This is a genomic window from Paenibacillus sp. FSL H7-0350 (genome assembly GCF_038593195.1).
Classification (GTDB): Bacteria; Bacillota; Bacilli; order Paenibacillales; family Paenibacillaceae; genus Paenibacillus_AQ.
In genome coordinates this window covers 288,358-749,730 of record NZ_CP151972.1, presented here as the reverse complement: position 1 = coordinate 749,730, position 461,373 = coordinate 288,358, and the positions used below count along the sequence as shown (strand labels likewise).

The 461,373-nt window shown below is 52.3% G+C and carries 410 protein-coding genes, 4 pseudogenes, 1 riboswitch and 1 other annotated feature (2 of these 416 cut by a window edge); of the genes and pseudogenes, 98 read left to right on the top strand and 316 right to left on the bottom strand.

The window, feature by feature from the left end:
- The 11 genes from NYE24_RS03525 to NYE24_RS03475 all read right to left on the bottom strand — a co-directional run.
- Positions 1-437 carry the 5' portion of an extracellular solute-binding protein gene (locus NYE24_RS03525; protein ID WP_083677645.1) on the bottom strand. The gene continues 1,186 nt to the left of window position 1, outside the view, so 437 of the gene's 1,623 nt are visible here — the first part of the coding sequence; the start codon lies at positions 435-437; its stop codon lies off the left edge, out of view.
- 96 nt (positions 438-533) lie between these two features.
- The gene (locus tag NYE24_RS03520; protein WP_036690685.1) at positions 534-1,439 is read right to left on the bottom strand and encodes a carbohydrate ABC transporter permease; all 906 of its coding nucleotides are present in this window, start codon (positions 1,437-1,439) and stop codon (positions 534-536) included.
- Complete coding sequence (locus NYE24_RS03515) at positions 1,433-2,383, bottom strand: ABC transporter permease subunit (protein WP_083677646.1); 951 nt, start codon at positions 2,381-2,383, stop codon at positions 1,433-1,435. The genes NYE24_RS03520 and NYE24_RS03515 overlap by 7 nt, the downstream gene beginning before the upstream one ends.
- A gap of 138 nt (positions 2,384-2,521) precedes the next feature.
- Positions 2,522-2,740 carry a hypothetical protein gene (locus tag NYE24_RS03510; protein WP_076153874.1) on the bottom strand — a complete coding sequence of 73 codons (219 nt, stop codon included), beginning with the start codon at positions 2,738-2,740 and terminating at the stop codon, positions 2,522-2,524.
- Positions 2,741-2,787: 47 nt separating this feature from the next.
- Positions 2,788-3,966 carry a Ger(x)C family spore germination protein gene (locus tag NYE24_RS03505; protein ID WP_036690673.1) on the bottom strand — a complete coding sequence of 393 codons (1,179 nt, stop codon included), beginning with the start codon at positions 3,964-3,966 and terminating at the stop codon, positions 2,788-2,790.
- Positions 3,967-3,984: 18 nt separating this feature from the next.
- Positions 3,985-5,088, bottom strand: coding sequence for an endospore germination permease (locus NYE24_RS03500; RefSeq protein ID WP_179090358.1), 1,104 nt, complete (start codon positions 5,086-5,088; stop codon positions 3,985-3,987).
- A gap of 34 nt (positions 5,089-5,122) precedes the next feature.
- Complete coding sequence (locus NYE24_RS03495; RefSeq protein WP_036690672.1) at positions 5,123-6,547, bottom strand: spore germination protein; 1,425 nt, start codon at positions 6,545-6,547, stop codon at positions 5,123-5,125.
- 74 nt (positions 6,548-6,621) lie between these two features.
- Positions 6,622-7,587: an NAD(P)/FAD-dependent oxidoreductase gene (locus NYE24_RS03490; RefSeq protein WP_083677648.1), complete on the bottom strand. Its 966-nt coding sequence runs from the start codon at positions 7,585-7,587 to the stop codon at positions 6,622-6,624.
- Positions 7,588-7,833: 246 nt separating this feature from the next.
- Positions 7,834-8,643 (bottom strand): AAA family ATPase, encoded by an 810-nt coding sequence (locus NYE24_RS03485; RefSeq protein WP_036690668.1) that lies wholly within the window; start codon positions 8,641-8,643, stop codon positions 7,834-7,836.
- 400 nt (positions 8,644-9,043) lie between these two features.
- Positions 9,044-9,793 (bottom strand): AIR synthase related protein, encoded by a 750-nt coding sequence (locus NYE24_RS03480; RefSeq protein ID WP_342478046.1) that lies wholly within the window; start codon positions 9,791-9,793, stop codon positions 9,044-9,046.
- A complete protein-coding gene (locus NYE24_RS03475; protein ID WP_036690657.1) occupies positions 9,790-10,680 on the bottom strand; it encodes an AraC family transcriptional regulator in 891 nt (296 codons plus the stop codon). Before NYE24_RS03475 ends, NYE24_RS03480 begins: the two co-directional genes overlap by 4 nt.
- 136 nt (positions 10,681-10,816) lie before the next feature.
- On the opposite strand from NYE24_RS03475, the gene NYE24_RS03470 reads away from it, so the two are divergent.
- Entirely contained in the window at positions 10,817-12,115 is a 1,299-nt protein-coding gene (locus NYE24_RS03470) for an alpha-glucosidase/alpha-galactosidase (RefSeq protein WP_342478045.1), read from the top strand.
- A gap of 166 nt (positions 12,116-12,281) precedes the next feature.
- Here the strand turns inward: NYE24_RS03470 and NYE24_RS03465 are convergent, their stop codons facing one another.
- From NYE24_RS03465 to NYE24_RS03435, 7 genes and pseudogenes are all read right to left on the bottom strand, one after another.
- Entirely contained in the window at positions 12,282-12,479 is a 198-nt protein-coding gene (locus tag NYE24_RS03465; protein ID WP_341025259.1) for a hypothetical protein, read from the bottom strand.
- A gap of 131 nt (positions 12,480-12,610) precedes the next feature.
- Positions 12,611-13,384: an ABC transporter ATP-binding protein gene (locus tag NYE24_RS03460; RefSeq protein WP_341025257.1), complete on the bottom strand. Its 774-nt coding sequence runs from the start codon at positions 13,382-13,384 to the stop codon at positions 12,611-12,613.
- A gap of 45 nt (positions 13,385-13,429) precedes the next feature.
- Positions 13,430-16,051 (bottom strand): phosphoenolpyruvate synthase, encoded by a 2,622-nt coding sequence (gene ppsA, locus NYE24_RS03455; protein ID WP_342478044.1) that lies wholly within the window; start codon positions 16,049-16,051, stop codon positions 13,430-13,432.
- Positions 16,052-16,364: 313 nt separating this feature from the next.
- A complete protein-coding gene (locus NYE24_RS03450) occupies positions 16,365-17,672 on the bottom strand; it encodes a BNR-4 repeat-containing protein (protein ID WP_342478043.1) in 1,308 nt (435 codons plus the stop codon).
- A 945-nt stretch (positions 17,673-18,617) separates the two neighbouring features.
- A complete protein-coding gene (locus tag NYE24_RS03445; RefSeq protein WP_342478042.1) occupies positions 18,618-19,748 on the bottom strand; it encodes a chitinase N-terminal domain-containing protein in 1,131 nt (376 codons plus the stop codon).
- Between the two features lie 63 nt (positions 19,749-19,811).
- A pseudogene (locus NYE24_RS03440) lies at positions 19,812-22,628 on the bottom strand (GDSL-type esterase/lipase family protein); the annotation flags it as partial.
- Positions 22,629-23,114: 486 nt separating this feature from the next.
- Positions 23,115-25,013: pseudogene (locus NYE24_RS03435) on the bottom strand (rhamnogalacturonan lyase); the annotation flags it as partial.
- A 260-nt stretch (positions 25,014-25,273) separates the two neighbouring features.
- Between NYE24_RS03435 and NYE24_RS03430 the strand changes: the two are divergent.
- Complete coding sequence (locus tag NYE24_RS03430; protein WP_342478041.1) at positions 25,274-26,173, top strand: DUF1835 domain-containing protein; 900 nt, start codon at positions 25,274-25,276, stop codon at positions 26,171-26,173.
- Positions 26,174-26,460: 287 nt separating this feature from the next.
- Here the strand turns inward: NYE24_RS03430 and NYE24_RS03425 are convergent, their stop codons facing one another.
- The gene (locus NYE24_RS03425; protein WP_342478040.1) at positions 26,461-27,072 is read right to left on the bottom strand and encodes a lysozyme inhibitor LprI family protein; all 612 of its coding nucleotides are present in this window, start codon (positions 27,070-27,072) and stop codon (positions 26,461-26,463) included.
- 244 nt (positions 27,073-27,316) lie between these two features.
- Between NYE24_RS03425 and NYE24_RS03420 the strand changes: the two genes are divergently transcribed.
- Both NYE24_RS03420 and NYE24_RS03415 read left to right on the top strand, forming a co-directional pair.
- Positions 27,317-28,153, top strand: coding sequence for a helix-turn-helix domain-containing protein (locus NYE24_RS03420; RefSeq protein ID WP_342478039.1), 837 nt, complete (start codon positions 27,317-27,319; stop codon positions 28,151-28,153).
- Positions 28,150-29,400 carry an MFS transporter gene (locus tag NYE24_RS03415; protein ID WP_341025241.1) on the top strand — a complete coding sequence of 417 codons (1,251 nt, stop codon included), beginning with the start codon at positions 28,150-28,152 and terminating at the stop codon, positions 29,398-29,400. Before NYE24_RS03420 ends, NYE24_RS03415 begins: the two co-directional genes overlap by 4 nt.
- A gap of 65 nt (positions 29,401-29,465) precedes the next feature.
- Here NYE24_RS03415 and NYE24_RS03410 read toward each other — a convergent pair whose 3' ends face one another.
- The gene (locus tag NYE24_RS03410; protein ID WP_076153884.1) at positions 29,466-29,930 is read right to left on the bottom strand and encodes a phage tail protein; all 465 of its coding nucleotides are present in this window, start codon (positions 29,928-29,930) and stop codon (positions 29,466-29,468) included.
- Positions 29,931-29,956: 26 nt separating this feature from the next.
- Positions 29,957-30,442 (bottom strand): GyrI-like domain-containing protein, encoded by a 486-nt coding sequence (locus NYE24_RS03405; RefSeq protein ID WP_076153885.1) that lies wholly within the window; start codon positions 30,440-30,442, stop codon positions 29,957-29,959.
- A gap of 98 nt (positions 30,443-30,540) precedes the next feature.
- Between NYE24_RS03405 and NYE24_RS03400 the strand changes: the two genes are divergently transcribed.
- Positions 30,541-31,503 carry an HTH domain-containing protein gene (locus NYE24_RS03400; protein WP_342478038.1) on the top strand — a complete coding sequence of 321 codons (963 nt, stop codon included), beginning with the start codon at positions 30,541-30,543 and terminating at the stop codon, positions 31,501-31,503.
- Positions 31,504-31,726: 223 nt separating this feature from the next.
- On the opposite strand, the gene NYE24_RS03395 is transcribed toward NYE24_RS03400, so the two are convergent.
- On the bottom strand, positions 31,727-35,263 hold the full coding sequence (locus NYE24_RS03395) for a glycosyl hydrolase 53 family protein (protein ID WP_342478037.1): 3,537 nt from the start codon (positions 35,261-35,263) through the stop codon (positions 31,727-31,729).
- Between the two features lie 209 nt (positions 35,264-35,472).
- Between NYE24_RS03395 and NYE24_RS03390 the strand changes: the two genes are divergently transcribed.
- Positions 35,473-36,648, top strand: coding sequence for a serine hydrolase domain-containing protein (locus tag NYE24_RS03390; protein WP_342478036.1), 1,176 nt, complete (start codon positions 35,473-35,475; stop codon positions 36,646-36,648).
- Positions 36,649-37,039: 391 nt separating this feature from the next.
- Here NYE24_RS03390 and NYE24_RS03385 read toward each other — a convergent pair whose 3' ends face one another.
- The 17 genes from NYE24_RS03385 to aldA all read right to left on the bottom strand — a co-directional run bounded on the left by NYE24_RS03385 (position 37,040) and on the right by aldA (position 55,183).
- Entirely contained in the window at positions 37,040-37,942 is a 903-nt protein-coding gene (locus tag NYE24_RS03385; protein ID WP_162174453.1) for a glycerophosphodiester phosphodiesterase family protein, read from the bottom strand.
- A gap of 168 nt (positions 37,943-38,110) precedes the next feature.
- A complete protein-coding gene (locus tag NYE24_RS03380) occupies positions 38,111-38,881 on the bottom strand; it encodes an endonuclease/exonuclease/phosphatase family protein (protein WP_342478035.1) in 771 nt (256 codons plus the stop codon).
- A gap of 205 nt (positions 38,882-39,086) precedes the next feature.
- Positions 39,087-40,178 (bottom strand): PRK06851 family protein, encoded by a 1,092-nt coding sequence (locus tag NYE24_RS03375; protein WP_342478034.1) that lies wholly within the window; start codon positions 40,176-40,178, stop codon positions 39,087-39,089.
- Between the two features lie 217 nt (positions 40,179-40,395).
- Positions 40,396-41,154: an ABC transporter ATP-binding protein gene (locus NYE24_RS03370; protein WP_342478033.1), complete on the bottom strand. Its 759-nt coding sequence runs from the start codon at positions 41,152-41,154 to the stop codon at positions 40,396-40,398.
- Positions 41,155-41,157: 3 nt separating this feature from the next.
- Positions 41,158-43,488, bottom strand: coding sequence for an ABC transporter permease (locus tag NYE24_RS03365; RefSeq protein WP_342478032.1), 2,331 nt, complete (start codon positions 43,486-43,488; stop codon positions 41,158-41,160).
- Between the two features lie 33 nt (positions 43,489-43,521).
- The gene (locus NYE24_RS03360) at positions 43,522-44,640 is read right to left on the bottom strand and encodes a HAMP domain-containing sensor histidine kinase (RefSeq protein WP_036693842.1); all 1,119 of its coding nucleotides are present in this window, start codon (positions 44,638-44,640) and stop codon (positions 43,522-43,524) included.
- Complete coding sequence (locus NYE24_RS03355) at positions 44,637-45,326, bottom strand: response regulator transcription factor (RefSeq protein WP_305954358.1); 690 nt, start codon at positions 45,324-45,326, stop codon at positions 44,637-44,639. The genes NYE24_RS03360 and NYE24_RS03355 overlap by 4 nt, the downstream gene beginning before the upstream one ends.
- Before the next feature lie 185 nt (positions 45,327-45,511).
- Complete coding sequence (locus tag NYE24_RS03350) at positions 45,512-46,222, bottom strand: Crp/Fnr family transcriptional regulator (RefSeq protein WP_036693844.1); 711 nt, start codon at positions 46,220-46,222, stop codon at positions 45,512-45,514.
- A gap of 47 nt (positions 46,223-46,269) precedes the next feature.
- Complete coding sequence (gene rd, locus NYE24_RS03345) at positions 46,270-46,452, bottom strand: rubredoxin (protein ID WP_036693846.1); 183 nt, start codon at positions 46,450-46,452, stop codon at positions 46,270-46,272.
- A 32-nt stretch (positions 46,453-46,484) separates the two neighbouring features.
- The gene (locus NYE24_RS03340) at positions 46,485-47,696 is read right to left on the bottom strand and encodes an FAD-dependent oxidoreductase (RefSeq protein WP_342478031.1); all 1,212 of its coding nucleotides are present in this window, start codon (positions 47,694-47,696) and stop codon (positions 46,485-46,487) included.
- A gap of 16 nt (positions 47,697-47,712) precedes the next feature.
- Positions 47,713-48,951 (bottom strand): FprA family A-type flavoprotein, encoded by a 1,239-nt coding sequence (locus tag NYE24_RS03335; protein WP_036693850.1) that lies wholly within the window; start codon positions 48,949-48,951, stop codon positions 47,713-47,715.
- A 231-nt stretch (positions 48,952-49,182) separates the two neighbouring features.
- Complete coding sequence (locus NYE24_RS03330) at positions 49,183-49,887, bottom strand: class I SAM-dependent methyltransferase (RefSeq protein ID WP_036693852.1); 705 nt, start codon at positions 49,885-49,887, stop codon at positions 49,183-49,185.
- 209 nt (positions 49,888-50,096) lie between these two features.
- Entirely contained in the window at positions 50,097-51,518 is a 1,422-nt protein-coding gene (locus tag NYE24_RS03325; RefSeq protein WP_342479194.1) for a M56 family metallopeptidase, read from the bottom strand.
- A 3-nt stretch (positions 51,519-51,521) separates the two neighbouring features.
- Positions 51,522-51,896: a BlaI/MecI/CopY family transcriptional regulator gene (locus tag NYE24_RS03320; RefSeq protein WP_036693854.1), complete on the bottom strand. Its 375-nt coding sequence runs from the start codon at positions 51,894-51,896 to the stop codon at positions 51,522-51,524.
- Between the two features lie 89 nt (positions 51,897-51,985).
- Positions 51,986-52,876, bottom strand: coding sequence for an alpha/beta hydrolase (locus NYE24_RS03315; protein WP_342478029.1), 891 nt, complete (start codon positions 52,874-52,876; stop codon positions 51,986-51,988).
- Between the two features lie 15 nt (positions 52,877-52,891).
- Positions 52,892-53,500, bottom strand: coding sequence for a DUF2239 family protein (locus tag NYE24_RS03310; RefSeq protein ID WP_342479193.1), 609 nt, complete (start codon positions 53,498-53,500; stop codon positions 52,892-52,894).
- 237 nt (positions 53,501-53,737) lie between these two features.
- A complete protein-coding gene (aldA, locus tag NYE24_RS03305) occupies positions 53,738-55,183 on the bottom strand; it encodes an aldehyde dehydrogenase (RefSeq protein ID WP_256705374.1) in 1,446 nt (481 codons plus the stop codon).
- 191 nt (positions 55,184-55,374) lie between these two features.
- On the opposite strand from aldA, the gene NYE24_RS03300 reads away from it, so the two are divergent.
- From NYE24_RS03300 to NYE24_RS03290, 3 genes are read left to right on the top strand one after another with little or no spacing between them, the layout of a single operon-like run.
- Complete coding sequence (locus tag NYE24_RS03300) at positions 55,375-56,118, top strand: (Fe-S)-binding protein (protein ID WP_036693858.1); 744 nt, start codon at positions 55,375-55,377, stop codon at positions 56,116-56,118.
- A 1-nt stretch (position 56,119) separates the two neighbouring features.
- On the top strand, positions 56,120-57,544 hold the full coding sequence (locus NYE24_RS03295) for a LutB/LldF family L-lactate oxidation iron-sulfur protein (RefSeq protein WP_036693859.1): 1,425 nt from the start codon (positions 56,120-56,122) through the stop codon (positions 57,542-57,544).
- Entirely contained in the window at positions 57,544-58,236 is a 693-nt protein-coding gene (locus NYE24_RS03290) for a lactate utilization protein C (RefSeq protein WP_036693861.1), read from the top strand. Before NYE24_RS03295 ends, NYE24_RS03290 begins: the two co-directional genes overlap by 1 nt.
- 38 nt (positions 58,237-58,274) lie before the next feature.
- Here the strand turns inward: NYE24_RS03290 and NYE24_RS03285 are convergent, their stop codons facing one another.
- The 3 genes from NYE24_RS03285 to NYE24_RS03275 are packed head-to-tail and all read right to left on the bottom strand — an operon-like array spanning position 58,275 to position 60,496.
- Positions 58,275-58,886 carry a sugar O-acetyltransferase gene (locus NYE24_RS03285; protein ID WP_036694186.1) on the bottom strand — a complete coding sequence of 204 codons (612 nt, stop codon included), beginning with the start codon at positions 58,884-58,886 and terminating at the stop codon, positions 58,275-58,277.
- Positions 58,887-58,914: 28 nt separating this feature from the next.
- On the bottom strand, positions 58,915-59,601 hold the full coding sequence (bshB2, locus tag NYE24_RS03280) for a bacillithiol biosynthesis deacetylase BshB2 (RefSeq protein ID WP_036693863.1): 687 nt from the start codon (positions 59,599-59,601) through the stop codon (positions 58,915-58,917).
- A 22-nt stretch (positions 59,602-59,623) separates the two neighbouring features.
- Positions 59,624-60,496, bottom strand: a complete 873-nt coding sequence (locus tag NYE24_RS03275; RefSeq protein ID WP_342478028.1) for a LysR family transcriptional regulator — start codon at positions 60,494-60,496, stop codon at positions 59,624-59,626.
- A gap of 110 nt (positions 60,497-60,606) precedes the next feature.
- Here NYE24_RS03275 and NYE24_RS03270 point away from each other — a divergent pair, with 110 nt between their 5' ends.
- Positions 60,607-62,007, top strand: coding sequence for an MFS transporter (locus NYE24_RS03270; protein ID WP_342478027.1), 1,401 nt, complete (start codon positions 60,607-60,609; stop codon positions 62,005-62,007).
- 38 nt (positions 62,008-62,045) lie between these two features.
- On the opposite strand, the gene NYE24_RS03265 is transcribed toward NYE24_RS03270, so the two are convergent.
- From NYE24_RS03265 to NYE24_RS03225, 9 genes are all read right to left on the bottom strand, one after another.
- A complete protein-coding gene (locus tag NYE24_RS03265) occupies positions 62,046-63,377 on the bottom strand; it encodes a serine hydrolase domain-containing protein (protein ID WP_051493356.1) in 1,332 nt (443 codons plus the stop codon).
- A 96-nt stretch (positions 63,378-63,473) separates the two neighbouring features.
- Positions 63,474-63,782 (bottom strand): hypothetical protein, encoded by a 309-nt coding sequence (locus NYE24_RS03260; RefSeq protein WP_036693866.1) that lies wholly within the window; start codon positions 63,780-63,782, stop codon positions 63,474-63,476.
- 56 nt (positions 63,783-63,838) lie between these two features.
- Positions 63,839-64,381: a GNAT family protein gene (locus NYE24_RS03255; protein WP_342478026.1), complete on the bottom strand. Its 543-nt coding sequence runs from the start codon at positions 64,379-64,381 to the stop codon at positions 63,839-63,841.
- A gap of 16 nt (positions 64,382-64,397) precedes the next feature.
- Entirely contained in the window at positions 64,398-65,096 is a 699-nt protein-coding gene (gene bshB2, locus NYE24_RS03250) for a bacillithiol biosynthesis deacetylase BshB2 (protein ID WP_051493372.1), read from the bottom strand.
- 38 nt (positions 65,097-65,134) lie between these two features.
- Complete coding sequence (locus NYE24_RS03245; RefSeq protein WP_036693869.1) at positions 65,135-65,479, bottom strand: YojF family protein; 345 nt, start codon at positions 65,477-65,479, stop codon at positions 65,135-65,137.
- A gap of 189 nt (positions 65,480-65,668) precedes the next feature.
- Positions 65,669-66,739 carry a hypothetical protein gene (locus tag NYE24_RS03240; RefSeq protein WP_341025194.1) on the bottom strand — a complete coding sequence of 357 codons (1,071 nt, stop codon included), beginning with the start codon at positions 66,737-66,739 and terminating at the stop codon, positions 65,669-65,671.
- A gap of 98 nt (positions 66,740-66,837) precedes the next feature.
- A complete protein-coding gene (locus NYE24_RS03235) occupies positions 66,838-68,262 on the bottom strand; it encodes a HAMP domain-containing sensor histidine kinase (RefSeq protein WP_342478025.1) in 1,425 nt (474 codons plus the stop codon).
- Complete coding sequence (locus NYE24_RS03230; RefSeq protein ID WP_342478024.1) at positions 68,240-68,947, bottom strand: response regulator transcription factor; 708 nt, start codon at positions 68,945-68,947, stop codon at positions 68,240-68,242. Before NYE24_RS03230 ends, NYE24_RS03235 begins: the two co-directional genes overlap by 23 nt.
- A gap of 265 nt (positions 68,948-69,212) precedes the next feature.
- Positions 69,213-70,007 (bottom strand): SDR family oxidoreductase, encoded by a 795-nt coding sequence (locus NYE24_RS03225; RefSeq protein WP_342478023.1) that lies wholly within the window; start codon positions 70,005-70,007, stop codon positions 69,213-69,215.
- A 163-nt stretch (positions 70,008-70,170) separates the two neighbouring features.
- On the opposite strand from NYE24_RS03225, the gene NYE24_RS03220 reads away from it, so the two are divergent.
- Complete coding sequence (locus NYE24_RS03220) at positions 70,171-71,064, top strand: LysR family transcriptional regulator (protein WP_036693876.1); 894 nt, start codon at positions 70,171-70,173, stop codon at positions 71,062-71,064.
- A gap of 164 nt (positions 71,065-71,228) precedes the next feature.
- Here NYE24_RS03220 and NYE24_RS03215 read toward each other — a convergent pair whose 3' ends face one another.
- The 8 genes from NYE24_RS03215 to NYE24_RS03180 all read right to left on the bottom strand — a co-directional run bounded on the left by NYE24_RS03215 (position 71,229) and on the right by NYE24_RS03180 (position 82,803).
- Entirely contained in the window at positions 71,229-71,549 is a 321-nt protein-coding gene (locus NYE24_RS03215; RefSeq protein ID WP_036693879.1) for a MazG-like family protein, read from the bottom strand.
- A 213-nt stretch (positions 71,550-71,762) separates the two neighbouring features.
- On the bottom strand, positions 71,763-74,573 hold the full coding sequence (locus tag NYE24_RS03210; protein WP_342478022.1) for a glycoside hydrolase family 2 TIM barrel-domain containing protein: 2,811 nt from the start codon (positions 74,571-74,573) through the stop codon (positions 71,763-71,765).
- An 11-nt stretch (positions 74,574-74,584) separates the two neighbouring features.
- Positions 74,585-76,186 carry a response regulator gene (locus NYE24_RS03205; protein WP_342478021.1) on the bottom strand — a complete coding sequence of 534 codons (1,602 nt, stop codon included), beginning with the start codon at positions 76,184-76,186 and terminating at the stop codon, positions 74,585-74,587.
- A gap of 1 nt (position 76,187) precedes the next feature.
- Entirely contained in the window at positions 76,188-77,975 is a 1,788-nt protein-coding gene (locus NYE24_RS03200; RefSeq protein WP_342478020.1) for a sensor histidine kinase, read from the bottom strand.
- Between the two features lie 62 nt (positions 77,976-78,037).
- The gene (locus NYE24_RS03195; RefSeq protein ID WP_342478019.1) at positions 78,038-79,726 is read right to left on the bottom strand and encodes a hypothetical protein; all 1,689 of its coding nucleotides are present in this window, start codon (positions 79,724-79,726) and stop codon (positions 78,038-78,040) included.
- Between the two features lie 64 nt (positions 79,727-79,790).
- Complete coding sequence (locus NYE24_RS03190) at positions 79,791-80,687, bottom strand: carbohydrate ABC transporter permease (protein ID WP_036693886.1); 897 nt, start codon at positions 80,685-80,687, stop codon at positions 79,791-79,793.
- Positions 80,688-80,693: 6 nt separating this feature from the next.
- The gene (locus NYE24_RS03185; RefSeq protein ID WP_342478018.1) at positions 80,694-81,587 is read right to left on the bottom strand and encodes an ABC transporter permease subunit; all 894 of its coding nucleotides are present in this window, start codon (positions 81,585-81,587) and stop codon (positions 80,694-80,696) included.
- 235 nt (positions 81,588-81,822) lie between these two features.
- Positions 81,823-82,803, bottom strand: a complete 981-nt coding sequence (locus NYE24_RS03180; protein ID WP_342478017.1) for an aldo/keto reductase — start codon at positions 82,801-82,803, stop codon at positions 81,823-81,825.
- 178 nt (positions 82,804-82,981) lie between these two features.
- Between NYE24_RS03180 and NYE24_RS03175 the strand changes: the two genes are divergently transcribed.
- Positions 82,982-83,899 (top strand): AraC family transcriptional regulator, encoded by a 918-nt coding sequence (locus NYE24_RS03175; protein WP_342478016.1) that lies wholly within the window; start codon positions 82,982-82,984, stop codon positions 83,897-83,899.
- Positions 83,900-83,907: 8 nt separating this feature from the next.
- Here NYE24_RS03175 and NYE24_RS03170 read toward each other — a convergent pair whose 3' ends face one another.
- Both NYE24_RS03170 and NYE24_RS03165 read right to left on the bottom strand, forming a co-directional pair.
- Positions 83,908-85,389 carry an Lsa family ABC-F type ribosomal protection protein gene (locus NYE24_RS03170; protein WP_342478015.1) on the bottom strand — a complete coding sequence of 494 codons (1,482 nt, stop codon included), beginning with the start codon at positions 85,387-85,389 and terminating at the stop codon, positions 83,908-83,910.
- 300 nt (positions 85,390-85,689) lie between these two features.
- Positions 85,690-86,541 (bottom strand): HAD family hydrolase, encoded by an 852-nt coding sequence (locus NYE24_RS03165; RefSeq protein WP_342478014.1) that lies wholly within the window; start codon positions 86,539-86,541, stop codon positions 85,690-85,692.
- Between the two features lie 167 nt (positions 86,542-86,708).
- On the opposite strand from NYE24_RS03165, the gene NYE24_RS03160 reads away from it, so the two are divergent.
- The gene (locus NYE24_RS03160; protein WP_342478013.1) at positions 86,709-87,641 is read left to right on the top strand and encodes a hypothetical protein; all 933 of its coding nucleotides are present in this window, start codon (positions 86,709-86,711) and stop codon (positions 87,639-87,641) included.
- A 225-nt stretch (positions 87,642-87,866) separates the two neighbouring features.
- On the opposite strand, the gene NYE24_RS03155 is transcribed toward NYE24_RS03160, so the two are convergent.
- The 22 genes from NYE24_RS03155 to NYE24_RS03050 form a co-directional block, all read right to left on the bottom strand.
- Positions 87,867-89,021 (bottom strand): amidohydrolase family protein, encoded by a 1,155-nt coding sequence (locus NYE24_RS03155; RefSeq protein ID WP_342478012.1) that lies wholly within the window; start codon positions 89,019-89,021, stop codon positions 87,867-87,869.
- Positions 89,018-90,082 carry an aminotransferase class V-fold PLP-dependent enzyme gene (locus NYE24_RS03150; RefSeq protein WP_036693899.1) on the bottom strand — a complete coding sequence of 355 codons (1,065 nt, stop codon included), beginning with the start codon at positions 90,080-90,082 and terminating at the stop codon, positions 89,018-89,020. Before NYE24_RS03150 ends, NYE24_RS03155 begins: the two co-directional genes overlap by 4 nt.
- Before the next feature lie 25 nt (positions 90,083-90,107).
- Entirely contained in the window at positions 90,108-90,860 is a 753-nt protein-coding gene (locus NYE24_RS03145; protein WP_076153910.1) for an ATP-binding cassette domain-containing protein, read from the bottom strand.
- Positions 90,851-91,615 carry an ABC transporter ATP-binding protein gene (locus tag NYE24_RS03140; RefSeq protein ID WP_076153911.1) on the bottom strand — a complete coding sequence of 255 codons (765 nt, stop codon included), beginning with the start codon at positions 91,613-91,615 and terminating at the stop codon, positions 90,851-90,853. The genes NYE24_RS03145 and NYE24_RS03140 overlap by 10 nt, the downstream gene beginning before the upstream one ends.
- The gene (locus NYE24_RS03135) at positions 91,612-92,481 is read right to left on the bottom strand and encodes an ABC transporter permease (protein WP_342478011.1); all 870 of its coding nucleotides are present in this window, start codon (positions 92,479-92,481) and stop codon (positions 91,612-91,614) included. Before NYE24_RS03135 ends, NYE24_RS03140 begins: the two co-directional genes overlap by 4 nt.
- Positions 92,478-93,467 (bottom strand): ABC transporter permease, encoded by a 990-nt coding sequence (locus NYE24_RS03130; protein ID WP_076153913.1) that lies wholly within the window; start codon positions 93,465-93,467, stop codon positions 92,478-92,480. The genes NYE24_RS03135 and NYE24_RS03130 overlap by 4 nt, the downstream gene beginning before the upstream one ends.
- The gene (locus tag NYE24_RS03125; RefSeq protein ID WP_342478010.1) at positions 93,464-95,062 is read right to left on the bottom strand and encodes an ABC transporter substrate-binding protein; all 1,599 of its coding nucleotides are present in this window, start codon (positions 95,060-95,062) and stop codon (positions 93,464-93,466) included. The genes NYE24_RS03130 and NYE24_RS03125 overlap by 4 nt, the downstream gene beginning before the upstream one ends.
- A gap of 161 nt (positions 95,063-95,223) precedes the next feature.
- Positions 95,224-96,351, bottom strand: a complete 1,128-nt coding sequence (locus NYE24_RS03120; RefSeq protein ID WP_342478009.1) for an FAD-dependent oxidoreductase — start codon at positions 96,349-96,351, stop codon at positions 95,224-95,226.
- Positions 96,352-96,387: 36 nt separating this feature from the next.
- Complete coding sequence (locus NYE24_RS03115) at positions 96,388-97,143, bottom strand: alpha/beta hydrolase (RefSeq protein ID WP_342478008.1); 756 nt, start codon at positions 97,141-97,143, stop codon at positions 96,388-96,390.
- 530 nt (positions 97,144-97,673) lie between these two features.
- A complete protein-coding gene (locus NYE24_RS03110) occupies positions 97,674-98,546 on the bottom strand; it encodes a TatD family hydrolase (protein WP_342478007.1) in 873 nt (290 codons plus the stop codon).
- A 20-nt stretch (positions 98,547-98,566) separates the two neighbouring features.
- A complete protein-coding gene (locus NYE24_RS03105; RefSeq protein WP_342478006.1) occupies positions 98,567-101,686 on the bottom strand; it encodes a GNAT family N-acetyltransferase in 3,120 nt (1,039 codons plus the stop codon).
- 123 nt (positions 101,687-101,809) lie between these two features.
- The gene (locus NYE24_RS03100) at positions 101,810-102,304 is read right to left on the bottom strand and encodes a DedA family protein (RefSeq protein WP_036693911.1); all 495 of its coding nucleotides are present in this window, start codon (positions 102,302-102,304) and stop codon (positions 101,810-101,812) included.
- A gap of 6 nt (positions 102,305-102,310) precedes the next feature.
- Positions 102,311-102,835: a CDP-diacylglycerol--serine O-phosphatidyltransferase gene (gene pssA / locus NYE24_RS03095; protein WP_036693913.1), complete on the bottom strand. Its 525-nt coding sequence runs from the start codon at positions 102,833-102,835 to the stop codon at positions 102,311-102,313.
- A gap of 40 nt (positions 102,836-102,875) precedes the next feature.
- Positions 102,876-104,630, bottom strand: coding sequence for a HAMP domain-containing sensor histidine kinase (locus NYE24_RS03090; RefSeq protein ID WP_036693915.1), 1,755 nt, complete (start codon positions 104,628-104,630; stop codon positions 102,876-102,878).
- A complete protein-coding gene (locus NYE24_RS03085; RefSeq protein ID WP_342478005.1) occupies positions 104,627-105,307 on the bottom strand; it encodes a response regulator transcription factor in 681 nt (226 codons plus the stop codon). The genes NYE24_RS03090 and NYE24_RS03085 overlap by 4 nt, the downstream gene beginning before the upstream one ends.
- An 841-nt stretch (positions 105,308-106,148) precedes the next feature.
- Positions 106,149-107,990 (bottom strand): ABC transporter ATP-binding protein, encoded by a 1,842-nt coding sequence (locus NYE24_RS03080; protein ID WP_342478004.1) that lies wholly within the window; start codon positions 107,988-107,990, stop codon positions 106,149-106,151.
- Positions 107,974-109,719, bottom strand: coding sequence for an ABC transporter ATP-binding protein (locus NYE24_RS03075; protein ID WP_036693920.1), 1,746 nt, complete (start codon positions 109,717-109,719; stop codon positions 107,974-107,976). Before NYE24_RS03075 ends, NYE24_RS03080 begins: the two co-directional genes overlap by 17 nt.
- A 44-nt stretch (positions 109,720-109,763) precedes the next feature.
- On the bottom strand, positions 109,764-110,249 hold the full coding sequence (locus tag NYE24_RS03070; protein ID WP_036693921.1) for a nitroreductase family protein: 486 nt from the start codon (positions 110,247-110,249) through the stop codon (positions 109,764-109,766).
- A gap of 168 nt (positions 110,250-110,417) precedes the next feature.
- Entirely contained in the window at positions 110,418-111,491 is a 1,074-nt protein-coding gene (gene tnpB, locus NYE24_RS03065) for an IS200/IS605 family element RNA-guided endonuclease TnpB (protein WP_342478003.1), read from the bottom strand.
- 6 nt (positions 111,492-111,497) lie between these two features.
- Positions 111,498-111,899, bottom strand: coding sequence for an IS200/IS605 family transposase (gene tnpA, locus NYE24_RS03060; protein WP_076154137.1), 402 nt, complete (start codon positions 111,897-111,899; stop codon positions 111,498-111,500).
- Between the two features lie 600 nt (positions 111,900-112,499).
- A complete protein-coding gene (locus NYE24_RS03055; protein ID WP_342478002.1) occupies positions 112,500-113,441 on the bottom strand; it encodes a 2-dehydropantoate 2-reductase N-terminal domain-containing protein in 942 nt (313 codons plus the stop codon).
- A 272-nt stretch (positions 113,442-113,713) separates the two neighbouring features.
- A complete protein-coding gene (locus NYE24_RS03050) occupies positions 113,714-116,035 on the bottom strand; it encodes a histidine kinase (RefSeq protein WP_342479192.1) in 2,322 nt (773 codons plus the stop codon).
- An 89-nt stretch (positions 116,036-116,124) separates the two neighbouring features.
- On the opposite strand from NYE24_RS03050, the gene NYE24_RS03045 reads away from it, so the two are divergent.
- Positions 116,125-117,300 carry a hypothetical protein gene (locus NYE24_RS03045; RefSeq protein WP_076153925.1) on the top strand — a complete coding sequence of 392 codons (1,176 nt, stop codon included), beginning with the start codon at positions 116,125-116,127 and terminating at the stop codon, positions 117,298-117,300.
- Positions 117,301-117,457: 157 nt separating this feature from the next.
- Here the strand turns inward: NYE24_RS03045 and kdpC are convergent, their stop codons facing one another.
- The 6 genes from kdpC to NYE24_RS03015 all read right to left on the bottom strand — a co-directional run bounded on the left by kdpC (position 117,458) and on the right by NYE24_RS03015 (position 126,136).
- Positions 117,458-118,078, bottom strand: a complete 621-nt coding sequence (kdpC, locus tag NYE24_RS03040) for a potassium-transporting ATPase subunit KdpC (protein ID WP_342478001.1) — start codon at positions 118,076-118,078, stop codon at positions 117,458-117,460.
- Positions 118,079-118,122: 44 nt separating this feature from the next.
- Entirely contained in the window at positions 118,123-120,156 is a 2,034-nt protein-coding gene (kdpB, locus tag NYE24_RS03035; protein ID WP_342478000.1) for a potassium-transporting ATPase subunit KdpB, read from the bottom strand.
- An 18-nt stretch (positions 120,157-120,174) separates the two neighbouring features.
- Positions 120,175-121,851 carry a potassium-transporting ATPase subunit KdpA gene (gene kdpA / locus NYE24_RS03030; protein ID WP_342477999.1) on the bottom strand — a complete coding sequence of 559 codons (1,677 nt, stop codon included), beginning with the start codon at positions 121,849-121,851 and terminating at the stop codon, positions 120,175-120,177.
- 325 nt (positions 121,852-122,176) lie between these two features.
- Positions 122,177-122,506 (bottom strand): hypothetical protein, encoded by a 330-nt coding sequence (locus tag NYE24_RS03025; RefSeq protein ID WP_342477998.1) that lies wholly within the window; start codon positions 122,504-122,506, stop codon positions 122,177-122,179.
- A 233-nt stretch (positions 122,507-122,739) separates the two neighbouring features.
- Positions 122,740-123,456: a response regulator transcription factor gene (locus NYE24_RS03020; RefSeq protein ID WP_342477997.1), complete on the bottom strand. Its 717-nt coding sequence runs from the start codon at positions 123,454-123,456 to the stop codon at positions 122,740-122,742.
- A complete protein-coding gene (locus NYE24_RS03015; RefSeq protein WP_342477996.1) occupies positions 123,449-126,136 on the bottom strand; it encodes a sensor histidine kinase KdpD in 2,688 nt (895 codons plus the stop codon). Before NYE24_RS03015 ends, NYE24_RS03020 begins: the two co-directional genes overlap by 8 nt.
- A gap of 211 nt (positions 126,137-126,347) precedes the next feature.
- Between NYE24_RS03015 and NYE24_RS03010 the strand changes: the two genes are divergently transcribed.
- Complete coding sequence (locus tag NYE24_RS03010) at positions 126,348-127,331, top strand: SHOCT domain-containing protein (RefSeq protein ID WP_342477995.1); 984 nt, start codon at positions 126,348-126,350, stop codon at positions 127,329-127,331.
- A 55-nt stretch (positions 127,332-127,386) separates the two neighbouring features.
- On the opposite strand, the gene NYE24_RS03005 is transcribed toward NYE24_RS03010, so the two are convergent.
- The 16 genes from NYE24_RS03005 to NYE24_RS02930 form a co-directional block, all read right to left on the bottom strand.
- The gene (locus NYE24_RS03005) at positions 127,387-128,208 is read right to left on the bottom strand and encodes a chromosome condensation regulator (RefSeq protein WP_342477994.1); all 822 of its coding nucleotides are present in this window, start codon (positions 128,206-128,208) and stop codon (positions 127,387-127,389) included.
- 117 nt (positions 128,209-128,325) lie between these two features.
- On the bottom strand, positions 128,326-129,096 hold the full coding sequence (locus NYE24_RS03000; RefSeq protein ID WP_342477993.1) for an NAD(P)H-dependent oxidoreductase: 771 nt from the start codon (positions 129,094-129,096) through the stop codon (positions 128,326-128,328).
- A gap of 449 nt (positions 129,097-129,545) precedes the next feature.
- Complete coding sequence (locus NYE24_RS02995; protein ID WP_342477992.1) at positions 129,546-130,541, bottom strand: hypothetical protein; 996 nt, start codon at positions 130,539-130,541, stop codon at positions 129,546-129,548.
- 14 nt (positions 130,542-130,555) lie between these two features.
- Positions 130,556-132,118: an HAD-IIIC family phosphatase gene (locus tag NYE24_RS02990; protein ID WP_342477991.1), complete on the bottom strand. Its 1,563-nt coding sequence runs from the start codon at positions 132,116-132,118 to the stop codon at positions 130,556-130,558.
- A gap of 15 nt (positions 132,119-132,133) precedes the next feature.
- The gene (locus tag NYE24_RS02985; RefSeq protein ID WP_342477990.1) at positions 132,134-132,376 is read right to left on the bottom strand and encodes an acyl carrier protein; all 243 of its coding nucleotides are present in this window, start codon (positions 132,374-132,376) and stop codon (positions 132,134-132,136) included.
- A 13-nt stretch (positions 132,377-132,389) separates the two neighbouring features.
- On the bottom strand, positions 132,390-132,773 hold the full coding sequence (locus tag NYE24_RS02980) for a VOC family protein (RefSeq protein WP_342477989.1): 384 nt from the start codon (positions 132,771-132,773) through the stop codon (positions 132,390-132,392).
- A gap of 28 nt (positions 132,774-132,801) precedes the next feature.
- Positions 132,802-133,392 carry a class I SAM-dependent methyltransferase gene (locus NYE24_RS02975; protein ID WP_342477988.1) on the bottom strand — a complete coding sequence of 197 codons (591 nt, stop codon included), beginning with the start codon at positions 133,390-133,392 and terminating at the stop codon, positions 132,802-132,804.
- Positions 133,393-133,499: 107 nt separating this feature from the next.
- Positions 133,500-134,441 (bottom strand): nucleotidyltransferase family protein, encoded by a 942-nt coding sequence (locus tag NYE24_RS02970; protein WP_342479191.1) that lies wholly within the window; start codon positions 134,439-134,441, stop codon positions 133,500-133,502.
- Between the two features lie 42 nt (positions 134,442-134,483).
- A complete protein-coding gene (locus NYE24_RS02965; RefSeq protein ID WP_342477987.1) occupies positions 134,484-135,491 on the bottom strand; it encodes a hypothetical protein in 1,008 nt (335 codons plus the stop codon).
- The gene (locus NYE24_RS02960) at positions 135,488-135,763 is read right to left on the bottom strand and encodes a PqqD family protein (RefSeq protein WP_342477986.1); all 276 of its coding nucleotides are present in this window, start codon (positions 135,761-135,763) and stop codon (positions 135,488-135,490) included. Before NYE24_RS02960 ends, NYE24_RS02965 begins: the two co-directional genes overlap by 4 nt.
- 22 nt (positions 135,764-135,785) lie before the next feature.
- Positions 135,786-136,121, bottom strand: coding sequence for a lasso peptide biosynthesis B2 protein (locus NYE24_RS02955; protein WP_342477985.1), 336 nt, complete (start codon positions 136,119-136,121; stop codon positions 135,786-135,788).
- A 296-nt stretch (positions 136,122-136,417) separates the two neighbouring features.
- Positions 136,418-137,488 (bottom strand): radical SAM protein, encoded by a 1,071-nt coding sequence (locus tag NYE24_RS02950; protein ID WP_342477984.1) that lies wholly within the window; start codon positions 137,486-137,488, stop codon positions 136,418-136,420.
- Between the two features lie 55 nt (positions 137,489-137,543).
- On the bottom strand, positions 137,544-139,295 hold the full coding sequence (locus NYE24_RS02945) for an ABC transporter ATP-binding protein (RefSeq protein ID WP_342477983.1): 1,752 nt from the start codon (positions 139,293-139,295) through the stop codon (positions 137,544-137,546).
- Between the two features lies 1 nt (position 139,296).
- Complete coding sequence (locus NYE24_RS02940; RefSeq protein WP_342477982.1) at positions 139,297-140,838, bottom strand: ABC transporter ATP-binding protein; 1,542 nt, start codon at positions 140,836-140,838, stop codon at positions 139,297-139,299.
- 671 nt (positions 140,839-141,509) lie between these two features.
- On the bottom strand, positions 141,510-145,454 hold the full coding sequence (locus NYE24_RS02935; protein WP_342477981.1) for a discoidin domain-containing protein: 3,945 nt from the start codon (positions 145,452-145,454) through the stop codon (positions 141,510-141,512).
- A gap of 291 nt (positions 145,455-145,745) precedes the next feature.
- Positions 145,746-146,240, bottom strand: coding sequence for a GNAT family N-acetyltransferase (locus NYE24_RS02930; RefSeq protein WP_235218393.1), 495 nt, complete (start codon positions 146,238-146,240; stop codon positions 145,746-145,748).
- A gap of 210 nt (positions 146,241-146,450) precedes the next feature.
- On the opposite strand from NYE24_RS02930, the gene NYE24_RS02925 reads away from it, so the two are divergent.
- Together NYE24_RS02925 and NYE24_RS02920 are read left to right on the top strand one after the other, a co-directional pair.
- Positions 146,451-146,924, top strand: coding sequence for a hypothetical protein (locus NYE24_RS02925; RefSeq protein WP_342477980.1), 474 nt, complete (start codon positions 146,451-146,453; stop codon positions 146,922-146,924).
- A gap of 77 nt (positions 146,925-147,001) precedes the next feature.
- Positions 147,002-147,595 (top strand): hypothetical protein, encoded by a 594-nt coding sequence (locus NYE24_RS02920; RefSeq protein WP_341025139.1) that lies wholly within the window; start codon positions 147,002-147,004, stop codon positions 147,593-147,595.
- A gap of 23 nt (positions 147,596-147,618) precedes the next feature.
- On the opposite strand, the gene NYE24_RS02915 is transcribed toward NYE24_RS02920, so the two are convergent.
- The 3 genes from NYE24_RS02915 to NYE24_RS02905 form a co-directional block, all read right to left on the bottom strand.
- Complete coding sequence (locus tag NYE24_RS02915) at positions 147,619-148,536, bottom strand: class I SAM-dependent methyltransferase (protein ID WP_036693946.1); 918 nt, start codon at positions 148,534-148,536, stop codon at positions 147,619-147,621.
- 130 nt (positions 148,537-148,666) lie between these two features.
- Entirely contained in the window at positions 148,667-149,302 is a 636-nt protein-coding gene (locus tag NYE24_RS02910; RefSeq protein ID WP_036693948.1) for a type 1 glutamine amidotransferase family protein, read from the bottom strand.
- A gap of 380 nt (positions 149,303-149,682) precedes the next feature.
- On the bottom strand, positions 149,683-151,077 hold the full coding sequence (locus NYE24_RS02905; RefSeq protein ID WP_342477979.1) for an FGGY family carbohydrate kinase: 1,395 nt from the start codon (positions 151,075-151,077) through the stop codon (positions 149,683-149,685).
- A 337-nt stretch (positions 151,078-151,414) separates the two neighbouring features.
- Between NYE24_RS02905 and NYE24_RS02900 the strand changes: the two genes are divergently transcribed.
- Positions 151,415-152,173, top strand: a complete 759-nt coding sequence (locus NYE24_RS02900; protein WP_342477978.1) for an SDR family oxidoreductase — start codon at positions 151,415-151,417, stop codon at positions 152,171-152,173.
- A gap of 277 nt (positions 152,174-152,450) precedes the next feature.
- Here NYE24_RS02900 and NYE24_RS02895 read toward each other — a convergent pair whose 3' ends face one another.
- The 5 genes from NYE24_RS02895 to nirB form a co-directional block, all read right to left on the bottom strand.
- The gene (locus tag NYE24_RS02895; protein ID WP_036693951.1) at positions 152,451-152,771 is read right to left on the bottom strand and encodes an iron-sulfur cluster biosynthesis family protein; all 321 of its coding nucleotides are present in this window, start codon (positions 152,769-152,771) and stop codon (positions 152,451-152,453) included.
- A 235-nt stretch (positions 152,772-153,006) separates the two neighbouring features.
- The gene (cobA, locus tag NYE24_RS02890) at positions 153,007-153,774 is read right to left on the bottom strand and encodes a uroporphyrinogen-III C-methyltransferase (protein ID WP_342477977.1); all 768 of its coding nucleotides are present in this window, start codon (positions 153,772-153,774) and stop codon (positions 153,007-153,009) included.
- Complete coding sequence (locus tag NYE24_RS02885) at positions 153,771-154,640, bottom strand: formate/nitrite transporter family protein (protein ID WP_342477976.1); 870 nt, start codon at positions 154,638-154,640, stop codon at positions 153,771-153,773. Before NYE24_RS02885 ends, cobA begins: the two co-directional genes overlap by 4 nt.
- 38 nt (positions 154,641-154,678) lie before the next feature.
- Positions 154,679-154,990 carry a nitrite reductase small subunit NirD gene (gene nirD / locus NYE24_RS02880; protein ID WP_036694211.1) on the bottom strand — a complete coding sequence of 104 codons (312 nt, stop codon included), beginning with the start codon at positions 154,988-154,990 and terminating at the stop codon, positions 154,679-154,681.
- Positions 154,991-155,008: 18 nt separating this feature from the next.
- Positions 155,009-157,438: a nitrite reductase large subunit NirB gene (gene nirB / locus NYE24_RS02875; RefSeq protein WP_341025131.1), complete on the bottom strand. Its 2,430-nt coding sequence runs from the start codon at positions 157,436-157,438 to the stop codon at positions 155,009-155,011.
- Positions 157,439-157,778: 340 nt separating this feature from the next.
- Between nirB and NYE24_RS02870 the strand changes: the two genes are divergently transcribed.
- Positions 157,779-158,375, top strand: a complete 597-nt coding sequence (locus tag NYE24_RS02870; protein ID WP_036693962.1) for an ANTAR domain-containing protein — start codon at positions 157,779-157,781, stop codon at positions 158,373-158,375.
- 12 nt (positions 158,376-158,387) lie between these two features.
- Positions 158,388-159,437 (top strand): anthranilate phosphoribosyltransferase, encoded by a 1,050-nt coding sequence (locus NYE24_RS02865; protein ID WP_036693964.1) that lies wholly within the window; start codon positions 158,388-158,390, stop codon positions 159,435-159,437.
- A 200-nt stretch (positions 159,438-159,637) separates the two neighbouring features.
- Here NYE24_RS02865 and NYE24_RS02860 read toward each other — a convergent pair whose 3' ends face one another.
- Positions 159,638-159,913 (bottom strand): hypothetical protein, encoded by a 276-nt coding sequence (locus tag NYE24_RS02860; RefSeq protein WP_342477975.1) that lies wholly within the window; start codon positions 159,911-159,913, stop codon positions 159,638-159,640.
- An 81-nt stretch (positions 159,914-159,994) separates the two neighbouring features.
- Between NYE24_RS02860 and NYE24_RS02855 the strand changes: the two genes are divergently transcribed.
- Positions 159,995-160,309: a helix-turn-helix domain-containing protein gene (locus tag NYE24_RS02855; RefSeq protein WP_342477974.1), complete on the top strand. Its 315-nt coding sequence runs from the start codon at positions 159,995-159,997 to the stop codon at positions 160,307-160,309.
- A gap of 5 nt (positions 160,310-160,314) precedes the next feature.
- Positions 160,315-161,247, top strand: a complete 933-nt coding sequence (locus NYE24_RS02850; RefSeq protein WP_339807776.1) for an IS3 family transposase — start codon at positions 160,315-160,317, stop codon at positions 161,245-161,247.
- 140 nt (positions 161,248-161,387) lie between these two features.
- On the opposite strand, the gene NYE24_RS02845 is transcribed toward NYE24_RS02850, so the two are convergent.
- From NYE24_RS02845 to NYE24_RS02745, 21 genes are all read right to left on the bottom strand, one after another.
- Positions 161,388-161,891 (bottom strand): DMT family transporter, encoded by a 504-nt coding sequence (locus NYE24_RS02845; protein ID WP_342477973.1) that lies wholly within the window; start codon positions 161,889-161,891, stop codon positions 161,388-161,390.
- Positions 161,892-161,909: 18 nt separating this feature from the next.
- Positions 161,910-162,335, bottom strand: a complete 426-nt coding sequence (locus NYE24_RS02840) for a DMT family transporter (RefSeq protein ID WP_036693966.1) — start codon at positions 162,333-162,335, stop codon at positions 161,910-161,912.
- A gap of 209 nt (positions 162,336-162,544) precedes the next feature.
- Positions 162,545-162,946: an NUDIX domain-containing protein gene (locus tag NYE24_RS02835; protein ID WP_342477972.1), complete on the bottom strand. Its 402-nt coding sequence runs from the start codon at positions 162,944-162,946 to the stop codon at positions 162,545-162,547.
- The gene (locus NYE24_RS02830) at positions 162,939-164,975 is read right to left on the bottom strand and encodes a translation factor GTPase family protein (protein ID WP_342477971.1); all 2,037 of its coding nucleotides are present in this window, start codon (positions 164,973-164,975) and stop codon (positions 162,939-162,941) included. Before NYE24_RS02830 ends, NYE24_RS02835 begins: the two co-directional genes overlap by 8 nt.
- 9 nt (positions 164,976-164,984) lie before the next feature.
- A complete protein-coding gene (locus tag NYE24_RS02825; RefSeq protein WP_342477969.1) occupies positions 164,985-165,968 on the bottom strand; it encodes an aldo/keto reductase in 984 nt (327 codons plus the stop codon).
- A gap of 142 nt (positions 165,969-166,110) precedes the next feature.
- Entirely contained in the window at positions 166,111-166,671 is a 561-nt protein-coding gene (locus NYE24_RS02820; protein WP_342477968.1) for an AAA family ATPase, read from the bottom strand.
- Positions 166,640-167,512: a GNAT family N-acetyltransferase gene (locus tag NYE24_RS02815; protein WP_342477967.1), complete on the bottom strand. Its 873-nt coding sequence runs from the start codon at positions 167,510-167,512 to the stop codon at positions 166,640-166,642. Before NYE24_RS02815 ends, NYE24_RS02820 begins: the two co-directional genes overlap by 32 nt.
- A gap of 29 nt (positions 167,513-167,541) precedes the next feature.
- A complete protein-coding gene (locus tag NYE24_RS02810; protein ID WP_342477966.1) occupies positions 167,542-168,828 on the bottom strand; it encodes a HAMP domain-containing sensor histidine kinase in 1,287 nt (428 codons plus the stop codon).
- A complete protein-coding gene (locus NYE24_RS02805) occupies positions 168,815-169,495 on the bottom strand; it encodes a response regulator transcription factor (RefSeq protein WP_342477965.1) in 681 nt (226 codons plus the stop codon). The genes NYE24_RS02810 and NYE24_RS02805 overlap by 14 nt, the downstream gene beginning before the upstream one ends.
- Positions 169,496-169,524: 29 nt before the next feature.
- On the bottom strand, positions 169,525-170,307 hold the full coding sequence (locus NYE24_RS02800) for an ABC transporter ATP-binding protein (protein ID WP_342477964.1): 783 nt from the start codon (positions 170,305-170,307) through the stop codon (positions 169,525-169,527).
- A 34-nt stretch (positions 170,308-170,341) separates the two neighbouring features.
- Positions 170,342-172,693 carry an ABC transporter permease gene (locus tag NYE24_RS02795; protein ID WP_342477963.1) on the bottom strand — a complete coding sequence of 784 codons (2,352 nt, stop codon included), beginning with the start codon at positions 172,691-172,693 and terminating at the stop codon, positions 170,342-170,344.
- A gap of 149 nt (positions 172,694-172,842) precedes the next feature.
- Complete coding sequence (locus NYE24_RS02790; RefSeq protein WP_342477962.1) at positions 172,843-174,015, bottom strand: alanyl-tRNA editing protein; 1,173 nt, start codon at positions 174,013-174,015, stop codon at positions 172,843-172,845.
- Between the two features lie 3 nt (positions 174,016-174,018).
- On the bottom strand, positions 174,019-174,453 hold the full coding sequence (locus NYE24_RS02785; protein WP_342477961.1) for a GNAT family N-acetyltransferase: 435 nt from the start codon (positions 174,451-174,453) through the stop codon (positions 174,019-174,021).
- A gap of 23 nt (positions 174,454-174,476) precedes the next feature.
- Entirely contained in the window at positions 174,477-175,241 is a 765-nt protein-coding gene (locus tag NYE24_RS02780; RefSeq protein WP_342477960.1) for a TSUP family transporter, read from the bottom strand.
- A gap of 29 nt (positions 175,242-175,270) precedes the next feature.
- Complete coding sequence (locus tag NYE24_RS02775; RefSeq protein WP_342477959.1) at positions 175,271-175,705, bottom strand: NUDIX domain-containing protein; 435 nt, start codon at positions 175,703-175,705, stop codon at positions 175,271-175,273.
- A 90-nt stretch (positions 175,706-175,795) separates the two neighbouring features.
- Positions 175,796-176,515, bottom strand: a complete 720-nt coding sequence (locus NYE24_RS02770; protein WP_342477958.1) for a YebC/PmpR family DNA-binding transcriptional regulator — start codon at positions 176,513-176,515, stop codon at positions 175,796-175,798.
- Between the two features lie 94 nt (positions 176,516-176,609).
- Positions 176,610-178,172, bottom strand: coding sequence for a lysine--tRNA ligase (gene lysS, locus NYE24_RS02765; RefSeq protein ID WP_342477957.1), 1,563 nt, complete (start codon positions 178,170-178,172; stop codon positions 176,610-176,612).
- A gap of 68 nt (positions 178,173-178,240) precedes the next feature.
- Positions 178,241-178,508 (bottom strand) — a binding site (T-box leader).
- 45 nt (positions 178,509-178,553) lie between these two features.
- Positions 178,554-179,009: a GNAT family N-acetyltransferase gene (locus tag NYE24_RS02760; protein ID WP_341025104.1), complete on the bottom strand. Its 456-nt coding sequence runs from the start codon at positions 179,007-179,009 to the stop codon at positions 178,554-178,556.
- A gap of 149 nt (positions 179,010-179,158) precedes the next feature.
- Positions 179,159-180,277: a 5-methyltetrahydropteroyltriglutamate--homocysteine S-methyltransferase gene (locus NYE24_RS02755; protein ID WP_342477956.1), complete on the bottom strand. Its 1,119-nt coding sequence runs from the start codon at positions 180,275-180,277 to the stop codon at positions 179,159-179,161.
- Between the two features lie 15 nt (positions 180,278-180,292).
- A complete protein-coding gene (locus NYE24_RS02750; RefSeq protein WP_036693986.1) occupies positions 180,293-181,225 on the bottom strand; it encodes a LysR family transcriptional regulator in 933 nt (310 codons plus the stop codon).
- Positions 181,226-181,352: 127 nt separating this feature from the next.
- Positions 181,353-182,471 (bottom strand): phosphodiester glycosidase family protein, encoded by a 1,119-nt coding sequence (locus NYE24_RS02745; RefSeq protein WP_235218395.1) that lies wholly within the window; start codon positions 182,469-182,471, stop codon positions 181,353-181,355.
- Positions 182,472-182,657: 186 nt separating this feature from the next.
- Between NYE24_RS02745 and NYE24_RS02740 the strand changes: the two genes are divergently transcribed.
- Positions 182,658-183,197 carry a DUF4303 domain-containing protein gene (locus NYE24_RS02740; protein WP_342477955.1) on the top strand — a complete coding sequence of 180 codons (540 nt, stop codon included), beginning with the start codon at positions 182,658-182,660 and terminating at the stop codon, positions 183,195-183,197.
- Between the two features lie 67 nt (positions 183,198-183,264).
- On the opposite strand, the gene NYE24_RS02735 is transcribed toward NYE24_RS02740, so the two are convergent.
- The 10 genes from NYE24_RS02735 to NYE24_RS02690 form a co-directional block, all read right to left on the bottom strand.
- Positions 183,265-183,774, bottom strand: coding sequence for a GNAT family N-acetyltransferase (locus tag NYE24_RS02735; RefSeq protein ID WP_342477954.1), 510 nt, complete (start codon positions 183,772-183,774; stop codon positions 183,265-183,267).
- Between the two features lie 39 nt (positions 183,775-183,813).
- Positions 183,814-186,936: an ATP-binding protein gene (locus NYE24_RS02730; protein WP_342479190.1), complete on the bottom strand. Its 3,123-nt coding sequence runs from the start codon at positions 186,934-186,936 to the stop codon at positions 183,814-183,816.
- Positions 186,937-187,137: 201 nt separating this feature from the next.
- Positions 187,138-188,637, bottom strand: coding sequence for a TPM domain-containing protein (locus NYE24_RS02725; RefSeq protein ID WP_342477953.1), 1,500 nt, complete (start codon positions 188,635-188,637; stop codon positions 187,138-187,140).
- 127 nt (positions 188,638-188,764) lie between these two features.
- Positions 188,765-189,598, bottom strand: a complete 834-nt coding sequence (locus tag NYE24_RS02720; RefSeq protein WP_156949597.1) for an aldo/keto reductase — start codon at positions 189,596-189,598, stop codon at positions 188,765-188,767.
- A gap of 36 nt (positions 189,599-189,634) precedes the next feature.
- Positions 189,635-194,158: a hypothetical protein gene (locus NYE24_RS02715; protein ID WP_342477952.1), complete on the bottom strand. Its 4,524-nt coding sequence runs from the start codon at positions 194,156-194,158 to the stop codon at positions 189,635-189,637.
- A complete protein-coding gene (locus NYE24_RS02710; RefSeq protein ID WP_036694001.1) occupies positions 194,145-194,903 on the bottom strand; it encodes a DUF6063 family protein in 759 nt (252 codons plus the stop codon). The genes NYE24_RS02715 and NYE24_RS02710 overlap by 14 nt, the downstream gene beginning before the upstream one ends.
- 12 nt (positions 194,904-194,915) lie before the next feature.
- Positions 194,916-196,421, bottom strand: a complete 1,506-nt coding sequence (locus NYE24_RS02705) for a hypothetical protein (RefSeq protein WP_342477951.1) — start codon at positions 196,419-196,421, stop codon at positions 194,916-194,918.
- Between the two features lie 276 nt (positions 196,422-196,697).
- On the bottom strand, positions 196,698-197,294 hold the full coding sequence (locus tag NYE24_RS02700) for a GNAT family protein (RefSeq protein WP_342477950.1): 597 nt from the start codon (positions 197,292-197,294) through the stop codon (positions 196,698-196,700).
- Positions 197,295-197,338: 44 nt separating this feature from the next.
- Positions 197,339-199,252 carry a threonine--tRNA ligase gene (thrS, locus tag NYE24_RS02695; protein WP_342477949.1) on the bottom strand — a complete coding sequence of 638 codons (1,914 nt, stop codon included), beginning with the start codon at positions 199,250-199,252 and terminating at the stop codon, positions 197,339-197,341.
- 483 nt (positions 199,253-199,735) lie between these two features.
- Complete coding sequence (locus tag NYE24_RS02690) at positions 199,736-200,413, bottom strand: HAD family hydrolase (RefSeq protein WP_036694010.1); 678 nt, start codon at positions 200,411-200,413, stop codon at positions 199,736-199,738.
- 114 nt (positions 200,414-200,527) lie between these two features.
- Here NYE24_RS02690 and NYE24_RS02685 point away from each other — a divergent pair, with 114 nt between their 5' ends.
- Positions 200,528-201,583 carry a hypothetical protein gene (locus NYE24_RS02685; protein ID WP_342477948.1) on the top strand — a complete coding sequence of 352 codons (1,056 nt, stop codon included), beginning with the start codon at positions 200,528-200,530 and terminating at the stop codon, positions 201,581-201,583.
- On the opposite strand, the gene NYE24_RS02680 is transcribed toward NYE24_RS02685, so the two are convergent.
- Complete coding sequence (locus NYE24_RS02680; protein WP_342477947.1) at positions 201,564-202,934, bottom strand: glycoside hydrolase family 64 protein; 1,371 nt, start codon at positions 202,932-202,934, stop codon at positions 201,564-201,566. The genes NYE24_RS02685 and NYE24_RS02680 overlap by 20 nt on opposite strands.
- A 203-nt stretch (positions 202,935-203,137) precedes the next feature.
- Entirely contained in the window at positions 203,138-203,653 is a 516-nt protein-coding gene (gene msrA, locus NYE24_RS02675; protein ID WP_342477946.1) for a peptide-methionine (S)-S-oxide reductase MsrA, read from the bottom strand.
- A gap of 360 nt (positions 203,654-204,013) precedes the next feature.
- On the opposite strand from msrA, the gene NYE24_RS02670 reads away from it, so the two are divergent.
- The gene (locus NYE24_RS02670) at positions 204,014-204,574 is read left to right on the top strand and encodes a TetR/AcrR family transcriptional regulator (protein ID WP_342477945.1); all 561 of its coding nucleotides are present in this window, start codon (positions 204,014-204,016) and stop codon (positions 204,572-204,574) included.
- 182 nt (positions 204,575-204,756) lie between these two features.
- On the opposite strand, the gene NYE24_RS02665 is transcribed toward NYE24_RS02670, so the two are convergent.
- Genes NYE24_RS02665 through NYE24_RS02650 form a run of 4 tightly spaced genes read right to left on the bottom strand, consistent with a single transcriptional unit; the run spans position 204,757 to position 208,890 of the window.
- Positions 204,757-205,773 (bottom strand): Gfo/Idh/MocA family oxidoreductase, encoded by a 1,017-nt coding sequence (locus tag NYE24_RS02665; protein ID WP_076153966.1) that lies wholly within the window; start codon positions 205,771-205,773, stop codon positions 204,757-204,759.
- A gap of 38 nt (positions 205,774-205,811) precedes the next feature.
- Complete coding sequence (locus NYE24_RS02660; protein ID WP_342477944.1) at positions 205,812-206,900, bottom strand: Gfo/Idh/MocA family oxidoreductase; 1,089 nt, start codon at positions 206,898-206,900, stop codon at positions 205,812-205,814.
- Positions 206,897-207,682 (bottom strand): sugar phosphate isomerase/epimerase, encoded by a 786-nt coding sequence (locus NYE24_RS02655; protein ID WP_342477943.1) that lies wholly within the window; start codon positions 207,680-207,682, stop codon positions 206,897-206,899. Before NYE24_RS02655 ends, NYE24_RS02660 begins: the two co-directional genes overlap by 4 nt.
- A 44-nt stretch (positions 207,683-207,726) precedes the next feature.
- Complete coding sequence (locus tag NYE24_RS02650; protein WP_342477942.1) at positions 207,727-208,890, bottom strand: Gfo/Idh/MocA family oxidoreductase; 1,164 nt, start codon at positions 208,888-208,890, stop codon at positions 207,727-207,729.
- A gap of 158 nt (positions 208,891-209,048) precedes the next feature.
- On the opposite strand from NYE24_RS02650, the gene NYE24_RS02645 reads away from it, so the two are divergent.
- Positions 209,049-209,882, top strand: a complete 834-nt coding sequence (locus NYE24_RS02645) for an AraC family transcriptional regulator (protein ID WP_342477941.1) — start codon at positions 209,049-209,051, stop codon at positions 209,880-209,882.
- A gap of 467 nt (positions 209,883-210,349) precedes the next feature.
- Here NYE24_RS02645 and uxaC read toward each other — a convergent pair whose 3' ends face one another.
- Positions 210,350-211,759, bottom strand: a complete 1,410-nt coding sequence (uxaC, locus tag NYE24_RS02640; RefSeq protein WP_076153970.1) for a glucuronate isomerase — start codon at positions 211,757-211,759, stop codon at positions 210,350-210,352.
- 154 nt (positions 211,760-211,913) lie between these two features.
- Here uxaC and NYE24_RS02635 point away from each other — a divergent pair, with 154 nt between their 5' ends.
- Both NYE24_RS02635 and NYE24_RS02630 read left to right on the top strand, forming a co-directional pair.
- Positions 211,914-212,606 (top strand): GntR family transcriptional regulator, encoded by a 693-nt coding sequence (locus tag NYE24_RS02635; RefSeq protein ID WP_036694030.1) that lies wholly within the window; start codon positions 211,914-211,916, stop codon positions 212,604-212,606.
- Positions 212,607-212,653: 47 nt separating this feature from the next.
- Positions 212,654-213,508: an SDR family oxidoreductase gene (locus tag NYE24_RS02630; RefSeq protein ID WP_036694032.1), complete on the top strand. Its 855-nt coding sequence runs from the start codon at positions 212,654-212,656 to the stop codon at positions 213,506-213,508.
- A gap of 341 nt (positions 213,509-213,849) precedes the next feature.
- Here NYE24_RS02630 and NYE24_RS02625 read toward each other — a convergent pair whose 3' ends face one another.
- The 12 genes and pseudogenes from NYE24_RS02625 to NYE24_RS02570 all read right to left on the bottom strand — a co-directional run bounded on the left by NYE24_RS02625 (position 213,850) and on the right by NYE24_RS02570 (position 225,087).
- Positions 213,850-214,527, bottom strand: a complete 678-nt coding sequence (locus NYE24_RS02625) for an ABC transporter ATP-binding protein (protein ID WP_341025067.1) — start codon at positions 214,525-214,527, stop codon at positions 213,850-213,852.
- Positions 214,524-215,648: an ABC transporter permease gene (locus NYE24_RS02620; RefSeq protein WP_036694037.1), complete on the bottom strand. Its 1,125-nt coding sequence runs from the start codon at positions 215,646-215,648 to the stop codon at positions 214,524-214,526. The genes NYE24_RS02625 and NYE24_RS02620 overlap by 4 nt, the downstream gene beginning before the upstream one ends.
- Before the next feature lie 275 nt (positions 215,649-215,923).
- Positions 215,924-217,294: a HAMP domain-containing sensor histidine kinase gene (locus NYE24_RS02615; protein WP_342477940.1), complete on the bottom strand. Its 1,371-nt coding sequence runs from the start codon at positions 217,292-217,294 to the stop codon at positions 215,924-215,926.
- A gap of 17 nt (positions 217,295-217,311) precedes the next feature.
- Positions 217,312-217,989: a response regulator transcription factor gene (locus NYE24_RS02610; protein WP_218639633.1), complete on the bottom strand. Its 678-nt coding sequence runs from the start codon at positions 217,987-217,989 to the stop codon at positions 217,312-217,314.
- A gap of 109 nt (positions 217,990-218,098) precedes the next feature.
- Entirely contained in the window at positions 218,099-218,914 is an 816-nt protein-coding gene (locus NYE24_RS02605; protein ID WP_342477939.1) for an NAD(P)H-binding protein, read from the bottom strand.
- A gap of 49 nt (positions 218,915-218,963) precedes the next feature.
- Positions 218,964-219,416: a MarR family transcriptional regulator gene (locus tag NYE24_RS02600; RefSeq protein WP_036694047.1), complete on the bottom strand. Its 453-nt coding sequence runs from the start codon at positions 219,414-219,416 to the stop codon at positions 218,964-218,966.
- Between the two features lie 171 nt (positions 219,417-219,587).
- Positions 219,588-220,778: a metallophosphoesterase gene (locus NYE24_RS02595; protein ID WP_342479189.1), complete on the bottom strand. Its 1,191-nt coding sequence runs from the start codon at positions 220,776-220,778 to the stop codon at positions 219,588-219,590.
- 450 nt (positions 220,779-221,228) lie between these two features.
- Positions 221,229-221,549, bottom strand: a pseudogene (locus NYE24_RS02590) (HIT family protein); the annotation flags it as partial.
- Positions 221,550-221,667: 118 nt separating this feature from the next.
- Positions 221,668-222,081 (bottom strand): bacteriohemerythrin, encoded by a 414-nt coding sequence (locus NYE24_RS02585; protein WP_083677659.1) that lies wholly within the window; start codon positions 222,079-222,081, stop codon positions 221,668-221,670.
- A gap of 120 nt (positions 222,082-222,201) precedes the next feature.
- Positions 222,202-223,107 carry an NUDIX domain-containing protein gene (locus tag NYE24_RS02580; protein ID WP_036694052.1) on the bottom strand — a complete coding sequence of 302 codons (906 nt, stop codon included), beginning with the start codon at positions 223,105-223,107 and terminating at the stop codon, positions 222,202-222,204.
- 192 nt (positions 223,108-223,299) lie between these two features.
- Positions 223,300-224,163: a cation diffusion facilitator family transporter gene (locus tag NYE24_RS02575; protein ID WP_036694055.1), complete on the bottom strand. Its 864-nt coding sequence runs from the start codon at positions 224,161-224,163 to the stop codon at positions 223,300-223,302.
- Positions 224,164-224,583: 420 nt separating this feature from the next.
- Positions 224,584-225,087 carry a ferritin gene (locus NYE24_RS02570; protein ID WP_036694058.1) on the bottom strand — a complete coding sequence of 168 codons (504 nt, stop codon included), beginning with the start codon at positions 225,085-225,087 and terminating at the stop codon, positions 224,584-224,586.
- Positions 225,088-225,202: 115 nt separating this feature from the next.
- On the opposite strand from NYE24_RS02570, the gene nagZ reads away from it, so the two are divergent.
- Positions 225,203-226,543, top strand: a complete 1,341-nt coding sequence (gene nagZ, locus NYE24_RS02565; protein WP_342477938.1) for a beta-N-acetylhexosaminidase — start codon at positions 225,203-225,205, stop codon at positions 226,541-226,543.
- Between the two features lie 135 nt (positions 226,544-226,678).
- On the opposite strand, the gene NYE24_RS02560 is transcribed toward nagZ, so the two are convergent.
- From NYE24_RS02560 to NYE24_RS02540, 5 genes and pseudogenes are all read right to left on the bottom strand, one after another.
- Entirely contained in the window at positions 226,679-227,779 is a 1,101-nt protein-coding gene (locus NYE24_RS02560; RefSeq protein ID WP_036694060.1) for an efflux RND transporter periplasmic adaptor subunit, read from the bottom strand.
- A gap of 27 nt (positions 227,780-227,806) precedes the next feature.
- Positions 227,807-229,195 carry an ABC transporter permease gene (locus NYE24_RS02555; protein ID WP_063829005.1) on the bottom strand — a complete coding sequence of 463 codons (1,389 nt, stop codon included), beginning with the start codon at positions 229,193-229,195 and terminating at the stop codon, positions 227,807-227,809.
- A gap of 245 nt (positions 229,196-229,440) precedes the next feature.
- Positions 229,441-230,106, bottom strand: a pseudogene (locus NYE24_RS02550) (ABC transporter ATP-binding protein); the annotation flags it as partial.
- A 54-nt stretch (positions 230,107-230,160) separates the two neighbouring features.
- Complete coding sequence (locus tag NYE24_RS02545) at positions 230,161-232,770, bottom strand: hypothetical protein (protein WP_342477937.1); 2,610 nt, start codon at positions 232,768-232,770, stop codon at positions 230,161-230,163.
- A gap of 183 nt (positions 232,771-232,953) precedes the next feature.
- On the bottom strand, positions 232,954-233,787 hold the full coding sequence (locus NYE24_RS02540; protein ID WP_342477936.1) for an AraC family transcriptional regulator: 834 nt from the start codon (positions 233,785-233,787) through the stop codon (positions 232,954-232,956).
- A 144-nt stretch (positions 233,788-233,931) separates the two neighbouring features.
- Here NYE24_RS02540 and NYE24_RS02535 point away from each other — a divergent pair, with 144 nt between their 5' ends.
- The 3 genes from NYE24_RS02535 to NYE24_RS02525 all read left to right on the top strand — a co-directional run bounded on the left by NYE24_RS02535 (position 233,932) and on the right by NYE24_RS02525 (position 237,250).
- Positions 233,932-235,995, top strand: coding sequence for a beta-galactosidase (locus NYE24_RS02535; RefSeq protein WP_036694071.1), 2,064 nt, complete (start codon positions 233,932-233,934; stop codon positions 235,993-235,995).
- A gap of 173 nt (positions 235,996-236,168) precedes the next feature.
- Positions 236,169-236,933 carry an AzlC family ABC transporter permease gene (locus NYE24_RS02530; RefSeq protein ID WP_084648884.1) on the top strand — a complete coding sequence of 255 codons (765 nt, stop codon included), beginning with the start codon at positions 236,169-236,171 and terminating at the stop codon, positions 236,931-236,933.
- On the top strand, positions 236,924-237,250 hold the full coding sequence (locus NYE24_RS02525; protein WP_036694073.1) for an AzlD domain-containing protein: 327 nt from the start codon (positions 236,924-236,926) through the stop codon (positions 237,248-237,250). The genes NYE24_RS02530 and NYE24_RS02525 overlap by 10 nt, the downstream gene beginning before the upstream one ends.
- A 46-nt stretch (positions 237,251-237,296) precedes the next feature.
- Here the strand turns inward: NYE24_RS02525 and NYE24_RS02520 are convergent, their stop codons facing one another.
- The 7 genes from NYE24_RS02520 to NYE24_RS02490 all read right to left on the bottom strand — a co-directional run bounded on the left by NYE24_RS02520 (position 237,297) and on the right by NYE24_RS02490 (position 244,327).
- Positions 237,297-238,262: an alpha/beta hydrolase gene (locus NYE24_RS02520; RefSeq protein ID WP_051493367.1), complete on the bottom strand. Its 966-nt coding sequence runs from the start codon at positions 238,260-238,262 to the stop codon at positions 237,297-237,299.
- 102 nt (positions 238,263-238,364) lie between these two features.
- Positions 238,365-238,772, bottom strand: a complete 408-nt coding sequence (locus NYE24_RS02515) for a MerR family transcriptional regulator (RefSeq protein ID WP_051493368.1) — start codon at positions 238,770-238,772, stop codon at positions 238,365-238,367.
- 43 nt (positions 238,773-238,815) lie between these two features.
- Complete coding sequence (locus NYE24_RS02510; RefSeq protein WP_342477935.1) at positions 238,816-240,147, bottom strand: hypothetical protein; 1,332 nt, start codon at positions 240,145-240,147, stop codon at positions 238,816-238,818.
- Entirely contained in the window at positions 240,147-241,232 is a 1,086-nt protein-coding gene (locus tag NYE24_RS02505; protein WP_342477934.1) for a DUF58 domain-containing protein, read from the bottom strand. The genes NYE24_RS02510 and NYE24_RS02505 overlap by 1 nt, the downstream gene beginning before the upstream one ends.
- A 3-nt stretch (positions 241,233-241,235) precedes the next feature.
- Complete coding sequence (locus tag NYE24_RS02500; RefSeq protein ID WP_076153986.1) at positions 241,236-242,213, bottom strand: AAA family ATPase; 978 nt, start codon at positions 242,211-242,213, stop codon at positions 241,236-241,238.
- Positions 242,214-242,376: 163 nt separating this feature from the next.
- Positions 242,377-243,354 carry an aldo/keto reductase gene (locus NYE24_RS02495; protein ID WP_341027891.1) on the bottom strand — a complete coding sequence of 326 codons (978 nt, stop codon included), beginning with the start codon at positions 243,352-243,354 and terminating at the stop codon, positions 242,377-242,379.
- 112 nt (positions 243,355-243,466) lie between these two features.
- Positions 243,467-244,327, bottom strand: a complete 861-nt coding sequence (locus NYE24_RS02490) for a DUF421 domain-containing protein (protein WP_076153987.1) — start codon at positions 244,325-244,327, stop codon at positions 243,467-243,469.
- 220 nt (positions 244,328-244,547) lie between these two features.
- On the opposite strand from NYE24_RS02490, the gene NYE24_RS02485 reads away from it, so the two are divergent.
- Positions 244,548-244,754: a DUF1657 domain-containing protein gene (locus NYE24_RS02485; RefSeq protein WP_341025047.1), complete on the top strand. Its 207-nt coding sequence runs from the start codon at positions 244,548-244,550 to the stop codon at positions 244,752-244,754.
- 94 nt (positions 244,755-244,848) lie between these two features.
- Here the strand turns inward: NYE24_RS02485 and NYE24_RS02480 are convergent, their stop codons facing one another.
- Positions 244,849-245,400 carry an SAM-dependent methyltransferase gene (locus NYE24_RS02480; protein ID WP_342477933.1) on the bottom strand — a complete coding sequence of 184 codons (552 nt, stop codon included), beginning with the start codon at positions 245,398-245,400 and terminating at the stop codon, positions 244,849-244,851.
- Between the two features lie 197 nt (positions 245,401-245,597).
- On the opposite strand from NYE24_RS02480, the gene NYE24_RS02475 reads away from it, so the two are divergent.
- Entirely contained in the window at positions 245,598-247,535 is a 1,938-nt protein-coding gene (locus NYE24_RS02475; RefSeq protein ID WP_342477932.1) for an AraC family transcriptional regulator, read from the top strand.
- 107 nt (positions 247,536-247,642) lie between these two features.
- Here the strand turns inward: NYE24_RS02475 and NYE24_RS02470 are convergent, their stop codons facing one another.
- Both NYE24_RS02470 and NYE24_RS02465 read right to left on the bottom strand, forming a co-directional pair.
- Positions 247,643-248,713: a Gfo/Idh/MocA family oxidoreductase gene (locus tag NYE24_RS02470; RefSeq protein ID WP_342477931.1), complete on the bottom strand. Its 1,071-nt coding sequence runs from the start codon at positions 248,711-248,713 to the stop codon at positions 247,643-247,645.
- Between the two features lie 15 nt (positions 248,714-248,728).
- Complete coding sequence (locus NYE24_RS02465; RefSeq protein ID WP_342477930.1) at positions 248,729-249,616, bottom strand: sugar phosphate isomerase/epimerase; 888 nt, start codon at positions 249,614-249,616, stop codon at positions 248,729-248,731.
- Positions 249,617-249,739: 123 nt separating this feature from the next.
- Between NYE24_RS02465 and NYE24_RS02460 the strand changes: the two genes are divergently transcribed.
- Positions 249,740-250,633 (top strand): AraC family transcriptional regulator, encoded by an 894-nt coding sequence (locus tag NYE24_RS02460; protein WP_342477929.1) that lies wholly within the window; start codon positions 249,740-249,742, stop codon positions 250,631-250,633.
- 67 nt (positions 250,634-250,700) lie between these two features.
- Here the strand turns inward: NYE24_RS02460 and NYE24_RS02455 are convergent, their stop codons facing one another.
- The 5 genes from NYE24_RS02455 to NYE24_RS02435 form a co-directional block, all read right to left on the bottom strand.
- Positions 250,701-251,861 carry a Gfo/Idh/MocA family oxidoreductase gene (locus NYE24_RS02455; protein WP_342477928.1) on the bottom strand — a complete coding sequence of 387 codons (1,161 nt, stop codon included), beginning with the start codon at positions 251,859-251,861 and terminating at the stop codon, positions 250,701-250,703.
- 223 nt (positions 251,862-252,084) lie between these two features.
- Entirely contained in the window at positions 252,085-253,293 is a 1,209-nt protein-coding gene (locus NYE24_RS02450) for an L-serine ammonia-lyase (protein ID WP_342477927.1), read from the bottom strand.
- A gap of 17 nt (positions 253,294-253,310) precedes the next feature.
- Positions 253,311-254,132 carry an enoyl-CoA hydratase/isomerase family protein gene (locus tag NYE24_RS02445; RefSeq protein WP_235218397.1) on the bottom strand — a complete coding sequence of 274 codons (822 nt, stop codon included), beginning with the start codon at positions 254,130-254,132 and terminating at the stop codon, positions 253,311-253,313.
- Between the two features lie 4 nt (positions 254,133-254,136).
- Positions 254,137-254,976, bottom strand: coding sequence for an enoyl-CoA hydratase/isomerase family protein (locus NYE24_RS02440; RefSeq protein ID WP_076153995.1), 840 nt, complete (start codon positions 254,974-254,976; stop codon positions 254,137-254,139).
- Between the two features lie 29 nt (positions 254,977-255,005).
- Complete coding sequence (locus NYE24_RS02435) at positions 255,006-256,232, bottom strand: M20 family metallopeptidase (RefSeq protein ID WP_342479188.1); 1,227 nt, start codon at positions 256,230-256,232, stop codon at positions 255,006-255,008.
- Between the two features lie 224 nt (positions 256,233-256,456).
- On the opposite strand from NYE24_RS02435, the gene NYE24_RS02430 reads away from it, so the two are divergent.
- A complete protein-coding gene (locus NYE24_RS02430; RefSeq protein ID WP_342477926.1) occupies positions 256,457-257,770 on the top strand; it encodes a transcriptional regulator in 1,314 nt (437 codons plus the stop codon).
- A gap of 71 nt (positions 257,771-257,841) precedes the next feature.
- Here the strand turns inward: NYE24_RS02430 and NYE24_RS02425 are convergent, their stop codons facing one another.
- Entirely contained in the window at positions 257,842-258,723 is an 882-nt protein-coding gene (locus NYE24_RS02425; protein ID WP_342477925.1) for a LysR family transcriptional regulator, read from the bottom strand.
- 120 nt (positions 258,724-258,843) lie between these two features.
- On the opposite strand from NYE24_RS02425, the gene NYE24_RS02420 reads away from it, so the two are divergent.
- On the top strand, positions 258,844-259,743 hold the full coding sequence (locus NYE24_RS02420) for a DMT family transporter (RefSeq protein ID WP_342477924.1): 900 nt from the start codon (positions 258,844-258,846) through the stop codon (positions 259,741-259,743).
- Between the two features lie 458 nt (positions 259,744-260,201).
- Here the strand turns inward: NYE24_RS02420 and NYE24_RS02415 are convergent, their stop codons facing one another.
- The 6 genes from NYE24_RS02415 to NYE24_RS02390 all read right to left on the bottom strand — a co-directional run bounded on the left by NYE24_RS02415 (position 260,202) and on the right by NYE24_RS02390 (position 265,924).
- Positions 260,202-261,689 carry a DHA2 family efflux MFS transporter permease subunit gene (locus tag NYE24_RS02415; protein WP_342477923.1) on the bottom strand — a complete coding sequence of 496 codons (1,488 nt, stop codon included), beginning with the start codon at positions 261,687-261,689 and terminating at the stop codon, positions 260,202-260,204.
- Between the two features lie 42 nt (positions 261,690-261,731).
- Positions 261,732-262,355, bottom strand: coding sequence for a TetR/AcrR family transcriptional regulator (locus NYE24_RS02410; RefSeq protein WP_036694103.1), 624 nt, complete (start codon positions 262,353-262,355; stop codon positions 261,732-261,734).
- A 195-nt stretch (positions 262,356-262,550) separates the two neighbouring features.
- Positions 262,551-263,330 carry a stalk domain-containing protein gene (locus tag NYE24_RS02405; protein WP_076153998.1) on the bottom strand — a complete coding sequence of 260 codons (780 nt, stop codon included), beginning with the start codon at positions 263,328-263,330 and terminating at the stop codon, positions 262,551-262,553.
- Between the two features lie 99 nt (positions 263,331-263,429).
- Positions 263,430-264,197, bottom strand: coding sequence for a M15 family metallopeptidase (locus NYE24_RS02400; RefSeq protein WP_218639635.1), 768 nt, complete (start codon positions 264,195-264,197; stop codon positions 263,430-263,432).
- Between the two features lie 69 nt (positions 264,198-264,266).
- Complete coding sequence (locus NYE24_RS02395) at positions 264,267-265,595, bottom strand: FtsW/RodA/SpoVE family cell cycle protein (RefSeq protein ID WP_342477922.1); 1,329 nt, start codon at positions 265,593-265,595, stop codon at positions 264,267-264,269.
- Positions 265,592-265,924 (bottom strand): PadR family transcriptional regulator, encoded by a 333-nt coding sequence (locus tag NYE24_RS02390; protein ID WP_036694109.1) that lies wholly within the window; start codon positions 265,922-265,924, stop codon positions 265,592-265,594. The genes NYE24_RS02395 and NYE24_RS02390 overlap by 4 nt, the downstream gene beginning before the upstream one ends.
- 201 nt (positions 265,925-266,125) lie before the next feature.
- Here NYE24_RS02390 and NYE24_RS02385 point away from each other — a divergent pair, with 201 nt between their 5' ends.
- Positions 266,126-266,728 (top strand): DUF4304 domain-containing protein, encoded by a 603-nt coding sequence (locus NYE24_RS02385; protein ID WP_179090364.1) that lies wholly within the window; start codon positions 266,126-266,128, stop codon positions 266,726-266,728.
- A gap of 108 nt (positions 266,729-266,836) precedes the next feature.
- On the opposite strand, the gene NYE24_RS02380 is transcribed toward NYE24_RS02385, so the two are convergent.
- Both NYE24_RS02380 and NYE24_RS02375 read right to left on the bottom strand, forming a co-directional pair.
- Entirely contained in the window at positions 266,837-268,291 is a 1,455-nt protein-coding gene (locus NYE24_RS02380) for a DHA2 family efflux MFS transporter permease subunit (protein WP_076154000.1), read from the bottom strand.
- Between the two features lie 66 nt (positions 268,292-268,357).
- A complete protein-coding gene (locus NYE24_RS02375) occupies positions 268,358-268,927 on the bottom strand; it encodes a TetR/AcrR family transcriptional regulator (protein ID WP_036694110.1) in 570 nt (189 codons plus the stop codon).
- A gap of 208 nt (positions 268,928-269,135) precedes the next feature.
- On the opposite strand from NYE24_RS02375, the gene NYE24_RS02370 reads away from it, so the two are divergent.
- A complete protein-coding gene (locus tag NYE24_RS02370; RefSeq protein WP_341025022.1) occupies positions 269,136-269,579 on the top strand; it encodes a DUF4395 domain-containing protein in 444 nt (147 codons plus the stop codon).
- Positions 269,580-269,723: 144 nt separating this feature from the next.
- On the opposite strand, the gene NYE24_RS02365 is transcribed toward NYE24_RS02370, so the two are convergent.
- The 7 genes from NYE24_RS02365 to NYE24_RS02335 all read right to left on the bottom strand — a co-directional run bounded on the left by NYE24_RS02365 (position 269,724) and on the right by NYE24_RS02335 (position 276,381).
- Complete coding sequence (locus tag NYE24_RS02365) at positions 269,724-270,251, bottom strand: hypothetical protein (RefSeq protein ID WP_342479187.1); 528 nt, start codon at positions 270,249-270,251, stop codon at positions 269,724-269,726.
- A 113-nt stretch (positions 270,252-270,364) separates the two neighbouring features.
- On the bottom strand, positions 270,365-271,297 hold the full coding sequence (locus tag NYE24_RS02360; protein WP_036694116.1) for an NAD-dependent epimerase/dehydratase family protein: 933 nt from the start codon (positions 271,295-271,297) through the stop codon (positions 270,365-270,367).
- Positions 271,298-271,585: 288 nt separating this feature from the next.
- The gene (locus NYE24_RS02355) at positions 271,586-272,575 is read right to left on the bottom strand and encodes an ROK family protein (RefSeq protein ID WP_342477921.1); all 990 of its coding nucleotides are present in this window, start codon (positions 272,573-272,575) and stop codon (positions 271,586-271,588) included.
- A gap of 234 nt (positions 272,576-272,809) precedes the next feature.
- Positions 272,810-273,595, bottom strand: coding sequence for an ABC-2 family transporter protein (locus NYE24_RS02350; protein WP_036694119.1), 786 nt, complete (start codon positions 273,593-273,595; stop codon positions 272,810-272,812).
- An 8-nt stretch (positions 273,596-273,603) separates the two neighbouring features.
- Positions 273,604-274,398 (bottom strand): ABC-2 family transporter protein, encoded by a 795-nt coding sequence (locus NYE24_RS02345; protein ID WP_036694255.1) that lies wholly within the window; start codon positions 274,396-274,398, stop codon positions 273,604-273,606.
- Positions 274,399-274,468: 70 nt separating this feature from the next.
- Positions 274,469-275,524, bottom strand: a complete 1,056-nt coding sequence (locus NYE24_RS02340; RefSeq protein ID WP_036694120.1) for an ABC transporter ATP-binding protein — start codon at positions 275,522-275,524, stop codon at positions 274,469-274,471.
- 74 nt (positions 275,525-275,598) lie between these two features.
- Positions 275,599-276,381, bottom strand: coding sequence for a GTP cyclohydrolase II (locus tag NYE24_RS02335; RefSeq protein ID WP_342477920.1), 783 nt, complete (start codon positions 276,379-276,381; stop codon positions 275,599-275,601).
- Between the two features lie 232 nt (positions 276,382-276,613).
- Here NYE24_RS02335 and NYE24_RS02330 point away from each other — a divergent pair, with 232 nt between their 5' ends.
- Positions 276,614-276,940: a winged helix-turn-helix transcriptional regulator gene (locus NYE24_RS02330; protein ID WP_036694124.1), complete on the top strand. Its 327-nt coding sequence runs from the start codon at positions 276,614-276,616 to the stop codon at positions 276,938-276,940.
- Positions 276,941-277,038: 98 nt separating this feature from the next.
- On the opposite strand, the gene NYE24_RS02325 is transcribed toward NYE24_RS02330, so the two are convergent.
- The 5 genes from NYE24_RS02325 to NYE24_RS02305 all read right to left on the bottom strand — a co-directional run bounded on the left by NYE24_RS02325 (position 277,039) and on the right by NYE24_RS02305 (position 281,218).
- A complete protein-coding gene (locus tag NYE24_RS02325; protein WP_076154005.1) occupies positions 277,039-277,920 on the bottom strand; it encodes an ABC transporter permease subunit in 882 nt (293 codons plus the stop codon).
- Positions 277,917-278,909 carry an ABC transporter ATP-binding protein gene (locus NYE24_RS02320; RefSeq protein WP_341025010.1) on the bottom strand — a complete coding sequence of 331 codons (993 nt, stop codon included), beginning with the start codon at positions 278,907-278,909 and terminating at the stop codon, positions 277,917-277,919. Before NYE24_RS02320 ends, NYE24_RS02325 begins: the two co-directional genes overlap by 4 nt.
- Entirely contained in the window at positions 278,906-280,054 is a 1,149-nt protein-coding gene (locus NYE24_RS02315; protein ID WP_342477919.1) for a hypothetical protein, read from the bottom strand. Before NYE24_RS02315 ends, NYE24_RS02320 begins: the two co-directional genes overlap by 4 nt.
- 23 nt (positions 280,055-280,077) lie before the next feature.
- Entirely contained in the window at positions 280,078-280,593 is a 516-nt protein-coding gene (locus NYE24_RS02310) for a sigma-70 family RNA polymerase sigma factor (RefSeq protein WP_342477918.1), read from the bottom strand.
- 61 nt (positions 280,594-280,654) lie between these two features.
- Positions 280,655-281,218, bottom strand: coding sequence for a TetR/AcrR family transcriptional regulator (locus NYE24_RS02305; RefSeq protein WP_342477917.1), 564 nt, complete (start codon positions 281,216-281,218; stop codon positions 280,655-280,657).
- Positions 281,219-281,383: 165 nt separating this feature from the next.
- On the opposite strand from NYE24_RS02305, the gene NYE24_RS02300 reads away from it, so the two are divergent.
- Complete coding sequence (locus NYE24_RS02300; RefSeq protein WP_342477916.1) at positions 281,384-282,088, top strand: NAD(P)H-binding protein; 705 nt, start codon at positions 281,384-281,386, stop codon at positions 282,086-282,088.
- 89 nt (positions 282,089-282,177) lie between these two features.
- On the opposite strand, the gene nagE is transcribed toward NYE24_RS02300, so the two are convergent.
- From nagE to NYE24_RS02275, 5 genes are all read right to left on the bottom strand, one after another.
- Entirely contained in the window at positions 282,178-283,632 is a 1,455-nt protein-coding gene (gene nagE, locus NYE24_RS02295) for an N-acetylglucosamine-specific PTS transporter subunit IIBC (protein ID WP_076154010.1), read from the bottom strand.
- Between the two features lie 42 nt (positions 283,633-283,674).
- The gene (locus tag NYE24_RS02290) at positions 283,675-284,193 is read right to left on the bottom strand and encodes a PTS glucose transporter subunit IIA (protein ID WP_036694139.1); all 519 of its coding nucleotides are present in this window, start codon (positions 284,191-284,193) and stop codon (positions 283,675-283,677) included.
- Between the two features lie 21 nt (positions 284,194-284,214).
- Positions 284,215-285,081 (bottom strand): PRD domain-containing protein, encoded by an 867-nt coding sequence (locus NYE24_RS02285; RefSeq protein WP_342477915.1) that lies wholly within the window; start codon positions 285,079-285,081, stop codon positions 284,215-284,217.
- Between the two features lie 186 nt (positions 285,082-285,267).
- The gene (locus tag NYE24_RS02280) at positions 285,268-288,000 is read right to left on the bottom strand and encodes a CHASE3 domain-containing protein (protein WP_342477914.1); all 2,733 of its coding nucleotides are present in this window, start codon (positions 287,998-288,000) and stop codon (positions 285,268-285,270) included.
- 71 nt (positions 288,001-288,071) lie between these two features.
- Positions 288,072-288,467: a DivIVA domain-containing protein gene (locus tag NYE24_RS02275; protein ID WP_036694144.1), complete on the bottom strand. Its 396-nt coding sequence runs from the start codon at positions 288,465-288,467 to the stop codon at positions 288,072-288,074.
- A 126-nt stretch (positions 288,468-288,593) separates the two neighbouring features.
- Between NYE24_RS02275 and NYE24_RS02270 the strand changes: the two genes are divergently transcribed.
- On the top strand, positions 288,594-289,157 hold the full coding sequence (locus tag NYE24_RS02270; RefSeq protein ID WP_036694146.1) for a TraR/DksA C4-type zinc finger protein: 564 nt from the start codon (positions 288,594-288,596) through the stop codon (positions 289,155-289,157).
- Between the two features lie 107 nt (positions 289,158-289,264).
- Here NYE24_RS02270 and NYE24_RS02265 read toward each other — a convergent pair whose 3' ends face one another.
- The 22 genes from NYE24_RS02265 to NYE24_RS02160 form a co-directional block, all read right to left on the bottom strand.
- Positions 289,265-289,624, bottom strand: coding sequence for a helix-turn-helix transcriptional regulator (locus NYE24_RS02265; RefSeq protein WP_036694148.1), 360 nt, complete (start codon positions 289,622-289,624; stop codon positions 289,265-289,267).
- An 860-nt stretch (positions 289,625-290,484) separates the two neighbouring features.
- The gene (locus NYE24_RS02260) at positions 290,485-291,129 is read right to left on the bottom strand and encodes a general stress protein (protein ID WP_342477913.1); all 645 of its coding nucleotides are present in this window, start codon (positions 291,127-291,129) and stop codon (positions 290,485-290,487) included.
- A gap of 108 nt (positions 291,130-291,237) precedes the next feature.
- Positions 291,238-293,730 (bottom strand): ATP-dependent helicase HrpB, encoded by a 2,493-nt coding sequence (hrpB, locus tag NYE24_RS02255; protein WP_342477912.1) that lies wholly within the window; start codon positions 293,728-293,730, stop codon positions 291,238-291,240.
- Positions 293,731-293,926: 196 nt separating this feature from the next.
- Positions 293,927-294,337 (bottom strand): DnaJ family domain-containing protein, encoded by a 411-nt coding sequence (locus NYE24_RS02250; protein ID WP_076154151.1) that lies wholly within the window; start codon positions 294,335-294,337, stop codon positions 293,927-293,929.
- A 133-nt stretch (positions 294,338-294,470) separates the two neighbouring features.
- Positions 294,471-294,851, bottom strand: coding sequence for a GIY-YIG nuclease family protein (locus NYE24_RS02245; protein ID WP_342477911.1), 381 nt, complete (start codon positions 294,849-294,851; stop codon positions 294,471-294,473).
- A gap of 25 nt (positions 294,852-294,876) precedes the next feature.
- Positions 294,877-295,674 carry a DUF2087 domain-containing protein gene (locus NYE24_RS02240; RefSeq protein WP_342477910.1) on the bottom strand — a complete coding sequence of 266 codons (798 nt, stop codon included), beginning with the start codon at positions 295,672-295,674 and terminating at the stop codon, positions 294,877-294,879.
- Positions 295,675-295,838: 164 nt separating this feature from the next.
- The gene (locus NYE24_RS02235) at positions 295,839-296,648 is read right to left on the bottom strand and encodes an SDR family NAD(P)-dependent oxidoreductase (protein WP_036694154.1); all 810 of its coding nucleotides are present in this window, start codon (positions 296,646-296,648) and stop codon (positions 295,839-295,841) included.
- A gap of 207 nt (positions 296,649-296,855) precedes the next feature.
- Positions 296,856-297,722, bottom strand: a complete 867-nt coding sequence (locus tag NYE24_RS02230; protein WP_036694155.1) for a transglutaminase family protein — start codon at positions 297,720-297,722, stop codon at positions 296,856-296,858.
- Positions 297,719-298,672, bottom strand: coding sequence for an alpha-E domain-containing protein (locus NYE24_RS02225; protein ID WP_036694156.1), 954 nt, complete (start codon positions 298,670-298,672; stop codon positions 297,719-297,721). The genes NYE24_RS02230 and NYE24_RS02225 overlap by 4 nt, the downstream gene beginning before the upstream one ends.
- Before the next feature lie 30 nt (positions 298,673-298,702).
- Positions 298,703-300,166, bottom strand: a complete 1,464-nt coding sequence (locus NYE24_RS02220; RefSeq protein WP_036694158.1) for a circularly permuted type 2 ATP-grasp protein — start codon at positions 300,164-300,166, stop codon at positions 298,703-298,705.
- 434 nt (positions 300,167-300,600) lie between these two features.
- Entirely contained in the window at positions 300,601-301,593 is a 993-nt protein-coding gene (gene ftsY, locus NYE24_RS02215; protein ID WP_036694159.1) for a signal recognition particle-docking protein FtsY, read from the bottom strand.
- 308 nt (positions 301,594-301,901) lie between these two features.
- Positions 301,902-305,471, bottom strand: coding sequence for a chromosome segregation protein SMC (smc, locus tag NYE24_RS02210; protein WP_036694160.1), 3,570 nt, complete (start codon positions 305,469-305,471; stop codon positions 301,902-301,904).
- A gap of 297 nt (positions 305,472-305,768) precedes the next feature.
- Complete coding sequence (rnc, locus tag NYE24_RS02205) at positions 305,769-306,473, bottom strand: ribonuclease III (RefSeq protein ID WP_036694163.1); 705 nt, start codon at positions 306,471-306,473, stop codon at positions 305,769-305,771.
- Between the two features lie 14 nt (positions 306,474-306,487).
- Entirely contained in the window at positions 306,488-307,726 is a 1,239-nt protein-coding gene (gene fabF, locus NYE24_RS02200; RefSeq protein ID WP_076154017.1) for a beta-ketoacyl-ACP synthase II, read from the bottom strand.
- A gap of 223 nt (positions 307,727-307,949) precedes the next feature.
- Positions 307,950-308,183, bottom strand: coding sequence for an acyl carrier protein (gene acpP / locus NYE24_RS02195; RefSeq protein WP_036694165.1), 234 nt, complete (start codon positions 308,181-308,183; stop codon positions 307,950-307,952).
- A gap of 124 nt (positions 308,184-308,307) precedes the next feature.
- Entirely contained in the window at positions 308,308-309,057 is a 750-nt protein-coding gene (fabG, locus tag NYE24_RS02190) for a 3-oxoacyl-ACP reductase FabG (protein ID WP_342477909.1), read from the bottom strand.
- 52 nt (positions 309,058-309,109) lie between these two features.
- Complete coding sequence (gene fabD / locus NYE24_RS02185) at positions 309,110-310,033, bottom strand: ACP S-malonyltransferase (RefSeq protein ID WP_036694169.1); 924 nt, start codon at positions 310,031-310,033, stop codon at positions 309,110-309,112.
- Positions 310,034-310,124: 91 nt separating this feature from the next.
- Positions 310,125-311,114, bottom strand: coding sequence for a beta-ketoacyl-ACP synthase III (locus tag NYE24_RS02180; protein WP_143804172.1), 990 nt, complete (start codon positions 311,112-311,114; stop codon positions 310,125-310,127).
- 8 nt (positions 311,115-311,122) lie between these two features.
- Entirely contained in the window at positions 311,123-312,112 is a 990-nt protein-coding gene (gene plsX / locus NYE24_RS02175) for a phosphate acyltransferase PlsX (protein WP_342477908.1), read from the bottom strand.
- Complete coding sequence (fapR, locus tag NYE24_RS02170; RefSeq protein WP_036694172.1) at positions 312,096-312,692, bottom strand: transcription factor FapR; 597 nt, start codon at positions 312,690-312,692, stop codon at positions 312,096-312,098. Before fapR ends, plsX begins: the two co-directional genes overlap by 17 nt.
- A gap of 275 nt (positions 312,693-312,967) precedes the next feature.
- Positions 312,968-313,141 carry a 50S ribosomal protein L32 gene (gene rpmF / locus NYE24_RS02165; RefSeq protein ID WP_076154019.1) on the bottom strand — a complete coding sequence of 58 codons (174 nt, stop codon included), beginning with the start codon at positions 313,139-313,141 and terminating at the stop codon, positions 312,968-312,970.
- 50 nt (positions 313,142-313,191) lie between these two features.
- On the bottom strand, positions 313,192-313,713 hold the full coding sequence (locus NYE24_RS02160; RefSeq protein ID WP_342477907.1) for a DUF177 domain-containing protein: 522 nt from the start codon (positions 313,711-313,713) through the stop codon (positions 313,192-313,194).
- 139 nt (positions 313,714-313,852) lie between these two features.
- Here NYE24_RS02160 and NYE24_RS02155 point away from each other — a divergent pair, with 139 nt between their 5' ends.
- Complete coding sequence (locus tag NYE24_RS02155; protein WP_342479186.1) at positions 313,853-315,091, top strand: nucleotidyltransferase; 1,239 nt, start codon at positions 313,853-313,855, stop codon at positions 315,089-315,091.
- On the opposite strand, the gene NYE24_RS02150 is transcribed toward NYE24_RS02155, so the two are convergent.
- Positions 315,081-316,121: a S16 family serine protease gene (locus tag NYE24_RS02150; RefSeq protein WP_342477906.1), complete on the bottom strand. Its 1,041-nt coding sequence runs from the start codon at positions 316,119-316,121 to the stop codon at positions 315,081-315,083. The genes NYE24_RS02155 and NYE24_RS02150 overlap by 11 nt on opposite strands.
- A gap of 159 nt (positions 316,122-316,280) precedes the next feature.
- Here NYE24_RS02150 and NYE24_RS02145 point away from each other — a divergent pair, with 159 nt between their 5' ends.
- Positions 316,281-317,537, top strand: coding sequence for a nucleoside recognition domain-containing protein (locus NYE24_RS02145; protein ID WP_341024973.1), 1,257 nt, complete (start codon positions 316,281-316,283; stop codon positions 317,535-317,537).
- Here the strand turns inward: NYE24_RS02145 and coaD are convergent.
- The 4 genes from coaD to NYE24_RS02125 all read right to left on the bottom strand — a co-directional run bounded on the left by coaD (position 317,509) and on the right by NYE24_RS02125 (position 319,324).
- The gene (gene coaD, locus NYE24_RS02140) at positions 317,509-318,027 is read right to left on the bottom strand and encodes a pantetheine-phosphate adenylyltransferase (protein ID WP_036728903.1); all 519 of its coding nucleotides are present in this window, start codon (positions 318,025-318,027) and stop codon (positions 317,509-317,511) included. The two genes, NYE24_RS02145 and coaD, sit on opposite strands and share 29 nt — an antisense overlap.
- The gene (rsmD, locus tag NYE24_RS02135; protein ID WP_341024970.1) at positions 318,011-318,619 is read right to left on the bottom strand and encodes a 16S rRNA (guanine(966)-N(2))-methyltransferase RsmD; all 609 of its coding nucleotides are present in this window, start codon (positions 318,617-318,619) and stop codon (positions 318,011-318,013) included. The genes coaD and rsmD overlap by 17 nt, the downstream gene beginning before the upstream one ends.
- A gap of 84 nt (positions 318,620-318,703) precedes the next feature.
- Complete coding sequence (locus tag NYE24_RS02130; RefSeq protein ID WP_076154022.1) at positions 318,704-318,892, bottom strand: hypothetical protein; 189 nt, start codon at positions 318,890-318,892, stop codon at positions 318,704-318,706.
- 93 nt (positions 318,893-318,985) lie between these two features.
- Positions 318,986-319,324, bottom strand: coding sequence for a hypothetical protein (locus NYE24_RS02125; RefSeq protein ID WP_036694272.1), 339 nt, complete (start codon positions 319,322-319,324; stop codon positions 318,986-318,988).
- Positions 319,325-319,593: 269 nt separating this feature from the next.
- Between NYE24_RS02125 and NYE24_RS02120 the strand changes: the two genes are divergently transcribed.
- Complete coding sequence (locus tag NYE24_RS02120) at positions 319,594-320,169, top strand: hypothetical protein (RefSeq protein ID WP_341024966.1); 576 nt, start codon at positions 319,594-319,596, stop codon at positions 320,167-320,169.
- A 114-nt stretch (positions 320,170-320,283) separates the two neighbouring features.
- Here NYE24_RS02120 and NYE24_RS02115 read toward each other — a convergent pair whose 3' ends face one another.
- From NYE24_RS02115 to NYE24_RS02085, 7 genes are all read right to left on the bottom strand, one after another.
- On the bottom strand, positions 320,284-320,535 hold the full coding sequence (locus tag NYE24_RS02115) for a YjcQ family protein (RefSeq protein ID WP_036694273.1): 252 nt from the start codon (positions 320,533-320,535) through the stop codon (positions 320,284-320,286).
- Positions 320,536-320,709: 174 nt separating this feature from the next.
- Positions 320,710-320,844, bottom strand: coding sequence for a YjcZ family sporulation protein (locus NYE24_RS02110; RefSeq protein WP_209873522.1), 135 nt, complete (start codon positions 320,842-320,844; stop codon positions 320,710-320,712).
- A 154-nt stretch (positions 320,845-320,998) separates the two neighbouring features.
- Positions 320,999-321,421 carry a hypothetical protein gene (locus tag NYE24_RS02105; RefSeq protein ID WP_036694275.1) on the bottom strand — a complete coding sequence of 141 codons (423 nt, stop codon included), beginning with the start codon at positions 321,419-321,421 and terminating at the stop codon, positions 320,999-321,001.
- Positions 321,422-321,550: 129 nt separating this feature from the next.
- On the bottom strand, positions 321,551-321,832 hold the full coding sequence (locus tag NYE24_RS02100) for a holin (RefSeq protein ID WP_342477905.1): 282 nt from the start codon (positions 321,830-321,832) through the stop codon (positions 321,551-321,553).
- Positions 321,833-321,837: 5 nt separating this feature from the next.
- Positions 321,838-322,641: a glucosaminidase domain-containing protein gene (locus NYE24_RS02095; RefSeq protein WP_036694277.1), complete on the bottom strand. Its 804-nt coding sequence runs from the start codon at positions 322,639-322,641 to the stop codon at positions 321,838-321,840.
- A gap of 659 nt (positions 322,642-323,300) precedes the next feature.
- Positions 323,301-324,932 carry a diguanylate cyclase gene (locus tag NYE24_RS02090; protein ID WP_342477904.1) on the bottom strand — a complete coding sequence of 544 codons (1,632 nt, stop codon included), beginning with the start codon at positions 324,930-324,932 and terminating at the stop codon, positions 323,301-323,303.
- 186 nt (positions 324,933-325,118) lie between these two features.
- Complete coding sequence (locus tag NYE24_RS02085; RefSeq protein ID WP_342477903.1) at positions 325,119-325,724, bottom strand: pentapeptide repeat-containing protein; 606 nt, start codon at positions 325,722-325,724, stop codon at positions 325,119-325,121.
- 247 nt (positions 325,725-325,971) lie between these two features.
- On the opposite strand from NYE24_RS02085, the gene NYE24_RS02080 reads away from it, so the two are divergent.
- A complete protein-coding gene (locus tag NYE24_RS02080) occupies positions 325,972-326,247 on the top strand; it encodes a PilZ domain-containing protein (RefSeq protein WP_235218399.1) in 276 nt (91 codons plus the stop codon).
- 102 nt (positions 326,248-326,349) lie between these two features.
- Here NYE24_RS02080 and NYE24_RS02075 read toward each other — a convergent pair whose 3' ends face one another.
- The 5 genes from NYE24_RS02075 to NYE24_RS02055 are packed head-to-tail and all read right to left on the bottom strand — an operon-like array spanning position 326,350 to position 329,881.
- A complete protein-coding gene (locus NYE24_RS02075) occupies positions 326,350-327,084 on the bottom strand; it encodes a hypothetical protein (RefSeq protein ID WP_036694282.1) in 735 nt (244 codons plus the stop codon).
- Positions 327,078-327,779 carry an ABC transporter ATP-binding protein gene (locus tag NYE24_RS02070; protein WP_076154025.1) on the bottom strand — a complete coding sequence of 234 codons (702 nt, stop codon included), beginning with the start codon at positions 327,777-327,779 and terminating at the stop codon, positions 327,078-327,080. The genes NYE24_RS02075 and NYE24_RS02070 overlap by 7 nt, the downstream gene beginning before the upstream one ends.
- Positions 327,780-327,784: 5 nt before the next feature.
- The gene (locus NYE24_RS02065; protein ID WP_342477902.1) at positions 327,785-328,168 is read right to left on the bottom strand and encodes a GntR family transcriptional regulator; all 384 of its coding nucleotides are present in this window, start codon (positions 328,166-328,168) and stop codon (positions 327,785-327,787) included.
- Complete coding sequence (locus NYE24_RS02060; protein WP_036694285.1) at positions 328,168-328,914, bottom strand: ABC transporter permease; 747 nt, start codon at positions 328,912-328,914, stop codon at positions 328,168-328,170. Before NYE24_RS02060 ends, NYE24_RS02065 begins: the two co-directional genes overlap by 1 nt.
- Entirely contained in the window at positions 328,907-329,881 is a 975-nt protein-coding gene (locus tag NYE24_RS02055) for an ABC transporter ATP-binding protein (protein WP_036694538.1), read from the bottom strand. The genes NYE24_RS02060 and NYE24_RS02055 overlap by 8 nt, the downstream gene beginning before the upstream one ends.
- 287 nt (positions 329,882-330,168) lie before the next feature.
- Between NYE24_RS02055 and NYE24_RS02050 the strand changes: the two genes are divergently transcribed.
- Complete coding sequence (locus tag NYE24_RS02050) at positions 330,169-330,540, top strand: hypothetical protein (RefSeq protein WP_036694287.1); 372 nt, start codon at positions 330,169-330,171, stop codon at positions 330,538-330,540.
- Between the two features lie 151 nt (positions 330,541-330,691).
- Positions 330,692-331,627, top strand: coding sequence for an aminoglycoside phosphotransferase family protein (locus tag NYE24_RS02045; RefSeq protein ID WP_076154027.1), 936 nt, complete (start codon positions 330,692-330,694; stop codon positions 331,625-331,627).
- Between the two features lie 44 nt (positions 331,628-331,671).
- Here the strand turns inward: NYE24_RS02045 and NYE24_RS02040 are convergent, their stop codons facing one another.
- The gene (locus NYE24_RS02040) at positions 331,672-332,577 is read right to left on the bottom strand and encodes a phosphotransferase (protein WP_051493382.1); all 906 of its coding nucleotides are present in this window, start codon (positions 332,575-332,577) and stop codon (positions 331,672-331,674) included.
- Positions 332,578-332,914: 337 nt separating this feature from the next.
- Between NYE24_RS02040 and NYE24_RS02035 the strand changes: the two genes are divergently transcribed.
- Both NYE24_RS02035 and NYE24_RS02030 read left to right on the top strand, forming a co-directional pair.
- Complete coding sequence (locus NYE24_RS02035) at positions 332,915-333,196, top strand: hypothetical protein (RefSeq protein ID WP_076154029.1); 282 nt, start codon at positions 332,915-332,917, stop codon at positions 333,194-333,196.
- 94 nt (positions 333,197-333,290) lie between these two features.
- Positions 333,291-334,187, top strand: coding sequence for a sulfurtransferase (locus tag NYE24_RS02030; RefSeq protein WP_342479185.1), 897 nt, complete (start codon positions 333,291-333,293; stop codon positions 334,185-334,187).
- 119 nt (positions 334,188-334,306) lie between these two features.
- Here the strand turns inward: NYE24_RS02030 and NYE24_RS02025 are convergent, their stop codons facing one another.
- Positions 334,307-335,077, bottom strand: a complete 771-nt coding sequence (locus NYE24_RS02025; protein ID WP_342479184.1) for an MFS transporter — start codon at positions 335,075-335,077, stop codon at positions 334,307-334,309.
- 59 nt (positions 335,078-335,136) lie between these two features.
- Between NYE24_RS02025 and NYE24_RS02020 the strand changes: the two genes are divergently transcribed.
- Together NYE24_RS02020 and NYE24_RS02015 are read left to right on the top strand one after the other, a co-directional pair.
- Positions 335,137-335,454, top strand: coding sequence for a transposase (locus NYE24_RS02020; protein WP_342477600.1), 318 nt, complete (start codon positions 335,137-335,139; stop codon positions 335,452-335,454).
- An 11-nt stretch (positions 335,455-335,465) separates the two neighbouring features.
- A complete protein-coding gene (locus NYE24_RS02015) occupies positions 335,466-336,329 on the top strand; it encodes an IS3 family transposase (RefSeq protein ID WP_342477601.1) in 864 nt (287 codons plus the stop codon).
- Here NYE24_RS02015 and NYE24_RS02010 read toward each other — a convergent pair.
- Positions 336,242-336,973, bottom strand: coding sequence for an MFS transporter (locus NYE24_RS02010; protein WP_342477901.1), 732 nt, complete (start codon positions 336,971-336,973; stop codon positions 336,242-336,244). The two genes, NYE24_RS02015 and NYE24_RS02010, sit on opposite strands and share 88 nt — an antisense overlap.
- Before the next feature lie 334 nt (positions 336,974-337,307).
- On the opposite strand from NYE24_RS02010, the gene NYE24_RS02005 reads away from it, so the two are divergent.
- Positions 337,308-337,754 (top strand): OsmC family protein, encoded by a 447-nt coding sequence (locus NYE24_RS02005; protein ID WP_036694293.1) that lies wholly within the window; start codon positions 337,308-337,310, stop codon positions 337,752-337,754.
- Between the two features lie 136 nt (positions 337,755-337,890).
- On the opposite strand, the gene NYE24_RS02000 is transcribed toward NYE24_RS02005, so the two are convergent.
- Positions 337,891-338,817: a hypothetical protein gene (locus tag NYE24_RS02000; protein WP_341024885.1), complete on the bottom strand. Its 927-nt coding sequence runs from the start codon at positions 338,815-338,817 to the stop codon at positions 337,891-337,893.
- 5 nt (positions 338,818-338,822) lie between these two features.
- Positions 338,823-340,700, bottom strand: a complete 1,878-nt coding sequence (locus NYE24_RS01995; RefSeq protein ID WP_342477900.1) for an ABC transporter substrate-binding protein — start codon at positions 340,698-340,700, stop codon at positions 338,823-338,825.
- A 207-nt stretch (positions 340,701-340,907) separates the two neighbouring features.
- Between NYE24_RS01995 and NYE24_RS01990 the strand changes: the two genes are divergently transcribed.
- The 4 genes from NYE24_RS01990 (at position 340,908) to NYE24_RS01975 (ending at position 347,017) form a co-directional block, all read left to right on the top strand.
- Positions 340,908-342,512 carry a helix-turn-helix domain-containing protein gene (locus NYE24_RS01990; protein ID WP_342477899.1) on the top strand — a complete coding sequence of 535 codons (1,605 nt, stop codon included), beginning with the start codon at positions 340,908-340,910 and terminating at the stop codon, positions 342,510-342,512.
- Positions 342,513-342,632: 120 nt separating this feature from the next.
- Positions 342,633-343,595: an ABC transporter substrate-binding protein gene (locus NYE24_RS01985; RefSeq protein WP_235218401.1), complete on the top strand. Its 963-nt coding sequence runs from the start codon at positions 342,633-342,635 to the stop codon at positions 343,593-343,595.
- Positions 343,596-343,608: 13 nt separating this feature from the next.
- Positions 343,609-344,403 carry a (2Fe-2S)-binding protein gene (locus NYE24_RS01980; RefSeq protein WP_036694298.1) on the top strand — a complete coding sequence of 265 codons (795 nt, stop codon included), beginning with the start codon at positions 343,609-343,611 and terminating at the stop codon, positions 344,401-344,403.
- A gap of 553 nt (positions 344,404-344,956) precedes the next feature.
- On the top strand, positions 344,957-347,017 hold the full coding sequence (locus NYE24_RS01975; protein ID WP_342477898.1) for a methyl-accepting chemotaxis protein: 2,061 nt from the start codon (positions 344,957-344,959) through the stop codon (positions 347,015-347,017).
- A 79-nt stretch (positions 347,018-347,096) separates the two neighbouring features.
- Here the strand turns inward: NYE24_RS01975 and NYE24_RS01970 are convergent, their stop codons facing one another.
- A complete protein-coding gene (locus tag NYE24_RS01970) occupies positions 347,097-348,194 on the bottom strand; it encodes a hypothetical protein (RefSeq protein ID WP_342477897.1) in 1,098 nt (365 codons plus the stop codon).
- Positions 348,195-348,324: 130 nt separating this feature from the next.
- On the opposite strand from NYE24_RS01970, the gene NYE24_RS01965 reads away from it, so the two are divergent.
- A complete protein-coding gene (locus tag NYE24_RS01965; RefSeq protein WP_051493384.1) occupies positions 348,325-349,224 on the top strand; it encodes an SUMF1/EgtB/PvdO family nonheme iron enzyme in 900 nt (299 codons plus the stop codon).
- A 105-nt stretch (positions 349,225-349,329) separates the two neighbouring features.
- On the opposite strand, the gene NYE24_RS01960 is transcribed toward NYE24_RS01965, so the two are convergent.
- Positions 349,330-349,524 carry a hypothetical protein gene (locus NYE24_RS01960; RefSeq protein WP_235218402.1) on the bottom strand — a complete coding sequence of 65 codons (195 nt, stop codon included), beginning with the start codon at positions 349,522-349,524 and terminating at the stop codon, positions 349,330-349,332.
- A gap of 614 nt (positions 349,525-350,138) precedes the next feature.
- Here NYE24_RS01960 and NYE24_RS01955 point away from each other — a divergent pair.
- The 5 genes from NYE24_RS01955 to NYE24_RS01935 all read left to right on the top strand — a co-directional run bounded on the left by NYE24_RS01955 (position 350,139) and on the right by NYE24_RS01935 (position 357,285).
- A complete protein-coding gene (locus tag NYE24_RS01955) occupies positions 350,139-351,692 on the top strand; it encodes a response regulator (protein WP_256705659.1) in 1,554 nt (517 codons plus the stop codon).
- An 18-nt stretch (positions 351,693-351,710) separates the two neighbouring features.
- A complete protein-coding gene (locus tag NYE24_RS01950) occupies positions 351,711-353,465 on the top strand; it encodes a sensor histidine kinase (protein WP_083677669.1) in 1,755 nt (584 codons plus the stop codon).
- A gap of 119 nt (positions 353,466-353,584) precedes the next feature.
- Positions 353,585-355,264 carry an ABC transporter substrate-binding protein gene (locus tag NYE24_RS01945; RefSeq protein ID WP_342477896.1) on the top strand — a complete coding sequence of 560 codons (1,680 nt, stop codon included), beginning with the start codon at positions 353,585-353,587 and terminating at the stop codon, positions 355,262-355,264.
- Between the two features lie 117 nt (positions 355,265-355,381).
- Positions 355,382-356,344: an ABC transporter permease subunit gene (locus NYE24_RS01940; protein ID WP_051493410.1), complete on the top strand. Its 963-nt coding sequence runs from the start codon at positions 355,382-355,384 to the stop codon at positions 356,342-356,344.
- Positions 356,345-356,361: 17 nt separating this feature from the next.
- Positions 356,362-357,285: a carbohydrate ABC transporter permease gene (locus tag NYE24_RS01935; protein ID WP_036694305.1), complete on the top strand. Its 924-nt coding sequence runs from the start codon at positions 356,362-356,364 to the stop codon at positions 357,283-357,285.
- A 58-nt stretch (positions 357,286-357,343) separates the two neighbouring features.
- Here the strand turns inward: NYE24_RS01935 and NYE24_RS01930 are convergent, their stop codons facing one another.
- On the bottom strand, positions 357,344-358,189 hold the full coding sequence (locus NYE24_RS01930; protein WP_036694306.1) for a helix-turn-helix transcriptional regulator: 846 nt from the start codon (positions 358,187-358,189) through the stop codon (positions 357,344-357,346).
- Between the two features lie 127 nt (positions 358,190-358,316).
- On the opposite strand from NYE24_RS01930, the gene NYE24_RS01925 reads away from it, so the two are divergent.
- Both NYE24_RS01925 and NYE24_RS01920 read left to right on the top strand, forming a co-directional pair.
- Complete coding sequence (locus NYE24_RS01925; protein ID WP_076154041.1) at positions 358,317-359,090, top strand: glucose 1-dehydrogenase; 774 nt, start codon at positions 358,317-358,319, stop codon at positions 359,088-359,090.
- A 159-nt stretch (positions 359,091-359,249) separates the two neighbouring features.
- On the top strand, positions 359,250-361,538 hold the full coding sequence (locus tag NYE24_RS01920; protein WP_342477895.1) for a DEAD/DEAH box helicase: 2,289 nt from the start codon (positions 359,250-359,252) through the stop codon (positions 361,536-361,538).
- Here the strand turns inward: NYE24_RS01920 and NYE24_RS01915 are convergent.
- Entirely contained in the window at positions 361,535-363,454 is a 1,920-nt protein-coding gene (locus NYE24_RS01915; protein ID WP_342477894.1) for a serine hydrolase domain-containing protein, read from the bottom strand. The two genes, NYE24_RS01920 and NYE24_RS01915, sit on opposite strands and share 4 nt — an antisense overlap.
- Positions 363,455-363,610: 156 nt before the next feature.
- On the opposite strand from NYE24_RS01915, the gene NYE24_RS01910 reads away from it, so the two are divergent.
- The gene (locus NYE24_RS01910) at positions 363,611-364,141 is read left to right on the top strand and encodes a MepB family protein (protein ID WP_342477893.1); all 531 of its coding nucleotides are present in this window, start codon (positions 363,611-363,613) and stop codon (positions 364,139-364,141) included.
- 34 nt (positions 364,142-364,175) lie between these two features.
- Complete coding sequence (locus tag NYE24_RS01905) at positions 364,176-365,534, top strand: deoxyribodipyrimidine photo-lyase (RefSeq protein WP_342477892.1); 1,359 nt, start codon at positions 364,176-364,178, stop codon at positions 365,532-365,534.
- Between the two features lie 32 nt (positions 365,535-365,566).
- On the opposite strand, the gene NYE24_RS01900 is transcribed toward NYE24_RS01905, so the two are convergent.
- From NYE24_RS01900 to NYE24_RS01885, 4 genes are all read right to left on the bottom strand, one after another.
- Positions 365,567-366,205 carry an ABC-2 transporter permease gene (locus NYE24_RS01900; RefSeq protein ID WP_036694313.1) on the bottom strand — a complete coding sequence of 213 codons (639 nt, stop codon included), beginning with the start codon at positions 366,203-366,205 and terminating at the stop codon, positions 365,567-365,569.
- 1 nt (position 366,206) lies between these two features.
- On the bottom strand, positions 366,207-367,070 hold the full coding sequence (locus tag NYE24_RS01895; protein WP_036694314.1) for an ABC transporter ATP-binding protein: 864 nt from the start codon (positions 367,068-367,070) through the stop codon (positions 366,207-366,209).
- Positions 367,060-367,446, bottom strand: a complete 387-nt coding sequence (locus NYE24_RS01890; protein WP_036694315.1) for a GntR family transcriptional regulator — start codon at positions 367,444-367,446, stop codon at positions 367,060-367,062. Before NYE24_RS01890 ends, NYE24_RS01895 begins: the two co-directional genes overlap by 11 nt.
- A 122-nt stretch (positions 367,447-367,568) precedes the next feature.
- On the bottom strand, positions 367,569-368,681 hold the full coding sequence (locus NYE24_RS01885) for a metallophosphoesterase (protein WP_036694316.1): 1,113 nt from the start codon (positions 368,679-368,681) through the stop codon (positions 367,569-367,571).
- 66 nt (positions 368,682-368,747) lie between these two features.
- Here NYE24_RS01885 and NYE24_RS01880 point away from each other — a divergent pair, with 66 nt between their 5' ends.
- Positions 368,748-369,980, top strand: a complete 1,233-nt coding sequence (locus NYE24_RS01880; RefSeq protein WP_342477891.1) for an MFS transporter — start codon at positions 368,748-368,750, stop codon at positions 369,978-369,980.
- Between the two features lie 63 nt (positions 369,981-370,043).
- On the opposite strand, the gene mnhG is transcribed toward NYE24_RS01880, so the two are convergent.
- The 9 genes from mnhG to NYE24_RS01835 all read right to left on the bottom strand — a co-directional run bounded on the left by mnhG (position 370,044) and on the right by NYE24_RS01835 (position 378,217).
- A complete protein-coding gene (gene mnhG / locus NYE24_RS01875) occupies positions 370,044-370,448 on the bottom strand; it encodes a monovalent cation/H(+) antiporter subunit G (protein WP_051493387.1) in 405 nt (134 codons plus the stop codon).
- Positions 370,423-370,716: a Na(+)/H(+) antiporter subunit F1 gene (locus NYE24_RS01870; RefSeq protein WP_036694318.1), complete on the bottom strand. Its 294-nt coding sequence runs from the start codon at positions 370,714-370,716 to the stop codon at positions 370,423-370,425. Before NYE24_RS01870 ends, mnhG begins: the two co-directional genes overlap by 26 nt.
- A complete protein-coding gene (locus NYE24_RS01865) occupies positions 370,713-371,192 on the bottom strand; it encodes a Na+/H+ antiporter subunit E (RefSeq protein ID WP_036694319.1) in 480 nt (159 codons plus the stop codon). The genes NYE24_RS01870 and NYE24_RS01865 overlap by 4 nt, the downstream gene beginning before the upstream one ends.
- Before the next feature lie 2 nt (positions 371,193-371,194).
- Positions 371,195-372,676, bottom strand: a complete 1,482-nt coding sequence (locus tag NYE24_RS01860) for a Na+/H+ antiporter subunit D (RefSeq protein ID WP_036694321.1) — start codon at positions 372,674-372,676, stop codon at positions 371,195-371,197.
- Positions 372,673-373,008 (bottom strand): Na(+)/H(+) antiporter subunit C, encoded by a 336-nt coding sequence (locus NYE24_RS01855; RefSeq protein WP_036694323.1) that lies wholly within the window; start codon positions 373,006-373,008, stop codon positions 372,673-372,675. The genes NYE24_RS01860 and NYE24_RS01855 overlap by 4 nt, the downstream gene beginning before the upstream one ends.
- Positions 373,008-375,872 (bottom strand): Na+/H+ antiporter subunit A, encoded by a 2,865-nt coding sequence (locus tag NYE24_RS01850; RefSeq protein WP_342477890.1) that lies wholly within the window; start codon positions 375,870-375,872, stop codon positions 373,008-373,010. Before NYE24_RS01850 ends, NYE24_RS01855 begins: the two co-directional genes overlap by 1 nt.
- A gap of 67 nt (positions 375,873-375,939) precedes the next feature.
- Entirely contained in the window at positions 375,940-376,548 is a 609-nt protein-coding gene (locus NYE24_RS01845; RefSeq protein ID WP_342477889.1) for a universal stress protein, read from the bottom strand.
- 162 nt (positions 376,549-376,710) lie between these two features.
- Positions 376,711-377,418, bottom strand: coding sequence for a metallophosphoesterase (locus tag NYE24_RS01840; protein ID WP_342477888.1), 708 nt, complete (start codon positions 377,416-377,418; stop codon positions 376,711-376,713).
- Positions 377,419-377,554: 136 nt separating this feature from the next.
- Entirely contained in the window at positions 377,555-378,217 is a 663-nt protein-coding gene (locus tag NYE24_RS01835; protein WP_342477887.1) for a DUF2625 family protein, read from the bottom strand.
- A 274-nt stretch (positions 378,218-378,491) separates the two neighbouring features.
- Here NYE24_RS01835 and gdhA point away from each other — a divergent pair, with 274 nt between their 5' ends.
- Entirely contained in the window at positions 378,492-379,868 is a 1,377-nt protein-coding gene (gene gdhA, locus NYE24_RS01830) for an NADP-specific glutamate dehydrogenase (RefSeq protein WP_036694548.1), read from the top strand.
- 719 nt (positions 379,869-380,587) lie between these two features.
- On the opposite strand, the gene NYE24_RS01825 is transcribed toward gdhA, so the two are convergent.
- Positions 380,588-381,571 (bottom strand): diaminopimelate dehydrogenase, encoded by a 984-nt coding sequence (locus tag NYE24_RS01825; RefSeq protein ID WP_076154054.1) that lies wholly within the window; start codon positions 381,569-381,571, stop codon positions 380,588-380,590.
- Between the two features lie 113 nt (positions 381,572-381,684).
- Positions 381,685-383,691, bottom strand: a complete 2,007-nt coding sequence (locus tag NYE24_RS01820) for an AraC family transcriptional regulator (RefSeq protein WP_342477886.1) — start codon at positions 383,689-383,691, stop codon at positions 381,685-381,687.
- Positions 383,692-383,875: 184 nt separating this feature from the next.
- Here NYE24_RS01820 and NYE24_RS01815 point away from each other — a divergent pair, with 184 nt between their 5' ends.
- Positions 383,876-385,228, top strand: a complete 1,353-nt coding sequence (locus NYE24_RS01815) for an FAD-binding oxidoreductase (RefSeq protein ID WP_341024849.1) — start codon at positions 383,876-383,878, stop codon at positions 385,226-385,228.
- Positions 385,229-385,310: 82 nt separating this feature from the next.
- On the opposite strand, the gene NYE24_RS01810 is transcribed toward NYE24_RS01815, so the two are convergent.
- The 4 genes from NYE24_RS01810 to NYE24_RS01795 all read right to left on the bottom strand — a co-directional run bounded on the left by NYE24_RS01810 (position 385,311) and on the right by NYE24_RS01795 (position 390,541).
- Positions 385,311-387,431 (bottom strand): serine hydrolase domain-containing protein, encoded by a 2,121-nt coding sequence (locus tag NYE24_RS01810; RefSeq protein ID WP_342477885.1) that lies wholly within the window; start codon positions 387,429-387,431, stop codon positions 385,311-385,313.
- A gap of 205 nt (positions 387,432-387,636) precedes the next feature.
- Complete coding sequence (locus tag NYE24_RS01805) at positions 387,637-389,226, bottom strand: ABC transporter substrate-binding protein (RefSeq protein ID WP_327196379.1); 1,590 nt, start codon at positions 389,224-389,226, stop codon at positions 387,637-387,639.
- A gap of 234 nt (positions 389,227-389,460) precedes the next feature.
- A complete protein-coding gene (locus tag NYE24_RS01800; protein ID WP_036729071.1) occupies positions 389,461-389,760 on the bottom strand; it encodes a heme biosynthesis protein HemY in 300 nt (99 codons plus the stop codon).
- A gap of 109 nt (positions 389,761-389,869) precedes the next feature.
- Positions 389,870-390,541, bottom strand: a complete 672-nt coding sequence (locus tag NYE24_RS01795) for a Crp/Fnr family transcriptional regulator (protein WP_342477884.1) — start codon at positions 390,539-390,541, stop codon at positions 389,870-389,872.
- Between the two features lie 147 nt (positions 390,542-390,688).
- On the opposite strand from NYE24_RS01795, the gene NYE24_RS01790 reads away from it, so the two are divergent.
- Genes NYE24_RS01790 through NYE24_RS01780 form a run of 3 tightly spaced genes read left to right on the top strand, consistent with a single transcriptional unit; the run spans position 390,689 to position 392,168 of the window.
- Positions 390,689-391,027 (top strand): cupin domain-containing protein, encoded by a 339-nt coding sequence (locus NYE24_RS01790; protein ID WP_036694337.1) that lies wholly within the window; start codon positions 390,689-390,691, stop codon positions 391,025-391,027.
- A 15-nt stretch (positions 391,028-391,042) separates the two neighbouring features.
- The gene (locus NYE24_RS01785; RefSeq protein ID WP_076154057.1) at positions 391,043-391,432 is read left to right on the top strand and encodes a cupin domain-containing protein; all 390 of its coding nucleotides are present in this window, start codon (positions 391,043-391,045) and stop codon (positions 391,430-391,432) included.
- Complete coding sequence (locus tag NYE24_RS01780) at positions 391,407-392,168, top strand: class I SAM-dependent methyltransferase (RefSeq protein WP_036694338.1); 762 nt, start codon at positions 391,407-391,409, stop codon at positions 392,166-392,168. The genes NYE24_RS01785 and NYE24_RS01780 overlap by 26 nt, the downstream gene beginning before the upstream one ends.
- A gap of 68 nt (positions 392,169-392,236) precedes the next feature.
- Here NYE24_RS01780 and NYE24_RS01775 read toward each other — a convergent pair whose 3' ends face one another.
- From NYE24_RS01775 to NYE24_RS01750, 6 genes are all read right to left on the bottom strand, one after another.
- Positions 392,237-392,560 (bottom strand): hypothetical protein, encoded by a 324-nt coding sequence (locus tag NYE24_RS01775; protein ID WP_036694339.1) that lies wholly within the window; start codon positions 392,558-392,560, stop codon positions 392,237-392,239.
- Between the two features lie 103 nt (positions 392,561-392,663).
- Entirely contained in the window at positions 392,664-394,133 is a 1,470-nt protein-coding gene (locus NYE24_RS01770) for a 6-phospho-beta-glucosidase (protein WP_036694340.1), read from the bottom strand.
- A 34-nt stretch (positions 394,134-394,167) separates the two neighbouring features.
- Positions 394,168-396,066, bottom strand: coding sequence for a beta-glucoside-specific PTS transporter subunit IIABC (locus NYE24_RS01765; protein ID WP_036694341.1), 1,899 nt, complete (start codon positions 396,064-396,066; stop codon positions 394,168-394,170).
- Positions 396,067-396,175: 109 nt separating this feature from the next.
- Positions 396,176-397,012 carry a PRD domain-containing protein gene (locus NYE24_RS01760; protein ID WP_036694343.1) on the bottom strand — a complete coding sequence of 279 codons (837 nt, stop codon included), beginning with the start codon at positions 397,010-397,012 and terminating at the stop codon, positions 396,176-396,178.
- A 291-nt stretch (positions 397,013-397,303) separates the two neighbouring features.
- Complete coding sequence (locus tag NYE24_RS01755) at positions 397,304-398,266, bottom strand: DMT family transporter (protein WP_036694553.1); 963 nt, start codon at positions 398,264-398,266, stop codon at positions 397,304-397,306.
- A gap of 324 nt (positions 398,267-398,590) precedes the next feature.
- On the bottom strand, positions 398,591-400,057 hold the full coding sequence (locus NYE24_RS01750; RefSeq protein WP_342477883.1) for a chromosome condensation regulator RCC1: 1,467 nt from the start codon (positions 400,055-400,057) through the stop codon (positions 398,591-398,593).
- A gap of 351 nt (positions 400,058-400,408) precedes the next feature.
- Between NYE24_RS01750 and NYE24_RS01745 the strand changes: the two genes are divergently transcribed.
- The 3 genes from NYE24_RS01745 to NYE24_RS01735 are packed head-to-tail and all read left to right on the top strand — an operon-like array spanning position 400,409 to position 403,986.
- Positions 400,409-401,116, top strand: a complete 708-nt coding sequence (locus NYE24_RS01745) for a hypothetical protein (RefSeq protein WP_156949607.1) — start codon at positions 400,409-400,411, stop codon at positions 401,114-401,116.
- Positions 401,117-401,134: 18 nt separating this feature from the next.
- Positions 401,135-402,820 carry a VWA domain-containing protein gene (locus tag NYE24_RS01740; protein ID WP_036694348.1) on the top strand — a complete coding sequence of 562 codons (1,686 nt, stop codon included), beginning with the start codon at positions 401,135-401,137 and terminating at the stop codon, positions 402,818-402,820.
- A gap of 26 nt (positions 402,821-402,846) precedes the next feature.
- On the top strand, positions 402,847-403,986 hold the full coding sequence (locus tag NYE24_RS01735; RefSeq protein WP_342477882.1) for a toxic anion resistance protein: 1,140 nt from the start codon (positions 402,847-402,849) through the stop codon (positions 403,984-403,986).
- Positions 403,987-404,074: 88 nt separating this feature from the next.
- Here NYE24_RS01735 and NYE24_RS01730 read toward each other — a convergent pair whose 3' ends face one another.
- Positions 404,075-404,998, bottom strand: coding sequence for a helix-turn-helix transcriptional regulator (locus tag NYE24_RS01730; RefSeq protein ID WP_342477881.1), 924 nt, complete (start codon positions 404,996-404,998; stop codon positions 404,075-404,077).
- 229 nt (positions 404,999-405,227) lie between these two features.
- Here NYE24_RS01730 and NYE24_RS01725 point away from each other — a divergent pair, with 229 nt between their 5' ends.
- The 3 genes from NYE24_RS01725 (at position 405,228) to NYE24_RS01715 (ending at position 408,253) form a co-directional block, all read left to right on the top strand.
- Positions 405,228-406,076 carry an ornithine carbamoyltransferase gene (locus NYE24_RS01725; RefSeq protein WP_051493392.1) on the top strand — a complete coding sequence of 283 codons (849 nt, stop codon included), beginning with the start codon at positions 405,228-405,230 and terminating at the stop codon, positions 406,074-406,076.
- 160 nt (positions 406,077-406,236) lie between these two features.
- Positions 406,237-407,538, top strand: coding sequence for a DUF5050 domain-containing protein (locus NYE24_RS01720; protein WP_036694350.1), 1,302 nt, complete (start codon positions 406,237-406,239; stop codon positions 407,536-407,538).
- Between the two features lie 166 nt (positions 407,539-407,704).
- Positions 407,705-408,253: a hypothetical protein gene (locus NYE24_RS01715; RefSeq protein WP_036694559.1), complete on the top strand. Its 549-nt coding sequence runs from the start codon at positions 407,705-407,707 to the stop codon at positions 408,251-408,253.
- Between the two features lie 76 nt (positions 408,254-408,329).
- On the opposite strand, the gene NYE24_RS01710 is transcribed toward NYE24_RS01715, so the two are convergent.
- From NYE24_RS01710 to NYE24_RS01695, 4 genes are all read right to left on the bottom strand, one after another.
- Positions 408,330-409,463 (bottom strand): DUF4179 domain-containing protein, encoded by a 1,134-nt coding sequence (locus NYE24_RS01710; RefSeq protein WP_342477880.1) that lies wholly within the window; start codon positions 409,461-409,463, stop codon positions 408,330-408,332.
- Complete coding sequence (locus tag NYE24_RS01705; RefSeq protein ID WP_051493393.1) at positions 409,453-409,989, bottom strand: sigma-70 family RNA polymerase sigma factor; 537 nt, start codon at positions 409,987-409,989, stop codon at positions 409,453-409,455. The genes NYE24_RS01710 and NYE24_RS01705 overlap by 11 nt, the downstream gene beginning before the upstream one ends.
- 312 nt (positions 409,990-410,301) lie before the next feature.
- A complete protein-coding gene (locus NYE24_RS01700; protein ID WP_036694352.1) occupies positions 410,302-411,534 on the bottom strand; it encodes an aminopeptidase in 1,233 nt (410 codons plus the stop codon).
- 137 nt (positions 411,535-411,671) lie between these two features.
- The gene (locus tag NYE24_RS01695) at positions 411,672-412,019 is read right to left on the bottom strand and encodes a hypothetical protein (protein ID WP_036694354.1); all 348 of its coding nucleotides are present in this window, start codon (positions 412,017-412,019) and stop codon (positions 411,672-411,674) included.
- 155 nt (positions 412,020-412,174) lie between these two features.
- On the opposite strand from NYE24_RS01695, the gene NYE24_RS01690 reads away from it, so the two are divergent.
- Together NYE24_RS01690 and NYE24_RS01685 are read left to right on the top strand one after the other, a co-directional pair.
- Positions 412,175-413,320, top strand: a complete 1,146-nt coding sequence (locus NYE24_RS01690; protein WP_342477879.1) for a VanZ family protein — start codon at positions 412,175-412,177, stop codon at positions 413,318-413,320.
- A gap of 15 nt (positions 413,321-413,335) precedes the next feature.
- Positions 413,336-414,841: an amidase family protein gene (locus tag NYE24_RS01685; protein ID WP_342477878.1), complete on the top strand. Its 1,506-nt coding sequence runs from the start codon at positions 413,336-413,338 to the stop codon at positions 414,839-414,841.
- A 97-nt stretch (positions 414,842-414,938) separates the two neighbouring features.
- On the opposite strand, the gene NYE24_RS01680 is transcribed toward NYE24_RS01685, so the two are convergent.
- Positions 414,939-415,706, bottom strand: coding sequence for an exodeoxyribonuclease III (locus NYE24_RS01680; RefSeq protein WP_036694359.1), 768 nt, complete (start codon positions 415,704-415,706; stop codon positions 414,939-414,941).
- A 175-nt stretch (positions 415,707-415,881) separates the two neighbouring features.
- On the opposite strand from NYE24_RS01680, the gene NYE24_RS01675 reads away from it, so the two are divergent.
- Entirely contained in the window at positions 415,882-416,169 is a 288-nt protein-coding gene (locus NYE24_RS01675) for a hypothetical protein (RefSeq protein WP_036694360.1), read from the top strand.
- Between the two features lie 114 nt (positions 416,170-416,283).
- On the opposite strand, the gene NYE24_RS01670 is transcribed toward NYE24_RS01675, so the two are convergent.
- Positions 416,284-417,390, bottom strand: a complete 1,107-nt coding sequence (locus NYE24_RS01670; protein WP_342477877.1) for a citrate synthase/methylcitrate synthase — start codon at positions 417,388-417,390, stop codon at positions 416,284-416,286.
- A gap of 125 nt (positions 417,391-417,515) precedes the next feature.
- Complete coding sequence (locus NYE24_RS01665; protein ID WP_036694362.1) at positions 417,516-418,358, bottom strand: helix-turn-helix transcriptional regulator; 843 nt, start codon at positions 418,356-418,358, stop codon at positions 417,516-417,518.
- 132 nt (positions 418,359-418,490) lie between these two features.
- Here NYE24_RS01665 and fabF (NYE24_RS01660) point away from each other — a divergent pair, with 132 nt between their 5' ends.
- Positions 418,491-419,729: a beta-ketoacyl-ACP synthase II gene (gene fabF, locus NYE24_RS01660; RefSeq protein ID WP_342477876.1), complete on the top strand. Its 1,239-nt coding sequence runs from the start codon at positions 418,491-418,493 to the stop codon at positions 419,727-419,729.
- Positions 419,730-419,846: 117 nt separating this feature from the next.
- Here fabF (NYE24_RS01660) and NYE24_RS01655 read toward each other — a convergent pair whose 3' ends face one another.
- The 3 genes from NYE24_RS01655 to NYE24_RS01645 all read right to left on the bottom strand — a co-directional run bounded on the left by NYE24_RS01655 (position 419,847) and on the right by NYE24_RS01645 (position 423,197).
- Complete coding sequence (locus tag NYE24_RS01655) at positions 419,847-421,280, bottom strand: glycoside hydrolase family 43 protein (protein WP_341024823.1); 1,434 nt, start codon at positions 421,278-421,280, stop codon at positions 419,847-419,849.
- 174 nt (positions 421,281-421,454) lie between these two features.
- On the bottom strand, positions 421,455-422,525 hold the full coding sequence (locus NYE24_RS01650; RefSeq protein ID WP_036694365.1) for an ABC transporter ATP-binding protein: 1,071 nt from the start codon (positions 422,523-422,525) through the stop codon (positions 421,455-421,457).
- Between the two features lie 126 nt (positions 422,526-422,651).
- The gene (locus NYE24_RS01645) at positions 422,652-423,197 is read right to left on the bottom strand and encodes an HXXEE domain-containing protein (RefSeq protein WP_036694366.1); all 546 of its coding nucleotides are present in this window, start codon (positions 423,195-423,197) and stop codon (positions 422,652-422,654) included.
- 102 nt (positions 423,198-423,299) lie between these two features.
- On the opposite strand from NYE24_RS01645, the gene fabV reads away from it, so the two are divergent.
- Positions 423,300-424,490, top strand: a complete 1,191-nt coding sequence (gene fabV / locus NYE24_RS01640; RefSeq protein WP_342477875.1) for an enoyl-ACP reductase FabV — start codon at positions 423,300-423,302, stop codon at positions 424,488-424,490.
- 55 nt (positions 424,491-424,545) lie between these two features.
- Here fabV and NYE24_RS01635 read toward each other — a convergent pair whose 3' ends face one another.
- From NYE24_RS01635 to NYE24_RS01615, 5 genes are read right to left on the bottom strand one after another with little or no spacing between them, the layout of a single operon-like run.
- The gene (locus NYE24_RS01635; RefSeq protein ID WP_342477874.1) at positions 424,546-425,493 is read right to left on the bottom strand and encodes an aminoglycoside phosphotransferase family protein; all 948 of its coding nucleotides are present in this window, start codon (positions 425,491-425,493) and stop codon (positions 424,546-424,548) included.
- 27 nt (positions 425,494-425,520) lie between these two features.
- A complete protein-coding gene (locus tag NYE24_RS01630) occupies positions 425,521-426,489 on the bottom strand; it encodes a sugar phosphate isomerase/epimerase (RefSeq protein WP_036694368.1) in 969 nt (322 codons plus the stop codon).
- 40 nt (positions 426,490-426,529) lie between these two features.
- Positions 426,530-427,600: a Gfo/Idh/MocA family oxidoreductase gene (locus NYE24_RS01625; RefSeq protein ID WP_342477873.1), complete on the bottom strand. Its 1,071-nt coding sequence runs from the start codon at positions 427,598-427,600 to the stop codon at positions 426,530-426,532.
- Positions 427,601-427,647: 47 nt separating this feature from the next.
- The gene (locus NYE24_RS01620; RefSeq protein WP_036694372.1) at positions 427,648-428,745 is read right to left on the bottom strand and encodes a Gfo/Idh/MocA family oxidoreductase; all 1,098 of its coding nucleotides are present in this window, start codon (positions 428,743-428,745) and stop codon (positions 427,648-427,650) included.
- Complete coding sequence (locus NYE24_RS01615) at positions 428,738-429,505, bottom strand: sugar phosphate isomerase/epimerase (protein WP_036694374.1); 768 nt, start codon at positions 429,503-429,505, stop codon at positions 428,738-428,740. The genes NYE24_RS01620 and NYE24_RS01615 overlap by 8 nt, the downstream gene beginning before the upstream one ends.
- A 313-nt stretch (positions 429,506-429,818) precedes the next feature.
- Between NYE24_RS01615 and NYE24_RS01610 the strand changes: the two genes are divergently transcribed.
- Positions 429,819-430,637: a helix-turn-helix domain-containing protein gene (locus tag NYE24_RS01610; protein WP_342477872.1), complete on the top strand. Its 819-nt coding sequence runs from the start codon at positions 429,819-429,821 to the stop codon at positions 430,635-430,637.
- A 3-nt stretch (positions 430,638-430,640) separates the two neighbouring features.
- On the opposite strand, the gene NYE24_RS01605 is transcribed toward NYE24_RS01610, so the two are convergent.
- Positions 430,641-430,856 (bottom strand): hypothetical protein, encoded by a 216-nt coding sequence (locus NYE24_RS01605; protein ID WP_209985754.1) that lies wholly within the window; start codon positions 430,854-430,856, stop codon positions 430,641-430,643.
- A 179-nt stretch (positions 430,857-431,035) separates the two neighbouring features.
- Between NYE24_RS01605 and NYE24_RS01600 the strand changes: the two genes are divergently transcribed.
- Positions 431,036-431,716 carry a TIGR00266 family protein gene (locus NYE24_RS01600; protein ID WP_036694379.1) on the top strand — a complete coding sequence of 227 codons (681 nt, stop codon included), beginning with the start codon at positions 431,036-431,038 and terminating at the stop codon, positions 431,714-431,716.
- Between the two features lie 185 nt (positions 431,717-431,901).
- On the opposite strand, the gene NYE24_RS01595 is transcribed toward NYE24_RS01600, so the two are convergent.
- The gene (locus tag NYE24_RS01595; RefSeq protein WP_341024818.1) at positions 431,902-432,375 is read right to left on the bottom strand and encodes a transcriptional repressor; all 474 of its coding nucleotides are present in this window, start codon (positions 432,373-432,375) and stop codon (positions 431,902-431,904) included.
- Between the two features lie 299 nt (positions 432,376-432,674).
- On the opposite strand from NYE24_RS01595, the gene NYE24_RS01590 reads away from it, so the two are divergent.
- From NYE24_RS01590 to NYE24_RS01575, 4 genes are all read left to right on the top strand, one after another.
- Entirely contained in the window at positions 432,675-433,250 is a 576-nt protein-coding gene (locus NYE24_RS01590) for a hypothetical protein (RefSeq protein ID WP_342477871.1), read from the top strand.
- An 85-nt stretch (positions 433,251-433,335) separates the two neighbouring features.
- Positions 433,336-434,010: an S-layer homology domain-containing protein gene (locus tag NYE24_RS01585; protein ID WP_342477870.1), complete on the top strand. Its 675-nt coding sequence runs from the start codon at positions 433,336-433,338 to the stop codon at positions 434,008-434,010.
- 194 nt (positions 434,011-434,204) lie between these two features.
- Complete coding sequence (locus tag NYE24_RS01580) at positions 434,205-434,690, top strand: sigma-70 family RNA polymerase sigma factor (protein WP_342477869.1); 486 nt, start codon at positions 434,205-434,207, stop codon at positions 434,688-434,690.
- Positions 434,677-435,321, top strand: coding sequence for a hypothetical protein (locus NYE24_RS01575; protein ID WP_342477868.1), 645 nt, complete (start codon positions 434,677-434,679; stop codon positions 435,319-435,321). Before NYE24_RS01580 ends, NYE24_RS01575 begins: the two co-directional genes overlap by 14 nt.
- Here the strand turns inward: NYE24_RS01575 and NYE24_RS01570 are convergent.
- The 4 genes from NYE24_RS01570 to NYE24_RS01555 all read right to left on the bottom strand — a co-directional run bounded on the left by NYE24_RS01570 (position 435,314) and on the right by NYE24_RS01555 (position 439,403).
- Positions 435,314-436,072: an amino acid ABC transporter ATP-binding protein gene (locus tag NYE24_RS01570; RefSeq protein ID WP_342477867.1), complete on the bottom strand. Its 759-nt coding sequence runs from the start codon at positions 436,070-436,072 to the stop codon at positions 435,314-435,316. The genes NYE24_RS01575 and NYE24_RS01570 overlap by 8 nt on opposite strands.
- Positions 436,073-436,090: 18 nt before the next feature.
- Positions 436,091-436,759: an amino acid ABC transporter permease gene (locus NYE24_RS01565; RefSeq protein WP_036694388.1), complete on the bottom strand. Its 669-nt coding sequence runs from the start codon at positions 436,757-436,759 to the stop codon at positions 436,091-436,093.
- The gene (locus NYE24_RS01560) at positions 436,759-437,613 is read right to left on the bottom strand and encodes an amino acid ABC transporter substrate-binding protein (protein WP_342477866.1); all 855 of its coding nucleotides are present in this window, start codon (positions 437,611-437,613) and stop codon (positions 436,759-436,761) included. Before NYE24_RS01560 ends, NYE24_RS01565 begins: the two co-directional genes overlap by 1 nt.
- Before the next feature lie 269 nt (positions 437,614-437,882).
- Complete coding sequence (locus NYE24_RS01555) at positions 437,883-439,403, bottom strand: DHA2 family efflux MFS transporter permease subunit (RefSeq protein WP_076154084.1); 1,521 nt, start codon at positions 439,401-439,403, stop codon at positions 437,883-437,885.
- 182 nt (positions 439,404-439,585) lie between these two features.
- Here NYE24_RS01555 and NYE24_RS01550 point away from each other — a divergent pair, with 182 nt between their 5' ends.
- From NYE24_RS01550 to thiE, 7 genes are all read left to right on the top strand, one after another.
- A complete protein-coding gene (locus NYE24_RS01550; protein ID WP_051493397.1) occupies positions 439,586-440,242 on the top strand; it encodes a TetR/AcrR family transcriptional regulator in 657 nt (218 codons plus the stop codon).
- 66 nt (positions 440,243-440,308) lie between these two features.
- Positions 440,309-440,411: riboswitch (TPP riboswitch) on the top strand.
- A 132-nt stretch (positions 440,412-440,543) separates the two neighbouring features.
- Entirely contained in the window at positions 440,544-441,314 is a 771-nt protein-coding gene (locus NYE24_RS01545; protein ID WP_342477865.1) for an ABC transporter ATP-binding protein, read from the top strand.
- Positions 441,295-442,071 (top strand): ABC transporter permease, encoded by a 777-nt coding sequence (locus tag NYE24_RS01540; RefSeq protein WP_076154087.1) that lies wholly within the window; start codon positions 441,295-441,297, stop codon positions 442,069-442,071. The genes NYE24_RS01545 and NYE24_RS01540 overlap by 20 nt, the downstream gene beginning before the upstream one ends.
- Entirely contained in the window at positions 442,068-443,159 is a 1,092-nt protein-coding gene (locus tag NYE24_RS01535; protein ID WP_342477864.1) for an ABC transporter substrate-binding protein, read from the top strand. Before NYE24_RS01540 ends, NYE24_RS01535 begins: the two co-directional genes overlap by 4 nt.
- Positions 443,160-443,183: 24 nt before the next feature.
- Positions 443,184-443,981 (top strand): hydroxyethylthiazole kinase, encoded by a 798-nt coding sequence (gene thiM, locus NYE24_RS01530; protein ID WP_342477863.1) that lies wholly within the window; start codon positions 443,184-443,186, stop codon positions 443,979-443,981.
- Between the two features lie 27 nt (positions 443,982-444,008).
- Complete coding sequence (thiD, locus tag NYE24_RS01525) at positions 444,009-444,836, top strand: bifunctional hydroxymethylpyrimidine kinase/phosphomethylpyrimidine kinase (RefSeq protein WP_342479183.1); 828 nt, start codon at positions 444,009-444,011, stop codon at positions 444,834-444,836.
- On the top strand, positions 444,833-445,492 hold the full coding sequence (thiE, locus tag NYE24_RS01520; RefSeq protein ID WP_076154091.1) for a thiamine phosphate synthase: 660 nt from the start codon (positions 444,833-444,835) through the stop codon (positions 445,490-445,492). Before thiD ends, thiE begins: the two co-directional genes overlap by 4 nt.
- A 204-nt stretch (positions 445,493-445,696) precedes the next feature.
- On the opposite strand, the gene NYE24_RS01515 is transcribed toward thiE, so the two are convergent.
- On the bottom strand, positions 445,697-446,257 hold the full coding sequence (locus NYE24_RS01515) for a GNAT family N-acetyltransferase (protein WP_036694396.1): 561 nt from the start codon (positions 446,255-446,257) through the stop codon (positions 445,697-445,699).
- Between the two features lie 105 nt (positions 446,258-446,362).
- Here NYE24_RS01515 and NYE24_RS01510 point away from each other — a divergent pair, with 105 nt between their 5' ends.
- A complete protein-coding gene (locus NYE24_RS01510) occupies positions 446,363-448,264 on the top strand; it encodes an ABC transporter ATP-binding protein (RefSeq protein WP_342477862.1) in 1,902 nt (633 codons plus the stop codon).
- Positions 448,265-448,362: 98 nt separating this feature from the next.
- On the opposite strand, the gene NYE24_RS01505 is transcribed toward NYE24_RS01510, so the two are convergent.
- From NYE24_RS01505 to NYE24_RS01460, 10 genes are all read right to left on the bottom strand, one after another.
- On the bottom strand, positions 448,363-449,301 hold the full coding sequence (locus NYE24_RS01505; RefSeq protein WP_342477861.1) for a hypothetical protein: 939 nt from the start codon (positions 449,299-449,301) through the stop codon (positions 448,363-448,365).
- A 99-nt stretch (positions 449,302-449,400) separates the two neighbouring features.
- Positions 449,401-450,096 carry a pseudouridine synthase gene (locus NYE24_RS01500; protein WP_036694400.1) on the bottom strand — a complete coding sequence of 232 codons (696 nt, stop codon included), beginning with the start codon at positions 450,094-450,096 and terminating at the stop codon, positions 449,401-449,403.
- Between the two features lie 115 nt (positions 450,097-450,211).
- Positions 450,212-450,400 (bottom strand): DUF3934 domain-containing protein, encoded by a 189-nt coding sequence (locus NYE24_RS01495; protein WP_342479182.1) that lies wholly within the window; start codon positions 450,398-450,400, stop codon positions 450,212-450,214.
- 148 nt (positions 450,401-450,548) lie between these two features.
- Positions 450,549-451,634: an aspartate-semialdehyde dehydrogenase gene (gene asd, locus NYE24_RS01490; protein ID WP_036694403.1), complete on the bottom strand. Its 1,086-nt coding sequence runs from the start codon at positions 451,632-451,634 to the stop codon at positions 450,549-450,551.
- Between the two features lie 123 nt (positions 451,635-451,757).
- Complete coding sequence (locus NYE24_RS01485) at positions 451,758-452,987, bottom strand: VWA domain-containing protein (protein WP_036694404.1); 1,230 nt, start codon at positions 452,985-452,987, stop codon at positions 451,758-451,760.
- The gene (locus NYE24_RS01480; protein WP_342477860.1) at positions 452,988-455,333 is read right to left on the bottom strand and encodes a DUF5682 family protein; all 2,346 of its coding nucleotides are present in this window, start codon (positions 455,331-455,333) and stop codon (positions 452,988-452,990) included.
- Positions 455,330-456,433 carry an AAA family ATPase gene (locus NYE24_RS01475; protein ID WP_036694406.1) on the bottom strand — a complete coding sequence of 368 codons (1,104 nt, stop codon included), beginning with the start codon at positions 456,431-456,433 and terminating at the stop codon, positions 455,330-455,332. Before NYE24_RS01475 ends, NYE24_RS01480 begins: the two co-directional genes overlap by 4 nt.
- 78 nt (positions 456,434-456,511) lie before the next feature.
- On the bottom strand, positions 456,512-458,347 hold the full coding sequence (locus tag NYE24_RS01470) for a HEAT repeat domain-containing protein (protein ID WP_342477859.1): 1,836 nt from the start codon (positions 458,345-458,347) through the stop codon (positions 456,512-456,514).
- Positions 458,344-460,179: a HEAT repeat domain-containing protein gene (locus NYE24_RS01465; RefSeq protein ID WP_342477858.1), complete on the bottom strand. Its 1,836-nt coding sequence runs from the start codon at positions 460,177-460,179 to the stop codon at positions 458,344-458,346. The genes NYE24_RS01470 and NYE24_RS01465 overlap by 4 nt, the downstream gene beginning before the upstream one ends.
- Before the next feature lie 14 nt (positions 460,180-460,193).
- On the bottom strand, positions 460,194-461,373 hold the 3' portion of the coding sequence (locus NYE24_RS01460; protein ID WP_342477857.1) for an SWIM zinc finger family protein. 266 nt of this gene lie beyond the right edge of the window; the window shows 1,180 of its 1,446 coding nt (coding positions 267-1,446); its start codon lies off the right edge, out of view — the gene reads right to left on this strand; it ends in the stop codon at positions 460,194-460,196.

Here is a 461,373-nt window from a genome sequence, read left to right as displayed (position 1 = left end):
AGCTCGTCAAGCGTGTAGAGACCGTCGCTTTTGGCAAAGCGGGTGACCAGCGTCCCGTCATAGGTGAAGGAGATGTCCGGAGCCTGGCCCGCAGCCATTAATACGTTCAGCTTATCAACCTCCTGGGACCGGGGAACGGGTACGTATTCAACAACGGCGTTATTCGGCTTGCCGAAATGCTCATTCACATATTTCGTCCAGAAATTATTATTCAGATCCGGCTGGCCCTGAACCCCTCTGTCGAACACCTCCACCGTAAGCTTTGCAGGAGGATCAGAAGGGGACTTTGCTGCATTAGACGACTCCGGCGCGGCTGTCTCTTTGCTCTCTTTGTCACTTTCGCCGCAGCCCGCTGCAACGCCGGCCAGCAGCACGGTGCTGCACAGAACGGCCGATATTTTCTTGATGCCTGTCTTCACGGTATACCACCCTTTCATCTCTTATCATGATAGTAATCCAGATTATAGCTTCCTTGCCCAGGCAGCTTCAACTTCCGCCAGCTAAGCATTCCCCCTTCCCTGGAGTGTACCGCTTCAGCCCTTGATCGCGCCTGTCATTACACCGTCTACGAAATACTTCTGCAGCTTGGGGTAAATCAGCAGAATCGGAATGGTGGTGAACATGACGCTTGCGGCCTTCAGCGACTCCGGCACAATGAATGAGCCGATACTGCCCTCGCCGCCCTGCTGGCTGTCGAGCTGCTGGTTGGCTGAGATGATCTGGTACAGCTTGAGCTGCATGGGATAGAGCTCTTTTTTGGTAATATAGAATAAGGCATCCTGGAATCCGTTCCACCGGTCTACGGCATAGAAGAGGCTTAAGGTGGCAATCGAAGGCAGCGAGAGAGGCAGCACAATCCGCAGAAGAATCCCCAGATCCGAGCAGCCGTCAATGGACGCTGATTCCTCCAGACTCTCGGGAAGCGAGCTGAAGAAGGTTTTCAGGATAATCAGATTAAATACACTCATCGCACCCGGCAGCACCAGACTCCATATCGTATCCATCATCCCCAGATTCTTGATCAGGATATAGGAAGGAATCAGGCCGCCGCTGAAATACATGGTGAAGACCAGTGCGGACAGCAGGAAGTTTCTCCCCCATAGCCGCTTTTTCGTTAACGGATACGCCGCACAGATCGTCAGGAACATACACACCACGGTGTAAAAAATCGTAAGGACAATACTATAGCCCAGCGTATACAGCATATCGGCATCGCTCAGAATCGTCTTATACGTCTCAATAGTGAAGTCTACCGGCCATAAGCTTACCTTTTGCGAGATAATCGCTTCGTTGGAACTAAATGACAGCGCTATCATGTATAAGAACGGGACAATGCAGGTGAACGACAAAGCCACAATAAAGACTATAATCGCAATATCTGCTACACTTTTTTTCCGGCCAATCCGTCTGGTTGTTATCGTGCTTGCCGCTCTCACCATATCCCATCCTCACCCAATTTCTTCGCAATATAGTTGGCACCGATCAGCAGGGTCAGACCTACCACGGACTGGAACAGCCCGACGGCCGTTGCCTGGGAGAAGTCTCCCGAGCTGATACCGACTCTGTACACGAAGGTGCTGATGACATCGGAATATTCGCTGACCAGTGAATTCCCCATTACAAACGGGCGGTCGAATCCAATCGATACCATTCGGCCAATCTGAAGAATCAGCAGAATGTTAATCGTAGATTTAATGCCGGGCAGTGTAATATGCCACATTTTGCGGAGTCTGCTGCAGCCGTCCATATCGGACGCTTCATACAGCTCCTTGTTGATGCCGGTAATCGCCGCGAGATAAATAATCGTCCCCCACCCGATGTTCTGCCATACCCCCACCGTAATATAAGTGACCAGCCAAGGGGTCTTCTGCGACAGAAATTCAATTTTTGACAGGCCCAGGTTATCCAGAAAAAGATTAACCATCCCGCTGTTAGAGAACATCAGATAGACAATCCCGCCGATAATCACCCAGGACATGAAGTGAGGCAGATAGAGAATCGTCTGCGTTAATTTCTTGAACCTTGCCATACGGACCTCGTTAAGCAGAATCGCCAGGATAATCGGGGCCGGGAAGCCTGCCACCAGATCCAGCACATTCAGAACCAGCGTATTTTTGAGGGCACGGTAGAAGCTGTCCTGCTGAAAAATAAACCGGAATACATCCAGTCCCACCCATTCGCTTCCACTCGTCCCCTGAAAAATATTGTAATCCTGAAACGCCATAATCAAGCCGTAAATCGGGGCATATTTAAAAATGGCAATGTACAGGAGTGGCAGCAGCAAAAGGATGTAGAGTAGGGCATCTCTCCTGATCCTGAGCCAAAAGGTGTGTTTTCGCGTGAGTCCGATTTGATCTTGCTGATTGTTTAAAACCGCTTTCATTTCTCCCATCCCTCCGGCTGTATTAAGGAGCTCTCTTGTTTTTCATTATAGTCACCCGGGGAAATAAGAAAATGTAATCGCTTAAATGAATTTGGTAAAAACTTAAAAGACAGCCCCGTGAAGGAGCTGCCTTAAGCTTCATTTCATAATCAGATCGATTCTGCCGAACAACAGCTTCACCAGCTCGGTAGGACCCGGCAGGCCCGGTTGTAATAAGAGCAGAATGGTAAGCCCCGCCGTAGCAAGGGTGATGCCTGCGATAACCTTTCTGGTTTTCTTATCCTTACTGCCCCGGAATTCAAAAACGATAACTGAAGCGGACAGCAGCAGAATGCCCAGGATCATTACCAGTTTCATGCTTCCCACTTCCTTGTATGGTTGCTGGAATTAAGGCGTAGCCTCTGTCAGTCAGCCGATTGCTCCGGGATGCCCTGAGGGCCGGTTGATCTTCCGTTACCAGTAATACTTGTCTTGGCGGAGACATCCACCTGTAACTGGGGGTACATTGCCTCCCACTGGTCTTTCTTCTTCTTCCACTCTTGCGGGTAATGTCTGCGGAAGGTATCGGCGAAGCGGAAAAAGTCAGTCTTCTGCTCTTTTTGCGACATGTGGAGGGCTTGCTGGGCGAGCTCCTTCAGTTTGTCTTCCCACGCCTGATTCAGCTCAATCATCTTCACCGGATCGGTCAGATTGGCATCGGTTGTATTCATAACCACCTCGCCCTTGGCCACAATCCGGATCTTCATCAACCATTCCCGGTTCACAATTCTCGGGGTTAGAGTGGTGGTTATACTCGTAGGCTGAATCGAGAAGGTCCCCTTCTGCTGATCCAGCTTAACCGGTATTATAATATTATTCAGTTCATTAATCATCAGCAGCACCCCAAGGCTGACCGGTTCTTTCACGGTGAGTGCATAGCGGCCATGTTTATACAGGCTTATTCCTTTGAGTAAGGGTGTAGTAGCATTAGGGCCGTCCTTCGGTTCTGGAGGAGCAATCAGAATACGGGTTAAAACAGCCGAACCGCTGGCACCTTGAATGGATTGGGACAATTCCAGCAGGGTCACGCGCGTGCCCAGGTTCATATTCGCCATTTCCCGGAGGGATTCGGAGGTGCTCCGCTCCAGCGGGTCCAGCAAGGCAAGAATATCCTTGGCAGATTCCTGGCTGGAGAAGACATATGCATGCTCACGGAACTGCGGATAACGCAGGAGAAAGTCGATATACTCGCGCAGCCCCTGCTTTCCTGCCTCTTCACTGATTACAATGACCTCACACTGGCCCCAGAACATATGCCGGGCCACCTTCCGTTGCAGCCGGTTCAAGGCTTCGGCAATGTTATCTCCTTCAGCGGTGCGGATCATAGTGACCCCGCTTGCGCCTTCCCCGGCTCCGCCGCTCTCTGATCCGCCTCCGCCCTTGCGCGGGATGAAGATCTGGGCCGTCAACTGGGCCTGCCCCTCCTGATAATCCACACCTGTAGCCAGCACGATCGCCAGGTCATTGATCTCCGTCCGGTCCCAGCAGCCGGTCAGCAGTATACTGCTTAGCAGCAGCATGATTAAGGTCCTGCAGCCCCGCATAGCCCTCCCTCCTTATCTTCATCCTTTGTTCTGCCGCTTCAGCCCCCTCTTCAGCAGGGCCAGTCCATAGACTGCGGCAGGAAGCACGACCAGGAACAACATGGTATATATATTCGCAGAAGCACTCACCAGCGCAGCGACCCCTGAGGCACCGGACACTACCCAATACGAGAACAATATACTTAAGAACGCCAGCGGAATCACCAGCGGTTTATAATCGTCCAGCCCGAACCATTCTGCGGCCGAAGCGGCGAAGATGTAGAGAAAGACAGAGATTTTGACAAAAATCCCGAAGATCCAGATCGCAATAATCAGAGCCTCGATATGCTGCAGGAAATCGGCAATGGTAATGTAACGGGCAGCAATCATCACCGGATAAGCAAAGCTGTCCGTCAAATCCCCCATCAGCAGCAGGCAGAACAGATTGGTAAGACTCATCGCCGCAGTTGTGACCACAAGTGAGACCAGCATTGTCCGGGTAAGGTGTTTCTTACTGTTGACATAGGGCAGCAGAAAGGCCAGCACAATATATTCACTGAACCATGCAGACGGAGCGACGGCGCCTTTGATAATGGGCACGAATCCTTTCTCCATGAACGGAAGCAGCTCGGCGGGCCGCAGCTCCCCGGTCAGTAGGACAAAGATCAGGCAGAGCATCACCACCAGCAGCGTAACGAACACCTGCGCGGTTCGGCTGACCACCTCAATCCCCAGCCTGACATTGATCGCACAGACGATAACCATGGAGCTTATAATAACAAGCAGCGGCGTCTTAGGAAGCGCATTATTCAGAATAAACTCGCCATATTCCAGGATAATCAGACCGTTCAGATGGGGCAAATAGAGCAGAAAACCCAGCCCGATTAGCTTGCCCGGCAGCCAGCCGGCGATCAACAGACTGGACTGCATAATGGTCTTTCCGGGATACAGCCGGTTAAGTCCAAGCGAGATCCCAATGACCGTTGCTCCAATCAGCGAGCCCAGGATGGGCGATAGCCACATATCATGTCCCGCATAATGCATGGTAATCCCGGGGACAGACAGAATAGCTGTAGCGAGAATGGAGGGAAAGACAAGAAAGGCCAGCTGGGTAACCGATATTTTCCCTTTGTCAGTCAACATAAGTATCCTCTTCTCTGTTGAAGTCCCGCTGCCGTCATTTGCTCCGCGGCTGCGAGATCCACAATACATCCTTCAAGCCCTTGCTGAACGTTGGAGCTGCCGGTGACAGATAAGGCCTGCCGAACGAACGCAGACTGCTAAGATGAATGACGACCAGGATGATGCCGAGCATTACGCCGATCAGCCCCAGCGTGCCTGCCAGAACCATCATGGGGAAGCGCAGCAGCCGGGTCGCGATGCTGGCGGAATAACGCGGAACCATGAAGGAAGCAATGCCCGTAATCGCCACAATAATGATCATCGGAGCAGAGACAATTCCCGCAGTGGTAGCAGCCTGGCCTATAATTAGCGCGCCAACAATACTGACAGCGGAACCTATCTGCTTCGGCAGCCGGACTCCGGCCTCCCGCAGCGCCTCGAAGGCGATCTCCATAATGAGCGCTTCCACCAGGGCCGGGAAGGGAATCTCCTCTCTCGCCCGCGCGATACTCAGCAGCAGCACGGTGGGGATCATCTCCTGATGGAAGGTGGTGATGGCTACATAAGCTGAGGGGAGCAGGAGCGACAAGGCATAGAAGATATATCTGAGCCAGCGGACAAAAATACTCATGTAAATGTTCTCGTAGTAATCCTCAGGGGATTGCAGCATGGAGAACATGTTAATCGGGGCAATCAGACTGAAGGGAGTCCCGTCAATCAAGAGCGCAAACCGGCCCTCCAGCAGATTGGAGACCACCACATCCGGGCGCTCCGTAGCAATCATCTGCGGAAACGGTGAAAAGGGCTGGTCAATGATGCCCTGCTCAATATACTGGCTCTCCAGCACATCTTTGATATTCAGGCGGCTTAGCCGTTTATTAACTTCAGTGACCAGTCCCGGCTGGATAATACCTTCCACATATACGAGGGTAACCTTCGTATTACTGTACTCTCCAATAGTACTGGAATGCAGCTTCAGGGCTGGTGTCTTAAGCCGCATACGCAATAGAGACTGATTCGTAGCCAGAGCTTCAGTGAAGCCGTCACGGGCACCGCGCACAGTGGATTCAGCCGCCGGTTCTTCGGGAGTCCGGGTGGGAACCTTGTATAGCGGATAGCCCTTACCCGAAGCCTGGCCGTCCAGCAAAAGCACAGCTTCACCGTCCAGAATCGCTGTAACGGCTTGTTCTACAGTTCTAATCTGTTGAATCGAGGCGACAGGAACCTCAGCAGACCCGTCCACTGCCGGTTCAACTGCAAGGCCGGTCTGCTCCAGCGGTACCAGTAATTGCTGCTCCAGCCGCTCCGTATCACATAATCCTGTACAGTATACACAGAGCGCGGAAGTACGTTGAACAGTCAGGAACGAATGGAACACCACATCCTCACAGCCATCAAAAACGCCGCGCAACACCAGTTCATTCTCTGCCAGCAGCGGGGTCAGTTGGGTCTTCGGTTCTGCTTCCGTTGCAGTATTCATCTGTACTCCCTCCCTGCTCTACCCTTTGAATTTCATATTCATAGTAAAGTTATCCTTTGCTACAAGGGGAAGAATTATGCAAGCCCGGCCTTCCAAGCTTCCCGGTTCAGCTCGCCGTTCAGCGCTGCAGCAGCCAGCGCGCCCGATGCGGCAGCAGCTATGGACTGATGCATCATCGTGGCAGCATCCCCGGCAGCGTATATTCCGGGTACGCTGGTCTGACCGGACTCGCCAACCTCCAGGATACCCTGCTCGGATATCCGGCAGCCCAGGGTATGCGGCAGATCCGTTCCCGGAGCCAGCTCGGGCCGGAAGAAGATGCCTGTACAAAGAAGCTCTGTTCCATCCATAAGCTTCACATGGTTAACCATGCCCTCATTGGATGAAATCTCATGAATCGGAGCAGCGAATAACGGGATATCATGAGCGCGCAATTCTTCGCGTTCCGCTGCTGTGAGCTCATCAGGGCCATTCGTGCAGACCGCGAACTGCTTCGTCCAGCCGTATAACAACGGCGCAAGATGCATGAGTGCAGCCCCTCTGCTGATGACCACCAGCGGCTGATCTCTTAATTCCCAGCCATCACAGTACGGGCAGACAAAGGCGCTTTTCCCGTAGACCTCGGCAAGCCCGGGAATATCCAGCCTGAGATCCTTCATACCTGCGGCGAACAGCAGCTTCTTACTGGTCAGCTTAAGACCTGAAGCTGTCTCCAGCAGGAAGGCTCCATCCTCACCGGTAACGGACACAACTGTATCTTCAACATGTGAGACCGACGGATAAGCGCCAAGCTGTTCTATGGCAATCCGCCGGAGTTCAAACGGAGCAATCCCGTCCCGGGTCAGGAAGCCATGCGCTTCCCGGGTGACCGCATTACGCGGACGCCCCGCATCTATGACAATCGCCCGTTTGCGTGCCCGGCCCAGCATCAGCCCGGCATTAAGCCCGGCAGGCCCTCCTCCGATAATGACTACATCAGCATTGGCTGCATCTGCTACATCTGCATTTGCTGCGGCATCAACGTTTTCCAGGTTCTTCATTTGTAATTCCTCCTTGTGTGTGGTGGGTAATGTGTGCGGGTGTGTGACGACAGGTAATTTTACGGATATTAGAGACTTCCATAGTCTTTGAATGGCGCAAAAAATCAGACCCCGTATCTCCATTGCTCACCTGCGTCGCCAATCTGTAATACACATATGCATCGCTTCGATTAAGGACTATGCGTGTCTATAATAACTTTAAATTTTAATGATGTCAATTCCTGCGCTTCTTGGCGCTTATCAGCTTCATTCAAACAAATGCTTATGCTGCTTGAAAAATTGATAGAAAGATTGTACATTCTCCAGTTCATACCACTCCGCAGTCTGCAAGGGGCTGGCATCCAGATTGTAGACCTTAGCATGCAATGTTCCCAGAATGAAGGGGGAGTGTGTGGCAATAATGAACTGGTTATCGAAATACCGGGCCAGCTCATTGATTTGCTCCGCTATTCTAATTTGGTTGGCAGGCGACAGCGACGTTTCCGGCTCGTCCAAAACATACAAATTCCCCGGCTGCAAATTCTCCTCGAAGAAGGCCATTGAGGTTTCGCCGTTGGAGTATTTTTCCTGTGAGAATTGGATGTTATCGAGTTGCTTCTTGAACGCGTTCGAGGATTCATATTCCGCTGCCTGATTCTTGCTCATCCCCCCGTTCCTCTGCTCATACACCATACTCTCACGCAGCACGGAGGCTTGCTGGATTTTTTTGATCTCATACAAAATATCCTCAGACTTTATATAACGGCTTCCCTTCGGAAGCTCTCTGATGTTACGCTCCTGCTCATCTTGCCCTAACCGGTAACTACTCAATTCCAAGAAGCGCTGAGCGTAGATGCTATGTCCGTAGCTGGTCATTCGCTCAGCCCCGGGTAATCCAAGCTTGCTGGCGATCACATTAAGCAGAGTGGATTTTCCGCTGCCGTTATTTCCATATAACACTGTAATCCGGTCAAACACCAGCACCTCGCCCGCGATAGGTTTAAGTACATAATCCGGGTAGATGTTAGGATTTCGTTCGATAACCTTGGAGAGCTTGAAGCTTCGTAAGTAGATCATGAGGGACCCCTTTCTCGCTGAAATGGTAACCTTGGTCAACAGGGTGGCAAAACCGTTCCACTTGTTTGATTACTAGTTTATACTACTACTGCCCATTGCGCTTGGGTAGCGGCTGAGCCTGGGATGTGCATTGCGGGAGCGAAGCTAGTTGGATTTCATCCACTTGCATAGGAACGTATGGGCCACGCTGGGGGAGTAATTGGAAAAATGGCACTTAAATACTCACTCGTTACCCGATGTGGCCCAATCAATGAGCAGCAGATGCTGTTTTTCCACTTATTTCGCAGCATTCCGCAGAAAGCGTAAAATTAAGATACGTTTATCCATTTGTTCCCGGAAAGGCTAATATCGCTTAATCAAATCCGCCTTCTTCGCGCTGAATTCACCTTCCGCAAGCCGGTCAATCCTGCAAATAACCGATAATCTCCATTTTGCCGCCTATTCTGGACTGAAGTTCTCTAATCCTACGTTCCTCTGCCGCAAAAATCACTGCTGTCGCCGGCCCCCCGGATGCCAGTAGCTTATCTGCTATTCCAGGCACCTGCCGGAAGCCGCTGCCATTCAGCTCCGCGAGCAGCTCCGCTTCATACCCTGCTCCCTTAGAGCCGACCGGGTGAATGTCATGGACCTCCGGCGCAGCTGCCAGAAGCTGAAGCTGCCGGATGGTACACTGGCTTGCTTCCTGCTCCAGAACAGCGCTTCCGACCAGCGGTTCGCCCAGCATCACGATACAGTCTCCGCCCTGTGAACAGCCCAGCTTCAACTGCGTCTCATCCGCCTCCCCGATCACAGTGATTCCGATACCGGTCTGACAGGTCACGAAATTATCCTCAGTGCTGCCGTTCACGTGGGCGGCAGTCAGTCCGGCTTCCTCAAGCAGCTTGTGGATGCCTGTTATAATCTCATTCCCTGTAGGCTCCTTCTCTACCGCCAGGGTATCGATGACAGTTAAGATCTCAGCCCCCACAGACAGTACCTCCATTACTGCAACTCTGGCAGCATAATAGCCTGCAACAGCAGGGGGAGTCTGCACCGCATCCATCGGCTTATTCCCGATGCTGGCGCTGGAGTCGCAGCCGATGACCAGCAAGCGGCCCCCCTCTCTTCGCACAATAGTCAGATCACGGATTCGCTGAACTTGCGGTTTCATATGCTTGATCCTCCTGTATCTTTTTCGTTCCCGTTCCTAAGTCCTATCCGGTATTCGCTCGGCGGCATGCCGGTAGCTTTGCGGAATTGCTTGGAGAAATACAAGGCGTCATTGAAGCCGACGGAAGAGGCCACTTGTTCAATCGTCAGCATGCTGCCCAGCAGCTCTCTGGCCTTGTCCATTCTGATTTTAAGCAGGAACTGCTTGGGAGACAGGCCGGTCCGCTGCTTGAATGCCTTGGATAAATGCACCCGGTGATAGCCAAGCGAGGACGCGAGGTGATCGATGCTGATTTGCTGATGGTATTGCAGCGAGATCCAGCGGATCGCCTGGTCGATCTGCCGGTCGATCATCTCCGGCATCCCGGACGGATTCGGCGGCAAGGCGCTTAGATTATCCCGTCCGAACTGATGCAGCAGCAGCCGTGCCCAGCCTGACGCCTCCAGACTCTCCAGCCGCGGATACGCGGATTGCTTGAATGCCTGCCGGATACGTTCATATAAGCTATGCAGCTCAGGGACGTTGCCGGAAGACAGAAAGGGCTGCTCCCTGGTAATGCCCACGGCTCTAAGCAGATCCAGAACACCAATCCCCTGCAGGGCTACCCACGCATAATGCCACGGAATATCCGGGTCAGCCTTATAGCTGAATAAGGACCCGGGCATAATCACGAAGGTATCTCCCGCCTTGCACTCGGCCGCGAATGTCCCGCACTCGAACAGGCCTCCGCCCTCCAGAACGGTATGTATTAAGTAGAAATCATGTACAGACGGTCCGATGGTATGTCCGGGAAGCGGTCTCCCCTCGCCGCTGAACAGCACTGACAAATCCTGCTCCTCCGGTATCAGGTTAATGGCCAGAGTGAACTCGTAATGATCCGGATTCATGCAACATTCCTCCATATCTATCTTGTCTTTCTCCATAGGCGGGGCTTCGGTTCTATTCTATAGTGATTATAGATGAATCAAGCGAAAAAAGCTTCTGAAACCTAATATCCCACAACCAACAGGAGGTTAGACTCTTATGTCTAAAGTTACATTTATCGGTGCCGGAAGTACAGTATTCGCCAAAAACGTCCTTGGAGATATCATGGCTACGCCCGCTCTGCAGGGCTTCGAGCTTGCCCTATATGATATCGATCTCCAGCGTCTGAATGACTCTGCCAGCATGCTCCAGAATCTGAAGAAAAGCAGCGGCAGCACTTGTACAGTCAATACGTATACCGACCGCAAGGAAGCACTGCGCGGTGCCAAATATGTAGTCAATGCCATTCAGGTGGGCGGGTACGATCCTTGTACGATTACGGATTTTGAGATTCCCAAGAAATATGGCCTGCGCCAGACCATTGCGGACACGGTAGGCATTGGCGGCATCTTCCGCAATCTGCGTACCATTCCGGTTATGCTGGATTTTGCAGCGGATATCCGTGAGGTGTGCCCGGATGCGCTGTTCCTGAACTATACGAACCCGATGGCCGTTCTGACGAATGTCATGAACACCTATGGCGGCGTGAATACTATTGGACTCTGTCATAGCGTGCAGCAGTGTATCCCTGGATTATTCGACCACCTCGGCATTGACAAGACAGGGGTTCAAGCCAGAATCGCCGGCATCAACCACATGGCCTGGCTGCTTGAAGTCACCAAAGACGGCGAGGATCTGTACCCGGAGATCAAACGGCGTGCGGCCGAGAAGCAGCTTGAGCCTCACTACGACATGGTCCGCTATGAGATGATGCTGAAATTCGGCTATTACATTACCGAGTCCTCCGAGCATAACGCCGAGTACCATCCATACTTCATCAAGAGTAACTACCCGGAGCTAATCGAACGCTTCCAGATTCCGCTGGACGAATATCCCCGCCGCTGCGTGGAACAGATTAAGGAATGGGAGCAGATGCGCGGAGATCTGGTGAATAACCAGGATCTGACGCATGAGCGTTCCCATGAGTATGCCTCCTACATCCTTGAAGCCATGGAGACGGATGTGCCGTTCAAGATCGGCGGCAATGTGATGAACACGGGGCTGATCACCAATCTGCCGCGTGAAGCCTGCGTCGAGGTGCCTTGTCTGGTGGACAGAAGCGGCGTAACACCAACCTTCGTAGGTGATCTGCCACCGCAGTGTGCAGCGCTGAACCGGACCAACATCAACACCCAGCTCCTGACCATCGAAGCCGCTATGACTCGCAAAAAGGACCATATCTACCACGCCGCTATGCTGGACCCGCATACCGCCGCAGAGCTGTCGATGGACGACATTGTCAGCATGTGCGATGATCTGATCACGGCCCATGGAGACTGGCTGCCGAAGTATCAATAAATTCCAGGCTATATTTTAGGCATACCTCCATAACAAAAGCAGCGATCCTCCGTTAAAGGAGAATCGCTGCTTTATATTTTTGAGCCGAGCCCGATTGCTGAATCGTCTCTACTTCACATAAATTCGGATTTGATCCGGTGCTATTCTCGCAAGAACGCGGTAGCCTTCAGCAGAAGCGGTTCCAGATCTTCATGCCTTGAGTGGATTCATTCCCATTCGCTAAATGCCAAGAACCGAAAAATACAGTTTCTCCCTTACAACCAATGATATGAGAATTCACGTGTTCTTCAAGAACGACTGTACTACTACCCTCTGCATGTGAGCAAGCCCCGGAAGCGGTCTGATTGCATCCTTCATCTCCCATAAGTCATTCCTCCTAATATTGTGGTTTATGTGGTCCTACCCTACACAATATTGCGGACTTGATGGAATGGACACGGCATGTCTCCCGGGTACAAAACACTATTTGTCTTGGATTCCTGGAACGCCTCTTGTTCAACTGAGCGTAAGCCATCTCCGGTTATGGTGCTCTTGCACCTCAACCGGGGTATCGAAGAAGTCGCTGAGCACCTCAGACTTCAGACACTCCGTCGTCTCGTCCGCTTTGTAGATTTCCCCATTCTTAACCAGCAGGGTATGGGTGAAGCAGGGAGTAATCTCCTCGATATGATGGGTCACATAGAGTAAGGTCGGCCCCCCCTCCTGCTTGGTGATCTTCTCGATCATCCTCAGCAGCTGCTCCCGCGCAAAAATATCCAGTCCCGTACAAGGCTCGTCCAGGATGAGCAGCTCAGGGTTTGCAATAAGCGCCCGTGCGATAAGAATTTTTTGGCGTTGTCCCTGTGACAAGGTATCATAAGTGCGTGTGGCCAGGGCCGAGCAATCCAGGAATTCCAGCAGTTCCTCTGCCTGCTTCACGTCCTCTTCTTCTGTCTTATCGTATAGACCAATCGTGGCGAACTTGCCGCTCAGAATAATGTTCAGCGCCGTCTGATGGCCGTACAGCTTCTGCTGCAAAGAGGTGCTAACCCAGCCGATCCGCTTGCGCAGCTCCCTTAGGTCCACATCGCCGAAGCGGTGGCCCAGTACCTCTACTTGACCTTGGGTTGGCCAGATGTAGCCGTTCACGACGTTCAGCATGGTCGTCTTGCCTGAACCGTTCAGACCGACGATGCACCAGTGCTGTCCCTCATGTACCTGCCAATTCATATCATGGAGAATCATTGTCTGCTCACGCCGCCAGGATACCTTTTCAAGCGATATAATCATGTTCTTGGTGTTCCCCCTTGCCTCGTAGTAGTCTTTAATGAAATATTATAGCAGCTCAACATATCCTGTGCTTCCATCCACGCGAATGCGTTGCCCTTCTTGAATCCTTAAGGTCGCATTCTCCACGCCGACCACGGCAGGCAGGCCATACTCCCGGGCGATCACTGCCCCATGTGTCATCAGCCCGCCGACCTCGGTGACCAGCCCTTTGATGGAGACGAACAGCGGCGTCCAGCTGGGGTCTGTAAATGAGGTGACCAGGATATCCCCTTCCTCCAGTTCTGCCTCCTCCATATTAAGGATCACTCTAGCCCGTCCTTCGATTACTCCTGTAGAGACAGGTAGACCTGCCAGGGCACCGGGCGGAAGATCCTCCCGTCTGTACCGGCCGGACAGAATTTCACCCTCTGAGGTGATGACACGGGGCGGCGTAAGCTTTTCGGCTAATTTGAATTCGTCCTTGCGTCTCTTAATCAGCTCGTCATCGAATACACCAGTGCGAACGGCCTCGTATAGCTCCTCGAATTGCAGGTAGAAGATATCTTCCTTGCCATGGATGCTCCCTGCCTGCGCGAGCCGCTCCGCTTCCTGCATCATCGCCTGTTTGTATACTAGGTAACGGCTGACCATCCCGTACTTCGGATATTCCCTGTACCCGATGTAATGCCGGACCAGCTCAATCCGTTGTCTGGTTTCCCGCATCTTGTCCTCACTATCCGGCAACAGCCGCAAGCGTTCCATGATGTCCCGTTCCTTCTCCCGTGCTTCCTTAAGCCCCTGCTGGAACTTCTGTCTGCCGGCCCCCGGCGCGAACTGCCGGATATTGCTGAGAAGCATAGGAATCAGAATGACCGGGTTCTCACTCCAGCGGGTTCTGGTAATATCGATCTCCCCGGTGCAGCGCATCCCGTATTTGCCGAGATACTCTGTCAGCGCTGCATAGGCAGCTTGCCCGCCTTCTATCGCAAGGAGTCCGGCCAGGAAATCCCCGTCTTGTACGTGCTGCTGCAAATAATCGGTCACCTGCTGAAAAGGGCGGATGACATCGGCCACATCAAGCAACGCAAGGCCCATGGCTGAGGTAATATTATTGTCCACCGATTGCGATAAGGTATCTGCTGCGTTGATTTCGCCGAGCCATTCCTTCAAGTGCTCATTCAGCCAGGCCGAAGCATCCATAGCAGCCATGAACACTGCTGTACTGCGCGGATCGAACAACAGCCGCTTGAGTTCCTTAATATCCCCACGGATAAAATCAAACAGTTCCGCGCCGGATTTTCCCTGAATGGCCTGCTTCAATTCGTCAACCGAGGCTTCGTTATTCTTAATCAACTCTGTAACGGTCGCCGGATCAGACTTGAGCGGTGCCTGCTCATGGGGATCGGGTATGTCTGGTTTGCTTTTACCGGGACTGGCGGAGGGTTGAAGCTCTGGAGATACGGGTATGAAATCTTCGCGTTCAAGGATCGTCAGCAGCGCGTCTTTGACTAAAGGATCGGACTTCCCAAGGGTATCAACAATCGTCTGTCTGGCAGGTGAGGCCAAATAAGCGGTGACATCAACGAACAGCCTGGAACCGGCTACCCGCATAGGGGCAGGAGTAACCATCAGATGAAAAGACAGGCCCAGCGGCTTCATCGCGTCCGTCATCATTTGCCCATGGCCGACAGAGACATATGCACGGTTCTCCTGATCCCCGGATTCCGGAATGGGATATAACGTAGTGACCGGCCGGCTCTGGACGATATAGAAGATATCATCGGCCAGGCACCATTCGATATCCTGCGGGCCCCCGAAGCTTGCTTCAATGCCCCTTCCGATCCGGGCAAGCTGCACAATCTGTGATTCCGTGAGCGTCTCAGCCCCTTGCTGCGCAGCATCAAGCTGCCGGAGTTCCGTGCCGCCTTCCGGTAAAGTGTAGACCGCCAGCTTTTTGGAGGCAATCCGCTTCTCCACGATGTTCTCATCCCGCACCTTGTAGACATCCGCAGATACGATGCCCGAGACGAGCGCTTCACCCAGACCATACCCTGCGTCGATCGATAGCAGCTTGCGGTTATTTGTAACAGGATCTGCAGTGAACATAATGCCTGAGGCCTGCGGGAAGACCATCTTCTGTACAATGACAGATAAATAGACTTGTCTGTGATCATAGTCTTGCTGCATGCGGTAGATTACCGCACGGTCTGTGAAGAGCGACGCCCAGCATTTGCGGATGTGTTCCAGAATGGCGTCCAGGCCTATTACATTTAAATACGTATCCTGTTGACCGGCAAAAGACGCATGCGGCAGATCCTCTGCCGTTGCACTGGATCGCACCGCATACGCCGTACCGTTCCCAAACTGCGCGAGCTGCTGTGTAACGGCTGCCACAACCCCGGGCGGAATCTCGGATTCTTCAATCGTCTCGCGGATCGCTCTGCTGATGTCCAGGAGTTGCGCCGGGTCTTGGCCTTTGGCTTGCATCACCGTTAACCGTTCCAGCAAAGCATGATACGCTTCATTATGCCGGATAGCTTCCTGATAACCCTCTGTCGTCACACAGAACCCCTCTGGCACATGGATGCCTTCCATTCGGGACAGCTTGCCCAGGTTCAGCCCCTTCCCGCCAACCAGCAGCAGTGGTACATTGTCCATGTCCTTAAGCCTTAGAACCAGTGATTGCATCCCTATCTCCCCTAACATGTGAAGTAGAATCTGTAAACCGTTAATAAATCGAGCGGAAAAATAAATTGACATCCGTGTAGCGGCGTGTTAAGATAAAAATATAAGATGTCTTATTTTTGTTCTAAAATAGTTAAAAATAGTCGCAGTTGATTATATCATCGTGTATGTATATATGCAATATGAAAGAACCCGGACATTTGCCCGGGTTCTTTTTTTGAATCTATTTCTCCCTGAAACGGTACCGTACTTTAGAAGGACGGCAATGCCTTTTCCACTTGCTAGATAGCTAGTGGTGAAACCCGCCTTGCCCAGCCTAGTTATTTCGCCCATAGTAGAGCTTAAGGTTCGTTACATCTACCAGATACAAGGTGTCAATGCCCTTCGGACTGCGGTCTACGGCCAGCCGTTCAACCGGGATACCCGGTGCAAGCGAGCTCTCCGCCCAGCCCCCGCCGGTATTCACTGCCATGAACGCCCGGTCAGTTCCGCTGCTTTTGACATAATAGATTCTGGCTGCTGTTCCGGTCCAGGTCACATCGATCGCCGCGTTGGTAGGAGCAGCGTTATAGACGGTCTGCAAGTTCCAGCCTCCTGCACCGTAAGTCGCCTGCTTCACAGCAAAGCTTGTGCTGCTCTCCTCACGGTAACGGTAAGCGATCACCGGACGATCCGTTGAATCAAGCGTCATCTTGGCGCTCTGTACGCCCGGACCGCCGGGGTCGCTGCCACTCTGCACATAGGCTTCGCTTGGAGCCATAGGCTGCACAATATCTGCCGTAGTCAGGGAGACTGGCGCTGTAACCGGAGTTCCGTCCGCTTTGCTGAATATGCCCGTGGACGGGCTGTACTTCAGATAGGACAATTGATGGCGCAGCGGGCTGGCGGCGAAGTACGCCCACTCGAACAAGATATGCAGATCGCCATTCGCGTCAAAGACCAGGTCATCCGGATAGACAGACCGGTTCAGATGCGCCGCAATGGTCTTGACCTGAGTCCATACGGAGTCGGCATTGTTCCAGCGCAGCAGAACAGCCTCTCTTTTGCCAGCCAGGTCTTTATCGACACGCACCAGCAAATACAGATCGCCATTCGGAGCAGTCGTCACTACCGGATAGGTTACCGTCATACCTGCAGGCAGATCGGCCGAGTGGCTCTGCGGAATTCCGCCCACGGTATCTGAGCGGTAATAGCGCCAGGCATTGCTGTGCATGGAAGCAAAAACGTGGAACCGCCCGCTCCCGTCCCTCGCCATAGAAGGCTGGTTATGCCCGAGATCGTCCAGATATTCTGCAGGGGTTGTCCCGTCCATGAGCGGAAGCTTGCTCCATAGTCCGTCGTTGTCTCTTCTTGCAATAGCTACCGTATGCTTGCCGGGGATCGAACCCGGACCATTATAGGCCATATAAGCATACTCATAGCCCAGCCCATAAGTGGCAAGAGGAGACCACCAGCCGGCCTGATTGCTGGAATCCACCGGAAAAGGTACCTCCTCCAGCACAGCCGCCGCGCTCCCCGTCCCCGCAGGCACTACGGTAAGCAGCAGCGTCATTACTAGAGCAAGCATCCAATGTTTGATCCGCTTTGGCTTTCGGTCCTTTTGTAACTTTCTGATCTGCTTCAACTATTTACGCCTCCTTCATCTCATCGCTTTCCGTACATAAATAGATAGATACTGAAATAGATAGATACCTGGCAGCAATGTGAACGTATCAACAAATACAAACCTGTCCAGGTGTAAACGCATACATATATCTCCGGCCCCGCCTCCTCTTTCAGCAACTATTCAGGTATTAGTTTGCTTGGTACTGCTGGTTATCACTGTGTGCTACTGTGCGCTTAGATGCTGCTGTTGCTGGCCCAAGAATAGCATGCTGATTAAAGGATTGTTACTGTACTATTGCAAGATAGCTGTAACTGGGGGCTTTTATCGTAATAGCTGCATTAAGCTGTATGAATTCCAACGCCCAGCTACTATTGACGGCGTCCAGTGTAGGAGGGGTATTAATGCTCCTTATTTGCTCACGTGCATCGTATCCGCTAGATTCGGGTGCATTAATGCACCCTATTTGCCCGTTTTGCTGACATTCGCTGAAATGAAGTGCACTAGTGCACTTCATTTCAGCATAACACCCACTTTATGGCGGATTCAGGGGCACTTCTGCTCTTCATTTGCTTGTTTGGCCTGCATCCGCTTAACTCAGGGGCACTAGTGCTCCTCACGGCTCTCCTTCGGCCGCCCTCGGCTACTCACCTAGCCCATTCTATTCGGTTTTTCGCTTACATCCGGACTACAGGACCTCGCACCTGCCCAGTGTATTCGCTTTTTGACACACATCACTCCTTAGGCCTGCGACTGGTGAAATCTGGTGTACTCCTGCTCCTTCTGACGCTCCTCACGGCGCTCCTTCTGGCTCTCATCCTAAAGCTCCTCCATCCACACTCAGCCCAAGCTACTAAATGTATCTCTTAAAGCACAAAAAGCCCGGTTTCCCGGGCTTTTCTAGAAAATTTCACACGTTCACGCAATCACATCACCACACGCATCATTCGCTCTTCAGCCAACCGCTCACTTCCGTACCGTTACTATCAACTTCGCGGATCTGGACTCACCTGCCGCGTTGCGCAGGACGGCTTCGTATTCATAGGTTCCGGGTGTTTTGCCGGAGATTGTAGATACTACGGACTGGGCATCCGGGGTATGCGCCTGTAGAGTCTGGGTATCAACCAATACGCCATTCTCATACAGCTGGTATTCCACCGCATTCGTTCCCCACCACAGATTCATCGTAACCGCATAGCTGCCGTCCCCATCCCAGTTATCACCCGATAATACCGCTTGCCCAGGGGAAGCATCGGTGACTGTCACCGTCAAGGGTGCGCTGGTCACCGATCCGTGCGGGTTGCTCAGCTCCAGCGTATAGACATAAGTCCCATTCTGCCTGCCGGAAATATCGATCTGTACAGACTGGGCAGACGGTGACTGGTCTGTAAGTGCGCCTTCTTCAATCTTTTCTCCATTCTCAAAGAGCTTGAAGCGTGTGCCATTATTGCCCCACCAGAGATTCATCGTAACCGTATAATCGCCGTCCCGCAGCCCCGTATCATGCCCGTTATTATCCGACAATACAGGCATACCTGGAGCGCTGTCCGCAAGCGGAATACTCTGGCTGATCCATGCGGCCCATCTGGTGAGCACATTCCCTTGTTCCACTGTAAAAGCCGCAGCGGCCCCAGAGCTGACTTCCTGGCTGTATGCTGCAAGCAGCGAGCGGGCCTTCGACCCTTCACGCGCCCCTGCCGCTTGCTCCGACTGCATAAGCTTACCAATTAGTTGCTCTGCAAGCGCTGCCGCACCCGGGTCAGCCGATTCACCCGCGAAGGTACGGGTCAATTCAGCCAGACTCGCAAACGTAGCGTAAACACTGTAACTGAAGTCTACATTAGTCTCACGGCCTGCAAAATCACTAACATTGGCCGTCACCCTATGCAGACCGGGTTCAAGTGTATACGCAGGTGTATTCAGTAACTCGCCGCTTGGTTCCGCTACTCCAGACACCGAATCGGAAGCCGTATAGCTAATCCCGACCTGCTGATCAATCGTATACTGTGTCTCTCCCTGAATGACAACCGCCGGAGGCGATAGGTCAACAGCCACCGCCAGTGTCTGCCCCGCCTCCTTATTACCGGCTTTATCCACACTCCAATAGGTCAGGGTATGCTTGCCCTCCTCACTTATCGTCAGCTTGCTGCCGGTCTGAAGCTATCCGCCGTTCACCTTGAAATACGTCTGGTCAACCCCGGACTGCTCATCGCTCGCGGTGAACGTCACTTCTGCCGCCGATGTGTACCAGCCGTTCTGCTCCGCTCCCTTCACTGCCGCAGCCGTATGCGGCGGGGTCTGGTCCGTTTGCCCTCCTTGAAGAGTAACTAAGGCGGACAACGGAATGTTCAGCTCCTTCACAAGCCCTGCTACCAGCTCAGATACCTTAATCGCACCGTTCATCTGCAGATGGGTATTGTCCTCCGTGGTTCCCGTCCACATGAAGATGGACTTGGTGCCCTCTGTACCCAGCTCCTGAAAATACTCCCAGCTGGCCTGATTCAAATCCACCAGCAGCGTCCCCGTCTCCTGCGCCGTTTCCTTCATCGCCTGTACGTAGGCCGGGAAGCTTTTGTTCAGCACCTCACCGCTGAAATCCCTCCGGTTCACTGGTGTAACTACTACTGGAATCGCACCTCTCTGCACAGCACCGTTAATATATTCTTTCAGATACACCTTGAACTGCTCCGGGGTAAGATAACGTTCCGGCCGGGACGGCGTCGAATCATTATGCGACCACTGCATGAACAGATAATCCCCTTCATGAATGCCTAGCAGAATATCGTTTAGATATCCGCCGTTCAGAAAGGTTTTGCTGCTTAGTCCGCCGACTGCCCGGTTATCAATGACAATCTTGTCGGTGTCAAAATAACGGCCCAGCGTCTCGCCCCACCCCGCCTGCGGACGGTAGTTCTCCGCATAATTGGCCACGGTGGAATCGCTCGCCAAATATAGAGTCGGCTTATCGGCCGCCCCCTGCTCCGGCAGGCGCTCAATCTTCAGCGCGTTGATCTTCGGCGTACTGCCGGAGAAGCTGAAGTTAAATGCGCCATCGATCAGGGCGACATCATACGTCACTTCCTTGAATTGGCCTGCCGGGATAGTGGCGACCGGCATCTTGTTCATTTGCTCCACTGTAACAGCAGTCTGGGTCACTTCTTGCGTATCCCCAATGGTCATCGTCACCCGGTAATTCGCCGGCTTCATCTCCACCAGAAACGAAGTGCCGTTCACACGGGTAAAGTCCTCGGTTAGCGGATTGCCGGTTCCCCGGTTCTCGTCCTGGACCAGCGCGGTGTCGGCAAAACCATAGGCGTTCCCTTCAATATAAGCCCGTTTGGCATCTACCTTCGTGTAGCCGTCTGCTACGCTGCCGGAGCCAAAATCAAAGGCGTATGTGCTAATATCACCCACAGCCTTGCTGGTCAATGAATCGCGCGCGACCGTCAGCAAATTCACCGCATGATTGATCTGCGCCTGCGAGGCTGTTGTTCCGATCAGCGCCTCGGCAGCGCTCAAGGCTCTATGCACCACAGCTACAGAGGCTTCCGTGTAGGATGCCAGGTCGATAGCTTTAACTTCCTTGTGCAGCGCAATCAACGCCGCCATATCGCCTGCTGCCGCCGGCAGCTTCGTGCCTTCAATTTTTACGTTGTCGATCTGGGTGGTCCAATTCAGCGTGCCTCCTCCTCCTTTTCGCGTACCCAGGAACCGCAAGCCCCTAACGTTATTCGCATACACGCCAGGACTCAGCGGAATATCACGGATCGTCTGGGTGACACTTGGATTAGCGAGACTTGTCAAGGTGAGATCAAGGGTTTTTCCGGCAAAATCAATCTTCAGCTTGACATTCACCCACTGATTCTTGGGAATATTCGTAGCTGTCCCGCCCCCTGGAATGGCAGTGGTGCCGTTACCATAGTCAGGTGTATACGGACCAGTAAAATAATGAATGTTCGTATTCGGACTTGCCGCTCCGGTCTTGGTGAGCAGGGTGAAAATCAGATTCTCATTCGCATCCTGCAGAGTCAGATGCCCCTCCGATGGGACAGCGCCCACATTGCCGGAATGCCAGTTGAAATCGACATTCACAATGTCGCCGTTCACCGCATCGAATAAGCGGAATACCTTGGCGCGGTTGCCGGAGCCGGAACCCGTAACAGACAATACCTTGTTCCCGTTCTCCCCAGTAACCGTCCCCGCCATAGTTCCGGCAGTGCCTGTAGCATTCACCATCGAGTATTGGGCAGCAGCCGGATCGCCCTCGAAATTCTCCTCATACCGCTGTACCTCCGGCTCTGGCTCCGGCTCGGTAATACCGGGATCAATCACGAACGGGGATATGCTAAGGCCCATGTCCTTCACTGCGCCAGCCACCAGACCGGCAATGACCTGTGCCCCATAGGTGCTGAAATGGGTATTATCGCTGACCCCGTTCGGATACTTCGGATATTCCCCGGGATTAGCATAGAGGAACAGCTTCTCCGTAGCGGCCAGGCCGATCCGGTTGTAATCTGCAATGCTGAGCTGGCTCAGATCAATTAGCGGGACGTTCAGTGCAGCCGCTGTTTCTTGAGCCGCCTTCACATATTCCGGAAAGCTTACGTTGAATTCCTGAGTGATCGTATTGAAGTCCCTGCGTCCTACCGGCGTTAACAGAACCGGAGTGGCCCCGCGCTGCTTGGCTCCGTTCACATAGCGGGTCAAGTACGCTGCATAATCTGCCGGAGAGGCATAACGGTCAGGGATGCCTATACTTGCATCGTTATGGCCGAAGGAGATGAAGAAATAATCGCCCGGTCTGATCTTCTGCAGAATACTATCCAGACGGCCATCCACCATGAACGACTTGCTGCTTCTGCCGCCGATGGCATCATTCTGGATCGTTACTCCGCTGCTGAAGTAGTTACCGAATTGCTGGCCCCAGCCTTCCTGCGGAGCCTGTATCCCGCTGTAGGACTGCATCGTCGAATCCCCGGCCATATAGATGGTTGTTCCGGTTCCCTGCGTCTTCTCGTGGTACTTCTCGATCTTAATCTCCTGCACATCAGCTGCCTTACCGGAGAAAATAAACTCTAACTGCCCGTCAACCACTGCAATGTCATAGGAATAGAGCAGTGGTGTTCCGGCAGGGATTTGGGTTAGCGCCAGCTTTTGCACAAATTCAGATTTGACCCCTACGCTCGAGTCTCTGTCTCCGCTGCCCAGCTTGAGCGTCACCTTGTAATTGGCATTCGGCAGGTCCACCGCAAACTTGGTATTCTCCGGCAGGGAAGCATGGCCCGCTCCCAAGGTGATTCCGCTTATGCTCTCGAAACCATACCCCGTTCCCTCCGTGTATGGCGTAGTCTGCACAGAAGTTGTTCCGGCTGGAGGCTCCGTACCGAACCCGAAGTGGTATTGCTGCTCCAGCGGTTGTGGCGCGCCGGTCAGTGTTAGATTGGCTTTGGGAAAAGCGGTGGCCTCCGTCCCGAGATAGAAGCCGGTGTGCGGCGGCTGGTTGTACGCCACATTCTGCCAGGCAATCCCCAGCCGGTACACCGGATCTTGCATGAGCGTAGGGATTCTGTAGGTTGTAGGAATTGTTGTGGTATAGAGTCTGTACTCCGTGCTGTCTTCACTGCGCAGCAGCAGCTCTTCACGCCAATCGCCCAGCAGGTCCGCCTGAAGGGCCGGGTTGCCTTTGGTATGATTATTGGTTAGCGCACCTGCTGCCCGAAAAATCTCCTTCAGCTGCTTATTCCGGTAATCCCACTTGTAAATCAGCGGAATGCCTTGCGCGGTAGTGTTATTCCAGTCGTGGTCGAACAGCTCCCGCTGAAGATCCCCATCCCACCAGATGGCGAAATTCGCGCTTCGCGGTACTTCATTCTGTTCATAGATCACCTGACCGTCAGCTGCGTAGCCTCGGGATAACGGGTCCATCTGCCCGTTCACGATGTTGGACGCCCAAGACTCATAGCCGGGATGCTCCGGATCGATATCCGCCGACATGCCCCGTCCGGTATCTTTTCCGGTGAATTGGCCCCAGAGGATCTCGCCTGTTGCGGCATCGCGCATCTCCAGCCCGTATGCAGCATCCTTATGCTCATGCACACTTACGACCTGATACCCCTCCCGGTTCGGATCGAGCTTCCCGGCATGCATCGCATCTCCATGACCAAGACCGGTGCTATACAGCAGTGTGCCGTCATCATCTATCGCCAGCGCACCATACATGATCTCATCTCTTCCGTCACCGTCTGCATCCAGCACACTCAGGTTATGATTGCCTTGTGCTTCATATTGTGCGCCAGCTTCGTTCGTGTCGAAGTTCCAACGCTTCACCAATGCGCCATTCGTGTAGTCGTAGGCGGTAAGCGTTGTTCTTGTATAATAGCCCCGGGCCATCACAACGCTTGGCTTCACGCCGTCCAAGTAAGCAATCCCGGCGAGGAACCGGTCGACGCGGTTACCATATCCGTCTCCCCACGCGCTTACATTGCCTCTTGGCGGATCATAGTCCACGGTGGATACAGCAGCACCCGTCTGGCCGTCGAACAGCGTCAGATATTCCGGCCCGCTGAGGATATAGCCTCCGTCGTTGCGGTAATCCTTGGTGCCGTCACCGATGACTGTACCCTGACCGTCTTTGGTGCCGTCCGCTGTTTTGACCACCACCTCGGCTTTGCCATTGCCGTCCAGGTCATACACCATCAGCTGCGAATAGTGCGCCCCGGCCCGGATGTTCACGCCAAGGTCAATGCGCCAGAGCTTGGTGCCGTCCATTTTGACCGCATCGATGTAGACGTTCCCTGTATAGCCAGCTTGTGAATTATCCTTCGAATTGCTGGGACTCCACAAGAAAACGATCTCGTATTCCCCGTCCCCGTCCAGATCCCCAACAGAGGCATCTCCGGCGTAATAGGAATACGTCCCCCCGTCTTTGGTCCGGCCACCCTCAGGCTTATCGAGCGGAATCGGCAGATAGGAGCTATGCCACACCGCCGCCCGCTCGGGTTGCATCTCCTCCTTCCCGGCAACAATCGTTGAAATCTGATATTGCGAGCTGTCCGCCCCCGTAGTATCCACATAGTTGGTAGAGTCTACGATCGGTGCCGGGTTCACCTTCATCCCGTTCTTATAGACATTGTAAGCGATTTCATCTGAATCCGTATTCAAGCACCTCCAGCTCACAAAGACGCCGCCATCCGTCAGAACTGCCACCAAGCCATGGTCCAGATATTCTGCCTGCCGGGCAGGAAGATTTCCGGTAGAAGCTGCATGTGCCGGTGCGGGCGGGAGAGCAAGCGGTAAGACCAGCAGACAGGATAATAAGAATGTGAGCAATGATTTCTGAACAGACCTCTTTTTTCTACCCATGGGCTTAACTCCTCCTATTATTCTAAAATCAATTTAGAAATCAGGGGAAACTTGTGCAGATGCTCTCCTAGTTGTCTTCCAGCTTGAGCTTGAGCGCCCCCGCCTCCTTTCCTGGTATCATTCATATGGAGCGTAACAAATAATAGGGATCCGTTCTGCTCAAAAAAAAGCACTTTCAGCCTAGAATCGACTTTTATAACGGGTAAGCTGGGTTCCAATATGTGGTATTATGGTGGATATGTTTGGTTAGGAGAGTGTTTATGGCAAAGGCACACGGAGTTTCAAATGAACGAATGGAACAAGAATATGTACATATTCTTTTCGGCATGTCGGATGCAGGTTCCTTAAAAGTAACGCTCAGTGCTATTGGTATACGTGAGACTAACCACGTACTGGCTTTTAATGAATTATTCTCAATTGGGCCTTTATCAGGATTGGACACAGTACCCGGAATGCAGAACAGGCATCTATGGATGATGGAACATGATGAGGAGTACAGCATTATCCAGCATCACAACCAAGAGAATCGGCTTGTCCATATGGTTCAGACCGTGAAGAGGTTCCCGCACCACAAGATCATCGTCATTTGGGTGGCAGATAATGCGCATGACCAGACTGGGCTGCGTTTCGTATTGCATGTATTGCGGGAGCGTATACAGCCAGTGCATATGGTTAATGTGACTGAGCTATATCATTCAGCCGCAATTCATGGCACAGAGGGTTTCGTACCCTTTTATAGAGGTGCAATCGATCGGGAGAGTTACTTGTTTATCGTGAAAAAATTCAGTCAAGGCCTCCCTCTTGAATCTGATCAGAGAAGGAGCTACGAATTGGATTGGCTCAGGCTGGCGGAGGAAAATCAAATGCTGCGTCTGTGGAAAGATGCCGCCATTATTAGCTGTGATGAAAACGCGCTGGATGAGTTAATTCTGAGGTCCGTTATTGAACTGGAAGTGGAGCAAGAGCGCAATCAGGTCAGGAAGGGGTTTGTAAGTGCAGCGAGTGTCTTCATCCGCGTGTTCGAAATCTCGCAGCAGTTCTTGGGCACTTCATTTATACTCCATAGAATGCGGGTATTGGTTAACCGGGGCGTCTTGGTGTCCCACGGAGATTCAGGGGATTTGAATCAATTCTTGCTGAAGCGGGCACAAATTTATTAAGTTACAAGATTTAATTTAGTACGCTTAATCGCACTCTGTACAACTAAATCGTCTAATTTACCGCCTATTATCCGCTTAACTGCATTTCATACAATTAAATTTGCTTCTATACCTGTTTCTACACCATTCGGGCAGATTTAGTTGTACAGACTACAGTTAGAAGAGAAAATCTTTCCTTTTCACCGTTTTTAATTGTACAGAATACACTTATCAATTCATCAGGTCATTCAAATGGGCAAAAAATAGCGCAGCGGCCCTCCTTACGAGAGAGCCGCTGCGCTATTTGATTACTTCATATACAACTCCACCAGCTTATAACAACGCTCCTTCGTCACTGAAGCCAAGGTCGCCGCGTACTCCAGCCCCTCCATCGTTCCGCCCTTATATTTGGCAGCCGCTTCTTCTGCTGTCTTATCGCGTTCCTTGATCCAGCTTAGCTGCTCCTCTTTCAGTTTCGCCATTTCGGCTTCGGGAAGCTGCTCCTTGAGCGTCTGGTAGATTTCATTCAACGCCTTGTCCCAGCGTTCATGCTCCTTGGAGGCGGCCGCCTTCATATCAGTCATGACGCCGCTGTCCGACAGAGACTTCAGATCACTAAGTCCTTCTTCAATCTTATCCAGCTTGTCAAAATAAGTCTGCCGCAAGGGTTCCCCTGCCGACGCACTGGCCTTCGGCGTGGCTTCCGGTGCGGCCGTCTGCGCTGGTGCCTGTGCCGTAGCTTCCGGTGCAGGCTCTGCGGTAGCTTCAGTTGCGGGTTCAGGCGTAACCTCCGGGCTTACCGTCGCTGCCTGTCCGGTCTCTGGAGTAGCCGCCGTACTGCCATTCGCCGCCTCGTTATTGCCGCAGCCAGCCATTAGCAGACTGGAGATGAGCATGGTTGTTAGAATTGCTCTCCGCATAAGTCCTCATCCTGTCATTGGTTTATAGTCGAGACTCTCTTGCATACCGGCTTTTCAAAAGCCGTCTTGAAAGTTATTACCTGATTTCACCCGGATATAATCATTTTTTTGAAAGGCCTGGGGACGCGGACAGCCGGATATTGCTGCTTGACAGCATTTTAGGATCGGAGTAGTATTTTGAAATACCTCTACATACAACAAAAAACAACGAAGCATTACACACTCACAGAAAGGCGGTTCACTCATGATTGAAGCATTACGCAAGCTTGGCTTATCCGATCTGGAAGCCCGCTGCTATCTCGCGCTGCACGGCCAGCCGCCCTCCTCGGGCTATGAGGTCGCCAAGCAGGTGTCCGTGTCCCGGTCCAATGTATACGCCGCGCTGCGCAGTCTAGTCGATAAAGGAGTCTGCCGGACAGTCGAAGGTGAGCCGGTTACCTTCGCTGCAATTCCGGTCCGGCAGGTCGTTAAGCTGCTTCAGGCGGAATTTGAGCGCACAGCCCGCCTGCTGGAGAACGAGCTGACCCACCTGCCTGCTGTACCGCCCTTCTTCAGCAACTGGAAAGGAGACGCGCAGGTCGATCTGGCGGTAAAGCGCCTTGCTGCCAATGCCAGCGCAGAGATTCTGGCAGATATCTGGGCGGAGGATCTGCACCGGATAGAAGACACACTGCATGCAGCCGAAGAACGGGGCATTGCCGTCCACCTGATGGTGATAGGTGACATAACTACAGCGCTGTCGCGTGTCATTGTGCATAGCGTACCGGCAGGCGGGCCGAAGACCGCCCGGAATTTCTCGCTCCTGCTGGATAAGGAGACCTCACTTCTGGGCAGCTTCACCCGCCATTCGCAGGCTTCGGCGCTGGAGAGCAACCATCCCGCTGTGCTGGATGTGCTGCAGACGTCTTATTATCACGATGTCGTGATGATGCGCATAGAGCAAGATTTCGCACCGGAGCTGGAGGCACGTTACGGCAAGAATTACTCCTTAATATTCCAGGAACACCCTGAGATGCGCGGGCGGAAGCCGGAACCCGCATCTGAACCCAATCCCGATCGCTTGGAGGATGACACCCATTGAACACACTAAATACATCGAATGCGAATACTCCACGCTCGTCTGTACTGCATAACCGCTCGTTCCTGCGTCTATGGATTGCGCGGATCTTCTCCACCAGCGCCTTCCAGATGCTGTCGGTGGCGATTGGCTGGCAGATGTATGCGCTGACCGGCAGCGCCTACCAGCTTGGACTGGTCGGGCTGGCCCAATTCCTGCCCATGCTGCTGCTGACATTGCCTGCCGGACAGACGGCAGACCGCTATGACCGCCGCACCATTGTGTTCCTATGCCAGCTTACGGAGTGCCTCATCGTGCTGCTGCTCGTCCTCGGCAGTATCGAAGGCTGGCTCAGCGCGGTCCACCTGCTTGTAGCCGCAGCAGTGCTTGGTGCGTGCCGCACCTTCGAGAGTCCGGCCTCGGCAGCGCTGGTGCCGGACATTGTGGATCGGGATCAGCTTCCGAAGGCAGCAGCCTGGTCCGCATCTGCTATGCAGACGGCGATGATCGTCGGCCCGTCCCTCGGGGGTGTCCTCGTGGTCTGGGGTACGGCTGCCGCCTACATCGCCTCGCTTGCCGCGCTGCTGGTATCTACGGTGCTGATTTTCTTCGTCAAGACTGTTCACTTCGTCAAAAAGCTGGACGCGGTCAGCATGGACACCTTCCTCAGCGGCCTGCGGTTTGTCTTCGCCCGCAAGATTATCCTGGGTACGATCTCGCTGGACTTGTTCGCTGTACTGCTTGGCGGGGCCACGGCACTGTTGCCAATCTTCGCCGAAGATATTCTGAAGACCGGCTCACTCGGTCTTGGCTTGCTGCGTTCCGCCCCGGCGGTGGGTGCGATCATCGTCTCGCTTATCCTGACCCGCTATTCGGTGGAACGGGCCATCGGCCGGATGCTGTTCGCCTCGCTGGTCGTCTTCGCCCTGGCAACGATGCTGTTCGGCATCTCCCACAGCTTCTGGCTGTCCCTGTTCGCGCTGGTTCTGATCGGCGGCTCGGATGTCGTGAGTGTCGTTATCCGCTCGACACTGGTGCAGGTCAACACGCCGCAGGAGATGCAGGGCCGGGTGAATGCAGTGAATTCGTTATTCATCGGTACCTCGAACCAGCTTGGCGAATTCGAGTCCGGGACTATGGCCGGTCTGGTAGGGGCCGTACCTGCAACCGTGATCGGCGGAGTTGGCACCTTGATTATTACCGTGCTCTGGATGTACCGGTTCTTCCCGGTCCTCCGTACCCAGAAGACGTATACAGCGGAGGAGATTTGAACGGCCATAAGGGGCTGCCAGTCGGCAGCCCCTCTTTTTGAACTTATATGGTTTGCGGATTTTTATTAATACTCTCCCTTAATCACAAAAAACGATCCCCGGATTGTTCCGGCCAGCTTCGACTTCTGCCGTGCGAACTTGAACTTGTCCTCCAGCTCCTTCGGAATCTCCATCCCCTCTGAGAGCTTGAAGCCGACCGCCCGCTTCTTGGAGTCATCCACTGTGTACATGACGTTAAGCGCAAGACCATCCTCATAGAAAACGTAGGCGAACCGTATGTTCTCCACCTGGAACTGTGAGGTTTGGAGTGGCTTGGCAGCAAACTCAAGGCCCCGCTCCTTGCTCAGAATCCCGTTCACGTAATCCAGCGTCTCCTGGCTCTCACTGGCCGGAACGACTGTGAATTCATGTTTATACTTGTTCATGAAATAACGCGCTTCATTCGCACGTAGTCCCGCCAACGCCTCAGCAACGGGCGACGACTCCAGACCTTGTACAGACACCTCTTTGAAATCAACGGTATATGCCATAGTTAGTTATCCTCCATTACATTACTTTAGTTTCTGACGACAGGAATCCACATTTCACCATACAGAGAGCCGTCCCGGCTGCCCATCTCCACAGCCGTATTCGGCCCGCCCACGTAGGCGTATCCTTCAGCTTGCGGCAAAGCTTGTCCGAAGGCCAGGCCCGTCACGGTATTGCTTAATTCCTCCGTTGTCGCTCCTTCGCCTGCCACTACGAGATATTCCCCCTTCGGGAATTGAATCACCCGTGCTTCCTGCGGAATCTGTGCTTCTGCACCTGCCATTACCCCGGCATAATGCATCATTTTGCCGTTCACCGCTTCGTTCACCACAAACACATAATCATTCGCCGCAATCCCTTTTAACAAGTCGAGCCTGCCATCTTCACTGACCGCCTGCCAAAAATCCATCTTCTCCTTATAAATCCCGGCATAGTCCGTGTAGTCACTCTTAAGATCAACGCCCAGACCAATCACGGTAAAGCTGTCTTTCTCTTCGATAGTATACCCTGCCATTGTCATATCCCGCCTTTGTTCATGATTTGTGTTCCTCACCTGCTATGTATATGATAACCTTAAATCATGTCAAAAAATGAACCTGTTTAGGAGCCGCGATGAAAAAAATAGAACGCATCAACATCATCATGCGGTACATTAACAATCGTGCCCATTTTACGCTGACGGAAATCATGCGGGAATTCAATATTTCGCGTTCGACCGCCCAGCGGGATATCCGGGAGATTGAGGCGCTTGGAATGCCGCTGGTTGCTGAGGTGGGCCGGGATGGCGGGTATTCCGTTATGCGTAACTCTATCCTTCCGGTGGTCCGGTTCACGGATAACGAGGTCAAGGCGCTGTTCATTGCCTTCATGGCGACAAGAAACGGCCAACTTCCTTATCTAAAGAGCCGCCAGTCGCTGACGGAGAAATTACTGGGGCTCATCTCGGAGAATCAGCAGGAGGAGCTTGTTCTTCTCAATCAGATCCTGCTGTTCGAGGGCACCCACCCGGGCAATCCTGATCTGCTGGACCTGTCCGATCTCCCCCACCCTATGCTGGACAAGCTGATCCGGCTCCTGCTGGCGGACCGCTATCTGTTAATCACCTGCCGGGAAGACCAGAAGGATATCTCTTATGTTGTGTATCTTTTACGTCTCTACCAGGAGAAAAGCCTGTGGCTCATCGAGTGCTTCGACCTGGACGCCTCCAGGAAACGGATCATCCCGGTTGATCAGCTTACGGATGTCATCCCCTCACCGGAACCCAAGAGACTGAGCACCAAAAAAATTCAGGAGAAGCTGAGCAAGCAGCAGGTGAAAAACAACCTTGTCCTGGAGCTAGGTCCCCGTGCCATTGCCCAATACCGGAAATATCACCCGTTCAGGGTGGCACTGTCCTATACTAACCCCTATCAAACTACCGCTATCCTGAAAATGGAGGTCGAGGTCAACCGCACGGAGGAGCTGAAGGAAGTCACGAATTGGCTGTTGTTCCTGGGCGATGACCTTACGATGAAGGAAGTTCCGGATGAATTGTTAACAGAACTGCAAGCGAGATGCGGCCTGTTTCACACCTAGGGGGCATGCTGCAATCTCCTCTCGCTCCTTGTGCCTTCGCCGCTGCCCAATGTGATCGGTTTTCCGACTACATTTCGTCCGTTCGCCTTCCTGCTGTCCAATGTGGTCGGTTTTTCACATACATTCCACTCCCCCTTTCGCAACCGCATTTTCCTATACCGTAAAAAAGAGCAGCGCCCCCTTAACAGGAAAATCGCTGCTCTACTTCTACTTATTCTCTTGCTTACAGATTAAGCAGCAAGCTCAATACCTTCGCACACTCTGCACGCGTCGCATTGGCCTGGGGCTTAAGGAATCCGTCTGGAGTACCTGTAATGATGCCCAGTGAACCGGCGGCACTCACGGCCTCCTTAGCCCAGCGGTCAATCTGTTCGGCATCGGCAAAAGCTGGCAAAGAATCCGCCGGAGCCGGACTTCCCGAACGTAATTCGTAGGCTCTCACAAGCAGTGCGGCCATCTCTTGCCGCGTAATACGCGACTCCGGTGCGAACTTGCCGGTAGAGTCCCCTTTGACGATTCCGGCTGCAAAAGCGGCGGCCACATCGCCTGAATACCACTTGCTGCTGTCTACGTCAGCGAACGAACTCATGCCTTCTGCTTTTAGCCCAAGGGCACGGACAAGCATTGTAACGAATTCGGCCCGGGTCACTTCTCTCTTCGGCGCGAAGCGGCCTTCCCGGTCGCCCTCGATAATATGCTTGGCTGCCATTTCTTTAATGACGGAGTAGGCCCAGTCTGCCGGACTCACATCTGCAAAGCTCTTGTCATACTCCAGCAAAGCATAATTGCCGGATTGCCGTACCTGTGAAGTCAATACGGACTGTTCCGTGGTTCCGCCTACATATTCTAGCGTCCCATCGTCTGCTACTGCATACACACCAGCCAGCTTCGGATTGCCGTTCGCCTGAAGCTTCAGGCGAAGCTTGACAGGCTCGGTGAAGGAGGCCAGCGGAGTCATAACTCCCTGCTGATTCAGCACGGACAGAATCAGATTGAACATTTCTCCGGCTGTTCTCAGTTCAGCCTCATTCTTCTTATTCGCCTGAAGTATCCAGGCCGTCTTCTGCTCTGGGGACCATGGTTCAAGGACGATAGACATCATCGAGCCCTTCTGCTGCTGTCCTGCCAACGCTTGAAGCTGCTGAACAACCTTACCTGGAATCTCAGCTGTCACCGTCTTGCCTTCCACCTTCAGCGCAGCAATTCCCTTAAGTGTCGCAGCGTCAGCTGGAATTCTTACTTCGCTCTGCCCTTCAGCCATTGGAATCACAATCTGGTTCTGTGCATTCACCTTCGGCTCCGTTACAGTCAGAATCTCCGGCTGCGGTGTGGCTGGCGGTATAGCTGACGCTTGTGCTGTTGCCAGCGGAGCTGTCCAGCCTGAACCGGAGCCCGTTCCTGGTGCTGTAGTCGGACTTGGTGCCGGGCTGGCTTCCGCACTTGGCGCAGGATTCTCTTCCGGACTTGTCACCGGCTCCGTTGCCGGAGGTGTCACCGGCTCTGTGACCGGGGGTGTTCCCGGCTCTGTTGTTGGAGGCGTTTCCGGCTCTGTTGTTGGAGGTGTTCCCGGTTCACTTGGAACCTCAGGTGCAGTTGTGCTATTACGCACGAAGGTCACCTCTTGCAGATAGCCGTAATGATTGTCTGAGTCCGTGATGACCTTGAAGCCAAGCGATGCGCTGCCGTCTTCCCCTATATGCACATGCTTTAGCGTCAGAGTCCGGGGCTTCAGCCAGGCGCTGCCTGAATAGGTAACCGGCACCGAATACGTCTGTCCCTCAGAGATCACATACATCACCGAGCCTGGAGAAGGCTCGCCCTTGTCCCCGAAGATTTTGGCCTGGAGGGTATAGGTTCCCGGCTCCAGTCCGTTAATTTCATGAGTAAGGTTGAAGTTAACCGGCTTGTCATCCCCGTAATCGAAGCCGCCTGAAGCATTGCTGTCACCGAAGGTAGCGGGCTTGGAACCGCTCAGATACCAATCGGACTTAGCGCCGTTCACCGTGAGATTATTGGTGCTGACGGCTCCGGCTTTTTTGACCAGCTTGAAGTCATCAATATTCCCCCACTTGTCTCCCGCGTATTTCAGATTAGCGCCTAGTGTCAGTGTTCCATCTGTAACCTCAACGGTATCGATGGTTGGATTACTCCATTGCTGCCAGCCTGTGTTGACGAACGCCTGCTTCTGATTACCCGCAAAAATCTCGGCCGTATCTTCCCCGCCCCCGCCCGAGACCCAAGCGGATAACTGATAGGTACCATTCTCAAGTCCGGTGACCGTCTGGGAGACTTGGAATTCCGCAGCCCCTGAGCTCCAGTAGTGCAGTGCAGCCGAACCGGAATGGGCATCCGACTCCACATTGACCGCCGTGCTGTCGCCGCTTACGCTCCAGCCATTCAGCCCGTCCTCGAAGCCTGGATTCTGAATGAAGCTTGTGCTTGGCGAGACTGTGATCTCAGTTGAATCTGTAAATCCGCCGTCATACGTAACCGCAGTTACGGTAGAGGTCCCGGCAGCAAGCCCGGAGATCGTCCCTTTATACTTGTCTACCTTGACGATGGTTTCATCAGAGCTGGTGAAGGTCAGCCCCTTATAGGTTGCATTCCCCGGGCTGATCGTTGCCTTGACGCTGCCGGTTCCGCCTACTTCAAGGATAGCGGCCTGCTTCTCCACTTGCACCGACTGAACCGGCACCCGGTTGATTGCAGAAGCACCTTCAATAAAAGCATCCATCGCGAAGGAAGGCTTTCCGTCCGGGTTCCAGGCAGACAGTCCGTATCCGAAATAGACTCCCTCGGGTGCCCAATAGAACACGCCTGTTCCCTGGCCGCCAGGTACAGCCTTCACGCCATTCTGCACAGCAACCAGCATGTTATACACATTATCTACATTCTTGCTGACATCGCCGCCGACCTCGACGACCATAACCTCCTTGCCATATTTTGCAGCCAGAAGATTCATGTTGGAGGATAGTTCATTAATGGAAGAAGTATAGATCGAATCCGGGTAATAGGATAACCCGATGATGTCATAATCACTGTCCTTAAGCCCCGCCTCGACCAGACCAGCATAGAAAGGATCTACACCGCTATCTGCTCCGTTGGCTCTGTGGATAATGATTTTGGTCTCAGGAAAAACAGCCTTGGCCGCATGTGATCCTGCCTGGATCAATTCTACCAGATTCGCTGTATTACTATAGCTGCCCAGCGGATGCATCATCCCGTTATTAATCTCATTCCCAATCTGCACCCACTCGGGGGTTACCCCCGCAGTCTTCAGCGCTTGCATCACCTCTGTGGTGTACTCTGAGACATGTGCTTTAAGCTGCTCCAGGTTATCACTGGCCCAGGCAGCCGGAGTAACCTGCTTCCCGGGATCGGCCCAGGAATCACTGTAGTGCAGATCAACCATCACCCGGAAGCCGAGAGCGCTTACACGCGAGGCCAGCTGAACCATCTCTTCGGTGCTGTTATGCCCGTTAATCGGATCATCGGATGGATCGACGAAGGCCCGGAGGCGTATGGAATCAATGCCGTGATCCTTCAGAGTCTGAAGCAGGTCCGCTTCGTCTCCCTGATCGTTATAGAATTTGTGGCCCTCAGCTTCCATTTGCGGCAGCCAGCTGACATCTGCGCCCTTGGCGAAGGATTGCGGAATAGGAACCGCTCCAGCTTGTGCCGGTAATCCAAGTCCAGTCAGCGACATGATTAACATTGTAAAAGTAAGAACCGCCGCAAGCCATCTTGTTCTCTGTTTCAATATATTACCTCCCTGTGATAGTCTCTCTGTTAGTATAGATGACCAAGAAGGTAACATTGAATTAAGCGAAGCAACGAAAACCTATACTTATTCAATTTTTTCGCTGAAATGCGCTTACATTTCACTCTGAAAGACGTATAATATTGTCTATGTGAAATGCTATTCACCCTGGAATATAGATAACGGATTATACCAAAGGAGACCTAGAGATGCTGGATTCAAACACTACCCGTCTAATCACCAAAGCGATAAGCGCAAGTATTGCCAATAAGGAAATTGCCGGTGCGAACTTCATGGTGATTCAGGACGGACAAGAAAGCTGGTATCACGAAGACGGCTTTGCCGATATTGAAGCTGGACGCAAGATGTCCAGAGATTCGATCTTCCGCCTATACTCGATGACGAAGCCGGTTACGGCCGCAGCCGTTATGCTGCTCCTGGAGCGCGGGGAGATCGACCTGTTCGATCCGGTCAGCCAGTACATACCTGGATTCAAGAATCAGAAGGTGGGAAAGAACGGCGAGCTTATGCCCGTAACTCGTGAGGTTGATATTAACGATCTGCTGAACATGACCTCCGGTCTGGTCTACGGCGGAGAAGACTTGGCGGGTCAGTATACGGAGTCGTTGTACCAGGAACTGAACAGCCGCCTGCTTGGCACGAACCCGATGAGTACCCTGGAATTCGCTAACCGGCTGGGTGAGGGTCCGTTGGCCTTCGAACCGGGATCATCCTGGCAGTATGGAACCTCTGCGGATGTCCTCGGTGCATTAGTTGAAGTCGTCAGCGGCAAGCGTTACGGCGAATTCCTGCAGCAGGAGATCTTCGGTCCGCTGCAAATGAACGACACCGGCTTTTGGCTGCCAGAAGATAAGAGAAACCGGCTAGCCTCTGTCTACCAGGATGATGGTGCAGGCGGATTGACACCGTTCTCGGAGAGTCCTCTGGGCGTTAACCATCATATGGACCGGGAGGCAGCTTATGAGGCAGGCGGAGCCGGGCTGGTCTCGACCATTGAGGATGCTGCCAAATTCACCACCATGCTGATGAATCAGGGCAGCTTGAACGGGGTGCAGCTGCTGAAACCCCGCACCGTTCAGTTTATGACTTCGGCCAGCTTGACCAGCCCGCAGCAGCAAGGCTTCAACCCCTGGCATTCGCTGCAAGGCTACAGCTACGGCAATCAGATGCGCATCCTGACCAATCCGGGTCAAGCCGGAGGACTCGGCGGCCTGGGAGAATACGGCTGGGACGGCTGGCTGGGAGCTTATTTTGCCAATTGTCCGCTGGAACGTCTGACCATCCTGTTCATGATCCAGAAGAAGGATTCCGGCACGATGCCGATTACACGCAAGCTGCGGAATATCGTATTAAGCGCACTTTAAGCGACGAGGCTGTATGGATTTACTGAATTTGAGGAGCTGCCATTAGGAGCCGCCAGAAACAGGTGGATTTTCTCCACTTGCTCATGAACAGAACTATCCTCTCCAGGGAACAGTTGGAAAAAGGGCACTTAATATACTACGGGGAGTTCAGAATAAAGGGTATGCACCAAATTAGATGGCTTTTTTCCACCTAATGACCTCGGATGCTCTAAAACGTCCAAATTAAGCTGCGTTTTTCCAACTAAATGTGACAGTGTATGATGTTCTAGGGCACAACGTTAAGGGTCCAGTTCATATCCGGCTATCGGACAAGAACTGGACCCTTTTTCTGAACTCTTTTTCTGGACCCTTTTATAGTAAATGAGCGACTCCGTCTCTTCATCCTCCCCGCCTACCATTTGGCATTTGCCCTATTGGTGGCAATCACTTCAAGGAAGCGGTCGGGATAGTTCGTGTGCACTCCGTCTACTCCCCAGGAGTAGGCTTTATCCATATTGAGCTGGTAGTTCACCGTATACGGGATAATCTTCAGTCCGGCCCTTTTCACCTGGGCTACATAAGCTGCGCTGATTCCCTGGAAATTGGGGCTGATGCCTACGGCATAGGTCTTCACGGTATCCAGATAGGACTGGGTCACCCTCGTAGCCGCATAATCATTCCATACCAGCTGATATAGCGGAATATCCGGGTTGATCGCATGAAGCTTCCGCAGACTGGCTGCGCTGAAGGAGTGAACGGATACCCTTTTGGCAAGATCATATTTCACAACCGTTTCATTCAGGATCGCTTCGATCCCGAACTTCGGGGCAGGCTCCTTGATTTCGATCACATAGCTTATGTCCTTGCCGAACATCTCGAATACTTCTGCAAGCGTGGGGATGGTAAGCCCAATATAGAGATCTCTGGCGAACATCGGGTAGGCCTGATTGAACCATGAGCCTGCATCGAGCTGTTTGATCTGCTCCAGAGTCATATTCTTCACAAAGCCCTTACCGCTGGTGGTACGGTTAACCGTCTCATCATGAATCACGACAGGAATCAGGTCCTTGGTCAAATGGATATCGAGCTCAATCGAGTCCGCATCCATCTCACGCGCCAGCTCGAAGGCGGCAAGCGTGTTCTCAGGAGCATACCCGGACGCGCCGCGATGGGCAATCGTATAGACTTTGTCTGCCGGCTCGATAATCTCCTTCACCTTCACTCGTATGACCGGAGAATACGCATATAGCGTGGAGAACAAGGAAATACATAATACAATATGCACTCCGATAAAATAACCCTTATGTCTGAACATCCGCATCATGCTGCTGGCCCCATTTATGTGTGATAATAAGATACTCTATTCAGAATGGGATAGCCGTGACTCCTCAAAGTGCTTGGGCTTCCATCTTGAAGCTTATCTATCGTATCAGACATTTATCGCCTAAACAATCCATTGTGCCCATATCTCCCTGTCGCCCCGTTAGATTTCCAGAGTTGCTGTAACAGGATAATGATCCGAAGGGTATTTCCGGTCGAAGCTGTCCGTTACCGTCCGGCTCTTCAGTACCTTTACCTGCTTGTCCGTAAAAATATAATCGATCTCCTCAAGCTCATCCCACGGAATATCGTAGCGGAAACCGGTGAATGTACCCCAGGGGCCATAATGTGCATCAACTGCTCTGCGCGTATCGGTCAGCTGCGCTGTAATCTCCCGGTAGCACCGTTCGTCCGGTATGGCATTGAAATCCCCTGTCAGAACAACCGGGAGATTCCCGCCCTGATTACGAATCCAGTCCAGAATCATCAGCGCACCGCGGTATCTGGCTTCCTCACTGATATGGTCCAGATGGGTATTTACAAAGTGTATCCGGTTACCATTTCTTGTGTCCTGCAGCCTCACCCAGGTGCAGATCCGGTTGTAATCAGCGCCCCAGGACTTGGACGGAACCTCCGGCGTCTCCGACAGCCAGAAGGTGCCTCCGTCTTCCTTGGTGAATACTGATTTGTTATAAAAGACCGGACAGTGTTCACTTTCAGGATCATGATCACGGCCGATGCCTTCCACCTCATAATCCTCAAGTGCCGCCAAATCCCTGAGCTGATTGCCCCGCGCCTCCTGCAGTCCGAAAACGTCCCAGCGGTAATGCCTGATCAGGCGCAGCATATGCTCCTTGCGGAACGCCCAGCCGTTCTCTCCGTCTGACGGAATATCCAGGCGGATATTAAAGGAAGCCATTTCGTAAGTACTCATTGCTGTTCTCTCTTCCATAAATTGTAGTCGTTATAATTTCTCACACTGTTACATATTGAAGTCTATAATTCTTCTGGACGCTGCGCAACCGGTATTCCGGGCAGGAGGCACCGCACCCTTTATAAGCCGAACAAGGCTTACTCTACGGTTGGCGAATACCTCCGCTGAGTAAGCCCCACAAGGCTGGTTCAGATCATAGTAACTGCTAAGCCTGAATACTTGCCAGTACAGCAGAAATCCGCTTCCTGGCTGCATCCACCACGCTAAAATCCATTGCTGCGATATATATTTCCTTTAATTCATCCCGGTGCACCTTGGCCTCGGCCAGAGCGGCAATTGCCGTTTTCATTGTGGCCTTATATTGTGCGCTTATTTCCTCCAGCGGACCGGCGAGGCGCTCATCCGTTCCCGGTGCAACAACAGCTTCATACGTATCGATGATTACGTCTCCATCCCGCTCCGGGTAATATTCATGCGGGCTGGTGCTGTCAAAGACCGCAAAATCAAGCTCACGCACAATAACCATATCCAGACTGTGGGGATCAAATCCGCAATGATAGATTTCCGTATCAAAACCCCTCTTTTCCGCCTCAGCGGCGATTTTGCGGAGTATGGTAGATTTACCTGTTCCGGCCCGGCCTTTGAGGAAGAAGCGTCTGGCCAGCCCTTCGGTCAAATTAGGTACAAAGTCAACCGATCCCGCCGGCGTTGCTGCGCCCAGAAACCGGTGCTTCACTTCAGCACTTTTCTGAAGATTTGCTTCGCCAAACAACTGTTCCAGCATTAAGGCCGTTAATAGATCCGCCTGGCCGAAGTCCATATGCTCGAAGTAAATCTTTTCCCATTCGTCATGAATGTTCAGGGCCTCCGCAAATCTGCTGTACGCTGCCGCATAGGCAGCCGCAGCCTTCCGGTTCAGCTCCTCCATGATCTCCCTTTGGCCGGTAAGTGCCGCCGAATCCCATGCTTCTCCCAGGTTCACGTATTCCCGAGCCGCTCCGGGAGCCTTGGGCTCAATCACATGGGGCGCCGTCCCGTCAACAATGCCCACGCCAAGCGCCGGAATAATGACCCCGTCAATGGAATCCTTATCAGATGAACAATGGATCAGTTCAATATCGTATCCCCGCTCTGCCCATTCCGTGCCGATTGCTCTCATCAGCGAGGATTTTCCGGTACCGGGACCGCCTTTCAAAATGAATATCCGCCGGAGTCCTTGAAGATTCGATTCGAATAAACTATAGAAGCCAAGAGCCGTATTGCCGTCTGCAAAATATCTTAAAATCCCCGCAGCCATACACCCACTTCCTTTCCCGTTGCCGCCTGGTAGGCTTATAACCATACAATATGCGTCAGGTATTTGTAAGGTTCCAGCAGCGGCGGGAATTCCGTCCAAATATAAGATTTTATATGTTGAACACGATAAATCATCCTTCTATTTCTCGCTGAAACGGTACCGTCCTTTAATAGGACGGCAATGCCGTTTCCACTTGATTCCACGTGAAGATGCTAAACTAGACGGCCACATGCGCCATCCGGGCAAGCACCTTATCCCCTCTAGCTTGCAGATCCCCGCCGCTGAACTTTGCCAGTGTCAGACTGGAAACGATATGCCCGTCCCTCGTGAACAATACCCTGTCTGCTCTGGCGGCGACTTTCGCGTCATGGGTTACAAGCATAATGGCGGTTCCCGCTTGATTGATAGCTACCAGCAGCTCCATGATTTCCTCTGCGGCCTTCGAGTTCAGCGCACCGGTTGGCTCATCGGCAAACAGAATCTCCGGCGTATTGATCAGCGCACGGCAGATTCCGGCCCGCTGGAGCTGGCCGCCTGATACCTCCGTGGTATCCCTGTTTTCCAGCCCGGCAATGCCTGTCTGGATCATCAGGTGTCTCGCTTTTTGCGCGAGCTCCGCTGTGTTTCTCATGCCATCCTGCACAGCGGGAAGCAAGATATTATCCAGCAAGTTCAGGTTCCTCAGCATCGTAGGCGACTGAAAAATAAACCCCATCCGGGTCCGGCGAAGATCCGCAAGTATATTTTCACGGAGACCGGATAATTCTGTATCGCCAAATTTGACCGATCCCTCAGTAATATCATCCATGCCGCTGAGCGCGAACAGCAATGTGGTTTTGCCTGAGCCTGACGGTCCCATCACAGCAACAAATTCACCTTCTGTTATATCTACGTCTACTCCATTCAACACTGTGGCCTGTTCTATACCCTTACGGTAAGTTTTCACAATATGGGTACCTGTAATGATGCTTCTCATCTGCTAAGCCTCCTTGATATGCCCGGCAATGGGTAAGGTCTGGATGCCGGAAATGCCTAACCTGGTAGCGGCAACAACACAGCCTGCAATCAGCAGGGGCGAAATGAAATAGACAAACCACGGATTTACCGCGAAATGGAAGGCTGCTGCGCCGAAGGAAGACACGATTGCCACCCCGGCAAGCTCCCCCAGCGTATTTGCCAAAAGCGTACCAGTGATGACACCCGGCACCAGCACAGTGATGGAACGCGAAAGATACTGCCTGCGAATATCCCTGCTAGTGAAGCCAATAGATTTCAATATTGCTATAGGATAACGATCCTTTGACACTAACATCATCATAAATAGCGTTGTTACCAGCAGTGTGAGCAGAGCAGTTGCCACAGTAGCGACAATGGATGCCTTTTGTATGGCCTTGCGCATAGGACCGAGCATCTGCCCGATGGTCTCGTCGATCCCGGTAATTTTGGCGGAGGGGAATTGTTCCCGGTACTGTGATATTGCTGCCTGAACACTCTGACGGTCACGGAACGTAACCGCAATCCCGATGCTAAGAATCTCCCCGTGATTCATATCAAAATTCACCTGTGCTGTACGCCCGCCGTTCGTAACATCGGAGTAAATTCCGCACACCTTCAGGTGCTTCTCCGTGCCGTCAACGATAACAACGAGTTCATCCCCAACATTCTGTTCAAGGTCTTCCGCATTCAGTACCGAGAGCGCGATCTCCGCTTCCTCTTGCGGCGCACGGCCTTTGGAGTACGTAATCGGAAAAGCGGAATAGTCCCCAAAGGTCACCCGCAGCTTCTCTAGCATTCCATCATCCGTTCTTCTCTCTAGCATCCGGCTGGTGAATAATGCATATTTCTCAACGTTCTTATCTTCATTCAGCCGAGCTGCAACCTCCTCAGCCTTCCCCTGAACATCCTCCACCTGTGTCCGCAGTACTCCAATATTCACGTCGCTGATGCCCATACCCATATTGGTGATGAAGCTGGGGGCAGAGATCGTACGGCTGATATTGTACGGCACAATCATAATGAATGAAGAGATGACCAGCACCATCGTCATGGTGACATACATCTTCTTACGGGATAGCACATCCTTGACGCCAAGAAAGATATTTCGGGTGAACAGCCTGTTGTGACTCAGCCGGAAGCTTCTGCCCGGTTTCGAGGATTCACGGGATGCGCCGAACCTCACCGCCTGCGCCGGGGAGATGTTACGGAAGCGCCGCAGCACACCATTCACATATATCATGACCACCACGAAGATGAGCACTGCCCCCGTAAGCCCGCAGAGCAACTCGGGGAACCAGCTCCCGCTATCGCCCATGTACAGACGTATATTTTGCATAAAAGGGATTTGGAGCGGCAGAGAAGCCAGGAAGCCCAGCATACAAGCTACACCCGTGATCGCGCCGTATTTCGCAAGGTACAGCTTCTTAATCTGTGATACCCGTATCCCGATGGCCTTCATTACGCCTATTTCCTTATAATCCTCTTCAATCGTTGCCAGTAGCGTAAAGCGGATGCACAAGAACGCCACGATGATGACCAGAATGCCGATCAACACCAGCACAGCAATCATAATGCCGTCCGTAATGCCGTTAATCATCTTCACTTGATTGTACGTGATCGCAGGCGGACCATTGGCCGGGAGTCCCGCATCCAAATACGCTGCCTCAAATGCCGGATAGTTAACCCCCTCGTACAGCCGGAATTCAATCAAGTGCTCCAATTGTCCGAACTCACGAACCCTCTCGAAATCCGTCTGGCTCACAAGGAACCGTTTGGAGCTTACCAGCGCCGCGTTCATGGTCGAATCCCGCAAAAAACCGGCAACGCGGAAGGAAATACCGTGGATCGTCACTGTATCTCCAAGTACTGCGTTCCCTTCCTGCCTGTAATAGACAGGGACATAGATTTCACCGTCAGCAGGATGAATCACCTTACCGTTTAAGTCCAGCAGGTAGTCGAACTTGTTGCCCTGTACGGAAAGACCGTTGTCTTGAATGCTTCCAGCAAGCGTATCGTTCCCGATCACAATCTCTGCACCCTCGATATTGAGGAACTCCTGCACCTGATATTCCTCAACACTTCCGTTCGTGTCCGCGAAGTGCCGCAACTGGTCCATATCAACATTGCCTGTATGCATCTGCATGAAATGGAGCGCCTTCGCCGATCGAAGCATGTTATCAATTGCGCCGGACAGATTCACTGTAAGCGATGCGGCGAGCGAGGTCAGCATGGCAGCAACGAGGATGAATGCCATAATCGTGCCGGTGATCAGCTTGCTTTTGCGCAGATCGTTTTTAATAATTTGTAGATACATGTCACTCCTCCGTCTATTTGTGTCCTTACAGATTTAGCCTATAGGAAAACTGAGGACGAACTCCTTGGTATAGGGCGGGGCTGCGTCCAATACGCTAACCCCGCCGGAATGCCGTTCCATCACCTTGTGCACAATTGCCAGTCCTAGCCCTGTTCCGCTGCTGGTGCTTCTTGAAGCGTTGCCTGAGACAAACGGCTCGAACAGATTGCCGGCGATAGGCTCCGGGATCGCTGCTCCATTATCGGCAATATGGATTGCAATCCGGCCAGGTTCATCCGTTAATCCCACATATAACAGGCTGCCTGACGGGTTATGGCGGATTGCATTGGTTAGCAGATTGCCGATAGCCCGGCTTATTTCCAGCGGGTCTGACATGTAAAACACGGGATGGTCCGGTAATTGCAGCTCTAAGTTCATTTGCTTACCTTCGATTTCACCAAATAGAGTAGCGCAAGATATCCGAAGCAACTCCACAAGGTCAACCTTCACTAAGTTCAACTGGTAACCGGGCGCACCCAGTTTGGAGTAGGCCAGCAGCTGGTCAATCAATTGGTTCATCTGCCCCGATTTCGCTTGGATCGCCAGATGGTATTCCCGCTGTTTGTCAGGCTCCTCAACCAACCCGCCTGCCAAGGCCCCGGCATAGCCGGAGATTGTTGTCATGGGAGTTCTCAGATCATGGGCGATATGCGAGAACAGCTGCATCCGCTCACTCTCCATGTTCATCCGCTGTTCTTCGGCATCCTTCAGCCTCTGCGCCATATAGTTGAACGCATCCCGCATGTCTCCAAATTCCGTTTCCGTCTCAAAATCCAGTCTGGTATTCAAATGGCCCGAGGTCACCGCCTTGAATCCTTCTTCCATCTTCCTTACAGGCTCCATAAGCTTCCTGTTGATCCCGCGCCCGAACAAGGTAATCCCGATAAAATACACGGCAGCTGTAATAAGAATCCAGATCACGGACAACGTGACCTGAAGTGATTCCGTTCCCTTAGCCAGCGGGGAAGAGGCCAGCTCCGCGAAGTTCATCCCATTCTTCCATGTAAGCAGACCGAACAATAGCTCCAGGACCAGCAGCGTCAGCGCAATGCCGAAGGTATAGCCTATGAATCTGCGCATGATGACTCTTCTGAAGCTGCGCTTATTCTTCATGGATGCACCTCCAGCCGATAGCCTAATCCCCGCACGGTTCCAATGGACACTCTACTGCCGCCGGGAAGCTTGGCGCGCAGCTTGCTGATGGCCACCATCACCGTATTATCATCTACGATAGCCGTCTCCTGCCAGGCCGCTTCATACAGCTGCTGTTTGGTGTATACGCGACCCGGGCTTTGCATAAACAGCTTAATGATGTTAAATTCTGTTGCGGTAAGGTGAATTGTCACGCTGCCCCAGTATAGACCGCAAGCAGAAATGTCCAGACACAGCTCCCCTGCCATCAGCATATCCGCTGCGGAGTCCGCTGCACCGCCGCTATAGCGGCGTAATTGGGCTTTAATTCGTGCCAGTACCTCCAATGGGTCAAACGGCTTAGTCACATAATCATCCGCGCCAAGGTCAAGCCCCAGAATTTTCTCGTGATTCTCTGTCTTGGCACTAACGATGATAATAGGCAGATTGCTGTGCTCTCTCAAGCCCTTAATCAGCTGATAGCCATCAAGCTCAGGCATCATAATGTCGATGACAGCCAGATCAACCCGTGCAGCTGCAGCCTGCTTCAGTGCTTCCCGGCCGTTACCGGCCTGGATCACGGTATAGCCCTCCTTTTCAACATACAGGCGCAACAGCTCCCGGATCTCCTTCTCATCATCCACAATCAGAATCGTTTGATTCATCATTCACCTCTCCTCCCGCCCATCCCGCAGGGCTGTAAGTCCATTATGTTGACCCTACCTTTCAGTTAAACACGGGTAACCTTAACATTGCCTTAAGATTTGTCATACGAACGGGCTGTCCATACCAAAAAGCGGCATTCCCCATCAACGAATGATAGAAATGCCGCATAATCTATATTTAGCTCTTCTTATATTCCCATGAACCGCTCCACACCTGCCGGGTCCATGACGACCATCTGCTTGTTGCCGATCAGCTTGATCAGGCCGGAGTCCTCGAATCGGGAGAACTTCCTGCTGATCGTCTCCCGGGTCACTCCGACATAACTGGCCAGCTCTTCGCGGGACAGCGGCAGGTCGATATGTACGCGTCCGCCGCGTGGCTTGCCGTATTTCTCACTCAGCTCCATAATCATATAAGCGATCCGGATTTCCGGGTCCTTGGTCGCCAGGCTCTGTGCCAGATTCTCGGTGTGGGCGAGGCGTTTGGTTACGCTGGAGAGCAGGCGCAGGGAGATGTCTGGATTCTCGGTCATGATCTGCTCCATATCGCTGCGGGTCAGCAGGCAGATATTGGTGTCTTTCAGCGCATACGCACTGAAGTTGCTAAGCTCGTCGCTGTTGAAAATACTGAGTTCCCCGAAGAAATCCCCGTTCGTCAGGATATGTAAAATCTGTTCCTTCCCTTCGGGCGTGAGCTTGGATAATTTCACATGTCCCTGCTGAATAATGTACAGAGTATCGGACGGTGCGCCTTCGAGAATTAGCGGCTGGCCCTTGGTGAATTTGCGGTGCTTAATCATGGCGCTGATCCGGGTAAGATCCTCATCGGTCAGCGCGGCAAAAATCGGTACCTTGCGTGTACAAGGTTCTGCGGCGTGCTGGCAGGAATGCTCTTTCATACCGATTCCCCCTGTAATGTGAAATGTGAAGCCTTAGCTTTAATCCTCTATTGGGTAATTGTGTTCTTTTCTTCTACGGGTACAAAGTGGCTGGTGTCCTCACCACAGACCGGGCAGACCCAATCTTCCGGCAGATCCTCGAACGCTGTTCCAGCCGCTACATCCTCATCAGGATCACCTACCGCCGGGTTGTAGATGTAACCGCAAGGGGTACAGATATATTTTTTCATCGTAATCAGCTCCTGTTATTATGGTTAGTGAATTAATTCAATACAGCCTGCGTTTCTGCTATAATCTCGTCAATGCTCATGCCGTCAGCACTTCCGCTCAGCCGGACGCCTTGCTCAACAGCCGCCTTGTAAGCCAGCGAAGCTGCAGCACCCTGCCAGGACAACGCCCCGACAATGACATGATCCTTCACAAAAATCCGTGTATACTCTCCATTCTCTTCACCGCATACCGACTCATCGCAATTCCGCTCATCGGTGTTGCCGATGGAGAATAAGGACACCCCGAACGCATTGAACAAGGTCACCGGAACCGCTCTGCGGTATACACTCCGGGCTTCAGCCATATTGCTTCCTGCGATCTTGCCCTGTTCCATCGCTCCGCCCCACAGGCCTTCCACCAGCCCGTCGAACTCGGCAACGTCCCCGGCTGCATAGATGTTCGGTGCACTCGTCTGCAGATGTTCATCCACAACAATGCCGCTGCGGACCTCAATATTCGAGTCGTCAACCAGAGCAGTATTCGGAACAATCCCAATAGAGTAGACCACATGGTCACACGGGAAGCTCGTGCCGTCATTCAGCGTAACCCCGGTGACGTACTCTGTACCCTCGATGGAAGCCACGCCCGCATGAAGAATCACCTTCACCCCGGATTGTTCAAGGGTTTCTTGCAAAAGCTTGGAAGAGTAGCTGTCCAGTTGTCTGCCCATCAGGGCGGGTGCGTATTCAACCACAGTCACGTTATATCCTGCTTCGTGAAGCGCCCAGGCGGTCTCAATCCCCTGCACCCCTCCGCCGATGACCGTTACGCGGCTGCCTTCCTTAAGACCGTCCTTCAGCCGGTCTGCATCAGCCAGCTCCCGGATGGTGTGTACGTTAGCAAGTCCGGCACCCTGAATGGTTAATGCGCGGTTCTTCGCCCCCATGCAGAGCAGCAGCTTATGGTATTCCACACACTGGCCGCTCTCTGTCTCTATCGTCTGGCGCTCCGGGTGGATAGACACGATGCGGGTGGACGACTGTACGGTGATGCGGTTATCGCGGTACCATTTCTCCTTCTTGATCAGAACCTTCTCGCTGTGCAGGTCGGTGAACAGGCCCTTGGTCAGCTTGATCCGGTTATACGGCAGGCCGCTCTCTTCCCCGATGATCGAGATTTCCGAGTCCGCGTCCTGATCGCGGATCGCTTTGGCGGCATGGACGGCAGTTACACCGCCGCCAACAATTACGTAATGCTTCGTCATGTTCGCTTCCTCCTCCCTAGATTGAACTGAGCAGCAGATCCGAGACAAATTCGGTTGCATGCTTAATCTTCTGGACCTTCTCAGGCTCTCTTGGGGAGAATCTTACCCGAACGGGGAACTCTACATGGGTCATGCCGGTGGTTTTGATAACCTCAGAGGTACTCTGTACAGTCATATTCGTTCCGTTCAGATAATCCTGAATGACCTCGATCGCTTCTCCGCTCCAGCCGTAGGAGCCAAACGCAGTAGCAAGCTTGCCTTCCAGATTCATCTCCTGCATACCCTTCAGCACTTCCTCCAGGTTCCCGATCATATCCGCATACTTCGTGGAGCTGCCGATGAAGACGGCGTCTGCCGATTCTATGCTGCGCAGGATGTCTGCGGTGCTGCTTTTATCTGCGTTCCAGACTTCTGTCTCAATATTGTTCTCCTTCAGGCAATTCTCAATGATTGCGGCCATCTTCTTCGTGCTGTTCTTGATGGTGGTATAGACAATGACAGCCTTCTTGCCCTGGGTGGTCTCCCGGCTCATGGTGGCGTACAGCCCGATGAACTTAGGAATGTCCTCGCGGATCAGGAACCCGTGGGATGGCGCAATCATGCAGATCTCCAGATCCTTCACTGCTTCCAGCAGCGTTCTTACATATCTTCTGTGCGGGTGGATAATCGCTGCATAATAGCCTTTGTAATCTTCCGTGATATCGAAACCTGCTTCATCACTGAACAGATGCTCGGCAGCCACATGCGTACTGAAAATATCGCAAGGGAACAGGATCTTGTCTTCCACACAGTACGTAATCATCGTCTCTGCGGTGTGGAGGTACGGCGTTTCTTTGAACAGCAGGGTTTTGCCGCCGATATCCAGCGTGTCTCCGTCCTTCACCACCAGGAAGTTGCGGCTGTGCAGCTTATACATCTCCTGCAGCTCAGGCACAGCGATCTCGGTGCAGACAATCGTAGCATTCAGGGCCTGTGCTGCCAGTGCCGCAAGTCCGCCGGAGTGGTCAGGCTCGGTATGGTTAATGACAATGTAATGAATATCCATAAGGTCAATCATTCCGGCGAGACACTCGGCATATTCGCGGCCGAATTCCATATCCACGGTATCGATTACGGTCGGCTTGCCGGTTTTGAGGAGATAGGAGTTATAGGTGGTGCCCTTGGCGAGAATCAGGCGGTGGAACGGAACTTCGCGATTGTCTATTTTGCCTACCCAGTGGATGTCGCCTGCGATTTGTCTGGTTTGTGTACTCATATGTGTTAGCCTCCAATATTTGATTGATAATCCTTATCAGCAACCTCATTCTATTACGCCAGCCGCTTAAAAAGGAGGATTCAAATCAAATTTCGGAAGTTTGTGAAACCTTTCATTTGGCATACTCTTAATGTAGCCTAGTTCACGGAAGATGTGGTGCGTGTGGTCACAGGCGGGGAGAAAAACTCTAATTACCTCCATCACTATCAAAAAAGGCCGATCTCTATAAGATCAGCTTTTTTGGGCAACAAAGGTTATGCAATCAGAGGTCAACTTGACGGGCAGCCCGTTTCTGTTGATCTCAAATGCTAAGGGTTTTACGATCAGCTGCTCTATCTCCCATCCGGCAAACTGCTGTTTCAATAGTTCAATCATTCTTTCAGTAGACAGATTCACTTCAAACATGGGGTCCAGCTCTTGCTTATTCTCTAGAAGCATTTCCCGGATATTGGACGCGATAATAATACAATTCGCCCCGCCTGCCCTTGTCCCGGCATTCATTTCACTCAGTTTCTGCTCCAGTGCCTGTGCCGAACTAACATGCTCCAATGAGGATACGGCTATGATAATATCATATTCATTGGGTTCAATGAAGAAGTGTTCAATATCAGATAGAACAGGTACAATGTAAGGCTCGACACCGAACTGCTGACTGTAACTCTTCAGCTTCGCTATGGCTGACTCCAGCAAGTCTACACATACAACTTTTCCATTCCTAGGCTTAACCGATTCGGCGATCGGAATGCTATTCCGGCCAACTCCAGCTCCCAGATCCAGTATGCTTATGTATTCTTGATCCTTATACTGATTGATAAGATTAATGACTGTAGTAACGGGTTTGTGCAGCCAGGAGCCTGGTTGAAATAACTTGCTGCTCTCATAACATTGATCATGATATATTTTCTCTTCGGATCTGATCCTCGATAGCCTGTCCATTCCTTCGCCCCCAATACTTCAAATTATCCTCATACTGATATACTCTACCCCAATAAATTCAGAGGGGCGCGGCCGAGAGAAGTGTAACTTATCTCTATTAATATAGTCAGTATCAAATCAAAACGCAAAGAACAAGAGCAGCCCCACATGGAAGCCGCTCCTGTCATTGATAATATTGTTCACAATATAATTACACAAGATATCTTATGTTACTTAGAAGGTGCAGGAGCCGGCACCAGCTCGGGAAGAGCCTCTACCATGGCCTCTTCCCGCTCAGGTACTGGTGCAGGGGCAAGCCCGGAATCCGATTGGGCAGCACTTGCTTTTGGCACGGTTACGGGAGCACTTTCAGCAGGGGATGCTACAAGCTCAGGCAGCGGCTGCGCAGTGATGTCTGCTTGAGCAGCTCCAGGAGCCACTTCAGCGGGAACCGTTACAGAATCAGCAGATTCAGCGGGCCCGGCAACGAGTTGTCCTGCTGTATATTCCTGGGCGGGGATGGTGCTGCTCTCGGCAGGCTCGGTGCCAGATACTTTGGCAGGCTCGGTTATTTTACCCTTGGGCACTTTAGAAGCTGCAATTTCGGAAGCCGCATTGTCAGAAGAAGTATACTCCGAGTCGGCGACAACTTTCGGCGTCATCTTAGAGGCCAATGCTGCAGTAGATGTGCCGATTCCGGCGATTAACAGTGCTGCGGCAACCGATAGGAAGAGGGTCTGTCTGTTTAGTTTTTTGACGTTAAGCATATGGGATAATCTCCTTTGTAATTGTTTGCCGTCACCGGATAATGAGGCGTAGAACGCTCCGGGGTGACTGGCAGGTCCTGCCATAACATTCAGAATCGTCCCGCCGTAACGTTTGCGGTCGGCATGAGACATCTTCTGCACAACCTCCTGGTCACAGGTCAGCTCGCTCCAGGTATGAAGCTCATGCCGGACCGTATGAACCAGCGGATTATACCAGTGCAAGGTACGGGCGAATAGCAATGCAGCTTTGATCCACAGATCCTTCCGCTTCAGATGAACCAATTCATGGCGCAGGACCATCTCCATATCCAGATTGACATGACTCTCTACAGGCAGATAGATCGCCGGTCTCCATAATCCTGCCAGAAAAGGACTGCGTGCGACATGACTGAATGCGAGCTTCACGCTACAGGTGAGTCCAAGCTCCTCCTTGATGCTTCTCAGCATCATGGCTGTCTCGCTATTCTCCGGTACCATGGTCCGGTTACGCTTAAGCACTCTGGTGAACCTGCGGTACGCATACCCTTGCCAGGCGGCAAAAGTAATGGCTCCCGCTGCCCAGATCCCTAACAGGATATAGGCCGTACTTGTGGTAAGGGCTAGAGTAGGCTGCAGAGATTCCGCTATATACCCTGTTATCCTCCCGCTCTGGGGATTCTGTACACCTGTGGCTGCGTGCGGCACAATCAGGTGTTGGGATAGCCACGGCAGGATAAGAGCTATAGGGAACAAATAAAAGACTAAGGCCAGCTTAATGAGTCCGTAACGCCATCGGGCCGGGAAATGTCCGGTGGAGAACCTCCCCAGTACCTGTATACTGAGTGTCACTACGCTTCCGGCAACGGTTAGCGGGATTAGAATATCGAGCAAGGTCTTCATCGTCATCACCTACTTTTCCGAGAACCATTGCTTCAGCTCGTCAATATCCTGGTCCGACAGCTTGTCGCCGTCATACATAGCAGAGATCAGATTCTTGACCGAACCCTGATACAGCCCGTCCAGGACATGCTGAGTCTCCACCAGCTTATAGTCCTCAGGTGAAATGCCGGGTACATACTTGTTCAGCCGCCCATGCCGGGTAGCCGTCAGAAACCCCTTATCCACTAATCGTGACAAAAAGGTAGATATCGTCTGCGCCTTCCAATCCCTTCCCTTATGCGCGAACTGGTTCAGCAGCTCCGTTGAAGTAACTGGCGGTGTACTCGCCCAAATGGCTTCCATTAACTCTAATTCTGTATCCGATAGCTTCTGAATCTTGTTCACCGTGAACACCTCATATGTCTGTTATGCGTCCATAACATTATTACTACACTACGTAGTAGTTATAATCTACTACACAACGTAGTGGTTAGTCAACTGCGCTGAGCCGTCCGCTCAATAGCATCGATCATCTGCTGATACAACTGGTGCGGCAGGTCATGTCCCATGCCTTCAACCAGCATCAGCTCAGCGCCCGGGATGGAGGAAGCGGTGTCCTCGCCGCACGCCGGAACGAACAGAGGATCGTCCATCCCGTGAATGACAAGTGCAGGGACCTTTATGGCTGCCAGCAGCGGACGGCGGTCACCGGAGACCGCAATCGCAGCAATCTGCCGTCCCACACTGCCCGGGTCGTAGGCCCGCCGGAATTCCTCCGCAATGAGTGCCCGGTAAGCTTCTTCATCGAATGGATGGCCGGTACCGGCAATACGCTTGGCAAAAGCCATGCTGTGCGCTAAAAATCCTGCCTCATCCTCAAACGGGTTCGGCCCCGGGGCAGTCATCATCCCCATCACCTCCGGGGAAGCCTGCGGAAGGGAAGGATTCCCGGACGTAGACATGATGGACGTGAGCGACAGGACCCGGTCCGGGTACTTACTGGCAACAAGCTGGGCGATCATTCCGCCCATGGACCGGCCAACGATATGTGCCCCGTCAATACCCAGGGCATCAAGCAATCCGATCACGTCACCGGCCATGTCATCAAGCGTGTAAGGCATGTCCGGCCGTTGACCCGACATGAGCGCAGCCGCCAAGGCATTGAAATCCATAGCCGGGTAATGGCTGTAATGGGTGGAGCAGCCCGTGTCCCGATTGTCAAAACGGATCACCCGGAAGCCCCGGGCCGCTAGTTGTTCACAAAATGGAACAGTCCAGCGGATCATCTGGGTTCCAAGTCCGGCAATCAAGATCATCACCTCGTCATTATCATTGCCGAAGCTGTCGTAAGCCAGCTCAATGCTATTCGTCTGTATAATGTTCATAGTGTCTGTTCTCCTTCAATTCTTCTTCTGTAATGCAACTGCAGCTAACTGCTTCACATGGTTGCGGATATCAGGTGCCCAGTCTTGGGTACATTGGTCCAAACGCTCCGCATCACCGGCATACAATGCGCGCAGAGCTTCTTCATAATGGCTGAAATCCCCGGCCATGGCTGTCATAAAGGCATAAGCTGCTTCTTGTGACTTGCGGATGGTACTCTGCTGTTCTCCGGTACGGCGGGCTTCATCAACCAGCTTGCGTAAGGTTACCGATGCCCCTCCAGGCTGGGCTTTGAGCCACTCCCACTGCCTTGGCAATAAAGTAACCTCACCGGATACAACCCCCAGCTTGGGCCGTCCGGCCCGGCGCGTGGTCTGGGGATTCACTTCTGTAACGGTTGACTCACCTGAAGGTTCTGCTAACCGCGTAAGCACATCATCTGTTGTCCCGTGATAATCAACATCTATCGGCTTCCCCGTGGAATCGTCAAAGATAAGCACCCGGGCCAGTTCACTGTCACTCAGCCTCCCCTTCACTGTAGTAACCACCTGCTCTAATGAACCGCTGGAAACAGCTTCCGCTCCCAAAAATGCCGTGCAGTAAGAATGCGTCTGTTCATTACTCATACTCATGTTATAGGTTGACCTCCTTCTATTTGATTTAATTATACCCGGGTAAAAATATAAATGCAATATTACCCGGGTATAATAATGAAATAGCTAAGAATAAAATCACACTAACGGATGGATAATGTAAAATTCATGCTGCCCAAGCACACTACGTACCTGCCTCTCCGAAAAACACCAAAAAACGGCCCCCAAACAAGGGCCGCCTCACCAAAGCAGCAAACAGTCGCTGCGTATTCAGTTAACCGATTTGTCGTACTGCAAGTAGACGACATGGGTCTGGAGGTATTCGTTCAAGCCGTGCTTGCCGTCAGCGCCGCCGATGCCGGATTTTCTCCAGCCTGCATGGAAGCCCTGCATCGCTTCGAAATTCTCGCGGTTGATATACGTCTCCCCGTACTTCAGCCGCTTGATTACTTTCATGGCGACGTTCAGATTCTGCGTATATAGCGATGAGGTTAAGCCAAATTCACTGTCATTGGCGAGGGCAATCGCCTCATCCAGAGTTGAGAACGTAATGACGGGGATGACCGGACCGAAAATTTCATCCTGCACAATCTCCATCTCATTCGTCGCGTCTGTGATCACTGTCGGCTCGAAGAAGCTGCCTGCTCCTTCAACTTTTTTACCGCCCAGAGCGATCTTGGCTCCTTCTTGAACGGCCCGGTCCACCTTCTGCTGTACCGATTCCTGCGCGGCCTTGTTGATAAGCGGTCCCATCTGAATGTCCGTGTCCTTAAGCGGGTCTCCGTACTTCACGGCCTTCATCGCTGCAACCAGCCGAGTGGTGAATTCCTCCTTGATATCTTCATGGACATAGACACGCTCCGCACAGTTACAGACCTGACCTGTATTAATGACCCGGGAAGCCACAATCGCCTGAACAGCCAGCTCCAGATCGGCATCCTTCATTACGATGGCAGGTGCTTTGCCGCCCAGCTCCAAGCTGACCTTGATGATATTCTCAGCCGCCGCCTCCATAACCTTCTGCCCTGCAGGTACGCTGCCCGTAAGACTAACCATACCTACCTTGGCATTACTGGACAGCTCGTTGCCCACTTCTGCACCTCTGCCTGTAATAAGGTTGAATACACCCTTAGGCAATCCGGCCTGATCCACAATCCGGCTGAACGCCATGGCATTGTTAGGAGATTCAGCGCTGGGCTTCACGACAATCGTGTTGCCGGTGATGAGCGCCGGGGCCATTTTTCTCGCAATCAGGAAGAACGGAAAGTTCCAGGGCAGAATGCCCGTGGTGACGCCGATCGCTCTTTTGAATACAAAAATATGCTCATTATCACGGTCGCTCTGAACGATCTCCCCTTCATAACGCCGTGCCCATTCCGCCATATAATCTAAATAATCCGCAGTGAAATGAACCTCTACGGTGGATAATTCCAGCGTCTTACCGACTTCCTCCGAGATCAGCCTGGCGATGCTGTCCGCCTCTGCCCGGATGCCGTCAGCAATCGCATGCAAGTACTTGCCGCGCTCTACCGCCGGAGTCTCCTCCCACTCTGCCTGGGCTTGCTCCGCTGCATCAATGGCACGTATGACATCATTCCTGGTTGCCTTGGGAACCTGTGAGATGACTTCGTCGGTCGCCGGATTGGTTACTTCCATCCACTCTTTGCCTTCGGATTCCGTAAATTGGCCGTTGATATACATCAAATGCTTGGTCACTGTTTCTCCCCCTCAAGGTAGATTATTCCATTGTAGATTATTCCATTTCTCCAATTACCCATCCATAGTGTAAACGCTATCAATATTTATTGTCAATAAGTTTCACATTTTTTATTTGTTTTTGTGTTGTTTTTCATTGACTTATTGAGTTAAGCTGTGAATATAGGTTTTCATTGATGGGAGGGATGGGAGTGCGAGTCAGTATTTTTTCCACTTGTCTGGTAGATCTTATGGCTCCGAATGCCGGTATTGCCATGGTTGAAGTTCTGGAGCGGCTCGGCTGCGAGATTGATTACCCCGCTTCACAGGTGTGCTGCGGCCAGCCTACGTACAACAGCGGTTATCTGCAAGAATCTAAGCTTGCTATGCAGAACATGATGCTGGCCTTCGAGGCTTCGGATTATGTCGTAGGTCCGTCCGGCTCCTGCATTGCTATGTTTCATGAATATCCGAAGATCTTCAGCGGGGACCCGGAGTGGGAATTGAAAGCGGTTGCGTTAAAAGCGAAATCATATGAACTCACCCAGTTCATTGTGAAAGTGCTGGGGGTCACCGATGTCGGTGCCTCGCTCGAAGGAACGGCCACCTACCACCGCTCCTGCCACATGACAAGGCTGCTGGGCGAGAAGGAAACGCCCTTCCAGCTGTTGGAGCAGGTGAAGGGACTGAAGCTTGAGCCGCTCAAGAACAGCGACAACTGCTGCGGGTTCGGCGGCACTTTTGCGGTGAAGATGCCTGAAATCTCCGGGCAGATGGCCGATGAGAAATGCGGCTGTGTGCTGGATACCGGAGCCGATATCCTGATCAGTGCAGATATGGGCTGCCTGATGAACATCGGAGGGCGCCTGTCCCGCAAGGGTGAGCCGGTACGCGTCATGCATATTGCAGAGGTGCTCAACCAGCATACGCCTGCCAATCATAAAGGGGGAAACTGACTTGAGCCTGCAAACGGATTCACGCAGCTTCAGCGAACGGACCGCGGAGGGCCTTGGGGATTCCTTCATGCGCAGTGCCGTGGGGTCGGCACAGGACAGCCTTAAGACTAGGCGGCTGACAGCCGCTACCGCGCTGGGGGATTGGGAGCAGTGGCGGAAGGCCGGCCAGCTGATCCGTCAGCATACGCTGGCGAACCTGGACTTTTATCTGGAGCAGCTTGCGGATAATGTTGAGCGGCAGGGCGGGCATATCTATTTTGCCGCAACCAAGGAAGAGGCCAGCAGTTATATACGGGATGTCATTGAACGCAAGCAGGCGACCCGGGTCGTCAAATCCAAGTCCATGGTTACTGAGGAGATTGAACTGAACCGCGTACTGCTCGAAGCCGGCTGCGAGCTGATTGAGACGGATCTCGGAGAGTACATTCTGCAGATGGATGATTGGGACCCTCCCTCCCATATCGTAGCCCCCGCCCTGCATAAAGACCGGGAGCAGATTAGGCGTGTCTTCGCAGAGAAGCTCGGATACACCGGCGATGAGACGCCCGAGAAGCTGGCCGGGTTCGCCCGCACCGTCCTGCGCCAGAAGTTCCTGGATGCGGAGATCGGGATTACGGGCTGTAATTTCGCCATCGCCAACCTGGGCGCAATTAATCTCGTCACGAATGAAGGGAACGGTGACCTCACCGCCGCTATTCCCAAGACGCATATCGCAGTGATGGGCATGGAACGGATTGTACCGACGATTGAGGAAATGGAGATCCTGGATAATCTGCTCTGCCGCAGTGCTGTCGGCCAGAAGCTGACCAGCTATATCACGGTCATGGGTCCCTCAGCAGCGGGGGAGACCGACGGACCGGAGGAATTCCATCTGGTGGTCGTCGATAACGGCCGCTCGGATATTCTGGGAAGTGAATTTGGCGAAGCCTTGCAGTGTATCCGCTGCGGTGCCTGCCTGAATGTCTGCCCGGTCTACCGCCATATCGGCGGGCATGCTTACGGTTCCATCTACCCGGGTCCGATTGGTGCGGTCATTACGCCGCTGCTTGGCGGTTATGACGACTATAAGGAGCTGCCGTATGCCTCCAGCCTCTGCGGAGCGTGTACAGATGTTTGTCCGGTAAAAATCCCGCTGCATGAGCAGCTTATTATGCACCGCCAGAATATTGTGAAGCAGAAGAGAACCGGCGCTGCCGACCGAATCCAGATGAAGGCCGCCGCTAAGCTGCTCTCCTCCCCGGCCCTGTTCGGCAAAACGCTCAGGCTCGCCCATTCTGCCAGCCGGATCATGAGCAAACATGGACGTATTGTACGGGGACCAGCTATCATTCAGGGGTGGATTGGTTCACGCGACCTGAAGCAGCCCGTCAAGCAGCAGGACAGCTTCCGGGCATGGCTGGAGAAGCGCAAAGGAGGGGCAGAGTAATGACAGCATCCGAGAACACGAATATGAACATGAATAAGGAGGCTTTTCTGAATACTATTGCCGCCAAGCTGGGACGGGCACGGAAGTCAGAGGTTCAGCGTCCTCCGATCCAGAATTTCATTCCTGACAGCTACGGTCCGCTTACTCAAGATGATCTTGTAGAGATGCTTAAGGAGCAATGCTTCTTCATCCACACTCAGGTGATTGAGACGAAGCGGGAGCTGCTGCAGAGAACGTTAGATGATCTGATAGAGGCAAATGGCGGCGGGGCCGTGATGACTTCCGGTGATCCCCGGTTCAGGGAATACGGGCTGGCCTTCCCTGATGCTGCCGTATGGGAAGAAGCGGCGGGACGTGCGGAGAATATCAGGCGTGCTGAATCGGCAAATACAGCCATAGTCTTCGCCGACTGTGCACTTGCGGAATCTGGAACGGTTGTGGTGGAGAGCCGCCCCGATCAGGGCCGGTCGCTCCATTTCCTGCCTGCTCATTATATTGCGGTGATTGAACGTGAGAAGCTGGTGCTTCGCTCCACGAATGCCGCTGTGGCGCTTAACCGGAGAATTGAGGCCGGGGAAACGGTGGGCTCATCAATTAATTTCATCTCCGGTCCCTCCAATTCCGCGGATATTGAAATGAAGCTGGTGGTCGGGGTGCACGGGCCGCTGAGGGCCACTTATGTGCTGATCTGAAACGAATCCTGTCCCTTAAGGACGGTATAGCAGCGACTCTACACGTAGTCAGTGACGTCAAACTCCCGATCCTTATAGTAATATTTCCGGTCTTCTTCCGTGATCTCACGGATAATCCGGCACGGACTGCCTACGGCGATCACATTATCAGGGATATCCTTAGTCACTACACTACCTGCCCCTATGACCACGTTATTCCCGATGGTCACGCCCGGATTCACAATAACATTACCGCCGATCCACACATTGTTGCCGATGGTGATGGCAATCCCGTATTCATAGCCAGAATTCCTGGAATCGGGATGGACGGGATGGCCTGCTGTATAGAGTGATACATTCGGAGCGAACATGACATTCTCGCCGATGACCACCTTGCCTACATCGAGAATCGTACAGTTGAAATTGGCATAGAAATTATTCCCTACGGTGATATTCGATCCATAATCGCAGCGGAAGGGAGTCTCAATATGCACAAGCTCCCCCGTTGCGCCCAAAAGCTTACGGATCAGCCCGTCTCTCTCCTCATGTGCGTCAGGAGAGAGTGAATTCAGCTGATGAACCAGCAGCCGGGCGGCCGTCCGTTCTTCGGTTAATCCGTCCAGCCATGCTTTATAAGGCAATCCTGCGAGCATTCTGTCTTTCTGATTCATAGGATTCATATGTTATTCCTGCCTTCTCTTAGTGTTGTGTGTTCATGGGGTAGGTCCAGAAGGCTTCATGCCCGAAGCGGAGCTGAATCTCTTCGGCCGTCAGCACCTGATTGCCGACAAGCTCCGCCGCCTGGAATTGCGAACGGTGTGCCTGGATAGAGGCCATCTTCTTGTCCAGAAATGCGGTGACATCGACATGCACATCCGGGAGGCCGATATGCTTCTCATGGCCAATAGCGAATGCGCCGCAGTGAACCACCGGACGCTCCGCAGGCGGCATCTGCCGGACCGCCCGGATAACCGCTGCTCCTGTAGCATCGTGATCCGGGTGTACGCTATAACCGGGATAGAAGGTAATCACAAGCGTCGGAGCCAGCTCATGGATCAGCGCCAGCAGTGTCTGATCCAGCAGCTGCTGATCCTCGAATTCAATCATTTTATCGTGGAAGCCCAGCATCCTTAAGTCTTGTATGCCGATAGCCCGGCAGGATGCCCGCAGCTCTTCCTTGCGGATCTCCGGCAGCGTCACCCGGTTGGCAAACGGCGGAATCCCCATATTGCGCCCCATCTCGCCTAGCGTCAGGCAGGCATAGGTTACTTCTGCGCCTTGCTGGATATACTTCGCAATAGTGCCAGCCGCTCCAAAAGCCTCATCGTCAGGATGCGGAAACACCACCAGTATGCGCTTATGTTCTGTAGTCTGTGTATCGTTCATAGGTTCATCCCTCCCGGTGACATTATAGCTTAGCGAAATACTCCATAACAACCTCACGGAAAATCAGGCCCGCCTGTGAAATATAGCGGTTCTTATGCCACAACAAGGCGATTTCCCTGACCAGTCCCTCGTCTTCCAGCGGAATCAGACGAATATGATCCTGCGCATTCCTTGCCGTACCCGGTATGAAGGCTAAGCCGATTCCGGCTTCCACCAGGTCAATCAAGCGGGCCGGTTCGTCTCCCTCATATACATAGCGTGGCAGGAATCCTGAAGCCTGGCAGACGGAATCCACCAAATCTCGAATCCCGTAGCCTTGTTTGACACCCACAAACCACTCATTCTTAAGCTCTATCAAGCCCAGGCTCTTACGGTCTGCCAGAGGGTGGCCGGCTGGAACGGCAAGGTGAATATGATCATTACAGACCACCTGACATTCCAGATCCTCCCCTCTGACCGGCGGAGAGGACAAGCAGAAATCAACTTCTCCCCTCTGAAGAAGGGTAATCATCTCCTGCATGGGCAGCATTTGTACGTGAAAATGGATATCCGGCAGCTTGAGCCGAAACTCCCGGAGGATACCAGGCAAGGTACTCGCAGTGGTTACCGCTAATTCAAGAGTGCTGGACACAAGGCTGGACAGGTCCTTAAGCTCCTGCCTCCCCTGCTCCAATTCAAACAGCGCCTTCTCCGCACGCTCAAGAAATCTGCGTCCCGGCTCATTTAACCGCAGCTTCCTCCCGCTCCGGTCGAACAATGGGACTCCGAGATCCTCCTCCAGCCGTTGAATGGTCTTGCTAAGTGAGGATTGAGTAACATGCAGCTTGTGTGCAGCCTCGGTCATATGCTCCAGGCGGGCAACCGCGATGAAATACTGCAATTGAAGAAGCTCCATATCCGCCTCCATTCATTCCTTCAAGTCTATGGAATCATACCATGAAATGCGTTGGAGTAAATAACTCTTATCCTGTACGATAACTGTACAGCACTTGAGGGGGAATAACAATGAATGCACGAAATTGGTGGTTAATGATATCCGTTGGGCTGGGGATGATGCTTAACCCGCTTAACTCTTCGATGGTGGCTGTGGCGATCCCCAGGCTGCAGCACGCGTTCAAGCTTGAATTCACTGTGGTTTCCTGGATTATTTTTTCGTTCTATATCGGCAGTGCTATTGCCCAGCCTGTTATGGGCAGAGCGAGCGATATTTTCGGCCGCCGGAGAATTTTCCTGGCGGGACTGGTGATCGTCTTCGCAGCCTCCCTGCTCACGCCTTTGTCTCCAGGCTTCGGGGGGCTCATCGTTCTGCGGGTTGTCCAATCCATTGGAACCAGTATGGTGGTTGCGGTGGGGATGGCAATCATCCGGGTGAATATTACAGACAAGCAAGCGTCCGCGCTGTCGGTGCTGTCCATGTTCACATCGGGAGCAGCTGCGGTAGGACCTTTTATCGGCGGGGTGCTCGTCCATGTGTGGGGATGGTCTTCCATCTTCTATATTAACCTTCCGTTTGTAACGGCCAGCTTCCTGTTAGCCTGGAGAACCATCCCGCAAGACAAGCCGTCAGCAGATATAGTAACCAAGCTGTCCCTAAGGCAATGGATGAACCGGATAGACGCGCCTGGAATTCTACTGTTCACCATAGGGCTGGTGGCTGCGCTTGCGCAGATGCTCTCCGCCAAGTCCTCCGGTCATGTCTCCCTATTCAATATCATCATCGGACTGTCCGGGCTCATCCTGCTTATGATTTTCGTAAGGCATGAGTTAAGAACAGCTATGCCCTTCATTCCTCTGCGTACCTTCGCCAGATCTCCCGGGCTGATCCGGGTCAATGTTGAATTTATGCTGGTTAATCTATTATTTTATTCCGTCTTCTTCGGTCTGCCTTCTTATTTGCAGCTCGTTCGCCAGGTCAGTGAATTCCACACAGGGCTGCTGATGTTAAGCCTGGGTCTAAGCTCGCTCGCCGTTTCTCCGCTGGCCGGAAGATGGATCGATGCCTCCGGGCCCCGGCCTGCGCAGACCGTATCGGCCATCCTAATGGCCCTTGGGTCTGTATGGATCGTAATGCTCGATCCGGCTTCGCCTGTCATCAGTATTCTACTGGCTCTGGCGGCCTTCGGAATCAGCAACGGACTGAATAATGTGGCCATGCAAGCGGCCTTGTTCAACAACTCGCCGAAAGAGCTAATCGGGGTTACCTCCGGCTTATTCAGTACGTCCAGATATTTCGGAACCATCCTCTCCTCTCTGCTGATCGGAATCGTTATAGGCAATCCGTTCAGCTTCAGGGGATTTCAGGTGCTGGGAATGATCCTTACTGCGATTGCCCTATGTCTGGTATTCATGTCCCGGCGGCGTTCTCTAGAGCCCAAAAACTCCCTTCACAGTCTTGATGACCGCTAGGGAGTGCTTAGAAGACGGGTCTAACCCCGGTGGAAAATCTAGGCTTCGTCCTGAAGCTGCTGCAGCTTGCCTGCAACGGCTTCACTGTCCGGGTATATAGCAGCAGCGCAGGTAAGAATACGTATCGCTTCCTCCCGGTGACCGCTATAACTTAAGGTATCAGCAATCCGCCTAAATTCAAAATCCGCCTCATAATACTTATCCTGCTCTGAGCGCCGGATACGCTGGTATTCGTTAATGGCCTCCCCTGCACCGCTGGTTATAACGGTCTTGGCAAGATGATGCACCATCGACTGCTTAAGCTGGCAGACCTCGATACCCAGCAGCAGATCCAGAATAGGACGGGTCACACTGCCCAGCCACACATGGTCACAGTTGGTCATTACGGAGATGCCGAGATTCTCATCCGGTAGCAGAATCAGCTCACTGAGGAATCCGGTATCCCATCCGGAATGCGAGAGCATCCGGGAGCCATTATAGCGGCCCAGGAACCAGCCCAGACCCACATCTTCATGCTCCGGCCCCCAGCCTGTAGCCATAGTAGGACTCCACATCTGTTCATAGCTGCCGGGCTGTAGGGCATTATATCTGTTCTCAGCCTGCCCCCGCCCGAGGTGCATCAGCATATATTGGCACATCTCCCGGGCATTCGTATACAGTGTGGAGCTGGGAGCATGCGCTCTATTGTAAGGGAACACTTCGCTTACATAGGGTCCGTACCCTCTGGAGTTCCTCAGTACATGGGCCGCAGCCAGCACCTGTTCAACCTCCATTTTCAAAAATGAACTCGTGCTCATTCCAGCAGGCTCCAGAAGATGCTGCCGCATATACTCCTCGAAGCTGAGGCCGCTAACCTTGGCAATCAGATCCCCTAGGATCTCATAACCGATATTACTGTAAGCAAAATGAGTACCCGGATCACTCATTAAGCCATGGCGGCGGATGCCTCTGACATACCGTTCAAGACTTCCTTCATCATATTCAGGCCGGTCCCAGCCATAATCGTCCTCATCCGGCATCCCGGAGGTATGATTCAACAATTGTCTCACCGTAAGCTGCTGATAGCGTTCGTCGTGCATTTTGAAATACGGAAGATAGCTCACTATAGGTGAGTCCAGCTCTACCTGCCCACGCTCTGCCAATTGCATCACAGCCGTAACTACGAAGGTCTTGGAGACAGATGCCTGGTGAAAAAGAGTACTGCTGACCACAGGCTCACCTGTAGACACATTAGCGCTGCCATATTCTCCTGTAAAAAGAACCTCGTCCTCACTAACGATCCCCACCTGCAATCCGGTAAACGGTCCATTCTCCATAAAGCGGGTCAGCATCGTGTGAAGCTCTTGTACCCTGCTATGATATGTATTCATTCTGGTTCCCCCAGTTCTTATATGTACTGTATCAATATAACATCCGGGGAGCATACAGAATGTGTAAAAAACAGCTTAATCTGAACTTTACTCAGCTTACCCCTCAACCACATCTGCCCGCAGGTCCGTGGCAATCTCAAGAATCACAGACACAATCGCCTCCATGGACAAGGCCACGTACAGCTCACCCATGTACAGCCGGAACGGGTACTCCGCCCCCTCATGACTCCACATGAAAAAATCCCCTTCGATCGACATCGTGCTCTCCGCACCTTGCACAGTGTAGACCTGTGAATAGCTGAAGCCGGATTTAGCGGCAAAGTATCGCTTGCATTCCTCCAGGGTTAGCGCCTGCTCTGCATTCTCTTCCTGCATGGAACGGGTAATTCGTAAACGCTGGCTCATTGGTGATCCTCCACAATGTTAATATTTAAGGTGCTAATCTGTTAGTGTTAACTCCGTTAACTAATATCCGCCGGGTTGATGATTCCCAAAATCTGGTGGTCCTTCCACACACTTCGGATCTTCACATTCAGCCGGGCAATGCCTTCTTTGTGGAATCCTGCATTCTCCAGTACACGGATAGAACCGGGATTATCCGGTGAAGCTTCTCCTGTAATCCGGTGGAACTTCAGCTCCTCGAAGGCATAGCGCACGACCTGCTTCACCGCCTCCGTCATATAGCCTTTACCGTTATATTCCTTGTCCAGACTGTACCCGATCATACAGCTCTGCAGCGGTCCCCTTACCACAAAAGACAGACTGACACTGCCGATGATTCGCCGGTCAGCCTTGTGAATAACCAGAAAGTCGTATCTCTCATCTGCTGCCCTGAACTCTTCATACTGCGCAAGCTTGTCCCGCTGGTACTGCTCTGTATAGAAATCCTCGCTGATCTCCGGCGAATGCTCTTCAAAAAATTCACGGTTACGCAGGTACATCCCCATCAGCTCAGCGGCATCTCCCGCCTCAGGGTACCGGATGTATACCCGTTGTTCTGACATCTCTAGGCCTCCATTCTTAATTGCACAATGCCGCTTCCTCCGGCTGTTCCTTGCATTCTGAGAACCGGTAGGTCCAGAAGCGTTCCGTTCCGTATTTGTTGCAGATTGCTGGCTCGGTTGGCTTAAGGCCGCCAAGCACCTTCTCCGGCTGGAACTGGGTGCGGTGCGCCAGAATGGAGTTTATTTTGACAGTGATAAAAGGCGTTACATCGGTGACTACATCGGCTGCTCCAATCCGCTGCTGATGGCCGTTCGAGAAGGCGACACTATGTACGACCGGACGTTCCGCAGCGGGCAGCCGGGCAATGGTACGGATCACCGCAGCACCAGTGGCATCATGATCCGGGTGCACGCTATAACCGGGGTAGAACGTAATAACCAGGGAGGGGGTAAGCTCCTTCACGAGCGATTCAATCCGGTGATCCAGGCGTGCCGGTTCTTCGAACTCAATCATTTTGTCATGGAAGCCCAGCATCCTCAGGTCTTGTATCCCAATGGCCTTACAGGAAGCCTCCAGCTCCGCTTGGCGGATGGCCGGCAGGGTCGTGCGGTTCGCAATGAGCGGAACGCCCATGTTCCGGCCCATCTCTCCGAGTGTCAGACAGGCATAGGTCACCTCTGCACCTGCTGCGATATACATTGCCAGTGTCCCGGATACGAAGTAGGCCTCATCGTCGGGATGGGGAAGTACAACCAGGATTCTTGCATGTTCCATAGATTTATTATTCACGGCTAGTTGTTCCTCCAATTTCATTAAAAAGGGCTGCGGCTAAGCTGCAACGCCACAATCAGCTTGCCCTGACTGTCATGACCGGCTAGAATCAGCCGCTCTGTATCGTGCTCATCCACATGGGTTAGTCCTTCGGCGTAAATCCAGCCTTGCTCTGTCTTCAGGCCGACCCGGTAAGGTCCTGTCCCTGAGATGGAGCCGTTCGTATAACGGATCACCGCATTGCTGATGAACGCCGAGCCCGGGGGACGGGTGCTGTCGATATGACTGGCATAAGCTCCTGTTGTGAGCTCAAGATGGATATATAGATCCTCAGAGACGAAATCGTCGATTCGGGTCTGAATGGCCTGGGGTTGAATGAGTTCCATAATGTCCTCCTAAAGTGTATAAGAATAGCTGGTTCCAGTGCATTCATTATACATGAAATCCCCGAAGCTCAAAACCTGGAAGAGTTGCACCGGCTATCCTGTCCAAGCAAACGAAAAAGAGCCTGCCTAAGGAATTCCATGAATTCCTTAGGCAAGCCCGTTGACGGGAAGCCCCTTTTCCACGCTTAATTACAGACTTACTATAGAGAAGACCTTATTGTTATGAAAATAGACGTATTGGTTGCCGTACACCAAATAATTATCTTTAATGCTGTCCGGATCTCCCCAGCATAGTAAGAGTTCTGTCATCGTCATGCCGCTGACCGCCCGCTCTTCACGGATGGCAGACCACATTTTATCGCTGATCTTGAAGAGGGTGCGCGGATTCTGGAAACATAATATTTCATCTAAATAAGTAACATAGCTCTCAGCACTATCAATCTCTATTGGAATCTCCTGCCCATTGGCCCGGCGAATGATGATTTCTAGATTACCATTTGTAGGATTGGAGCGGAAGTTGCTGATGGTCACTTTCTCCAAGTTTTTGAAAAGGCTATTGTTCATATTAGGATTTCTGGTCCATACGGTTGTTCCATTATAGACTTTTTGCAGAAGCTGAAGATGGGTGGCGGTGTACATAGTATTGTCCACATATTCATTCAAATCCAGGACCCATTCGGTTCCGGCTTCATTTTGCAGCACCAGGTTCTGATTGTAGTCATCGATGTACTGTACACTCTTCACCCAATGGCTTCCCGGATGTCCATATAAATAGACCTTTTTACCCAACACAGTGCCCATCGTACCTGGCAGCTTGCTGATCGCGTACAGCATACTATTGCTCTTATTCTTGCCATCCTCTGTGCTCCAGACGAACAACGCTATGGCGCTGGAGGCATATTTGCCATCGATTGCTCCGAACTTGAGCAGGGTTTTGAAGGCTACGTAATTGGAGCTTTTGTAAAGAATAGAGTTATCCTTGTTCAGCTTGGTGCTTCCTTTGCTGCCTGTGAGCGTTACGCCAGTGGTATCCGCCGCCACAGTGAAACCCGGAATCTGTCCGGCCAGCTTAACCGGTACATAGGCAGAGCCATTCACGAGTACAGATTTGACTGGCGAAATAAGCAGGCTGCCTTCGACAAACGTAGCAATCTCCGTATAGTCCGGTGCGGCTGCGGCCGCTGCCTGTCCGGCGCCTCCCGGATAGACCAGTCCGAGCGCAAGCAGCAGAGTGGTGAGCAGTAATGCAAGTTTTTTCATAGATGTTCTAATTCCTTCCCCCAATGTAAGTTAGGTGCCCCGGCAAGGTGCCGGAATCTTCCAGATCAGTACATTCGACAAGAAGTTAATTATTTCCTCTACTTCGGGATACGAATCACAAATACTGTTGGCTCCGCTTCCCTGCTCTCCAGCTGCAGCGAGCCCTCCATCTTCTCCACGTTCTTCTTGGCAATGGACAAGCCCAGACCGGTTCCTCCGCTGGCCGTTGTCCGGGCCTCATCCCCCCGCACAAACGGATCAAAGATCGTAGACCACAGCTCCCTCGGAATGCCGACTCCATTGTCCGCAATCTCGATCCTGATCTGCGTGTCCTCAGGAATCACAGATACCCGGATGCGCGTCCCTTCGGGATTATAGGCGAGGGCATTAGAGATCAGATTATTAATGACACTGGCGAACAGCTCAGGATCATAACGGGCATAGAGCTCTTCTTCGGGCACCTGCAGGTGAAGCTCGAAGTCTTTTTGCTCAATCTCGCCGTAGGTGTCGGCAATAATCTCCCGCAGATGATCGCCCAGCTCAAGTCGCTCTATACGGAGGATGAAATCCGGTGAGTCCAGCTTAAGCAGATCCAGCATATGCGTAATGAGCTTCGTGACCTGAACGGACTTGGTATAGATGTAATTCAAATATTTCGTCTGTCGCTCAGGGTCTGTAACGCGTCCTTCGATAAGGGCCTGCGCGTACCCCTGGATGCTGGTTATCGGGGTCTTGAGGTCATGGGACAGATCGACCATCAGCCGCTGCTTGCTTGTCTCGGCCAGGCGCTTCTCCTCGGTGGTCTTCTCAATCACATCAGCCATATAGTTGAAGCTGTGGCCGATCCGCAGGAACTCGGTCTCTGCATACAAGGCAATACGCGTGTTGTAATGCCCTTCCATCATACGGTTCAAGCCTAGATTCAGCACCCGCAGCGGCTTCTTGATCCGTCTGGAGACCCAATAGCTGTACACAAAAATCAGCAGCAGAATCAGCCCGCTGACCAGGAATACATAAAAGAACACCGAATGATTCAGATAGGAGACCAGAAACTCGTTGTTAATGGAGATATTGATTACATCGCGGGGAATCTTAAGCAACATCCAGGCTGCCCCGCTGTCCTGCTCCGTAACACTCGTAATAGAATAGTAAAAAGGTTCGCCCCTGCGGTTCTCCAGTCCCAGATACAGCATGTCCTCGTCATAAGCTTGAATATCATCCTGCTTCTCACCAATGACCTGAATCACCCGCTTGCCGGAATCCAGCAGCTCCAGCCAGCCTCCGCTCTTCAGCAGACGCTCACTCTCCGGCCCTTGCCCCAGCTCCTCCCGGTACGTACCGGCCTCTACAGACAGATTGGGATCTGGCGTCATCCGCTCCCGGATAACCTCAGCAATATCCTTTTGCACGAATAGATAGACCACTAACACCAGCATAAGCAGCATACAGTTGAACAGCAGGAAGTCGATGGTTAGTGACGTCTGCAGCGGGCGGTTATCTCTACTTTTCCACGGGTGCTTCAATTTTGTACCCCAATCCCCTGATCGTCTTCAGGTATTCCGGTCTCTTGGAATCTCGTTCGATCTTGTCGCGGATATTGCTGATGTGCACCATAATGCTGTTGTCCTCGTAGACGTAGAAGTCTTCCCAGACCGTCTCATATATTTTCTTGCGTGTAAACACACGGCCCGGCTGCTGCATCAGCAACTCCAGGATTTTATATTCAGTAGAAGTCAGAGCGATGGCCTCCCCGGCCACCTCAACCTGACAGGTGCTCCGGTCCAGCGTCAGCCTGCCGAGCACGATCTGCTCATTCGGCTTCTCCTCTTCTGCTGCCTTGGCATCGAACTGATGCACCCGCCGCAGCATGGCCCCGGCACGCGCCACAATCTCCAGCGGATTGAAGGGCTTAGCGATATAGTCGTCCGCTCCAAGCTCAAGCCCCAGGATTTTATCATGATACTGGCTCTTGGCGGACAGGAACAGTACAGGGAATTGCTCATGCTCCCGAATCCGCTTCAGCAGCTGCAGCCCGTCCATCCCAGGCATCATAATGTCCAGTATCGCCAGGTCAATCTTGTTATTCTGCATCCGCTGGAGCGCTTCAATTCCGTTCTCTGCGGTCAAAATCGTATATTCCTTCTCCAGATACAGCTGCAGAAGCTCAACAATCTCCGATTCGTCATCGGCTATGAGAATGGTATACATGGTGAATCCCCCTCTATCTTGTCATGCAAGCCGCGCTCTTTGTAACTATAGCCTGCCATTCTTAATCCAGTCTAAACCAAATCTAAAGAAAAGATAAAGAATTATTACAACTTAAAGCTAGGTCGTCGCTGCGGTGAACATTTGGACTTCCGGCCGCTGTTGTCAACAGAAAACAAAAAATGAACAGCTGCTCAGCCAAAAATGGCTGAACCGACTGTTCTAAATGGTAGAGTTAGTTTAAGCAGAGCCTACAGTCAGCTTCAACTTACACCGTAGGTACAGTTCCCCCGTCAATCACGTACTCAGCACCCGTAATGGAGGCTGCGCGTTCGGAAGCGAGGAAGGCCACCAGCTCGCCCACCTCCTCAGGGAAGCCAGGGCGTCCGATGGGAATGCCGCCCAGCGCGTCCATTACCGATTGCAGCGCACTTTCTACACTGCCTGTCACCTCCGCGATACTCTTCAAGAAGTCCCCGGTTGCTTCGGTTTGAATGAAGCCCGGCGCGACCCGGTTCACCCGGATACCCTTCGGAGAGAATTCCTTAGATAAGCTCTTGCTGTAACTGCTTAAAGCAGCTTTGGCGGCTGCATAGGGGATGGTCGATTCGATCAGCGGCATCACTCTTTGAATGGAAGAGATGTGGATGATGACTCCCTTGCCCTGCTCCAGCATGAGCGGGATCAGCCCCCGGTCCAGCCGCACAGCTGCCAGCAGGTTCAGATTCAGCGCATCCATCCAGTGTTCATCGGATGCTGCGAGAAATCCCCCAGCTGGTGTTGAGCTGCCGCCAGCGTTATTCACCAGAATGTCGATCCGCCCGAACCGGGCCTTGACTGCAGCAATGACCCGCTCCACGCCTTCGGGCGTGGACAGATCGGCCTGGACGAACAAATCAGAAGCAGGCCTTTCCGCCGGAAGTGTCCGGGCAGTAGTCATAACTTCAGCGCCTGCCGCTGTGAACCGGGCAGCGATTGCCTGTCCCATTCCCTTGGTACCGCCTGTTACCAGGATTCTTTTACCTTCGTATTCTGTCAGCGGACTAGCATAAGTTATAGCCATCGTTACAGCCTCTTTTCATTAGGGATTCCTCAGGATAGGCTGGAAGTCCAGCCGCCCTAAGGTCTATATGTATATATTAGACTTGATTAATATGAGCGTCTAATTTATTATTTTCATTAAATTCATGAATAATATTAATATATAAAGGGAGCTGTCTGTCTGCATGGAGCTTACACAATTGGAGTATTTTCTGACCGTAGCCCGGCTTGAGCATATGACCTCTGCGTCCAAAGCGCTGCGAATTACGCAGCCTGCCTTGAGCCATGCGATTTCCAAACTGGAAAGTGAGCTGGGGGTTCCTTTATTCGAGCGTAAGGGCCGCAATGTCCAGTTAAACCGCTATGGGGTTATGTTCAGTTCGCGGGTCGAAGAAGCGCTGCGCAATATCGGGAATGGGGTGCGGGAGATTGAGGAGTCGTCCAATGCGGACAGTGGAACCGTTCATCTGTCTTATCTGAATATTCTTGGCGTGGACCTGATCCCATCGCTTATCAGAGACTATCAGGCAGATCATCCGAAAGTGCGGTTCGATCTGTATCAGGGGAATCACGGGGATATCGACGAAGCGCTGGATAACGGGACCTCGGATATGCTGATTACGTCCAGAGAGACTACGGCGGAGAATAAGGAATGGATGGTGTTTCGCAGATTACCGATTTATATTGTGGTCTCCAGCTCCCACCGGTTCGCAGCGCGTTCCTCGCTGAGTCTGTTCGAGCTGTCAGGTGAGCCGTTTGTAGGACTGAAAACGAATTGTGGACTCAAGAACACAATCACCTCCCTCTTCCAAAATACTAATTTCGAGCTGGCCTCTACCTATTATGCTGAGGATCTGATTACTGTGGCCGGCTTCATCAAAGCCGGGCTCGGCGTATCCGTGCTTCCACAGACGCTGGGACTGATGCTTGACGGTCTGGTCTGGATTCCCATCCAGGAACCGGGCTGGGAATGGGAAGTGGGCCTGCAATGGCGACGGGACCATTATCTGTCCCCCGCCTCCAAAAGGTTCATGGAGTATATTCAGCAGAGTAGAGAAGTATCCGACTTAAACTTGTAAGTAATACCCTAAACCATTAATACCTTAACCCATTGCACGCTGAGAGTTTGCCGTGCACGCCTGGTTAAGGTACATATGGTTTGCTTAATTGCAGTAGCTTAGACTGCCGCTCCAGGAAGAGGAATAAATCCATCTGCCAATTCAGCCATCTACCATTGTTTATTTTAATTTTCTGCGTAACGTGCCTGAAGCTTTTGTTTATGCGATATTAGGATATCTTCAAGCGATATATCATATTTATTTGCGATCACAATGAGATTTCCTAAAACATCTCCAAGTTCTTCTGTTAATTCAGATTTTTTCTCTAGAAATGTACCTGCAACCTCATCTGGACGATCCCTGCCAATCTCCAGTGCACGAATTGCACGAGCTACCTCCCCGGTTTCCTCAGCAAGAAATCCAATACGGACAAAGATATCCAAGTCTGACCAGTTGCGATTCTTATAATATTCCTTAACCCATTGCTGAAATTCAATAATATCCATATTTCCCTCCGGTATAACTAGATTACTAGATCTCAAAAGCTCGAAAATAACAATACCATACTGAAGCTTAACAATCTATGTAGTCAATTTCATCGGTTGTTTTCTATAGAAGGAATATTTATAGCGCGAAGCATATGAATTCTGAAGTAATATCTAAATAAAGAGCTGCCCCAATAGCCGCTTCACGGCTTAGAGACAGCTCTATCAAGTCTGTTAGCGAATCAATGCCTGAAGCTCTTCAATCGTTGCCTGGTACTGGGGCTTGAAATCAGTAGAATTCATATAACCGGCTATACTGGTCAAGAATTGTCTGCCTTCAAGAGTTGCGCTTACCTTAGCGGCGTCCAGTGCACACAACAGCAGGTTACCGTTACCTACACGGCACTCCGTGAGAAAACTCAGCTTGTGGTTACGCTCGAAATTATCGATGGTCTGTACGATAGGATTCCAGCTGCGGTCCGCCTCGTCCATGATAAGCGATTTGGAATGCTCCACGATAGTCCACCAAGGATAAGTGGAATGCGCCTCGCTCGGGAAATCGCGCAGCACCGGATGCCGGTTATCGATCAGCAGGCCCATTGTACCAATTGGAACCGGACGGTTCATGCTCTCCGAGATCGAGCGGAACATCGGGTAGCACCAGAAATCCGTACAATAATAGCCTTCAATTCCGTTCTGAACCGACTGCGGTTCCGGCAGCAGCAGCACGTTGCCGCCTTGCTCCAGCAGGGAGACTGCCTTCTCAGACAGCTCTGTGAACACATGGATGCCTTCAGCTTCAAGCGGGTTATCGCTGTGCTCAGGATATATCCACAAGTCGTAGCTCTTACGGATATCACTTCCTTGAACCCGGAGCGCCAGCTCCGCACGGCTCATCCGGTCAACCGCCGGAAGCTCAACCGCCAGATCACAAATGTCAATGTAGTGGGTTCCGGCAGGAATAAAGGCTCCGGCTGAGCCCGTTGTCCGAACTCCTCCTTCAACCGCGAGTTCCCAGTGAAGCTCGATGGCATCCGGCATACTGCTGCGGAAGCAGCTCAGCTCCACATGGGCCTCGAAGGTCTCCCGGGCGGCGTAGTTATACTTAGGGAATCTTGCCAGCAGTACTGCATCATTACAGAAGGTCCGCCACTCTTCCGGGCTAATCAGCCCCTTGGAATCCATGAAGGCATCCAGAACACCGACGAGTGCTGTACCCTGGCCGCTGAAGTCCTGGAGATCCAGAAGCTGGAACCCCGCTAGCCGGCGGGAACGGAAGGCAGCCTCAAGCTCTTCTTTGTAGCAAGCGACAGCGAGCTGGCCGGAGCTTTTGAAGTATGCATCGGCCAGATGGCCAAGCCCCTTACTCTCCAGCCGTTCGCGGAAGATGACGAAGTTCCCGGCCTTCAGCGGGCCTGTGTACTTCCCGATCTCCTCGAAATCCGGAAACGTAGCATACTGGCCAATCTCATGCGAAATTACCGGAACCTGCGGTATCCATTCACCGGATTCACCGCCGGATTGTACTGCCTTGGCTCCGGTACCGTACTGGATCAGGATCTCACCGCCTGCTTCAGCGGACCCGGCTTCACCGCTCCCAAAGCCCGGCGGAACAATCTCGTCGTCGTAATCCTTCATTGTACCTGGCAGTGAGGTCTGGACATGGCCGAGCGGAGCATCGCACATGGCATATGACCCTCTGAATAGCCGATCGCGTGTGAAGCGTACGCCGCTGAAGAAGTCATCATGCTCCAGCACTTCCGGGACCCACTGATGGTTGTTGGAGCCTTGAGTGTAGAGCGGTCGGTCATCGAACGCTTTATAATCTGCAAGGAAGGAATCAATCCGCTCCTTACTGCCCCACAGCTCGTTGCCCAGTGACATCATCACGAAGGATGGATGATTGCCGAACTCCCGCAGGATGGCATACCCTTCGCTGATCAGATAATCCTGCTCCGCCTGATTATGCCCTTCGTCCGTCTCTACTGTAATCGTGCCCCAGAACGGCAGCTCCGGCTGCATGTATATTCCAAGCAGATCCGCAGCAGTGAACGCAGCTTCCGGCGGGCAGCAGGTATGGAAGCGGTAATGGTTAATGCCGTAAGATTTCGCAATACCCAGTATCCGTACCCACTCTCGGGCGTCAGTCGGAGCATAGCCGGTAAGCGGGAAGATCAGGCCGTCATGTTTGCCGCGCAGGAAGGTCTGCTCGCCGTTAATGGTGAACTTATCGCCTTCGGCCCGGAATGACTTAAGCCCAAAGATCACCTCCTGCCGATCCACGGGAATTCCATCGCTGCCCATGAGAACAAGGGTGACAGTATACAGATTGGGAGCGAATTCACTCCACAGCAGCGCACCCTGACCCAGTGAATAGTCTATAGTGAACGGACCCGGTGCGATGACATATTCCTGTTCCTCTGCGGAATGTGTTGTCTCGCTATTGAAGCTACTGGCAGATACCGCGAGTGTAGCACCTTGCATGCTCTCCAGCGTTGCCGAGATCCGCACCGAACGTGCAGGCAAATCAGACTCCAGCCTGATGCCGCTAATCCGGGCTTCTCCATAGAACTGCAGCTCCATCCGGCCGGTTATCCCGTTCCAGTTGGTCTGGGTGTCCGGCGAGGTCATATGCCCGCCTTTGGTCGGATAGCCGGTGTTGTCCACCCGGATGGTAAGCGTATGACTCCCGGATTGCAGCTGCGGCAGCTCATATACATGTGCAGTATTCAAACTGTCACGGCTGCCGATCTCCTCACCATCCACCCAGAGAGTGGTAAGCCTTGTACGTTCCAGATACAAGCAGCAGTGCTTATCCGCCAGCTCTTCCGGAATCACAACCTCTCTGGAATACCAGACCGGTCCTTCATAACGGTATTCATCCGTCAGAGCGCCTACCAGAATTTCCTCATTCTTCGGCCCTTTGCGGGCGTAAGAGGTAGTTCCCGGCAGCATAATTACATCGGTAAAAGGTACTACCAGTCCCTTCCTCTTCTCTTCCAGCTGTAGCTTCCATTCGCCTTCAAGGCTGATCTTTGACAGCACTATTATCACTCCTAGTAATAGTAATCTCTATACTCTTGCGGGGTGGTACCCGTGGTCTTTTTGAAAAGAAAGGTGAAATAAGCCGCCGTCTGAAACCCTACCTGCTCCGCCACTTCATACACCTTGATGCCAGGATCACGGAGCAGCTCCTTGGCCTTATTCATGCGTGTTTCCTGGACATATTCGGAGATCGTCTGGCCTGTTTCTTTTTTGAACAGCACGCTTAAATAACTTGAATTGAGATGGTACAGCCCGGCCAGCTGCTTCACCGTCAGATTCTCCTGCAGATGTGCGGCCAGATGCTGCCGTACCTGCTGGATCAGATGGTGCTGCTGCGCAGTCTGCTCCTTCTGCTTATGCTGTGTATAATGGGCGAGATATTCCAGAACGGCCTTCCGCACTTCCTCCACTCCGTTGCAGTCAATTAAGCGCTGCCACATCCGAATGTTCGTTTCGGTATCCGTTTCCTGATTCCGCTTAAGCTTGCGCGCCAGCTCGCTGAGCAGTCCCATGCCGAACGCCTGCACATAAGAGAACGAGATGGGCTCTCCGCCCATCATCTCAAAGGCATGGCCTGTATAAGCCGACGCCTTGCTGTTCTCCCCCAGCTCCAGCAGCTTGACGATTTCCGGAATATACTCCTCACGCAGCCGGAAGTCGTGATATTCGTTCATCAGATGCCGGTCACAGTATACAATCTGCCCGTATGCGGCAAGCCGTGCATCGGCAATTATATGCCGCACCTCTTTATACAGGAGCGGAATTTCCGTCCAGCTGCACGCCTCTCTGCTGACCCCGACCGTAACTGAAGCATTATATTGTTCATGAAGCACTTCCTGTATGAAGCTTAACTGCTTCTCCAGCCTGGCCCGCACCTCTGGAACCGCTTCCAGAACCAGCACAGCAGTCTCACCTGCTCCCGCTGTCCCGATATAAGCGCCGGAGAAGCCGTCCAGCCCAAGCTTCACCGCATTTTGCAGTCCTTCACCCAGTAGAATCTGCTCCTTGGCATCATGACTATGATGCAGGTGAAGAGTGTCACAATCGAACAGGAACAGCGTAGCCTGCCACTCTCCTGCCGGAAGATCAAGCAGACGCCGCCATGAATCCAGCAGTTCATCACTGTGAATCCAGCCTCCGGTCAGATCATTAATGAATCGCTCCAACAACACTTCCCGGCTCTCTGTAACCTTCTCTCTGAGCAGGGCTGTTTCCTGCTCCAGCCGTTTTTTCTTCTCAGCTGCTGCGCGGAGGGCCTCCAGCTTCTGTTCCAGCTCCTCCGTCTTGACTGGCTTCAGCACATAGGCCTTAGCCCCAAGCTGAATCGCCTCCTGCACGAATTCAAATTCATCGAAGCCGCTAATGATTATCGCCTGCATAGACTGCTGCTGCGGATAATCAGCCAGAATTCTGGCGAGCAGCTCAATTCCGGTCATCCCGGGCATCGCCACATCGGTAATGAGCACATCCACTTTATTCTCCTGCAATACTTTAAGCGCTTCCATCGCTGAATGGGCGGTAAGCGGCTTCCTGTAGCCAAGTGCCTCCCAGCGGATATGCTTGAGCAGGCCTTGAATTTGCATAGGCTCATCGTCAACAATCAATGCACGCATGTTACCCCTCCTTCCTCTTCAGCTCGGGACGTTCTATGCAGACCGGAATATGGATGGTTACCGCCGTCCATTCGTCTTCTGCGCTGTCGATTTCAAGGCGGCCTGAGGGACCGAAATATAGCGCCAGACGTTCCCTGATATTGTTCATGCCGAAGCCGTTCCTACTGCCGCTGTAGGTACCGGCGCGTATCTCTTCGAGCTTCTCCCCGCCAATTCCTTGCCCGTTATCAAATACCTGGATGCGCACCTCATCCCCTCTGCGTTCAGCCGTAATCTGAATAAAAGCATGCTCCCTGGCCGTAATGACACCATGCAGATAACAGTTCTCTACAATCGGCTGCAGGATCAGCTTGATGGTATAGAGATTAAGGATCTCCGGTTCCACCTCCCACTCCACCGACACCTGGCCCGGATAACGGAGCTGCTGGATATCGATATACGCCTTCACATGCTCCAGCTCATCGCGCAGCCGGGTTACATTGACCTGATTGCCCAGTGCAAGCCGGTAAAAAGTCGTCAGCGCATCTATCGTGCGAACTTGCAGCTCATCGTGCAGATCCAGCGCCCGCCAGCGGATCAGGCTGAGCGAGTTATAGATGAAATGCGGATTAATCTGCGCCTGCAGCGCCCGGAAGGATTGCTCACGCTCCTTAAGCAGCGCTTCCGTATGCTCTTCAACCAGCTTCCCGAGCCGCCCGGACATGGAGTTAAACAGCACCTCCAGCTCACCCAGCTCATCCTTGTCACGGTTCTTCACCTTTACTTCGAAGTATCCTTCCGATATATCCGTCATCCGGTTCCCCAGCTTGTGGATCCGCCAGATGATATTCTTCAGGACAATCATGATCAGGAAAACCGACAGCAGCAGGAAGAACGCAATTCCCGCTGCGATGTAATACAGAATCCGTCTCGACTGCTCCTCCAGGCGGTCCAGATGCACAAGTGCGCCAACCCGCCAGCCAGATTTGATCTCCTCCGTAATCAGTACCGTTCCGTTGTTTGTCCGGGTAGTCCCGTCAGCGCTGCCCCAGTATTCACTTAACGAGGAGGAGGATAACGAAGTAGCGATCTCGGACGGTTCTGAGGAGGCGATGATCCGCTGGCTGCCGTCAACGATATACATTTCCCCGGCGCCGTCAAAGGGATGGTCGAAGGATTCGGCGAACACGCTTTTATAATCCAGCAGCAGATAGACCAGCCCGTGTACCTCCCCGTTGCTGTCAAGGATTTTGTGGGATACGACAAGCTTGTTCCTGTCATCCTTGGCATTGGTCCATACCAGATTATCCTGAGAAGATAGCCGCTCTGCATACCAGTCTTGCTCACGCTGTCCGGACAGCATCCGCCCCTCAGGCTTCCACAACAGGCCGCCGTCCTGCACCAGCGTATCATTGGTATGGTAGATGCGAAAGTTCTCAATACCCGGAAGGTATTTACTTGTAAACAGGAAGGATCTGTCCACGTAATTGACGGTGCCAAGCTGTTCTGTGATATCCGTATAATCCCGCGTTATTCTTGAGATCAATTCACCATCTGTCGCTGTCCGCGTAGCTAGAAGGTCATAGCTCTGCTTGCGGAACTCGATGCTCTGTGCACTCTGGCGGACAGCTTCCCTGATGGTCAGAATATAATTGGCCCGGACGGTCTGCAGCATCAGGTAGCCTGCCCCCGCAGCAAGCAGCACCGTCGGAAGGAATACAATCAGGCCGTAGAACAGGACAATTTTGCCTCTCAGGTTCATGGACCGGGTCATACGGATAATTGCTTTCTCTACGCGCTGTTTGATCATATGGCCCTCCCACGAACTATAAAGGGAGCCCCCCTCTCAGGTGAAGGGCGCTCCGGCATATTTTAAAATATTTCTTCCTCATATCTGCCAAGCCACTCGGCCTTGACTTCACTCCAATGTCCGCGTTTCTCCAGCGCTTCCTGGAGCCCGTTCCACTCCGTTTCGAACTTGGCATCATCCCCCGCCATCAGTAGCTTAGCCCGGTATTCTTTGCGGATATTTTCCAGCTCCAGGGAGTATTTCTCCCATACCCCGCCCTGCTTAACCTCGATCAGATCATAAGGCTCAGCTACGCGGATGGTGCCCATCTTCCCGATGGCTTCGGTGAACTGAATCGTCTTGCCTGCGCCTGCCTTACCGCCATCTTCTGTATTCCACCATGGATACCACTTATTACTGTAGGACGAGGTCATATAGAGCTCCGGTGTCACTTTGGATTTCTGGGCGGCATCGCCGGAATTGCGCGCGGTCTTGTACGTTTCATCTGTAAATTTCCACTTGCCCAGCGGCTGGTCAACCCAGTCCCAGTACTTTCCTGCCGGCCCCTCGCTCATCACCTGCTGCTGTTCTGCCTTCGGCTGCAGGCTGTAATCCAGGAATTTCAGAATGGCCTCAAGGTTCTTGGTCTTCTGGGTGATATAGACATCATACCCCGGATTCGGGTTCGTGACCTGGTTAATACCCAGCTTCTCCACCCCTGCAACCTTCGGAAAAGGAATGACTTCATAGAACCAGCCTGGCTCCGTAGGGCCATCTAGCGTCTCCCAGGCAGTAGCGTTGATGTTCCAGAAACTGCCTACATTCAATGCTACCCGGCCGGATTTGTTCTTCTCAATATACTGCTCTCCCTTATTGGTTACTACCTCCGGATCAATCAGCTTCTCCCGGTACAGCCTATTCATCCATTGATAAGCGGCCTTATAATTGGGATTATCATAAGCGAAGAGAAATTGATCCCCCTGCTTCTGAATGCCATTACCGCCGGTGCTGACTCCAAACGCAGTCAACACTGCATTCTCGTCACTCCACCCGAGCGAATCATTAGTGTCCATAAGGAAGGACATGGGAAGCAGTGTTTTGCCGGAGGCGTCTTTCTGCTCTGCGGCCTTCTTCAGAAAGGTCTCAATCCCATCCAGTGTGGACAGATCGGCTGTAGTCATGCCTGTCTTCTCCAGCACATCCGTTCTGACGAACCAGCCCTGCGATGCCCAGCCCGGCCAAGGCTCTTCCGGGTTCTGGTCAAACCAGGTCGGAATCGACCAGATATGGCCGTCCTCGTCCTTCATTAACTCCAGATAGGGCTTCGGGATCGCCGCGAGTCCCGGATATTTATCCGGCATGTCGAAATATTGCTCCACCGGCAGCACCTGCTTGGAGCGCCGCATGGCGCTTTTCACAGTCTCGTTCCGGCTGAAGATCGCCGCATCCTCAAATCCGCCGGTATTGATCTTCAGGTTAAGCGCTGTCATCGCATCGCCCTGTGTAGCCTCCAGCTTGACTTCCACCCCCGGCTCCTCTTCCCGCCAATACTTCTGCACCAGGCTGTCATTATTGATGGTTGCCGTCCAGCCAAGCCAGAGGTTGAAGGCTGTAGAACCGCTTGCCGCCTGGGTAGCAGCAGGCTTATTTCCTGTACCGCTGTTGTTTGCCGCCGTATTTCCGCCGCCGGAATTGGAACCGGAACATCCGCTGACGATAGTCAGCAGCGCCGTCATGGCCAGAGCTGCAAGCCGGGCTTGTTTGATTGTCACTAGAATACTCCCCCTATATGGTTATTGTACTGCATAATGTTTCTATGGCCTTTAAACTTAGAGATCAGCCCTTCACTGACCCCAGGAGAACGCCTTTGACGAAATATTTCTGCAGGAACGGATACACACAGAGTATCGGAAGTGCGCTGACCATCACCACAGACATTTTAATCGACATCAGCGTAATATTCTGTAGCTGCGAGCTGCGGGCCAGCGCCTCCTGATTGTTGTTGGAGCCCAGCACGGCCGACAGATCCTGTGCCGACAGCAGCTGCTGCAGGAAGGTCTGCACAGGAATCAAATTCTGCTTCGTGACGAAGAAGGCTCCGGCGAACCAGTCATTCCAGTGGCCCACTGCGGTGAACAGCCCCAGCGCAGCGAGCATAGGCTTCGATAGCGGAACGATAATTTGCCATAGAATGCGGACCGGTCCAGCCCCATCCAGCTCCGCCGACTCGACAAGCGCTTCCGGGATGCCCTGAATGAACTTCAACATGACGAACATGTTCCAGACGGAGAACAGTCCCGGCAGAATATACACCCAGAACGTATTAATCAGGCCAAGATTATTCAGCTGGATGTAAAAAGGAACGAGTCCCCCGCTGAACAGCATAGTCAGCAGGATGTAACTGAGAATCGTGCTGCGCAGCGGCAGTCCCCGGTAGGAGAGGCCGAAAGCCACCAGCAGGGTGACCAACAGCCCGCCAACAGTGCCAATTATCGTTCTGCCCACTGTAATGAGATAGGAATGCCTGATGGTCTCATTGCCGAGCACAATCTCGTAATTAATCAGTGTGAAGCTGCGCGGCCAGAGATAGACCCCGCCTTTGGCCGCATCCGCACCGTCATTCAGCGAAATTGCCAGCATGTAGAGGAACGGATACAGCACCGATACGCATAACAGGGATAGCAGCACAATAATGATGTATTCTGCTATTTTTTCACCTCGGCTTGCTTTCATGTGCCTTCACCACAGTCCTTCCCCGTTTAGTTTTCTGGACAGCTGATTGGTTGAGACGACCAGGATCAGGCTGATTAGCGAAGACAATAATCCTGCTGCCGTCGCCATCCCGAAGTACCCCTGCTGCAAGCCGTTGCGGAGAATATAAGTATCCAGCACATCGGCAACACTATGATTGGCAGAGTTCATGAGCGGATAAATCTGATCCATTCCGACTGTAATTAAGCTTGGAATACTGAGAATCAGCACAATGGAGATGGTCGGCATGATTCCGGGAAGGGTGATATGCCGGATCTGTGCCAGCTTGCCTGCACCTTCCACCTTCGCCGATTCGTACAGCTGCGGATCAATCGTGGTAATCGCGGCCAGATAGAGAATGGTGTTCCAGCCGGTTTCTTTCCATAAGCCGCTGAAGACAACCATTGGACGGAACCACTCGGTCGATCCGAGGAAGAACACCGGCTCCCCTCCCGCTTGCCCGATGAACTGATTAACCAGCCCGCCGTCCAGCGTGAGGAAAGATTGCAGAATATAAGCAACAACGATCCAGGAGAAGAAATGCGGCAGATAGCTGACCGATTGGACAAAACGCTTGAACGCCGGCCGGGTAACTTCATTGATCAGGAGTGCCAGCAGAATCGGGGCGGGGAAGCCGCAGATGAACTTCAGCACCGAAATGTACAGCGTATTCTTGACCACGGTCAGGAACTGCGGGTCTTCCAGGAATGTGAAGTTATCCAAGCCTGCCCATGTGCTGTCCCAGATCGAGGTGCCAATCTGAAAATCCTTGAAGGCCACTTGAATGCCGGCCATGGGGATATAGCTGAACAGAAACAGCAAGACTACCCCGGGCAAGATCATCAGATATTGCCACCGGTATTTGTAGATTTTGTTGTACAATTGTCTCCCCCCTTGATACCTCTATCATAAAAGGAACTACCTGCCCCCGCCTATATAACAGCGGTTGGATATCTATCGTTCTGATTTGATCTTGTGAGCGCTTACGGGCAGAGGCAGGCATAATGGATATAACGGGTATGTCAGAAGTGGCTGTGCAGCAAAAAGCGCATGCCGGATGATACCGGCACGCGCTTAATGGATGAAGCTGATTCCGTTGTCTGCTGAATGGAGAATTTCAAAGCGCTCCAACGATGGCATGCGGGACGTAATGCTCTTCCAGCCGGGCAATCTCTTCAGCTGTCAGCTGAAGGGATAACGCTCCCGCCGCATCGGTAATATGCGACAGCTTCGTCGCCCCGATAATCGGCGCAGTGACCGGCTGTTTCTGCAGCAGCCAAGCTAGTGCAACATGGATGCGCGGAACTCCGCGCTCCGCCGCAATGGCAGCCACCTGCTCAACAATCAGGCGGTCCTTATCGGCTGTAGCATCATATTTGGATTTCTGTACCTGATCCGTTTCCGAGCGCAGCGTAGATTCCGCCCAGTCCCGGGTTAGCCGGCCGGAAGCCAGCGGGCTGTAGGGGATGACTGCAATGCCCTCTTCCTTACAAAGCGGCAGCATCTCACGTTCCTCTTCACGATAGATGAGATTCAGATGATTCTGCATGGAGACGAACCGGGTCCAGCCGTTCATATCAGCCACATGCAGCGCCTTCTGGAACTGCCAGGCATACATGGCGGAAGCGCCAATGTAGCGGGCTTTTCCCGCCTTCACCACATCATGCAGGGCTTCCATCGTTTCTTCTATCGGGGTTGTATAATCCCAGCGGTGAATCTGGTACAAATCGACGTAATCAGTGCCCAGCCGCTTCAGGCTGTGGTCGATCTCGCTCATAATCGCCTTGCGGGACAATCCCCCGCCGTTCGGTCCAGTTCGCATAGGGAAGAATACTTTGGTGGCAATCACCACCTCATCCCTGGTAGTCATGTCCTTCAAAGCCCGTCCGAGCATTTCTTCACTCGTGCCGTCAGAATAGACATTGGCCGTATCGAAGAAATTAATGCCCAGGTCCAGTGCGGTACGGATCATCGTCCGGCTCTGCTCTTCATCCAGCACCCAAGGGTGCACCCAGCGTTTGGCATCGCCAAAGCTCATACAGCCCAGGCACAGTCTGGAGACCTCAAGGCCGGTATTGCCCATTTTTGAATATTCCATTCGTTTGTTCCTGCTTTCCTGAGAATAGTGTATATTACAGTCTCTCTTATTGTGCAACAGATAAAGGATTGGCGTTATCACAATAGTCGCGAATGATTGCCTAATCCTACCGTGCTCATTAACACTCCCGCCGGATATGCCCTATAATGAAACCATATGAAACTAAGGAGGCTCTCAAGTGACTGAAGCAATCGTAACGCAAAAGGTTGAGCTGTGCCGGCTGATTGAGCGGCATACCGGCCGGGACGGCGCTCATGAAACGGCCGTGCCTGCACTGCAATTCATCCGTTACTCCCAGGCGAGTGAGCCTGCTTACCGGGTGTATAACCCGTGTTTCTGCTTCATTACCCAAGGCGTGAAGGAGATTATGCTGGCCCAGGAGCATTTTGTATATACCTCTTCTGATTTCCTGGTGGCTTCCATGAACCTGCCGGTAGTGGGACAAGTGATTAAGGCATCCCCGGAGGTTCCCTATCTAAGCTTCAAAATGGAATTCACGCAAAGCCAGATTCTAGAGGTCCTCCATGAATCGCAGCTGCAGATTCTCCCCAGGGAGAATGCCCGGCGGGCCTTATTCGTTGGGCACATCGACACGGACCTGCTGGATGCGCTCCTCCGTGTGACGCGGTTGCTCGATACTCCCAAAGACATCCCGTTTCTTGCCCCTTTATATACTAAGGAAATTCTGTATAAACTGCTGCAGGGCCCTTATGGAGTAACACTGGCCCAGATTGCCATGGAAGGCAGCAGCACTTACCGGATCAGGGAAGCCATTGAACAGATTATTATCCATAGTGAACAGGCTCTGCGGATTGACGAGCTGGCCGATATCGCCAATATGAGCGTCTCTGCATTCCACCGTAACTTCAAGGAAGTTACGGCTATGAGCCCGATCCAGTTCCAGAAGCAGCTGCGCCTGCAAGAGGCTCGCCGCCTGTTATTAGCCGAGTCTGCAGATGCAGCCGATGTTGCCTACCGGGTCGGCTACGAGAGCGCCTCACAGTTCAGCCGGGAATATTCCCGTATGTTTGGTGCTCCCCCGCGGGCCGACATCAAGCGGTTGAAAGAGAAATTTGAGCTTCCGGTACAGATTTGATAACCTGCTTAGTCAAGCCTAACCTGCTTCGTTGCGATATTCGCGCAGAATTCGCGGTCATGCTCCACGAACAGGATGGTCGGCGTATATTCCAGCAGCAGCTCCTCGATCTGCATCCGGGAGATGACATCGATGAAGTTCAGCGGCTCATCCCAGATGTGCAGATGCACCTGCTCGCTGAGGCTGGCGGCAATCAGCACCTTTTTCTTTTGACCGCCGCTGTACGTGGACATATCCTTCTCGAATTGCAGCCGTGAGAAATCGAGCTTTCGCAGAATGGATTTGAACAGGCTCTCGTCGATCCCCTGCTCTCTCGCATATTCACTCAGGCTGCCCTTGAGCTGCGAAGTATCCTGGGATACATAAGAGATAGACAACCGGCTGTCCCGCGCGAAGTGACCGGTATAGCTTATGTCCCCGCCGCAGATCAGCTTCAGAATGCTTGATTTGCCTGAGCCGTTGCTCCCGGAGAGGGAAATCCGGTCCCCCTGTTCCAGAGTGAAGTTAACGCCGGAGCATACTACCATGTCCGCATAGCGGATCGATAGGTCCTCCAGCTCCACCAATTGCGGCTTATGATAAGGAAGCTGGGCAATCTTCAGACTGTCTGCGCTCTCCAAATTCCGCAGCAGCTTCGACTTCTCGGCGATGGCGGATTCCTGCCGCTGCTGAATCGACTTGGACCGCTTCATCATCTTGGCGGCCTTATGGCCGACATAGCCTTTATCCAATTTGTTGCCGGAGCTCCGGGTGCCATTCTTGGATTTCTCGACCTCATGCGCCCAGCCGCCCGTTCTTTTGGCAGAGTCCGATAAGCGCTTGATGTCCTTCCGCAGCTTCTCATCCTCCGCCAGCTCGAACTGGTCCTGCCTGGACTTGTTCTCCCACCAACTGCTGAAGTTGCCCTTCTGGATCTCAATATTGGTCTTGTTGATCGACAGAATATGGTCCACGCAGTTATCCAGAAAAGCCCGGTCATGTGACACCAGAATATACCCGCTTTTGGTGCGGAGGTAATCGCTGACTAGCTTGCGGCCCTTCACATCCAGATGGTTCGTCGGCTCATCAATGAGCAGGAACTGGTTCTCGCGCGCAAACAGAGCGGCCAGCAGCACCTTCGTCTGTTCTCCGTTCGACAGCGATTCAAACGGCCGGTACAGCGCATCCTCACTCACCTTCAGCAGAGACAGTTCCCGCATGAACTTCCAGTTCGCAAGCTCCGGGTCAATCTCCTGCATGACGTCCACGGTAAGAGCCGTGGGGTCAGCAACCGCATAAGGGAAATACTCGAAGCCCACCTGAGCGGAGATCGTTCCGCTGTATTCATATTTGCCGAGCAGCAGGTTCAGAAAGGTTGTTTTGCCGCGTCCGTTGCGTCCAGTGAAGCCCAACCTCCAATCCGTATCCAGCTGAAAGCTCACATTCTCAAAAATATTATCGTAAGTGCCCTGATAGGCAAAGGTTAAATTGCTCACATTAATTAAAGACATACACATATCCTCCTGTATTCACAAAAATAAAAGCTGCAAGAAGGTTCTCCTCCCGCAGCTCAAATAAACACAGCAAATCTGTTTCCCGGGTACTTACCTCCAGGCAGACTTGAATAAGGATATTTGGACCAGAGTGAAAAGAGGCAGACCCTTCCTGCATATCAACCATAAATTGCGCGCCACAAATAACGCTTGTTTATTGGTTACATTACGCAAGAAATGTCCGCACGATACTCTTCAACTCCCGTCGCTTAATTAAGTGCATTTTAACACAGCTCTTCCTGGAGATCAACCCGTTAGTCAGATCAGTCCGTGCTTCAGGAAGGCGTTATACAGGCCATCATCTTCGATCGAGTCGGTGATATCATCAGCAATGGCTTTGAGCGGCTCGCGGGCATTGCCCATGGCAATTCCCACCTGGACATATTCCAGCATCTCCAGATCGTTAAGCCCGTCACCAATCGCCATACTGCTCTCAAGCGGGATACTCAAATGCTGCAGGACATCGGCAATAGCCGCAGCTTTATGAACGCCTGGCATCATAAGCTCTCCGCTGTTCTCGCCAAAGATCGGGATGGAGCACTGAATCGCCGTGAACCGGTCCTGTAATTCCTCCTGAATCTGATCAAAGGGCAGGCTGCTCTCCAAGAAGCATACCTTGTTGACATCATCCAGATATAACTCCTCGTCCCCGTAAGTGAGTGTTGCGATATAAGGATGGGGCGATTGCCGTCTTCTCTCCTGGGCTTCGGGATCATTCAGTAAATCGCCATAGATTCTGCGTTCCAGATGCGGCTGTAAATGGCGGCTGCCGTGAAGCGCCGTATTGGATTCCAGAATGAAATCGACCCCGTTCGCGTTAAAATAATCGATCAAATGCTTCGCATCCTCCGGGGTCACTTTTTTATGATAGAGCATTTCACCACGACTCTCCACATATCCGCCGGCCGCTCCAATCAACCCGTCGAACCCGATCTCCCAGATATAATCATAGATTTCAGCCTTGGAACGTCCGGTGCACAGGTACAGCAAATGCCCGTTCTTCCGTGCCTGCTGGCATGCCTGCACTGCCGATTCCGGGACAATTCCATTCTCCATGAGAAGCGTTCCGTCAATATCGATGAAAATAATCTTTCTGCCGGTCTGTTTCATATCCTCTTCTCCCCTTTGTCTAGTCTTCCACTGAACTATAGGTTATGAAATGCGTTCCAAGTCAAGCGTTATTTCAGAAGGGGCCGTGCGATTCACTTACCCTAAATTTGTACAAATAAATAGGATAGCGCATCTTAGCACGCATCTTATCCCGTGGGAGGTACATAATGAGAACATTACCAGAATCCTTAACAAAAACAGCAAGAGCGGTGCTGCTCGGTACAGCTCTGACTCTGGCAGGAGTTACAGTGTTTGCAGGTGCACAGCCAGTAGCTTCGGCATCCACATCGGATACCCAGGCGGTCTATAACCAGTTCCGCAAGTATGTCAGCAATCCCGCAAGCCTCGCGCAGGCACGCAAATATCTTATGAACCATATCTCCAAAGTTGGCTCCTGGTACGGCACGGTAATGACCCTTCAATTGGAGAATGCCCAGAAGGCGGGCCTTGAGCGGTTCTCTGAGAAGCTATACACAGATTCTGTGCAAAAGGCGCTAATGGATGCCGAAATTAACAACGACATGACCTATACGGAGATCCTGAAGCGGGTAAAAGCACCTGCGGTCCGCAAGCTGATGGAAGAAATATGGGATAAGGGCTACAAGCTGGAGACTAGCGAAGGTATGTATTATGCGGTTATGCATTATGAAGGATTCAAGGTATTCAAGCCCTATATTAGCAAGGACATTGCCGCTTATATTGATATCATGGCCACTGAGAGCAACAAGCCGTCCACCTTCGACGCCGGCATTGTGATTACCTGGGATGAGCTGATCGGCAGAGCGGCCATTATGAGTGATTATGTCCAGGATTATCCGAAGTCGAACCGGACGGCGGCCATCCGCAATGAACTATCCTATACGGTTCCCCTAGTACTGCTAGGCTCGGATAATACCCCAGCCTACGATTACGATACTAATGAAATCGACCCTGAGCTGCGCCGGGCCTACGAGCAAGCACTGATGGAGGGTACAGGAGATAACAAAGTGCTGAACATCCTGGTCAAGCTGGTAACGCTTCTGAATACTTTTGGTAATCAAAAGACGCCTGCGCTTGAATCCTACCTGGATCAAGTGGTTAAGCAATATACGGAGCTATAAATGGTTACAATTTGAATTGAATACGTTGGCGAGTGCAAGGCGGGGGCTGCTCTGCGGGGGCGGAATATGATCGGTTTTGCGATTACATTTGATCACATGCCTACGTATCGCCCCAATGTGATCAGTTTTTCGATTACATTGGCACATCCGTCTACGTAGGCTTCGGGCCATCAGACCGCAAAAAGGCTGTCCTTCATCAGAAGGGACAGCCTTTTTGCACATCTATTACAGCAAATCCTCCTCCTGCGCGCCGGTAATGACCGTAACAATGCTTGTGCGCAGTTGATCTGCATTCTTGGCCTGATACGGATCGGCGGCGTAGATGACCGCATCGGCAATATAGCCTTCCGCAATCCGGCCCAGCTCATGGCCGCTTCCGAGAATCCCGGCCGCGTCTTCTGTAGCCGACCGCCATGCTTCCGCACGGCTCAGGCCATAGTCCAGCAGGGTGTCGAATTCCTGCAGGTTGTAGCCATGCAACGCAGGCGTGGCGTAATCGGTGCCGAAGCCCAGCCGCACCCCTGCCTCTCTGGCATATCCGAGCGCGATGGCGTGCGCATCGGCCGCCCGGGCTGCTCGATCACAGATGACCGGCGGCAGCGCCAGCACTCCCTTCGGATCGGCAGCGATCCGGTAGATGGAAGTGGTCGGCACGTAAGCCACGCCGGATTCGGCCAGTCTTCCGGCCTGATCCCAGGTCATGAACATCCCGTGCTCAATAGATTCCACACCTGCCTGGATCGACCAGTCAATCGTCACCCCGCCCCAGGTATGCACCAAAACCTTCTTGCCGTTCGCATGGGCATGACGGACGATGAAGACAAATTCCTCCCCGGAGAAGTTCGGCTCTGTAACCTTCTCGGTCGGTGCTCCAAGACCTCCGGTTGCCATGATTTTGACCCAGCCTGCCCCGGTCGCGTAGATCTCCGTCAGGCGGTTCTCCAGATGCTTGATCCCCTTGGCATCGGCAGCTCCCAGCATTTCACTGCTGGTCTCCACCCGCAGCGGCTGCTGGTAATACTTCACGAGATGCCGGATCGTGGCAGGCAGAATACCGCCCGCATCGCGGGCTGTAGTTACCCCCGTTCGCAAGGTAGCGGCGAAGGCCTCCGCCTGCATCACCTCAATCTCGCGGGGGTCCCGGCGGAGCTGATCCTCATGGTCGAAGTCAGTCCAGGCCAGATGGGTGTGCAGATCCAGAATGCCCGGACTGATCCATAGCTGCTGCTGCCGGGAGCCGTCTGCCTGTTCCGGCTGTGGACCCGCTTCTGCCACGGCGGTGAACCGCCCGTTCGTAATCTCGATATCGAAGCGTTTCCCCTCTATACCTGCAATATGGATTCCATTGTATGCCTGAAATTGCGGCTGTTTGAGGATCATTCCGCTTCCCCCCAGACTTGACGGACGGCTTGAACTGCCGGTTCAGCATCCAGCTTCAGCAGTCTGGCCAGCGTCTGTACCGCTGCTTCCACACTCTCGCGGCTGGCATTACTTCCGAAATGGTTCATCCGCAGCAGTTGACCGAATAACTCCCCGTCCCCTGGAGCTACGATACCGATAGGCTGCTTGATCAGCAGAAGCGGCTGCTCGTCAATCCGGACAGTCGTAGTCAGCGTGGAATAATGTCTGCTGTCCTTCTGCCAAGGGGTAAGCCCAAGCTCCGCGATCCCGGCGACAGCAGAGGCCGCTGCGCGTTCATGCCGTTGAATCACTTGTGACAGCCCCTCTTCGGCAACAGCCTCCAGGGCTTCGATCAGGGCTCTGGCTTCCAGGACCGGAATATTCGGCGGGACGCGGAGCGGCGCTGCGCCATCCTGTGACGGCTGCAGATCCAGCAAGGACAGAATGGAATTGCGCGGAGCCCGTTCGTTCGACTCCAGGAAGGCCCAGCCGCGTGGAGAAATACTGACCGCGCTGATTCCGTTAGGACCGGCGAGCGCTTTTTGCGCACCCATTACAGCGAAATCCACTGCCCACTCATCCACAGACAACGCTTCTCCTCCGACAGCAGACACGGAATCCGTTATCGTAATCAGGTCATGACTGCGAGCCAGCTTGAAGATCTCTTCCGCAGGGTTCGAGCCGCCTGTAACCACCTCTGCCTGCACCAAAGAAATCGCAACCGGCTGGTGCAGCTCAATCGCTGCGGCAACCTCCTCTACCGTAACCACCTGGTCAAAGGGAACCTTCACTTCCGCCACTGTAGCTCCGCCGCGCGTAAGCCACTCTCCGAACAAGCTGCCGTAAGGTCCGGTTACTACGTTCAGAATCGTACGTCCCGGTGCTGCAATTCCTGCTGCTACCGCCTCAATGCCTAGAATCGCCTCCCCCGGAATGATTACCGGAGGATGCTGTGTCCCTAATAGCCGGGACAGCTGCTGTGTTAATGTGTCCAGTTCAGATAGCGTCAATGGTACGAATCCTGTTGTTTGACGGTTCATATAATCCTCCTGATGTGTTGAATGTTCAATATTGCGGCATCTTGGGTACCGCAGACAGTAGCTCACGGCTGTATTCATGCTGGGGCCGGACGAAGAATTCATCCTTGGCGTTCACTTCGACCAGCTGCCCCTGACGCATGACAGCGACGGTATCGCTGACGGCATGAATGACTCCCAGATCATGGGAGATGAACAGCATCGTAAGATTAAGCTCGGCTTGCAGCGTATGGAATAGCTCAAGCACGCTGCGCTGCACCGAGACATCCAGTGCGCTTGTAGGCTCATCGGCGATCAGCAGGCTAGGCTCCACGCTAAGCGCGCGGGCAATAGCGATCCGCTGGCGTTGTCCACCTGAGAATTCATGTGGATATCTGTCCAGTGACTTGGAATCGAGCTGCACCCGGCTAAGCAGCTCCTTACTTCTGCGCTCAACCTGCGAACGCTCTACAATCCGGTGGAACAGCAAGGCTTCAGCCAGAATCTCCCGGACGGTATGCCGGGGATTCAGCGAAGAATCCGGGTTCTGGAAGATCATCTGAATCTGCTTATGCTGCGGCTTGCTCCGCTTCTTGCCTAACAGCTCCGCACCCAGCAGAAGCTGTCCTTCATCCGGGGTGATCAGTCCGGCAATGACCCGGGCCAGCGTAGACTTCCCGGAGCCGGACTCACCGACAAGCCCCAGGGTGGTATGCCGCGCAAGCTCCAGCCGGATCTGATCGAGGGCGGTGAACCCGCCATAACGGACGGTTACATCCTGTACCTGTAATGCTACTTCCATAGGGCCCCGCCTCCTTCCAGCTCCGGCAGAGGGAGCACCGAATCCATTAACATCTGTGTGTACGCCTCAGCCGGATGCCGCAGCAGGCTATGCGTCTCGCCTTGCTCAATGATCCGGCCCTGCTTCATCACAACCAGTCTGGAGCAGAGATTGGCTGCGATTGCCAGGTTGTGGGTCACAAAGACCATAGCGAAGCCCAGCTCTTGCTGTAGACTCGTAATCGTATCTATAATCTGGCGCTGAACCGTCACATCCAGCGCGGTGGTCGGCTCATCACAGAGTAGAATGCCCGGCTTGCAGGCCAGCGCCAGAGCAATGACGATACGCTGGCACTGGCCGCCGGAGAGCTGCCCCGGATAGCGGTCTTTTGTCTTCAGCGAATCTGGGAGACCGAGCCGCTCAAGCAGTTCCAGGGCGATGCGCCGCGCAGCCTTATGGCTGGTTCTCTGTCTGTAATATACAACCTCGGTCAGTTGCTTCACTACCGGGCAGAGCGGGTCCAGCGCTCCTCTGGGGTCCTGGAACACCATTGCACTGCTTACCTTGCTGCGGACCGCTCCCCCGGTCTGCTCCACACCACGCGGAAGCAGGCCGAGAATGGCCCGCAGCGTCAGCGATTTGCCTGAGCCGGATTCGCCCACTAGTCCCAGGCTTTCGCCGTGTTCAAGGGAGAAGCTGACACTGTTGACCAGAATTTCTGTGGACGGGGCCGTGAGTGTCAGTTCTTCGAGTTCAAGTACAGATTGTGTTGTCATCCTTTTCTCCTCCAGATATCGGCCAGTCCGTCTCCCAGAAGAGACAACGCAATTCCCGTGTACACGACTGCGAAGCCGGGAACCGCCGACAGCCACCAGGCTGTGGTAATGAAGGGTTGTCCGTCTGCGATCATCGTTCCCCAATCCGGCGTAGGCGGGGCAATTCCGATGCCCAGATAACCCAGCGTAACAATGGCTACCAAGAGTCCGATCATATCCGTCATCAGCACGACAACGGCTTGCGGCAATACATTCGGCAGAAGATGGCGCAGAAGGATACGGTATCCAGGCAGACCAAGTGTCTGCGCCGAGGCGATCCATTCCTGCTTCCGGAAGGAAGCACTCAGTCCTCTGACCACACGGGCGAATACAATCCAGCCTACCAGAATGAAGGTAATATAGATTCCGCGCTCCCCTGCCCCGCTGGCGAAGGCCACGATGATAACGATCAGATAGAACGGAAAGGCAATAAAAGTGTCCGTGATCAGCGATATAATTCTATCGGTCCATTTGCCATAGTACCCCGAGATCATGCCCAGCATGACGCCCGTGCAGAACGGAATAATCTCAGCCAGCCCCATGATCGTCAGATCCGTCCGGGCGGCATAGATCAGTCTGGTGAACAAATCACGGCCAAGCTGGTCGGTACCGAGCCAGTGGGCTGCGGAAGGCGGCTGCAGGAAGGCGCTCAGATTCTGCTCTGTCGGGTTATAGGGACTTAAGTACGGGATGAATATGGCGAGCAGTATAAGTATTGCGAACATAATGATCCCGATCAGCAGTGACGGGGTGTTAAGTACTCTTCGGAGTCCGCTTGCGGGCTTCCCGAGGTCCGGTAAGGTTGTGTCTATCTGTGTAGTATTCATGATTTCCCCTTCGTTCTGGGATCAAGCCACCCGGAGATAATTTCAATCAGCAGACTGATGATTACAACAGCCAGCGCACAATAGAGCGCAATCCCCTGAATCACCGGGAAATCCCTGTTCGAGATAGAGGTGAACAGCAGGCTGCCTATGCCCTTGATGCCGAAGACCTGCTCCACAACGAGCGTTCCTCCGATCAGGTAGGACACATTCACTCCAAGCAGCATCAGCGTCGGCAGCGCCGAATTGCGCAGCACATGCTTGAACAGGATGACTCTGGACGGGATTCCTGCTGCCCGGAGAGTGACAACGAATTCGGATTCCAGCACCTCCAGCATTTGCGCACGCAGCGAGCGGACCAGCGTAGGAATCTGCGAAAAAGCAATCGTGATTGCCGGAAGTACCAGACTATGGAGCGTACCCGACCAGCCTTCGCCGATTCCCCCTACGGGGAACCAGCCCAGCCGCACGCTGAAGAACAGAATGAACAGAATCCCCACCCAGAAGACCGGCATCCCGAGGGTGACCGCTGGAATAATGCGGATCAGATGGTCTAGCAGCTTGTCCTTGTGGGTGGCAGCAACCGTTGCCAGCAGTAGTGCTGTAATTATCGCAAGGCCCGAGGCGATTACAATCAGCAGTAGTGTGACCGGAGCACGCTCTGCAATCAGCTCTCTGGACGAGGTGCCGGCAATAATAGAGTTTCCGGTATCTCCCTGAGTGAACAGCAGCTTCACGAACCGGGTGAACTGCTCCCATAAGGAGAGATCAAGTCCCAATGTGTGGTGCATATTCTTAAGCGCTTCAGGTGTGCTGTATTCACCGAGAATCATTTTGGCGGGATCGCCGGGTACCATTCGGATCAGGAAAAAGACCGCCGTCATCACGCAGAGGATAACAAGTAAGGCTCTTACAAGGGCTAGGGCCAGCCACTTGTAAGAACCGTTGTTTCCAGCTGCACCGCTCAGGGTCAGCTTGGATTTCATCATTTAGTTAGCCGGACATCTTCCAGACGGACGCTGCCGTTAGGCAGAACCACAAGTCCGTCAACAGAAGAACGGGCGCCGATCAGGATATCCGGATAGTACAGCGGAATGTAAGGAACTTCATCTGCCAGCGTCTGTAAAAGCTCCGTGTAGATGGTAGCCCGTCCTTCACCGTCAGCTGTCTTCTGGCCTTCATATAGCAGCTTGGTTACCTTCTCATTCGTGTAATGCGTCCAGTACGATTTGCTGAAGCCTTCCGGGTCGGTCTGGAACGCCAGAATCGAGTTCGCTTCCGGGGAATCCGCCTGACCGCTGTTCAGCATCGCCGCGAAATCATAAGCGAAGAAGCGTTCGCGGAAGGTAGCCAGCTCCACTGATTCAATCTCAATCTTGATCCCGATCGCCTGGCCGGCAGCCTGGATAATCTGGGCTTCCTGGGCCCGGGTACTGTTGCCGGAAGCAACCAGCAGCTTGGTGGAGAAGCCGTCTGGGAAGGCCGATTTGGCCAGCTCTGCCTTGGCAGCCGACGGATCGAAGCTCAGCGCCTTGATCTTATCATTGGCATTGTAAGGAATCGTTGTCGGCAACAGGGAAGTCGCCGTCTGCGCATAGCCGAAGGTCAGGGCCTTGGTGAGTCCGTCACGGTCAAGCGCCAGGGCCAGTGCCCGGCGGACATGTACATCGGAGAAGTGCTTATCCAGTGTGTTGAAGAATAGCTGTTCTGTCACCCAGCTGCCGTTCGTCACTACTGTAGTGTCTGCACCGTCCTTGATTTCACCCGCATTCTGTAATGACAGGGCTTCAACTGCATTCACCGCTCCAGCTTTAAGCTGGTTGATCGCCTGGCTGTCGTCCTGGATCAGCTTATAGACAAGCTTGTCGATATAAGGCTGGCCTTCCTTCCAGTAGTTAGTATTCTTGGTGAAGGTAACATCACCTGCCGGGTCCCATGTCTCGATCACGAACGGCCCGGTGCCTACCGGCTTCTTGAAGAATTCCTCTTCGGTTACGCCGCCGAAGTTATTCGGGAGTATCCCGTTCGAGAAGTTCGACAGCTCCGAGATGAACGGGGTGTAGGGTTCTTTTAACGTGATTACGAGTGTCTTCTCATCCTGTGCCTTCACCGTATCCACCTTGGCCGAGATGGCCAGGGGACCGCCAACCTTCAGATGCCGCTGGAGAGAGAATACCGCATCCTCTGCGGTTACCGGCGTACCGTTCGAGAACTTCAAACCGTCACGGAGTACGAATGTATACGTTAAGCCGTCTTCGCTAATCGTATGCGAGGCTGCGAGCTGATCCGTAATCTCACCTTTGCTGTCAAAAGCAACCAGCGACTCAAACACTTTATCAATCGCAAATGCGTTATTCGATGTAATCTGGTTATGCAGATCAAATGAGGTTACGGAAGCCGGGCGGCCATACACGAAGGTGCCTCCAGTTGCAGGCTCTGCTGTGCTTGCACTTTCCGTTGCCGCTGGAGCCGTACTGGCCTTAGTTCCATTACTGGAATCCGCAGGATTAGCAGACCCGGAGCAGCCGGCAAGCAGCGATACGAACAATACCGCAAGTGTGCCCAGCCCTGCTGTTTTTCTCATAGAAGCTTTTAAATTTATCACGTGTGATCCACCCTTCCTATAAATCATATATGTTTAGTATGGATTGTATTATGGATCAGACCTTCACTTCTGTCAAACAAAAATTCATCCGGTCAGCCGAATTGAATCATAATGTTCCAATGAAGGAAATGTATTCGTAATCATCCGCCCGTTATAGCTCGCTGGAGAGTATAATCGTCCAGCTCCAGATCAGGCTCTCTGCCGAGTGCCAGCTTCGCCAGCTGATAACCGATATACGGCCCCATCGTAAGTCCGGAAGCTCCCAGACCATTGGCCGCGAGGACCCCGCTCCATCCGGGGACAGCCCCTATGACCGGCAGGAATCCGGGAGTGAACGGCCGGAAGCCGACCCTCACTTCATTATAGGTACCATCCGCAAGTCCAGGCGCAACTTCCAGCCCCTTAGTCAGAATCTCCTGCATCCCGCCGGCGGTCACTCTGGTATTATATCCTTCTACGTCATTCTCATGAGTAGCTCCGATAACCATCTGCTGGCGGGCAAAAGCGAGCAGATATTGATCGCTTGGCGGGATCACCACCGGCCAGACTTCCGTATCCTTGTGGTCAGATACCTGCAAATGCATGATTTGCCCCTTCTGGTAGCTTACCATAAAGTCAATGCCCAGCGGCCGGAGCAGCGGGTTCGCCCATGCGCCTGCACAGATAATCACTTCATCCGCCGGATAAAAGTGCCCCCCTGCGTTGACTCCGGTTACCCGGCCCGGTTCAAAGGCAAGCGCAGCGTCACCGGTAACCATGACCGCACCTTGCTGCTGTGCAGAATGAAGCAGAGCGTCCCGCAAGGCGCGGCCATCCACTCGGGCAGCCCCGCTGATATGAACCGAGGCGTATCCTTCCGCCAGCAGCGGGAACCGTTCACGGGTCTCCTGTGCGCTAAGCCGCGTAATGACTCCGATCTCCGGGGCATCTGCCAGCCGCATCCGTGCCCGCTCTTCTATTTTGTCGAGCTTACTCTCATCCGTATGTATACTAAGCGCTCCTACCCGGGCATAACCGGTATGCGCTTCGCCGCCTTCCATAAGCTGGCTAATCAGCTCAGGATAGAACCGCGCCCCCGCCTTGGCAAGCCGGTACCACGCCTGATTGCGCCGCTGCGACAGCCAGGGACAGATAATGCCTGCCGCTGCATCCGTAGCTTGTCCATTGTCTTGACGGTCTACAATCAGCACCTCTGCCCCCATCCCTGTCAGCTGGTAGGCTGCCGAGGCTCCGAGAATACCTGCTCCGATCACGATGACTTTCTTCATCTGTATGTCCTTTCTGGATGTGGATTTCCCCTTGTGTTAGTGGATACGCTTCTGTGCAAGGAATTCAAGAATCGTATCGTTCACCAGGATGGGCTGTTCCCTTAGCATATGCGGGCGGTGACCCGCTCCCTGAACGATTAGCGTCCTTGCATCCGTAAGGAGGGAAGCGAGCTTCGCCGTTCTGTCCTGGCCTGCGAACGGGTCATGCTCACCGGTAATGAGCAGTGCCGGGCAACTTATACTGCTTAACTGCTCCTCCGTGAGATCCGGGTACCTGATCCAGTCCTGCACCGTTTGCCGCAGATAGTGTTGCCAATTCCCCTGATGGGACTCCTGATGCCTCTCGATCATCTGATCAATGAAGGCTTGCTGCTGATTCGCGAGCAGCTGTTCAGGCTCGTACTCCCCCGCTCCAGCCGGTTCACAGAATCCGCTGGTTCCAATCGTAGTCAGCGAAGCGACCCGTCCCGGATGGTACACCGCCAGGTACAGCCCTACGCCCGCTCCCATACTATATCCAATAAGGTGTGCTCGTTCAATGTTCATTCGATCCATGAATCCGGCGACATCCTCAGCTATTCGCGGAGTAGACCAGTCCAGATCCCGGCAGCGGGTCCTGCCATGCCCTCTCAGATCCGGGAAGTAACATCTGTATTGGTTCTGGAAGTCCAGAACCTGGCTGCTGAAGGCCAGCATGCTGCGGGAATAATGACTGTGCAGGAAGATCACCGGTTCTCCGGTGCCCATCTGTTCATAGAACATTTCAAGATCATGTACCTGTATGTATGGCATAATACCCCTCCCTCTGTAATTGAACCATTACCGGACCTTTACGAGCCAGCGTCGCATTCCCGCAGCATTCATTCGGATGCTGAAGGCGCTGGAACGATAGCAACTGCATTTTATACAACAGAATGCTGTAAAAAAGGCTTCGAAATAGCATCTAGTGTATTCCGTACAATTGATTGTTGAAAAAAGGCTATTTTTCAACCCAAACAGAACATTCCACTGTATGAAATACAATAGACTCTCATTATACGGTCAGCTATGCCTTTTCTATTGCAGGAAATACAATCAGCTAGTTGAATTTAAGAGTAGAAGACGGTAAAGGGTGCAGGATCAACCCAGTATCAGCCCAATATCAGCTCGATGTTCATACTCAGACTTTAACACCCTAAAGTTCATTCTAACACTTGTAAAACTGTTGCAGCACTACACTCAGCTTACCACAGGTCATTCGTCAGAAGTAGTAGCCTGCCCCGCTGCCCCGCGCAACAAACCAAAAACCCCCGGAACACCATTCCGGGGGAAGCTTACAAGCCTTACAAATTCAGTTCTCTGATCCGCTCCGCAAGCTTAGGGAACACGCGGAGTGCGTTGTTATAAAATACATCCTCATGATAGGCTTCCGGTACCAGGTGCTTCACGAAGGTAATATAAGCGTCGAGCGGGACCAGCGGCCAGTCGGTGCCGAAGACCAGACGGTCGTATTTCTCGGCGAACACCAGCGCCCGGCGGAAATGATCGGTATAGGTCTGCTCAGTCAGCAGCCGGTCCACCTTGGCCTGATCGCCGACAATCCAGCCAGACAGATCCGTGTAGAGGTTAGGGTTCTTCTCCAGCAGGGCTGCCGTGTCCATGACCCAGGGATCGCCCAGGTGGCAGAGCATGAAGGTTATCTCCCGGTGCTTCAGGAAGGTCTCCTCCATGGACAGCGGGTGCGAATACTTCAGCAGCCCCTGATCCGCGTATGTCAGTCCGCCATGAATGACCACAGGTAGGCTGTAAGCGGCAGCCAGCTTGTAGACCGGATCATAAATCTCATCCCCCACATTGAAGTGGTAGTACCCGGCATACAGCTTAATGCCAACGACATCGGAGCGTTGCAGCGATTGCTCCAGGGCTTCTAGCTGCCCCTCCAGATGAAGGGTAAGCGGGTTAATACCCACGCAGGTGAAGAGATTGTCCGGCAGCGTCTCGCTCAAGTCAAGCAGCATAGGATTGAGCGCAGCGGAATCGGGAAAAGCTCCGGCAACCGTCTCGGTCACTCCCATGCCGACTCCGGCAATGACACCGCTGCGGCGGAACTCCTCCAGGAGTCCCTTGCCGGTATAATCGATATGCGCCAAGGTCTGCGCCGTTTCGTGGAAGGCTGCAATATTGGAATAATGCACATGTGCGTCAATGATTTTCATAGAAGCTTCCTTTCTCTAACTCACTTCTTGAACCGGATCGACAGCAGATCGCCATAGGCCTGCTCAGGTACCTGGAGATCCGAGATCAGATAGAATTGCGGCTTGGTGAACTGCTCCTTGCCATCCTGCAGATGCAGGTACTCCTCCGCATAAGACGCCAAAGCGACGGAATTGACTAACAGGGAAGGTGACGGATGCTTAAATGATGTAACTAATGACAGACGCTGCTGGCGTTCCATGGAACCCGCTTGCAGAATCCCGTTATGGCTCGCATCCTCTGCCTGTCCACGGCCTGATTTGTAGGTAAGCTCTTGACCTCTGCTGTTCTTAAGATACGCTCTTCCATCCTTCATGTCGGAAGCGGCAGTATAGAAGGTTGAAGTCTCAAGCGTAAGTGGGCATAGCGGCCCGCCTGTATTCTGCTCCACATGTACCGTAGAGACAAGAACTGGAACGCCCGGCAGCAGCATGAAATACTGATGCAGTACGAGTCCTTTATATTTATCATTCTTCTGAATGGTTACACTCATCCGTATCCCCGACCAACGGTTCCCCTTATTATCGGTCAATTCGGCGAAATCAGCCGTTAACGGCTCCTCCATGAAGCTGCGCAAGGCAATGTCGCCTACACTGGTTACGATACCGCCCACCCAAGGATTCCACCAGGACTTCGCAACCGGCTGCGGAAAAGAAGATTCCAGCCATTCCTCGCCCTGATAGGCAAGCGAGAACAATCCCGGCGCGAAGTCAGGGCTAGCCTGTATCCGCAGAATGCCGTTGTCCACAGCCAGTACCTGTGCGCCTTCTGCTGTGAGTCTCTCCTGCCGGACACGTTCATCCGCGACAGGCAAGACCAAGAAGGATTGATCCTGAACATAACTGTCCATATCCAGATGCAGGGTCAGCACATCCGGGGCAGCGCCCGATGATACTGTCAGCGGCAGAGCTGCTTCTCTGAACTTCTCTTCCTCTTGCACCGTTAGCCGGGCTTCCTCCACACTGCCTGCTTCGGAAGAGACCCGAATCTCACCCGCCAGATAGCTCTTCTTCTGCTCCTGAAGGAGAAGCTTAGCCTCTCCGCTTATGAACGGATTTCCGTTATTCAGACTCAACTCCAACTGCTCTGTAGTGGTCAGTTCCTCAGCATTGCTGTTACCGCTTTGCAGCGCATAGGCACGGAAATCCTGCCAATGGTCCCAGGTGCCCAGAGCGATCCTCAGCGGCGGCGTCTCCTTATGCCCGCCAGCGGGAATTCGTCCCAGGGAATGCTCCACAGCATGCATCCACGACTCCTGGATCAGCTTAAGCTCTGCCGGCCAGCTAATCCCTCTGGAGAAGCCTTCATCCGCAGCGAACATCCAGTTCTCCGTGAATTCCTGCGCTTCCCAGTAATCCATGCCGGAGGCTTCAGGCCCTGCACTCAGATCTATATATTTGCCGCGGTAAGGGATGACGCCGCCATGCAGGTTGAAGCGGAAGCAGTCCTTCAGGAACAGCTCTTCCTCCTGACCAGTAGCCTGCGGGTTGTCGATTCTGAAATAACGGGAGACCATCCCGTTGCTGAACAGCTTCACAACCATCGTCAGCAGCAAGCCTTCCCGGATGCCGGCCTCATAAGTGGCTTCGAGCACGATGGCCTCTTGATCTCTGAAGATCTTCACATCCAGCGCCGAGAATTTGTTGAATTCATTCGTATAAGGTAATCCAAGCTTAGGATAAGGCAGGTTCATCAGATATTTACGGTTCTGGAAAAAAGTAAGCCAATGATTTGTTTTGTTGAGTACGGCCGAATAGCGGCCATTGCTGATGATCCAGTCCTTGTCGGTCGGACCGCCGAAGGCCGTCTCTGCTCCGGAGAAGACCAGGCTCAGCTCCTGTTCCAGTATAGCTGAATCGGCTCCTTCTTCTACACTGCGGATGCTCACCGTATGGTGCCAAATGCCGTACCCGAGCAGCTGGGCCGCTGCGGTGACGGTTCTCCGGCTCTTTGCCGGAACCTCTACGGTGTAACGCTTTTGACTGAACGACAGAATCTCGTCCTCCGGCAGCTCAAAGCTGAACACGGTGTCCTTGCTATACTCATTCTCTACTGTTACATCCAGTTCGACCTCTTCGCCTGCGAAAAGCGTTCTGTCAGGTACCTGGAGCTTGACCTTGACCGGGAATTTCGGCTTAATGCCCAGCTTGAATACGGCAGGCAAGCCGTTAATGAGCAGTTCAGCCTCCACCACAGGGTGGGTCTGATAGAGATCCTGCTCCTCCTTCACCGGATGGATGAAGAAACGGCCTTCAATCCGTGCCTCGGATTCGATATTCTGAGCAGCGTCCAGGTCCATGCGGATTTGCGCATTGCTTTTACCGCTAATCTGGAGCGACAGGGGCTTTCCGCTTTTATTAACAGCTTCGTAAATGACAGGGTATTCCGCTCCAAACGGCAGTTCATGCTGCGCAGGAATCGTCACCTGTATCCGGTAATCCTCCGTCTCAATCAGGCGCAGGCCACGGCCGGTCCGCTCATATTCCATTTTCAGCGACAGGCCATCCTTCAGCCATTCATATGTAAAATAGTCAAAGCCGTTTTCCCCATGACCGTCAGGCTCCACCTTGATTTCACGGACGCTGTCGTTATACCAGTCTATCTTCTCAAAATAAGACTTCACCGCTCCGGTCTGAAGCACAGAGGGAATGAAGTTCATCAGGTGAGTGGTATCATCCCGGTTTTCCCAGAAGAACCCGCTTTTCTTGTACGTAGGCACCGCCTTGACATTACCGGGCCAAGTATAGAGATCCAGCCGCGGCCAGCCTAGCTTAATCGTCTCTTCAATCGAACGCCTTACCAGCGCCTTGCCCACCTTGCGTCCATGGTAATCCGGTCTCACGTTGAGCAGAGCGATATAGAGCGCCCCGGTATCCTCTTTATAGTGGGAGAAGCTGCAATATCCGATGACCTCTGAGCCGCTTACCGCCAGGAACAACTTTAGCATCGGGCTGTTCTCGTGTTCACGCAGCACGCTTTCCTCGGTCCGGTACGCTCCGTCTCCGCCCCAGCTCTCTGCGCTTTTGTTCCACATCTCGGCAATGGAAGCGGCATGCTTAGCCGGCACATATTCTTCAATCTCGATCTCTTGTAATTCGGGCATTACAGTCATACCTCCTAAGATCGCTATAATTCCTAGCTTCATAGCAATAATACTACTTGCAGTATATAACAGAACGTTCAGCCGCTGTAAGTTCCTGTTTGATTATAAAAGATTATTACTTAATTAGACAAAGGTTAGCTTCGATCCGATCAGATAGCCAATCGAGACAAACAGGAGTGACCAGATAAAGGCACCAGCCAGGGTAACCACTAAATATTTTCGGAAGGACATGGCACTGATGCCCGAGATGTAGCTGGTCACATGCCGGATGCCCGGAACAAAATAAGCGATGAAGATCGTCCAGTTGCCGAACCGGAAAAACCAGCGTTTGACATAGGCAAACCTTTTGGGCGTCAGGCCTACCCATTTCCCGTACCGGTCCACGACAGGCTGCCCCACTCTGAGACCGATGGTGTAGCTGATCAGCATGCCTGTAATCGAACCTATGAAGCAGACCAGAACCGAAAGCGAGAAATCCAGCACCATGGTAGAGGATAGATAGCCAACGAACAGCGTCAGCAGCTCATCGGGAACGGGAAGTCCGACAAGCCCGAGCGCCAGCAGCGCGAATATAGCTATATAACCGTATTGTGAGATCATCTCGATGACCCATGGCATGAACAATCACTTCCTGTTAACGAATTTTTTGAACGAAGGGAACGGAACCCTGCTTATCATCAGTATAGACAACAGTCCCATAATTAAAATGAGCATTTCCGGCTTCAGTCGTTCACCTATAAGCGTGGTCATCGACAGAAGCAATCCCGCTGCCGTAATCGGCATGCCCACGAAGCCCTTGGAAGGAGCCGAGATATTGAATCTGGCCAGCCGCAGCGCCCCGCAGATCAGGAATGCGACCGCAGCCACAGGTCCGACCCACTGCACGTTCTCCAGCCGGTATAACAGAATAAGAAAGACGGGAGCAATACCAAAAGAAATAATATCCGCCAAAGAGTCCAGTTGTTTACCAAAATCACTGGTGCAATGCAGCATCCGGGCAAGCAATCCGTCCATAACATCGCATATCGCAGCCAGCAGTATCATTAATAAAGCAAGATCATAACGTTCTTGAATCGTGAATAGCAGGGAAATTGATCCGAAGCCCAGGTTTCCCAGTGTGCACATTGAAGGCAGCCAGCTCCATTTCATGCTGTTCACTCCTTTCCTGACAAGTTAGTATTAGGGCGGCTCAGCCTCCAAAGGTTACACTAAAACAGACGCCGTCCGTGGTGTTCATCACTGCATACCGGCAGCCATGCATATCTAAAATTTGCTTCGCAATGGATAATCCGAGTCCGGTCCCGCCCGTCAGACGGCTGCGTGAAGCCTCGATCCGGTAGAACCGCTCCCAGATATGCGCCAGTTGATCCTCGGGGATTCGCTCCCCTTTATTGTGTATGGTGAACAGAAGCTTCTTGGGCTGACTCTCCAGTCTAACGGTTATGGTACTGCCCTCTTCGGCATGACGGATTGCGTTGGTCAGCAGATTGCTAAGCACCTGTTCAATCCATGTAGCATCCGCATACACGGGCAATTCATTCGCCGGAATAATGACCACATCCAGCTGCTTACTTTGAAGAGAATGCACCAGTTTATCGGTCACCTTCTCCGTCATTTCGCTTAGCATGAAGGAGCTTTTGCGCAGCTTGATCGTGCCGGACTCCAGCCGGGCAAGGTCCAGCATATCTTTTACCAGGAACTCCATCTTGTCGGCCTCTTCGATAATGACCTTGATGTAATGATCCTGCTTGCCGGCGCTCACCCCGTCCTCCAACCCCTCGGCGAAGCCCTTGATAATGCTAAGAGGCGTCTTCAGCTCATGAGAAGCACTGGCAAAAAAGTCCTGCTGCATCTGCTCCAGCTTCTTCTTCTGCTCCATCTCCTCCACCAGCTGCTGATTCGTCTCCCGAAGCTCGCCCAGTGCAGTGTCCAGACTTTGGGACAAGGTGAACATGCTTTTGGACAGGTTACCCAGCTCATCCTTCTGGCGAATGGAGTTATGACCGGTGAAATCGAGCGCTACCATCCGTTTGGCCGTATTATTAAGCTTGATTAAGGGCCGGGTCACCATCTTGGAATAGAACAGCGACAGGACCAGAATCAGCACGAACCCGCCAAGTCCCAGGTATAAAAAGAACCAGCGCAGCGCTTCATTGGAATCCTTAACATCCTGCAGCGAGGTCACCGAGAACAACAGCTCAATCTCCCCGCTGGCCTGCTTCACGGGCAGAATCATTATGGAATTGCGGATACCGCTCCAGGGAGCCGTCCACTCTTCCTTGACCATGTTCAGATTACTCAGGCTCTCCAACTGACCCGGATTTAACGGGAACCAGTCCTCTATGGCCTCGAAAAGGATGCCCTGGCGCGGGTTCCATATTTTCAGATCCGGCAGGACCAGCTCCGTAATGGTTCCGGTAATGCTGGTATTGTCCGAATCCGCCTCCTCGCCTACCGGCGTTCCCCCTTGTTTAGTAATATTAACCGGATAGAACAGATGCCCGAGCTCGCTTGCGCTGACGACATGCTCTCCCTGTATAGTCACCCGGTCATTCTCCTTCAGATGGGCCGATCTCAGCATGTCGCCGAACTGATTCATGAACAGGGACATGGGAATCACCTGAGTCTGGCCCTTCTCATCGATCAGCTTCATGCGGAACGGATCTTCCGACTTCATCCGGCCGTCAAGCTTCATAATGACCATCTGTGTCTTGTTGCGCAGCATGAACCGGACCAGCTCGCGGGAAGTGCGGGTTCTGCCCCAGGCTTCTTTGGTGTAGCTTGTCCCGAAGCTCTTCAGATGCTTCTCCACACGGGACTCCTTCTGTATCTGGTAGAAGCGGTCGAACAGCAGGAACTGGCTGAGGATTACCATCCCGTAGAAGCAGACGAAGAAGATCACGGTCATCACGAACAGCTTGAAGGTAATTCCCCATCTCTTCATTCTTCGTCCTCGAATCTGTAGCCGGTTCCAATGACCGTGCGGATATGACGGGATTCATACCCCAGCTTGCTGCGCAGTTTCTTGATGTGACTGTCCACAACCCGGGAGTCCCCCTCGAATTCAATTCCCCAGACCCGGCTGAGGATAGTATCCCGAGAGACCACATGGCCCTTGTTGCGGATCAGCAGCCACAGAAGATCATATTCCTTCGGGGTCAGCTCGACATCGGCACCCTCCACCTCTAGACGGTGCGCCATAGTATTGAAAATGGCCGAGCCGAATCTCACTACACCGGATTCAGGCTGATGTGCGCCTTCGACCCGTTTCATCAGCGCCGCAGCCCGGGCCACCAGCACCTTGGGACTGAAGGGTTTGGTCACATAATCATCGGCTCCCAGGTCGAAGCCGTGAATTTTGTCATCATCGGCGGATTTGGCGGTCAGCAAGATAATCGGGGTCGCTGATTTCTTGCGGATTTCCTTGCATACCTGAAATCCGTCCATTTTGGGCATCATAATATCCAGAATCAGCAGATCCGGCACCAGCGAATCGAACCATAGGAGCGCGTCCTGCCCATTATCGGCTTCGCGCACCTCCCAGCCGTCCTGTATGAAGTAATCCGACACCAGCTCACGGATACGCAGCTCGTCTTCGACAAGCAGTAACTTTTTCTTCAATGTACTCCCTGCTTTCAACCCGTTTATACCTCTCAGCATAGTCGAGTGTTATGTCCTTTATGTGTCCTGGGGTGAAATTAGCAGATAAATGGGTGCGAAGTGTGTTTTGAAAAGCATATTTGAGTTACTCAGGAAGGCCCTTGGTTTCAAGTATGATATACGTCTCAGCACGGATGGACGCTGCGCAAACGGAACGTTGTTACAATCGCTGTGGTCTCCAGATTTTTTTGATTCCCCTTAGCGGTGAAAATCCGGAGACCAAGGCGAACGCTACGCTTTTACACGGGTCATTCCGCCCGCTTCGCTGTTTAAGAGTAGGGTGTGAGTGAACCTTAAAACACACTGAAAAAGAAAGTGGTCCCACAGAACACAAATTTGAAAGGTAAAGTATCTCAGCAAACGCTCCACTAAACAACTCACTGAACGCCTCATTAAACGCCTCATTAAACACCTCACTGAACACCGCGCTGGATAAATGTTGTACTTTTTGCAGGAACTTCGTCCGTTTGAGTTCAGATCATGCACATTGTTGTATTTATTGCAGGAATTCGGTGAGTTATGCAGCTGAGGAACACACATTGTTGCATTCTGTGCAGGAATTCCGTCAACTTAACCCTTAAGGAACACACATTGTTGTAATTAGTGCAGGAATTCCCCAGCGTGGTGCTGGATTATGCGCATTGTTGCACTTTGTGACCAATATGACCATAGGAAGAAAACGAAAGCGTGACCGGTCACAAATTTAATATCGGCTGAATCCAAAACGCAAAACAGCGATTCTCTACTAAACGGAGGATCGCTGTCTGCTATTTAATCATCGTACCTTATCGGCGCGCCTTGCTTACCCGGCTTCAAAGGCTTGCTTGAATTGGCTGTTATACAGCTCGGAATATATCCCTTGCAGCGCTAGGAGCTGGCTGTGGCTTCCTTGCTCAGCGATCTGGCCGCCCTGGATGACCAGAATCCGGTCAGCATCTTGAATGGTGCTGAGCCGGTGGGCAATCACGAAGCTGGTGCGGCCCTTCATCAGTGTCCGCATGGCCTGCTGGATATGCATCTCTGTCCGGGTATCCACGCTGCTCGTTGCCTCATCCAGAATGAGGATGGCCGGATCAGCCAGGATGGCGCGGGCAATGGTCAACAGCTGGCGCTGGCCGTGGCTCAAGGTGGTCCCTTCTGTACCCAGCAGCGTATCGTACCCCTGAGGCATACGCGCAATGAAGCCGCTGACGTTGGCCAGATTGGCCGCCTCTTCCACTTCACGGTCCGTGGCCTCCAGGCGGCCGAAGCGGATATTCTCGCGAATGGTTCCCGAGAAGACATGGGCGTCCTGCAGCACCATTCCGAGCTGGCGGCGCAGCCCGTTTTTATTGAACTCCCTGATATCTCTGCCGTCGATCAGCACCTCACCGCCGCTCACTTCATAGAAGCGCGTCAGCAGGTTGACAATGGTCGTCTTCCCCGCTCCGGTCGGCCCGACCAAGGCGATAGTCTCACCCGGCTGTGCGGTGAAGCTTACACCGTTCAGAATAGGATCGGTCGGCTTATAGCTGAACACTACATCCCGGAACATAACTTCCCCGCGTATCCGCTCCAGCTCCTGAGGCTGCTCCCCGCTGTACTCGGAGGGCATATCCATCACTTCGAATACGCGCTCCGCTCCGGCAATTGCCGATTGGATCAGGTTATACTGGTTCGCAAGGTCGGAGAGGGGCCGGCCGAACTGCTTGGCATAATTCAGCATACTGACGATGACCCCCACGGTAAGCAGCTCACGATAAGCCATCCAGCCGCCAATTCCGGCAATCAGTGCAAAGTTCAGATTGTTAATCAGGTTCATTACCGGGCCTACCAGGCCGGATACAATCTGCGCCTTAATGCTCGCTTTGTTAAGTTCCCCGCTTATTCCGCGGAATCTGGTAACCTCCGCCTGTTCTCTGCGGTATTGCTTAATCACCTTCTGGCCGCTGACTGCTTCTTCAATGAAGCCGTTCAGCTCACCCAGATGCTGCTGCTGATCCTTGAAGTAGATCCGGCTTAATCCGGTAATCCGGCGGCTCGCCAGCACGACCAGCGGAATGGTTACCATTGCAACTCCCGTCAACGGCACATTCAGCATCAGCATAATGACCAGAGAGCCGCTAAGTGTAATCAGACTGTTCAGCAGCTGGGTTACACTCTGATTGAGCGAGTTGGATACGTTGTCGATGTCATTGGTTGCACGGCTCATCAGCTCGCCGTTAGCATGGGTATCGAAGAAGCTGACCGGCAGCTCCTGGTATTTGGCGAACAGATCACGCCGCAGCTCATATACCGTGCGTTGGGAGACGGAGGTCATTACATAAGCCTGCACCCAAGAGACGGCGCTCCCCAGCAGATAAATGCCGCCCAGCAGGAGACAGAACCGGACGAGCAGACTGTAATCCTGCGGGAGGATCGCGGTATCAATGGCTTTTCCCAGCAGGTAGGGACCGATCAGGGCAAGCACAGCATTCAGAATCGTGAATACATAGACCATAATCAGCCCTGTCCGCTGACGGTTCAGATAGGACCAGATGCGGATGACCGTTGCCTTACTGTTCTTCGGGCGTACCTTGGGTGTAACGCCAGCACGGCCCGGAGGCCCGCCGCCTAACGCTCCAGGTCCGACGGGAGCCTGCTCTCTTTTACGTTGACTGGACATAGGGCTCCTCCTCTTCCTTCAGCTGGGAATGGCGGATGTCCCGGTAGATCTCGCTGCCTGCCATCAGCTCGCTATGTGTACCCTGCGCAGCGATCCGCCCGTTCTCCAGAATCAAGATCCGGTCGGCATCTATAATAGAAGACACCCGCTGGGCAATCATAACGACAGTGCAATTCTGAAGCTCCGTCTTCAGCAGCAGGCGGATGCTTGCTTCGGTAACCGCATCCAGAGCGCTGGTGCTGTCATCCAGGATCAGAATAGACGGTTTGATCAGCAGCGCGCGTGCAATGGACAGACGCTGCTTTTGCCCGCCTGACAGGTTCACCCCGCGCTGCCCGAGCAGCGTGTCGTAGCCTTGCGGCATAGCTGTGATGAACCCATGTGCTTCTGCGGCCACAGCCGCCTGCTCCACTTCTTCATCTGTTGCTTCCGGCCGTCCGTAACGGATATTATCCCTGATACTGCCGCTGAACAGCAGGGACTGCTGCATTACGAACCCGATCCGGCTCCGCAGATGCTCTATGCCAATCTCACGGATGTCTGTTCCGTCGATCATAACCGCACCGGACAAGACCTCGTAGAATCTGGGAATCAGACTAACCAGGGTAGACTTTCCTGCTCCGGTAGCCCCCAGAATAGCGATCGTCTCTCCGGGACTGGCTGCAAAGCTGATATCCTCCAGCACAAGATTCTCATCCCCGCGGTTATAGGCGAAGGAGACCTTGCTGAATTCAATCCGTCCGAGCGTAATGGCTGCTTGATCCGCCGCAGGCGCTTCGGTAATTTCACTTGTGGCGGCGAACACTTCATTCACGCGGTCTCCCGACACCTTGGCCCGTGATACGAAGGCAAGCATCGTGCTCATCATCATCATCGACATGAGCAATTGAGTAACATAATTAATGAAGGCAATTAGTTCACCGACGGGCAGTGCCCCGTTCCAGTTCTGTAGGCCCCCGAACCAGAGCACGGCTATAATGCTGGCATTCAGAATAAGCATCATAAGCGGCATATTCAGCGCCATCAGGCGGATCGCCCGGATTCCGGTATCGGTATAGCCTTTATTGGCGGTATCGAAGCGCTTCTGCTCATGGTCTCCACGGACGAAGGCTTTGATTACACGAATGCCGGTGAGATTCTCCTGCAGCACATTGCTCACCCCATCCAGCTTCTCCTGCATCCGGGCAAATAACGGAAAAGAAAGCCGGATCAGCACAAACAGCAGGATGAACAGCAGCGGCACCGCAGCCAGTAGGATCATCGCCAGGGACGGGCTGATCCGGACCGCCATGACCAGACTGCCGATCAGCAGCAGCGGTGACCGCACGAAGCTCCGCAGAATCATCTGCACGAAGGTCTGGAGCTGCACCACATCGTTCGTCAGCCGGGTGATCAGCGAGCCGGTCTTCATCCGGTCCAGATTGCGGTTCGAGAAGGTCTGGATATGCTCAAACAGCTTGAGACGCAGATCATTGCCGAAATTCTGTGAGGCAATACTTGCACATATCGCACAGCCTACACCGCCGGTCATCCCGATGACAGCGATCCCAATCATTATTCCGCCTGTTGATAGGATATGCGATAAATCATTCTTCATCAGGCCTTTATCCACAATGCTGGCCATAAGTGCAGGCTGCAGCAGGTCCATCACTACTTCAACTACCATTAACAGCGGGGCAAGCACGCTCCAGAGGGCGTACGGCTTCATGAAGCCCCTGAGCTTCCACATTCAGTTCACCTTCATCTCATCAGTCGTTGCATCCGTTCTTCCATTTAGGGCAAATATGTGATTTTGTCAGTCATTGGTATTCTCTGCTTGGCAGCAGGCACTTCCGAAGGATAACCTACGGCAAGCACCCCAATAACATCCTGTTCTTCAGGAACGGCCAGCACCTCACGGCCCTTGGCCGTACCGCCGAGTGAGGACCAGAACACACCTGCTCCCGCCTCATGGGCGGCCAGCATGAAATTCTGGATATAGCAGGATACGGCCATGATATTCTCTTCACGCTCCACTGACGTAGCGGCAGACTTGGATAAGACTCCAATCAGCATTGGAGCGCCGCCAAAATCAGTCTTATGGTTCAGCGCTGCACGAGTCTTCGGCCCAATGAACAGCAGCTCCCACGGCTCATTCATACGGTGGTTCGGAGCATAGCTGGCAGCCTCCAGCCAAGTATTCAGCTCCTCCTCGTTAATCGGGTCTGGCCTGAAGGCCTTAATCGTTCTTCGCGTTTGAATAGTATCGATGATAGTCATAGTTGGTCCACTCCTTCGGTTGTATTTGTATCCACATGGTAATAAGCATATCTCTTTAGCACGGTGAACTACCATCCACCTAAGAGGTGGCGGCTTCTTGGTCAATGAAGCTACTGCTCCAAGTTTACCCAAGCTCAAAGGCTAGTCCCTAGCCCAATCATTGCAATATCACATGGCTAGTTTCAGTAGGTTTTGAGCAGCGTTTACATCGCGATTATGATGCACGTTACATTCTGGACAAGTCCACTCTCGCAAGGCGAGATTCTTCACCTCTGCGTTCTTATAACCGCAACAGGAGCAAAGCTGACTGCTTGCATAGTGCTTAGGGGCAATAATCAGTTCTCTGCCATACCATTGAGCCTTATATTCAAGCATGGAACGGAACATACTCCAAGCTACCTCGCTAATCGCTTTTGCAAGTTTGTGATTCTGCATCATATTCTTTACACGTAAGTCTTCCATCACGATGACTTGGTTTTCGTTTATCATTTTGGCAGACGTTTTATGCAAGAAGTCTTTACGCTGATTCGCTATTTTTTCATGGTGCTTGGCAACTTTCAGCCTAGCCTTATGACGGTTATGGCTCCCCTTCTTCTTCCGCGATACATCCTTTTGCAGCTTCGCTAATCGCTTTTCAGACGTACGCAAGTATTTAGGATTGGATATGATTTCGCCATTTGAAGTAATAGCAAAGTCTTTCAGCCCAAGATCAACGCCAATCTTCGTATGCATGTTGGGCAACTGGACGATATCCGTTTCAACCAATACGGAAGCATAATACTTTCCCGTTGGTGTTTTTGAAATCGTGCATGATTTGATCAGCCCCACGAATGGTCGGTGCAGCTTGATTTTGATGCCAGTTTTTAGCTTTGGAATCTTGAGATATCCATCTTCTATAGCCACTGTTCCATTTTGGTTATTCGTTGTGAAGCTATGATTATTCGTCTTCTTGCTCTTGAATTTAGGAAATCCCGTTTTCTTATCCCGTAAAAAATTCTTATAAGCCTTGTCTAAGTTCAGTTGTGTATTCGCTAAGGCAAGGCTATCGACTTCTTTCAGCCAGTCGAATTCCTTTTTGTATTGTGCGGGTGTATTCCTCAGCATCGTTTTCGTTTGCTTGTAATGTTCAATTTTATCTGCAAGCATTCTGTTGTAGATGAAGCGAACGCATCCGAACACTTTAGCGAAGTAGTGTTGTTGCCCATGGCTTGGATAGATACGGTATTTGTAGGCTTTCAGCAATGGCGATCACCCTTTCACACCTTGGTTTTCGATGTATTTTTGTATGACGTCTATTGGCGCTTCACCCGTTGTAAGCAAGCAATAGGAGCGTGACCAAAAAGCCTCTTTCCAAAGTGATTTTCGGAGGGTAGGAAACTCCTTCTTGATCAGCCTAGATGATGCACTCTTATAAGCGTTGAGAAATTTAGAAATGTCGGTATTAGGATGCGTTTTCATTAGGACATGAACGTGATCCCTGTCATGATTCCATTCCTGCAAAGTCACATTGTAAGTAGGCTGAATGTATGCAAATATCTCTTTCAGACGTTCGGATATTGGATCTGTAATTACTTTCCTACGATACTTGATGACTAGAATAAGGTGGAAGTGAAGGGAGAACACTGAATGGTTATTCGAGTCTAATTTCATTGATTCACTGACCTTTCCAAGATACGACTGAATACTTTTATTATAGCATCTTAGACGGTTAGAATCCATGTAGATTAGACCGTTTCCATTCATCCCCCACTTAAAGAAGATGGGAGAATTCTGTCAACTGAGGGTTAAATCACAAGACTTCATAAGTTAATTGGAACATTATGTATATGGTGTTAATGATTTTTTTATGCTGAAAGTGAATGGGCTCCTGGGCAAAAACAGCCTTACCCATCTGTCCTCTCACCAGCGCAATGTAATCAGTTTTTCGATTACATCCAGTCATCTGTCCTCTCGCGAGCACATTGTAATCGGTTTTCCGATTACATTTGGCCATCCGCCCTCTAACCAGCGCAATGTAATCGGTTTTCCGATTATATCCAGTCATCTGTCCTCTCACGAGCGCAATTTAATCGGTTTTCCGATTACATCTGGCCATCTGCCCTCTCACGAGCGCAATGTATTCGGTTTTCCGCATCCATTGTGCCTTCACCTACTCGCAAGAGCAAAAACAGCCCAGCAAACTCCGCCTAAGCGGAGCTTCCTGAGCTGTTCGTTGGAGGAGTCGATTTGTTCTCCGTTCATCCGTTCATCCTAGGCCTGCTCCAGCGCATATTTCCTCATCGTCTGCTGCTTGAAGTCATCCCACGCCGGTGTGGACAGACGGGCTTGAAGCATCAGAGGTTCGAAGGCTTGATAGAGCGCTGCAATCTCGCTGAATGAGCCATCGATCAGCTTCATGAAGGGCAGCTTTTGTAACAATCTCAACCCTTGGGCGAGCAGTGCCGGTTGCTTCTTCGCCCCGTTAACCAGGGAGGCGGGATTAACGGGTAAGCCCAGCGCAGAGAGCACGCTGAACCCTTCATCCATTAAGGCAACCGCCTGTTTCCAGCGGGCGGAGTCTTTGCTTGCTTTTGCCAAATCAAAATCATAAAGATAAATGACCGACATCACCGGGATAATTGAAACTATGTGACTCAGAAGCCAGGCGTTAATATCCTGCGAATAATCCAGCTTATACTTCGTCTGATGGAAGGCCTCCGCAAGCTCCGTCTTGAACGGAATGTCACCCTCCAGACTGCCCAGCACCATCTTGCCGCCAGCGCTTACAACGATAACACGCCCGTCTTCCTCACGGGTCCCCCCGTTAATCTGGAAGCCAAACGCAATATTCTGCGGAATCCGGCTATTCTCGTTGAAGAACTGCTGCATCCCGCGGGTATCTCCGTTATTGCCGACAAGCACAATATTCTTACTGTCGTTGTCCGCCAGTGCTGGCAGCACGGCCGGGAAGTCATTGTATTTCATCACTACGAAGATCAGATCATAGACATCGTCCCTCCGCAGCTCGGATATCACCTTCACCTGATCCACAGTCGTTTTGCGCTGAAAATAATGCCGAAGGACCAGTCCGTCCTTCTGCAATTGGCCCGCCCGCTTCGTTCTGGCCAGTATGGTGACCTCATTCCCGCCCCGTACCAGCACATGTGCCAAATAACTGCCTATTACCCCTGCACCCATCACTAATATACGCATCTCGTATCCCCTCTCCGCTTCAAACAGTTGTTCAAATATAAGGATTTATCTGTTGTACACGATAATTTATCCTTCTATTTCGCTGAAACGGTACCGTCCTTTAAAAGGACGGCAAAGCCGTTTCTACTTGTTAAATGAACATCTGTTCATTAGGTTAGCAGCGGGGACTCAATCGCGCAATTGCCAATGACGCCGAGGATGTCAATTACTGAACAAACCCGTGTAAATTGTACATTACCCGCACAGTGCCGCAGGGCTGTATGCAGACAGGTTCATTCCATCATCTGCGTATGAACGGCCACGATCAGCATATCCATATGCCGGGCATGCCGCAGGAGATATTGAACGAAGCTCACCGAGAACAGGCTGCGCAGGAAGTGTCTGCGGGATTGGCCGATGATAACCTGCGTAGTCTGCATGTCATTCATCCGCTGGAGCAGATGCTTATAGAGATGCTTACGGCTTCCCGCCTCCGTAATGTCCATTACCCCGCCCAGCCGCTCGGTCAGAGCCTTCAGCGTATCCAGCCGCTTCTGCTCCTCCACCGTCTTCATACGGGCACAGTGCACGTAGTGTACATGCCACTCCGCCTTCAGGCGGTGTGCAATGCGGAAGCCGCGGCGGACCAGCCGTTCCGCCTGCGGTCCTGTGTCTACACTGACGAAGATGACCTCCCGTCTGTTCCAAGGTCCGCGCAAGGCAGGCTCCCGTTCCCAGGCCTCCAGCCGCTCATCCACATCGTCGGCAATCTCGCGCAGGGCCAGCTCACGCAGGGCGATCAGATTGCCGATTTTGAAAAAAGACTCCAGCGCTTGATTGACTTTCTCCCGCGCGTAGATCTTCCCTTCACGCATCCGCTGCTGCAGCATCTGCGGAGTCACATCAATCAGCTCCACCTCACTCGCCATTCGCAGGATGGCATCCGGCACCGTCTCGCGCACACGCACACCGGTTAACTGCTCCACCGCATCGTTCAGGCTCTCCAGATGCTGTACATTGACCGTGGTAATGACAGAGATCCCGTTCTCCAGCAACTGGATGACATCCTCGTAACGCTTCCGGGTGAGGCTTCCGGGAACATTGGTGTGAGCCAGCTCATCCACCAGCACCACCTCGGGATGGCGGGCGATAATGGCCGCTGTATCCATCTCTGTAAGCTCCGTGGACTGGTAGGCAATGCGTGCTCTCGGAATCATCGTTAACCCGCCCACCTGGTTGCCGGTTTCTTCTCTCCCATGGGTCTCCAGCAGCCCGATGACCACATCGATGCCCCTGCCCAGCAGCAGATTTCCTTCCTGGAGCATCTTGTAGGTTTTGCCTACGCCGGGGGTTGCGCCGATGTACACCTTGAAAGTGCCCCGGCGGATATCCTCGATCCGCCGCTCCAGCTCCCGGCCGGTGAGCCGGTGGAACGGTTCTGCCGCCATCTTCACGGCGGGGCGGACCGGCAGCACCCGTTCTCCTTCCTGCTCGGCACGGTCAGCCATCAGGAACACATCGATATTCCGCGTACGCCGCAGGACACGGCTGGCTATGGAGCCTTGCCACTTCTCCTGCCAGCGGCTTTTCTGCGAATGACCCATCACAATCCGGGTGACATTGTTCTGAATGGCATAGCGCACAAGCATGGTGGGCAGCATCCGCAGGCGCAGCAGCTCCAGCTCCTCGAACCGGGCCTGAATCCGCTCGGTCAGCTTGCGGATGGAGCGCTTGAATACCTGCTGATCTTTGGTCAGCGGACGGCCCCGCAACAGGAAGGTAACGATAAGGAGGTCTCCGTTCAGCCGCTTCGCAATTTGCTGTCCCCTTCTAATATAGAGGGAGCCATTCCAGTGATACTGCGCGGATACCAGTATCCGCTCTGTCGCGCCTGACGGGCCGATCAGTCCCTCGGCCTCGCGGTGCTTTTCCAGGGAGTCATTGACCCCTTCGGCCATCAGCCGCAGTGACACCTCACGAAGTACGCCAAGGTTACCCCTGAGGGATAGTGCCGGATGCGCGCCCTCACCAAGCACCCCCTCCTCCAGCCGCTTGAGAATAGTCTCCGGCGACACATCGATCAGCCGTACCTCATCGGCGAGTTCCAGTGTATTCAGCGGCACAGTTTCCTCCGCGCGGATGCCGGTCATTTCATAGATTTGCTCCCCCACACCGGCCAGCTCATAGACATTAATAGTAGTGATTACGCTGATTCCCTGATCCATCAGATAACGGATGTCCGCAAGCCTTGTAGGGAAGCGGGCCTGCGCACGGTTGCGGTGGGCCAGACCATCGACCAGCAACACCTCAGGGTTACGCTCCACCAGAGCCTCAAGCGGCAGATCCTTCTCCTCCTTGCCGTCCTTGAGCCAGTGAATACTGGGAACGCGCTCCAGATCGCCAAGCTGCTGAACCGTCTCCGCCCGGCCCATAGTGGAGACCGCACTAATCACCACATCAATCCCCTGATGCTTCAGCAGCTTGCCTTCCTCCAGCATATGATAGGTTTTGCCGGAGCCGCTAACGGAGCCGATGATGATCTTCAGCCGCCCCCGCTGGAGCTGGTAGATCGAATATAAGATGTCCTCCGGGGACTTGCGTTTATAGGTTGGCACCGGCTCACCTTCTTTCAATAGTCTCTGCACATCCTCCATATATGCTATAATTTTCTTCTGAACGCTTTACCAACCATAGGAGGAAAATCATGCACAATTTGAAAAAGTGGCTTTTTGGTCTTTTGATTCTTTGTTTACTGGTGTCGCTGGCCCCGGCTTCATTTGCAGAGGGAACAAGTCCCTCTCCGGAAGCAGCCGCCAAAGAAGTGGAGTTTCCGTTAGCCTTTGACCGGGCAACGGGCGATGGAATTACCGCCATCGCAGCGGATGGACAAGGTACAATCATCGTCGTGTCCAACTCGTCCTACTTGAATGTCACAAACGACAACGGGAAAAAGTGGGTTTCCCGAAAACTGCCTTCCAGTGACATGTACAACGTTTTTTATGCCAAGGGACGGTTCTTCCTATCCGTCATTCATGTGAATTCATACAATTCCGCGATTGGCAACTACACGTCTGCGAATGGCGACAAATGGACTCCCTTTACCCTAGAATCAAGCAACGGGAAAGCGACAACTATCGGCAATGTTCAGTTTTTAAATGGACAATATGTGCTGACCGGCAGCCAAGCGGATGATATCAGTCCCATATATACGTCCTCTAATGGAGTGAATTGGAAGGAAGCCAGCCTGTTGCCCGTCGAAGTGCACTACTTGACCTGGAACGGCAACATATACTCTGCCTACTGTGGGGAGTATGAGTTCTTATCAAGACAGGCCATGACGTTGTCCCGCAACCAGTTCCTGACGGATGCCAATGACAATCGCTATGCGGAGCTTGTTCTGTATACGTCGGCCAATTTGGCAAGCTGGACCCAGCAAACGGGAACAGTCAAAAAGGACCTCAACTACAAGTTTAGTGTGAATGACGTTCCCCAAACGAGCTACAATTTAAATCAGGAAGGATACACGCTTGATGGCGTCATCACCTTGTATGATGCGCGAAATACCTATACCTCCAAGAACGGAATTCTGTTTGCCATTCAGAAGGCTCCCTCCGCTATCGTGAATCCGTTTGGCCGAAGCCCGATCTATAAGAAGGGCAGCAAATACTATACCTTTGTTAAGTACTGGTACAGCCCCGGTGTGATTCGCAGCAAAGCTGGAATTTCGTCAGACCGGGTAAAATGGACGATGACGGACCTTGGCTTAACCGTACCTAATAACATGAATGTCATTCAGGCGGGCCAATGGTTTATCGGCATTGGCTATCAGGGTGGAATTTCCCTTTCGGAGAACGGCTTGACCTGGAAAAAAATCCGCTAGCGCATATCCACAAAAAGAATGTGGGAAGCCCGGCAGTATCCTCGTGATGCTCCGGGCTTGTTTGCATCTAAATATTCCTTTCTCCCAAAATAACACTTACTGCTAAAGGCTAAGGAACTGCAACATAGCTCACATATGGGGGACAGTCCGCTCCTGCTTATTTCCCCATCTCCGTCAGCGCCAGATTCAGCTTCAGGACATTCACCCGTTTCTCTCCGAAAAGCCCCAAATCTCGCCCTTCGGTATGCTCCTTCACCAGCGCTTCAAGGGTATCTGCCGGAATGCCGGTCAGCTTGCTGATCCGGGGAATCTGCACGAGCGCCGCAGCCGGTGAAATATGCGGATCAAGACCCGAGCCGGAATTCGAAATCAGATCCACAGGCAGCTGACTTACAGGGACGCCGGGATTATCCAGCTTCCACTGGGCAATGGAATCCTTGGTCCGCTGAAGCATATCGGGATTCGATGGCCCGTAGTTATTCGATCCCGAAGCCTCAGCCTTGTACCCGATACTCGACACACGGCTTTGGAACATAGCCTGGTTCGTGAAGCTCTGCCCGATCAGCGCAGAACCGACCACCTTCCCGGACGCATCCTTCAGCAGGCTGCCGTTCGCCTGGGCAGGCATCAGCACCTGGGCAAGCGCGGTGGAAGCCAGCGGATAGATCATTCCGCAGAGAATAATGAATACAAGACTTAACCTCACTGTAGTGAAGAAAAAAGCAGCTTTTGAAGCGGAGACCTGCTCTCCGTCTGTCTCATGAGTAGATTGTACCATGATGATTACGCCCTCCTTGTATAGTCAATCGTCTGCCGCACCTTCTAGATCCATATACTGACGAGCATATCAATCAGCTTGATCCCGGCGAAGGGAACAGCGACCCCGCCCAGACCATAAATGACAATGTTGCGCGTCAGCAGCCTGGAGGAGCTCATCGGCTTGTAGGAGACCCCGCGCATAGCGAGCGGAATCAACAGCGGGATGATGATGGCGTTGAAGATCAGCGCCGAGATGATCGCCGAGCTTGGGGAACCCAGCCCCATGACGTTCAGGGCTTCCATCTCAGGAATAGCGAGCGTGAACATCGCCGGTATAATCGCAAAATATTTGGCAATATCGTTAGCGATGCTGAAGGTGGTCAGCGCTCCGCGTGTCATAAGGAGCTGCTTCCCGATGGCTACAACCTCGATGATCTTGGACGGATCAGAATCCAGATCGACCATATTGGCTGCTTCCTTGGCAGCGGTTGTCCCGCTGTTCATCGCCAGCCCCACATCGGCCTGAGCCAGCGCCGGAGCATCGTTGGTTCCGTCTCCAGTCATAGCTACTAGCTTGCCCTCGTTCTGCTCCCGGCGGATTACCGCAATCTTATCTTCCGGGGTACTCTCGGCAATGAAATCATCGACTCCGGCTTCACGGGCAATCGTAGCGGCGGTCAGCGGGTTGTCCCCGGTACACATGATCGTCTTGATCCCCATGCTGCGCAGCTCGTCGAAGCGCTCCTTCATCCCGGGCTTCACCGTATCCTTCAGATAGATCAGCCCATAAATCCGGTTGTCTACGGCAACCGCGAGCGGAGTGCCGCCCAGCCGTGCAATGGCATCCGAGTTGGTATCCAGATCGGACGGTACGGCCCCGCCCCGGGACAGCACCCACTTCTTCACGGAATCGACCGCTCCCTTACGCACTGAGCGCCCGTCCCGCAGATCCATCCCGCTCATCCGGCTCTCTGCCTTGAACTCAATGAACTCCCCGCCGTCCGCGAGGCTGCTGTAATATTGGAGTTCCAGCTTCTTCGCCAGCTCCAGGACAGAGCGCCCTTCCGGCGTCTCATCCTTCAGCGAGCTGACCGCCGCCCAGGACGCAAGCTCGGCTACAGTTGCTTCGCCTACCGCAACGAACTCACTGGCCATCCGGTTCCCGAAGGTAATCGTCCCCGTCTTATCCAGAATCATCGTATTGATATCCCCGGCGGCTTCCACCGCCTTCCCGGACATCGCCAGGACGTTGAACTGCGTCACCCGGTCCATTCCCGCAATCCCGATGGCCGACAGCAGCCCGCCGATGGTGGTCGGAATCAGGCAGACGAGCAGTGCGATCATGACCGGAATCTCCAGCTTCACCCCGATATAATCCGCGATGGGACGCAGGGTGACGACGACAATCAGGAAAATAATCGTGAGGCTGATCAGCAGCGTGTTCAGAGCAATCTCATTCGGTGTCTTCTGGCGCTTCGCGCCTTCGACCAGCGAGATCATCCGGTCCAGGAACGATTCCCCCGGATCACTGGTGATCCGCACCTTGATCTGGTCGCTGACTACGCGGGTACCGCCGGTCACGGAGCCGAAGTCGCCTCCAGCTTCCTTAATGACCGGAGCCGACTCCCCGGTGATGGCCGATTCGTCCACAGAAGCCAGCCCCTCGGTCACTTCCCCGTCGCCGGGAATCAGTTCGCCCTGGCTGACGATTACGATATCGCCTTTGCGCAGCTCAGAGGCCGGCACCTGCTTGACCGAGGGTCCTGCCAGCTTATTGGCGGTGATGTCCTGCTTGGTTTTTTTGAGCGAATCGGCTTGCGCCTTGCCCCGGCCCTCCGCCAGCGCTTCTGCGAAGTTAGCGAACAGCACGGTAAACAGCAGGATGAAGAACACGGTTATATTGAAGCCCACCGCATGCTCCGCATGGAAATACCCGGGCGCAAGCACCATGAGCAAGACGATAACCGTCCCAACCTCCACGACGAACATGACCGGATTCTTCATTAACGTCACCGGGTTCAGCTTCACCAGACTATCCTTGGCAGCACTTAGCAGGATGGGACCCGTCAGCAGCTTCTTTTTGTGTACAGTACTCATTCTCTTCTCTCCCTCTCCCTACCGTAAAGTCAAATATTCAGCAACCGGACCGAGGACAATCACCGGCAGGAAGGTCAGCGCGCCGATAATCAGCACCGTACCAATCAGGATGCCAGTGAACAGGCCGTTGTCTGTGCGGAAGGTTCCAATGGTCTCAGGCACCGGCTTCTTGCGCAGCAGGGAACCGGCCACCGCCAGCATGGCGATCATCGAGACATACCGGCCCAGCAGCATGACAACCCCGGTGGTGATATTCCAGAAGGAGGTATTATCCGCCAGCCCTTCGAAGCCTGAGCCGTTATTGGCCGCAGCCGATACGTATTCATACAGCACCTGGGTCATTCCGTGGAAGCCGGGGTTACTGATACTGCCTTTACCGAGCTCCGTCAGAAAAGCAGCAGCCGTAGGCACCAGTATAATCAGCGGATGAATCAGAATCGCGATGGCGATCAGCTTCATCTCCCGTGCTTCAATTTTGCGGCCCAGGAACTCCGGCGTCCGGCCCACCATCAGCCCGCAGAGGAACACGCCGAGGATCGCATACATGAGCATATTGATCAGCCCGACACCTTTGCCGCCGAACACGTTATTCAGCATCATGAGGGTCAGCGGGGTAATACTGCCGAGCGGCGTCAGCGTATCATGCATATTGTTCACACTGCCGGTGGTGGCCGCCGTTGTAACGGTGGTGAACAGCGCCGACTGTGCGATGCCGAACCGGACCTCTTTGCCCTCCATGCTGCCCTGTGAAGCGTCTATGCCCATGGCGTTAATCGCCGGGTTGCCTGCACTTTCCGCAGCGTAATTCACTCCGAGCAATACCACGAACAGCGTCATCATCGCGCCAAAAATCATCCAGCCCTGCCGCTTGTTCCCGGCGAACTTCCCGTACATATACGGCAGAGATGCGGGCAGCAGCCACATGGAGAGGATCTCCAGCACATTGCTCAGCGGTCCCGGATTCTCAAATGGATGCGCAGCGTTGGCTCCGAAGAAGCCCCCGCCGTTCGTGCCGATGTGCTTAATGGACTCCAGGGAGGCCACCGGACCGATCGCAATCTGCTGGGTCTGCCCTTCGAGCGTGTTCACTTCCAGCGTAGGTTTCAGGGTTTGCGGCACATGAAGAGCTACAAGCGCCATTGTTACAAGCAGTGCCAGCGGAATGAAGATCCGGATATGCGCTTTGACGAAGTCCTCGAAGAAGTTCCCCACCGAGCGGCGGCCTGTAATCCCTCTGACACAAGCAACCGCGACCGAGAAGCCGCTGGCCGCCGAGGTGAACATCAGCATCGTCATGACCGCCATCTGTGAGAAGTAGGACACGCCCGTCTCCCCGCTGTAATGCTGGAGGTTCGTATTGGTCATGAAGCTGATTACCGTGTTGAACGTCAAGGTCTGCTCCATGCCCCCGATCCCGTTCGGGTTGAGCGGAAGCCCCTTTTGCAGCCGCAGAAAGAGATAACTGAATACCACCAGTACAATGTTCGTTACGATGAAGCTGAGCGCATATTTCTTCCAGGACATCCCGCCCCGCTGCTTCAGCCCGATTAGACGATAAATCCCTTTCTCTGTCCCGCCGAATATCCGGTCTGTCCGGTTCGGTTCATTCGAGAATACATGATATAGATAAGTGCCCACCGGCTTCACCAGCAGTACGAGTATTAAGATGACGACTATAATCTGCACAATCCCCACGGATGGCCCTCCTTAGTAGTTAGAATTTCTCGGGATGAATCAAAGCATAGCCCAAATACAGAAACAGCAGCGCAGTAGCTGCGAGGACAACCGCCATTATTCCGTCCCCCCTTGCTCATCGGTCACACGGCTGCACCATTGTAAAAACCCATAGAATACCGTGAATATTGCTGCCAGCATTGCCGTCATATACACATCCATCATCGTCTTTGCCACTCCTCACCTTATGGTAATCTCTCTCTTGTAACTTCCGGTCTAGCGTATCATTTCTCCCATTAGTTCAGGGTTAGGGTTTCCTCAGGCGTATTAAGATTGCATTAAGACTTCAGGAGGGCTCGTAAATCTCTTCACCCAGCACCCTGTTGACCGCCCCGATAAAAGCACCATAACCTCCGTCAGCCTCCATCCGGTGCGGGAGCGCCCGGGCAAGGATCACTTCCGTCTCCTGACGATCGAACTCGAAGCTTACGACAAGCAGCTCACTGACCTCACGGGCCGAAGCCCCGCAGGCAAACTGGTAAGCAGCAGCGTACACCCCGCTATTCTCATAGGTGCAGTCTTGCAGCAGATAGATCCGGTCATAATGTCGCTTGATCAGCACAAGCAGCGCCGTCAGCACCGTCACCCATCCGATATTTCTCACCCACACATCCATCTCCAAGCCTTCTCTCCAGTAGGTTAACTTCTGAATTCAGCGTACCACTTGCGCCATTAGTTCAGGATTAGGGTTTGCTTCAGCAGGTTAAGATTGCGTTAAAATAATGCCGGGACGCCGCTCCAGCCGCTCTTGCACCACCCCCCGGAACAGCAAAAAAACCATGCCTGCTCAGGCATGGTTAGGAACACTATGAATTACTTTTGCGCGCTATACGGCTTCCGTAAGCCGGTTCAAATCACTCTGCTGTCGTCCCCCGCCTGTAGCATCCGGTAGCCCACACCGATATGGGTCTGGATTACCTTGGGCTGGGAAGGGCTGCGTTCAATCTTCTTACGGAGCGTCGCCATGAATACACGGAGCGCCGGAATGTCATACGTAGGGCTGCCCCAGATTTCATGCAGGATATAATTATGGGTCAGGACTTTGCCCACATTCTTGGCCAGCAACCCCAGCAGCTTATACTCTATGGGCGTCAAATGGATCTCATCCTGACCCAGCCAGACACAGCCCGCCGAATAGTCGATCCGCAGATTCCCGTTGGTGAAGACAGACGAATCCTTCATCAGCTTCTCGCTGTCCCCCCGGATTCGCCGCAGGCTTACCCGTAGTCTGGCGAGCAGCTCCTCCACGCTGAAGGGCTTGGTCAGATAATCATCCGCCCCGGCATCCAGCGCTTCGATCTTGTCACGGTCCTCACTGCGGGCGCTGACCACAATGATCGGAAGGTTGGACCAGGCACGAACCTTCTTGATAATATCAACGCCGTCCATATCGGGCAGACCGAGGTCCAGAATCATCAGATCCGGCTGACTGGATACCGCCTCCAGGATAGAAGCCTCCCCCGTCTCCGCCGTATGGTATTTATAGCCCTGAGTCTCCAGAGTTGTGGTAATCAGCTTGCGGATTGGTTTGTCGTCTTCGACGACCAGAATCATAGGTTTATTCATGGACGTTCACCTCCTCTGCCAGCAGGGTGAAGCGGAATACCGTCCCCTGCGGGGCATGATCTTGTACTTCAATATGCCCGCCATGGGCAAGGATGATAGATTTGCAGAGCGCAAGACCCAGACCAAGCCCGCGCCTGCCGTCTCCCCGTACGTTATCCGCCGTATAGAACATCTCGAACACCTTAGCCTTCGATTCTGCGGATATTCCCGGTCCGTCGTCAGTGACCTCGACCACAACCAGCCCCGTCTCTTGTCTAGCGGATAGGGTAATATGGGAACCCGACCCGCTGTACTTAATCGCATTATCCACCAGGTTGATGATCAACTGAATAATCAGCCGTGAATCCATCCGGGCCATCAGCAGCTCATCTTCGAGCACCACCCGGATCACATGGTCCTCCTTGTTGCGGTTCACATGCAGCAGCGCTTCCGCGATCACTTCCTCCAGCAGCTCCGCCTGAAAATTCAAATGAAGCGCCCCATTGTCAATCCGGGTAATCGACAGCAGATTCTCCACCAGATTGATCAGCCAGATCGAATCGTCATAGATATCGCTGTATAACTCCTGCTTCTGCTCCTCGCTCAGCACCGCCGAGTTACCGATCAGTATGCCCGCGTTACCGGAAATACTCGTAAGCGGCGTACGCAAATCATGCGAGATGCCGCGCAGCAGATTGGCGCGCAGCTGCTCCTGCCGGATTTGCAGAGAGCTTTCCTTTTGCAGCTCGTTCAGCTTGTCTTTCTCCAGGGCGAGGGCGCATTCGCCTAGCATGGCGATCATGAGACTTGACTCGAACACCTCCAGCGGTTCTTCCTGCTGCATCACAATTCCTGCCACCGCAAACACCGTATCGCCGCTCCGCACTGCATGATACAGACAATGGGCCGCCGAGAATGTATCGGTAGAAGCTCCAGCCCGTTTATTATTCCGCAGCACCCATTCCGCTACCTCGCGCTCCGCTTCCAGCGTATCCTTTTGCGTGTCAATCGTACTTCCATCCTTGTTGTACACGAGCGGCTCCGAGAGTCCATCGCCCTCAACCTCATAGATGATGATGCTCCGGTCCAGCAGCTTGAGCATTTGCAGCGCGGTCTCGCTCAGGATAGCGGGCGTGTCTTTGGCCTGCTGGAGCTTCCGGCTGGTCTCCAGGAGCACCTCGGTGCGGTAGGCTTTTTGCGCTGATTCTCTGGCCTGCTCCTTCACCCGCAGCGTCAACGTACTGGTGATGAACGAAGCGGCCAGCATCACGAGGAAGGTCACCGGATAGCCGGAATCATAGGCCTGAAGCGAGAAATAAGGCTCGGTGAAAAAATAGTTAAAGACCAGCACGCTCAAAATCGACGTCACCGCGCTGTACAGCCGTCCTTTGGTAACCATCGCATCGAGCAGAACACCCAGAATATAGACAGTGATAATGTTGGCTTCACTGAAGCCGAGAACCTTGAACCATAACCCGATGATCGTGCAGACCAGCAGAATCCCCAGGGTTTTGCCCGTATCAGCCAGGGAGAGAAGCGGAGGTCTGGCATATTGCGGAATTTTGGATTGCCAGGCAGACTCTTGATCCGGAATGATATAGATGTCGATATTCGGGGCAGCAGCCGTCAGTTTATCTACGAAATTCGAAGCGACTGGTAAGCGGCTGCGATTCTGCGACCGGCCCAGGATAATTTTGGAGACCCGGCTGGTTCGGGCATATTCTGCGATCTGTCCCGGCACATCCTCCCCGTATACCGTGGCAACCTGCGCACCAAGCTGTTCGGCCAGCCGCAGATTCTCCCGCAGCTCCGACTTGTTCCTCACCGTTAACTCTTTCGTTCTTGAGGTCTCCACGTAGAGAGCAGTGAATTCCCCCTGTAGGGCTTCGGCCATTCTCGCCGCTGTGCGGATGACCTTCTTGCTTGATATTGCCGACGACATACAGACCAGGATATGCTCCCTGCTATACAAGCTGGCTTCCACTGCCCGTTCCCCCAGCCTGCCCTCAAAACGTTTCAATTGATCCGCCCTGTACCGTAGAGCCATTTCCCGCAAAGCGCTCAGCTTCTGGGGAGTGTACAGATCACCGGCCTCCTGCCGGAGCTGCTCCGTAGAAAAGATTCGCCCCTGATGCAGACGTTCCAGCCAAACGTCCGGACTGATATCAATGAACTCGACTTGGTCCGCACGATCGAACACACTGTCGGGAATACGCGCTGGCTCAGGCATTCCGGTCATGGATGCTACAACATCGGTCATACTTTCCAGCTGTTCTATACTAACCGTAGTATAGACATCTATTCCCGCGCGCAGCAGCTCCTCCGCATCCTGAACCCGCCGCTTGTGGCGTACTCCCGGAGCATTGATGTGGGCCAATTCATCCAGCAAAATCAGGTCCGGCCTCCTGCGGATCGCCTGATCCAGGTCGAATTCCCGCACGATGGTCCCGTTTACAGGAATGTCCAGCGGCGGCAGCAGCTCCAGTCCGCTAATAAGCTCCGCAGTATCTGCTCTGTCATGGACTGCAATGTAGCCCGCCAGCACCTGTTGTCCGTTCTTCTGCTCCGCATGGGCAGCCTTCAGCATCGCCCAGGTCTTCCCTGCTCCTGGTACATAACCGAAGAATATTCTCAGCCTGCCGCGCCGCTTCTTCGCCATATTCTGCCCTGTCATCTGAAGCTCCCTTTCGTCTATGAACATCTGCACACATCCGTATTCCCGGAATGTCTTCCAGCGTTTGTACACTCTAGCGTCAGTATAGCATGTGCATAATCAGCATAGTATTACGGATTCGGCTGTGGCATTAAGATTGCATTAAGATTAGCGTAAGTCAATAGAGGGGAAACCCGCATGCTTCCCGAATATAAGCTCAGAGCATAATTTTTACATACGATTCTAAGGAGCTACTAAGATGACCAATGAACAGAATGGCACACAAGGAACCATGGAAGTGATTCTGGCGAATGCAATCAAGATTCCCGGAGTGCGGGTAGATCGGCGTGAATTCCTCGCCCAGCAGTTTGCCAAATACGATACTTATGGAAATATGTACACGATACTGGAGAAAGGGCCGCTGGAAGCCGGAATCAGCCTGGCCGTGATTGATAAAATGGCGAAAACGTTAATTGAAAAACGAACCCTTCTGAGTACAGCAGCTTCTACAGCCGTTGGACTTCCAGGTGGATTAGCCATGGCGGCGACCATTCCGGCAGATACCCTGCAGTTTTTTAGCGTAGTGCTGCGAATGTCTCAAGAGCTGGCTTATCTGTATGGCCGCACGGACTTGTGGGAGGAAGATTCTGCTGATTCAGAGCAAGTCACCCGGGAACTGACTTTGTATCTGGGCGTCATGTTTGGAGTGGCTGGTTCAGCTTCCATGCTGAAAATGTTGACCGCGAAGATCTCTCAGCAGCTATTGAAGAAGCTTCCGCAGAAAGCTTTGACCCAGACCTTGTACTACCCGATTCTCAAGAAAATCTCCGCTTACATCGGAATTAAAATCACGAAAAAAACCTTCGCCCAAGGCGCATCAAAATTCGTACCCGTTCTGGGCGGACTCCTCTCTGGAGGAATGACTTATTTCTCGATGAAACCGATGGGTAACCGTCTGCGTGAGGCCTTGTCAGCTGCCAGCAACGACTACTCAGAGGCACAGTTCGAGCTGGATTACGAAAAAGTGAAGCGTTCGGCAGAAGATGAAGAGATTAACGTAATCGAAGGAGAATTCTTTGACTTGGGCTTTGACTCGAAGCAAGAACCGGTAACCTCGCCTGCTGCGGGTAGAGAGAGCTTCAGTGTGGCTGATGAACTGTTGAAATTCAAACAGCTGCTGGATATGGGTGCGATCACTCAAGAGGAATTTGACCGTAAAAAGTCGGAATTGTTGAACGGCTAATTTCCTGCAATTGTTGATGAATAGCTATGAGCCCTGCTTTAGGCAGCGTTCATAGCTATTTTTTAACATCACATTGCCCGTACGCATTACTCCCCGCCGCAACCACGGTGCCATCCTGCTGAAGACCGAGCGTGTGGGTGCAGCCTGCCGCAATGGCAACAATATCCGTCCAGCCGCTTACCTCGCATTGCCCGTAATCATTCCAGCCTGTAGCTATCACCGTTCCATCCAATTGAAGGCCTACCGTATGATGGCTGCCAGCCGCGATGGCCCTAATCTTGCGCCAGTTGCCTACTTCACCTTGTCCGCGCTTGTTCAGCCCAGTAGCTACTACTGTGCCGTCTGCGCTAAGTCCAGTGGTATGAAGATAACCCGCTGCGATCATCGTCAGCTCCTGCCAGTCATTCACATTCCGCTGCCCATAGCGGTTGTTCCCCGCAGTAATGGCCGTACCCTCGGCCTTGAGTCCAACCGTGTGCCAGTCTCCTGCTGTCACCGCAACGATATCCGACCAGGCACTTACCTCACATTGACCTTCGTTGTTTCTACCCGCCGCAAGCACCGTCCCGTCTGCCTTCAGCCCGACCGTACGGCGCCAGCCTGCCGCAACCGCAACGATATCATGCCAATCACCCACGTTACATTGATCATGCTTATTCCAGCCGACAGCGATCACCGTTCCGTCCGACCGTAGTCCTACTGTATGCGAATTCCCGGTATGAGCATTGCCTGCTGCAACCGCAACAATATCACGCCAGCCGCTTACCTCGCATTGCCCATATGTATTTTCGCCGCAAGCCCGCACGGTTCCGTCCGGCAGGAGCAGTACAGAATGGCGGTATCCCGCCGCGATGGCGGATAATGAGTTGGAATGCATATGGATTGCTCCTTTGGGTTCTTTTTCGTATAAGGTTCTCATAATGGTATAGCTAGTATTGCAAAAAAAATGTTACTTTTCAACGCCCTTATGAAGCATCTTCTCGTTCATTCATCGTTAGGCGCGTTTAGCCATTCTTTTACCGAGTCTGTCAAACAGATGTCCGGCCAAGCTCTTAACAGGACCCAGAGAGACCGGATAATAATACGCCGCTTCAAACCAGCCGTTAGCCTGGTAATGCTGGTAATCCTTCGACCGCTCATCCAGCATATGATGAATACTCGTCCGGGACAGCCGGAACATCAACAAGCGGAACAATGTGGGAGTCGGCGGTGCCGGACGCATTAGTCCTTTGTAGAAGCGGGCCGCAGACTTGCGGATTTTTACAGAATTCTTCTGCGCGGTTGCCGTGGGGACTGGCTCCATCGTCTGAAGCACACAGCCCCGGGTCACCTGGAACCCAAAATTCTCTCCCATACTGCTTAGATATTTGCGAATCGCTTTCCCGCCGTGAATCCCCTGATTGACGATCGACGTATAGGTCTTGCCGAAGAACTGCGGCCGATGGAACACATATGCCAGCCGGTCAAGCAGATTCTTCATCGCTGCCGAAACATGGAACGCATAATTGGGAGTCGCCATAATCACACCGTCCGCATTCTCCAGCTTCTCGATCAGCACATCCCGGTCGTCCCTGAGCGGGCAATATTCTTCACCTTTATTGAAGCACACCTTGCATCCACGGCAGAATTCAAGCCTGTAATCCTTCAGAAAAACATACTCAACCTCTACCTCCCCATAGGTCCGGAGCTGAGCCTCAAATTCGCAGACCGCCCTGTACGTATTGTTCTTTTGCTGATTGCCGATGATTGCGATGACCTTCTTCATGATTGTCCCTCCAGAATAGAATACAAAATAGTGACTCCAATTCATCTCTTCGCTGATTATGAATGAATATTATTAAATTCATTCATAACGTATATTAACATAGATATGCGCTATTGTCTGTATGGATACAGCTTGATTTTGAACGATTGGTGAAGAACTTCCGGGGAAAACAAAGAAGCCACAAGCAGCAAACTGCTTATGACTTCCTGTATTGTTTAGTTTAAATGTTATCACTTCCACGAGCCTCTGGTAAAAGCTATGGAACCATCGTATTCAATATATACATTTTGAACATTAGGATTACACAAATACTCTATCTCACCATAAAACAGTGGAATCATCACCATTTGATCCATGACCCTCTTAAAAAAGCAAGGCCGCAGGCATGAGAGTAAGTTGCCAAATGTGCCCATATGAATGGTCTATATTTGCCTTGATCCTTTCCTCCTTCAGCTTTTACACTGCTTTAAGTTATACAGCATTAAATTCATCGCCTCTATTTCAATACGCTCTATTTCTCCCAACAATCTAATGATCTGATCCATCTGTTTATCATTCTGAGTTATAATTGCCTTAAGTAAAAGGTTTCTTGCTGATAGAGTTTTCTGCTCCAATTGTTTATAGAGTTTATATATAACTTCTGCTTGGTTAAGATATCCGTGAGTTTGCATATATTCTATACGATGAAGCATTAAAACCTTATGGTCATAAATAACATGGATATGTCTGAAATCAGTATTCTTGTTTATTAAATCCTCTTTTATTTTCCTATAAACCTCTAATCCGAATACACTTTTATTAGGCTTGTTTATATAAAACGAACTTTTTTCAAAGCTATTTTTAGACTGCAAGAACTCTTCCAAGAATTCTATTACCAACGAGGGTTTAAAATCAAATATGCCTTTAGCATTAAAACTGAGAAGCTGTAGCCCCCCTTTATCTAAAAGCCAATCATCTTTTTCTTCAATGGATAAATATGCCTTTTCAATTTGTGAAAATGATACCTCTGTATAAGAGTATTTCTCTTTAAAAGAAAAATCAGCTATGTAAAATACTTTCTTTTCCTTATTGTAACCATATATAAAAGTATCGTGAGGAAAAAATTCTGAGCGGCCGAAGTTGGATTGTTCAAAAACGCCATAAATGTAATTATTTAGATCTATACACTCAATAAAAAACTCACAAATATCTTTTTTAAACAACAAAATGGTTTCTCGTTTTAGATGTTGATTATAAATCCATGGGCAAATCTCTAATATAGGATATTGATAAAAGTCAACAAAGGTTTTGTCGTGCGATTCGTCTCTGATCATATGCAGCTGAATATAATTGCTATAAATCCAAGATTGTGTTTCAGGATAATTGGATAATATTGAAAATAAATTAGCTTGCCATTGCCAAGAAGTTATAATTGGATACTTCATTGGTAAGATTTTAGAGATCATTTTACTTTCCTCCTCTAATTTAAATGCAAAAGTAACAAGTCAATAAAATCATCATTTTTTTGAGTTCTTATACAGCTCTCTACTTTGATATCTTTAAAATTCGTTTTCACGTAAGAAATAAGTTGATTTTCAATATTCCTTCCTAATACCCGGCAAGATAAACAAAACAAATCTAAATAGTATATTCCAGATTGTTGTATGATACCAAATGCTCCTACAAGACCTAAATCGCTGAATTTATCCGACACATCAACTGCATATAATTCGTAACCTTTTGTACTGATCTTCTCTTTTAGTTCAGATATAATATACCTTTTACCTATCGTACACTTATTCGCTCTTTGGCTTAATTCTGAAATTCGATAATATTCTAAATCATCGGCTATATGTATATTAATCTTTGTATCAAGAGCTTCTAAATATTCCTCATATGAAGTTGTCTTATCTTTTAAAACTGTCCTATGCACATTTGATTGATACGTATTATTCCTTGTTGCAATAAGATTTGCATCGAAGTCAAGGGACAAGTTGAACAAAGATAAACTGCTGTAAATAGTTTCTTTTTTAAAGAGTATTGCTGTAACATCTGGTAAAATGCTATTTACCGATTCCACTTCAAAAATAGAATCATCAATAAATACGATGCTATCCAAACTTATATTTAAAGCTTCAGCTATTAATTGAATTTGCTCGGCTTTATTGTTCCAATTCACTTGAAAACTTGCAATGTGCTCTTCTCTTAAGATCATTTCACTATGATTATTGAATACCTTTAAAACATCTGATAAATCATTTTTACTTGCAACAGTCAAAATGATCCCTAAAGTATGTAAAGTTAACAAGAATCGTTGGAAATCTCGAAAAACCTGTCCCTGGCCATTAGAGGTTAAACTTATATTTTCAATGCCATCTTCACTTAATATCCCGCCCCACAAAACATTATCACAGTCCAATACGATACATTTTTTTTCATTTCTCTTTAAAATACGGTACTGTTTAAAAATTTCTTTTGCAGCTAAATAGATAAGATCGGATGTGTATGGGGAATTCCAGCGGTACAATCCTTTGGTATCATAAGCACTTCTGGATCCGATATAAGATATTAACCTTTTCAGATCAATAACTACATCAGAAGTTTCACTCAATAGGTCCTTGATCTCTTGATTCAAGCGGTCTATGAAATTATAATTATGAAGAATATTTCCAACAACCTCATGCAAATAATCAAAATAGTCTTCAAAACCCATCCATATTATTTTTGAATTAACTTCGTTACGCAGCTTTACATATATGACTTTGATGTATTTTAGTATATCTTTATAAACTATCTGCAATTCATCTTTGGAAACTATGTTTGAGGGTATTCCCGGGCTTAATTTCCTGATATTCAGCCAAACCAATATTAGATCCGACTTTTGCATTACTTCAATATGACGACTTTCAAAGCATACATCACTAGGTATATAATTTATATCAGATGGAGTATCAAATAAGCTGTTAATATGCATTCCAAAAAAGTGTTCTATCGTTATGTTAGAAATAACTGAAATGTTCAGATCCTTACCTTTAATATCCAAAGAAGTGAACTCCCTTCATTTGACGGTGGAAAGAACTTGCATCACCTTGTTAAGAGTATTCATACGGGCAAGTAATATATATTCCTCTGGAATTTCAACACCCAATTCTGCTTCCAATGTTACTATAAATCTAATAAAACTAATCGAATCTAAGCCAACCTCTGTAAAATCACGATTCCTATCAGCTAAAGATGGCAATTCAGCAACATCAAGTGCTTCTAATAGCGCAGAGTGTATTGTCTCAACGGTAATATCCATTTCGTATCCTCCACTATAAAATAAACTCAATAAAACTCCCATTATTTAAGCATGCGAAAACAACTTTTCTACTTTGCAGCGCAGGCGCTGTAAACTGTCTTGTGAAGATCTTTCCTATCTTTAAAGATTTAAACCATTCATTCATATCCATTTTTGTTCCACCTTCGAAACAGATATGATGATAACCCGATTTGAAATTTCGAACGCTCGACCTTTCACTTACTGCTTCGATTAATTCAATAAGCAGACTGCCATCTTGACTTTCTAGAAACATAATATTGTTATCTTGTATGAAATCATAGACCACATCGCCAATTTCCACAAAACCAAGAGCTTCAAAAATTCTTCGGTCTTTCTTCATATCCTTCACAATAAAACCTAAATGATGAACTTTCATGATTTCACCTTTATTCTCATCGAATGTATTAAATGTTCGTTGTGTAGATATCAATGTAGGGGTAGTCCATATGAAACAGACCTGTAGATATTCTTTTAGTATGATTAAAGTTCTTATTACGTTTTAGATAACGGGTGTAATATTCATTCGGAGAATATAAATACAAAAAAACTGTTCTGTTGAATTCTCTTACCGAAGTTAATATATTATCCGTAGTCTTCATAAAATATTTCAGGTCAAACGGATTATTAAAAAAGAACTTATTCATATTTGGAGATATATTCATAGCCTCGGCGGGGCATAAATGAAATGAAATCCCATCCCCCTTTTCGATTCGTGTAAATCTCGAAACATTTTCCAGAGCAATAGAATGCATTTCTTCGTTTATTTCAACTCCAGATGCATTCATGCATCCATAGTAGGAGGAACAAATAACCGTTCTTCCTTTCCCACTGCCAAAATCCACAAAATGATCATTTGGGGTAAACGGCTGATATTTAAACAGTTTCTTTAATGCCCTGTAGGGCGTTGGTTGATAATTGGAGTATCCGGATTTATTATTCAGGAGAATATACTTATCTGTGTGTATCTTTAATCTTCTGTCGTAATATTTGTCCATCAAATAAAAGGAATACGTATGCACCACGTCAAGAAAAGAAGTCATATAATTATGTTTGTTTATTTGTTCCATAAGATAAACACCACCCGTTGAATATAACAAGCTAGTCAGTACCCTCGAAATACTTTATTATTAATTCGTAATTTGTGGATATCCGCTTCCGTTAAATTGTTTTTTACCAATTTAAGTTTTTGATCTGTTTGAAGTCTGGTAAAGAAATCCGTTTCCCATTTTTTCTGTTCTTGTTCCGTTAGTCCATAATAATCAAGAAGTTTCTCTCCTTCTTCTGTCTTGAGCGCTTCTAAAAATTGATTTAAACAAGGATCTTTAAAAATCAACTGTGTGTAATAGATTACATAAAAAACATAAGGTGTTATTTTATATTCATTACTAAGGCGATAAATTGTTGAGACTGTGATTGTATCAAGATTGTTCTTAATTAAATAATAGACATCCTGAAACATTGGAAGGTTTATGGAGTTATGTTTAACCAAATGGTAGATCGAATTCATTTCTTTATAATGATGCAAACAAACTTGCAGAAGTGCTTTTATAGGAGAAAGTGTTTTTAATTTATGTCCGTAAATTTCCATTTCAGATGCATCTTCTAGGAAATGATTAACATCGATCCTCTCCCCCGAATATTCCCCCCAAAATAAATCAAAGTTAATGTCCAACTCGACATGACATCCTTTTTTAGACTGCAATTCTTTGACGTAGGGAACCATTTGGTGAGAGGACGCTAGACAAAACACTCTGGAAAAATTGGTTTTTTTTTCATCTCGGCTTATTGCTTCAAATCCGCACGTTTTTAAAATCTTCTTCATTTTTGGAATGCTTTTCCGATCAATAAGAATATCCACATCACCTAGTCCACGGAAACCGAATTTATTGTAGGCCAATAATGAGAGCGGTTCTCCCTTTATAACCGCATAAGGAATTTCGTTTATTACTTCCCAAAATACTGATAGTTCTTGATAATTCACACGACTGATTATTGACAAAAGTCTATTTTCGGAACGCAGGTGCGTTTGAACCCATTCTTCCACTAAATGCAAATGTCTCTCTCCTTCGGACAGTCATCCTTCTGATTAGTTTCCAAATATTTCTTCAATAAATCTCTCATCAAAAATACTATCAATATCTCCCAAATCAAGCGCCTCGAATCTAGGCAGGCATAATTTAAAAAAACACACTTCTTTGGACAAAATTTGATATAAATGAATTAAATTCAGCTGTTCAGGCAGTAATTTCGAGGGATGAATTGAATTCTCCAGAAAATATCTTAAAGCCTGAGAATTACTTATCTTATTAATAGAAGGAACAACGATATCTTCTTTAATCTCCAGATAGATAATTTTAGACAAAGTCTGAGTCGTGTAGAAGTTCAGCTTTGAAAATTTAGAAATATCATAATAATCTTGAACCTTGTTGCCCAAAAAGCAGTCTTCACTTTGAATATTTGCTATAAAACGATTTATTGATCGTAAATCACTTTTTCTTACTCCAATTGTTTTATCTAAGGAATGTACTTTTTTGTCTTTCAAATTGAGATAAAAAAAATCATTACATAATAACCCATCACATGCCTCGAACAATTGGACTACAGTCGATGATTTTCCAGAATTAGATTTACCTATAAAGGCGATGGAGGAATTGTTTTTTACCAATACTGCTCCATGAAAAGGAATTTCTCCATTTCTATATATGACTTGTGCAATAAAAGTTTCAACAAAAGATTCCGCTATCAAATAATGCTCCTGATCTTTCCGATGCAGAATAAATAATTTGTTATGAACAAAATCTCTTGAAATTATGATGTTTTCCAATAAAATAAGATCGGAGGCAGGAAGTTTCCGCGAAACATAATGACCTTTAATAATAGAAGGATCCAAATCCACACTGTGTTTGGAAAAGATATAATTTGATTTATTTATATAAGGATGATCCCCCTCAATACTTTGAAAATATACTTTTATATCTATTCTCATATCCTCAGTGTATGGATAGTCCGGATAGCTATTCAAAGAATCAAATATTTTTGGATCTTTACTGGTAACAATAAGTTTATACTTTCCTAAACTAACCGTCTTCTTCATGAAATTTCGTATAGCATTCCAATTTGCTGCATTTGCTCTAATATGATTTTTATATCTTGGCTTAGCTGCTCTTGATTTTCAATTTCATAATTTTGTTCAAAATAATTGTTGATATCGTCTATAGAACAGCCTTCGTGTACATGAATAAATTCAAATAACTCTTTGGCTGTTTCGTTAAATACATGATATTTTTCGTCCGTCATTGTAAACACAACAAAATCTTCATCAATCTGGTTCCATCCAAAATCTCTTGCGTTAAGTTTATAAAGCATGAGGGTATCTCCTTTTCAAAAGCTAATTTTTCACTTCAAACGAAACCTTATATTTCTTAATATTCTGGGATTCGAAGTAAGGCTCTCCGTCTAGTTCTACCCATGCATGTCCAGAAAGTACTTTTCGGTTATTACTGTCATAATAGTGCCAGAACCCAACCTTCAGTGTTACACAAACACCATATCGGCTCGCTAAATAAAATAAGATCTGAGATCTTTTCAAACAACCAAGTTCTAAATGCTTATTAATCAAAGAATTGTTGCTTAAGCTCAGCATTTTTTTTGTAACGTTTATAAATTTTTTTAGGTTCGGATTTAAACGTTTATGCTTTAAGGAGAACTCAATGACATCATTCATTTTCTTCCCTCTCAATAAAAACAGAGCATAAATTATTTGCAGCATCGAGGTTCCTTTCTGCAATACAAACATCTCAGGTGGCTTTTCCTAATGTCAAAAAGGAAAGTCCACCCGAAAGGTATTTGACTATTAAAAAAAAGACAGGTATTATACTTTCAATTAATAAGGGCATGCAGTGTGACAGCTACCTGCTGAGTTACCAGAAAGCACAACTGTTTCAAGTGCACCATAAGATACAATTTCTGGTCTGAAATATATTTTCTTCATTGAGTTCACCTCCTTTACATAATATAAAATTAATGTTCAACATTTCTTTCCACTAAACAGCCATAAGTACTGTGAGCCTGGGTACAAAAATCATTTTGCGGTTTTGTAGGATTCCCAGAGGACTTATAATTTTTCGCAATACATTTAATGCAATAATTATCTATTTCACAACTTAAGCACTTATCAAAATCTGCCGCAGACAAAGCACGGATCTCATGAAATAAGGAATTGTTCCTCCAAATGTTTTCAAACGGATTTGTTTTAATGTTCTCGGTATAATCACCGCTGGTTTCAGGTACACTGGTATCTTTAAAAATAATACATGGGAATACATTTCCTTCAGCATCAATAAAAGCCGATGTTCTTCCAGCGCGGCAGATGCCATCAGAAAGTTTTCTTTTTTTATAATTTTCTTCTATATAATCATCAGATACTTTATAAACCACTGACTTATCCGTTTCTATTAACTTGGAAATCTGTTCATTAGTTAATTTGTATTGCAAAGGTTTGGTATTCCCGCTGTATGTTGGAGTAATGTTATAATCAACTACTAGTTCGACTCCTATCGATTTGGATAACAAGTTTAATGAATTCAATGAGTTAAGGGTTTCTTGAGTGAGTACACATTTCATCAACACTTTAACGTTTTCTTCTGTCAACAATTTAATTGCATGAACTGTCTTTTTCCATGCTCCAGTTCTTTGTACAATTTGATCATGCTCGCTTTCGATTCCCGAGTGCAAACTTATCTCAATTCTCGAAAACAGCTCTGAGAGTTTTTTATAGTTTTTTTCATTTATTAGTGAACCATTGGTATTAAGCGATAGCCCGAACCCTAATGATTTGGCTCTTTCAAATATATCCATACACCTTTTCTTTAATAAAGGTTCTCCACCAGTAAAATTAATTTCAATCGTACCCATTCTTTTCAAATCGTCCAACAAAGAGAACAATGTTGCAGTATCTAATCCATCATCTTCATCACATTCGGCATAACAAAACTTGCATCTCCAGTTGCATCTTTTGGTTAATTCAATTTGAACGTGACTAGGTATGTTTTTAGCCCGTAATACACTGAGAATATGCTCATTTAATACCATATTTCCACTCCCGCTTCATTTAATTTAAAATCATTTTCCAAAAACACTGGGTGGGCTAGTGATACCACTGTTCTTGAGCTGTATAGAGTTTTATGTATTCAGCATTGCTCTCAAGCAGTTCTTTATGAGTTCCGATTCCCACAATTTCACCATTATTCATGACTACAATCCTGTCCACCACTCGGCATAGCCCCAGTCTATGAGAAATAACCAAGGATGTTTTATCCTCTGAAATTTCCAAAAACTTTTCCAGCACTTCCGATTCGAAGGTTGGGTCCATAGCAGAAGTTGGTTCATCCAGAACTACCATTGAACTATCCCGGAACATCGTTCTGGCCAGTCCAAGCCGCTGGTTGTCTCCACCCGATAATTCAATCCCGCCGAATTCATTTCCGATAGGGGTATCCAATCCGTTTACTCTGACAATATTTTCCACACCCATCATTTTTACAACATTTAAAATAGCATCATCGCTATGCATTTTTTGAGTCTTACTAATCGCAATATTCTCTCTGATGGTAAGTTTGTAGGTAACAAAATCCTGCCATATAGAGGAAATGACGGAATAATAACTTGTTTTATTGATATCCTTAAGATCCGTGCCATTGTAATAAATGCTGCCGCTACTGGATGAATACATCCCCACGATTAATTTTGCCAAGGTGGTTTTCCCACTCCCGTTTTTTCCGACTATTGCCAGCTTTTCTCCTTTGTGTATTTGTAATCTCACATTTTTCAGAGCATAATCTGTACTATTCGGGTATCGAAAAGAAACATTGTCCATAGTAATTTGATTAAAATCTCCTTTTATTTGCGCTCTGCCCTCAACATCTTCATCCAATTCCAAGAAATCAAGATAGTCTTTCGAGAACAACATGTGTTCTTTAAAACGGCCAAATTCCACTAGAAAAGATCTTGTCTGTTCTTGCACTATCGCAAAAGCAGCAATACACGCACCAAACAATCCAATCGTTATCTCATGATGGATAACAAGTCTGTAGGCAAAAAATATGCTGGCCAAGTATCCGAGTGTCCTGAGAAAATCGCACACCAGTAAAGTCAGACTATCTTTCCTTCTAAAATTCCACTCTTGACTCAAAACTGCATCACGATAATACGTCCACTTCTCAGCCAAGTAATCAACGCTGCCGTTAACACGCATTTCTTTTACAGCCTGCTTATTATTGAACAAACTCCAGAAATAATCCAGGGATCTCCGCTTGGGTGCCTGATACCATTTCAAATAGTAAAATTCTTTACCCCGGGTAATTCTGGCTATTAAATAGGGAAACACGCTGAGCAAGGAGATAGGAATAAACCATAAGCTATAGGATGCTAACAGAGTAATTACAAGAAGCACCGAGATGAAACTGGAGAGCACGCTGATTGTAATCATAATTAATTGCGGAATTACCGCTCTCGTTACACAATCTTTTGCTCTATTTAACTTATTTAAAATTTCAGGTGTTTCCATACTGATAAAAGGAAGCTTCGTACACTTTTCACCTATATAAATATTAAGCTTATATCCCAATTTCTCGTAAATTCCAACAGACACAAATAACCCAGCGATACTCTGAAGGATGGTTTTCAGAATATAAATTGCTATAAATAGCACCATGAAAAAATAGATTTTATGCAGATCTAACATTGCCATGTCGCTAAACTCATGAAAGATCGATGACAAAATCCTCGTTGAGACTGCGGGATATAAGAAACCGGCTGCCGAACTAATTACAATAATCAAAAGTGATCCGGGCGAAGAGTCTATTGCTATTCTAAATATTTTAGCCAGCTGCTTTAACATATTAGTAGCCCTCTCTCAAAGGGCTTCTATCCATGTCATACCATTTTGCCTGAGCTCTGAACATTTCAGCATAAATCCCCTGTTTGGTGATTAACTCATCATGGTTGCCTTCTTCACAGATCCGCCCATCATCTATAACAAAGATTTTGTCTGCCAATTTAGCACTTGCCAAGCGATGTGAGATCATGATCGAACCTTTTTCTTTTAAAACTAAAGAAAGAGATTGATAAAGTTCACTTTCTGCAACCGGATCTAGAGAAGCAGTTGGCTCGTCTAGAATGATAAATGAAGAATCGGCGAAAAGTGCTCTGGCTATAGTAATCCGCTGCCACTCGCCTCCTGATAGATCTATACCGTCATCCTCCAGTTTCCCTAAAGGCGTGTTCAGTCCTTTCCCAGAAAGCTTAAGGAATCCCATTGTTTCAGACTGTCCCAAGGCCTTTTCAATAGCTGCATCGTTATGGATTTTTGTAATATTCCCTAAGGCTATATTCTCCCGTACAGTTAAACTGTATTTCATAAAATCCTGGAAGACGACGCTGAAAAGAGCAGAAATCTCATGCTGACTCAAGTTTGAAAGCGCTATACCATTAATAGTGATCTCCCCCCTATCAGGTTGATAAAGCCCGCACAACAGCTTAATTAGCGTAGACTTTCCAGCACCATTTTTACCGACAATTGCAATTCGCTCATTAGGTCTTATCGTCAGAGATACACCTTGCAGAATCGGTTTTTGAGATTGGGGATATGAAAAATAGACATCATTGAAACAAATTTCAGGATTATTGAAACACCTCTCTCTTTTGAGATCAGCGCTCTCTTCACTTTCAGGCAAAGACATAAAACGCTTATAGTACTTTGTCTTCAATACATTTCGGGAGTATTCGGAATATTCCCAGGAGACCTGCTCCGATATACTGATAATAGAATTGAGAGAGCCCATTAAAGCCACAAAAAGTCCTAAAGTAATGAGTCCGTTGTACATATAATTTACTAACGTAATAATAATCAGCACTGTCCAAGCCATAACACATAAAGTATTGATAAAGATAAGTTTTTGAGATTTTACATTGGCGCCCACCCTCTCTTTATAGACTTTACTTCTGATCCCTCCCCATTGATTGACGATATAATCTACCGCACCAAATAATTTGAGTTCAGAAAGGGAGGATTTAGTAGTCAACAAACCTAACAAATATCCCAACTTCCTATCCTCGACAGATTGTTTGAAAAAAAGGCTGTCGAGGATCGTCATAGCTTTATAGTTTAGAAAAAGCATGGGAACCGTAAATAAAAAACAAAGTACTGACAACCAGACAGAGACCTTTGCAAATACCAGATTTAGTAGCACCAGTGAAAGCAGAGCACTGCCTATCTTTGTGATATTAAGAAAACTGTTTTTGATACTTTCACCAGGATTGTCACTCATTTGAAATATAATATCCTGCGTTTCTTTATCTTCGAAACAACTGTATTTGAGATGCTTATACTTGTTCAATACGACCGGTGTCCAGTTTTTCAATAATAATCTATCAAAATTCATATTGAGGTAACCCTCCATCGACGTGCAAAAGGAGATTGTCAAAATAGTGATAAGTAGTAGCACCAAGTTCAGACCAACGTGGGAGTAAACCTCATTGCCTTTGTATAATTCAGATACACTGTCGATTAGATCTTCTGTTAGCAACAAGCTTAACGGTGCCAAAATGGCTGACACTATTAACAAAATTATTTTGAGTATGGCATGAGCTTTACAAAACTTTATCATAATTTTTATCGGGTCCAGGCAATATCGTAGTAATTGCAGCTTCATCACACCTTATTTTTAGAATTAGTATTTTTCACTTATAAATCGATTTACGAGATTGTGCATAATAGATTTACAAATGAATAATTAATTTTACATTTGTCAAATCAATAAAACATTTCCCCTCTAATTAATTTACATATTACCACAGCTTTTTCCATGTGTAAATCAACTTTTTTGTAATATTTTAGAAAATAATTAAAATTTAATACAAATATTAAGCAAATATTGGATTTTTATTGATTTTATGTTTACAAATGAACATATCAAATTTTACATTTAAATAATCATAAAAATAATAATGCACAAAAAACTCGGGCGTTTGTTCTGTCTGAAATTGGAGATTTCTAAATGAAGAAAAAATAAAAAGAGGAGCCTGCTTACGGCCCCTCCCTTACTATCCCTGCCTACTGAATCAACAGCCCAAACCCGCTCTGAATATAATACAAGCTTGGATACGCGATATTGCTGGTCGTCAGGTTGTTGAAGGTCGCCGAGCCGTTGCCGGTATACGTGTAGATGGCCGTTCCCTTATGAGCGCCGGAGAACCGTGAAGTGGTTACTCCATCGAGGCCGGTGCCGTTAATGTTAATGTTGTTAAATACGATACCTGAGAAGCCGCCGCCATATCCGAACTGGATCGCATCGCGCTGGGTGTTGATGATGTCGATGTTCGTGAAGGTTACATTCTTGATCGGGTCAGAGGAAGCTTCAAGGTCAATTGCCCCGCGTTCTCCGTCATACAAGTCACGGCTGGTGCCGCTGTTCATAATCGTCGTATCCGAGAAAACCATCCCCGTATTGCTGTTGAAATGCGCCCCCGGGAAGGTTGTATTTAGCCGAATACCGGAGCCGCCCACCGTGTCGATAATGTAGTTGTGATCCGCCTTGTGACCGCTGCCCCCGAAGATGCCGATAGCGCCAGCACGCCAGTTATTCTCAATCGTATTGTACGAAAAAGTATTATTCACCCCATCTGGCGCCCCGAACGTATTGCTCGGCCAGACGGCCAGTCCGTCGTCCCCGTTATTGCGCACATTGGTATTACGGACGGTAGAGTTGCTGGTCCCCTGGGAGAAGTTGATACCGTCAGCCAGATTGTTACGGATGCGGCTGTTCTCTACAAGCAGATTGTTCGCATAGATCGCCGGCGTCCGCGCATAATCCCCCACCCACATGCCGCACTCAAAATGTTCAATCCAAACGTCATGGATGACCGAATGGTTGCCGAAGTTATCCATCAGGCCTTTATAGATGGCATTCTGGTTGTACCGTGATCTCAGATTCGAGTTCATATAGACATTGCTGAAATCCAGCTTGCCTTGAACACGGAAGGAGATGCCCCCGCCAGCTGCATTGGGATTCGTAAATTGCAGATTGGTGTGCCAATAGCCTGCACCGGTGACCGTGAAGTTGTTAATCATATTGCTGACCGAGCCAATGACCCACATGCTGCTCAGATTAAAAGTTCCCGCCGGAATATAGAGAGATTTCCCGCTGGCGACGGCGTCTGTAACCGCACTGTTGAAGGCGGCCAGGTCGTCCTGTCCGTCTCCTGCCACTGCGCCGTAATCGGTGACCGACACCGAGTTGGCCGGACGGGCGATGGCTGCCGGTACAGGTTCAATCTCCAGGAAGTCCACACCATACTCCAGACTGTCTCCGTTATTCTTCTGAATGCGGATTACATCCCCGGGCTGAAGCGGTGTGTCCAGCTTCCAGTGGACTTCATCGAACCGGAACAGCGGACGTCCGGCACCCGGCGCATCCCCCGGCTGATCTCCAGAAAAGTATTGCCAGGCATAATACGAGGTAAGCGGAATGGTCTTGGCCTTGGTTCCATTCACATATACGTCAAGCGCACCTGTAAGACCCATTCCGTCTGCCGAATCCGGCATCGTGAATCTCATGGTGACTCCGGCACCGCCTTGCCCCGCTCTCACTGTCCACTGGGCATAAGCTCCGTTAGACGGCAGGGCCACATAACTCTGTCCCGAAGCCTCGGAGGCAATCAGCGTCTGATCGAAATTCGGTGCGGATCTCAGCGCCGCCGAGCCGCCGCGGGTGGCATCCTGTGTATCATACCGGCTGTACGGAACGCTTGCTCCGCGCAAAGCATATACAACCAGGTTCACAGTGTTCACGTTGTTGGCCTGCTTAGTTGTTACCTCATTGGCATCTGCGGCAATCGTTGTAGTGACCGTGTAATTGCCGTTCACTGCACCCCAGGTACCGGGGAGAGAGACCTGAACCGAAGCCCCGGCAGCAATTACGCCGGTGTAGGAGCCTGTGAAGGTCTGCATGGTAGAGCCTGCGGCATTCTTCAGGGCTACAGTTATTCCATGGGCACCGCCTGCGGAAGCAAGGTTGCCCTGATTTTTGAGACTGACAGTGAAGGCCACGTTACTCCCCGCAGCCGGTGTTCCCGGTGACCAGGAGGTCGCTGCGGTCAAGTCGGAGCTGGACACCGGAGCAATGACCAGGGCAGCAGGATTAGCGAAGCTATTGTTGCTTTCGTTCTGCTCAATAATCTGGCCTGCTTCATCGACCTTGGCACTGAGCGGATAAGTTCCGGCTGTTAGCGTTCCTGCATTGTAGGAGATGGATGCGGAAGCTCCTGCCGCCAAAGCCGCTACCGGTGCCGAACCTGCCAGCTCGTTATTCAAATAGAAATTGACAGTGGTGGCTGCTGCTGCGGCATTGCCAATGTTTTTTACCGTTGCATTCAGAGTTACACTGCCTGTCTCTACCGGAGAAGCAGGAGTCCAGCTCATGCCTGTAATCGTCAGATCCGGGTTCGCTGCCGGTGTGCCGTATACCTGGAATTCAGCGATCTGTCCAGCTGGCGCACCGGAGTTGGCAGTAATGGACAGCTGCAGCCGCTTAACGGTTGCCGTCACGGGAATGGTCACCGTGTTGCCCGAAGCCGGATTGAAGTTGTAGCTTTGAGCTGAAACGAGGCTACTGAAGGTCGTCGTTGACTGATTGTGTCCGAGTACTTGAATGTTCTGGGTCCGGGTCGCCCATTCGGCCGCCGGATTCAGCTTCAGCACAATCGATGAGATTGTATAGTTGGCTCCAAGGTCGAGCGTAAGAGCGCTGGGATTCCCGCTGCCTTCCCAATAAGTAGCCGTGTTGGTATCGTTCGCATTGGCAGCAACGAAATTCTGTGTGCTGGAGGAGGCATTGATCGTTTTACCAAGCGCAATATTACCACCAGGGGAAGCCGTCGCTGTTGGAGTTGGTGTGACTGTAGGCGTTGGGGATGTTGTCGGCACTGGTGTTGGTGTAGCAGATGAAGCAGGTGTGGAAGTAGGAACCGCTGTATTGGTAGGGATCGGGGTTGCTGTAGGTACAGCTGTTGGAGCTACTGTAGGTGAAGGTGCGGGCGTGGCGATGATTGCAGACGCTACCGTAATTAGATCCAAATTGACATTGCCCGTATCCCCCGCATCGTATTTGTAAGCAATGCTATTACTGCCAGCATTCAGCGGTAGGGCTTCAGCCTTCGTACCCCAGGTGTCCCAGTTCGCCAGGTTAGGTAAGGTAGTCTGGCGCTGCTTCACTCCGTTCACGTAGATACTGATCGTCTTGCCGCTTCCGCTTGCATTGGCGTACTTCAGTGTAACGTTCCGTGTACCCGCCGCAGGCACATTGACCGTGAAGGTGGTAGCCGGACCTGGAGCCAAATAGTTGTCAACAAAGCCTGCGCCGGAGTATCCGGCATGGTCCGTGTTCACTTGCGCTCCGCCGGATAAGGCAGCAGCCTCTGCTTCATAGGTGCCCGCTGGAACCGGTGATGCAGTAGGCCCGGCTGTAGGCGCAGGAGTTGGGCTGCTGGCACCGTAGATTTCAAGCTCGGACAATTGGCCCGCAGGCCATGTAGTATTCGCACTGAACAGCAGACGGACATAACGCGTGCTGACAGCGGTGAAGTTAATTGTGACCGTATTGCCTGCCACCGAAGGATTGAATTCGTACGCAGACGCACCAGCAATATCTGTAAAGCTAGTGCCATTCGTACCACCCTGTACCGCCAGTGTCTGCGTCCGCGTCTCCCAGCTGACCGGTAACTTCAATACAAGCTGGTCTATACTGGTGAGCGTCCCCAGATCCACCTGAATCCACTGGGGAAAAGCATTATTTGTACTCTCCCAATACGTACCCTGATTGCTGTCCTTAATGTTATCCGGCGTATAATTCTGGGATTGCCCGCTGGCGGTAATGGTTTTGTTGAGTACCAGATTCGTTCCGCCAGCAGCCGACGAACGGGTCAGCGGACCGGCCGCCATGAAGAGTGTTGAGATGAGCAGTGTAACTACAAGCGACCATGTAACATACTTGTTGCGCATTCTATTCCTCCTTAATCTGATGTGGAACGACACACAGTGATATTCACAGCCCTCTAATGATAGCGATTACAACTATTACAAAATCGAAGAATATCTCAGCCTCCACCCTCCCCTCTCTGCAATACACACTCATTATAGGTTTAATGCAGAGCACTCTTTAATAGCTATTTCTACGGAAAAGATAGGTAATTCAATGAAAGTGATCATTGAGAGCAGCCAAGAATAAAAAAAGATCAACTATGGCAGAATCTGACCACCATAATTGACCTTTTCAATAGAATGTAAATGTGTTCATAGAATATTAAGTTCATGTAAGTCCCGGATATACCATGCATCGCAGGCATAGTGCTCGGAACCGGCAAGCGGGCCATCGAGCGTGCTGAACCCGTGCTTGACATAGAAGCGTCCAGCGGCCTGCATCGTCAGCAGCGTCTCCAGGTAACACTTGCGGTAATGCTGCTTAGCGAAGGCAAGCGCCGTATCCAGCAGCTCTGCTGCAACGCCTTGGCCGCGGATGGCTGCGGACAGGTACATTTTCTGCAATTCACAGATCTGCTGCGTTTCATCAAAAGCCGCAATCCCGCAACCGCCAAGCACCTGTCCGTCCACTTCTATAATCCAATAAGCACGGTTCGCCGCGCTATTATAATAGGTATATAAGTCATGCAGGCTGTCATCTGCCCAGGCCAACCCTTCGCGGTTGCCGCCGAATTCAATCAGGCACTCCCGGATAATCCCCTCAATGGCCGCATTATCCTTGCGCTCAATGGGACGGATGGTAATCATATAGTTGTCCTCCTTTTACCCTCTATCTGCTTCGTTTCCTGCTTCAATGTATAGTTAATCTATCATATCATTTCCTTCGTATCGCTGTCACAATGATAAGTACTTGCTGAGAGTAGTGATAGTGGGCAACCTTGTAAAATGCAACTTTGTGTGTCTATACTTTAAGGGTGAATAAATTACAATTTATTCAATAAAATAGTTGGAGGATACATGAATTTTAAATGGAGAAACCTAATCTTTTTTTGTTTATTATTACTGTTAGTTGGATGTAGCGTTAGAGAAGATATCACCCAAAAAGAAATTGATCAATTTATTAACAGCAAGAACCTCGATCATGTGTCGATACAGAAATTAGATAACAACGAGTATTATATTTTTAGCTCACCGTATGTTTATATTTTTCGAAGTTCCTCTGATTATGTTAAATCAACGGGATTAATTAAAGAAGGGATTGTCATCGGGGGGCTAGAGAAGGGCTCAATAGGACTGATTATAAATAATTTACAAGTCTTGAGGGATGCTAAGACCTATGTAGTACCCATAGATGGAAAAACTAGAGAGTATCAATACGGAGGAGAGAAATATCTAATCATCAAGGATAATAGAATATGGAACCCTACTGCTCAGCTAAAAATCACTTTCTTAAGTATTGAAAACAAAAAAATATTTGAAACTGATTATTAAAATGTTGCAAGCTACCCTTCCTGCTATACTAAAATTCGTATACAGCGTAACTATAGGGAATTTAAGGAGTGAGACAGATGAACAAGCTGGTTTTTTTCCTCGGGCCCGGAGGCGCGGGCAAAACCACATTAGCCAAGGCTGTTGCAGCCAGGCGTCCGGCGACGGTGTTCGATATGGATATTCTGCTGCGTCCGGCAGCAACCGCGATCATGACTATGTATGGGCTTGATCCTGACGATAGAGATTCCGATGAGTATAAAAGACTATGTCGTGATCTTGGCTACCGCATCACTATGGATGCCGCGCTCGATAATATCGGCCTGTCCAGCGATATCTATGTGGTGGGTCCCTTCACCAAAGAAGCGGCCGATCCGGAGTGGATCGGCCGCGAACTGGCGCGCGTTGGACGCACGCTTGAGGATGTTGAGGTCAAGGTAGTCATGGTAGGACTTGCGGATGCGGCCATATTCCGTGAACGGCTTGAAGGCAGACATTCCGCACTCGACGCCTGGAAGTTCGCTCATTGGGAGAACTTCAGCGCTTCGCTAGGCCCCCGCACCGTAGCCTGGCCGCTTCCACCTGCACAGGTGGCGCAGATCGACAATTCCCATCCTGACCGGAATGTCGCGGTAGCGGCGGTGGAAGCTTTTATATATGAAGAGACGACTTAATACAGGATTATGACATCTGGATGCTACCGCTTAACCGCATGAATATAATGAATTGTCTCAAAAGCGCATAGCGCATCACTCCGGCCGCTGAAAAACCTCTCGTTGATCTCTGCCGGTGACAAGTGCTCATAAACCAGCAGACCGGCCCCGGCCAGCAGCTCCTCCATCTCCGGATAACTGAACCAGGACTGCATGGGCTCGCCGCTGGCAGCAGCCATTTGCACCATTTTGGCCACCCGGCCGGACACGCCCTGCTCTTCCATGAGATACTCATCTGCATAATCCAGAACGATAGAGCTTCCTGAGGGAACCCTTGCGAGCAGCTCCGTAATCAGGCGGGCATTCTCCTCCTTGGTGAGGTAGTAGGATACCCCCAGCAGACTAAATAACGTCTTCACCTCAGGATCGAACCCCTGCTCATAAAGGCCGGAATACGAGAATTCGCCCGTGAAGTCCATGGGAACAAGATGAAGATTGCCGGGAACCGCAAGCTGTGCTTCCTTAAGCCTCAGCTGTTTGGATGCCTGGGTAGCAGGAGCGTCCACTTCAAAGATTTCCAGCTGCTCCCCTAGTTCAGGATAACGATAGGCAAAGCTGTCCAGCCCCGCACCAAGAATTACATACTGCTTCAGCCCGAGACTCAGTTCATGCAGCACAATAGCCTCACAGTAGGCAGCACGTGCCAACGGCATGGGGGATAACTGAACCTGGACAATCCATCGCAAGATGGCTTCAGGATCATCCGGGTACCTCTCCGATATCTCGGGACTGAAGAACGCAATTCCCTGCACCATATGCCCGCGGATATCCGCGAACTCTTGCGGTGATATCAGCTTTTGCACCACATCATCATTGAAAATCTTGGGACTGTCATACTGACTGTGATAAGCTCGGCCAAAAGCGGCCACTAAGGCAGTCATGCTGGACTCGTTCTGCTTCATTGGTGGTTCCTCCATAAAAAATAAGATTCCCCCGGCCGGGAGAACCTTATTATATACACAAAATATTAATATGTAAATTATAGCATATATAATATTTTTTGTCAATGATAGATGTTACAATATTTCCTGTTTATCCCTGATCTAACGAGCCCATGAGCTGGAAAAAGTATTCGGTCTCCTGTGTCTTGTTAAGATTGTACCATGCGTCCAAGGTTGCTGGAGCAAATACCTCTAAGACCCTTAGCACTTCCCTCGCGAACTCCAGCGGAGCGATGCCTGATGCCGTGACCAGCTTCCCGCTGACAGCTACAGGCCCATCTTCATGATAAGCTTCCCCTTTATAGCCGGGGCTGACCATTTTCAGGTAATCCAGGTTGTTGCTTGTATGCGGCACACCATCCAGATACCCCTTATCCGCCAGCGCCGTGGTCGCCCCGCAAATAGCAGCAACGGCCACTCCGAGCTTGAGCGCTTCGTGAGCCCTATCCAAGACCGGCTGATTCTCCGCCTCTCCCCACGTATTCCCTCCAGGTAAAATCAAAAGATCGCCGCTGGCCAATCTACACTCATCCAGGGTTAAATCCGGCTGTACTGTGAGTCCGCCCATAGTTGTAACCGATTCTTTGGTTGCGGATACTGTGATGACTCTTAATGATGCTGTCCCCTTTTTGAAGTATCTTCCTGTATTCAGTTCAGCGGTCAAATACCCGTATTCCCAGTCTGACATCGTATTGAATACATATAGGTAAGCTTTTCTGTTTTGCATATTGCAACTCTCCCATCACTATTTGATATAGCCTATTATAGTAAAACTCCCCTGACAGACGGTGTCAGGGAAGATGGGTAGAATCTATGTGAGCACTTGGGTGGACGCTCCGCAAACAGAACGTTGTTCCCATCGCTGTTGTATCCAGATTTTTTTCATCCCCCTTAGCGGTGAAAATCCGGACACAAAGGCGAACGCTTTGCTTGTCCGCGGATCGTTCTGCCCGCTCCACTGTTTAACCGAGAGTTGGCTCTTCCATCCTCTAAAAGCAAACCAAAACTTGCGACAACTGGAGAACAAGCAGGGCTTCCGGCGATTTCTGCAAGGGGCTATCGCCGCTCATAGTAAATCACTTTCGGGTCCGCCCCCTTCCTGTTAACTCAGCTGGGCTCTGCTCTAAGGTAAGCACCAGCTTCACTGAAGCTGGTGATCTCCCCGCTGCCCACAGCGGCACAGAGCGCCGCTCCTACCGCCGCTTCTTCAGCATGTTCACCAAGCTCAAGCGATAGCCCGAAGGCTGCTTCGGCCTTGGCGCACAGCACCGGATTCGTCCGCAGCGCATTGCCTGAGCCTATAAGACGGGTGAATGTGTTCGCACCCTGCGGTTCCATTTCTGTCAGGAAGCCGTGCAGTTCATCTACCATTCCTTGTAGAAAAGCATGGGCCAGCCCGCCGGGAGTAAAATTCTCCAGCGTGATTCCTTCTACACTGCCGCGCTTCTCCGGGGCTGTCCTTGTCCCCAGGAACTGTGTATTCACCGTAAGCGCTGTGCTGCCGCTGCCCGGAACCTGTTCACTGAGCAGCCTGGACATCACGGAATAGACATCCGCCGGCGCTTCTCCGGTGTATGCGGTGATCACCTGCCGGAAGAATCCCTCCAGCAAGGCATACGATTTGCCGCCGCTCAAGGCTGCGCCAACCATCAGCACCCCGCCGCCAGGGAACGGGCGTACTTCCATCGCGGAAGGAGCGTTATCACAGTCAGGTACCCAGGCCGAAAGCTGGCTCCCTGTGCCGATGTTCAGCAGCAGAGAATCTCCTAGCTGGGGCACACTGCCCAGGAAGCTGGCCTGATTATCCCCGAGCGAGGTATACACGGGAATGCCTTGTGATGTGCTACCGATCGCCGTCCCGGAGGATACGACCTGCGGCAAAAACGCAGGCTCGATCCCGGCTAAATGAATCGCGGTTCTATCGAAATCTCCTGTCCGCAGACTGAAGCCTCCAATCCCCGCTGCCTGCGTTGCATCGATCAGGGGAATATCACCGTTCGCCAGCCTCATCGCGATATAGTCCGCAATCGTGCAGAAGCCGACTGCGCGCTCAGGGACAAGCTGTCGGCACACATTATAGTAATGGGTGGCGAGTCCAAAGCCGGGAGCTACAGTGTAACCGGTAAGGTCACTGAACTGCTGCGCATAGGTAGGACTGCCCGCCCCTCCGGTGAGCTGTCCGGCCCGTCCGTCCTGCCAGGTATACAGCGGACCTATTGCCCTCCCGCTTTTATCCAAATAGACAATCCCATGCATCTGCCCGGTTAAGCCAATTCCCGTTACTTCCGGCTGGTGCGCCAGCAGACGTTCAACTATACGTTCCACCTGCTTCATAATCAATTCCGGGTCCTGCAGCCGCTCCCATTTCTGATTCAGGCTGAAAGGCAGGCTCGCTTGCGCTTCCGTAAGGCTATGCAGAATCGTACGCTTCTCCAGATCGTATAGCAGCCCGGAGATGGAAGTGGTTCCGATATCTAGTCCGGCCGTAATCATAGGCTCCATCCTCTTCCCTCTTGTATAGCCCATATGTTAAGCCTTCGCGAAGGACAGCGTCAACCCGGCGCATAAAACACTATGAAGCAAAAGATACTAAATAGGTTCACTTGTTTTTTCCTGTTATGGGATTGCCGTGACTTCAGAGAATGTTTGGCCCTCTGGCCGCTGTTGTCCCCAGATTTCTAAATTTAACCGTGCCTAGCGGTTGAAATCCGGTGACAAAGGCGGACGCTATCGCTCCTACAGTTCCAAAATTCTCCTCCGTCACGTTTCCCTTACAGTACATTTTCAAGTTCAATCAATTTAGAACAGAGGAAATATCACTATAAACGGAGGCATGTATATGAGACTACACAACAAAGTGGCAGTAGTTACCGGGGCGGCGTCCGGGATGGGAAAGGCGATTGCCGTCCTGTATGCGAAGGAAGGGGCCAAGGTGGTAGTCGCGGATATTCATTTGGAAGCTGCGGAGACAGTGGCCGGTGACATTAAAGCTGGCGGCGGGGAAGCCCTAGCGGTACAAGCAAATGTTGCAGACGAGTCTGACATCCAGAATCTGATCGACAGTACACTCAACACCTACGGCACTGTAGATATTCTGGTGAATAATGCAGGGATCATGGATAACTTTGAACCGGCGGGTGATATTGAGGATGAGAGCTGGGAGCGGGTGCTCGCCGTTAATACAACTTCGGTGATGCGTGCTACGCGCAAGGTACTGCCTATTTTTCTGGAAAAACAACAGGGTGTAATTATTAACGTTGCCTCGGTAGGCGGTCTGTTCGGTGCCCGGGCAGGTGCGGCTTATACAGCTTCGAAGCATGCGGTTATCGGCTTTACCAAGAATACCGGATTCATGTATGCTGCCAAGGGAATCCGCTGCAATGCAATTGCGCCGGGCGGTGTGGAGACCAATATTGGTTCAACCATGACCCATATCAATCCATTTGGCATGGAACGCACACAGCCGGGCATGGCGCTTAATCCACGGATGGGCCAGCCCGCCGAAATTGCACAGCTCGCCTTATTCCTGGCTTCAGAGGAAGCAGGCTTTGTGAATGGAGCAGTCATTACCGCAGACGGCGGATGGACTGCTTATTAAGCTGAGGGCCTCAAGCGAAATGAGGGGCACTATTGCGAAATAGCACCCTCATTAGCAACCTTTGGGCCGCATCAGGGCCAGATGCTGCGGCGTGCCCATTCCAATTGTAATCGGTTTTTCGATTACATTCGGCCTACACGGTGTTCCCAGTCCAATTGTAATCGGTTTTTCGATTACAATCAGCTCACGAGTCTTAGCCATGCCCTATATGTTCGGTTTTCCCTTTAATAAAGACCATCTCCCCTCTGCGGGTAGATGGCCTTTTTATAAATCTCCTTCAACCCCGCGCATCCTGCACCCTGATATTGCTCCCGAACAAGGTGGAATCACTTGTCAGCTTGTAGGCAGGATACCCGGCCTCTGCTTCGAGGCGCATAACGTCATCGAACAGCAATTCCTGCTGGCGGTCACACAGGAAGGTGAACGGCTCGGTCTGAAACACAATATCTGTCGGCGAAGGCTCGCTGACTACCCGGATGACCAGCATGCCGTTACAGCCGCAGTCCTCCGTATCATAGAACATTTTGAATTGCCCGGGCTTCCCGTCCAGACTCTGCTCCAGGCGTTCGCGGGTCATTGCATTAAGCTCAATCTGCATCTGTAATTACTCCTCTCAGGACAACCTGTCCGTTATGCTGTATCTGTAGGCGACAAGTATAGTCCCTAATCTGCGCAGACCCGTGTGACAGCAGTCACTGTGAATGTGAAAATATGACTTTCAGTGCAGCATGCCACATCATCGATAAATTCGCCTCCCTGAATATAACACAGAAACAGGCGCTGCCATAACCCGGCCCACGGCCCGGAGATGTCAACACCTGCCCTATGCTGCTTCACCCAATCTGCGAACGTACGACTTCCTCCAGATTCAGCAGCTCCGCTCTGACCTGGACTACCTCGCCGATAATGATCATGGCCGGATTGCTGATCTTCATCGCGGCGGCGACCTTGTCTATATTGCCAAGCGTGCCGGTCACGATCCGTTCGCGCACCGTTGTTCCGTTCTCTATTAATGCAACCGGGGTCTGTGAATCTTTGCCGTGTACCAGCAGTTCCTTGCAGATCTCCCCCAGCTTGCTTACGCCCATATAAATCACAAGTGTATCTACACCATGAGCCAGCGCATCCCAGCGCAGCGGCGAATCCTGGGTCTGGCAGCGGCTGCCGGTCACGATGGCGAAGGAAGCCGCCACACCGCGATGGGTCAGCGGAATGCCCGCAGAAGCGGCTGCACCCACCGCCGAGGTGATTCCCGGAATCACCTCATAGGGAATACCGGCTGCGGCTGCGGACAACGCTTCTTCCCCGCCCCTGCCGAACACGAACGGGTCGCCGCCCTTTAGCCGGACTACATGGCTTCCGGCTGCGGCATGGCGGATCATCAGCCGCTCTGTCGCCTCTTGCGGCATCGAATGCAGGCCCGGCGCTTTGCCGCAGTAGATGCATACGGCATCACCCCTGGCATAGTCCAACAGGTCCTCATTCACCAGCCGGTCGTACAGAATCACATCGGCACATTGAATGCGCCGCAGCGCCTTCAATGTAATCAGCTCGGGATCACCCGGACCTGCACCTACAATGGATATGCTGCCCTGCTTCATAGGCTTTTCTCCAGGACAGGTGTGCCCGGGAGCCCCGTTTCTCCGCGTCCCGGAAGCTCTGCTGCCGCAGTTGCGCCGGGTTTGCTGCTTTTTTGCGACAAATAGAATAACAGGCCCGTGAACAGCAGCCCTCCGGCGAAGTTACCAAGGAGAACGGGAATGCCATTCCAGATCCACCAGTCCGCCATAGTGACATTCGCTCCAAGCATCATCCCCGCCGGAATGACGAAGAAATTGACAACTGTGTGCTCGAAGCCCTGGCCGAAGAAGGTCAGGATGGGGAGCCACATGGCGAGGATTTTGCCGGAGGTGGATTTCGACGTCATCGCCATCACCGCGCCCAGCGTAACCATCCAGTTACAGAGCATCGCCTTGATAAAGGCCAACCCCAGTCCCTCTGCCCCCAGGCTCTGATAAGCCGTCGTCTTCCCTTCACTTGCCGTAATCAGCGTCTGTACCATGGGGTTCGACAGATCAGTGCCCATCTTCGTGATCGTCAGCCCATATAAGGCGGCATAGATGGCACACCCGATCAAATGCCCGAGAATGACCCAGAAATAGTTCCCCAGCATGCGCCTGACGGTGGTCTGCTTCTCCAGCACGGCCAGCGGAATCAAGGCGAAGCTGCCGGTGACAAGCTCCAGCCCGAGGAGAATAATCATCACGAAGCCTACTGGAAAAAGAATCGCGCCCACCATAGGGATCTTGGTCTGTGCCGCTGCGGTGAAGGCCAGTGTAGTTGCACAGGCCAGAATGGCACCGCCGAGACCGCCGCGGACAATGAGCTGCATGATGCCCAGTTCTGCTTTGGTTTTTCCCGCTTCAATCATGGAGCCTAGCACTTCGCCTGGTTTGACATAGTCCATTATGAATCCCCCTTTATACGTGTACCTGTGTGAATGAATCAGATCGTTAAGTACAAGCTGCCTGTGGCGTGATCGACTTCCACCTCGTAGGTGGTCACATGTCCCGTATCGGGGGCCTGCACCTCACCCGTATGCAGCTCGATCCGCCAGTCATGGAGCGGGCAGTGCACCTTGGAACCGCAGACCATGCCCTCCGAGAGCTGCCCGCCCTTGTGCGGACAACGGTTCTCCACCGCCAGCACCTCTCCGCTGCTTAGCCGGAACAAGGCAATCTCGGTATCGCCTACCCGCAATTTACGTGATCCTTTGATATCTACTTCATTCAGATTGCCGATTAGCAGTTTGGTCATTGTCATTTCGGTTCCTCCTTAGACCGTCTCGGGTAACGAGATCGCTTCGAAATTCTTTCGCAGCTCCGGCGTATTTACAATCTGCTTCCATGGATCGGTAGTCAGGCTGAGCGTTTTCTGAATTCTCTCCACCAGCGACGCCCGTTCCTCCGGGGATTCCAGCGCCTGCTTGATGCTGTCCAGACCCACGCGCTCGATCCACTGTGCAGTCCGTTCATTCCATCCGGCTTGCTCGCGGTAATACTGCAGGAACGCACTTGCCCATTCCAGGACCTCATCATCGGTCTTCACCACGCAGAGCAGATCGGTCGCCCGGACATGTACGCCGCCGTTGCCGCCGACATGCAGCTCCCAGCCGCCGTCTATCGCCACCACCCCGAAGTCCTTAATTGTCGCTTCCGCACAGTTGCGCGGACACCCGGATACAGCCAGCTTCACCTTCCCCGGAGCATTCAGCCGTTCAAAAGCCTTCTCCAGCCGAATCCCCATCCCCAGCGCATCCTGGGTCCCGAACCGGCAGAAGGTAGAGCCTACGCAGGTCTTCACGGTGCGCAGCGTCTTGCCGTAGGCATGGCCGGAAGGCATATCCAGCTCCTCCCACATCTTCGGCAGATCCTCCTTCTTCACGCCCAGCAGATCCAGGCGTTGCCCGCCGGTGAACTTGACCAGGGGCACATCGTATTTCACCGCGACCTCCGCTATCTTGATCAGCTCCGCCGGAGAAGTGACCCCGCCGTAGATTCTCGGTACCACTGAATAAGTTCCATCCTTCTGGATATTGGCATGGTAGCGCTCATTCGTATATCTGGATTCATTCTCGTCCACATATTCCTCCGGCCAGAGCATACCCAGGTAATAGTTCAATGACGGGCGGCATTTCGGGCAGCCTTCCTCGTTGTTCCAGGACAATACATGCATGACTTCCTTCACCGTGGTCAGCTTCATCCGCTTGATCTCGGCGACAATCTCATCCCGGCCGAGCGTCGTGCAGCCGCAGATTCCCTCCTTGACCGTAACGGCCGCCTCTCCGGCATAGAGCTGGAGCAGTCCCTCTACCAATGGCTTGCAGCCGCCGCAGGAGGCGGATGCTTTGGTGCAGGCTTTGATCTGGCCGACACTGGTGCAGCCTCCGGCGGTAATCGCTTCAGCAATGGTTCCCTTCGTTACACCGTTGCAGCCGCAGATAATCTCGTCATCCGGCATCCCTTCCAGCCGGTTGCCCTTGGGCGAAGCCAGCGCATCGGCTGGAATGCCAAGCAGCAACTCCTTCTCTCGCCCCTTGATATTCTCGCCCTTCTTAATCATCGAGAAGAGCTGCGCACCGTCATTGGTATCGCCGAACAGCACGGCACCGATCAGCTTATCATCCTGGATGACCAGCTTCTTGTAGATTCCCTCCGTCTCATCCTGGAAGCGTAGCGCCTTCGTACCGGGCTGTTCAATATACTGTCCCGCCGAGAAAACATCGACGCCGGATACCTTCAGCTTGGTTGAGGTCACCGAACCAGCGTAGCCCTCTGTGGGAGCGCCTGCCAGTCTTTTGGCCAGCACAGCGCCTTGCTCATAGAGCGGTGCTACCAGACCGTAGGCAATGCCGCGATGCTCTGCACATTCCCCGACGGCATAAATGCCGGGCAGGCTGGTCTCCATATAATCGTTCACCACGATGCCCCGGTTCACCTCAATCCCGCTGCTGCGGGCAAGCATAACATTCGGCTTGATCCCGACCGCCATCACGATCAGATCGGCCTCCGCCATCTCTCCGTCTGCGAACAGCAGGCCTTTGACTCTTTTTTTGCCGAGAATGGCTTCTGACTGCTTCTTCAGCAGGAATTTCATGCCCTGAGCTTCCAGCTCTCCCCTCAGCATCCGGGAAGCGGCTTCGTCTAACTGACGCTCCATAATATACTCGTGGATGTGAACCACCGAGACGTCCATCCCCAGATGCAGCAGCCCTCTGGCCGCCTCAAGTCCGAGCAAGCCGCCGCCGATGACAAGGGCTTTGCTGTATTTTTGCGAGACGTCCTGCATAATTTGTGTGTCCTTGATGTCACGGAAGGCAATGACGCCCTCCTTCTCCGTTCCGGGGATCGGCAGCATGAAGGGATTGGAGCCGGTCGCCAGAATCAGCTCGTCATACGCGGCGGTAACTCCTTTATCCGTATAGACTGTACGTGCAGTAGTATTAATAGAAGTCACTGTGTGTCCTGTGTATAAGGTAATATTGAAGCTGCGGTACCATTCGAGATCATTAATTACGATTTCGTCCAGGCTTGCTCCGCCTGCCAGCACGGAAGACAGCATGATCCGGTTATAGTTGGGATAAGGTTCGGTGCCAAAGATCGTAATCTCATAAGCCTCCGGCGCCAATTTGAGCAGATGCTCTATGGCTCTGACCCCCGCCATCCCATTGCCGACTACTATCAGTTTTTTACGCTTCACTGTCATCTGTATCTCTCTCCTCTCCAGGTGCACAACAGAAATAGCCCGCTTCACTCCGCCCGGAAAAGATACATTTCCCGTAAGCGATATAAGTGAGAGCAGGCGCCATTGCCGCTTCAGCCGAATACATCGTTGTATTCGTGAATTGTTGAATTTGTTAAAACGACTATACTACAGCCGTCTGTGATACGTCAATAATTATGACATATAAAATTTAATTAATTTAATTCATCGACAAGAATGCTGAATTCGTGTTATATAATATAACATAATCATTCCTGTAATTGGATTGTCAGCAACTATTCATGATGTCTCTATTCTTACTGTAAAAGGAGCGTCGTCCCCCATGCATTCCCTGCTCGTAATAGAACCTGCTGGAACAGAGAATCCCGCAGAAGCGCGCTCCTCTGAAGGGCCTGATCACATCTTAAGCTCTTGCGGCTATGTAGTAGGAACTGCAGCGTCACCGGAGCAAGCGGCTCCGTTCATCGGTGACGCCGATGCCTTCATCCTCAATCTTCCGGTGACGGATATCAGCCCTTGGAGAACCCTGCTGGTGCAGCATAAGCTTGCGCCAGTAATCTGGTGGTGTACCCCGCATACCGCTAACCTCTCCGTCTCTGCCTGCGGCGACGATATTATGGTGGACGGCATTCTATCCCCTGCTATGAAGCCGCCGGAGATTCACTGGACGCTGCATTTCAGTGCCAGGCAATGCTTCGAGCGCAAGCAATGGCTGAAGGAACGGGAGCAGCTGCTCTCCCGGATTGAAGAACGTAAATGGATCGATATGGCCAAGGGCATTCTGTCCAAGGCCAAGAATATCAGCGAATCCGAAGCCTATGACCTGCTGCGCAAGCAGGCGATGAATGAACGTAAACGGATCGTGGATGTAGCAACCTCCATCGTCAAGGTCTACCAGATGCTGCAGGATCAAACTTAAGGAGAACACCATATGATTAATATTCTCAAGGAAGTTGCCCGCGGCAAACGCGGTGCGAAGGATTTAAGCTACGGGGAAGCCGAATATGCAGCGGAAGCCATACTCACCCGGGCCGCTTCGCCGGTGCAGATCGGCGCGTTCCTGATCGCAGAACGCATGAAGCTGGAGAGCCTGGAGGAGCTGGAGGCTTTTGTGGCAGTCTGCCGTAAATACGCCTTCCGTGAGCCTGTTCATCAGGGAATCGACTGCGCCGGTCCGTATGACGGCAGGGTACATTCCTTCATCGCCACCTTCCCCACGGCCTTTCTGCTATCGGCCGCAGGTCTGCCGGTTACCCTGCATGGTTCAGCGGGATTGCCGCCTAAATGGGGCATTACGCTTCAGGATATTATCCAGGCCAGCGGAGTGGATGTAGCTGGACTGAGCCGCAGCGACGCGGTTCATGCCGCCGAAGCCGGCGGGGTTCTGTTCGTGAAGTCGGAGCAGTGGTGCCCGCCGCTGGGGGAGCTTCGCAGACTCCGGGAGGACATTGGGATGCGGACGATTTTCAATACGGCTGAGAAGCTGATCGACTATTCCTGTTCGCCGTTTATTGTATTCGGGATATTCCATAATACGGTATTCGACCGGATCTCCCGGCTCATTGTGAAGCTCGGCTATCAGCGGGGGCTGGTGGTGCAGGGTGTGGAAGGCTCGGAGGATCTGTACATTGACCGGCCGAACCGCGTATACCGGATTCAGGATGGTGCAGCGGAGCTGGATATCATAGACCCCGAGTCGCTTGGCCTGGAGGTTCCCGTACCTGTGGAGCAGGAATGGACGGCTCTCCGGCAACTGCGTACGGCAGAGGAGGTCCTGCAAGGCGGCGGACATATGGCCTACTATAACCAGACGCTGCTTAACGCCGCTGCCAGACTGCATGCCGCCGGGCGTGTGAATTCTATCGAGGAAGGCGTCTATACCTGCAAGCCTCTGCTGGACAACGGCCAGGCCTGGGAGACTTACCAGCGCTGGCAGCACGCACTGGCAGGCAGAAGGGTCGCTTCACTCGGACAGGGTTGAGAGTGGCCGGCAGAGCCTGGCTTCTCCGTTCGCCAGTTATGTGAGGTGTACACAACTTGTATGGCTGCCTCCTGGGAATTCAGGTGCACTTCTGCACCTGATTTGCCGCTTTTGGGTTTGTCTGGCGAATTCAGGTGCACTTCTGCACCTTATTTGCCGCTTTTGGTTTTGTCTGGCGAATTCAGGTGCACTTCTGCACCTTATTTGCCACTTTTGGGTGCGTCTGGCGAATTCAGGTGCACTTCTGCACCTGATTCACTACTTTTGGCTAGTTTATGCCCGCGCAGCAGTAGTAGCTTTCGAATGTATTCGGTTTTCCGCATACATTCGGCCCACGCGCCCTCGCAACCACCGATGTATTCGGTTTTCCGCATACATTCGGCCCACGCGCCCTCGCAACCACCAATGTATTCGGTTTTCCGCATACATTCGGCCCATGCGCCCTCACAGCCACCAATGAATTCGGTTTTCCACATACATTCCTCCACAGCCCCCTAATGAAGTTGGAGTCCTCCCCCACAAAAATGTAGACTAGAGATAGGAGGAGGATGAACGGTATGGGACACTTAACAGGAACAAGAGAGAAGGCAGCGCAAGAGGTGTTATCTGGCATTAAGGCGGCGGTGGTTGCCCAAAAGTATGGGGTGACTCCGTCTACGGTGAATCAGTGGGTGAGGGATTACCGGGAAGCCCATGGGGAACAAGATCATCCGTACCCCCAGGAGCAGGTAGAGGAACTGAAGCGCCTGGTAGAGCTCGAGCAGAAATATGAGAAGGCCGTCAAGATGCTCGGTGAAAAGGAGTTAGAGATTGAGATTCTGCGTGAACTGCTAAAAAAGCCAACCCCTGCTTATCCGAAAAAATCGAGGTAGCCGAGATGTTCATTAAGCAGGGATATTCCGCAGCGCTGGTACTACGTCTCGTGGGGCTAGCAGAGTCTACGTATTACGACCGTAAGAAACGCAAGTCACAGGATACACAGGCCGTACCCCAGGGGCGCGGAAGACCCGTACCCGGCTACTCCCTGACCGAGTCTGGAGCGAAGATTAGCGACGAGGAAATCCAGGAATGGCTGCTGGAATTAATCGCTGGAGAAGAGCACGTGTACGGATACAAACTGCTGGCCAAGTGCTTGTGGAACCAGCACCGTTTAAAGCTTAATCACAAGAAAAGCTACCGGCTGTGTCAGGCGCTGGATATCCTGCAGCCGCAGCGTCACAAGCGTTTTAAGCATCCCCGGAAGCTGCCGGAGAACCGGGTCATTACCGGAGCAGGCCAGCTCTGGCAGATGGACATTAAGTACGGGTACGTGGCGGGCCGCGACCGGCATTTCTTTGTCCTGAGCATTATCGATGTGTTTACCCGTGTCATCGTCGGCTACCACCGCGGATCGTCGTGTGAGGCCAAGCACGCCTGCCAGACGCTGGGACGCGCCATGGAGCAACACTGCGCCCCTGGCAGCGCACGCCCGGTGATCCGCACCGACAACGGCCCACAGTTCGTCAGCCACCTGTTTGGCGACATGTGTGAAAGCTGGGAAATGATCCATGAACGCATTCCGCCTCGAACGCCGGATTTAAACGCTTTTATTGAATCGTTCCACAGTAATATTGACCGGGATTTGTTCCGCAAAGAGGCATTCGACACGTTCGAAGAGGCCTATGAAGCGGTGGACCGGTACATGGACTTTTACAACAACCGCAGAATGCATACGAGCCTTCGGAACATGCCGCCAGCTACCTTTGCGGAGTGGGTCCTGACCCAAGAAGACCGCTCCCGCTTCTTCTGGCCGAGAGAAAAAGCGAAATAAAGAGCATATCTACGACAAGTACCGATTCGGCCCACGCACCCCAGCACCCACCATTGTATTCGGTTTTCCACACACATAAAAAAGCGTGCCATCCGCATTCCTGCGGTGCACGCTCTTGTCCGTTAATGCAAATGCTTCCGTTAATCCGTATGCAGTGCCCCCTGCGGCTTGCCGGAACCCGGGGTCCCGGCGGGCTCTTTGGCATTGCTTGTGCCGCCCAGCTTGAAGACCAGGATACCGCCGACAATGATCAGCACGCCGATCAGCTGGTTGAACGAGAACGGAACCTTTTCCAGGCCCAGCCAGCCCAGTGAATCCCAGAGCAAGGCGAAGCCGAGCTGGGCAGTTAGTACAATTGAAATGGCATAGGTGGCGCCAAGGATTCTGGTGGCCTGAACCAGGCAGATTACGACCCCCACCCCGATCATCCCGCTTAACCAGTACCAGGGCTGCATGTGCTGCAGCGTGAACATATTCTTCCCTTCCATAATCAGCCCCATGACGAGGGAGGCGGCGAAGCCCATGCCCAGCACCAGCGTAGTGGTCGACCAGGAGCCCGTGTGCTCATTAACCTTGGCGTTGAAAATATTCTGTAAACTGACCAGCGCGCCCGCGATCAGTGCAAGTACTAACCCTGTTAACATATCTCTTGCCCCCTTCGTCTAGAACTTCAGTACAACTACTCCGAGAATCATCATCCCGATGCCGATAAACTGCGGTAGCTTCATTTTCTGCCGGACAACTCCGAACCAGCCCCTGATATCAATGATAAAGGTAAGGCAGAGCTGGGCAATCAGCAGCGCCGAGATCGTAAGGGTAACCCCGATGTTCTGAATGGCCGTTACCTCACTGAAAATCACGAAGGCGGCCAGACCGCCGCCGCTGATGTATAGCGGATGTACCTTGCGGAAGCCGTGCTTTTTGCCGTCCCGTACCACCAGCGCTATCGCTAACGCCATAATGAATCCGGTAAGCTGGGTAATGGTTGCCGCCTGCCACGTGCCGATATCCTGGCTGATTCTGGCATTGGCTACCCCCTGAAGCGTAATGCAGGCCCCGGCCAAAAATGCGAATATGATCCCTCTCATCTGTCTCTCTCCTCTTTTTGCTTCTCTGTACTTATTAAAAGCCAGTTCGCCGGATTGGAAAAGGACATATGTCCTATTCGGTAAAAGTCTGCTAGCCGCGCCGCCTGCATCGCCCTGCTGAAGAGACAACAAGCCCGTTTCAGGCCGGATTCCGGCTCAAAACGGGCTTGCATAGACTTTTCGGCACAAGATGATTGCACACCGGACTCTTAGGAGATAAGATTCATCTCCCGCAGCTTGTCCATGATGATGACACTGACCGCCGATACCCGGTCTATGTCCTTATAGGTTAACCAGGCCAGCTCCTCAATCTCCGAAGCCGGGGCAAGCTCGCCTGTGAACTCTGCGGTCAGGCAGGTCATCCGGACGAGGACGCCTTCCGCTTTACCATGGGCCGGAGCCTCGAAGCTTCCGAACGCTGCAATCGTCTCCGGCAGGATCTGAACCGACAGCTCCTCTTCAATCTCGCGGATCAGAGTCTCGGCATCACTCTCACCGGGCTCCCGCTTACCGCCGGGGAAATAATAGGTATCCTTGCCTGTGGAACGCGCGCCCAGCACCTTGCCGTCCACAACATAGATCCAAGCTACCTTATCTATTACATTACTCATTGTTAGTCTGCACCTTTCCTTCTACGTCACGCTGAAACGGTACTGCTCTCTTAAGAACCGTGTACCCGTTCCTGCTTGCTGCTTGAATATGCATATGCTGTCCGGCCTCTTCCCAGGGCACAGCATATCCCTCACCCTTGGCGCAAAAAATAGACGCCGAGGAGTAGGCCGGGTCTGCATTTTTATTATAATTCCGCTGCTCCACCACCGCCCCAGTCTGGTGGCAGGGCTCATATCCGGCCACTCTGAGCGACATCGCTCCCTTACCCTGCGTCATCGCCGCCAGTCTTACCCCGTAATTCATGAAGCTTTCCGCCGGAACTGTGCCGGTAATTACGGCCTTGGACGGTGTAATATCCGGGGGATTGAAGCGGCCGCCGGCTTGCTGAATATCACTCATAACCTTTCCCACATCGTCCGGATCTATCCGGATCTTCAGGTCGTAGACCGGCTCCAGCAGCAGATTCTCTGCCTGCTCCAGCCCCTGGCGCAAGGCGCGGTAAGCCGCTTCCCGGAAATCACCGCCGCTCGTGTGCTTATTATGCGCCTTTCCCGTCAGCAAGGTGATCTTCAGATCTGTCAGCGGGGAACCGGTCAGCAGGCCGTGATGGCCGCTCTCCAGCAGATGCTGCTCAATCTGATGCTGGTAGCCTGCCGCGAGATCATCCGGGTGGCAGCGGTTCATGAACGTGATCCCGCTCCCGCGTTCCCCTCCCTCAAGCATCAGATGAACCTCGGCGTAGTGGCCCAGCGGCTCGAAATGCCCGCAGCCATAGACCCTACCGGCAATGGTCTCCTTGTAGAGAATCTCCGGCGGGCCGAACGAGATCTTAAGCCGGAACCGCTCCGCCACGATCTGCTCCAGAATCTCAAGCTGTATCCCGCCCATCACATGGATATGCAGCTCCTGGAGATCTTCATCCCAGCTTACATTCAGTGACGGATCTTCCACGCCGAGCTGTCCGAAAGCATGCATCAGCTCCTTCAGGTGCACGGGCGGCTTGAAGAGCACCTTGGATTTCAAGGTGGGTATAAGTCCGCTGCCCTGCGCGTCCTGAAGTGCGCCCACTCCCGCACCGGGTAGCACGGAGCTTAGGCCGACAACGGCGAACAGCTCCCCGGCGGCAGCCCAGTCAGCAGCGCTATAAGCAGTACCGTTATACTTGCGGATTCCGGTAATCCGTTCGGAAGTTTGTTCCGCTTCAGGGCCATAAGCCAAGCTCTCGCGGTTCTTCAGAACGCCCTGCAGCGCTTTGATGTAGGTGATGCGGGTACCTCTGGCATCGTGGCGGATCTTGTAGACCCTCCCGGCAAAAGGCAGCGTATGATCGTACTCCGTGAACGTGAGCGCATCCAGAACCTCCAGAAATTCACCCACACCCTGGTCCAGCAGTGCAGAGCCGTGCATACACGGAAAAATCTCTCCGCGTTTCACCATAGTCTTCAGCGCACTGCGGTAATCGCCGTCCGTAAGCGTGCCTTCAAGATAGGGTTCCAGCAGCGTCTCTTCGCGTTCGGCAAGGAACGATTTCATCTCCTCGGTCCACGCAGCTTCCGGCTGCTCCGTCAACAGCAAGGCATCGCCGCTAAGCAGCTGCCGGATCTCTTCCAGGACGCGCTCAGGGTCGCTGCCTGCACGGTCGGTTTTGTTAATGAAGAACAGGGTCGGAATCCGGTGCTGGCGCAGCAGCTGCCAGAGCGTTTCGGTATGGCTCTCTACGCCCTCCACCGCGCTGAGAATCACCACTGCATAGTCCAGCACTTGCAGACAGCGCTCCATCTCCGGGGAGAAATCGACATGGCCCGGCGTATCCAGCAGGAAATAGCGGGCATCCTTATAGGTGAACTCCGCCTGATCGGCGAAGACGGTGATCCCGCGTGCTTTTTCAATCTCATGGGTGTCCAGGAACGTATCCTGATGGTCCACACGCCCCCTGCTGCGGATGGCTTCGGTATGGTAGAGCAGCTGCTCGGCGAAGGTTGTCTTCCCGGCATCTACATGGGCGAGCAGTCCGACAGTTATATTCATAGAGTACCGCTACACCTCTCCACGGATATGCGGAACCACCTCTGACTGGTAAAAGGCAGCCAGGCGCTCCATATCCCCTGGGCTGAAGGAGGGTACATCCAGTGTGGCCAGATTATCATTCACCTGAGCCTCATTCTTGAAGCCCGGAATCACACAGCTGACTGCCGGATGGTCTAGAATCCAACGCATAGAGGCCCGTGCCATATTGCCGCGTCCTTCAGCTATCCAATCCAGCTTCTGCGCCAGCTCTACACCCTTACCAAAAGGCAGCCCGGCAAAGGTCTCGCCCACATTGAACTGCTCCCCGTTCGCATTGAACTTCCGGTGATCATTCTCCTGGAAGGTACTGGACGTCGTGAATTTGCCGGTCAACAGACCGCTGGCCAGCGGCAGACGCACCAGAATTCCTGCACCCTTGGACGCAGCCTGCGGCAATAACTCCTGTGCCGGCTGCTGCCGGAACAGATTGAAGATCACCTGAAGCGCTGCAACGCCAGGATACTCCAAACAGAGCAAGCCCTCCTCTATAGTCTCAACGCTGACGCCGTAGTGACGGATTTTACCCTCGGCCTTCAATTGGTCCAGCGCCGCGAATACACTCCCATCACGCAGAATCTCCATCGGCGGACAGTGAATCTGATACAGATCAATCGCTTCCCGCTCCAGACGGCGCAGGCTCTGCTCACAGTATTCACTGATCCGGCGCGCGGAGTAATTCTCCGGGTCATGTATATCACCGGCGCGGCAGAACTTCGTGGCGATATGTATCTCATCCTGCTTCCCCCGGGTCGCCTTGGCGAGCAGCTCCTCCGCATGGCCGCCGCCATAGACATCTGCCGTATCGAAGAAATTCACGCCCTGCTCCATCGCCGCCTGCAAGCCTCTCAGCCCGTCCTCATCCTTACTGCTGCCCCAATCCCCGCCAATCGCCCAAGTGCCAAAGCTGACCTCACTGACAGACAGACCTGTATTTCCCAGCTCGCGGTATTTCATCCTATGAACCTCCGTTTATGAGTTTGTATGGAACCGTTCACAACTCTTCTTATTATGAAGGGTTTGGGCGGTCAGGTCCAGTTGGCGGCTCCTCTTGAACATACATTGGGGCATCCCGCCGCGCTACTCTGCATCCAATGACTTATAAGCTCCGTGCGATCTGGACGATCTTCTGAATCGTACCGGGTACTTCATCACTGTCGTTGATTACAAACAGATACTCCGACTCACTCTCCGTAGGCGGCTCAGCCTGCCCCTTCTGTAAATCCGCGATTTGCCGGGTCAGCACTACATCGAAGCTCTTTGATTTTCTAAGGATAGCTGTGCTCCGTTCACTACTCGCTATACGCGAATACAGCAGCTCATCGGGCAGATTGAAATATACCAGCACACTAACCAATCCCTTCTGGTGAAACCAATCCAGCATTCGCAGTCGGCCTTCCCTATTGGAGTAATTGTTACACATGATGATGTGCTTCTCCGATTCATGGATGGCATAATCCACTAACGTTCGGGTCAGAGCGTCCTTGAGCGTATTCGCCCCTTGCTTGGGCAGCAGACTTTCGTACCGGGTATAGATGAATTCAGCCAGATCATCCCGGTCAATAACGGCTGATTCAGGTAAGCGCCGCTCTAATTCTCTAGCAAATGTGGTCTTCCCGCTATGCGTTTTACCGACTGTAAGGATTGCTAACCTCTTCATCAATACCGCTCCCTTCCATGGCAAAAGCAAATACCGGATAGCTCTCCACCGGCTCGAAACCGAGCCTCAGCGCGAGCTTATGTGAAGCCATATTCTCATGCGTTGTTTCCCATAAGGGCAGCATTCCCTGATCGAGATAGTAACTAATTAACGATGCAGCGGCGAGCGTAGCATAGCCCTTCCCGCGCTCGGATTCTGCATAAGTATCTACATCAATGAAGTACCTGTTATTCACGCCGAAGCCGTTATTTTTGCAGATGGAGACTACCTTATCCCTAACCTTCACTACAGCACCAGAGGCTGTCAGCCCAACGAATCTGTCCTCTCTTGCAGACCTATAATGCTCCGGTAAGGCGAGAACAGGAAATTCCTCATAGGTGACAGATAGATCTCCCTCCAAGGGGATAGCAGCACGCCTGTTTCTCAGCTGAATAAATCGTTCGCTATTGAATTCATAGACCGACTCCATATGTCTGTCTACGCTCAGCCCGGCAATCTCAAGCGTAAGCAGTTCCGTCCATGAATCACTATCTTCCGTATAGATCTCGAACCCGTTCTCTTGCCTCTGCTGGCAATCAGGTACGACTACCGTCTGCAAAAAGGTCATTAGCTTCAGGCGGTTATTCTCACTACTGATATCTCCGGCAGCATACATCCATCTCCCCGTAGCCCATACCACAGCCAGTGCCGGCGCTTCCATATGATCGGCAAATACCCGCCCGGGATAATTCTCCAGCAGGACGGATAAGGCAGGAAGGTGATGCTTTTTACCGGCATAAAAATCATAAACTGCAGCAAAATTCTCAGGTTGCAGCTCCAAAAGCTTATTCAGCTCATTCATTACGCTTCCCTCCATGTATGTATCTCGCCTCAATACCGCAGCACCAGCACAAACCGCATGCCCCGCTCCAGCGGCTCCGCGTAAATATCGCCGCCCATCTTCTGCATCAGTTGCTTGCAGATGAAGAGGCCGAGGCCGTTGCCCGGCTTGCTGTCCGCGTTGGACCCGCGCCAGAAGCTGGTGAAGATGTGGGGCAGCTCGCTCAGGAGCAGCGGCTCTCCAGAATTCCCGATCACAATCAGCTGGCGGTAATCCTCCTCACGGAATGTAATAGAGATAGACTTGCCGTCTCCATACTTAATGGCATTCTCAATAAGATTATTGAGCACCTCATGCAGCCGTTCTTCGTCCCCAAGCAGCAGCTTGTCCTGATAAGCACCTACCTCAAGCTCCACCATCAGCAGCTCCAGCCGCTCCTTATGGTTATGGAGAACCTTGCGGATCAGCCCGCTGAGATAGAATTCTCCCGGAACCACCTCTACATTCTGCAAAGAGGAGACGGACGCGGTGATGATCCCGCCGATCAGCTGCTCCATTTGCTCTGCTTGCTGACCAATCATCCGGGCGGCCGATTGCCGCTTGACTTCACTGTCATAGAGGCTGTCCGCAAGGGCGCTGGCGTAAAGCCTGATCGTGGCGACTGGGGTTTTGAGTTCATGCGAGAGGGACGCGACCAGCGTCTGGCGGTCTTTTTCCAGGCGGAGATTCGTCTCTCTCTGGGCATCCAGTGTCTGCCGCAACAGGTCCAGCCCCCACACGAACCGGCCGAAGAACCGGCTCCGGTGCTCCTTCATGGCTATCTTCAGCTGCCCCCGGGATAACTCATAAGGAAGCTCCTGCAGGGTATGGAACGGCCGCAGAATCTGCTTGCGGATGTAGAACAGCAGCCCCATAACCGCGCCAAGCGCCGCCAGCAGGAACAGATTCAACACCAGAAGCGTACGTACATCCGGCCCGGGCATCCGGTAAGAGAACCTTAAGTATCCTGTGCTTTGCTGGTCCGCATACAAGGGCTTGACCATGAATTCACTTGCGTCCTCCACCCCGATACCGGCAAAAAAGCGCTGAACCTCATCCGGCCCCGCCTCCTTCCCGATCCAGCTTAAGCCGTTCACGTAGGAATACCTGTTCAGATCCGGCAGCAGTTCCTCCAGAGGAATTCCTCGCTGCACCTGCTCATAGATCCGGTTGATCTCTATCCGGTAAGCCTTCCCGGGTGTCCCCGTCTCCCTGTAGGATACATATCCATTCAGAGCCGCTATGAACGTCAGCCCGAGAAGTAATGTCCAGAGCAGCAGCCTGTTAAATGCCTTCATATTTATATCCCACTCCCCAGACGGTGACGATACGTCTTGGCTCTTTGGGGTTCAGCTCGATTTTGTCCCGCAGCTTGTTCATATGTACGGTCAGCGTGGATGGCTCACTGAAGCTGTCTGCTCCCCACACCTGCTGGAACAGCCACTCTTTGCGCAGCGCCTTGCCCTTGTTGCTCATCAGCAGCACCAGCAGCTCGTACTCTTTGGCCGTCATCCCGAGCGGCTGGCCGCTTCTATATACTACTCTTGCGGTCTGGTTCACTGTAAGTTCGCCATCCGTCAGCAGCAGCTTGTTCTCGTTCATCTCATAGCTCCGCCGCAGATGCGCCTTGACCTTGGCCGTCAGCAGCGGAGCCGAGAAGGGCTTCTCCAGGTAGTCGTCCGCACCCAGCTCAAGCCCGATAATCTTGCTCTCATCCCCGTGGCGTGCGCTCATGATCAGAATCGGCAGATTGAACTTCTCCCTGGCGATTCTGCATACGGCGAAGCCGTCCAGTCCCGGCAGCATAATATCGAGCAGCAGCAGCTTGACGGCATTCATCTCCAAGTAAGCCAAGCCCTCTTCCGCAGAGGCCCTACTGCATACTGAATATCCTTCTACCTGCAAAAAATCCTTCATCACCTCCGCCAGCTCATCATTATCCTCAATGATCAGAATGTCCGCCACGGCTCTCTCCTCCTGCTGCTTGCAGCTTCCTACCAGCCCATCTCCATCAGCCAGCCGGTCAGGCTGCGTTCACGTTCCCTCGGGCCTTGCTCCGGCATATATTTGCCCAGCACATGCTCGCCTTGAATATTGCCGTCCACCATATACAGTACCTTATCACTCTGCGCGGCAACCTTCACATCATGTGTAACCACCATCAGCGTTGTTCCTTCCCGGTTGATCCGGCAGAGCTCAGACATGACTTCCTGTGCGGCTTTAGAATTGAGCGCACCTGTCGGCTCATCCGCGAACAGCATAGCCGGCTTGTTGATGAGCGCCCGGCAGATGCAGGCCCGCTGCAGCTGTCCGCCGGACACCTCTGTAATGTCATGGCCCGCCGTCTCCATAATGTTCAGCTTGCGCATCAGCTCATCGGCATATTGATTCACCTCGCTGCGTCTGCGTCCTTGTCCGCTTCCCTTGCCGCTCAGCGACTGATAGCCTGATAGAATAATATTATCATAAACGGAGAGATTACTCAGCATATGCATCTGCTGGAAGATGAAGCCCATTTTGTGCAGCCGCAGTTCAGCCATCCCCTTCTCCGAGAGCTGCGAGAGACTCTCCCCGTCAAAGACCACCTCACCCGCAGTAAGCCGGTCCATCCCGCTGACGGTATAGAGCAGCGTAGACTTGCCTGAACCGGACGGCCCCATGACAGACACGAACTCTCCTGCATGAAGCGTGAAATTGATATTCCGCAGAACATTATTCTGACCTTTATTGACGATATAGGTCTTGCATAGGTTGGTTACTTCCAGTACTGCTGCCATTTCGCCACTCCTTCTTTTCTCTTGAGATATAAGCCTATTCCTTATTCATGTTCCATATCTGCACACGCTTGATCTGGCCGCAGCTGGTGTACACTGCCAGCATAACCACGGCCAGGATCAACAGCGGATACAGCAGATAGACCTGAAGCGGAAGAATATTGAGCCGGAGGCTGGTCAGTCCGAATATCCGGAAGATGAGACCCAGTAGACGGCTGCCGAGGGTATTCGCAGCGATTACGCCCAGCACCAGCGAGACGGACATAATGATCAGAATTCGCAGCGCCTGCCACCGCCGGATCGCGGCATTCGTGAAGCCGATGCTTTTCATGACAGCAATGCCATGGACCTCCTTCGCAATCATCAGTCTGACGAACAAGCTGGTGATGAAGAACGTAATGAGGCAAATGATAGCCGTAAGCAGTCTATTGATGCTGTGAAGCTGGCCCATGAAGCCGCCGGTGATCTCTCCCAGCAGTTCGAGCGAGGTTTTGATGCCTTGCTCCGGGAACTGCTCCTGAATTTCCTTCATCATCCCCGCCTTTGCTTGCTCTGGGGCATGGAGTTCGCCGGAGAACAGGTAAGCGGATATCGTCTTCAGCTCGTAGTCCCGGGCAATCCAGACTGCATACCCCTCGTTGGAGATACTTTGGAACAGTCCGCTGATCATGAAGGTTCCCTTAACCCCATCGATTTCAAAAGTAATATTGTCGCCCACCCGCTTCCCGTATTTCCCGGACATGATGGTCGTAATTGCAATTTCATTCTTCAGCAGCGGGGCCGTCCCCTCCAGAATCTCAACAGACCCGTTCTGATCATTCTTCTGGCCGTTGATCCGCCGGTTGGCCTGCCCGTTATCGGAGATATATTTAGTACTTACCGTATAATTCGCTGTAAGCGTGGCCTCGAAGCCCTGATCCTTCAGCCGCTTGGACAGTAGCGCCTTCTCCTGTTGGATCTGCTCTACGGATTTCTCTGCCACGACGGTTGGACTATAAAAATCCGCACCGATCGTCCCGAAATATTCCAGGAACTTAGGTGTCACGATGGTATTGGTCAGATTGACCGGGATCAGGATGATCGCCGAGCTTAAGATCAGCGTCAGGATCAGCGAAGTGTAGCTCTTGGCCCGGTTCAGCACATCGCTCAGCGCGAGGAAGAACGGGGGCGGGAGGAAACGGCTTGTATGTAAATGAATGCGGCGGGACGCCTTGAAGCGTTCACCGGTCTGGCCTTGCCGGATTGCATCAATGGCCGATGCCTTGTTAATCTTGCGCATGCAGAGTAAGCAGAACAGCAGAATGAATGCGATCATAACCACAATGCTAAGCGCCGAGATCATTATATTGATGCTTCCTCCGGGCAAAATCATATACTGCGAGGTTTTGCGGGACATCAGCGCAGTCAAGGGGAGACTGATGCCGAGTCCGAGAACGCCGCCGAGACAGGCCAGCCCTGTATATTTTGTCAGGTACAGCTGCTTGATCGCCCGGTTCCTGAACCCGATGGCCTTCATAACGCCAATCTCCTTGTATTCATCCTGCAGGGTGGAGACAATGGTGAAGCGCAGGGTCAGAAACGCAATGAAGATCAGGAACACGCTAATCGCGAACATCATGGCTGAGATGATCCGGTCCGTCATATAAGTCATCTTGACCAGCGCCTTATCTACCTCGAAGCTGATGGGCAGATCACTGTTCGCAAAAGAAGAAGATATCTCGGTAGATGCTACACCCGGTGCCGCCACGAAGCTCCATAGATTCATCCGTTTATCTTCGGGCACCAGCTTCTCTATTTCCTTGAAATCCTCTGCTGACAGCATGAGGCGCTTCAGTCCAAGCAGATCCGCCCCCATGAACGCATCCTTGAAGTAACCGTTCACCGTGAACGTTCTCGTAATCTCACCGAACTTAAGCTTCAGCTGCTCTCCCGGCAAGATACCGCTGCCCAGCATCAGGCTGGCCGGAAGACCGATCTCCCCCGGGCGAAGCGAATATCGCTCATTGTCCTCACCGAAGACCAGGTTCACCTGTTCAGGAATGGCGGATAACACGAAGCTTACATTTCCCGCGAAGCTCCTGCGGCCTTCAGGCATCGTAACCTGATTCAGGAAGAGATTGAGCTGCCGTTCTGTATAAGCTGTCTCCACCTTCTTCTCCTGCTTCACCCAGTCCTCTACTGCCGAGTTATGGACGGGGTCATTGGCCAGCGTGATATTAAGATCCGCCACCTTGCTGGCTTCAATGAAGCTGCCCAGGGCGCTGGAGGTGGAATACATCAGGCTGGAGCTGCTTGCGGCTAGTGTGGAGGCGAGGATGATGAGGATCAGCAGAACGGTATTCATCACCTTTTTGCGCCGCAAATCCTTTTTTAGAATAGTCAGGAACACGTTTATAATCTCCCTTCGTCAAGCTCTGTCCTGATTATAATCCGGCAATTGTTAAATAATCCTTAAGTCGGACTAATCCTTGTTCAAGCGACGGAAACAGCAAAAAGAGCTACGGAACAAACGCTCCATAGCTCCTTACTTGCCCTGCATCAGAATTGTTCTTTGGCGTAATTGTAAAATGCCAGTGCGTCTTCCCATGACGGGAATCCGGCCTGAGCCAGCTTGTCGCTGCCCCCGCCCTTGCCCTGGTATCCGCCAAGGTGGGCCTTGAAGAAGGCACCGCATGAGAAATCCGCAGATCCGCTGTGCGCGAGCACCGCCTTATTCTCCGCCGCACTCAGCAGGAGCACCGGAAGGTCGGTCAGTGCCGTCAGCTTCGCAGCCAGACTCTGGAGATCCTTAAGTGGTCTATCGTCCGAAATATGTGTGAGTACCCCGCTACCCTCTTTCATAGAAGCTAACAGGTCCCTGGCCAGATAGCTGTCATTCTGCTCCTTTACGCCAGCCAGTTCCGCTGCCAGCAGCTTCTGCTCCTGCTCCCACTTTCCGATCCGGTCCATAATTTCGTCCTTGCCTGTATTGAATCTGGCGGACAGCTGACTCATGATTTGCATATGATCTTTGAATTCCGCAAGCGCCCGGCTTCCGCATTTGAAGGTAATTCTAATATTACCCTTCTGCTTCTCAGACCGCAGCAGCTTGATCATCCCAATCGCCCCGGTTGAAGCGACATGAGTGCCGCCACAGGCGTTATGCTCGACTCCTTCAATCTCGACAATCCGGATATCCTCTGTTACCTTAGGAAGCTTCACCAGCGGCAGCTTGGCCATTTCCTCTGCGGTCACGAAGTAGCTGGTAATCGCTAGATTCCGGTAGATCTTGCGGTTCACCTCTTGTTCAGCCTCCGCCAGCTGCGCCGCTGATAGTTCCTGCAGATCAAGATCAATCGTGGCATAATCGCTGCCCAGGTGGAAGCTCAGCGTCAGTGCCTGATACAGCTCGCGGAATACCGCCGACAGTAGATGCTGGCCACTGTGCTGCTGCATATGGTCGAATCTCCGGGTCCAGTCGATGGCGCAATCCACATCAGTCTGTCCGGGCAACTCCGCTACCTTATGCAGCACCTCCTGATCCTCCAGTACCACATCCAGCACAGCAATACCGCCGATGGTTCCTGCATCGCAGGGCTGTCCGCCACCGTGCGGGTAGAAGGCCGTCTCCGCAAGCGTCACATAGATCCCGTCTTCACGCTCAATCACGGAGGTGATAGCGGTACTCCATGCTTGAATATATGCTGAATCATAATATAGCTTCTTGGTCATTACTTAAGCTCCCCCATTCGCATCCGTTGCAGGTCCGAAGAACTTCTCCATGACCACATAATCCTTGCCGCCTTTGCTGAACACTTCATCCGTTCTCTGCATGCCGAATTTCTTGTAAAAGCCTGCCTTGTAGGTTCTGGCATTACAGAATATCCGCCGCACCCCCGCTTGCTCCGCTTCCGCAAGAACCGTGTTCAGCAGCTTGCTGCCGTAGCCCTGCCCCTGCTCCAGCTCCAGGGTGGCGAACTTGCGGAACTGTCCTTCTGTACCGTTGACGAACAGGGATAACACCGAAACCAGACGATCTCCCACGTACAGCCCGTAATGCTTGCCTTGATCGTCATCTGCGAGCTTAATATAGTCCGGCTCCCGCTCGGGCCACATCACTTCATGCCTAAGCTTCCAGACTTCTTCCTTATGTATAAGCTTGATCTCCATCTCATCCACTCCATTAGTTGTGCTTAATGCATCGTATCCCATATTTGCTTGCCGATCAATATGACAGTGACTGTAATGAATAACGGCCGGATATACGCCGCCCCTTTGCGGATAGCCATCCGTGAGCCGACAACGGCTCCGATCACCATCGGAATCCCCAGAATCAGGCCATGGGTGTAGCTGACAGAACCCAGGGCAATGAACGTAAGCAGGCTGGTGATATTGCTGGCAAAGTTCAGGATTTTGGCGTTGCCTGCGGCGGTTACAAATTCAAACCCCATCATCAGAAAAGCAAAAATCAAAAACGACCCCGTTCCCGGGCCGAAGAACCCGTCATAGAAACCTATAACCAGTGCCGCCATGCTTCCGGCCAGGCGCAGCCTGCCGTTTTTTGCGGAGAAGGTGGAGATATCTCCCCAGGATTTTTTGAACAAGGTATAGAGGGTAATTACGACCAGCATCACGATAACTAGCGGCTTCAGGAACTCGGAAGGCACCTGACGGACAGTCAGCGTTCCGGCCATCGCGCCCATGACAGATAAAGGGATGAGGGTGCGGACCAGCTTGAAATTGATTTTGCCGGAACGCACGAATGAGGCGGTGCTGGTCAGCGAACACATCGATCCGGCCAATTTGCTGCTGCCGAGCAGCAGGTGAAGCGGAATGCCCACCGACAGCAGAGCCGGAATCGCGATCAGTCCGCCGCCGCCCACTACAGAATCAATTAATCCGGCCAGAAATCCGCAACCCACCAATATAAGAACCATACTGAGTGTCCAGTCTTCCATTCCTGCGCCATTCCCCCTGTTACTCTAATCTAATTCCATCCGTGAGCGGCATACCAGACGCCGTCCCTGAATGTATTCCAGGCCTCCTGTACGAACGGAATGATATTCTCCGGCAGTGCATCCACCGGGAACCAGCATACCTCATCGCATTTGTCCGGCTCCATGTTGCGGATCTCTCCAGTCCACTGCTCCGCCTTGAAAAAGAAATCCACCCGCTCATCCCCGGAGGTACGCAGGTGCATCGTTCCGATCAGGGTAAGCTCGGCAGGAGCAATAACAGCACCGCATTCTTCGCGGACCTCACGGATGGCGGCAGTATGAAGCGGCTCTCCGCCATCCAGCTTCCCGGCAGGCAGTCCATACTCCCCGTCATGATGACCCGTATTCGCGCGCCTGAGCAGCAGGACTTGCCCGTCCTTAATCAGAAATATATGGACTACACTGACTAATCGAAAGACTTCCATTTCCAGTTCTTCCCCTCTACTCTCACTTACGAAAGAATAAGCGGACAAGCCTGGAAATCGGCATGCCCGCTTATTCAAAATACCGCTATTCTATTCTCCCAAATCCACGTTGTGATAAACCTGTTGTACATCGTCCAGATCTTCGAGCGCGTCGATCAGCTTCTCGAATTGGGCCTGTGCATCTTCAGGAATCGCCACATCATTCTGTGGAAGCAGCGTCAGCTCGGCTACCGTAAATTCGGTAATCCCTGCGCTGCGGAAGGCTTCCTGTACTGCATGGAACTGGTCCGGTTCGGCGTATACAATTACCGCCTCATCCTCTTCCAGCACATCGCGGACATCCAGGTCTGCTTCGATTAGAAGCTCCATCACCTCATCCGCAGATTTACCTACCACCCCGATGACAGCCGTTGGATCGAACATATACGTAACCGATCCGCTGACGCCCATATTGCCGCCATTCTTGCTGAAGGTAGAACGAACCAGCGGAGCCGTACGGTTGACGTTGTTAGTCAGCGCATCGACTACAATCATCGAGCCGCTTGGACCGAAGCCCTCATAACGCAGCTCTACGTAATTCTCATCGCCGCTGCCTTTGGCTTTCTCCAGGGCACGGTCAATAATCGCTTTCGGCACATTGTAGGTCTTGGCACGCTCGAGAACCACCTTAAGCGCCCGGTTGGATTCCGGATCAGGCTCACCCTTCTTGGCAACCACATAGATTTCTACTCCGAACTTGGCGTAGACCTTACTTGTATTAGCATCCTTGGATGCTTTCTTTTCCTTAATATTATTCCATTTACGACCCATATCGTTACCGCTCGCTTTCCAACATTTGATGTTAAATAGTCCTGTACATTATACCTCTCTTCAATCAATCCCGTAAAGGGCTGTCCACACACCTTCACAAATCCAGCAAATTCAGCATCCGCTCTGTGCCCGCCGCCTGAATCAGCCAGGGCAGACGCGGACCCTCCCCGGCACCAAGCACCAGCTGATAAATGATAGTGAACAGTCTTTTTTGCCGGCTGCGCATCGTCTTCTTGTCTTCATGCTGACAAATGGCGTAGATTTCGGTCATCCGCTGCGTCTCGTCCAGCTCCCTGCTCCGTAGCAGACTGCATAAGCTCCGCAACCATTTCAGCTCTACTCCGGTAAGAGAATGATAATAAGCATAATTGGGCGAGTCTTGAATCGTCACCAGCTTGTGCGGCATCCAGTTCCTGATCCAGTATTCCGCCCGGTCCGCCACCCTCTGCAGCCGCAGCTCATCTGCATCTTCCCCGTTTCTGTTGAACATCTCCCGGAGCCTTCCCCTGTCGAAGTTAATTAAGGGAAGCAGACTGGCTACCTGACCGAAGCTAACGGTGGTTCCAGCACTCAGTGGAGAGTCGCTTAGCAGAGACAGCTCCAGCGCACCCGCAAGATCGCCCGTTAACGTGCCTGCCCGCGCTCCTGCAGCATAACGCTCGAACTCCGCATAATTGCGCAGCACATCCTCATCCAGCCCGATATGGAAGGCGGCATTCGGCTGGTATTTGGCGAACAGGAACAGGATATTCTCAGGGTCATAGACCTCTAGCAGATCATCTGGAGTGTAATTATGCCCGGAGGAGCTGGACATTTTGGCGAAGCTGCCTTTGATGCTGATGAATTCATATGGCTCATACACAGGTGGTGAATACCCGAAGATCTGCTCTGCGATGACCGCAGCCACATTATAGCTCCCTGTCTCAGACGAATGGTCACGGCCGCCCGGCTCGAATACGACCTGTTCCTGCTGCCAGCGCATCGGCCAGTCGATTTTCCAGTGCAGCTTGATATTGTCCGCCTGCGGAATATGTACGATATCGCAATGACCACAGCCGCAGCGGTAAGCCACAGTCTCCGCTGTGTCGTCGTAATCCAGAATGGTGGTCGAGTCTTTGCCGCAATGCCCGCAATAGAGATGGATGGGATAGAATGCAGCCCGTTCCTCCGCCGAACTCCCGCCTGTTTTGAATGACATCAGGATATCGTAGATCTCTCCCCGGCGGCGCAGGGCGTGCAGAATTTGCGGAGAATAACGGCCTGACTGGTATTCCCGGCTCTGATAGATGAACTCTGGCTCAATCTCAAATACCTGAAGCGCCTGCTGGAATTCCGACTCGAAATGTGCCGCATACGAAGCATGACAGCCATACGGACAAGGCACCTGCGAATAGGGAAGCCCAATATAATCAGAGAAGCCAGGGTCTACGTGGGCCGGCACTTTACGGAACCGGTCGAAGTCATCCCACGAGAAAATAAACCGCACCTCCTTCCCCGCCCGCCGCAGCGCCTTCGCCACAAATGCAGTCGTCACCACCTCGCGGAAATTCCCGATATGAACGGACCCGGACGGGCTGATCCCGGATGCACATACATACGTCTGCCGCTGCGGATGCTCCGCGATTAACCGGCTTGCCATTCTCTCTGCCCAATGCATGATAATCACCTCTACTGTTTGATATAGTTGGGTAAAAGCAAAAAAACTCCCGCGCTCAAGATTAATATCTTGAGGACGAGAGCTTGAATCAGCTTCGTGGTACCACCTCTGTTCACGGACAAGTTGCCTTATCCGCCTCTTCGGGTACGGCCATAACACTTATACCCTATCTCTGTAACGGGAGATCCCGGCATACCATCCTTGGACATCCTGTGCCCAATTCCCTATGCAGCTCGGAGACTTTTTTCAGATCAGGCGATTCGCTGCTCCCTTTCACCACTCTGGAGCTCTCTGTGAACGCTGCCGCCTGCTTACTCTTCTCTTCATCGCTTGTTGCTGTAAGTTGTTATCAGCCATTTTACGCTGGGGTGGATGGTTTTGTCAATGAAACTTAAGCTCCAAACAACGTACAACCTCACCAACACATAACTCTTCACTGACCTTTTGGAATCCTAAAGACTCATACAACAATCCGGCTATCCGGTTGTCGGGTCTATGGCCGATCATTAATCGGGTACACCCTTCGTTTCGCATATGCCCGATTAATTTCACCATGGCTTGTCTGGCATAACCCTGTCCTTGATGATGCTCATCAATCATAAGGGCAGGTATCCAGCAGTTACCGTCCTCATCGGGAGTTGTACAAAAGACAATAAATCCTACCACCACATCTCCTGAATAAATGGCCCCCAGCTCAAATTCCTGCACGAATTTTGCTTCAGCAATCCAATTAACCACCGGAGCAGGAAAAACGCTTTGTTGCTCTGGCTTCACTTTCAGCAATGTGCAATCATACCAGTTCTCGGCCGATACAGGTCGTAGTTCAATAACCATCATATTCCCTCCAGAGATATAGACTCAGTATTGAATCCGCTCCCAACATTATACTGTAGAGGGAATCCGTACGACTGGTACAGAATGGTTAAAGAAAAAGACTACAACTACGAAAAGGAGGATTGCCACCCCCGGCAATCCTCCCCACTAACTTACACCCAAACCTCATTCGCCGTCTCAATCACCAGCCGCAGCTTATCCCACTGCTCTTCTTCTGTCAAAATATTGCCTTCCTCCGAAGAGGCGAAGCCGCATTGTGTACTTAGGCATAGCTTGTTGATGTCTACATACTGTGCAGCTTCTTCGATACGCGCGATGAGCTGCTCTTTACTTTCCAGACCGCCATGCTTCGTCGTCACCAGTCCCAGCACCACGAACTGGTCCCGGATGAAGCGCAGCGGCTCGAAGTCGCCGGAGCGTTCATTGTCGTATTCGAGGAAGAACGCGTCCACGTTCGTATTCGAGAACAGCTCCTCGGCGACCGGCCCGTACCCTCCGGCGGCGAACCAGGTCGAGCGGAGATTGCCCCGGCATACATGCAAGGCAATGGTCATGTCCGCCGGGCGGCCGGCAATGCTCTCGTTGATCAGCCGGACGTAATCTTTGGCCAGCTGATCCGGGTCAACGCCCCTGCTGCGCAGATGAGCACGATGTCTGCCGCTGCACAGCGTCCCCCAGGTGGTATCATCCAGCTGCAGATAACGGCAACCGGCATCATAGAAGGCCTGAATCGCCGACCGGTACACCTGAATGATGTCGCCGTACAACGTTTCGGTATCAGAATAAATCTCGTTTCCGTTATACTCCTGCACGAAATGGAACAAAGAGGGGGAAGGAATCGTCATTTTGGCCATGGTCTCTCCGGCCATCTGCTGCAAGCTGCGGAATTCCTCGACCATAGGATGGTCCCCGAAGGCGATTTTACCGGTAATTCTGAAGCTCTCGGCCCGGTTCAACTGTTCTTTGGTAGCCCCGGGGGTACCACCAAGCGTAATCCTTCCAGTACCCTCAATCCCCAGGAAGAAGTCAAGATGCCACCAGGAGCGGCGGAATTCTCCGTCTGTGACCGCATGCAGCCCAAGCGCCTTCTCCTGCTCCAGCAGCTTCCGAATCTCCACAGTCTCAATTTCCTGCAGTTGTCCCGCAGTTAGTTCACCTTCCGCATGTAGGCTGCGCGCATTCTTGATCTCCTCTGTACGCAGGAAGCTCCCGACAATGTCGTAACGGAAGGGCGGTGCGTTTCTTGTCGATCCGATCACTGGACTGCTCATACGTCCCTCCTGCTCTTATAGTAAGAAAGATTCAAACTTAAACACATTACCCGACACCAAATCATTCAGAATATCAATATATGTAGACATAATCTCACTCGGTTTGCGGTCCTTGTGGGCGATCCAGCCGACAGAGAACACTTCCTTGCTGTCAAAAGGAATCGTGATCAGCCCCGCATCATCCAGCTCAGAGGCCATAATCCCGGTCCCCACAGTATACGAATCGCTTCCGAGCAGCAAATGAGTCAGCGTGGCCCGGTCGGTCACCTTAATATTCTTCTCAATCTGTGTGAAGCTAAGCATCTCCTCCGAGAAATGCAGCGAATTGTTATCCCCCTGCTCAAAAGTAATGTAAGGATACGGATGAATGTCCTCCGCCGTGATCCACTCTTTTGCAGCCAAAACATGTCCTGCCCGCACATAGACATGCGGATTCGTATTGAACAGCGGAGTGAACTTCAGGTTCCCGTCACTGAACAGCTTGTTCATGATCTTGTAGTTGCTCTCGTTGATATACAGAATCCCGATGTCACTGCGCAGGGTACGCACATCCTCGATGATCTCATAGGTCTGCGTCTCTCTCAAGCTGAAATTGTACTCCTGCACCTTGCTCTCCTTCATCAGCTTCACAAAAGCATCCGTAACAAACGCATAATGCTGTGTAGATACCGAGAAATAGATCGGGCTGCGCTTCTTGCCGGTATAGCGGTTCTCCATGAATTCGGTCTGCTCAATAATCTGCCGGGCATAACCCAGGAATTCCATGCCTTCGGCTGAGATACTGATCCCCCGGTTATTCCGTTCAAAAATCGTGATGCCAAGCTCGTTCTCCAGCTCTTTGATAGCATTCGAGAGGCTGGGCTGCGACACAAATAGCCGTTTGGCCGCTTCATTCATAGAGCCGCTGTTCGCAATCTCAATCGCGTAGCGGAGCTGCTGCAAAGTCAAACCTTTTCCCCCTCCGATCAAGGACTTCACCTGGCAGGTCCATCAAAATAAGAATTTACTTGTTATCCTAGCACACCTGCCACGTCTGATCTACTATAGATTATTGAAGCAGGTGGCCTGGCGGATGTTACTGGGTGCGCTTCTTGCCTGCGTCGATTTTGGCCGGGTCCAGCCCTTCCCAGATATTCTTGATCTTCGCGTTCTCAGGGTCATCGAATACCAGGAATGCCGTTGGCAAGTAACGCTCCCCATACTGCGAAGAGGGCTTGTTGACAATCTCATTGTCCTTCACCAGCACTGTCGAAGATCCCCCATCCAGATTGGCCGCGATGACCGCCCCATGCTTCAGCATAATCTGCTGCACATCATACAGGTTCGCCCCGATACTGTAGCCCGGCTGCCGCCCGTCAATGACTACGAAGATGAGCGCACCGTCTGCCCGTTGGCCCATGGCTGTTCTTGGCGCGATGCCCCAGCCTTCGGCGGCATTCTTAATCTGGCCTTTACCGTTCACAATAATCCGCGGCTGAAAAGTCACTGCCTCCTGCACGCCCATCTTGCTGAGCTGGTCCAGGGTATAATTCCCGGCAATCATCTTGCCTTCCTTATCGATGCCGACTATCTGTGTGGATTTCTTGCCGCCCAGTCCATTGTAGAACAGCTTCCCTTGCGAGATCACCAGCCCGATCGGCTTGAAGCCATTGCCCTTCCAGTTCGGATCGGCGAAGCCGCCGCCGTTCACCCCGGCGATAGCCCCCGTCCGTGCTACCATGCTGGATACCTTTTCCCCGGAGCCAATTTTGCTCGGCACACCCAGGCGCACCTTCTTGGGGTCGTTCACAATCATGACATAGCCGCTATAGCCACTGCCCGAAACCTCTTCAACCTGGACCAGTGGTGTATGCTCAGCTTCCTTTACAGGCTCAGGCTTAATCTCATGGGTATCTACCTCGTCGCCCATCTCCTCGAAGCGCTTGGTATAATCGCTGACGCGGTGCTTCAGTTCCTCTTCGCCGATAATATATTTGGCCCAGTGCCGGTGCTGCGTCGTAATCAGCGTATCTGCGATCAGGAAGCGCGTATTCTTGGCCGACGGTGCGAAATAGAGCCAGCCTCCGGCTGCTATAATCAGAATGAAACAGACCATGAACACCCTGAAGAGTGTACGGAAGAAACCTCTTTTCTTGCGCTTCGGCGCCGGCTTCTTCTTCTTGCGGACAGTAGAACGTTGTGGTAAAGAGCTCACTCCTGGAATCCTCCCTAACATACTGATAATGGTTAAGTCTACAAACTCACAACTTCCATGATAGACGAAATCTCTGATTTAAAAGTTTCAGTTTGTTCAATTCTCTGTCCATAAACTGTAAACCGCTTAAGTTCCGGCTAAATTATGGTAGAGTGAAGTTATATCTTAAATATAAGGAGTGTTATAGTGAACGCTTTTCTAACTGAATTTGAACAACGGATTCGCGAGGGTTTTGTGGCTGACCTTGAAGCGATTTTAGCGGAAGTAGCACATGAGAAGGTGTATGCCTGCGCAGTCGGGACGGATAGCGACTTTGTCACTCTGTTCCTTGCTGTCAATACAGAGCAATCCCTTGCCAGACATATTGCCGATATGACTAGTGAAGGGTTATGTGATGATGCTGAAACAGAGCTTTATTACAAATGGGGAATTTCTGAATTTCAATATGGTGAGCATTCGCATTTCAATCATATCAGCCGTTTTTTATATGCGGAGGATAATGTATATCAATATAAAGATGAAATGGTCAAAATCATTGCCAAGATTGTCAATGAAACCAAGGACGATTTATTCACTAAATATAATCAAACCAAAGAGGACATTACCTTCTTTGTATCCATGACCGACGATGAGCTGGCTGAGGAATTAGAGAATGAATCGGTGGCGCTGATGACAAATCCTGAATTGGTTCCAGAGTTTTTAGCGCGTTATGATGCTGAAATCTAAAGAAACCAAACAGCGGCAGCCCGGGCTAACACCCCTGACTGCCGCTGTAGTAATGGTAATTCGTGCTCTATCTTGATTTTGTCAAGTATAGCGTGAGCTCATCATCCACCCGAACCTGGCTTCCAGGAACTGCGGGCAGATTGTCATACATGAGTCCCCGGCCATCCGGGACATAGCCCCGTTTAATGTACAGCCTTTGGGCTGTGCCATAGCTGTCATATAGTCCGAACCCAATCCCAACCGTGTCAAATCTGGCGAAGGCTTCTGCTTCGAGAGCGTCCATCAGCATACTGCCGATGCCGCTTTTCCGCAGGGTGGGAATTACATCAAGATTCTGGATCTCAGGAATGTGATTCTCGGCAAAATAAGGATAGTGAGAGCTATAGACGATATGTCCCCAGCCAGCAAACTCATTCTCACGAAGGGCTACGAGCGTAAGCCGCTTCTCCCCTTCGTTCTCCTTCCAACACTGTTCAATATAAGCTAACGGTTTGTTGACATCATGCGGGGCCAGCCCCTCATGTATCCATGTCGTGTCCTCGGACTTCATCCGGCGGATATGGATTGATTGACTCATAAGGTCGTTTAGTCCTTTCCGTTCCAAAGTAATTACAGTCTATTCACGGGCGTTCTCTCCGCTGAGCGGAACGTGAAAAGTGACCGTTGTCCCTGTATCCGACGAGCTCTTGATATCAAGACCCGTACCGAACTGTCGTTTCAATCGCTGATCTGTATTAATTAATCCAACACCGGATCGACTGGCTGAATTCCTATCCAGCACTCGTTGCAATTGAGCCTCTTCCATTCCTACCCCATCATCAAGGACGGTTATCTCTGCAAGGGTCTCCACAACAGAAATTCGTATTAAAATGCGGCCCCCACGTTTGCGCTTCATGACTCCGTGTCTGATCGCATTCTCCACGAGAGGCTGAATTGACAAAAAAGGAACCCTGATGTATCCTGTCTCATCAATTTCCCAAATCACCTGCAGCCTGTCCTCGAACCGGACCTGTTCAATATACACGTAAGAGCGCACTAGACTCAGCTCTTCTTCAATGGGCACAAGACTGTCCATATTCTGAAATTTGAATTTGTTCCTCAAATAATTTGTGAACTCATCAAGCAGATCACGCATCTTCTCCAAATTAATATCACTTAAGGCGGATATAGAATTTAACGCATTGAACAAAAAATGAGGCTGAATTTGCGCTTGCAGCCATACAGCTTCTAAACGAAGTTGTTCCCGGATGGATTGCTTAATCGTCGTTAACGCTTTGATCCGCAGTGTAAGCTCTATTGCCTCGACTGGCTTTGTTACATAATCGTTCGCTCCCGCCAGGTAACCGCTCTGAATATCCTGCGGCTGACTTCTTGCTGTAAGCAGCAGCACCGGAAGCTCTGTGAAGGTATAGCGCTCACGGATTCTTCGGGTTAACTCATAACCGGACATGACCGGCATCATGATGTCGGAGATCACCAGATCCCAGTCCTTAGTATCCAGAATGGCCAAAGCTTGTTTGGCACTGGTTACCAGTGTAATGTCATATTCATCTGGAGGGAGGATGGCTTCCAGCACTTGAAGGTTCACGGGATCATCATCGATGATTAAGAGTACCGGACGGCCGGAATCCATGCTGACGAATGCCGCTGCTGTCTCAGCACTTTGGATAATCGCCTCGTCCGTGTTCCCAAGAACAGATGCTTGAGTTGCCGTAGAAGATGCCGGTACTGGCTGAAAAGCGTGCGTCCCTGCACTTTCCGCTTCCGCTCCCAAGCCAGACAGCTCTACAGAGAAAATGAATTGCGAGCCTTCTCCCTTGGTAGAGGTCACCTCTAAGCTGCCCCCATGAAGCTCAACCAGTTGTTTGCTAATACTCAAGCCTAACCCAAATCCGCCTTCAATCATGGTGTCACTTGTCTGAGCTTGCTCATAAGGCCGGAACAGGCGTTTAAGCATATCCTCATCCATTCCAATTCCAGTGTCAGCAACAGCGATATAAGCGCGCCCGTTCTGATCATAAGCCGAAATCGAAATGACGCCGTCATTGGTGTATTTCACAGCATTATGAAGCAAATTGAAGACAATTTGAATCATCCGGTTCTCATCTGCGTAGACCAAAGGGAAATTTTCAGGAATCCGGTTTATGATTTCTACAGATTTCACCTCTGCATTGAATTGCAGCATATCCAGTACGCCTGTCACAATCGGCTGAATCGATATAACTTTCGGAAAGATACGGGGGTTCCCCTCACGCAAACTCATTACATCAATCAAATCGTTTAAGATCAAGGTCAACCGGCGCCCTACCGAGAAAATAGTTTCGAGTTCCTTAATGCTTCTATCCTGCATCAAATGCTGTTCCCGTTTTAGAACGGATTGCGAAAGATTAAGTATGCTGTGAAGCGGGTTTTTGAATTCATGTGAAGTATTCGCCAAAAATTGATCCTTATGGTCATTCATTCTTTGCAAGGCAGTTGCAAGTTCATTCGTATTTTTGTACATGTTAAAATAATTTCTAAACCATACTGAGGCCAAGCACCCCATTGAAATAATCAGATCAAAAGGATAGTAGACAACGCTATAGCCGCCCTCCCGCCAGACAAGTATCCAAATGAAATGATGGATTAACGCAAGAACGGAAAAGAAAAACAATAGGTTTCCTCTCATATCCTTGACCAGGGTTCTAAAGATTGCGATCGTCGAAATGACGCCGACCATACCGCCTAGCAGATAGTACAAGGGAATGATCCGGGTTATCTGATATGTATTTAAGAACAGTGTAATTCCTGCGCTCCCCAAGATGATAACCCTGAATACAGGATAGATCCTGTACCACAAAGCGAGTTCACGATGATTAGTACATTCCAAAAGGGCATAGGCTCCAAGCAAAAAAACTGCATTGGATAGCCGAAAATCCCAAGCATTGCCGATATAAAAAAATTGGTGGAGCAGCTTTTCATCATTGCTTAAACCGCTGCTTAGTGTGAAGCAGAAGGTAAGCAGCGAGAAATATAGCAGCTTTTTCTCCTTATTGCCCAGTATAAATAAAATAAGCGCATAGGCAGAATGAATTAGAAAAATAACCGTTGTCAGAACCTGCATAGAAACCGAAATTTTCATTTCTTGGATTATCGCTTGTTCTGAACCGAATTTAATAGACCGGACAATGCCACCGCTACGGCTATCCACATAATTAGACGCTTGAACCATCAGCTCGATTACACCGTCTTTGTCTGCCGTAAAGGTCGCCGAATACGGAAGATTGTTAGCGATAGAGACCTTTTCCGACTCCCCCACCCGCCCGGATTGAGCCAGCAGACGACCATTGACATACACTTTGGATGAAGTGCGGATACTTGGCACATGAATACTATAATTCAAATCCTGCTCCTGATTCACATGTAATCGCAAACGGTAAGAGCCAAATCCGTATGGAGTTGAGATGCCCGTGTGCACAGCTGTATTCCATCCCCCCGGCACTTGAGTCATTCTTGGCTCACTCCCGGCCAGCTCCAGCTGCTTACTTCCCTCTGAGATCCATTGTGAAGGATAGAACTCCCATTCCCCGTCCAGCAAAATGATCTTCCCGTCTTCTGCATTCCAATCACGTAAATCGAGTTCGCCGTTGTGGATAGAATCCTGTTGCAGATTACCAAACACCTCCATCCACAATAAGCGCGAACCAGATAGAACAGCTAATAGTAATCCAAGCAATAAAAAGAGGTACTTCCACTTCATTTGATATCTTATTGATAGATTAGCCAAGAATGTCCCTCTCCTACATAGGTGCTTTCTTTATCTGGCAGCACCCATAAATCTGCAGAAGACCAACCACACCGGTGTAAACTTTGCAAATCCTATGTCTGGTATGATGCAGTACAGCCTTCTGCGTGTTCATCCTCCAAAAACTTGCTGATACGCATACTTCGGTACTTCACCTCACCCGTGTCTGCCCACACCGCCACCGCTGCTTGCACTGCCGCCTCCGCCGGAGCTCCCACCATCATCGTCATCATCGCGAGATGAATACCGGCCGGCTCCGCCGCCGCCCGTGTAACCGCCGCCACCCTGATTTCTGTCATCATCATCGTCGTCACGCGAGGAATACCGCCCGGCTCCCCCTCCGCTCGAAGAACCGCCTCCCCCGGAGTTACTGCCCCAGAAACTGCTAGAGCTGGATGAGGAACTGCTCCCCGCAGACGAATGGTTGTGATGATGAGGCTGCCGGTATCTTCTTCTCTGGCTGTAGCCATAACCAGCCTGGCCGGTCCAGACGCCGTAGCGCCGGATATTGCGCGGGTTATGCGGATTCAGCCGTATCCCGTAACGGGCAACATAACGGTTGCGTGCGCTGGCTGCGAGACTGATTAGCGCGACAAGAACCAGGAAAATCCCGAGAATCATCATCCCCTTGGATCTGGAGACAGGCACCAGCTTCACAGGTTCTTTCGGTGTCACAGGTGCTTTGCTGACAGTGGAGGCTGTTGCGGATGCGGCGCTGCCTGCGGCTTGTCCCGAAGCAGCATCTGCCCGGGCCAGGAAGAAGCTGTAGAAGGCATTCGCCGTCCCCGTTGCACCGCCTGCATAATCTTTTGCCGCAAATTTAGGCTCCAGCACCTTATTGAGAATCCCGCTGATTCGCTCATTCGTCAGCACTCCGTCGATCGACTTGCCCTGTAGCACATGATAATTATCCCCGCCGATATCCAGCACCAGCATCACATCTCTGGGCCCGGCTGCAACCCCGGCGAACTTCGCATAGGTGTAATCCTGCAGACTCTTGCCGCCGGTATTCTTAACAGTTACCACATAGATTCCGCTCCCGGTGGTAGCCGCGTAACGGTTGCTGGACTGGTTCAAATAATCCTTGGTAGCTTGCGGGAGGATTCCGGCATTGTCCGAGACATAGCTGCGGGTGCCAAGTGTTTCCGAGTAGCTTCCGCCAAGCTTTTGAATGAAGGAGCCATAGGTTTTATTAGCACCGGCACTATACTTCTTGGCAGCGAAGTCCGGCTCCAGCGATGCCGAGAGAATCTTCGAGATCACACCACTGTTCAGCTCATTCTCCAGTCCTTTGCCGGGAACGGCCCAGTAATCATCATCCTTAATGGAGAGCAGCAGCAGAAGTCCGTTATTCTTGTCCGCCGAGCCGACTCCCCATGAATTGAACAGCGAGGTTGCATATTTCTCCATAGATACGCCGTTCGTTGAATTCACCGTAACCAGCACAACCTGCGCCCCGGTCTCCTGATAGAGCTTCACCCCATAGTTGACCATGTAATTCTCGGTCTTCTCATCAATCACGTTCGCAAAGTCATTCACATAAAAGGCTTCCGAATGAGCCGGCACTGCCGCCTCTGCCTTCCCCGGAATGAACGGCAGCAGCATCATGATCAGCATACCGGTCAGCAGTGTTTGCAGTATTCTTGCACGCTTCATTAAATCCCCTCCGGCTTCTCGTATCTCTTCTATTACTATATCGGTTACGCACGGGATGGACTTATAGTTCCATCTCTCTTATGTGTATGTCCGAATCTAGTAATTATTCAAAAGAGTCTGCCGGGGCTTACTCGTTATTGAACCGGTCCGGGTGGGAGCCGAAGCGCTGATCGCGGTTCAGGCCGTTGATCCGGCTGATCTCCTCTTCAGACAGCTCGAAGTCAAAAATATCGGCATTCGCAATAATCCGCTCCTCCTTGACCGACTTCGGAATCGTCACAATGCCGTTCTGCAGATCCCAGCGCAGGATGACCTGTGGCAGCGTTTTGTTATGATGCGCTGCAATATCGGCCAATACCTCATTGTCCAGCAGATGCCCTTGGGCCAGCGGGGCCCAGGCTTCAATCTGAATGCCCTGCGCCTTGCAATACTCACGAAGCTCTTGCTGGTTAAGCAGCGGATGCAGCTCCACCTGGTTGACCATCGGCTTCACAGCGGCGTCTGCCAGCAGATCCTCCAGATGATCGATCTGGAAGTTGGATACCCCGATGGCACGGACTTTGCCGTCCGCATACAGCTTCTCAAGAGCGCGCCAGGTGTCTTTGTATTTGGCCCGGATCGGCCAGTGTACCAGATACAGATCGGCATAATCCAGTCCCAGCTTGTTTAAGCTCTCGTCAAATGCGGCCAGCGTAGAATCATAGCCCTGCTCTGTATTCCATACCTTGGTGGTGATGAACAGCTCCTCACGCGCAACTCCCGATTCACGGATAGCCTGTCCGACTCCTTCTTCGTTTCCATACACAGCTGCGGTATCAATACTCCGGTAACCGGCCTTGATGGCTGCTTTGACCGAATCAATAACCTCCTGGCCCTCTTGTACCTTGAAGACACCCAGCCCGAACCATGGCATTTCTACACCGTTAGCTAATTTCGTTGCCGATTTTAAGTTCATCATAATTACACTACCACCTGTCTAATGGATTTGTTGGATAAATTAGAATAATGAAGCAGGGATCAGCTTGCGCCCGCCTTTGATCAGGACCGAATCCAGAGCATCCCCTTTATCTCCGCCAAAATACAGCTGCCAGTACACGCCGAAGCGGATGCTGACATCATTCTTGACCAGCTCTGGCGGCGTGACGATCAGCCACTGGAACTTCAGCGCCTTCGAGATCTCGAAGACCGGATCAAGCACGTTATTTGAGACCATCTCTCCGAACGGGTTATCGTACAGGAAGACCGTCCAGCCTTTATTTTCCCGGTTAACGCGCTTGTGCGTCATGATCATCATCGCCACCAGCAGCTGAACAGACTGGCGCTGTCCGCCGCTGCCTACCGCCTCATCCAGCGCGCCTCGGTTGATAACCTCCCAATCAGAATAATGATAGTCCTCGGGAGCGGCATACAGGAAGTAATTCTCCGTCACCGGCTTATACACCTGTAGCACCGGGAAGCGGTTCTGCAGCGCTGCGTACACCATGCGTCCGTCGTTAATCAGCTCTCTGACGGCTGAAGCCGGAACCTGCTCCATCTTCGGGAACCGCTCCAGCAGGCTGCTGATGCAGCGGTTGAAATATTCGCTGACCAGCGGTTCGATGTCATCTGTAGTCCGTGGAACATTAATATTCTTGTAATTCAGCTTAACCAGCGGGAAGGCATGGCCGTTCTCGTTGTGAATGATCATCCGGCGTTCCATCCGCTTCAGAATATCAACGATCTGCACCACACGCTTGGCTGCCCGGCCTACCCACAGCTTGCGGGACAACTCCATATCCTCTTTATCGCTGCGGATGCTCTCCATCTGATCACGAGAGCTCTGAAGCATGGAATCAAGCACCTGCAAGGCGATAGCGAAATCATCCCAATGAACGTTGTTCAGGCGTTCCTGAATCTTGGTCTCAAGCTCCGCATTCCAGCCGGACTTGGCCACCTTGCCGCTTAGCTCAGTCTTCTCTTCCTTCACCTTGCGGGAGACCTCTGCCCGCTGGCTGCGGCTCTCCTTGCTGCGCTGCAGCCAATCCTCCACCAGCGTCTCGCAGCTCTCCCGCACACTCAGCTGCAATTCTTCCGGCACCTCCCGGAGCGGCACACGGTTCTCGACATGGGTATCCATGATCCGGCTCTGATTGCCGAGAATGAGCAGCCATTGATCCATGGAAGCCAGAGCCTGCTTACAGGTATTCAGCAGATGCTCATTCTCCCGGACCCGCAGACTGATCTCTTCCTCCTTCTGTTCCAGCGGCTCATGCCATAGCTCTACCGTCCGCTCATGCTTCTCCTTAATCGCCTTCTCGGACTTGCCCAGCTCTTTGCGCAGGCTGTCAAGCTCGGTCTGGCAGCGGATGAAGGAGTCACGGAGCTGCTGATAATCCTCGTCCAGAATCATCGTGTCGCTCTTCTGGCGGACTCTGGCGGACTGAATCATATCCGGTGCCTCCTGCGGCTCAGGGGCAGACGGCCATCCGGCATCTACCTGCTGCACAGCAGCTTCCAGCTCAGCCAGCTGTTCTCTGGCCGCCTTGATCTGGGCTGTTCTTGTGCGGATCTCCAGCTCATTCTGGCTTAAAGACTGCTGAAGACTCTCAACTGTACTGAGTAGCTGCAGCAGCTTGTCCTGTACCGTCTCATTCAGTGCTTCATCGGCAGCAGCATCATCTGCCTTAGCATCCGCCTCAACAACTGAACCCTGAACTTTCGCACCCGCAGATTCACCGGGGAACTCTACGTCCGGGAACCAGTTCTGCAGCCGTGGGAAAACGGAATAACGGGCATCCCCGATCCATTTCTCGCGCTGTAAGGCGAGGCTGTCCATCTCCGCCTTCAGCCGGTTAAGTTGCTGATCCTTCACTGCAATCTCTTTGGTGAGATTATTCTTCTGCTCCACAGACTTGTGCTTGTCTGTATAGTTCTGCTCGTGCTTCCGGCTCCGCTCACTCCACTCCCGCAGTGCCGCCGCCCGGGTCTCCTGCTCGGACTTATCCGCTTCGCAGGCTGACAGGTCTCTGGAAATTCCATCCAGAACCTCCTCATAGCGTGCCTGTTCTGCGTTCATTTCATTCAGCTGGCTGCGAAGCTCCTGCAGCAGAGTCTCCGCACTCTTCTGTCTGATCCGCAGACTTGCAGTATGCTCGCTCAGATGCAGACGTTCATATTCTTGCCGGGCGGACCTCAGCTTGGCAAGATACGCTTCCTCCGCCTGAAGCTCCTCCTCCTGCTCACGGAGTCTGGAAGCCATCCCCCGCTTCCACTCCTGGAAATGATCCGGCTGCAAGACCATTTGCGGCCCTTGATGCGCGAGCAGCAGGAAGGCGTCTGTACCACCCTCCGCCATCTCCTCGCGCACGAAGATCGGGACCGGAGCCTTAAGCAGAAGCTCCTTAAGCAGCTCCGGCTGAAGCTTAGCCGCTTCACGCTTCGTGACAATCAGTCCGTAAGGAAGCAGCGGATGGCGTTCCAGCTCCTCCTCGCGGACCAGATAAGGCTGATCGTTCAGATACATGGTGCCGGTCATGGAGCTAATTTTGAGGGCATCCAGCGTGTCCTTCACCGTTACGATATCATGGTTAGGCAGCCAGTAGGCTTCCTGTTGCAGCTCGACATCCAGCAGCTGCTGATAATAATCCCGCCGCAGCCGCTTCGTCTGCTGCTCGGTATCCTCCAGCCTGCGGATGAACCGCTCCTGGATTAGAGGCTTCGCTTCGAATAGAGCTGTCGCGCCAAGCAGCTGATGCTCCTCGTACATCTCCAGCAGCACTACCAGCTGTGACCAGAGCTGCGACTCCTTGTTCATCTGGGCTTCGATTCGCCCGGTTAGCTCCTCTGCCTGAACCTCGGCCCCCAGCAGCTTCTCGGCCAGCCGGGTATGCTGCGTATGCAGAAGCAGCTTCTGGTCCTCAGCGGTCTTGCGCTGTTCATTCAAGGCATCTATCTGCTCAATGAGCCCTCTGGCCGCAATCAGTGCGCGCTGAAGGGCGCCTGCCGGCGAGTGGGCAGCTTCCTGCCCGTGGCGGGAAGCGAACACACCCAGATCCTCTGTATACTGACGGATCAAGGCTGTTAATTCCTGCAGCTTACCATCCACCCGGCCCAGCTCCAGCAGCAGCTCCTCCCGGCCCTTGCGCAGAATCTGCTCCTCCGCTGCATGGGACCGCTGCTGTCCGCTGTAGTACAGGCTCTTCGCCTGCCATAACCGGTATACCTGCTCCCACTGTATCCGCAGCTCCTGCTTGGCCCCTTGAATCACCTCTTGGCGTTCCTTCATCGCAAGCGACCCTTCGATGGCTTCAATTTCCTTCTGCCATTGCTCCATCTGGCGGAGCTGCAGCTTGCGCCGGGCCAGATAATGGGCGACCTCCAGCAACTTCTCTCTCTGCTTCGATTCTTCCAGACGCTGCTTGGCCCGTGTCTGATTGTCCGAGACCGCTCTGAAGTGCTCTTGCTTGCCATCATGCTCTTCCTTCAGCCGCAGGTACTTCAGGTTATCACTCTCGAATCTGAGCGTCTTCGCTTCCAGATAATGCCCGGCCAGCTCATCTGACGTTCTGCGGCGCTTGTCTTCCGCCTGCTTCAGTTCATCATGAATAACGGTATAGAGCTGCGCTCCTAGCCGCTCGGTCTCCCGGAAGCTGAGGTCCGCCTCCGTTCCGAGTTTCACCGCTTCATACAAAGGAGCCGCAAGAGAGGTGAACTCGGCAAAAGCCCGCTCGCGCTGCTCCAGCATCGGCAGCCGCTGTGCAACCGTAGCGGTATCCACGAACATCCGCTGAAGCGAGCCTTCATCCTCACGCAGGCTCCCTCCCAGACTGGAACCGATCTCCGGGATAATCAGCCGCTCGAAGAGATTATGATTGGTGAAGGCATCATTTTTCTGGAAATAGCCCTTGATGCCGCCCTCTTCCCCGTTGATTCTGCGCATATTGCGCCATTCATCGATATGGATATCATGGTCAGCCAGGTAGGCATAATATTTCTTCAGATCGGAGCTGCTGCTGCCGTAGACATTAATCTCACCCCGCCGCTCCCGCACAAACTGCTGAATTGCTTCGAAGCTCGCGGGCGTATTCAGCTCATGATCATATAAAGGCAGGGTGGAGAGTGTAAGCTCAGCCGTCTCTTCATATTTCAGCAGCGCGTACAGCAGATAATCGACTTTGATCTCAAGCTGGTCCATGGAATGCTGGGCAGTCATCGCGATTCCGGTGGTGATATACTCCGCCCGCTCCTTATCGTCAAGCCGCCATTCGATGGCCACGTGGAAGGTGTAGGGTTTCAGCTGTTTTTTGTGATTATGGAAGAAGGCCTCGACCTGGTTCTCATTATCCTTACCCCAGGCGGCTCTAGGCATCAGCAACTGGAAAATCGACTGTAGCAGCACGCCCTTTCCCCCGCCGTTCATCAGCGTAATCAGGGTATTGGCCGGGCCTTCTTCATTACACAGATCGAGGATCATATCCTCATATTTCTTCAGCATCTTCTCGTATTTCAGTCCGGCGATGCGGATTCGCTCAATACGCGGCATGGGCTTCCCCCTCCTGTTCGCTGAGTGTCCGGCCAACTAGAGCCTTCAGCTCTTTGTACCGGTCCACATCGTGGTAGAGATAACGCATCCGCTCATACAGCTCTTCCCTTGGGAAAATCCGCTTCTCATTCTCGGAAATGAACACCAGATGCTCCTCCTCCAGCAGCTTCATTCCTTCGTGAATGAGGCCAATCCGGGAGCCTGCGCCGCGGGTGAGCGAATCGCCCTCCTCCTGGCTTCGGGTCTGCATATAGAGGCTGGTCCACACTCTGTGCATCGCCTGGATATCCAGCCGCCACTGCTTGCTGAAGCTGCCGTCTTCATCCATGCCGATCCAGCCTTGGAACAGCTCGGATACCTGATCCGACAACTGAATATAGGACATGCTGTCCTGTCCCGGCTTGAAGTGCTGCTCATCCTGATCCATCTCAGCCAGGAAGACGAGGATAATAACGTTAATGATATGTAAATGCGTCTTGCGCTCAATCCGTGAATATTTATTACGCAGCTGAGTGAAGTTGCTGGCGAACCCGGAGCCGATCGGACTCACGAGCAGGTGCAGGCGGTGACCGGAATTCATAATCCGGCAGCCGGCTTCTTTGGCTACGTATTGCAGGGCATCATAAGCAGCGGTATCCTGCAGACATTCGGCGGCAGCGGGATCATCCAGCGGAATCACCTTGCGCCGAAGCAGGTCGAAGAACAGCCGGGAAGCCTGCTGAACTTGCTCTAGGGAATAACTCATATCCGAATCATCTCACTTCTCTACTATATTAATGGTATAAGGGCTGATCTCAAGGCCGGGGATACGGATGCTGCTCTGCTGCTGTGCAGAGATAGTGGTCCGCAGCCTTGTGCCGCGCAGCACTTCCAGCTCCGGGTGGTCCAGCATCAGCCGCTGAAGCAGCTTCTGACATTCGTCCGCCACGCCATGGTCCTCCGCTTCCTGCTCCTCGACAGTAATTACGGTATGGAAAAATTGTACCCACAAATCCACGGCATCCGGGCAATCCGCCCAGCGCCGCTGCTCCTGCTCCGTGAACGCCTCCGCAGTGAAGGTGAAGCTGCCGTGCGCAGCCACTCCGGCTATAACCGGCAGCCACAGCTCGCATACCTCGGTCCAGGGAATACCTCTGGGAACATAATGGATGTCCTCTTCTTCCCTGGCTTCCTCCGGCACATCCTGCGTATCCTCCGGCAAGAAGCCGACCTCCTGCTCCTCCCAGGCCCAGGCCAGCGGATAGATGAAATCCTGGCTGGGCGAGAACAGCCCGCTGATCAGCATCTCCAGGCTATCCCCATCCCGCAGCCCTTCCGGCTTCACCCATTCCTCCCATACATGGGTGCGGAAGTTGAAGCCTGCTGCTCCCCAGAATAACTCCGGGAAGTTCAGCCGCAGATTCGTCTCCGCTTCGAAGATACTCAGCACGACCTCGGCCAGCTCGTCATGCACCCGCCGGGACAGCTCCACCCGCTCGGAGAGCTGGCGCAGCTCATTGAAATCAATGACATCCTTCTCATCATTGGCCAGCCGGGCCAGCGAGCGGTGGATATTGTCGAAATGCTTGCGTTCCTCGTCAAATTGCTGGTGGATCTCCTCCAGCCGCTCATGCCGCTGGGCGCCGTATTCGCTGAAGATGTGCTTCGGATTACGGCGCAGGGCATTGCGGTACTCCTGCTGCTGCTGGGTCATTTTGCGCACGCGGGAGATCAGCTCATTGACATCCTGCATTGCCCGGGTAACCCGTCCATGCTTGATATGCATCTGAATCTCCAGCAGCTTGATGCTGACCTGGAACTCGTCGATAATCTCATGGCTCATGAAGATCAGCTCCATCGCATACTCGGAGAGCCGGTAGATGGTCGTCCCGTTCTCCTCCCAGCTGATACGTGTAGCATCCTCATCCACGGTGAAATATTTGTATTTCTGGACCCCGATCTGCCGGGTGTGGTCATCATAATAATGGGCCTCGAAATCCCCGCCGCTGCCGCTCCACAGCAGTCCGTCTATCAGCCGTTCGACCGATTCCGGGCTGCCCGACTTCGCAATGCCGAAGCGCTCCAGCGAGCTCCAGGCCAGATCCACCAGATCCTCCCTGGCCCGCTGTTCATTCGATTCCAGCTCCAGATAATAGACCTGTAGCAGCACACTAAGCGCAATCATTTCCTTATACGGCTGCAGTTCACCCAGATTCATGCCTGCGCCCAGACTCCATAAGGGGTTCAGCCGCTTGTTCCGTTCTCCGAAATCATTCCAGTTCATGCTCTTGCCAACCTCGCCATCACTTCATAATTTCCCTACAACATAACATAAACCTAAATCCGCACCGCAGGGTGAAGGTTGGGCCGGAACATACACAGTTATAGACGGTTTGTTAATGCTCAGACCCCGAGGGAATGGGAATGTATGTTTCTATTCTCATGTCATTCTATTATATCAATGTTTGATAGATATGGCTATTTGCAAAATAAATAGAGGAGCCCGCGCAGGGCCCCCTCTATGTTAAAGCACTACATTATAGCACACCATAGCACACCGCTACTTGTACTTCTCATTCACCAGATATTGCAGATTCTGCTTCACCGCAGGCCATTCCTCATCGATAATACTGTACAGCACATTGTCCATGACAGCGCCGTGAGCGGTGATCCGGTGCTTGCGCAGGACGCCTTCCCGGACCGCACCAATCCGCTCAATGGCCCGCTGCGAGCGCAGATTGTCACTGACAATGGAGAAGTCCACCCGGATCAGCCCCAGCACCTCGAAGGCATATTGCAGCAAAAGCAGCTTCGATTCCGTATTCACCTCAGTTCTCCAATAATCCGGTGAGATCCAGGTGCAGCCGATCTCTGCATTACGATGCGTACGGTCCAGATGCATTAACCGCGTAGTCCCAACGATCCGGCCGGATGCCTGCTCTACCATCACATAGGGCATATCCTTGCCTGCTGCCTGATTCGCCAGAGCCGTATCCGCCAGTTGTCCTGCCTCTTCCTCTGAGCTGATCCGTCTCCAGGTGTACTCCCAGATCAGCGGATTATGCAGCAACTTCGTAAGCTCAGGCTTATGCTCCGCCGTCAAAGGCACAAGCCGGATTACGTTGCCTGCAAGCTGCCCTGTTTCTATTGCTGTCAACTTATCTCCCCCTATAGCTTTTCACCTATTATATATGAAGCGATTTATTCCCAACCGTCAATCTTAGCTGTCAGTTGCTGAATGAACTCCTGGGCGCTCAGTGTGAATAATTTGTTCTCCGCACGGCTTCTTACCGAGATTGTGCCGTCATTCTGCTCCTGATCTCCCAGCACAAGCATATAAGGGATTTTCTCCAGCTGAGCTTCACGGATTCTGTAGCCCAGCTTCTCATTCCGGGAATCTACCTCCACCCGCAGTCCGGCTGTAGCAAGCTGTCTTCTGACCTGCTCGGCATACTCGTCATGAACCACAGAGACTGGCAGCAGCTTGACCTGCACCGGAGACAGCCACAGCGGGAACGCTCCGCTATAGTGCTCTGTAAGAATACCCATGAACCGGTCAATGGAGCCGAACACCGCACGATGGATGACAACCGGACGATGCTTGTTGTTATCTTCGCCAATGTAAGTCAGGTCGAACTTCTCGGGCATCTGGAAATCCAGTTGAATGGTACCGCATTGCCAGCTCCGCTTCAGGGCATCGAGGACATGGAAATCGATCTTCGGTCCGTAAAAAGCGCCATCCCCCGCATTCACCCGGTATTCGATTCCGTTCTTCTTCAGCACCCGCGCAAGCGACTCTTCTGCCTGATCCCAGAGCTCCTCGGAACCCATATAATCCTCCGGGCGTGTAGACAGCTCAACCTTGTACTCGAATCCGAAGATGGAATAGAACTGATCAATCAACTCCAGCACCCGCGATATCTCAGATTCTATCTGCTCCGGCAGTACGAACAAGTGGGCATCATCCTGGCAAAAAGTACGGACCCGCATCATCCCGTTCAGCGCGCCGGAAGATTCATGGCGGTGAACCTGGCCGTATTCCGCAATGCGGATCGGCAGATCCCGGTAGGAGCGGAGGCTGTTCTTGTAGATCAGCATGTGTCCGGGACAGTTCATCGGCTTCAGCGCAAAATCTGTCTCATCCACCTTTGTAAAATACATCTCATCCTTGTAATGATCCCAATGTCCGGATTGCTCCCACAGACGGCGGTTCATCATCAGCGGCGAGCGGACCTCTTCGTACCCGTCGGCACGCTGCAGCTTGCGGGAGAAATCCTCCAGTGCTGTGCGGATCAGCATCCCTTTGGCCAGGTAGAACGGCATGCCCGGCGCTTCCTCGGAGAACATGAACAAGCCTAGCTCCTTGCCCAGCTTGCGGTGATCCCGTTTCTTCGCTTCCTCCAGCAGATGCAGATGTTCCTCAAGTAGGGCTGTGCTCAGGAAGGCTGTGCCGTATATCCGCTGAAGCACCTGATTGTCAGCATCCCCGCGCCAGTAAGCACCCGCTACACTAAGCAGCTTGAACGCCTTAATCCGGCCAGTGGAGGGCAGATGCGGCCCCCGGCACAGGTCCGTGAATTCTCCTTGCTCATACAGGCTGAGGACTGCGTCCTCCGGCAGATCCCGGATCAGCTCCAGCTTCAGCGGCTCTTCCAGCTGTTCAAAGTACTGCACCGCTTCCTCCCGGCTGACCACCCGCCGCCGGATCGGCAGGTTCTCCTTGATGATTTTTCCCATCTCCCGCTCAATCGCAGCAAGATCCTCGATGGACAGGGGCTGTTCAATATCTATATCGTAATAGAAGCCGTCCTCAATTACCGGACCAATTCCCAGCTTCACGTTCCGTTCTCCATAGATCCGTTTGATCGCTTGGGCCATCACATGGGCTGTACTGTGTCTGTGAATCATCAGCCCGTCGCTGCTGTCTGCTAGAACGATCTCCACGAGGCTGTCCCTTTCAACCGGACAATCAAGGTCAACGAGTCTGCCATCGATTGTGCCGGCTACTGCATTCTTCCTCAGACTTACGCTAATCGACTCCGCAATCTGCGCAATTGTGGTGTTACGCGAATACCTCCTATTTGCTCCATCCGGCAGCTGCACTTGAATCTCCATGATTTTGGCCTCCATTTCTTCTGTTATTTTCGTATATGTGAACACAAAAAAACGCATCTCATCCCGGAAAGGGACGAGTGCGTCTTAAGCTCGTGGTTCCACCCTAATTCGATTATACGTCACTTCACCTCCGGCTGTTCGGCGGAAAGGTGATCAGTACAATCCTCATGGCATCCGTTAACGGGGATGGGGCGGCGACATTTACAGCCTCGCTAACAGCAGGAGGGTTCAGTGTCACGGCTATAGAGGGGTAACATCCGGCTGGTCTCTGTAAGAAGCTCTCACCTTGCACTTCTCTCTCTGGTCAGTCCTCACGGGATATCATGTCTCTGGTCATTGCCTTAGTTATGGTGTTGCTGGTTACATAATACGCACGCTCTTAGCCAGAAGTCAATACCGCGCAGAAAAAAACTTAAAAACCGCTTTCCGTTTGACCGCTTAATTCTTAAACTTTTACTCCCCTAATCCTTTAGATCGTGGGCCTTACTCACCAAGCTCATTCGTCTGCAAACGCTGAATAATATCTCCCACTTCTTCCACCGTATGCGCAATATAATCCGCTCCGGCCGCCGATAATTCCTCCTCGGAACCATAGCCGAATAACACGCCCACTGAGGCTACGCGGCAGGCTTTGGCCCCGATAATGTCATGCTCCCGGTCCCCGATCATTAGCGACTGCGAAGCAAGAAGATTATTCTCGTCCAGCACGTGTTGAATGACCTCGCGCTTCTTCGAACGTGTCCCGTCCAGATTGCTGCCTGCCGCATACTTGAAGAACCCGTCGAGCTCATAATGCCGGAGAATCTGCTCAGCGAATACAATCGGCTTAGAGGTCGCCACATACAGCTCGAATCCCTTGGCTCTCAAGTTCTCCAGCAGCTCAGGTATGCCTGCAATTACATGATTCTCGAACATCCCCAGGGTCCGGTAACGCTCCCGGTAGAACTCCACCGCCTGTGCCGCTGCCTCCGCCGTGAAGCCCTGAATTTCGATAAAAGAATCATATAGCGGCGGACCTATGTATGGAATCAGCAAGTCAGGATGCTCCACCTCGATGCTGAATTGGTTAAGCGCATACTCTACGCTTTTGGTAATGCCTTCCTTGGGGTCAGTCAATGTGCCGTCCAGATCAAATAAGATGTGCTTCAAGCTGTCCTTCATCTCTCCCGGATGCTCCCTTCGTGTGCAATTGCTATCTATCATACCTTTCTTTCTGTTTATTTTCCATCCTCAGGATGCTATAATTCAGGGCATTCGAGGAGCAGGAGGAATAAGATGATACTGCTTAATCCCGCCACAATACTCATAGGCGACTATCACTTCGCCGCTAGGAACAATGCCGGACCTGAAGTTGTTGTATATGACAAGGAAGGCAGAGTGTACCGCCTGGATGCGGATTTAACGCCTAGTGAAGCCGGACAGCTCTATAGCATGCAACCGCTTAACTGGGACTCCCTTTCGTTCCATCCAGAGCTTGCACTGGCGGCTTTCATTATGGAGGATGCGGCAATGGGCGCAGGAGACTTTACGGGCCGCTTGCTGTGGAGCAAAGCCGGGGCGTATGTATGTGTTCTTTTTTCACGTGATGGAAGTCTACTCTGGTCTGTAGCCAAGCTGGACGAAGAACATCTGCGGATTTCAGTGTTTCATAGCGGGGACGGAACGTTGGCACATTCACTAGATTTGGAAGATCCATTCGGTGACAGTGCGCTGCGGCTGATGGATATCCCCGGGTCGGATGCTGTAACACTGGAGCTTGCGGCAGGTCAGAACGGTATATCCGTGTATGAATTATCTATTCAGCAGGGCGGGTTACATAGCAGGGAGATGTTCCCGCAGGGCTGTTATCTCTCACCCGCTTGGCATCCTGACGGCAGTCAGCTGTTCACCTTAGAGAATGATGCGCAGGTGTATGCCTGTTTCTCCTATCCAGCCTTGGAGCTGCAACAGGAACAGGGTCCGCACGATGGGGAATACGAAGACGAGTATGAGGAAGAAGACCATTATCCGGGGTATGGCATGCTCTATCTTCAGAACGGTCAAGCCATCTCACAAAATACGAATGAACGCTTCTTTCTGTTTGATCCTGGAACGATGGAACGGATCAGTGAATGGTCCTTTGCCGGATATGAGCCCGTGCCTGCGAGTGTAGTTTTCCCTTCACTGGATGATGATCCTTCCCTGTATTCCCAGATTCAATCGTGTGAGAGAGTCGGCAGCCTGCTTATGTTCAGGACCGGCTCTCTACACGATATCCCTCATTTGCTGATGATTGAGGAAGCTGTGCTGCTGGAAGCTATCGGCTCCATGCTTACCAAGCCACTCGGATAATCAGTCCCTTAGGGTCACCGACTTCCAGATAGGCCGCCTGGCCGTTCACATCGTCATACGGGAAGCCGTAAGCCAGTCCGCTGATGCTGTGGTCATGCCAGAATTTCGCATAAAAGTTGGCGGGAGCCGCATTGTAATAATTCGCTACGTTATTCCAGTTACTGGTGGTGTAGACATGGCGGTTGATCGCAGCGGAAGTGGCGGCATCGATTAGCGAACCGTCATTGCGCAGAATATCCTGTGTGCTATAGCTGGAATACCCTGCGAAGTAATTGGCATTGGCTCCACCGGCTTTGAATGATCCATGGACTGGAGCAATAATCCGGTAAGGTGCCTGATCGGTTGCCAGTGATTTGAAGGCAGCGGGAACTTCATTCTGGTATTTGGTAAAAATTCCAGCCCGTGTCTCCGATTCAAGCTCGCCTACCGTCTTGTCATAACCGCCGGACAAGCCCACCAGCCGGTGCTGGATCGGGAAGCCGAAGCCATCTACACGGGTGGTATTGCCATGATAGCCTGTAGCATCCACTGTGAATTCAACAAAGTCGAAATAGAGATTTCGGTTAGGATCGGTTGGATTATCAATATCCGGTCCAGCGAAGCCGTCGTCATAGGTCTTGATGTACAGCGGTGTGCCTACACTGAGGAACATGCGGCCGGAGGTGATTTTGGGCAGCGTTACCCAGGAAGCCTGATTAATCGTGTGATAAATATTGGCATAATTCACGCCGCTCCTGGTCAAGTGGCCGGAAGCATCATTCAGCGCATTCGAGATCGGAACGAGATTGCCGCTGAGATCCAGATAACTCCACTTGCCATTGGCCGGATTAATGCCGAGTACACCCCAGTAGATCTGGCTGTCTGGATAAGCGCCGCCCGTTCCGTTCATGACCTTGACGGAGACAGAGCCTGAGGGCGGTGTCGGGATCGAAGAGGCAGCGATGGAATAGATGGAACCGGAGGAGCCGGATGGCGGAGTTGTCGGCCCGGTTGTCGGTGCAGTTCCTGCCGTGTAGTTGAACCAGCCGGTGTCATAAGCCGGAGTTCCGTTGTTGTATGTGAAGAAGTAAGAGAGTGCTGTGCCGCTGGTGATTCCTGTAACCACCTGCTCATAACGCGCTTTGCTGTTGTTATACGTTGATCGGAAATTGCTTTGCGTCCCGGCATTCACCTTGTAATGGACGTCCACCCAACTGGTATTTACTGTGGATTTGAACCAGATGGTAGCCGAGGTTCCCGACAGCTCTACCCCTTGGGTGTAGTCTGCCGCGGCTGCTTTGGAGTTGAACAAAGGCAGGCAAGAGAGCAGAAGCACGAACGCAAGCATCGTCATTAGCCATTTTTTGGACATTCTCAGATTCCTCCTGAATGATATTGGTATTTCTGTATCCGTTTACAAATATGATTATAGTAGCTCTGATAGCTATTTAGTAGGCACAGAATTTCGGATTTCAGTTCCCATATTTTGGTTTGGTGCTGCAAAAATAGCAAAAAGCCCTTAATCCCCAGATGTCTGGTCATTAAAGGCTTTTTTACACATCTATCACGTATTCGCTATTCCCAATGCTGCGAAATAAAGGTATCCCGCCCCGACTGCTCACGGTCCTCCTTATAATGCTTCGGATTCTTCTTGTGATAGTCCTGATGATAGTCTTCTGCCGGATAAAACACCGGCGCAGGCAGAATCTCCGTCACCACCGGAAGCTCGAATCTGCCGCTAACCGCCACCCGCTCCCGGGAAGCCAGTGCAGCCAGCCGCTGCTCTTCCGTATAATAGAATACCGCCGTGCGGTACTGTGTTCCCCGGTCCTGAAATTGTCCGCCGTCATCCGTCGGGTCAATCTGCGGCCAGAACAGCTCCAGCAGCCGCTCATATGGGAATAACTCAGGGTCATAAGTGATCTGAACCACCTCGTAGTGACCGGTTGTACCGGTCTTCACCTGCTCATAAGTAGGGTTCTCTACCGATCCTCCGGCGTAACCTGATACAATTCCGTGAATACCGGGCAGCTCTTCGAACGGTGTAACCATACACCAGAAGCAGCCTCCGGCAAACATTGCCTGTTCCATAGCCAATCTCCCACTCCCTGTCTCTCATCTGCTGACTCTTGTTACACCCTGTACTGAAGATAAAGCCTAATGATTTGAAAGTCAATTTGATCGCTAGAACTGATTGCCCTTAGATACACTCAAGAAATAGAATTTTTATTCTATTAATAGTTCAGAAATAGGATAATTAAACTTCAAGTATGTTCGGAATGGAAATTCCTTTTTGCAGAGTAATGACTAAAATATAGCTTCCCTATTGTCAGTTTCACCACAAAATCTATCTTTTTGATACTTGAGAGTAGAATGCATATTCTGTTAATTGACAATTCCTTGCAGGGGTTGTTCTATTTCATAGAATGATTATTCCGCTAGCGAGGTGTAATGATGGGTAAACGCGATGATATTCTTCAGGCAACCCTTGTTTTAATTACTGAAGAAGGCTTACAGTCTGTTACTTTCGCCAAAATATTCAAGAGGGCCAATGTCGGCTCCAGCACATTCTACCATTATTTTGAGAACAAAGAGCAACTGGTCAATGAGCTATACCATAAAGTCCGCATACATAAAAATGAATTCGTCATGAACGGCTATGATCCCGGGTTAACAATCTATGAGCGTATGAAAAGCCTCCTGAAGAATACAGCCAACTATTCGCTTCACTACCCCAAAGAGGTTGACTTCACAGAGAACTATTGCACTTCGCCCTATATTTCCGAGGATATACGGAACACACCCGCCCCCTCCACCTTAGAGATTTTCTCCATCATTGAAGAAGGCCAGCGGCAGGGCATCATCCGGGAAATGAATGTTTGCCTGTGTTATCAGCTGGTCAACGGAATTTTGATTGCCGTGATCAAGGGCTACTTAGGCGGAAAATACCCGCTTAACGAGCAGCAGATTCAGCAGACCATTGAAGCTTGCTGGCTTGCGATTATGCTGTAGCGGCTAACACAAGTGGAAGCGGCTTTGCCGTCCTTTTAAAGGACGGTACCGTTTCAGCGAGAAATAGAAGGGTAAGTTATCGTGTGCATCATATAAATTCTATATTTTAAATAAGGCTATCCCTTAAGCAAGACTATGCATAAGAGACAGCCTATATTCCGGCATCAGCCGGTTGACGAATACTAGACCTGAGGGACCAGATTCCGGCCCTCCGAGGACTTATAGATCTCTGCAATCAGTGTGAGCGCTTTGATGCCTTCAGCACCGTCAATCCAGAACCTGCGGCCTTCACGGATATGGGCGTAGAAGTCATGAATTAACCGGGAATGTCCGCTGCCCCAGTAGGATTTCCCTCCACTGCTGATGCTCTGCGGCTCACAGAGCAGCGTCTCCTTCCCATCATTCCACAGATACAGGCTGTCCCGGCGCTGCTGCAGAGTCCCTTGCTCAAAGACCAGCTCCAGCTCCACCGGTGAATTGGCCTGATACGCATTGGTTCCGTAGAAGAGTCCGCGCGCCTTGTTCTTGAAATCGATACACGCATGTGCGCTGTCCTCGACCTCAATGACATCGTTCAGCACATCAGTGCTGACACTGCCTTTCACGGAATCAATGTCACCGCCGAACCATTGCAGCAGATCCAGGGTATGGATAGCCTGGTTGATCAATACCCCGCCGCCTTCCGTCGCCCAGCGGCCTCTCCAGGGACTATTCGTGTAGTACTCCTCACTCCGGGTCCAAGTCACCAGGCCCTTCATGCAGAGGAGATTGCCCAGGCTGCCGGAATCAATCACTTGTCTGATCCGCACCGAAGGTTCATTATAGCGGTTCTGGAACACTACACCCAGTTGTCCCGCAGCATCCTCTGCCGCCTCCTGCATCATGCGGGCCGAAGGCACATCCAGTGCCATCGGTTTCTCGGTTAACACATGCTTGCCGGCCTTCAGCAGCTCCACTGCCATTCCGGCATGCAGATGATGCGGCGTGCAGAGATGAACGATGCCGATATCTGGACGCTCCAGCAGCTCCCTGTAATCTGTCAGGCCTTCACATTCGTAATCCTGAGCAGACTGTGTTGCCTGAACAGGGTCACTGTCCACCACGGCTACCAGCCGCGCATTGTCGATGGAAGCAATGGCTCTGGCATGCAGCGGGGCAATCGCCCCGCAGCCGATAATCGCTGCTCCATTAGTATTCATCTTAACCACCTTCCGATCTTCTGCTAGCTGTCCTGCACCTATTTAAGCGTATCCGGGGTCAGATTCACCGCTTGCCGCTGCGCTTCCAGACACAGCTCAGCCGCCTTGAACGTATGCTCCTGAGTCATCGCCTTCTCCGTCCGTTCCAGGCAGTCCAGAATCAGCTCCCCGAAGAACGGGAAGCCGACCTTCCCGGCTACATGCTCATAATGCTCTCCCTCACCGTCCACCCAGAAGACATGGTCCGGTGTGCTGGAGCGGCCGATATCGCTGTATTTGCGCAGTTCAATATAACCTTCCGTACCGAGAATGATCGTCCGTCCGTCTCCCCAGGTCCCTAGCCCTGCCGGAGTGAACCAGTCCACGCGAAAATACTGCGTAGCCCCGTTATCCCCAACCAGCGTAGCATCCCCGTAATCCTCCAGCTCCGGGTAAGCCGGGTTGTTGTAGTTGGCGACCTTGCTGTGCAGCACCTTGGCATCGCGGCAGCCCGCGTAGAAGAGGAACTGTTCAATCTGATGGCTGCCGATGTCACAGAGAATGCCGCCGTATTTATCACGCTGGAAGAACCATTCCGGCCGGCTTGGTGCATTTAACCGGTGCGGCCCCAGCCCCATGACCTGAAGCACACGGCCAATCGCCCCCTGCTGCACCAGCTGACCGGCATAGACAGCGCTCTCTACATGCAGTCTCTCACTGTAGTATGTCATGTATTTCCGGCCCGTCTTCTCCACCTGAAGGCGTGCTGCTGCGAGTTGGTCCAGAGAAGTAAACGGAGATTTGTCCGTGAAATAATCCTTCCCGTGTGCCATCACCCGCAGACCGAGCGGACCACGCTCCGAAGGAACGGCGGCCGCTGCTACGAGCCGGACCTCAGAATCTTCAAGAATCTCTTCAGCAGAGCGTGCGGCTCTGACGCCGGGATACTTGTTCAGGAACGCTTTTACCTTCTCGGGGTCAGGATCGTATACCCACTTCAGCTCGGCTCCCGCTTCTACTAGTCCGTTGCACATCCCGTAGATATGCCCATGATCCAGCGCCAACGCAGCGATTACGAATTCACCCGGTCCCACCACAGGCTTCGCCTCATGTACCGGGGCATACATCATTCCATCCTTGCGGCTCATACTTGCACCTCCAATCTGGAATGCAGATGCCGGAGACTAATCTCCAGGCTCTCGAACGGATCACGCTGGCACACATCCTGCTCCACGATATGCCACTCCACACCCGTCTTGCGGCAGGCCTCAATAATCGCTCCATAGTTCATATTGCCTTCGCCGATCTCGGCGAATACAGCTTTGCGGTTCAGTATAGTCATATCCTTGAAATGCACGGCCTGCATTCTGCCTTCCACCTTATGAATCCACTCTACAGGATCTCCGCCCCCGGCCTGCACCCAGTACAGATCCAGCTCGAAGCCGAAGACCTCCGGATCACTGTCCTGCAGCAGCACATCCATCCCGGTCAGACCGTCAAAACGTTCGAATTCAAAATCATGATTATGATACACAAATTGCAGGCCATGCTCTTCCTTAAGTGTACGTGCAATGCCGGAAGCCAGCTTGGCGAAGGTGCGGTACCCATCCTGACTGGTCTGATATTCCGCAGGCAGTGAGCCAAGACCGATGTATTTGCAGTCCCACAGCTTATGTTCGGCGGCGAGTGCATCCAGATCATTCACCAGCCGGTCCCAGGGAACGTGTGTCGCACATATTTTGAGATTAAATTCATCCGCGTATTCCTTCACCAGCTTAGGGTCCATGGGACCGATTCCGGAGATCTGGACAGCCTGGTACCCGATACTGCTTACCTTCCGCAAGCTCTCCCGCAAGGCCTCCGGCGTCTGGGTATATTCACGCAGGGTATACATTTGAGCGGCAATCGTTGAACGGTTCATTGTATTCATCCACTCCTAGATAAGTTTGAGTTGTGTAAGAGAGTAAGGTTCGCCTAATGAGTTCCCGATACATCCAGGGCTTTCTGGCTGACAGGCGCTTTCTGAAAAGTCGAATTCTCCACCTGCTCCATCAGCTTCTCATAGAACAACTGGCTGTCGATCGGCAGGTCCACCCAGTTGTCGGTCCACGCGGACAGATACATGGCATTGGACAGGGTCAGGCCGTGAATGCCCTCTTCCCCCGGAGCCAGCAGCGGCTCATCGTGCAGAATCGCATTGGTGAAGTTACGCATAATGCCCTTGTGCTGTTCTCCGTCTCCGGGTGGCACCGGAATCTCGCATTTCCAGCACTCCGGTGCTCCGAAGCCTCCGGTGAATTCCGCATTGAACTTCGGCTCCGGGGTGCGAAGGCGGAAGAAGGTGAGCTTGCCGTCTTCGATGACGATTTTGCCGTTGTCTCCTGTAATCTCGAACCGGTTCGTCCCCGGCGCCTCCCCTGTAGTGGTGATGAACAGCCCGGTTGCGCCGTTCTCATATTCCACATAAGCAGTCACATCATCCTCAACCTCAATATTCCGGTACTTCCCGAACTGGCAAAAAGCGCGTACCCGCTTAGGCATCATCCCTGTAGTCCACTGCCAGAGGTCAAGCTGGTGCGGGTCCTGGTTCAGCAGCACGCCGCCGCCTTCTCCGCCCCAGGTTGCCCGCCAGCCGCCGGAATCATAGTAGCTCTGAGAGCGGTACCAATTGGTAATAATCCAGTTCGTGCGCCGGATCTCCCCCAGTTCCCCGGACTGGATCAAGTCTCTCAGCTTCTGATAGAGCGGATTCGTCCGCTGGTTATACATAATGCCGAACTTATGGTCAGACTTCGCCGCAGCGTCATTCATCTCCTGGACTGCTTTGGTATAGACACCGGCAGGCTTCTCAATCAGAACATGCAGCCCGTAGCCCAGCGCTTCAATCGCCAGCGGCGGGTGATCATAATGGGGGGTAGCGATCAATACAGCATCAATGGCACCAGACTTGAACAGCTCCTCCGGCGACAAAAAGCGCTGCACGCTATCCGGCAAATGCTCCTCTGCCCAATCCAGCCGCTCAGGGCTGCTGTCGCATACCGCTGTAAGCTCAGCCCCCTTAATATCATTCAGCAGACTCTGGGCATGGGCGCGCCCCATATTGCCTACACCAATAATTCCATATCGTACCTTATCCATCTCCCAGTCCCTTCCTGAAACAGTTTATGATATGAGGATAACCCTATTTGCCGGTGGTGAACATGACTGTAATTAAGGTATATTTGTATATAAATAAGATGTAATGGATAAATGAAAGCGTTATAATAGATTTATGTCCTTAATGGAGGCGCTCAGAGATGAATATGATTGGAAATGGAAATTTGACCGGACGTCTGCTGCACAACCTGACGGTTACCGTTACCCATGCTCAATTAACCAGCAGATATCCGGGATGGAACCGGACGAATGAGACCCCTGCCTTCAACCGGCTCTACTATATTGATTCGGGCGAAGGCAAGGTGATTATCAACGGAGTGGACCATTACCCCAGACCCGGACAGCTGATGATTATGCCCGCCGGCTCTACCCAGACGACGGATACCTCGCGGGATGATCCTTATACGCGCTACTATTGCCACTTCGATGCACAGATCGGGGAATGGCCGCTGTTTCATTCGGCGAATAAGCTCTATATCTGTGATGTGCCTGACCCGGAGGCGGCCCGGAAGATGTTTGCAGAGATGATTGAATGGTTCCAGGATACCGGCTTCCTTGCCACCCTGCGGACGCAGGCCGCGCTGCTTACGCTGCTGTCCCTCTGCCTGGAATCGGGAGGCTACAGCAATTTCCTTGACGATCTGACGCATACAAGCGACCAGGGTAAATTGGCAAATGTGCTGGGCTACATCGATCAACGGCTAATGCGGCCGCTGACGGTGGAGGAGCTGGCAGAGCGGGTCCATTTGCACCCGAACTATTTCATTCCCTACTTCAAGAAATTCATCGGTGTTCCGCCGATGCAGTATGTTCAGCTGAAACGGATGGAGCTGGCTAAGAGACAGCTCTCCTATACCGATTTCAGCATCTCAAGTATCGCCGAGCAGGTCGGCATGGAGCTGGCCCACTTTTCCAAGGTATTCAAGAAGTCGACGGGCGTATCCCCTTCTGCTTACCGGAGCAGTACGAGGTAGAATGCAACGAAAGGTTCAGAACGTAATCACCCTGCGAGTGAATAAGCTTACCTTCGCGCGAACACAATGTATGCTGTTTTTCACATACATTGGTCCATATTCCGCTGTAACGGCCAATTGTAATCGGTTTTTCGATTACATTTGGCCTACGCTACCCACCCGGTCCAATTGCGTTTGCTTTCTGTAAAAATGTGTTATCGGATGGACAGACGACGTTCTTTTTTTAGGCACGCTGCTCATTTTTATGCTGATGTTGTGCCTTGAAAGACATAATTCCTGAACAATTAAAAAATCAGCACGCCTCACTAGGAGACCTGCTGATTTTTTAAAAATATAAGAATTTATTTGTTTCACACGTTAACTTATCCTTCTATTTCTCGCTGTAACGGTACCGTCCTTTTAAAGGACGGCAAGCCGTTTCCACTTGTGTCTTTCATTCAACGGATGCTATGGTGCACTCCCGATCTCTACTTGATCCCGAAATACGCATTCGCATTGTTGTAGCATATATTCTCAATTGTCCGGCCGATCAAGGCATAATCCCGCGGCAGGTCCCCTTCTTCCATCCACGTGCCGAACAGGTTGCAGAGAATGCGCCGGAAATATTCATGACGTGTGAAGGAGAGGAAGCTTCGGGAGTCAGTCAGCATCCCGACAAAAGGACTGATCAGGCCGATGCTGGAGAGTGCCTTCAACTGCTGCAGCATACCCTCCTTCTGATCATGGAACCACCAGCCGGAACCCATCTGCACCTTGCCCTTGATGCCGGCCCCCTGGAAATTGCCGATCGCAGTGGCGATCATCTCATACTGCGAAGGATTCAGCGTGTAGACGATGGTCTTCGGCAGCTGTCCGCTGGCATCCAGCTCATTCAGCAGCGCGTTAAGGCTGCGGGCCATATTGAAATCCAGAATCGAATCGAAGCCGCTGTCCTTGCCGATGGCACTGAACATCCGTGCGTTGTTGTTGCGCAGCGCTCCGATATGCAGTTGCATGCTCCAGCCCCGCTCGTGATAGAGTCTGCCTAATTTGATCAGAGTATGGCTCTGGAACTTCTGTTCCTCCTGCGGGCTGATCTCTTCCCCTTTGAAGGCCCGGGCGAATATGTAGGCCGCTTCATGCTCTGTGGACTGGGCGTGCGGCAGCTCGCCGAAGGCCTGATCCGACAGCCGGCAGCCATGCTTATGGAAATAATCGATCCGCGCCGTCACAGCCTGGAGGAACCCTGAGTAATCGTGGATCTCAAGACCGCTCGCCTCACTAAGCAGGCCCACGTATCCGGTGAACCCCTCATCACGGATATTCAGTACCCGGTCTGGTCTGAAGGTTGGAGCGACCACCGCTCTAAGCCCATGATCCTTCTTAATCTGAATGTGATGCTCCAGTGAATCAATGGGATCATCCGTTGTGCAGACTACATCGACATTAAGTTTTTTGAGAATCCCCTGCGTAGTCAGTTCATCTCCCTGGAGCTGCTCATTGCAGCGTTCCCACACACTGTCCGCAGTCTCCCCGGAGAGCAGCTCGTCGATCCCGAAGTAGCGCTTCAACTCCAGATGAGTCCAGTGGTAGAGCGGATTGCCCACCATCTCCGGCAGGGAGCGCGCCCAGATCATGAACTTATCTTTGTCTGGTGCATTCCCGGTAATTAGCTGTTCGTCAACACCCAGCCAGCGGAGCGCCCGCCACTTGTAATGGTCCCCGGATAAGGCGAGATCAGCGATATTGCGGAACCTGCGGTTACTGCTAATCTCCTGCGGATTCAGATGACTGTGGAAATCGTAAATCGGCATTCCGGCGGCATAATCGTGATACAGTCTCTGTGCACTTGAACTTAACAGCAGCCAGTCGTCATGAATAAAAGATGAGGTACTCATATTGTTCTCCAGCCTCTCGTCTATGATATTGGTGGGCCACAGGTACCATCCGTAAGCGGACAGCAAATGCTTCTGCCCATTCGCACTACCATACTACCATACAAGTATGGTAGTATGGTAGTGCTTACAATAACTATAGCAGGAGGGTTACACGATGGAATACACTATCGGTACACAAGCGCTCTCCACAAGGGACATCGTGTATCGTTCACTGAAGAATCAGATTCTGCTGCTGGAGCTGCCGCCCGGAACCGGGATTTCAGAGAAAGAGATTTCGCTGAAGTTCAACGTCAGCCGCACCCCGGTCCGGGAGGCCTTCGTCCGTCTGGCACAAGAGGGCTTGCTTGCTGTATATCCCCAGCGGGGAACGGTAGTCTCCCTGATTGATTCCGAACTCGTGGAAGAAGCCCGCTTCATGCGCGAGCATCTGGAGCGGGCGGTCATCCGGGAAGCGTGCAGCACCTTCCAGGCCAGGAATCTTATTGATCTGAAGGCCAATCTGGACAAGCAGAAGCTCTGCATCGAGGACCAGGACTATAAAGAAATGTTCATGCTGGACGAAGAGTTCCATCATGTGATCTTTATGGGCTGCAATAAAAAGAATACCTGGGAGGTCATCCAGCAGATCAAGGTTCACCTGAACCGCAGCCGAATGCTCAAGCTCACGGCGGATCACAACTGGGAGCATCTCTACCAGCAGCATTATTGTCTATATGAAGCCATTGAACAGCATAATATTCAGCTAGGAGATCAGATTATGCAGGAGCATATGGCCCTGACGATCGCCGACCAGGAGATGCTGATGGAGAAATATCCGCAGTACTATAAGCAAAGACCCGCAGACTGATAGAACCTTACGCTAATCATACTTTCACCAAGAGGGGTTGGATCACTATGACCGAGTTGGCATTACAGCCTGCGCTGGCAGGCAAGACCGCTGTCATTACCGGAGGAGCCGGAGCCCTTTGCAGCACCATGGCGCTGGAGCTGGCCCGTCAAGGCATGAAGGTCGCCATCCTGAACCGTACGGAGGCCAAGGGAGCAGCTCTGGCTGCACAGATCTCTTCGGGGGGCGGCCAGTCCTTGGCCTTGGCTTGTGATGTTATGGATGCCGGGAGTGTCCGGCAGGCAGCGGAAGAGATCCTTAATCACTGGGGTCCCTGCGACTTATTGATCAACGGTGCCGGGGGCAATCAACCTTCGGCGATTACTACCAAGGAGACCTTGGAGCCGGGGGATCTGGAGAATCCCGATGTCGTCTCCTTCTTCGATCTGTCCGTGAGCGGCTTCCGCACGGTCCTCGACCTCAATCTGACCGGAACATTAATTCCAACCCAAATCTTCGCCAAGCAGATGCTCGGACGCTCCGGAGCTGCAGTGATCAACATATCCTCCATGAGCGCCGCTTCGCCACTCACCAAGGTTCCGGCTTACAGCGCGGCCAAGGCAGGCATCAATAACTTCACTCAGTGGCTTGCGGTGCATCTGGCAGAGTCCGGCATCCGGGTGAATGCCATCGCCCCCGGCTTCTTCGTCACTGCACAGAATGAACAGCTGCTGAAGGACCCGAAGGGTGAATTAACTGAACGTTCGCTCAAAATCATCTCACAGACCCCGATGCGCCGCTTCGGCACACCGGAGGATCTGCTCGGCACCTTGCTCTGGCTGGCCGATGAGCGCATGTCCGGGTTCGTGACCGGGGTGACCATCCCCGTAGACGGCGGGTTCATGGCCTACTCGGGCGTGTGAACCTGGGATATCAACAAAAAACCTGAACCTCGTTTTCTGAGGTTCAGGTTTTTGTCATTCTGCGAAGCTACAAGGGCGAACGTATGTGAAAAACAGTATACATTGTGCTCGCAAGCAGGCATATAGACCGAATGTAATCGGATTTGCGATTACATTTGGCTCACGCGCCTTCGAAGCGCCGAATGTAATCGGATTTTCGATTACATTTAGCTCACACGCCTTCAAAGCGCCGAATGAATGTGGAAACGAATACAATTGTACAGCGAAGGTGAATTAGCTAGGCTAATGGGGCTTAGGGGGGCCAAATATTCTTCAACGACAGGGCAGGCTCATCTCGTCCCCTACGCCTCAACCAGCACGCCATCCGCCAGATGCAGCACCCGGTCGCACCAGTCCAGCATCCGTTCGTCATGAGTCACCATCACGGCGGCCTTCCCTTCGCTCCGCACCTCGTCGGCGATCATCCGCACCACTTCACGGCCGCGGCTGTAATCCAGGCTGGCTGTAGGTTCATCCGCGAACAGAATGGCCGGCTTGTTCATCCATGCCCGGGCAATTGCCACCCGCTGCTTCTCGCCCCCGGACAGCTGTTCGGGGTAATGGTTGCGGCGTTCCCAGATCTCCAGACGCTTCAGCAGATAGGCGGAACGCACCTTCGCTTCCTTTTGACTCAGCTTGGCAAGCTTCGCTACATAGAGCAATTGCTCTTCTACCTTCAGGAACGGCAGCAGCTGCGCACTTTGGAACATGAAGCCGATTTTTTTCAGCCTCAGCTCCGTCAGTGCCCCCTTGTCCTTGTCACGCAGCGACTCGCCGTCGAGGAGGATCTCTCCGCTGGTAGGCGTGAGCAGCGCGCCGGCTGCGGAGAGAAACGTGCTTTTCCCGGAGCCGGATGGTCCCAGTACTGCTATGAATTCGCCCTCGTTCACCGTAAGGTCCAGATGGTTCAATACGGTCATCGCCCCGTCCCCATCCCCGTAAGTCTTGGTTACCTGCTTCATCACTAATTTCGCACTCATGCTCCAGTCCTCCCTATCGCTTCCAAGGCATCTACCTTGGCTACTCTTGCTACCGAAATTAACGAGCCCAACAGGGACATCCCTATGAACAGCAGACTGGTCATCGCCATCGTCTGTCCGTCCAGCTCAAACGGCATCGTGTCGGGCAGGCCCATATTCATCCCAAGCGTAAGCAGAATACCCAGCGCCAGACTGGCGACAGACAGCAGCATCACTTGACCGACTACACTCCAGGCCAGATAGGACATCTTAGTCCCCATAGCTTTCAGGATACCGAATTGGCTGGTCTTCTGGATCGTAATGACATAGAAGAATACAGCAAGAACTACTGCAGCAATCACGAACAGGAACACAATCATCATCAGGAGCGAATTCTGTTCGGCGGAGTAACCGGGAACACTGGCGATCGCCTGCTTTTGCGTAATTACCTCTACGGACTGTTGCTGATCTGCAATCTGCGCAGCTTGAGCCGCTGTTACATCCAGCGCGATAACATTGTATGGGGCATTGGCATTGCCTGAGCTACCGCCTCCCTGAACCGCTCCTTGCTTCATCGCCTGCCAGTCCAGCTGATTGATATAGACCACCGGAGTATGGCTATAGGAGCTGGCCTTCACGAATCCGGTAACCGTCCAGCTCATGCCGGAAGCCTGATCACGAATCGTACTGCCAATTGTAACGCCAGACTGTTTAAGTTTGGAGTCTGCAACCGCGCTCCCTTGAACGTCATTGGTGAATGCGGCACCTTCCGTTACATCAGGAGCCAGCATCCCCGTCATATCTACGGCAAAAAACGTAATATCCGCCTTAACATCTGTACCGGCAGCTGTTATTGTACTAGTCTGTACCCCTAGCGGAGTCGCCTTCGCCTCTCCGGCTACCGCCCGGGCAGCCGTAAGCTCCGTATCCGTTAACTGTGAACGTCTGAAGGTATGATCCGCGTCGCTCTGCACGGCAAAGTAATTGGCGGGCATATTTTTCAGCGCTGAAATGTTGGCATAAGCAAGACCTCTAGCCAAGCCGGTGACGAACAGCACCAGGAACGATACCAGCAGCATAATCACCATAATGAGGCCGTAACGCGCTTTGGAGTGCCTCATCTCCCGAATTGCCAAGAACATATAACCACTCCTTCTAATCTGTATAATCACAGTTTAGAGAGTGAAGATGAACGGAGTATGAATAAAGAATTACACTATATAGATTGAACTTAAAGATCTATGTTTTGGGATTACCGTGACTCCAGAGAAGTTTTGGACTTCCGGCCGCTGTTGTCTGCAAATTTCATGATTTATACCGTTATTAACGGTTGAAATCCGCAGACAAAGGCGGACGCTACCGCTCCTACAGTTCCAAATTCCCCTCCGTTGCTTTCATCTATTTTATGAATGACTAATCAATCTATATCGTTAGGGTAGCGGGGCAAAGAAACAGTGAACGCAGTTCCTTCCCCTACTGTGCTCGTCACCTCAATGGTTCCGCCATGCGCCTGGACGATCTTTTGGGCAATCGCCAGCCCCAGCCCGCTGCTGCCCGGCTCACGGGAGCGCGACTGATCCACCTTGTAGAACCGGTCAAAGATCATCGGCAGCTGCTCTGCCGGAATGCCCGCACCGTTGTCGGTCACCGTTACAATACATTGCTGGCCCTCCACATAGGCTGCAATGCTGAGGGTCCCGCCCGCCGGAGTGTATTTGATCGCATTCGTCACCAGATTCATCCACACCTGATAGAGCAGATTGGAATCGCCCGTAAGTGTGATGTCTGCGGCATGCAGCCGTACCGCCAGCTCCTTCTCCGTAAGATGCCACTCCATAATCTGAATTACCTGGCGCAGCTGGGCGCGCAGATCGAAGCTTCTTTTCTGCAGAGCATGCTCGTCATAATCCAGTGAGGACAAGGTAAGCAGCTGCGTGCTGAGCATGGACAACCGCCGGCTCTCATCCCCGATAATGGACAGATACTCCAGACGCTGGACTTCCGGCAGAGTACCGTCCTGGAGCGCATGGGCGAAGCCCTGAATTGAGGTTAGCGGTGATTCAATCTCATGCGAGACATTGGCGACAAACTCCTGTCTTGCCCGGTTCGTGCGCTCCAGCTCGCGGCTCATCGTCATGAAGTGAGATGCCAGTTGTCCGATCTCGTCGCGGCGTGCGGTGTAGAGCTTGATGTCGTAGCGCCCTTTGGAGATTAGGAGCGTGGCCTCGGTCAGCCGGGTGATCGGTCGCACCACATGAAATACAGTAATCAGCATGAACCACAGGCTTAGTAGAATAATGACCCCAATGATCACGACAAAAAAGATCCGCAGCTCCCCGAACTGCACCTGAGCATCCGGACGCATGAATAAGGCATAGGTCTCCCCGTTAATATGAACCGGCACCCCAATGGAATTGCTGAGCTGATTATCGAAAAAGCCTGTCACGAACAGCTGGCCGGGGAAATTCCCCACCCCATGGTAGATCTCCCCGTCCAGCACACTGCGCAGCGCCTCCTCCTTGAGGTCATTTTTGCGAAAAGGCAGGCCGTAGAAGCGTTCTTCCCCGTCAGCGTTGACCAGATACATCTTATACCCCAGGGAAGCTGTACTCAGTAGATATTCTTCCACCGCATCCGGGTGATCCTCGATGAACTGCTGCAAACCTATGGCCATCCGGGTCAGCTTGGCATCATTTTTCGGCTTGACTTGGGACTGGTAATACAGGTTGGAGACCAGAAATCCCAGCACACTGCTTATCATAATCACCGAGCAGAAGATGATACTCATCCGTACATAGAGCGATCTCATGAGTTCACCATATCCACTTTGTAGCCAATTCCCCGTACCGTGCGGATGGTAAAATCATTCTGGTATTCGCTGAACCGCTGGCGCAGGCGCTTGATATGCACATCCACGGTCCGCTCGTCCCCTTCGTAGTCCGCTCCCCAGACCAGCTCAATCAGCTCACCACGTGTGAACAGGCGTCCCGGATATTGCGCCAGCTGGGCCAGCAGCTCGAACTCCTTCACCGGCAGCAGCAGCACCTCCGTCCCGTCACTGATCTCGTAATTCTTACGGTCTATCACCAGCGAATTCAGGCGAATCCGGTCATCTGAGGCGATGGAATACCGGCGGAACAAGGCCTTGATGCGAAAGAGCAGTTCCTCCGGCTCAAAAGGCTTGGTCACATAATCATCCGTCCCGTGCAGATACCCCTGCTCCTTATCACTGAGCTGCTGACGGGCCGTCAGCAGAATTACGGGAATATCGTAGTTCTCCCTTATGTATGCACACAGCTCCAATCCGTCCATATGCGGCATCATCACATCCACCACCGCCAGATCGACCGTCTGCTCCTTCATGCGTGCCGCCGCTTCCAGCCCGTCTCCGGCTTCTATCGCTTGATATCCCTCTCTGGTAAGAACATGCCGCAGCAGCGTGCGGATATGAACATCGTCGTCGGCTACCAGTATCTTTTTCAACTTACATACGCTCCCTCCGGCTTGCCTGATCAATGTCATCATACTAGCAACAAACCCAGCTCAAGACAATAGGACTTCACCTCAACAATCTCTATTAAGTCAATACATTCTACACTATAAAGGGGAGAATGCTGTCCCTCAGCGGGGTGACCGGTCTGCCCATAAGCCGCTCCAAATCCCCGGAGGTGGAAGCCGTATCCAGCTTGCGGAGCCAAGTGTATATCCAGTGCTGAACACTCGCATCCTGAACATGTACAACCGGCTTCCCGGCAACCTCAGTCAACACTTCAGCCAGATCTGCGAAATCCCAGGTTCGGGAAGCAGCCAGCTCATAAACCTGATTGCCGGACTCTCCACTCCCAAGCGCAGCAGCCGTAGCCAGAGCCAGGTCTGCGCGTGTTACCGAATTGAACCTCCATTCTCCCGGCGCCGTAGCCAGCTGTCCACTGGAGATCGCTTCCTTCAGGCCCAGTACTCCTAAGAAATCCATATACAATCCGTTACGCAAAAAGGTATAGCCCAGCCCGGACTCTAGGATCGCCTGTTCCGTCAGGGCGTGCACATTCCCCGGCTTACTACTGTCTGTACTTTGCTGCGAAAAAGCAAAACCTGTATAAAGCAGCTGCCGGACCCCGCCTCGCTTCGCTGCATCAATAACCCGCTTATGCTGGGCGAGACGCACATCATCATCTGTATGCGAACTGGAAATCAGCAGCAGCCGGGAAATCCCGTGGAAGGCTTCATCCAGTGTTTCCGGCAGGTCGTAATCCACCTTACGGACTTCAATTCCAAGCTCCCGGAAAAGAACCGCTTGCTCCATCCTGCGGACCCCGGCAACGATCTGCCGGGCCGGCAGGCGCTGACGTAACTGTTCAATAATCAGACGCCCCAGCTGACCGGCAGCCCCTGTAATCATGATTGTCATAATTGATTCCTCCTCAATCTTATCGGGTAACGAGCAGCAGCTTGAGCTGCTAACCTTGTCCCCGGACCAGCTTATTCAGTAGCTCCAGCAGCAGGTGCAGCTCCGTCTCATTCAGCCGGTTCATTACCTCCGAAACTGCTTCCCGGTTCCCCGGCAGCTGTTCCAGCAGCAGGTTCTTACCTGCATCGGTCAGCGAAATGACTGTCTTACGTCCATCCTGTGCGTGAGCCGCCCGCGTAATATAACCATCCTTCTCCAGCGGAGTCAGCAGCAGGCTGATGTTGGCTTTGGTTACCGTGATTCGCTCAGCAAGCAGCGAGGGCAGGATCGATCCCCCGTGCTTCGCAATCTCAACCAGTACGCGGATTCTTGCCCCGTTCAGCCCCTGCGCCTGCCAGTATTTCTCGGAGACGGCCACAGTGCCGGCAGTCGCTCCCACCAAGGCGAAGAAAACCTCATTTTCAAGCGGCAGCTCAAGCACAACCTTTTGTAAATCATCCATGCGGTAAGTTCAACTCCATTTAGTTAATAGCTTAACTATATCTACAGAAAGATTAGCTGATTCCATCAGGATTGTCAAAAGAATTGCAGCAACTCCCCCCAAACCAAACAAAAACCCCCTACCCTTCCTAAGAAAGGCAGAGGATTCGATACAGCTACATGCAAGTTTACGTTAGATCAAAACAGGCTTAGCCGCAGGTGACACCTTGTCTTCACCATAGCTCATACTGCCATCCAGCACAAGCTCCAGCTTAATCAGCTCCGAGCGGCTGGCCAGCCGGATCGGCGGTCCCCAGGTTCCGTAGCCGGACGAGACGATGACATGCAGCTTGTTTTTGAGCAGATAGCCCCAATCCAGCTCGAACAGGCGACGGGTAATCCAGTGATTCGGTGCAATCTGCCCCCGGTGGGTATGACCCGACAGCAGCACATCTACTCCAGCCTCTGAAGCAATTCCGAAGCCAGTAGGCTGATGATCCATCATCAGGATCGGCTTGCTGCGGTCAAGTCCCGTAAGTAGGTCTTCCACGCTGAGCCGTCCACCGGCCTCCATAGCTTCAGCAGTCTTGTCTTTGCGCCCAACCACGTAGACTCCAGATGTCTCTACCACCTCATCCTGTAACACCTGAATACCGACACTCCGCATAACCTCCGTATACTGCGCAATCGAACCGCCGTAGTATTCGTGATTGCCCAGCACAGCGTAGACCCCATAACGTGCCTTCAACTGCTTCAGCTGCTGCTCCATCCCATTGCGGAGAAAAGGCTCAATGCTGTCATCCAGCACATCTCCGGCCAGTAGAATGATATCCGGGTTCATCGCGTTCATCTCCCTGACCATTCTGCGCAGATGGCGGTTGCCGACAATGTTACCCAGATGCAGGTCGGAGGCTACCGCTACTGTCAGCGGTACGCTGGTTCCGATGGATTTTTCCACCTTAAGCCGGTGGGTACGCACCACAGTACTCCAGGCATTGCGCGATCCCCAGATCAGGAAGACGGCGAGCAATACCAGCACTGTAGTCCCGGCTTCTGTGACGAATGCGGAGAGATTCGCGCCTGCGAGCGCCAGTACACCATAGAGCAGATCGGTCAGCGGCAGCATGATCACGGCGAACTCCATACAAGCCAAATAATATGAGCCGATCACCTTGAACAACCTGCCTACCGGTCTGAGCGCCTGCGGCAGCGGCACCCGTCCAATCATATAAGAGAAGGAAATGACAAGAAAGACAGTCCAGTACACAGCAGTATTCATCCCCGGCAGCCATGCCTGGAGCAATACGGACAGATGCCATCCAATATAGACATTCACCAGTCCAAGCACCAGCACCATGACCGCAGCCCCGGCCAGCATCCGCATGTTTTTCACTTCATCCCACTCCCTTAAAGTAAGTTTCTATCCTATCTACTTCAAATCATAACACAAAGTATTCACCAGGTATAAACTGTGCCGTCAACCTGTGATAAACTTGCGTGCTTCCTTAATTTCTTCAACCGATAAGCCAGTGGCTTCGGAAATGGTTTGCAGGTCTATGCCGCGGTCTAAAAGCCGGATAGCTATTTCTCTGCTTGAATCCGTTCTACCCTTTTCTTCGGCACTTTCAATACGGGAATGCTCATCACTCAGCGCCTTCATTCGGGCATCATAAGCCATTCGCGCTGCCGCGTCCTGACTTAGAAACTCTAGCGTGTCCATCGCTTTTTTCAGCATCGGTTCTTTCTCCTCCAACGCTTCTACCATTCTTTGTCTCGTCTCGCCAAGCCGTTGCCCGGCTCCATCCGGGTGCAACGGTTCTCCCCACAATAGCCCGTCCCCCTCGTATCTGGGAAGCACATGCATGTGGTAGTGGGTCAGATCGTTGAATTTACCGCCATCAGCAATGATTCGGATCCCATCCGGCTGGTACAGCCGTTTGAGCAGCGCAGAGAGCTTCTGTGAAGCGTCCATAACGGCGTGGGCAGTTTCCGCATCCATCTCATCGACGTCCCAATAGTGCCTTTTCGGCAGAATCAGAGTATGGCCTTCATTGAAAGGATCGATATCGAGTACACAGGTGATATATTCATTCTCATAAACAATATTCAGGCCGGGTTCCACCCCGTTCGCAATTCTGCAGCCCAGGCAATCCATTGTAATCCCCCTCTCGAATAGGCTGAGCACCTTCCCGTCCGCTCATTTAAAAAGGAATGTTAAAGCTGCTTATAAAAAAGAAAATGCCTCGCGGCATCTCCATGTTCCCATTGTTCAGTTAGACCGCCTGGTTCCCCTTGGCAGCGATGCATTCACCGATTAGCTTGTCGCATTTATGAATATGATTGATCAGCCAGTCTGTGAGCGTCCGGTTCAGCTTGATTGTGGATAATACGGATACCCCTTTGGTCTTAACCGTCTCCTCCAGTTCCAACACTGTCTGCACGAACTCAGCGTGCGTCTTCTGATGCTCCGTCAGCTCGGGAAAGTCGATATCCTTCATCAGCTGCTCTTCACTGCCGAAATGCTCCACGGTATAGTCCTTGAGGAACTTCAGCGTTTCTTCGATCTTTTCTTTGCCCTGCTGGTTGCTGCAGGCTTCAAAAAAATCATTCAGCTTCACCAGCAGCTGTCTGTGCTGACAATCAATCTTTTCTACTCCGATATCATACGAATCTTTCCAGCTAATCATAGGCTCACCCTGTCCTTTACCCTAAACACAATAGTAAAAATATAACTTATTGTCTGCTTTTCCCTATGAAAGTTCTATTAAGAACATCACAGGGCGGCGTTGCCAGACAGGAGAGCAGTCTCAAAATAAATTCCACTCCCGGTTATACCGGTACAGCTTCGAGGGACGGTGTCCGGCATCCCGGGTGCTCTGATCCGTCTCGATGACCCGCTCTGCGATTTTGCGGCGGAAAGCGGCGGCGAGCAACTCCTTGCCGAGGATGATCTCATATACACGCTGCAACTCGGATAAGGTGAACAGCGGCGGCATGAGATTGAAGATAATATCCGTATATTCCGCCTTGCCGCGCAGACGTTCGATGGCATACTGCACCATGAGCAGATGGTCAAAAGAAAACCCCGTGCTGCGCACGATCTCACGGCTGACCTGGCGGACATGCCCCTGAATAGTCTCCGTAAGCTTCACCACCCCGCTTAGCTTCTCCTGCTCATTCTCCAGTATAATCTCCACCAGTGTCTCCTGACGGACATCCTGCTCCAGCACCTCGCGGCGGGTCTCCAGAATGTGGTATGAGACGTCGAACCAGGCGGCTGCGGCTGCATCATCCCCTGCCTGTACGTCCAGAGCCTTGCGGTCCACGAGCGCCATGTAGGAACAGCTGATCACCCGCATCCGCGGATCACGGTCTACCTCGCCCCAGGTATACAGCTGCTCCATGTAGATGTTATTGATATTAGTCTCGCTGTACAGCTCCCGGCGGGCTGCCTCCTCTACGCTCTCACTGATCCCTACGAACCCTCCAGGCAAGGCCCATTGTCCCAGAAACGGATGTTCCCCGCGCTGAATCAGCAGCAGTTGCAAAGACTTATCTGCCAGCTTGCGGTAGTTATCCTGCTCCTGCTCCATTACGGTGAAGATCAGCATATCGACGGTGACAGACGGACGTTCGTAGTTGCCGGCATTATAATTTTTCAGGAATTGCTCCTCGTTTAAGCCGTTGGGGTCGGTGACTGGTTGATTTGGCATGGATATTCTCCTTGTCTTGAATCGATTAATAGGAATCGGTTGTTAATAACATATTGATATTATATACATGTTAAGGGAATGCGGGCAAGTCTGCCGGGAGGAAGAGCAATCCCCCCCCAATACAGCACAAAAAATCGCCTCACCCGAAAGCAAGGCAATTCATGTAACCTATTCTTGTTGTGCACCTGTTGATCACATCGGTTCGATATGGACTAGCACGGTAGCGACCTGATGACGGTCCTTGAGCTGATCTTCGATCTCCTCCGTAATATCGTGACTCTGCACCACATTGAGACTGGAATCCACCAGCACTGTAGTATCGACCAGCACATTATTGCCGTGAATACGGGCCTTGATATCCTTAATCGACTCCACACCTTCAATCTCAGCGACCGTCTGCTTCATCTGCTCAAGCTTACCGGCATCGAAGCCATCGGTGAGGTCATGTGTAGCTTTGCGGAAAATATCCCAGGCTGTCTTGCAGATCAGCAGTCCGACAATCGTGGCTGTGAGCGGATCTAACCAGGGAATTCCGAACTGTGAGCCGATAATGCCGACGAAGGCTCCCATGCTGACCAGCGCATCCGAACGGTTGTCCTGCGCCACTGCATGCATTGCATTGCTGTTCAGGTTGCGGGCAAGCCTGATGTTATAACGGTAGACTGCGATCATAACCACAGCACAGGCAGCTGCCGTCCACGCGGCGATCAGATCAGGGGTCTCCAGCACAGGCTGAATGAATTTGTTCACACCCTGATAGAGCACTTGGAAGCCTACAGCAATCATGATAAAAGAGGCGACCAGTGCGGCAACTGTCTCTGCTCTGAAATGACCATAGCTATGATTGGAATCCGGGGGTCTGCGGGAAATCCTAAGCCCGGTCAGGATAGCCAGAGAAGCAATAATGTCGGTGCTGTTATTCAGCCCGTCAGCAAGGAGAGCCTGAGAGCCTGACACCGTTCCTATGAATAATTTGACGGCAGATAAGAGTATGTATGCTAATAGACTTAGCCATGCTCCTTTTTCACTTTGTTTGATATCGCTGTAATTTTCCAAGAAAAAGGACCTCCAAAGATTAGTATTGTTCCATACTACACGCTGAGTTACGGGTGGGTCTAGAGAAACAGTGTTGCCGGACAGCGCAAGAGTTAACCCCGCTAAATAGAGTTGGGAACCCGGAAGTAAGTTGCAGCCCCCAACATTCTTTGCCCTTGTTCAACTTTGCAGTTCATCTGCTGCTGACAGGCCGTGTAACTTTTCTTGCAAAACGTAGTCTAACTATAGGGTGACCCTAAGCCGGCCAAGTGGAAACGGCATTGCCGTCCTTTGAAAGGACGATACCGTTTCAGCGAGAAATAGAAGGATAATTTATCGTGTGCAACATATAAATTCTTCTATTTGCACAAAAATAAGCGGCTTCCCCTCTTCAGGAGAATGCCGCTGAGCTTACGTATGATCGCTTACACTGGCTGTCTACTACTCCGCTGGAGGAGTAAACGAACGTGCTGCAAATTCTGCATCCAGCATATAGAAGGCGTTGCTGTCGGTTTCGATCCGTTTGAGCTTGGCGATAATGTTGCTGAAGAGCGCCTCCTCTTCCACCTGCTCATCAATGAACCATTTCAGGAAATAGATCGTCGCATGCTCCCGTTCATCCAGGGCCAGATCCGCCAGATGATAGAATTTCTTCGTATTCTGCTGCTCATGCGCGAAGGCATGCTCGAACGCATCCAGCATAGAGCTATACTCATTGTTCGGTTCAGGCATTGCCGCAAGGGTTGCCCGATAATCACGGTCATTCAGGAATTTGTAGATCTTCATGGCATGGAACCGTTCTTCTTCAGCCTGCACCAAAAAGAAATTGGCGAATCCGTCCAGGCTCTCACCGGAACAGTACGCAGCCATCGCAAGATAGACATGCGCAGAATAGAATTCGAAATTCATTTGTTCATTAAGCGTGTTCATTAATTGCTCTTTCATTGACAGGTCACCTCATCCTATAGTATTGATTATGCTTGATGCAGTTCTTATGTAATGTCTTGTTCATTCTATCATTCTTATCCGCCAAACCGCAATCGAAAGGAAGATTCCCGCGATGAAATGGTTCAGCCTTCAGAAGATAAACAATAATCCACTCCGCCACTCTCTCCTCCCCCTCGCCGCCTCCGCCTGCCTGCTTCTGGCAAGCGGCTGTGAGGGGAATGGAAATTCCGCACAGGTTAGTACCAATACCGGCTCCACCCCTGCTGCGTCAGCAGCCTCTCCGGCCGCCGTACAGACACCAGGAGCAACCGAAGCAGAAGCGACACCGTCACCTGAGGCTTCGGCCACTCCTGACCCCGTCTCCCGGAAGCTCTCCGGAATGACCCTGGAGGAGAAGATCGGGCAGATGCTGCTGGTCGGCGTCCAAGGCAAAACAGCAGGTGCTGAAGCGCGGAAGATGATTGCCGAAGATAAGGTGGGCGGAATCATTCTGTATTCGGGTAATGTCGGCAACTTGAAGGAGCTGGTGCAGCTGACCAACGCCTTGAAGCAGAGTAATTCGGGGAATCCCGCGCCGCTGTTCATTAGTGTCGATCAGGAAGGCGGCAAGGTCAGCCGTCTTCCTGATGACTACGCCGCCTTCCCCTCGAACGCTGCTGTCGGCAGCGGAGACGATGCCACAGCTGCCGGAACGATGGGCGAGCTGCTCGGACGGGCGGTGAAATCCTCCGGCTTCAATATGGACTTCGCGCCGGTGCTCGATATCAACAGTAACCCGGATAATCCGGTAATTGGTGACCGTTCCTTCGGCAACAGCGCAGAGCTGGTCACCCGGCTAGGCATTGCCGAGATGAAGGGGCTTGAGCGCGCAGGCGTCATTCCCGTGGTCAAGCATTATCCAGGCCATGGCGATACCTCGGTAGACTCACACCTGGAGCTGCCTGTGATCAACAAGACAGAGACCCACCTGGCAGCACTGGAATGGCTGCCATTCCAGGCAGCGATCCGGGAGAAGGCCGATGCTGTAATGGTGGCCCATATTCTATATCCGAAGCTCGACCCGGACAAGCCAGCGTCTCTGTCCCAAGTGATTATCGGCCAGCAGCTGCGCGGGCAGATGGGATACGAAGGGGTAGTCATTACGGATGACATGACCATGGGCGCAATCATCAAGAATTACAGCCTCCCTGCTGCGGCAGTAGAATCCGTATTGGCCGGCAGCGATATCCTGCTTGTCGCCCATGAATACAAGAACGAGCAAGCCGTACGCGCTGCACTGCTGGACAGTGTCAAGAACGGCAGCGTCTCCGAAGCCCGGATTGACGAGAGTGTCTACCGGATTCTGTCGCTGAAGGCCAAGTATCAGTTAACGGACGAAGCAGTGCCCTTGCCTGATCTTGCTGGCCTGAACAGTGACATCCAGGCTTGGCGTAAGCCGTTCATGCGGAAGTAATAATGTTCAAATCGTTCAGCAACAAGTGTACAAAATCCAACTGCTGCCCTCCATTCAGGCTACAATCCACAGAAAAGCCCCAAATCCGGTTATTACCCGGGTTTGGGGCTTTTAACTGCTGTCAACTACTGCTAACTATTGCAGAACCACGGTGTCTCCTGCCTTCAGTCCCGACAGCACCTCTGTTTTATCGGTCGTTTCCATTCCGGTCTTGATCTCTTTGCGTTCGTACTGGCCGTTTCCTTTGTCCACCATAACGAAGGCCAGATCCCCTTCACGGATGACGGCGATATTGGATACAACTACCGCCTTCTCTTTGCGCGAGGTCTCGACGTCTCCGCTTAGGCTAAGACCGCCCATCAAATGCTCGTCCGGCTGCATAGAGATGACCACCTCGAATTGCGGAAGCTGGCCGGCTGTGTTCTGTCCGGTGGTCGTCGTGGCGAACTTGGCCACTCCGGTTACCTCTCCGTTCAGGACCAGGTCTTTGACGGCAGTCATCTTCACCTTCACCTTCATGCCTTTTTTGATGCGGAAGATGTCCTGCTCCCCGACCTGTGCAATGAACTCTACCTTGTTCGTGTCCACAATCTTGCCGATGTACTGATTGTCAGTGACGGTCTGTGGCCGTTCCTTGCTGCTGTCGAAGAGGAAGATGCCGTTCTCCGGTGCATGGAATACCGCAGTGTTCAGCTTCGTCTTCTTCTCCGCAAGCTCTTTGGCTTGAATCTCGGCATTCACCTGGTTCAGCTCATCGCTTAGACGGGCGGTTTCCTGGGCAGCCAAGGCCTTCAGCCGTTCCGCTTCTGTTCCGGCCGGGGCCGAGGAATCATCCTCCTGCTGGCTGACAAAAGCGTTCAGCTCCCCCTCCAGCTTCGCCTTACGGGCAGTCGCCTCCGCCGTAGCAATCTCATTACGGAGTGTGCTCTGGTCCAGGGTGAAGAGCACCTGGCCCTTCTTCACCTGCGCCCCGTTCTCCACCTTCCAGGAAGTCACCTTGGAAGCAAAGGGGGCATACACCAGCGTCTCCTGCTGATATTGCGATCTGCCTTTGATCTGCACTGTGCTGGTTAACGTCTCTTCCGTTACCGGGAAGCTGATTACCTGCATCGGTTCAGGCGGGAGATCGGCGGTCTCATCAGCCTTGAAGAATTTGGTATATCCGAAATAACCGGCAGTTCCGATGATACCTAAGATTATGATCCATTTCAGGCTCTTCTTTAGAGTCCTCTTCATTGTTTCGGCTTCCTTTCTAGCTTAGGGTTAGTCTCGTTTAATAGCGGTTAATGCATCGGTTCTGGAGGCGCTGATCGCCGGATAGATCCCCGACAGCACACCGGTCATAATGGCAAAGGACATTCCGACCGGCAGATTCATCACCGGAATGAAGAAATTCATCCCCTCCCCTGCGCTGCCTACCAGCTTGTTAAGTGCCATGACAATTAAATAGGAGAAAGCGACACCCAGCATACCCCCGAGCAGCCCCAGAAGCGCTGCTTCGGTAATAAACATGTTACGGATCTGCCCCATGTTAGCTCCCAGAACCTTCATAATCCCGATCTGGCGCCGCCGCTGATGGGTGGACATAGTCATGGCTACTATAATCGAGATGGAGGCGATGATCAGGATGAATACCCCGATGCCGAGCGCCGCCATTTTGATCATATCAAATTGCTCCTTCAGCATCTCCTGCTGGTACAGATTATCTTGAGCGTTCAGAGTCAGCTTCTGAATCATCTGCTCCACCGGCTTGATGTTCGCCACATCGTCTACTTTGACCGTAACCGAATTGTAGCTTCCTTCCGGCGGGAGACTGAGTGAACTGGAAGTAGAATTATCGAAGGTCAGCTCCTTGGCGAGCTGCTGGGCGGTCTCCGGCGACATATACATAATCTTGTCGTACGAGGCCCGCTGATCATCCATTCCCTTGGGAAGCGCCAGAATGCCGCCGACCTGAAGCGGCGAGCTAAGCTTGATTGTCTGTGAAGTAGAACTGTAATCCTGAGCCTGAATCTGGACCTGCTTACGGTACAACTCGGACGGCACAGTGGACAATTTCTCATACTGCTGATACAGCTCGGGGTTATACGGTCCGCTGCTCATCTGCTCGAACAGCTTCTCCCGGGTCTCCAGGTCGATCAGGCCCAGGGTAGCCCCGTGATTAAGCACTATCGTTCCAACCTGGTCGTTCGCCCCGCCCTGTTTGAATTTGTGATCATAGGCTGTCAGCTTCTGGAGATCAGTCACCACAATCTTCACATCCGAGATCTTGTTGTCTACCGTTAGTAACTGGAGATATCCGGCCTCCTGAAAAGGCGAAGCCGCCTTCACATGGTTCAGTCCGCGGATAATCTCCAGCTTCTGGTCAGTCAGCTTGCCCTGATCAAGGTTCTCGGCCCCACCTCCCGATCCGCCGCCTGCGCTCTGGCCGCCGTTCGACGGAATTCCTCCGCCCGGCTGGACCATAATCTCATCCATTTTGAAGTTGGCATTGACTTGTTCCGTCACATAGACCTGTGCAGACTGGCCTACGCTCAGGGCCACAATAATGGCTGCGCAGCCGATGGATATCCCGGTCATACACAGACCTGTAACCACCTTGCGCCGTTTGACCTGTTCCCAGGCCATCCGTGAAATGTCTCTGATCTTCACGGCTTCCCTCCCTCTGCAGGATCAGCTTCCGCAGCGGTCTGGTGTTCAGGTTCCTCAGCCGGCGGATCTTCATCCGCTCCTGCTGTCTGCGGCTCTACAGCTTCCTGTTCAGCTCCTGCAGCTAATTGTTCTTCAACCTCTACCATGGTCTGCGGTTCAGCTTCCTCAGCATTTTGCTCTTCAACCTGTACTTCTGTCTGCAGCTCAAGCTGTGGTTCTATCTCTGCTTGCGGTGCTGTCTGCGATTCAGTGACCAGGAAGCCGTCCTTCAACGTGAAAATCCGCTGCATTTGTTCAGCCACCTTATATTCATGCGTAACAACAATAAATGTCGTCTTCATCGTCCGGTTCAGGTTCAGCAGAATGCCGATAATCTCTTCCTCAGTCTTGGAATCCAGATTCCCCGTCGGTTCATCGGCGAAGATGACCGACGGCTCTGTAATCAGTGACCGGGCAATACTGACACGCTGCTGCTGTCCCCCGGAGAGCTGCGAGGGGAAGAGATCCGCCTTGTCAGGAATTCCCACCTGCTCCAGCAGTGCAAGCGCCTTAGCCTTACGGGCCCTGGGTGAGACTGACTGGAAGACCAGCGGCAGCTCCACGTTCTCGCGAACCGTCAGGCTGGTAATCAGCTCATAGGCCTGAAAGATAAATCCGATGTTCTTGCGGCGGAACTCTGCAAGCTTATTCTCGCCCATCTTCACAATGTCCTGATCAGCAATGTAGATATGACCTTCTGTGGGCTTCATCAAGCCGGCCATCAGGTTGAGGAGCGTTGACTTCCCGGAGCCTGAACTGCCCAGCAAAGCTACCATTTCTCCTCTTTTGACGGCGAAATTGATTTTATGAAGAACAGAGGTCCATTCATTACCGCTTTTGTACGAATGCGTAATATCTTCAACACGCAACATGGAAGCTGCTCCTTTTTTAAAAATACAAGAATGTTTTAGTGGAGTGAATGACGATTATTCCTCTGTCTTGTTCTGAACCACGTTAGTGACTCCGAAGGCCTGGCTGCCCAGCAACAGACGTTCACCCTGGAATTCATCATAGAAGGCTAACCTATAAGCGCCGCCGTCCATCGTCTTGTACACGGGTCTGCTGAGAGAGAAGGAATACAGGTTGTTAGTCCCTTCAATCAGGTCTGTGCCCAGTGTAAGAACCTTCTCGGTAGCGACGCCGAACGGATCGGTAATCTGCAGAATCAGCTTATGCTCCAGCACACCTGCATCGTACAGGTTATCCTTCCTCAGGCTGTAGTTCATAGTGATATCGAAGGTATCGGATGACTTCATCCGCTTGCCTTGAGAGGTCAGGACAGAAATCGTATAAGGATATACTACCGTTGATTCCAGGGTATTCTTCGGTACATTAGCCTGCGGATTCAGCTGCAGCGCAGCCACATTGACGAATCCGGTTGCTTCCTCCTTGGCCTCAATCAGCTTGCCTTCTTTGATACCGGCACCCAGGTAGAGCGAGACATCCGCGAGGTCCGTAGCCTTAGGCACCTTGGCCCATAAGACCACGAGCTGCTTGGCACCCGGAGATGCGCTGTTCTCCGACTGGCTGGTGCCTGCTTCGAAATACTGGCCGTCCTTGGTCTTATAGTAAGCCTGAAGGCGGGCCATTTTGCTCTGTCTTTTCTCTTCACTGCTCAGATAGAGCTCTGTGTATACCAGATTGTGGCTTTCTCCTTGATAGATCGTAGTCCGGTTCTCCTCGACACTGGCCGTTTTGCCTTTGCCGCTAATGGTGTAGCTCTTGCCCTTCTCGATGGTCGGAATACTGTTAATCGAGTTACTGATGCTTACATCCAGGAACGGGACGGTCTCTGAATTCTGTGTGCCGTTCAGGGCAATCCGCATATCCTGGAACTCTGAGGTATAGGCAATTTTGCCGAGTACATACAGCTCCACTGACTTCCCTGGCGCAAGAACAGAAGAATCCTTATTGTCCATATACAGCTCGGTAGTCACGGGCAGACTTTCTTTATCCAGCTTAATGGTTCCCTTCAGCTCAGGCAGCGTAAGAGACACGTTCTGGGTATTGGTGACTCTCAGTCTGGCAGCTACGATATCATCATCTCTCCAAGGATAGCGCTGCAGAGATAGAATACTGTACGAGAACGAGCCGTATGAATTCGTGGTCATATACTCTTGGCCGGACATGACTTCCGTACGTAGTGCATATGGAATGACGAAGTAGGCTACCGGGAAAATCATTTTGGCAGTCGTTGTTGCAGGAGCCGCAGTGGAAGGAGTGCCGGTATTCCCTGTATTTCCGGTTGACTCGCCGGCTCCGTTTGATTCAGGTACATTTGTGCTCTCAGCGCCTACCGACTCTATCATCATAAGCTGCAATCCGGATTGATCCACTTCAAGCGGTACACGGACCGTAAGCGGTACGATTTTGGTCTCGAGCGGTTTGAGGGTGACTCCGCTTATACCTTTGGAATTCACCGGAAAGACCTTGCCCTTCACCGATTTGACCGCCAGGTCATAGCTTGGCAGGGTTACCGCCTTGTTGCCGGTATTCTTAAGCTGCATCTGGAATGTCCAGACTGCATCTGCATCTTGTGCGTACACATTGGCGTTTCTGAGCAGCGTGTCTACTGTGTTGTTATTGACTACAATCTTTTTGACTACCCCGCTGCCGACAACCAGATTAGGCGAGCTTGCTGCAGGCAGCTTATAAGAGGATTTAGCCAGCTCCAGCTTCGCAGTCTCATCCTTCTTCGTGAATTGCAGCTTCATATTATCTGTTTTAAGATAGGCCGGAATTTCGGTAATGTAATAAATGCTCCGCTTCTCCTGCGGCTGAATCTTGTAATCTGCCTGTGTCCCGCTCAGCGCCAGCTCGAAGGAGGTGCCGCTGGCAGAGACCAGATACGCAGAGTAGCCCGGATCACTGAGGACCTTATTGCCCTTGTTGGTCAGACTGACCCCTACTTTGGCATAGACCTTGCCGCTGTATTTATAGAGCTGGAGAGAGTCTGCACTGGCTGTGACAGGAATGTCGTTCATGACTGTACTTAAGCTTGTTCCAACTGCAGCCGTAGTTGAATAATTAGCGGGCACTCCAAAAGATCCCATCTGCTTCAGATACCCCTTCGTCTTGGCATCCCAGACAAGCATCGAGATTTTGATCCCCTGCAAGGAGGAGGTTTGTCCAACATTTACATAATAGGTCACGCTAAGGGTTTCTTTGGCGCCAACTTTCTTCTTCGTGGCATCCGCACCTAAGGGATTTCCCGGAAGCACTGACCCTCCCGGAGTGACCACACGTGAGAAATAATGCATTAAGCTAGCGCTTGAATTACCGGGATTTGTATATTTAAGTGTGTATGACAAGATGTTCCCGCCAGGCTGGCTCCATATGTTGATATTCTCCAGTACTGCGGTCACTCCGGCACCCATGGGAACGGAATTGAACTTGAATGCCGCCGGAGCGGATACTGCGGGGGGCTTCGCCGCCGGGGCTGCATGTGCAGCAGGCGCAGTGATACTGCCAGCCACCTGGCCGGCAACGAGTGAACTCACCAGCAATGCAGCATATGTAACTCTATACTTTCTCATTTATTTCCCTCCAGATGTATTTACTAGCAATAGTATAGTTGCTTGGCGCGTGGAATTTGTATCCACTTTGTAACCCTTTGTTTCTATTTGTAACTTTCTGTCACCCAACCAAGGCTGCTGCGGTGTGAGCCCTGCCATAAATGTAACAAACTTTCTTAATACTTGGTCCTAAAAAACTTGATTCTATGAGTTAAAGGACCGTCTGTATTGGTTCGGCGGCATCCCCTCTAGTTGTCTGAACACCTTGATGAAATAACTGGATTGCTGGAACCCGCACTGCAGCGCAATTTGCGCAACGGACAGCTTGGTGGAAGCCAGCAATAGCTTGGCCCGGGCCATCCGGCAATCGCTCAAATACCGGTTCGGCGTCTTGCCCATAATGCTGCGGAACAAGCGGAGAAAATGATAGCTGCTATAGCCGGCAAGTCTGGCCATGGACTCCAGCGTCCAGGGCCGCTCACACTCACTGTAGATCCTGTCGGCGGTAAGCCGGATGGAATGCCGGATCTCCAGCGGAACGGAGCCGTGGAGCGGCTCGGAGTTCTGCATCAGCGTAACCAAAATCTCATAGAGCAGCGTAGAGAGACGCGGTTCACTCCGGGTCTCATAGCCTGCACTGAGCCGGTACATTTCCTCGAAGAGCGCTTCATAGCCGGTGGCGGGATCGAAGGTGAAGAAGTAGCCGCGCGACTGGTCCGCCTCCTCCAGCATAGTCAGGGGCATCGCCGTGGCGAAGTGCATCCAGCGCACATCCCAGGCAGCGCCAGGATCAGAACCGTACTGCTGATAAGCCCCACTGGGAAAAAGAAACCCGCTGCCCCGTCTCATGGATATCCGCTCCCCACCCTGAAATACATACCCTTCTCCCCCAAAAACCATGTGGAGATTATAGCTGTTCAGGAAGCCCTCACTTCTGCGCTCTGCATGCTCCGGGAAGTCGCTGTAATGCCCCAGCATCTCCGGATAACATACATAATGGGCATAAGCAGGCTGCGGCAGAACCCAGTGCTTTCTCATGTGAATCTCCTCCTGCCCTGCGCCGGTTCAAGCACGCAATATAATGATATAATAGCAATATTCTGTTATATAAGTGGATACACTGCTGATAATACAATAGATTGGTAGCTTAAATAAAGCATATTTTTACACTTGGAGGTTATGATGAAGAAACCTGTTGCAGCAGAACGATTTGAACTGGGCGTTTGCTATTATCCTGAGCACTGGCCTGAATCCATGTGGGCTGACGATTACCGGCGTATGGTTGAAACCGGATTCACCATTGTACGTCTGGCTGAGTTCGCCTGGTCCATTTTTGAACCGGAGGAAGGCATGTTTCAATATGATCTGTTTGACCGGGCAGTCGACATGGCACACAGCTACGGGCTGAAGGTCATTCTGGGAACGCCTACGGCCACTCCGCCTGCCTGGCTTACAGAGAAGTACCCTGAGGCCTTGAATGTTACTTATGAAGGTGTGACGCTACAGCACGGTATGCGCCGCCATTACAATTACAGCAGTCCCAAGTACCGCGAGCTCTGTGCCCGAATCGTAACGAAGCTTGCTGAACATTACGGAAATCATCCGGGCGTCGTCGGCTGGCAGATTGACAACGAACTGAACTGTGAGATCAATGTATTCTACTCGGAGAGTGATCATCAGGCCTTCCGCCTTTGGCTTCAGGACAAGTATGTCACCCTGGACAAGCTTAATCAGGCTTGGGGCACGGTGTTCTGGAATCAGACCTATACGAGCTGGTCACAGGTCTGCCTCACCCGGCCTACCCCTTCACCGAACCAGCCGAACCCTCACCAGGCTCTGGATGAGAAGCGCTTTATCTCTGATAACACCATCTATTTCGCCAAAATCCAGGCAGATATCCTCCGGGAATTGGCCCCTAATCAGTGGGTTACCACGAACGGTCTGTTCGGACATCTGGACAGCCATGAGCTGAATGACGAGCTGCTGGATTTCTTCAGCTATGACTCGTACCCGCAGTTCTCCACCATCGGCTTCGATCCGGCTGAGGTGAACCCGATGCTTGACCGCGGCTGGGGATTGTCCCTGTCGGCTGTTCGTTCGGTCAGCAGCAACTTCTGTGTAATGGAGCAGCAATCCGGTCCGGGAGGCTGGGTGAATCGGCTTGATATGCCTTCACCAAAGCCTGGACAGATGCGGCTGTGGACGTACCAGTCCGTCGCCCACGGCGCTGACATGCTGCTCTATTTCCGCTGGCGGACCGCCACCATGGGCAATGAGATCTATTGGCACGGCTTGAACGACTACCATAACCAGCCTAACCGGCGGGTAAGGGAAGCGGAGCAGATCGGCCGCGAGCTGGCAAGCATCGGGCAGCAGTTCATCGGCAGCCGGACTCAGGCGAGCGTTGCGATCGTGCGTGATTATGACAATGAGTGGGACGGTGAATATGATGTCTGGCACGGACCGTTCATGTGGCAGAGCAACAAGGAATGGTTCAAGGCTCTGCAGCGGAAGCATATTCCGAATGACGTTCTGTACTTGCGCAGCCATACCTCCCTTGCAGAGCTTGCCCGTTATGAAGTGCTGGTATATCCGCATCCGGCGATTATGACTGACGATACAGCAGCACTGCTGGACCAGTATGTACAGCAAGGCGGGAAGCTGGTCTTCGGCTGCCGTACTGGCTATAAGGATAGTACCGGACAATGCTATATGCGGCCTTTTCCCGGAGCGGCACAGGAGATGTGTGGGGTAACGGTTGAAGAATTCACTCTGGTCAAAGGAACGCGCAAGCCTACCTCCATCCGCTGGAACCATGATCCTGAGGCGCTGACCGGTGCAGATGCCTTCAATGACATCCTGCAGGTGGAAGAGGATAGTGTAGAGGTTATGGCAACCTATGCGACCGACTACTATGCCGGCAAACCGGCAGTAACCCGTAACACCCGGGGCCAAGGCGAAGTGTGGTATTACGGCGCCGTGTTCAATGAGCCTGCTGTGCTGCAGATGCTTGGCAGCCTGGATCTGGTCTCGCCAGCCGCAGATTGGGCGGAGCTGCCGCCAGAGGTTGAATTGCAGATTCGCTCCACAGGGGAAGACGCCTCTACAGGTGTCGCCTTCCTGCTCAACTACAGCGAAGAACCGGCACAGATTGTGCTTAAGACAGCCAAGACGGATCTCTTAAGCGGCCAGACCCTGTCGGGGAGCTATACGATGGAAGGGTTCGGCGTACTCGTCTTGAAATAACCAAGAACTCCAAAAGGGTTCCGCTGCCGCAGATCGCTCTGTGGACGGCGGAACCCTTTTTACAATTACAGCTAATATTCCCTTGATATTCACTATGAATTAATAGATATTATAATACAGTATATTCGTTACCGGCGATAGTCGTTATTCCATTACCCAGAAGGAGCATGCCCATGAAGCCAGAATCCATTCATCAGGAGCCGCTATCCGGCGGCAGCCTGGTTACAGATAGCCCAGGTGTGCCGGAGAGCAGCGATACGTTCTGGCAAGGGGTGAAGGACTGCCTCCCCACGCTGCTCGGTTACCTCAGCATCGGATTCGCCGCAGGCGTTGTGGAGAAAACAGCGGGGCTAACCCTTGCCGAAATCGGCATGATCTCAATCATCCTGTACGCCGGTTCGGCCCAGTTTATTGCCGCTGGCATGATTGCCGCCGGGAGTAGCGCCTCCGGTATTATCATTACGATTCTGTTGGTTAACCTGCGTCATCTGCTGTTAAGCGCAGCATTGTCGCCTTACTTCCGGCATCTGACCCCGCTGCGCAACCTGCTGATCGGCTCACTGCTCACAGATGAGACCTTCGGCGTAGCCATTCAGAAGAGTGCCGCTAGGAAGCAGATCAGCGAGAGATGGATGCACGGCCTGAATATTACCGCTTATCTGAACTGGTTCCTGGCCAATATTGCCGGTGCTATTCTCGGTCAATGGATATCCAGTCCCGAGAAGTGGGGACTGGATTTCGCCCTGCCGGCTATGTTCATCGGACTGCTGGTCCTGACCATTATGGGACGGCGCAAGTATAGACTGGATATCACTGTCGGTATAACAGCAGCTGTGGTGGCCGTGATCGTCTCCGTGCTGTGGTCGCCCAGCATGGGTGTTATAGCTGCCGCGCTGGTAGCCTCAACGATTGGAGTAGTGATGGAACAATGGAAATAAGACCCGATATTGCTATAATCATTCTCGGAGCCGCGCTCGTTACCTTCATTCCGCGTGTCCTTCCGCTGATGCTGCTGAGCCGGATCACGATCCCGGAATGGGGCATGCGCTGGCTGAGCTATGTGCCGATTGCAGTCATGGCTGCTCTGGTTGCCCAAGAGCTGTTCGTAACCGGCGGCAGGTTCGCAGTCTTGTCCACCAATGTAGAGCTAATCGCAGCCCTCCCCACCTTCTGGGTAGCCGTCAAGACCCGCAGTCTGCTGGCCACAGTATTGACCGGTATTGTGACGCTGATGCTGCTGCGTCTGCTGTTCTGACCCTGTCCAACGGATACGCTGTACAATTCCATTCAGGCTACAGGCGTTAATCTTGCCTGCCCTCCAGCTGCAATACTCTCTTAATGAAGCTGCCTATATTTCCAATGGCCTGCTGCGCTTCAGGAAGCATGGCAGCCATCAGCTGAAAGGCGCACCACATGTTCTCCCAGATCTGAAGCTCTACAGTGATGTCCGCAGCCCTTGCTTGTTCAGCCAAACGCTCTGCATCACTCAGCAGCACCTCATGATCACCCGCCTGTATGAGCAGGGGCGGCAAGCCCCGGAGATCCAGTCTTAGCGGTGACAATATCGCAGGCCATGCACCGCCAAAGTCCCCCATATATTCCACAATCATTCTCTGATTCGCTGCCCGGCTCCCTGTCGGGTCCGTTCCCGCACGGCTGTCATAAGACTCCCCATCCAATTGAACAAGATCGGCATGGGGAGATAGCAGGCAGACACCGGCAGGAAGCCCGTCTCCCTGCTCCCGCAGCGTAATCAAGGTCATCAGCGCAAGCGTGGCTCCTACGGAGTCTCCGCAGACTATGATATTGCCGGCATGAACGCCCCGTTCCAGTAGCCAATGGTAAGCAGCAAGGCAATCCTCATTGGCTGCCGGGTAGCAGAACTCCGGTGCAAGCCGGTACTCCACAGTTAAAACGGTAATTCCCCCAGCTGCTTCAGATAGACGGGCTGCCAGATCCCTATAGATCTCGCAGTTGCCAGACACGAACCCTCCACCGTGAAAATATAGAATGACCTTGTTCTCCGTGGGTTGCAATTGTCCTTCACTTAGTAGACTTTTCCCCTCCGCCCTGACCCACTCTCCGCTGAAGGTCTCCGCCTCAACCGGTTCAACCTTCACGCCTTCAAGTAAGGGTAACTGCCTGGAAGCTTCTACTGCCGCCGCCCGGATCTCCTGAACCGGTCTTCTGGAATAATTATTATTACTTTTCAGATAAGCACTAATGGCCTGCAGCTGTTCAATCGGGGTGCTGCTCGGATACAACATACGTGTAATTCCTCCTGTTATCCTGGGATGCTCCTACTATAAACCCTGTAGCTATATACAGAGTCAAGCGGCAATTCCTCCAGCATTACAGGTGACAGCGGGTTAATCATTCATGTTCAACATAGTAAGCGTATCCTCCACGCCCGGGTGCCTGTCTTGAGACAGAAGACCGGACTTTAACGCTTCAAGCCGACTGCGTGTCTCGTTCCTCCGGGCAATCTCCAGATCAACAGCGGCGATCTTCCGCTCAATGACTTGGGCGAAATCATCGATTCCGATGCTGCGGTCCGCAGATTTAACGAGTGCCTTCTTAATCTCCTGAAGTGTGAACCCGCAGTTCTTGGCATTACGGATAAAAGCAATCCGGAGAAGCGTCTCCTCCGGATACAGCCGATACCCGCCTGCTGAACGCTGAGGCAGCGGAATCAGCCCTTTCTTCTCATAGAATCTGAGCGTCTCTAAATTAATCTGAGCCTCTTTAGCCAGTTCACCGCGCAGATAAAGAGTCATGCCTGCCGCTCCTTTCCCGTATTCACTGAATGTAATGATTCAGCTACAGCTTCAACTGCTCCTTAAGCGCTGCCGCCTCAGCGGCAGTAAGTTCAGACAACGCCTCCTCGGTGTAGCGGGCCTTGTTATATAGGCTGAGTAGCCGGTCGTGGGCGGGTTGCCCGCTGCCAGAGTGCTTGTTCGCACGCTTCTGGCCTTGCGACCAGGCGGCTACATCGGCGGCTGTCTCCTGCGGGGTCAGGTAGGGCTTCACCTCATACCCTTCCGCATGTCTGGCCCGCAGCCAGTGCCGGTAGAGCCAGCGGATGCGCTCGCGGCTTCCGTCCATCCCCTCCCAGCGGTCGCGGCGGCTGGCTGGTGTCAGCTTGGAGCGCACATATTGGCGGAAGTCCTGAACGGTCTGCTCCCAGTTGAACAGGCTGGTCTCCTCATCCTGATACCCCGAAACCGCTGGCGTCTCTCTGCGCAGCAGGGACAACAGCCTGTCCATCGCTCTGCGCAGGATGCCTCCTGTATTTCTGTATAACCAACGTAGGATAAAATAGAGTACCGCAAGAATAGCTGCCGCTCCTAGAATATAAAAGCCTATATTTAGAATCATCGACAGCAAGCCCGGTTCACCCGGCTCCGCTGCAGGCATGGCAGGGATGGCCGCAGGCGGTGCTTCTGCTGGCGGTGCCTCCTCGGAACCGGAGGATAACCGGCTGAGCCAGGCGAAGAATGCCCGCGTCATATTCCATAGCAGCATTCCTACCGCCTTACCGCCCCCCGCCGCAAGCAGTGCTGCCAGGATAATGAAACCGACCACGAACATCCGGTTATGCCGCCGAAGTCCTTGTGGCAGATTTCCTGCACCTCCGTTCAAGGAGCTATAACGCAGGTGGGTGCTGTTCGTAGCCAGCAGTGCCAGGATCAGGCATAGGCTGCCGCTCCAGGTGAGCACCGCTGCACTCGGCTGGAGACCGGGTATGCGCGGGAAGGCAATCGAAGCGACAAAATAAAGGATAATCCCGCTGATGTACAGCCACAGCCGGTTCACCCGTGTGGCTGCCGTCATACCAAGGAAGGCAGACACTGCCGCTCCGGCTGCCAGCGGAAGGCCCATAAGTGTCAGCGTACCGGTTAATGCAACTGTAATAGCTCCGAGAACCAGCGCCGCCAGCAGCTGCTTCCAGCGGCAGTTGCATATCTTCCGCAGCAGTACACCAGCTGCGGCCAGTACCGGCAGCAGATAGATCCAGCGCAGCGCCTCGGCCTCCGGCTGGAAATAAGTCTGGAGTACCAGCCATACGGGGAGCAGCAGCAGCCATTCGATGAGGGCTGACATCCATATGGCGAAATTTTCTTTGAAGGCATCCGGGATTCGGGAAGTCATCACTCACCGCCCCCTTCTGCCGGAATATCCAGCCACTCTACACCGTTCCCGAGGAAGCTTAACCCTGACGCTGCCAACTGCAGCTCTGCCCCCCGGTGGCAGGTGATGATCAGATAATCCATATCTCCCTCACCCTTGTCCGCTTCAATCTCCATCAGCCTGCTCATCGGCACAGTCCGGTCCAGATTCAGTCTGGCCAGCAGGCCAAGGAACTCCTCGGTATGGGCAATGGACCAGGTGTCCACCGAATCTCTCGCCCCGCTGCCGTCCAGTCTTCCATTGCTGAGCAGCCGGACCTCAATCCCGTGGCTGATCGCATACTCGGCTACAGTCGCCGCATAGCGGATACCCAGCTCTATGCGCTGCACATCGGTAACCGTTCTCCACATGGACTCACTGGTCTCTACGTTCAGGCAGATAACCAGCCGGGAATCGGCGGTGTAATCCTTCTGATGCACCTGCATACTTCCTGTCCGGGCAGTCGCCTTCCAGTTAATGCTCGCCAGGGAATCCCCTGCGCTGTACTCTCTTGTACCGGCGGTCAGGAACGGATCTTCGACAATCCAGCGTTTGACCGGCAGCTCTCCAAGCCAGCTGTGAACCGGCAACGGAAGGTCATGGAAACGCAGCAATCCGGGGTAGACCAGCAGCTCCAGATGAAGCGGGAAGGTCTTGGCGTTGCGGCTCAGTCCGAACAGATCGCCGGTAGTCATGGTTGCCGTCTCCAGGACGAACAGCCCCCGCTCCCTGCAAGTGATATTATGACGCCGTTTGATCTGGCGGAAAGACCTCAGGAAGAACAGGCTAACATGATTCTGGGAAATCTCTCCGCTGCTGATGCCCAGATTCTCCTGGTTACCGAATTCAAGCCCCTTAGCTATGCTGGATTCCAGCCGCAGCCAAGGCAGCGGCAGCAGCTTCTTGTTCAGAATCTCCTCAACCATCTCTACCTGTTCTCCGGCGTACACCGCTTTGGCAGAGAAGTAACGGGTATAGCTGACCTTCTTCAGTGCATTCCGGTCATAGATCAGCGAGATCAAGACCAGCAGAATGAACGTGCTTGCAATGAACCACGGCAGCGACATGGATCACTCCACCCTTCCGCCTCTGGACAGGACCGCAGGTTCAGCAGGTACCTCGATTTCACGCAGCACCTGAAGCACTACCTCTGCCGACTGGCCTTCACGGACTCCGGGACCACGCTGAAGAATCAGCCGGTGCGCCAGCACAGAAACTGCAACCTCTTTGATATCATCCGGTATACAGTAGCTTCTGCCCTGGATCAGTGCGTACCCCTGCGAGGCACGCAGCAAGGCAAAAGCTGCCCGGGGACTTGCTCCCAGACGGACCGCCGGAGAGGTGCGGGTGGCCTCGACCACGCGCATCATATAAGCGAGCAGCTCGTCACTGACGGCAACCTCCGCAGCCAGACGTTGTATGTCCTGAATCTGCCGGGCCGTGGCCACCGCAGCGGTATCCTCCAGCGGGTTATTTTGGCGGAATCTTTGGAGGATATGTACCCCTTCCTCAAATGACGGATACCCGCTGGTAATCCGCATGAGGAACCGGTCCAGCTGCGCTTCAGGCAGCGGAAAGGTCCCCTGGCTGTCCACCGGATTCTGGGTAGCAATAACCAGGAACGGCCGCTCCAGCTCATGCGTCACGCCGTCAATCGTAATCTGCCGCTCCTCCATACACTCCAGCAGGCTGGACTGGGTGCGCGGCGTTGCCCGGTTGATCTCATCCGCAAGCAGAATGCTGGCAAATACCGGGCCCGGGCGGAATTGAAATTCGCCGGTCTTCTGATTATAGTAATTGATGCCGCTTAAGTCGGACGGCAGCAGGTCGGGTGTGAACTGAATCCGCTTGAAAGTGCAGTCCAGGGAACGGGCCAGTGTTTTGGCGAGCAGCGTCTTTCCGGTTCCAGGCACATCCTCCAGCAGCACATGACCATTCGCCAGCAAGGCGGTCAGCAGCAGGTTCACGCCGCCCTCCTTGCCGACAATAACTTGTGCCAGATTACTTCGGATTGAATCAATTAGAGCGGTTGCTTCTTGAAGATTCATGAATAATAACACCATCCTATTCCAAAAAAAGGTATGTACATATAAGCTAATCATACCAGAAAGCGCCTACATTATATAATAGCTAGTATTCCAAGCTATAAAAAACAAATAAGGAGCCGTCATCCGGCTCCTGTTCAAGTCACATTATCATATAATGCCAGTGCTAAAAGCCCATTACCGGATGAGGTACATAAGGCTCCTCAAGCCGCCGGATTTCCTCATCAGTGAGGGTGACCGATACCGCTGCGGCGGCATCCTCCAGATGGCTCATCCGGGTTGCTCCAACTATCGGCGCTGTGACAGGCTTCTTCTGAAGTACCCAAGCCAGTGCCACCTGTGCACGGGGAATCTCCCGCTGCTCCGCAATCTCCTTCAGCCGCAGGGCCACCAGCCGGTCCGGTTCCTCCGTCTGTGAATACAGCAGCTTGCCGAACTGATCACTCTCCGAGCGGGTGCTCGTCTCCTGCCAGTCCCGGGTCAGCCGGCCGCGGGCCAGCGGACTCCAAGGAATTACCCCGATGCCTTCCGCTTCACACAGCGGCAGCATCTCCCGTTCCTCCTCCCGGTACAGCAGGTTCACATAGTTCTGCATCGACACGAACCGGGTCCAGCCATGGCGCTCTGCGGTATGCAGTGCCTTGAGGAATTGCCATGCAGGCATGGAGGAAGCGCCGATGTAGCGGGCTTTGCCCGCTTTTACCACATCATGCAGGGCTTCCATCGTCTCCTCAACCGGAGTGGACGGGTCCCAGCGGTGAATCTGATACAGGTCCACATAATCTGTGCCCAGCCGCTTCAGGCTATGATCGATTTCGCTCAGGATGGCTTTGCGCGACAGTCCTCCGCCATTGGGGCCGGTACGCATGCGGCCATGCACCTTGGTGGCCAGCACAATCTCGTCACGGGAGGCGAACTCCTTGAGGGCCCGTCCGACAATCTCTTCACTGGTCCCATCCGAATAGATATTAGCCGTGTCGAAGAAGTTAATGCCCAGCTCCAGAGCTTTGCGGATAAACGGCCGGCTCTCCTGCTCACTCAGCGACCAAGAATGGGTTCCGCGTTCCGGCACCCCATAGCTCATACACCCCAGGCAGATTCGTGATACTTCCAGTCCGGTCTTCCCCAGCTTCACATAGTCCATAATCGGCAGCATCCTCCCTATATTTGAAATAGATCCTATGAAATCGATTATAGTATACCTCTACAGCGCCCGAATGGAAAACCTCCCCTGTTGTCCGCTTGGTCAACTGCTGTCAGTTCTGGATAAACGGCTTCAGCTTCTGCAGCAGCTCCTGCAATTGCTCTGAACAATTTCCGTACATTTGCTTCGCCGCTTTGTTCTTGGTGGACAGACCGAACAGCTCCAGATCGGCTTCGCATTTCTTCAGCAGCGCATACAGCTGAGGTTTATCCTGCGGCTGCGGCACCTTCACATTATCCGCATACAGATCCACGGTCAGCTCACCGTAGGAATCCACCTGGCCGAGGAAGACGTCCTTTACGGTCAGGTTCATTTTGTCCAGCTCATCCTTAAGCCACGCCCTGGAGAGATTCATGCTGTCCAGCGGTTCGTCCATAATCTCACCATCCATGATGACAGCCAGTGTCTCTTTCTCCGGCGCTACCTTAACCCCGAGATCCTTGGCGGTCAGGGGCAGATTCTCCTTCTTCTGGAGTACGTTAATTGCCCCGTCCGACTCCATAATGGCAAACTCAACATCGGCCAATTTGAAGACATCCTTCTTGCGCAGCTCTTCCAGCAGCTCATCCGTGCTGATCCGCTCCTTTTTCATATTGTCCTCCAGAATCTTGCCGTCCTTGATCAGCACGGTCGATTTGAAGTCAATGAAATCGCGGGCTTTCTTACTCTTGATCTGCAGGAACTCAATCAGCAGGGAGCAGCCGACCCAGACGCCTAGAGCAATTAGGCCCAGATGCCAGGTTTTGTCCGTATCCAGCGAGATATATGCCGCAATACTGCCTATTGTGATGCCTGTAATGTACTCAAAGAACGACAGCTGCGAAACCTGCCGCTTCCCCAGAAGTTTAGTGAGAAAGAACAAGACGACCACCGCAAACAAGGTCCGTAAGACAACCTCCAGCGCTTCAGGCATTCGAATAACCCCCTGTATTGTGATATTTCATGCTCTGTGTGCTCAGGCATTCTGCTTCAGTATTTGTCAAACCAGGGGTGAATTAACCATAAGATTTTGTTCCGGCTGATTATGCTCTCGTGAGTATAGATTTATTTTCCAGAATATGAGCAGCGGGAATGCAGATACTAGAATCCGTGGATGATGATCCATTTCTATAATATGGAGGAGGGAAAGCCTGATGACTGTCGCCTCACAAGTCAAGACCTGCGTAGCTTCGCTGAAAAGCGCCCAGGCCAGCCTGGAGCAATTCGCCATGGAGACCCAAAACGAGGAAGCTAAGACTCTGTTCACCCAAGCGGCCGAGCAGACTCAGCAGATTGTCCAGCAGGTGGAAGGACGCGTAACCGAGCTGGAAAAGGAAGAACCGCAGTACCGGGGCTTCTAGCCCGGGCGGGCTAAATGAAAGACAGGCTGATCTTAGCGTAGCGAATCCTGCTGCTGCGGGGATCAGCCTTTTTATCACGTGCGAATGCAATGTGTCATCTCTTAACGGCATCCACAATCAGCGAGACAAAGCCTAACCTTCCCTCTGAATTGCGGTGGTCAAAGCGCCTGGAACGGTAGATAAACCCTCCGCCCTCATCCCAGTGGTTATAATGAAACTGCCCGGATTCATCGCAATACTCCAGCAGTTTGACCTCGAAGCCGCCAGCCGTGAACATGCCTCGCAGGGTATTGTAATTATGTACGATACGGTGGGACGCCGCCGGATGATCGAGGGGACCCGGTCCCCCGACCTGTACAATCTTCTGATAAGCTTCATCGGGAAAATACCCATCCGGCACAGCACAGCGGATATACCCGCCAGGGGCCAGATAAGGATAGCAGATTCTTGCCGCCTGTATCCCCTCCTCATACGTCAGATGCTCCCAGACATGCTCCGCAAGGATTGCTTGTATGGAGCTTTTCTTGAAGCTGATGGCCCACTGTTCTTCTTGTAAAAGATTAAGCTCCCTCTCCTCCGTATGCAGCCACCCCTGGTTATGCCGGCTTCCGCCGCTCCCAATCACAACTTTCAACTGCTCATCCATCGCGATTCCCCCTTGTTCGTTACATCCACTATCTGGTATTTATTCTAGGCTTCATTACACAGATCTGGAATGCAGCGATGTGAGATTGATATGGATTTATGTGACTTTCAATTTAGCAAGTATTATTCAGACTGTCATTGATAATGGTTATCATTTAAAATGAGAAGTAGACAGATTACGGAGGGGTATATCGCATCATGCACATCAGCAATCAATTATTACTTTGGGATCAGGCTGCAATTACACTGGTGAATATCCGGCAGAAGGAGTTAGCGCAAGGCGAAGTTCTTCCTCCATTCATAATACCTGCCAATCTATTTTTGCTGTCGGTACAGGGGAGCGCACAAGTTCAGACAGCCCAGGCTGAATTTGCTTGTACAGGATTTGAACTTTTACATTGCGGCGAAGGGGCTACCCTAAACATCCTACCGGTAAGTGATAAATTTATTTACTATATCATTTACTACAAAGCCTTGCTCCATGAAGCGAATCCTTTTCAAGAGCAGTATTGTTTCAGCCCTAAGGCTCCGCTTTTACTGTATAACAAAATTCAGCAGATGTATCAGAAATGGGATCAGCCGGAAGAGCGTCTTCATGTAAAAGCACTTTTTTACCAGTTCGTTCATCTGACGTTAAAGGAATTGCGCCTGCAAGAGCATGAGACCGAGGTCAGAACAACTTCTGTTGCAGTCCAGGTAATCACTTATATCCGGGAGTATTATGCGGAACCTATTACCTTAGATTCACTTGCGGAAGTGTTCAATTTCAGTGCTTATCACCTATCATCCTTATTCAAAGAGCATACAGGCATCAGTCCGATAGACTACTTAATCCGCTACCGCCTTGACCTTGCATCAGAGCTTCTAATGACAACTAATGCTTCTGTCGGGGAGATTGCGGCAAGCGTCGGGTATAAAGACGTGTATTATTTCAGCAGGATTTATAAAAAGCGAAAGGGTGAAGCCCCTGCTCATCATAGAAATAGGAAGCTGCAGCAGCACAAAGTTGCTGAAAGTCCATTAAACTTCCCCACATCCTCTATTTCTGAACATAGTGCGGATCTGTATATTAATAATGATAATCATTATCACAATACGGATAAAGGGGATATACATATGTTTAAACCAACCAGATCAGTAGCCATGGCTGCTATCCTGCTGTGCGGCTCCCTGCTGCTCAGTGCTTGCTCCAACGGGACGAACACAGCGGCGAAGGATTCAAGCAACGGGAACAATAACGTAAATCAGGCAAGTCCGGCTGCCTCGCAAGAAAGTTCTAAGACAAGGATCGTAACCACACCAAGAGGAGACATTGAAGTACCCGCAGAGCCGGTAAAAGTCGCGGCAGACCAATATATGGGCCATTTGTTGAAACTGGGCATTGTCCCTGTCGGAGCCAGAACGTTCATGCTCGACGAAGGCTGGATGGACAAGGCGGAGATTCCCCAAGAAACACTCGATAAAATCGAAGATTTAGGGGAATTCCCGATGAATCTGGAGAAATTGACGATGCTGGAGCCAGACCTCATTATCGGTTCCATCGAAGATTACGTTGACCAATATGAGAAGATCGGCACCACTGTTTTTCTGCCATACTGGGAGGAGTTATCAACAGCCGGACCGCTTGATAAATTCAGAAGCGTAGCCACGATATTCGGAAAAGAGCAGCAGGCAGAGGATTGGATTGCGGAATACGAACAGAAGGTTGTTGAAGCAAAGTCAAAGGTATCTAACGTCATTAAGGAAGGGGAGACGGTATCCATCGTTCAGTTTGCCGAAAAAACAGTATATGTGTTAGCAGCAACGGGCGGAAATTATGGTTCCTCCACTATTTACGAAATGCTGCAGCTGCCTCCAACAGAAAGTGCCTTACATATGAAAGAGGGGTTCGAATCGATCTCACTTGAGGTGCTGCCTGAATATTTAGGTGATTATATCTTTGTATATAATGGCGATGCTGAGATTACAAACCAAGCAATGGAAAGTGACATATGGAAAAGTGTACCTGCCGTGAAGAATGGCAAAGTATTTTTATACGGGGATAATTATCATGATGAATTTGTCATGGAGGACCCCTATTCTTTGGAGCAGCAGCTGGAAACGGTTGTGAACTTGTTACTGGGGACGGATAAATAACCAGACCAACAAGCAGATTAGTGACCAGTGACGGCGGTAAAAGAAAAGGCATGGGGTTTTCCCCCATGCCTTTTTGCATTCCATTTTGCTTCCCCTGCTAAAATCCCCTACGCCTTACTCCCCGCCAGCTCGCCGCCTTCTATGAATTCGGCAATGCTCAGCTTGCGGCCTGTCCGCGCACTCTCCAGAGCGCCCAGCACCATGGCCATGCTGTAGCGGTTATCGCGGCAATCCGTCTCGGCCGGACGGCCTTCTGCCAGCGAACGAAACATTTCATCGAGGCAGCCCTGGTGGAAGGTCTCCTCCATCTGTACCTCCGGCGCTTCGACGCGCTCGAATTCATGGAGGAACTGGCCGGAGTGTTCACTCCCGGCGCTAATCACCTCAGCATACGGAAGATCCCGGCCATCCCAGATCGCAGCGCCCTTTTCACCTTGAACCCGCCAAGACGCTTCCCATGATGTAGGCGCGCCTTCTGCACACCAGGAGCCCTGGTAACAGAACACGGTGCTGTCCGACATTTCAAAAATACAGACCGCCGCCGCATTCCCTGCATACCATGATCCCGGCGGATTGAATTCCTGGCAATATACACTTACCGGATCAGCGCCACTGATATAGCGCGCCTGATCGAAAGTGTGGATCGCCATATCCAGCAGCAGCGGGCTATCCATCGCATCCCGGAAACCGCCGAAATGCGGAGCCAGAAAGAAATTCGCGCTGATAGAGCCTGTCCGCCCTATAACCCCTGAAGTTATCAGCTCCCGCAAAGAACGGATGCGCGGATCATACCGGCGGTTCTGCATCACCGCATGGCTCCTGCCAGTACGTTCAGCGATGCTGACGATCGAATTGCACTGCTCCATCGTCTCCGCCAGCGGCTTTTCCGCGAATACATGGCAACCGGCCTCAAGCGCACTGCTGGCAATACTGTAATGGCTGGCCGGCACCGTCACATCAAATACCAGATTAGCTGCTGTATCCACAATCGCCTGCTCCACTTCAGTAAATACCGGGCAAGTAAGCCCGTGCCTTTCTGCCATGGCCTGAGCGGACTCCCGCCGAATATCCACGAGTGCTACAATCTCTATTCCATCAGCATGCTTCAGAGCATAGCTGATCCACTCATTAGCCATAGCCCCGCAGCCCGCCACAACCACACGATGTCCTGCTGTCATAACTTTTTCCTCCAGTTACACCGGGTTCGGGATGAAGCTGCCGCCCCGGCAGGTTTTGAGATAATTCAGTGCATGGACCTGACCGGTCATCTCCAGATCGTCACGATAGACAGGGTCATGCCAGCCTTCAATATCGATCGTTCCCTTATACCCGGCCTGACGGAGAATCGTGATCACATCTGTCCAGTTCGTATCCCCGAAGCCCGGCGTCCGGTGCCACACATAAGGCTTAGGCCCGTGGATTCCGTATTCCTTGATAATATCCCAGGCGATGGTTGCGTCCTTGCCGTGGACGTGGAAGATCTTGTCCGTCCATTTGCGCAGCTGCGGGATCGGGTCAATCAACTGCACCATCTGGTGGCAGGGCTCCCATTCCAGGCCGAGATTATCGGCATTCACGGCGTTGAACATTTTCTCCCAGGCAGTAGGGTTATGCGCAATATTCCAGTCCCCTGCCCGCCAGTTCCCATCCATCGAGCAATTCTCAAAAGCAATCTTGACCCCGCGCTCCGCCGCCCGCTTCGACAGCTCACCGAACACCTCAGCGAACTTCGGAATCGACTCATCTATAGATACGCCGGGCAGACGTCCGGTGAAGCCGGAGACCAGATCCGTCCCGAACAAATGGGCATGGTCGATCAGCCGTTCCCAGCTGGCAACCGTATCTGAATTGTCGCCTGTCCCTGTAAGCGGATTCCCAAATATGCCGACTGAAGAAATCGTGAAATCATGCTCCGCAGCCAGTTCACGCACCCGTGCCGCTGTTTCCTCCAAATCAGTAGTCCCTGTAGTCTGCCAAAAGGTTAAGCTGAAGGACTCGAATCCATGTCCAATAATCTGCGGAATGACTCTGAGCGCATCCCCGCCTCCAACCAGTGTTCCGATTCTTAATGTATCCTGCATCTTGTATGCCACTCCAATATTGGTTTATAGTTAATGCAACATTCCTAGTATATCGCTCATTTTGGGCAAAATCTCTACTTATCTTGTGCTAAACTAGCTGAATCTTGCGGGAGTTGAATAAAGATGACCTATCCGAAGGAACTTAAGGAATATCCAAGGCTGGAAGAGAAAACGTATCCGTTCCGTCTATTCTTCAACACCTGCCGGGAGGTGTCGCCTGAGCAGAACATCTTGTTTCTGCACTGGCATGAGCATTTCGAGATCATCATTATGCGCGAAGGTCAGGCCATTTTTCATGTGGACAGCAAGCCTTACGAGGCCGGGCCGGGGGATGTCCTGATGGTGCCGTCCGGCGGGCTTCATGTCGGCTATAGCCTGTGCAGTGGTGACCTCTCTTATGTCTCGATTGTGTTCCATGCCTCGCTGTTCAAGGACCGGAACCAGGATTCCCAGCATGAGCAATTCGTAGCTCCGTACCTCAATAATCTGAATCAATTCCCGGTCATGCCTGCCGCCCAGCAGCCTGAATGCGCTGCGTATTATCATTTGCTGGAGCGGGTGATTGCCGAAGTGGAGGCCAAGCAGCCGGCTTTTCAACTCGTGGTGAAGAATCAGCTGCACCTGTTCTTCACCCTGATGTCCCGGGCCTTCCCGGCCCGGCAACGCAGCGAGCGGGAGCACAGCGAACGCCATTCGATCCACCGGGAGCGCTTCAAGCCGCTGCTGGAATACCTGGAGAACCACGCAGATCAGAAGATGTCGATTGAGGCCGCTGCCAGGTTCGTGAATCTGAACCCTTTTCATTTCTGCAAAACCTTCAAGAAGCTCACCGGGCGGACGTTCATCGATTATGTGAATTTCTGCAGAATGGATGAGGCGCAGCGGCTGCTGCTGGAGACGGACCTGACGATTACCGAGATCTCAGGCCGGGTCGGCTGTGACAATCCGAATTACTTCACTAAGCTGTACAAGCAGTACAAGGGTCTAACCCCTTCCCAGGCACGGAAGCAGGAGTAAGCGGGCGTTTCAAGCCCAAAAAACACCGCCGGCCACTATCCCCCGGCGGTGTTTCTCTGTCTTCAGCTTACATCTCAGATATCGTAACCCAGCGCCGCTGCTCAATCGAACGGTCGACCGCTTCCAGCACTGCTTGGCATTTCACGCCGTCGTTGAAGTTAGGCTCCGGCTGGCGCCCTTCCTCAATGGCATTCGACAGCTCCAGCATCTCATGAATGAAGGTATGCTCGAATCCGATCGTATGGCCCGGGGGCCACCAGGCTTCCGCATAATCATGGGACGGATCGGTGGCGAGCACACGGCGGAAGCCCTGCACATCCTCGTCATCCGAGGTCAGATAGACCTCCAGCTCATTCATCCGTTCAAAATCAAATTTCACACTGCCCAGGCTGCCGTTGATCTCGAAGGAATTGGTCGAACGGTGTCCGGCAGCAAAACGCGTTGCCTCAAAGCTGCCCAAAGCACCGTTGGCAAACCGGGCCAGGAACAAGGTCGCATCGTCCACGGTTACCGGACCACGTGGTGCATCCTTGCCTGCCTTGGCACTGAGACCGGTCATCTCCGTAGCCAGCGGACGCTCCTTGACGAAGGTCTCGCTCATGCCTATAACTTCCTCTATATCTCCGACCAGGAAATGAGCCAGATCAATTAGATGCGCCCCGAGATCACCATGCGATCCCGAACCGGCAACCTCCTTCTGGAGCCGCCAGACCAGCGGGAATTCCGGATCAAGAATCCAGTCTTGCAGGAACCACGCGCGGAAGTGATAGATTTGGCCCAGCCGGCCGCTCTCAATCAGCCGCTTCGCCAGCCGTACCGCCGGGGAGAAACGGTAGTTGAAGCCAATCATATGTGCAATTCCAGCCTTTTCGGCAGCCTCCAGCATCTCGCGGGAATCCTCCAGATTCAGGGCCAGCGGCTTCTCGCAAAAGATATGCTTGCCTGCGGCCGCAGCCGCCAGGGCAATCTCTTTATGGGCATTGCTTGGCGCATTAATATCGACCAGATCAATATCGCTGCGTGCGATCAGGTCTTTCCAGTCGGTCACGCTCTCCGACCAGCCAAGCTGTGCCGCCGCTTCTTGTACAGCCTCCTCATTGCGTCCGCAGATGACCGACATTTGCGGCTTGACGGCCTTCGGGAAGAACATGGGCAGACTGCGGTAAGCGTTGCTGTGGGCCTTGCCCATGAATTTATAACCTATCATTCCAATGCGCAGCTGTTTCATTTGGTGCCTCCTCACTGAATAGACTACTCGATGTACACGCATACATTTTCTCATTCATGCTGCACTTTAGTCAAATCCCTTCTTGCCTTACAGTGAGGTCCGCCCTACAGATCTCCCGCCAAACGAAAAAAATGTCCCCTCTGCCAACCGGCAGCAAGGGACGTTCCTTGTCTTATTCACAAGCTTGGAATTAATCCTTCATCTACTGCGGTATCATTTTCATTTAACTGCCCATGTTGTAGAACTTAGCAAGCCCGCCTTCAGAAGTTTCACGGTACCTGCTGTTCATATCGAGGCCTGTCTCATACATCGTCTGAACAACCAGATCAAAGGATATTTTACGGGTACCCGACAAGAACTTAGCCAGGCTAAGCGCATTGATCGCCCGCATCGCGCCGACAGCGTTCCGCTCAATGCAAGGGATCTGCACCAGTCCGTTAATCGGATCACACGTTAACCCCAGGTGGTGCTCCATGGCTACCTCCGCCGCATACTCAATCTGGTCGATTTCCATACCGGACAGTTCAGCCAGTGCAGCCGCTGCCATAGAGCAAGCCGTACCCACCTCCGCCTGGCAGCCGCACTGAGCGCCGCTGATGGAGGCGTTCTGCTTCACCAGATTACCAATAAGCCCGCCGACAGCCAGTGCCCGGAGGATCTGTTCGTCCGGGACCTCCATCTTCTCCTGCATATAACGGAGCGAGGCGGGTACAACACCGCAGGCCCCGCAGGTTGGAGCCGTTACGACTGTACCAGCGGCCGCATTCTGTTCGTTGACGGCAAAAGCGTACGCGCTGACGATCCGGTTCTCCCGCGTCTCCGGGCTCTCATCCACATGCCCCTGATGATATAAATATTGCGCCTTGCGCTCAACATTAAGCCCGCCTTCCAGAATCCCTGTGACAGATAACCCCTCGTCGATCGACCGCTTCATCGCTTCCCAGATGCCTTGGAGGAACTCCCAGATCTGCGGGCCTTCACGCTGCTCAACATAATCGCTTAGGCGGATATGCTTCGCTTTACAAAAGGTACTGATCTCGGCAAAGCTGTTCTCCGGGTAGACTTCAGATCCAAGCGTCTCCTCCCGTCCCTCAATCACGATATCCCCGCCGCCGATGCTGACAACACGCATGGAATTGGTTTGCTGACCGTCTTTGTAAGCGAACAAGTCCATCGTATTGGGATGGTGCAGAACAAAGTCAGGCTGTGGAACAAATTCAACCTCCGCTGAAGCGGGTGACAATGCCCGAAGAATAGCCTTGTCCGTCATATGGCCTTTGCCTGTTTTGGCAAGGGAACCATAGATCAACGCTTTGAACTGGTCTGCGTCTTCATTTTCCGATTTGAAGATTCTGGCCGCTTTCTCCGGCCCCATGGTATGGGAGCTTGACGGTCCGCTGCCAATCTTATATAGCTCAGTCAACGATCTCATAGCACCCTTATCCCTTCTCAGTTGTCATTACTCTGAAAACGTTCCTTAAGCTTCATCAACCGCTCATGAATCCCCTCTTCATCCATAGCCATGTCAACCAATTGGTGGGTAAGCTGAAGACCCTGATCCTCTGCAAAAGCTTGTTTCCACGGGTGTGACACAATCGAATGAGTAAGATGTCTCGTAGAGCGGGGTGCCTGCATGATCATTTCTGCCAGCTGCCATGCCCGTGGAAGAAGTTGATCATGAGGCAGCACCTCGCTAACCATACCGAGATCTAATGCCTCTTGAGCATTAATGTTCAAGCCCGTGTATGCATAGTATGCCGCTTTCTTGGTTCCCACAATCCTTTGAAGTGCCAGAACGATTCCATCTCCGGGCGGTACACCGCCCAGATAATGGGCATCGAAGAACGCTGTGGCTTCCGTACAAAGGGTAATATCACAAAGCGTTCCCAATTGCCAGTGTGCGCCTGTGCCATTGATCGCCCCAATCGTGGGGATGTCCAGGCAATGAACCATATTTTCAATCATTCTAAGTGATTCATGATACATCTCTAGCTTCCGGCGATTCGGCCAATCCATGAATTTGGTGGTCCAGACTTCAGGATTGCCGGTCTGCCACAACTCTCCTGTCCCTGTGAGAATCATGACTTCATTCTCAGGATCACGGCCAATATCTGACCATATCTGACCATATGCGGCTTGGACCGGCCAGTCGAATTGTAAAGGTCCCCCGTGAGTGTGCAACCGCACTTCGAGAATACCGTCACGGCGGGTCATGAGGAATAAGTCCTTGTACTTCTCAGAGTATTCTTCGAGTCTAGTAGGTCCAGTCATCTCTCTATTGAACATCGTTGCCCATCAGGCGTCCTTGCATTTTCTTCAGCCGCTCCAGCGCTCCTTCTTCATCTATGGCCATGTCGTACATCTGGTGGGCCAGCTGGAATCCTTGATCGGCGACCAGGGCCTGCTTCCATGGACGGGAGATGATGGAGTGAGACAGATGTCTCGTTGAACGCGGTGCCTGCATGATCATCTCCGCAAGCTCCCATGCGCGCGGAAGAAGCTTTTCACGGGGCAGAACTTCACTGACGATACCCAGGTCCAAGGCGGTCTGACCATTGATATTCTTGCCGGTGTAGGCGTAGTAGGCAGCTTTTTTGAAACCGATCATGTTCTGCAGTGTCAGCAGCATTCCATCTCCTGGAGGCGTGCCTCCCAGATAATGCGGATCGAAAAAGTCAGCGTCTTCCGTACAAATGGTAATATCACAGAGTGTTGCGAGTTCACAGTGCGTTCCCGGCCCGTTGACCGCCCCGATCGTCGGAATGTCGATGCAGAAGATCAGATTTTCAAGCAGTCTCAGTGATTCATGATACTGTTCGAGCTTCTTTTGCTTCGGCCAGTCCATGAATTTCGTATTCCAGACCTCTGGGTCGCCGATCAACCATTTATCCCCAGTTCCCGTAATAATCATGACTTCGTTCTCAGGGTCACGGCCAATATCTGACCAGGCATGAGACCAGGCGGTATGAGCTTCCCAATTGTGCGTGTACGAGCCTCCATCGGTGTGCAGACGCACTTCAATGATTCCGTCACGGCGGGTCATTAACAGGAATTCCTTGTATTTCTCCGAGTACTCTTCGAATTTGGTGGGTCCAATCATACGTCTCTCTGTCATTGTAATTCCTCCTAAGTTTGGTTTAGAGCTTATCTGTTACTTTCAAGCCAGTCTCTGGCAAAAGCTGCGTAAGCCGCAGCCCCTCTATGAAGCACCTCATCCGAGAACATCGTCTTTGGATGGTGTACAGGATAACTATAACCATCTTGCATATTGCCTGCGTTAAGAAACACCGTGGTACTTGGCACTGCCTGTGAGACAAAGGCGAAATCTTCCGAGCCCATTAATTTACCGCCGGGTATCAGCTCAGTTATACCAATATAGGAGCCATCGCCGAAGGTATTTGCAATCGAAGCCCTCATTTGCTCATTAAGCCCGCCATCCGTTTTCACTTCAGGACAGCCTCTCGTATAGATCACTTCCACCTTGGCCTGAAAAGTTTCTCCAATGCCTGCGGTAACTTCACGGATACGGGTCTCCATTTTATCCCGCAATGCGGCGTTAAATGTGCGCACGCTGCCTTTCAATCTGGCCGTATCGGGAATCACGTTGTTCGTAGTGCCGCCTTCCATCACGCCGATGGTAAGCACTGCATGTTCAATCGGCGAAATTTCCCGGCTGAGGATACCCTGCAGCGCCAGATGAAGATGAGCAGCCACATTTAAGGGGTCCACTGCGGCCTCGGGCATCGCTCCATGTGAGCCCCTTCCGCGGATGATGATTTCGAACCAATCCGAAGAAGCAGAGATCGCTCCCCCTTCCTCAGGCACAACAAATTGTCCGATAGGAAGCGGCATTCCGGTCAACACATGGAGCATCATGGCTGCATCCACCTTGGGATTGTCCAGAATCCCATTCTCCAGCATCATCTGTGCTCCGTGCAGCGTCTCTTCACCCGGCTGGAACATAAGCTTAACTGTCCCGCGAAGCTGCTCTTCGCTCGCCTTCAGAATCTCCGCCGCCCCCAGCAGCATGGAAGTGTGCATGTCATGCCCACAGGCATGCATATTTCCATTCAACGACGCGTAAGAGAGCTCCGTTTCCTCTGGAATGGGCAAAGCGTCCATATCCGCACGGATCAGAACCACCTTCCCTTCATGCTGTCCGCCAATGGTAACTGTTAACCCTGATTCTCCTATGGGAGTGGGCTTAAGACCCATCGACTCCAAAGCCTCTTTTACGTATGCAGTTGTCTTAGGCAAACTTAGATCAAGCTCAGGAATCGCATGAAGATGATGCCTGTACATGACCATTTTGTCCTGCAGCTGATGAGCCATACTCATTAAGTCTTCAGCTTCTACACTCACAATGAACATCTCCCAAAGCATAAATTAAATGAACGTAAGAACAGTGTAGGCATTCCTCCTTTGTATTTTAAGACTTTTTGAGAACATGTTTATCGTACTTATAAATTCATCCACTGTCAAGATACTTTTAGACATTTTAAGAACATTATTTCAGTAGGCCGCCGGAACATTGTAATATCACATTTATTGTGATATAACTCTTTTGATTGAACTGTTCATGAAAGGAATCAATTATGAAAATCAAGCTGGGTATTATCACGCCAGAGTCCCATATGGATTACTTCCGATCCATTGAAGAAGAAATGCGGCCCCTGTGCCAGTTCCGCTTCCTTACCATCAGCAACTTCCGCGAAACAACGGACATTTATCTCAAAAACCTGGATTCGGTGGATGGATTTGTGATCAGCGGGAGGATGCTTTACGAGGCCATAGACAAGGAATGCCTTGACGATAAGGTACCTGTTCACATTTTGCATGATGATGAGAATCTGCTGTACAGAGAGCTTTTCCGGCTGCTGGTTACAGAACCTGAGCTTGATATCTCCCGAGTCTATGTGGATTATGCGTATGTCATCGATTCTTTCAGCGAATTCCAGCAATATCTGACTCATGAAGGAAAGCCCGTTAGCAGCGGAAATTTGCTGGAGCGTGTGGAGATCATGCTGGAGAACCATATCACGCTGTGGGAAGCTAAGAAAATAGACCTGTCCATTACAGCCTTCGGTCACTTTGTTCCAGAACTCCAAAAGCACGGCGTCAAATATATCTTAATCCGGCCCACTTTGGAGAACGTTAAAGAGACCATCAGCGAGATTATTAACGAAATTACCATCCTCAAGCTTAAGAACCAGAGGGCAGTGGTCGCATGTTTATCGGTCCAAAATGAGCAGCACTCCTCCGAAGAGGAGCTTCATGAGCTGAAAGTCCTGGTCGGCAATTTTTTGCGCAGCGTAAATCTGGCAGACACGGCCCAAATCTCAGAAGGCTTTGTCAGACTGTACACCACCTACGGCAATTTCATGAGAATCACCTCTAACGCGCATAACTGTAGCCTGCTGGAGTATCTGGAGGAGCGTATACAGGGCAAGGTGAAGATCGGGTGGGGCTCGGGGCATGAATATTTTCAAGCGAACGTTAACGCTACCAAGGCTCACAGACAGGCCGAAGCCTATACGGGCAGTTCCAGCTTTTTCATAGACGAGAATCAGAAGGTTGCCGGCCCCATGCGGAGCATGAATGTCATCCAGTTCTCTGAACAGGGGGACCCGGAAATCATCGCCTTAGCCAAAAGGATCGGAATCAACAACATCAATTTACAGAAAATCATATCCTATGCAGCAATCATGCGAACCAATAAGCTATCCTCTGAGGATGTTGCACAGTGCCTGTCCATGACCGTCAAAGGTGCCAACCGAATTCTTAACAAAATTGAGGAAAGTAAACAAGTACAAACGGTATTTGAAAAAAGGGACAACAGTAAGGGGCGGCCCAAAAAATACTACGAGCTGTTGTTTCTCGACAATGAAGGGCGCAAATTAAGCGGATGATACGCGGATTCACTTGGCAAAAAGGCATGTTTTCAATTTTGAAAACATGCCTTTTTGCGCTTTTTTAACATTCAAATTACGCCTTGGCTGGACGACCAGTGCTGCACATGCTGCAAGAACCGCCGGGTGGCAGGTGAAGCATATTTCATCGAGTTGACCGCGATACCAAGCGAACGGAAACTGCGCTCCTCCAGCTCAAGCATGGCTACACGCTCATACTGGAACCGGGTGACCAGCTCCGGGAGAATGCTCATGCCCAGACCTTTTTCTACCATGGCAATAATGGCGTAATCGTCCCCGGCCGAGAACTTGATGTTCGGCTTGATGCCCGCCTTCTCCAGCACCCGCTGTACATCATAATCCGAACCGGGCTTCGGAATGATGAAGTCCTCGTAGGCGATCTGAGCCAGCGGCATATAGGGGGACTTGCTCAGCGGATGGCTGAGCGGGAGAATCGCCAGCATCCGGTCCTGCTTTAGCGGAATGACTTCGAACCGCTCCCTTGTCGGCAATGATAGGAATCCGCAATCGACCACCCCAGCCTCGATCCACTGCTCAATCTCCAGATACCCGCCCTCCATCAGCTTGAACTCTATGTAAGGAAATTCCCGGCGGAACTCCTTAATGATGTCCGGCAGCCAATGGACAGAGACACTCGTGAAGGTTCCTATGGTAATCGTCCCCGTCTCCAGACCATGAATATCCGCTACCTGCTGCTTAAGCTGCTCATTCCAGTTCAGAATCTCCCGGATCGGCTGCATCACCTGCTCCCCGTTCACCGTCAGCTTTACCCCCGACCGGCTGCGCACCAGCAGCGGAAAGCCGAACTCGTGCTCCAGGCTGCTCAGCGTGTGGCTAATTCCGGATTGGGTGAAGCCCAGCGCATCTGCGGCCCGCGTTAGACTGCCCAGCTCCACCACTTTCAGGAACACTTCGTACTTAATCAGACTCATGTCCAGCCCCCTCACTTAACATGATAATTCCTCATGTATCCTATGATAAACATTCAGTTACCTTATGTATTCGTGCGTATTATACTATATTCACTTGAAATAAAGAAGGATGATGACTGAATGAAGCCGCTTAAGGCCGAGCTAATGCTCATTGTAGTAACACTATTCTGGGGCTCCTCCTACCTGTTCATGAAGCTGGGATTGGGTACACTGGGAGAATTCAATCTGATCGCACTGCGCTTCGGGCTTGCGTTCATCCTGGCGGGGCTGCTCTTCCGCAAACGGCTGCGCAGTATGGATGCCCGAACCTTGAAATACGGAGCCTTGCTCGGCTTCCTGCTGCTTGGCGTATTCACCTGCATCACCTTCGGACTGAAGACCACTACGACCTCTAATGCCGGTTTCCTGGTCGCTATGACCGTTGTGTTCGTTCCGATGCTGGAGGTTCTGGTCTTCCGCAAAAAAGTCGCGCCCCCGCAGATCTTCGGCGCCGTGCTCGCCATCAGCGGCATCGGGCTGCTTACGCTGAACGGATCGCTGCAAGTCCAGCCCGGTGATCTCCTCTGTATTCTGTCCGCAGTATTCTATGCGGTGCAGATTCTAGTGACGGGCCGGGCGGTTAAGACCTGCGACTCGCTGAATATCGGCATTCTGCAGCTCGGCTTCGCCGGGGGCTATGCTCTGATTCTATCCGCTATCTTCGAGACCCCTTCGCTGCCGTCCACCCTTCCGGGGTGGATCGCGATTCTGGCTCTGGGGATCTTTTGCAGCGCCTGCGGGTTCATCCTGCAGCCGGTTGCCCAGAAGTACACAACACCGACCCGCACCGGTCTGATCTTCGCACTGGAGCCGGTATTCGCTGCCTTCTTCGGCTACTTGTTCGTACACGAACAGCTCTCGCTTCAGGGCTATACTGGTGCCGCTCTTGTCCTGCTGGGGATTCTGGCCTCCGAGCTGCTGGGCAAGCTGCATATGGTTCCTCCGGCAAGGCTGCTGAAGAAGCGGAGGGCGCACTTATAGCTTAGCAAATGTATGTGCCAGCCTTAGCCAACCGCTTATTTATTGAAGCAACAGACGATTGAGGTGCATTAGTGCACCTCATTTTCCACTTTAGCCCGCATCTAGCATACTCAGGTGCACTAGTGCTCCTCATTTTGCTCCTTTAGCCAGCATCTCGCGTATTCAGGGGTATTAGTGCACCTCATTTGCTCTTTTTGCCCACATCGAGCATATTCAGGTGCATTAGTGCTCTTCATTTTGCTCCCCAGACTTCAACTGGTCCAGCGTCCTCCCATGCACCCTCGCACCCGCCCATTGTATTCAGTTTCCCATATACATCCGGCTCGAACCCACGGACCTCTATAGCTCATGCCCCACCAGATCATCCAAAAACCAAAAAAACGCCCCCCTGCCAACCGGCAGTCAGGGACGTTCTTTGTTAGTCTATAACGATTATCTTACATAGCAGCTACAACCGGTTAATGCCCCATCATCATGGCGGCATCCGTCTGCTGTTCTTCAGGAGAAGGTGCAGCGCCTGCTGTCTTTGGACGGCGCAGAATCAGACTGAGCACCACTCCGGCTACGGCGATGCAGCCCGAGAGGAAGAAGACATCCCCGAAGCCCTGTACGGCAGCGGCAAGCGGATTACTTCCGGCGGTCATTTTATCCATATGCACGGTAATCTGGCTGGTCAGGTACCCGGTCATACCGGCAACAGCGAACGATACCACAACCTGCTGGGCAGCGGCGGTAAGCGGGGTAACCCGGTTCACCCATTCACGCGGCGCAGAGTTCAGAACATGGGTGTTGACCGGCATCATCGACAGACCCATACCGAGGCCCATCATCACCAGACACAGCATAATAATAGGAAGACTGGTGTCTACTGTAACTCCAGAGAGCAGGAACAGGGCCGTCGATATAATGCTGAGACCTACGAATACCAGCGGACGTGCACCGATTTTGTCAAACAAGCGGCCGCCCAGCGGCATCCCTACTCCGGAAGCCAGCGCCTGGGGAAGCAGGATCAGACCCGTCTCGAGCGGCGTGTAATTGCGGATCTGCTGAAGATACAGCGGAACGAACAGCATGGAGCCGAACAATGCCGCCTGTGTGACCCAGGACAGAATAATCCCGCGCGTGAAGTCCGAGGAACGGAAGACGCGCAGCTCCAGCAGCGGATGCTTTTGCAGCAGTTCAACAATGACAAAGACGATCAACGCGGTTCCGCCAACCGACAAGCCTACGATAGCCCCGGTTGAAGTCCAGCTCTCCCCGCCGCCCTGATTGACGCCATAAGCCAGCATCGAGAAGGCGAGCGGAGCCAGAATGATTCCGAGGATATCGAGGTGGGCTCTTCCCTTTTTCTCGGTCACCGGCAAATATTTAAGGCCCAGAATAATACCTACAATACCGATTGGCAGGTTAATCAGGAAAATCCAGTGCCAGCTTACATACTCCACCAGCCAGCCCGAAAGAATCGGCCCCAGGGCCGGAGCCAGCAGCATTGGAATACCGAGCATTCCCATGATAGAGCCTCTGCGCTCTGCCGGAGCGAGTCTGAAGACCATCGCCATCCCGATCGGAGCGACCATGCCGCCGCCAAGACCTTGAATAACGCGGAATAGAACCAGCTGCCCCGAAGTCTGAGCTACAGAGCATAATACAGAGCCAAAGACGAACATGGCAATGGTCGTTAGGAATACCTGCTTGGACCCGAACCGGTCCGTCATATAGCCGGCCAGCGGAATTACAGCAGCGAGCGCAAGTGTATAGCCGGTGATCGCCCATTGAACAGTCTTCAGATCCGTATCGAAATATTGCACCAGATTCGGAACGGCCACATTGACCGCGGTGCTGTCCAGAATAACCATGATCATCCCGACAATAATCGCCAGCAAGGATGGCAGTATAGCTCTCAGAGAGAACGGCGCCTCTGCTGCTGCGGTGTTACTTGGATTCATAGGTTTTGACATTCTCTTGTCCACTCTTCTCTCTATTCATGATTAGTTATACTTGTGAAAATAAAGCTCAAACAACCCGTCAATCTGCTCCTCCAGCGGGGCCAGCCTGAAGATCTCCTGAAGATCCTCACGCTCCTTCGGGAAACTGCTCACCATAATTACCGGGAAGACAATCGCCCCGTAGATCTGCAAATTCATCATCATGAGCTTATCGCGGTCCTGTTCTCCGGTAATCTCCCCAAGTGCGTCCAGAATCCGCTCAATCCGCATCAGCTTGGAATATTTCGCATATTCATCGTGGGAGCCCATGATATGATGCCGCTGATCAAGCATCTGCCGGGCCATACCGGGATAGCGGTTGAGATTGACAATGTACCGCGTGAAGAACAGCTTCAGGCGCTCTTTTGGCGGCAAAGATGTATCCTCCAGGACCTTAAAGGCATCGTCAAAAGTCGCCATAAGCTGCTTCACCGCATCGCCGAACAGCTTCTCCTTGGAGCCGTAGTAGTAGTTCACCAGCGCCAGATTGGTCTCTGCCCTCGCTGCAATACTGCGCAGGGTGATGCAGCGGAATCCCCCCTCACGGATTAAGTCCACGGTGGCATCCAGAATAATCTGCTTCGTATCTTTGTCCGTTGAATCCGTCTTACCGTCCGGTTTGGCCATAATGAAGATTGCCGCCCTCCTCTGTCACAGAATCTTAATCATTGATCTAATCAACGATTTAAACATTGTTTAATTCGAATTTAAAATTACTCTCTTTCCGGCATTCTGTCAACAGAAATATAAAGGGAGAATTCCTGCAGCTATGCTTAAGCCGTGGAATTCTCCCTTGGGAGTGAAGTTATGTCTTATACGAATCTAGGGTTGGGCCGGGCTGGCCAATACTTCATTGGCTGCCTGAACCGGCGTTAGAGTCAGCTTGGTGAGCTTACCTGAAGCGCCCAGTTCCAGAGTCAGTACGGCCTCCGCTTTGGTGAAGGACAATACGCTCACAATCATCATTACTCCATCCTGCTGTGTGCTGGTGGTCGATTTCACTCCGAGGTAGCTGCCCGCCGGCGTATTCATCCCTTCCCAGCTCTGCTGGAGCACCGGAAGAACAGCGGGTTCTGCATCCTTGGCGTAATACCGCTCCTTCAGCGCCGGATAGTTACCGGTTACAAGCAGACCCGCTACGGCACCAGCCATTACCTCCGGTGCGTATACGTCAACCTGGTCTGTTTCCGGATTATAGGAAGTGACTAACCCGATTGCTGCAAAAAAAGACAGCGGCGCGTACGCCTTTTTTTGTTTTAATTCAAAGCCGCCTGTAAAAGGTACTTTGTTCTTGCCGTCGAGCACAAGCTCCTTACCGGAGAGTCTGAACTGAACGCTCTCCTGGAACCGTTCCAGCAGGAACGTCCCGGTAGCACCACTGAAGGTGACCTTATACTTGAGGGCTTGGGCCGTCTCCCGCAGCGGGAGCATAATGTCCGTTCCGTCGGTATAGGCCGATGCCCCCCCGCCTAGCTGCAATTCCTGCCCGTTCACGATAATCCTCAAGCTTCCGGCGGCACTAACGTTAGGACTGGTCAATACACCTGCTCCTGCTGCAAATAACATTACACTAAGGAATACGGTTACGATTCTTTTGAACAAATCGATCCCACCTCTCCTGTATTAGAATATTATGCACGCATGCTTCAGAGATTAACCTTACATTATTCATTAACCGTTCTGTACAGCTTTGGAACAGCCCTACTCCACCTTGAAGTTGAAATATTGCTTCGGATAAGGTTCCTTAATCAGGGTGAAATGCCACCATTCCTTGGCGTACGGCTTGAAGCCCTGCTTCGTCATCGCATCCTTCAGAATCTTGCGGCTCTCATGCTGGGTGCTGCTGATGAGCGTCGTATTATAGTAAGAGATTTCACCGAAAAAATCATAAGGGCTGCCCATATCCACCAGCTTGCCTGTACTCTTCTGGGCCAGGGTCAAGTCGATCGTGCTGCCCCGGGAATGCCCCGATTTCTTGGCGATGAAGCCCAGCTTGAACAGATTGCGCTTGTCCAGCTTCGGATAATACTGTGGCTTCATCTTCAGATCGGAAGCATCCTGCGACCAGCGCACGAAGTGATTGACGGCTTGCTGCGGACGGTACGCGTCATAGATTCTCAGGATATAACCCTTCTGCTCCAGATCTTCGCTAACCTTCTTCAGTGCAGCAGCGGCAGTCTTCGTGAAGATCGCGAGCGGTGCCTTATATCCGTCCACTCTGGTGCCGGTAAAATTATTCTCACTATAATAACGGATCTCATATTGCGCCGAGGGAATAATCTCATCCAGATAGACAAAACCGCCGGGCAGATTATTTTTCTTCACAACTGTACTTGGTGTAAACGGTGTCTCAGGAGTCACGGATGCCGCTGTAGCCGTTGTCATGGCGCCCAGAAGCACAGCCCCGCTTACAATCATTGAACCTAACAGTAATCCGAGTCTTGTACCTGTATATCGCAGCTTGTTCACGATGCTTACTCCTCACCTGCCTCATCCCATATTTACCCTTCCAGTATACGGTGCAGCCCCAGGGAGCGTCTATAGTGAAGATGGAGCTTGACCCGCCGGGAGCATATCTTTACGCCGGTAAATCCCCATCAGCAGCCCGGCAGCAGCGAATTCAATGAAGACATGCTGACCGTAGCTCAGGAATGGAAACGGTATGGAGATCAGCGGCATTCTGCCGCTGAGTATAGACAAGCCATACAGCAAGCGGATCGAGAGCATCAGCGTCAAAGCAAAGATCAACATCCGGCTGTAAGTGTCGCTTACCGCGCGGGCGCAGGAGACCATTTTCAGCACAAACCAACAGGTTAACACAAGGAGCAGTAGCCCCCCGGCCCAGCCGAAGGTTTGAATCAGCACCACAGGAAACAGATCCGTATATGGATAAATCAACCCGTTCCCTGCTCCTTCCAAGCCATGACCCTTCCAGCCGGCAGAGGTAAGCGTCCCATGTATGATCCGATTAATATAGCCTGCACCTGTCACTACATCATGGAAATAGAAGGCATCAATGTTCCGGTCACTCCAATGCAGTTGACTCCAAACATATAGGGCAACGCCTGATACACTGCTTACAGCAACAACCATAACGCTTACCCAACGCCGGGTAATCCTTATATATAATGGTAAAGCAACAACCAGATATACAACCAGCTCGGCAAAAGAAGGGATAAGAATATAAATGGCCGCAGGCAGCAGCAGCAAGCCCAACTCCAACCAACTCCTCAGTCGTCCGCCCGTAGTATTCTGCACATTTGGTCTTTTCCAAATTCCTACAAGCGCCACAACGAAGAGATAGGGACTGCAACCAATCAGATCAAATGGGAATCCCAGAATAGAAACATAGCGCCTGCTGCCATTCATCATCTCAGGACCGAGCCACAGACTGGCAGCAATCATTAGTAACGCTCCACCATAGATAAAGCCTGAGGCCCGCTGCAATTGCTTGAAATTGATGAAGAACATTCCGGTCATAGCTATAAGACCAAGGATGATAAAGACAGACTGACGCAACATTAGCGCATTAGGAATAAGATCCTCAGTGAATCCCGCCTCCACAGCTGCCATCCCCAGCAGACTTACCGCCGACAACAATATTACACCGGCCAGCAGCCCCCAGGGAATGCGCGGTTTATGAATCTGGTGCAGCTCTCTGCCTACGGCCTGCGGATCACCCAGTTGCCTGATCGCATACTGCTGAGCCTCTTCATCGGTAGCACCAAGCTCCAGCCGCTCCGTCACCAGGTCTGTGAAGTGTCCGCTTAGCTCGTCCCGGATTTCTTTATGCATCCCTTTGGCCCTAACTTGTGCGCACACTGTATCCAGATAACGCTCCAGATCCTTCTTACTTTGCTCCATCATCCGCTGCCCTCCCCCAGAACGGTATCCATGGCACCCTTGAACAGCGCCCATTCCGCCTTCTTCTCCTGCAGCTTGTGCTTGCCCTCATCCAGTAGCCGGTAATACTTGCGTCTGCGTCCGTCTACCTCCATCCAATACGCTTCCACCCAGCGTTCACTCTCCATCGCATGGAGAATCGGGTAGAGCGTACCCTCCTTCAGGGCAAAAACCCCCTGTGAGCGCTGCTCCAGCTCCTTAATCAGCTCGTACCCATACAGCGGCCTGTCCAGCAGCAGAGTGAGGATCATCGTACCCGTGCTCCCCTTCAGCATTTCTTTGCTGACCTTCATCGGCATTCCCTCCTGTTTGTTTCGCCTATACATCGGTTATCTATGCTTAATATACAGGATTATCCAAATGCAGTCCAGTATTTATTCACCCAGAATGAAGTCATTTGTGCTTATCCTGTTTATAGTACAATTATAGCTGTCAGCCGACACGTTATAATATGCTGTCTATTATCACCTCAGGTGAAGGAGGACTTACTTACTATGAACGAATTGTTAAATATGAAGGAATTGTTCACGCAGATTATCAAGCAAGACGTCAAACCTTTTTTCTCCGCGCAAGGCTATCGGACAAAGGATCTGAATTTCAACAAAATAGAGGGCCAACTCAGCTATAAAATCAATATTCAGAAATTCAAGTACAATACACACAAGGAGCTCAGCTTCTATGTGAATTACAATATTCATTCCGAAGAGCTTGCGCAATATAGGCCTGCTTTGTCTCTGGGTTTGGCTCACTTCTATGCCCGGATCAACCAAATCGTCCCCGCCGCCCCGGAACGCTACTTCCTGACGCCGGAAGTAGATGTGGACAAGTTCACGTCAGACCTGCTGCTCCACTTGGATCAGGGGCTTCAATTCTTGTACACCTTAACCGATGCCAGGGCCATTATTGAATACTATATGCAGCGGACAGCACTGCATTTAAGTGAGGAGACCTTCGGGTTCCTGCTGGATACAGGGGATACAGAGACTGCGGAGCAATACCTGAAGCAGCTCCAGGCGAAATACGGCGCCGAGAAGCGCTGGGCGATCTTGGAGAAGAAGTATGCAGCGGTCTGGGAGAAATACGGAAGCTCTTCCTAGTGGCCCTTGTTCAATCCTCCCCATTAAAGTATAAAACACAAAAAAACCTCTCCCGCCAAATTGGTTGCCCATTTTAACAAGGAGAGGTTCTTATTCATTTGCAGATAATTAATGCATAGAAGCCTGAGTCTTGTGTGATACGATGACACGCTTAAGGAAGAATGCAATCACCAGACCTATAATAGCCATGACCATTCCGAAGATAAAGGCATTCTGCACTCCATGAGTGAAGGCAGCGCCGATGTTTAGCGGATCAGCCGGGTTAGTAACGGTCTGCATGTAGCTTTTGGAGCCGGAGGTCATGATGCTTACCGCCAATGCTGTACCAATCGCACCCGCCACCTGCTGGAGTGTATTCATAATGGCTGTACCATGCGGGTAGTATTCCATGGGAAGCTGATTGATACCATTCGTCTGTGCAGGCATCATAATCATGGAGATTCCGATCATCAGCACACTGTGAAGCACGATCACGAAGACAACGGTCGAAGTAGCTGTAATCCCCGAGAAGAACCACAAGGAGACGGCGACGAGCGCCAGTCCTGGGATAACCAGCCATTTCGGACCGTATTTGTCGAACATACGCCCCATAACCGGCGACATTAGGCCGTTGATGATTCCGCCCGGCAGCAGCAGTAATCCTGCCTTGAAGGCTGAATACCCTTGTCCCTGCTGCAGATACATAGGAAGAATCAGCATCGAGGAGAGAATAACCATCATACAGATGAAGACCATCAGTACTCCAACCACGAACATCGGGAACTTGAAGGCGCGCAGATCAATCATCGGCTGCTTCATTGTCAACTGGCGGATACAGAATAGAATAAGGGCAATCGCACCGATCACGATGGCGATAATAACCTTCGGACTTCCCCAGCCTTCTGCTTCACCAGCACTGCTGAAGCCGTAGACAATACCGCCGAAGCCGAAGGAGGACAGAATAATGGACAGGACATCAATCTTCGGCTTCGTCACTTCCGTGACATTCTGCATGAAGAGAATTCCGCTAATTAGGGCGATCACCAGGAACGGCAGCGATAGCCAGAAGATCCAGTGCCAGCTTAGGCTCTCAATCAGCAGACCGGCAATCGTAGGTCCAATCGCTGGAGCTACCATGATGACCAAGCCGATAAGTCCCATCGCCGCCCCTCTTTTCTCAGCGGGAATGATGATTAGAATCGTATTGAACATCAGCGGCAGCAGCAGCGCGGTTCCCATCGCCTGCACCACTCTCGCAGTGAGCAGAAACTCGAAATTCGGCGACATCGCCGCAAGGAATGTGCCCAGAATAGAGAAGCATAGGGCAGCGACGAACAACTGTCTTGTGGTGAACCACTGCAGCAGCATCCCCGAGATCGGAACCAGAATGCCCAGCGTCAGCAGATAGGCGGTAGTCAGCCACTGCGCCGTCGATGGTGTAATTTGCAGGACATTCATAAGATCACTTAAAGCTACATTTAGGGCGGTCTCACTGAACATGCCGATGAAGCCGGCAATCAGCAGGGAGATCAGAATAGGTAAAGTCTTGAATTGCCGGGGTTCGCTTGACCCCTTGTCAGTCATAGTTGCGTTCACTCTCGTATCCTCCTGGTATCTGTGTATATCTCTCTCTGGTCTTGCGTATTACGGTTAAGCCAGTATTGCCGGAATGCACTCTGCCGCTGCTTCCAGCGGTTGAATATTTCTGCAGGTCAACGCCTGCAGCAGCGCTCCCTCGAACAAGGAGACCACCACCGAAGCTTTGCGCTCTGCCGTTTCCTCCTGTACCCCCTCCCGGATCAGACGCTTCGCAATAATATCCTGCCAATCTCTGAAGACACACTGGCAAGCAGTACGAAGCTCATGGCTGACACAGGAGGTCTCCACGGCTACCCAGAAGCTGAACGGAACGAGCCCTTCAAAAGAAGATTTTTCCGCCTCATTTGCCATAGACATGATGAAATTCTGCACTGCCTGAGCCGGTGCCGCTTCACCCTCCATATAATGGCGCAATAAATGGGCTACCTCTTCACTAGTCCGGTTAATGCAGGTCAGTGCCAGCTCCTCTTTGCCGTGGGGGAAATAATAATACAAGGAACCCTTGGGCGATTCGCTGTCCTTGATGATCTGATTCAGTCCGGTAGCATGGTACCCCTGTGTAAAAAACAACCTGGAAGCCGTATCCACAATGGCTTCGCGTGCATTAGGCTTGTTCGACAAGCTCTACACTTCCTTATCTTGACGATCCAACAATTATAACAATTGGTCTACATAATAAAACCACAAAAAAACTTCCGTTGTCAATGGATAATAATTTCAAATTTTAATTTCTGTTTCTTGATCGTAGCACATAAGGATTGCTACTTCCGCGTTCTGCCGTTATAATCGAGTTAAATTATATAATTCCAATGAGAAAGGTTTGATTTACATGAATCAAACGCCTTCCGTGCAGGGAATTCCCCGGCCGCTAGTGAAGCTCAATCAGGCCTTCATTGTCATATGTGTATTACTGGCCTTGCTCACAGGTCTCCACTGGATTCTCGCCCTCCCGCTTGCCGCGGGATTATCCGGTCTAATTTTCGGATATAATCCCGTCATCAAGCTGTGCAGCCCGCTGCTGAAGAAGCCGCGCTCCGCCTATGTGCTTGAAGACCCGGAGCAGCAGCAATTCAACCAGAAGATTGCCGTCTTCAGTCTGGCGGGCGGACTGGTCAGCTTTCTCGCCGGCTGGACCATCGCGGGATATCTCTTCAGTCTGATGGTCGGAATCGCAGCAACGGTTGCCATTCTCGGCTTCTGCATCGGCTGCTTCCTTCATTATCAGTGGAGAATGTACACTCACAGACGCAAGCAGGCCGGGCTTCACAAATAATCCGGATTTCCTTCCTGCTGCATACCTCTACTCCTTGTCACAGAACAGGCCAGCCAGTCCTTGCAGCAGTAGAACACTACTGTCAAGGCTTGGCTGGCCTGAGTTCTCTCTTCTTCTATGCTTCGAATCTAAGGTGTAAACCGATCAGCGTTCCCTGCCTGCCACATCCCAGCGGTGACGGAACTTCTCCAGGCGCGGATGGACCTCTGCCGGCGCTTCGGAGAGAAGCAGACGCAGCTTGACGATCCACTCCTCGAAGGAGGAGAAGGAGGCGAAGAGATTCGCCATATCTGGAGTCAGATAGAGGAAATACGGTGCAGGATAGATATCGCTGATATGACGCAGTGCCGAATCCAGCGGGGTGTACTTCTTTCGCTTACCTTCGAGGCTCTCCACGGTGATGAAGGACTGTCCCTGCTCTTTTTTCCACTCATGCAGCCGGTCATCCCGCTTATACCAGGCCTTCACCGGCTCCTTCGTCATCCGCCGGACGGTTTCTTCATGCAGCGGGTAGAGCACTAGCTTCATGAACTTGCGGTCCACTGCCGTCTCTGCCGCCTTAAGCAGCTCCATATCCGATATATGCTCGAACGAATCATAGAAGATCAGCGTCCCCTTACGTTCATTGGCTGGCGGTTCATAGCCATAAGGCTGTTGTATGTCGCGTGTCATCATCTTACCTCCCGTGTATTACTGCCTATAGCATATCATGCTACCCGGAACGGCGTACAATTCTGCAAGTATATTATACAAGCACTGCTGCTCATTTCCCTTGGCTTCATCCGCTAACCCAGCTCTTCGCGGAACCATTCTATGGTTTCCCTAATGGCCCGCTTATACGATGTCGGATTGTACTCGGGGAACCGCATCATGAATTTATTATCATTCAGCAGAAGCGGATACTCGAATTCATATAGAAGCTCATGGAATTCGTTCGCTTCCTTATTGAACACACCGGCTACTCCGACTGCCCATGCCGGCAGCGCACAGCACTTCCCCTTGCTGCCAGCCGCTTGCTGGATGTTCATCAGGAATTGCCGCCCCTCAATAGCGCCGGAGCCGGATACATGCCACTCCCCCTGCTCGCCGCTCTCCGCCAGCAGCACGGCCGCCCTGGCCGCATCGCGGATATAGACCAGATCATGCGGGACATCCAGCTTCACCGGCCACTTAATCGTTCTGGCCTGGAGGGCTCCGCTGAAGATCGGTCCGAATAACCGGTTCGTGACATTGGGACCGTAATAATCCGGATATCGCGGAATCACGTAACGGAAGCCCCGCCGTTCAGCCTCCGTCTTCAGCAGCTCCTCCAGTTGATTCCGCAGCTTCCCCTTGCGGGTTCGTGCCTCCTTCGGATGGCGTTCATCCGCCGGAAGATATTGGAGCTTGCCGTAACCGTAAATATTGCCCGGAAATACCAGCGTCTGTCCGGTCCTAAGAAGGCGGGTTACCCGCTCCAGCGCCTCCGGCATGACAGAGTACCAATCCTGATACGGCACATTAAGACAGAAATAGACGGTTGTTACCCCATTCAGCGCTTCAGCCAGCACCTTCTCATTCATTACATCTACTGCTGCTATGGTCAGCAGCGGCCCCTTCAGCCTGCGCAGAGCCTGACTGGAACGGTGGTATGTAGCTGTCACTAGCTTGCCCCGTGACAGTAATTCTTGTGTGATAGAATGGCCCAGACCGCCATTACCCCCAATTACGAGATTCATAACATGAACGGCTCCTTATCGAACGCATGAAGACCTTAAGCAACCTGCTAACGGTTCATTCAATCTGCCCGTGATTATAATTCGCAGTATGGAAGAACCAGATCATCCAATCTTCTTCCTTAGAAGAGGAGGATATATATTCCATATATCTGCACTATTATCAGTATATCGCCTGTCAGTTACTATATTCATTGGGTTAATTTGACGATTCATGTCGATTCCGGGCTTTTATATGGACATATGGTGAATTATTGCATTTCAATAGTTTTGCATCAGTGGATTTTCTGCTCAGTTAGAATAGTCTAGTTGCGTATGCTTCTGCTTCTGATAAGCATACACAGCCGCACCCAGCGTACCCGCACGGCTGCCTAGCTCCGCCTGAACAATCCGGCACCGGCTTGCGGACAGCTTCAGCGCATGGGCATTTACAGTATCGCGGACACTATTCAGGAGACGGTCTCCTGCTGCGGCCATGCCGCCCCCGATAATAATCAGCTCCGGGTTCAGCAGATTGATCACATTCGCCAGCCCGAATCCCAGTAACTCCCCCGTCTCATGCATGACTTCAATGGCCAAGGGGTCTCCAAGATCATAAGCCTCTGAGATCATCTGCGCCGTGATCAGCTCCTGATCTTGTCCGGTCCAGGTCTGAATCAAGCTGACCCTTCCTGCCTCCAGCTTCTCCTTGAAGGTATTCACCATCCCCACCGCAGACACATACCGACCCAGGCATCCGGAGCTTCCGCAGCGGCAGGGACGTCCCTGCCGGAACATATTCATATGTCCGATTTCACCAGCGCTGAAGGTTGTCCCGTAGAGCACCTTGCCGTCATGAACCATCCCGGAGCCGAGACCAGTGCCGAGAGTGAGCAGAATTAGATGCTTATGGCCTTGTCCGGCCCCCCGCTGCCACTCCCCGTATAGATTAACCCGCACATCGTTATCTATGTATACATTGAAGTTGTAGTATGGCTTCATTTCGTTGACCACATGGACCTGCTCCCAGCCGGGAAAATTCGGTGAAAAGACCGACAGGCCCTCCTCAGGGTCGAGCAGACCAGGGATTCCCATGCCCATACAGGCAATCTGAGACTCGTTAGTCCCGCTTCCTGCACATAACTGTGTAACAGCAAGCCGGATTCGCTCCAGCACATGCGCCGGACCCTGCTGCGCTTCCGTAGGTATCGAAATCTCCTCCACTGCTGTGAAATGTTCATCGAATAGGCCTGCCTTGATATTGGTTCCGCCCAGATCGATTCCTACTATATACTTGTTCATCCTGCCTCAACCTTCTTTCTCCGATAGATTGCTGTATCTCTGCTTACCTTATTATGCGCTTTCAACTTTTAGATAAGTAGCATTTTCCTAGCATATGGATAGTACGTTTCACTTGAAAACAAACATCCTGCTGATACGGATGGATGTTAATATATTGACAAAGAGGGCTGCCCCGGCAGCCACTACTCAAGCTGCGGGACAACCCTCACTGTATAGCTATTACATTCAAGCGTCTTAAGAACCAGCGCCCTTATACCGCTTGACGCCGAAGCTCCAGGCCATCAGGCCGATGCTGAGGAAGACCACGCCGACCAGCGGGGTCAGCAGCGCCATCGTCCGCATCTCATCGCGGTGCAAGAACAAGGCTGCCGGATAGATCCCGACAAAAGCGAACGGGATAATCCAGGTAAGCAGCACCTGAATCGCCCGGTTATAGATCGTTACCGGATAACGTCCGTACGTCTGGATGTTATACATCAGCGGCAGAATGCCTGTCGGGGCATCCGAATAGAAGGACAACGAGGTCAGTGTCGTATAGATCCCCGTATAAATGGCTACTGCGCTGAGAGTCAGAAGAATCAGCATCGGCAAGGTCCACCATTCAAACGGCAGGCCCAGATTGCTGCCGCTGATCGCCATCACAACCAGCCCGATAAAGGAGCCGACCAGTGAAGGCGGGTCCACATTTTCCAGGAAGATCTGGAACAGGTTATGCGCCGGACGGGTCAGAACGCGGTCCATTTCGCCTTTGACAATATACCGTTCACTGAAGCCCCACATATTGACGAAGCAGCTGAACACGCCAAATGGCACCATGAAGAAGCCGTAGACGAACACCACTTCGTTCTGATTCCAGCCGCCCAGGCTATCGGTATGCATGAAGATGACCAGGATGAAGATAAAGTTCGTCGCCTGGAACAACAGGTCGGAGATGACCTCCACCCAGAAATCCGCGCGGTAGGTTAACCGTGTTTTCATATAATTCTTCAGATATTCAATCAATAAGCCCAGGTAGTACATAGCTCAGCTTAACCTCCCTGCACGAACAGCCGCTGACGCGCTGCGTGATTTAGCCAGACAATCGGAATGAGCAGAATCAGGAACCAGATGACCTGGATACCCAGCACATTCCAGATGCCTACCCCCTGCACCCGGCCTGTAAATACAGAGCCCGGCAGATAGGTAATTGCTTGGAAGGGAAGAACCTTAAGCACAGAAGACAACCAGTCCGGGAACAGTGTAATCGGCACAATCAGCCCCGAGAACAGATCGACGACCACACGCTTCATGCGCATCATCCCTTCATTGTTCTCCACGAAGAAGGCTGACAGGCCTGTAATAATATTAATCTGCGAGCTGATCAGGAAGCTGAAGAACAGCATGACCAGGAACCCGGCCCAAGCCGAAGGCTCCGTAGGGAGCTGCACCGGAAACAGGAGAATGGCAATCACCATGCCCGGGATCATCAGCATCATGAAGCGGAACAGGCCTTCGCCGAGGCCCTGCATCATTTTGACCAGAACATAATTATAAGGCCGGATGAACTGGATCGCGATGCTTCCGTCACGGATATCCGTGGAAATCTCCCGGTCCAGATTGTTGAAGTAGAAGGCCCGCGCCATCCAGGATACCGCCACATACGTGGTCATCTGCGCCCCGGTAAAGCCGCCGAGCGACTCGCCATTGCCATATATTGCTTTCCAGGTGAAATAGTTCACCCCGATATTAAGCGTGTAGATCAGAATCCCCGAATAGTAGTTCACCCGGTAAGCAAGCATTGTCAGGAACCGGATACGGATAAAATCAAAATAAGCGCCAAGCAGCAGCCTCCGCCCATTCTCCCCGGAACCGCCCGGAGAACCGCCGGAGGAGGGAACTGCCGTTGCCAGCTTCTCAGACATGGATAACCTCTTTCTCATCGCTGAGTGCGGCGATCCGCTCCTCCGGCTTCTCTGCCGAGCCTGACTGGTAAATACTGCGGACGATGTCATCCGTATTTGTTTCGATGATTTTGATGTCTGTGATATCGGCCTGTCCGACGACCCGGCCCAGCACATCTGATACATTCAGCTCCAGCGGAATCCAGACCTTGGCTGCCAGCTCATTCTCTGCTGTCCAGGTAACCGGCATGCCTTCCGTCCAGTCGATCAGCTGCTGCAGCTTCGTGGCCGTTCCGAACTGGAACTGCACCTCACGCCCGGTTCCCCAGCGCTGCTTCAGGTCATCCAGACCTCCGTCGTAGATAATCCGCCCGTCATCCAGCATAATCACCCGTGAACAGAGCGCTTCAATATCCTGCAGATCATGTGTCGTCAGCAGGATGGTTGTGCCATGCTCACGGTTCATGTCCTTCAGGAATTCACGGATCTCCGACTTCACGACAATGTCGAGGCCGATCGTCGGCTCATCCAGGAACAGAATGGACGGATTGTGCAGCAGTGCGGCTACCAGTTCGCAGCGCATCCGCTGGCCCAGACTCAGCTTACGGACCGGACGGTTCAGCAGATCCTGAAGCTCCAGGCGTTCTACCAGTTCATCCAGCCGTTTTTTGAAATCCTGCTCGGACACGCGGTATACCTTGCGCAGCAGCTGGAAAGACTCAATCACACCGATGTCCCACCAGAGCTGGCTGCGCTGGCCGAAGACAACGCCGATATTCTGCACGAACTTCTCGCGCTCCTCATACGGCACGAAGCCGCCGACAGTCAGACTGCCGGCGGTAGGCACAAGAATCCCGGTGAGCATCTTAATGGTTGTGGACTTTCCTGCCCCGTTCTCCCCGATGTAGCCGCAGATTTCGCCTTCGGGAATGCTGAACGAGATGTCCTTCACTGCGGTCACTTCGGAATATTGCCGTTTAAACAAATCAGCGAAGGCCCCTTTGAGGCCCTCGCGGTTTTTTTGGACTTTGAAGGTCTTGCGCAAGTCCTGCACTTGAATAGCATTCATAGGTTACCTCACTAAGCTAAGTATTGGGTTCAGTACCCCATTATAATGGAACGGATGCATATCCGTCCAGCTGCTTATTTAGCCACTCTTCCTTCAAAAAAATCCGTGCCTGCCACAGCCTCCAGATGCCCTGAACGGGCTACCTTGGTCCGCAGATACTTTTCATTGAAGGCCGATACGTCTCCCCATAACGGCACCCGCTTCACCGTATTCATTCCGGCAGCCCGGAGTGCTTCCATTTTCTTCGGGTTGTTGGTGATCAGGGTTACCGGATAGCTGCGCAGGTATTGAAGCACGCTGATCGCATCTGTGTAATCTCTGGAATCATCGGCGAACCCAAGCTCCAGATTGGCCTCCACAGTATCATACCCTTCTTCCTGAAGCAGATATGCCATTGCTTTGCTGAACAGGCCAATCCCTCTTCCTTCATGATTCGCCAGATAAAAGAGAGCCCCGGCGCCATGCTGCGCAATCATCTTCATCGACTGATGCAGCTGGAAGCCGCAATCGCAGCGCTTGCTGCCTAAGATATCCCCGGTATGGCAAATACTGTGCATTCGGATCAGCGCTTCCTCGGAATGCTCGAAATCTCCGTAGACCAGGACACTGGACTGCTGTCCATCTGCAAGCTTCATTGAGGATAAACGGCTGATGAGCAGCTCGGTAGCCTCCTTGCCTTCAGCGCGCTGAAGCTCTTCGTCCGTCACGTTCAGCCAGCTGTACCATTTGAAGGTGATCGTCTCCCCGTCCAGATTGACAGGCAGAGTAATAGGTCCGACCAATATATTCGTGGAATGTTCCATAGGAATCCGGCTTATTTTGTTCTGTAGGATAGATAGGATATCTGGGTTAATCATAAGAGCACCGTCCTAAAAGTTTGATAGTATACGCTTCTTCGATTCCATTACATACACTTGCTGGGAGTAGAGTACACTTCGTTTTAAATTTTGATATTTAATTTTCTTCATAGTAACTATTTGTAAGTTAGTTTATCATTGTAATATAACTTCGTCAAGTTATAATATATCTTTAAATATTTATAATTACTTATTGTAAGTTTATGATATAATGAATGCTGAGGTGAACCTTATGAATGATTTTGAGATGTGCCCCCGGTTTGAGAAAGCCGTGGATGTGCTGAGTAAGCGGTGGGTCGCCCTGATCGTGTTCGTCCTGATGGATGGTCCGCGCCGGTTCGGAGAAATTGAGCATTGCTTGTCCAACCTTAGCGGAAAGGTCTTGTCAGACCGGTTGAAGGAAATGGAGGCTGAGGGGATCATACAGCGTTCTGTATACCCTGAGATGCCCGTACGAATTGAGTATTCGTTAACCGATAAAGGTACGGCCCTCGCTCCCATTCTAGGAGAGATCGGTAACTGGTCAACGGACTGGATCGAGATCGGCGTGAGCAAATGATTCCCGCACGGCACGCGAAGCAGCGCCCTTGAAGCTCCTGAACAGGAACCTTCGGGGCGCTGCTTTGTTTGTTTTTTAAAGTATGCACGGCCTGATTCCTACAGATCCTTACGCTGAAAGCGCAGAAGTCCCAGCCCAAAGATAACCACAGTATAGATTACAGCGTATACGACAAAGGTATTAGACGGAAATGAATTGAAATTCATGAGACTAAGCGCCCCGCTATCCATCGACACCATACCATTCATATCCTGTAAACTGAACAGCTCGACAGTCATTCGGCGCTGCAAGGTATCTGCGGGCATAATCATCGAGATCATTCCGGTCAGATTATTCAGCACCTTCAGTCCGTCGTCCTCCAGTCTCAGCGACCCGCTAAGCTTATCTACCATCCCTCCGAGAAATCCCGCCCCGTAGAGCATCGTCATGAACACACCGTTGCCAAGCGCCGAGAATAATCCTGAACCCAGCATGGATACGGAGATTAACAAGGGAACTACAGAGGCGAACAGCAGGAATGACTTCGCAAGCACGACTGCATCTCTAGGAACATTCGCGTGGGCACTTGTAATCAGCAGAATCGCAGTGAACAGAATGAGGGCATAGATCGTTCCCAGCGTGACGAAGCCCAGCCAGCGGCCAAGATACCATTTCCAGCGCGGCAGCGGCCGGGGTAACAGAGCCTGCATGACCCCCTGCTCCGCTTCACCGGCAATCACCGAGAAGGAGCTGAAGATCGCCAGAAAGGCAATAACGAATGCGCCGAAGAAGAAGCCCAGACTCAGAATAAAAGCGCCGTTCATGTACTGCATGAACAACCCGCTGCCATTTCCCAGCGTTCCGGCCCCCTGATCGTTCATTCCCACGGTATCGGCCACGAACCAGAAGGCAATCAGGAACACCAGAGTCAGCAGGAGGGTTAGCAGCATCACTTTTTTGCGCAGCATTTCCTTCCAGGTCATTGCCAGTATGGTTCTCATTCCTTCTCCCCCCTATGACTAAGCCCGGCTACCGCATCCATGAACCAATCCTCCAGCCGTTCAGACTGGCGGTTCACCTGGTACAACGTCATTCCCTGCTCCACCATCAGCCCGTTCAGCCAGCCTGCCTGTTCCTCATGATCCAGCTCCGCCGCAAGCCATACGACGCTTGAATCTGACTCCTCCCGTGCCGGAGCATTGCCCGATTTACCCGCTGCAGGCATGGATTGCCGGATGGATAGACCCGTATGCTCATTAAGCCAGGACAGCAAAAAAGGCGTGTATCCGCCCACTTTAAAATGCCAGCTTGTCCGTTTATTCAGCATCTCCGCTACTTTGCCGTGCCGCAGGACCGCTCCGTTACTCAGCAGAGCCATCCGGTCGCACAGCACTTCAACGTCCTCAAGTAAATGAGAGTTGAGAAAAATAGTAATTCCCCGTTCCTTCAGCCGCTGCAGAATCTTCCGCACTTCCATTCTCCCGATGGGATCAAGGGCTGAGGAGGGTTCATCCAGGAACAGAATCTCCGGGTCATTCACCAGCGCACACGCAAGACCCAGCCGCTGCTGCATTCCCTTGGAATAATGCTTGACCCGGTCCCTCCCGCGCAGCCCGATGCCTACCTCCTGCAGGAGCTGAGGAATTCTCTGGTCCATGACGGATTTGGGAATCCGGCACAGCTTGGCATGAAGCCTAACCACCTCTTCACCGGTCAGCCAATCCTGGTAACGGTACAGCTCCGGCAAATAGCCAATCTTCATTTTGGCTTCCATAGAGCCCAGCGGATGGCCCAGGATGGAAGCATGGCCGCCTGTTGGTGAGATGAGTCCGACCAGCATTTTGACAAAGGTACTCTTGCCGGCACCATTGGGGCCGAGGAAGCCGAAGGCTTCCCCTTTCCCCACAGTCAAAGTAACATCCCGGCAACCGCGCCCGTTCGGATAAGCTTTGGTCAAGGCGTTCGCATCAATCGCAGGGATACTGCTCATTGTGTGATCAACTCCTGTACCTTCTGGATGAACTGCTCGCGGTCAGGATAGATATCTCCGCCGCTAAGCTGCAGGAACTGCCCCTTTTGCACCCAGACAGCCGTATAGCTGTTGCTGTTACTGAACTTCATTTCAGTAAGAATCACCGGCGTACCGGCCACCGTAATCTGTTCATCATGACTGCCCTTAATCAGCGGCATCGGCAGATCGCCGGACAAGATCCGGCTCTTCTGCAGGCTGCTTCGCAGATTGTCGGGAATCAGCGGGAAGTTCACAACCGCATCAACCGCTTCGTCCAGATCCACAGAAGGATCTACGGTAACGACAGGTGTGTTCATTTGTGACAAGGCTCCCCAGTGTTGATCGCTGCCCAGATCGTAATTCACCTGCTCGGGGATATGAAGCGTAATCGGTTTGCCGTCTACAGATGCAGGTAGCAGATTGTCCGAGCCCAGGCGTTTCAGCGCCTTATTCACTTCCTCCACCTTCAGGTTCAGTGTGATATCATAGGACCCTCTTACCTCTACAAGCTTGGCTGAATCCATACCAGACCCCTTCAGCGGCTCATAGCCCAGCATGCCTTGGATATCCTTGAGCGGAACATTCCCCTTCGCCTCACCATTAGTGATGGAGACGTCACCGAAGGCCTCAAGGGATTGTTCAATATTGCCATTACCATTCTCTGTTATCCGATAGAACATATCACGCAGATCACCTTCTTCAACAACAGTAGCCTCCTGCATCTTGAACTGGTTCAGCAAGGCTGCCATGGCTGTATTCCCTACCGGAGTAGCCAGAATTGCTGCAAAAATCGCTACGCCTGCTGCCGCTGCGGCCCACTTGCGGGTGCGGCTCATCATAGGCCGGCGTGACTTCCGCCCTGTATTTTGCACTGGCTCCGCTGCTGCAAGGTTATCCGCCGCTGCTGCAAGGTTATCCGCCGTTGCTGCCGGAAGCGCTTCCTCTGCTGCCAATTCTGTTCTATCTGATCTATCAGTCTTAGCAGCTTGTTCCTCTAGAAGGGGATCTTGCTTGCCCCATGCAGCCCACACTGGATTGACCGGCTCGTCTCCCAGCTTCTCCTGTAATCTAGCCCAGGCTTCATCTGTACTCTGGGGCTGTACCTGCCCGTTTGCTCTATTCATGGTTTCTTTCCTCCCGGATCTCATTATTCTTGCGGAATGGATTTCACCGCATGGTGTTTCAGTTTGGCTGTCGCCCGGCTTAACAGAGTTCCGACCACGGGCGGCCTTACGCCCAGCTCCCCGGCGATCTCTGCATAGCTGTAGCCCGAATACTTAAGCAGCAGGGCTTGCCGGTCCCGCTGAGGAAGATCCTCCAGCCAGCTCCGCACATCTTCCTGATCCAGCTTGCTGAGGACCACTTCTTCCCCTGTAGGAGCTGAAGCCCCTGCATCATAGAACAGCTCCTGCTTGTTGATCAGACGACGCTCTCTCACCCGCTGATTCAGATAATCATATCCGATCCGTGTAAGCACTCTATGCAGCCACGCCCCCAGAGCCGCCGGATCATCCGGCGGATTCCGGTAGAGTCTGATAAAAACCTCCTGTGCCAGATCATCAGCAGCACTCTCGTCCCTCACCAGTGCCGCCAGCTTACGCCGCACACTCGGGTAATGCTCATAAAAGATTAATTTGTATGGGTCTGATTCCGGAATATTCATTAGGTAAATCCTCCTTATCCGCTGCAGCTATAAGTAAGACGAAGGCTGGGGCTAATTTGTATCACCTTGCCTCAAGATTTCTCTCCAGCAACATCCCGATCCGCTGCGCCATTACGTCTGGAGAGAGCGGCTGTCCATTCTTGAACCACCATTCCACTACCCCAACGATCGCTGATCCCAGAAACTGGATGTCTACATTACTGATGTTGGCTGAATCCTTGCTGCTTCCACCAGACAGGCTCTTATCCTTCTCCAGCTCTCCGAGGAAGAATTCAAGAAACCGCCCGCGGAAAAACACGCTGCCTTTACTCCCCAGCAGAACAGAGAAGAACATCGAATGCTTCTCAAAATATTCAAACCACACCAATCCCATTTCGGTATATCCGGCGGCATCGTCAGAAGTTTCGCAGATTTCTCGTATATTGCCGATATGCTCTTCTATGAGCTTGTCCAGAAGATCAAATTTGTCTGTGTAGTGAAGATAAAGGGTTCTGCGGCTGACATCCGCTCTATCGGCAATGTCCTGTATTGTAATTTGATCAAAATCCTTCTCCAGCATCAGCTCAATAACAGCCTTTTTTAAGGCTTCCTGGGACTTGCGTATTCTCCGGTCGATCTTTACCACTCTGTCCTCACCAGCTTTCCTGCAGATTACTGCACAATTCCATTGAAGTCGTGAATTAATGCACAGAATCAGGCTTTTTAAGACTTGTATCGATTCTTGTTCTGCTTATTATTATACATACATGCTTACTAATTCACGACTGTGCATTAAAAGGAGAATATCATAATGAAAATTGCAATTATCGGAGCCACTGGAGGAACGGGAAGAAAAGTAATGGAGCAGGCACTTGCAGCGGGACATGAGGTTATAGCTGTGGTACGCAGACCAGAGGCACTCTCCCCTGCAACTGGGCTTACGATCCGGCAAGGGGATGTATTCGACAAATCCAGCATGATTGGGGCCCTTGCCGGAAGCGAAGCGGTCATCAGTTGTGTTGGTCCTCCAAGCAACGTCTCCCCGGATACTGCCGGCAAGAAGGGCCTGGTAAATCTTAAGGCAGGCAAAAATGTCATGGCGGCCAACTTCTCGCCCGGTACCGTCATGTCAGAAGGAATTACAAATATCCTTGCAGCCTGTCAGCATCACGGAGTTCAGCGGCTGGTGATGCAGAGCGGGATTAATCTGAGTGACGGAAGTGAGTTGTCACTCGTCAACCGCTGGGCTGTCCGCTTGATGCGCCGCATTTTCCGCAAAGCGATTGAGGATAAGGCAGCTGCTGAACAAGCCGTAATGCGCAGCGGATTGGACTGGGTGGTCGTACGGGCGTCCGTGCTTAAATACGCAGAGAGTTCTTCTAAATATACGGCTGGCCCATTGGCCCGCATACATCCGCTCCAGGCGCTGCCTTATGCTGCCTGTGCCGATTGCCTGCTACGTGCGGCAGGCAACGAGCCGACTTGGGTCCGCAAGGTGATCAACGTAGGCCGATAGGGAGCAAGCGAACGAATGAGCAAAAAACAGACACCCCGCAAAGGATGCCTGCCAGGAAAGGCTATTCTGCTCTGTTGACCTTCTTGAAGCTACATCAGTTTCTTGATATCATCCTTGAGTTGCTCGGACTGTGGTCCGAACACAATCTGTACAGCGCCCTGCCCAAGCCGCATAACTCCCGATGCACCAAGCTGCTTAAGCGCGGAATCCTTAACCGCCTTGTCATCATTTACGTTAAGACGCAAGCGGGTAATACAGGCATCGATGCTGCGGATGTTCGCAGGACCGCCGATGTTCTCCAGAATCTTAGCGGCTCTAGAAGAGGACGACACTGTTGTACCGCTCTTGGACAGATCAATCAGGTCCTCTTCCGTCTCATCCTCGCGTCCTGGAGTTTTGAGGTTGAACTTGACGATAATGAACCGGAATAACACATAGTAGAGGACGAAGAAGCCAAGCCCGACTGGAATCAGCACCCACGCATTGGTGGACTGCTTCATGTTAAGCAGGTAATCAATGAGCCCGGCAGAGAATCCGAACCCGAGCTTCACATCCAGCACATACATTAGGAATCCGGCAAAACCCGTCAGCAAAGCGTGTACCAGATACAGCAGCGGTGCGAGGAACATGAAGGAGAATTCCAGCGGCTCCGTGATTCCCGTCAGGAAGGAAGCAATCGCCGATCCGATGAAGATGGACGCGACCATTTTGCGTTTCGACGGTTTGGCTGTATGAATGAATGCCAGGGCTGCGCCCGGCATAGCGAACATCATAATCGGGAAGAAGCCTGTCATGAACATTCCCGCAGTCTTATCTCCGGCGAAGAAGCGTGTCAGATCTCCGTGAACAATATCCCCTGCAGCGTTCGTGAAATCACCGAGCTGGAACCAGGCGATAGCGTTGATTACATGATGCAGGCCGAACGGAAGCAGCAGACGGTTAGCCGTCCCGAATACAAATGCCCCTGCACCGCCGAGACCAACAACCCAGGTACCGAAGTCACTGATGACATCCTGAATCGGGCTCCAGATCATGCCGAACAGCACTGCGAGAATCATGGTGGTGATAGCGGTAATAATGGGTACGAAGCGTTTGCCTGCGAAGAAGCCAAGCCAGTCCGGCATTTTAATATTATGATATTTCTTGTAGAGGTAAGCAGCCCAGGCTCCGGCAAAAATCCCGCCCAGCACGCCCATATTCAGCTTCACATCATCGGCGATGAATGGCATTTGGGCTGGAAGCACCTTAAGAATACTGTCCAGCACCTGATAAGCAATCAGGGCTGACAGCGCGGCAACCGCATCACCTGCGAACCCGATCGCTACCCCTATTGCAAAAATCAGCGCCAGATTACCGAAGATTGCACCCGCACCCGCATTCAGAAAAGGAGCCACATACTGGTTAAGGAATCCCCCTACGGTACTGCCCAGATGGAAATCCTTCTCATAATTAATCAGTCCGAACCCTTGCAGAATGGCTGCCGCCGGTAAAGTTGCCACTGGAAGCATCAGAGATTTCCCTAACTTCTGTAGAAAAGCCAACATAATGAAATCATCCCCCTGGTTTCATATTAATAAGTGTATGTTCTATAGCTGTGAAGCTGCTGTGGTAAGAATACTGCTCGTTCCTGCCGTAACCTGGCCGTAATGACAATTCACCTCCGGGGTTTCCTCCCCGTTACTAGTTACTATCACTGGAGTAATGGTACGGTAGCCCGCAGCCCGGATCGCCTCCAGATCGAATTCGATCAGCGTCTGCCCTGCCTGCACTTCATCTCCGGTGGCAATATGGCTGATGAAGCCCTCTCCCCGCAAGCTGACCGTATCAATTCCAATGTGCATCAGCAGCTGTAGCCCGGAGGCATGCTCCAGGATTAGAGCGTGATTAGTTTTGACCACATGCGCAATTTTCCCGTCAAAAGGTGCCGTTAAACGTCCCTCTATAGGTTCTATGGCGATGCCTTGGCCCATATGCCCACCAGCAAAGGTCTCATCCGGCACTTCCGTTAACGGTACGGACTGTCCGCTGACCGGAGCATATATCTCCAGGCGGGTTACCGCCTCAGTAGGTTTCTCTTCTTTTTTGGCTTTCCATCTCGAAAACATAAAACTCACTCCTTGCCGCTGCTATTTATTCTTCTCTATGGTCTGGAACAGCCGGTGCAGATGCATAGCCAGGAAGCAGATTTCTTCTTCGGGTACGTCTACACTGAGCTTGCCCTGCATGAATGTGCCCATCCTGTGTGCGAGCTTGTATTCATCCTTGAATTCCTTCTTAATATGCTTCACAAAAGGATTGTCGATAAGCGAACCCTTCAGAATCCGTTCAATCGAGAATCTCAAGTGGACCATCAGCCGGACATGATTCATACTGCCCTGCTCGAAGCGGATCTTGCGCTCACTGCGGATCATCTCCATCAGCTCGCTGACAATGTTGGAGGCCTTCACGAGCTGGCCCACCGGCACATTGCTGACCGCAGAATAGACGTGGTAAGTAAGGAAACCGACCTCGTCTTCAGGAATCTGCACTTCAAAGCCTTCGCTGATCTTCTCAGCCGCCTTGGAAGCGATCTCAAATTCCTTGGGGAACGTCATCCGGGTCTCCTCCAGGAATGGATTCACAATGTCCATCCCGCTGCGCAAGCGGAAGATGGTGAATTGGATATGGCTGGGGAGCGCCAAATAGATCTTGTCGTTTAACTTGCCGGAAAACTCACGGGCGATATCAGAGATAATCTCATCCGTGATCTTCATGACTTTGGGATCAATATCCTCCAGCAGAATCTGATACTGACTCCATTCCTCCCGGTCCTCCAGCCGAAACAACTTTTCAATCCGGGGATCATCCGAATCAATAACACCCGTATCCTTAAGCGCAAACCCGATGCCCTTGCCGATAATTACATATTCCTTGCTCTTCTTGCCGCCCTCTACCATCACGACATTATTCCCAATCACCCGCAGCACCTGAAATTGTTCAGTGTCCCTCGCCAAGTTCCCCCTCCTTTCCGCCCATTGCCTGATTTTTTGCACAAAAAAGAGCCAAGACTGGACTCAAAGTAATGAGTACGAATCTTGGCTCATGCCCTGTTAAGGTAACACGCCACTGCATATAAATGATCATTTATGAACCCATCATAAAGCATACCTTGTATCCCCGTCAATGGGTTTTTGGAAAAGTCAAATGTACCGGCACATTCGTGTAATGACGTCCTGCATCATTACCGGCTTGCTGATGAAATCAGTGGCTCCGGCGGCCTGGCAACGCTCACGGTCTTCCTTCATGGTCTTGGCTGAGATCGCTATAATCGGGAGGTCGGTGAGATGCATCTCCTCACGGATAATGGACAGCGTGTCGTAGCCATCCAGAACCGGCATCATAATATCCAGGAGTACGATATCCACCTCCGGCTGCTCTCTAACCACTTGAAGACATTCATACCCTGTCTGAGCGGTAATGATGATCATTCCGTAAGGCTCCAGACCCTTCTGGAGGGCATAAATATTGCGCATATCATCATCTACAATCAGCACAGTTCTGCCTTGCAGCTTGGCATATTCCTTCTCGAACAGGGAGTCCTGGCTAATGCCCGGCTGACCTTCAAGATGGACGGTCTGTGAGTGCTCCGCCCCGGCTGCAGTCTGAGCCAGCTCCGCCGGATGGAACGGTTCTTCTTCACTGTCCAGTTCACGGCAAGGGAGATACAAGGTGAATGTACTGCCCTTGCCCTCATCGCTCTCCAGGCTGATATGTCCGCCAAGTAGCTGAGCCAATTGCTGGGAGATGGATAAGCCCAGACCAGTTCCCCCGAATTTGCGGGCTGTCGTTCCGTCCACCTGGCGGAAGGCCTCGAAGATCAGGTCACGATTCTCCGCGGAGATGCCGATCCCGGTATCCTGTACAGCAAAGGCCAGCACCGGCCCCTGTGTTATGTAACGCTGATCCGAATACGCCGCCAGCTTGGTAATCTCTACGGTAACCGTGCCCTGTTCAGTGAATTTGAAGGCATTGGACAGCAGATTCCGCAGAATCTGATGCAGCCGCATCTCATCGGTGAAGAACAGATCTGGAACCTCCGGGTTCAGAGTCACGTTAAACTCCACATTCTGCGCTTCTGCAAGCTTGCCGAAATAACCCTGCAGCAGCGATGGTAGCTCGGTGAGATTAACGGCATCCATTTCCACCAGCATTTTGCCGGCTTCCACCTTGGAGAGATCCAGAATATCGTTAATCATATTGAGCAGATCACTGCCTGAATTGTAGATGACCGAGGCATAGCCCAGTTCTTCCTCATTTAAGGTATGATTGCGGTTCTCCGTCAGGAGCTGTGAGAGAATCAGCATACTGTTCAGCGGCGTACGCAGCTCATGCGACATATTGGCCAGGAACTCAGACTTGTAACGCGAGCTCTGCTCCAGCTGTTCATTGTACCGCTCCAGCTCGATCGCTGCATTCTCGGCTACATATTTCTGATTCTCAAGCTCCTTGTTCACGGTGAGCAGCTCGCTGGTCTGACTCTGAAGCTCCTCCGTCTGCATCTGCATCTCCTCAGATTGCGTCTGAAGCTCCTCCGATTGAACCTGAAGCTCTTCGTTCATCACCTGCGATTCATGCAGAAGCCTCTGGATCTCCATCCGGGTCTTCACCGAATTCACGGTAACACCCATCATGTCCAGCAATTCCTTCAGCAGCTCGAAATGATACGGTGCCCAATGGGTCAGCGCAGCGATCTCCAGTACGGCAACGGTCTTGTTCTCAAAAATAATCGGAGCGATCACAGCGAATCTGGGTGCCGTTCTGCCCAGAGCAGAGTTGATGTAGATATAGTCATCAGGCAATTGCTCGATCACATTCATCCGCTGATCCAGCGCACATTGACCTGCCAGGCCTACTCCAGGCTGAATAACCTGCGGCCCGATGCGCTCTTCCTTATTCTCTGCGCCTGCATAGGAATAGATGCGCTCGAACAGTTCATCATTATTCACGACATATATAGTGGCATACTGCATTTCCAGCATAACCGACAACCGGCTGACAAAAATTCTGCACAGTGAAGGCATATCAATGGTCTCTTGCAGGGCAATCGACATCGAGGTGAGCTGTTCGCTCATCCACTGCTCCCGCTGCACGTTATCCAGCAGTCCGTTCGTCGCTTCGCTGAGGTCATAGATTTCATCAAGTGTCTTCACCTTAATGCGCTCTGAGCGGTTACCGCCTGAGGCAATGCTGTTGATGGCCTGTATGACGCTGTGCAGAGGATTCACAATGCTGGCCGAGAGCAGATAAGTGATGAGCAGCGCAAGTACGACCACCAATCCCCACAATATGTACATGGTGATCAGCAGCTTATGATTACTGTCCTTCAGGTTGCTGATCCGGTCGTTCGTGAGCGTTCGTTCGATGTCACGGAAGTAATCGGATTGGGAGCGGATCGTGTCGACGAGATTTTTCCCCGTATCGTTGCGAAAAAAAGCGTTGACCGCCTCCGTATTGCCATTCTTCTTCAGCTCAACCACATGCTGCCCGGCGACATCGACCCACTTCTCGATATTATCCGTAACCGTGTCCAGATTCCGCACCTGATTCGGGTTATCGGCAATGAGATTATTCAGCTTAGCTGCATTAATCCTCCACTGTACCAGCCCGTCATTATACGGCACCAGGTAAGACTCATCATCGGTTAGGACGTATCCCCGCTGTCCGGTCTCCATATCGAGTACATTTTTCTCAATTTGATATGTAAGTTCATGAACTTCTATATCATGATCGCTCAAGAACACGGTTTCTTTCTCCAAGCTGTTAATCCGGCCGGAGACTATAATCAGAAATAGGCCTAACATTAATAGTATCATGACATATCCAAGTGCGATTTTGCCGCGGATCTTCAAGTTCCAAGCATGCTTCTCCGGCAATGGTCCAACCCCCGTCCAGAGTTATACTTATGCTGCATATTGTTTATTCTCACGTTGTGGCTGCACAGGGCTTACAAATACCCCTCCGTGCGGGGCACAGGCAATCTGTCCTTGAGCTGACGCACATTGGCTTCCAGCTTGATGATGATATCCTCAAGATCCTGCGGATCGATCCCCTTAATAATCGGCACAGGGGCCGGAGTGGCTGCGGTCTTCACCTCTGCCTTCAGCTCTTTCATCTCAATCTGCTGCTCCTGCCACTTATCCATCAGATCCGCTATGGTGGCATAGAACCGTTCATAATCCTTAATAACGCTGTCCAGGAACGTATCCACCTCTTCGGCATCATAGCCGCGAAGCTTCATACTGAATTCCTTTTCATGAATTGTAAGTGCATCAAGGGTAATACCGAGCTGGCTGAACAGCTTTCTCTGCTTATCCAGCCGCCGTTTCATATGTTCGTCCATTTCATAACCTCCAAGTGTATGCTGCTTTCATCCGGCAGTAATTATTATAACAGGGTGAAAGCAGCCTGAAAATATCACTAAAGTTACAATTCAGCATAGAGATGTCCGCTGATTGCCCTATAACACATGAGCCACTTAACCAAAGACCAATTGAATACACTCCGGGCAGCCCTTAAGGAGCGCAAGGCAGAGCTGGAGCAGCATTTCTCCGGCAATGGAGCTGAAGACAGCCTGCTTGGTGATTCCCTTATTCTCTCTACGGGCGAGCTCTCTTCTGTCGATAACCATCCTGCCGATACAGGAACAGAGACGTTTGAACGAAGCCGCGACCTGTCCATTAATACCTCGCTATCCGAAGAATTAACGGAGGTCGAGGCTGCTCTTGCGCGGATGGATGACGGAACGTACGGCATCTGCGAAGCCAGCAAGCAAGAGATTCCTTATGAACGGCTTGAAGCCATCCCCTACACCCGCTATACCGTGGAACATGCCCTAACCAGCCGCGACACCGGCGCACGTCCTGTGGAAGGAGAGGTCATGACCCCGCCGCCAGCCGGTGCAGGCGAAGGACGTCAGCAGAATAGCGGAAGATTCGATGACGCCGGTACCTGGGAAGCCGTGGAGAATTATGGCAGCGCAAGCTCACCGGTGACCCCGCCGGACCAGGATTCTGAAGATGAGGATTCCTGATCGGCCAGTTCACAGCTTATAAGGCTCGTGGATAGACTGATATTGATGAGTCCGCCGGATCGTGGCCTGATCGATATACATGAGCCCGCCAGCTCGTGGATCTGCCATCAAAAGTTGTCTGCTACCGCTTTATTAAGGATTCCAAGACAACGGTCAAGGTCAGCCTTCACCTGCTTCTTATACAGCTTGGCCTTCTCCTCCCCATCCGAAGTGAAATGATACAAGACAATCTCCTGAAAATCGACCTTCGGGTCGCTCCCCTTGAGCTGCTTGGTGCGGTACAGTATCCCTTGCTGCACTAGCTCATGCAGGGCGCGGTAAATTTCACTTTGGGGAGGCGAATAGCCATGAGCTTTGAAATCTCTGCGCAAATCCTCTAGCATCTGATAACCATACCCTTTGTGCTGCTCCACCATAGTAATCAGGTATACCTTTATAAACGCCCGCTGGGCAATCATAAACGCCATAAGACACCTCCCGGGGTGTTTTTTGTTTGAAATCGTATAGCAGGAAAAACTGTTGCCGCTTGGCAATTCCCACTATTACTCTAGTATAAACTCTATTTCCCAGCTTTCACAACAAGTTATTTAAAATTAGGGAGGATGCCGGGGCAGTACTGTCGTCGAGCAGGGAAATGCTACAATACAGAAAAATGCTACAAATAGTCATTTAGAGAGTTGCCTATTTATCGAGCTATTTGTCGAGAATGGGTAATCTTCACTTTTTCTGTTTTTGAAGTAGATAGGTAAGTGGTTGGTATGGGGTTTAGATGTCGTGGACGAGTGTGGTTGTTGATTTTCGGGCTCCAATTGTGAATTTTTCATATGATGAAATATTGTTTTTAGTGGAAAAACGTATCTTATTTCATCAAACTTCGAGGATTGCACGGCAGCAAGCGGAAAAAAGACCGTTAATTTTACTCGTTTGCCTTCAAGTTGGGGTATTGTGGTTTTTTAAGTGCTCTTTTTCCAATTGTTGCTGTAGATACGCGAAAAGCTCATTAATAAGTGTTGAAAATCCAACTATTCCCCTACTGTAATGACTCGTAGCCTCCAGGCTTGTCCCCTGTCCCGCCTTATGGCTCTATGTAGATCTATGCAGGATCTGAGCAGGTTGGGTGGTTGGTGGTTTGCGGTATGGAATTTGCGGTTTTTTGTGAATTTTTCATATGTTGAATTTATATAATAAGCGGCTGTATGTGTCCTTTCCCTTATGTCACATTATAATGAAGGAATGCGATGCAAGCCGCAAAAAGAACTGCCTGGGGGTTGTCCCGCAGGCAGCTCTTAGAGGGTGCTATATTAGCGGGGAGTGTCCCGCTGTAGGGTTAGATTTTGTCACGGTTGTAGAGATCCGGGTCACGGTCTGCATTCATCGCGCCTCTGTTACCCAAGGTGTTGCCAACCGTTGTGTCCCTAGCGACCAGCTCCGGGTTCGTTGCCCCGCGGTCTGCCAGCGTATCCTCCGGGTACAGGCTGTCGTACCGGCCCGAGTTGAGTGAACGGTTCCCCCGGAACACGGTATGGATATCTCTTCCGCGGCCGTTGTCATCGACCAGGACGAGAATTTTGCCGCTGTCGATGTAGCCTTCGTAATCTCTGGCCTCATCCTCTGGAATGCCGAGTCCGATTAATCCGCCCACTAGACCGCCTGCTCCTACTCCGATGGCAGCCCCTGTTAACGTAGCTGCGATTGGGCCTGCGGCAAGGATTGGACCAATTCCCGGAATGGCCAGCGCACCGATTCCGGCCAGCAGTCCGGTAATTCCGCCTACTACGCCGCCGGTGGCTGCACCTGTAGCAACGCCTTCCGGCGCCATTGTTCCTGTATCTTCGGAGATGTGTTTCAGGTCATCTCGATCCTTCGTTATTACTGAAATCTCATCGTTCGTGAACCCTTGACTCTGCAAACTTTCAATTGCTCTGGTTGCTTCTTGTTCCGTATCGAATACGCCAATAATTTTCTCTGTCACTTGAAGCCCTCCTTCGTAATTGTTGTTCGCTATTGTATTACCCGTTCACGCAGAGCCCAAACAGGAAATGCTTCATCAGCTGCACTAATACCTGATTACCCTCTGATTCTATTTGGAAGGACGGGTACGGCTAGTCGGTACTGCCTCCAGCGGATTATCAGGCCAGTAGTGCTTGGGGTAACGTCCTTTCAGATCTTTTTTCACGTCGAAATAGGTGTTCTGCCAGAAGCTGGCCAGATCTGAGGTAATCTGCATCGGCCTTCTCGCCGGAGACAGCAGGTGCAGCAGTACCGGGACCTTCCCTCCGCCGATCCTCGGCGTATCCGTCTGCCCGAACATCTCCTGCAGCCTGACTGCCAGTACCGGCGCTCCCGGATTGCTGTAATCCAAGGGAACCCGCGAACCGCTCGGTACCGTAATATGCGTCGGCGCCTCTTTGTTCAGCAATTGGCGGCTGTTCCAGTCCAGCATCCCCTCCAGCGCCTGCGTCAGCTTCACCCGCTGCAGATCACGGAGATTCCGCATCCCTTGTATAAAAGGTGCCAGCCATTCCTCCAATGTATCCGTCAACGCCTCATCCGACATATCGGGCCAGTCGGCCCGCAGCGAGTGCACGAATTCCATCCGCTGCCGCAGCTGGAGGGTTCCCTTCTCCCAAGGCAGCAGCTGTAGCCCTTCCGCCGCGATCACCTTCAGCAGTACGCTCTCTGTCTCCTCGGAAGTAGCCCGCTCATGGGTCGTTTGCTTCAGAATGAGCGCCCCCAGCCGGGTCACTCTTCGCGCCTTGACGCTTCCGCTCTCACTGTCCCAGTAGACTTCGCGCTCCTCCAGAAGGCTGTCCACATGATGCTTCAGCAGGTCCTGCTCGGAGAGCGCTGCGGCAAGCATAATCCGGCTCTGCCCGGCACGGTCATCCACGCCGGGTGCCACGATGTAAGGCGAGCGCGCCAGCGGCTGCCCCTCGCGCATCGCCGCCCCCCGGCCGCCGGAGAGCAGGAACGCGCCATTGCCGCGTCCCTGCCCGATGCGGTCGGGATAGGCGAACGACAGCAGCAGGCCGCTGCGGCTGATGTCGCCGGGCCCTTCGCCCGGCGCTGCCTGCAGCTGCGCCAGGAAGCTGCGGCTCTCGCGCTGCACCGCGCGCAAGGCCGCCGGGTCCGCTCCGCCGCTGCTGGCGGAGCGCTCGAACCTGAGCAGCGCCTCCACGCGCAGCGTGAGGTCGCTATCTAGAGCCGCGGGACCCTTGAAGAGGTCCCGCTCTTGCAGCAGCGCAGCGAGCTTGGCGGCGAGCGGCGCAGCTGCAAGGTCTGCCGCGCGCAGCAGCATATGCGCGATGCGCGGGTGCGCGCCAAGCACGGCCATGCTGCGGCCGTGCGGCGTAATGGCGCCGCCGGCGTCCAGCGCGCCGAGCTGGCGTAGCAGCGCCGTGGCTTGCGCGTAAGGCGCGGCAGGCGGCGCGTCCAGCCAGGCGAGCGCTCCCGGCTCCGGCACGCCCCAGAGCGCCAGCTCCAGGGCGAGCTGCGCCAGGTCGGTCTCCATGATCTCAGGGACGCTATCGTCCGGCAGATGATCATGCGCCTCCCGGCTCCACAGCCTGTAGCAGACGCCCGGCGCTGTGCGGCCTGCCCGGCCGCGCCGCTGGTCGGCCGATGCTTTCGAGACCGGCACCGTCGTTAAGCGCGGCATGCCGGTACGCGCAGAGAATACCTGCGTCCGGCGAAGCCCCGTGTCAATCACGGTGCGTACCCCTTCTATTGTCAGACTCGTCTCGGCAATGGAGGTTGCCAGCACAACCTTCCGCTCGCCTTCGACCGCAGGAGCCACTGCCGCATCCTGCTGGTGCTGCGGCAACTGGCCATAGAGCGGCCGCAGCACCGTTCCCGGCGGCAGGCTTCCTGACGCCAGCTCCTGCTCCGTCCGGCGGATCTCCCGCTCTCCGGGCAGAAAAACAAGCACATCCCCAGGCTGCTCAGCGAGCACCCGGCGGACAGCGGCAGCTGCAGACTTCTCAGGAGTAGCATTACTTGCCTCAGGCATATAGATCGTATCCACAGGATAGGTGCGGCCCGGGCATTGCAGGACTGGCGCTTCCCCCAGCAGAGAAGCTACGCGGTCTCCGTCCAGAGTCGCCGACATCACCAGAATGCGCAGATCCTCTCGCAGCACACTCTGCGCTTCAAGCGCCAGTGCCAGTCCAAGATCCGCATGCAGACTACGCTCATGGAACTCATCGAAGATCACAAGCCCCACATCCCCAAGCGAAGGATCGCTCTGGAGCATTCTCGTCAGCACGCCTTCCGTCACTACAACAATGCGTGTATTCCGCCCCACCCGGGTATCCATCCGCATACGGTAGCCTACAGTCTGTCCCACACTCTCTCCCAGACATGCAGCCATATAAGCTGCGGCCGAACGGGCTGCGAGGCGTCTGGGCTCCAGCATCAGAATAGTTTTACCGGCCAGCCAAGGCTCCTCCAAAAAAGCAGGCGGCACCGCCGTTGTCTTCCCCGCTCCAGGCTCAGCAATCAGAACCGCCGCTGCACGGCCTATCAGAATTCTCTTCAGGTCAGGGAGCACCTGCATAATTGGAAGCTGCTTCATTTCATCTCTCCATCATCTGCTAAAAGTTAAGTTAAAGCTCCATCTCCCTATCATCGGCGAATTCATTCCAGATATCAAGCGGTTCGTTGCTGCATCTTCATACAAAAAGACTCCGGTTCCATGAACCGGAGATCTCATATCACTTGTCACAATTCTTCTATCTTCCATCCGCCCAGTCGCCCTGCCATATCACTAACTACTCACCACCATCCCGTTCCACCCCGGCCAGCCGCTGCCCGATCGCGTCCCCGTAATCCGCATATGCAGCATTGCCTTCAAGACCCCGTTCCTGCATAAGCATCTGAAGACGCAGCCGCTTCAGCGAGAGCTTGCCCTCCAGCTCCTTGCGTTCCCCGGCAGTGCTGTTGCCGCTGCGGTGGCAAGCCACCAGCAGCTCTTCGAGTGTTACACACTCTGCCCGCAACGTCATTTCCTCCGGCAACAGCCCGGCGTTCTTCATAATCTTGTAGGACATCCGCAATTCCTCCGGTACGCCGGAGAGATCCTCCAGCGCAAGCGGCTTACCGTGCCCCGGCAGATTGGAGAACTCTCCGCTGCGCATCGCTTCCTGAATTCTCTGTTCTGCAAGCCAAGATAATATAGCCATATACACCGCACCTTTCATCAGCAACTGAGGATCTCTTCTTCATTACATCCGGCTGATCTGCCGCCACAGCTTTGCCCTCATTTTACCACAGCCGCTGATGAAATTCCTTCCGCTGCCCTGCTACAGCTACCGTTTATTTCTGCTTATGATAGCCGCGCTCCCCGTAAGGAGACAACTGCTCCAGCCACTTACTCTCCATGTCCGGCAGCATCTTGCGGTACTTCTTCAGCTCCAGCACATCCGCCACGAAATCCTCCTCAGGCTTAATCTGCTCCAGCACCTCGAAGCGGAAGCCGGCTTCACCGCGTTCATTCCAGTCTTCCTGCAGCGCCTTATTGTCATGGCCTTTGATATCCAGCATGAACTTATGCTTATTCCAGACCCCGTCCAGATTCAGACTGCTGCCCACATACATTTTGTCGTTGCCGGTATTCACAATCCGGTATATCCCCATCGGCCTGTGCGAGTGCGCATAATTATATCCCAATTCCTTGCGTCTGGTTTTGTCCGTCATTTCTTCTCTCCCCTTCTTCTCTCCGTTATAAGTTCACCCAGTAGCTGCTTCCGTCTTCTTCACGATCCAGCAGCCCGTAATCGATCAGATACCGCCGGAGCGTCACGTAATCGGGGTAAGCCGCTTCGAGCACCGCATTAATTTCCTTCTCACTGTACCTGCGTCCTGTCTCAAAACGCTGCAGCAAATGGCGCAGAATAGCCGCCTTCCGCTTCTGCCGCTTAGGGAACTCTGACAACGGGCCGTCCGGCCCTTGTTTGAAATAGGTGCCCAGAATATCGGCGTTCTCCTGCTCGGTAATCGCGAACCGTTCATCAACCATCACAGCCGTACGCGGAATACTCACAAAAGGAGACGAAGCTCCCGGCTTCTCCTCAGCCAGCTCCATAACCGCCAGAAACAGCTTGGCCTGCTTCACCTTCTCGCGAAGCGTGAACCGGTGGTTACGCACCGTGGAGGTGCTGCCGATTCCCAGCTCCTTGGCTGCTTCTGCATCGCTAAGACTTTGGCGGAAGGCCTGCAGCAGCCCCTTTTGCAATTCGGTTAACCCGCTCAGCTTCTTGTCCAGCGTCAGCAGCCAGTTGAACATCCCGCGATGAACCCTGTCCACATGCAGAGCGGCGAACTTCTCCGCTTCGTAATACTGCCCGCCATCCTGATAGATCAAGCCCTTCTCGAAGGCAACACCGCAGACCAGACAATGGTACTTTTCCGTCCGCTCTTCCGTCTCCACACTATAGCCCTGCTTCAATTCTGCAATGGACGCATTCCAGAATTTCTCCGATATCCGCACCGCCCCATTCTCTTCTGTCAACTGGATCATCACACCCTTTGTTTACTTTTATATAGACATATTATCATTTCGTTTGTTATTTTACAACCATCTAATTAGATTGTTTGCTGCAAAAGAAAAACACCGCCACTCATGGCAGTGTCTCTGGATCCCGAAGGATCGCTATTTATCAGTTCTTATAATGCAGACGAAGCCTAAGACAGCAACGACTCCGCACCGTCAATCACAATCTGCGAGCCGGTAATATGAATGGATTCATCCGAGGCCAGGAAGGCAACCAGATCGGCGACATTCTCCGGTTTGCCAGGTCCGTCTGCCAGCGGCTGTGCTCCTTCAGGGAATTCAATTGGAATAACAATCGACTCCACATCATCGTTCCACTCTGTGCTCTCGTCGATATTCGTGGCAATCGCTCCCGGACAAATGACATTAACACGGATTTTGAACTTAGCCAGCTCCAGTGCAGCCATCTTGGCAAAAGCGACCTGACCGGCCTTAGTGGTACTATATGGTGACCAGCCGAAGCTGGTAAATCTGCTGTTGCCGTTGATCGAGCTGGTAATAATAATGCTGCCCTTGCCCTTCGCCTTCAGATGGGGAATGCTGTATTTCAGCGTTAGAAAGGTGCCTGTGAGGTTGACCGACAGGGTCTTCTCCCAATCAGTTACGCTCAGCTCCTCAATCGGCCCTACTACTCCGTTAATACCTGCATTGGCGAACACAATATCCAGACCTCCGAAATGCTCCACGGTTCTGCGCACCGCTTCCTCCATCCGCCCGGCATCCGAAGTATCCACATCAATCGCTAATGCACAGTCCTTGCGCAGCTTGTTCAGCTTCTGTTCCAGGATAGAGGTACGTTCGTTCACCAGATCGAACAAGGCGACATTCGCACCTTCACGTGCCAGCTGGATCGCTGCCGCTCTGCCGATTCCCGAGCCCGCACCTGTAATTATGGCTGTTTTCCCCTGAAAACGTTGCTTTTTTGCTATATTTGGGCTCATATGTACACTCTCCTTCCGCGGATACCATTCTGCTTGTAATGGCTCTGTTTCAAGATTACCCAATTGGTGCTTGATTATAATCATGTTATGCAAAAAATTGCACAAACCTTGTGCAACATGCACAGCAAATCTGCTAACTATGCCCAAAGTGCAGCTTACCAGCAACAGCAAAGACCCCACATCTGCGGGGTCTCTCCTCTAACGTATTTAATTCTCCAGCTGCCGTACATCCACCTTGACGGTAAGTTTGCCCGCTCCTCCACGGTATACGCCTTTGACCGGAACAATATCCTTATAATCCCGTCCATGCCCAAGCTTGATATACCGCCAGTTCACTTCAACATTATTGGTCGGATCGAAGCCCAGCCAGCCCGTACCCGGAATATGCGTCTCCACCCAGGCATGTGAGGCCTGTTCGAAGTTGGCATTGCCCCCCTGCAGGTCTCCGACAAAATGGTACCCGCTCACATAACGTGAGGGCAAGCCGACACTGCGGCAGACCGCAATCATCAGATGCGCATAGTCCTGGCAGACTCCGCGCTTGAGCATCAGTGCTCTTTTTACCGTAGTATTGACGCTAGTCGCCTCAGGATCGTACGTAAACTGCTCATAGATCGTGGACGACAGCTTCTTAATCCATTCATACATATCTTCTGCTTCCTCAAAAGGATGCTGCGACGCGAATTCCACCAGCTCCGGCGTCACCTCGGTGTACCGGGTAGGCAGAATAAACTCTATATAGCGGTTCTGAAACTTCTCGTCATTCAGCAGCTTCACCTGCTCCTCCAGCGGGATATGCGGCAGATCCGTGCCTTGCGCCTTGTCGAGCGTGACCACGGTAGCTTTGGTGTGGATCACCATTTCCGTATGCGGCTTATTCACCGAATAGGCATGGACCCGGTTGCCGAAGAAATCCTCATAGGTCAGCAGATTGGCCGCCGGATGCACCTCCACCTCATGGTGATAGCAGGATTGCCGGTAGTTCGTGCGCGGCGTCAGCCTGATCTCATTGACACTGTCCGTCACCGGCTCGGGGTAGCTGTAGGTGGTTGTGTGATTGATTTGTATTTTCATACCGAGACTCCTTCACGGCGAAAAAAAGCACCGTCCATCGTTCTGCCGAGCCTCTGACAGGATATCATCAGTGACTCCAGCACATCCAAGGCCAGGTCCCCGGACATCTCATCCTTCTCCATATAATCCAGCTCCGCTTTGATCTTGCCCGCCTGCCGGATCACCTTCTCATGCCCCGAGCCTTTCTCTGTAGTGTCCAGCTCCAGCTTGGCCAGATGCTCCTCCAGCTTGTGGAACGAGAAACGGATCGAACGGGGAAAGAACGGGTTCACAATCAGGAATTCCAGAATGCACTCCGGCGACATATCATCGGCATAATACCGGCGGAAGGACTGATAGCCGCTTACCGATTTCAGCACGGCCTGAAGCTGGGTATAGATGGAGCTGATATCCTTCGACTTGCAGGATACCGTGACGGTCTGCAGGATACGTGTCGTATTCTCTGCCCGCTCCAAGAACCGGCCGCTCTCAATGAAATGCCATTCATTGCCCCGCAGCATCACCGATTGCTCCGCACCGAGGAACATCGCCGCCCGTTCCTTAACTTGCTGATAGAATTGATGGGGACCGCGCATGATATCCGCTACTGACTGCTCCCCCAGCCACAGGTTGAAGCCGTTGACAATATCCCACAGCTCACTCGGCAGATGCTGGCGCAGGGTGCGCAGATTGTTCCTAGCCTGATGCACACAGGAGAACAGGGAGTTGGTATTCCCCAGATCCAGCGTGATGAAGGACAATACATCCTGCTCGCTGAAGCTCTCAAACTGCCGCAGATATTCGCCTCGCACCCCAAGCGCGTCAATCAGGCGCGACCACTTGTGGCCCTCTTCCTGGAAATCCTCTTCCTGCTGGATATGATAATGTACATCGATCAGCCGGGCGTGATTCTCAGCCCGTTCAATATACCGGCCGATCCAGAATAGAGCCTCCGCATTGCGATTCAGCATTCTAGCCACCCCTTTACCTTAGAAAAGTCTCTAGGCCATTACCCAGGTATCCTTCACTCCGCCGCCTTGGGAGGAGTTCACGACCAGCGAGCCTTCACGCATCGCCACCCGGGTCAGGCCCCCTGGAATGACATGCGGCTTGCGGTCAGCCCCCATCAGTACAAATGCTCTCAGATCGATATGCCGCGGAGCCATGTTGCCTTCTGACAAGACCGGCGCACGGGACAGCGACATAATCGGCTGGGCGATATAACGCTCGGGTTCTGCCAGTATTTTGAGCCGGAAGTCTATGAGCTCCTCCTTCGTCGCCTCACTTCCAATAAGCATGCCGTAGCCCCCGGAGAGAGATGTCTCCTTCACGACCATTTCAGACAGATGATCCAGCACATACTGGCGCTCTTGCGGCCGTGACAGCAGATAGGTCGGCACATTGCCCAAGATCGGCTCTTCATTGAGATAATAGCGGATCATATCCGGCACATACACATACATGGCCTTGTCATCGGCTACCCCGGTTCCCGGCGCATTGGCAATCGCGATATTTCCTGCCCGGTAGGCATTCATCAGACCTGCAACCCCAAGCAGCGAACTGGGCTGAAAAGCAAGCGGATCAATGAAATCATCATCCAGCCGGCGGTACAGCACATCGACCTTGCGCAGCCCGTTCATTACCTTCAGGTAGATTTTGTGATCCTGCGCGACCAGGTCGCGGCCCTCAACGAGATGGATCCCCATCTGCTGTGCCAGAAAAGCATGTTCATAATAAGCCGAATTGTATTCCCCCGGTGTCAGTAGAGCAATGACCGGGTCTTTGGTCCGGGACGGGGACAGGCTGCGCAGCACGGAGAGGAAACGGTTCAGGCTGTGATCCACATCGCGGATGGAGCTGGCAAACGACAACTCAGGAAACAACTGGTTCATGAGTGATCTGCCTTTGAACAGATACGAGAAGCCAGAGGGTGTACGCAGATTATCCTCAAGCACATAATACTCGCCGTCATGGTGCCGGATCAGATCGATTCCGGAAGTGGTGATGTACGCACCGCCGGGCACGCGGAGGCCGGACATTTCCGGCCGGAAATAACAGTTCGAAATAATCATCCGCCGCGGCACTATGCCGTCCTTCACGATGTATTGCTCATGGTAAATATCATGAATGAACAGATTCAGTGCCGTAATACGCTGCACGATGCCCGCCTCCAGCCGTTCCCATTCCCCCTTGGGGATAATGCGCGGAATCATGTCAAACGGAATCGTCCGCTCCATAGGCTGATCCTGTGCCGGGTTATACAGCGTAAAAGTAATACCTTCTTCCATCATCCGACGCTGCATCAGCTTCTGCTTGTCTTGCAGCTCTTCGGGGCTCATCCCGGAAAACATGCGGTTCACATGCTTGTAATGAGGCCGGACGTTCCGTTCATCCGCATACATCTCATCATAGAAATGCTGCAGCGGATACGGTGACAGACCGGGCAAAGGATCTAGTTTGGACATGAGCCCGACTCCTCTCGGATCAGTATAATGTGTTATGTTTCTTAACAAATAAGTTCAAAATATAAAAATTCACCACAAAAATATGATTTACTACCTTCATAATACGTAAATAATATTATCCATGTCAATATATATAACAGCAAAATGGAGTTTCTGAACCATACTACGGTTTGAAATCGCTTCCTTTCTCTTAAACTTGCTTTTGGGGGCGCGTTGCATTTATTCCACATCCAATTGTATGCCGGAGTGCTGACAAGCATTACTATTATGAATTTTTCATATAATGTATTTTTAATATATTGATGAACTGGAGAACTACAAAAAACCTCCCCGGGAATGAACCATTCCTTAGGGAGGCTGCAATAGCCGTTATTGGGCCTCACTGGTTATCTGGTCAACTCTGCCTTCACTGCTTCAAATACAAGCATGAGCAGTTATTCTTCCGGATTCGCTTCTTCCGAGATCATGCCTGCGAATAGGGCGTGCACGAACTGGTCGGAGTCGAACGGCTGGAGATCTTCCATTTTCTCGCCGAGACCGACCAGCTTCACCGGCAGGTTCATTTCCTGGCGGATCGCTACCACGATACCGCCCTTCGCCGTACCGTCGAGCTTCGTCAGTACGAGACCAGTCACACCGCTCTTCTCGCCGAACAGCTTGGCTTGAGTCAGCGCATTCTGCCCGGTGGTCGCATCCAGCACCATCAGCACCTCATGCGGGGCGCTTGGAATCTCGCGCTGGATGACACGGAAGATCTTGTTCAGCTCTTCCATCAGATTGCTCTTGTTCTGCAGCCGGCCTGCCGTATCGCAGATCAGTACATCCACACTGCGCTGCTTGGCAGCCTGAACCGCATCGAACATCACCGCTGCCGGGTCCGAGCCCGACTGCTGCTTAATAACATCAACTCCGGCACGCTTGCCCCACACCTCAAGCTGTTCAATAGCTCCGGCACGGAAGGTGTCGCCTGCCGCCAGCAGAACCTTCTTGCCTTCCTGCTTGTAGCGGTGCGCCAGCTTGCCGATGGTCGTCGTCTTCCCGACTCCGTTAACACCAACGAACAGGATCACGGTAATGCCGTCTGGATTCTCGTTCAGACTGTTGTCGTCATCGCCGCGAAGCAGCTCCATCAGCTTGCGGGAGAGAATCGGCTGAAGCTCTGCCGCATCCTCGATCCGCTTCTGCTTCACTTCGGCGCGCAGCTCCTCCACCAGATTCATGACCGTATTCACGCCCACATCAGCGCCGATCAGAATTTCTTCCAGCTCTTCGTAGAACTCTTCATCTATCTTTTTGCGGCGGATAATCAGATCAGAGACCTTCTCAACGAAGCCCTTGCGTGTTTTCTCCAGACCGTCGCGGAACTGTTTCGTTACGCTTTCCGTTTTGCCGGAGATGCTGTCTTTCAGTTTTTTGAAAAAACTCATATGCTTATGCTTCCTCCTAAAGGGTTATAGGGATCACTTCATGAATCCTGCATCTATATAAATCGAACTATTTTTTTATGTTTTGGGATTAGCCGTGACTCCAGAGAAGTTTTGGACTTCCGGCCGCTGTTGTCTACAGATTTCATGATTTTATACCGTTTTTTACGGTTGAAATCCGCAGACTGCTGATGCTTCCGATGCTAGCTTTCCTACGGAAAGCTTTTAGGCGGTCGCTACCGCTCCTACAGTTCCAAAATTCCCCTCAGCCACTTTTCCTTTAACTTAAATTTTTTGTTCAATCTATATCGTTAAGCTATCTCAGCCTCTTCATCCTCCAGCCGCACCGATACGAGCTTGGATACGCCGCCTTCCTCCATCGTCACGCCATAGAGCACATCGGCTTCCTCCATCGTTCCCTTGCGGTGGGTCACTACGATGAACTGCGTCTGCTCCGAGAACTCACGCAGATACTGGGCGAAGCGTACCACGTTGGCTTCATCCAGCGCCGCTTCCACCTCATCCAGCACGCAGAACGGCACCGGCTTGACCTGCAGAATAGCGAACAGCAGAGCCATCGCGGTCAAGGCGCGTTCTCCGCCGGAGAGAAGCTGGAGGTTCTGCAGCTTCTTGCCCGGCGGCTGGGCAACGATATCAATCCCTGTATCGAGCATATGCTCAGGGTCCAGCAGCTGCAGATCTGCCCGGCCGCCGCCGAACAGCTTCGTGAACACCGTGCCGAACTCGCGGCGGATGGCATCGAAGGTCTGCTTGAAGCGCTTCGACATCTCCTCTTCCATCTCATGGATGACATGATACAGCGTTGTTTTGGCTTCCACCAGATCATCCTTTTGCCCGCTGAGAAAAGTATACCGTTCATGCACCCGCTGATACTCTTCAATCGCGCCCAGGTTGACCTCGCCCAGACCGGAGATGCTGCGCTTCAGACGCTGCACCTCCAGCTGTGCCGCAGGCACATCCTCCGGCACCGGGTAACGCTGCTTCGCCAGCTCGTAGCTCAGCTCGTAGTCATCGCTCAGCTTGCGGAGGATATTGTCCAGCTCCACATCGAGCCGGCCAACGGCAACCTCCGTGGAACGGAGCTTGTCTTCGACCGCCCGGAGCGCCTGACGCTGGTCTTTGGTCTCGCCTTCGGCCAGCTCCAGCTTACGCGAGATCGCCGCACGGTCGGCACGGGCCAGGTCAAGCCTCGCTGACGTATCTTCCTTGCTCAGCCGCAGACTGTTGACCTCTTCCTTCTGCTTCACGGTCTCCCGTGCATTCTCTTCCAGATCCTGCTCGATGGTCATAAGCAGACTGCGGCTCTGGCGCAGCTCCTTCTCCTGGGAGCCGGCGTCCTGCCTCATCCGCCGCAGCTGCTCCTCCAGCGAGAAGATCTCCTGATCCAGCTTGCCCTCCGTAACCTTCATCCCGGTCAGCTTGCCCTGCAGCTCTTCCTTAGCCGATTCATTCGCCTTGCGGTCCGATTCGGCACTGCGGATCGCCGCATGCGCCTCCTGCTCTTCCTTCTCCAGCCGGGCCAGCTCAGCTTCGGCCTGCTTGCGGGCCTCGTCCAGTCCGCGTACCTCCTGCTCGAAGCCGCTGCGCTCTGCGCCTGCGCCCTCGACCTGCTCCTGCACATGCCGCAGCTCCTGCTCCAGCTGCTTCAGATCACCGGATACGCGCTGTTCCTCCAGCCGCTTCTCATCACCGTCATGCCGAAGCTGCTCCAGCTTCTGGGAGCCCTTGTCCTGTTCGGCGCGCAGGCGGCTGATCCCCTGCTTCAGCTTGGTAATCTGCTGCTCGCTTTCTTCAATCTCGCCGGAGAGCTGGTCAAGCTGACGCTTGCGGCTAAGCAGGCTGTTATTCTTCTTATGCTGGCTGCCGCCGGTCATCGAACCGCCTGCATTGACCACATCGCCTTCAAGCGTAACCACTCTGTAGCGGTATTGGCACTTGGCCGCAATGCGGTTCGCCTGCTCCAGACTCTCAGCGATTACGACATTGCCGAGCAGGCTTCCGATAATACTTCCATACTTCTCATCATAGCCGACCAGCTCCGAACCAATACCCACGAATCCTTCGGCACCTTGAACTGTGCTGCGGTCACTGCCGGTAATCTGCCGGGGCCGGATAACATCCAGCGGGAGGAAGGTCGCCCGCCCGAGCTGACGCTGCTTCAGGAAAGCGATCGCCTGCCGGGACAACGCTTCATTCTCCATAACCACATGCTGCAAGGAAGCGCCCATGGCGGTCTCAATCGCCATTTCCAGCTTCTCGGGAACGGAGATCAATTCGGCAACTGCCCCGTGTACACCGCTTAGCTGTCCTTTGCGCGCGCCCTTGAGCACCTCTTTGACCCCAAGCATGAAGCCGTCAAAATCATCCTGCATTTCCTTCATCGTCTCATGCCGGGACACCTGGGCTTCGCGTTTCTGCTCCCATTTGCGCAGGCCGCTCTGCGTCTCTTCGAGCAGCTTCTGCCGTTTGCCGGTCTGCTCACTCTCCGTAATGTACGCGCCGCGTAGCAGGCCGATTTCCTTGCCGAGCCCGGCAATCTTATCCTTCAGCCCGCTCTGTGCAGAGACCAGCTCCTCCAGCCGTGCTGTCCACTTGCCGCTCTCTTCCTGGCTGCGGCTCATCCGCCGCTCCAGGCTCTCCTTCTGCTGATCCGCATAGCGGATCTCGTTGCGCGCCTGGGCCATCAGGTTCATCAGCTCAAGCAGAGCACTCTTCAGCTTCTCTTCCTTGCTCTGGCTGATGCCTCCGGCCACACCCTGCAGCTTCGATTCCTCATCCGCCAGCTGTGCCCGCAGCTCCTCCAGCGCTTGCCTGGTCTGCTTCAGCTTATGCTCCAGCTCGGCCAGCTCACGCTGCCGCCCCTCGGAACGTTCGCCTACAGAACCCAGAGTCTGCATGAGCTGTTCCCGGTTCTGTTCCAGATTCCTGCGGCGCTCCTTCAGCAGCTCTCCGTAGCCTTCGCTCTTCTCGTTGGCTTCGCTGCTGCGCAGCAACTGTTCCTGCAGCTTCTCCACTTCCTGCTCCAGACTCCGCAGCTCCGCCCGGCCGCTCTCCAGCTTGGCATCATGAGCAGAGACTACAGTGGACAGCTCCAGCTGCTCTGTCTTAAGCACCTCCAGGCGGGCGTTGCCCTCCTGCCAGGATGTATGTATGCCTTCGATCTGATGCACATATACCGAAATCTCCAGATGCTTCAGCTGCTCACGCAGCTCCTTGTATCTTATCGCCTTCTCGGACTGATCCTTCAGCGGTCCCACCTGATCTTCCAGCTCACTGATCAGGTCATGAATCCGCAGCAAATTCTGCTCGGTCTCATCGAGCTTGCGGCCGGCATCCTTTTTGCGTGACTTATATTTAACAATACCTGAGGCCTCTTCAAATATCCCCCTTCGGTCTTCCGATCGGGTACTGAGAATCTCTTCAATCCGGCCTTGTCCGATAATTGAATAGGCTTCACGGCCGATACCGGTATCCATAAACAGCTCCGTAATATCCTTCAGCCTGCAGGCCTGCTTATTGATCAGATATTCACTGTCGCCGCTGCGGTGGACACGCCGGGTCACGGTCACCTCGCTGAAATCCAGCGGCAGCACATGATCCTCGTTATCCAGCGTCAGCGAGACCTCACCGTAGTTGACCGCCTTGCGGGCATCACTTCCGGCAAATATAATATCCTCCATCTTGCCGCCGCGCAGGGATTTGGCACTCTGCTCCCCAAGCACCCAGCGGATGCCGTCGGATATGTTACTTTTGCCGCTTCCATTCGGGCCGACTACAGCCGTTATTCCGCGTACAAATTCCATCTCCGTTTTGTCGGCAAATGATTTGAAGCCTGCTAATTCAATCCGTTTCAGAAACATAACTCGTTATTCACCTCTGACCCATTATACCATAGTGTTTCCTTGCCAAAACAACCCCATAAAGTGGTGCACCTGATTCCTCAAAACATATGATTTCTGACCTTTTAAGTGGAAACAGTTTTGCCGTCCTTTTAAAGGACGGTACCGTTTCAGCGAGAAATAGAAGGATAATTTATCGCGTGAAACAGATAAATTCTTATATTTCGAAAAAGAGCAGCAAAAGTCTGACTTCCGCCGAACCGCCGGCATTCAGACCATTGCTGCTCTACTCCGCATTCCAAATGTTCAAATCTGCCTTCAGGCACCGTCTTCCTTCAGAAGCAATAACGCCGCTGCCGCTGCCTGCTGTTCCGCTTCCTTCTTGGAGCGGCCGCTGCCGCTGCCTAGTGAACGGCTGGCCATATATACTTCTGAGACGAACTCACGCTCATGCGCCGGTCCGCGTTCTTCAATAATCCGATATTCCAGCGTACCCAATCCATGATGCTGTATCAGTTCCTGAAGCTCTGTCTTGAAGTCGCTCATCTGCATTTGCAGCTTACCGTCGGTTTCAACCAGCGGGAATACGTGATTATCCAGGAATCTTCGGGCCGTTTCCAGGCCCTGATCGAGATAGAGCGCTCCCACGAAGGCTTCGAACACATCGGCCAGCAGAGCCGGGCGGGTACGCCCGCCCGTAAGCTCTTCCCCTTTTCCCAGCAGTACGTACCGCCCGAAGCCCAAGGTCTCGGCGAACCGGACCAGCGACGGCTCACAGACAATCGCAGCACGCAGCTTGGTCAATTCTCCTTCGGGTCTGTCCGGGAGCAGATTATACAGATATTCGGACACCGTCAGCTCAAGCACCGCATCACCCAGGAACTCCAGGCGCTCGTTGTCCTGATGCTGATTGAACCGGTGTTCGTTCACATATGATGCATGGGTGAAAGCCTGCTTCAGAAGTACAGGATCGTGAAATTGGATTTGAAGTTGGCTCTGTAACTGCTTCAGGTCTCCTTTCACTGCACTGTCTCCCCTTACTTATTATATTTTTTGAGAATAACGGTCGCGTTATGTCCCCCGAATCCGAAGGAATTCGACATCGCTATATTCAGCTCCGCCTGACGTGGCACATTCGGAACATAGTCCAAATCGCAGTCCGGGTCAGGGTTGTCCAAATTGATGGTAGGCGCAATCATGTTCTTCTGCAGGGACAGCCCGCAGATAATCGCTTCCACCCCGCCGGCAGCGCCAAGCAAGTGGCCTGTCATCGACTTGGTCGAGCTGATCGCTACCTTATACGCATGCTCTCCGAGCGCCTTCTTGACAGCGGCTGTCTCTGATTTATCCCCTACAGGTGTAGATGTACCATGCGCATTGATGTAGTCGATATCCTCAGGATTAATGCCGGCATCACGGATCGCCATCTTCATGCAGCGTGCTGCACCGTCAGGATCAGGCTCCGTCATGTGGTGGGCATCGGCGCTGAGACCATAGCCGATTACTTCGGCATAGATCTTGGCTCCGCGCTTCTCTGCGTGTTCCAGGGATTCGAGAATCAGGATTCCCGCACCCTCGCCCATGACGAAACCGTCACGGTCCACATCAAACGGTCGGCTGGCCTTCTCCGGCTCGTCATTGCGGGTAGACATGGCTCTCATTGCACAAAAGCCTGCCATTCCTGTAGGACGAATGGTCGCTTCCGCACCGCCGCAGATCATCGCATCCGCATCACCGCGCTGGATCAGACGGAAGGATTCCCCGATGGAGTGGCTGCCTGTCGCACAAGCGGTCACTGTCGTTGTATTCGGTCCCTTGGCCCCGAGGTTGATCGACAGCTGGCCGGAGCCCATGTTGGCAATCATCATCGGAATGAAGAACGGGCTGACCCGCTTCGGGCCTTTTTCGAGCAGCAGGTTGTGGTTATCCTCCCATGTGCCCAGGCCGCCAATTCCGGAACCGACAGATACCCCGATCCGCTCTGCATCAATATCTTCACCGATCGTAAGTCCGCTGTCTTTCAGCGCATCTTCACCGGCAGCAACCGCGAATTGTACGAACCGGTCCATCTTACGGGCTTCCTTGCGGCCGAAGCGTGCTTCCGCATCGAAATCCTTGACCGAAGAAGCGATTCGTGTTGGATATTCACTGACATCAAAAGCTTCAACCAGGGATACTCCGGACTTGCCGCTCATGAGGCTATCCCAGAACGTCTCAAGATCCTTACCCAGCGAAGTCATTACACCCATACCAGTTACAACTACTCTATGATTCAAACATAATCACCCCGTCTATAGGCTGTGTACCTCTACAATTTGTAAACGCAAACATGCCAGATGTCTATATAAACTGCAGTCGCCGCAAGATTAGTTAATCTGCGGTTCTGTTATTATCTTTATCAAGATGCTCATGCACCACTTCGCGGATGCTTGGCTTAAAGAACCGTAAAATGAGGAGAAGTCCCGCCCTGACAGGAACGGGACCCTCAATCATATGACTCTAGGTATGAGATTGTATGTACTTCACAACTTCACCCACGGTCGTAATTCTCTCTGCATCTTCATCAGAGATTTCCATGTCGAATTCATCTTCCAATTCCATTACCAATTCTACAACATCAAGAGAATCAGCACCTAAATCATCTTTGAAAGACGCTTCTAATGTTACCTCTGCTTCATCGGCACCTAAGCGGTCGATGACAATGCGTGTTACACGCTCTAATACATCGGACATCCGGTTCACCTCCTCTTTTGGTATTATACGAGATATGAAGTCAAAACACCATAGAGCATAAAAAACGCTGCCCTGGCCGCCTCTGTCCATCTTCCCCCGTAATGATCTGATGCCCTGCGAAGCCTTACATATACATTCCGCCATCCACATGAAGCGTCTGGCCTGTCATGTAGGCCGCCCCTTCCGAAGCCAGGAATACCGCCGCATTCGCAATGTCCTCCGCCCGCCCAAGCTCTCCCAAGGGAATCCCCTTGATCAGCTCGCTGCGAACCTCATCGGACAACTCGCGGGTCATGTCGGTATCAATGAAGCCGGGCGCGATGCAGTTCACGGTGATTCCACGTGAAGACAGCTCGCGGGCCGCAGACTTCGTCATGCCGATTACACCTGCTTTGGCAGCGGTATAGTTCACCTGTCCGGGATTCCCCGTCACACCCACGACCGAAGAAATATTGATGATCCGGCCATAACGCTGCTTCATCATCGGGCGGGTTACTGCCTTCAGGCAGTTGAAGACGCCCTTCAGATTCGTCTCGATGACCTGATCGAATTCTTCCTCTTTCATACGCATAATCAGATTATCCCGGGTAATGCCCGCATTGTTCACCAGAATATCGATTTTCCCCCAGGTCTGGATAACCTGTTTGACCAGGTTCTCGGCGTCACTGCTGCTGCCGACATTTCCCTGCAGAGCGATTCCTTCCGAGCCCAGCTCGTGAATACGGGCCACGGTCTCTTCAGCCGCCTGAAGACTGCCGGAATAGTTCACCGCGACCTTCACGCCATGAGCAGCGAGTGCCAAGGCTATGCTGCGGCCGATCCCCCGGGACCCTCCGGTTACAAGGGCGGTCTGACCTTTTAGTGTTGCAAACATGCTATGTTGTCCCCCTTCGATAATCATGCGGCTGCGGCTAGGCCCAAGCTGCTTACCAGCCAGCCTGCACACTCTCCAGACTGTTGATATTCACAACCTTGACATTCCTGTCAATCTTGCGGATCAGGCCAGACAGCACACTGCCGGAACCGATCTCTACAAAAGTATCTACCCCTGCGCCAATAAGCCATTCCACGCTATCCTGCCAGAGTACCGGAGAATACACCTGTTCTACCAGCAGCTTGCGGATTTCTTCCGGGTCTGTCACCGGAGCAGCAGTCACATTGACCACTACCGGCATAGCGGGAGCATTGAAGGTTACCTTGTCGAGCTCAGCAGCCAGCCGCTCAGCCGCACCCTTCATTAATGAGGAGTGGAACGGCCCGCTAACCTCCAGCGGAATCGCCCGTTTGCCCCCGGCTTCCTTCACACGCTGGATCACCTCACCGACACCGGCCACGGAACCGGAGACCACAATCTGTCCCGGACAATTGACATTCGCCAGTTCAACGGGAGTACCCGCCGCTGTAATACTACGGCATAATTCCGTAAGCCCTTCACGGTCTGCTCCAAGCACAGCTGCCATAGCCCCCTGTCCTCCGGGAACGGCTTCTTCCATGAATTGTCCGCGCAGGCGGACCAGCCTTACAGCATCTTCATAGGACAGCACGCCGGCTGCCACAAGAGCGCTATATTCACCGAGACTGTGGCCTGCCACATAATCCGGCGTAACCTTAAGGCCGCTTAGCGCTTCCAGATAAGCCACACTGGCCGTAACCAGTGCCGGCTGCGTATTCACCGTCTGCTTAAGCTCGCTGTCCGGCCCTTCAAATACAAGCCCGCTCAGCGGAAATCCAAGCACCTCGTCACCCTTTTCAAAGACTGCACGGCTCTGAGGCAATGCTTCATATACATCCTTACCCATACCGACTGCCTGTGCACCCTGACCGGGAAAGACAAATGCGATTTTGCTCATGAGGTATAAAGCTCCTTCCCTTTAACTGCAGTCAACCCGGATATTCTCCGGATCGAGCTGCTGCGCGTTGCTATTATTAATGCCCCGATTCTTACCAGATCAGCACGGAAGCGCCCCAGGTAAGTCCGCCGCCGAAGCCGACCATAAGCACAGCATCTCCGGCCTTCATCCGGCCTTCCTCGGCTGCTTCTACAAGAGCCAGCGGAATGGAGGCTGCGGAGGTATTTGCGTATTTATCAACGTTGACTACAACCTTCTCCGGCGGCAGATCCAAACGCTGCATAGCGGATTGAATAATCCGGATGTTGGCCTGATGCGGCACGAACAAGTCGATATTCTCCTTAGACAATCCCGCCTTGGTAAGCACACGCTCCGTAGCCGATCCCATGACGCGTACTGCGAACTTGAAGACCTCGCGGCCATTCATATAGATGAAGTGCTTCTTATCTTCTACGGTCTGCTGGGAAGCCGGGAGGCGCGAGCCGCCAGCTTCAAGATTAAGCAGGCTGCCGCCAGAGCCTTCTGCCCCAAGATCAAAGGACTGGAAGCCGCGTCCTTCCGGAACCTCGCCGACGATTACCGCACCGGCACCGTCACCGAACAGCACGCAGGTGTTGCGGTCTGTATAGTCTGTAATACGCGACAGTGTATCCGCACCGATCACCAGCGCATTGTTATACATTCCATTCTGGATAAAGCCGGTAGCCGTAGCCAGGCTGTAGACAAACCCCGAGCAGGCTGCCGACAGGTCAAAGGCGGCTGCGTTCTTGGCTCCCAGCTTGTCCTGAAGAATGCAAGCTGTGGACGGGAAGGCACTGTCAGGTGTAACTGTAGCGACTATAATCAGATCGAGCTCCTCGGCCTTCATGCCTGCGGACTCCAGTGCCTTCAGGGCCGCTTCATAGGCCAGATCAGAGGTAGCCTGCTCCGGTGCCGCAATATGCCGTTCCCGGATTCCTGTACGGCTGACAATCCATTCATCATTCGTTTCGACGATCTTCTCCAGATCGCTGTTGGTTAATACTTTCTCAGGTACATATTTCCCAGTCCCAATAATTCCTACCGGACGTAATTGTCTCATGTCTTCACTCACTTCCCGCTAATTTCCTTCGATATACTAGGCACCAGATCCGCCTTCAATGCAATCCGCGCCTGTCTTACCGCATTCTTCACCGCATTGCCGTCGGACGAACCATGCCCCTTGACTACCAGGCCGCTAAGACCGAGCAGCGGTGCTCCGCCGTGTTCCTTATAATCCATCTTGCCCTTCAGGCTTCTAAGCTCCGGCATCAGGATCGCCGCACCCAGCTTCGTCTTAAGCGATTTGCTGAACTGCTCCTTCAGCAGGGAGAACATCGCGCCGGCCGTTCCTTCCAGCGTCTTCAGAAGTATATTACCGGCGAAGCCGTCACAGACCAGCACATCGCAGCTTCCGGTGAGCACATCCCGCGCTTCCACATTGCCGACAAAATGAATGCCCTGCAGCGCCTCAAGGAGCGGATAGGCTTCCTTAGTCAATTCATTCCCCTTGCCCGGCTCAGCTCCGACGTTCAGCAATCCTACCCGGGGCTTCGCAATGCCGTGCACTTTGTTGCGGTATATGCTGCCGATCAGTGCATACTGTGCCAGATGCTGCGGCTTGGCATCCATATTGGCGCCAAGATCCAGGGCCAGTACACCGACATCATCCAGCGTCGGAATCATCGGAGCCAGTGCCGGCCGTTCGATCCCTTCCATTCTTCCGACTACCAGAAGTCCTGTAGTCATCAGCGCTCCGGTATTCCCGGAGGAGATCATGGCATCAGCCTCACCCTCGCGGACCATCCGTCCGGCTACGACCATGGATGAGTCCTTTTTGCGGCGGACCGCCTTCACCGGCTCTTCATCCGAACCGATCACATCCCCCGCATGACGTACAGTAACGTTGGAGGGCTTAGTCTTCAGCAGCGGCCCAAGCCGCACTTCATCGCCGACCAGCACGATCTCTATATCACTCCACTCCGCAGCCGCTGCAAGCGCGCCTTCCACATTACATTCAGGAGCATTATCCCCGCCCATGGCATCAATGGCGATCCGCACTCCGGTTTCCCCCTTCGCTGTACTCTTCAGTTGCTGAACGATACACTATAAAATGGCCTTGAAATACCAGCTCTTCTCCGACATATGTAAACACATCCACTTCAGCTTTGCCGTTCCGGCCCGCAAGTGACCGCACCTGCGCCTTGGCTATACACTTCTCGCCCAGCCGGACCATGCGCACAAACCGGATGTCGGCCGAAGCCGTTAAGGCAATCTCATCATTAATAATGGCTACTGCCAGCGAATTCGCCTGACCGAAGACATAGTGGCCCCGGGCAATTCCATTGCGGGAGAACACATGCTCATCGCGGATCTCGAAGATCGAAATTCCGCTCCGGTCAAGCTGCAGATCCACAATATCACCGACCACTTCATCGACTGGCAGGGAACGCACCTGATCATAGGAATGCTCTGCCATCTGCTTCATCCGCTCACGCAGCTCCGGAATCCCCAGCTCCAGACGATCCAGCCGGATCGTCTGGATACTCACCTTCAGCTGGCGGGTCAATTCCCGGTCAGTTACAAACGGGTTCCCTTCAATTATAGCCAGCAGCTGCTGCTGACGTTCCTTCTTGGACATCCGCTCGATAGCGGCTCACCTCCCGGCACAGGCCTGATGTGCAGCTCACCGGCCAGCAAGAGTGGCCGCTGTAGTTATGATTCTCTGTTATCCCTTAGCATTTAGAACCAGGTACTAATATGTAGTATAAAGCATGCCGCCGCAAAAATAAAGCTTTGGCTTGAAAAGTGCCTGAAAACCCGCGCAGTGCAAGGAATGCAAGCTCCACCCCGGCTTCATTTTTTCCATAAAAATAGCACTTCACCGGCAGATGAAGTGCTACTCTTATGTGCAAACTATTGTTTGATGATTTCTCTTGCTTTGTATGTTCCGCAAACTTTACATACGTGGTGGGAAAGCTTCAGTTCTCCGCATTGTTCGCATTTCACCATACCTGGAACAACCAGTTTAAAGTGAGTACGACGCTTGTCACGGCGAGTCTTGGACGTTCTGCGTTGTGGTACTGCCATTGTTAGACACCTCCTGATTTTGTTGTAACCCAATTCCTTGGGATTTGTTCTTAGTCATCTTGCTTGGTAAAGAATCCTTTCAACGCAGCGAGTCTTGGATCGATCACTGTGTTGTCGCAACTGCAGGTGCCTTCGTTCAAGTTCTGTCCGCATTTCTGACAAAGACCAAGACAGTCTGCCTTGCACAATACCAAATCCGGTAAGTGCAGTACGAAATTTTCTTCCACATACGGGATAAGATCCACAATCTCATCTTTGATGTAAATGAGATTCTCATCATCATCTTCCGGAAGAATTGGCTGCTTAAGCCACTTGAAGGTCTCAGCGAAAGGAATGTTCAGCTTACTCTTGACCTCACCCAGACAACGTGAACATAACATGTCCACTTCTCCACTCAGTGTTCCCACCACGTTCACACTATCAGTTCCCGCGGGCAGCGCTTTAAGGTCTACTGAGAGTGGTGCAACAGCAAGTATATCCTTGCGCCCTGTGACAACCTCACTGACATCCACAACTTCGTGGAGGACCAGAGGCTCGTCGGCATTCGCTAATTTGCGAAAGTGAATGTTCATCGTTATCACTCCAAACAAACAAAATTTATTATACCTATTATTCCCTGACTTTGTCAACCACTTTCCCTTTTTATTGTTTCAGGGGGCGTGACAATTTATGATATACATTATAGATTCCAGAATGGGGCGTGATGCAACTGTGTCAACTGTAGGTATTATAGCCGAATATAACCCTTTACATAACGGGCATGTCCATCATTTCACCGAGGCCAAAAGAATATCGGGAGCGGACCGCTCGGTCGTCATTATGAGCGGACCGTTCACCCAGCGCGGCGAGCCGGCGGCGGTCAGCAAGCGCGCCCGCACCGAGATGGCGCTGCTTATGGGCGCCGATCTGGTTATTGAATTGCCGGTGGCGTACGCCGTCCAGCCAGCGGAATGGTTCGCCTTCGGAGCGGTCTCCCTGCTGGAGGCGACCGGCGTCGTCGACAGCCTGTGCTTCGGCTCCGAAGCGGGCACTTTGGGCGTGTTACTGCCTCTGGCCGCCTTCCTGGCCAAAGAGAGCAGCGCGCTTAAGGAGGAGATCCGCGCGCGCCTCTCTGAGGGCGCGGGCTTCCCCGCCGCCTACAGCGCAGCTGCGGCGGCGGCCTGGAAGGCCTCTTTCATGGGAGAGGAGAACCCGGAAGATGCCGAAGATATATTGCGGCAGCCCAACAACACCCTCGGCCTGCACTACCTGATCGCGCTGCGGCGGCTGGGCAGCGCGATCAAGCCCTTGACCGTGCCGCGTACCGGCGCGGGCTTCCACGACCCGCTGGAGGGCGGGTCGGCCATTGCCAGTGCAACAGCCATCCGCAGGCTGCTGCAGGAGGGCGGATCACCGGAGGCTTACATGCCGGAGTACGCCCTGTCCATCCTGGAGCGGGAGCGCGCCGCAGGCCGGGGGCCAGTGCTGCTTGAAGACTTCTCCAGGCCGCTGCGCCATGTGCTCTCCACGCGTTCCGCTGCGGAGCTGCACACGATACAGGATATGAACGAAGGCTTGGAGAACCGGCTGCTCCGCAGCCTGCCACAGCTGGACAAGTTCACCGTCAGCGGTCTGCTGCAGGAACTCAAGAGCAGACGGTATACGCTCACCAGGCTCCAGCGTCTGCTGCTCCACACCCTGCTGAACCACAGCAAAGCAGAGATGTCCCCCTCCGTTCTCTCTCAGGGTCCCGGCTACATAAGGGTTCTCGGGTTCCGCGAGAGCGGCCGGGAGCTGCTGAAGCAGATGAAGCAGACAGCGGCGCTTCCGGTGATTACAAGCCCTGCCCGCTACACCCATTCCATGCTGGAGCGGGACCTCCAGGCGGCCGCTGTGTTCGCCGGGGCTTATGCCGACCCGCGGCGCAGCGATCTGTACAGTGATTATCTCGAGCCGCCGGTCAGGATTTGATGACCGGCAGCTCCTCCATGTATTTCAAGGCATCGGATAGCGTTGAGACAGGAATCAGCTTCATATTCGTGCCGATTTGCTCCGCTTTTGCCTTGGCTTCATCATAGTTCTTGAGCGGAACGAAGAAGATCTCCGCGCCCTTGCGGTCGGCTGCTACAATCTTATGCTTCACACCGCCGATTGGCCCCACGTTCCCCTCCGCATCTATCGTACCCGTACCTGCCACCTTCCGGCCCTTGGTGAGATCTCCCGGCGTAAGCCGGTTGTAGATTTCCATGGTGAACATCAGTCCGGCAGAGGGTCCGCCCACGTTAGTATCCACGAAACTGACGGCTTTGCCTTCTTCCTTAGGCTCCACCTTTTGAACCGCACCAATAACGACTCCGAATCCCGGCCGTGCAGCCGCAGCTTCTTTATCCTTGACCCCCACCAGCTTGACCTGCTCCTTGATCTCTTTGCCGTCGCGCAGGAGTAATACCTCCACAGTATCCCCAATTTGATGAACAGACAGCAATTGGGACAGAGCGGCCGGATCGGCTGCCTTTTGCCCGCCTACACTGATGATCTTGTCCCCGGGCTTGAACCGGTCCTGATTCGCAGCCTCAGGTACGGAGAACACATACAGATAATCCACGACATCCGCATAGGGTACACCTGCCGCATGATAAGCTGCCTGCACGGCGTAGGATTGTGAACTATTCATATAGAATACCTGCTCCGCCGCATATTCCTGCTCCGTCTTATCTTGCAAGCGGGTCTCTTTCAATACTACCTCGGCATTCGAGTTGAACACAGAAGCGATTAGTAGAGCCACATTCGCATAGCTTGCAGAGACCGTAGTCATCATGAAGGTCCCCTGCTCCTGCGGATCGGCATTCTCAACCTTGATCATCGGTGCCACCTCGGAGGCACTTCCCGGCTGGTATACAATATAAGGCGTGTTCATAAAGACCACAACATAGAGAATGACCACGAATGAAAATAAATAGGCTGAAGCGCGGAGGCCTACCCGGCGTTTATACTGCCTCAAGTCTCTTCCCCTTCTTTCCTGCGGAATGTGCCCCGGCACTTAGAATGTGGTACCAGCCCCTGGAGCTTCACTCCGGCTGTGGCATGATGGTTGTCTCCCCTGCATAAATTGATAACAAGATCTGCCCATGTCCTAAGCTATGAAGAGGGGATAACTCTAATGATAAACTTTAGATTCAGACGCTTCCTGTCGGGTTCAGCTCCATTTATACCCGGGGCTGCAGCCATTCTGCTCGCTATAGCAATAGTCCTAGCACCCGAAGCCTCATTCAAGGCTTCACTTGCGGGACTTACGCTCTGGTGGACCCTGGTCTTTCCTGCGCTGCTGCCCTTCCTGATCCTCTCAGAGATGCTGAGCGCATCTGGCTTCGTGCACGGTATCGGCGTCCTGCTTGAGCCGCTGATGAAGCGGTGCTTCCGGCTTCCCGGGGCGGGCGGATGGACGCTGGTGCTCGGCCTTACAGCCGGCTTCCCGGCCGGAGCCGGAGGAGTGATGCAGTTGCACAAGCAAGGGGACATTACGGACAAGGAGGCCGGACGGCTGGCGGCTATCGTACATTATGCCAGTCCAGTCACGCTGCTTATTGTGGTCGGAACAGCCTTCCTGCACAGTCCTGCCGCCGGGTATGCCCTGCTTGTCATCCACTGGCTGTCAGGGTTAGCCGCAGGTATTCTATCCGCCGGCTTCAATGGCTCCCGCAGGATAACCTCATCTATTCAGCAAGAAAGTGATCCCAGCCTTACCGGCGGCCGCCCCCACACCAAAAAAGCATCTTTGCCCCGGCGTATCCATCAGGCAGCAGCGGATGCCCGTTCAAGGGACGGACGGGGCTTCGGCAAGGTGCTCGGTGAGTCCGTATCCTCCGCCGTACAGAACCTGATGATTGTAGGCGGCTATATGATCATGTTCGCAGTTGTCGTAAGTATTGTTACCCGGCTATTCCCTCAGCTGCCGGCTCTGGTTACAGCAAGCATGCTTGAGATTCATCTCGGAGCCCGGTCAATGACTTCAGCCACAGCAGGTCCCGAAGGCTTCGTCATAGGCGGTCTTCTTGGCCCGGCACTGCTGTCCGCCGGACTGGCCTGGAGCGGCATCTGCGCCCAGCTCCAGGCACTGACTGTGCTGAAGGCAGCTAATGTCCGCTTTCTCCCGTTCACCGCAGTCAGGCTGGTGCATGGACTAATTGCCTTTGTGTTAACAATCCTGCTGTGGACGCCGCTGCTCCATATTCAGTCTGCGGTGCTGCCGGTTCTTGGGGGTTCTCCCCCAGCTGCCCTGCCGCAAGCGGGCCTTGCGCTGAATATATGGACTCTGTCCCCTCAGATCTTGGGACTTCAGACCCTGCTTGTTACGCTTCTGCTGTTGCTGTCTGCTGCCGTGAAGCTGTTCACTTCGAACCGCCGTCCATCCGGCTGAACTTCAGCTTCATAGCCTGCTCCACCTCAGGGGTTACAAAATCCGAGACCTTCCCGCCGAAGTGGGCAATCTCCTTCACCACACTGGAGCTAAGATAGGAGTATCTCGGATTGGTCATCATAAATATAGTTTCCGCTTCAGGATCAAGGTTATGATTAATGGAAGCATTCTGGAGCTCATATTCAAAATCGGTAACGGTCCGGATTCCCCGGACAATAACCTGCGCATCCTTTTGCCTCAAATAGTTAACCAGGAGATCACGGAAGCTGTCCACCTCAACATTCGGAATATCCGCTGTTGCCTGACGCAGAAGCTCTGTCCGTTCCTCGACCGAGAACAACGGATTCTTGCTCAGGTTGTTCAGCACCGTCACAATCAGCCTGTCGAACTGTTTGGCGGCCCGGTGAATAATATCCATATGTCCCAGCGTAACCGGATCGAAGGTTCCCGGATAGATGGCGACACGTTCTTTTCTAATTTGCAGACTCATCATTAACCTCCTTGCCGCGTACGGCAGCCTCTGGAACAGCAGCTTCATACCGGTAGATAGAGATCGTAATCTCTCCATAGACGGATTGCTTAGTTCTCACGAACCCGGGTATATCCTCCGGATAGGCATATCCCGACTCATGCTCCAGCACGATCACTGCATCAGGGTTCAGCAACAGCTTGTCCGCCAGCGTAACCATCAGCTCGTCTCCATGCTTCATACGGTAAGGCGGGTCCAGAAAAACAAGATCAAATACTTTCCCCCGCTTCTGAAGTGCCCCAAGCGCTCTTCCCGCATCATTGCGGTAGACCTCAGCCTGTGCCTCCAGCCGGGCCGCCTTCAGATTTGCGCGCACCGTGTCAATCGCCTTCTGCTCCATGTCCACAAACACTGCGGCTTCCATCCCTCTGCTAAGGGCTTCGATCCCCAGGCCTCCGGTACCGGCATACAGATCAAGCACCGTACCTCCCTCAAAATAAGGCCCGATCATACTGAATAACGCTTCCTTCACTTTATCGGTAGTAGGCCGTGTGCCATTGCCTGGAACACTTTTAAGCGGCCTGCCTTTTGCACTTCCCGATATGACTCTCACCGATCATCCACCTGCTTTTTAGCTTTTATGTCTCTACATTACTATGCCATTTCAGGGCATAAGTCCAAGCCTATAGTACCACAATTATTCCATGAAATAAAAAGATTGTCCGAGTTTGTCACAATGCGGAGCTGAAGAATATTCGTAAGCAAATGTATAAAACTCCCTTAAACGGGTCATCCTGTAACTATCGACATCACAAAATGTCGTAGACAACCGCGGAGCAGGCTTACGTTTCCCCATAAGCTCTTCGTCCGGTTTCTCCTCTCCCATGAAAGAGGCTCCCGAAAGGGAGCCTCGATTTTTGTTCTATGCATAAAAGCCCCCGCCTTGAAATCAAGGTGTGGGGGCTTGCTGTGTGTATACTTAGATAATCCGCTTCAGCTTGGCTTCCTGCTCAATGGAGCGCGCTGAGAGAAGTTCGATAATTCTGTGCTGATTCTCCAATAAAGACTCAACGTTGATGAGGCGCTCGTTTGTTTCCAGCACAGCACGTTTAATCTGCTCCTGATCTTGCTTCATGTTCTGCTGCTCTGTCTCTATTCGATCCAAACGCTCGTTGACAGTGACTAATTCTTCCTTAACTGAGGACATGTCATCCTTAACTGAGGACATATCATCCTTAACGGAGGACATATCATCCTTAACGGAAACTAACTCTTCCCGAATAACAGACCGCAATAATTGTACCAAATCACTATCCATGTGCTCCGCTCCTTCAAACTTAATATATAGATTGTACCAGAATCAAATGTATTATTCTACTTCATTTCAGCTTGTCATTTGACCTTATTGATCTTGAACACAAGCTTCCAGGAGGCTGAATTTCCGGAATACCGCCCGCAGTTTTCGGCTGCCTTGACGTCAGCGATTTTCCAGTTTCCGCTTCATTTTACATACATATTAATTCAATCTACCCGGACAAGGTTACATATATAGTATATGGATACCAGATAGATTCAGGAGGAACCGCTATGAAGAAGCCCTTGTATAAAAAGATATCGTCCCTCGCCCTAGTGATCGTATTCGGCGGTGTCATTGGACTGACCGCAGGCTGCAACGCTCCGGCTAATCAACCCGCCCCAACTCCCACCGGGGCAGCGCAGCCGACAGCAGTCCAGTCAACCCCTGCGCCTGTAACTGAACCCTCCACCGGGAAGGGGTCAGTGAACTGGGAATCTGCGATCCAGCAAATCGCGACTACGGATACGGAGCCCACACAAAAAGCAGATGCTGCAGAAGTTTTGGCGAAATCGTACACTCCGTCGGCTGTGGAGCTTAAGGATTTCGAATCCCAGATCGTGGAGGAGTACACCGCCGGAAATTATCTCGCACATAGCGAGGATGCCGGATACATGCTGACCAATCTGTTCAAGGCTACTGTTGTCGAGCGCAATCACCCTGATGGTGAAGCTATTAAGAAGTTTGCCTTTGACTTTTATCAGAACACCAAGAATGTCTTCCGCGGCGTTGATGCTGTGGACAGCGAAGCCGTACAGTCGAATGAAACGCAGATGGACAAGGCGTTGTCAGAGATTACAACCAAGTAGAACTCCTTATGTCTCCGGCATGGGACCTCCCTTTATATATAATCAAGCGGGACCCTAGTCAAAAAAAATAGCCCGGCCTCTTTCAGTGCCGGGTAAATGACATCTACATTCCGATCAAATTCGGCCGGACTCCTTCAATAAAATAAAATCATGACCACGCCGGGTCAATTTAATATCAGTGGTTCTAACCGTCACAATCCCGCTGCCTGCTCTGGAGATCTTAACATTCTCCACCATCCGGCTGTCGATGAGCTCCTCCATAATATCGGCGAAGGCTTCGGCTTCCAGTTGCATTACCTCCTGATTAACCGGCTGTTCCGCTTCAATCCGCTTAAGGATGGCATATATCTTTTCCTTCTCTTCCATCGTACACCTCTTTCATGCCAGCACTGATTGCCCTGAAGACAATGACTTCTATTATCGCACATCCTGTCAGGGCAAGGCGAATTAATTTTACCGTCTGGCAGCAAGGCTTGTCCATCCAGCACCGCAAAAAGAGCAGCCCCGGATTACCGGGACCGCGCTGACTGATTGGATCTCCTAGTAGAAGCAGGCACTCAGAATAATAACGAGCAGGATATAAAGAACCAGAATCGCGCCTGTCGATGTCCAAGGACTTACTCCACAAGTATTCACGCCGCCTACATTGCCACCGTATCCGCAATCTGCACCCATGAGATTACCTCCTTCATAATGTTGACTACAGAATAGCATATGAGCAAGCGGCCTTATCAGATTGGGCGAAAAGGACATAATTTGGGGCGTATGTACAAGGGCATCCTGCCCGCCCGGACGTTAGAGCAGAGCAGGATGTCCCACAGCCCATTGATTAATCAGACACCAGAATGCCGTCGAAGCTCTCCGGACCCACACGAATTGTACCCAAAAGATTCGAGCTGATAAACGCAGTATAGGTTAACTGCGGAGTAATCGTCGGGAGGAAATCATCTGCAGAGAAGGTGATCACCTGCGGAGCCAGAACACTAAGGCTGAAAGTGGAAGTAGCGGAATACACGACAGGGTCCGTAGCCAGCGTTCCTCTAACGATGGTTACAGTGATGCCAACCAGTGCAAGAGGGAGCGAAACCGAAACTGTTCCTTTCAGAAGTACACGTGGATTCGTGCCTACTCCAGCCGTAATCAGGCCAATTTGTCCGAACAGCTGCGGAGTATTAATTACTAGAATTGGAATTGCAATAGAGTTGGCAGTACTGGCATTCTGTGAGGTTCTTCCATCAACATAAGTTCCCATATCAAGCACCTCCTTTCTTCTTTATTAGTATATTTGCGTTCCTACCAAGTTGATTGGATGTAATTACCATTCCTTGCACCCTATTTTATTATCTCTCAGTTTATGTTCTCTCACGTAGCCGGTACTGTCCTACTCTCCTTTGGTAGTTCCACTCCGCTTATTGAACGCCAGTTCAAATAGTCCCGTTGCCGATAATCCGGCCAAGCCTCCTGCCCATAGACGAAGAATGAGATTCATATCTGTAAAAGGGTACGCAGTCGCTCCTACCAGCAGGCCGATGACCAGCCCCACCGCAGGAACCACATTGCGCGGAAGGTTCACGCTGTTCTTAACGAGCTGCACCAGCGCCATGACGAATACCGCCAATACGGATGCAAAAGCTAGTACACTATTAAGTGCATCATTGTACATAACGGCTACGCCCCCTTGCTGGTAACCAGCAGACCGGCGCGGTTCAATACGGTCAGCATCCGGTAAAAGTCATAGCTGCCGCCGGATGGCGTATCCAGCAGACCGGCTGCTGACGCTGCCTGTACTGCGGGCTCAGCCCAGGCTGGCACATTCATCACTGTACGACCCTCAATGACAGCCAGCCGCTCCGCTACACCTTTAATGGACTGGCCTTGCTCTTGAACGCCGGTCTTCAGTGTATCTCTGCTGACAGACAGTCCTGCCAGCAGCTCCTTCAGCTCCCGCAGCTCGGTTTCCAGCGCCGCAATTTTTTGTTTATCTTCAGCGGACATCTCTTCATCCTCCTTCAGCTCGTCATATTGATACAGGTTATATGAATTCATAATCTGTATCAGCTTGGCTGCATAATCCGGGTCCGTTGCATAGCCTGCAGCAGCAATCTCGCGGGCAGCTGTTTGGCCGTCTACTCCAATGGCCTTGCTGTACAGCTTGGGGTTCCAGGAGACTCCCCCGGTAATCAGCGCGGAATGATCCGCTATAGATTCTCCCCAGTTATTATACGAACGGAATGGAGCAGTTACCTGTACAGCTTGGCCGTTCCTGTATTCCGTTGTCAGGAACGGCAGGGTGCCCGCAGGCCCGCTGCCCTTGATGCCGAACAGATTATTGGCCTTCTGCGTCAAGCCGCTCGTTCCCCAGCCGGATTCCAGCGCCGCCTGGGCAATCGTCAGCGAAGCTGCGATATGGCTGCTCTGCATATCGGCTATAGCGAAGGAAGCGATCCGGGTGATAAATTCGGAGCTTGTCATTGCATCACTTCCTTTCCTACTATATTAAATGCGCCGCCCTGCCAAACTGCCTGTGCTTATCCCTGTTATGATGTATATGGAAGCGAGCTGCGGCTTATACGTATGCAAACAGTGCCGGAGCGGATGCCCCGGCACTGTTTCAATAACCCCCTAGATCCCCTTCCGCTAAAATACGCTAAGGATAATAATCAGCAAAATAAACAATACCAGTATGGTAGCCGTTGACGTTCTCAGACCTCCATTCATCAATAGCCCTCCTTTCTTACGCACATGCCCAGCTTCAATTCCTCTTCATCATATGCCTGTAGTCCCAAAAAAACTGAGCGAACGCAGAATATGGGATTAATATGTAATAAAATGTATTGTTAAATCTTCTATCCTGGCTTAAACTAGTAACAATTAACTATATCGGAGGGACTAATTTACTATGCCTTCATATTATTTCAAGGAAATTTGGACACCACTGAGCTGGATAGGCATTAAGTTTTTCCGGGATGACGAAGGATTCCTGTGGATAAAAAGATGGTCCAATCCACGTAAGCGGTTACGCTGACAGTAGCGAGATAACGTCAAACAACCTTTTATCCGGCACAAGAGGAGCCCCCTGTCCTGCTGATAAAAGGTTGTTAGTTGTTACTGTCTGCTTGTGATTGCTGATCCTAAGATGCCGCCTCGAAGGTGATCCGGTTCTTCCCGCTCCGCTTGGAGATATATAGCGCTTCATCTGCGAGCCGCAGGGTCAGGGTGGTATCTCCGCCGTCCGGAGTCCATACAGCAGCACCTACGCTGCAGCCTACATGAAGCTCCTCGCCTTTGATCACAATCGGCTGGTTGATCTTGCTGATAATCCGCGAAGCCACCACCTCCGCTTCCTTCATCGGTTTGGCCGCCGAGGTATTCAGAATAATCACGAATTCATCCCCGCCCAACCGGGCAACGATCTCATTGTCCCGCGTACAATCCATCAGCCGGAAGGCAACCTCCTGCAGCAGAGCATCTCCAACCGCATGGCCAAAGCTGTCGTTCACTTTTTTGAAGCCGTCCAGATCCATGTACAAAAAGCTTAGTGTCGTCCGTTTCTGCTTGGCCTTACTGACCGCATGGGTGAGAAACTCATCCAGCGCTGCCCGGTTGGGCAAGCCGGTAAGCTTATCATGCAGCGCCATGTCCGACATATAGCTCAGCTTGGTCTCTGTCTTGGTCAGGTTGTTCACCAGGCTCCGCAGCGAGGCCGACAGAATCGCCACATCCTTGAAACGGGTAGAGGCCGGGATCTCCACATCGGCGCCGGAGCTGAGCAGGTCGGCTGTACGGGTGATATCCCTCAGCGGACGGCTGATCCATCCGGCCAGCAGCCAGCCGATTAGTGCGAAGACTGCTGCGGTAAGCAGACCGCTGATCAATATGAAGCGTTCAAGCTGATGAACCGAGGCAAAAGCGATGTCTGCCGGCTGACGGATGATTACCGTCCAGCCAAGTCCCGGGTAGTTCATGTAACCATCACCGTAGGCGTATCCCGTTAAATAGGAGTCACGGCCCCGCTCCTGTTCAATTACGTAAGAGCTCTTGCCGCTGCGGGCCTGCTGCAGGACCGCATCCGTCATTCTTTTACCAGTGAAGGCTTCGGGTCCCAGCAGAATAGTGTCATCCTTCTTGCTGACCACGAACACCTCCACGCCCTTAAGCCGTCCCTTGAGCGGATTCACTATGGAGGCCTCGACCTCGCGTGACCACTCCCAGCTAAGATGTGCCGCCAGCACGCCGCTTGTTTGTCCTTGCTTATCCATCACCGGAACGCTCACATCAACAAACTGCAGGGCTTCCCCCGTAGGGTTAGGCAGCAGCTTAGAGAGCAGCACCGCATCGTGGACATCCCCGATGAAGGTTCCTTTGAGCGCCTGCTGAAAGACCGGCCTCTGGCTGATATTCGTCCCTTGTAGAATCCGATCTGTGGAAGCTACCACATTCCCTGTCATATCCAGAAAGCCCACCCAGGTGAATACAGGCAGACTCTTCTTCAGCTGATTCAGCAATCCGCCGGCTTCTGCCGGTTCCACGGGCTCTTGAAAAGCATTCAGCTTACTCAAAACTTCTATCTCACCGGAACGTGACCACATGAAATGATCAAGCTTCTCAGACATTTGATTGGCCTCTGCGGCCAGGGAGCTACCGATACCGACTTCCACAGAAGTGGTGGAGCGGTTGCCGATCACATAGCTGAGCATAGCCGTGAGCAGTATGATAATAACCGCAAATGCTGTTGAAAATAAAGTGCGAAGACTTAATGACATGTATACTCTCCTCTTCCGATGACCTTGTTCATGATTCCGACCACTGAAGATATCTTGCAGCAACATGTCGAAAAGGGTCGATATTTCTTTATCGGAAGAGTCCGGCAGAAATATAATACGGCTTCCGGCACACGGCCGTTTTTTCTTCATTATGCTTATAAGCTCTAACCATTTAGCCCTTACGCGTTAACCTACCTTCGCTCCCATAGAGCGGGCCAGCAGCACAGCCTGCTCCACATCCAGCCGCACACCTTTGAGGTCAAGGCTCTTCAGGTCAATCCCTTCCAGCTTGGCGTCACGCAGATCTGCCCCTGCAAGCTTACACTGGGCAAGCTGAACCCGGCTTAAATCCGCCCCGCGCAGATCCGCCTTTTGCAAATCGCAGCCCTGCATGTCAGCCTCGGTGAACCGGATGCCCCGCAGATCCTGCTTGCTGAGATTCAGATGGCGCAGATTCGTATAGGCCCAGTCTCCTCCGGTCAGTGTAATTCCGTCCATATAAGCATTGGCGAAATCCGATCCCACCATCTTGCAGTTCTCGAACTTCGCCACGAACAGATTCGCTCCGGTAAACTTGCAGTTGGTGAACGCACCCTCCCTGTGCAGCGAAGCATTCATCAGGGCACCGGTGAAATCACAATCTACAAACCGGCAGCCGCTGGAGGTCATCTCTTCCATGGAAGCTCCCCGGAAGGTGCAGCGCTCAAAGGTACAGCCGTTTATTTCTCCATCCTGCAGAGCCGCGTAATCGAAATTATGCTCATTAAACGTTTCGTTATGATACTGATACATGGTCTAAGCACCTCTTTATCTGGGTATTGGAGCAAAGGTATGGTATAACAGATATTATATTAATCTTTACTATACTACTTTAGGAGATTGTTCAAGTGGAACCAATTCGATATAATAGCAAATAAAATCGCGGAGGTAAATAATGGATGACTCCAGCAGAAAAGAACCATTCCGATATGTAATGAACCAGCCCATCGATTGCTGGCTTGAAATTCCCGCCAGTAATTCGGGACCGGGAGCGGGAAAATTGACTGAAGGTATCCTGCTTGACCTTAGCCGCTCCGGCTGCAAGGTCCGCACCTCGCTGAACCTCCGCTTCACCGCAGGGGATACGAAGCTGATTATTCATTTTCAGCTGGCGGAAGAGAAGCTACAGTACGAAGGCAGTGTCCGCTGGGGCTGGATGTTCGGTCTGGGACAATACCAGTACGGGGTAAGGCTGGACCTGCAGGAAGACGAGGAAGAACAGCTGCTGCGGGAGCTCGAGCTCTGGACCAGCGGAAGAAGCGCACAAGGCTTGTAGCCAATCCTCCCCTTATCGATGCACACAAACGCAAGCAAGGCTGATTAGGAGCCTTGCTTGCGTGAAATACGAACAATGTTCTATCCCTCTGTTACCCTTCTCCTATACTTCTATTCTTCTCTTCACCAGTGCAACCATTCCATAGATCATCAGGCACACCATCGCCACTTCAAACAGCAGCGCCCCTTGATTTATCGGAAGATATTTTATTGTGAAATCACTGCCGGACTGGGGTCTTACAGGGTATATTTTGAAGTTAAAAGGACTATCTAAACCAATGAAATAAGTGTCAAAGAGCACCTTCTCCAGATAACCTATTCCGTTCTGCAGTAGGGTCACAAGGGCAATGCCAACCCAGACTCTCCCTTTCATGCGCAGACTGTAGGCAACGGTAAAGGAGAACATCACCATCAACATTAAAAAAAAGATAGACCAGACCGATTGAAGCAATACCCGGAAGCCGACCGTCACCAGATTGCCGGGCAGAAAATCCATCGTGTACAGCAGCTTATAAATCCCCAGATGGCCTAGACCCAAAAGGATGACCACCCCGATCAGCAGCAGCGCCAGCAGCATGGGAGACAGGACCGTTTGTTGCGCAGTAACCGGCAAAAGCCGCCGCTGATAGGATTTAAGATTACGGAAATATCCGGTGACCGCTATAATTATCATCGCGATGGCCAGTATACAGTAAACAGCCAGATTCAGGGTGACCAAATCCACGTCCATTTTTGCACTGAAGATCCACAGCCCGGCCTGAGCGAGCAACGCAATGACAATGAAGACGAGAATGCGTTCTTTGCGGCGTTTAAGATCGTATTTTAATAGCTTCAGCATTCGGCAAACACCTCTCTGAACAGCTCATCTACACTTTTCCCGTGCTCTTGTCTAAGCTCCTCCACCGGACGATGCAGTACAATCTCCCCATCCTTCAGGAAAATCACCTCATCAAAGATCCGTTCAATATCCGTCACCAGATGCGTAGAGAGCAGAATACTGCTGTCCTCTTCATAGAACTCCATCAGCGCATTCAGAATTTTGGTCCGCGCCACCGGATCAACGCCGCCAATCGGCTCATCCAGCAGATATAATCTGGCCCGGCGGGAGAGCGCTAAGGTCAGCTGCAGGCGTTCGTTCATCCCTTTGGATAACGTCCGCACCTTATCCGCTGTGCGCAGCTTCATGAAATCCAGCATCCGCAGCGCCTTGGCCTGATCGAAATCCGGGTAGAAATCCTGCTGGAATCTCAGCGCATCCCCAATATTCATCCATGACTCTGTGACCGGCACATCCGGCATGAAGGAGACAAGCTTCTTACTCTCTACGCCCACGGGTACGCCAAGGACCCTGATCCGGCCCGAGCCGGGCCAGGCGAGTCCTGAGATCAGCTTCATGAGTGTGCTTTTGCCGCTGCCGTTGCTTCCCAGAAGACCGGTGATAGTGCCGCTGCCCAGCTTGAAGGAAACCTGGTTCAGCGCCTGTCTGGGCCCGAACTGTTTGCTCACATTCTGAATGTCAAGTATATCCTCCACTCTTCTTACTCCCCCTGTTCTTGGTCCCGCTGATGAATGCTCTCTACTACTGCAGTTAGAATATCTTCGCCCTGGAAGCCTAGCTCCTGCATGCCGCGGATAAAACGGTCCAGCACATCCTGTGCCATCTCCTTCTTAACGGTCATAATTGTCTCTTCGCTTCCGGTCACATATCTGCCCATGCCGCGGCGGGTCTCCACGATGGTCTCACGCTCCAGTTCCTGAAATGTTCTTTGTACGGTATTCGGATTAATCTGCAGTTCAGCGGCCAATTCACGGACAGAAGGAATCTTATCTCCAGGCTTCAGCTTGCCGGTGATAATCTCTCCCTTGATGTAATTCATGATCTGGAGATAAATCGGCTGGTTATTATCGAATTCGATCCCCATCAAGCAACATCCCTGCGTCTGAAGACGGCGAAGCCTGCAAGCAGGAACAGCGTCATGTAGATGCACAGCAGGATAACCGAGAAGCCCAGCGTCATTCCCTGCATCGGAGCACCGCCATCCTGGTAGGCTGCGAGATTAAGATTAGGGAACAGCACATATTTGTAGAACTCGCGGGAAATGACCAGCTTGTCGATGGTGGTGGCGAAGATGGTCGCCCCAATGGTTACGCCTGTCGACTTCGTCAGAATCCCCAGCATGAAGCCGATTGTGGCGTAGACGGTACAGTACACAGTTGAATACAGCAGCGAAGCAAGGATCGCACCTATTCCCGCGTCACCTCCGCTAAGTCCGAAGAAGACCGCGCCTGTGAGGAACAGCGCAACCGCTGCAACTACTTGCATGCTAAGTGTATACAGCAGTACAGTTACATATTTGGAAGCCAGGATTGCGGTGCGGCTGCGGGCACGGATCAGCAGAAATTTGATCGTTCCCTGGCTGTATTCTCTGGATACAATCCCCGCCGTTCCGACGATGACCAGAATGGCCAGAATCTGGCCAATGCCTCTGGGCTGAAGAGAATCCGCCGTAAAATCCGCCGCTGAAGCATAGATATCCGTAGCAAATGTACGTGTGATATAGCCCACTGCCAGCGACAGAACCAGCAGAATGACGTAAGGAATGATATTGCTGCGTTTCTTCGATATTTTGAGCCATTCATTCAGCACAAGCAGATTAAATTTACGCAATGCGGTTGCCCCCTGTCCATTTCAGGAAATCTTCTTCCAGACTTTGTCTGTTCTCAGTAATCCGGTAAATCCCTACCTTGGCTTCGCTAAGTGCCGCCACCAGCTCTGGTACGGCTCCATCCGGCAGCTGCACATGCAGCTCGGAGCGGGCCTCATCCGTTCCTGTGACCTTGACGCCCTGCAAGGCTGCAGCCACAGTCCGAGCAGCTTCAAGCTTATCTACCCGGATTGCAAGCGCTACCTCGCTCCGCGCCTCCGGCGCTTCCGTAAGCTGTGTCACCGTTACAAGCTTACCGTTCTGAATAACCACCGCCCGGTGGCAGATCTGTTCAATCTCAGCCAGCATATGACTGGAGATTAGAATGGCAATGCCCTCTACCTCTGCTATTTTCCGCATGTAGTCGCGCATCTCACGGATACCGGCGGGGTCCAGCCCGTTGGTCGGTTCATCCAGTATGAGCAGCTTCGGTGAGTGCAGCAAGGCCTGAGCGATCCCCAGACGCTGGCGCATCCCGAGCGAGTAAGCCCGAACCTTCTTATTCATTGCCTCCTGCAGCCCCACCAGCTCCACAACCTCCTTGATCCGCGAGACCCCGGCTCCATCACTCATGCGTAAATATTGCAGCAGGTTGTCGTACCCGGTCATATGCGGATAGAACTCAGGATTCTCAATGATCGCCCCGATCTGTGAGATCGCCTGCTTGAATTCCTTCCGGATGCTGTGTCCATGAATCAGAATATCCCCTCCGCTCATGCGGATCAGTCCGGTCATCATCCGGATGGTGGTCGTTTTGCCGGCACCGTTCGGTCCCAGCAGCCCGACAATCTCTCCCTTCTGAATCTTGAAGCTAAGATTATCTACAATCGCCTTACCTTTAATCACTTTACTGACGCCCTGCATTTCCAGTACGGTTTGTTCTTGCGCCGGGCCAGACGGCCCCTGAGCCTTAAGAGCGGTTGAATTCATGACAGCCTCCTTGTGCGGTTCGGTATAGGTGGAATATTCAATCCACGGGTTGGTGCTGAGCTGGAACATCTGTATTTTCCAACGTTGTGTCGGTGTGTTAGTTAAATAGTACACTAGGGATTTCGTTTTGTAAAGCAGGTTTGTGAAAAATTTCCTGAAGCTGTATTTAAACAGGCTATCCGTGCAGGGGTTCTAACCATACCAGTCTCTATCAGCATACATAGAATAGTATTGCAGATGGCAGTATCATGCTGCTTTTGCCAAAACCGCTTCAAGGAGGAGTTCACATGAATAAAGAGGTGCACATCTCGCAGACTTTTCCAAGACTGACCGTGTACAGTGAAGAAAACTTTCGGGGAAGAAGCAGAATCTACAGAGGCAATCTCGGTATCCGCAATACGGACAATATTCTGGATGGCATCGAAAGCCTCCGCTTCTTCTCGACCAGCAGCAATGCTACGCTCGTTCTGTTCAGCAGAACCCGCTTCAGAGGCAGCTTCCGCGTGCTTCGCGGCAACCACAGCCTCCGCGATCTGGATGACTTCATCTCCGGCAATGACGTAGAGTCGATCATCTCCACCAACCAGAGACTGACGCTGGATCAGATCCGCCGTATCCGCAGCAGCGGGGAGCTTCCTGCAGGCTACCGCTTAATCTAACAGAATACGCATACTGAACAGGGCACCCTCTGGTATCGCCCAGCCGGAGAGTGCCCTGCCTTGTTGTATCTATGGATTAGTGAACTTCCTGTGATAGGATATTACTGTAAAATAGTGATTAACACTTATTATGAAGGAGGATCAGCAGAGCATGAATCCACTGGATATCCATCCATCAGCGTTGTACGGGCGGGTACAGTCCGACATTGGCAGCTTTCAAGTCTTGGAGAATTACAGACAGAATAGTGCAAGGACCGGGGTCTGGAAGCTGCAAGCCGAGCAGGACTCTAAATGTTATTACATAAAAACATACAGCCGCAAACAGAGATGGCACCCGGAAGTCTATGCATACCGTCATTGGGTTGGTCACTTGAAGTCGTATGTGCCTGATTTAATGGCTGCTTACGAGGGGGAGGGTTGGCAGGCTATACTAATTACTGCAATCGATGGGTCCATTATGAGAGAGACGGCACTAAGCCCGAGTGCTGCTGAAGCCGCTTTTTATAAGGCAGGTGAATTAACGAAGATTCTGCACCTATCGCAGACAGGCCGCTGGTTCGGCCGCCCCGATCAATACGGAAACCCGATAGAGCTAAGTCACAACGCTGACCCGGTGAAGTATGTTGCTGCTGCCATTCAGGACTTAACTTCTCAGTGTGTTGATGAGGGGCTGCTGCAAGCCTATGAACGAAGGTTAACAGACTGGGCACTTCAGAATGTTCATATCCTCCGGCATAGCGCACCTGTGCCTATTAGCTGGGACTCTACGCCTGGCAACTGGCTGGTGAATGACCAGGGGATTTTGACGGGAATGATCGACTTCGAGAATATGTTGTGGGGGCTGGCTGTGGACAACTTCTCCATTCTGTTCGCCAGATATTTCATAGATCATCCGTCAGTCAGAGATGCCTATTTCGCAGGGTATGGACCTGAAGTGCTTAAGGACCAGTCTGCTGAAATACAAATATGCTGCATCAAAATGGCCCTCGGCGATATCTGCTGGGGTACTCACCATCATCAACCCGAAGTCGTCCGGTCTGGCAGAGAGCTTATGAAAAGAATACATAATCAGCAGCTTTTCCTGTAAGAAAGCTTGCTTGAGGAAGCTTGAAGGGAGCGCAAGCTTCCCTCCTACATCGCAGAGACCTCTGCCGCCAGCTCCCTCACCTGCTGCTGCAGGACATTCACCTCATCGGTCCCTTCCCAGTAACGGGTGACGAAATGCAGGAACACATCTATTTTACGGAGGAGCATAAGCACCGGAATAGCCGCCAGTTCTTCGGGAGTCAGCGAGACTATGCGATTATACCCCCTCCAGAAATCACGAATGACCTTCTCCGATTCCTCATGACTGAGCAAGGCCGACAGAATTACTGCAGCATCCATAACCCTTACATCCCTGGTGCAAAATTCAAAATCCAGCAGTGCCGTCACCCGGGTAGTATCCGCTCCATCCACCAGCAGGTTGGAAGCATTCAGATCGCCGTGCACCAGCTGATGCGGCAGGCTCTGAAGCTGTTCCAGCGAGTCAGCCACATTGTCGTAGGCCTCCACTAATACTGTCAGCTCTGGCAGCAGCTCCTTCAGAGATTCAGGCGGGTCCGTCACCAGACCATGTAGCGCTTCACGGGTGCACAGCGGATAGGAGGTCCGCAGCTCATAGTATGGACGGTATACTGGGGCTATCCCTGTCTCCACCTTAGTCAGGGCAACGGATAATGTGCCTGCCGCCTCTCCGAGCGAATCATAGAAGCCAAAATCCTGTTCGGTGGGAGATTCTCCTTCAATATACCTGAACAGGCAGGCAAATTTATCTGTGCCATCCTCCAATTGTACTAACGTCTCCCCCGTAACGGTAAGAATCGGAACAGGTATTGTAAAAGGAAGATTCAATGCGTTTAGCTTCTGCAGGATAGTATGCTCGAACTCTATTTTATTCCTGTCTCTATGTGTATCATAGACGCGCAGCACAGCTCGGCGTTCCCCGCTCTCCACAAAATACGTTGTATTATTCCAGCCTCCGCTCCGTTTGCACAGCGTACCCTTCCATTCAGGCCAGGCCTGACTCCATGTAGCTTCCGTAGGCTTATGCCCCCTTTCTTAAAATATAGAATTTATATGTTTCACGTTATAAATTATCCTTCTATTTCTCGCTGAAACGGTGCCGTCCCTAAAAGGACGGTAAAGCCGTTTCCACCTGTACGTTCAGAAGCAATTGTAGAATCCGGATACTGCGCTGTCAACTCTACTAGGATTGGGGCGGTTCGCTATCCTCTGATCCAGTCGCCTTTTTTAGTTAACGAAAGACAATTATACAAAACAATCTATCAAATTTACATACATTGCATTATCAAGAGAAAAGGAGGACTTGCAAATGCCAATTTATACTATCGGTGCAGTGCCCAACCTTGAACCTACTGGAACAGTAATCTCACAGTTTGTCGAGCTTCGCATCACCAATACAACCGCTGCAAGGCTCGAACCAATTGTTGTCAATGCCTACAGCATCACAGATTCCGGCCCGGAGGGGATAGCTGAAACTCTGAATTTCACAACAACGTTCGCAATTGCTCAGGCGAGTCCTGAGCTTTTTTTGTTTCTGGTAAAACTGTATAGGATCGCAGCCCGCTCACTATCACGATCACTCCGGATCTGATAAGCCCATGCTTGCACCAGTTCGATAATATGCGGAGCGGCTGATTATCCGCTATAATATAATCCAAATGATACAAGCAAAGGATGGGATACATATGGACGCAACCGTTAACAAACGCTGGCTGCTCGCCAGACTCTATGAGCCGGAGCAGACCATCGTGGACTGCCGGTTCACCCTGGACAAGCCCGGGGCCGGCAGAGACAGCTATGAACAAGAGCATATTCCAGGCGCGGTCTATCTCGATTTGGAATTGGATCTGTCTGCTCCTGTAGGCGAACATGGCGGACGCCATCCCCTGCCAGACCCGCAGGTGCTGGCCGCCAGGCTCTCGAAGCTCGGCATCGGCAATGATACTCGCATTGTCGCCTACGACGATGAGAACGGCATGAACACCGCCCGTCTGTGGTGGCTGCTGCGTTACCTGGGGCATGAGCAGGTATACATTCTGGAAGGCGGCTTCAGCCAGTGGAAAGAGGGGAAATATCCGGTGACGGATCACCAGCCGGTACGGGTGCCTAGTACCTTTACAGCTAATGTTCAGCCGCAGATGCTGGCGGGAGTTGAGGAGGTGCGGGAGGTGTCGGAGAAGACAGTTAATAATGCTAGCGCTAAGTCTAGGAATGACGTCAACGTTGCGGATACCGTACCTACTCTTCCCGTGCTGATCGATTCCCGGGCCAATGACCGCTATCACGGCCAGAATGAGACTCTTGATAAGAAGGCCGGCCATATCCCCGGCGCGCTCAACTACTTCTGGAAAGACACGCAGAACGCAGACGGCAGCTGGAGGAGCGCGGATGAGCTTCAGGAGCATTTCGCCGGACTGAGCAAGGATGCGGAGATCATCGTCTACTGCGGCTCCGGCGTAACCGCCTGCCCGAACATCCTGGCACTGGAGAAGGCTGGATTCAATAATGTGCGGCTGTATGCGGGGAGCTGGAGTGATTGGATATCCTTTTCGGCAAATCCTATTGCCACTGAGGAAGAGTAACGTTTAAGAGCCCGCGTCGGACGCGGGCTTTTTGTGCTGGAGTTATGCGATGTATGGTTCTTACAGAGTACCTGACTCTACTTTATAACATAATATAAAGTGCTAAATATAATTTAGCATCATGAATTTTGTCCCTTTAAATTGAAAGAAAGGATTAAACCTGCGGCGGCAATTACAGTCAAGCTCCAAAATGCCATGTGAAAGCCAAGCAGTATGTTCTCCATACCGACTAATGAAGTGTTATTCCTGGATAGAGTCATGATTGCAATCAGAAAAACGCCTCCGAGGGAACTGGCTAACGAGCGGATCGAAATGGTCATTGGAGAAGCATGGGTAATCATTTGTACAGGTACACTAGCCATCGTATACGCAGTAACGGGTGTCATGATACATCCAATTCCAACCATAAGAAAGGTATACGCTATAGCGAAAAGCGGGATGGAAGATTGAATAGATATCATAAGCGGCAAGAGCAAGGTAATCCCAGCTATGAGGATATAACCACCGCGGAGAATCAGCTGAATTCCATAGCGGTCATATAACCTGCCGGCAAATACACTAGTCAGTCCCATGAGCAGTGCTCCCGGCAGCAGCATCAGACCCGACTCTCTAGGCGTAAGTCCCCTGACATTCTGTACATACAACGGAAGCAGCAGCTCACTACCGACCATGACTATGAACATCAGCACTCCTATTATTGAAGCGCTTGTGAACCTCCGGTTGCGGAACAGGTTGAAATCAAGCAGCGGGATCGTCAACTGTATTTGCCGCCTAATGAATAGAGTTATGAACAAGATGCCAATTATCGTAACCATCCCTGCCATTATAAGGGAGGCTCCCTGCTCTCCAGCCAGATTCACACCATATAACAGACTAGCTGGAGCTAGAATAGAAAGTGGACACCCGTTAACGGACGGAGCGATAATAGGGGCAACGGAGGTGTGTTCACGTGGGAGAACAACGACAACGCTACAACGAAGAATACAAGAAGCAAACGGTAAAGTTCATTCAAGAACAGACGAAGAGCATTGGTGACATCGCGGAAGAGCTTGATATTCCGAAAAGTACACTGCATCAATGGATGGGGCAATATCGGGAGCTAAAGAATGAACCGGCCGCGAGTAAGGATCGGGTACGGGAACTTGAAGCAGAGCTCCAAGAGATGCGCCGCCAGCTCCAGGAAAAAGACGTCCAACTTGCCGATACAAAGGAAGAATTAGCGATCATAAAAAAAGCAGTGCACATCTTCAGCAAACCAAGGAATTAAGATTCCAGTTCATGAAGAAGCATCGCTCCGAGTTTCGCTTGGAGAAGATGTGCATCATTCTACAGGTGTCCAGGAGCGGATATTACAAGTGGTATAACGCCAAACCCAGCCCACAAGAACTCCACAAGGCTGCGGTGCAGAAGCGAATCCAATATCATTTTGACGACCACCAAAAGCGGTATGGGAGTCCGAAAATCACCCGTCTGTTGCATCAGGAAGGCTATACGGTCACGGAACGTACCGTGAGTGTGTACATGAGAGAAATGCAGCTGCGCTCGGTCGTGTCTAAGCCCTACCGTGTACAAACCACCGACTCTAAGCATAACAACCCTATTGCACCGAACACGCTGAATCAAAACTTTAAAGTACTGAAACCCAATACCGTATGGGTGACCGACATCACGTATATCCCTTGCCGGGGAGGGCGCTTGTACCTGGCCAGCGTGATGGATCTATGCACGCGTGAAATCGTAGGGTGGCGGTTGTACAACCACATGGAAACCCGTCTGGTTCTGGACGCCTTACAGGCAGCATACACTGCAAAGCAACCTGGCAAGGGGCTGCTGCACCACTCGGACCGTGGGTCTCAATATACCTCTAAAGAATATGTCGACCAGTTAAAGACGTACCATATGGAGTCCAGCATGAGCCGCAGAGGAAACTGCTACGATAACGCATGTATTGAGTCTTGGCATAGTCTTTTAAAGAAGGAACTCATTTACTGTAACCCGCGTTTCAAAGATCCGGAGCAAGCATACACAGCCATTTTTCAATACATTGAGTTTTATTACAACCGCAAGCGAATGCACAGCGCGCTGGGGTATCTTTCCCCCGCTCGTTTTGCAAAACAATTCACTACAAAATCTGTTGCGTGAGTGTCTACTTTCTTGACAGAGGTCCAAGCAAACCCTATTGTTGAGTACAGAATGGATCTCAGGTCCAGCTTTTCCTTATGGCTCTCCCCCACATTCTTTAAACAGAAAGCAGCTAACAGTAAATTGGCAATACCAATAGGCAGGATTCCATAAAAGAGGATACGCCACGAGTGCTCCTGAACAACTAAGCCCGACAGTGTCGGGCCTAGTGCCGGAGCGAGCCCCATAACGAGTCCTATTAAACCCATTGCTGAACCTATTTTTTCCTTAGGGTAGACTCTTAAAATCGTGGTCTGAAACAGCGGCATTAATAACCCAGCGCCGATCCCTTGAATCATTCGTCCTATCAGGATGAACGCGAAGTCAGAAGAGCCTCCAGCAAGAAGGGTTCCAGCGGCAAAGGCGCCTGCCGAAGTAAAGAATAACCCTCTCGTAGTGAATCTTCCGATCAAAAATCCGGCAATAGGCACGGTTATGCCTGCAATCAGATAATATATTGTAATCAGCCATTGTGCCTTCCCTTCATTAATCCCTAAATCCTGCATCATTCTCGGCAACGCCGTATTCAGCATGGTTTGCATCAACTGGCCAAGAAAATTCGCAATTACCAATGATGAAACGATGATACCGGGCTTACTCTTCATGGTTACTCCACCTGTCTCCCGTCTATTTAAATACATTGAAGATATTTCAAGTCTTTAATTAAAATATAAGAATCCAATCAAAGACTTAATATATCTACAATATATTTAAAAGAACAGATTGTCAATCTGTTCTTACAGGCTGGATCACATCCACAGGTTGCCGGAAGGCAGGCTGCTCACGGCCCTTTTTCGGCATTTTCGCACGCGCTGTTCCAGAGATAGGCAAGTTGGTAATTTGAGGATTGACAATATAGTCCGTTAAATTTAAAATAATCACAGCGGAAAAGTATGATTTAAATCATTATAAACTAAACCATAAAAGGAGATTTTAAAAATGACCGCTCTCCAAACTTTTAAAGCATCTGCGCATTTGCAAGACGGAGTCCAGGTGAAAGTAGCATCCCGAAGCTTTGAGTTTATTATCGACGAGCCCAAAAGCTTGGGCGGAACTGATACCGGTATGAATCCGGTCGAAGCTTTGCTGGCCTCGCTGGGAGCATGTCAGTCTATCGTAGCCAGAGTGTATGCGCCTAAATTCGGCGTGAACCTCAAGGATTTCTTCGTGGATGTAGAAGGCGATCTTGATCTGGATGGCTTTTTCAACAAGTCGGAGGTGCGTCCGGGCTATTCAGAAATTCGGTATACCTTCCGTATTAAAACAGATTCACCCAAAGAACAGGTTGAAGAATTTGTACGATTCCTGGAAAGCAAATGCCCAGTTGGAGATACGCTCGCAAACCCGGTTAATCTCAAGCTGGACAGCATTATCATCGAAAGCTAAGCAACCGATAAGAACCGAGGAGCCGCGTCGGACGCGGGTTTGGGGGCTTTCCTGTTAACAACTTACAAACGATCCGGATTAGCAGCCCCCACTCCCCTTCGTCAGTTCTACCTAAGACCGGTCCGGCTACCTTCTACTACAGTTTGGTCAGCACATGCGCGCTCACAAAGTAATCCCTGTCTTCATATTCGTCATGGACGAACTCCCACAGCAACGAAAACCTTAATTCAACTTTATACAACTGCATAATTTGCGGATGAACGTGGACAAATGCTCCCGGCAGGCATAAGCCTTGTTTAGCCAGCTCCGGCAGATGCTCATAAATCAAGTCCAAGTTATCCCGGATATTCCCTCCCGTCAGCTCCAGAGTCTTAAAAGTAGCCGGGCTGGTATAGCCGGTTGTTTTCATGTGCTGCAGCAGCAGAGTATCGGTTAAATGAACAATCACCCCGTCCGATGCCAAGAGGCCCCACAATGATTCAAAGATGTTGATATGAATCCGTTCAAGCAACTGATCCAGCTGAGCGCTGTATTCTGGCGGATGGACAACCCTATTTTTCTTCCTGTAAAAAAAGGCGGAGATGAGCTGCGTTGTGAAGCATAAATTCATGACCACGTCAAAAGGAGGGTGCAGCGGCGAGAAGTCCACCTTTGGCAGCAAATCGTCAACCTTTTCTTTCAAGTCATCCGGAGATGACACTTCTCTTCCTACGCCGGTCAGATCAATGATTGCTCGTTCGTATTTTTCCGGGTGCGCCGACTTGGCCAGAAAGCGGTCCAACGCTTTTTCATCGATATCGACGATCGTGATCCGTTCAAATATAGACTCGATGTACGAGATGGGCACATCGTTTCCGTTCCCTGCTCCGAGTAATAAAATATGCCCGCGCCCGCAGCGGTTATGCTCCAGAGTTTGCTCCAAAACTTGCCGGATCTGATCACGGTAGCCGCCCCAGTGCTGCCAGTCATGCTGGGTAGAGTCGTTTCGGAGGATGTTGGCTTTACGGAATTTGACGTAAGGAACATTGACTTTTCTATTAAATGGATTCATATCGAGATTCACCCTTCCTACTCCTGCAGCTTCGACACCTGCTCAATCAGTGCATCCACTCCCCGGTCCACCGTGTAAGGCCCGTTGTTCCAGTTGGCGCGCGAGACATTGATAATCCGGTTGTTCTTCACCGCTGGGATGCTCTGGTAGACCGGCTCCTTGAACAGCTCATACATCGCGTCCAGCTCTTCATCCGTCATCTGTGTGAAAAAGTAATCCGCCGGCTTGTCCACCAGTCTCTCCATCGACAGCGCCGTTCCCCCGTCAGCATACTCCTTGAATTGCTCCGGCATGGTGAAGCCGAAATCCTGATAGATCAGCTTGCCCAGGGTGCCACCCTCGCCTCCAAGCAGCACCTCCCCGTTATGAATAATGAAGGAGATGGCAGTCGTGCCTTCATCAAGCTTCACGTTGATGCTGTCCCGGATACCTTGCAGCTTCTTATCGAACGATGCAATCCATTTCTCTGCCTCCTCCTGCTTGCCCATAATCTCGCCCATGGTCCGTAAGGTGTTCACCACATCCGGGTCACCGCCCCAGGCTACTGCTACGGTCGGAGCAATCTTCTCATAGGTCTCAATGACATCTTGGCCCAGATAATCCGGGATAATAATCAGATCAGGCATCAATGCGGAGATGGCTTCCACGTTGCCTGTTCCTGAGCCGACATTCTCCACATCCGCCATCTCTTCCTTATATTGTTCCAGTGTCTCCTGGTTAACACCTGCCGGCTTCAGGCCAAGCGGAAGCATATACCCGCCGTAAGTGAGGGCAACAACCTGACTCGGCTCTGCCGGAATCTCCACCTCTCTGCCGAAGCCGTCGGTGAACAACTTGGTGGTTTTGTCATCAGCAGTCTTCGTATTTCCGCCTCCGCAGCCAGCAACCATCACAGACAAGCTGATCAAGAGGGACATCATAAACATGGGCTTAAGGCTAGCTTTCAAATCATTCACACTCCGTCTTCTGTATTGATAATGATTATCATCGATATCAATATAACGTGCTTCCCTCCGGCGAGCAATGAACGATTCCGGCATTTCTTTGGTAGGATTTGAACCTTCCAGAAGCGGAGCGTGCATTTTGAACTGTGCGGGGGTCTCTCCATATACCTTTTTGAACAGTCTGCTAAAATAATAAAAATCCGTATACCCCACACGTTCAGCCACATCGCGGATCGGTGCATCCGTCCTGGCCAGCAGGCTTTTGGCGTGCTGCATCCGCGTACGGCTCACGTACTCCATCGGACTGCACTGATATTTGCGCTTGAATACCCTCACTAAGTGATGCGTGCTGTAATGAAACAACCTAGCCATAGCGCTCATGGACAGAGGCTGATGATAGAATTCCCCGATATAACGGGCGATCTGCTCTGCCAGATCTGTCTCCGGCTCCTGCTCGCCCGCCAGCTCAAGCTGACGGAATTGCTCGGCTACAAACTGGTAGAACAGTCCCAGCACCTGCACCCGTTCCAGCTCCCCTCCGCTCCTCCATAGCTGATGCATACGCTCCAGCAGGGACAGAATCACCCATGGGTCACTCCCGGGGAAGGCGTATCTCTGCTGAAAAGAACCCGGCTCGTCCCCGCGCGCTTCTGTGAAGGCACTGCCTGACCAAGGTTTGTATAGAATGAGGTAATAATCTAACGGTTGACCCAGACTGGCGACTTGAAGAATGGCGCCTTTGCCGCCATGCATAACCTGTGATTGTCCTGCAGTACCTCCGGTCCCGTCGAGCAGGAAGACAGCCTCCCCCTGATTAGTGAATACAAACACACTTGACGGAAAAACGTACCGCTCCTGCTCTCCCGGCCTCATGCTCATATGACGGATATCCATAATTCTAACCGGTACATGATTCCATGCCCGAATACTGTCTGATCTATTGAATCTCACAAGTACTTCCCCCTGGCTGCCGTCCACTGTAAATTTCTATTATTATAATTGATAACCATTATCATTCACAATACAGCAGTTCCACATCTTAGAATATACCTCCCAAGTGAGCTATAATAAATTCCATGAAATTAAGCTGCATATAACAGAAAGGCGGTGCAACGAATGAACGATAAGAATAGCCTCCCCCCTTCGGAACCCTTTGGAATGCTTGATCAGATGTGGTTCAGGCTTCAGAGTATTATGCATGGCAGTAATCCAGGGGGAGAGTGGCCGCTGCGGCTGCAATTTCTGAAATCGTATATGCTGCTGATACCCATTGCGGGGCAAGGCTCCATCACGGTGGACGGCAAATACTGCGAGCTGAGAGCGGGAAGTGCGTTCTTCTGTCAGCCGGGGCAATTAATCGAGGCCTCAATGGAGACCACAGGCGAACAAAGTGTATACATCCTGCGGTTCGATGTGTATAGCCAGCATAGTATACCGGAAGAACAGCAACCTACCCGACCGGCTGAGCTTCATCTCCCCGTCCCCCTGGAAGGAAACATAGCCATTCAGTCAACGATTACATACAGCAAACTTTGTGAGTCCATCACCGGTTACATGGGAAGCCAGAACCCCTTGCAGCGTCTGCTTGCCCAGAGCCGGTTCTATGAGCTGCTGCACAGTCTGCTGAGCAGTGCCGGACAGATGCAGCCAAGCGATACCGCCACTGCCATGGAGCGGGCTAAGCTCTATATAGAGCAGCATTACCGTGAAGAGCTGTCCATCGGTCTGCTTGCTGCTGAAGCAGGCACCAGCGTCAGGCATTTCATCCGGCTGTTCAAGCAGACCTATGGTCTCAGCGCGGTCGAGTACCTGACCGAATACCGGATCAGACAAGCACGGAGCCTGATGCTGCCGCAGACGAATTATGAGCTGAAGGATATTGCGGCTTATGTGGGTTACAAGGATGTTCCTTACTTCCGGCGCAAATTCAAGCAGATTACCGGGGTCGCGCCGGCCACCTTCATGCGCAATGCCAAGCTCAAAATCGCAGTTTGTCACGGCAGCCTCATCGGGTCGCTGCTTACCCTGAATATTATTCCCTGCGCAGCTCCTGCGGACCATCCCTGGGCTGAATATTACCGGCGAAAATATGAGACGGATGCGGCGCTGCCGCTTGCCAAGCAGGAGTCTCTCCGCCTAGCGCAGCTTAGCGTTCTCCGTCCTGATTACATTCTCGGGCTGGAGACGTCGGTAAGCCGGAGGATGGTTCCGCAGCTTCAGGCAATTGCACCCACGTTCCTTGTGTCTCCGCTCCAGACAGATTGGCGCTCGCAATTACACTTCATTGCAGAATGCGTGGGCCGGGCGCCGGAAGCAGTTGCTTGGCTGAATAACTATGAGCGCAAGGCCCAGAGCATCCGGGCAAAATTGGGTCAAGGATCCGCCATGGGCAAGCTGCTCCTTGCCCGCATATCCAGGCAGTCCATCACCGTGCTATCTGCGCGAAGCTTAGCTGAGGTGTTCTATGATGATCTGCATTTTATCCCGGCGTCCGTTGTGGACCGTAAGCTAAGTAATCAGACCATAACCCCGGATGCGCTATGGTCGTCAGATGCGGACAAGCTGCTGTTTATTGTGGATGAGGATGCTGCTGCGCAGGCCGTTTGGTCTGCATTCCGGGACAGAGCGTCCTTGCTGCTCCCAGATCCCGCAGGGTTTTCACGTATCGGGCACCTCCCTCCCTACCCTTGGACAGAGTATAACTCGTTCACTCAAGAGCTGGCTCTCGACTCCGCACTGACACTCTGGCGTAATCGGACATGAAATATTGGCGTGATAGTCAATAGTCGAATCAGACGGATTGTTTTATACTCCTAACAGTGATATTGATTCTCACTCTCAGGTGAGAAGACAGGTATTGATACTCAGGAGGTTATTGAAGATATGCGACAGATGAGACAAAGAATGGTGTACTGCATGGCGATAGCATTGATATTGGTAATGACAGCTTGCTCTAACAACAGTGGACAGGCCAAAGTTGCCGCAGACGCCGAGACAGATTTCCGGGTAGTAGGCAGTGAGAAAGGCGAGATTAAAATCCCCGCCCACCCGGCCAGAGTGATTGGATTGTCTGTGGTCTACCCGGAATTCCTGCAGGCCCTGGGGGTTACGCCTGTTGCTGTACAGAACTACCAGGAGGAGTTCCCGACCTATCTAGAGGAGCCGTTCAAGGATACGCTGAAGATGGGCATAGCCCAAACCCCGAATTTCGAAATGATTCTCTCAGCCAATCCTGATCTGATCCTCGCCCCTACATGGTGGTCGGCTAAGGATTATGACCAGTTGTCCGGGATCGCTCCGACGGTTCTGCTGCCGCAGCGGGATGACTGGCGGGATGAGCTGAAGGATATCGCCGGGGTACTCGGCAAAACGGAGCTTGCAGAGAAGGTAATCAAGGATCTGGAGACTCAGGAGGCGGAAGCCAAACAGAAGCTGGATGATCTGGTGGGTAATGAAACGGTGATGTACATGATGGTGATGCCGGGCAGCTTCGTTCTTTACGGAGATCAGATTGACCGCGGAAAATTCCTTCATACTACGCTTGGGCTGGAGATGATCCCGAATTTTCCAACTAAGGACCCTTCCTTATCCATCTCGCTTGAGAAGCTGCCTGAGTATAATCCCGATCACATTTTCCTCCAGTTGAATAACGAGGACGATGCCGGGGTGAAGAAAACCTATGAGGATCTGCTGAAGAGTCCATTATGGAAGAACATGACGGCGGTCAAAAAAAACCAGGTCTATACCATGGCCGGCAAGGATTGGTTCAATCTGGGGATGTCTCCTATGGCTAACCGTTATGCGGTGGATGCAGTGCTTCAAGCCTTTGAAGGCAACTCCAAATAAAGGGGGACTTCAGATGGGCAACACTGGCGAGCTCCAGCGGGCTGAACGTTATTACATCTGCCCCGAAGCTATTGAGAACGCAGTGGTTACTTTACGACTGACCGAATTATGTATGCCCGCACATGCTGAGCATCTGCTTACCACTTATGCTTCCATGCTCGGGACTGAGGATAAACGGATAGCGGCAGCCATCTTCTGCACATGGATCGCCGGAATCTGCGGAGCCAAATACGTACTGCTCACAGCTGCAGACCCGCTGGCTCATGCCTTGCGACTGAATAACCTGTCTGTGCAGCTCATCCGCACAGAGGGGTATCCCGAATTCGCCTTTCCTATCCATAACTACCGGGAGGGTATCTATGACCGGAACGGGAATGGAAATGAGATCATAGACGAACTTGGGTGGTTCTACACGAACGAGGTCAGACCGATTATTGCGGCACTTGCTGAGGCTTCACAGACCAAAGCGGTAATGCTGTGGAAGCATGTCTATAATCAGTTGTATACTTTTATCGAAGAGGATGCTCTTGATGCTCCCAGTGAGTGCCATCGCAACCTGATACACGGGCAATTCCAAGCTGTAATCTGGGAGTTGAAGCCGGAGGTATTCGGACTTCGCAGCAATCCGTTCCGTATCACCCCCAAGTTCAGGACGGACCCACACTCTCCGCACGATACGATATCTGTGAAAGCTACCTGCTGTCTGGCCTATAAGCTCAGAGCGGATCATGACTATTGCGGCGGATGTCCTATAATCTCTACAGCTGGGAATTCCCAGCTACCTGTCTCATGGAAAGATCAATGGTAATTACCGTTGATCTTTTTTCTATTTTATACCATTTAATGGGTTATTACCTTAGTCGGGCTGAAGCACAAACACATATGATAACAAGTAATAATATATGGGGAGGTAACCGAAATGAATAAGAAAAATAGAAAACATTCCTGTATTCCCACAGATCCAATTAGAAAATGTTTTGTGAAAAAAGAGATTGTTAAAACATTTGTCACCGTTAGATACGATCCATGTATTGAAAGCTGTTGTACAACAACAAAAAAAATCGGCTGTAAGCCCATCCCCTGTCACACCGTGCCTTGCAAACCCTATATACCCTGCAAGCCCTGGAAAAAGCCTAAGCACAGATGTTAGTAAAAGGCCGTTGCAATCACAGAGCAAACCTGAATTCACAGGTTTGCTCTGTATTTGTTCTTCCTGTCATATTCATTGATAGGATTGACTCGGCTTATCCAATAGAAATTTATTAAAGAAATTTAACATACTTCCCTCTACAAGAATATCCGCCATATTCCGACATATTATTTAAGAGCTTTCGCTCTAATACATATCCGGGAGATGACCTATGTCACAGTTAATTCAAAAACGGCCAGTCCGTTCAACCAGCATTGCCAACACATTGGCCATTGTACTGCTAGTCATTATTCTTGTCGTCTTCTCGATTCTGGGTACCTTCTTCTATTCCAGCACCCGAAGCATTCTGGTCAGCCAGCAAGAGTCGATGCTGATGACCAAGACGCAGGGAATTGTCAGCCAGTTCGATGCTTTGTTCAAGGAGAAGGGCGCACTGGTCAAACAAATGTCCACCAACTCGATTTTCCAAAAATATATTGAGAGCACTACACCAGAGCAAATCACCACCTCCCCCCACGCCGCAGAAGCACTCGCAACACTGGCGGACATTGTAAAGTCAGAGCCCTCCTTCGCCGATGCCTGGGTTGCCGGGTTATCCGGGAAGGGATATTTCCTCCAAAATGACGGTCTGGCCTCTAACTCAGACTTCGATATCCGCGCCCGCCCCTACTTCAAGCCCGTATCTGAATCCCAGGGTCTCTATTATTCTGAGCCTTACGCCGATGTCATTAGCGGCAAAATGCTGATGGGCATTTTCTATCCGATTCTGAATGACAGCAGCCAAATGATCGGCTTCATTGCCGCAGATATTGCCTTCGATGACATCCCGGAGATCATGCAGAGCTATTCCTTGGGAACTACCGGGTTCTCCGTTCTGGCTACCCGCTCAGGCGATATTCTCTACCATCCGGATAAAGCCAAAGTGTTGAAGGAGAAGATTACAGACAGTCCGGGCGATCTCGGGGCCATCGGCAAAAAAATGATTAACGGCGAATCCGGCGTATCACTCATTGATGATAATGGTGACCCCCGTTATATCGGTTATGCCACCAGCAAGGATACCGGATGGTCTGTAGGCTTAACCATTACCCGGCAGGAGGCGCTTAGCGAGCTGACGTCCTTCACCCGGACGACCATCACCGGTTTTGCTGCGGCCGCTTTGGTCCTGGTGTTCATCTGTTATCTCACACTGCGCTACCTGTTACGCTCCATTCCAAAACTGCTGGCCGCTATCAAACGGATTGCAGACGGAGACCTGACTGTTCAGCTGAGTGATACCTCCCGCAATGAAATCGGACAGATTGCTCATGGCATCGCGGGCATGGTCCAGAAGATTCAGGGCATGATTCAGGTGATCCATAATACGACTCAGGTGCTGGCCCAGTCTTCCCAGAACCTGCAAGCCATCTCTACCAAAACCGCTATTACCATGAACGAAACGGCTACGGCCATCAATGAAATAGCGAATGCCACCAACTACCAGTCTGCTGAATCCGAGAGCATTCTCCACAAAACCGGTGCATTATCGGATCAAATTGACGAAATCACCAGTGATGCCCAGACTGTAGGAACCATGGTACAGACCTCAGCAGAGCTCAGCAGTTCCGGTCTTGACTTGGTGGAGCAGCTCTCCAAGGCCGCAGAAGACAATCACCGATCTACACAGGCGATGTCATCGCTCATTGAGGATATTGATCTGAGCCGTCATGAGATTTCGGGTATTGTAGGCACAGTGAATCAAATAGCGACGCAGACCAATCTGCTGGCCCTTAATGCTTCCATTGAAGCGGCACGGGCAGGTGAACATGGCAGAGGTTTTGCCGTGGTGGCTGGTGAGGTGCGTAAGCTTGCCGAGCAAACAGCCCGGGCTACCGAGGAAATTTACAAGAAGGTCAGCTCCATTGAGGAAAAAACAAGCCTATCTGTAGAACATACTACTCTTAACCTTACGATTGCAGAGGAGAATGCCAAATCTGTCGAGAATGCGAAGCAGGTCTTCTTCAGCCTGAACGGTGACCTGGAGGAGCTGAAGGTGCGGATGCTGCAGATCAGCAATAACACTTCTATTGTCCACAAGCATAAGGATGAGATTCTGCAGGCGATTGAGGTCATCTCTTCCACCACCGAGGAGAATTCTGCCTCCACCGAAGAGGTTAGCGCCAACACGCAAGAACAGCTAGGCAGTATTGAGCAGGTCGCTGAACTGTCCAGAGAGCTGAGCCAAATCTCGCAGAAGCTGGAGGAAGAGCTGAGGCAGTTCAAGCTGGAATAACGGGGTATGCAAAAACACCGCCAAGTGAATCTATCACTTGGCGGTGTTTTTTAAATCGGGAGTTTTCAGTTCGGCCGGCCTACTTCCACATATATTTGGTAATCGTCTTAGGCGCGTAACTCCTCGTAATGTACAGCTCCCCGCCTCCAGCATAAATGTAATTATGCCCGGTTTCATAGTCGTGCCATAACGTGGAGAGATGATATTTGATCTGCAGGTTCGCCGGGTCCAGCACATAGAAATCCTCCTTGGCAATATCCCCCTCGAAGGTCTCAGGATCAACGACAGCCGGACGCTCCTGCCATTGGTACTGCTTCTCGACCGTAATCTCGCCCGATGGTGTTATCCGGCAGTACCATTCGCGGTCCCCGGCTTCACCGATCTGCTGCTTGCCGAGTAATTGGTTGTCTTTGCTGTACAATTTATAGACGTTGTCGCTCTGGATCAGATAGTTGTTGCCTGTCGTATCAATCCGATCCATCTTGTTCACAGGACGCACCCACTTCTTGGTGCCGTTAGCGTCATAGCCGAATAACAGCCAGGTATCGCTACTACTCATCTTAATCAGGAACGACCCGCCGCGAAGCGGATACACCTGGAAATCAGGATATTTAACTGCTTTGGGAGCGGTGTAGGTAACCAGTGGTTTCGTCAGAGTATCCAGACTCCGGTATACACTGACTCTGTTTGTATCCAGCTCCTTATGTACCACATAGCCGTTCGGCAGCACATCAATCACCCCTGAGGCCCATTTGCCGGTCAGCTTAAGCTTGCGTACCTGCTTCCCGTCCTGACTGTACTCGGTAATACCACGAGAAGCTACATTGCCGCTAACCAAGGCTTGAATCACTATATTTCCGTTATCCAGCACCACAGGCGAGTAGGACCCGGTTATGGTTTTGGTCCATTTCCGTTTGCCGTTCGAATCAACAACGGTAAGATCATAGGGTTTGCCGCCCCACATTTTATAGAAATAGCTGTAGCCGTTACTGGCCGTAAAGAAACGATTGGCAGTAAACGGCTTGTCGTTGGCCATGTCCGAATAGTCATATACCCAGTTGGCAGAACCGTTAATGCGGTCAATGGATGCGTACAACATGCCCGAAGACTTCGTCTTGGAAGGGGCTACGGTTACGGTCTTGACTAGCGGAATGAACATCCGATTCTTACTCTGCAAGGTGTCTATAGTGCCCCAGAAGCTAATGCCATCCGGCAGCATTCCCGGCGGGTTTGCCAGTAACTCGGGCTGTCCATTACAATGACAGTAGACAGGCTGAAAGTGCCAATTCCCGGGAGGAGAAGATGACATGGAAGCATGGAACCGTGCCGCATGGGGGCAATTAACGGTTGATGAGAAAATGCACGCGATGCAGGAAGTACTTAAGCAGTTACCCGCTGGCTTCAAGTGGCTGCGGCTCGATAGGTTCGAACGTTACGGCCAGTCTCTGGAAACAGGGGTATTCATGTACGAGGGCAGTGAATATGTGTTCGTGCCGGGCGACTCGGTGACCCTGGGCCGTTCAGAAGTACATATGTATGCGAAGATGTCCCCCCTCCGTGAAGCTGTAATCGGGCCGTTGCTTGTTCAGCGCTCGCCGCAATCCGCAGGCTGGTATGAATGTCCGCTGGTCCGGCTCGACCCGGAAGAGGATGAAGATGTGCTCGAAGCCATCGAGGAGTTCCGTCAGGGGCCGCACACCAGCTATGAGTTCTCCCAGTATTTCCGGCTGGAGCGGGACGGCGAACAGATCGTGCTGTTCCTGTTCGACGACAGCGAATCTTTCGGGGACTGGTGCGAGGCGGAGCTGCCTGCGGGCTTCGCCCTGCCGACTGAGGATGAATGGGAGTATCTGTACGGCGCAGGCACCCGGACGCTGTTCCCGTGGGGCGACGAGATAGACGAATCCATGCAGCTCAGGCATGTGCCCGGTTCAAGTAAGGCTAATGCTGAAGACCCGTATCCGCTGGAGCTGCCGAATGCGTTCGGGCTATGTTTTCCCGGTGATCCTTACAAGAAGGAGCTGGTCCTCACACCGGAAGGCATCACCGGCAAAGGCGGCGACGGCGGCTGCAATCTGCACGGCGGGCAAGGCGTTGCTCTAGGGTATCTTCCAACTGCGACCGCTTTCCGCGATCCTTATGAGAGCGAGCTGGAATGGGAGGATCTGCTGGATTGCCTGGTGTACCGGCGGATTGTAAGACTGTAGCTTATCTAAACATGGTCAAAAGCCGCCCTTCCTTCGCATCTGCGAAGCCGGGCGGCTTATTAGATTCCATTATTAATGTTAATACAGCTTCATAGGCTATCGGTTTCACACACCCTGTGCTACAAGCTCTCTCTGGGCTGAAGCTGTTGAAGCTGCTCCTTCTGTGTCCGAATCCAGGCTCTTATCCAGTTCCTCCACACGTGCCACATTCAGTTCCTGCTCATTCTGATGAAGCTCCTTGACCATATTCCTGTAGATATGGGCTTCCTGACGGTCCAGCCCGTCACGATTCTCTTTCATGATCCAGGTTTCCACGGTTCGCTTGAGAATTTCGCCTTTTCGTTCTAACAGTTTCGTATAAGTCAACGTTTCTTCATTCCCTTCCTGATGCTTAGAGTTCATACGCCGGGGTACGCTCAAATGTAACTTCCGGCGTAACGTCTATTATTATACGGGAAAGACCCGGCTCACCCAATGCGGAGCATCCGGGCTCACACTCGGTGAGCCGTGCTGAGCGCAGAAGAGGCTAACTCAGCAGACAAGGTTCGTAAACATTCGGATGGATGCTCCCATATGCGGCAGGATACATAATGCCAGGACGATACGGGTTCATCATACGTCTCAGTCGTTATAACTCCGCAGCTCCACACGGAACATGCTGCCCCCCGCATCTCCGGCACAATGACAAATAAGCTAAGCGTTTAGCATAAAAAATACAATACCAAAGAGCCTGTGTCTAACGATGCAGGCTCTTCGTTTGGAGAGGATATTCCAGCAGGTGCTAGAATAAAAAGTCGTTTCCACTCGAATTCTGTCAGGGAATTAGCTTATAATGATCACACTGCGGCTTGACCGAGGATGGAACAGGACCAAGCAATCCAGAATAACCCCAAGGAGGAAGTCCATTGTATAAGGTGCTGATTGTAGATGATGAAGTTTTTGTGCGGAAGGGCTTGATCCGGATTCTGAGTGAATGCTCGCCGCAATTCGAAATTTGCGGTGAAGCCGAGAACGGGGAGCAAGCGCTTACCCTGATTGAACAATTGAACCCGGAGCTGGTGATTGCCGATATCCGTATGCCTGTGCTGGACGGGCTGGGACTGATCAAGAAAGTGAAGACGGAGCTTGTGCAGGAGCCGATTTTTATTATTTTGAGCGGATATGCCGACTTCTCCTATGCCCAGCAAGCCTTCCGGTACAATGTGTCCGATTATATCCTCAAGCCGGTTGACGAACAGGAGCTTACGGTTGCGCTAGGCAAAATCGCCCATATGTTGAACAAGAAGCAGCTCCTCTCTATCACCCGTGAAAAGCCTCTGGTTGAGACGGTCATCGAAAGCCTGCTGCAGACAGAACCTGATGATCAGGTCATGGGGCGGATCGCCTACGCGCTGGAGCTTCCTCTCACCTCTTCCTATACGTATCTCATCGTAGAAATGCAGGATCAGCTCCCCGCCGGAGAAGTCGATTACCTGCCTGCACTGAAGGACTCGCTGCTGCGATATTTCCGCCAAGAGGCTCAGACTCTGCTCCTTCATGTACGCACTAACAATCAATACGGGGTGATCGTGCCCGGCCATTGGGTCGATGATCCTAATCCATCCCCGTGGGGAGGCTACCGCACAATGCTGGATGCACTGGAGCGGGAGCTTGGAACAAGCATCGCTTTGTTCGTTGGCCGGACGGTAAGCCATCTCAAGCAGATTGCAGACTCCGGGACCAGTGCCGAGAAATGCCTCCAGTACCGTTTTGCCGCCGGCTTCGAAGGCATTTATATGGCGGACGAGCTGCTGGAGCTGCCCTTATACTATTTCGACATCGATGAAGGATTGCACAGCAAGCTGATTTACGAGGTCGAAGCCAATGACAACAAGGGTTACAGCTCAACTGTGGACGCTATCTTCACCCTGTTCCAAGAGCGCCACTTCGCCCCCGGAGCGGTGACGAACACGATCCGGCGAAGCATGATTGCCATCATTAATATTATCCGGCAGCTCGAAGGTGACGAGAATACGCTGCAATGGATGAATGAGCTGCTCAACTGGCCGCTGAAGTACCGAAATTTGAATCAGCTGAAGCAGATATTCCAGCAGTTTATCGCCGAAGCCGCAGAATATATCGCAGAGAAGCGCGGCGGCAAGAGCGAGGGCAATATTGAAAAAATCAAAAAATACATCGACGGGCATTACCGTGAAAATATCTACCTCAAGGGTATTGCCGCCGATTTCGATATGAACCCTGTCTATCTTGGACAGTTATTCCGCAAAACCTACGGAGTGTATTTCAATGAATACCTGCTGACCCTGCGGATTGAGGAGGCCAAACGCCTGCTGCGGCAAACCAAGAAGCGGATGTACGAAATCGCGGAGCTGGTCGGCTTCCAGAATGCGGATTATTTTGCCACCCAGTTTGAAAAGCTTGAGAATATGACGCCAACCGATTATCGCAATATGATGATTGGGCAGTAAATAAGGAGGCTCCCTGCCGTGTTCAACTTCCGTCTGAATCATATGAAGCTTAGAAGCAAGCTGATTGTCATCTACATTGTATGCGTGTTCATTCCGATCATCCTGACCAATGTAATGTTCTATCAGGTGACCACCGCCAATATCAAGAATCAGAAGACCGCGGATGCCGAGCAGGCGATGAATCTGCTGCAGGCTGAGCTGAGGACCGTCATTGAAGATGCAGCAGGCATATCCTACCTCTACTCTATTGACCGGCAGCTGATCCAGCATCTGAATACCACCTATGCTTCAACAGACCGCTATGTGGAGTCGCTGAACGCCATATCGAATCTGTTCAACCGGACCGACAAAGAGAACAAGGTGCTGAGCTCCTCGGTGATTATGACCGACAATCCAACCGTTCTGGCCTCAGCCCATATCATTAAGCTGGAGGACAGTATGCGCCAGCAGGACTGGTATAAGCAGATCAGTAAGTTCAGCAACACCCACCCTCATCTCTATGTAACGCCCGACAGCATCAGCGTGATCCAGCGCCTTACCGACCGCAGGCTGGAGACCTACGAGCATGTGCTCAAAATCGACCTGAACATGAACCATATCCAGCAGATTCTGGATTTATCCAGCTTCAGCGGTGATTTCTATATTCTCGACCCGTCGGGCCAGGCCCGCTTCGGCCGTCTCTCCAGCGGTCAGCCCAGCGGGCTGATTACTGCGGCGCATACCCTGACCCCAACTGAGATTCCCAAGCCTAAGCAGGCCATTGTGATCGACAAGACCTACCAGAATAACCGTTATCTAAGCGGCTGGTCGATTTACGGCGTCCTGGATGAGACCCTTATTTTGTCTGACGTCAGACAATCCGGGCAATTTATCCTCTGGTTCGCCGGCATTAACTTTCTGGTTCCTACCATCGTAATTATGATCATGTCCCGTTCGATCCACACGCGTATCAAGAACATCTTGAAGCATATGAAGTCTGTAAAAGACAAAAACTTCGGACTGATCCCCTACCACCTGGAGCGGGATGAGATTGGCGAGCTTACCGTTGAGTTCAACCGAATGAGTAAACGCATAGAGAACTTGATTAATGATGTATATGTTGCAGAAATACAGAAGAAGGAGCTTGAGCTGAGGCAGCGGCAGGCCCAGCTGCATGCGCTGCACAGCCAGATCAACCCTCACTTCCTGTTCAATGCGCTGGAGACGATCCGGATGCGGAGTATGATGAAGGGCGAGACGCAGACGGCCCGGACGATTCAGAACATGGCGAAGATTTTCCGTAAATCAATCATGTGGAAGAGCAGCTTCGTTACGATCCGCGAGGAGCTTGAATTAATCGAGAGCTTCCTGGAGATTCAGAAATACCGCTTCGACAACAAGCTTGAATATCACATCGAGGTGGACCAGTCACTGCTGAGCATTGAAATTCCGAAGATGGCCTTCCTTCCGTATGTTGAGAACGCCAGTATTCACGGGATTGAGAATATAGCGGGCATCGGATATATCAACATTCAGATCGCCCAGGAGAACGGACAGATTGTCTTCGTCATTGCAGATAACGGTGTGGGCATGGACCAGGCAAAAATCAGTGAGCTTATGCATTACCTGGAAGATGCGTCCGCCATGGGGGATTCGATCGGGATGAAGAATGTAATCACCCGGCTGAGAATCACCTACGGGGAATCGTTCACCTTCTCCATCACGAGCGAACCCGGAGCGGGAACCCGCATTTTGCTGCGTCTGCCCCTGGAGAACAAACAAATAAATAAATAAATATAGGGTATACCTTAATTATTCAAAGACCGATCTAAGGTTTGCCCTGTAACAAAGTTAAACGCTTTCTTTTATAATGAGGTTGTTCAATAGCACAAAGTAAAGAAAGGGGATATGAAATGCGTACAAAGAAATGGTTGCAAACCGGACTGGCTGCTGTTATGGCTTCAGCCCTCCTCATTGCCGGCTGCTCGGGCGGCAACAACGGGAACAAGAATAGTGCCAGCGGCAACGACGGCGAGGTAAGCACTGAGCCGGTAACGTTCACTTACTTCGGCTTCGGAGCCAACAAGGATACCATGGCCAGTGATACCACCATCGGTAAGAAGCTTCAGGAACAGACAGGTGTAGACTGGAAAATGGAATACGTAGTTGGCGATGGAAGCACCAAGTCCGGGGTTATGATTGCCGGAGGCGATTATCCTGATGTCATCTCTCCAGTCGGCGAGCTCGCCAAGCTGCTCGATGCAGGTGCATACATTCCGCTCAATGATCTGATTGAGAAGTATGGCCCTAACATCAAGCGTGTCTACGGCGATTATATGAACAAGATCACCAATGAAGACGGCAACATCTATATCCTTCCCTTCACTGCAAATGTAAACGGATACTTATCGCCGCCAGATCCAAGCAGTACCTTCTGGATGCAGAGACGCGTCCTTAAGGAATTCGGTTACCCGGAAGTGAAAACGCTTGACCAGTACTTTGACCTGATTGAGAAATACCAAGCTAAGTACCCTAAGGTGGATGGTAAAGACACCATCGGCTTCGCTACTTTCGCCGGTACAGCCGGTGAATTCTTCACCATCACCAACCAGCCTATGCATCTGGCCGGTTATCCGAATGAAGGCGCCGTCCTGGTGGACATGGAGTCTCATGAAGCCAAGCTGTACCAGGGAACCGAAGATGAGAAGCGCTGGCTGGCTAAATTGAACGAAATGAACGGCAAGGGTCTGGTTGACCCTGAGACGTTCACAGCGAACAAAGACCAGTATCTGGCGAAGCTGACCTCCGGCCGTGTGCTCGGATATGTCAACTATTCCTGGCAGATTAACGATGCCACGAACAACCTGAGATCCGCCGGTAATGACGACCTGCGTTACGTTGCCCTTCCTATCGTATTTGACGAAGGCATTAAAGATGCTTATGTTGATCCTCCGTCCTTCGTAAACAACCGCGGGCTGGGTATCTCTGTCAGCGCAAAAGATCCGGTCCGCATCATCAAGTATTTTGACAACCTGCTGACCGATGAGAACCAGAAGCTTGTCGAGTGGGGCATTGAAGGCGAAACTTACACTAAGAACGCTGAAGGCCGTATGGTGATGAGCGAAGAACAGCTGACAAACCGCAACGACAATGATTTCAAACGTAAATTCGGCTTCGCTTATTTCGATTATGAATGGCCGCGTTATGGCGACAATTCCGTGTATGATGACGGCAACGCCCACGTTCCGTTCAACCAGCCGGAAGTTGCAGCGATCAACTACACAGAAGGCGACAAAACACTGCTGGAGAAATACAACCTGAAGACCTTCTCCGACTTCTATGCCGAGCCGGTAGAGCGTCCATGGTACCCTGCCTGGAGTATTGAGAAAGAACCGGGCTCCCCTGAGCAGCTCTTCAGCCAGAGAGCCGGCGATTTGCAGCAGAAGTACTATCCTCGTATGGTGCTTGCTGCCCCTGGCCAATTTGAAAAGGTCTGGAGTGAATACCTGGCCGAATACAACAAGCTCGATGCTAAGGGCTACGAAGAATTCATGACTAACAAGATCAAGGACCGCATCGACGGCAAATGGTAAGCGTCCGCTTCCCAGATGCAGCATGATGAACCGGGAAAAGTGAAGCCTGCCTTCACTTTTCCCTTCTACACTTGTTAGCAAAGAGAGAATATGGAGCTTGGAAAGGGGACGGTACAGGTGGGAAAAACCGCTGTGCAGTTGGCAAAATCGAATAATACCGGTACTTCGCGCTTCAAAACCTTTTTTAAAGAGCTATCTAAACAGAAAATGCTGATGCTGATGTCATTGCCCTTTCTGTTATGGGTGATTATATTCAAATACCTCCCGCTATGGGGATGGACAATTGCTTTTCAGAAATTCAAGCCAGCCAAGGATTTGTTCGACCAGAAGTGGGTCGGCTGGGACAATTTCAAATTCCTGTTCCAGGAACAGCAGTTCTATCGCGTCCTTCGTAATACTCTGGTTATGAGCTCCATTAACCTGGTTCTCGGATTTGTAACGGCCATCGTACTGGCCCTGCTGCTGAATGAGCTGCGCAATGTGTTCTTCAAACGCACCGTGCAGACGATCAGTTACCTGCCTTACTTCATTTCCTGGGTCGTAGCGGCCAATATTGTACAGATGGCACTGGCACCGGAAGGGATCATCAATGTGCTGCTGGTCAAAGCGCAGCTTATTGATCATCCAATTCTGTGGCTGGGCGAAGGCAAGTACTTCTGGGGAATACTCGGGGTTACGGAAGTCTGGAAGAATGTCGGCTGGAATACCATCATCTATCTGGCAGCCATCACCTCCATCGACCCTTCTCAATATGAAGCGGCTGAGATTGACGGGGCATCCCGTCTGCAAAGAATGTTCTATATTACCCTGCCGGGTATCAAGCCGGTTATCGTTCTGATTCTGATCATGAACCTGGGCCATATTCTGGAGTCCGGCTTCGAGGCACAGTACCTGTTAGGTAACGGGATGAACCTCGACTACTCGGAGAATCTGGATATCTTCGTACTGAAGTACGGGATGCAGATGAACAACTTCGGGCTTGCCACCGCAGCGGGTATGTTCAAGACGCTGGTCAGCTTCATCTTCTTGATCGCAGCCAATAATATCGCCAAGCGTATGGGCGAAAGCAGATTGTACTAGAAAGGAGGACACAAGTAATGGCTAAATCCAAAACCAATTCATACCGGAATTCATCGCTTGGTGACCGAATCTTCGATATATGCAATACGATCTTCATGATTCTCTTGGTCATTGTTACCCTCTATCCGTTCCTGAATATGTTTGCTCTATCGTTCAATGAAGCGAATGACTCTGTCCGCGGCGATATTTATATCTGGCCTCGTGAATGGACGCTGCGCAACTTCGAGTATGTATTCAGTGAATCCAACATCTTCTTTTCAACGTTTGTCTCTGCAGCACGGACGGTAATCGGCACTGTGGTCTCCGTATTCTGTACAGCGATGCTGGCCTATACGGTAAGTCGTCCGGAATATAAGCTGAAGAAGTTTGTGTCCGTCACGTTTATTTTCACCATGTACTTCAGCGGCGGTCTGATTCCAGGCTACCTGCTGATCAAAGAGCTGAACATGCTGAACAGCTTCTGGGTCTATATCATTCCGGGCATCATCGGCGTATTTAATATGATCGTCATCCGCTCCTTCATTGAGGCACTGCCTGAGGGACTGATGGAATCGGCCAAAATCGACGGCGCAGGCGACTTCATCACCTTCTCGCGCATTGTGCTTCCGCTGACCGTTCCGGCGCTGGCTACTGTCTCCCTGTTCGTAGCGGTCTATCAGTGGAATTCCTGGTTTGACGTCTTCCTGTACAACTCCTCCACGCCAAGCCTGAGTACGCTGCAATACGAGCTGATGAAGATGCTGTCAACATCCAACACCGCGATGTCCAGTTCCTCGGCAGCCGATGCCTTTGCGAACGCGCAGGGCAACAAATCGACCGTTACACCGACCTCTATCCGTGCTACGATGACTATTGTGGCCAGTGTGCCGATTATCATCGTCTATCCGTTCCTGCAGAAGTATTTCGTCAAAGGGATGGTTGTCGGCGGGGTCAAAGGCTAAGTGTAGCCGAAAAAATACAGCAAGCCAAAACAAGCGATCCTCTGAGGGCTGTCCGCCTTCAGAAGGGTCGCTTGTTTGTGCTTGCCATCAAATTCTGCTCCAAACGGGCTTTCGTTGCCGTATCCGGCAAATATAGCATAATCCTCTGGTCCGGGTCATTGGGGAACTGGAGGTTAATTTGTTCAAACTCCAGTACTCCAAGTGCAGGGTGAAGCAGCTTCTTGTAGCCGTCAAGGCTGCTCGGTGCCTCGTGCCCCTGCCACATCCTTGCGAAATCTGAGCTTACATTCTTAAGATCAGCAATGAATTGGCTAAATGAAACATCCTCCAAATAACGGGCTCGCGATGTCTGGAACTCAGCTACAATTCTCTGGGAGACCGTCTCCCAATCCTCTGAACCCTCTCTCCAGACAGGGTCAGTGAACTGGCGCCACATCAAATTGTAATCATGCGGCGGTGACGGCCGGCTAATCATAAATACAGCTTCCGCCGCTGCATTCCAGGCCAGAAAATCATACCTCCTCCCGATTACATAAGCAGGATTCGGGCTGAATTCGTCCAGCATCTTCTGAACATACGGGCTGATCTTCTCTTCAGCTGCAGCCAGTTGAGGCGGTAGTGACTCTCCTGACAGCAGAAAAAGATGCCTGCGCTCATTGGGTGTTAGCTTAAGGGCCGAAGCCAGACTCTCCAGTACACCGACTGAAGGGCTGATATCACGCCCCTGCTCAAGCCGCGTATACCATGAAAGTCCTATATTCGCGAGTTGAGCAACTTCTTCTCGGCGTAAACCTTGTGTCCGGCGGCGGCCCCCGGCAGACAGTCCGGCATCATGCGGCGAGATCGAGGATCTTAACTTCCGCAGAAAATTCCCTAAGGCTAAACGGCGTTCATTATCATCCAACTAGGTAGCCCCCTTATCCTGTCACTCGTAAGCCTACCATAAAGAAGGCTCTCCTCCCAAAACAATAGCCAAAGTATACTCAATGTGATCAAGGATATCAATATACCTGGCGAAAAGGAGAAATAACATGACAAAACATTCTGAACTATTATTGAAGGACAAGGTGGTAATGATTACGGGTGCTGGACGGGGGATCGGGGCTGCGGCAGCAAAGTGGTTTGCCGTGCAGGGCGCTTCGGTGATGCTCGTCTCACGGACAGAATCTGAGCTGCGTGCACTCAGAGATGAGATTACAGCAGCCGGAGGTCAGGCGGAATATTTCACAGCCGATCTGGCAGAAGCGGGCGGCGCTGGGGAAGCGGTCAATGCCACAGTAAGGCAGTATGGCCGGCTTAATGCCGCTTTCAACAACGCTGGTATCGGAGTCACCGTATCCTCTTTGGTCGATGAGAAAGAAGAGGATTTCGACCTGATTCAGTCTGTAAACTATAAAGGGGTCTGGCTGTGCATGAAAGCCCAGATTACAGCAATGTTGAAAACCTCCGGATCAGGCGCGATTGTCAATACCAGCAGTGTCGGCAGCTTAAAGGGCAATCCGGGCTTGGGTGCTTACGGTGCCTCCAAACGCGGAGTTAACAGCCTCACGCAAACAGCTGCCATCGAATACGGACCGGCAGGCATTCGGGTCAATGCCATCGCCCCCGGCACAACTATGACAGATATGATTCAACAATGGGTCTCCATCAATCCTGAGATTATCGAGCAAATCAGTGCCAAGACGCCCCTCCGGCGTCCGGCTGAACCCATAGAAGTCGCACAGGCTGCGGCCTGGTTACTTAGTGATCAAGCCTCCTTCGTGACAGGGGTCATTCTGCCGGTAGACGGCGGACTGAGTGCCTAAAGGCTGCTGACCCTCCTCTTTTCTATCCGGCCAATACTTGTCTCGGGAGCTTATAATCCATACATTGGTAAATCGAAACAAGAATGAATTATAATGTACAGGTAAAGTAGCCCGATGACGTTCATATTAGAGCCGGGAGAACGGGGAGAGAACATGACTATGAATATAGCTGCTAGATTCGTGCAACGTTTCAGAGATTACGATAACCGGAATATGCTTAGTGTCTACCGGGACAAAACAGAGCAAATCCGCAAACGTAATTTGCAGACCTGGGATGACATTAAGCTTCAGGAGGAGTCCCTCCGGCTCCAGCACGCCGCCCAATCCGGCATAGCTCTGGACGAGCTGCTTGTCGATGCCTATTCATTAGTCTGTGAGGCGGCCTCAAGAACACTTGGATTACAGCCTTATGATGTCCAGATCATGGCCGCTATCGCCCTGCACGAGCGAATGCTGATTGAGCAGCACACGGGTGAAGGCAAAACCCTCTCAGCCGTAATGCCGGCCTATCTGAATGCGCTGACCGGCAAAGGCGTGCATGTGCTGACCTTCAATGATTATCTGGCCCGGCGGGATGCACATTGGATGGGTCCCATCTACCGCTTCCTGGGACTATCGGTGGATTCGGTTCAAGCGGGCATGAGCCTGAGCGAGAAACGGGCGGCCTACAGGAGCGATATCACCTATGTTACGGCAAAAGAAGCAGGGTTCGACTACTTGCGGGACAGTATAGCACTCACGGAAACCGCTACGGTACACCGCCCTTTCCACTACGTCATCGTGGACGAAGCTGATTCCCTGCTGCTTGATGAAGCGCGGGTCCCGCTTGTCATCAGCGGAGAATCCGAGGTTAGCCATAGCGAAGATATGCGATACGCAGATCTGGCCCGGCAGCTTCTGCCTGGGGAGCATTATGATTATGATGAATTTCAGCGTAACGTGTATCTGAACGATGCAGGTGCTGCCCAAGTGGAGGAGCTGCTGGATTGCGGTAATCTCTATGATAGCCGGAACAGTCAGCTGCTAACCTCACTGAATTGTGCGCTGCATGTGGAGACCTTATTAACGAAGGACATTGATTACATTGTCCGTGGCGGTGCTATCGAGCTGATCGAAGAATATACGGGACGCGTGGCCGAGAACCGGTATTTGCCGGACGGGCTGCAAGCCGCACTGACTGCCAAAGAAGGACTGAAATGGACCGCAGGCGGGAAAATTCTCGGTACAATCACTATTCAACACTTCATTAGCCTATATCCGGAAATCTGCGGAATGACCGCTACGGCCTGCGCCTCAGCTATGGAATTCAAGGATATCTATGCTCTGCAGGTGGTGGAGATTCCGCCGAATCAGCCGAACATCCGGGTAGACCACCCTCACCGGATTTACACTCACAAGGAAGCCAAGTACCTGGCGCTCGTACAAGAGATCACTTCTGTCCACCGGGAGGGACGGCCTATGCTAATCGGAACTGCAAGCGTGGAGGAGTCGGATATGCTGGCTGAAGCGCTTGCGGTTGCCGGTGTTCCCGCTCAGGTCCTCAATGCAAAGAACGACGTCGAGGAAGCCGCAATTATTGCCAAAGCGGGCGAACTCGGCGCCGTAACAGTCTCTACGAATATGGCGGGACGCGGGGTTGATATCCGCCTCGGCGGCGGCGATCCGGCACAGGCCGAGGCTGTCGCCAGGCTGGGCGGATTATATGTCATTGGCACCCATGTGAACGAAAGCGTGCGGATTGACAACCAGCTCCGCGGACGTTCTGGCCGCCAGGGCGATCCAGGGGCTTCTGTCTTCTATATCAGCCTGGAAGATGACCTGATGCGCCGCTTCAGCTCCCCTACCCCAGGCCATGCGCTCAGACAGGAGGAAGCTATTGAAGAACGGGAGCTCAGCCGCAAGATCGCAAGTATTCAGCAGATTGTAATGAGCCAGAACTTCGATATCCATAACGAGCTGAACCGTTATTCGGATATGATCGAGGACCAGAGGCGGATTCTCTACACGGAGCGGCTCAGCATCCTGCTGGGCGAGCAGCCGATGAGCCCTGCGCAGCAGCGGGTACGGCTGTTCTATATCGATGAATGCTGGGCTGACCATCTGGCCTTCGTCTCCTATCTCCGCGAAGGCATTCACCTGGAGAGCATCGCCAGCCGCAGCCCGATCGATGAATTTCATACGCAGATTACCGGAGCATTCGATCAGATTCCGGGTAAGATCGAACTTGCGGCCGAGGCTATGCTCATCAGGCTCGGCGGGTCCAATGATCCGGCTGAATGGGAACGGCTGGGGCTGAGGAGCCCTGCTTCGACCCGGACTTATATCATTAATGACCAATATCTACAGAATAAGCGCAGCTCATGGACAGGAACGACCGTCGTAGCTTTTTGGCTTCGTCCAATTGCACAAAAGCTATTGTCCCCCTTCATTAAGGGGCCGAAATACTAACTGTAGAACTCCCAGAATACAAGCTGGGCCAGCAGAATCGACATCATCACCATGGGCACGATGGCCGGCCAATGGTTACGGGCCGGTGAGACAGACGGGGACCGGCGCTTCATCAAGGTTAGCAATAGCGCAGCGATAAGCAATGCCGCCAGGCCGGTCAGTGCAATATTCACTATAATCTGCGGATAGACCTCTGCATAGGCACGTTCATTGTTGCTCAGCATCCGTAAGGCCAGCACCAGATTGTTAACGACTAGACCGGTACCGGTTAAAGTCAGTCCGGCCGTCAGCTTCCGGTTGGCGGAACGGGGGGCAGGATCTTTACTACGAGCTCTCCTTTTGCCCAGAAGCGCCTGTACCAGCCACACAAACGGAGCGATTATGAAATAGACGATGGCCAGTGCAGCAAGTGCTGCACTGATCAGCAGTACAGGCATGGACCGGCCCGGAGACAGCGGCAGATAATCGGAGGTGTACACCGAGACAGACTCTACCTTTCCTTCCTTCATTGTGGCGTACAGCATCGGCCAGGCATCCAGCCCTGAATCCCCGCCCGTCTTCTCATAGAGGTAAGGCTGAACCTGCTGATAGCTTCCGCTCATCCCGGCAAGAGACACCTGAAGCTGACCTGCGCCCTGAGGCTCAAGCTTCATCATCGTAAGATAAGGGAATAGCTTCATGAAGCCATGTCCGGGACGGCGTGCTGCCACGAATCGGCCTTCCACCTCTGATACATCCGGTAGAACCGCTGCCTCCGTCTTCGCTCTCTGCCCCACTACTGCCTTGGTCAGACCATGAACAATATGGGATTCGCCCGCCTGATTCGTCATAATCACGACTGCAAACCGGTCTGCAGGCACCAGCATCAGATTGGTAGCAAAAGCAATCGTGTTCCCGCCATGTCCCAGCGTCCGCTGTGCCCCGGGATACTCCCAGAATCCGTGGGCAATGCCCGGCATGGCTTCAGCAGCAGAATGACTCCGGGTCAGCATCGTATCCAGCGTACCTGACTTCTGGAACAGCGGGGATTGCTCTCCGGCTGCGGGCATGAAGGCCATGGCGAACTTGGCCAGATCCTCCGCCGTCCCGTTATTTCCGCCGTTCGGGTACATGGACATATAATTCCATGACCCTTGATTGAAGGAGCCTGGTCCGGCGAAGAAGTATCCCTTTGCCTTATGCTCCAGCAGCTCCGGGCGGTCCTCCACCACAGAATACCCCATGGAATGCTTCATGCCCAGTGGCTCAAAAATATGCTGCTGGACGTATTCATGATACGGCTGTCCGCTGATGCGCTCCACAATATAGGCAGCCAGTGAGTTTCCGTAATTGGAATACGCGACCACTTCCCCTGGTCTGTATATCTGTGCGGGCTGAGCCAGCTTCAGCCCCTCTTCCAGTGATCTCACTTCCTCAGGAGACTGGTAGGCCATATCGAACATATACTCTTCGAATCCGGCGTTGTGGTTCATCAAATTCAGCATCGTGATCGGCTCTTCATACGTCAGCTTAGTCAGGAAATTCTCCGGCAGCAGCTTACGGACATCTTGATTCAGGTCCAGTTTGCCCTGCTCCGCCAGCTGCATTACGGATGCCCATACAGCAAGCTTGCTGATGGAGCCCCATTCCATGACCGTATCCGGGGTGACGGGGATCTGCTGCTCCACATCGGCGTAGCCGTACCCCTTGGACAGAACCACCTGTCCATCCTTCACCATCACAACGGAAGCGCCTACGGTCTGCGTTCCTATGTACTCTTTTACATAATCGTCTACAAAAGCTTCCAGCCCGGTCAGCGGAATGCCGGATGGGGTAGCTCCCCCTGCTCCTACGCTGCCTTGCTCTGCGGCAAATGCTGTAATGCTGCCCGATAGCAGCAATAGCACCATGAGCACTAGTGTGAATCCTCGTTTCAAAATAAAACCTCTCCTTTAGTCGGGTAAAATCCTGCAGCCTTCCTAATTCTAACAAAAAACTTCACCGGCTACCGGAAAATTTCCTTAAGGCCGATTTCCCTGATAGTATCAGTAGTTGAAGCAGCATGATCATCTTCATGGAAGAAGGGCCAGCGCATGAATAAATTCCACACCATAATAGCTTATATTAATGAAACATTGTACGCACCAGCCCGCTTAACTGTCGGTTCCATACGTGAAGAACCGCAGAATGCCGAATATGGAGCTGGTACATTCCAGCTGGGTGCCCTGTCGGTCCGGTTTCGGGTGGCCAAAATCACCCCTACGAAGACCGGTCAATTTGTCGCTATCTGGGAAAAAAATGCCGAGCGTAAAAACCAGGCCTTCACCTATGCCGATGCCCCTGATTTGCTGGTCGTTAACACCTTCCATCCCGTTAGCGGGGAGCTTGGACAGTTTGTCTTTCCGAAGGGCCTGCTGAAAATGCATGGCGTGCTGGCAACCGATACTGCACCGGGAAAAATGGCGATACGCGTATATCCAGCCTGGGATACCATGACCAATAAGCAGGCTATAGCTACTCAGACATGGCAGCTCCCTTATTTCGGAATAGTTGATCCGATGAACAATCACCATCTGCAGACGTTAACCCGGTTGTATCTGCCAGAACTACCGTTTACAATTTAAAAGATGACATCTGTATCTGAAAGGAACTACATCTATGATTCTATTCATACACCGCAAGGACCTGCGGACTTCAGATCTGCCGGCCTTCGACGCCATAGCTTCAGCACAGGAAGATTCGCTGCATGTACTGATTCTGGAACCGTTTTTGCTCCGGAATAAGCGTTATCTGGAGCATAGCGGACAGAATTTCCTGCAGCATGTTGCCCGGCTTCAGCAGGAATATGCGAAAGAAGGCAAGCTGCTCCATCTCCTGTATGGAGAGCCGGAGGGGATTCTCCGGCGGCTGGCACAGCTCCACCCTGTTCAGGAGGTCAGCCTACATGCGGACTATACGCCTTATGCCCTTAAGCGCGACCGTTTGCTGCTGGATACCGCCCATGCGCTGAATCTCCGGTTCCACGCCCGGCATGACAGTATGCTCTGTGATCTGGAAGAATTCATGGACTGGTGCGGCCGGAGTGAGCCGTTCAAGGTGTTCACTCCCTTCTACCGCCGCTGGCGCGCTTTCCTCTCGCAGCGGTTCCAGCCGCCTTACTCTGCCGGGCTAAGCCGTCTGCGAACCGTTGATCTTCACCCCCAGCTCGCGGATGCCTTCCAGCTTCCCGAAGAGATTGCCACTCAGCTTACAGCGCTTGCTCCCGCTGCAGAGCAGATGAACCCGGGTCATGTGCTTGAGAGTTTCCTGCACGCGGATCTGCATGATTACAAGGTGGGCCGCGATCATTACGCGCAGGAACGGACGAGCCGGATCAGCAGGCATTTGAATACAGGAGCGATCTCGGCACGGACCCTATATAGCAGACTTACTGAAGAAGAGGATTTCGGGGAAGAATGGCTGAGACAGTTAGCCTGGAGGGATTTTTATCTATATCAGGCACGGCTGGACAAGGATTTCTTCAACTATGAGAATGTCTATGATCTGTCTGCGCTGGGGACACAGCACTTCGAGGCCTGGGCTCAGGGCAGGACCGGCATTCCGGTCATTGACGCGGCTATGCGCCAATTGAACGAGACCGGCTGGATGCCTAACCGGCTGCGAATGATTACGGCCATGTTCCTGACGAAGAATCTGGGCTGCCCCTTCATCTATGGCGAACGTTATTTCCGGCTGAAGCTAAGCGATTACGACAATGCCCAGAACCGTGGCGGCTGGCTGTGGAGCTCTTCGCTCGGCTTCGATGCTTCTCCCTATTTCCGGGTGATGAACCCGGTCACCCAGTCCAGGACGCATGATCCGGGCGGCAGTTATCTCCGCACCTGGCTGCCGGAACGCGCGGATTGGTCTGACCAGGCCATTCATTTGCCTGCCGATAATGCCATCGTTGACCTGAAGCGGTCCCGGGCGCTGGCTATTGAAGTCTATAAGGAGATTATGCGAAGCCGCAAAAGCTGAAGAAGCCGGGTCTTAGCCCGGCTTCTTCAGCCTCAGAATTCCTTGTTCCGGTGAATCCGCACGGCCGTCACATAAGATATGGCGAACAAGAGAACCGCCAACAGCAGAGATGCATACCCAGTCTCTGGTCCATTGAAGTTAACACCGTCCATATACTGGCCCAGCAGCAGCCATACCAGAACCCGGAGGACTACGGCGATTCCTGCGGCTACCATCACCATCAGCTCGCTTTTGTCCACACCGAATTTAAGCACAACCGGATAATAGACCGCCAGCGTTGTGATGGCCAGCGATAAACCGAAGGTGAACCCGGTGGACAGGCTCCAGCCCGAGGTGTCCACGCCTTTGGCATAGATAACCCCTATAGTAATCAGGCTCGTAGCCGTCCCCATCAGAATCAGCAGCAGAAAGCTTAAGTACTTGGCATAGACCACCGTTCTCCTTCTGATCGGCAATGTGATCTCAAAACGGTTCCACTTCGATGCCTCATCCGCCTGCAGGGAGGCCCCGATGCTCACCACAAAGACCAGAATCTGCGCACCAATGATGGCATTCAGTATCGAGTTATTAATTACGGCCAATGGGACCAGCGCCAGCATCAGCGCAATGCCCAGGGATGTCTTGATCGTATTTTGCAGCGAGTAGTAGTTATTAAGCAGCAGTCCGCGCATCCTATTTCGCCCCCTTTACCAGCAGCAGCAGAATTTCTTCAATAGATACCTGATCGACGGTGATCCCGCTGTATTGCCCCTCAAAGATTCTTCTGTCCCTCACCAGCACATCGGTCTGATGCTCCCTCACCCGGTAAGCCAGCCTGTCTTCTTCTGCAATACTCTGGAACTGGCCGCTGGTGCAGCGGGCCACGCCGTAGTCGTAGATCAGCTCATCCTTCATCGCTGTCAGAATGATCTGCCCCTGATGGATGAAGGTGATATAATCAGCGATTTTCTCCAGATCACTTGTGATATGGGAGGACATCAGTATAGCGTGACGCTCATCCTCTACGAATTCCAGGAACACCTCCAGAATCTCCTCTCTGGTCACCGGGTCCAGCCCTGAGGTGGCCTCATCCAGAATCAGCAGCTTGGGATGGTGCGACAAGGCGGCAGCAATCGCCAGCTTCATCGTCATGCCCCGTGAGAACCCGCTGATCTTCTGGTTCATGGGCAGGCTGAACTTCCCTGTAAGCTTGGCATAGACCTCCTGGTCCCACTGCTTATAGACGCCGCGCATGACCTTAGCCAGCTTAGCCGGGGTCAGCACCGCCGGGAAATTGGCCGAATCCAGCACCACTCCGATGTCTTCACGCAAGACCGTGTCTGTATCCTTCATCTCCCGGCCCAGCAGCCGGATCGTTCCGCTGTCCATCTGAACCGTGTTCAGGATGGACTTGATCGTTGTCGTCTTCCCTGCCCCGTTCTCCCCCACGAACCCCATAATCGTTCCGCTGGGAACAGAAAATGATACATTGTCCAGCATAAAGCCGGAACCGGCATAGGACTTGGTCAGTCCGGTAATTTCCAAACTAAGATTCATGATTTCCCTCCTTGTAAAAGATAGTCAGCATATCCACCATCGTCTCCAGTTTGATTCCGCTTGCGCGGGCGATTTCGGCTGCCTTCATTAGATGCTCATCCACCTTCTTCAGCTGCTCTTCCTGAAAAACATCCTGGTTCACGGCCGAGACGAAGCTTCCGCGCCCGACCGTCGTCTCGATGAATCCGTCGCGCTGCAGGTCCTCATATGCCTTCTGAACGGTGATGACACTGACCTGAATAGATTTGGCCAAGGCACGCATCGAAGGGATCGGGTCTCCTGCCCGAAGCTCTCCGCTCATAATCTTGCCCTTAATCTGCGAGGTGATCTGCTCATAAATGGGCTTGTTCCGGTTACTGCTGATGATAATCTCCACACGCTTCCTCCTTGCGTGAACAGTGTACTTATTGTACCAGTACAATATAACTGATCTAATGGTTTTTGTAAATGTATCATCCAAAAAAGAGCCAACCCGAACACCGGGTCAGCCCTTCCAAATTACTTATTCACGTTGGAAAATTCCACCTGAATGGACACTACCTCCGAGCGTGAGCCGATACGGATCGGCGGGCCCCAGAAGCCATAGCCTGAAGAGACAACGGTATGAAGCTGCCCCTTCTTCAGATACCCCCAATCATTCTCGAACACCCGGGAAGTAATCAGGTTGGCTGGAGCAATCTGTCCGCGGTGGGTATGGCCGGAGACCATCAGATCGATGCCTTGCTCTTCAGCAATCCCAAACTCCACCGGCTGATGCTCCAGCATGAATACCGGCTTGGAACGGTCTACGTCCTTGGTCAGATCAGCCAGCTCGGCCCGTTCCTTATCACTGTAATCCTTCCGTCCAATCAGCGTCAGCCAGCCGCCTACCTCAACGTCCTCATCATAGAGCACCTGCATCCCGCTCTCCTCCAGCAGGCTGATGATCTCCTCTGTCCCGCCCTTGAACCGGTCGTGGTTCCCCAGGGAAGCATACACGCCGAGTGGAGCTTCAAGCTTGGCCAGTACTGCGCCGAGGCCTTTGTCCTTATAGGGCCTAACGTCATCATCCACAATGTCGCCCGGAAGCAGTATCAGATCGGGGTGCAAGGCGTTAATCTCCTGCACCATCCGCTCCGCATGGCGTTTGCCGGATAAATAACCGAAGTGCATATCCGAAGCCATCACGATGTGAAGCTTACCGCTGGCCGGACCCGGCTTGTCAATCTGTACCTCATAGGAACGCACAACCGGACTGTACGCATTATAGCTTCCATATCCTATCAGGGCGATCAGAATAACCAGCGTCAGGATACCGGACCACTTCTGAACCGCGCGGCGCGGCAGCTTGGCCAGCTTCGTTAGCCAGACCATAAGATGCACGAGCGGCAACAGCATGAGCAGCAGACTGAATATGGCCAGCCAGTAGCTGCCGATGACGCTTAAGACTGCTGACCCAGCCACCACTCTGGAGAGGATCAGCGAGCTGGCCAGGAAGATCAGCGCAATAATGTAGAACAGCCGGAACCGTCCGGAGACGACCGGCTTGATCCAGCTCCAGCCGCTCCAGCCAATGTAGAAGACAATCAGGGCATATATCGTAATAAATACCAGTCCGAGAATAATAAACATGCGCTCAGCTCCAATTTGTGTTAAATAAATATAGTGTAGACTATCGATAACATGGAGGATTTCATCATGGCAAAACCCTTTTTTCCGCGGCTGGAGGGAAACAGCCGGGGCTGCTTGACCTTTGAGCCTTTTTTTCTGATTCCCTTTAGCATGTTCTCTACCTATGCCACCCTGTACATGTATGAGCTTGGATTGACCGAGCTGAACATCGGCTGGATAACGACGATCGGACTCATCGTACAGGTATTCTCCTCTTTGCTCAGCGGATATTTAACGGACCGGCTGGGACGCAAGCGGGCTATATTATATTTTGACCTGCTTAGCTGGAGTTTCGCCACCTTGTTATGGGCCTGCTCACAGAACCTGTGGTTTTTCGTGGCGGCTGCGGTGATTAACGGCTTCCAGCGTGTGCCGCATATTGCCTTTTACTGCCTGATTGTTGAAGATACCCGTCCCTCGGACCGGACCTATGTATTCACACTGCTGCAGATTATCGGGGTGATCGGAGGCCTGTTCGCACCGCTGGGCGGTCTGCTTGTCCACCAGTATGGCATGGTCACGGGCATGAGGATCATGTACGTGCTGGCCTTCCTCTTCATGACCTTCCAGTTCGTGGGCCGTCATCTGACTACCCGGGAGACCGAGGCCGGCATCCGCAAAAGACAGGAGACCCGTGAGCTCAGCCTTAGGGAAAGTATGATTGAATACGGCGGCGCCTTCCGTGACCTCGGGGCGGAGCGCAATCTGCTGCTGATCTTCGGCGTATACATTCTGTTCAACTTCCAGGCTACGCTGAAAAGCACCTACCTGTACCTGTATCTGGCAGATTATATCCATCTGGACAGCGGCATCCTCTCTCTGTTCCCGGCCGTGTCCTCAGTCATCATGCTGCTAACGCTGTGGCTGCTGATGCCCAGAATCCCGGATCAGAGCGCTAACCGCGCTATGATGGCAGGCTTCGGCTTATCTGCTCTGTCGAATGCCATGCTGGTTCTCTACCCGACAGCGAGCTTCGTCTGGATCGGGCTGAGCACCATTCTGGCAGCTGTAGGCCTGATGATCAGTTCTCCTTATCTGGAGGCAGCTGTGCAGAACGCCATTGATGATGATAAGCGGGCCAAGGTCTTCTCCATGCTGTCTGTCCTGATCCTGGTATTCACCGCGCCTGCGGGCATTATCGGAGGCTGGGCCTACAAGCTCGACCCGAGAATTCCTTTGTGGCTGGTAACCGCAGCGTTCGCCGCCTCGTATCTGCTGCTGCACCTGTACCGCAGACGGACAGCTCCTCAGAGCGCATGACCAAGCCAATATTACAACAGGGATGTCCGTAGCAGCTCAAGCGCTGTGGACATCCCTGTTCTTTTATGGTGATGCGTCAGTCTTCACACGTTCCGTTGCCTCTTCCTCTGCCTGCTCCTTTTCCAGCGCCGCCTTAAGATCATCCTGGACGCGGCGGCTCCAGAGCGGAACACCGGAGCGGTAGGCCGCGCGGCCTGTCAGATGAGCGGAGAGCGGCGAAGTCATGAATACGAACACGATTCCCAGCAGCAGCTTCGCACTGATGAAATCGAGGAAGAAGGCGAAATACAGGAAGGCGCCGCTGAGTACACAGAGCACACCAAGCGTAGCACTTTTGGCAGCGGCATGTGATCTTAAGTAGACATCGGGCAAGCGGATCAGCCCTACAGAGCTGACTGCGCTAAGCAAGGCTCCGGTCAGAATCAGCAGGACAAACACATACTCAATGACCGTCTTGATCATGTCCATGTTCAAACACCACTCCCCTTTCGATATATCTGGCCAAGGCCATCGTCCCGATAAAAGAGAGGATTCCAATCAGAAGAATATATTCTATAAAGGCTTGCGTCTTGAACAGAACCGAGAGGACCGCCACCATCGCCAGCAGATTGATACCGATGGTATCGAGTGCGGCAACCCGGTCAGGCAGCGATGGCCCCTTAACCAGCCTCCAGGCACAGATCGCGATGGAGATGACCATAATTGACAACGCCAGCATAAGAATCGATTGAATCATGAACGTGTCACCTCCTGAATCGCGCGTTCAAAGGTATTACGGATATTCGCATCGAACTGCTCCACATCCTGGATGTCCATGGCATGAATGTATAGGGTCCGGTTGTCTTTGGACACCTCGAGCACGACGGAACCCGGCGTAAGGCAGAGCATTGTGATCAGCACGGCTACCTCCCAGTCCGACTTCAGCTCTGTATGGTACATCAGGATAGCTGGGCGGATATTGAGATTCGGTCTAAGCACCGCCTTCACCACTACATAGCTGGATACCACCAGCTCCCGCAGCAGCAGGGCCACCAGCTTCAGAACCGCCCATATTTTACCCAGATACAGCCGTCCGCCGAAGAATCGCCGCATGACCACCAGCACGGCCACCCCCAGCACATAACCGATGATGAAGCCGGAGGCCGTCCAGTCATTATTCAGGAACATCCACAGGAAGGCAATCATGAGATTCAACAATATTTGAAAGGCCATCTTCATCGACTCCTTATGACAGCATTAATGTACGCTGCCGGATCAGCGAGGACTGCGCCGGCCTGTATTACATAGCCGTTCACCAGCTCAGCGCCAATACCCATTAGGATGACTAGAACAAACAGCACAGCAGCCGGTACCATCATCGCTTTGTAGCGCAGAGGGCGGATTTCTTCATCGCTCTTCTCGCCCCCCCAGAATACCTGCTGGAACACTTTGATCAGCGAATACAAAACCACGAAGCTGGAAGCCAAGGCGATGAGCGCAAGCACAGTGTGCTGCTCTCCGAAGCCGCTGCGGACCATCATGACCTTCCCGGCAAAACCGCTAAGCGGAGGAACACCGACCAGCGCCAGCGTCAGGACGAAGAACATCCAGCCCGTCCACGGATACCGGCGGATCAGACCGCCCATCAGCCTGAGCTGCTCCGTCCCCGAAGCCGCGACAATCAGCCCGCCCAGGAAGAACAGTAGCGCCTTGGCAACCATATCGTGCATCAGATAGAATACAACCCCGCTAAGCGAATCCTGGGTAGCCACGGAAATGCCGAAGGCGATGAAGCCGACACTGATGACAATATTATAATTGAAGATCCGGCTTAGATCATTATAGGCGAGCGCCCCTATGGCTCCAAGAATCATAGTGGCCCCTGCCATCCAGCCGATCAGCGAATGGGTCAAGCCCATATCATGTACAAAAATCAGCGAGAACGTTCTGGTGATGGCATACAGCCCCACCTTGGTAAGCAGTGCGCCGAACAATGCCCTTACCGCCTGCGGAGGAGCACTGTACGAATCCGGCAGCCAGAAGAATAACAGCAGACCTGCTTTGAGCGAGAACACCAGCAGCAGAAGCACGGCAATCACATTCATCACTCCGCCCTGCCCGGCCTCTCCCACACGGATGGCCAGATGAGCCATATTAAGCGTGCCTGTCGCAGCGTACAAATAGGCAATCGCCGCTACGAACAAGGTGGAGGAAATTATGTTGACAAGGATATACTTGAGCGTCTCGCGCAGCTGTACCTTGGTTCCACCCAAGACAATCATGGCGTAGGAAGCAACCAGCAGCACCTCGAAGCAGACAAACAGGTTGAACAGGTCACCCGTCAGGAACGAGCCGAACACGCCGGTGAGCAGGAAATGGAAGAACGTATAATAGTAGAAACGTTCCCGCTCCTCACCGATGCTTGCGAAGGAGAAGAACAGACAAGCTGCCCCTACCACCGCAGCCGTCAAGACGAGTAGCGCTGCGAACATGTCAGCTACGAAGACGATGCCGTAAGGCGGTAGCCACCCTCCCATATACAGCGTTTGAATCCCGTCCGTACGGACCTGGTACACAATAATAAGCGCTACTGCGATGTTCACCAGCACACTGATGGCACTGAGGATACGCTGCAGCTTCACTTTCTCTTTCAGAAAAATCAGGATGACCGCCGTAAAGGCCGGAATCAGCAAAGGCATTACCAGCAGGTTGTTCATGGTCTCTCCCCCTTGCTTCCTTCCACATCATCCGTCCCCGCCGAGCGGTAAGCCCGGTAGGCCAGAACGATGAAGAACGCGGATACCCCAAAGCTGATTACAATGGAAGTCAGGATAAGCGCCTGCGGCAGCGGATCGACATAACTGTCCGCCTTCTCGCCAAGCAGAGGTGAAGCGCCCGTCTTCAGGCCGGACATCGTCAGCAGCAGCAGATGAACGCCATGAGTCAGCAGCGTCGTCCCAAGCAGGATGCGGAGCAGACTTTTGGACAGGACCAGATAGACACCTACGGTAAACAAGACACCGATCGCCAGGGCAATAAGGATCTCCATTAGTTATCCCTCCCGACCGTAAAGATAATATTCATCGTGACACCGATCACCGAGAGGTAAACTCCCAGATCGAACAGCATCGCCGTGGTTAGCTCCGTCTTGCCCATGACCGGCAGTTCGAAGTAGCCGAAGGCTTGGGTCAGGAATGGAGCATCGAAGACAAAGGAACCGATTCCGGTGAGAAAAGCGATCATAATCCCGACTGCGATTAACTTGCGGTAATCGACCGGCAGCACCTTCTCTACAAACTCCGTGCCGAAGGCAATCGCAATCAGTACAAGCGCCGCAGCAGCCATCAAGGCTCCGATAAAGCCGCCGCCCGGCTGATTATGACCGGCGAAGAACAGGTACAGGGAGAACGTGATGATGATCACGAAGGCTACTTTTGCCACCGTTTGCAGCAATACATCATTGCTGCGGGTATAGCGGCGCGTGTAGGACTCCGGTTTGCTTCTGGTCAGAACAGGCGTATGATCCTGCTCCAGCTGTAGCTTGATCATCGAGTAGATGGCCAGCGATGCCAGCCCCAGCACCGTAATTTCGAACATGGTATCGAAGCCGCGGAAGTCCACCAGCAGGACATTGACGATGTTCTTGCCGCCGCCAAGCTTGTAACTATTCTCCACATAGTAGGTTGAGATAGACTCGAACGGACTGCTGCCGAGCGCCGCCAGCGCCACCAGCGTCATCGTGATCCCGAAGCCTAAGGCGATGATCAGCTTGGGTACCTTGACCCGCAGCTTGACCTTCTCCCGCTTCAGCTTCGGCAGATGCCGGAAGCAGAGCAGGAACAGCGTAACGGAGACCACCTCCACAATCATCTGGGTGAGGGCCAGATCGGGTGCACGGAACAGGATGAACAGCAGCGTCACCATGTAACCGACCATTCCCGTCATCAGAATCGCCGAGACTCTGGACTTGGCAAACGGAATGGCAAGCGCGCCTGTCAGCAGGACCAGTACGGCAACAACTTCAAAGAATGTGACCGGAGCATATTGCCCCTGGCCGAACGTAATGCCTTCCGAGTACAGCATCGTGCCGCCGACAACAGCGATAATCAGGGTGAAAATGTACATCAGATAATGACGCATTGAACCTGTCATGTACAGGCCTGTCACTGCACGGGATACGCTCTCCACGAGACGGATACTGCCGTCATACACATGGGTCAGCGTAAGTCCGGTGCGCCATTCCTTCTCGACCAGACTGAACCGGCCGTATACGCGGTATACGATAATCCCCAGAAGGATCACACCCAGCGTCATCCAGACCTCGGCGGTGAACCCGTGCCAGAAATAGATATTCACATAAAAAGGCGAGCTGGCGGCAATCTGCGGATGAATCGCATTCATCCCCGGCACGATCAGTGACTTCGACAGTATATTGGGGAAGAAGCCGGTGACTACGGCCAGTAATGCCAGAATCACTGGCGGAAGCAGAAGGCCGAAGGGCGCTTCATGCGGTTTTTTGTCCAGCTTCTCCGGCTGATATTTGCCGAAGAAGGTTTGGAAGACCATAATCATGCTGTATGCAAAGGTAAATATGCTTGCAATCCACGCCAGCACCGGGAAAAGGGTGAAGAAGGCCCCCGGGCTGAAGATATCCAGCTGTCTGATATTCAGCACAGCCGTGAAGAACATTTCCTTGCTCAGGAATCCGGCAAACGGCGGAAGACCCGCCATCGAGAAGCTGCCGATCAACGCCAGCGTGAAGGTGACCGGCATCAGAGACACCAGACCGCCGAGCTTGCGCAGATCACGGGTATTCGTCTCATGGTCGACAATTCCGACCACCATGAAGAGCGAACCTTTGAATATGGCATGATTAATTAAATGAAATAGGGCTGCCGTTGTTGCGGCGGTATAGAATACAGCCTCTTCCCCTGTGTAGAAGGACGCGGTTGAACCCATACCAAGTAATCCCATAATCAGTCCAAGCTGACTGATTGTAGAATAGGCTAACAGAGCCTTCAGGTCCGTCTGCTTCATCGCCTGGATCGATCCATAGATCAAGGTGATCAGGCCGACACCCGACACAATCCAAAACCACTCATGTTGCCCCGCGAACACCGGGCTGAAACGTGCTACCAGATATAAACCGGCTTTGACCATGGTTGCCGAGTGCAGATACGCACTGACCGGAGTCGGCGCTTCCATCGCATCAGGCAGCCAGATATGGAAGGGGAACTGGGCCGATTTGGTGAAGGCACCCAGCAGAATAAGCAGCATCGCAGGAATGAACAGCGTCTCTCCGCTGATATCGCCCACCTGGCTCCAGATCTCGCGGATACTGAACGTACCCGTCATCACATACAGCATCAGGAAGCCTGCGAACATCGCCAGACCGCCGAAGACGGTAATCAGCATGGACTTTTGTGCGCCATAGCGTGATTTCTGTCTCCGGTGCCAGTAGGCGATCAGTAGGAACGAGGAGACACTCGTTAGCTCCCAGAATCCGTATAACACCATAAGATTATCGGACAGCACGACTCCAAGCATCGCCCCCATGAATAACAGCAGATATACATAGAACGGCGTCAGCTCTTCCTTGCGTTTATCGAGATAAAATATGGAATAGATAAAGACCAGAGTACCCATGCCCGTAATTAACAAGGCGAACAGCAAGCTTAATCCATCGAGATGGAAGACCAGATCAATCCCAAGGGAAGGAATCCAGGACAGGGTCTCGTATCCGAGCTCCCCTCCCTTGATGACTGGAATCCGGGTCAAGAAATATATGAATAACGCCAGCGGTGCGGCTAATACAAGCCATCCTCTATGGAGCTTTCGCATCCTCCCGCGCAGAAGCGCTATCATCAGGGCCAGGAGAAACGGAACAAGAACGGTTATATGCAGCAAAGGCAAGCCTCCTTTTTCATTCTACAATTTGGGTTGTGAACGCTGGTACTTACTTCCTGAAAACAAGAGCCGGTTATAATGGCTCTGTCAGCGTTCCTTCACAGATATGCAAATATCTCGCTTTACCATCTTGCTCAATTTTGAACAAGCCATTCTCAAATTCTGTGTGCAATTCATGAAAAAATTTGCCTTTGATGTAATCGTCGCCTTCCGGCTCATCGCTGAGCTGGTATGCTCCCTCATTCTTCACAAGATAAGAGATTACGCCTTCTTCATGGGTCTCTTCGAGTCCGGCGCGCATACGCTGAACTGCAACGACATGCAGATCCATCATATTCATCTTGCTGATCAGCTCATTGACGAAGTTGCGTTTGGTCAACTCCTGCCACAAGGTCTGGGCGGATTGGCCAATAATGATCTGCGTGACCTCTTTCTCTTCTGCTGCTTCAACAATAACATCCGTTGTCTTGTGGCCCCGGCGTTTGCGGACCATAAATTCTGCCCCGGCTTCTTCCGCCAGGCGCTTCCAGACAGCCATATACATTTCTTTGCTATGATTATATTCATCGCTGTCCGAACTATCCACATTAAGCACATAGAGCGGTGCCCCAAGCATCTCAGACAGCTCGACACCACGCCGGATTAGACGCTCCCCATGCGGCCCATAATGAACACATACCATAATCTTTTCCTTGTGAATGACTTTCGCCCTCCTGTTAACATGGGTGGAAATACAAAAGGAGCCTAATGGCGTTAGGCCCCTCTTTGTTGTTTCCAACCCTGAAATATACTTAAATTATACCTATTCCGATGCTGTTTGTAAAGTTTACGGACAAGCGCACGTTTAGCACAGGCTTGCGGCTGTGAATACCAGCACCCTTCCGTCTGTATTCAGAAGCTGGACACCGTTGTCCAGCTCTGCCAGCGGCTGGTCCCAGTGAACATGCCCGCTGCAAACCAGTACCTCCGGCCCGGCTTCCAGCCGCTCGCGGATGCCTGCATGTCCCGGTAGCTCTGCTCCAGGAAGGTCAGGGCTCTGGTGCAGCAGCAGCAGAGCGGGTCCGCGTTGCAGCAGCCACTCCAGTCTCTCCAGATACTCCTTCTCCGGCGTGCGGTTCGGCCGGCCTGTTCTTCCCGTGACGCCTCCAAGTCCAGCGATAAGCATATTCTCATGGTGCAGGACCGCCGGTTCGGTGAACAGATGCATTCCCGGTGTGGAGGCAAGCTCAGCTTCGCCTTCTGAAGTCAGAAGATCGTGGTTGCCGTTCACGCCGAATACCGTACCGAATCTGCGGCGGAAGGCCCGCCATACCGGCAGCGGATCACCGCTAGAACCTCTTACTGCAGTGTCTCCATATAGATCGCCGCATAAACAGACCAGCACCTGATCCGGGCGGACATCCGGCATATGGCGGAGAAGCAGACCTTCCAATGTGGCGGCAAGCTTCTCACCCACCAATAGATCGCTGTAATCTCCATTGTCAGACAAGGCAACTCCCTGAAGATCGGATGCGACGATCAGCACCTTCACCTCTTCCGGCAGTCCCTGCATTTCTCCCGGATATATCGGAAGCCACCATATATTATTCCCTGGCTGCCGGGCGCCGCACTGACAAAGGGGACCACCTCCAGCGGTTCTTCCGCTACCCGTAAGACTCTAAGCTGCCCGCGTTCAGCCTTACGCCGCTTCATTCAGCACCTGCACTTCTTGCTGCCCGCCATGCCTCTAGAATAGAGACCGGTGCTTTGCTGCTGGCCGAGCCGCTACCCTTATCCGTCCAGAGCGGCGGGTAATACCCGAAGACCTGATCCGGCGCAAGCTTCTGCGTCTCCTCTTCCCATCCTTCCCAGCGGAACGTTTCATAGAACAGATCCAGGTCACCTTCCGCCAGCCAGCCGATGAAGCCCGAATAGGTTAATTCCGTCGTCTCCCATTCTAGCGCATCGGGGGCATAATAATAGATATGCCCGCTCTGTCCGAACCGCCCGGTATCCAGGCCGAAGAAGCCTCCAGCCGCATCATATGCTACAATTAGCACACCCGGCAGCGGGACTGTGTCCTCTGCATCACCCAGACCGTTCCAGGAAGCAAGACTGCCGCAGACCCCTTCTGCTCCAGCGCCAAGCAAGGTAATCCAGCCATGCTCGAAGATAATACCTCCGGCTTCATAGGCAATGGCTCCCAGATAAGACCTCGTACTTACCTGCAGACGGACGAGCGTCAGCGCGGCTGCCTTCGGCTCTGCGGCCTCCAGCCGGTAGGTTCGCGGCCCTTGGCTCAGCAGCTCCCTGATCTCTTCCCAGGCATGATTCTCCACATCTACTAATTCTGCTACACATAATAAGTGCATATGCTTCCGCCTCTCTCTCAATGCTTTATGCTGTTTCCAATATTTATATATACCCTATTTAAGGGGAACTGCAATCCTGAATTGACCAGAGGTTTATTAACACTCTGCCGCATTTAGCTTGCATAGTATGTAAGGTTCATAGAATTTCTTAATGACTCTGCCAAAAATAATTGATTGGCAAATTGATGTCAGGTTTTATAGAATTCTTTTAAATTCTAATTAATACGGGATAGCCCGAATTACAATCAGACAGGGAGTGCTTGCCAAAGTGTCCATCGTTCCTACACTAACGTCAGAAGTATCAAATGAGGCTGTGCAGTACGTGCAGCGGATCTATGCAGAGGTCCAGAAGCGCGATCCGCATGAGCCGGAATTTCACCAGGCTGTCCAGGAATTCCTGGAGAGCATCACCCCCGTTCTGACCCGCCACCCGCAGTATATGAAGCACGGGATTCTCGAACGGCTGGTTGAGCCTGAGCGCAGCATTTCCTTCCGTGTCCCTTGGGTGGATGATGCCGGTAATACGCAGGTTAACCGCGGCTTCCGCATTCAATTCAACAGTGCCATCGGTCCCTACAAAGGCGGCCTGCGCTTCCATCCTTCCGTCTATCTCGGGATTATCAAGTTCCTGGGCTTCGAGCAGATTTTCAAAAACTCGCTGACCGGCCTGCCCATGGGCGGCGGCAAGGGCGGCAGCGACTTCGATCCCAAGGATAAATCGGATCAAGAGGTTATGCGCTTCACCCAGAGCTTCATGACGGAATTGTACCGTCACATTGGCCAGGATACAGATGTTCCTGCAGGAGATATCGGTGTAGGCGCGCGCGAGATCGGCTATATGTTCGGCCAATACAAACGGATTCACGGCGGGCATGCTGCCGGGGTTCTTACCGGGAAAGGGCTGCTCTATGGCGGTAGTCTTGCACGCAAAGAAGCAACCGGCTATGGCTGTGTATACTTCGTGCAGGAGATGCTGTCATCACGCGGAGCAAGCTTTAAGGACAGCAAGGTCGTCATCTCCGGTTCCGGGAATGTCTCCATCTATGCTATCGAGAAGGCTCAGCAGCTTGGGGCCCACGTGATTGCCTGCAGTGATTCGAACGGCTACATCCATGATCCGCAGGGCATCAATCTGGCTACCGTCAAAAGACTGAAGGAAACAGAACGCCTGCGCATCAGCGAATATGTGAAGGAGCACCCGCATGCCGAGTATGTTGAGGGCTGTAGCGGAATCTGGTCACTGCCTTGCGATATCGCCCTGCCGTGTGCTACGCAGAACGAGCTGGATTTGGAATCCGCCCGGACGCTGATTCTGAACGGGGTTCAGGCTATTGGCGAAGGCGCCAATATGCCGACCACCCTCCAAGCGGTGGAGCTGTTCCTGGAGAACCAGGTGCTGTTTGCTCCAGCCAAGGCAGCCAATGCCGGCGGCGTAGCCGTCTCAGGCCTAGAGATGAGCCAGAACAGCATGCGTCTGTCCTGGACCTTCGAAGAGGTGGACGAGAAGCTGCAACTCATTATGAAAAATATCTACAGCAGCACCGTTCAGGCGGCTGAGGATTATGGCGTCGCCGGTAACCTGGTTGCCGGTGCCAACATCGCCGGGTTCCTGAAGGTTGCCGATACGATGCTGGCGCAGGGTATTGTGTAACTGTTATAGACTTAATTGATACTAGAAGAGGTGTCCCTGAGCCATTTGGCTGGGGACACCTCTTTTTTAGGTTGAGGGAATAGATGGTTGGTTATACTGTGTGCTTGCTAGTCGTTAGTCTGAGCTCATGCGGTTGGACGAATGCGTACGATTGGCGACTCAGGTGCACTAATGCTCTTCATTTGCTCATATAGCTGACTTCTTGCGAATTCAGGTGCACTAATGCTCCTCATTTGCTCATATAGCTGACTTCTTGCGAATTCAGGTGCACTAATGCTCCTCATTTGCTCATATAGCTGACTTCTTGCGAATTCAGGTGCACTAATGCTCCTCATTACTCTCCTTCAGTCACACGCGGCCTCACCAAGGGGATTTATCCCTCTCAATCAGCTCTCCGGCCAGCTTTCAGCAGTTCATTTGTCAACACGCTTTCTAGTTCTGTCATTCAGCGTATAGCTAAAGCGTAGCCTTTTAAGGCAACACAGCTTTACGCATCTGCCGAACGCCCTCCCCCAAGTGGTGCCTCCATTTAACCGGAATGAGCGATTTTTTGTTTCTTTTTTTAAGGGACGGGGCGTTTCCCGCTTAAACAGCAGAGCGGGCAGATCGACCCGCGGAAATGCGGAGCGTCCACCCAAGCGCTCACATTGATTCTACTCCAAAATAAAGAGCTGCCCCTAGCCATTCCATGGCTTTGGGACAGCTCCATTCATTGTTGCCTACAGCAGCTCGCGCCGCAGTTCCTCAGCAGATCTTGGGGAGAGGTGGCCGAGCGGGATGTCGAATACAGTCTTGGCTCCAGTCTGGCCTTCCTGCTTCAGGCGCACAGCAGCACGGGCATAGGCGGCCAGGACGCTGGCGGTGAATTCCGGGTTACTGTCCAGCTTCAGCCCGAATTCAGCAATCTGCTTACTTCCGCCACCGGTCACTCCGCTGCGGATGACGAAGCCGCCATGCGGCATCCCTGAATGCTTCTCGGCAAGCTCTTCTGCCGACACAAAGTTGACCGTTGTATCATAATCGGCGAAATAGTTCGGCATCTCTACAATGGTGCGGGTAATAGCATCGCGGTCAGCTCCTGCTTCAGCCACTACGTAGCATTCCCGGCGGTGCTTCTCGCGGGTGGACAGCTGCGGGGTTTCTCCTCCGCGAATGCTGTCAATAACCTCTTGGACAGGCACGGTATATTGCACGCCTGCCTTGACACCGGGAACCCGGCGGATCGCATCCGAATGCCCTTGGCTGACTCCCGTACCCCAGAACGTATAATCCTCGCCTACCGGCAGGATGGACTGCATCAGCAGCCGGTTCATGGAGAACATGCCCGGGTCCCAGCCGGTGGAGATCACACTTACGCTGCCGCCTTCGCGGGCGGACTTGTCCACCGCAGCGAAGAAGTCGGGGATTTTGGCATGCGTGTCAAAGCTGTCCACCGTATTGAACAACCGGGCCAGCTGCGGAGTCTGCTCCGGCAGATCTGTCGCGGAACCGCCGCACAGAATCATTACATCAATTTTGCCTATGTACTGCTCGGCGGCTGAGATGTGCTCGGTGAGTGTTCCTGTGATGTCTGCCAGCTGCTGGGGGTCTCTACGGGTAAATATGGCTACCAGCTCCATATCGGCATTCTGCGCAATGGCCTGCTGTACCCCTTTGCCCAAATTTCCGTATCCGACGATCCCTACTCTAATGGTTGATGTCATGTCTGTAATATCCTCCCTTGCCGGTTAACCCGGAGATATGAATCCTTCAAAAGTTAAGTATATATACATTACACGAAATGTAAACATCAAGTTGTACAGCCGCACCGACCAGATTATTGCCCCGTTCCCAGAAAGCTATCCACAATGAATTTCAGCTGTGCTTCCAGAGAGATCGGGTCATTATAGTATGAACCTTTCTCATCAATGAAATAGACACGATTATTCTTCACAGCCGGGAGTGACTTCCATACCTTGCTGCCGTACACAACATTGGCATCCCCGTCATCCCAGCCCCAGTTGCTGGTGAATATATAGTCTCCCGCATACTCCGGCAGCAGCTCCAGCGACAGATCACCTCCGAAACCTTCCCCGTCAATCAGCGTGGTCCGGATAATCTCCGGCGCCTTCAGGCCGAGGTCCCCATACAGAATCTCACCGCCTCTTCCTCCCTTGTTGCCCCAGGCATAAATGCCCTTCGCATAGGGCTGGAGAATCGATACCGTCTGGTCCCCGACAACTTCAGTAATCTTCGGCTTCACTTCAGCGATTCTATCGTTCCACCCGTCAATCCACTGCTGCGCCTCCGCTTCCTTGCAGGTAATCTTGCCGAATTCGAGCAACAGGTCCTGCGGAGTACCCCCGCCGTATTTCAGCCGGACCACCGGAGCGATCTGGACAAGCTGCTCATACTGGGATTCTTCGATATAGTCAAAAGTCAGAATCAGATCCGGGTCCAGCTTGAGAATAGCCTCAGCATTCGGCTCCGCCCCGATATTCACGATATCATCCAGCTGACCCGCATGGAACGGATTCTTCAAGGAGTCATCCGAAGCTGCGACCGGCTTCACACCGAGCACCAGCAGATTGCCGATTGCGCTGCCTGTCAGATCAATAATCCGCTGCGGGTTTACTGGAATGCTGACCTCTCCCTTGCCGTCAGTATATACCTTCGTTGCTGCAGCCGTATTGCCTGTAGTAGAGCCCGGAGCCGCCGCTTCGCTCCCCGGATTGGACGTACTCACGGATTGAGCAGCCTTATTTCCTGCCGCACCATTATTCGCCGATGTCCCTGCACCAGCCCCCGAACATGCGCTTAGCAGCAGGGTTACGCACAATAATAAAACCGCTGTAGCCATAGATGCCGTCTTCGTTCCCCGCATCACTGGTAATCCCCCTTTTCGATGTAAATGATAATAGTTCTCACTGCTTTGGATACTATAGCACCTGGAATTATGAGCTACAAGGGCAGTTATCGGATCAACAACAGGCGATTCTTGCACAAGCAGCTTGGCATCCATTCTCATTCTGAATTGTACCGGCGGGCTACCATAATACTTCTTGAAATTCCGGCTGAAGGTATGGGCATCGGGATAGCCTGTCCGTTCCGCGATCTCCTGCACGCTATATCCGCTATGCAGCAGATCATGCGCTGCCCTCTCCATGCGGATCTGTGTAAGTACACGGATAGGCCCTGCCTGCATCCGGCTCTTGAACAGCTTGCTCAGGTAGCTGACGCTGCAATCAAATTGATCAGCCAGAGTATCCAGTGTGATCTGCTCCCTGTAATGCTCCCGCATGAACCGCAGAGCCTGGGCCAGCAGGTCCGGCTGAACCGGAACAAGACCCTGCTGCTTCATCTGAGCCAGCACCTCATGCACAAACTGAAGAAACAGCGATCTCACATAGAGATGCTGCAGCGGATCTGCGGTTAACCACTCTATGTGCATCTGTCCTAGCCGGTCCAGCAGGGGATGCGCGTAAGTTGGACTGAAGCTGTATTGATGCCTGGCGGGATTCTCCTGCTCCAGCAGCTTTATCCCTCTGCCCGCTTGAGGCAGCATCAGCACTGCCTTGTACAGCACCAGGAAGTATTCGAAGGCCTCATCCGCATGCACCGCAAGAACTGCTCCTCGCCCGCCATGCACGAGCTGATTACGTCTCAAGGTAGTCTGTAGCTCATCCAGCTGTACTTGCGCCTGTCCCTGCACTGCATACAAGAATCCACTCGCAGGCAATTGGTAATACGGAAGTGCCGAGCCTGCCGGAAGTCTTCCTCTGCGGATATCCATAATCCTGACCGATGCTTGGTTCCACCACTGTATATGTTCGTTCAGCTTCATCTCTATTCCCCGCTTATCTTTATTCCGCTATATCCTTTGCCGGTTAATCACATTATAATTGATAACCATTCTCATTAATACCCCGTACTATAGCCCACGCCATAGACTAACGCCCTGCATACCATAACCTAGTCAAAGTCATATTCTTGCATGCCAATATTAGCTCAAAAGGAGCTGGAAACCAGTGAACTCAGCAACAAAGCTTACCGGACGCGTCGTCTACAAAGGTGATCCGGGTTATGAAGCAGCGCGCAAAAATTGGGACCCGCATACCGACAGATTCCCCAAAGTATTCGTGTTCGCCCAAAAGACACAGGATGTAGCCAATGCCATTAAATGGGCCAACGAGCACCGGATTCCCATCCGGCCCAGAGGCGGCAGACATGCGCTGGAGGTCAATCTGTCCCAAGTGAACGGCGGCATCGTCATTGATGTCAGTGAAATGAACAGCATTAAACTAAGCCGAAAAACCGGGACAGCCGTCGTTGGAGCCGGAAATACAGTCGGGAGAATCGCCCATACGCTGGCCCGGAAAGGGTATATGTCGCCCTTCGGGGATAGTCCAACCGTTGGAATCGGCGGCATTACACTGGGCGGCGGCATCGGCCCGCTTCAGCGTACCCTGGGGCTGGTCAGCGATAATCTGGTGGAGCTTGAAATGGTCGATGCCAAGGGCAGGATTATTATTGCGAATAAGAAAAGTAATGCCGATCTGCTCTGGGCTTCCCGCGGGGGCGGCGGAGGCAACTTCGGCGTATGCACCCGTTACAAATTCAAAGTACGTCCAGCTCCGGCCACAGCGACCGTATTCCGCATCACCTGGCCCTGGAGCCAGTTCGAGAAGGTGCTGAAGACCTGGCAGCGCTGGGCTCCCGCAGTGAATACGAGACTGGGCAGCGAATTATCCATCGGTCCCAAAAAAGGCGGAAATGTCAGCATGCTGGGACTTTTCCTGGGATCTAAGGCCGAGGCGGTCCGCCTCTTGAAGCCCATTACAAGCGTAGGAACGCCTACGATCCAAACGATCCGTTCTCTGCCTTATCCGCAGGTAGTCAGCTTTTTGCTTGCTCCCGATCCGGTACAGACCCAGCGGTTCAGCAACCAGTTCTCCAGCGGCTTCGGCAGGAAACCGTTCCCGCAGCAGGCATTCAAGCCGATGCGTGAGTTCCTGGAGAAGGTGGAGGGGAAAGACGCCGGGTTCTTTTTCCTCAACTGGGGTGGGGCCGTAAGCCGTAAATCTCCTAAAGCCACCGCCTTCTACTGGCGCAAGGCCAAATTCTATGTGGAGTGGAACAGCTCCTGGATCAAGAAAGCAGATGCCGCCAAAAACATATTCTACGTCCGCAACACCCGCCGCAAGCTTCAGCCGTTCATCGTGGGAAGCTATATCAATGTGCCTGACCAGGGCATCAAGCATCCCGGACCGGTCTATTATGGAACGAATTATGCCAGATTACGCAGAGTCAAGGCGAAATATGATCCAGGCAATGTGTTCAACAATCCGCAGAGCATCCCGCCAGCCCGCACCACAAGCTGATTTCCGCACAAAAAAGCAGGAGGGGGTTGCCGCCCCCGCCTGCCCGTTGATTCTAAATATACCGCTACCCTGGTATTGCCATTTACTTCTTAAGGGTAATCTGGAACTTCGCACCCGCCCCGCCTGCAAATACAATCTTACCCTGCTCTGGCAGCAGGACCTGATTCTTCCCGCTGACCACGGTGTGGTTCACACAGATTCCGGCTTGATCATATACCGCAAAAGAGCTGTTCGCAGGTAACTTTACGGTCATAAGCTTCCCTTGGGCTGACTTCGGCACACTGTACCACTTGGCATAGCCGCTTGCTGAGACCGTTGCGGATGACTTCGCGCCTGCATAGAGGTCTGTGACCGCTTGTTCACTAACGTACAGGCTGCCTGCTACCGCCATATACTCTATTCCATTGTCTGTATAGAAATCGATCTGCATATTGTCACGGCCTGCCATCCCGGGAATCTGCTGTTCATTTAATACCTGATTTGCGCTCAGAATCTTATGGCCGTTAATATATCCCGGTGTATTTTTGTCCAAGCTGACTGGTACAACCGGCAGCCCGTATTGATAGAGCATCGATGAATACTTCTCGGATATCGAATAATATCGGGTATTGTCCCGCTTCTCCCATGCGTCTGCAACCTCTGCAGATAAGGGATTGGGATCAAGCTTCTCAGCAGTGTATTCAGAGGTCGCCGCCTGTCCAAGCTCCGGTACACTTATATAAGAACGGGACCACATATAGGTACGCCCATTTTTCTCAACCACGAATTTTATTTTTTCCGTTCCTTCTTTATTTACAAAAGAGCCGTCGGCTGTGTACGTATACTTCTGCACAGCACTGTCCGGCACGCCGCTCGCTGCTACAGACAGTTCCCCTGCCGGAGTGATCTCTGCCTTTAACAACGCAGAGTTGCCATAGAGACCGGCATATTGAGAGACTTCCTTGGGCATAACGGCGGGTACTGGAGTCCCGAAGGATTGTTCCGGCTTCAACTGCTTAATGATTTGTTTGTCCTGAAGCACACGGAGCAGCAGTTCACTTGCCATCATTTGATCGATCAAGCTTGAACCGTCTGAAGAGATCACAGCCGCAGCCAGGTTCAATTCCGGGAGTACCACTAACGAGGAGTGATAGGACATGGTGTCTCCGCCTTTGACCAGCGCCTGGATTCCGTATTGGTTGAAGGGAAACAGTTCTACGCTGTCCCAGCCTAATCCATAAGCTAAGGAGCCGTCGCTTGACGGAGGCCACATGCCTTTTTTATACTCTGGCTGGGCCATGGCGGTTAAGGAATTCTTCGAGAGAATGCCCTTGTTCTGAGCCGTGAAAATCTGCGAGAATCGCACCAGATCTTCCGCTGTAGAGAAGATTCCGCCCGAACCGATAACCGCGTAATTCTCCTGGGGAAGCTGCCCCTCATACGTGGAAGAATAGATACCGGCCATTGCCTTCAGATCCATAGGGTCACGCGGGGTTCTGGTATGGTTCATCTCCAGAGGCTTAGTGATGTACTTGTGCAAAAATGTTGTGAAGCTCATGCCGCTGACCCGTTCGACCAGGATCTCAGCCAAGGTGAAGCCGTCGTTGCAGTAGACGGAGAAGGCTCCCGGATCTGCCTTCAGGTTCTGAGTGGCCAGTTGTTCCAGCAAATGATCGTGTGCGTACGAATCATTATCGTTATAGAGCGCCACATTCGGACCCGGTTTGCCGAGCAGGCCGGAGGAATGATTGAGCAGCATACGCGGGGTGATCTGCGTGTACCGGCTGTCCTTCATCTTGAATTCAGGAATGTAGTTCACTACGGGAGCATCCAGATCTACTTTTCCTTCATCTACAAGCTTCATCACAGCGGCGGTCAGCATCATTTTACTCGTTGAGCCTATCCCATATATAGTATTGGACGTAAGGGGACGCTTGCCGTTCAGATCGTTTTTGCCTGCCTGGCCTGAGACTACAATCTTGCCATGGTCGATTAACGCATACTGTACACTTGGAACACCATATGTCTCTGTCAGCAGTGCGGCCTTGTCCTCCGCCAGCTTCTGGGCGGCAGTGTATAGGGCAGGCTGGAGCGCCCCGGCAGCCGGTGCAGCCATAGCAGACATGGGAGCAAGCATAGTCACTACGAACGCTGCTGCCAAAGAAAATTTTGCGCTTGCTGTGCGTATGCTTGTCTTCGTGGTTCTTCTCTCTCTTAGCTTCATTGCTGCATCTACTCCTATCTTGATCTTAATGGTACAAGCCGCCTGATTCGGCGCTACAGACAGCTTAGCTTGCCATAATGTCCTCAGAGTGACGGCAAGATGAACAGAAGATGAACAGGCCAAAAAAAACATGAAACAGCGGTTCGCCCGTGAAGGGAGAACCGCTGCCATATTGTGCGTATCGGGTGTAACGGAGTTGTCAGGCTTATTGGGCTGAGTTCGCCAGGAATTCATCAATCTGACGCTGCACCTCTGCGATGATGGTATCGATACCGGCAGACTTAACCTGCTGCTGGAGCTTAGCCAGACCCGCATCTACATCCTTCACCGTTCCGTATTCCAGCGGAATGCCGTATTGCAGCATCACATTACCGACGTTGGCTACTTCTGTCTTCACCTTGCTGTTATCGAAGACGAAGGTCTCCAGCGGATAGTGATAGACTTCCTTCTCCCATTTGTCAGTCAGGGCGTTCGCTTCATCCGGGAAGGAAGCATTATCCCGGTTCAGCGGCGAGTTGAAGCCCCAGTTCGAGAAGCCGGTGTAGTTGGCATTCTTCTCGGCGTTCGTGAATTTATCTTCGCCGACCGGATTATAATGCACCGCCGTGATGCCGTTCATCATAAGATCATGCAGCTCCTTGTCGTTCTGGAGCAAATCGATCATCATCAGTGCACGTTCCGGCTGCTTGGAGGTGGAGTGAATCGCTACGCCGTTCTGCGTAGAAACAGCAACGGATTTTTTCTTATCCGGGTTAATATCGGCCAGAGCCAGCTCATACGGGGAGTTCTTCTCCCGCATATCGGTCATCAAGGCGCCAAGCGTACCCAGATTGTGGGTGATGGAGGCTGCCTTACCTGCCTTGAATTCCTGCTGATGATCCAGCTTGCTGTTCAGTGCGCTCTTTGACCAGGCGTTATTCTCGGCCAGATCTTTATAATAGTAGACAAGCTCCTTGAATTCAGGAGTCTCATATAAGTTGAACACTTTGCCAGCCGGATCATCCAGCTTGAAGCCCATCGGCAGATCGAGGTCGAACAGATTCCATTCATTCTGTTGCTTCAGCAGGATCCGGTCCAGATTATGCAGCTTCCAGTCTCCGGTCTCCGGTACGAATGGGGTCATCCCCTTCTCTTTCCCGGATATAGTCTTGAGATAGTTGGCGTACGCCTCCGGGCTGTTGATCTCCGGCAGGTTATATTTTTTGCGCAGGTCTTCGCGGTACAGAATCAGCTTCTCTACGGTTTCGCCGCGGTTCTGAGGCACCATATACAGCTTGCCGTTCACCTTCGCCTGACCCCATGCTACTTCAGGCATCGCCTTCCAGGTCATCGGTGCATATTTCTCCAGCATCTCGTTTGTCAGCTCCAGGAACCCGCCTTTGAGTGCCTGGTCGTTATAGCCTGCCCAATTGGCAGCATAGATCAGATCGAAGTCCTCGTTAGCCGCCAGCTTAAGCGGATATTTCTGCGCCCAGTCGGACCAGTCCAGGAACTCGGCTTCCAGTGTGGCGTTGATTTTCTCCTTCAGCTTCTTATTGATCTCTCCGAATACCTGATCATAATCAACCGGCTTCGGACCTACGAAGATCATCTTCAGGGTAACAGGCTGGGATGTATCCACTGCACCCGCATCCTTGGCTGGCTGTGCGTTTGTTCCTGCAGCTTCCGTTGCTGCGGCTGAGGCCTTCGGCTCCGCTGCGTTTCCACCGGCATTGCCGTTACCGCCTCCGCACGCGCTAAGCAGAGAGATCATCAGGATACTGGACATCAGTGTCATTGCTTTTTTCTTATTCACTAGAATTTCCCCCCAGCTATATGTGTGTAATCGCTTACAAGAACAGTATAATAAAAAATCCGCGCCCCGCTAATATAGGCGATCAACGATTATACATACTTTTGCAACGACTTTTAGGGCGGGATAACATAATATGCTAACCCTGAAAAAAAGACGGCACCGTCTGACCAGCCGGGTGAGGCTGATTCAGACAGTGCCGCCCCTAAGGCAACACAGATGATAGTAATCTTCTGCTTATTTCTCCAGGAATCCGGTGGATGGATTGGTGATGAAGAAGCCTTCCTGCGGTACATAGAAATACTGAATCCAGACACCGTCGAGCAGCGGTTCGCGGGTATCCAGCAGAATCTCGATATCCTTATCTGTAGCCACCACTTCATCGTGCTCAGTAGGTGTATCAAGTGCTACATCATAGTGTCCGTGATCTCCATGATTCTGAGTAATGACCACACGGATTTTCTTGCCTTCCGCTTCCGGGCTGTTCAGCATATCTTTTAGAACTTTAGCTGCATTGCGGTTAATTTTTACTTTCATCCTTTGGCGACCTCTATTCTGCTTAGTAGTATGAAATCAGAAATTCATTATAACATATTATAAGGTGCTATAGATAATTAAGTGGTTATTCAAGTAAGGATACTACACATCACCACCTCAGCTCATAGTCTACCGCAAGCAGCTCAAATTGATTCCGCGTGAACCGGATCAGCCCGTCCCGCGCCATCCGCTGCAGCTCCCGGGATAAGGCGCTTCTATCCACCGTCAGATAATCCGCCAGGTCACTTCTGCTGAACGGGATCTCGAAGGCGGGCGAATTGTTTTTGCGGGCCTGAATACTCAGATAGTGAATGATCCGCTCCCGCAGCGATTTGTGCGAGACCAGATCAAGCTTCTGATACATCGAGCGGTTATTCTCCAGCAGTAGTGCCAGCATATTCTCAATAATCCGGCCGCGAAGAATGCAGGTCGTTTGCCCCGGACGGATAATATTGTTCATCCGGATGAACAGAATCCGGCATTCCGACCCGGCTATCGCTTCATAGCCGCTGGGCTCCTGCTCCTGACGAAGCGCTGTCTCCCCGATAATCTCCCCGTCCGCAAGCTCTGAGAAGATGAAGCGCGCGCCGGAGCTGTTCTCCTTGCAGAGCAGGACATTTCCCTCCAGAATGATGCCCGCCGCCTCCAGGTATTCCTCTTGCTTGAAGATGAAATCCTTCCTGGCGAAATCCTTAATCGTCCCCTGCAGACAACCGAGGGCCTGCTGCACTTCGCTGCCCCGGAATCCTTTGAACAGGACTGTATTTTGAATTTTGTTCATATATTGCTGCAAATTTATCCGCCTCCTGTTGCCATGGCAACAGAGTCATCTTAGAAACTCTGCTACAATTCAATAAATGAGAACGATTCTCATCTTTTCTCTCATTATAGCAAAAGTTACGCATCAAGCAATATACAGGAGGACATTATGAGTGAAATCAAGGAAGGAATGGTAGTTCATTTCAATCACATGATCAGCATCCGGCCCTATCAGATTTCCAGCAGAACACTTCACTTCCCTGAAGGAGCTGCCACCTCTGCGGAAGCCCCGGATTGGGTGCTGTACGGCATGGACACCGGCGAATCCATCAGCTCGGAGACCTCGCCCAAATCCAAGATCATTCACGTTCTGGAGGGGGAGCTGCATATGCTTATCGCTGACCACTCCTGTGTATTAACCGCCGGAGCAGCAGTCGTCGTGCTGGCTGGCACCTGGCATGAGTTCAATGCACAGAGCAGCTGCAAATTCCTGCAAATTAGCATTTAACCTGGAGGTAACCGTATGGAACAAGAACAAGAGCAATTTATTAAAAGACTCCCGCAAGCGGAAGTCATGGATCTGCGCAAAATCATCACTGTCGAGCAGGAGCAGGTATCCAGCCTGACCTTGGTCCAGCGCCAAAACCTTGCCATGACACTGATCTCTGTAGATACAGGTTCATCGATCGGCGGACATTCCTCTCCCGGCGATGCCATGGTCAACATTCTGTCAGGCGAAGCACGGATCACGATTGACGACAAGCCCTATTCAGTGCGCGCTGGGGAGACCCTTATTTTACCCGCCAATATTCCCCATGCATTATATGCAACAGAAGCATTCCAAATGCTGTTGATCGTCGTGAAGCCTGAGAAGAAGGGATTGAGGCATGTTGAAAAAGGAAGTCGGTCATAATTTCCTCGCCAAGCTCGGTAAAAAGCGGCTTCGTCCCGGCGGTGTCGCTGCTACGAACTGGTTAATCCGGCACGCGAAGCTAAGTAAGGACAGCCGGGTACTGGAAGTAGCCTGTAACATGTGCACTACCTCTATCCAGCTTGCGCGGGAGTACCAGTGCCAGATTACCGGAATTGATATGGACCCCAGGGCGCTTGCGAAGGCGGAGCAGAACATCAGAGACGCGAAGCTGGAGGGGTATATTAGCGTCAGACAAGCGAATGCGATGAAGCTCCCTTTTGAAGATAACAGCTTCGATGTTGTCATTAATGAAGCCATGCTGACGATGTTGAACCAGACGGCGAAGCAAAAAGCGGTAGCTGAATACTTCCGTGTCCTGAAGCCGGGCGGCGTGCTGCTTACGCATGACATCACTTTTGCAAAGGAGAATATGGCGGAGGAGCTGGCAGAGCTGCGGAAGACTATTCATGTGAACGTAGAACCGCTGCCTGTAGCAGACTGGGAGGGGCTGTTCAACACGACCGGCTTCAAGCAGGTTGAGCATGCAACCGGAACGATGTCGCTGATGAGCATTAAGGGGATGATCCGGGATGAAGGGGTGGCCGGTACGCTGCGTATTTTCAAGAATGCTCTCAAAAAGGAAAACCGCGCGCAGTTCAAGAAAATGTATACCTTCTTCAACACCGCAGGCAAGGATCTGAATTATATCGCAGTATGCAGCAGCAAAAATGATTAACACAAGAAGCTGTCCCAATCAGCCCTATTGCACGGCATGCGGGACAGCTTCTCGTATGTGTACATCTATTATGAAGCGTTCTGATTTGAAAGAGCGGCTAACACTTCATTGGTGACATCCTTGCCGCCCTTGAAGTTGGTAATGAACGCACCGATGGAATAGATCGGCCCCCAGGGAATCCCCCACCAGCCTACAAAGAAGGTCAGCAGGCTGTACTTCAATCCTTTTTTGACGGAGCCCTCGCCCGCCCTGATGAAATAGATGTTAGAGCTGCGTCTGAATGTCATCAGGACAACAGAGAAGCAATACGTGTAGATCACGAATTTGCCGCCTTGCTGAATCTGGCTCATTATATTGCCGCCGTCCATGTTCTCGATCCCTTTTATGATCATAGGAAATCCCCTTTAATGTTTATTAATTATCATATACCATAGGGACCGCAGACTGAAACAGCAGACAACTATTTGTAAAAAGTGAGCTTCCGGCAGTCGCGGATTACTCCAGCTCAGCTCCGTTACTGGCGATTACCCTTTGATACCAGAAAAAGCTGTCTTTGCGGGACCGGTCCAGCGTCCCCTTGCCTTCGTTATCCTTATCCACATAAATGAAGCCGTAGCGCTTCTTCATCTCTCCGGTGCCTGCACTGACCAGATCGATGCAGCCCCAGGAGGTATATCCGATTAAATCCACGCCGTCAGCCACCGCCTCCCCCATCGCCCCGACATGTTCCCTCAGATATTCGATCCGGTAATCGTCCTTGATTGAACCATCTGCTTCTACAGTATCCACTGCACCAAGGCCGTTCTCCACAACCATCATTGGCAGTCCGTAACGGTTGTAGATATTATTCAGAGCCCACCGCAGGCCTTGCGGGTCAATCTGCCATTCCCACGCACTTGCCTGCAGATACGGGTTCTTCAGACCCAGCGACATATTGCCGCCAATCGACTCCTGATCCGGAGCTGCGCTCACGCAGGTGGATGAATAGTAGCTGAAGGTGTAGAAGTCCACGCAGCCTTCCTTAAGAATCTGCTCGTCACCTTCCTCCATCTGCAGCTCAATCTGCTTTTCCCGGAAGTATCGCAGCGCGAAGCCCGGATAAGCCCCTCTTACCTGGACATCGGAGCAGAGGAAATTACTCAGATTATCCTTTTGCTGGGCCAGAAGCACATCCTCGGGATTACAGGTCAGCGGGTAAGAGCACATGTAGGCAATCATACAACCGATCTGAAAATCCTTATGGATCTCATGTCCCAGCTTCACGGCTCTGGCACTGGCGATGAACTGGTGATGGAGCGCCTGGTATCTTAGCTGCTCATTGTCGGTTTGCGCGGATGCCGTCAGCTCGGCACTTCCCTCCGGCTTCATCGCCCCGGCCATGAAGGTCCCGAACGGCATCGTAAGGATGTTGATCTCATTGAAGGTCAGCCAGTACTTCACTTTGTGCTTATACCGGTTAAAGATCACCTCGCAGTAACGGACGTAGAAATCAATTGTTCTGCGGTCCGCCCATCCGTTATAGGCTTCAGCCAGATGGTAAGGCGCTTCATAATGGGAGATCGTCACCAGCGGTTCAATCCCGTGCTTGGCCAGCTCGTCAAATACCCGGTCATAGAACTGCAGCCCTTCTTCGCTTGGCGCGGCATCATCCCCATTCGGGAAGATCCGCGACCAGGCGATAGACATGCGGAACACCTTGAAGCCCATTTCGGCGAACAGCGCGATATCCTCCTCGTACCGGTGATAGAAATCAACCGCTTCATGGCTCGGATAATTAGCTCCGGCTTCCAGCACTGGAGTAATTCTCCGGGAGACCGTATGCGTCCCGGCGGTCATGACATCCGCCGTGCTTAACCCCTTGCCACCCGCATCGAACCCGCCTTCGAGCTGATTCGCAGCCGTTGCGCCGCCCCACAGGAAATTATCCGGAAAACTTCTGTTGCTCACATCTACGTTCTTATTCATAATAATTCCTCCTCAGATTAGATTAGAATATCAGTTAAATCATGACGGTCAGCAGATTCTCCCGGTAATCGACACTCTTCTTGTCCGTCTCAATGACATCTAGATACTCACCGGAATTGGAGATGATCACCGGCGTGGTCAGCGTATAGCCAGCCTCTCTGATCGCAGCAACATCGAACTCCATGAGCAGCTGGCCTTTGGTGACGGTATCGCCTTGCTTGGCCCGGGGGGTGAAGTGTTTGCCTTTCAATTTGACCGTGTCCTTGCCGACATGAATCAGAATATCGACCCCGTTATCACTAGTAATGCCGATTGCATGGCCAGAGGCGAACAAGGTGGTCAGTACCCCGTCAACCGGAGAGTACACCTTGCCTTCCAGCGGTTCAATCGCTATGCCTTTACCCATTGCGCCTGTAGAGAAGGCTTCGTCCGTCAGCTCCGACAAGGCTCTGACCTGGCCCTTCAGCGGACTTCCCACCGTCTCCTGCTTCACCAGATTGCTCCGGGCAGTCCCGCCGCTCTTACTGTCAGCCGTTTCCTCATCCTTGAACCCGGAGAAGAAGACGAGAATGAACCCGAGAATGAAGCTGATCACAATGGCAGCAATCGCGCCATAGAAGCCTTTATCCATCCCGTCCGGGCTGATGTAGCTTGGGATACCGAAGATCCCCAGACCGCCGAGAATATAGCCCTTGGTGCCCATCAGACCGACGATACCGCCGCCGACCGCCGCCGCGACGCAGCTTAAGATGAACGGCTTCTTGCGCGGCAGCGTAATGCCGTAAATGGCAGGCTCCGTAACTCCGAAGATCCCTGAGATAATAGCCGGAATCGACAATGACTTCAGCTTGGCGTTCTTGGTCCGCAGCATAATCGCCAGCACTGCACCGGTCTGGGCAAACGAAGCGCCGAATGAAGCTGCCAGAATTGGATCGGATTTCAGTACAGCCATGTTATTGAGGGCAATCGGCACCAGACCCCAGTGCAGCCCGAAGATAACGAAGACCTGCCAGAATGCGCCTACCAGCAGCCCCTCAATAACCGGACTGAGGTTGTAGAGGAACAAGGTTCCCTGCCCCAGCAGCTGTCCGGCCCAAGTGGAGACCGGACCGATGGCAATCAGCGCCAGCGGAACGGTGACCAGCAGGGTGAAGAACGGGACGAGGAAGGTGCGTACCACACTCGGCGTTACTTTTCGGAAGAAGGCTTCCAGCTTGGAGCCAATATAAGTCGAGATGATGATCGGAATGACACTGGAGGTATAGGACATCAGAATGACCGGAATCCCCAGGAAGGTAATGTACACAGGCGATTCAAAGATCGTTCCGCTAAAAAGCGTGTACAGCGGTTCGCCCGCCGCCGTGATGCTGCCGAAGGACGGGTACACCAGCGTAGCGCCTATCGCCATCCCGATAAAGATATTGGCCCCGAATTTCTTGGCCGAGGTATATCCAAGGAAGATCGGGAAGAAGTAGAACAGGCAATCCCCGAGCGCATTCAGAATCTGGTAAGTCCCCGACTCCTTGGTAAGGAGTCCCACGGTCAGGAACAGGGCGGTGAAACCCTTGATCATCCCGGTTGCAGCCAGTACGCCAAGGGTCGGCGAGAATACGCCGGAGATCATGTCGATGAAGCTGTTGAACAGACCCATTTTCTCACCGGAGGCTGTCTCTGATCCGCCTTCCTGTAATCCGCCCGCGGTCATCACCTGGGCATAGACCTCAGATACGTGATTACCGATCACGACCTGATACTGGCCACCGCTCTGAATGACCGTTACAATTCCATCCATGTTCTTCAGCACATCTGTATTCGCCGCCGCCTCATTCTTCAGCTTGAAGCGCAGACGGGTCACGCAGTGACTGAGTCCGTTGATATTCTCCTTGCCGCCGACATGCTTGATAATATCCTTGGCTAGTGCCTCATATTTCATAGTAAATCCTCCCGTTTCCTGATGAATGATAAGCAAAAGGCGAAACCATCCCGGCAGCTTCCTGCCTGATTTGGTTTCGCCTGCATGACCAGTAACAATCCAAGTGGTTTTATTCAGTTTGTCTTTGCGTTACCCGCTGAATGTGAATCGTTAGATACAGGATTTCTTCATCCAGGAGCTTCAGGTCCAGATACTTCTCAATTTTGAGCACACAGTGATGGGCCTTCCTGTATTTCATCTTCACCTGCTTGAGCAGAAAATCGTCCACGGACTCCTCAGACTCCTGGTTGCGTGAGCGCTGGAAGAAATACCGCAGATGGGTGATGAACCGTTCGTAGCTGACGGTACGCTCATCAATTTCGTTGTTATAGGAATATTTAACAATATTGAGGATGTCATCAATCTGCTGGGTCTGCCTGGTAAGATCCGCAATCTTGTTGCCCGAGCTGTTCATTTGCGCATTAATCAGGTGGAGTGCAATATTGCCTGCCTCATCCTCCGGCAATCGGATACGGGTATACTGCTCAATCATCCCCATGGCATGATGCCCGATCGCGTACTCCCTCGGATAACAGCGCTGAATCTCCCAGAGAAGCGGATTGTCATTGCGGATACCCTGCTCATGAAGCCTTAGGGCATGAGTCAAATGATCCGTCAAGGTCACATAGATATAATCGCTCAGCCGGGCCTTCAGCGTCTGCTTGGCATACTCGATAATGTCATAGCTTAAGGCCACATATTCGGCGGGAGCGTCCGCCATTAAGGCCTTGAATTTCTCGGACGCGTCATTTCGCTTCAGCACAAATGTCTTCTCGATCAGAGAGACATCCACTGGATCACCCGGGCTCTTCTTGAAGCCGATGCCGCGTCCCATAACAACCAATTCATCCTTACCTGAATCCTTGGCAATAATGGCATTGTTATTGAAAATCTTCTCGATAATCAACCAAGCTGCCCTCCTTTACCCCGAATTTCATTTGGCACTGCTTACAGGATGTTAGACGGGTCAAGGCTTCCTTACGGCGTCCCGCAGGGCCTTAACATAAAGAAAGGCAAAACCCAAAACACGTGACCATGTTTTGGGTTTTGCCTTTGCAGTAACAATCCCAAATTCAGAATAGCACTGAATTTCACTTTTGGCAACAAAAATGTTTGCGCTTACAAATAACTGAACCTGTAAGAAAAAGAGTGTCCCCTATTCACAGGGAACACTCCTCTTCTTCTATTCTGCCTGAACTCAGACCGATGAGGAACTCACGGCCTGGGCATTTCCATTTCCCCACCGCAGCTTATACAGCTCCGGCAATACCACACCCAGCAGCACCAGCACCACTCCGGTCCATTGCAGAAGACTTACATGCTCTTCCAATACGAACGAAGACATTAAGACGGCAACGGGCAGTTCTACGGCGCCCAGAATACCGGCCATGCCGCCGCCGATATGCGGAACCCCGATGGCGAACAGCAGCGGCGGGATGAAGGCGCCGAACAAGCCCAGCAGGAAGCCGAACAGCAGCAGTTGACCCCACAGTAACCCGTTAAACAGGAAGTACGGCGGGAACAGAATGCACAGCAGCAGCAGACCGCCAGTGACCATCCAGGCACTCCGGTAGGCCGGATGAGCCGAAGGAACGGCTTTGCCGCTGAAGATAATGAACATCGAATAGCTTACTGCCGATAGCAACCCGAGCACCAACCCAAGCAGGTTAAACTCGGCAGCTCCCTGATTCAGAATACCTGCGGCCAGCAGGGTGCCGCCGAACAGCAGGATCAGCGTCAGCACCGTGATTTTGTCAGGGCGTTGACGTTTGCTTACCGCCTGAATCAGCACACTGATCCAGGTGAACTGGAACAGCAGGATAATCGCCAGCGAAGCCGGAATATACCGGAGCGACTGGTAGTACAGCAGACCTGTAACCACGGTTGGCGCACCAGCCATCATCAAGAGCATTCTATGCTTCCAGGTCAGCCGGGTGGGAACGGCCTTGGCGGGCGCCGCAACGTCCGCTGTGCTGCGCTCTTTGCGGTTCGCTCTGAGCTTGGTATATAACGCAAGCAGCCAAGCTAGAATACAGCCGGTTAAGAGCTGGGTGCCGACCACCTCTCCCAGCTTGTAACCCTGCCCGTAAGCCAATACAACAATCGTTGATAAAATGCCGTAGCTCATAGCGCCTACAAGTACGGAGATTAAATATTTCATATCTTTCATTCTGATTATGCCTCCTGAATCTTCTGATCTGAATCATGCTGCGTCAAGGTCAAGGACCGCAGAGACGCAAAAAATCCTAACTCCGGGACAGGGACCGCTGGTTCATGGTCCTTATCATCGTAGTTAGGAAGAGTAGGCTTCCTGTAGAAACCCTCGCCCTGTGACATCTGAATGGCTGCGAGGTTATACGAGAACAATATTGAGTTATGAATAATTGCCTGGTTGACGACTGTTCATATGTTACACGCCAAGTGAGCTGACGTCAAGCCTTAATTCTTTTAAATTTGAAACTCAGGGAATGCAGCCCGCTATTAATCAATTCTCCAACCTGACTTCACCCGTACTTTTATTCCACTCTAAGCCAATTCCGAGAAGATCACATATTGTCGCCAGCGGGAATTGTGCTGAATCCGGCAGACTGTTCATTATAAATTCGCGGTCTGATTTCTTGCCATTGATAAATAATTCGAGTGGATCGCTGAACTTTACCTGAACGGTATTCTTACCGTATACGAAAGACCAAACCGTGAAGTGATAATAATATAATTTCGGATCAGGGTTGGATGTGCTCATGCTTACCTTCACGCCAAGAGCCTTGAATACACTGTTCTGCGGTACATACAGCTTGCCATCCTTGATGGAGGCCGTGCCGTAGAATGAGAACGGCTCACCGTTGACGAAGAACATTAGCGGCGGCTGGACCGGTGCCAGGATATATCCATCTTCATCCTTGACTGCTGCCCCCTTCCCGGTCGCAAGTCCCGCGTCGAAGCCATCGCCCCAGCCTAGAAGCGTCCCATCCTTGTGCTGAGCAAAACCAAAGGTTCCACTGCTTCCCCAAATATTGCTGATTTGATTTCCCTTTTTTATCTGATACGGCTTAGCCAGTGCTCCAGAATTATAGTTCCATTGCCAAAGTGTACCGTTTCTCTTCAAGGCAAACAGCCGGTAGAAGCCGGTATCCAGCTTGTAGACATTATTAAGGCCAGTAACGGCAGACGGTGCTTTAAGCCCCTTGTTCCAGCGCAAGACTTGGCCGTCACTGCGCAGCAGGAACAGCTCACCTTGTGTAACAGCCATACCGGTTATTGAGGCTGAAGCAATCGTAGCTACACTGACCGGATCACTCTCCAAGCGGATACGGTTATACACTGTGTTAACGATACTCATCTGCTTCACACTGCCCTCTTTAGTAAGAAACAACGCATCGTTACCGTTAATTAGCGCGGATCTGACCCCCGTGACTGCCTTGAGTGCTAAATAGCGAATCTGCACCGGCAGCACGCCAGGCTGATCGTAGGACGGGTACCACAGTGTAGCCGTTCCGTCTTTTTTCACAGCGATGCCAAGATTACCATTTGTAGTGATAGAGGCTACCTCCTGCAGACCTTCCAGCTTCACAGGACCTCCCCGTTTTTGATCCCGCAGTTGGGGGTCATTCTGTATATAGCTGCTGTAGTCCCGGCCCCACCCCCACACCTCTCCATCCTTACTGAGCGCAAAGGATACGCTTCCCGCTGCTGCCACCTGAACGATCCCGCTTAGACCTTCCACATGCCTCGGAATGTACTGATTAATACTTGTACCGTCCCCGACTTGACCGAACTTATTGTCTCCCCAGCCGGTTACGGTCCCGTCACTCCAGGCCGCTATTCCATGCGCAGAGCCGCCGGACACACTTACCGCTCTTATCCCCCCGGCAGCAGCCTCACTGCCAGCAGGCAGACCTAAGGATACTATCAGCAGTGATATAAGGAGCAGAACTGATTTACGAAAAAACAACGGCTTGTCCCCCTTGTAAAATACTCTATTCGCATAGATTCTTTCCCCCTCCTATTATGTTCCATTTATTAGCAATGAACAATAACAAACACAGACCCTACTCTCCCAAATTATGATAAAATATAACTCAATTCAGCAGATCATTCGAAAGGAGCCTTACATATGGTCAAGACCCGTCCTCAATCCGGCGGGATCGTAAAAATTTGAAACATAGACAAGTTTCGCTACGTACCAGTCTGTAATAGCCTTCATTCCAACCTATTTCATGTGATTCAAGCTGCTATCCCCAAATATACTACTATGGAGGAGGTGTAGATCCTGAACAGATCCGGGCCCGTTAAGCTCCTCGGCATGATTGCCGGAGTTGTAATCTTAAATGTCATCGTTCTCTCTCCCGGCCTGCTCGGTGTCGAGATAGGCGGAAGTCCGCTGGAAACGGCATCGGCAGTAACCCTGTTAATCATCAGTCTGCTGGTCGTCCTATATGGCAGTTACACCTTGCTCTTCAAACCCCCGGCTGCCAAGCCTGCCAGCGTGCAATTAGAGACGCGGGAGGATTACATTGCCGGCCTCGGCCGTCACCGGAATGTGAAGGTGCTGAAGGAGGATATCTCCCTCGCCTTGGACCAGATCGAGCGGATTGAGAAGAAGAAGACCGCACTGCTCCAGGTGCTGGGCCGCAGGTTCGATCCGGCTGAGCTCAGCTTCCGCAAGTTTCATTCTGTCATTATGGAGGTCGAGAAGCTCTTTTATTTGAATATCCGGGGGCTGCTGGGCAAGCTCAGTGTGTTCGATCCCTCGGAGTTCGCCAGATTCAGTGCCGGTAACGCTTCCACCCGGTTCTCCAGCTCCCTGATTCAGAAGAAAACCGCGCTATATAACGAATATCTCTCCTATGTCAAAGGCTGCCTCGGGGCCAATGAGGAAATTCTGCTGAAGCTGGATCAGCTGCTGCTGGAGATTACCGAGCTGGGCAGCGCAGATTATACCAATGTGGAAGAAATGCCATGCATGCAGGAATTGACCGCCCTGATCGGGCAGACGAAACTCTATCAGTAAGGAAAGGGAGATGAACCTATGAGGAAAGGCAAAACACTGTTCATACTCGGCATTATCGCCGCATCCGTCTTCGCACTCGTCTACTTCGGAATTACCTTAACGTCCAATCTGGGCAAATCCAAGACAGAAATCTCTGCCGAAGACGCCGACAAAAGACTGAACCGCATCTATAAGGATATCAACGTGACCAGTGCTGAGCCTGTAAAAGGACAGATCGATCTTGATCCGTCGTCCATCGGCGATTCGTTGCCCGATATCTCCAAGTTCCCCATCTCCGTAGAGAGCACCACGGACAGCTTCGTCGAGATTTTCTCCTCCACGGAGAAGTCCGGAACAGGCAATGACGGCTGGCTGAATGAGGTCGCCGCAGATTTCAACGCTGCCGGTATTACAATAGACGGCAAGCCGGCCTCAGTCAAAATCCGCAACATTGCTTCCGGCACAGCCGCTGATTATATCCGGTCCGGCAAATATGTGCCTGACGCCTACACTCCCTCTAATGAGCTATGGGGCGAGATGGTCAAGGCCAGTGACGTGCAGGCCGAATTGGTTACGAAGCGTCTGACCGGCAACGTAGCCGGAGTAGTAATGAGCAAGCAGAAATACGATCAGCTGGTCGACAAATACGGCTCAATCAACGTCAAGACAATTACCGACGCCATTGCGGCTAATGAGCTGGCGATGGGGTACACCGATCCTTTTGCCAGTTCAACGGGGCTGAATTTCCTGGTCACCGCACTGAGCACCTTCGACAGTACGGATCTGCTGGGAGACAAGGCGGTTCAAGGCTTCGAGAAGTTCCAGGCCAACGTGCCCTTCATCGCCTCCACCACCCTGCAAATGCGGGAAGCCGCTAAATCCGGCATGCTGGATGCCTTCGTGCTTGAGTATCAGACCTTCGTCAAAGCGAAGGATTTGAACAGCGGCTATGTGTTCACCCCATTCGGGGTAAGACATGACAGCCCGCTGTATGCACTCGGGCAGCTGCCGCCGGAGAAGCTGGCGATCATTAAGAAGTTCGGCGAATTCGTCCAGCAGGAGAAGTACCAGAAGACGGCTGCGGACAAGGGCTTCAACGGCCTGACCGACTATGTCTCAGAGCTGGCACCGGTTGACGGCTCCATTCTCTCTTCGGCCCAGAAGCTCTGGAAGGAGAAAAAGAACGGCAGCAAGCCGATTGCAGCAGTGTTCGTAGCCGATGTCTCAGGCAGCATGGCCGGTGAGCCGCTGAACCGTCTCAAGGAGTCCCTGCTGAAGGGCCAGAAATTCCTCGGCAAGGACAACAGTATCGGCTTTGTGTCCTATTCCAGTGATGTGACTATCAATCTGCCCATCGGCAAATATGATACCAATCAGCAGTCCATGTTCGTAGGGGCGATTAACAGCCTTCAGCCTGTGGGCGGCACGGCTACCTTCGACGGCGTGGTGGTTGCGATGAAGATGCTGAAGGATCAGCTGGCGCTGAACCCGGACATGAAGCCTCTAATCTTCGTGCTTAGCGACGGGGAGACCAACGAAGGCCATTCCCTGGATGATATCCGGGGCCTGATCGAGACTTACAAGATTCCGGTATATACCATCGGGTATAACGCCAATATCAAGGCACTGGAGAGCATCTCGAGCATCAACGAGGCGGCCAATATCAACGCCGACACAGAGGATGTAGTATACAAAATCGGAAACCTGCTCAACGTGCAAATGTAGACTTTATATTCTGAAGGAGGGTTCATATGTCATTCACCATGGAAATTCCCAGCCCCGAGAAGCTGAAATCGGTCATCGAGGAGCAGGTTCAGCCGGAGCCGGAGGAAGTCACCCAGCTTAAGGAGCAGGCGATTAATAATGTCTCCAGTATCCTGGAGCTGGACTTCGAGTCTCTGGAGAAACGCAAGGCTGTGCTGCAGTCGATTGACAGTTTCGGGATGGGCACCATGCGCTCCTCGTCGGAGAAGAACTCCCTGCTTCAGGTATCGGTAGGCAATCTGTCCAAGACCGGGGATGAAGGCGGCCAGGTCGCCAAGGGATTAACCGAGCTGCACCAGCAGCTCAAGGATCTGGACCCCAGCGCGGTCGATTTCGCCAAAAGCGGCTTTCTCGGCAAGTTTTTCCACCCCCTGCGTAATTATTTCGCCAAATATCAAAAGGCTGATGCCGTCATCTCAGATATTATTCTATCCCTGGATAAAGGCAAAGCCGTGCTGAAGAATGACAATACGACACTGGAGATTGAACAGCAGACCCTGCGGGAGCTGACCAAGCGGCTTAAGAAGGAGATTCAGCTCGGCATCCTGATGGACGAGGAGATTGAGAAGCAGATTGAAGCTGCCAAGCAGCGCGGTGAAGACGAGGATAAGGTGCGGTTCATTACAGAGGAGGTGCTGTTCCCGCTGCGCCAGCGGGTGATGGATCTGCAGCAGATGCTCGTAGTCAATCAGCAGGGCATTATGGCTATTGAGGTTGTCATCCGCAACAACAAGGAACTGATCCGTGGAGTGGACAGAGCCAGGAATGTTACGGTATCTGCGCTTAAAATTTCGGTTACAGTCGCCAGCGCCTTATACAACCAGAAGATCGTCCTCCAAAAAATCGAGCTACTGAACCAGACCACCGACAATCTGATCAGCGGCACCTCCAGAATGCTTAAGGAGCAGGGTGCAGCCATTCACAAGCAATCGCTCGAAACCAGCATTTCGGTTGATACGCTGAAGCAGGCCTTCACCGACGTCCTCTCCGCCCTGGATTCGATCAGCACCTACAAGCAGGAGGCGCTCCCTAAGATGCGTGAGACCATTATCCAGTTCCAGGAGCTGGCAGATAACGGCGAACAGCAGATTCAGCGGCTGGAAAAGGGCAATACGCTCGGGCTGTAGCATCACTGCCCATATACAAGGCAAAACAGAGCACGGCGGAGAATACGCCGGTGCTCTGTTTTTTGTCTGTCTATTTTCCTTTTGCACTCTACTTTTCTTTATTCAGTAAGCCTGTCACCATTCTGCTCAACGTCCCTTGATCGATGAACGGGGCGAGGCTTGCCAGCAGATCAGGGCTAAGCTGTTCCGCTTCGACTTCACCAAGAAGCTTCCCAAGCTTCCCCCTGTCCAGGAAAGGAGCGAGGCCTGTGAGCTGATTTGCATCGACAGTACCGTCTGCCAAACGGTCAACTAGAAGGCCCAACGTTTCCCTGCTAATAAAGGGAGCCAGGCCTTGAATGGAATGCCAGCTGGGGCTGTCCCCTCTGGCTTGTTGCACCAACAGATCCAGCTGTTCCCGTTCCAGAAACGGGGCGATGCCCACAAGATTGTTCACCTCTTTAGAACCGTCTGCTGCTTGATCGACAAGCAGGCTTAAGGTGCCACTGCTGACGAACGGGGCAAGTCCGGAAATGACATTCCAAGCCGTTTCTTTCTTTTCAGCCTGATGAACCAGTTCATCCAATAGATCTGTACCCAGGAACGGGGCCAGCCGCATAATTACATCTAACGTAAGGACGCTGCTGTCAATGCCCTCTGTAACCTTATTCAGGGCACTTGCTTTTACAAAAGGCGCTACCTCTACAAGCTCTTCCATCTCCAGCTTACCGGCATTGACCAGCTCTGCAATCTGGCCCGGCCTGTTCTCTGCGATCTCCTCTACGATCCGTCCCAGATGCGGGTGCTCTCTATGCTCTGCGTGGTCTCCTGCATTCAAAATGTCGTCTACGGTTAGGCCGAATAACCCCGCAACCTGCGGAAGTGTTCCAATATCCGGCAGCGAGTCGCCCCGCTCCCATTTCGATACCGCCTGATGACTTACATTCAGTTGATCGGCAAGCTCCAATTGGGTCCAGTCCTGGTCTTTGCGAAGCCGCGATATATAAGCCCCAATTCTACGTAAGTCGAGCATGATATCCCTCCGAGATTATAAAATGTACAGTGCACACTGCCAGAAACAGCATATCATTTCAGCATATACAATCCTATCAATTGCTGGTTGAATAGCTGCATACCCTCTGATTCAACTGCCGGTAGAATATACTTTTTAACATTAAATGGGTTGTATACTATTCCTGATTATTGTATATTTATTCAACCGGCATTTATTGCTGATTTCTCATCTACCGGGGGATACACCGATGCATTTTTTGAATATCAACCAGCTTACTTCAGAGCAGATTCTGGATATCTTTGAATTAACCGACCGGCTTCGTCTCCGAAAATCAGAACCGCTGCTCGAAGGTAAAACGATGATTCTCTTCTTCCCGGAGACCAGTCTGCGGACACGGGTCAGCTTCGAGAAAGGCATCCGTGACCTGGGCGGGGCCTGCATTACCTTTCCGCCGGAGACGCTCGACAAGAAAGAAGGGCCGGGCGATATCGTCCGCTACCTGGAGAACTGGGGGGATGGCATCATTGCCAGAACACCTGACCTTTGCAAACTGGAGGAGTTGTCAGCCTACGCCTCTGTTCCCGTTATTAATGCGATGACTGCACGTAATCACCCCTGTGAGATTCTGGCTGACCTGTATGCTCTGCGCAGCCTCCGGGACAACTACCAGGAGTTGTCCTACACCTTCGTTGGACCGCCCGGCAATATATCAAGAACTTGGCTGGAGGCGGCGCAAGCCCTGAATCTCTCGTTCCATCATGTATGCACGCCAGGTCATGAGATGGCCAGCGGCAATCACCCGGGCTATACCTTTCATACGAGCCTGGACAGCGTGTTACCGGAGAGCGATGTGATTCTTACCGATTCATTGCCTAAGGATTTCCTGACCCCGGAGTATATCAGCACTTATCAGATTACACTGGACCGGATGAAGCAGACAAGACCCGGGGCGCTCCTGAACCCCTGTCCTCCCTTCTTCCGCAATGAGGAGGTCAGTGAAGAGGTGATTGCTTCGCCTTATTTTGCCGGATTCGGGTTCAAGAAAAGTCTGATCTATGTTCAGCAAGCCATCCTGATCTATTGCTTATCGCATTGATGCACCCGGACCATGAGTCCCAGTGCAACGGTTCATTTTCTCTTTCGTGCAAGCCTTTTAGGGCTTAAGCTGTATATTTGAAACTGCCGATTCCTCCGATATCTTATTAGAACAGTATTTGTTCGTATGTTTATCACATTGGCTGAAGGAGAGAATTACTATGAAGGCTTTACACTTACTATCCAGAAAAACAGGCGTCCTTCTGCTTGTACTGCTACTGGCGTCACTCGGTACAGTTGGGGGAGGCAGACAGTCACACACGGCAGCAGCGGCTGCTTCTACGAAATCATATGTGTACTATGTCTCTAACGATGTTCTATATCGTGTAACGACAGATGGAAGTGAGACACAGAAGATCGCAGAGAACTATGACGGCAACGGATTAGACTCGACCGGCAAATATCTGTATTTTTACTATGATGGCGCTATGGGGATACAGCGTCTGTCCCTCAGCGATCCTGATGCTTTAATTACTAACTTCCTCGGGGACCGGAACATCCTCTTTTACCTGTTCGACGGTCCCTATCTGTACTTCCTTGATGATACAGGCCACATCTACCGTACCTTGGCCGACGCTGACGATGATTCACAGCTTACCCTGATAGCAGACAATGCCGATGTGAATTTCCGGACCTTCGACGTCTTAAGCGGGCGGATCTACTATAATGCACTGAAGAACAACACTACCTGGGTTGCTTCGAGGTCCCGCGACGGGAGCGGGGTCATTCAGTGGATTGCCAGTGGAGCTATACAGAAGAGCAAATTTTATCATCCATACGCTACAACTATTAACCTTATGATTGACAACAAGCCCACCGAAACCGAGTATTCTTTGAACTCCATGTTGCTCTATACCCTCCCCCTAAGCGGTGGAGCTCCCAAAGCAGCCAATCCCAATAATCCGTTGGAATCCAACGCCGCTATTGCCGGTACCTGGTCCGACCATTATTTTCTGTTCAACAAAGGCATTAAAGTAGACGCCACCGGCGATGAGCTGGACTATAATACCGGCAAAGGCTTCCTGATGGATAAGAACGGGAAGATCCTGCAGCTAAGCCAGAACAGTGTGATCAGCATCAGCGAGATTGCCACGAATAAGCTGGTCTATGCAGATTCCAAAGGCAAAGCCTACATCAGCACGCTGGCTAACGGCAAAATTATCTCCTCCAAGCCGCTGCCGTTGTCGAATATTCAAGATATCCGAACGGTTAGAAACGGATCGGCGCTTACCACCGTATTGTTCACCGCAGCCGATGCTTACTTGCTGAATGCCGATTTATCCTTGACTAAATTGAGCGGTGTAGAATCCGATTACTCTGTAATTACAGACAATATTCCCGGCTTGTATTATATCAACGGTCTGGATAACGACTGTCTATACCGGTACAGCAATGACGGCAAAACCAAAATCAAGCTGTCCACTGGTCCGGTTAGCTACTTAGCACTGGTCTCCGCGAAGTAATATACAGAGAGAATAAGCCGGAATTTCCGATATCGGAAGTTCCGGCTTTTTTAAGATGTGAATAGATAAAGTTCAGTTTATAACAGAGACTTGCCTATGAAGAGACTTCATTTCCGGTATACAGTGGGAGTAAGCGTTATAGATGATTACAGAAAGCAGGCTGGCAATGAATATATCAATCAAGCTAACCGGGCCGGATGAAGCCTATATTATCAAAAATATGTTACCGCTCTATCTGCATGATCTTTCAGGTCATTACGGACTTGTGGAGGGGCATCTGCCTAACCGGCATGGCATCTTTGAGGACACGGACGAATACCGCACGCTGGCAGATCAGTATGAGGTGCAGAATATTTGGTGGGACAAGCCGGGCATTCTGTACTCTTTTCTGATTCAAGCTCATTCGATGCCGGCAGGCTTCGCACGGATTGCTACCCCTCCATATTGTGCGCAGGGCGTCGATTATTTCGTGAGCGACTACTTTCTGCTGCAGCCCTTCAGAGGGACGGGAATCGCGGAACAGGCGGCGGTGCTGGTGTTTGAACAATTCCGGGGCGAATGGGAGCTGTTCACCAACCCGGCTGCGAAGAATATCACCGGCCAGAGCTTTTGGCGCAAGACGGTCTCCCGCTACACGCAGGGCCAATATTCGGAGCGCAGCGGGGAGACTTTTGACGGCCATAAGCTTGCCTTCAGGTTCCATAATGGGGGATGAGAACCACTCTGACCGCAGCGCAAAAAGGCTGACCCGCCGGATATACCAACAGTCAGCCTTTTTCGCGTACAAGCGTTCACGGCAGAATGCGCAAGTTAATCTCTCTGGTATTCTTGCCGGTCCCCGTCTTCATAATCATATTCATTGATTCTGGCTTATCGAGCAGATTGCTTCCGAAGATCCGTTCATAGCCTTCATCGGTTGCAGTGCCTGTGGGTGACCATATCTTGGTCGTTACGTACCCGGTTTTCGACTGAATTTCATTCCCCTGTATAGCACCAAATACCTTTTGACGGTCCTGCCACGTAATCTCAGTCTCCTTCTTGATTTTGAATACAGTACGGATCATCAACGGGGAGAGCTCAACCTGCTCCAGCGTCACTTGAACGCCCTCCAGTATGAAGTCTTCCTGCGGCTGGACAATGACTGTCTGTTGCTGTTTGAATTTCGGGTCCAGCTTGAAGCTGATCTTAAGTCTCGGGGAATAATGCACATCGGCTACATTTACACCTTTCGTCAGATCTTTCATTTTCCCCTTGTCCATAGAGGAGATCTGGAAATCAGCTTCCAGTTGCTCCGGGAACGGCTTGCTCCGGTCCAGGTAGATGGTACCTCTTCCGTAGTAGATACGCTTATCATCATAGCCATTGTTTTTAGCATGGGCACCAACCCCGCCCCCGTTCTCCAGATCATATCCGGTTGACAGATTCTTAATTATCGCACTGTTAACACTATAGATCTCCTGGCCTTCCGCGACATTGGCTGTATACAAAAAGATGATTGTGTTCTCATCCGCCGTTACAGCATTCAAAGTAATCCGGAAATTCCCGCTGGCTGCACTTTTATCAATCTCCTGAATGTAGCCGTGCCGGATAGCCGTATCCAGCGTAGGCGCTTCTGAATCAAAGGAATAGAGCCGCTTGAACATCTCCAGCCCGCCCCAATTCACTTCTCCGGCAGGTCCGGCAGCACGGGGTACTGCATTATGAATGACCGGGATGAAGAACAGAATCACTGCAGCAATTGCGGCTGCGGCTATTCCGAGGAAGGAGACTTGGCGGAGTCTGCCCTGCCAGCTTTTCCGGCGTCCGCGCTCGATCCCTGCCTGAACCGCCGCTCTGACCTCATTCCCCCCACAGTCCCCCCTTACCTCCTCACGGATACGTGTCGCATCGGACAACATCGCCTGCTCTACTCTGCTAATGTTCATTCCATTCACCCCGGTTCTTCATAATTTCCCTAAGCTGCTTCAGGCCTTTGTGCTGCCAGGTTTTGACGGTTCCTTCCGGCTTGCCCAGCAGGACTGCGATCTCGGCCAGGGTCAGATCATTATAATATTTGAGCAGCAGCACATGGCGGTATTTCACCTTCACCTGCGAGAGCGCCCACTGCATTTCCATGGCATCCGTACTGGTCCGCATAACCGGCTCCTGCATATTCTCTGCCGCTGTAGGGACTGCCCTTTTTCTTCTGCGCTGCTCGTCTATGCAGACATAGATTAATATACGGATCAGCCAGGTTTTGAACGCGCTGGGGTCCTTCAGGGTTCGCCGTTTCATCCAGGCCCGGCAGGTGGTCTCCTGGAGCGCTTCCAGTGCGTCATTGCGGTTGCCCAGATAACTGTAAGCAATATGGTATAGTTGGTCGCTATGCTCCATCACCGCTTTGACCCAATCCGTCTCCTCAAGCGGCACGGCGGCAGTTACCCGCTTCATCTCTGCCCCGGACATCGTCATCTCTCCCTCTCCTCTCCATCCCTTTTACATGAATTAGACGGAGAGGTTATGCAAACAGTTTTAGTCTGCGGCAATTATTTTATATCTTCCACGAACAACAGAAAAGCCGCAATCCCCGCTGCCGGGAATGATGCGGCCTTTCTTAATATCGGAAGCTATAGCTTCTTGCTGCTGAGGAGAAGGTGTGCTGGCGAGCACAGGCCTCATTGTATGTGAAAAACAGCATACGTTGTGCTCGTGTAAAGGTAGTCTTATTCATCCGGTTAGGACGATTTTGTTCTGGAGATTATTTCACTTCTAGATAGGTTACACCTAGAGTACCCAATTCCCCTTACGGAACACCGGCTCAATCGTGCCGTCAGCCAGTTCTCCGTCAATATCTAGCGCATCGGAGCCTACCATGAAATCAACATGTGTGAGGCTGACGTTGGCCCCTCTGGATAGCAGTTCCTCGCTGGTCATGGAGGTGCCCCCTTCAATATTCACCGGATAGGCGCTGCCCAGCGCGAAATGACAGGAAGCATTCTCGTCAATTCCAGTGTTGTAGAAGACTCTGTTCAGCCGGGAGATCGGTGAATCATACGGCACCAAGGCCACTTCTCCGAGATAGGAGGCGCCTTCATCCGTATCCAGCAGGGAGGTCAGATGCTCACGGCCGGATTCAGCGTCATAGGCGGTAACCTTGCCGTCTGTGAAGGTAAGTGTGATTCCGTCGACGAGCCGCCCGTTCAGGTTCAGCGGAAGCGTACTCTTGACGGTGCCATTCACACCGGTGCGGTGGGGCATCGTGTAGATCTCTTCTGTAGGCATATTGGCTACAAAATAAACGCCACTCGCATTCTCCCCGCCGCCGCCGCGCCACAGATGGCCTTCCGGCAGCTCGACACGCAGATCCGTTCCAGGGGCACGGTAGTGCAGGCTTTTGTAGCGCCTCTCGTTCATACGGTCCTGGCTCTGCTTCAACTCGCCGATATGAGTACGCCAGGCAGCCACTGGGTCTTCGCTGTTCACACGGTTCATCTGGAAGACTGCTTCCCACATCGCATCGATCCGCTCTTCCTCCTGCAGATCGGCGAACACCTTGTCCGCCCAGGCACGTGTCGGCGCCTTAATCAGCGACCAGCTGATTCTGCTGTTCCGGGTGTAGGCCTGGTACTTCTTGCGCGCAACCGCAGCCGCTTTAACGGCAGTGGAGACCTTGGCCGAATCGATCCCGCGGAATAATTCCGGATCCGGCACTTTTATATGTAATATAGCTCCGCCTTCTTCAGCGAATCCCTCCAGCATATCGGCATGCCACTGCGGATAATACCCGAACGATTCCTCAGGAGCCTTCTCGTAACGGATGCGTGTGACCGCTTCATCGTCCCAGTCCACAAGCACGTATTTCGCTCCAGCGTCATAAGCCTTGCCTACAATCAGCCGGGTAAGCTCCGCTGTCTCCAGCGGGGCGTGAACCATCAGCACTTGTCCCGGCTGCACATTCACACCGACCTTGACTACCAGCTCTGCGTATTTCTCCAGCATCTGCTCAAAATCCTTCATTTCATCTCTTCCTCCATATCTTCTCTGTCTCTGTATAAGTATAGCGGAAGACCGGGAAGATGGCACGTACTCTATGATCTATGTACAACCGGAAGCTGAGCATGGCGTAACTTCTCCCGCTTCCGGCAGCGCTTCCTCTACTGCTTATCCACCTGCAGCAACTGAATGGTCTTCACATCAAACGTATGGGCGATTTTCTCTTCCGCAATCACTTTCAGCTTCGTCAGGCTGGCCACCTTGGCCGGATCAGCCCGGGAGAGCAGCCTCCACAGCTCGGGGTCGGACAGGGTCTGATAGAGCTTGTCGTCATCATATTCCTTGCGGTTCTGCGTGACCAGCTTGACCTTGTAGCTGCCGAACACCGCTTCGGTCTGCCCCGCTTCATTAACGTGGGCAAGGATCTCCTGCCGGAGTCCGGCCAGCTCCTTTTCCAGCTCCTTCTGCTTCACCTTGAGCTTATAATACTGTTGAACCTTCTTTTCCATACAGTGCTCACGCTCCTCTCCTAACATGTCTATGCAGGAAAGAACGGTTAGAATGATTAATTCTGTTGAGACGGTTTATGTTTAATTCTATAATGGAGTCGATGTGACAAGTTATAACTTCTTGTATTTTCAAAAACCAGACAGCAGGTGAACCCATGTTCCAGACTTATCTATTCCCGATTTCCTACGCATTCATGGCCTTTCCGGTTGCGGCGCTATTCTTCACCTTACCGTTCCTGATTGTGCAATACCGCCGGCACGGCTATATCAATAAAATCCGGGCCTTGATGCTGTATCTGCTGCTGCTGTACCTGCTTAATGCGTTCTTCCTGGTCCTTCTGCCCTTGCCTGATTCCAGGCACAATGCAGCCCCCTCCGGGAGTATGATCCAGCTTGTACCGCTACAGTTCATCCAGGATATTCTGCACAATACGCCAATTACGCGCAGCGACCCTTCCAGCTACCTTAATGTGCTGACCGGAGCGGATTTTCTGCTGGCAGCCTTCAATGTTCTACTGACCGTACCCTTCGGTATGTTCCTGGGCTACTACTTCCGCACGCGCTGGGTGGTGTGCATTATCCTGTCCTTTGCGCTGTCGCTGTTGTTCGAGATTACACAGATTACCGGCATTTACGGCTTCTTCGATCATCCTTACCGGATCTTCGATGTCGATGACATGATCACGAATACGCTGGGCGGCATTGTGGGCTTCAAGATATCCCTATGGATCTCCGGCCTGCTGCCGAGGATTGAGAAGCTTGACAGCCAAGAGGACCTTTCCGCCAAAAAAGTGACCTACACCCGCCGCGCCCTTGCTTTCCTGCTGGATTCTATCCTGCTGCTCGCGGTAACCATCCTTCTTAATTTGCTCTCTCTGAGTATTTCGTGGTGGGCAGTTAGTATGGTGTATTTCCTGAGCATTCCTCTGTTCACAGGCGGACGCACCTTCGGCAAATGGGTTGTACGTATCCGGCTAAGGAGTGAAGACGGCGGCCTAGCCAGACCCTGGAGGGTATGGGCACGATATGGATTACTCTATGGCGTCTTAGGCGGAATGAATTCCCTTATGCCTGACTTCTCCTTCTTCATCTCTATCGGCACAGCGCTGGCTGCTGTAGTGAAAATAGTCATCCTATTGGCTGATTTGGCCTTCTTCATCCATCTGGTGCTGCGGTTGATTAAGCGTGAGCGTCCGCTCATCTATGAAGAGATTAGCAGAACCCACAATGTAATCACATGGCCGAAACGGCATCAGGCAGCGGCAAGCGAGACCCTAAATAAGACAGTAAACAATGAATAGAGGTGCAACACTCTAATGTATAAGAACGATTCCACCCGTATCTCATCTGCGCCAGATGAGCATGATTGGTTAATAGAAGCAGACATCACCAGCATTCAGGAGCAAATGGCACAAGGAAGCCTAACCTCCGAGATGCTGGCAGGCTGGTATTTGGAAAGAATCAACCGGTTAGATGGTCTCCTCCGCTCCGTATTGGAGGTGAATCCAGAGGCTCTTGCGATTGCTGCAAGGCTCGATCAGGAACGAAGGGATCAGGGTAGCAGGGGACCGATGCACGGCATTCCAGTCCTGGTCAAAGATAACATCAGTACAGCAGATCAGCTGCACACCAGTGCAGGAGCCTTGGCGCTTGCAGAGTGCATAGCAGCAGAAGATGCTGAGCTTATCACTCGGCTAAGGACAGCCGGGGCAGTGATACTGGGCAAAGCCAATATGACCGAATGGGCCAACTTCATGTCGCCGGCGATGTGGGCCGGATACAGCTCGCGCGGTGGTCTTGTACTGGGCCCTTACGGCCCGGGGGAGCTGTTCATTGGCGGATCAAGTTCGGGAAGTGCGGCGGCAGTTGCCGCTAACCTTGTCACCGTCGCCGTAGGTACGGAGACCTCCGGCTCCATCATCAGTCCGGCGGCCCATAACTCCCTGGTCGGCCTTAAGCCTACCTGGGGACTGGTCAGCAACCAGGGCATTATACCGGGAATCGGCAGCCAGGACAGCGCCGGTCCAATGGCCAGAACGGTCAAAGACGCTGCACTCCTGCTTAATGTATTGGCCGGGAATGCTGACTCTTCTTCCTCTGTTATACTGGATTATTCGACAGGTCTGGAGCCGGATGCGGTAAGAAACACGCGAATCGGAATTCCGCGATTCTATTATAAAGATCTGGATAGTGAAGCTCTTAAGATGATGGAATCTGCCATATTGGTCCTGAGAGAGCTGGGGGCAGAAATTATTGACCCCGTAGAGCTCCCCTGTCAGGATGCGGAATGGAAGGCTACGATTCTGCAATATGAATTCAAGCCTGGATTGAACCGCTATCTGGGAAGCCTGCCGGAATCCGCTCCTGTGCATTCCCTGCAGGAGCTGATAGATTTCAATCAGCAGCATAGCGAACAGGCACTGAAATACGGCCAGGGAACACTGGAATGGCTGAACACCTCCGGGGATGATATTACAGAGCAGGAATATCTGGAGCAGCTGCATTCTTCCCGTTCACTAGCCGGTAGTCAGGGAATCGATTATGCCCTGGAGCATTACGGTCTGGATGCGCTCCTGTTCCCTGGAGATCACGGATGTGAAGTAGCGGCGAGAGCGGGTTATCCGCTGATTACAGTTCCTGCCGGGTACACCTACTCGGGTATTGTTGCACCAGGCGGCTATCTTACCAAGGGACCGCAGGGTATCACCTTCTGTGCTTCAGCCCATAGTGAAACTATGCTGCTAGGGATTGCTTATAGTTACGAACAAGCCACGAAGCACCGGCGGCCGCCGGTGCTGGAGCCAGGCACCTCGTCAGAATAACCGGGCAAACCGCCCCTCAACCGCGTTACAACTGAAAGAGGCCGTATCCCGAACTCCGGGATACAGCCTCTTTTTATATCATAGCTATACACTCTGTCTATGCTTCCGCCGCATCCGCCAGATGGAGGACCACCGGGCAATGATCGCTGCCAAGAACATTACATTCAATTCCGGCGTCCAGCAGACGCGGGGTTAAGCGCTCTGAAGCGAGAAAATAATCGATCCGCCAGCCCACGTTCTTCTCTCTAACCTTAGGCATGTAGGACCACCAGCTGTAGGCACCCTCCAGCTCAGGATAGAACCATCTGAAGGTATCCACGAAGCCGGCTGCGAGCAGCGTGGTCATTTTGCCGCGTTCTTCGTCGGTGAAGCCTGAATTCCCCCGGTTCGATCTCGCATTCTTCAGGTCAATCTCCTGATGCGCCACATTCAGATCCCCGCACACGACAACCGGTTTATGCTCATCCAGCTTCAGCAAATAGGCACGGAACCGGTCCTCCCACTCCATCCGGTAGTCCAGCCTCGACAGATCGCGCTTGGCATTCGGCGTATACACATTCACTAGATAGAAATCCATGAATTCCAGGGTGATAATCCGCCCCTCATCCTCCGTCTCCTGCTCCAGTCCATATCGTACGGATAGCGGCTTGATTCTTGTAAATACAGCCGTACCCGAATATCCTTTTTTGAGTGCATAGTTCCAGTACCCGGCATATTCCTCCCCATGATCCAGAACAATCTGCCCCTCCTGGAGCTTCGTCTCCTGTACACAGAAGATATCTGCGTCAACCTCCCGGAAATACTCGTTAAACCCTTTATTCACACAAGCTCTCAGACCGTTCACATTCCAGGACACCAGCTTCATCGTTGTCATTTCCCCTTACCAGTCACTAGATTACATCCAGTGTACCATAGATTCGGGGTCTCTATGAACCTGAAGGTATCCTATTGAAATGTGTGAATCTCCCATGGCATACGTTACAGCAATCATAGTTTTGCCGAATATACTATCCTATCACAAGGAAAAGGAGGACAATACAATGGCTATCTTATTACCGCAACAATTCTTCAATCTGCCCGCTTCTGTAGGTAAATCTTACTATGAAAATCTGGCAGGTGGCATCAACGCGGCTGTGACGGTAAACAACAATTCCGGGTTTCCTGTGGATCTCGTTATTTACCGCGTCAACGCTCCAGTGGTCACTTATTTGATCCCTGCATTTAACAGTCTCACTTTATCCGTTCATGCCCTGCTGGTCGCAGGACTTCTGAGCACAGCTGCCGGTGCAGTCTTCGGCACAATTGAAGTGGCAACCTCTGATTTCTAATCTAATGTAAGAGTATCCCCCTCATACTCTCTCATTAACATTCCCTTGTTAAGCATCTCCGGCTGGTAGACGGCCGGGGGTGCTTTTGCACGTTCAATAGAGAAGCAGCTGCTATCAGAGCGTCTCTGATTCAGGCATAGGTCCGATATAAGTAGATTGTGGCCGGAAAATCCGGTTATGGGCTGACTGCTCCAGCAGATGGGCCGTCCAGCCGACAATTCTTCCCGCTGTGAATGTAGGCGTGAAGATCTCCGGCGCCAGCTTCAGCGCCTTCAGTATAGCCGCAGCATAGAACTCAACATTGGTGAACAGGCGGCGGCCCGGCTTGTATTCCTCCAGCAGCGCAACCGCTGTAGCCTCCACATGAAGTGCAAGATCAAAGTAATCGTCCTTGCCGATCATCTTAAGTGTCGCAATCTGCAAGGCTTCCGCCCGCGGGTCCTTGGTCTTGTAGATCCGGTGCCCGAAGCCCATCAGCTTCTCTCCGGCCTCAAGCTTCCCTCTCAGCCAAGGCTCCGCGCGTTCCTTCGTCCCGATCTCCTCCAGCATCGATATCACTTCATACGGCGCACCGCCATGCAGCGGACCCTTCATGGCCCCGATTGATCCGGCTACAGCCGCACATAGATCCGATTCCGTGGACAGCACCACCCGCCCGGCGAAGGTCGAGGCATTCATGCCATGCTCCATACAGAGAATCATATAGGCGCTGAGCGCCTTCACATGAGCCTCTTCAGGCAGCTTGCCTGTAAGCAGATACAGATAATTCGCGGCATGGCCAAGCTCAGGAAGCGATTTCAGCGGCGGCAAGCCCTGAAGGCTGCGGTACCTGTAAGCAATGATCGCCGGAAGCATAGCCGTCAGCCGCACAGCCTGCTTCAGTGTGGGCGGCCAAGTAGCGTTCTCCTCATCCCCAAGTGCAGCCACTGCACTTTGTAATACCAGCATCAGTGGTACAGAAGCCGGATACAGATCAAGCATCTTGCAGAGATATTCAGGAATCGCCCTCTCCACTGCCATTTGCGCCTTGAGCTGCGCCAGCTCCTCCGCATCAGGCAGGTGTCCGTTCCAGAGCAAATAAGCGACTTCTTCATAGCTTTTGCCCACCGCAAGCTCCTTCGCCCAATATCCGCGGTACACCAGATACCCTTTCTCCCCATCTACCAATCCAATTGCTGTCTCTCCGGCAACTACGCCTTCTAATCCCGTTACTTTAGCCATTATATCTTTACCCCTTTTCCGATCCCCGCAGGAAGAAATTCATCATATTAGGAGTATAAACTGCAAAATCTATATTGCATATTTATAGTTTTTTATGAATCCATAAGAAAATTCTATCACCTACCTCACTTAAGCTCCATGAGCTGCTTCAGTTTGGCTTCTGTACCCGATTCACCCGCTGGCGTGTAGATGCTGCAGCGCAGATCCGCTGCACCTTGCACTTGGAGGGAGGTAAGATGGAACAGCATTTTTCCGGCTTTGGCATGCCGGAATTCGAGAACAACATCCGGTGCGGAGCTGACCCGGCTCTCTTCCCATAAATGATAGAATTCCGGATGCCGTTCCTTCATCTCCGCGATGAATTCATCGTACCAGCGGTCCTCCAGGTATTGCCCGTAATAGGCTCGGAAAATCGATAAGTAACCCCGGACGAACTGCTCCCAATTCACCGCCAGCCGCCTGAACTCCTTGCGCTCGAACAGCAGTGAGATCATATTGCGCTGCTGCGGAGCCAGCTTGGCGAAATCAAGAAACACATGCGCCGCTGCCTCATTCCAGCCGACAATGCCGCAGTGCCGGTCCGAGATGATGGTCGGGCAGGTCTTCAGCTCCTGCAATATCTTCTGCAGGGACGGATGAATCACCGAAGGCTCTTCTTGGGTATAGTCTGCTACTCCCGGTCCGTTCTCCAGCGCCAGAGCGAACAAGTAACTCCGCTCATCCTTCGTCAGCTGAAGTGCTGCGGCAATACAATCAAGAACGGATGGAGATACCTTAATATCACGCCCCTGCTCCAGCCAGGTATACCAGGTGCTGCTTACTCCGGAGAGCTGCGCCACTTCCTCGCGCCGGAGCCCGGGCGTCCGCCTCCTGGTGCCCTCCGGGAGCCCCGCTGATGCCGGGGTAATGGCCGCGCGTCTTGCTTTCAGGAATTCCGATAATGCTTGAAGCCTGTTCTGATTGGACATCATGCTTCCTCCTGTCATACAGTTCGTCTGCCTGTTAGTGTAGTAGTAATTATACTAGTATAAACTACAACTTGTAATAGGATAAGCAACATGAAAAAATATGCTTATTCAGAATAACAGGAGGAATAGCAGATGGAACGTGTCGTAATTACAGGAATGGGTGTCATCTCCCCGCTTGGCAATACTGTGGAGCAGTTTTGGAGCCGCCTTACGGCAGGAGAATCGGGGATTACGCCGATTGATTCTTTTGATACCACCCATTTCAAAACCAAGATTGCCGGCTCGGTGCAGGCCTTCGACCCGGATGCCAGATTCGGCCGCAAGGAAGCCCGGCGGATGGACCGGTTCAGCCAGTTCGCGCTTGCCGCTGCAGAGGAGGCCTGGGCGCACTCCGGTCTCCGGCTGGAGGAGCTGGACAGGGAACGGCTGGGCGTCTATGTAGGCTCCGGCGTAGGCGGTATCCAGACGTTAATGGACCAGGGCGAGCTGCTGCGATCCAGGGGACCGGAGCGGGTAAGCCCTACCCTGATCCCGATGCTGATCTCCAACATGGCGGCAGCGATGATCAGCATCAAGCTCGGGGCACAGGGGCCGACACTCTCGCCGGTGACCGCCTGTTCCATCGGGAATACGGCTATTGGCGAAGCCTTCCGCCTGATCCGTTACGGCGGGGCCGATGTGATCATCGCCGGAGGTGCGGAAGCGGCGGTGACCGAGATTGCCCTGGCCAGCTTCGGCAATGCGACCGCCTTGTCTACCCGGAACGGGGACCCGCAGGGGGCCAGCCGGCCTTTTGACCGGAACAGGGACGGGTTTGTCATCGCGGAGGGCGGGGCTATTGTCATCCTGGAGTCCCTCTCCCATGCCCTGCGCAGAGATGCCGTCATCTATGGCGAGGTCACCGGATATGGCGCCAGCTCGGATGCTTATCATATGGTAGCTACTCATCCTGAGGGGATAGGAGCCTACCAGGCAATGAAGCTGGCACTCAGCGAGGCTGGCATCAGTCCCGGGGAGGTAGATGTCATTAGCGCACACGCGACCAGCACGATGGTCGGAGACCTTTCGGAGACCCTGGCGATTAAGAAGCTATTCGGCGAGCAGGCCTACCGGATTCCGGTCACGGCGAACAAATCGATGACCGGTCATGCCCTTGGCGCAGCCGGTGGTCTGGAAGCCATTGCCCTGCTGCTTAGCCTGCAGGAAGGGCTGATCCCGCCAACAATTAATCTGGAGCAGCCGGACGAATCCTGCGATCTGGATTATGTCCCTAACGTAGCCCGTCAAGCGGACCTGAAGATAGGGATTTCCAATTCCTTTGGCTTCGGCGGCCACAATGCTGTAATCGTTCTGCGCAAGTATGAAGCGTAATCGCAGCTAATGCCTATGAACAGCAAACAGCGGATCGCCCATTCTAAAGGGAGACCCGCTGTTTGTAATGGTTAAGTGTATGATGTCGGCTATGACTTGAATGCCCGCAGGATCAGGTTACTTTTTCTCCGGTGACACATGGCTTCCCCAGACTGCAACGCCTTCCGCTGAAAGTACCGTGAAGGTCATTACCTCGCTTGAGGCCGCTTCATTCCATTCCCGCAGGAACACCCCGCTATACTCTACACCCTCTATGGTCAGCTTCGCCATATGATCATTGCTCAAGGCCCATGTACCTGTTACTGCCCCGCTTATCGTGCCGTCTGTGTTCAGCTCCACCAACTGCGACTCCGCCAGCTCAGCCGTAATCTCCTTGCCGTGGTTCACCAGCTTGTAGGCACCCGTTACCTCCTTGGCCGTGTAATTGCCTATCTTCTCGCCGCCGTAACGGTGGGGTGCGACAACTGGCCAGCCTGCTTCATTCATGAACATCTGGTGAACCCGAACCTCATGCTGCTCCCCGAGACCCGGGAACCGCGTGTGGAAGATCAGATAATACTGCCCGCTCTTCTCATCATAGTACGCCGAATTATGTCCCGGGGAGACATAGCCTGTACCTGATCCGGCGGCTTCTTCAGCTGTATTCACAAATTCATGATTCCCCATCAGCTTCACGCCGTAAGGTGCGTAGGCCGGATCATCGAACAATACCCCAGGCGTCCCTTGTGCGTCCAGCATAGCCTTGCCTTCCGAGTCCTCGAACGGGCCAGCCGGATGCTTGGAACGGGCGACACGGATATTATAACCGCCATTCGCATCAAGCCCGCCGTAGGAGAGGAACAGGTAGTAATAGCCGGTCTCCGGGCTGTATAGCATATACGGCCCTTCAATCCGCGCATGATTCCCTCCTAGCAGCTTCTTGCCGTAGCCCTGGCCCTCCAGCGGGAAGCCCGTAGCCGGGTCAAGCTCCAAGATGAAGATACCACCGGAGTAGGAGCCGTAGACCATCCACAGCTTGCCTTCCTTATCCCAAAACACATCAGGGTCCACCACATTCGGCTTCTCCGTGGAATCGTAGACCTCTCCATCATCCCCGATGCCGGACATTCCCGACTTCAGAATAATGCCTTTATTCTTGTAAGGACCTTCTATCTCATCGGCTACAGCAATGCCAAGCGCGGACAGCGGAGAATCCCCCTTACAGGCATCGTAATACATGTAGAACTTGCCGTCGGCCAATTGAATGACATCCGGTGCCCACAGCGTATCCGACTGGGCCCAGCTAAGCGTCTCGCTAAGCTCCTCCGTTACATTCGGTATCAGTACGTTATCATCCGTCACGCCGGAAGAAATCTGCGTCCACGACATCAGGTCCTTGGATTTGGCCGAGGCCAGATGCGAACCGAACACGTAATACGTATCCTCCACCTTAATCACAGAGGGATCGTGTACAGATACATTCCCGAACTCCGGCGGCCCTTCCGGATTCCCTCCACTGCATGCCGACAGCAGAGATAAGGATATCAATGCCGTTAAGGATCTTTTTCTCATCTCATCATTACCTCCCTATGTATACCCTTACATTTTGCTGCCCAAATAAGATTTAGTCAATACTTTTATTTATATTAGTTAGTTTTGATTTAGGTTTATATGAAATATAATCTCCCATAACCACAAAAAAACGCCAGGCCCATGAAGGCCTGACGCTAATCTAATCATTTAAACTTAGTAATCGCTGCTATTGCCGACAAGTACTGGCTCTGGATAAGCATTGCTCAACACTCGACGCTGCTTCTTCACGACATCCGGCGGCTCTACCGCTGGTGCCATCGGATGCATCAGCCAGGACTTCACAAGGTGGGAGTCCGATACCTTGTACATTGGCGGTTCCTTCTCCATGTCGATTGCCATTGCATACGTGCTGCGCAGGGCAAAGGCATCTCCCTTAGGAGGCTTAATCAGGTCGGGAGGTGTGCCCGGGATAGCTGTAAGCATCGAGCCTTTGCTCTCCAGACTTGGCATGGAAGCCAGCAGGCCCCATGTGTACGGATGTCTTGGATCGTAGAAGATCTCTTCTGCGGTACCCATTTCAACGATCTGACCGGCATACATAACAGCTACACGATCAGCCATTCTCGCCACAACCCCAAGGTCATGGGTGATGAAAATGATCGCTGTATCAATCTTCTTCTGCAGGTCCTTCATCAGATCAAGGATCTGTGCCTGAATAGTTACGTCAAGCGCGGTTGTCGGTTCATCGGCAATCAGGAGCTTAGGGTTAGCAGCCAGTGCCATAGCAATTACAACACGTTGGCGCATCCCGCCGCTGAATTCATGCGGATACTGCTGGAAACGGCGTTCCGGTGACGGAATCCCTACCAGATTAAGCAATTCAACACCACGTTTGTAGGCAGCATCCTTCGTGATCTTCTCGTGCTTGAACAGCACTTCCGTAATCTGCCGGCCAACCTTCATCATCGGGTTGAGTGAAGTCATCGGATCCTGGAAGATCATTCCGATTTCTTTGCCGCGGATTTTTTGCATCTGCTTCTCATTCTTGCCGATCAGATCTTGTCCATCGAACAGAATCTGTCCACGCTTATATTCGCCCGCAGGCTGAGGAACCAGCTTCATGACGGCTTGCGAGGTTACGCTCTTACCGGAACCGGATTCGCCAACAATCGCCAGTGTCTCCCCTTTATTTACATGAAAGCTGACACCACGGATTGCTTGAACTTCTCCTCCGCGTGTTCTGAATGATATAGCCAGGTCTTTTACCTCTAAAAGGCGCTCCATCCTGTCACCCTCTCTGTTTCTTTTCAAGTTATGATAGTGATTCCAAAAAACACGCAATACTATTATTTTATCTATCTTTAGGGGCTTACGTCAAGATTTTTCTGAAAACGTCACCGTCAACAATCATCATTCCTGGCTCTGCTTATGCCTTGTCCTCTTCTTCATCAACCCCCATACAAGCGGCGGTGTTAGAATCAACATGAGCAGCAGTGACCACCCCATGTCAGCTTCACTAACAACACCATCATGCAGCAGGCGGTAAAAAGCATACAAAGAATACGGAAATGCTATAAGCACCGCTGTCACTACACCCGGGGTGTACAGCTTCAGAACAATAGTTTGTGCCAAATGTGTGAAGACATGCAGCAGAAACACAGCGAGGACTGCTAAGTAGGGCCAGTAGAACTCTAAAAATACCGCAACGAAGGTTACCCCTACTATGAGAATATACACGAAGAGCACATCCATAGCAAAATTCCTGGTGGTTACGCCCATCATTGGCGCAATACGCTTTCGCAAAGCGGGGGAAACTGATGAGGTAACAGACTGTCCGCGCTTCTTTCCCCATGCCTCAACTGTAAGAATTTCTTCAAAATCATGAAACATAAAGCAGACAGGCAGCAGCCATAGCAAGCTTGTTAGGTCAATATGTAATTGAAGAAAGCTCATCATCCTTACATCCCTCCCTTTGCCAAAGAAAGTCGTCATCTGGTATGTTTATTTCAGCAATCCCTGCAACCACCAAACACCGATGAAAGCGAGGTAACTACTCAAATGATCATAAAACCGAGAACCCGCGGGTTCATCTGCACGACTGCCCACCCGGCAGGCTGTGCACAGCAGGTACAGGAGCAAGTGACCTATGTAAAGAACCAAGGAAGGTTTGCCGGTCCCCGCAATGTGCTCGTTATCGGCGCTTCAACCGGTTATGGGCTTGCCGCACGAATTGCAGCAGCCTTCGGTGCAGGAGCAGCCACTGTAGGTGTCTATAGGCCGAGTACAGCCAGCGAGACCCGGACTGCTTCCGCAGGCTGGTATAATTCCGCAGCGTTTGAGGAAATGGCCCACACAGCGGGCCTGCGCTCTTATAGCGTGTGCGGGGACGCTTTTACCGCTGAGACGAAAGAACGGACCATCGAGTTGATCCACAGCGAGCTTGGACAGGTTGACCTGGTCATCTACAGTTTAGCCTCGGCGCGCAGAACAGACCCGCAGACCGGAGAAGTTCATCAATCTGTGCTGAAGCCCATCGTCAACCCTTATACCAATACAACGGTCAATTTCCATACCGGAGAACTAAGTACCGTACAGATTGAACCAGCTATCGAAGCTGAAATCGATGATACAGTTCATGTGATGGGCGGGGAGGACTGGCAGCTATGGATTGAAGCGCTCCGGGAGTCCGGCGTTCTGGCAGCAGATGCGGTTACCCTCGCCTTCTCCTATGTAGGTCCAGAGATAACACAGGCTATCTACCGCGACGGCACGATTGGCCGGGCTAAAGATCATCTGGAAGCCACAGCCTTGCAGCTGAATGCAGAATTATCACGAACGGGCGGCCGCGCTTATGTAGCAGTCAGCAAGGGTCTGGTGACCCAGTCCAGCTCGGCGCTTCCTGTAGTTCCGCTATACATCTCAGTCCTCTACAAGGTCATGAAAGAACAGGGAGTGCACGAAGGCTGCATTGAGCAAGCCTACCGGCTGTATACCGGTTTCCTGTACAACCCGGAAGGGACTCCGTTAGACACACAAGGGCGTATCCGGATAGATGACCATGAGATGAGCCATGCCGTGCAGACAGAAGTGGACCGGATATGGCCCATGCTACGCACGGAGAATGTCTACGAATATTCCGATCTGGCCGGTTACAGACGCGAGTTCTTCCAGTTGTTCGGCTTCGAATCCGGCGGCGTTGACTATGAAGCTGATATCAATCCGGTAGTTACCATCCGCAACAGTTACTGAGGATGAACAGGCCTTAAGGCCGGATCTCAGAAAGAGAACCGGCCTTATGAGTATGCTATAGTACCAAAGCTGTGAACCGTGTCCAGGATTCCGCAAGATTATCGTGCACCCAGTTAATATGATTCTCATCCTTATACTGGCGTGAGTAACATTCGATCACTAGGATCAGATCCAGATACAGGTCATATAGCTGCTTGCGCAGAATTTCATTCCGGCTGGCAAAAGCCGACCCATACCCTTCATAGAACGCTGCCGAGCTCTCGAAATGCCGGAAATAATACTCCAGCAGCACATCGCCCCACATCGCCCGCTCCCAGTCAATAATCGATACGATTACCCCATCCTGTACAAAAAGGTTGCCGCCCCACAGATCCCAGTGTACCAGCCGCGGCTGCGTCACTTCATCCAGGGCTGGCAGATACAGCTCCACCACCGGCTCTATTTCCTGCTGACCAGCCGGTAGCCGTGCCTCCAGTCTGACCGCATCCTGAAGCACATTCAGCAGCATAGACTTGAAGGTCTCCCTCCAGGTGAGTCCGCTCCCGTCAGGCTCTTTGCCGAACAGCCCGAAGGCTGGCCCTTCAATCGCATTGATTCTCCGCTGGTACCGGCCCAGCTCGAATTCAATGGAATACCGTTGTTCCTCGGTGAGACTCTCCTTCACCTCGTTATACGGCTGTCCTTCAATCTTCTCCATGAAAAAATAAGGACACGGAACCAGCTGCAGACTGTCGTCATAGCTGTACACTTCCGGCACAGGCACACCGCCAGCAGCACGTACCAGCCGGAGAGCCTCCACCTCAGCACGCATGATATCCTTCTCGTAGCTAAGAGTCTCTGTCTCCGGGTCCGGAGCTACCTTAAGAATGACCGAGCGGCCATCGCTTAACTCCAGATCATAGGCCGTATTAAAGAATCCACCGGTCAGCTCCCTGCTGCTAACGATCTGTACATCTGTGCCAAAGGCTGCAGCAGTCAATAGACTCAGCTGCCAGTCGTTCAATTGGACTTTAGTGAAGCTCTCCACCGGTTAGACCCACCACATCTCAGACAGCGGCTCTTCGATCAGCACCTGCTTGAGATTGTCAACCGCTTTGGAGAAGCCCTCTTCAATCGACATCAAGCCGTCTTCATGCTCGATACTGACTACAAAGTCGTAGCCTACCAGACGCAGTGCGCTCATCATATCTGCCCAGACCTTGACATCGTGTCCGTAACCTACGGATCGGAACTGCCAGGCGCGGTCCAGCATGTTCGCATAAGACTGCATGTCCGTCAGGCCATACTTGTTGACGTTCACCGGATCAATAACGGTATCCTTCGCATGGAAGTGATGGATAGCGCCTTCACGGCCGAGAATATGAATGGCCTGTACCGGATCAATTCCCTGCCACCACATATGACTCGGGTCAAGGTTCGCCCCAATGGCATCCCCGGCAGCTTTTCTTAATCTCAGCAGAGTGGCCGGAGTGTGTACCGAGAAGCCTCCGTGCAGCTCAAGACCAATCTTCACATCATGTGCAGTAGCGAAGGCCGCCTGCTCTGTCCAATAAGGAATGACCTTGTTCTCCCACTGCCAGGCCAGAATCTCCTGGTAATCATTCGGCCATGGGGCAACCGGCCAGTTCGGATATTTCGCGCCTTCATGATCGCCCGGACAGCCGGAGAAGGTATTCACAACCTTGACGCCCAGCTTTTGTGCAAGCTTCACGGTGTCTACAAACACCTCATGATCCTTGTCTGCCAGCTCCTTCTGCGGGTGCAGCGGGTTGCCGTGGCAGCTTAGCGCGCTGATGATCAAGCCGCGGGATTCAATTTGCTGCTTGAATTCCTGAAGGGCCGCTTCATTCTCCAGCAGCTCCTTGGGATTGCAATGGCTGTTCCCGGGATACCCTCCGGTACCGATCTCAACAGCCTTAAGTCCTTTGGAGACCACATAATCCAGTGCATCCTCCAGCTTACGGCCGCCGAACAACACCATAAATACTCCAAGTTTCATTTGCAGATTCCACCTCTCCTAGGGTCGTATTGGAGCCTGCTTAAGCTCCGTAGATATCGAAATTCTTAACAGTCTCATTACGCTCTGCAGCTTCGAAGATCGCCTCAATTAGTCTTAGCACACGAAGCACCTCGGCATTCTTGACAACCGGCTCCGCCGTGCCTTCGATGACAGCGGCCAGATTATCATAGAAGCTGGAGGGCATCTCTAATGCCGCAGGCAGATCTTCAAGGACTGTTGAACCTTCTGAAGGCGGGGCCATTGTCTTGGTCAAGCCTACACCTGCGCGGATCGGTGTCGGTTCAATCTTTTCCGATTCGTGGTTGGGGGCTACAATTCTGCCTCTCAGTGACCAGTCTTCAATAATAGCGGTTCCCCCGGTGCCCTTCACATACCATCTTGGCATCGTGATGAAGTTGGTTGTCCCTACCTCCACGATGGCTCTGATGCCATTCTCGAACTGCAGCACTGCATCGAAGCCGTCATCCACGTTATTGCCGAGGACAAAGCTCAGACTGCTGCTGACACTGCTCACCTTGCTGTCAATCATGAACAACAGCTGATCCAGCAGATGCACGCCCCAGTCCAGCAGCATCCCGCCGCCTTGCTCCTTCACATGGCGCCAGTCGCCGGGAATTCCGTTGGCACCGTGCACCCGGGATTCAATCTGAAAGAGTGATCCAATCGTCCCCTGCTCATACATCTCCCTGATCACGCGGAAGTCCTCATCCCAGCGTCTGTTCTGGTGCACCATCAGCACCCGTCCGGCCGCCTCCGCAGCAGCCTGCATCTCGATGAATTCAGCCGAGGACATGGCCACCGGCTTCTCACAGACTACATGCTTGCCTGCCTGAAAAGCCTGAAGGGCGATGTCCTTGTGGACATCATTCGGTGTAGCGATCAGAACGATGTCCACAGCCGGATCTGCCAGCACTTCTTCATAGCTGGAATACGCGGTGTAGCCTGCTTCCTCAGCCAAGGCGCGCCGGTTGTCCAGCAGATCGAAGGCGCCGGTCACCACCACCCGGTCACTCTCTTTGATTAATTGGGTATGGTAGCTTCCCATTCCGCCGTAACCAATGATGGCTACAGTATGTTTGATTGAACTCATGGATTCCACTCCTGTTTCTCTGATAGTCGCTTAACCCGGAGATGCTCTTAGTTGTCAGAACTTCCGTCGAAATATACGGCGCGTCCGGTACGTGCTGATTCATACACTGCTTCAAGAATCTGGGTAACTACGAAGGCCTGCTCCGGCAGAACCACCGGGTCCTTATCTTCTCTTACGGCTTCCAGCCACAGACGGGCTTCACGGTCTGCTTCATTCTCCGCAGCTCCGCTGTAGAAGGCGACACCGCCGGAGGACAGGTCCACCTTGGTCTCATACAGGCGGCCGGCACGTTCGCCGTTCAGACGCAGCCCGTCCTTCATATCTGCTCCGCCTTCCGTTCCGGCAAGCATGGTCTTCGCTTCACCGAATTCAGATACGTTCAGCGCCCAGCTGGATTCAAGTACAATTGTAGCACCGTTCTCCATTGTAATGAAGCCGAAGGCGGAATCTTCAACCTTGAATTGCTCAGGGTCCCAAGGACCGAAGGCATTCGCGGCATTCTTCTTCTGGCCCAGCTTATGGAAAGTAGAGCCTACGACCATACGCGGTTTGTAGTTATTCATCAGCCAGAGTGTCAGATCCAGCGCATGGGTACCGATATCGATCAGCGGTCCTCCGCCCTGCTTCTCTTCATCCAGGAACACACCCCAGGTTGGAACCGCGCGGCGGCGAAGCGCAATAGCCTTACCGTAATAGATATCGCCAAGCTCCCCTTCTTCACACAGCCCCTTCAGATATTCACTGTCTGCGCGGAAACGGTTCTGATAGGCGATGGACAATTTCTTGCCTGTACGCTTGGCGGCATCCAGCATTTCCTTGGCCTGTGCAGTAGTCTTGGCCATCGGCTTCTCACACAGCACGTGATTGCCGGCTTCCAGTGCAGCAACCGTAATCTCGGAGTGGCTGTCATTCGGCGTGCAGACATGCACGATATCGAATCCGCCTGTTGCCAGCAGCTCCCGGAAATCGGTAAATACAGCAGCGCCTTCGCAGCCGTAGGTCTTGGCAGCCTCCTGGGCACGTTCTTCCACGATATCACAGAATGCCACCATTTCGGCATCCTCCTGACGGGCAAGGCTTGGCATATGTTTGCCGTTTGCGATACCACCGCAACCGATAATAGCAATTTTGAGTTTGTTAGACATGAATACTTCCTCCTTGATTCTCATATGTTTTGATCCAGTTCAAGCTGTCAGCCACACTACCAAGCGGCGAGCGGCTGCAGAAGTCCTGCTCTACCACTGCCCATTCCACACCAGCCGCAGCTGCTGCTTCAATGATCGCAGCCAGATCCACTTCACCTTCGCCGAGTACTACGGTCTCCGGTGAGCCGTCTTCTTTCTTCTTCAGATCCTTGAGGTGGATGATCGGCAGGCGTCCTGCGTACTTACGGATATATTCTGCCGGATCATATCCGCCGTAATACACCCAGCATGTATCCATCTCCACTTGAAGCTGCTCAGCAGGCACCGCTTCGAACAGATAATCAAAGGCTGGCTGGCCGTCAACCTTCTCCGTGAATTCAAAATCATGATTATGATAAGACAGAACAGCACCGGCAGCCTGGCACTTCTCGCCGATGGTCCGCAGACCTGCCGCTACCTCCGGCCAGTTCCGTTGTTCTTCTGACAGATAAGGCACGATCAGATTACGGTTGCCGATCTCCAGATTGAAAGTGATCTCCTGCTCTGTATCATTCAGCATCGCTTCGTACGGGCGGTGCGCTCCGACAGCAACAAGCCCTGTCTCTTCAAGCAGCGCCTTCACCTGCCCGGCCGTACGGCCGAAATAGTGGAAGAACTCCACACCGCTGTAGCCCAGCTCGGCTACCTTACGTATAGTCCCCTCGAAATCCTGTTCCAGTTCTTCTCTTAGTGTGTACAGCTGTAGTCCAACCTTAAGCATTATTATTTCCACTCCTTATGTGATCCGGAGATATCCTGTTCTTGCTGCCGCCACACTTCCGGTTGCCTTCCCTGAAATGCATCACCTGAACAAACGGGCTGTAAACATTGGAGAACGTCACGTTCCCATGGTTTCATCCACTGCTTCCAGAGTTTGTAAATGTAGCAATTAGCGCCGCAATACGGCCTTCTCCACATCATTTTTATGTTTTTCGCTTAGGTACATGGTAATATGAAAGCGTATATAATAAAATGAATAATATGATTAAAACATGAACAATCTGCTTATCATTTATTAGACTTAGGAGGGACTCATGACCACATATGCCGCTTGCCACATTCTATCCGCCGGATTCTCCTTCCACCGCAAACCGTTTCATATGTCACGCAGCGAGGGCGTACAGTATTATCTGCTGCGGCTCCAGACCGAAGGCCGCAGCCGCACCAGGGAGAACGGAGCCATTACGACCGTTGAGAGCGGCGATCTCATGCTGTTCGCACCGGATGACCCCTACTATCTGAGTATCGACAAGGAAGTCTATCCCGTCGGCAAGCCGAGGATCGAGAGCGGCGACTATCATATCTTTTGCAGTGGCCCATGGATTGAAGAATGGTGGGGACGCAAGCAGCGTCCGGCAGTGCTCCGTCTGCCGATGAGCGATCATATTCTCGGCCTCTTCCGCCAGCTTGTGCTGGAGCAGCGCCGCTTGTCGGACTCCTCACCGGACATCTCCTCTTGTTATCTGCAGATTCTATGTATGGAGATTGACCGGCTGATGATTGATCAGCCCGCGGTCTCACCGAAGGCTTATCTGGCTTACCGGATGAAGCAGTACGTTGAAGAGCATGCCTCTTACGCCTTCCGGCTGGAGGATGTGGCTGCACATGTAGATATCTCGGTCTCCCGGGCAGTTCATCTATTCAAGGAAGCTTTCGGCACCACGATTGTCAAATATGTAAATGATGTACGGCTGGATATGGCCCGGGAAAAGATTACGTTCAGCCCCATGCCGCTGGAGCATGTCTCCGAGACCTGCGGATTTGCGAACTATACCTATTTCCACCGGATTTTCCGCAGCCGGTTCGGCATGTCGCCCAAGGAGTACCGTATTCATAGCAGGGCACAGGTTTAAGCATTAAGCAGTTATGCCCAGGCATGCAAAAGGAGCGCCATCATGGAAGATCCGCTCCTTGTGTTTGACCTTATTAAGTTGCTCCCGTTTGCCGGGGGTTACTCTGACATGCTGGGAGATGGCCCCGTAATCCTGGTTGAGTCTGCGGTTTCTTTCTGCAACCCATGTGCCTGAGCGCTCTGCCTTAAGCAGCGCCTTCTGCGTTCTTGTCCGTGCCATAAGCGGTAACACTCCTTGTCAGTCATATATTCAGTGCGTTTGCACTGTCTTTTCCATTCTATCACATTAATCTGGTCCTTGCGCAGCTTGCAGTTAGACTACCTGGTACAGTATCCTTGAAGAGCAAGATACATACCTGTGATCATAACAAATAACCGCAAGAAGAGGAGGAGTACTATATGAAATATGATGTGCTGTATGACGGCGCCTTCGCCATGCTGAAGGTCTTGCTGGAGCCGGGCGAGAGCGTCAAGGCGGAGATGGGGGCGATGGTCGCCATGTCACCGAACGTGGAGCTGCGGGGCACCGTGGACGGCGGAATTATGCGCGGCCTGGGCCGTATGCTGAGCGGGGAGAAATTCTTCTTCCAGGAGCTGACCGCCACGCGCGGACAGAGTGAGGTGCTGCTCTCACCCGGTTCCATCGGGGATGTGCAGGCCATTGAGCTGGACGGGTCGTACAAGCTGATTGTTCAGAAAGACGGCTTCCTGGCGGGAACCCAAGGCATTCAGGTCAATACCAAGATGCAGAATCTGACCCGCGGCCTGTTCTCCGGCGAAGGCTTCTTCATTCTCGAAATCAGCGGCAGGGGCACCGTCTTCCTCTCCTCCTTCGGAGCGATTCACGCTATTAACCTCGGACCGGGCGAAGAGATGATCATCGATAACGGACACCTTGTAGCTTGGCCGGACTATATGAATTACAAGGTGGAAAAAGCAGCCTCCGGCTGGCTGAACAGCTTAACCAGCGGCGAGGCCCTGGTCTGCCGGTTCCGCGGCGAAGGGGTGATCCTGGTTCAGACCCGCAATCCCGGCAGCTTCGGAACCTGGATCAAATCCTTCGTGCCGAACCGCTCCTAGCAGCGGCATTTCGCAGATTACGCATACACAAGTGGAAACGGCTATGCCGTCCTTTTAGGGACGGCATAGCCGTTTCAGCGAGAAATAGAAGGATAAGTTATCGTGTGAAACATATAACTTCTTATATTTGCAAGAAGGCGCAGGCTGAACTTCAGCCCTGCGCCTTCTCTGTGCTGCAGATGTGCTTATGAGACGGCGCGGCAGTCCTTGTCGCCCTTGCAGCCGTTCTTTTGACAGCTATTATAGGTGCCTTTGAAATCGAGACGGTGATCGGTCACACTGAAGCCATATTCACGGGCTACCCGCGCCTCCAGCTCCAACAGCCAATCATCCTTGATCTCTTCCAGCTTACCGCATACATTGCAGATCAGGTGATGATGCATATGCACATGATCATCGTCGCGCAGATCATAACGGGCGACGCCGTCGCCGAAATTCATTTTTTGCACAATATGAAGTTCACACAGCAGCTCCAAGGTACGGTAGACCGTCGCCAGGCCCAAATGCGGGTAACTGCGCTTGACCAGCATATATACCTCTTCCACGCTTAGATGATCCTTCTCATTATCCAGCAGCACTCTCACTATCGCCTCACGCTGTGGTGTAAGCTTATAATTATGAGCCGCAAACTGCTGGCTGATATTTGCCACTCGGTTCACCCGGGTTCCCACCTTTCCGGAAGCAGAACAATTCCCGCAGAATAATTAGTAATCGTTACGATATAAGCATAACAAACTTGCCTGTCAAAGAAAAGTCCTGACACCAGTATAACATCACTTGCCCGCAATAGCCCCCTCTGCCGCTCCGCACACAGATAATATTTCTGCCGAAACCAGGTCCGCCCATTCCGAAGTGCGCGCTATCCCCATACTCTGTATCAAGATCACATGAAACTTATAGGATAATTAATCTTGTGCAACGTATAAATTATTATATTTAAAAAGTGAGGATGATCCGGATGGCGAAAGTACAACCTAAGCAGACGCAGCGGCTTGTAACAGCCCGTGTACTGCGCAGCGTAGCTGCGGCCATGCTGCCGTTCTACCGGAAAATTGCCGGAAACCGCAGTTATGCCAGGCAATGGACAACCGCGGTTGTCACTGCCGACCTGGACTTGATGGGCAGCTTGCTCCACAGTATCCCCGCGCTTGCGGACACGGAGAATTACGGAACGAACGGGATCGGATATTTTATCTCTTTCCCTTTTCCGCTGCCGGTTGCCTTCTATACCAATGGAACGACGATTCCGCCTGGAACCGTTCAGTTCACCTTCAATACAGACGCTCACCGCTGCATAGCGCGTTCCATCATCCCGCTGTACCGCGAGCTTGCGGTTAACCTGAGCTTCGCTGAAGCTATGGCTGCCGCCATCCGGCGTAAGGATAACCGGGCGGTAAGGGCGATGGTCCGCAGTCTGGTGAGAACAACGTCACTGAAATCTGTAACGATTGAAGAAAGCGGAATCGCGCTGCTGTTCAAGACCAGATTCAGCCGGTACCCCTACCGCAATCTGCTGTTTCAGGAAATGATGTAGAGCGCTGCAACCTTTTCTAATCTTATACCGTCAAGGGAGTTGATACAGGCCAAGCGGCCCAACCTATAATAGAGGTGGAATTCAGATGTTTATGAGAAAATACACTATCGCAGCTATAACCGCAGCCACCCTTCTCTCCTTCTCGTTCGGCGGGCAGATGTTTGCAGCAGGCAGCAGCTTCAAGGATATCGGCAGTATAAGCGGCAAGGATAAAATAGATACACTAAAGGAGCAAGGACGAATCAAAGGAATATCAGACACACAATTTCTTCCCGGAGCCATAGTATCGACTGCACAAGGTGTACAGTTCATCTCCGGTGGTCTGCAGCTTAGCCTGGCCGCAATTGATTTCAATAAGGCCCCCCAGGCCAGCGCTATTTTCTCCAAAGTAAAGGACAATGCCTGGTACGCGGAAGCCTTCATCAATGCGCACTATAATGGTGTGAATATCCCGGCCAATATCGATCCGGCGAAGCCGATTTCTAAAGAGCTGTATACCAGTATGCTGGTTCAAGCTGTGGAGAAGGCCGGTAACCTGCCGATGATCAATCTCGTCCCGGCTACGCTTGCAGACGCAGACGCGCTGGACCCTTCCTACCAGGGCAGCATTCAGCGGGCGCTGAAATACAAGATTACTGCCCTCGATGCCAGCGGCAAGTTCAATCCGAAGAGCACTATTACCCGCGCTGAAGCAGCAGTTATGCTGTACAACACGCTGGACTACTTGAAGTCCGTTAGCGATGGCGGCACACAGAAGTAAAGGAAAATTGGATTCGTTCATACCGTTCCCCCGCGTATGATAGATAAAAGGCTGTCCCGGAAGCCGTTACGGCTAGGGGCAGCCTTGTTTTTTTGGCAGGAAGTACGTAGGCTTATTGTGAGATGAAATAATCTCCCTTTACCATACGTGTTAGTAGTGAATGGAGGCGGATGATGGGGAATAACGACAACCTTATGAATGAACCTGACAGCTTAACAACTACAGTCAACCAATATACCGATATGATCCTGCGCTTAGCCCTTGCTCATCTCGGTAATCTGGCGGATGCTCAGGATGTGTGCCAGGAGGTATACATCAAGTTTTTCAAGCACCAGCGTATCTTTAACAGCCTGGAGCATGAGAAGGCATGGTTCATAAGAGTAACAATTAATACGTGCAGGGATGTCATCCGCAGCCCGTGGCGGAAATGGTTCCGCTCCTATGAAGAAGTGCCTCTTCCTATTGAACCGGCAGAAGATCTGGAAATCCTATCCTATGTGCTGATGCTTCCCCGAAAATATCGGATCGTCATACATCTCTATTATTATGAGGGCTACAAAACAGCAGAAATTGCGCAGCTCCTGGGCATCAATGAGAATACGGTCCGCACTCAGCTTAAGCGGGCTAAGGAGCTGTTGAAGACTAAGCTAATGGAGGATTTCGACCATGATGAAGGATAAGTATGTGAACGGGATGGACGGTATCAAGGCTGACGAAGCTTTTAAACAATCCATTATCCGCAGTGCCACAATTCATTCCGGTACGTCAAAGACCTCAGCTTGGACATTTCGCAGAAAAATAATGACCACTGTGCTCTCCTGTGTGATCATCCTCTTAATCGCCACCCTAGGACCCCTCCTTGTGAACAGCGGTGATCCTGCCACCCCTTCTCCCCTTTACAGCGGGTTCATGGTGACAGCTTATGCAGCAGACGGCGTCCCGGTAGTGGTTCAGCCGGGTGTCGAATTTCCGCTCGGCCAGTACTCGTTATATATGAGCAGTGTGCCCGGCTTCCCGATCAAGCTTGCTGCTGAAGGTGCAGATACCATTGAGGTACGGGCCACTGAGGGCCAGCTGCTGTTGTGGAATCCGGCCGACGGAAAGGTGATCCTTTCGAACACCAAAGCCATTGTTAAGCCCGGGGATACGGTCTACTGGTCTCCTCCAACTGATAAATCCATTCAATACACTGTCTCTGACAGCAGTCTGGAGATTACAGCCTTCAAGGGTAGCACCAAGCTGGGCAGCAGCTCGATCCAGGTCCTTTCACAAGATCACATCACATACACAGGCAAATTAGTTTCTAAATGAGGGAATTTGACCCGCTCAACCGGTTGAGGAATTGCAGGGCGCGCGGGTTCTTCGTCTCCTCCAGCACCTCCCGGGGGGTTCCCTGCTCCAGAATAACTCCGTTGTCCATCAGGATGATCCGGTCGGCCACATCGGCCGCGAATTTCATCTCATGGGTGACGATGACCATTGTCATTCCTTCCCGGGCCAGCTGCTTGATAACCTTCAGCACCTCGCCGACCAGCTCAGGGTCAAGCGCCGAGGTCGGCTCATCGAATAGCAGCACCTCCGGCGAGGCCGCCATGGCGCGGGCTATCGCTACACGCTGCTGTTGGCCGCCGGACAGCTGATGCGGATACGCATCTGCCTTGTCTGCCAGACCCACCTTGTCCAGCAGGGCCAGCGCTTTGCTGCGCGCTTCTGCCTTAGAACGCTTTTGCACCGTGACCTGTCCCTCCATCACATTGCCGATCGCCGTCATATGCGGGAACAGATTATAAGACTGGAATACCATTCCTGTCTGCTGGCGCAGGGACAGTACGGTACGCTGTGGAATTTTGGCGCCCGGGGTGAAATCCAGCTTAATCGTGTTCAGCATAAGACTGCCCTTGTCGGGGGTCTCCAGCAGGTTGAAGCAGCGCAGCAGTGTGGTTTTGCCGGAGCCGGAAGGTCCGATGATGACCATTACCTGGCCGTGTTCAACGGTGATATCCACACCTTTTAGCACTTCCAGCGGCCCGAAAGACTTATGTAAATCGCGTATTTCAATCATGCCTGTGCCTCCTTAACCTTAACTGGCCGAATACCGGTCCAGCCGCTTCTCCAAATAATTCTGCAACGCCGACAATACGGAGCAGAACAGCAGATAGAACAATGCCGCTTCGCAATATAGCAGCAGGGGTTCATAGGATGTCGCCACAATCTGCTGGGCTTTTCTAAAAATCTCGACATAAGTAATACTGGCCGCAAGCGAGGTATCCTTAACCAGGCTAATAAAAGAATTCGATAACGGAGGAACCGATACACGGGCAGCTTGAGGCAAGATCACCCGGCGCAGAGCCTGCTTCCGGCTCATTCCCACAGAGAACGCGGCTTCCCACTGGCCCTTGTGGATAGACAGAATAGCAGCCCGGACAATCTCCGAGGAATAAGCCCCGACACTTAGCGTGAACCCGATAACAGCGGCGATGAACGGATCAAGCACAATCCCGGCGGCGGGCAGTCCATAGAAAATAATGAACAGCTGCACCAGCAGCGGCGTTCCCCGGATCACCCAGACATAGAAACGGGCAATCAGTCTCGGTAGCCTCAAGGAGGACAGCCGGGCAAGTGCAGTAACCACCGCCAGCAGCAGCCCAAGAATAAAGGATACTACCGCAAGCGGAAGGGTAAAAGCCACCCCCGCTTTGAACAGTGGCAGCAGTGAATCGAGAAATATTTGTATTTGGCGGTCATCCATCATTTCGATACGTCAGCGCCAAAATACTTCTCGGAGATCTTAAGGTAGGTTCCGTCGCTCTTCATAGCGGTCAGCGCTTCGTTCACCGCCTGCACCAGCTCGTCATTCCCTTTCAGGAAGACTGCGGCACTATGCGAGCCTTCGGCAATCTCATCCACCTTCTTGATCTTGATATCCGGCTTCTGCTTCTTCAGGTCGAGGTAGGACAAGCCGTCATTGACGGTAGCATCGATCCGGCCGGAGGTCAGCAGATCAATCGCCTGGTTGAAGCCCTCGGTGGATACGATCTCAGCACCGTTGTCTGTGGCGATTTTGCCGAGGTTGCTGGTGAGCGACTGGCCGGCTTTTTTACCCTTGAGATCAGCGAAGGTCTTAATATCCTGATTATCCTCGGGGACGATCAGCACAGCCTTGGAGACAATATACGGATCGGAGAAATCATATTTCACTTTACGCTCATCGGTAATGGAGACTTCATTGAAGATCACATCGAAGCGCTTCGCATCCATCCCGGCAAAAATCCCGTCCCACTGTGTCTCGATGAACTCCGGCTTCACACCCAGGCGCTTGGTCACTTCTTCGGCGATCTCGACATCGAAGCCCGTCAGCTTGCCGTCTGCATCATGGAAGGTGAAAGGTGCGTAGGTTCCTTCGGTTCCGATGCGCAGCTTGCCGCTGGCTTTGACGGCCTCAAGGCTGTTCTGCTCCCCGGAAGCTGCACCCTCTGTAGCAGAAGATGTGGGTTCAGCCCCGGTATTGCCGCCCGTTGCTGTCTTGTCTGTATTGTTGCTTCCGCAAGCCGCAGCCGTGACCATGGTCAGGAGCAGCATAATAGTTAGACTTAGTTTTTTCATTCGATGAATCCCCTCTCGTATCTTCTCTGCAAGCACCGTGTTTACCGGCAAAAAGAATCGTAACACCGGGGTGTTACCTGCGTCAACAACTTTTTCCGATTATATTCATCGGATTTGTATTGTATTGATTTTCAATAGCTTAGCTTGCCCCAATTTCTGTTCCTGCATCAGGATATCCTGAAGAGAAATCAATACAAAAAGCGACTCTCCGAGAAAAGGAGAATCGCTGCTCTATGGACTACATAAGCTCTGCTTCTATATGGGCATTACTATACGTGCATGATTTCCGGTGCTGCCTGTTCCTTAGAACGTTCAGTTCCGGAATGGCGGCCCCGGCGCAGCAGCAGTCCAAGGACCGCACCGCCAAGCGCGACAAACATCATAATGTGGAACGTATCTGCGAAGCCCTGCGATAATACGGTTTGCTTAGCCAGCAGCAACGCTTGCTGTGAAGCGCCTGCGGTACTTTTCCCGGCAGCTGCCGCCGCTTCCTGCATCTCTATGCCGCGCGCAGTTGTTCTTGCGGTCAGAATCGTAACCAGCGTCGAGACGGCCAGCGAAGTAATTACCTGCTGCATCGAGTTCGTCAGCGAGGTTACCCGGTTTACCAGATGGCTGGGTGCCTTATTGAGCAGATGCGTGTTCATTGGCATCATCATCATGCCCATTCCCGCCCCACACATGATCAGCGGAAGGATCAGGTCCCGGCTCTGTGTGGTAAGATCTACATGCGAATACTGGAATAACGCGCCGGAGACCAGACTGAGACCGCAGACCACAAGCCAGCGCACACCGATCCGGTCGAACAGTATCCCGGCAATCGGCATCATCAGCCCGGAAGCGATCGCTTGCGGCAGCAGCGTCAGACCGGTATCAAATGCGCCGAAGCCGCGGGCCTGCTGCAGAAATTGCGGGAGCAGGAATAACGCGCCATATAAGCCGAATTGGGCAATCCACTGCACGATGATTCCTGTCGTGAAATCTACGGATTTCAGAATCCGCAGCTCCAGCAGCGGTGTCTTGGAGCGCAGCTCTGCGATGATAAAAGCGATTAGCGCCACAGCGCCCAGCAGCAATCCGATCAGCGTTTTCTCAGAGGTCCAGCTCTGCGCGCCCTGGCTAACCCCGTAGGTTAACGAAGCAAAGGCCAGCGGGCCAAGAACCATACCTAGCTTATCCATGCCGGGCACGCTGTTCTTCGCAGCATTCGGCAGCTTGCGCAGGCCAATCAGCACAGCAATGATGCCAATCGGAATATTAATGAGGAAGATCCAGCGCCAGGAATGATATTCAACCAGCCAGCCCGACAATACCGGACCAATAGCGGGTGCGAACAGGACGGGAATGCCCATAATGCCCATGACTACGCCAACCTTGCTTTTGGGAGCCAGTCTGTACACATAGGCCATCCCGACAGGGAGCACACAGCCGCCGCCCAGTCCCTGAATGACCCGGAAAACAATCAGCCATTCGGCGCTGCTTGGTGTAGCGCACAGAATCGAGCCTATCGTGAACACAATAACCGCCGTCAGGAAGACTGTCTTGGCTCCGAACCGGTCAGACAGCCAGCCTGACAGCGGAATAACTGAAGCTTGAGCCAGCATATATCCGGTAACTACCCACTGCAGCGTATGCAGATCCGTCTTGAAATCCACCACCAGCCTGGACAAAGCTACATTCATCGCCGTACTGTCCAGCACAACCATAAATACTCCTGCAATAATAGCCAGCAGCGGAACCAGAATACTGGACAGCCGGAAATCGGCTTCCTGCTTCAAGGTCTGATCCATGTCTCTTCCCCTCCTAAAGCTGTCCGCGTTCTACATTGACCTGCGGGCAGATTGTTCTATATAATGAGTGAACGGACAACTGTCCGTTAGTGCAATTCATAGTCTACGGACAATTGTCCGTGGTGTCAATTCTTTTATTTATTTTTCTGTAAATCACTGATTTATTTCTGAAAGGGGTTCTCATGAACAAGCCAGACACCGATGCTGCGCAGCTCCATCCGTCAGCTCCGCAAGCCATAGAATCCGCTCCACCCGTGTCCGCCGATCCTTATGTCCAGCGGATTCTTGAAGCTGCCCGCCAGTTGTTCACCGAGAGCGGACTCGAGGCGGTCAGCATGTACAGCATTGCCAAGCGGGCAGGCATAGGGCAAGGCTCCCTGTACCGCCGTTTTACGGACAAGGGTGAGATCTGTTCTGCCCTGCTGAAGGGCAGCGCAGATCAATTCCTGTCCGGGCTGGAGCAGCAGGTCGCTGCCAGTGCCGGTGAAGCCCCGGCGCTCGCTCAGCTGCAGAGCAGCATTGAGCAGATTGCCGATTTCATTGAACAATATGCCGAGCTGTTGAATATGATCAAAGCCGAGTTCACCGGCAAGAAGCAGCTGACCCAGTTTGAGCATCCTTTTTTTCAGCGGCTGGGGGTGATGATGACAGAGCTGCTAGAGCGCGCTGCGGCAGGTGGTGAGATTATTGACATTGATCCGGCCTTTGCAGCCACAGCCCTAATCTCTGTCCTCAGTCCCGATCTGTACCTGTATGAGCAGAAGCGGCACCACGCCTCCAAGCTGGACATCTCCCGGGGCATCGTCACTTTGTTCGTGACCGGTCTGGCGAAGCGCTGACCGCCTGCCCTTTACAAGAGGGGAATTTGTGGTATATTAAGTAGCAATTACGAATTCAATAGCAACATTATTCACTAGGGGAGTCGGCCGACTGAGACGGAGCTTAAGCTCCGGACCCTTTGAACCTGATCTGGATCATACCAGCGGAGGGAAGTGGAGCAGAATGTATCAGTGGTTCCCGTCACAGGGCCTCAGCTGACTGTACCTTCCGCCCCATTCATTGCCTCCGGGAATGAATGGGGCTTTTTTGTGCTCCGTACAGTATCTATACCAATTCCAAGGAGGCTTCGTACATAGTCTTATGATCAATATTAGCAATCTGTCCTATGTCTTCGGGACCGGTTCGTCCCGGACACCCGTGTTCTCAGGGCTATCCATGAATGTGCAGCGCGGCGAATTCATTTCTATCGTAGGCGGAAGCGGATGCGGCAAAAGCACTTTGTTCAAAATCATCGCCGGTCTGCTGGAGCCGGGCAGCGGCAGGATCACGCTTAACGGAGCTGATTCAGCAACAGCAGCGAAAAGACTGGGTAGCGTGGCCTACATGCCGCAGCAGGATCTCCTCCTGCCTTGGCGCACCGTATTGGACAATTGTCTGTTGCCCTGGGAGCTTAAGCGCAGCCGTCCCAAAGCAGCCGCTATTGCCGAGATCCGTACCCTGCTACACCGTTTCGGCCTTGACGAGACCGAAGGGGCTTATCCGCAGGAGCTGTCCGGCGGGATGCGCCAACGTGTGGCGGTCCTCCGCACTGTGGCGGCCGGGAATGACCTGCTGCTGCTCGATGAGCCGTTCGGGGCGCTCGATGCCATTACGAAGCGTTCGCTGCAGCGTTGGCTGCTGGAGTTATGGGCGGAGCTAGACAAGACGGTGCTATTCATCACCCATGACTTGGAGGAGGCGCTCTTGCTCAGTGACAGAATCTATCTAATGACTGGCCGAGAGGACGGCGGGATACAGGAATTCTCAGCCGGTCTCCCTCGTCCGCGTCATCACAGTCTGCACTATGAACCGCAGTTCGCCGCCCTGCGCCAGGAATTGGAGCTGAAGTTATATGAGAACCGCCGCTCTTAGAAGATTGCTCCAGCATTACGGTCCGGCGGCCCTGCTCGCCCTGCTGGCGCTTGCGGTCTGGGAGTCAGTAGCCCGGCTGGGCCTGGTTCCTCCCTTCATCCTTCCGGCTCCGTCTGCGATCTGCATGGCTGTGCTGGAGGAACGCCGCTTGTTATTCGCGGTACATCTGCCTGCTACACTGCTTGAGGTGCTCACAGGCTTCGCACTTTCTGTGGTCTGCGGCAGCCTGCTGGGCATCGCCATGCACCTGTTCAGTCCGCTGGCCAAGGCGCTGTACCCGCTGCTGATTATCAGCCAGACGGTTCCGCTGATCGCCCTCTCGCCTCTGTTCATCATGTGGTTCGGCTACACCTTGTGGAGCAAGGTCGCCGTTGTCTTCCTGACCGCTTTCTTCCCGGTGGTCATCGGCACCTATGACGGCTTGTCTAAGAACACGGACGCCTACCGGGAGCTGCTGCTTACGTACGGCGCGAACCGTTGGCAGATTCTCTGGAAGGTGGGCGTTCCGCTGGCCTTGCCTTCTTTTTTCTCCGGACTGAAGCTGTCGGCTGTGTACTGTGTGATCGGTGCAACGATTGGGGAATGGCTTGGGGGCAGCCAAGGGCTGGGCTATTTCAGCCGCAGAATGGCAGGGAATCTGCAGAGCGCCAAGATGTTCGCTGCTGTTGTCTTGTTATCCGTACTCGGTATCCTGCTGTTTCTGGCAGTCGCCGCGCTGGAGAAGATTATTTTGAAGAAAAGAGGACGTTATTCATGACTACTATCCGCTATACCCGTTATCTGCACAATGCAATTTCAAGGCCAGCCATGCTGCTGTCCGCTCTGCTCCTCTGTATGCTGCCTGTACTGGCAGGCTGCGCCAATACGAATAGTCCCGCGGCCTCCGGCTCTTCAACTGGTACTACTGCCACTTCTGAGGCTGGGTCCGGGACTGGAGCTGAAGGCGCAGCCCATAAGCTGACGATTATGCTCGACTGGTATCCCAATGCTGTCCACTCCTTTTTGTATGCGGCAGATGCTGAAGGTTATTTCGCGGAGGAGGGCCTTGAGGTTGAGATTCAGATGCCGGCCGATACCAATGATGCGCTGAAGCTTGTTGCTGCGGGGAAGGTAGATCTGGCACTCAGTTATCAGCCGCAGGTGCTGATGGCACGGGGCGAGCAGATTCCAGTCAAGTCGATCGCTGCGCTGGTCCGCCACCCGCTGAATCATCTCATGGTATCCGCAGACAGCGGCATTACCCGCCCGGGAGAGCTGTCAGGCAAGCAAGCCGGATATTCCTCCGTTCCGTTATATGAAGCGATGCTGAAGACGATGGTGAAAAGCGACGGCGGGGACCCTTCATCCCTCAAGCTGGTGGATGTCGGCTTTGATCTGATTCCTGCTCTCTCCACCGGACGGGTGGATGGAATTATGGGCGGGTTCATCAATCATGAGCAGCTGATTCTGGAGCAGCAAGGCCATCCGGTCCGCTCCTTCAATCCCGTAGATTACGGGGTCCCGGATTATTATGAGCTGGTACTGGCCGCCAGTGAGCAGGGACTGCAGGATTCGCAGGGCTTTTATCAGAAATTCGTGGATGCCATCAGAAAAGGCCAGCAGTATGTAGCCGGTCACCCGGATGAAGCACTGAAGCTGCTGCTTGCCCATCAGGAGGACACCGCGACGCTGGATGAAGCGATTGAACAGCGCAGTCTGGAGATCCTGCTGCCGCTGATGGATGCTGGCTCCCAGCCCTTCGGCTATCAGGATGAGGCTACATGGGAGAAAGTTAACCAATGGCTGAGCGAGAACGGACTGCTGGCGCAGGAAGTGGATGTTAAGAATGCTTTTATTAATTTCTAAATTATACCTTCAGGAGGAATTCATATGTCTTATCTGTCCAAAGTACGCCAGGCGAACCCGCTGGTGCATAATATCACGAATATCGTAGTCGCTAACTTCACAGCGAACGGGCTGCTGGCTCTGGGAGCCTCGCCGTTCATGGCCGATGCCATTGAAGAAGTAGCGGATGTAGCCGCCATGTCCGGGGCGGTTGTACTGAACATCGGCACACTGAATGAAGCCGCCATTGCTTCCATGATCGAGGCTGGAAAGGCTGCGAACAGTCACCATGTGCCGCTAGTGCTTGATCCCGTTGGAGCCGGGGCTACCGCCTACCGCACGGACGTTACGGCTAAGCTGCTGAGTGAGCTTCAGCTTACTGCGCTGCGCGGCAATGTGGCCGAGGTTGCCAATGTGGCCGGGGAGAGCTGGGCAAGCAAAGGCGTGGATGCCGGAGCAGGCGAAGGCGATGTAGTCGCTCTAGCCGTTAAAGCGGCGCAGAAGCTGAAATGCGTCGTGATTATCACCGGCAAGGAAGACATCATTACGGACGGAAAGCGCACTTACATTGCCAGCAACGGGCACTCCATCCTGACCCGGGTAACCGGAACCGGCTGTCTGCTAAGTGCTGTGGTGGGTGCATTCCTTGCCGTAAGCGGCGGGGAGGTACTTAAGGCGGCTGCCGAGGCCCTCTCCTTCTACGGCGTGGCAGCAGAGCTTGCTGCTGAGGAGGCTGAAGCCCAAGGTCCCGGCAGCTTCCAGACCTTGTTCCTGAATCAATTGTCATTGGTGACCCCGGAGCAATACAGCAGCCGCTCACGGCTGAAGCTGCTCGAAGCCTAAAACGCACACCGCAAAGGAGAGAACATGATGACTAGCATACGCAAAGCGTTGACCATTGCCGGCTCCGACAGCGGCGGCGGGGCCGGGATTCAGGCGGATTTGAAGACTTTTCAGGAGCTGGGAGTGTACGGCATGTCTGCACTTACTGCACTCACCGCCCAGAATACACTAGGTGTCCAGGGAGTCTATCCGATGGAGCCGGAGACCGTTGCAGCCCAGCTGGATTCGATCGGCAGTGATCTGCCGCCGGATGCGATTAAGACAGGGATGCTGTTCAGCAGTGACATTATCCGCGTCGTTGCCAGTAAAGTGCAGCAGTACGGCTGGCAGCAGAAGCTGGTGATCGATCCGGTCATGATTGCCAAGGGCGGCTCACAGCTGCTGCTCCAGGAGGCAGTGAAGGCGCTAATTACAAGCCTGCTTCCTCTCTCGCTTGCCATCACCCCCAATCTTCCTGAAGCAGAGATGCTGACGGGAATGAAGATTCACGGCCGGGAAGACCGGGAGAAAGCAGCAAGACTGCTGCATCAGATGGGACCCCAGTACATTATCTTGAAGGGTGGACATGACCCGTCTGGAGATGAGGCGGTGGATCTGCTCTATGACGGACGGGAATTCCAGTATATGTCCAGCCCGCGGATTGCGACGAGGCATACTCACGGAACCGGCTGCACCTTCTCAGCTGCGGTGACGGCAGGTCTTGCGCTGGGCCATTCCATGCCAGAAGCTGTCCAGACCGCCAAGGCCTTCATTCAAGCGGCGATTGAGGATAGCCTGAACATCGGGGCCGGGCAGGGGCCGACGAATCATTTTGCTTACGGGAACAGGATGAGATCAAGGGGGATAACGTTATGACACGGATTGACAGCGAGGATATGCGCAGACTGCTGAAGCTGTACTTCATTATGGGCAGTGTGAACTGCCGCCGCTCGCCGGAGGACACTTTAACAGCTGCTGCCGATGGGGGCATTACTCTGTTCCAGTTTCGGGAAAAGGGTCCCTCTGCGCTTAAAGGTGCCGCTCTGCTCCGTCTAGGCCAACAACTCCGGCAGATATGCCGGGCCTATAACATCCCGTTCATCGTGAATGATGATCTGGAGCTTGCCGCAGTGCTTAATGCCGATGGTATTCATGTCGGCCAGGATGACCTGCCTGCCCGGCTGATCCGTGAGCAGCTCGGTGAGCATAAGATCATCGGAGTCTCCGCGCATAATCTAACGGAAGCCCGGCAGGCCATCGCGGACGGAGCCGATTATCTCGGAGTCGGACCTGTCTATCCTACTACTTCCAAGGATGATGCCCAGGCCGTCCGGGGAACTACTGTCATTGAAGAGCTAAGACGAAGCGGCCTGACCATTCCCGTAGTGGGCATCGGCGGCATCACCCTGGAGAATGCTCCGCCGGTCATCCGGGCTGGTGCGGATGGAATCTCCATCATCTCGGCCATTGCCGGAGCTGAGGATATACACGAGACCACGCGGAGATTCGCGCAGCTCGTCGCTGCTCCTTAATTTTAAACCAGGCACTGTGCGGGTGGAAAGATGTTGATGCTCAAGACTCACATAGGATGCACCCCCATTTTTCCACCTCTCTCATTGTGGCGACATATTATATTAACCAGGGCGCACAGTCCAATTATGATCGGTTTTTCGATTACATCTGGCTTACGTGGCGCGCCCAGTCCAATTATGATTGGTTTTACGATTACATTTGGCTTACGCTCCCCCTCTATCCCCGCGTAATCTGCCCATAACAATTGTAGAATAGAATTGTCCATCGGCCAGCCGCTTGTCTCTGCGCAGGACACCTTCGACCTCGAAGCCCAGGCTCTCATAGAGCCGGATCGCCTTGTCATTCCTCTCCAGAACCTTCAAGCTCAGCTTCTCCAGTCTCATAGAATCCGCCCAGTTGATAGACTGCTCCAGCAGGCTCCGGCCGATGCCGTATCCCCAGAACTCCTGGAGCACTCCGACTCCGAACTCGGCCTGATGGGCCAGCCTGCGCAGCGGACTTCCTTCACATCTGGCGAAGCCCGCCAGCCTGTCCTGAACCCCGGCAACCAGAAACAGGTTCGTGCCGCTGGCCGTATCCGCCGCTATAAGCGACCGGAAGCCCTCCGGGTCGATGAATGCTTCCCCCTGAACCCGGTCTAAATTCTCCGTCTCCCCGTCGACCGTCAGTCTCAGCGCGGACAACTGCGGGGCATCCTGCAGCACGGCTGATCTCACCGTGTAGCGGAGTCCTTTGTTTTCATATTCCTGTGCATCTATAATCATTCTGTCCCTCTCCTCTCAATCTTAGGGCTGCCTTTTAGTTCTCCAGTTCATTCCAACCTATCCAGTTTAGCATTTACATCCGGAAAATCCAGGCGTATAATGCCCATGACAGACATATTACAGGATTATTTTTACATATATAGTATCCCTAAAATTCAAGCAAAGCTGGTGACCCTATTGTCGAGAGGCTTCAGAGCCATAGGACCCGGAGGAGGCTTCGGGCATGGCAAATTAAAGTTCGATGAGGAGGAGGCAAAGCCGGATATATCCAAAGCGCTGCTATTACGCATCGTCAAGTATTTCGCCCCGTACTGGAAGCAGACTCTGCTGGTGATGACTGTATTGTGCATATCCGCAGTGCTGGGGCTGCTCCCTCCTATCCTGATTCAGCAGATCATTGACCGGGCGCTACCGGACAAGAATCTGCAGCTGCTCTTTCTGCTCGTTGCCGCCTCGCTGGCTACAACGGTAGTGTCAGGATTGCTGGGTGTGCTGCAGAATTATTTGAACTCTTTTATCTCCCAGAATATTGTCCATGATATGAAAAACCAGATGTACCGCCATCTGCAGAGCATGCCGCTGCAGTTCTACTCAGGTGTTAAGCAAGGCGAGGTCATCACCCGGATGACCAGTGACATTGCTGGGATTCAAGGCGTGTTCAACAGCACCATCGTCAATTGTGCCAGCAATCTGTTCATTCTGATCTCCACGGCGGCAACCTTGTTCATCATGAACTGGAAGCTTGCGCTGCTAGGTATCCTGGTCATTCCCTTATTCATCATACCCACCCGCAAAATGGGCAATGTGCGCTGGAAGCTGGCCAAAGAGACGCAGGAGAAGATCTCGGAGCAGAATCAGATCATTGAGGAGACGCTCAGCCTCAGCGGGTACATGCTTATGAAGCTGTTCACCAGAGAGGACACCGCACTGGCAAGCTTCCGGACCGTAAATGCCCAGGCAACACGGCTGCAAATCCGCGAATCCATGGCCGGCCGCTGGTTCATGCTGGTCCTTACCACCTTCACCAGTATCGGGCCAATGATGATTTATCTGTACGGTGGATATTTATTCATCCAGGGAGAGCTGAGTGTCGGAGCAATTATCACCTTTGTGGCACTGCTGAGCAGATTGTATATTCCGGTTATGCAGATGACCAATCTCTATGTGGATGTGAACCGTTCGGTGGCGCTGTTTGAACGGATTTTTGACTATTTCGATATGGACCCGCTGATTGTGGATGCTAAGCTGGCTCTTCCAAGCCGCGTAGAGGGACAAGACATCGTCTTCGAGCAGGTGAATTTCGCTTACGCCCCGGATAAGCCCGCACTGAGCGGGATCTCCTTCACGGCAGCCGCCGGATCACTGACTGCCCTGGTCGGACCCAGCGGAGCAGGCAAAACTACCATTACCAACCTGATTCCCCGGCTCTATGAGCTGGATTCGGGTATGATCCGTATCGGCGGCAAGGACATCCGCGAGTTCACGCTGCATTCGCTCCGCTCGCAGATAGGCCTCGTCACCCAGGACACGTATCTGTTCAATGGAACGATCCGTGAGAATCTGCTCTATGCTAACGCTGAAGCCACGGAAGCCGAGCTGACGGCCGCCTGCGAAGCCGCTTATATTCATGATTTCATTCTGAAGCTGCCTGAGGGCTACAACACGGTCGTCGGCAATCGGGGTATTAAGCTGTCGGGCGGTGAGAAACAGCGGATGTCCATCGCGCGCGTACTGCTCAAGAATCCGCCCATTATCATCATGGACGAAGCCACCTCGTCGCTGGACACGGTATCGGAATATTACATCCAGCAAGCGATGCATGAACTGCTGCGCGGCAAGACCAGCATGGTCATCGCCCACCGTCTCTCCACCATCATGGCAGCCGACAATATTCTGGTTGTTCAGGACGGCAGGGTTATGGAGTCGGGGCAGCACGCTTCCCTGCTGGCAGAGAATGGGGTATACCGGGATTTGTACAACAAGCAGTTTCAGCGGGAAGATTCATAAGCCAGCAGGCGCGGTCGTAGCTCATGAAAAAGGGATTCCTGGAGCAGCATCACCTGCCCCCCGGAATCCCTTCTCTTCTTGCCCGCGATCAGTGTGGCCTATCGCGTAGTACGCAGCGGCTTCAGCTTGTCCATCCAGCCGCTGATTTGTTCAGCGGTCTCCGTGCTCTGCAGCAGCCGTTGGTATTCATCCACATAGCCGCCGTAACCGGGAAGCTGTCCGGCCCACTCATGGAACTCTTCGAACCGCGTCAGCGCGACACTGCGCCGCCCGAGAATCAGGTAGGCGTTCAGCAGCTGCTCTAATGTCTGCTCGGACGGATTGTTTTTATACTCCTGCTCACTGAGCTGAAGCTGATCGACCGCGTATTGCTTGGTAAGCAGCTTATCTGGCACATAATTCGTCCCTTCCAGCTGATAGATGCCCATCAGCGCCGGACCCAGAGGAGATTGCCCCGGATAAGGGCTGGCCAGCAGATCCTCACTTCCATCCTGATCCACATCCTCATAATTCACGCTGAACAGATCGTTAACCGTTACCTGCATTGTTCCGTCGATCTCTTCGACCACAATAGACGCGTAAGCAGGACGGTTATCCATCAGACTGAACAAGAAGGTATTCCGGTTGTTCTGCACAACCGCTTCGGCCCAGAGCTGCTCCTCCTCATTCCAAATGTCGCCGCCTTCCAGGGTAAGCCCGGCCTTCTTGCTGTCAAAGACCATTTTGCCCTCCTTGACGATGGCGAACTGTGTATAGTTGAACTCTCCCTTGTTCCAGTAATATACCTGAAAAATCTGCCCGTTCAACTGAACCGCATCCATATGTACGAAGCCCGAATACTCATCCGCTATCTCAGGTGACACTTCCGCCAGCGCTGCGTCAGCCGTGTCTTCCTCCTGATGCCCTCCAGGTACTGCCGAGAGATCCGCTGCCGGGGAAGCGGCTGGCGCTGCGGACGGTTCTACTGATCTGCCACCCCCTGTTCTTGAGCAACCCGCTATAATTGCTAAGGCTATCAATAAGCTTATAATCCGCATGTGATCCTCCTAAATGTCGTGTCGTGGTAGCATGGCTTCCTATATATGCCCATCGCAGAGCAAGCTTCGGAAGCCTGTACCTTAGTATGTGAGTTGCGGTTAACCATCCAGTTGTGCATGGAGCTCCACCAGTTCTTCCTCCGTCAGCCGTCTCCACTGCCCTTGCGGCAGACCGCTGAGCGTGATATGCATAATCCGTATCCGCTCCAGGCGGAGCACACGGTAGCCCAGCGCCTTGCACATCCGGCGGATCTGCAGGTTCAGCCCTTGGGTCAGAATAATCATGAACTCCTTATCCGCGATCCGCCGGGTGAGGCATGGCTTGGTCCGGGTCTCCAGAATATCTACACCCGCTGACATCTCCGCCAAAAACTCTTCCGTGACCGGCTTGTCCACGCTCACCCGGTACTCCTTCTCATGACTATGCTCAGACCGCATCATCCGGTTGACAATCGACCCGTCATTGGTCAGGAGAATCAGCCCTTCCGAGTGCTTATCCAGTCTGCCGACGGCAAAAATCCGGGATGGATAGTTGATATAATCTACTATATTCCCTTCCACGTGCCGGGCGGCTGTACAGGTAATGCCTATCGGCTTGTTCAGCGCCAGATAGACCCGCTCCTCCCGGTCTGGAGTCACAGTAATTCCGTCTACAGCCACCGTATCACCAGGCTCCACCATTGCTCCAGGCGCACATATCTTCCCGTTAATCGTGATCCTTCCGGCGGCAATCAGCCGGTTCGTCTCTCTGCGCGGATAGACGCCAGTCTCACTGATATATTTATTAATTCTCATGAAGTGCCCGCTTTCAGGTCCTACATATGAAAGAACACCTGATTTACATACAAATCAGATGTTGCTCCAACCTATAACCCTTATATTTGTTAATTATCAATGGGCAGATGTCCGCTTATTTAGCGCCTCCGGTTTTGCTGCTGCCACTCTTAGCTGGCTTGACTGGTTTGGCCCCTTTAGCGCCTGGGCTTCCGGGAGGGCCGCTTTTGGCCGGCTTCACGGGTTTTGCTGTCTTATTCCAGCGGGTCCAGCCCTTGCTGCCTGTTCCTCTGCCTGTACCGCCGCCTTTACTTTTTGCCACAATATCACTCCGTCAATATTCAGTTTTCGCCGTACATTACTCTATCTTACCATTATTTCGGGCGGATTGTCAGGTCCAACTGCAAACAGCCTGCGCGAAGGAGCCTCCGGCAGGCTGCGTAACGGGTATCCATCCAAGAGCATAGAATGGCTTATTTAGGCTGAATATATCCTTCGGCCTTCAGTAATTCAGCGATCAGTACCGCACCTCCGGCAGCGCCTCTTACCGTATTGTGGGACAAGCTGACGAATTTGTAATCGTACAGTGAATCCTCGCGCAGACGACCTGCGGAGATACCCATGCCATTCTCAATGTCACGGTCCAGACGAGTCTGCGGGCGGTTCTCTTCCTCAAAATACGTGATGAACTGCTTAGGCGCGCTCGGCAGACCGAGCTGCTGCGGACGCCCCTGGAAGCTGTTCCAGCGTTCCAGAATCTCTTCGCGGGAAGGCTTCTGCTCAAAGGAGGCGAAGACTGCCGCCATATGGCCGTCAGCAACAGGCACACGAATACACTGTGTGGTGATTACCGGCTGCGTGCTTGGGACAATCCCCTCACTAGTTACCTTACCCCAGATCCGCAGCGGCTCCTGCTCGCTCTTCTCTTCTTCTCCGCCGATGTATGGAATCACGTTATCCAGCATATCTGGCCAATCCGCGAAGGTCTTGCCGGCACCTGAAATTGCCTGATAAGTAGTTACAACTACCTTAGAAGGCTTGAACTCATGAAGTGCATTCAGGGTAGGCATATAGCTCTGAATGGAACAGTTCGGTTTCACGGCGATGAAGCCGGTCTCCGTCCCCAGACGCTTGCGCTGCTGGGCGATGACCTCCAGATGCTCCGGGTTGATCTCGGGAATCACCATCGGAACATCCGGTGTCCAGCGGTGTGCCGAGTTGTTGGAGATCACCGGAGTTCCGGTACGCGCATAAGCTTCTTCCAGCGCCTTGATCTCTTCCTTCTTCATATCTACGGCGCAGAAGATCAGATCCACATCCGCAGCCACTTCCTCCACCTTGGAGGCGTCTTGAACCATAATGCCTTTGACGGCTTCGGGCATAGGAGTGGATAGCTTCCATCTGCCTTGAACAGACTCCTCATAGGACTTGCCGGCTGAATTCGCGCTCGCCGCAATCGCTGTTACCTGAAACCATGGATGATTCTCCAAAAGTGCAATGAAACGCTGGCCGACCATACCGGTACCGCCAACAATACCCGCTCTGAGCTTACTCGACATAAGAAATTCATTTCCTTTCAAGCAGCGCCTAGCGAAAAGCGCTTTTTAATAACCGATTATAAAGGATAGCGGCATGTTACACAATATGTGATTATAAAGTAAGTGTTTCCTCTTCTAATGAAATTATCGCGTCATCCCGAGCCGCTTCGCCAGCTCACCCAGCTCCTGACCCTTCAGCGCCCCCTCCACCAGGACAGGCAGCAGTGCCGGAGTACAGGCGAAGCAAGGCGTTCCATCACGGGTGAGCTGGGCGGCCAGCCGTTCATCATAGGAAGGCTTGCCTTCATCGGAGAGAGCCAAGAGCGTCATCGTCCGCACCCCGGATTCCCGCAGCTCACGCATCCGCCGGACCAGTCCGGCCTGATTGCCGTTCTCATACAGGTCCGATACGATAATGAACAATGTCTTCTTCGGCTCCTCGATGAACTGCTCGCAATACTTCACCGACTTATGAATATCCGTGCCGCCCCCGAGCTGGATGCCGAAGAGCATGTCAACAGGATCATTCGCACACTGCTCTGTCAAGTCTACCACCTCGGTGTCAAAAGCAACGACACGCGTGTTCAGCGCAGGGATACTGGCGAAGATCGAGCCGATCACCGACGCCCAGATCACCGAGCTGGCCATCGAGCCGCTCTGGTCAATATCCACAATGACCGTCCATTCCTTGCTGCGGCGGGCCCGGTCGAAATAGAAGAAGCGTTCGGGGATAATCATCCGCCGCTCCGCATCGTAGTGCTTCAGATTGCGTTCAATCGTCCGTTTCCAGTCCAGCCCGCTGAGCGAAGGCAGCGGGGAATGCTGCCGCTTGTTGAGGGCTCCGGTAACCGCACGGCGGATATCGGTCTCCAGCAGCTTGACCAGCTCATCCACGAGCGCCTGAACGAGCATTCTGGCGGTATCTTTGGTTTTCTCCGGGATTTTGCCCTTGAGTGCCAGCAGCGTACCGACCAGCTGGATATCCGGCTTCACTGCCGCCAGCAGCTCCGGTTCGAAGAGCAGCTGCTTCCAGCCCTTACGCTCCATCGCATCGGTCTGAATAACCGAGACCACATCCTCCGGGAAGAAATTCCGCACATCCCCGAGCCACTTGGACAGGTTAATTGCGGCATGTCCCGAGCCTGCGCCTCTGCCCTTCGATGCGGCAGCGGCACTCCCTTCTGCCTTGCCTGCACCTGTCTCATTGTAGATAGCCGCCAGCGCGGCATCCATAATCAGCTCTTCCTCGCTCAAGATCCGGCCGCTGCCCGGGCCGAAGCCGGGCAAGGCCTCTTCCGCGTCCTGCCCCAGAATCAGCCGCCAGCGTGTAAGGGCGCTGTTCTGGTTCTCCTCCTTCAGCTCTTCATCACCCATCTACAGATCCCCGAAGTCAAAATCATTCAGATCATCCAGCATTTTGGCTTCCTCCTCCTTCAGTTCTCCTGTCAGAATCTCGGCGGCCTGCTCTGTGTTCACGCCCCACAGCTCACCCAGCAGCTCGGCGATCATCGTCTTCTCACGCGGGGAGAAGGTGCTGAACGCCCGGCGCAGGAAGACCAGCGCACGCTTGAATTCCTCATCCTCCAAGGCGTTGATATAGTCATTCAGCTGTTCCCACAGGCTCATCCGCGACAGCAGCCCATAGCGGTTACGCATGGACAGCCCTTCGAACCAGCCTGCCCCGAGGTCCGCCGGTATTCCTGGAGACAAGCGGCGCGACACCTCCGCCGCAACCTCCCCGGCAGGAATGGCTCCACGCTCCATCAGGATCGCGCAGGCGAAGCCCGACAGCCGCGGGTTGCGGTCATCCCGCTGCGCCAGCTGCAGCAGCTCCTGCAGCCACAGGGCCGTATCTGCAATCTCGCTATGCTCCTGCGAGATGTTGTTCAGATCATTCATTGCGCCGATCATCAGCGCCGCTGCTTCATCATTGCAGCCGCTGGCATCCAGCAGGAACAGGCAGCCCCGGCGGAACAGCTCCTCCAGCAGCGGTATGAACGGGGCCGTATCCACCTTGCGGATGTCGCCATAGCCGATGATCTTGGCCAGCTCCCTGGCTGCCGTGGCAATCGACACAACATCCCGGCTGTCTACCGCTAGGCGCTGCAGTACGCGGCTGCTCTCCTCCATCTGCGTGGTCATGGCACATTCGCAGGCGGTGACAATCAGCGCAGATGCCTCAGAGATGGAGCTGCATTCCAGCAGCTTCTCTCGCAGCACATAGGCTGCCGCCACTTCAATGGTCTCCCCCAGCAGGGTAGACTCCACAATCTCAATCTCTACCTCCGGCGCCCACTGGAGTATCCAGTGCTCCGCCCAGGTCGCCCCGGACTGGCCGCTCGGCACATTCCGGGCGAAGTGGATACCGAGCAGCTCCAGCCGGTGGAACAGCACGGAGCGGTGCAGATCGAGATAAGCCGCTTCACTGCTTGACACCCGGCGGTTCTCACGCAGATCCAGCGTCAGGTCGCTGGCTACGGTCGATCTGTACTTCTCCAGCTTGTAGCGCTTCAGCAGCCGGTTCAGGTCATCCTGAATAGGCGTCTGGCTGACGCCGTCGGCCAGCCTTCCGATGTTCGTGCCAACATCGACCCGGGCCAGCGAATCAGCGATAACAGCCAGATCCCCATGCCCGAGCAAGGTCTGCGCGGCATCCCGCAGATCACGCAGCGTAGGCGCGCTTCCGCCGTGCAGCGCAGCCAGCGACTCCGCCAGCCGCACCGCTTCAATGACTTCAGCCGTGGAGCGGTGCGTCCCTGCTCTGCGCACCATCCGGGCCACAGAGGAGAGATAGAGATGGGGCAGCTCCTCAGAGCGGCCGGAGGCCATCAGCTCCCACATCATCTGGAAGTAGTGCGGAGCCGCATTACCCGCACCGTAGCCAGACATGGTAGAGAGCTTATAGTAGGAATAAGGCATCAGCGTCAGCTTGGTAGAGCGTGCAGGCAATGACGCCAGCTCCGCATCGCTCATCCCCTCCGAGAGATCGGCCAGTGCGGCGGCGTGGTATGCACCGCAGATCACAACAATCTTCTCCGGCAGATGCCCTTCGTCAATCTTGAGCTGAATCTGCCGCCGCATATAAGATTCTCGCAATGCGTTATATGCATATTCCCGCGGCTGCTCTGCGCGCTCCGTGGACTCCGACAGCTCCCGCATCTGTCCTGAGAAGGCCAGTATCGCGGCGCGGTAGGCACCGCTGCTGGCGTTATGCTCGTAATTACGCTCCCAGTACATATCATAGTCATGCTCACCGGCGAGCCGGGCAATCCGGCTGTATACGGACTCCGGCTCACGGACTTCCTCTTCCGCCGGTTCCCCCTGTTCCTCAGCCACAGGCTTCAGCTCCGGGCGTCCGCCGGCATCCTGCCGTAACGCATCCTGCAGCCCCAATGTTACAGAAGAAGGCAGGTCGATGAACTCTGCCTGTGCTCCATGCTCCTGCGCCCATTTCATCCCCTGATATTCCGGGGAATACACAGCGAACGGCCAGAGCACCGTCCGCACGGGGAGATCCTCGGTGAAGGCCAGAATAGCTACCGGCGGCTTTGTTACCGCATGGGTTAAATGACGGATCTCTCCGCTTGCATCACTCGGCCCCTCAATCAGCACGGCGGTCGGCTGCAGCTCGTTCAAATATTCCAGGACATGTCTGGCACCGCCCGGAGACAGATGCCGGACTCCGAAGACATGAACACCGGCAACCGCTGCCCTGCTCACTCGTTCATCTCCTTGCAGGCTTGATAGAGTCCGCGCCAGTCCGCTCCTTTTTTCTTCATTACATTATCCAGATATTCCTTCCACACCAGCTTATCCTTGTCGTCATCCTTGACGATCGCCCCTTGGAGTCCCGCTGCCAGATCCTCGTCGGTCAGTTCTCCGCTCCCGAAGCTTGCCGCCAGTGCCATGCTGTTCGTCAGCAGGGAGATCGCTTCTGCCGTGGAGATTACACCGGCTGGAGTCTTCACCTTCTCCTTCTTGTCGAGGGTCATGCCGCTGCGCAGCTCGCGGAAGATGGTGACCACCTTCAGCAGCGCTTCATCTGCCGGAACAGCAGCCTGCAGCTCATAGGAGGAGGCGATCTCACCCACACGCTTCTTCACAATCGACAGCTCCGTCTCAAGGTCCGATGGCGCAGGCAGCACAATGATATTGAAGCGCCGCTTCAGGGCAGCGGACATCTCATTGACTCCGCGGTCCCGCGTATTAGCAGTGGCTATAATCGAAAAACCCTTGCGGGCACTGGTCTCCTTGCCCAGCTCCGGCACGGAGATCGTCTTCTCCGACAGAATCGAGATCAGCGCGTCCTGTACCTCGGAGGCACAGCGGGAGATTTCTTCAAACCGGGCAATACCACCGTCCTCCATCGCCCGCATAATCGGGCTCTTGACCAGCGCCTCCGGCGTCGGACCATTCGCCAGGAGCATGGCGTAGTTCCAGGAATAGCGCACATGCTCTTCGCTTGTTCCCGCAGTCCCCTGCACTACCATGCCTGAGTTGCCGTAGATCGCCGCTGCCAGATTCTCGGACAGCCAGGATTTCGCGGTGCCCGGCTCCCCGATCAGCAGCAGCGCCCGGTCAGTGACCAGTGTGGCAACGGCCATCTCGATCAGCCGGGTGTTGCCGATATATTTCGGGGTAATCACGGTCTTGCCCGCCTTGCCGCCAGTAATGAAGGTGAGGACTGAGCGCGGGGACATCTGCCAGCCGGCAGGAATACGTCCGCTATCCTCCTTGCGTAGAGCTTCCAGCTCCTCACGATACAGGATTTCAGCCGGCAGACGCATGTAATCCTGAAGCTGACCTTGTTCTGTTGACATGTACACCTCTCCTTTATATATCCCCGTCCATCCGGGACAATCTCTTCCGTGCCGGTGACACTAAGTATATTGCAGACTTTACTGCTTACTTACTAGCTGGTCCAGTATATATTCCAGCTGGCGCTTGGATTCATATTTGAACCGGGGGGCGATCTCCTTCACCCGGTCCACATAGCTGGCAGGGAAGCGCTCCATCATCTCGAACAAGTAGTGGTCAAAGGTATACAAATTGCGTACGTTGTTCTCTTCGAGCGCAGAGATCAGCAGCTCCAGCCGCTCCGTCTCAGGCAGTTCTGCCCTCTCCAGTCCTTTAAAAATATTCGCGAGACGGTCATACGTGTACCGTTTGAGCGTACCTTCCAGCTTGCCCCGCAGGTAATTCTGCACTCCCTGATGTCCGGGCCGGGCGAAGACACAGGCCAGATTCATGGCATCCTGCTTGATGGACCATTCCAGCCAGCGCGGGTCCCATTCCGCAGCAACCTCTTCAGCCGACATGATCCGCCTGTTATATTGTCTGACGCCCGAGGCATCCCAACGCACCTCATAGTCCCAGTACAGGTCCACTGCCTGCTCCTCGATCGTATGGATCAGCAATTGCGAGCGCTGAGCCGCCTGCTTGGCCGCCTGCCCGATCAGCTTGGTCTCCGTGAGGGTTCCAGCGAACCGGTCGAACATCTCCTGCGGGCTGACTCTCCGCTTGGCCGCATGGAAATAATTCGGCAGATACCGCACGCTGCGCTGCGCCAGCTCTGCGAGCTCTTCCAGCGCGGCGTTATCCGCTGATTCCTGCTTGTACCAGGCCGCCTGGTCAATCAGATGAATCCAGCCGAGGGAAGTATAACGGTTATACTCCTTAAGAACATAGCTATAAATGGCATCCAGTTCCGCACTCTTTGCCTGGCGGAGAGCCGCCATGAAGGGAGCCAGCTCATCCCAGGCCTTCTCGGTGATTTTCTTATCGGCACTCGTCTCCGGTGCGGCCGTAAGCTCATCCATGAATAATGCCGTAAGCCTCGCATAGACCTCTGCAGGAGCCCCATACGCCAGCACTGCGGCTAACATCTCACGGTCCTTCTTCTGGAGGAACACCTCAATGAGCCGCTCTGCTCCCTGTGCCGTTCCACCCGCCGCCAGCGCTGTGTAGGCGGCTTCACGGATGATTTTCTTTTTGTCGGCAGACCACTCCAGCAGGAGTGCTGTATATTCCCCATACTCTCCCAGACACTTCATGGCCGCTGCCCGGATCTCATCACTACCGTTCTCGGCTGCTTGAACAATAACGTCCAGGTGACTGGAAGCGCCTGCTTGGGCAATGACCTCCAGCTTGCGGACCTCGCTTCGCCCCCCTGCCGGGTTGAAGCTCTCCAGCAGGTATCCGGCGATCTCCGGCCCATAAGAAGGCAGAATATGATTCTTCGCATATTCTGCCAGCTCCGAATACGGGTCGTTCAGCGCTGAGACAGCCAGCGGCAGCAGACGCAGATCCTGAAAGACTCCTTCCTTATAGGCATCCAATACAATCTCATATCTGCCGCTTCCGGTGGTGGTGAGCGCTTCAATCACAGGCGCAAGCTTCCGGTAAGTCTGATTCGTCTGAAGAGTGAACTTCCGGACCGGCAAGAGTCCGGGCGTCCCATCCACGGTTGTCGTTCCCTGGGTGTACAGCACGGACTCCAGCAGCAGGGTATTCTCCTGCAACTGAATACCCGGGGCAGGACCGTCCAGACTACCCGGTTCAATCAGTGCAGTGATTCCCTCGCCTAGCTTCTTAAAGACCGGTGACCGCTCGCCTAGCTGCTGAAATTGCGGAAGCAGCCGCTTCAGACGGAAATCTCCGGCCGCCAGCTCACTTCCGGCAATATACAGTCTTCTGTATTCCTGATGCAGCTCCTGCAATAACGCTGTGCTCATGGATTGTCCTCCCTAAGTGAATTTAATTCGTTCATGATACTGATCAGGTGCTCCAGTTGCCGCTTGGCCACGAACGTGTACCTTGGCGCCGCAGCTTCCAGCCGGGAACGGTATCCAGCCGGCAACCGCTCCATCAGGCGGGTCAGCGAATTGCTGAACTGGTTCGTCTGATCGAATCTGCCGCTCTCCAGTGCAGACATAAGCAGCTCCAGGCGTCCCGGCTCAGGAACTCCTGCACGTTCAAGTCCAATGAAGATGTTAGGAAGAACCTCGTCATCTCTGGGCTGCGGAGGCACCTTCAGCTTCTTCAGCAGATATTCCCGCACTCCCTTATGTCCCGGCCGGGCGAAAGTGCAGACCAGATTAAGTGCATCCCGCTGGATAAACCAGTCGAGCCAGCGCGGGTCCCAGGCGGCTTCAATCTCCTCAGCGCTCATTCGATCGAAGGTATCCTCAGCCTTGTAGTAGTACCGTGGCTTAGGGTTAATAATCACCCGGTCCAGGATGTCGATCAGAAACTGTTCCCGCTGCGCGGTATCCTTCTTCATGAAGGAGAGCAGCCTTTGCTTCAATCCCCCGGCGAACTGGTTATACAGCTCCTGCGGAATCATCATTTTACGGGCCGCCCGGAAATAATACAGCAGATAGTTGTAGTCACGCTCCGCCAATAACTGCAGCTCCCTGAGGCTGGAATCTGTTACTGTCCACTCCTTGTACCGCACTGCCTGAATGATAAGCTGCTTCCATCCCAGCGACTGGAAGCGGTCATATTCGCTGATTACATAACTGTAGATTTCATCAAGCTTGCTGCTCCGGGCACTAAACAGCGCCCTCATGAACTGCTGGATCTCCGCCCAGACAGCTTCCGTCTGCTGCGGGTCTCCATTATTCTGCGGGGCCAGGCGGAGCTTCACCATGAACAGGTCGGCCAGCTTCTCCGCGGCCAGCGCAGCAGGCAGGTTCGCAAGCACCTCGGCAACCATCTCACGGTCCTTCCCCGCACAGAAGGCTTCGTAGAGCCGCTCCGCTCCCAGTTCACTCGCGCCGGCCGCCAGCGCCGTGTACGCTGCTTCACGAATCGCCTTCTTCTTGTCAGCCGACCATTCCAGCAAAGCGGCTGTATATTGCTCATCCCCTGCCAAGCAAGCGATAGCAGCAACCCTGACCTCATCGCTGCCGCTCTCTGCAGCCTGGAAGACCGTATCCAGATGCCTGGCGGCACCTGCCTTGGCGATGACCTCCAGCTTGCGCGCCTCGCTCCGCCCGCCTGCCGGATTGAAGCTCTCCAGCAGGTAGCCGCTAATCTCCGGCCCATACGAAGGAAGAATATGCTCCTTCACATAGTCCGCCAGTTCCGAATACGGATCATTCAGCGCTGAGACCGCCAGCAGCAGCAGACGCAGATCCCCGAAGACGCCTTTCTGGAAGGCATCGACCACGATCTCATATCTGCCGCTGCCCGTCGTGCTGAGTGCCTCCAGCACAGGCGCCAGCTTCCGGTAAGGCTGAGCAGTCTGAAGCGCGAAGCCCCACACGGGCAGAGGGCCTGGGGTTCCTTCCACAGCTGTTGTCCCTTGGGTGTACAGCACGGACTCCAGCAGCAGAGTCTGCTCCTGCAATAGAACGCTGGGGGCAGGCCCGTCAGGACTGCCGGGTTCAAGCAACGCTGCAATGCCTTCACCGAGTCTCTTGAAGACCGGTGACCGCTCACCGAACTGCTGAACCTGCGGAAGCAGCCGGTTCAGGCGGAAATCTCCCGCTGCCAGCTCGCTTCCGGCAATGTACAATCTTCTATACTCCTGATGAAGCTCCTGTAGTAACGCTGTGCTCATAGACACGCCTCCTGTCAGTACAGCAGTCGAATGACCTCTTCGTCCATAAGAACACTAAGCGGCTGGGCACGCAGACGTCCCTGGTCCAGGTCATGCTCGAACATGACCAGAACCGTGCAGTCCTCGCGGGCTCCCGCCGGAAGGAATGGCAGCAGCCCTACTGTGCCCTGCGAGGCCGATGGGATATCCTCCAGGAGCAGCCGTGTTCCTTCCCCGTCGGTCAGGACATACTGGCCGTTCTCAGTAACGCCCAGAGATGATGCATGCAGCAGCATGACCGGCTGCTTGTCGCTCAGCGGGTTCTTGATCTGGTTCTTCACCTTCTTGAAGACTTCTGAATAAGAACGGTGAGCCATGGCGGCCGCCCGCTCAAGATCATTACCCTGCACCGGTCTTGAAGACATGGACTCGTACCGGATACGGGCATTCATGTCCCCTGGATAGGTGTACAGCTGAGGAACCACGGCAATGTCGAAGAAGCTGTCTTCCTCGCGCATCAGCTTCGCCGCCTTGTATGGGCGGTAGTTAAAGGTCCGGCGGATCTCACCGCCTTCCGCAGAGAGATCCAGCCAAAAGCCAAGGTCTACGAACTCCTGGCGGGCAGCATCGTTGTAGCTGTAGAAGGATAACTGCAGCAGCTCCGCCCCCTCCTTCACCAGACCATATTCCTTCAGCTCGCTAAGCTGCCAAGCATGGCCCAGCCATTCATCAATAGTGGATTCGTGATCGAGCGCAAGCTCCGGGTCCTCGCTCCGGGCCTGGAGATACGCCCGGCCCTTCTTGATAAATGCGTGTAGCCGTGTCAGCTGCTCCACCGCATATGTATAGTTCTGCTCCTGATCCTTGCCGCTGGACATCAGATTCGCGAAGCGGCGCAGCTCGATCTGGGCCCCGGACAGATAATAGTTCCCGAGCTCCTTCACATGCCCCTGAAGCGTCTTGGCCGCAGACTTGTCAATCGTGGACAGGCCACTGCGTACGAAGGAGAGCACCAGCTTCTCCAGCAGATCAAGCCCTTCGAGCTGTGCGTTGATTTTTTTCTTCAGGGCGGATTTGTTAACCTTCTTCGGCTTGGGGTCTGCCCCTTCTGCCGCCTGCTTCACCTTGTTCTCTTCCCGCTTCTCCGCCTTCTCGCGCTTCGATGCAATGTCTTCAGGAACCGGGGCAGGCGTGAACGTCTGGCCTTCGGTGTAG

Bases quoted from the DNA above. Each gene is read 5' to 3' on its own strand.
- pssA (WP_036693913.1), bottom strand. From the start codon at position 102,835: ATGAAATGGAGCTGGCTGCCTTCAATGTGCACACTGGGAAACCTGGGC.
- NYE24_RS02360 (WP_036694116.1), bottom strand. From the start codon at position 271,297: ATGAATCTCGTAATTGGGGGTAATGGCGGTCTGGGCCATTCTATCACA.
- NYE24_RS03510 (WP_076153874.1), bottom strand. From the start codon at position 2,740: ATGAAACTGGTAATGATCCTGGGCATTCTGCTGCTGTCCGCTTCAGTT.
- NYE24_RS02015 (WP_342477601.1), top strand. From the start codon at position 335,466: ATGAAGAAGCATCGCTCCGAGTTTCGCTTGGAGAAGATGTGCATCATT.
- NYE24_RS02010 (WP_342477901.1), bottom strand. From the start codon at position 336,973: ATGAAGAGTAAGCCCGGTATCATCGTTTCATCATTGGTAATTGCGAAT.
- rd (WP_036693846.1), bottom strand. From the start codon at position 46,452: ATGAAAAAATATATCTGTACCCCTTGCGGTTACATCTACAACCCGGCG.
- NYE24_RS02505 (WP_342477934.1), bottom strand. From the start codon at position 241,232: ATGTCGCTGCCGTGGTTCATTGCAAGCACGTTCATTCTGCTGGTCTTG.
- NYE24_RS02570 (WP_036694058.1), bottom strand. From the start codon at position 225,087: ATGAAAGAGCAATTAATGAACACGCTTAATGAACAAATGAATTTCGAA.
- tnpA (WP_076154137.1), bottom strand. From the start codon at position 111,899: ATGAAATTAGACTCGAATAACCATTCAGTGTTCTCCCTTCACTTCCAC.
- NYE24_RS02645 (WP_342477941.1), top strand. From the start codon at position 209,049: ATGAATATGATTGGAAATGGAAATTTGACCGGACGTCTGCTGCACAAC.
- NYE24_RS02815 (WP_342477967.1), bottom strand. From the start codon at position 167,512: ATGAATGAGCTGAATAAGCTTTTGGAGCTGCAACCTGAGAATTTTGCT.
- NYE24_RS02485 (WP_341025047.1), top strand. From the start codon at position 244,548: ATGACTGTCGCCTCACAAGTCAAGACCTGCGTAGCTTCGCTGAAAAGC.
- NYE24_RS01665 (WP_036694362.1), bottom strand. From the start codon at position 418,358: ATGTCCAATCAGAACAGGCTTCAAGCATTATCGGAATTCCTGAAAGCA.
- NYE24_RS02735 (WP_342477954.1), bottom strand. From the start codon at position 183,774: ATGAGTCAATCAATCCATATCCGCCGGATGAAGTCCGAGGACACGACA.
- NYE24_RS01785 (WP_076154057.1), top strand. From the start codon at position 391,043: ATGGAACAAGAACAAGAGCAATTTATTAAAAGACTCCCGCAAGCGGAA.
- NYE24_RS01695 (WP_036694354.1), bottom strand. From the start codon at position 412,019: ATGGAAAAGAAGGTTCAACAGTATTATAAGCTCAAGGTGAAGCAGAAG.
- NYE24_RS01500 (WP_036694400.1), bottom strand. From the start codon at position 450,096: ATGAGAATTAATAAATATATCAGTGAGACTGGCGTCTATCCGCGCAGA.
- NYE24_RS03000 (WP_342477993.1), bottom strand. From the start codon at position 129,096: ATGAAGAAGGTCATCGCAATCATCGGCAATCAGCAAAAGAACAATACG.
- NYE24_RS02390 (WP_036694109.1), bottom strand. From the start codon at position 265,924: ATGAAGGTCAGCAAAGAAATGCTGAAGGGGAGCACGGGTACGATGATC.
- NYE24_RS03275 (WP_342478028.1), bottom strand. From the start codon at position 60,496: ATGGAGCTTCTTCAATTGCAGTATTTCATCGCGGTTGCCCGCCTGGAG.
- NYE24_RS03020 (WP_342477997.1), bottom strand. From the start codon at position 123,456: ATGAATAAACCTATGATTCTGGTCGTCGAAGACGACAAACCAATCCGC.
- NYE24_RS01580 (WP_342477869.1), top strand. From the start codon at position 434,205: ATGAATGAACCTGACAGCTTAACAACTACAGTCAACCAATATACCGAT.
- NYE24_RS01755 (WP_036694553.1), bottom strand. From the start codon at position 398,266: ATGAAATATTTAATCTCCGTACTTGTAGGCGCTATGAGCTACGGCATT.
- NYE24_RS03255 (WP_342478026.1), bottom strand. From the start codon at position 64,381: ATGTCAGAACAACGGGTATACATCCGGTACCCTGAGGCGGGAGATGCC.
- NYE24_RS03335 (WP_036693850.1), bottom strand. From the start codon at position 48,951: ATGAGTACACAAACCAGACAAATCGCAGGCGACATCCACTGGGTAGGC.
- NYE24_RS01570 (WP_342477867.1), bottom strand. From the start codon at position 436,072: ATGATTGAAATACGCGATTTACATAAGTCTTTCGGGCCGCTGGAAGTG.
- NYE24_RS02435 (WP_342479188.1), bottom strand. From the start codon at position 256,232: ATGTTCATTGTGAGTGTAGAAGCTGAAGACTTAATGAGTATGGCTCAT.
- NYE24_RS02780 (WP_342477960.1), bottom strand. From the start codon at position 175,241: ATGGAAGACTGGACACTCAGTATGGTTCTTATATTGGTGGGTTGCGGA.
- NYE24_RS03405 (WP_076153885.1), bottom strand. From the start codon at position 30,442: ATGGCAGGGTATACTATCGAAGAGAAAGACAGCTTTACCGTGATTGGT.
- NYE24_RS01795 (WP_342477884.1), bottom strand. From the start codon at position 390,541: ATGAACAAAATTCAAAATACAGTCCTGTTCAAAGGATTCCGGGGCAGC.
- NYE24_RS01770 (WP_036694340.1), bottom strand. From the start codon at position 394,133: ATGAATAAGAACGTAGATGTGAGCAACAGAAGTTTTCCGGATAATTTC.
- nagE (WP_076154010.1), bottom strand. From the start codon at position 283,632: ATGTTGGCTTTTCTACAGAAGTTAGGGAAATCTCTGATGCTTCCAGTG.
- NYE24_RS01935 (WP_036694305.1), top strand. From the start codon at position 356,362: ATGGCTAAATCCAAAACCAATTCATACCGGAATTCATCGCTTGGTGAC.
- NYE24_RS02230 (WP_036694155.1), bottom strand. From the start codon at position 297,722: ATGAAAATACAAATCAATCACACAACCACCTACAGCTACCCCGAGCCG.
- NYE24_RS02500 (WP_076153986.1), bottom strand. From the start codon at position 242,213: ATGAATCTTCAAGAAGCAACCGCTCTAATTGATTCAATCCGAAGTAAT.
- NYE24_RS02825 (WP_342477969.1), bottom strand. From the start codon at position 165,968: ATGAAATACCGCGAGCTGGGAAATACAGGTCTGTCTGTCAGTGAGGTC.
- NYE24_RS01745 (WP_156949607.1), top strand. From the start codon at position 400,409: ATGATTGCCGGAGTTGTAATCTTAAATGTCATCGTTCTCTCTCCCGGC.
- NYE24_RS02510 (WP_342477935.1), bottom strand. From the start codon at position 240,147: ATGACTTCCCGAATCCCGGATGCCTTCAAAGAAAATTTCGCCATATGG.
- thiD (WP_342479183.1), top strand. From the start codon at position 444,009: ATGACTAGCATACGCAAAGCGTTGACCATTGCCGGCTCCGACAGCGGC.
- NYE24_RS03490 (WP_083677648.1), bottom strand. From the start codon at position 7,587: ATGAAGAACCTGGAAAACGTTGATGCCGCAGCAAATGCAGATGTAGCA.
- NYE24_RS02975 (WP_342477988.1), bottom strand. From the start codon at position 133,392: ATGGACAAATATTACGACAGAAGATTAAAGATACACACAGATAAGTAT.
- NYE24_RS01845 (WP_342477889.1), bottom strand. From the start codon at position 376,548: ATGGTATGTGTTCATTATGGGCCGCATGGGGAGCGTCTAATCCGGCGT.
- NYE24_RS03325 (WP_342479194.1), bottom strand. From the start codon at position 51,518: ATGACGATGAAGACCTTGCTCGATATTCTAATCCCGCTAACCGTTGCC.
- nirB (WP_341025131.1), bottom strand. From the start codon at position 157,438: ATGACAGTGAAGCGTAAAAAACTGATAGTAGTCGGCAATGGGATGGCG.
- thiM (WP_342477863.1), top strand. From the start codon at position 443,184: ATGTCTTATCTGTCCAAAGTACGCCAGGCGAACCCGCTGGTGCATAAT.
- ppsA (WP_342478044.1), bottom strand. From the start codon at position 16,051: ATGCAATCACTGGTTCTAAGGCTTAAGGACATGGACAATGTACCACTG.
- NYE24_RS01840 (WP_342477888.1), bottom strand. From the start codon at position 377,418: ATGCAGGGACTGCCGGAAGAGGTGAAGGTGCTGATCGTCGCATCCGAT.
- NYE24_RS03475 (WP_036690657.1), bottom strand. From the start codon at position 10,680: ATGAATCCGGATCATTACGAGTTCACTCTGGCCATTAACCTGATACCG.
- NYE24_RS02120 (WP_341024966.1), top strand. From the start codon at position 319,594: ATGAAGAAGCCCTTGTATAAAAAGATATCGTCCCTCGCCCTAGTGATC.
- NYE24_RS01470 (WP_342477859.1), bottom strand. From the start codon at position 458,347: ATGAGCACAGCGTTATTGCAGGAGCTGCATCAGGAATACAGAAGACTG.
- NYE24_RS03070 (WP_036693921.1), bottom strand. From the start codon at position 110,249: ATGACTATCATCGATACTATTCAAACGCGAAGAACGATTAAGGCCTTC.
- NYE24_RS01895 (WP_036694314.1), bottom strand. From the start codon at position 367,070: ATGAATCTTAGTTTGGAAATTACCGGACTGACCAAGTCCTATGCCGGT.
- NYE24_RS02310 (WP_342477918.1), bottom strand. From the start codon at position 280,593: ATGAATATTCCGGAATCAGACCCATACAAATTAATCTTTTATGAGCAT.
- NYE24_RS02690 (WP_036694010.1), bottom strand. From the start codon at position 200,413: ATGAAGGACAGCTTGAAGCACATCTTATTTGATCTGGACGGCACATTG.
- NYE24_RS02090 (WP_342477904.1), bottom strand. From the start codon at position 324,932: ATGTCATTAAGTCTTCGCACTTTATTTTCAACAGCATTTGCGGTTATT.
- NYE24_RS03420 (WP_342478039.1), top strand. From the start codon at position 27,317: ATGATTGAAGCATTACGCAAGCTTGGCTTATCCGATCTGGAAGCCCGC.
- NYE24_RS02585 (WP_083677659.1), bottom strand. From the start codon at position 222,081: ATGATTAGCTGGAAAGATTCGTATGATATCGGAGTAGAAAAGATTGAT.
- NYE24_RS03385 (WP_162174453.1), bottom strand. From the start codon at position 37,942: ATGTTCAGACATAAGGGTTATTTTATCGGAGTGCATATTGTATTATGT.
- NYE24_RS02870 (WP_036693962.1), top strand. From the start codon at position 157,779: ATGCATTCCCTGCTCGTAATAGAACCTGCTGGAACAGAGAATCCCGCA.
- NYE24_RS03355 (WP_305954358.1), bottom strand. From the start codon at position 45,326: ATGATGAATCAAACGATTCTGATTGTGGATGATGAGAAGGAGATCCGG.
- NYE24_RS03005 (WP_342477994.1), bottom strand. From the start codon at position 128,208: ATGCATTCCAACTCATTATCCGCCATCGCGGCGGGATACCGCCATTCT.
- NYE24_RS03240 (WP_341025194.1), bottom strand. From the start codon at position 66,739: ATGAAAAAACTTGCATTACTGCTCACCACTCTGCTGCTTGCGCTCGGA.
- NYE24_RS02325 (WP_076154005.1), bottom strand. From the start codon at position 277,920: ATGAGAACCATACTGGCAATGACCTGGAAGGAAATGCTGCGCAAAAAA.
- lysS (WP_342477957.1), bottom strand. From the start codon at position 178,172: ATGCATTGGGCAGAGAGAATGGCAAGCCGGTTAATCGCGGAGCATCCG.
- NYE24_RS03310 (WP_342479193.1), bottom strand. From the start codon at position 53,500: ATGAGTAATGAACAGACGCATTCTTACTGCACGGCATTTTTGGGAGCG.
- NYE24_RS01600 (WP_036694379.1), top strand. From the start codon at position 431,036: ATGAAATATGATGTGCTGTATGACGGCGCCTTCGCCATGCTGAAGGTC.
- NYE24_RS02525 (WP_036694073.1), top strand. From the start codon at position 236,924: ATGGAAATAAGACCCGATATTGCTATAATCATTCTCGGAGCCGCGCTC.
- NYE24_RS02785 (WP_342477961.1), bottom strand. From the start codon at position 174,453: ATGGAGATCAAGCTTATACATAAGGAAGAAGTCTGGAAGCTTAGGCAT.
- nagZ (WP_342477938.1), top strand. From the start codon at position 225,203: ATGAAATGGTTCAGCCTTCAGAAGATAAACAATAATCCACTCCGCCAC.
- NYE24_RS01765 (WP_036694341.1), bottom strand. From the start codon at position 396,066: ATGAAATATGAGGCACTAGCCAAGGATATTATCAAGCATGTCGGCGGC.
- NYE24_RS02650 (WP_342477942.1), bottom strand. From the start codon at position 208,890: ATGGATAAGGTACGATATGGAATTATTGGTGTAGGCAATATGGGGCGC.
- NYE24_RS01550 (WP_051493397.1), top strand. From the start codon at position 439,586: ATGAACAAGCCAGACACCGATGCTGCGCAGCTCCATCCGTCAGCTCCG.
- NYE24_RS01910 (WP_342477893.1), top strand. From the start codon at position 363,611: ATGAATAAATTCCACACCATAATAGCTTATATTAATGAAACATTGTAC.
- NYE24_RS03520 (WP_036690685.1), bottom strand. From the start codon at position 1,439: ATGGTGAGAGCGGCAAGCACGATAACAACCAGACGGATTGGCCGGAAA.
- NYE24_RS01885 (WP_036694316.1), bottom strand. From the start codon at position 368,681: ATGTTTATTATTCTCGGACTGGTATTTATTACGATATATGCCCTGATT.
- NYE24_RS03410 (WP_076153884.1), bottom strand. From the start codon at position 29,930: ATGGCATATACCGTTGATTTCAAAGAGGTGTCTGTACAAGGTCTGGAG.
- NYE24_RS03215 (WP_036693879.1), bottom strand. From the start codon at position 71,549: ATGGATATTATTGAATTTCAGCAATGGGTTAAGGAATATTATAAGAAT.
- NYE24_RS02445 (WP_235218397.1), bottom strand. From the start codon at position 254,132: ATGACTGGACCTACTAGACTCGAAGAATACTCTGAGAAGTACAAGGAC.
- NYE24_RS02220 (WP_036694158.1), bottom strand. From the start codon at position 300,166: ATGTCCAAACTAGATCCTTTGCCCGGTCTGTCACCGTATCCGCTGCAG.
- NYE24_RS03230 (WP_342478024.1), bottom strand. From the start codon at position 68,947: ATGTATACCATTCTCATAGCCGATGACGAATCGGAGATTGTTGAGCTT.
- NYE24_RS02965 (WP_342477987.1), bottom strand. From the start codon at position 135,491: ATGAAGAAGACGGTTAGTTTAGGAAAGTATAAACTTATTGTTACCAGT.
- NYE24_RS01685 (WP_342477878.1), top strand. From the start codon at position 413,336: ATGTATAAGAACGATTCCACCCGTATCTCATCTGCGCCAGATGAGCAT.
- NYE24_RS02235 (WP_036694154.1), bottom strand. From the start codon at position 296,648: ATGAGCCCAAATATAGCAAAAAAGCAACGTTTTCAGGGGAAAACAGCC.
- NYE24_RS02980 (WP_342477989.1), bottom strand. From the start codon at position 132,773: ATGAAAGTTCATCATTTAGGTTTTATTGTGAAGGATATGAAGAAAGAC.
- NYE24_RS02065 (WP_342477902.1), bottom strand. From the start codon at position 328,168: ATGGGGATCGAATTCGATAATAACCAGCCGATTTATCTCCAGATCATG.
- NYE24_RS03470 (WP_342478045.1), top strand. From the start codon at position 10,817: ATGTCTAAAGTTACATTTATCGGTGCCGGAAGTACAGTATTCGCCAAA.
- NYE24_RS02845 (WP_342477973.1), bottom strand. From the start codon at position 161,891: ATGTTAACAGGGTTAGTACTTGCACTGATCGCGGGCGCGCTGGTCAGT.
- NYE24_RS02430 (WP_342477926.1), top strand. From the start codon at position 256,457: ATGAAAATCAAGCTGGGTATTATCACGCCAGAGTCCCATATGGATTAC.
- NYE24_RS01860 (WP_036694321.1), bottom strand. From the start codon at position 372,676: ATGAACAACCTGCTGGTAATGCCTTTGCTGATTCCGGCCTTTACGGCG.
- NYE24_RS03200 (WP_342478020.1), bottom strand. From the start codon at position 77,975: ATGATCAAACAGCGCGTAGAGAAAGCAATTATCCGTATGACCCGGTCC.
- NYE24_RS03080 (WP_342478004.1), bottom strand. From the start codon at position 107,990: ATGTCCAGTCAACGTAAAAGAGAGCAGGCTCCCGTCGGACCTGGAGCG.
- NYE24_RS03380 (WP_342478035.1), bottom strand. From the start codon at position 38,881: ATGAGTACTTACGAAATGGCTTCCTTTAATATCCGCCTGGATATTCCG.
- NYE24_RS03100 (WP_036693911.1), bottom strand. From the start codon at position 102,304: ATGCCATGGGTCATCGAGATGATCTCACAATACGGTTATATAGCTATA.
- NYE24_RS03425 (WP_342478040.1), bottom strand. From the start codon at position 27,072: ATGCGGAGAGCAATTCTAACAACCATGCTCATCTCCAGTCTGCTAATG.
- kdpC (WP_342478001.1), bottom strand. From the start codon at position 118,078: ATGGTACAATCTACTCATGAGACAGACGGAGAGCAGGTCTCCGCTTCA.
- NYE24_RS03260 (WP_036693866.1), bottom strand. From the start codon at position 63,782: ATGAGCCAGCGTTTACGAATTACCCGTTCCATGCAGGAAGAGAATGCA.
- NYE24_RS02465 (WP_342477930.1), bottom strand. From the start codon at position 249,616: ATGCAGGATACATTAAGAATCGGAACACTGGTTGGAGGCGGGGATGCG.
- NYE24_RS02905 (WP_342477979.1), bottom strand. From the start codon at position 151,077: ATGGAGCCTATGATTACGGCCGGACTAGATATCGGAACCACTTCCATC.
- NYE24_RS02365 (WP_342479187.1), bottom strand. From the start codon at position 270,251: ATGACACGCGACATACAACAGCCTTATGGCTATGAACCGCCAGCCAAT.
- NYE24_RS02455 (WP_342477928.1), bottom strand. From the start codon at position 251,861: ATGAAACAGCTGCGCATTGGAATGATAGGTTATAAATTCATGGGCAAG.
- NYE24_RS02560 (WP_036694060.1), bottom strand. From the start codon at position 227,779: ATGAAGAGGACTCTAAAGAAGAGCCTGAAATGGATCATAATCTTAGGT.
- NYE24_RS01965 (WP_051493384.1), top strand. From the start codon at position 348,325: ATGGAAGCATGGAACCGTGCCGCATGGGGGCAATTAACGGTTGATGAG.
- NYE24_RS02655 (WP_342477943.1), bottom strand. From the start codon at position 207,682: ATGAATACAATGAACCGTTCAACGATTGCCGCTCAAATGTATACCCTG.
- NYE24_RS02725 (WP_342477953.1), bottom strand. From the start codon at position 188,637: ATGAAGCGTGCAAGAATACTGCAAACACTGCTGACCGGTATGCTGATC.
- NYE24_RS01510 (WP_342477862.1), top strand. From the start codon at position 446,363: ATGACAGACATATTACAGGATTATTTTTACATATATAGTATCCCTAAA.
- NYE24_RS02030 (WP_342479185.1), top strand. From the start codon at position 333,291: ATGGACGCAACCGTTAACAAACGCTGGCTGCTCGCCAGACTCTATGAG.
- NYE24_RS01605 (WP_209985754.1), bottom strand. From the start codon at position 430,856: ATGGCACGGACAAGAACGCAGAAGGCGCTGCTTAAGGCAGAGCGCTCA.
- NYE24_RS02835 (WP_342477972.1), bottom strand. From the start codon at position 162,946: ATGAGTAATGTAATAGATAAGGTAGCTTGGATCTATGTTGTGGACGGC.
- NYE24_RS03515 (WP_083677646.1), bottom strand. From the start codon at position 2,383: ATGAAAGCGGTTTTAAACAATCAGCAAGATCAAATCGGACTCACGCGA.
- NYE24_RS01870 (WP_036694318.1), bottom strand. From the start codon at position 370,716: ATGATTCAATCGATTCTTATGCTGGCGTTGTCAATTATGGTCATCTCC.
- NYE24_RS01540 (WP_076154087.1), top strand. From the start codon at position 441,295: ATGAGAACCGCCGCTCTTAGAAGATTGCTCCAGCATTACGGTCCGGCG.
- NYE24_RS02440 (WP_076153995.1), bottom strand. From the start codon at position 254,976: ATGACAGAGAGACGTATGATTGGACCCACCAAATTCGAAGAGTACTCG.
- NYE24_RS02995 (WP_342477992.1), bottom strand. From the start codon at position 130,541: ATGATCTCTAAAATCTTACCAATGAAGTATCCAATTATAACTTCTTGG.
- NYE24_RS03125 (WP_342478010.1), bottom strand. From the start codon at position 95,062: ATGAGAAAAACAGCAGGGCTGGGCACACTTGCGGTATTGTTCGTATCG.
- NYE24_RS03360 (WP_036693842.1), bottom strand. From the start codon at position 44,640: ATGAAGAATAAGCGCAGCTTCAGAAGAGTCATCATGCGCAGATTCATA.
- NYE24_RS01790 (WP_036694337.1), top strand. From the start codon at position 390,689: ATGAGTGAAATCAAGGAAGGAATGGTAGTTCATTTCAATCACATGATC.
- NYE24_RS02860 (WP_342477975.1), bottom strand. From the start codon at position 159,913: ATGTGGAAAACCGAATTCATTGGTGGCTGTGAGGGCGCATGGGCCGAA.
- NYE24_RS03270 (WP_342478027.1), top strand. From the start codon at position 60,607: ATGAATGCACGAAATTGGTGGTTAATGATATCCGTTGGGCTGGGGATG.
- NYE24_RS01775 (WP_036694339.1), bottom strand. From the start codon at position 392,560: ATGATCATAAAAGGGATCGAGAACATGGACGGCGGCAATATAATGAGC.
- NYE24_RS02755 (WP_342477956.1), bottom strand. From the start codon at position 180,277: ATGAGCAGTCCAGTGATCGGATCGACAAGAAACGCACCGCCCTTCCGT.
- NYE24_RS01585 (WP_342477870.1), top strand. From the start codon at position 433,336: ATGTTTATGAGAAAATACACTATCGCAGCTATAACCGCAGCCACCCTT.
- NYE24_RS01975 (WP_342477898.1), top strand. From the start codon at position 344,957: ATGTCACAGTTAATTCAAAAACGGCCAGTCCGTTCAACCAGCATTGCC.
- NYE24_RS03480 (WP_342478046.1), bottom strand. From the start codon at position 9,793: ATGAAACCGCAAGTTCAGCGAATCCGTGATCTGACTATTGTGCGAAGA.
- smc (WP_036694160.1), bottom strand. From the start codon at position 305,471: ATGTTTCTGAAACGGATTGAATTAGCAGGCTTCAAATCATTTGCCGAC.
- NYE24_RS02240 (WP_342477910.1), bottom strand. From the start codon at position 295,674: ATGATCCAGTTGACAGAAGAGAATGGGGCGGTGCGGATATCGGAGAAA.
- NYE24_RS02085 (WP_342477903.1), bottom strand. From the start codon at position 325,724: ATGTATCAGTATCATAACGAAACGTTTAATGAGCATAATTTCGATTAC.
- NYE24_RS02710 (WP_036694001.1), bottom strand. From the start codon at position 194,903: ATGAGTTATTCCCTAGAGCAAGTTCAGCAGGCTTCCCGGCTGTTCTTC.
- NYE24_RS02620 (WP_036694037.1), bottom strand. From the start codon at position 215,648: ATGTTCTTGGCAATTCGGGAGATGAGGCACTCCAAAGCGCGTTACGGC.
- NYE24_RS03365 (WP_342478032.1), bottom strand. From the start codon at position 43,488: ATGTATCTACAAATTATTAAAAACGATCTGCGCAAAAGCAAGCTGATC.
- NYE24_RS02865 (WP_036693964.1), top strand. From the start codon at position 158,388: ATGATTAATATTCTCAAGGAAGTTGCCCGCGGCAAACGCGGTGCGAAG.
- NYE24_RS02380 (WP_076154000.1), bottom strand. From the start codon at position 268,291: ATGACTGACAAGGGGTCAAGCGAACCCCGGCAATTCAAGACTTTACCT.
- NYE24_RS02005 (WP_036694293.1), top strand. From the start codon at position 337,308: ATGACCGCTCTCCAAACTTTTAAAGCATCTGCGCATTTGCAAGACGGA.
- NYE24_RS02775 (WP_342477959.1), bottom strand. From the start codon at position 175,705: ATGGAAGTCTTTCGATTAGTCAGTGTAGTCCATATATTTCTGATTAAG.
- NYE24_RS03145 (WP_076153910.1), bottom strand. From the start codon at position 90,860: ATGGAAGTAGCATTACAGGTACAGGATGTAACCGTCCGTTATGGCGGG.
- NYE24_RS02635 (WP_036694030.1), top strand. From the start codon at position 211,914: ATGGAATACACTATCGGTACACAAGCGCTCTCCACAAGGGACATCGTG.
- NYE24_RS02250 (WP_076154151.1), bottom strand. From the start codon at position 294,337: ATGGCTATATTATCTTGGCTTGCAGAACAGAGAATTCAGGAAGCGATG.
- NYE24_RS01720 (WP_036694350.1), top strand. From the start codon at position 406,237: ATGAAGGCTTTACACTTACTATCCAGAAAAACAGGCGTCCTTCTGCTT.
- NYE24_RS02930 (WP_235218393.1), bottom strand. From the start codon at position 146,240: ATGATTACCATCCGTCCCATTGAGCGCAAGGATAATGCGGCCATTGAG.
- NYE24_RS03265 (WP_051493356.1), bottom strand. From the start codon at position 63,377: ATGAATACATATCATAGCAGGGTACAAGAGCTTCACACGATGCTGACC.
- NYE24_RS02270 (WP_036694146.1), top strand. From the start codon at position 288,594: ATGAGCCACTTAACCAAAGACCAATTGAATACACTCCGGGCAGCCCTT.
- NYE24_RS03495 (WP_036690672.1), bottom strand. From the start codon at position 6,547: ATGAATACTGCAACGGAAGCAGAACCGAAGACCCAACTGACCCCGCTG.
- NYE24_RS02535 (WP_036694071.1), top strand. From the start codon at position 233,932: ATGAAGAAACCTGTTGCAGCAGAACGATTTGAACTGGGCGTTTGCTAT.
- NYE24_RS02540 (WP_342477936.1), bottom strand. From the start codon at position 233,787: ATGAGAAAGCACTGGGTTCTGCCGCAGCCTGCTTATGCCCATTATGTA.
- NYE24_RS02985 (WP_342477990.1), bottom strand. From the start codon at position 132,376: ATGGATATTACCGTTGAGACAATACACTCTGCGCTATTAGAAGCACTT.
- NYE24_RS03315 (WP_342478029.1), bottom strand. From the start codon at position 52,876: ATGAACATTATACAGACGAATAGCATTGAGCTGGCTTACGACAGCTTC.
- NYE24_RS02545 (WP_342477937.1), bottom strand. From the start codon at position 232,770: ATGAGAAAGTATAGAGTTACATATGCTGCATTGCTGGTGAGTTCACTC.
- fabV (WP_342477875.1), top strand. From the start codon at position 423,300: ATGATCATAAAACCGAGAACCCGCGGGTTCATCTGCACGACTGCCCAC.
- NYE24_RS01735 (WP_342477882.1), top strand. From the start codon at position 402,847: ATGTCATTCACCATGGAAATTCCCAGCCCCGAGAAGCTGAAATCGGTC.
- NYE24_RS02045 (WP_076154027.1), top strand. From the start codon at position 330,692: ATGAATCCACTGGATATCCATCCATCAGCGTTGTACGGGCGGGTACAG.
- NYE24_RS01990 (WP_342477899.1), top strand. From the start codon at position 340,908: ATGCTTGATCAGATGTGGTTCAGGCTTCAGAGTATTATGCATGGCAGT.
- NYE24_RS02520 (WP_051493367.1), bottom strand. From the start codon at position 238,262: ATGTTGTATCCGAGCAGCACCCCGATTGAACAGCTGCAGGCCATTAGT.
- NYE24_RS02180 (WP_143804172.1), bottom strand. From the start codon at position 311,114: ATGAGACAATTACGTCCGGTAGGAATTATTGGGACTGGGAAATATGTA.
- fabG (WP_342477909.1), bottom strand. From the start codon at position 309,057: ATGTTTGCAACACTAAAAGGTCAGACCGCCCTTGTAACCGGAGGGTCC.
- NYE24_RS02335 (WP_342477920.1), bottom strand. From the start codon at position 276,381: ATGATTAACCCAGATATCCTATCTATCCTACAGAACAAAATAAGCCGG.
- NYE24_RS02625 (WP_341025067.1), bottom strand. From the start codon at position 214,527: ATGAGTGCGAAATTAGTGATGAAGCAGGTAACCAAGACTTACGGGGAT.
- NYE24_RS03180 (WP_342478017.1), bottom strand. From the start codon at position 82,803: ATGGAATATTCAAAAATGGGCAATACCGGCCTTGAGGTCTCCAGACTG.
- NYE24_RS01690 (WP_342477879.1), top strand. From the start codon at position 412,175: ATGTTCCAGACTTATCTATTCCCGATTTCCTACGCATTCATGGCCTTT.
- NYE24_RS03155 (WP_342478012.1), bottom strand. From the start codon at position 89,021: ATGATCCTCAAACAGCCGCAATTTCAGGCATACAATGGAATCCATATT.
- NYE24_RS02595 (WP_342479189.1), bottom strand. From the start codon at position 220,778: ATGCGGATGCTGGCCGGGGCTGCGGTCATGGTGCTGGTGCTTGGACTG.
- NYE24_RS01700 (WP_036694352.1), bottom strand. From the start codon at position 411,534: ATGAAGGATTTTGAGCAGATGCTGGAGAAATACGCAGAGCTGGTAGTC.
- NYE24_RS02275 (WP_036694144.1), bottom strand. From the start codon at position 288,467: ATGGACGAACATATGAAACGGCGGCTGGATAAGCAGAGAAAGCTGTTC.
- NYE24_RS02410 (WP_036694103.1), bottom strand. From the start codon at position 262,355: ATGGCCAAACCGGACGGTAAGACGGATTCAACGGACAAAGATACGAAG.
- NYE24_RS02050 (WP_036694287.1), top strand. From the start codon at position 330,169: ATGAATAAAGAGGTGCACATCTCGCAGACTTTTCCAAGACTGACCGTG.
- NYE24_RS02605 (WP_342477939.1), bottom strand. From the start codon at position 218,914: ATGACAATCATGATTACAGGGGCTGCCGGTCAGCTGGGGCGTCTGATT.
- NYE24_RS01680 (WP_036694359.1), bottom strand. From the start codon at position 415,706: ATGAAGCTGGTGTCCTGGAATGTGAACGGTCTGAGAGCTTGTGTGAAT.
- NYE24_RS03400 (WP_342478038.1), top strand. From the start codon at position 30,541: ATGAAAAAAATAGAACGCATCAACATCATCATGCGGTACATTAACAAT.
- bshB2 (WP_036693863.1), bottom strand. From the start codon at position 59,601: ATGAACGATACACAGACTACAGAACATAAGCGCATACTGGTGGTGTTT.
- NYE24_RS02830 (WP_342477971.1), bottom strand. From the start codon at position 164,975: ATGAATATAACTGTCGGACTGCTCGCCCATGTAGATGCCGGGAAGACA.
- NYE24_RS01575 (WP_342477868.1), top strand. From the start codon at position 434,677: ATGATGAAGGATAAGTATGTGAACGGGATGGACGGTATCAAGGCTGAC.
- NYE24_RS01590 (WP_342477871.1), top strand. From the start codon at position 432,675: ATGGCGAAAGTACAACCTAAGCAGACGCAGCGGCTTGTAACAGCCCGT.
- NYE24_RS01715 (WP_036694559.1), top strand. From the start codon at position 407,705: ATGAATATATCAATCAAGCTAACCGGGCCGGATGAAGCCTATATTATC.
- NYE24_RS01555 (WP_076154084.1), bottom strand. From the start codon at position 439,403: ATGGATCAGACCTTGAAGCAGGAAGCCGATTTCCGGCTGTCCAGTATT.
- NYE24_RS03245 (WP_036693869.1), bottom strand. From the start codon at position 65,479: ATGGAACTCATTCAACCCCAGGCCATTCAGACCCGAATCGACGATTTC.
- NYE24_RS02160 (WP_342477907.1), bottom strand. From the start codon at position 313,713: ATGAACATTCACTTTCGCAAATTAGCGAATGCCGACGAGCCTCTGGTC.
- NYE24_RS01485 (WP_036694404.1), bottom strand. From the start codon at position 452,987: ATGGGTGATGAAGAGCTGAAGGAGGAGAACCAGAACAGCGCCCTTACA.
- NYE24_RS02480 (WP_342477933.1), bottom strand. From the start codon at position 245,400: ATGGATGAGCAGTTGAAAGTTGTGATTGGGAGCGGCGGAAGCCGGCAT.
- NYE24_RS01820 (WP_342477886.1), bottom strand. From the start codon at position 383,691: ATGAAGCTGAACGAACATATACAGTGGTGGAACCAAGCATCGGTCAGG.
- NYE24_RS03110 (WP_342478007.1), bottom strand. From the start codon at position 98,546: ATGAAAATCATTGACGCACATGTGCATTATTCCAATATTGCAGCCTTC.
- NYE24_RS03120 (WP_342478009.1), bottom strand. From the start codon at position 96,351: ATGAAGAAAGTCATCGTGATCGGAGCAGGTATTCTCGGAGCCTCGGCA.
- rpmF (WP_076154019.1), bottom strand. From the start codon at position 313,141: ATGGCAGTACCACAACGCAGAACGTCCAAGACTCGCCGTGACAAGCGT.
- NYE24_RS01515 (WP_036694396.1), bottom strand. From the start codon at position 446,257: ATGATTATAGATGCACAGGAATATGAAAACAAAGGACTCCGCTACACG.
- NYE24_RS02225 (WP_036694156.1), bottom strand. From the start codon at position 298,672: ATGCTGAATCGCAATGCGGAGGCTCTATTCTGGATCGGCCGGTATATT.
- NYE24_RS02460 (WP_342477929.1), top strand. From the start codon at position 249,740: ATGACCTATCCGAAGGAACTTAAGGAATATCCAAGGCTGGAAGAGAAA.
- NYE24_RS02475 (WP_342477932.1), top strand. From the start codon at position 245,598: ATGCACATCAGCAATCAATTATTACTTTGGGATCAGGCTGCAATTACA.
- NYE24_RS02820 (WP_342477968.1), bottom strand. From the start codon at position 166,671: ATGAAGAGGTTAGCAATCCTTACAGTCGGTAAAACGCATAGCGGGAAG.
- NYE24_RS03150 (WP_036693899.1), bottom strand. From the start codon at position 90,082: ATGAACCGTCAAACAACAGGATTCGTACCATTGACGCTATCTGAACTG.
- NYE24_RS02705 (WP_342477951.1), bottom strand. From the start codon at position 196,421: ATGAACTGGAATGATTTCGGAGAACGGAACAAGCGGCTGAACCCCTTA.
- NYE24_RS01800 (WP_036729071.1), bottom strand. From the start codon at position 389,760: ATGAAAGTAAAAATTAACCGCAATGCAGCTAAAGTTCTAAAAGATATG.
- NYE24_RS02840 (WP_036693966.1), bottom strand. From the start codon at position 162,335: ATGAGAGGGATCATATTCGCATTTTTGGCCGGGGCCTGCATTACGCTT.
- NYE24_RS02340 (WP_036694120.1), bottom strand. From the start codon at position 275,524: ATGAATGCTATTCAAGTGCAGGACTTGCGCAAGACCTTCAAAGTCCAA.
- NYE24_RS03205 (WP_342478021.1), bottom strand. From the start codon at position 76,186: ATGCGTGCATTGATTGTTGACGATGAGCCTATGCAAATTCAAGGCCTG.
- NYE24_RS01705 (WP_051493393.1), bottom strand. From the start codon at position 409,989: ATGACGATGTCCGGGGCAGAGATGAAGCGGGTAACTGCCGCCGTGCCG.
- NYE24_RS02105 (WP_036694275.1), bottom strand. From the start codon at position 321,421: ATGGGAACTTATGTTGATGGAAGAACCTCACAGAATGCCAGTACTGCC.
- mnhG (WP_051493387.1), bottom strand. From the start codon at position 370,448: ATGGACATGATCAAGACGGTCATTGAGTATGTGTTTGTCCTGCTGATT.
- NYE24_RS02385 (WP_179090364.1), top strand. From the start codon at position 266,126: ATGAACGAATTGTTAAATATGAAGGAATTGTTCACGCAGATTATCAAG.
- fabD (WP_036694169.1), bottom strand. From the start codon at position 310,033: ATGAGCAAAATCGCATTTGTCTTTCCCGGTCAGGGTGCACAGGCAGTC.
- NYE24_RS03160 (WP_342478013.1), top strand. From the start codon at position 86,709: ATGAGAACATTACCAGAATCCTTAACAAAAACAGCAAGAGCGGTGCTG.
- NYE24_RS01925 (WP_076154041.1), top strand. From the start codon at position 358,317: ATGACAAAACATTCTGAACTATTATTGAAGGACAAGGTGGTAATGATT.
- NYE24_RS02960 (WP_342477986.1), bottom strand. From the start codon at position 135,763: ATGCTTTATAAACTTAACGCAAGAGATTTTGGATGGAACCAGATTGAT.
- NYE24_RS02490 (WP_076153987.1), bottom strand. From the start codon at position 244,327: ATGCCTGAAGCGCTGGAGGTTGTCTTACGGACCTTGTTTGCGGTGGTC.
- NYE24_RS03505 (WP_036690673.1), bottom strand. From the start codon at position 3,966: ATGCGGGGCTGCAGGACCTTAATCATGCTGCTGCTAAGCAGTATACTG.
- NYE24_RS02470 (WP_342477931.1), bottom strand. From the start codon at position 248,713: ATGACAGCAGGACATCGTGTGGTTGTGGCGGGCTGCGGGGCTATGGCT.
- NYE24_RS01900 (WP_036694313.1), bottom strand. From the start codon at position 366,205: ATGCGCGGACTGCTGCTTAATAACTACTACTCGCTGCAAAATACGATC.
- NYE24_RS03055 (WP_342478002.1), bottom strand. From the start codon at position 113,441: ATGCGTATATTAGTGATGGGTGCAGGGGTAATAGGCAGTTATTTGGCA.
- NYE24_RS02900 (WP_342477978.1), top strand. From the start codon at position 151,415: ATGAGACTACACAACAAAGTGGCAGTAGTTACCGGGGCGGCGTCCGGG.
- NYE24_RS01545 (WP_342477865.1), top strand. From the start codon at position 440,544: ATGATCAATATTAGCAATCTGTCCTATGTCTTCGGGACCGGTTCGTCC.
- NYE24_RS01880 (WP_342477891.1), top strand. From the start codon at position 368,748: ATGGCAAAACCCTTTTTTCCGCGGCTGGAGGGAAACAGCCGGGGCTGC.
- kdpB (WP_342478000.1), bottom strand. From the start codon at position 120,156: ATGAGTACTGTACACAAAAAGAAGCTGCTGACGGGTCCCATCCTGCTA.
- NYE24_RS02855 (WP_342477974.1), top strand. From the start codon at position 159,995: ATGGGACACTTAACAGGAACAAGAGAGAAGGCAGCGCAAGAGGTGTTA.
- NYE24_RS03015 (WP_342477996.1), bottom strand. From the start codon at position 126,136: ATGTTCATAGACGAAAGGGAGCTTCAGATGACAGGGCAGAATATGGCG.
- NYE24_RS01945 (WP_342477896.1), top strand. From the start codon at position 353,585: ATGCGTACAAAGAAATGGTTGCAAACCGGACTGGCTGCTGTTATGGCT.
- NYE24_RS02665 (WP_076153966.1), bottom strand. From the start codon at position 205,773: ATGAATACTAATGGAGCAGCGATTATCGGCTGCGGGGCGATTGCCCCG.
- NYE24_RS02955 (WP_342477985.1), bottom strand. From the start codon at position 136,121: ATGAATGATGTCATTGAGTTCTCCTTAAAGCATAAACGTTTAAATCCG.
- NYE24_RS02760 (WP_341025104.1), bottom strand. From the start codon at position 179,009: ATGATGGTTATTGAACTACGACCTGTATCGGCCGAGAACTGGTATGAT.
- NYE24_RS03025 (WP_342477998.1), bottom strand. From the start codon at position 122,506: ATGGATGTGTGGGTGAGAAATATCGGATGGGTGACGGTGCTGACGGCG.
- NYE24_RS02945 (WP_342477983.1), bottom strand. From the start codon at position 139,295: ATGTTAAAGCAGCTGGCTAAAATATTTAGAATAGCAATAGACTCTTCG.
- NYE24_RS02530 (WP_084648884.1), top strand. From the start codon at position 236,169: ATGAAGCCAGAATCCATTCATCAGGAGCCGCTATCCGGCGGCAGCCTG.
- NYE24_RS03375 (WP_342478034.1), bottom strand. From the start codon at position 40,178: ATGGCTGCGGGGATTTTAAGATATTTTGCAGACGGCAATACGGCTCTT.
- NYE24_RS01980 (WP_036694298.1), top strand. From the start codon at position 343,609: ATGGGCAACACTGGCGAGCTCCAGCGGGCTGAACGTTATTACATCTGC.
- NYE24_RS01675 (WP_036694360.1), top strand. From the start codon at position 415,882: ATGGCTATCTTATTACCGCAACAATTCTTCAATCTGCCCGCTTCTGTA.
- NYE24_RS02515 (WP_051493368.1), bottom strand. From the start codon at position 238,772: ATGACTCTTTATCTGCGCGGTGAACTGGCTAAAGAGGCTCAGATTAAT.
- NYE24_RS02660 (WP_342477944.1), bottom strand. From the start codon at position 206,900: ATGAGCCGCAAGGATGGAATGATGTATGCCCCGGTACATGAGGCGAAG.
- NYE24_RS01905 (WP_342477892.1), top strand. From the start codon at position 364,176: ATGATTCTATTCATACACCGCAAGGACCTGCGGACTTCAGATCTGCCG.
- NYE24_RS01560 (WP_342477866.1), bottom strand. From the start codon at position 437,613: ATGAAAAAACTAAGTCTAACTATTATGCTGCTCCTGACCATGGTCACG.
- NYE24_RS02095 (WP_036694277.1), bottom strand. From the start codon at position 322,641: ATGACAAGCTCCGAATTTATCACCCGGATCGCTTCCTTCGCTATAGCC.
- NYE24_RS01960 (WP_235218402.1), bottom strand. From the start codon at position 349,524: ATGAAAGAGAATCGTGACGGGCTGGACCGTCAGGAAGCCCATATCTAC.
- NYE24_RS01865 (WP_036694319.1), bottom strand. From the start codon at position 371,192: ATGGCCTTTCAAATATTGTTGAATCTCATGATTGCCTTCCTGTGGATG.
- bshB2 (WP_051493372.1), bottom strand. From the start codon at position 65,096: ATGGAACATGCAAGAATCCTGGTTGTACTTCCCCATCCCGACGATGAG.
- NYE24_RS02850 (WP_339807776.1), top strand. From the start codon at position 160,315: ATGTTCATTAAGCAGGGATATTCCGCAGCGCTGGTACTACGTCTCGTG.
- NYE24_RS02425 (WP_342477925.1), bottom strand. From the start codon at position 258,723: ATGAGTCTGATTAAGTACGAAGTGTTCCTGAAAGTGGTGGAGCTGGGC.
- NYE24_RS02630 (WP_036694032.1), top strand. From the start codon at position 212,654: ATGACCGAGTTGGCATTACAGCCTGCGCTGGCAGGCAAGACCGCTGTC.
- NYE24_RS01475 (WP_036694406.1), bottom strand. From the start codon at position 456,433: ATGTCAACAGAACAAGGTCAGCTTCAGGATTACATGCGTCTGCCGGCT.
- NYE24_RS02300 (WP_342477916.1), top strand. From the start codon at position 281,384: ATGAAAATTGCAATTATCGGAGCCACTGGAGGAACGGGAAGAAAAGTA.
- NYE24_RS02935 (WP_342477981.1), bottom strand. From the start codon at position 145,454: ATGCGCAACAAGTATGTTACATGGTCGCTTGTAGTTACACTGCTCATC.
- NYE24_RS03460 (WP_341025257.1), bottom strand. From the start codon at position 13,384: ATGATTATATCGCTTGAAAAGGTATCCTGGCGGCGTGAGCAGACAATG.
- NYE24_RS01625 (WP_342477873.1), bottom strand. From the start codon at position 427,600: ATGAGTTCAATCAAACATACTGTAGCCATCATTGGTTACGGCGGAATG.
- NYE24_RS01535 (WP_342477864.1), top strand. From the start codon at position 442,068: ATGACTACTATCCGCTATACCCGTTATCTGCACAATGCAATTTCAAGG.
- thiE (WP_076154091.1), top strand. From the start codon at position 444,833: ATGACACGGATTGACAGCGAGGATATGCGCAGACTGCTGAAGCTGTAC.
- NYE24_RS01670 (WP_342477877.1), bottom strand. From the start codon at position 417,390: ATGGCTAAAGTAACGGGATTAGAAGGCGTAGTTGCCGGAGAGACAGCA.
- NYE24_RS02895 (WP_036693951.1), bottom strand. From the start codon at position 152,771: ATGCAGATTGAGCTTAATGCAATGACCCGCGAACGCCTGGAGCAGAGT.
- NYE24_RS01620 (WP_036694372.1), bottom strand. From the start codon at position 428,745: ATGTCTAACAAACTCAAAATTGCTATTATCGGTTGCGGTGGTATCGCA.
- coaD (WP_036728903.1), bottom strand. From the start codon at position 318,027: ATGAGTCTGCAAATTAGAAAAGAACGTGTCGCCATCTATCCGGGAACC.
- NYE24_RS03135 (WP_342478011.1), bottom strand. From the start codon at position 92,481: ATGAATACTACACAGATAGACACAACCTTACCGGACCTCGGGAAGCCC.
- NYE24_RS03485 (WP_036690668.1), bottom strand. From the start codon at position 8,643: ATGATCTACTTACGAAGCTTCAAGCTCTCCAAGGTTATCGAACGAAAT.
- NYE24_RS02910 (WP_036693948.1), bottom strand. From the start codon at position 149,302: ATGCAAAACAGAAAAGCTTACCTATATGTATTCAATACGATGTCAGAC.
- NYE24_RS03170 (WP_342478015.1), bottom strand. From the start codon at position 85,389: ATGTCTTTAATTAATGTGAGCAATTTAACCTTTGCCTATCAGGGCACT.
- NYE24_RS03010 (WP_342477995.1), top strand. From the start codon at position 126,348: ATGACCAATGAACAGAATGGCACACAAGGAACCATGGAAGTGATTCTG.
- fabF (WP_342477876.1), top strand. From the start codon at position 418,491: ATGGAACGTGTCGTAATTACAGGAATGGGTGTCATCTCCCCGCTTGGC.
- NYE24_RS02145 (WP_341024973.1), top strand. From the start codon at position 316,281: ATGATAAACTTTAGATTCAGACGCTTCCTGTCGGGTTCAGCTCCATTT.
- NYE24_RS02330 (WP_036694124.1), top strand. From the start codon at position 276,614: ATGAATGATTTTGAGATGTGCCCCCGGTTTGAGAAAGCCGTGGATGTG.
- thrS (WP_342477949.1), bottom strand. From the start codon at position 199,252: ATGGAGATTCAAGTGCAGCTGCCGGATGGAGCAAATAGGAGGTATTCG.
- NYE24_RS03390 (WP_342478036.1), top strand. From the start codon at position 35,473: ATGCTGGATTCAAACACTACCCGTCTAATCACCAAAGCGATAAGCGCA.
- NYE24_RS01465 (WP_342477858.1), bottom strand. From the start codon at position 460,179: ATGAGCACAGCGTTACTACAGGAGCTTCATCAGGAGTATAGAAGATTG.
- NYE24_RS01565 (WP_036694388.1), bottom strand. From the start codon at position 436,759: ATGGATGACCGCCAAATACAAATATTTCTCGATTCACTGCTGCCACTG.
- NYE24_RS03430 (WP_342478041.1), top strand. From the start codon at position 25,274: ATGGCAAAGGCACACGGAGTTTCAAATGAACGAATGGAACAAGAATAT.
- NYE24_RS02350 (WP_036694119.1), bottom strand. From the start codon at position 273,595: ATGTACTACCTGGGCTTATTGATTGAATATCTGAAGAATTATATGAAA.
- asd (WP_036694403.1), bottom strand. From the start codon at position 451,634: ATGTCGAGTAAGCTCAGAGCGGGTATTGTTGGCGGTACCGGTATGGTC.
- NYE24_RS03115 (WP_342478008.1), bottom strand. From the start codon at position 97,143: ATGCCATACATACAGGTACATGATCTTGAAATGTTCTATGAACAGATG.
- NYE24_RS01725 (WP_051493392.1), top strand. From the start codon at position 405,228: ATGCATTTTTTGAATATCAACCAGCTTACTTCAGAGCAGATTCTGGAT.
- NYE24_RS03350 (WP_036693844.1), bottom strand. From the start codon at position 46,222: ATGAAAGAGCATTCCTGCCAGCACGCCGCAGAACCTTGTACACGCAAG.
- NYE24_RS01825 (WP_076154054.1), bottom strand. From the start codon at position 381,571: ATGACATCAACCATTAGAGTAGGGATCGTCGGATACGGAAATTTGGGC.
- NYE24_RS02290 (WP_036694139.1), bottom strand. From the start codon at position 284,193: ATGTTTTCGAGATGGAAAGCCAAAAAAGAAGAGAAACCTACTGAGGCG.
- NYE24_RS02920 (WP_341025139.1), top strand. From the start codon at position 147,002: ATGAACAAGCTGGTTTTTTTCCTCGGGCCCGGAGGCGCGGGCAAAACC.
- NYE24_RS02790 (WP_342477962.1), bottom strand. From the start codon at position 174,015: ATGACCAAGAAGCTATATTATGATTCAGCATATATTCAAGCATGGAGT.
- NYE24_RS01630 (WP_036694368.1), bottom strand. From the start codon at position 426,489: ATGAAACTTGGAGTATTTATGGTGTTGTTCGGCGGCCGTAAGCTGGAG.
- NYE24_RS01505 (WP_342477861.1), bottom strand. From the start codon at position 449,301: ATGCGGATTATAAGCTTATTGATAGCCTTAGCAATTATAGCGGGTTGC.
- hrpB (WP_342477912.1), bottom strand. From the start codon at position 293,730: ATGAAGCAGCTTCCAATTATGCAGGTGCTCCCTGACCTGAAGAGAATT.
- NYE24_RS02940 (WP_342477982.1), bottom strand. From the start codon at position 140,838: ATGAATTTTGATAGATTATTATTGAAAAACTGGACACCGGTCGTATTG.
- NYE24_RS01730 (WP_342477881.1), bottom strand. From the start codon at position 404,998: ATGCTCGACTTACGTAGAATTGGGGCTTATATATCGCGGCTTCGCAAA.
- NYE24_RS02370 (WP_341025022.1), top strand. From the start codon at position 269,136: ATGAATCAAACGCCTTCCGTGCAGGGAATTCCCCGGCCGCTAGTGAAG.
- NYE24_RS02420 (WP_342477924.1), top strand. From the start codon at position 258,844: ATGAAGCCGCTTAAGGCCGAGCTAATGCTCATTGTAGTAACACTATTC.
- NYE24_RS02670 (WP_342477945.1), top strand. From the start codon at position 204,014: ATGATGGGTAAACGCGATGATATTCTTCAGGCAACCCTTGTTTTAATT.
- NYE24_RS02265 (WP_036694148.1), bottom strand. From the start codon at position 289,624: ATGGCGTTTATGATTGCCCAGCGGGCGTTTATAAAGGTATACCTGATT.
- NYE24_RS01740 (WP_036694348.1), top strand. From the start codon at position 401,135: ATGAGGAAAGGCAAAACACTGTTCATACTCGGCATTATCGCCGCATCC.
- NYE24_RS02730 (WP_342479190.1), bottom strand. From the start codon at position 186,936: ATGAAGTGGAAGTACCTCTTTTTATTGCTTGGATTACTATTAGCTGTT.
- NYE24_RS01780 (WP_036694338.1), top strand. From the start codon at position 391,407: ATGTTGAAAAAGGAAGTCGGTCATAATTTCCTCGCCAAGCTCGGTAAA.
- NYE24_RS03340 (WP_342478031.1), bottom strand. From the start codon at position 47,696: ATGACGAAGCATTACGTAATTGTTGGCGGCGGTGTAACTGCCGTCCAT.
- NYE24_RS03105 (WP_342478006.1), bottom strand. From the start codon at position 101,686: ATGCCCGAATTACAAGAGATCGAGATTGAAGAATATGTGCCGGCTAAG.
- NYE24_RS03370 (WP_342478033.1), bottom strand. From the start codon at position 41,154: ATGAGAAGCATCATTACAGGTACCCATATTGTGAAAACTTACCGTAAG.
- NYE24_RS01615 (WP_036694374.1), bottom strand. From the start codon at position 429,505: ATGCTTAAGGTTGGACTACAGCTGTACACACTAAGAGAAGAACTGGAA.
- msrA (WP_342477946.1), bottom strand. From the start codon at position 203,653: ATGGAACAGGCAATGTTTGCCGGAGGCTGCTTCTGGTGTATGGTTACA.
- NYE24_RS02600 (WP_036694047.1), bottom strand. From the start codon at position 219,416: ATGGATGATTTACAAAAGGTTGTGCTTGAGCTGCCGCTTGAAAATGAG.
- NYE24_RS02315 (WP_342477919.1), bottom strand. From the start codon at position 280,054: ATGAATAGAGCAAACGGGCAGGTACAGCCCCAGAGTACAGATGAAGCC.
- NYE24_RS02100 (WP_342477905.1), bottom strand. From the start codon at position 321,832: ATGTACAATGATGCACTTAATAGTGTACTAGCTTTTGCATCCGTATTG.
- nirD (WP_036694211.1), bottom strand. From the start codon at position 154,990: ATGACCAAACTGCTAATCGGCAATCTGAATGAAGTAGATATCAAAGGA.
- NYE24_RS01855 (WP_036694323.1), bottom strand. From the start codon at position 373,008: ATGGAGATCCTTATTGCCCTGGCGATCGGTGTCTTGTTTACCGTAGGT.
- NYE24_RS03330 (WP_036693852.1), bottom strand. From the start codon at position 49,887: ATGGACAGGCTATCGAGGATCAGATCCGAAGAGAAAATATATCATGAT.
- NYE24_RS02495 (WP_341027891.1), bottom strand. From the start codon at position 243,354: ATGGACTATGTGAAGCTGGGGAAGACCGGACTGGAAGTATCACGAATC.
- NYE24_RS01655 (WP_341024823.1), bottom strand. From the start codon at position 421,280: ATGAGAAAAAGATCCTTAACGGCATTGATATCCTTATCTCTGCTGTCG.
- NYE24_RS03500 (WP_179090358.1), bottom strand. From the start codon at position 5,088: ATGTTGACTGACAAAGGGAAAATATCGGTTACCCAGCTGGCCTTTCTT.
- NYE24_RS02615 (WP_342477940.1), bottom strand. From the start codon at position 217,294: ATGAGTATCATCTTCTGCTCGGTGATTATGATAAGCAGTGTGCTGGGA.
- NYE24_RS02915 (WP_036693946.1), bottom strand. From the start codon at position 148,536: ATGAAGCAGAACGAGTCCAGCATGACTGCCTTAGTGGCCGCTTTTGGC.
- NYE24_RS01645 (WP_036694366.1), bottom strand. From the start codon at position 423,197: ATGATGAGCTTTCTTCAATTACATATTGACCTAACAAGCTTGCTATGG.
- NYE24_RS02115 (WP_036694273.1), bottom strand. From the start codon at position 320,535: ATGGAAGAGAAGGAAAAGATATATGCCATCCTTAAGCGGATTGAAGCG.
- NYE24_RS02245 (WP_342477911.1), bottom strand. From the start codon at position 294,851: ATGACGGACAAAACCAGACGCAAGGAATTGGGATATAATTATGCGCAC.
- cobA (WP_342477977.1), bottom strand. From the start codon at position 153,774: ATGAAGCAGGGCAGCATATCCATTGTAGGTGCAGGTCCGGGTGATCCC.
- NYE24_RS02800 (WP_342477964.1), bottom strand. From the start codon at position 170,307: ATGGCAGCAGTACTGGAAGTAACCAACCTATGCAAGACCTATATCGTC.
- NYE24_RS03465 (WP_341025259.1), bottom strand. From the start codon at position 12,479: ATGGGAGATGAAGGATGCAATCAGACCGCTTCCGGGGCTTGCTCACAT.
- NYE24_RS02415 (WP_342477923.1), bottom strand. From the start codon at position 261,689: ATGAATCCAAGTAACACCGCAGCAGCAGAGGCGCCGTTCTCTCTGAGA.
- NYE24_RS01710 (WP_342477880.1), bottom strand. From the start codon at position 409,463: ATGAACATTAGCAGAGTAGAGCAGGCGATGTTGTCCGATGCGACACGT.
- NYE24_RS01985 (WP_235218401.1), top strand. From the start codon at position 342,633: ATGCGACAGATGAGACAAAGAATGGTGTACTGCATGGCGATAGCATTG.
- fapR (WP_036694172.1), bottom strand. From the start codon at position 312,692: ATGTCCAAGAAGGAACGTCAGCAGCAGCTGCTGGCTATAATTGAAGGG.
- NYE24_RS02810 (WP_342477966.1), bottom strand. From the start codon at position 168,828: ATGAAGGCATTTAACAGGCTGCTGCTCTGGACATTACTTCTCGGGCTG.
- NYE24_RS03190 (WP_036693886.1), bottom strand. From the start codon at position 80,687: ATGAAAGCAAGCCGAGGTGAAAAAATAGCAGAATACATCATTATTGTG.
- NYE24_RS02055 (WP_036694538.1), bottom strand. From the start codon at position 329,881: ATGAATTCAACCGCTCTTAAGGCTCAGGGGCCGTCTGGCCCGGCGCAA.
- NYE24_RS03290 (WP_036693861.1), top strand. From the start codon at position 57,544: ATGACAGCATCCGAGAACACGAATATGAACATGAATAAGGAGGCTTTT.
- NYE24_RS02580 (WP_036694052.1), bottom strand. From the start codon at position 223,107: ATGCCAAATCAACCAGTCACCGACCCCAACGGCTTAAACGAGGAGCAA.
- NYE24_RS03090 (WP_036693915.1), bottom strand. From the start codon at position 104,630: ATGAAGAGATGGGGAATTACCTTCAAGCTGTTCGTGATGACCGTGATC.
- NYE24_RS03130 (WP_076153913.1), bottom strand. From the start codon at position 93,467: ATGATGAAATCCAAGCTGACCCTGAGCGGTGCAGCTGGAAACAACGGT.
- NYE24_RS03045 (WP_076153925.1), top strand. From the start codon at position 116,125: ATGCACAATTTGAAAAAGTGGCTTTTTGGTCTTTTGATTCTTTGTTTA.
- NYE24_RS01835 (WP_342477887.1), bottom strand. From the start codon at position 378,217: ATGCACTTATTATGTGTAGCAGAATTAGTAGATGTGGAGAATCATGCC.
- acpP (WP_036694165.1), bottom strand. From the start codon at position 308,183: ATGTCCGATGTATTAGAGCGTGTAACACGCATTGTCATCGACCGCTTA.
- NYE24_RS02685 (WP_342477948.1), top strand. From the start codon at position 200,528: ATGATACTGCTTAATCCCGCCACAATACTCATAGGCGACTATCACTTC.
- NYE24_RS03285 (WP_036694186.1), bottom strand. From the start codon at position 58,886: ATGAATCAGAAAGACAGAATGCTCGCAGGATTGCCTTATAAAGCATGG.
- NYE24_RS03140 (WP_076153911.1), bottom strand. From the start codon at position 91,615: ATGACAACACAATCTGTACTTGAACTCGAAGAACTGACACTCACGGCC.
- NYE24_RS01650 (WP_036694365.1), bottom strand. From the start codon at position 422,525: ATGGAGCGCCTTTTAGAGGTAAAAGACCTGGCTATATCATTCAGAACA.
- NYE24_RS02130 (WP_076154022.1), bottom strand. From the start codon at position 318,892: ATGGGAGAGGAGAAACCGGACGAAGAGCTTATGGGGAAACGTAAGCCT.
- NYE24_RS02110 (WP_209873522.1), bottom strand. From the start codon at position 320,844: ATGGGTGCAGATTGCGGATACGGTGGCAATGTAGGCGGCGTGAATACT.
- NYE24_RS01610 (WP_342477872.1), top strand. From the start codon at position 429,819: ATGACCACATATGCCGCTTGCCACATTCTATCCGCCGGATTCTCCTTC.
- NYE24_RS01810 (WP_342477885.1), bottom strand. From the start codon at position 387,431: ATGAAGCTAAGAGAGAGAAGAACCACGAAGACAAGCATACGCACAGCA.
- NYE24_RS02770 (WP_342477958.1), bottom strand. From the start codon at position 176,515: ATGGGTCGTAAATGGAATAATATTAAGGAAAAGAAAGCATCCAAGGAT.
- NYE24_RS03165 (WP_342478014.1), bottom strand. From the start codon at position 86,541: ATGAAACAGACCGGCAGAAAGATTATTTTCATCGATATTGACGGAACG.
- NYE24_RS02885 (WP_342477976.1), bottom strand. From the start codon at position 154,640: ATGGACTATGTCAAACCAGGCGAAGTGCTAGGCTCCATGATTGAAGCG.
- NYE24_RS03225 (WP_342478023.1), bottom strand. From the start codon at position 70,007: ATGGCTATAACTTATGCTAGTCCGCTGACAGAATACGAAGGTAAAAGA.
- NYE24_RS02715 (WP_342477952.1), bottom strand. From the start codon at position 194,158: ATGCCGCGTATTGAGCGAATCCGCATCGCCGGACTGAAATACGAGAAG.
- NYE24_RS02925 (WP_342477980.1), top strand. From the start codon at position 146,451: ATGAATTTTAAATGGAGAAACCTAATCTTTTTTTGTTTATTATTACTG.
- NYE24_RS02125 (WP_036694272.1), bottom strand. From the start codon at position 319,324: ATGGATAGTGATTTGGTACAATTATTGCGGTCTGTTATTCGGGAAGAG.
- NYE24_RS03220 (WP_036693876.1), top strand. From the start codon at position 70,171: ATGGAGCTTACACAATTGGAGTATTTTCTGACCGTAGCCCGGCTTGAG.
- uxaC (WP_076153970.1), bottom strand. From the start codon at position 211,759: ATGAGTACCTCATCTTTTATTCATGACGACTGGCTGCTGTTAAGTTCA.
- NYE24_RS02075 (WP_036694282.1), bottom strand. From the start codon at position 327,084: ATGCTGAAGCTATTAAAATACGATCTTAAACGCCGCAAAGAACGCATT.
- NYE24_RS02355 (WP_342477921.1), bottom strand. From the start codon at position 272,575: ATGAACAAGTATATAGTAGGAATCGATCTGGGCGGAACCAATATCAAG.
- NYE24_RS02395 (WP_342477922.1), bottom strand. From the start codon at position 265,595: ATGATGGAGCAAAGTAAGAAGGATCTGGAGCGTTATCTGGATACAGTG.
- NYE24_RS02950 (WP_342477984.1), bottom strand. From the start codon at position 137,488: ATGGTATTAAATGAGCATATTCTCAGTGTATTACGGGCTAAAAACATA.
- NYE24_RS02320 (WP_341025010.1), bottom strand. From the start codon at position 278,909: ATGAGCAGTATCCCTGCGATTGATGCGAACGCCTTGACCAAAGCTTAT.
- NYE24_RS02680 (WP_342477947.1), bottom strand. From the start codon at position 202,934: ATGTCCAAAAAATGGCTAATGACGATGCTTGCGTTCGTGCTTCTGCTC.
- ftsY (WP_036694159.1), bottom strand. From the start codon at position 301,593: ATGAGTTTTTTCAAAAAACTGAAAGACAGCATCTCCGGCAAAACGGAA.
- NYE24_RS01920 (WP_342477895.1), top strand. From the start codon at position 359,250: ATGAATATAGCTGCTAGATTCGTGCAACGTTTCAGAGATTACGATAAC.
- NYE24_RS02035 (WP_076154029.1), top strand. From the start codon at position 332,915: ATGCCAATTTATACTATCGGTGCAGTGCCCAACCTTGAACCTACTGGA.
- NYE24_RS03075 (WP_036693920.1), bottom strand. From the start codon at position 109,719: ATGTGGAAGCTCAGGGGCTTCATGAAGCCGTACGCCCTCTGGAGCGTG.
- NYE24_RS02450 (WP_342477927.1), bottom strand. From the start codon at position 253,293: ATGAGATCGTTGACTGAGCTATATAAGATTGGCAGCGGACCGTCAAGC.